Annotated in this window: 414 protein-coding genes, 14 tRNA genes and 2 pseudogenes (2 of these 430 running past the window's edge); 267 read left to right on the top strand and 163 right to left on the bottom strand. The window is 65.6% G+C overall.

The window, feature by feature from the left end; translation table 11 throughout:
- Window positions 1-78, top strand: a tRNA-Ser gene (locus IB275_RS22900) (it extends 12 nt beyond the left edge of the window).
- Window positions 79-164: 86 nt separating this feature from the next.
- Here the strand turns inward: IB275_RS22900 and IB275_RS22895 are convergent.
- The 3 genes from IB275_RS22895 to IB275_RS22885 form a co-directional block, all read right to left on the bottom strand.
- Window positions 165-533, bottom strand: a complete 369-nt coding sequence (locus IB275_RS22895; protein WP_192291349.1) for a hypothetical protein — start codon at window positions 531-533, stop codon at window positions 165-167.
- Between the two features lie 98 nt (window positions 534-631).
- A complete protein-coding gene (locus IB275_RS22890; RefSeq protein ID WP_017522075.1) occupies window positions 632-979 on the bottom strand; it encodes a carboxymuconolactone decarboxylase family protein in 348 nt (115 codons plus the stop codon).
- Between the two features lie 143 nt (window positions 980-1,122).
- Window positions 1,123-1,605: a GreA/GreB family elongation factor gene (locus IB275_RS22885; protein ID WP_192291347.1), complete on the bottom strand. Its 483-nt coding sequence runs from the start codon at window positions 1,603-1,605 to the stop codon at window positions 1,123-1,125.
- Window positions 1,606-1,729: 124 nt separating this feature from the next.
- On the opposite strand from IB275_RS22885, the gene IB275_RS22880 reads away from it, so the two are divergent.
- Window positions 1,730-2,173 carry a hypothetical protein gene (locus tag IB275_RS22880; RefSeq protein ID WP_192224089.1) on the top strand — a complete coding sequence of 148 codons (444 nt, stop codon included), beginning with the start codon at window positions 1,730-1,732 and terminating at the stop codon, window positions 2,171-2,173.
- 6 nt (window positions 2,174-2,179) lie between these two features.
- Here IB275_RS22880 and IB275_RS22875 read toward each other — a convergent pair whose 3' ends face one another.
- Window positions 2,180-2,635: an RcnB family protein gene (locus tag IB275_RS22875; RefSeq protein WP_192224090.1), complete on the bottom strand. Its 456-nt coding sequence runs from the start codon at window positions 2,633-2,635 to the stop codon at window positions 2,180-2,182.
- Between the two features lie 264 nt (window positions 2,636-2,899).
- Here IB275_RS22875 and IB275_RS22870 point away from each other — a divergent pair, with 264 nt between their 5' ends.
- From IB275_RS22870 to IB275_RS22855, 4 genes are all read left to right on the top strand, one after another.
- Window positions 2,900-3,268 (top strand): MbcA/ParS/Xre antitoxin family protein, encoded by a 369-nt coding sequence (locus IB275_RS22870; RefSeq protein WP_045210335.1) that lies wholly within the window; start codon window positions 2,900-2,902, stop codon window positions 3,266-3,268.
- Window positions 3,269-4,033, top strand: a complete 765-nt coding sequence (locus IB275_RS22865; RefSeq protein WP_192291345.1) for an RES family NAD+ phosphorylase — start codon at window positions 3,269-3,271, stop codon at window positions 4,031-4,033.
- 77 nt (window positions 4,034-4,110) lie between these two features.
- The gene (locus tag IB275_RS22860) at window positions 4,111-4,320 is read left to right on the top strand and encodes a hypothetical protein (RefSeq protein WP_139791670.1); all 210 of its coding nucleotides are present in this window, start codon (window positions 4,111-4,113) and stop codon (window positions 4,318-4,320) included.
- Window positions 4,321-4,890: 570 nt separating this feature from the next.
- The gene (locus IB275_RS22855; protein WP_192292511.1) at window positions 4,891-6,255 is read left to right on the top strand and encodes a DNA recombination protein RmuC; all 1,365 of its coding nucleotides are present in this window, start codon (window positions 4,891-4,893) and stop codon (window positions 6,253-6,255) included.
- Window positions 6,256-6,381: 126 nt separating this feature from the next.
- Here the strand turns inward: IB275_RS22855 and IB275_RS22850 are convergent, their stop codons facing one another.
- The 4 genes from IB275_RS22850 to IB275_RS22835 all read right to left on the bottom strand — a co-directional run bounded on the left by IB275_RS22850 (window position 6,382) and on the right by IB275_RS22835 (window position 11,383).
- Window positions 6,382-7,728, bottom strand: a complete 1,347-nt coding sequence (locus IB275_RS22850; protein WP_192291343.1) for an NAD(P)/FAD-dependent oxidoreductase — start codon at window positions 7,726-7,728, stop codon at window positions 6,382-6,384.
- Window positions 7,729-7,815: 87 nt separating this feature from the next.
- Window positions 7,816-8,706, bottom strand: coding sequence for a metal-dependent hydrolase (locus tag IB275_RS22845; RefSeq protein ID WP_192291341.1), 891 nt, complete (start codon window positions 8,704-8,706; stop codon window positions 7,816-7,818).
- Window positions 8,707-8,714: 8 nt separating this feature from the next.
- Window positions 8,715-10,487: an SDR family oxidoreductase gene (locus IB275_RS22840; protein WP_192291339.1), complete on the bottom strand. Its 1,773-nt coding sequence runs from the start codon at window positions 10,485-10,487 to the stop codon at window positions 8,715-8,717.
- A complete protein-coding gene (locus tag IB275_RS22835) occupies window positions 10,484-11,383 on the bottom strand; it encodes a M24 family metallopeptidase (protein WP_192291337.1) in 900 nt (299 codons plus the stop codon). Before IB275_RS22835 ends, IB275_RS22840 begins: the two co-directional genes overlap by 4 nt.
- A gap of 392 nt (window positions 11,384-11,775) precedes the next feature.
- On the opposite strand from IB275_RS22835, the gene IB275_RS22830 reads away from it, so the two are divergent.
- Window positions 11,776-12,474 (top strand): MerR family transcriptional regulator, encoded by a 699-nt coding sequence (locus IB275_RS22830; protein ID WP_285887123.1) that lies wholly within the window; start codon window positions 11,776-11,778, stop codon window positions 12,472-12,474.
- A gap of 4 nt (window positions 12,475-12,478) precedes the next feature.
- On the opposite strand, the gene IB275_RS22825 is transcribed toward IB275_RS22830, so the two are convergent.
- Complete coding sequence (locus tag IB275_RS22825; protein WP_192292504.1) at window positions 12,479-13,393, bottom strand: LysR family transcriptional regulator; 915 nt, start codon at window positions 13,391-13,393, stop codon at window positions 12,479-12,481.
- Window positions 13,394-13,475: 82 nt separating this feature from the next.
- On the opposite strand from IB275_RS22825, the gene IB275_RS22820 reads away from it, so the two are divergent.
- On the top strand, window positions 13,476-13,934 hold the full coding sequence (locus IB275_RS22820) for a DMT family transporter (RefSeq protein WP_192291335.1): 459 nt from the start codon (window positions 13,476-13,478) through the stop codon (window positions 13,932-13,934).
- Between the two features lie 95 nt (window positions 13,935-14,029).
- Here the strand turns inward: IB275_RS22820 and IB275_RS22815 are convergent, their stop codons facing one another.
- A complete protein-coding gene (locus IB275_RS22815; protein WP_192291333.1) occupies window positions 14,030-17,506 on the bottom strand; it encodes a PAS domain-containing hybrid sensor histidine kinase/response regulator in 3,477 nt (1,158 codons plus the stop codon).
- 229 nt (window positions 17,507-17,735) lie between these two features.
- Between IB275_RS22815 and IB275_RS22810 the strand changes: the two are divergent.
- The 4 genes and pseudogenes from IB275_RS22810 to IB275_RS22795 all read left to right on the top strand — a co-directional run bounded on the left by IB275_RS22810 (window position 17,736) and on the right by IB275_RS22795 (window position 23,816).
- Window positions 17,736-18,337: pseudogene (locus IB275_RS22810) on the top strand (GNAT family N-acetyltransferase).
- Window positions 18,338-18,544: 207 nt separating this feature from the next.
- A complete protein-coding gene (locus IB275_RS22805; RefSeq protein WP_138215256.1) occupies window positions 18,545-19,396 on the top strand; it encodes a helix-turn-helix transcriptional regulator in 852 nt (283 codons plus the stop codon).
- A 205-nt stretch (window positions 19,397-19,601) separates the two neighbouring features.
- Window positions 19,602-21,773 (top strand): TonB-dependent receptor family protein, encoded by a 2,172-nt coding sequence (locus tag IB275_RS22800; protein WP_192291331.1) that lies wholly within the window; start codon window positions 19,602-19,604, stop codon window positions 21,771-21,773.
- A 168-nt stretch (window positions 21,774-21,941) separates the two neighbouring features.
- A complete protein-coding gene (locus IB275_RS22795; protein ID WP_192291329.1) occupies window positions 21,942-23,816 on the top strand; it encodes an MFS transporter in 1,875 nt (624 codons plus the stop codon).
- Between the two features lie 63 nt (window positions 23,817-23,879).
- On the opposite strand, the gene IB275_RS22790 is transcribed toward IB275_RS22795, so the two are convergent.
- The 4 genes from IB275_RS22790 to rdgC form a co-directional block, all read right to left on the bottom strand.
- Window positions 23,880-24,089 carry a cold-shock protein gene (locus tag IB275_RS22790; protein ID WP_045210321.1) on the bottom strand — a complete coding sequence of 70 codons (210 nt, stop codon included), beginning with the start codon at window positions 24,087-24,089 and terminating at the stop codon, window positions 23,880-23,882.
- Between the two features lie 205 nt (window positions 24,090-24,294).
- Entirely contained in the window at window positions 24,295-24,609 is a 315-nt protein-coding gene (gene sugE, locus IB275_RS22785; protein ID WP_017522056.1) for a quaternary ammonium compound efflux SMR transporter SugE, read from the bottom strand.
- 134 nt (window positions 24,610-24,743) lie between these two features.
- Window positions 24,744-25,700 (bottom strand): bile acid:sodium symporter family protein, encoded by a 957-nt coding sequence (locus IB275_RS22780; RefSeq protein WP_192291327.1) that lies wholly within the window; start codon window positions 25,698-25,700, stop codon window positions 24,744-24,746.
- A gap of 71 nt (window positions 25,701-25,771) precedes the next feature.
- Window positions 25,772-26,692, bottom strand: coding sequence for a recombination-associated protein RdgC (rdgC, locus tag IB275_RS22775; protein ID WP_017522054.1), 921 nt, complete (start codon window positions 26,690-26,692; stop codon window positions 25,772-25,774).
- Window positions 26,693-26,869: 177 nt separating this feature from the next.
- Here rdgC and IB275_RS22770 point away from each other — a divergent pair.
- From IB275_RS22770 to IB275_RS22755, 4 genes are all read left to right on the top strand, one after another.
- A tRNA-Val gene (locus tag IB275_RS22770) sits at window positions 26,870-26,945 on the top strand.
- Window positions 26,946-26,958: 13 nt separating this feature from the next.
- Window positions 26,959-27,035: transfer RNA gene (locus tag IB275_RS22765), tRNA-Asp, on the top strand.
- Between the two features lie 286 nt (window positions 27,036-27,321).
- Complete coding sequence (gene bamJ, locus IB275_RS22760) at window positions 27,322-28,068, top strand: BamJ family beta-barrel-assembly machinery protein (protein WP_081520206.1); 747 nt, start codon at window positions 27,322-27,324, stop codon at window positions 28,066-28,068.
- A 374-nt stretch (window positions 28,069-28,442) separates the two neighbouring features.
- Window positions 28,443-28,868 carry a YkvA family protein gene (locus IB275_RS22755; RefSeq protein WP_192291325.1) on the top strand — a complete coding sequence of 142 codons (426 nt, stop codon included), beginning with the start codon at window positions 28,443-28,445 and terminating at the stop codon, window positions 28,866-28,868.
- Here the strand turns inward: IB275_RS22755 and IB275_RS22750 are convergent.
- The gene (locus tag IB275_RS22750) at window positions 28,856-29,614 is read right to left on the bottom strand and encodes a substrate-binding periplasmic protein (protein WP_192292501.1); all 759 of its coding nucleotides are present in this window, start codon (window positions 29,612-29,614) and stop codon (window positions 28,856-28,858) included. The genes IB275_RS22755 and IB275_RS22750 overlap by 13 nt on opposite strands.
- 85 nt (window positions 29,615-29,699) lie before the next feature.
- Here IB275_RS22750 and IB275_RS22745 point away from each other — a divergent pair, with 85 nt between their 5' ends.
- From IB275_RS22745 to IB275_RS22735, 3 genes are all read left to right on the top strand, one after another.
- On the top strand, window positions 29,700-30,017 hold the full coding sequence (locus IB275_RS22745) for a helix-turn-helix domain-containing protein (protein ID WP_192291323.1): 318 nt from the start codon (window positions 29,700-29,702) through the stop codon (window positions 30,015-30,017).
- Window positions 30,014-30,379, top strand: coding sequence for a hypothetical protein (locus IB275_RS22740; protein ID WP_081520209.1), 366 nt, complete (start codon window positions 30,014-30,016; stop codon window positions 30,377-30,379). The genes IB275_RS22745 and IB275_RS22740 overlap by 4 nt, the downstream gene beginning before the upstream one ends.
- Window positions 30,380-30,449: 70 nt before the next feature.
- A complete protein-coding gene (locus tag IB275_RS22735; protein ID WP_225594682.1) occupies window positions 30,450-30,866 on the top strand; it encodes a tetratricopeptide repeat protein in 417 nt (138 codons plus the stop codon).
- A 1-nt stretch (window position 30,867) separates the two neighbouring features.
- Here the strand turns inward: IB275_RS22735 and IB275_RS22730 are convergent, their stop codons facing one another.
- Window positions 30,868-32,616 (bottom strand): bifunctional diguanylate cyclase/phosphodiesterase, encoded by a 1,749-nt coding sequence (locus tag IB275_RS22730; RefSeq protein ID WP_192291321.1) that lies wholly within the window; start codon window positions 32,614-32,616, stop codon window positions 30,868-30,870.
- 91 nt (window positions 32,617-32,707) lie between these two features.
- Window positions 32,708-34,786 carry a carboxy terminal-processing peptidase gene (locus IB275_RS22725; RefSeq protein WP_081520212.1) on the bottom strand — a complete coding sequence of 693 codons (2,079 nt, stop codon included), beginning with the start codon at window positions 34,784-34,786 and terminating at the stop codon, window positions 32,708-32,710.
- Between the two features lie 138 nt (window positions 34,787-34,924).
- Between IB275_RS22725 and IB275_RS22720 the strand changes: the two genes are divergently transcribed.
- Both IB275_RS22720 and IB275_RS22715 read left to right on the top strand, forming a co-directional pair.
- Window positions 34,925-35,887 (top strand): NAD(P)H-quinone oxidoreductase, encoded by a 963-nt coding sequence (locus IB275_RS22720; protein ID WP_192209771.1) that lies wholly within the window; start codon window positions 34,925-34,927, stop codon window positions 35,885-35,887.
- 28 nt (window positions 35,888-35,915) lie between these two features.
- Entirely contained in the window at window positions 35,916-37,082 is a 1,167-nt protein-coding gene (locus IB275_RS22715; RefSeq protein WP_192291319.1) for a site-2 protease family protein, read from the top strand.
- A gap of 27 nt (window positions 37,083-37,109) precedes the next feature.
- Here IB275_RS22715 and IB275_RS22710 read toward each other — a convergent pair whose 3' ends face one another.
- The 6 genes from IB275_RS22710 to IB275_RS22685 are packed head-to-tail and all read right to left on the bottom strand — an operon-like array spanning window position 37,110 to window position 42,290.
- Complete coding sequence (locus IB275_RS22710; RefSeq protein ID WP_192291317.1) at window positions 37,110-37,763, bottom strand: HAD family hydrolase; 654 nt, start codon at window positions 37,761-37,763, stop codon at window positions 37,110-37,112.
- Window positions 37,763-38,758: an ABC transporter ATP-binding protein gene (locus tag IB275_RS22705; RefSeq protein ID WP_192291315.1), complete on the bottom strand. Its 996-nt coding sequence runs from the start codon at window positions 38,756-38,758 to the stop codon at window positions 37,763-37,765. Before IB275_RS22705 ends, IB275_RS22710 begins: the two co-directional genes overlap by 1 nt.
- Window positions 38,755-39,543 (bottom strand): ABC transporter permease, encoded by a 789-nt coding sequence (locus IB275_RS22700; protein WP_045210308.1) that lies wholly within the window; start codon window positions 39,541-39,543, stop codon window positions 38,755-38,757. Before IB275_RS22700 ends, IB275_RS22705 begins: the two co-directional genes overlap by 4 nt.
- Window positions 39,527-40,369, bottom strand: coding sequence for an ABC transporter permease (locus IB275_RS22695; RefSeq protein ID WP_192291313.1), 843 nt, complete (start codon window positions 40,367-40,369; stop codon window positions 39,527-39,529). Before IB275_RS22695 ends, IB275_RS22700 begins: the two co-directional genes overlap by 17 nt.
- Window positions 40,366-41,175, bottom strand: a complete 810-nt coding sequence (locus IB275_RS22690) for an alkaline phosphatase family protein (RefSeq protein ID WP_192291311.1) — start codon at window positions 41,173-41,175, stop codon at window positions 40,366-40,368. Before IB275_RS22690 ends, IB275_RS22695 begins: the two co-directional genes overlap by 4 nt.
- Window positions 41,176-41,231: 56 nt before the next feature.
- On the bottom strand, window positions 41,232-42,290 hold the full coding sequence (locus IB275_RS22685) for an ABC transporter substrate-binding protein (protein ID WP_081520218.1): 1,059 nt from the start codon (window positions 42,288-42,290) through the stop codon (window positions 41,232-41,234).
- A 331-nt stretch (window positions 42,291-42,621) separates the two neighbouring features.
- Here IB275_RS22685 and IB275_RS22680 point away from each other — a divergent pair, with 331 nt between their 5' ends.
- A complete protein-coding gene (locus IB275_RS22680) occupies window positions 42,622-43,338 on the top strand; it encodes a UTRA domain-containing protein (RefSeq protein WP_081520219.1) in 717 nt (238 codons plus the stop codon).
- Between the two features lie 54 nt (window positions 43,339-43,392).
- Here IB275_RS22680 and IB275_RS22675 read toward each other — a convergent pair whose 3' ends face one another.
- The 5 genes from IB275_RS22675 to minC all read right to left on the bottom strand — a co-directional run bounded on the left by IB275_RS22675 (window position 43,393) and on the right by minC (window position 47,586).
- On the bottom strand, window positions 43,393-44,682 hold the full coding sequence (locus IB275_RS22675) for a M18 family aminopeptidase (RefSeq protein ID WP_081520220.1): 1,290 nt from the start codon (window positions 44,680-44,682) through the stop codon (window positions 43,393-43,395).
- Between the two features lie 115 nt (window positions 44,683-44,797).
- Window positions 44,798-45,433: an RluA family pseudouridine synthase gene (locus IB275_RS22670; protein WP_017522036.1), complete on the bottom strand. Its 636-nt coding sequence runs from the start codon at window positions 45,431-45,433 to the stop codon at window positions 44,798-44,800.
- Window positions 45,434-45,510: 77 nt separating this feature from the next.
- A complete protein-coding gene (gene minE / locus IB275_RS22665; RefSeq protein ID WP_045210300.1) occupies window positions 45,511-45,765 on the bottom strand; it encodes a cell division topological specificity factor MinE in 255 nt (84 codons plus the stop codon).
- Complete coding sequence (gene minD / locus IB275_RS22660; protein ID WP_017522034.1) at window positions 45,762-46,577, bottom strand: septum site-determining protein MinD; 816 nt, start codon at window positions 46,575-46,577, stop codon at window positions 45,762-45,764. Before minD ends, minE begins: the two co-directional genes overlap by 4 nt.
- Window positions 46,578-46,638: 61 nt before the next feature.
- The gene (gene minC, locus IB275_RS22655) at window positions 46,639-47,586 is read right to left on the bottom strand and encodes a septum site-determining protein MinC (RefSeq protein ID WP_192291309.1); all 948 of its coding nucleotides are present in this window, start codon (window positions 47,584-47,586) and stop codon (window positions 46,639-46,641) included.
- 144 nt (window positions 47,587-47,730) lie between these two features.
- Between minC and IB275_RS22650 the strand changes: the two genes are divergently transcribed.
- Together IB275_RS22650 and IB275_RS22645 are read left to right on the top strand one after the other, a co-directional pair.
- Window positions 47,731-48,663: a lipid A biosynthesis lauroyl acyltransferase gene (locus IB275_RS22650; protein WP_192291307.1), complete on the top strand. Its 933-nt coding sequence runs from the start codon at window positions 47,731-47,733 to the stop codon at window positions 48,661-48,663.
- A gap of 46 nt (window positions 48,664-48,709) precedes the next feature.
- Window positions 48,710-49,906, top strand: a complete 1,197-nt coding sequence (locus tag IB275_RS22645; protein WP_192291306.1) for a patatin-like phospholipase family protein — start codon at window positions 48,710-48,712, stop codon at window positions 49,904-49,906.
- Window positions 49,907-49,982: 76 nt separating this feature from the next.
- Here IB275_RS22645 and IB275_RS22640 read toward each other — a convergent pair whose 3' ends face one another.
- From IB275_RS22640 to IB275_RS22620, 5 genes are all read right to left on the bottom strand, one after another.
- Window positions 49,983-50,843 carry a pirin family protein gene (locus tag IB275_RS22640; protein WP_192291305.1) on the bottom strand — a complete coding sequence of 287 codons (861 nt, stop codon included), beginning with the start codon at window positions 50,841-50,843 and terminating at the stop codon, window positions 49,983-49,985.
- Between the two features lie 140 nt (window positions 50,844-50,983).
- Window positions 50,984-51,796 (bottom strand): MlaA family lipoprotein, encoded by an 813-nt coding sequence (locus IB275_RS22635; RefSeq protein WP_192209764.1) that lies wholly within the window; start codon window positions 51,794-51,796, stop codon window positions 50,984-50,986.
- 4 nt (window positions 51,797-51,800) lie between these two features.
- Window positions 51,801-53,150 carry an alpha/beta fold hydrolase family protein gene (locus IB275_RS22630; RefSeq protein ID WP_081520236.1) on the bottom strand — a complete coding sequence of 450 codons (1,350 nt, stop codon included), beginning with the start codon at window positions 53,148-53,150 and terminating at the stop codon, window positions 51,801-51,803.
- Window positions 53,151-53,235: 85 nt separating this feature from the next.
- Window positions 53,236-53,721, bottom strand: a complete 486-nt coding sequence (locus IB275_RS22625; protein ID WP_138215232.1) for a GNAT family N-acetyltransferase — start codon at window positions 53,719-53,721, stop codon at window positions 53,236-53,238.
- A gap of 69 nt (window positions 53,722-53,790) precedes the next feature.
- Complete coding sequence (locus IB275_RS22620; RefSeq protein ID WP_192291303.1) at window positions 53,791-54,357, bottom strand: hypothetical protein; 567 nt, start codon at window positions 54,355-54,357, stop codon at window positions 53,791-53,793.
- Between the two features lie 110 nt (window positions 54,358-54,467).
- Here IB275_RS22620 and IB275_RS22615 point away from each other — a divergent pair, with 110 nt between their 5' ends.
- Entirely contained in the window at window positions 54,468-54,833 is a 366-nt protein-coding gene (locus IB275_RS22615) for a hypothetical protein (RefSeq protein ID WP_192291301.1), read from the top strand.
- 1 nt (window position 54,834) lies between these two features.
- Here IB275_RS22615 and IB275_RS22610 read toward each other — a convergent pair whose 3' ends face one another.
- Together IB275_RS22610 and IB275_RS22605 are read right to left on the bottom strand one after the other, a co-directional pair.
- Window positions 54,835-56,394 carry a glycoside hydrolase family 17 protein gene (locus tag IB275_RS22610; protein ID WP_192291299.1) on the bottom strand — a complete coding sequence of 520 codons (1,560 nt, stop codon included), beginning with the start codon at window positions 56,392-56,394 and terminating at the stop codon, window positions 54,835-54,837.
- Between the two features lie 74 nt (window positions 56,395-56,468).
- Window positions 56,469-56,690: a DUF2061 domain-containing protein gene (locus IB275_RS22605; RefSeq protein WP_192291297.1), complete on the bottom strand. Its 222-nt coding sequence runs from the start codon at window positions 56,688-56,690 to the stop codon at window positions 56,469-56,471.
- 283 nt (window positions 56,691-56,973) lie between these two features.
- Between IB275_RS22605 and IB275_RS22600 the strand changes: the two genes are divergently transcribed.
- The 10 genes from IB275_RS22600 to IB275_RS22555 all read left to right on the top strand — a co-directional run bounded on the left by IB275_RS22600 (window position 56,974) and on the right by IB275_RS22555 (window position 65,285).
- A complete protein-coding gene (locus tag IB275_RS22600) occupies window positions 56,974-57,828 on the top strand; it encodes a glycine betaine ABC transporter substrate-binding protein (RefSeq protein WP_192291295.1) in 855 nt (284 codons plus the stop codon).
- 212 nt (window positions 57,829-58,040) lie between these two features.
- On the top strand, window positions 58,041-58,352 hold the full coding sequence (locus IB275_RS22595) for a DUF485 domain-containing protein (protein ID WP_081520244.1): 312 nt from the start codon (window positions 58,041-58,043) through the stop codon (window positions 58,350-58,352).
- On the top strand, window positions 58,349-60,004 hold the full coding sequence (locus tag IB275_RS22590) for a cation acetate symporter (protein WP_081520245.1): 1,656 nt from the start codon (window positions 58,349-58,351) through the stop codon (window positions 60,002-60,004). The genes IB275_RS22595 and IB275_RS22590 overlap by 4 nt, the downstream gene beginning before the upstream one ends.
- A 75-nt stretch (window positions 60,005-60,079) precedes the next feature.
- Window positions 60,080-61,870 carry a DUF294 nucleotidyltransferase-like domain-containing protein gene (locus IB275_RS22585; protein WP_192291293.1) on the top strand — a complete coding sequence of 597 codons (1,791 nt, stop codon included), beginning with the start codon at window positions 60,080-60,082 and terminating at the stop codon, window positions 61,868-61,870.
- Window positions 61,867-62,493 carry a 3'-5' exonuclease gene (locus tag IB275_RS22580; RefSeq protein ID WP_192291291.1) on the top strand — a complete coding sequence of 209 codons (627 nt, stop codon included), beginning with the start codon at window positions 61,867-61,869 and terminating at the stop codon, window positions 62,491-62,493. Before IB275_RS22585 ends, IB275_RS22580 begins: the two co-directional genes overlap by 4 nt.
- A gap of 120 nt (window positions 62,494-62,613) precedes the next feature.
- Window positions 62,614-62,772: a DUF3309 family protein gene (locus IB275_RS22575; protein ID WP_081520248.1), complete on the top strand. Its 159-nt coding sequence runs from the start codon at window positions 62,614-62,616 to the stop codon at window positions 62,770-62,772.
- 204 nt (window positions 62,773-62,976) lie between these two features.
- Window positions 62,977-63,276, top strand: a complete 300-nt coding sequence (locus tag IB275_RS22570) for a hypothetical protein (protein WP_081520249.1) — start codon at window positions 62,977-62,979, stop codon at window positions 63,274-63,276.
- 168 nt (window positions 63,277-63,444) lie between these two features.
- Complete coding sequence (locus IB275_RS22565) at window positions 63,445-64,257, top strand: SDR family oxidoreductase (RefSeq protein WP_045210280.1); 813 nt, start codon at window positions 63,445-63,447, stop codon at window positions 64,255-64,257.
- A 241-nt stretch (window positions 64,258-64,498) separates the two neighbouring features.
- Window positions 64,499-64,924, top strand: a complete 426-nt coding sequence (locus IB275_RS22560) for a hypothetical protein (protein WP_024766159.1) — start codon at window positions 64,499-64,501, stop codon at window positions 64,922-64,924.
- 31 nt (window positions 64,925-64,955) lie between these two features.
- A complete protein-coding gene (locus tag IB275_RS22555; RefSeq protein WP_192291289.1) occupies window positions 64,956-65,285 on the top strand; it encodes a YnfA family protein in 330 nt (109 codons plus the stop codon).
- Between the two features lie 216 nt (window positions 65,286-65,501).
- Here the strand turns inward: IB275_RS22555 and IB275_RS22550 are convergent, their stop codons facing one another.
- From IB275_RS22550 to IB275_RS22535, 4 genes are all read right to left on the bottom strand, one after another.
- On the bottom strand, window positions 65,502-65,732 hold the full coding sequence (locus tag IB275_RS22550) for a YheU family protein (protein ID WP_081520251.1): 231 nt from the start codon (window positions 65,730-65,732) through the stop codon (window positions 65,502-65,504).
- A 72-nt stretch (window positions 65,733-65,804) separates the two neighbouring features.
- Window positions 65,805-67,031, bottom strand: coding sequence for an osmoprotectant NAGGN system M42 family peptidase (locus IB275_RS22545; protein WP_192291287.1), 1,227 nt, complete (start codon window positions 67,029-67,031; stop codon window positions 65,805-65,807).
- On the bottom strand, window positions 67,028-68,827 hold the full coding sequence (ngg, locus tag IB275_RS22540; protein WP_192291285.1) for an N-acetylglutaminylglutamine synthetase: 1,800 nt from the start codon (window positions 68,825-68,827) through the stop codon (window positions 67,028-67,030). The genes IB275_RS22545 and ngg overlap by 4 nt, the downstream gene beginning before the upstream one ends.
- Before the next feature lie 338 nt (window positions 68,828-69,165).
- Window positions 69,166-70,935, bottom strand: coding sequence for an N-acetylglutaminylglutamine amidotransferase (locus IB275_RS22535; RefSeq protein ID WP_192291283.1), 1,770 nt, complete (start codon window positions 70,933-70,935; stop codon window positions 69,166-69,168).
- 132 nt (window positions 70,936-71,067) lie between these two features.
- Between IB275_RS22535 and IB275_RS22530 the strand changes: the two genes are divergently transcribed.
- A complete protein-coding gene (locus tag IB275_RS22530; protein WP_192291281.1) occupies window positions 71,068-71,547 on the top strand; it encodes a MarR family winged helix-turn-helix transcriptional regulator in 480 nt (159 codons plus the stop codon).
- 16 nt (window positions 71,548-71,563) lie between these two features.
- Here IB275_RS22530 and IB275_RS22525 read toward each other — a convergent pair whose 3' ends face one another.
- Together IB275_RS22525 and mnmC are read right to left on the bottom strand one after the other, a co-directional pair.
- Complete coding sequence (locus IB275_RS22525) at window positions 71,564-72,313, bottom strand: sulfite exporter TauE/SafE family protein (protein WP_192291279.1); 750 nt, start codon at window positions 72,311-72,313, stop codon at window positions 71,564-71,566.
- A gap of 55 nt (window positions 72,314-72,368) precedes the next feature.
- Window positions 72,369-74,336, bottom strand: coding sequence for a bifunctional tRNA (5-methylaminomethyl-2-thiouridine)(34)-methyltransferase MnmC2/FAD-dependent 5-carboxymethylaminomethyl-2-thiouridine(34) oxidoreductase MnmC1 (mnmC, locus tag IB275_RS22520; protein ID WP_192291277.1), 1,968 nt, complete (start codon window positions 74,334-74,336; stop codon window positions 72,369-72,371).
- Window positions 74,337-74,443: 107 nt separating this feature from the next.
- On the opposite strand from mnmC, the gene pap reads away from it, so the two are divergent.
- Entirely contained in the window at window positions 74,444-75,949 is a 1,506-nt protein-coding gene (gene pap, locus IB275_RS22515; RefSeq protein WP_192291275.1) for a polyphosphate:AMP phosphotransferase, read from the top strand.
- Window positions 75,950-76,057: 108 nt separating this feature from the next.
- Here the strand turns inward: pap and lapD are convergent, their stop codons facing one another.
- Complete coding sequence (gene lapD / locus IB275_RS22510; protein WP_192291273.1) at window positions 76,058-78,013, bottom strand: cyclic di-GMP receptor LapD; 1,956 nt, start codon at window positions 78,011-78,013, stop codon at window positions 76,058-76,060.
- Window positions 78,014-78,025: 12 nt separating this feature from the next.
- Window positions 78,026-78,727 (bottom strand): cysteine protease LapG, encoded by a 702-nt coding sequence (lapG, locus tag IB275_RS22505; protein WP_192291271.1) that lies wholly within the window; start codon window positions 78,725-78,727, stop codon window positions 78,026-78,028.
- Window positions 78,728-78,934: 207 nt separating this feature from the next.
- On the opposite strand from lapG, the gene IB275_RS22500 reads away from it, so the two are divergent.
- The 4 genes from IB275_RS22500 to IB275_RS22485 are packed head-to-tail and all read left to right on the top strand — an operon-like array spanning window position 78,935 to window position 85,356.
- Window positions 78,935-80,080 (top strand): efflux RND transporter periplasmic adaptor subunit, encoded by a 1,146-nt coding sequence (locus IB275_RS22500; RefSeq protein WP_225601589.1) that lies wholly within the window; start codon window positions 78,935-78,937, stop codon window positions 80,078-80,080.
- A complete protein-coding gene (locus tag IB275_RS22495) occupies window positions 80,077-83,187 on the top strand; it encodes a multidrug efflux RND transporter permease subunit (RefSeq protein ID WP_192291269.1) in 3,111 nt (1,036 codons plus the stop codon). Before IB275_RS22500 ends, IB275_RS22495 begins: the two co-directional genes overlap by 4 nt.
- Window positions 83,188-83,239: 52 nt before the next feature.
- Entirely contained in the window at window positions 83,240-83,932 is a 693-nt protein-coding gene (locus IB275_RS22490) for a heavy metal response regulator transcription factor (RefSeq protein ID WP_015478176.1), read from the top strand.
- A 32-nt stretch (window positions 83,933-83,964) separates the two neighbouring features.
- On the top strand, window positions 83,965-85,356 hold the full coding sequence (locus tag IB275_RS22485) for a heavy metal sensor histidine kinase (protein WP_494514449.1): 1,392 nt from the start codon (window positions 83,965-83,967) through the stop codon (window positions 85,354-85,356).
- Between the two features lie 181 nt (window positions 85,357-85,537).
- Here the strand turns inward: IB275_RS22485 and IB275_RS22480 are convergent, their stop codons facing one another.
- Window positions 85,538-85,936 carry a YbaN family protein gene (locus IB275_RS22480; RefSeq protein WP_192291265.1) on the bottom strand — a complete coding sequence of 133 codons (399 nt, stop codon included), beginning with the start codon at window positions 85,934-85,936 and terminating at the stop codon, window positions 85,538-85,540.
- 51 nt (window positions 85,937-85,987) lie between these two features.
- Window positions 85,988-86,575, bottom strand: coding sequence for a UPF0149 family protein (locus IB275_RS22475; protein ID WP_192291263.1), 588 nt, complete (start codon window positions 86,573-86,575; stop codon window positions 85,988-85,990).
- A gap of 196 nt (window positions 86,576-86,771) precedes the next feature.
- Between IB275_RS22475 and recQ the strand changes: the two genes are divergently transcribed.
- The 6 genes from recQ (at window position 86,772) to IB275_RS22445 (ending at window position 94,779) form a co-directional block, all read left to right on the top strand.
- A complete protein-coding gene (gene recQ, locus IB275_RS22470; RefSeq protein WP_192291261.1) occupies window positions 86,772-88,916 on the top strand; it encodes a DNA helicase RecQ in 2,145 nt (714 codons plus the stop codon).
- A 103-nt stretch (window positions 88,917-89,019) separates the two neighbouring features.
- Complete coding sequence (locus IB275_RS22465; protein ID WP_081520266.1) at window positions 89,020-89,292, top strand: hypothetical protein; 273 nt, start codon at window positions 89,020-89,022, stop codon at window positions 89,290-89,292.
- A gap of 66 nt (window positions 89,293-89,358) precedes the next feature.
- Window positions 89,359-90,555: a GGDEF domain-containing protein gene (locus IB275_RS22460; protein ID WP_192291259.1), complete on the top strand. Its 1,197-nt coding sequence runs from the start codon at window positions 89,359-89,361 to the stop codon at window positions 90,553-90,555.
- Between the two features lie 97 nt (window positions 90,556-90,652).
- Complete coding sequence (locus IB275_RS22455; protein ID WP_192291257.1) at window positions 90,653-91,669, top strand: DUF2804 domain-containing protein; 1,017 nt, start codon at window positions 90,653-90,655, stop codon at window positions 91,667-91,669.
- A gap of 107 nt (window positions 91,670-91,776) precedes the next feature.
- The gene (slyA, locus tag IB275_RS22450; protein ID WP_081520269.1) at window positions 91,777-92,211 is read left to right on the top strand and encodes a transcriptional regulator SlyA; all 435 of its coding nucleotides are present in this window, start codon (window positions 91,777-91,779) and stop codon (window positions 92,209-92,211) included.
- Between the two features lie 294 nt (window positions 92,212-92,505).
- Window positions 92,506-94,779 carry a FimV/HubP family polar landmark protein gene (locus IB275_RS22445; protein ID WP_192291255.1) on the top strand — a complete coding sequence of 758 codons (2,274 nt, stop codon included), beginning with the start codon at window positions 92,506-92,508 and terminating at the stop codon, window positions 94,777-94,779.
- A gap of 103 nt (window positions 94,780-94,882) precedes the next feature.
- On the opposite strand, the gene IB275_RS22440 is transcribed toward IB275_RS22445, so the two are convergent.
- The gene (locus tag IB275_RS22440; RefSeq protein WP_192291253.1) at window positions 94,883-97,087 is read right to left on the bottom strand and encodes a patatin-like phospholipase family protein; all 2,205 of its coding nucleotides are present in this window, start codon (window positions 97,085-97,087) and stop codon (window positions 94,883-94,885) included.
- A 70-nt stretch (window positions 97,088-97,157) separates the two neighbouring features.
- Between IB275_RS22440 and IB275_RS22435 the strand changes: the two genes are divergently transcribed.
- From IB275_RS22435 to IB275_RS22425, 3 genes are all read left to right on the top strand, one after another.
- Entirely contained in the window at window positions 97,158-97,442 is a 285-nt protein-coding gene (locus IB275_RS22435) for an Rdx family protein (protein ID WP_045212468.1), read from the top strand.
- 124 nt (window positions 97,443-97,566) lie between these two features.
- A complete protein-coding gene (gene rfaD, locus IB275_RS22430; RefSeq protein WP_192291251.1) occupies window positions 97,567-98,559 on the top strand; it encodes an ADP-glyceromanno-heptose 6-epimerase in 993 nt (330 codons plus the stop codon).
- A gap of 121 nt (window positions 98,560-98,680) precedes the next feature.
- Complete coding sequence (locus IB275_RS22425) at window positions 98,681-99,175, top strand: hypothetical protein (RefSeq protein ID WP_192291249.1); 495 nt, start codon at window positions 98,681-98,683, stop codon at window positions 99,173-99,175.
- 166 nt (window positions 99,176-99,341) lie between these two features.
- Here IB275_RS22425 and IB275_RS22420 read toward each other — a convergent pair whose 3' ends face one another.
- The 3 genes from IB275_RS22420 to IB275_RS22410 form a co-directional block, all read right to left on the bottom strand.
- Window positions 99,342-100,208 carry a DMT family transporter gene (locus IB275_RS22420; protein ID WP_192291247.1) on the bottom strand — a complete coding sequence of 289 codons (867 nt, stop codon included), beginning with the start codon at window positions 100,206-100,208 and terminating at the stop codon, window positions 99,342-99,344.
- An 86-nt stretch (window positions 100,209-100,294) separates the two neighbouring features.
- Entirely contained in the window at window positions 100,295-100,636 is a 342-nt protein-coding gene (locus IB275_RS22415) for a tRNA-binding protein (RefSeq protein ID WP_192291245.1), read from the bottom strand.
- Between the two features lie 83 nt (window positions 100,637-100,719).
- Entirely contained in the window at window positions 100,720-101,484 is a 765-nt protein-coding gene (locus IB275_RS22410) for a helix-turn-helix transcriptional regulator (protein ID WP_192291243.1), read from the bottom strand.
- A gap of 137 nt (window positions 101,485-101,621) precedes the next feature.
- Here IB275_RS22410 and IB275_RS22405 point away from each other — a divergent pair, with 137 nt between their 5' ends.
- Together IB275_RS22405 and IB275_RS22400 are read left to right on the top strand one after the other, a co-directional pair.
- Complete coding sequence (locus IB275_RS22405; RefSeq protein WP_192291241.1) at window positions 101,622-102,431, top strand: UDP-2,3-diacylglucosamine diphosphatase; 810 nt, start codon at window positions 101,622-101,624, stop codon at window positions 102,429-102,431.
- Window positions 102,428-103,459, top strand: a complete 1,032-nt coding sequence (locus IB275_RS22400) for a glycosyltransferase family 4 protein (protein WP_192291239.1) — start codon at window positions 102,428-102,430, stop codon at window positions 103,457-103,459. The genes IB275_RS22405 and IB275_RS22400 overlap by 4 nt, the downstream gene beginning before the upstream one ends.
- On the opposite strand, the gene IB275_RS22395 is transcribed toward IB275_RS22400, so the two are convergent.
- On the bottom strand, window positions 103,460-103,708 hold the full coding sequence (locus IB275_RS22395) for a hypothetical protein (RefSeq protein ID WP_081520280.1): 249 nt from the start codon (window positions 103,706-103,708) through the stop codon (window positions 103,460-103,462).
- Between the two features lie 214 nt (window positions 103,709-103,922).
- On the opposite strand from IB275_RS22395, the gene IB275_RS22390 reads away from it, so the two are divergent.
- Entirely contained in the window at window positions 103,923-105,047 is a 1,125-nt protein-coding gene (locus IB275_RS22390; RefSeq protein WP_192291237.1) for a GNAT family N-acetyltransferase, read from the top strand.
- 90 nt (window positions 105,048-105,137) lie between these two features.
- On the opposite strand, the gene IB275_RS22385 is transcribed toward IB275_RS22390, so the two are convergent.
- From IB275_RS22385 to IB275_RS22360, 6 genes are all read right to left on the bottom strand, one after another.
- Window positions 105,138-105,701, bottom strand: a complete 564-nt coding sequence (locus tag IB275_RS22385) for a cytochrome b (protein WP_192291235.1) — start codon at window positions 105,699-105,701, stop codon at window positions 105,138-105,140.
- A gap of 140 nt (window positions 105,702-105,841) precedes the next feature.
- Window positions 105,842-107,116, bottom strand: coding sequence for a virulence factor family protein (locus tag IB275_RS22380; protein ID WP_192291233.1), 1,275 nt, complete (start codon window positions 107,114-107,116; stop codon window positions 105,842-105,844).
- A gap of 1 nt (window position 107,117) precedes the next feature.
- Window positions 107,118-109,751: a bifunctional lysylphosphatidylglycerol flippase/synthetase MprF gene (gene mprF, locus IB275_RS22375; protein ID WP_192291231.1), complete on the bottom strand. Its 2,634-nt coding sequence runs from the start codon at window positions 109,749-109,751 to the stop codon at window positions 107,118-107,120.
- 163 nt (window positions 109,752-109,914) lie between these two features.
- Window positions 109,915-109,991 (bottom strand) — tRNA-Met (locus tag IB275_RS22370).
- A gap of 116 nt (window positions 109,992-110,107) precedes the next feature.
- A tRNA-Met gene (locus tag IB275_RS22365) sits at window positions 110,108-110,184 on the bottom strand.
- Window positions 110,185-110,301: 117 nt separating this feature from the next.
- Window positions 110,302-110,378, bottom strand: a tRNA-Met gene (locus IB275_RS22360).
- 279 nt (window positions 110,379-110,657) lie between these two features.
- On the opposite strand from IB275_RS22360, the gene dinB reads away from it, so the two are divergent.
- Window positions 110,658-111,656 carry a DNA polymerase IV gene (gene dinB, locus IB275_RS22355; RefSeq protein ID WP_225607687.1) on the top strand — a complete coding sequence of 333 codons (999 nt, stop codon included), beginning with the start codon at window positions 110,658-110,660 and terminating at the stop codon, window positions 111,654-111,656.
- Between the two features lie 16 nt (window positions 111,657-111,672).
- Here the strand turns inward: dinB and IB275_RS22350 are convergent, their stop codons facing one another.
- The 4 genes from IB275_RS22350 to IB275_RS22335 form a co-directional block, all read right to left on the bottom strand.
- Window positions 111,673-112,071: an META domain-containing protein gene (locus IB275_RS22350; RefSeq protein WP_081520285.1), complete on the bottom strand. Its 399-nt coding sequence runs from the start codon at window positions 112,069-112,071 to the stop codon at window positions 111,673-111,675.
- Window positions 112,068-112,508, bottom strand: a complete 441-nt coding sequence (locus tag IB275_RS22345; RefSeq protein WP_045212435.1) for a hypothetical protein — start codon at window positions 112,506-112,508, stop codon at window positions 112,068-112,070. The genes IB275_RS22350 and IB275_RS22345 overlap by 4 nt, the downstream gene beginning before the upstream one ends.
- A 62-nt stretch (window positions 112,509-112,570) precedes the next feature.
- On the bottom strand, window positions 112,571-113,560 hold the full coding sequence (locus tag IB275_RS22340; RefSeq protein WP_192291227.1) for a 2-hydroxyacid dehydrogenase: 990 nt from the start codon (window positions 113,558-113,560) through the stop codon (window positions 112,571-112,573).
- Window positions 113,561-113,576: 16 nt separating this feature from the next.
- Complete coding sequence (locus IB275_RS22335; RefSeq protein ID WP_192291225.1) at window positions 113,577-116,348, bottom strand: ATP-binding protein; 2,772 nt, start codon at window positions 116,346-116,348, stop codon at window positions 113,577-113,579.
- Between the two features lie 127 nt (window positions 116,349-116,475).
- Here IB275_RS22335 and IB275_RS22330 point away from each other — a divergent pair, with 127 nt between their 5' ends.
- The 6 genes from IB275_RS22330 to mazG all read left to right on the top strand — a co-directional run bounded on the left by IB275_RS22330 (window position 116,476) and on the right by mazG (window position 124,091).
- Window positions 116,476-117,192, top strand: coding sequence for a response regulator transcription factor (locus tag IB275_RS22330; protein WP_192291223.1), 717 nt, complete (start codon window positions 116,476-116,478; stop codon window positions 117,190-117,192).
- Window position 117,193: 1 nt separating this feature from the next.
- Entirely contained in the window at window positions 117,194-118,540 is a 1,347-nt protein-coding gene (locus tag IB275_RS22325; protein WP_192291221.1) for a HAMP domain-containing sensor histidine kinase, read from the top strand.
- 102 nt (window positions 118,541-118,642) lie between these two features.
- Window positions 118,643-119,542, top strand: coding sequence for a cysteine synthase CysM (cysM, locus tag IB275_RS22320; RefSeq protein WP_081520291.1), 900 nt, complete (start codon window positions 118,643-118,645; stop codon window positions 119,540-119,542).
- A 1-nt stretch (window position 119,543) separates the two neighbouring features.
- Complete coding sequence (rlmD, locus tag IB275_RS22315; protein ID WP_192291219.1) at window positions 119,544-120,914, top strand: 23S rRNA (uracil(1939)-C(5))-methyltransferase RlmD; 1,371 nt, start codon at window positions 119,544-119,546, stop codon at window positions 120,912-120,914.
- Window positions 120,915-121,003: 89 nt separating this feature from the next.
- Entirely contained in the window at window positions 121,004-123,265 is a 2,262-nt protein-coding gene (gene relA, locus IB275_RS22310) for a GTP diphosphokinase (RefSeq protein ID WP_192291217.1), read from the top strand.
- Window positions 123,258-124,091, top strand: coding sequence for a nucleoside triphosphate pyrophosphohydrolase (mazG, locus tag IB275_RS22305; protein WP_138215181.1), 834 nt, complete (start codon window positions 123,258-123,260; stop codon window positions 124,089-124,091). Before relA ends, mazG begins: the two co-directional genes overlap by 8 nt.
- Before the next feature lie 80 nt (window positions 124,092-124,171).
- On the opposite strand, the gene IB275_RS22300 is transcribed toward mazG, so the two are convergent.
- Complete coding sequence (locus IB275_RS22300; RefSeq protein ID WP_192291215.1) at window positions 124,172-125,104, bottom strand: aspartyl/asparaginyl beta-hydroxylase domain-containing protein; 933 nt, start codon at window positions 125,102-125,104, stop codon at window positions 124,172-124,174.
- Between the two features lie 162 nt (window positions 125,105-125,266).
- On the opposite strand from IB275_RS22300, the gene IB275_RS22295 reads away from it, so the two are divergent.
- Window positions 125,267-125,806, top strand: a complete 540-nt coding sequence (locus IB275_RS22295; RefSeq protein ID WP_151187915.1) for a DUF2058 domain-containing protein — start codon at window positions 125,267-125,269, stop codon at window positions 125,804-125,806.
- A 15-nt stretch (window positions 125,807-125,821) separates the two neighbouring features.
- Here IB275_RS22295 and IB275_RS22290 read toward each other — a convergent pair whose 3' ends face one another.
- Complete coding sequence (locus IB275_RS22290) at window positions 125,822-126,103, bottom strand: Rho-binding antiterminator (protein WP_192291213.1); 282 nt, start codon at window positions 126,101-126,103, stop codon at window positions 125,822-125,824.
- Window positions 126,104-126,114: 11 nt separating this feature from the next.
- A complete protein-coding gene (locus IB275_RS22285) occupies window positions 126,115-126,339 on the bottom strand; it encodes a thioredoxin domain-containing protein (RefSeq protein ID WP_192291211.1) in 225 nt (74 codons plus the stop codon).
- 114 nt (window positions 126,340-126,453) lie between these two features.
- Here IB275_RS22285 and IB275_RS22280 point away from each other — a divergent pair, with 114 nt between their 5' ends.
- A complete protein-coding gene (locus tag IB275_RS22280) occupies window positions 126,454-127,023 on the top strand; it encodes a MarR family winged helix-turn-helix transcriptional regulator (protein WP_192291208.1) in 570 nt (189 codons plus the stop codon).
- A gap of 90 nt (window positions 127,024-127,113) precedes the next feature.
- Here IB275_RS22280 and IB275_RS22275 read toward each other — a convergent pair whose 3' ends face one another.
- The 4 genes from IB275_RS22275 to IB275_RS22260 all read right to left on the bottom strand — a co-directional run bounded on the left by IB275_RS22275 (window position 127,114) and on the right by IB275_RS22260 (window position 130,874).
- Window positions 127,114-128,403, bottom strand: coding sequence for an outer membrane protein transport protein (locus IB275_RS22275; RefSeq protein WP_138215175.1), 1,290 nt, complete (start codon window positions 128,401-128,403; stop codon window positions 127,114-127,116).
- A gap of 185 nt (window positions 128,404-128,588) precedes the next feature.
- Window positions 128,589-129,068: a hypothetical protein gene (locus tag IB275_RS22270; protein ID WP_192291206.1), complete on the bottom strand. Its 480-nt coding sequence runs from the start codon at window positions 129,066-129,068 to the stop codon at window positions 128,589-128,591.
- A gap of 182 nt (window positions 129,069-129,250) precedes the next feature.
- Window positions 129,251-129,904, bottom strand: a complete 654-nt coding sequence (locus tag IB275_RS22265; RefSeq protein ID WP_192291204.1) for a tetratricopeptide repeat protein — start codon at window positions 129,902-129,904, stop codon at window positions 129,251-129,253.
- Window positions 129,905-130,019: 115 nt separating this feature from the next.
- A complete protein-coding gene (locus IB275_RS22260) occupies window positions 130,020-130,874 on the bottom strand; it encodes a sulfurtransferase (RefSeq protein WP_192291202.1) in 855 nt (284 codons plus the stop codon).
- 79 nt (window positions 130,875-130,953) lie between these two features.
- On the opposite strand from IB275_RS22260, the gene IB275_RS22255 reads away from it, so the two are divergent.
- On the top strand, window positions 130,954-131,748 hold the full coding sequence (locus IB275_RS22255) for a lysophospholipid acyltransferase family protein (RefSeq protein ID WP_192291200.1): 795 nt from the start codon (window positions 130,954-130,956) through the stop codon (window positions 131,746-131,748).
- Between the two features lie 23 nt (window positions 131,749-131,771).
- Here IB275_RS22255 and IB275_RS22250 read toward each other — a convergent pair whose 3' ends face one another.
- Window positions 131,772-132,833, bottom strand: coding sequence for an SMP-30/gluconolactonase/LRE family protein (locus IB275_RS22250; RefSeq protein ID WP_192291198.1), 1,062 nt, complete (start codon window positions 132,831-132,833; stop codon window positions 131,772-131,774).
- 134 nt (window positions 132,834-132,967) lie between these two features.
- Between IB275_RS22250 and rnd the strand changes: the two genes are divergently transcribed.
- The 3 genes from rnd to IB275_RS22235 all read left to right on the top strand — a co-directional run bounded on the left by rnd (window position 132,968) and on the right by IB275_RS22235 (window position 135,632).
- A complete protein-coding gene (rnd, locus tag IB275_RS22245) occupies window positions 132,968-134,107 on the top strand; it encodes a ribonuclease D (RefSeq protein ID WP_192291196.1) in 1,140 nt (379 codons plus the stop codon).
- Window positions 134,108-134,156: 49 nt separating this feature from the next.
- On the top strand, window positions 134,157-134,450 hold the full coding sequence (locus IB275_RS22240; protein ID WP_045212389.1) for a YcgL domain-containing protein: 294 nt from the start codon (window positions 134,157-134,159) through the stop codon (window positions 134,448-134,450).
- Between the two features lie 249 nt (window positions 134,451-134,699).
- Window positions 134,700-135,632 (top strand): D-2-hydroxyacid dehydrogenase, encoded by a 933-nt coding sequence (locus IB275_RS22235; protein WP_192291194.1) that lies wholly within the window; start codon window positions 134,700-134,702, stop codon window positions 135,630-135,632.
- 115 nt (window positions 135,633-135,747) lie between these two features.
- Here IB275_RS22235 and IB275_RS22230 read toward each other — a convergent pair whose 3' ends face one another.
- Window positions 135,748-136,341, bottom strand: a complete 594-nt coding sequence (locus IB275_RS22230) for a nitroreductase family protein (protein ID WP_045212383.1) — start codon at window positions 136,339-136,341, stop codon at window positions 135,748-135,750.
- A 247-nt stretch (window positions 136,342-136,588) separates the two neighbouring features.
- Between IB275_RS22230 and IB275_RS22225 the strand changes: the two genes are divergently transcribed.
- Both IB275_RS22225 and IB275_RS22220 read left to right on the top strand, forming a co-directional pair.
- Complete coding sequence (locus IB275_RS22225; RefSeq protein ID WP_192291192.1) at window positions 136,589-137,038, top strand: YcgN family cysteine cluster protein; 450 nt, start codon at window positions 136,589-136,591, stop codon at window positions 137,036-137,038.
- 60 nt (window positions 137,039-137,098) lie between these two features.
- Window positions 137,099-137,728, top strand: coding sequence for a LysE family translocator (locus IB275_RS22220; protein WP_081520309.1), 630 nt, complete (start codon window positions 137,099-137,101; stop codon window positions 137,726-137,728).
- A 6-nt stretch (window positions 137,729-137,734) separates the two neighbouring features.
- Here the strand turns inward: IB275_RS22220 and IB275_RS22215 are convergent, their stop codons facing one another.
- Both IB275_RS22215 and IB275_RS22210 read right to left on the bottom strand, forming a co-directional pair.
- Window positions 137,735-138,076, bottom strand: a complete 342-nt coding sequence (locus IB275_RS22215; RefSeq protein ID WP_192291190.1) for a CPCC family cysteine-rich protein — start codon at window positions 138,074-138,076, stop codon at window positions 137,735-137,737.
- Window positions 138,076-140,136 (bottom strand): S9 family peptidase, encoded by a 2,061-nt coding sequence (locus IB275_RS22210; protein WP_192291188.1) that lies wholly within the window; start codon window positions 140,134-140,136, stop codon window positions 138,076-138,078. The genes IB275_RS22215 and IB275_RS22210 overlap by 1 nt, the downstream gene beginning before the upstream one ends.
- Before the next feature lie 103 nt (window positions 140,137-140,239).
- Here IB275_RS22210 and IB275_RS22205 point away from each other — a divergent pair, with 103 nt between their 5' ends.
- The 4 genes from IB275_RS22205 (at window position 140,240) to IB275_RS22190 (ending at window position 142,613) form a co-directional block, all read left to right on the top strand.
- Window positions 140,240-140,710 (top strand): MFS transporter, encoded by a 471-nt coding sequence (locus IB275_RS22205; protein ID WP_192291186.1) that lies wholly within the window; start codon window positions 140,240-140,242, stop codon window positions 140,708-140,710.
- 64 nt (window positions 140,711-140,774) lie between these two features.
- Complete coding sequence (locus tag IB275_RS22200; protein WP_192291184.1) at window positions 140,775-141,221, top strand: HIT family protein; 447 nt, start codon at window positions 140,775-140,777, stop codon at window positions 141,219-141,221.
- Window positions 141,222-141,224: 3 nt separating this feature from the next.
- A complete protein-coding gene (locus tag IB275_RS22195) occupies window positions 141,225-141,998 on the top strand; it encodes a class II glutamine amidotransferase (RefSeq protein ID WP_192291182.1) in 774 nt (257 codons plus the stop codon).
- Window positions 141,999-142,088: 90 nt separating this feature from the next.
- Window positions 142,089-142,613 (top strand): DUF2937 family protein, encoded by a 525-nt coding sequence (locus tag IB275_RS22190; protein WP_081520314.1) that lies wholly within the window; start codon window positions 142,089-142,091, stop codon window positions 142,611-142,613.
- Between the two features lie 47 nt (window positions 142,614-142,660).
- Here the strand turns inward: IB275_RS22190 and aceK are convergent, their stop codons facing one another.
- Window positions 142,661-144,397: a bifunctional isocitrate dehydrogenase kinase/phosphatase gene (aceK, locus tag IB275_RS22185; protein ID WP_192291180.1), complete on the bottom strand. Its 1,737-nt coding sequence runs from the start codon at window positions 144,395-144,397 to the stop codon at window positions 142,661-142,663.
- Window positions 144,398-144,573: 176 nt separating this feature from the next.
- Here aceK and IB275_RS22180 point away from each other — a divergent pair, with 176 nt between their 5' ends.
- Both IB275_RS22180 and IB275_RS22175 read left to right on the top strand, forming a co-directional pair.
- On the top strand, window positions 144,574-145,071 hold the full coding sequence (locus tag IB275_RS22180) for a GNAT family N-acetyltransferase (protein WP_192291178.1): 498 nt from the start codon (window positions 144,574-144,576) through the stop codon (window positions 145,069-145,071).
- Window positions 145,072-145,156: 85 nt separating this feature from the next.
- Window positions 145,157-146,062: a DMT family transporter gene (locus IB275_RS22175; protein WP_192291176.1), complete on the top strand. Its 906-nt coding sequence runs from the start codon at window positions 145,157-145,159 to the stop codon at window positions 146,060-146,062.
- Between the two features lie 48 nt (window positions 146,063-146,110).
- On the opposite strand, the gene IB275_RS22170 is transcribed toward IB275_RS22175, so the two are convergent.
- The 5 genes from IB275_RS22170 to IB275_RS22150 all read right to left on the bottom strand — a co-directional run bounded on the left by IB275_RS22170 (window position 146,111) and on the right by IB275_RS22150 (window position 150,443).
- The gene (locus IB275_RS22170; protein ID WP_192291174.1) at window positions 146,111-147,016 is read right to left on the bottom strand and encodes a DMT family transporter; all 906 of its coding nucleotides are present in this window, start codon (window positions 147,014-147,016) and stop codon (window positions 146,111-146,113) included.
- 441 nt (window positions 147,017-147,457) lie between these two features.
- Window positions 147,458-148,552, bottom strand: a complete 1,095-nt coding sequence (locus IB275_RS22165) for a polyamine ABC transporter substrate-binding protein (RefSeq protein ID WP_081520319.1) — start codon at window positions 148,550-148,552, stop codon at window positions 147,458-147,460.
- Between the two features lie 222 nt (window positions 148,553-148,774).
- The gene (cysK, locus tag IB275_RS22160) at window positions 148,775-149,749 is read right to left on the bottom strand and encodes a cysteine synthase A (RefSeq protein ID WP_081520320.1); all 975 of its coding nucleotides are present in this window, start codon (window positions 149,747-149,749) and stop codon (window positions 148,775-148,777) included.
- A gap of 81 nt (window positions 149,750-149,830) precedes the next feature.
- Window positions 149,831-150,031, bottom strand: coding sequence for a helix-turn-helix transcriptional regulator (locus tag IB275_RS22155; RefSeq protein ID WP_192291172.1), 201 nt, complete (start codon window positions 150,029-150,031; stop codon window positions 149,831-149,833).
- 22 nt (window positions 150,032-150,053) lie between these two features.
- A complete protein-coding gene (locus tag IB275_RS22150; RefSeq protein WP_192291170.1) occupies window positions 150,054-150,443 on the bottom strand; it encodes a hypothetical protein in 390 nt (129 codons plus the stop codon).
- Between the two features lie 230 nt (window positions 150,444-150,673).
- On the opposite strand from IB275_RS22150, the gene IB275_RS22145 reads away from it, so the two are divergent.
- The 4 genes from IB275_RS22145 to IB275_RS22130 all read left to right on the top strand — a co-directional run bounded on the left by IB275_RS22145 (window position 150,674) and on the right by IB275_RS22130 (window position 154,504).
- A complete protein-coding gene (locus IB275_RS22145) occupies window positions 150,674-151,519 on the top strand; it encodes an AAA family ATPase (protein ID WP_015476360.1) in 846 nt (281 codons plus the stop codon).
- Window positions 151,520-151,756: 237 nt separating this feature from the next.
- On the top strand, window positions 151,757-152,938 hold the full coding sequence (locus IB275_RS22140) for a vWA domain-containing protein (protein ID WP_192291168.1): 1,182 nt from the start codon (window positions 151,757-151,759) through the stop codon (window positions 152,936-152,938).
- A gap of 225 nt (window positions 152,939-153,163) precedes the next feature.
- Window positions 153,164-154,183: an AraC family transcriptional regulator gene (locus tag IB275_RS22135; RefSeq protein WP_138212714.1), complete on the top strand. Its 1,020-nt coding sequence runs from the start codon at window positions 153,164-153,166 to the stop codon at window positions 154,181-154,183.
- Window positions 154,184-154,288: 105 nt separating this feature from the next.
- On the top strand, window positions 154,289-154,504 hold the full coding sequence (locus tag IB275_RS22130) for a DUF3079 domain-containing protein (protein WP_081520326.1): 216 nt from the start codon (window positions 154,289-154,291) through the stop codon (window positions 154,502-154,504).
- Window positions 154,505-154,578: 74 nt separating this feature from the next.
- Here IB275_RS22130 and IB275_RS22125 read toward each other — a convergent pair whose 3' ends face one another.
- The 3 genes from IB275_RS22125 to IB275_RS22115 all read right to left on the bottom strand — a co-directional run bounded on the left by IB275_RS22125 (window position 154,579) and on the right by IB275_RS22115 (window position 158,945).
- A complete protein-coding gene (locus tag IB275_RS22125; RefSeq protein WP_192224152.1) occupies window positions 154,579-155,148 on the bottom strand; it encodes a hypothetical protein in 570 nt (189 codons plus the stop codon).
- A 133-nt stretch (window positions 155,149-155,281) separates the two neighbouring features.
- Window positions 155,282-156,328 carry a class I SAM-dependent methyltransferase gene (locus tag IB275_RS22120; protein WP_192291166.1) on the bottom strand — a complete coding sequence of 349 codons (1,047 nt, stop codon included), beginning with the start codon at window positions 156,326-156,328 and terminating at the stop codon, window positions 155,282-155,284.
- Between the two features lie 199 nt (window positions 156,329-156,527).
- Window positions 156,528-158,945: a DUF3772 domain-containing protein gene (locus IB275_RS22115; RefSeq protein WP_494514448.1), complete on the bottom strand. Its 2,418-nt coding sequence runs from the start codon at window positions 158,943-158,945 to the stop codon at window positions 156,528-156,530.
- Between the two features lie 294 nt (window positions 158,946-159,239).
- Here IB275_RS22115 and IB275_RS22110 point away from each other — a divergent pair, with 294 nt between their 5' ends.
- From IB275_RS22110 to IB275_RS22095, 4 genes are all read left to right on the top strand, one after another.
- Window positions 159,240-160,280, top strand: coding sequence for a histone deacetylase family protein (locus IB275_RS22110; RefSeq protein WP_192291162.1), 1,041 nt, complete (start codon window positions 159,240-159,242; stop codon window positions 160,278-160,280).
- Window positions 160,281-160,367: 87 nt separating this feature from the next.
- The gene (locus tag IB275_RS22105) at window positions 160,368-161,465 is read left to right on the top strand and encodes an extracellular solute-binding protein (protein ID WP_192291160.1); all 1,098 of its coding nucleotides are present in this window, start codon (window positions 160,368-160,370) and stop codon (window positions 161,463-161,465) included.
- Between the two features lie 143 nt (window positions 161,466-161,608).
- Window positions 161,609-162,547 (top strand): DMT family transporter, encoded by a 939-nt coding sequence (locus IB275_RS22100; RefSeq protein ID WP_192291158.1) that lies wholly within the window; start codon window positions 161,609-161,611, stop codon window positions 162,545-162,547.
- Window positions 162,548-162,722: 175 nt separating this feature from the next.
- A complete protein-coding gene (locus IB275_RS22095; protein WP_263864840.1) occupies window positions 162,723-162,857 on the top strand; it encodes a PA1414 family protein in 135 nt (44 codons plus the stop codon).
- Window positions 162,858-162,931: 74 nt separating this feature from the next.
- Here IB275_RS22095 and IB275_RS22090 read toward each other — a convergent pair whose 3' ends face one another.
- The 6 genes from IB275_RS22090 to speB all read right to left on the bottom strand — a co-directional run bounded on the left by IB275_RS22090 (window position 162,932) and on the right by speB (window position 170,117).
- Complete coding sequence (locus IB275_RS22090) at window positions 162,932-163,657, bottom strand: MBL fold metallo-hydrolase (protein WP_192291156.1); 726 nt, start codon at window positions 163,655-163,657, stop codon at window positions 162,932-162,934.
- Window positions 163,658-163,986: 329 nt separating this feature from the next.
- Window positions 163,987-165,588, bottom strand: a complete 1,602-nt coding sequence (locus IB275_RS22085; RefSeq protein ID WP_192291154.1) for a 5-guanidino-2-oxopentanoate decarboxylase — start codon at window positions 165,586-165,588, stop codon at window positions 163,987-163,989.
- Between the two features lie 90 nt (window positions 165,589-165,678).
- A complete protein-coding gene (locus IB275_RS22080) occupies window positions 165,679-167,058 on the bottom strand; it encodes a sodium:solute symporter family protein (protein WP_151187895.1) in 1,380 nt (459 codons plus the stop codon).
- A gap of 132 nt (window positions 167,059-167,190) precedes the next feature.
- Window positions 167,191-168,705: a purine-cytosine permease family protein gene (locus IB275_RS22075; RefSeq protein WP_192291152.1), complete on the bottom strand. Its 1,515-nt coding sequence runs from the start codon at window positions 168,703-168,705 to the stop codon at window positions 167,191-167,193.
- A 25-nt stretch (window positions 168,706-168,730) separates the two neighbouring features.
- Window positions 168,731-169,141 (bottom strand): YybH family protein, encoded by a 411-nt coding sequence (locus tag IB275_RS22070; protein ID WP_192291150.1) that lies wholly within the window; start codon window positions 169,139-169,141, stop codon window positions 168,731-168,733.
- Window positions 169,142-169,157: 16 nt separating this feature from the next.
- A complete protein-coding gene (speB, locus tag IB275_RS22065; RefSeq protein WP_081520337.1) occupies window positions 169,158-170,117 on the bottom strand; it encodes an agmatinase in 960 nt (319 codons plus the stop codon).
- Between the two features lie 288 nt (window positions 170,118-170,405).
- Here speB and IB275_RS22060 point away from each other — a divergent pair, with 288 nt between their 5' ends.
- Window positions 170,406-171,302 (top strand): LysR family transcriptional regulator, encoded by an 897-nt coding sequence (locus IB275_RS22060; RefSeq protein ID WP_024765259.1) that lies wholly within the window; start codon window positions 170,406-170,408, stop codon window positions 171,300-171,302.
- Complete coding sequence (locus IB275_RS22055) at window positions 171,299-171,895, top strand: tRNA-uridine aminocarboxypropyltransferase (RefSeq protein WP_192291148.1); 597 nt, start codon at window positions 171,299-171,301, stop codon at window positions 171,893-171,895. The genes IB275_RS22060 and IB275_RS22055 overlap by 4 nt, the downstream gene beginning before the upstream one ends.
- A 105-nt stretch (window positions 171,896-172,000) precedes the next feature.
- Here IB275_RS22055 and IB275_RS22050 read toward each other — a convergent pair whose 3' ends face one another.
- Entirely contained in the window at window positions 172,001-172,324 is a 324-nt protein-coding gene (locus IB275_RS22050; RefSeq protein ID WP_192291146.1) for a hypothetical protein, read from the bottom strand.
- Between the two features lie 264 nt (window positions 172,325-172,588).
- Between IB275_RS22050 and IB275_RS22045 the strand changes: the two genes are divergently transcribed.
- Window positions 172,589-174,199: an ATP-binding cassette domain-containing protein gene (locus IB275_RS22045; RefSeq protein WP_192291144.1), complete on the top strand. Its 1,611-nt coding sequence runs from the start codon at window positions 172,589-172,591 to the stop codon at window positions 174,197-174,199.
- Window positions 174,200-174,377: 178 nt separating this feature from the next.
- Window positions 174,378-174,821, top strand: a complete 444-nt coding sequence (locus IB275_RS22040; protein WP_192291142.1) for an acetyltransferase — start codon at window positions 174,378-174,380, stop codon at window positions 174,819-174,821.
- Between the two features lie 164 nt (window positions 174,822-174,985).
- Here the strand turns inward: IB275_RS22040 and IB275_RS22035 are convergent, their stop codons facing one another.
- A complete protein-coding gene (locus IB275_RS22035; RefSeq protein WP_192291140.1) occupies window positions 174,986-175,333 on the bottom strand; it encodes an antibiotic biosynthesis monooxygenase in 348 nt (115 codons plus the stop codon).
- A 74-nt stretch (window positions 175,334-175,407) separates the two neighbouring features.
- Here IB275_RS22035 and soxR point away from each other — a divergent pair, with 74 nt between their 5' ends.
- The gene (gene soxR, locus IB275_RS22030; protein WP_192291138.1) at window positions 175,408-175,872 is read left to right on the top strand and encodes a redox-sensitive transcriptional activator SoxR; all 465 of its coding nucleotides are present in this window, start codon (window positions 175,408-175,410) and stop codon (window positions 175,870-175,872) included.
- Between the two features lie 94 nt (window positions 175,873-175,966).
- Here the strand turns inward: soxR and IB275_RS22025 are convergent, their stop codons facing one another.
- The 3 genes from IB275_RS22025 to IB275_RS22015 form a co-directional block, all read right to left on the bottom strand.
- Window positions 175,967-177,319 carry an HlyD family type I secretion periplasmic adaptor subunit gene (locus tag IB275_RS22025; RefSeq protein WP_192291136.1) on the bottom strand — a complete coding sequence of 451 codons (1,353 nt, stop codon included), beginning with the start codon at window positions 177,317-177,319 and terminating at the stop codon, window positions 175,967-175,969.
- 5 nt (window positions 177,320-177,324) lie between these two features.
- Window positions 177,325-179,487: a type I secretion system permease/ATPase gene (locus IB275_RS22020; protein ID WP_081519193.1), complete on the bottom strand. Its 2,163-nt coding sequence runs from the start codon at window positions 179,485-179,487 to the stop codon at window positions 177,325-177,327.
- 178 nt (window positions 179,488-179,665) lie between these two features.
- Window positions 179,666-180,955, bottom strand: coding sequence for a TolC family outer membrane protein (locus IB275_RS22015; RefSeq protein ID WP_405307457.1), 1,290 nt, complete (start codon window positions 180,953-180,955; stop codon window positions 179,666-179,668).
- A 67-nt stretch (window positions 180,956-181,022) separates the two neighbouring features.
- Between IB275_RS22015 and IB275_RS22010 the strand changes: the two genes are divergently transcribed.
- From IB275_RS22010 to IB275_RS21990, 5 genes are all read left to right on the top strand, one after another.
- Window positions 181,023-181,367 carry a hypothetical protein gene (locus IB275_RS22010; protein ID WP_138212732.1) on the top strand — a complete coding sequence of 115 codons (345 nt, stop codon included), beginning with the start codon at window positions 181,023-181,025 and terminating at the stop codon, window positions 181,365-181,367.
- 137 nt (window positions 181,368-181,504) lie between these two features.
- Complete coding sequence (locus tag IB275_RS22005; protein WP_192291134.1) at window positions 181,505-190,636, top strand: retention module-containing protein; 9,132 nt, start codon at window positions 181,505-181,507, stop codon at window positions 190,634-190,636.
- Window positions 190,637-190,826: 190 nt separating this feature from the next.
- Window positions 190,827-192,011, top strand: coding sequence for a thiolase family protein (locus tag IB275_RS22000; protein WP_192291132.1), 1,185 nt, complete (start codon window positions 190,827-190,829; stop codon window positions 192,009-192,011).
- 204 nt (window positions 192,012-192,215) lie between these two features.
- Entirely contained in the window at window positions 192,216-192,494 is a 279-nt protein-coding gene (locus tag IB275_RS21995) for a type II toxin-antitoxin system RelE/ParE family toxin (protein WP_192291130.1), read from the top strand.
- Window positions 192,495-192,523: 29 nt separating this feature from the next.
- Window positions 192,524-192,811 (top strand): HigA family addiction module antitoxin, encoded by a 288-nt coding sequence (locus IB275_RS21990; protein WP_192291129.1) that lies wholly within the window; start codon window positions 192,524-192,526, stop codon window positions 192,809-192,811.
- Between the two features lie 76 nt (window positions 192,812-192,887).
- On the opposite strand, the gene IB275_RS21985 is transcribed toward IB275_RS21990, so the two are convergent.
- Window positions 192,888-193,097, bottom strand: coding sequence for a DUF6316 family protein (locus tag IB275_RS21985; RefSeq protein WP_081519197.1), 210 nt, complete (start codon window positions 193,095-193,097; stop codon window positions 192,888-192,890).
- 292 nt (window positions 193,098-193,389) lie between these two features.
- Here IB275_RS21985 and IB275_RS21980 point away from each other — a divergent pair, with 292 nt between their 5' ends.
- From IB275_RS21980 to IB275_RS21910, 15 genes are all read left to right on the top strand, one after another.
- Entirely contained in the window at window positions 193,390-194,028 is a 639-nt protein-coding gene (locus IB275_RS21980; protein WP_192291127.1) for a peroxiredoxin, read from the top strand.
- A gap of 431 nt (window positions 194,029-194,459) precedes the next feature.
- Window positions 194,460-195,473: an aliphatic sulfonate ABC transporter substrate-binding protein gene (locus tag IB275_RS21975; RefSeq protein ID WP_192291125.1), complete on the top strand. Its 1,014-nt coding sequence runs from the start codon at window positions 194,460-194,462 to the stop codon at window positions 195,471-195,473.
- 3 nt (window positions 195,474-195,476) lie between these two features.
- Window positions 195,477-196,301, top strand: a complete 825-nt coding sequence (locus IB275_RS21970; protein WP_151187888.1) for an ABC transporter permease — start codon at window positions 195,477-195,479, stop codon at window positions 196,299-196,301.
- The gene (locus tag IB275_RS21965; RefSeq protein WP_192291123.1) at window positions 196,298-197,050 is read left to right on the top strand and encodes an ABC transporter ATP-binding protein; all 753 of its coding nucleotides are present in this window, start codon (window positions 196,298-196,300) and stop codon (window positions 197,048-197,050) included. The genes IB275_RS21970 and IB275_RS21965 overlap by 4 nt, the downstream gene beginning before the upstream one ends.
- Window positions 197,051-197,245: 195 nt before the next feature.
- Window positions 197,246-197,839 carry an NADPH-dependent FMN reductase gene (ssuE, locus tag IB275_RS21960; protein WP_081519200.1) on the top strand — a complete coding sequence of 198 codons (594 nt, stop codon included), beginning with the start codon at window positions 197,246-197,248 and terminating at the stop codon, window positions 197,837-197,839.
- A 133-nt stretch (window positions 197,840-197,972) separates the two neighbouring features.
- Window positions 197,973-198,935, top strand: a complete 963-nt coding sequence (locus IB275_RS21955) for a sulfonate ABC transporter substrate-binding protein (protein WP_192291121.1) — start codon at window positions 197,973-197,975, stop codon at window positions 198,933-198,935.
- A 138-nt stretch (window positions 198,936-199,073) separates the two neighbouring features.
- Entirely contained in the window at window positions 199,074-200,222 is a 1,149-nt protein-coding gene (gene ssuD, locus IB275_RS21950; protein ID WP_192291119.1) for an FMNH2-dependent alkanesulfonate monooxygenase, read from the top strand.
- A gap of 107 nt (window positions 200,223-200,329) precedes the next feature.
- Window positions 200,330-201,118 carry an aliphatic sulfonate ABC transporter permease SsuC gene (ssuC, locus tag IB275_RS21945; protein ID WP_192291117.1) on the top strand — a complete coding sequence of 263 codons (789 nt, stop codon included), beginning with the start codon at window positions 200,330-200,332 and terminating at the stop codon, window positions 201,116-201,118.
- Window positions 201,115-201,942 carry an aliphatic sulfonates ABC transporter ATP-binding protein gene (ssuB, locus tag IB275_RS21940; protein ID WP_192291115.1) on the top strand — a complete coding sequence of 276 codons (828 nt, stop codon included), beginning with the start codon at window positions 201,115-201,117 and terminating at the stop codon, window positions 201,940-201,942. The genes ssuC and ssuB overlap by 4 nt, the downstream gene beginning before the upstream one ends.
- Before the next feature lie 39 nt (window positions 201,943-201,981).
- Entirely contained in the window at window positions 201,982-202,197 is a 216-nt protein-coding gene (locus IB275_RS21935) for a TOBE domain-containing protein (protein ID WP_017517652.1), read from the top strand.
- 212 nt (window positions 202,198-202,409) lie between these two features.
- Entirely contained in the window at window positions 202,410-202,829 is a 420-nt protein-coding gene (locus IB275_RS21930) for an MAPEG family protein (RefSeq protein WP_192291113.1), read from the top strand.
- 93 nt (window positions 202,830-202,922) lie between these two features.
- Entirely contained in the window at window positions 202,923-203,882 is a 960-nt protein-coding gene (locus IB275_RS21925) for a DMT family transporter (RefSeq protein ID WP_192291111.1), read from the top strand.
- 203 nt (window positions 203,883-204,085) lie between these two features.
- Window positions 204,086-204,607, top strand: a complete 522-nt coding sequence (locus IB275_RS21920; protein WP_081519207.1) for a sigma-70 family RNA polymerase sigma factor — start codon at window positions 204,086-204,088, stop codon at window positions 204,605-204,607.
- The gene (locus IB275_RS21915) at window positions 204,604-205,554 is read left to right on the top strand and encodes a FecR family protein (RefSeq protein WP_192291109.1); all 951 of its coding nucleotides are present in this window, start codon (window positions 204,604-204,606) and stop codon (window positions 205,552-205,554) included. Before IB275_RS21920 ends, IB275_RS21915 begins: the two co-directional genes overlap by 4 nt.
- Window positions 205,555-205,893: 339 nt before the next feature.
- Window positions 205,894-208,452 carry a TonB-dependent receptor gene (locus tag IB275_RS21910; protein ID WP_192291107.1) on the top strand — a complete coding sequence of 853 codons (2,559 nt, stop codon included), beginning with the start codon at window positions 205,894-205,896 and terminating at the stop codon, window positions 208,450-208,452.
- A gap of 230 nt (window positions 208,453-208,682) precedes the next feature.
- Here IB275_RS21910 and aqpZ read toward each other — a convergent pair whose 3' ends face one another.
- The 4 genes from aqpZ to IB275_RS21890 all read right to left on the bottom strand — a co-directional run bounded on the left by aqpZ (window position 208,683) and on the right by IB275_RS21890 (window position 212,686).
- Window positions 208,683-209,366 (bottom strand): aquaporin Z, encoded by a 684-nt coding sequence (gene aqpZ / locus IB275_RS21905; protein WP_192291105.1) that lies wholly within the window; start codon window positions 209,364-209,366, stop codon window positions 208,683-208,685.
- 160 nt (window positions 209,367-209,526) lie between these two features.
- Entirely contained in the window at window positions 209,527-210,150 is a 624-nt protein-coding gene (locus IB275_RS21900; protein ID WP_192291103.1) for an NAD(P)H-dependent oxidoreductase, read from the bottom strand.
- Window positions 210,143-211,537 (bottom strand): class II fumarate hydratase, encoded by a 1,395-nt coding sequence (locus IB275_RS21895; RefSeq protein ID WP_192291101.1) that lies wholly within the window; start codon window positions 211,535-211,537, stop codon window positions 210,143-210,145. The genes IB275_RS21900 and IB275_RS21895 overlap by 8 nt, the downstream gene beginning before the upstream one ends.
- Before the next feature lie 135 nt (window positions 211,538-211,672).
- Window positions 211,673-212,686 carry a DUF2804 domain-containing protein gene (locus IB275_RS21890; RefSeq protein WP_081519213.1) on the bottom strand — a complete coding sequence of 338 codons (1,014 nt, stop codon included), beginning with the start codon at window positions 212,684-212,686 and terminating at the stop codon, window positions 211,673-211,675.
- 121 nt (window positions 212,687-212,807) lie between these two features.
- Here IB275_RS21890 and IB275_RS21885 point away from each other — a divergent pair.
- The 5 genes and pseudogenes from IB275_RS21885 (at window position 212,808) to IB275_RS21865 (ending at window position 217,277) form a co-directional block, all read left to right on the top strand.
- Window positions 212,808-213,366: pseudogene (locus IB275_RS21885) on the top strand (DUF2059 domain-containing protein).
- A 52-nt stretch (window positions 213,367-213,418) separates the two neighbouring features.
- Complete coding sequence (locus IB275_RS21880; protein WP_138212761.1) at window positions 213,419-213,727, top strand: BolA family protein; 309 nt, start codon at window positions 213,419-213,421, stop codon at window positions 213,725-213,727.
- A gap of 189 nt (window positions 213,728-213,916) precedes the next feature.
- The gene (trhO, locus tag IB275_RS21875) at window positions 213,917-214,852 is read left to right on the top strand and encodes an oxygen-dependent tRNA uridine(34) hydroxylase TrhO (protein WP_192291099.1); all 936 of its coding nucleotides are present in this window, start codon (window positions 213,917-213,919) and stop codon (window positions 214,850-214,852) included.
- A gap of 36 nt (window positions 214,853-214,888) precedes the next feature.
- Window positions 214,889-215,491 carry a DsbA family protein gene (locus IB275_RS21870; protein WP_192292495.1) on the top strand — a complete coding sequence of 201 codons (603 nt, stop codon included), beginning with the start codon at window positions 214,889-214,891 and terminating at the stop codon, window positions 215,489-215,491.
- Window positions 215,484-217,277: an ABC transporter ATP-binding protein gene (locus IB275_RS21865; RefSeq protein ID WP_192291097.1), complete on the top strand. Its 1,794-nt coding sequence runs from the start codon at window positions 215,484-215,486 to the stop codon at window positions 217,275-217,277. Before IB275_RS21870 ends, IB275_RS21865 begins: the two co-directional genes overlap by 8 nt.
- Here IB275_RS21865 and IB275_RS21860 read toward each other — a convergent pair whose 3' ends face one another.
- Together IB275_RS21860 and IB275_RS21855 are read right to left on the bottom strand one after the other, a co-directional pair.
- Window positions 217,278-218,165, bottom strand: coding sequence for a methyltransferase domain-containing protein (locus IB275_RS21860; RefSeq protein WP_192291095.1), 888 nt, complete (start codon window positions 218,163-218,165; stop codon window positions 217,278-217,280).
- 124 nt (window positions 218,166-218,289) lie between these two features.
- Window positions 218,290-219,393, bottom strand: a complete 1,104-nt coding sequence (locus IB275_RS21855; RefSeq protein WP_225607672.1) for a helix-turn-helix transcriptional regulator — start codon at window positions 219,391-219,393, stop codon at window positions 218,290-218,292.
- Window positions 219,394-219,773: 380 nt separating this feature from the next.
- Between IB275_RS21855 and IB275_RS21850 the strand changes: the two genes are divergently transcribed.
- Both IB275_RS21850 and IB275_RS21845 read left to right on the top strand, forming a co-directional pair.
- On the top strand, window positions 219,774-222,224 hold the full coding sequence (locus tag IB275_RS21850) for an EAL domain-containing protein (protein WP_192292488.1): 2,451 nt from the start codon (window positions 219,774-219,776) through the stop codon (window positions 222,222-222,224).
- Between the two features lie 76 nt (window positions 222,225-222,300).
- Window positions 222,301-223,089 (top strand): iron-containing redox enzyme family protein, encoded by a 789-nt coding sequence (locus IB275_RS21845; RefSeq protein WP_192291093.1) that lies wholly within the window; start codon window positions 222,301-222,303, stop codon window positions 223,087-223,089.
- 28 nt (window positions 223,090-223,117) lie between these two features.
- Here the strand turns inward: IB275_RS21845 and IB275_RS21840 are convergent, their stop codons facing one another.
- From IB275_RS21840 to IB275_RS21830, 3 genes are all read right to left on the bottom strand, one after another.
- Entirely contained in the window at window positions 223,118-224,074 is a 957-nt protein-coding gene (locus tag IB275_RS21840; protein ID WP_192291091.1) for a quinone oxidoreductase family protein, read from the bottom strand.
- A 34-nt stretch (window positions 224,075-224,108) separates the two neighbouring features.
- Window positions 224,109-224,270, bottom strand: coding sequence for a DUF1427 family protein (locus tag IB275_RS21835; RefSeq protein ID WP_081519223.1), 162 nt, complete (start codon window positions 224,268-224,270; stop codon window positions 224,109-224,111).
- Window positions 224,271-224,883: 613 nt separating this feature from the next.
- A complete protein-coding gene (locus IB275_RS21830; protein WP_192292485.1) occupies window positions 224,884-225,651 on the bottom strand; it encodes an AraC family transcriptional regulator in 768 nt (255 codons plus the stop codon).
- Between the two features lie 314 nt (window positions 225,652-225,965).
- Here IB275_RS21830 and hppD point away from each other — a divergent pair, with 314 nt between their 5' ends.
- From hppD to IB275_RS21810, 4 genes are all read left to right on the top strand, one after another.
- The gene (hppD, locus tag IB275_RS21825; protein WP_081519226.1) at window positions 225,966-227,048 is read left to right on the top strand and encodes a 4-hydroxyphenylpyruvate dioxygenase; all 1,083 of its coding nucleotides are present in this window, start codon (window positions 225,966-225,968) and stop codon (window positions 227,046-227,048) included.
- 52 nt (window positions 227,049-227,100) lie between these two features.
- Window positions 227,101-227,742 carry a maleylacetoacetate isomerase gene (gene maiA / locus IB275_RS21820; RefSeq protein ID WP_192291089.1) on the top strand — a complete coding sequence of 214 codons (642 nt, stop codon included), beginning with the start codon at window positions 227,101-227,103 and terminating at the stop codon, window positions 227,740-227,742.
- Between the two features lie 114 nt (window positions 227,743-227,856).
- Window positions 227,857-229,272 (top strand): amino acid permease, encoded by a 1,416-nt coding sequence (locus IB275_RS21815; RefSeq protein WP_192291087.1) that lies wholly within the window; start codon window positions 227,857-227,859, stop codon window positions 229,270-229,272.
- 92 nt (window positions 229,273-229,364) lie between these two features.
- On the top strand, window positions 229,365-229,742 hold the full coding sequence (locus IB275_RS21810; protein ID WP_015476418.1) for an MliC family protein: 378 nt from the start codon (window positions 229,365-229,367) through the stop codon (window positions 229,740-229,742).
- 250 nt (window positions 229,743-229,992) lie between these two features.
- Here the strand turns inward: IB275_RS21810 and IB275_RS21805 are convergent, their stop codons facing one another.
- Window positions 229,993-230,787 carry a nucleoside-binding protein gene (locus IB275_RS21805; RefSeq protein WP_225607689.1) on the bottom strand — a complete coding sequence of 265 codons (795 nt, stop codon included), beginning with the start codon at window positions 230,785-230,787 and terminating at the stop codon, window positions 229,993-229,995.
- A 369-nt stretch (window positions 230,788-231,156) separates the two neighbouring features.
- Here IB275_RS21805 and arfB point away from each other — a divergent pair, with 369 nt between their 5' ends.
- Window positions 231,157-231,570: an alternative ribosome rescue aminoacyl-tRNA hydrolase ArfB gene (gene arfB, locus IB275_RS21800; protein ID WP_192291083.1), complete on the top strand. Its 414-nt coding sequence runs from the start codon at window positions 231,157-231,159 to the stop codon at window positions 231,568-231,570.
- A 311-nt stretch (window positions 231,571-231,881) separates the two neighbouring features.
- Here arfB and IB275_RS21795 read toward each other — a convergent pair whose 3' ends face one another.
- The 5 genes from IB275_RS21795 to glcD form a co-directional block, all read right to left on the bottom strand.
- The gene (locus tag IB275_RS21795; RefSeq protein ID WP_192291081.1) at window positions 231,882-233,573 is read right to left on the bottom strand and encodes a lactate permease LctP family transporter; all 1,692 of its coding nucleotides are present in this window, start codon (window positions 233,571-233,573) and stop codon (window positions 231,882-231,884) included.
- A 244-nt stretch (window positions 233,574-233,817) separates the two neighbouring features.
- A complete protein-coding gene (locus IB275_RS21790; RefSeq protein WP_192291079.1) occupies window positions 233,818-234,216 on the bottom strand; it encodes a heme-binding protein in 399 nt (132 codons plus the stop codon).
- On the bottom strand, window positions 234,195-235,469 hold the full coding sequence (glcF, locus tag IB275_RS21785; protein ID WP_192291077.1) for a glycolate oxidase subunit GlcF: 1,275 nt from the start codon (window positions 235,467-235,469) through the stop codon (window positions 234,195-234,197). The genes IB275_RS21790 and glcF overlap by 22 nt, the downstream gene beginning before the upstream one ends.
- Window positions 235,469-236,509: a glycolate oxidase subunit GlcE gene (gene glcE / locus IB275_RS21780; protein WP_192291075.1), complete on the bottom strand. Its 1,041-nt coding sequence runs from the start codon at window positions 236,507-236,509 to the stop codon at window positions 235,469-235,471. Before glcE ends, glcF begins: the two co-directional genes overlap by 1 nt.
- Window positions 236,509-238,008 carry a glycolate oxidase subunit GlcD gene (gene glcD, locus IB275_RS21775; RefSeq protein ID WP_192291073.1) on the bottom strand — a complete coding sequence of 500 codons (1,500 nt, stop codon included), beginning with the start codon at window positions 238,006-238,008 and terminating at the stop codon, window positions 236,509-236,511. The genes glcE and glcD overlap by 1 nt, the downstream gene beginning before the upstream one ends.
- A gap of 231 nt (window positions 238,009-238,239) precedes the next feature.
- Here glcD and glcC point away from each other — a divergent pair, with 231 nt between their 5' ends.
- Window positions 238,240-239,010 (top strand): transcriptional regulator GlcC, encoded by a 771-nt coding sequence (gene glcC, locus IB275_RS21770; RefSeq protein ID WP_192291071.1) that lies wholly within the window; start codon window positions 238,240-238,242, stop codon window positions 239,008-239,010.
- Window positions 239,011-239,180: 170 nt separating this feature from the next.
- Here the strand turns inward: glcC and IB275_RS21765 are convergent, their stop codons facing one another.
- Window positions 239,181-239,675 carry a MerR family transcriptional regulator gene (locus IB275_RS21765; protein WP_192291069.1) on the bottom strand — a complete coding sequence of 165 codons (495 nt, stop codon included), beginning with the start codon at window positions 239,673-239,675 and terminating at the stop codon, window positions 239,181-239,183.
- A 91-nt stretch (window positions 239,676-239,766) separates the two neighbouring features.
- Here IB275_RS21765 and IB275_RS21760 point away from each other — a divergent pair, with 91 nt between their 5' ends.
- Window positions 239,767-240,999, top strand: coding sequence for an NADH:flavin oxidoreductase/NADH oxidase family protein (locus IB275_RS21760; RefSeq protein ID WP_192291067.1), 1,233 nt, complete (start codon window positions 239,767-239,769; stop codon window positions 240,997-240,999).
- Between the two features lie 164 nt (window positions 241,000-241,163).
- On the opposite strand, the gene IB275_RS21755 is transcribed toward IB275_RS21760, so the two are convergent.
- On the bottom strand, window positions 241,164-241,889 hold the full coding sequence (locus IB275_RS21755; protein WP_192291065.1) for an SDR family oxidoreductase: 726 nt from the start codon (window positions 241,887-241,889) through the stop codon (window positions 241,164-241,166).
- 112 nt (window positions 241,890-242,001) lie between these two features.
- Here IB275_RS21755 and IB275_RS21750 point away from each other — a divergent pair, with 112 nt between their 5' ends.
- Window positions 242,002-242,787, top strand: a complete 786-nt coding sequence (locus IB275_RS21750) for a LysR family transcriptional regulator (protein ID WP_192291063.1) — start codon at window positions 242,002-242,004, stop codon at window positions 242,785-242,787.
- Window position 242,788: 1 nt separating this feature from the next.
- Here the strand turns inward: IB275_RS21750 and IB275_RS21745 are convergent, their stop codons facing one another.
- Window positions 242,789-243,994: an MFS transporter gene (locus IB275_RS21745; protein WP_225607673.1), complete on the bottom strand. Its 1,206-nt coding sequence runs from the start codon at window positions 243,992-243,994 to the stop codon at window positions 242,789-242,791.
- Between the two features lie 88 nt (window positions 243,995-244,082).
- Between IB275_RS21745 and IB275_RS21740 the strand changes: the two genes are divergently transcribed.
- Window positions 244,083-244,637, top strand: a complete 555-nt coding sequence (locus IB275_RS21740) for a TetR/AcrR family transcriptional regulator (RefSeq protein ID WP_192291061.1) — start codon at window positions 244,083-244,085, stop codon at window positions 244,635-244,637.
- Between the two features lie 193 nt (window positions 244,638-244,830).
- Here IB275_RS21740 and IB275_RS21735 read toward each other — a convergent pair whose 3' ends face one another.
- Together IB275_RS21735 and IB275_RS21730 are read right to left on the bottom strand one after the other, a co-directional pair.
- Window positions 244,831-246,069: a flavin monoamine oxidase family protein gene (locus IB275_RS21735; protein WP_192291059.1), complete on the bottom strand. Its 1,239-nt coding sequence runs from the start codon at window positions 246,067-246,069 to the stop codon at window positions 244,831-244,833.
- A 262-nt stretch (window positions 246,070-246,331) separates the two neighbouring features.
- Complete coding sequence (locus IB275_RS21730) at window positions 246,332-247,402, bottom strand: AbrB family transcriptional regulator (protein WP_192291057.1); 1,071 nt, start codon at window positions 247,400-247,402, stop codon at window positions 246,332-246,334.
- 106 nt (window positions 247,403-247,508) lie between these two features.
- Between IB275_RS21730 and IB275_RS21725 the strand changes: the two genes are divergently transcribed.
- A complete protein-coding gene (locus IB275_RS21725; protein ID WP_192291055.1) occupies window positions 247,509-248,411 on the top strand; it encodes a LysR family transcriptional regulator in 903 nt (300 codons plus the stop codon).
- Between the two features lie 83 nt (window positions 248,412-248,494).
- Here IB275_RS21725 and IB275_RS21720 read toward each other — a convergent pair whose 3' ends face one another.
- Window positions 248,495-249,388, bottom strand: coding sequence for a TauD/TfdA dioxygenase family protein (locus tag IB275_RS21720; protein WP_192291053.1), 894 nt, complete (start codon window positions 249,386-249,388; stop codon window positions 248,495-248,497).
- Window positions 249,389-249,516: 128 nt separating this feature from the next.
- Between IB275_RS21720 and IB275_RS21715 the strand changes: the two genes are divergently transcribed.
- The 6 genes from IB275_RS21715 (at window position 249,517) to IB275_RS21690 (ending at window position 259,237) form a co-directional block, all read left to right on the top strand.
- Window positions 249,517-250,548 (top strand): AraC family transcriptional regulator, encoded by a 1,032-nt coding sequence (locus tag IB275_RS21715; protein WP_192291051.1) that lies wholly within the window; start codon window positions 249,517-249,519, stop codon window positions 250,546-250,548.
- A gap of 345 nt (window positions 250,549-250,893) precedes the next feature.
- Entirely contained in the window at window positions 250,894-253,173 is a 2,280-nt protein-coding gene (pvdQ, locus tag IB275_RS21710; protein ID WP_192291049.1) for a bifunctional acylase PvdQ, read from the top strand.
- Window positions 253,174-253,348: 175 nt separating this feature from the next.
- Window positions 253,349-254,266 carry a polyphosphate kinase 2 gene (gene ppk2 / locus IB275_RS21705; RefSeq protein ID WP_192291047.1) on the top strand — a complete coding sequence of 306 codons (918 nt, stop codon included), beginning with the start codon at window positions 253,349-253,351 and terminating at the stop codon, window positions 254,264-254,266.
- Window positions 254,267-254,441: 175 nt separating this feature from the next.
- Entirely contained in the window at window positions 254,442-256,046 is a 1,605-nt protein-coding gene (locus IB275_RS21700; protein ID WP_192291045.1) for an inorganic phosphate transporter, read from the top strand.
- A 329-nt stretch (window positions 256,047-256,375) separates the two neighbouring features.
- A complete protein-coding gene (locus tag IB275_RS21695; RefSeq protein ID WP_192292480.1) occupies window positions 256,376-257,614 on the top strand; it encodes a glutamine synthetase family protein in 1,239 nt (412 codons plus the stop codon).
- A 270-nt stretch (window positions 257,615-257,884) separates the two neighbouring features.
- Window positions 257,885-259,237: an MFS transporter gene (locus tag IB275_RS21690; protein WP_192291043.1), complete on the top strand. Its 1,353-nt coding sequence runs from the start codon at window positions 257,885-257,887 to the stop codon at window positions 259,235-259,237.
- Window positions 259,238-259,280: 43 nt separating this feature from the next.
- Here the strand turns inward: IB275_RS21690 and IB275_RS21685 are convergent, their stop codons facing one another.
- The 4 genes from IB275_RS21685 to flgA all read right to left on the bottom strand — a co-directional run bounded on the left by IB275_RS21685 (window position 259,281) and on the right by flgA (window position 261,778).
- Complete coding sequence (locus IB275_RS21685) at window positions 259,281-260,030, bottom strand: flagellar brake protein (protein WP_192291041.1); 750 nt, start codon at window positions 260,028-260,030, stop codon at window positions 259,281-259,283.
- A 97-nt stretch (window positions 260,031-260,127) separates the two neighbouring features.
- Window positions 260,128-260,589, bottom strand: coding sequence for a flagella synthesis protein FlgN (locus IB275_RS21680; protein WP_192291039.1), 462 nt, complete (start codon window positions 260,587-260,589; stop codon window positions 260,128-260,130).
- Window positions 260,590-260,632: 43 nt separating this feature from the next.
- Window positions 260,633-260,947 (bottom strand): flagellar biosynthesis anti-sigma factor FlgM, encoded by a 315-nt coding sequence (flgM, locus tag IB275_RS21675; protein WP_045212162.1) that lies wholly within the window; start codon window positions 260,945-260,947, stop codon window positions 260,633-260,635.
- Window positions 260,948-261,088: 141 nt separating this feature from the next.
- The gene (gene flgA / locus IB275_RS21670) at window positions 261,089-261,778 is read right to left on the bottom strand and encodes a flagellar basal body P-ring formation chaperone FlgA (RefSeq protein ID WP_192292478.1); all 690 of its coding nucleotides are present in this window, start codon (window positions 261,776-261,778) and stop codon (window positions 261,089-261,091) included.
- Window positions 261,779-261,914: 136 nt separating this feature from the next.
- On the opposite strand from flgA, the gene IB275_RS21665 reads away from it, so the two are divergent.
- The 14 genes from IB275_RS21665 to IB275_RS21600 all read left to right on the top strand — a co-directional run bounded on the left by IB275_RS21665 (window position 261,915) and on the right by IB275_RS21600 (window position 276,651).
- Window positions 261,915-262,853, top strand: coding sequence for a chemotaxis protein CheV (locus IB275_RS21665; RefSeq protein WP_151187854.1), 939 nt, complete (start codon window positions 261,915-261,917; stop codon window positions 262,851-262,853).
- 122 nt (window positions 262,854-262,975) lie between these two features.
- The gene (gene cheR / locus IB275_RS21660; RefSeq protein ID WP_138212790.1) at window positions 262,976-263,797 is read left to right on the top strand and encodes a protein-glutamate O-methyltransferase CheR; all 822 of its coding nucleotides are present in this window, start codon (window positions 262,976-262,978) and stop codon (window positions 263,795-263,797) included.
- Between the two features lie 554 nt (window positions 263,798-264,351).
- Window positions 264,352-264,759, top strand: a complete 408-nt coding sequence (gene flgB / locus IB275_RS21655; RefSeq protein WP_081519255.1) for a flagellar basal body rod protein FlgB — start codon at window positions 264,352-264,354, stop codon at window positions 264,757-264,759.
- Between the two features lie 5 nt (window positions 264,760-264,764).
- Window positions 264,765-265,208 carry a flagellar basal body rod protein FlgC gene (flgC, locus tag IB275_RS21650; protein ID WP_045212156.1) on the top strand — a complete coding sequence of 148 codons (444 nt, stop codon included), beginning with the start codon at window positions 264,765-264,767 and terminating at the stop codon, window positions 265,206-265,208.
- Window positions 265,209-265,224: 16 nt separating this feature from the next.
- A complete protein-coding gene (gene flgD, locus IB275_RS21645; RefSeq protein WP_192291037.1) occupies window positions 265,225-265,923 on the top strand; it encodes a flagellar hook assembly protein FlgD in 699 nt (232 codons plus the stop codon).
- Between the two features lie 27 nt (window positions 265,924-265,950).
- A complete protein-coding gene (flgE, locus tag IB275_RS21640) occupies window positions 265,951-267,258 on the top strand; it encodes a flagellar hook protein FlgE (RefSeq protein ID WP_081519257.1) in 1,308 nt (435 codons plus the stop codon).
- 188 nt (window positions 267,259-267,446) lie between these two features.
- Window positions 267,447-268,190, top strand: a complete 744-nt coding sequence (gene flgF, locus IB275_RS21635; protein WP_045212145.1) for a flagellar basal-body rod protein FlgF — start codon at window positions 267,447-267,449, stop codon at window positions 268,188-268,190.
- 56 nt (window positions 268,191-268,246) lie between these two features.
- Complete coding sequence (gene flgG / locus IB275_RS21630; RefSeq protein WP_138215106.1) at window positions 268,247-269,032, top strand: flagellar basal-body rod protein FlgG; 786 nt, start codon at window positions 268,247-268,249, stop codon at window positions 269,030-269,032.
- Between the two features lie 181 nt (window positions 269,033-269,213).
- On the top strand, window positions 269,214-269,906 hold the full coding sequence (gene flgH, locus IB275_RS21625) for a flagellar basal body L-ring protein FlgH (RefSeq protein WP_138215105.1): 693 nt from the start codon (window positions 269,214-269,216) through the stop codon (window positions 269,904-269,906).
- A 5-nt stretch (window positions 269,907-269,911) separates the two neighbouring features.
- Entirely contained in the window at window positions 269,912-271,063 is a 1,152-nt protein-coding gene (locus tag IB275_RS21620; protein WP_405307456.1) for a flagellar basal body P-ring protein FlgI, read from the top strand.
- Window positions 271,064-271,073: 10 nt separating this feature from the next.
- The gene (gene flgJ, locus IB275_RS21615; protein ID WP_192291035.1) at window positions 271,074-272,312 is read left to right on the top strand and encodes a flagellar assembly peptidoglycan hydrolase FlgJ; all 1,239 of its coding nucleotides are present in this window, start codon (window positions 271,074-271,076) and stop codon (window positions 272,310-272,312) included.
- Between the two features lie 34 nt (window positions 272,313-272,346).
- Window positions 272,347-274,344 carry a flagellar hook-associated protein FlgK gene (gene flgK, locus IB275_RS21610; protein WP_192291033.1) on the top strand — a complete coding sequence of 666 codons (1,998 nt, stop codon included), beginning with the start codon at window positions 272,347-272,349 and terminating at the stop codon, window positions 274,342-274,344.
- A gap of 10 nt (window positions 274,345-274,354) precedes the next feature.
- Window positions 274,355-275,950 carry a flagellar hook-associated protein 3 gene (locus IB275_RS21605; protein ID WP_225601595.1) on the top strand — a complete coding sequence of 532 codons (1,596 nt, stop codon included), beginning with the start codon at window positions 274,355-274,357 and terminating at the stop codon, window positions 275,948-275,950.
- Between the two features lie 50 nt (window positions 275,951-276,000).
- Window positions 276,001-276,651 carry a class I SAM-dependent methyltransferase gene (locus IB275_RS21600; RefSeq protein WP_192291031.1) on the top strand — a complete coding sequence of 217 codons (651 nt, stop codon included), beginning with the start codon at window positions 276,001-276,003 and terminating at the stop codon, window positions 276,649-276,651.
- 239 nt (window positions 276,652-276,890) lie between these two features.
- Here IB275_RS21600 and IB275_RS21595 read toward each other — a convergent pair whose 3' ends face one another.
- Window positions 276,891-278,471: a class I SAM-dependent methyltransferase gene (locus IB275_RS21595; protein WP_138215101.1), complete on the bottom strand. Its 1,581-nt coding sequence runs from the start codon at window positions 278,469-278,471 to the stop codon at window positions 276,891-276,893.
- 56 nt (window positions 278,472-278,527) lie between these two features.
- Window positions 278,528-280,159 (bottom strand): tetratricopeptide repeat-containing glycosyltransferase family protein, encoded by a 1,632-nt coding sequence (locus tag IB275_RS21590; protein WP_192291029.1) that lies wholly within the window; start codon window positions 280,157-280,159, stop codon window positions 278,528-278,530.
- Window positions 280,160-280,383: 224 nt separating this feature from the next.
- Here IB275_RS21590 and IB275_RS21585 point away from each other — a divergent pair, with 224 nt between their 5' ends.
- From IB275_RS21585 to IB275_RS21505, 17 genes are all read left to right on the top strand, one after another.
- Window positions 280,384-281,541 (top strand): flagellin N-terminal helical domain-containing protein, encoded by a 1,158-nt coding sequence (locus tag IB275_RS21585; RefSeq protein WP_138215099.1) that lies wholly within the window; start codon window positions 280,384-280,386, stop codon window positions 281,539-281,541.
- A gap of 78 nt (window positions 281,542-281,619) precedes the next feature.
- Entirely contained in the window at window positions 281,620-281,958 is a 339-nt protein-coding gene (locus tag IB275_RS21580; RefSeq protein WP_138215098.1) for a flagellar protein FlaG, read from the top strand.
- Window positions 281,959-282,059: 101 nt separating this feature from the next.
- Complete coding sequence (gene fliD / locus IB275_RS21575; RefSeq protein WP_192291027.1) at window positions 282,060-283,466, top strand: flagellar filament capping protein FliD; 1,407 nt, start codon at window positions 282,060-282,062, stop codon at window positions 283,464-283,466.
- 143 nt (window positions 283,467-283,609) lie between these two features.
- Window positions 283,610-283,990 carry a flagellar export chaperone FliS gene (fliS, locus tag IB275_RS21570; protein WP_192291025.1) on the top strand — a complete coding sequence of 127 codons (381 nt, stop codon included), beginning with the start codon at window positions 283,610-283,612 and terminating at the stop codon, window positions 283,988-283,990.
- Window positions 283,991-284,016: 26 nt separating this feature from the next.
- Window positions 284,017-284,313 (top strand): flagellar protein FliT, encoded by a 297-nt coding sequence (gene fliT / locus IB275_RS21565; RefSeq protein WP_045212118.1) that lies wholly within the window; start codon window positions 284,017-284,019, stop codon window positions 284,311-284,313.
- A gap of 269 nt (window positions 284,314-284,582) precedes the next feature.
- Window positions 284,583-286,058, top strand: a complete 1,476-nt coding sequence (locus IB275_RS21560) for a sigma-54 dependent transcriptional regulator (protein WP_045212115.1) — start codon at window positions 284,583-284,585, stop codon at window positions 286,056-286,058.
- 122 nt (window positions 286,059-286,180) lie between these two features.
- A complete protein-coding gene (locus IB275_RS21555) occupies window positions 286,181-287,410 on the top strand; it encodes a sensor histidine kinase (RefSeq protein ID WP_405307455.1) in 1,230 nt (409 codons plus the stop codon).
- Between the two features lie 5 nt (window positions 287,411-287,415).
- Window positions 287,416-288,831, top strand: a complete 1,416-nt coding sequence (gene fleR, locus IB275_RS21550) for a sigma-54-dependent response regulator transcription factor FleR (RefSeq protein ID WP_192291024.1) — start codon at window positions 287,416-287,418, stop codon at window positions 288,829-288,831.
- 155 nt (window positions 288,832-288,986) lie between these two features.
- Window positions 288,987-289,325, top strand: a complete 339-nt coding sequence (locus tag IB275_RS21545; RefSeq protein WP_192291022.1) for an endonuclease domain-containing protein — start codon at window positions 288,987-288,989, stop codon at window positions 289,323-289,325.
- A 184-nt stretch (window positions 289,326-289,509) separates the two neighbouring features.
- Window positions 289,510-289,839, top strand: a complete 330-nt coding sequence (fliE, locus tag IB275_RS21540; RefSeq protein WP_138215092.1) for a flagellar hook-basal body complex protein FliE — start codon at window positions 289,510-289,512, stop codon at window positions 289,837-289,839.
- 19 nt (window positions 289,840-289,858) lie between these two features.
- Complete coding sequence (gene fliF, locus IB275_RS21535; protein ID WP_192291020.1) at window positions 289,859-291,652, top strand: flagellar basal-body MS-ring/collar protein FliF; 1,794 nt, start codon at window positions 289,859-289,861, stop codon at window positions 291,650-291,652.
- Window positions 291,645-292,661 (top strand): flagellar motor switch protein FliG, encoded by a 1,017-nt coding sequence (fliG, locus tag IB275_RS21530; protein ID WP_045212107.1) that lies wholly within the window; start codon window positions 291,645-291,647, stop codon window positions 292,659-292,661. Before fliF ends, fliG begins: the two co-directional genes overlap by 8 nt.
- A gap of 1 nt (window position 292,662) precedes the next feature.
- Window positions 292,663-293,460 carry a flagellar assembly protein FliH gene (gene fliH / locus IB275_RS21525; protein WP_151187846.1) on the top strand — a complete coding sequence of 266 codons (798 nt, stop codon included), beginning with the start codon at window positions 292,663-292,665 and terminating at the stop codon, window positions 293,458-293,460.
- Window positions 293,450-294,805 (top strand): flagellar protein export ATPase FliI, encoded by a 1,356-nt coding sequence (gene fliI, locus IB275_RS21520; protein ID WP_081519278.1) that lies wholly within the window; start codon window positions 293,450-293,452, stop codon window positions 294,803-294,805. Before fliH ends, fliI begins: the two co-directional genes overlap by 11 nt.
- 127 nt (window positions 294,806-294,932) lie before the next feature.
- Window positions 294,933-295,379 (top strand): flagellar export protein FliJ, encoded by a 447-nt coding sequence (gene fliJ, locus IB275_RS21515; RefSeq protein WP_192291018.1) that lies wholly within the window; start codon window positions 294,933-294,935, stop codon window positions 295,377-295,379.
- A 61-nt stretch (window positions 295,380-295,440) separates the two neighbouring features.
- Window positions 295,441-296,277 (top strand): aminoglycoside phosphotransferase family protein, encoded by an 837-nt coding sequence (locus IB275_RS21510; RefSeq protein ID WP_192291016.1) that lies wholly within the window; start codon window positions 295,441-295,443, stop codon window positions 296,275-296,277.
- Window positions 296,265-296,918: a DUF1345 domain-containing protein gene (locus IB275_RS21505; RefSeq protein WP_192291014.1), complete on the top strand. Its 654-nt coding sequence runs from the start codon at window positions 296,265-296,267 to the stop codon at window positions 296,916-296,918. Before IB275_RS21510 ends, IB275_RS21505 begins: the two co-directional genes overlap by 13 nt.
- 9 nt (window positions 296,919-296,927) lie before the next feature.
- Here the strand turns inward: IB275_RS21505 and IB275_RS21500 are convergent, their stop codons facing one another.
- The 3 genes from IB275_RS21500 to IB275_RS21490 all read right to left on the bottom strand — a co-directional run bounded on the left by IB275_RS21500 (window position 296,928) and on the right by IB275_RS21490 (window position 299,279).
- Window positions 296,928-297,545 (bottom strand): LysE family translocator, encoded by a 618-nt coding sequence (locus IB275_RS21500; RefSeq protein WP_192291012.1) that lies wholly within the window; start codon window positions 297,543-297,545, stop codon window positions 296,928-296,930.
- A gap of 49 nt (window positions 297,546-297,594) precedes the next feature.
- Window positions 297,595-298,395 carry an AraC family transcriptional regulator gene (locus IB275_RS21495; protein ID WP_192291010.1) on the bottom strand — a complete coding sequence of 267 codons (801 nt, stop codon included), beginning with the start codon at window positions 298,393-298,395 and terminating at the stop codon, window positions 297,595-297,597.
- A 167-nt stretch (window positions 298,396-298,562) separates the two neighbouring features.
- A complete protein-coding gene (locus tag IB275_RS21490; protein ID WP_081519283.1) occupies window positions 298,563-299,279 on the bottom strand; it encodes a TorF family putative porin in 717 nt (238 codons plus the stop codon).
- 248 nt (window positions 299,280-299,527) lie between these two features.
- On the opposite strand from IB275_RS21490, the gene IB275_RS21485 reads away from it, so the two are divergent.
- From IB275_RS21485 to flhB, 12 genes are all read left to right on the top strand, one after another.
- On the top strand, window positions 299,528-299,833 hold the full coding sequence (locus IB275_RS21485) for an STAS domain-containing protein (RefSeq protein WP_081519284.1): 306 nt from the start codon (window positions 299,528-299,530) through the stop codon (window positions 299,831-299,833).
- A gap of 28 nt (window positions 299,834-299,861) precedes the next feature.
- The gene (locus tag IB275_RS21480; RefSeq protein WP_192291008.1) at window positions 299,862-301,559 is read left to right on the top strand and encodes an ATP-binding SpoIIE family protein phosphatase; all 1,698 of its coding nucleotides are present in this window, start codon (window positions 299,862-299,864) and stop codon (window positions 301,557-301,559) included.
- A gap of 54 nt (window positions 301,560-301,613) precedes the next feature.
- On the top strand, window positions 301,614-301,955 hold the full coding sequence (locus IB275_RS21475; protein WP_192291006.1) for an Hpt domain-containing protein: 342 nt from the start codon (window positions 301,614-301,616) through the stop codon (window positions 301,953-301,955).
- 66 nt (window positions 301,956-302,021) lie between these two features.
- Window positions 302,022-303,326 (top strand): flagellar hook-length control protein FliK, encoded by a 1,305-nt coding sequence (locus tag IB275_RS21470; protein ID WP_192291004.1) that lies wholly within the window; start codon window positions 302,022-302,024, stop codon window positions 303,324-303,326.
- Between the two features lie 216 nt (window positions 303,327-303,542).
- On the top strand, window positions 303,543-304,064 hold the full coding sequence (gene fliL / locus IB275_RS21465; RefSeq protein WP_192291002.1) for a flagellar basal body-associated protein FliL: 522 nt from the start codon (window positions 303,543-303,545) through the stop codon (window positions 304,062-304,064).
- A gap of 9 nt (window positions 304,065-304,073) precedes the next feature.
- Window positions 304,074-305,045, top strand: coding sequence for a flagellar motor switch protein FliM (fliM, locus tag IB275_RS21460; RefSeq protein WP_045212074.1), 972 nt, complete (start codon window positions 304,074-304,076; stop codon window positions 305,043-305,045).
- Between the two features lie 22 nt (window positions 305,046-305,067).
- Window positions 305,068-305,535: a flagellar motor switch protein FliN gene (gene fliN, locus IB275_RS21455; protein ID WP_138215080.1), complete on the top strand. Its 468-nt coding sequence runs from the start codon at window positions 305,068-305,070 to the stop codon at window positions 305,533-305,535.
- Window position 305,536: 1 nt separating this feature from the next.
- Window positions 305,537-306,031 (top strand): flagellar biosynthetic protein FliO, encoded by a 495-nt coding sequence (fliO, locus tag IB275_RS21450; RefSeq protein ID WP_138215079.1) that lies wholly within the window; start codon window positions 305,537-305,539, stop codon window positions 306,029-306,031.
- Between the two features lie 77 nt (window positions 306,032-306,108).
- Complete coding sequence (fliP, locus tag IB275_RS21445) at window positions 306,109-306,819, top strand: flagellar type III secretion system pore protein FliP (RefSeq protein ID WP_156160422.1); 711 nt, start codon at window positions 306,109-306,111, stop codon at window positions 306,817-306,819.
- Between the two features lie 34 nt (window positions 306,820-306,853).
- Window positions 306,854-307,123: a flagellar biosynthesis protein FliQ gene (gene fliQ / locus IB275_RS21440; RefSeq protein WP_045212070.1), complete on the top strand. Its 270-nt coding sequence runs from the start codon at window positions 306,854-306,856 to the stop codon at window positions 307,121-307,123.
- A complete protein-coding gene (gene fliR, locus IB275_RS21435; protein WP_192290998.1) occupies window positions 307,123-307,899 on the top strand; it encodes a flagellar biosynthetic protein FliR in 777 nt (258 codons plus the stop codon). The genes fliQ and fliR overlap by 1 nt, the downstream gene beginning before the upstream one ends.
- On the top strand, window positions 307,899-309,035 hold the full coding sequence (gene flhB / locus IB275_RS21430; protein ID WP_138215076.1) for a flagellar biosynthesis protein FlhB: 1,137 nt from the start codon (window positions 307,899-307,901) through the stop codon (window positions 309,033-309,035). Before fliR ends, flhB begins: the two co-directional genes overlap by 1 nt.
- A 90-nt stretch (window positions 309,036-309,125) precedes the next feature.
- On the opposite strand, the gene IB275_RS21425 is transcribed toward flhB, so the two are convergent.
- From IB275_RS21425 to IB275_RS21405, 5 genes are all read right to left on the bottom strand, one after another.
- The gene (locus IB275_RS21425; RefSeq protein ID WP_192290996.1) at window positions 309,126-309,704 is read right to left on the bottom strand and encodes a hypothetical protein; all 579 of its coding nucleotides are present in this window, start codon (window positions 309,702-309,704) and stop codon (window positions 309,126-309,128) included.
- Between the two features lie 87 nt (window positions 309,705-309,791).
- Window positions 309,792-310,196 carry a hypothetical protein gene (locus IB275_RS21420; protein ID WP_192290994.1) on the bottom strand — a complete coding sequence of 135 codons (405 nt, stop codon included), beginning with the start codon at window positions 310,194-310,196 and terminating at the stop codon, window positions 309,792-309,794.
- Between the two features lie 280 nt (window positions 310,197-310,476).
- On the bottom strand, window positions 310,477-311,055 hold the full coding sequence (locus IB275_RS21415) for a hypothetical protein (protein WP_192318820.1): 579 nt from the start codon (window positions 311,053-311,055) through the stop codon (window positions 310,477-310,479).
- On the bottom strand, window positions 311,036-312,283 hold the full coding sequence (locus tag IB275_RS21410) for a PAAR domain-containing protein (protein WP_225607675.1): 1,248 nt from the start codon (window positions 312,281-312,283) through the stop codon (window positions 311,036-311,038). Before IB275_RS21410 ends, IB275_RS21415 begins: the two co-directional genes overlap by 20 nt.
- Window positions 312,280-312,777, bottom strand: a complete 498-nt coding sequence (locus IB275_RS21405) for a hypothetical protein (RefSeq protein WP_192290990.1) — start codon at window positions 312,775-312,777, stop codon at window positions 312,280-312,282. The genes IB275_RS21410 and IB275_RS21405 overlap by 4 nt, the downstream gene beginning before the upstream one ends.
- 325 nt (window positions 312,778-313,102) lie before the next feature.
- Between IB275_RS21405 and IB275_RS21400 the strand changes: the two genes are divergently transcribed.
- The 17 genes from IB275_RS21400 (at window position 313,103) to IB275_RS21320 (ending at window position 330,346) form a co-directional block, all read left to right on the top strand.
- Window positions 313,103-314,383: a TPM domain-containing protein gene (locus IB275_RS21400; RefSeq protein ID WP_192290988.1), complete on the top strand. Its 1,281-nt coding sequence runs from the start codon at window positions 313,103-313,105 to the stop codon at window positions 314,381-314,383.
- 102 nt (window positions 314,384-314,485) lie between these two features.
- Window positions 314,486-315,070, top strand: a complete 585-nt coding sequence (locus IB275_RS21395) for a hypothetical protein (RefSeq protein ID WP_192290986.1) — start codon at window positions 314,486-314,488, stop codon at window positions 315,068-315,070.
- A gap of 114 nt (window positions 315,071-315,184) precedes the next feature.
- Window positions 315,185-317,308: a flagellar biosynthesis protein FlhA gene (gene flhA / locus IB275_RS21390; RefSeq protein WP_192290984.1), complete on the top strand. Its 2,124-nt coding sequence runs from the start codon at window positions 315,185-315,187 to the stop codon at window positions 317,306-317,308.
- Between the two features lie 15 nt (window positions 317,309-317,323).
- Window positions 317,324-318,634, top strand: coding sequence for a flagellar biosynthesis GTPase FlhF (gene flhF, locus IB275_RS21385; protein WP_192290982.1), 1,311 nt, complete (start codon window positions 317,324-317,326; stop codon window positions 318,632-318,634).
- 163 nt (window positions 318,635-318,797) lie between these two features.
- Window positions 318,798-319,625 carry a flagellar synthesis regulator FleN gene (gene fleN, locus IB275_RS21380; RefSeq protein ID WP_017520297.1) on the top strand — a complete coding sequence of 276 codons (828 nt, stop codon included), beginning with the start codon at window positions 318,798-318,800 and terminating at the stop codon, window positions 319,623-319,625.
- Window positions 319,622-320,371: an RNA polymerase sigma factor FliA gene (gene fliA, locus IB275_RS21375; RefSeq protein WP_045212057.1), complete on the top strand. Its 750-nt coding sequence runs from the start codon at window positions 319,622-319,624 to the stop codon at window positions 320,369-320,371. Before fleN ends, fliA begins: the two co-directional genes overlap by 4 nt.
- Window positions 320,372-320,568: 197 nt before the next feature.
- Window positions 320,569-320,943: a chemotaxis response regulator CheY gene (locus tag IB275_RS21370; protein WP_009621098.1), complete on the top strand. Its 375-nt coding sequence runs from the start codon at window positions 320,569-320,571 to the stop codon at window positions 320,941-320,943.
- A 19-nt stretch (window positions 320,944-320,962) separates the two neighbouring features.
- Window positions 320,963-321,745, top strand: a complete 783-nt coding sequence (locus tag IB275_RS21365) for a protein phosphatase CheZ (protein WP_045212054.1) — start codon at window positions 320,963-320,965, stop codon at window positions 321,743-321,745.
- Between the two features lie 31 nt (window positions 321,746-321,776).
- Complete coding sequence (locus IB275_RS21360; protein ID WP_192290980.1) at window positions 321,777-324,011, top strand: chemotaxis protein CheA; 2,235 nt, start codon at window positions 321,777-321,779, stop codon at window positions 324,009-324,011.
- A 72-nt stretch (window positions 324,012-324,083) separates the two neighbouring features.
- Complete coding sequence (locus tag IB275_RS21355) at window positions 324,084-325,202, top strand: protein-glutamate methylesterase/protein-glutamine glutaminase (protein ID WP_192290978.1); 1,119 nt, start codon at window positions 324,084-324,086, stop codon at window positions 325,200-325,202.
- Window positions 325,202-325,942, top strand: a complete 741-nt coding sequence (locus IB275_RS21350) for a flagellar motor protein (protein WP_138215067.1) — start codon at window positions 325,202-325,204, stop codon at window positions 325,940-325,942. The genes IB275_RS21355 and IB275_RS21350 overlap by 1 nt, the downstream gene beginning before the upstream one ends.
- A gap of 16 nt (window positions 325,943-325,958) precedes the next feature.
- Window positions 325,959-326,840: a flagellar motor protein MotD gene (motD, locus tag IB275_RS21345; protein WP_192290976.1), complete on the top strand. Its 882-nt coding sequence runs from the start codon at window positions 325,959-325,961 to the stop codon at window positions 326,838-326,840.
- Window positions 326,841-326,889: 49 nt separating this feature from the next.
- On the top strand, window positions 326,890-327,678 hold the full coding sequence (locus IB275_RS21340; protein ID WP_138215065.1) for a ParA family protein: 789 nt from the start codon (window positions 326,890-326,892) through the stop codon (window positions 327,676-327,678).
- A 97-nt stretch (window positions 327,679-327,775) separates the two neighbouring features.
- Window positions 327,776-328,735 (top strand): CheW domain-containing protein, encoded by a 960-nt coding sequence (locus IB275_RS21335; protein WP_192290974.1) that lies wholly within the window; start codon window positions 327,776-327,778, stop codon window positions 328,733-328,735.
- Between the two features lie 73 nt (window positions 328,736-328,808).
- Complete coding sequence (locus IB275_RS21330) at window positions 328,809-329,288, top strand: chemotaxis protein CheW (protein ID WP_015476565.1); 480 nt, start codon at window positions 328,809-328,811, stop codon at window positions 329,286-329,288.
- A 49-nt stretch (window positions 329,289-329,337) separates the two neighbouring features.
- Window positions 329,338-329,697 carry a DUF2802 domain-containing protein gene (locus tag IB275_RS21325; RefSeq protein WP_167523289.1) on the top strand — a complete coding sequence of 120 codons (360 nt, stop codon included), beginning with the start codon at window positions 329,338-329,340 and terminating at the stop codon, window positions 329,695-329,697.
- A 151-nt stretch (window positions 329,698-329,848) separates the two neighbouring features.
- Window positions 329,849-330,346: a hypothetical protein gene (locus IB275_RS21320; RefSeq protein WP_225601596.1), complete on the top strand. Its 498-nt coding sequence runs from the start codon at window positions 329,849-329,851 to the stop codon at window positions 330,344-330,346.
- A 6-nt stretch (window positions 330,347-330,352) separates the two neighbouring features.
- On the opposite strand, the gene IB275_RS21315 is transcribed toward IB275_RS21320, so the two are convergent.
- Both IB275_RS21315 and fliK read right to left on the bottom strand, forming a co-directional pair.
- Complete coding sequence (locus IB275_RS21315; RefSeq protein WP_192290972.1) at window positions 330,353-330,694, bottom strand: EscU/YscU/HrcU family type III secretion system export apparatus switch protein; 342 nt, start codon at window positions 330,692-330,694, stop codon at window positions 330,353-330,355.
- Window positions 330,691-332,301, bottom strand: a complete 1,611-nt coding sequence (gene fliK, locus IB275_RS21310; RefSeq protein WP_192290970.1) for a flagellar hook-length control protein FliK — start codon at window positions 332,299-332,301, stop codon at window positions 330,691-330,693. Before fliK ends, IB275_RS21315 begins: the two co-directional genes overlap by 4 nt.
- Window positions 332,302-332,572: 271 nt before the next feature.
- Between fliK and ccmA the strand changes: the two genes are divergently transcribed.
- The 10 genes from ccmA to IB275_RS21260 all read left to right on the top strand — a co-directional run bounded on the left by ccmA (window position 332,573) and on the right by IB275_RS21260 (window position 339,984).
- A complete protein-coding gene (gene ccmA / locus IB275_RS21305; protein WP_192224209.1) occupies window positions 332,573-333,229 on the top strand; it encodes a cytochrome c biogenesis heme-transporting ATPase CcmA in 657 nt (218 codons plus the stop codon).
- A complete protein-coding gene (gene ccmB, locus IB275_RS21300; RefSeq protein WP_017520311.1) occupies window positions 333,226-333,897 on the top strand; it encodes a heme exporter protein CcmB in 672 nt (223 codons plus the stop codon). The genes ccmA and ccmB overlap by 4 nt, the downstream gene beginning before the upstream one ends.
- 65 nt (window positions 333,898-333,962) lie before the next feature.
- Window positions 333,963-334,709 carry a heme ABC transporter permease gene (locus IB275_RS21295; protein ID WP_088416741.1) on the top strand — a complete coding sequence of 249 codons (747 nt, stop codon included), beginning with the start codon at window positions 333,963-333,965 and terminating at the stop codon, window positions 334,707-334,709.
- Window positions 334,706-334,882, top strand: a complete 177-nt coding sequence (ccmD, locus tag IB275_RS21290) for a heme exporter protein CcmD (RefSeq protein ID WP_081519307.1) — start codon at window positions 334,706-334,708, stop codon at window positions 334,880-334,882. The genes IB275_RS21295 and ccmD overlap by 4 nt, the downstream gene beginning before the upstream one ends.
- Entirely contained in the window at window positions 334,879-335,364 is a 486-nt protein-coding gene (gene ccmE, locus IB275_RS21285; RefSeq protein WP_192290968.1) for a cytochrome c maturation protein CcmE, read from the top strand. Before ccmD ends, ccmE begins: the two co-directional genes overlap by 4 nt.
- A gap of 1 nt (window position 335,365) precedes the next feature.
- Window positions 335,366-337,339: a heme lyase CcmF/NrfE family subunit gene (locus IB275_RS21280; protein ID WP_081519308.1), complete on the top strand. Its 1,974-nt coding sequence runs from the start codon at window positions 335,366-335,368 to the stop codon at window positions 337,337-337,339.
- A 2-nt stretch (window positions 337,340-337,341) separates the two neighbouring features.
- Window positions 337,342-337,884: a thiol:disulfide interchange protein DsbE gene (gene dsbE, locus IB275_RS21275; RefSeq protein ID WP_015476576.1), complete on the top strand. Its 543-nt coding sequence runs from the start codon at window positions 337,342-337,344 to the stop codon at window positions 337,882-337,884.
- On the top strand, window positions 337,881-338,351 hold the full coding sequence (locus IB275_RS21270; RefSeq protein ID WP_192290966.1) for a cytochrome c-type biogenesis protein: 471 nt from the start codon (window positions 337,881-337,883) through the stop codon (window positions 338,349-338,351). Before dsbE ends, IB275_RS21270 begins: the two co-directional genes overlap by 4 nt.
- Window positions 338,348-339,559 carry a c-type cytochrome biogenesis protein CcmI gene (ccmI, locus tag IB275_RS21265; RefSeq protein ID WP_192224211.1) on the top strand — a complete coding sequence of 404 codons (1,212 nt, stop codon included), beginning with the start codon at window positions 338,348-338,350 and terminating at the stop codon, window positions 339,557-339,559. Before IB275_RS21270 ends, ccmI begins: the two co-directional genes overlap by 4 nt.
- 20 nt (window positions 339,560-339,579) lie before the next feature.
- Window positions 339,580-339,984, top strand: coding sequence for a hypothetical protein (locus tag IB275_RS21260; protein WP_192290964.1), 405 nt, complete (start codon window positions 339,580-339,582; stop codon window positions 339,982-339,984).
- 31 nt (window positions 339,985-340,015) lie between these two features.
- On the opposite strand, the gene IB275_RS21255 is transcribed toward IB275_RS21260, so the two are convergent.
- A complete protein-coding gene (locus tag IB275_RS21255) occupies window positions 340,016-341,218 on the bottom strand; it encodes a GGDEF domain-containing protein (RefSeq protein ID WP_192290962.1) in 1,203 nt (400 codons plus the stop codon).
- A 241-nt stretch (window positions 341,219-341,459) separates the two neighbouring features.
- On the opposite strand from IB275_RS21255, the gene IB275_RS21250 reads away from it, so the two are divergent.
- From IB275_RS21250 to IB275_RS21240, 3 genes are all read left to right on the top strand, one after another.
- Complete coding sequence (locus IB275_RS21250; protein WP_192290960.1) at window positions 341,460-342,173, top strand: lipoate--protein ligase family protein; 714 nt, start codon at window positions 341,460-341,462, stop codon at window positions 342,171-342,173.
- Between the two features lie 58 nt (window positions 342,174-342,231).
- A complete protein-coding gene (locus IB275_RS21245; RefSeq protein ID WP_192290958.1) occupies window positions 342,232-344,046 on the top strand; it encodes a monovalent cation:proton antiporter-2 (CPA2) family protein in 1,815 nt (604 codons plus the stop codon).
- 82 nt (window positions 344,047-344,128) lie between these two features.
- Window positions 344,129-344,953 (top strand): enoyl-CoA hydratase/isomerase family protein, encoded by an 825-nt coding sequence (locus IB275_RS21240; RefSeq protein ID WP_192290956.1) that lies wholly within the window; start codon window positions 344,129-344,131, stop codon window positions 344,951-344,953.
- 19 nt (window positions 344,954-344,972) lie between these two features.
- On the opposite strand, the gene IB275_RS21235 is transcribed toward IB275_RS21240, so the two are convergent.
- Together IB275_RS21235 and IB275_RS21230 are read right to left on the bottom strand one after the other, a co-directional pair.
- Complete coding sequence (locus tag IB275_RS21235; protein WP_192290954.1) at window positions 344,973-345,239, bottom strand: hypothetical protein; 267 nt, start codon at window positions 345,237-345,239, stop codon at window positions 344,973-344,975.
- A gap of 249 nt (window positions 345,240-345,488) precedes the next feature.
- A complete protein-coding gene (locus IB275_RS21230; protein ID WP_192290952.1) occupies window positions 345,489-346,211 on the bottom strand; it encodes an RNA pseudouridine synthase in 723 nt (240 codons plus the stop codon).
- Window positions 346,212-346,315: 104 nt separating this feature from the next.
- On the opposite strand from IB275_RS21230, the gene IB275_RS21225 reads away from it, so the two are divergent.
- Complete coding sequence (locus IB275_RS21225) at window positions 346,316-346,939, top strand: hypothetical protein (RefSeq protein WP_081519319.1); 624 nt, start codon at window positions 346,316-346,318, stop codon at window positions 346,937-346,939.
- A 22-nt stretch (window positions 346,940-346,961) separates the two neighbouring features.
- On the opposite strand, the gene IB275_RS21220 is transcribed toward IB275_RS21225, so the two are convergent.
- The 3 genes from IB275_RS21220 to IB275_RS21210 form a co-directional block, all read right to left on the bottom strand.
- Complete coding sequence (locus IB275_RS21220; protein WP_192318824.1) at window positions 346,962-347,573, bottom strand: DUF4893 domain-containing protein; 612 nt, start codon at window positions 347,571-347,573, stop codon at window positions 346,962-346,964.
- A gap of 52 nt (window positions 347,574-347,625) precedes the next feature.
- Complete coding sequence (locus tag IB275_RS21215; RefSeq protein ID WP_192290948.1) at window positions 347,626-348,729, bottom strand: AI-2E family transporter; 1,104 nt, start codon at window positions 348,727-348,729, stop codon at window positions 347,626-347,628.
- Between the two features lie 206 nt (window positions 348,730-348,935).
- Window positions 348,936-349,136 (bottom strand): PFL_1563 family small protein, encoded by a 201-nt coding sequence (locus IB275_RS21210; RefSeq protein WP_024765957.1) that lies wholly within the window; start codon window positions 349,134-349,136, stop codon window positions 348,936-348,938.
- A 157-nt stretch (window positions 349,137-349,293) separates the two neighbouring features.
- Between IB275_RS21210 and IB275_RS21205 the strand changes: the two genes are divergently transcribed.
- The gene (locus IB275_RS21205) at window positions 349,294-351,063 is read left to right on the top strand and encodes an ABC transporter transmembrane domain-containing protein (RefSeq protein WP_192290946.1); all 1,770 of its coding nucleotides are present in this window, start codon (window positions 349,294-349,296) and stop codon (window positions 351,061-351,063) included.
- 114 nt (window positions 351,064-351,177) lie between these two features.
- Window positions 351,178-352,014 (top strand): CvfB family protein, encoded by an 837-nt coding sequence (locus tag IB275_RS21200; protein WP_081519323.1) that lies wholly within the window; start codon window positions 351,178-351,180, stop codon window positions 352,012-352,014.
- Window positions 352,015-352,018: 4 nt separating this feature from the next.
- Here IB275_RS21200 and IB275_RS21195 read toward each other — a convergent pair whose 3' ends face one another.
- The 3 genes from IB275_RS21195 to IB275_RS21185 all read right to left on the bottom strand — a co-directional run bounded on the left by IB275_RS21195 (window position 352,019) and on the right by IB275_RS21185 (window position 354,717).
- Window positions 352,019-352,432, bottom strand: coding sequence for a DUF5064 family protein (locus IB275_RS21195; protein ID WP_192224217.1), 414 nt, complete (start codon window positions 352,430-352,432; stop codon window positions 352,019-352,021).
- A 77-nt stretch (window positions 352,433-352,509) separates the two neighbouring features.
- Window positions 352,510-353,940 (bottom strand): arginine-ornithine antiporter, encoded by a 1,431-nt coding sequence (arcD, locus tag IB275_RS21190; protein ID WP_192290944.1) that lies wholly within the window; start codon window positions 353,938-353,940, stop codon window positions 352,510-352,512.
- Window positions 353,941-354,162: 222 nt separating this feature from the next.
- Window positions 354,163-354,717 carry a magnesium transporter gene (locus IB275_RS21185; RefSeq protein WP_192290942.1) on the bottom strand — a complete coding sequence of 185 codons (555 nt, stop codon included), beginning with the start codon at window positions 354,715-354,717 and terminating at the stop codon, window positions 354,163-354,165.
- 240 nt (window positions 354,718-354,957) lie between these two features.
- On the opposite strand from IB275_RS21185, the gene def reads away from it, so the two are divergent.
- The gene (def, locus tag IB275_RS21180; protein ID WP_192290940.1) at window positions 354,958-355,497 is read left to right on the top strand and encodes a peptide deformylase; all 540 of its coding nucleotides are present in this window, start codon (window positions 354,958-354,960) and stop codon (window positions 355,495-355,497) included.
- A 58-nt stretch (window positions 355,498-355,555) separates the two neighbouring features.
- Here def and IB275_RS21175 read toward each other — a convergent pair whose 3' ends face one another.
- Complete coding sequence (locus tag IB275_RS21175) at window positions 355,556-356,413, bottom strand: MurR/RpiR family transcriptional regulator (RefSeq protein ID WP_081519328.1); 858 nt, start codon at window positions 356,411-356,413, stop codon at window positions 355,556-355,558.
- Window positions 356,414-356,599: 186 nt separating this feature from the next.
- On the opposite strand from IB275_RS21175, the gene zwf reads away from it, so the two are divergent.
- The 3 genes from zwf to IB275_RS21160 are packed head-to-tail and all read left to right on the top strand — an operon-like array spanning window position 356,600 to window position 359,437.
- Complete coding sequence (gene zwf / locus IB275_RS21170; protein WP_192290938.1) at window positions 356,600-358,069, top strand: glucose-6-phosphate dehydrogenase; 1,470 nt, start codon at window positions 356,600-356,602, stop codon at window positions 358,067-358,069.
- Window positions 358,056-358,772, top strand: a complete 717-nt coding sequence (pgl, locus tag IB275_RS21165) for a 6-phosphogluconolactonase (protein ID WP_081519330.1) — start codon at window positions 358,056-358,058, stop codon at window positions 358,770-358,772. Before zwf ends, pgl begins: the two co-directional genes overlap by 14 nt.
- 17 nt (window positions 358,773-358,789) lie before the next feature.
- Window positions 358,790-359,437 (top strand): bifunctional 4-hydroxy-2-oxoglutarate aldolase/2-dehydro-3-deoxy-phosphogluconate aldolase, encoded by a 648-nt coding sequence (locus tag IB275_RS21160; protein ID WP_192290936.1) that lies wholly within the window; start codon window positions 358,790-358,792, stop codon window positions 359,435-359,437.
- A 133-nt stretch (window positions 359,438-359,570) separates the two neighbouring features.
- On the opposite strand, the gene IB275_RS21155 is transcribed toward IB275_RS21160, so the two are convergent.
- The 4 genes from IB275_RS21155 to IB275_RS21140 all read right to left on the bottom strand — a co-directional run bounded on the left by IB275_RS21155 (window position 359,571) and on the right by IB275_RS21140 (window position 363,820).
- Window positions 359,571-361,403 carry an ABC transporter ATP-binding protein gene (locus tag IB275_RS21155; RefSeq protein WP_192290934.1) on the bottom strand — a complete coding sequence of 611 codons (1,833 nt, stop codon included), beginning with the start codon at window positions 361,401-361,403 and terminating at the stop codon, window positions 359,571-359,573.
- 77 nt (window positions 361,404-361,480) lie between these two features.
- Window positions 361,481-362,041, bottom strand: a complete 561-nt coding sequence (locus IB275_RS21150) for a peptidylprolyl isomerase (RefSeq protein WP_225601650.1) — start codon at window positions 362,039-362,041, stop codon at window positions 361,481-361,483.
- 29 nt (window positions 362,042-362,070) lie between these two features.
- Complete coding sequence (locus tag IB275_RS21145) at window positions 362,071-362,862, bottom strand: alpha/beta fold hydrolase (RefSeq protein WP_151187814.1); 792 nt, start codon at window positions 362,860-362,862, stop codon at window positions 362,071-362,073.
- A 31-nt stretch (window positions 362,863-362,893) separates the two neighbouring features.
- A complete protein-coding gene (locus IB275_RS21140) occupies window positions 362,894-363,820 on the bottom strand; it encodes a PA3225 family LysR-type transcriptional regulator (RefSeq protein ID WP_081519335.1) in 927 nt (308 codons plus the stop codon).
- A 55-nt stretch (window positions 363,821-363,875) separates the two neighbouring features.
- On the opposite strand from IB275_RS21140, the gene IB275_RS21135 reads away from it, so the two are divergent.
- The 9 genes from IB275_RS21135 to IB275_RS21095 all read left to right on the top strand — a co-directional run bounded on the left by IB275_RS21135 (window position 363,876) and on the right by IB275_RS21095 (window position 371,541).
- Window positions 363,876-364,190 carry a 3-phosphoglycerate kinase gene (locus tag IB275_RS21135; protein WP_081519336.1) on the top strand — a complete coding sequence of 105 codons (315 nt, stop codon included), beginning with the start codon at window positions 363,876-363,878 and terminating at the stop codon, window positions 364,188-364,190.
- A 142-nt stretch (window positions 364,191-364,332) separates the two neighbouring features.
- Window positions 364,333-364,932, top strand: coding sequence for an FMN-dependent NADH-azoreductase (locus IB275_RS21130; protein WP_138215036.1), 600 nt, complete (start codon window positions 364,333-364,335; stop codon window positions 364,930-364,932).
- Between the two features lie 199 nt (window positions 364,933-365,131).
- Window positions 365,132-365,416, top strand: a complete 285-nt coding sequence (gene ihfB / locus IB275_RS21125; protein ID WP_015478091.1) for an integration host factor subunit beta — start codon at window positions 365,132-365,134, stop codon at window positions 365,414-365,416.
- Between the two features lie 33 nt (window positions 365,417-365,449).
- On the top strand, window positions 365,450-365,755 hold the full coding sequence (locus tag IB275_RS21120) for a LapA family protein (protein ID WP_081519338.1): 306 nt from the start codon (window positions 365,450-365,452) through the stop codon (window positions 365,753-365,755).
- Window positions 365,748-366,899, top strand: coding sequence for a tetratricopeptide repeat protein (locus IB275_RS21115; RefSeq protein ID WP_192290933.1), 1,152 nt, complete (start codon window positions 365,748-365,750; stop codon window positions 366,897-366,899). Before IB275_RS21120 ends, IB275_RS21115 begins: the two co-directional genes overlap by 8 nt.
- A 55-nt stretch (window positions 366,900-366,954) precedes the next feature.
- Window positions 366,955-367,917: a UDP-glucose 4-epimerase family protein gene (locus IB275_RS21110; protein WP_192290931.1), complete on the top strand. Its 963-nt coding sequence runs from the start codon at window positions 366,955-366,957 to the stop codon at window positions 367,915-367,917.
- On the top strand, window positions 367,914-368,939 hold the full coding sequence (locus tag IB275_RS21105; RefSeq protein ID WP_192290929.1) for an MraY family glycosyltransferase: 1,026 nt from the start codon (window positions 367,914-367,916) through the stop codon (window positions 368,937-368,939). Before IB275_RS21110 ends, IB275_RS21105 begins: the two co-directional genes overlap by 4 nt.
- A 72-nt stretch (window positions 368,940-369,011) precedes the next feature.
- Window positions 369,012-371,000, top strand: a complete 1,989-nt coding sequence (locus IB275_RS21100; protein ID WP_192290927.1) for a polysaccharide biosynthesis protein — start codon at window positions 369,012-369,014, stop codon at window positions 370,998-371,000.
- 193 nt (window positions 371,001-371,193) lie between these two features.
- Window positions 371,194-371,541, top strand: a complete 348-nt coding sequence (locus IB275_RS21095) for a ComEA family DNA-binding protein (RefSeq protein WP_192290925.1) — start codon at window positions 371,194-371,196, stop codon at window positions 371,539-371,541.
- Window positions 371,542-371,944: 403 nt separating this feature from the next.
- On the opposite strand, the gene IB275_RS21090 is transcribed toward IB275_RS21095, so the two are convergent.
- Both IB275_RS21090 and IB275_RS21085 read right to left on the bottom strand, forming a co-directional pair.
- A tRNA-Asn gene (locus tag IB275_RS21090) sits at window positions 371,945-372,020 on the bottom strand.
- Between the two features lie 69 nt (window positions 372,021-372,089).
- A complete protein-coding gene (locus IB275_RS21085) occupies window positions 372,090-373,286 on the bottom strand; it encodes an amino acid aminotransferase (RefSeq protein ID WP_192290923.1) in 1,197 nt (398 codons plus the stop codon).
- Window positions 373,287-373,470: 184 nt separating this feature from the next.
- Here IB275_RS21085 and uvrB point away from each other — a divergent pair, with 184 nt between their 5' ends.
- Window positions 373,471-375,486 (top strand): excinuclease ABC subunit UvrB, encoded by a 2,016-nt coding sequence (gene uvrB, locus IB275_RS21080; RefSeq protein ID WP_192290921.1) that lies wholly within the window; start codon window positions 373,471-373,473, stop codon window positions 375,484-375,486.
- Window positions 375,487-375,502: 16 nt separating this feature from the next.
- Here the strand turns inward: uvrB and IB275_RS21075 are convergent, their stop codons facing one another.
- A complete protein-coding gene (locus IB275_RS21075) occupies window positions 375,503-377,062 on the bottom strand; it encodes a DHA2 family efflux MFS transporter permease subunit (RefSeq protein WP_494514417.1) in 1,560 nt (519 codons plus the stop codon).
- Window positions 377,052-378,086 (bottom strand): HlyD family secretion protein, encoded by a 1,035-nt coding sequence (locus IB275_RS21070; protein WP_151187807.1) that lies wholly within the window; start codon window positions 378,084-378,086, stop codon window positions 377,052-377,054. Before IB275_RS21070 ends, IB275_RS21075 begins: the two co-directional genes overlap by 11 nt.
- Before the next feature lie 109 nt (window positions 378,087-378,195).
- Here IB275_RS21070 and IB275_RS21065 point away from each other — a divergent pair, with 109 nt between their 5' ends.
- The 11 genes from IB275_RS21065 (at window position 378,196) to IB275_RS21015 (ending at window position 385,269) form a co-directional block, all read left to right on the top strand.
- Window positions 378,196-379,116 (top strand): LysR family transcriptional regulator, encoded by a 921-nt coding sequence (locus IB275_RS21065; protein ID WP_192290919.1) that lies wholly within the window; start codon window positions 378,196-378,198, stop codon window positions 379,114-379,116.
- 61 nt (window positions 379,117-379,177) lie between these two features.
- Window positions 379,178-380,662, top strand: coding sequence for a glutamate--tRNA ligase (gene gltX, locus IB275_RS21060; protein WP_081519348.1), 1,485 nt, complete (start codon window positions 379,178-379,180; stop codon window positions 380,660-380,662).
- Between the two features lie 281 nt (window positions 380,663-380,943).
- Window positions 380,944-381,019: transfer RNA gene (locus tag IB275_RS21055), tRNA-Ala, on the top strand.
- Between the two features lie 52 nt (window positions 381,020-381,071).
- Window positions 381,072-381,147 (top strand) — tRNA-Glu (locus IB275_RS21050).
- Between the two features lie 44 nt (window positions 381,148-381,191).
- Window positions 381,192-381,267: transfer RNA gene (locus tag IB275_RS21045), tRNA-Ala, on the top strand.
- A 58-nt stretch (window positions 381,268-381,325) separates the two neighbouring features.
- Window positions 381,326-381,401: transfer RNA gene (locus tag IB275_RS21040), tRNA-Glu, on the top strand.
- Between the two features lie 169 nt (window positions 381,402-381,570).
- Window positions 381,571-382,110, top strand: a complete 540-nt coding sequence (locus tag IB275_RS21035; RefSeq protein WP_192290917.1) for a TetR/AcrR family transcriptional regulator — start codon at window positions 381,571-381,573, stop codon at window positions 382,108-382,110.
- 13 nt (window positions 382,111-382,123) lie between these two features.
- Complete coding sequence (locus tag IB275_RS21030) at window positions 382,124-382,963, top strand: alpha/beta fold hydrolase (RefSeq protein ID WP_192290915.1); 840 nt, start codon at window positions 382,124-382,126, stop codon at window positions 382,961-382,963.
- A gap of 167 nt (window positions 382,964-383,130) precedes the next feature.
- On the top strand, window positions 383,131-383,781 hold the full coding sequence (locus IB275_RS21025; protein WP_192290913.1) for a bifunctional 4-hydroxy-2-oxoglutarate aldolase/2-dehydro-3-deoxy-phosphogluconate aldolase: 651 nt from the start codon (window positions 383,131-383,133) through the stop codon (window positions 383,779-383,781).
- On the top strand, window positions 383,778-384,233 hold the full coding sequence (locus IB275_RS21020) for an acyl-CoA thioesterase (RefSeq protein ID WP_192290911.1): 456 nt from the start codon (window positions 383,778-383,780) through the stop codon (window positions 384,231-384,233). The genes IB275_RS21025 and IB275_RS21020 overlap by 4 nt, the downstream gene beginning before the upstream one ends.
- Before the next feature lie 76 nt (window positions 384,234-384,309).
- Window positions 384,310-385,269, top strand: coding sequence for a tRNA dihydrouridine synthase (locus tag IB275_RS21015; RefSeq protein ID WP_192290909.1), 960 nt, complete (start codon window positions 384,310-384,312; stop codon window positions 385,267-385,269).
- A 235-nt stretch (window positions 385,270-385,504) separates the two neighbouring features.
- Here the strand turns inward: IB275_RS21015 and IB275_RS21010 are convergent, their stop codons facing one another.
- Window positions 385,505-386,251, bottom strand: a complete 747-nt coding sequence (locus tag IB275_RS21010; protein WP_192290907.1) for an SDR family oxidoreductase — start codon at window positions 386,249-386,251, stop codon at window positions 385,505-385,507.
- A gap of 146 nt (window positions 386,252-386,397) precedes the next feature.
- Between IB275_RS21010 and IB275_RS21005 the strand changes: the two genes are divergently transcribed.
- Window positions 386,398-386,844: an Hsp20 family protein gene (locus IB275_RS21005; protein ID WP_192290906.1), complete on the top strand. Its 447-nt coding sequence runs from the start codon at window positions 386,398-386,400 to the stop codon at window positions 386,842-386,844.
- Between the two features lie 95 nt (window positions 386,845-386,939).
- On the opposite strand, the gene IB275_RS21000 is transcribed toward IB275_RS21005, so the two are convergent.
- The 3 genes from IB275_RS21000 to IB275_RS20990 are packed head-to-tail and all read right to left on the bottom strand — an operon-like array spanning window position 386,940 to window position 389,573.
- Window positions 386,940-388,007, bottom strand: a complete 1,068-nt coding sequence (locus tag IB275_RS21000; protein ID WP_192290904.1) for a YkvI family membrane protein — start codon at window positions 388,005-388,007, stop codon at window positions 386,940-386,942.
- Window positions 388,008-388,065: 58 nt separating this feature from the next.
- Window positions 388,066-388,440, bottom strand: coding sequence for a RidA family protein (locus tag IB275_RS20995; protein WP_192290902.1), 375 nt, complete (start codon window positions 388,438-388,440; stop codon window positions 388,066-388,068).
- 20 nt (window positions 388,441-388,460) lie between these two features.
- Entirely contained in the window at window positions 388,461-389,573 is a 1,113-nt protein-coding gene (locus IB275_RS20990; protein WP_192290900.1) for an NAD(P)/FAD-dependent oxidoreductase, read from the bottom strand.
- A 111-nt stretch (window positions 389,574-389,684) separates the two neighbouring features.
- Here IB275_RS20990 and IB275_RS20985 point away from each other — a divergent pair, with 111 nt between their 5' ends.
- Window positions 389,685-390,308: a helix-turn-helix domain-containing protein gene (locus IB275_RS20985; RefSeq protein WP_192290898.1), complete on the top strand. Its 624-nt coding sequence runs from the start codon at window positions 389,685-389,687 to the stop codon at window positions 390,306-390,308.
- Between the two features lie 6 nt (window positions 390,309-390,314).
- Here IB275_RS20985 and IB275_RS20980 read toward each other — a convergent pair whose 3' ends face one another.
- Both IB275_RS20980 and IB275_RS20975 read right to left on the bottom strand, forming a co-directional pair.
- The gene (locus IB275_RS20980) at window positions 390,315-393,191 is read right to left on the bottom strand and encodes a sensor domain-containing protein (RefSeq protein WP_192290896.1); all 2,877 of its coding nucleotides are present in this window, start codon (window positions 393,189-393,191) and stop codon (window positions 390,315-390,317) included.
- A 112-nt stretch (window positions 393,192-393,303) separates the two neighbouring features.
- Window positions 393,304-394,197 carry a LysR family transcriptional regulator gene (locus IB275_RS20975; protein ID WP_017520368.1) on the bottom strand — a complete coding sequence of 298 codons (894 nt, stop codon included), beginning with the start codon at window positions 394,195-394,197 and terminating at the stop codon, window positions 393,304-393,306.
- Between the two features lie 166 nt (window positions 394,198-394,363).
- On the opposite strand from IB275_RS20975, the gene leuC reads away from it, so the two are divergent.
- From leuC to IB275_RS20875, 20 genes are all read left to right on the top strand, one after another.
- Complete coding sequence (gene leuC / locus IB275_RS20970; RefSeq protein ID WP_081519361.1) at window positions 394,364-395,791, top strand: 3-isopropylmalate dehydratase large subunit; 1,428 nt, start codon at window positions 394,364-394,366, stop codon at window positions 395,789-395,791.
- A gap of 11 nt (window positions 395,792-395,802) precedes the next feature.
- Window positions 395,803-396,447 carry a 3-isopropylmalate dehydratase small subunit gene (gene leuD, locus IB275_RS20965; protein ID WP_192290894.1) on the top strand — a complete coding sequence of 215 codons (645 nt, stop codon included), beginning with the start codon at window positions 395,803-395,805 and terminating at the stop codon, window positions 396,445-396,447.
- Window positions 396,448-396,480: 33 nt separating this feature from the next.
- Window positions 396,481-397,245 carry a class I SAM-dependent methyltransferase gene (locus tag IB275_RS20960; RefSeq protein ID WP_192290892.1) on the top strand — a complete coding sequence of 255 codons (765 nt, stop codon included), beginning with the start codon at window positions 396,481-396,483 and terminating at the stop codon, window positions 397,243-397,245.
- Between the two features lie 103 nt (window positions 397,246-397,348).
- Window positions 397,349-398,431, top strand: coding sequence for a 3-isopropylmalate dehydrogenase (gene leuB, locus IB275_RS20955; protein ID WP_024766915.1), 1,083 nt, complete (start codon window positions 397,349-397,351; stop codon window positions 398,429-398,431).
- Window positions 398,432-398,511: 80 nt separating this feature from the next.
- Window positions 398,512-399,624, top strand: coding sequence for an aspartate-semialdehyde dehydrogenase (gene asd, locus IB275_RS20950; RefSeq protein ID WP_045211887.1), 1,113 nt, complete (start codon window positions 398,512-398,514; stop codon window positions 399,622-399,624).
- Window positions 399,625-399,909: 285 nt separating this feature from the next.
- Window positions 399,910-401,073, top strand: a complete 1,164-nt coding sequence (locus tag IB275_RS20945) for a type IV pilus assembly protein FimV (protein WP_192292468.1) — start codon at window positions 399,910-399,912, stop codon at window positions 401,071-401,073.
- Between the two features lie 95 nt (window positions 401,074-401,168).
- Entirely contained in the window at window positions 401,169-402,179 is a 1,011-nt protein-coding gene (locus IB275_RS20940; RefSeq protein ID WP_192290890.1) for an aspartate-semialdehyde dehydrogenase, read from the top strand.
- A 168-nt stretch (window positions 402,180-402,347) separates the two neighbouring features.
- Window positions 402,348-405,224: a motility hub landmark protein FimV gene (locus tag IB275_RS20935; protein WP_192290888.1), complete on the top strand. Its 2,877-nt coding sequence runs from the start codon at window positions 402,348-402,350 to the stop codon at window positions 405,222-405,224.
- Between the two features lie 19 nt (window positions 405,225-405,243).
- Entirely contained in the window at window positions 405,244-406,101 is an 858-nt protein-coding gene (gene truA / locus IB275_RS20930) for a tRNA pseudouridine(38-40) synthase TruA (protein ID WP_192290886.1), read from the top strand.
- A gap of 57 nt (window positions 406,102-406,158) precedes the next feature.
- On the top strand, window positions 406,159-406,782 hold the full coding sequence (locus IB275_RS20925) for a phosphoribosylanthranilate isomerase (protein WP_192290884.1): 624 nt from the start codon (window positions 406,159-406,161) through the stop codon (window positions 406,780-406,782).
- 257 nt (window positions 406,783-407,039) lie between these two features.
- Window positions 407,040-407,915 (top strand): acetyl-CoA carboxylase, carboxyltransferase subunit beta, encoded by an 876-nt coding sequence (gene accD, locus IB275_RS20920; RefSeq protein WP_045211873.1) that lies wholly within the window; start codon window positions 407,040-407,042, stop codon window positions 407,913-407,915.
- The gene (folC, locus tag IB275_RS20915; protein WP_192290882.1) at window positions 407,912-409,192 is read left to right on the top strand and encodes a bifunctional tetrahydrofolate synthase/dihydrofolate synthase; all 1,281 of its coding nucleotides are present in this window, start codon (window positions 407,912-407,914) and stop codon (window positions 409,190-409,192) included. Before accD ends, folC begins: the two co-directional genes overlap by 4 nt.
- A 22-nt stretch (window positions 409,193-409,214) precedes the next feature.
- On the top strand, window positions 409,215-409,880 hold the full coding sequence (locus tag IB275_RS20910; RefSeq protein ID WP_192290880.1) for an SPOR domain-containing protein: 666 nt from the start codon (window positions 409,215-409,217) through the stop codon (window positions 409,878-409,880).
- A gap of 104 nt (window positions 409,881-409,984) precedes the next feature.
- On the top strand, window positions 409,985-410,527 hold the full coding sequence (locus IB275_RS20905; RefSeq protein WP_192290878.1) for a CvpA family protein: 543 nt from the start codon (window positions 409,985-409,987) through the stop codon (window positions 410,525-410,527).
- A gap of 106 nt (window positions 410,528-410,633) precedes the next feature.
- Window positions 410,634-412,139, top strand: a complete 1,506-nt coding sequence (gene purF, locus IB275_RS20900; RefSeq protein ID WP_081519374.1) for an amidophosphoribosyltransferase — start codon at window positions 410,634-410,636, stop codon at window positions 412,137-412,139.
- A 27-nt stretch (window positions 412,140-412,166) separates the two neighbouring features.
- A complete protein-coding gene (locus IB275_RS20895) occupies window positions 412,167-413,378 on the top strand; it encodes an O-succinylhomoserine sulfhydrylase (RefSeq protein WP_192290876.1) in 1,212 nt (403 codons plus the stop codon).
- 5 nt (window positions 413,379-413,383) lie between these two features.
- Window positions 413,384-414,142 carry an SDR family oxidoreductase gene (locus tag IB275_RS20890; RefSeq protein ID WP_192292466.1) on the top strand — a complete coding sequence of 253 codons (759 nt, stop codon included), beginning with the start codon at window positions 413,384-413,386 and terminating at the stop codon, window positions 414,140-414,142.
- Window positions 414,143-414,318: 176 nt separating this feature from the next.
- Window positions 414,319-414,394: transfer RNA gene (locus tag IB275_RS20885), tRNA-Val, on the top strand.
- A 16-nt stretch (window positions 414,395-414,410) separates the two neighbouring features.
- Window positions 414,411-414,487, top strand: a tRNA-Asp gene (locus IB275_RS20880).
- 96 nt (window positions 414,488-414,583) lie between these two features.
- A tRNA-Asp gene (locus IB275_RS20875) sits at window positions 414,584-414,660 on the top strand.
- Between the two features lie 252 nt (window positions 414,661-414,912).
- On the opposite strand, the gene IB275_RS20870 is transcribed toward IB275_RS20875, so the two are convergent.
- Window positions 414,913-415,950, bottom strand: coding sequence for an AraC family transcriptional regulator (locus IB275_RS20870; protein ID WP_192290874.1), 1,038 nt, complete (start codon window positions 415,948-415,950; stop codon window positions 414,913-414,915).
- Complete coding sequence (locus tag IB275_RS20865) at window positions 415,947-417,065, bottom strand: carbon-nitrogen hydrolase family protein (protein WP_192290872.1); 1,119 nt, start codon at window positions 417,063-417,065, stop codon at window positions 415,947-415,949. The genes IB275_RS20870 and IB275_RS20865 overlap by 4 nt, the downstream gene beginning before the upstream one ends.
- Before the next feature lie 216 nt (window positions 417,066-417,281).
- Here IB275_RS20865 and IB275_RS20860 point away from each other — a divergent pair, with 216 nt between their 5' ends.
- From IB275_RS20860 to IB275_RS20850, 3 genes are all read left to right on the top strand, one after another.
- Window positions 417,282-419,315, top strand: coding sequence for an oxidoreductase (locus IB275_RS20860; RefSeq protein ID WP_192290870.1), 2,034 nt, complete (start codon window positions 417,282-417,284; stop codon window positions 419,313-419,315).
- A gap of 271 nt (window positions 419,316-419,586) precedes the next feature.
- Window positions 419,587-421,047, top strand: a complete 1,461-nt coding sequence (locus tag IB275_RS20855; RefSeq protein WP_192290868.1) for a coiled-coil domain-containing protein — start codon at window positions 419,587-419,589, stop codon at window positions 421,045-421,047.
- Window positions 421,048-421,057: 10 nt separating this feature from the next.
- Window positions 421,058-422,002 (top strand): 1-aminocyclopropane-1-carboxylate deaminase/D-cysteine desulfhydrase, encoded by a 945-nt coding sequence (locus tag IB275_RS20850; RefSeq protein ID WP_192290866.1) that lies wholly within the window; start codon window positions 421,058-421,060, stop codon window positions 422,000-422,002.
- On the opposite strand, the gene IB275_RS20845 is transcribed toward IB275_RS20850, so the two are convergent.
- A complete protein-coding gene (locus IB275_RS20845) occupies window positions 421,990-422,928 on the bottom strand; it encodes a DUF1853 family protein (RefSeq protein WP_192290864.1) in 939 nt (312 codons plus the stop codon). The two genes, IB275_RS20850 and IB275_RS20845, sit on opposite strands and share 13 nt — an antisense overlap.
- Before the next feature lie 112 nt (window positions 422,929-423,040).
- Between IB275_RS20845 and IB275_RS20840 the strand changes: the two genes are divergently transcribed.
- The 10 genes from IB275_RS20840 to IB275_RS20795 all read left to right on the top strand — a co-directional run bounded on the left by IB275_RS20840 (window position 423,041) and on the right by IB275_RS20795 (window position 437,583).
- A complete protein-coding gene (locus IB275_RS20840) occupies window positions 423,041-423,928 on the top strand; it encodes an NAD(+) kinase (protein WP_017519352.1) in 888 nt (295 codons plus the stop codon).
- Window positions 423,928-424,908: a metallophosphoesterase gene (locus IB275_RS20835; protein ID WP_138214996.1), complete on the top strand. Its 981-nt coding sequence runs from the start codon at window positions 423,928-423,930 to the stop codon at window positions 424,906-424,908. Before IB275_RS20840 ends, IB275_RS20835 begins: the two co-directional genes overlap by 1 nt.
- Window positions 424,909-424,922: 14 nt before the next feature.
- Window positions 424,923-425,771, top strand: coding sequence for a rhomboid family intramembrane serine protease (locus IB275_RS20830; protein ID WP_225607695.1), 849 nt, complete (start codon window positions 424,923-424,925; stop codon window positions 425,769-425,771).
- A gap of 245 nt (window positions 425,772-426,016) precedes the next feature.
- Window positions 426,017-426,277 carry a YeaC family protein gene (locus tag IB275_RS20825; protein ID WP_138214994.1) on the top strand — a complete coding sequence of 87 codons (261 nt, stop codon included), beginning with the start codon at window positions 426,017-426,019 and terminating at the stop codon, window positions 426,275-426,277.
- 13 nt (window positions 426,278-426,290) lie between these two features.
- A complete protein-coding gene (locus IB275_RS20820; RefSeq protein ID WP_192290860.1) occupies window positions 426,291-427,118 on the top strand; it encodes a DUF2797 domain-containing protein in 828 nt (275 codons plus the stop codon).
- Between the two features lie 144 nt (window positions 427,119-427,262).
- A complete protein-coding gene (pepN, locus tag IB275_RS20815; protein ID WP_192290840.1) occupies window positions 427,263-429,920 on the top strand; it encodes an aminopeptidase N in 2,658 nt (885 codons plus the stop codon).
- A gap of 488 nt (window positions 429,921-430,408) precedes the next feature.
- Entirely contained in the window at window positions 430,409-432,376 is a 1,968-nt protein-coding gene (locus tag IB275_RS20810; RefSeq protein WP_192290838.1) for a DUF1302 domain-containing protein, read from the top strand.
- A gap of 74 nt (window positions 432,377-432,450) precedes the next feature.
- Window positions 432,451-433,818: a DUF1329 domain-containing protein gene (locus IB275_RS20805; RefSeq protein ID WP_081519388.1), complete on the top strand. Its 1,368-nt coding sequence runs from the start codon at window positions 432,451-432,453 to the stop codon at window positions 433,816-433,818.
- A gap of 286 nt (window positions 433,819-434,104) precedes the next feature.
- Window positions 434,105-435,187 (top strand): YCF48-related protein, encoded by a 1,083-nt coding sequence (locus IB275_RS20800; RefSeq protein WP_192290836.1) that lies wholly within the window; start codon window positions 434,105-434,107, stop codon window positions 435,185-435,187.
- Between the two features lie 14 nt (window positions 435,188-435,201).
- Complete coding sequence (locus IB275_RS20795) at window positions 435,202-437,583, top strand: efflux RND transporter permease subunit (protein ID WP_081519390.1); 2,382 nt, start codon at window positions 435,202-435,204, stop codon at window positions 437,581-437,583.
- Between the two features lie 69 nt (window positions 437,584-437,652).
- On the opposite strand, the gene IB275_RS20790 is transcribed toward IB275_RS20795, so the two are convergent.
- The gene (locus IB275_RS20790) at window positions 437,653-438,450 is read right to left on the bottom strand and encodes a cyclase family protein (protein ID WP_192290834.1); all 798 of its coding nucleotides are present in this window, start codon (window positions 438,448-438,450) and stop codon (window positions 437,653-437,655) included.
- 112 nt (window positions 438,451-438,562) lie between these two features.
- Here IB275_RS20790 and IB275_RS20785 point away from each other — a divergent pair, with 112 nt between their 5' ends.
- Window positions 438,563-438,979: a carboxymuconolactone decarboxylase family protein gene (locus IB275_RS20785; RefSeq protein ID WP_151187780.1), complete on the top strand. Its 417-nt coding sequence runs from the start codon at window positions 438,563-438,565 to the stop codon at window positions 438,977-438,979.
- Window positions 438,980-439,455: 476 nt separating this feature from the next.
- Here IB275_RS20785 and IB275_RS20780 read toward each other — a convergent pair whose 3' ends face one another.
- The 6 genes in view from IB275_RS20780 to IB275_RS20755 are tightly spaced (at most 37 nt apart) and all read right to left on the bottom strand, a layout consistent with a single transcriptional unit that may run on beyond the window.
- Window positions 439,456-440,556: an alpha/beta hydrolase fold domain-containing protein gene (locus tag IB275_RS20780; RefSeq protein WP_192290832.1), complete on the bottom strand. Its 1,101-nt coding sequence runs from the start codon at window positions 440,554-440,556 to the stop codon at window positions 439,456-439,458.
- Window positions 440,557-440,593: 37 nt separating this feature from the next.
- Complete coding sequence (locus tag IB275_RS20775) at window positions 440,594-442,237, bottom strand: BatD family protein (protein WP_192290830.1); 1,644 nt, start codon at window positions 442,235-442,237, stop codon at window positions 440,594-440,596.
- Complete coding sequence (locus tag IB275_RS20770; RefSeq protein WP_192290828.1) at window positions 442,234-443,994, bottom strand: VWA domain-containing protein; 1,761 nt, start codon at window positions 443,992-443,994, stop codon at window positions 442,234-442,236. The genes IB275_RS20775 and IB275_RS20770 overlap by 4 nt, the downstream gene beginning before the upstream one ends.
- A complete protein-coding gene (locus IB275_RS20765) occupies window positions 443,991-445,025 on the bottom strand; it encodes a vWA domain-containing protein (protein WP_192290826.1) in 1,035 nt (344 codons plus the stop codon). Before IB275_RS20765 ends, IB275_RS20770 begins: the two co-directional genes overlap by 4 nt.
- A complete protein-coding gene (locus tag IB275_RS20760; protein WP_192290825.1) occupies window positions 445,018-445,515 on the bottom strand; it encodes a DUF4381 domain-containing protein in 498 nt (165 codons plus the stop codon). The genes IB275_RS20765 and IB275_RS20760 overlap by 8 nt, the downstream gene beginning before the upstream one ends.
- A protein-coding gene (locus IB275_RS20755; RefSeq protein ID WP_192290823.1) for a DUF58 domain-containing protein crosses the window boundary here: on the bottom strand, window positions 445,512-446,411 show its 3' portion. The gene runs 45 nt beyond the window's last position; only the last 900 of its 945 coding nucleotides appear in the window; its start codon lies beyond the right edge, outside the window; it ends in the stop codon at window positions 445,512-445,514. Before IB275_RS20755 ends, IB275_RS20760 begins: the two co-directional genes overlap by 4 nt.

Below are 446,411 nucleotides of genomic sequence, written 5' to 3'. Positions count from 1 at the left end.
GAGTGGCCGAACGGGACGGATTCGAAATCCGTTGAACTGGCAACAGTTCCTAGGGTTCAAATCCCTATCTCTCCGCCATTACATATGGCCGAAGCCCCTGAAATTCCTAGAATTTCAGGGGCTTTGTCTTTTCTGCGTCCGGAAAATCCCCGCCCTTCGCTCCATTACCCGCAATACCCATCCATCTTCTGCCGATTCCCCTCCGTGGGGTTCGCCTGGTACTGCTGCCGCCAGAACTGGCACGGCGCGCTGTTGAAGCGCTTTTCCTGCTCCGATTTCTCCACTTGTCGATTCTGCTGTTCCTGCGTGGCCTGCTGGCGTTGCAGGTACTGCCGGAACATCTCTTCGTTACTGCGCGCTGGCGGGGGACTGGTCGAAGTTTCCGCAGATGGTTGCGCGAGGCGGGTGACGACGGCGGTCGGAAGGTCGGGCCAGATCAGCCAGGCGGTGGCGGCGACGGCCAGGCAGCCGAGCCAGATGCCGGCGGCTATGGCGAGGGTGAGTTTCCAGAATCCGAGGGTGGGCTGCGACATGGGCTGAGGCATTGGCTGGCTATGCCCCACTGATAACTCATCTGAGCCCTGAAGGGAAAGGGGCAAGCCCGCGGCGCTGGGGCGTCGCGGGCGGGTGCTCACTTCGGAGCGGCGGCAGACTCGTAGGCTTCCAGGGCGCGCAGGGAGTAGATGTAAGCGGCGCCGGCATTAAGGGAAATGGCGGTGGCCAGGGTCTGGGCGATCTCGGCTTCGGTGGCGCCGGCCTTGCGCGCGGCTTCGGCATGCACGCCGATGCAGCCGTCGCAGCGGGTGGTGATGGCCACGGCGATGGCGATCAGTTCGCGGGTCTTGGCATCCAGAGCGTCGCCGTCAGCGGCAGCAGCTTCCAGGGCCTGGTAGGCAGCGATCATCTTCGGGTGTTTCTTGCCCAGGGCGCCGAAGGCTTTCTTCACGGCGGGGACGTACTCGGACCAGTTGAACAGCATGGTGCTTCTCCTTGAGGCCGGGAGGGATGGGGTGTGGCCTTGAAGCTTAGTCTGTGTCAGCCGGCGTGCGGTGTATTGTCTGTTCCGCTCAGATTTTTCATCGATGCGCTCGGTTTCTACAGAGCTTTCGCGCGCATGGCCTGTCAACAGGCGTCGAGGATTTCGTAGCGTTGGCGGGCGCTGCCGGTGCCCACTTCCACCTCGTCTCCGGGATGGCGGTGGAGCAGGGCGTTACCCAGCGGTGCGCGGGTAGTGATGACGAGGATTTCGCAGCCTTCGAAGTGCACCTTGAGGCCGGCGCCATCCGGGCCGATGAAGACCCAGCGCTGCTGGTCGTGCTCGTTGACCAGCTGCACCAGAGCGCTGGTCTGTATGCCCTGTTCTTCGTCGAAGTCGCGCAGTTGCAGGTTCTCGAACAGCGCCAGGGCGTGGCGGATCTCCTCCACGCGGCGCGACTGGCCGGCGGCGAGGTAGGCCGCTTCCAGGCCGAGGGTGTCGTACTTGTTCTCGGCGATGTTCTCCTCATGGGTCGCGGTTTCGTGGGCCGTCTGTGCGGCGCGCACGGCGATCTCCAGGTCTTCGGCGAGGCGGGCGAGGATCAGTTGGTAGGCGCGTTTCTTGTCCATGGCGACAGGCTGGAAATAAAGGCGCCTATCCTAGGGGCTTTGCCAGGCCGTGCGAAGGAGCTTTCAAGATTTTCCTGTGGTGGCCGATACATCGGCTGAATTCCCGGAACAAAGGACATCCGGCATGAGTCTTTCCATCACCCCTGCCATCCAGACTTTTGCCACCCAGCTACGGGTGGCAAGCGATGCTGGTGCATCGGCTGGAACTGCCAATGAAAGCGCCGGCAGCAATACCGAAAGCCCGCGTCTGCAGGCTGGCGGCACGGCACCGAGCGGCAAGAGCAGCAAGAGTTCCGGCAGTTCCGGAAGCTCCAGCACGGCGGTCGAGCAATTACAGAAGCGCCTTAAGGAATTGCAGAAGCAGTTGCAGCAGGAGCAGCGCGAGCTGGCCGAGGCGCAGCAGCGTCATTACTCCTCGGAGGCCGAGCGGACCGCTGCGCTGATGGCGCTGCAAAGCCGCATCGCCAGCACCAGCGCCGCCATGCAGCAGACTGCTGCTGCGCTGGCCGAGGCGATCCGCAAGGCCGGTGGCAGTGGCGCCGGCTCGATGGTCAGTGCCAGCGCCTGAGGTGAATCAGTAACCGCTGAGGATGTTGACGATCACGCCGCTGGCAATGGCGACCAGAATGTAGTCGCCGTTGACGTACAGCCAGCGATGGTCGCGCGGCGGGGCGTACAGGTGGCGAGCGTGCCAGTCGGTGACCCAGTAGCGGTCGCCGCGATAGTTCGGCTCCACGACCACACCGCGGCGCCAGTCGCGATGAGGCACCGGCATGCCGGCCTGCGGACGGAAGTCCGGGTTGCGATAGGCATGGGCGTTGTGCTGGACGGGGCGTGCCTGCTGGTTGTAGCCGCCCTGTGGCGCGCGCTGCGGCTGCGGCTGCTGGTGCTGCTGTTGCGGCCCGCGGTTGTCCTGCCGGTTCGAGCCGTTGTTCGGGCCATTGTCCGGACCAGGGCCGGGCTGGGCGAAACTGGCCAGCGGGCTGCCAAGCATCAGGGCAGCACAGAGCAGGGCGACGGACTTCTTCATGGTGTTCTCCTGGCGCAACCGCAACGGCGGTGCGTATTTCTGCTTTCATCGTCCCGGACGATCCGGGTATTTCATCTGACCGCAGTGCTGCGTCAATGAGTGCCAAGGCTAAGTAAATGTCTGGTAAAGAGTTTTTCCAGTTTGTCAGCTTGTGGATACAAAGCCGGGCATGAGTCGCCGGCAGACGGCTGCGTCCTTTCGTCTTTGTGCATATTCAGCATTTAATGGTATGTTTGCAGCAAATGCACTGGATGGAGTTTCGCCATGAGCGCTCTGCTGAAGGAAAACCCGGTCGCCGATGCCGTCCTGGCGAAGGCAGTACTGACTGCCCGCGAACACCTGGCAATGACCCAGCAGGAACTGGCTGCCATCGTCGGTGTGGACCGCAGTGCAGTGAGTCGCTGGAAGCAGAACGGTCTGCGCGTGGACAGCAAGACCGGCGAACTGGCGCTGCTGCTGGTGCGCATTTACCGCGCGCTGTTCGCGCTGTTCGGCGGCAACCATGAAGACATGCGCCACTTCCTGCGCACCGAGAACCGCCACCTGGGCGGCGTGCCGTTGCAGTTGATGGAGCAGGTGCAGGGCCTGGTCGCGGTGGTCGAATACTTGGACGCCATCCGGGGCAAGGTCTGAATGTCCTTCGCAGCCGGCGCCCGTCTTTGGGCGAAGTATGAGGATTGGGTCGTCGCTCCCATTCGTGGGCGACTGGTACGTCTGGTGGAGAGCCAGGGCCAGGTAGCGACGTTGCAACTGGTGGACACCCTGGAGGAGCAGGCGCTGCTCGAGGAGTTGCTGGAGACCAGCAAACCGCGCATGCCGCCACCCGCCGAGCCGCTGCACTATCTATTGAAGACACCGTTCCGCTATCCACCGCTGCGCTGGGGCTCGCGCTTCGGCCGGCGGCATGAGCCGAGCCTGTTCTATGGCGCGCTCAAGCTGGAAACGGCCATGGCGGAGTCAGCCTTTTACCGCTTCGTCCTCTGGCAAGGGATGGCGACGCCGCCGCCCAGTGGGCGAATCCTTTCCGAGCATGCTTCGTTCGAGGCGCGTTTCCAGGTGCAGAAAGGCGTGCGCCTTCATCTGCCGCCGTTCCGTGAGCACGAGGCGCTGCTCGACCCGCAGGATTACAGCGTCACCCAAGGGTTGGGTAGCGCCATGCGCGATGCGGGTGTGGAAGCGTTCGAGTATCGCTCGGCGCGTTGCCCGCAAGGCGGTATCAATGTGGCGTTGTTCGTTCCCGCGGCGTTTACCGAGAAGCGTCCTCGGAACCTGATGCCGTGGCTGTGCGAGACGACTTCCGAGTACGTCGCCTTCAAGCATGCCCAGGTGCCCGACAGCCCGCGACTGTACCGGCGTGAGCAATACCTGGTGGATGGCAGGCTGCCGCATCCGGCCTGACCGTTCATCGTTTTGCCACTGTCGTGTCATGGTGAGCGGTGTATGTTTCGGGATGGCCAAGCAGGGAGCGCCAGACCATGGATATACGGATAGCCGTCCATCCCAGCGATGATCGTCGCTGGCGCGTGTACCTCAACCAGTTCTTCTACGACTGCAACAGCCGCAGTGCTGCCGAGCGCATTTATGCGCGGGTCAGCGCCGCCGAGCGGCAGTCGATTCAGCTTCCCGAACCACCCCGCATCGTCCGGCCGCAGCGACTGCCGCGCCGGCAGGTTCAGATCGCATGAAATTCTCCGGGTAACGGCGTCGGAAGACGGAGCTTCCGGCGCGCGCGTCGCCTGTGTTGAATGCACTGTCTGCCTGAGAATACTTCCTATCCACTGCCCTGAAACGGGGCGGTCGGCTGCTGCGTGGCGCGCACTTGTGCACAATGCTGACGCACTCTGTCAAGTCCCCGAAACATTGCAGTTGGCCACCCCGTGAATTTCCTTGCGTTTTTTAACTTATTGAAAAATAAAGGAAATTTCTATTGGTGAAAAAATCACCAATCTGTCACACGGCCCCAGTTCACTGGGGGTATGGGCTGTTTTAAGCAAGTTCTCCACTGAGTTATCCACAGCTTCTGTGGATTGTCCCGAGCGCTTGCTCAGGAGCCTTGTTCCAGGGCCTTTACAGCGGACGAGGGCTCATCGCGCGGGTGACTGTTAGACTGGCGCGATCCATTGCCACACCCGGAGCTCTGCATGCCCCTCGATCTTTCCGCTCTGTTGCTCGGTGCGCTCGCCGGATTGCTGCCCATGGCGGCGCTTGCCTGGCGTCTGCAGGCGCGCAGGGTGGAGGTGGAGCAGGAGGCAACCCTGTTGCGCGAGCGCCTGGCCACCGCGCAACTGGCACAGGACGGGCTGTCCGCCCAGGCCGAGGCGGATCGCGAGGCCTTCCAGCGCCTGAGCGGCCGGCATGGTGAGCTCTTCGCCGAGGCAGCGGCATTGCGTCGTGAGGTCGAACTGGGCAAGGACGAGCGCGCGCGCCTGGGTAACGCCGAGCAGGACTGGCAGGCCGAGCGTGCCGACAAGGAGGTCGAACTGCGCCGGCTCTCCGCCGAACATGCGGCGCTCTCGGCCGAGCTGCGCGAGCAGCAGGAAAATCACCAGCAGCGCCTGGGCGACCTGCAAGCGGCGAAGGATGACCTGCGTGCCCAGTTCGCCGAGCTGGCCGGGAAGATCTTCGACGAGCGCGAGCAGCGCTTTGCCGAGTCCAGCCAGCAGCGCCTCGGGCAGTTGCTCGACCCGCTGAAGGAACGCATCCAGTCCTTCGAGAAACGCGTGGAGGAGAGCTACCAGGCCGAGGCCCGCGAGCGCTTCTCGCTGACCAGGGAGCTGGAGCGCCTGCAGCAGCTGAACCTGCGCCTGGGCGAGGAAGCCACCAACCTGACCCGCGCACTGAAGGGCCAGAAGACCCAGGGCAACTGGGGCGAACTGGTGCTCGAGCGGGTGCTGGAGCATGCCGGCCTGGAAAAGGGCCGCGAGTACGAAACCCAGGTCAGCCTGCGTGCGCCGGACGGCGAGCGCTTCCAGCCTGACGTGCTGATCCGCCTGCCTGGCGACAAGCAGGTGGTGGTGGACGCCAAGGTCAGCCTGACGGCCTACCAGCAGTTCATCGCCGCTGATGACGACGTGATTCGCCAGCAGGCGCTCAAGGCGCACGTGCTGTCGCTGCGCAGTCACGTGAAGGGCCTGTCCGACAAGGATTACCGTCGCCTGGAGGGCCTGCACAGCCTCGATTTCGTGCTGCTGTTCATGCCGATCGAAGCGGCCTTCTCGGCGGCGCTGCAGGCCGAGCCGAACCTGTTCCAGGAGGCCTTCGAGCGCAACATCGTGATCGTCAGCCCGACCACCCTGCTCGCGACCCTGCGGGTGATCGACAGCCTGTGGCGCCAGGAGCGGCAGAACCAGAACGCCCGCGAGATCGCCGAGCGTGCCGGCGCGCTGTACGACAAGTTCGTGCTCTTCGTGCAGGACCTCGACGAGATGGGCACCCGCCTGCAGCAGCTGGACAAGACCTACGCGGCGGCGCGCAACAAGCTCTGCGAGGGGCGTGGCAACCTGATCAGCCGCGCCGAGCAGGTGAAACTGCTTGGCGCACGGGCCAGCAAGAGCCTGCCGACAGACTGGCTGGAGCGGGCACTGAGCGATGATGCGCCGCTGGTGGAAGAGGGCGAGTAACGCGGGCCTGCGTTATCGCCTGAACACTTGATCCTCCCTGCTGCAGGAGCGGCCTTGCCTGCGATCGCGCGCATGGAGCGTTCCTGTGGGGATAGCCGGTCACGAATATGCGCCGCAGGCAGCCCCTCAGAACAGCGAGTAGGGCTTGCCCGCCGTTCCATCAGCGAAGCGCCGCAGCCGGAAGGCATGCAGGTCCATTCCGGCTTCGCCCTTGTGAATCCACTGGCTCATCAACTGACCGACGATGGGCCCCATGGCGAAGCCATGGCCGCAGAAGCCGGTGGCGATCAGCAGGCCGGGCACTTCCGGCGGAGCGTCGAGCACCGGGATGCCGTCGGGCAGCACGTCGATCAGGCCGGCCCAGCTTTCCACCACCTTCACATCGCGCAGCGCCGGGAATGCCTTGGCGAGATTGGTCTGTGCCTGGAAGACGCGCGAGGTGTTCGCTTTCACCTGCGGATCACGCTCGCCGAGGACCGGGCCGTTCACGCTTCTTTCCGAGCCGGGCAGGCGCTGGCGCAGGTCGTGGAACAGCGCGCCATTGAGCTTGAAGGAGAAGCCCGCGCGGTGTTCCGGCAGGTGCGGCAGGTAATGTCTGGCATCGCGCAGATAGTCGAGATTCAGGTCGATGTCGGCCTGGGTTTCGTCGGCGAGGTTGATGCTGCCGTCGGCACGCTGGCGGAAGCCGATGCCGTGGCCGATGAAGCTCTGCGCGCCGACATCCGGGCCGGGGCTGGTGCGCGAGACGGTGCAGCGCACGGCCTGTTGCGGCAATGTCAGTCCTAGGCTCTGCACCAGGCGCCAACTGCTGGCACCGGCGCAAACCAGCAGCTGTCGGGTTTTCACATAGCCGCGCTCGGTCTGCACACCGCAGATGGCGCCGGCTGCGCGATCGATTCCAGTGACGCCGCAGCCTTCGACGAACACGGCACCGCGCTCGATGGCCCGCAGTGCGTAACCCGGAGCGACGCGGCGTGGCTCGGCCTGGCCGTCGTTGGCGGTATAGAGCGCGCCGCGGGCGGGATCGCTCAAGGCTGGCATCAGTTGTGCGACTTCCGCGCGGCCCAGCAGCCGGGTGCCGAGTCCGAAGTTGGCGGCGACCTTCAGCCAGTCCTCGTACTTGTGCTGCTGCTCCGGCGTTTCAGCCAGGTACAGACAGCCACCCTGACGCCATTCCAGCGGCAGTTGCAGCTGCTCTTCAAGTCGTTCCCACAGCGGGATCGCCGCCATCATCAGCGGCACTTCCGCCGGATCGCGCGCCTGCTGGCGGACGAAGCCCCAGGCGCGGGTGGACTGCTGGCTGGCGAGGCCGGTCTTGTCCAGCACCAGCACGCTCAGGCCAAGGCCGGCGAGCTGCCAGGCGGTGGCGCAACCCATGATGCCGCTGCCGGCGATGATCACGTCCACCTGCTCCGGCAGACGCTCCACGCGGGAGGACAGGGCGGAGTGAAGCGGGTAGGTTCCCATTGGCATACGCGGCATCCCTGAATCGAGTAACGGATGCCGCAGTATGCGATCGGCGCGCGCCGCGCATCCACTGCGCGGGCGCGCCGGCAGGCCTTACGAAGCGCGCGCGGCCCGGTTGGCTGCCGGCGAGCGGGCGAGGTAGTCCAGCGCTTCCTGGGTATTGGCCTCGTGGTCCGGGTGGTACCAGGGCTTGAAGTAGCGCAGGAAACTGGTGGCTACCGAGCTGATCTTCGGCAGCACGCCGGACTTCGAGCCGTCGCGCCAGATCGCCGCAAAGGAACGCGGCCGGGCGAGGCTCGGGTCCTGGCGCGACAGGGTTCGGGTGCCGAAGGCGAACAGGTAGATGATCAGCGGCCAGACCACGAACATCCACAGCTGGCGGCTGACGAAGGTCCCGCCCAGGTGTACGTGCAGGTCGTGCGCAACGTTGCGGTGCTCCACCTCTTCGGCGCCGTGCCAGCGGAACAGGTCCAGCAGCACCGGGTCGGCCTTGGCGCGGTCCAGCGCGTCGGCCTCCAGGATCCACTTGCCGAGTACGCAGGTGAAGTGCTCCACCGCCGCGACGATGGCGCAGCGCTGGCCGATCCACCAGCGCTTGAGCCAGGCCGTGCGATTGAACAGGGTAAGGCCCAGCGGCGTATCGCTGAGCAACTGCTCGAACAGGTAGTCCATGACCTTCAGGTAGCGCGTCGAGTCGATGCCGTGGTGGCTCAGGTAGCGTTCCAGCGCGCCGTTGTGGGCGCGGGCATGCATCGCCTCCTGGCGGATGAAACCCTGCACGTCGTCGCGCAGACGGCCTTCCTTCACGAAGGGCAGGGCCTTGTTGTACAGCCGGCAGAACCACAGCTCGCCGGCCGGCAACATCATGTGGATGACGTTGACGACGTGCGAAGCCTCGGGCTCGCCGGGAATCCAGTGCAGGGGCGAGTCGCTGTAGTCGAACTGCACCTTGCGTTGCACCAGCTTGTGATGAGGGTTGTTCATGGGGATTCTCAGGCAGTCAGGTTGAGGCGGGCGAACAGGCGCGACAGCCAGGGCATGAAGCGCCATTGCAGGGCGCCCAGATGCACTTCGCTGCCAACCTTCACCACCGGCTGGTTGCGTTCCACTGCGCGGGTGATGCGTTCGCCGACGGTGTCCGGGCTGAGCCGGCGCCGACGGTAGAAGCGCTGTACCTTGGCGCGGTGTTTCGCCTGTTGTTCGTCATCCAGTCCGGCGAAGCGCGTGGCCTGGACGATGCCGGTATCGACGAAGCCCGGGCACGCCGCGCTGACGCCGATGCCATTGCCCGCCAGCTCGGCGCGCAGGCACTCGCTGAGCATCAGCACCGCCGCCTTGCTGGTGGCGTAGGCCGGGTAGTTGCGTGACGGCGCGAAAGCCACACCGGAAGCGACGTTGACCAGGTGCCCCGGCTTGCCGCTCTCCACCATCTGCTTGCCGAACAGCCGGCAGCCGTCGATCACGCTCCACAGGTTGATGCGCAGCAGGCGCTCCCATTCCTCCGGGGTGGTCTTGAGCATCGGCCCGGCCATGCCGATGCCGGCGTTGCTGACCACCACGTCGGGCACGCCGAGGCTGCTCTTCACCCACTGTGCGAAGCGTTCCATGGCGGCGCTGTCGCCCACGTCCACGTAGTAGCTGTAGGCGCTGGCCCCCACCGCGCGGGCCAGTTCGGCGCTGCGCTCGGCGGCGGCCGGGTCGATGTCCGCTGCCAGTACGCTGGCGCCGCGTTCGGCGAAGCTCAGCAGGGTCGACCGCCCGATGCCGCCGCCGGCGCCGGTGACCACCACCAGCTTGCCGGCGAACGGGCCGGCGCCAGGTTTCAGCGCGGCGCGCTGCAGTTCCGGCGTGGCTTCGCCGCCTTCGATGTGGCTGACGAATTCGTCGATCCAGCCGCCCAGGCGGGCTGGTTCGGCGAGCAGTTGCCAGTGCCCGGCAGTGACGTCACGGCGCCACAGGCGCGGCGCCCACAGCGAGAGTTGTTGGAACAGTTGCTGGCCGACATAGCGGTCGCGGGTCGGCACGATGAGTTGCACCGGCACCTCGGTATGGCGCTTGCGCGGCTTGAAGATCGAGGTGATGAAGTTGGCTCGGTAGAGCTTCACGCCGTGCTCGCCGTCGCTGGCCTGGTGCGGGTTGCGTGCCGGGTTGCGGATGCCTTCGACCTTGCGCAGGTACTGCGGCCAGGCCTTGGCCGCGCCGAAGCGCCACGACAGAGACGGCAGCAACGGCAGATGGAAGTAGTAGATGTACCAGGAGTGCAGCAGTTGGCTGGCCATCTGCAGCAGCGCGCGCGGCGTCTTGCGGCGCAGGCGGTCGCGCATCCAGAAGCCGACGTGATCCAGGCAGGGGCCGGAGACGCTGGTATAGGACGCGATACGGGCGCGCAGCTGCGGATCGGTGACGCTCTCCCAGGTCTGGATCGAGCCCCAGTCATGGGCCACCAGGTGCACCGCGCGCTGCGGGCTGACCGCATCGAGCACGGCCTTGAGGTCCTGGCTGAGCAGTTCCAGGCGGTAGTCGCGGGTCTTGCGCGGCTTGTCCGATTCGCCCGCGCCACGCACATCGTAGGCGACCAGCTGGTAGCGTCCGGACAGGCGGCGGATCAGAGGCAGCCAGACTTCATGGTTGTCGGGATAGCCATGGACGAACAACACCATCGGCAGGTGCGGCTCACCCCAGCGCCATACGGCCAGGCGTACGTTGCCCGATTGCACGTCGAGGCGCTCCGGCGTCGGCAGCGTTTTTTCCAGCATCGCGTTCATGCCACCTCCTGCCGCGCCGGGGCGCTTATCAGACCGCGGGCGATCCAGCGGCGCACGTGAGGCAGGTCGTCGTCCAGCCAGTAGACGTCGTCGTCGGTGACCACCAGCAGCTCTTCGAACTTGGCGCCCACGCCGCGCAGGCCCAGGTGCGGCTCGACCGCCCAGAGGCCAGGTGTCGGGGCGTGTTGCGAGCGGTCGTTGCTCGACCACAGCGGCGACCAGCCTTCGCGGCGGCCGGTGATCAGGGCGTTCTTCATCAGCGTGGCGATGTTGCGTACGCCGAAGCGCGCCAGCGACGGGCCGCTGTCCCGCGCGCCGAGTTTTTCTACGCGGTGGGCCAGTACTTCGAAGGGGTAGGCCTTGTGCCGCGGCAGGGTACCCTGGCGCTGGCAGAGACGGTCCACCGACTGGCTGACTTCGGCCAGGGGCAGGCGTTGGCGCACCTGTTCGACGATCAGGTTGCGGTGCGCCAGCAGGTCGTCCATCAGACGCTCCACCAGCAGGTTGTGGCCCAGCGCGCCGGAGTAGCCGACGTCGGCGGTGTAGGCGCCCAGGGTCGGCGCGCAGTCGAGGATGAAGGGCATACCTTCCTCCAGGCGCTGCTTGCCGGGGTAGAAGGCCAGGTTGAAGCCGCCCAGGTGGCGCAGGCCGTCGAAGCCCTTGAACGAGGTGCGCGGGCCGAACCAGGCGAAGGGCTGGTGGAACCAGTCGCGTACGCCGTGATCGAGCAGCCAGGTTTTCATCAGGGCGGCGGTCTCGCGCTCGCTGATGCCCGGGCGCAGTTCGCCGGCAATGGTTTCGCAGCAGCGGTAGGCCAGTTGCTGAGTCTCGCGGAAGTGCCGCAGGTCTTCGGGGGTCAGATCTTCGGGAGTAGACCCCCACGCGCCTTGGGACATGACTTTCTCCAGGCTGGTTATTGTTATCGTGACATTGAACAATGTCACAATCGATGCTGACCCATCGGCGGGCGTTGCGCCATGCCGTGCGCGCCGGACCCTGAGTGTTACCGGAGCGCGGAGCCGCTGGCGGCGCGGGTTGTGGAAGGGCGGGGGATTTGCGGTGGGTGCAGGTCCCGTCTTTGGTTGGGCTGCCGGGCTGTGCGGCGGATCACTTTGGGACTAGTGCTTTCGATTGTTCTGAGGGCGCAACGGTGACTATCATCCGCGCCATGAGCACACCCCTGAATCTGCTGCAGCGCCTGCTGCAACGCCCGGACGACGCGCCCTCCGCGGTGGAGGAAGAGCGCGAGTACACGGTGGATGAGCTGGCCCGCGAGGGCGGCACCACGGTGCGCAACCTGCGCGCGTATCAGGATCGCGGCCTGCTGCCGCCGCCCGAGCGCCGTGGCCGCGCCGGGGTGTATTTCGCCAGCCACCTGCGCCGGCTACGGCTAATCAACCGCCTGCTGGAGCGCGGCTACAACATAGCCAATATCAAGGAGCTGCTGCAGAGCTGGGAGCATGGCCACGACCTGGACCATGTGCTCGGCCTCGACGAAGCCATCGTCGGCCCGTGGAACCTGGAGTCCGCTGGCAGCATCGAGTTCAGCGACTTGCAGGCGCTGTTCGGCGATGAGCTCAATGACGCGGTGATCGATCAGGCGCTGGCGCAGGGCCTGCTGGCCTTCGATGGCGAGCGCATCAGCATTCCCAGCCCGCGCCTGTTCAATGCCGGCGTCGAGCTGTACCGCGCCGGTATTCCGCTGGCGTCGCTGCTGGATCATCTGGCGGTCTTGCGGACCGACACCGAACACCTGGCCGCCGGCATCGTGCAACTGGTGGTGACCCATCTGGTGGACAAGCCCGGTGCCGACCTGCTGCCCGGCGCGGCGGACCTCGAGCGCCTCGCCGAAGTCTTCCAGCGCCTGCGGCCGGTGGCCGAACAGGTGGTGCTGGTGGAGCTCGCGCGCGGCCTGAAGCGCTCGGCCAACGAGATGCTCGGCGAGCGCGTTGGGGAGATCCTCCGGCGGCTGGAAACGCCGGAGTAACGCCTCAGGTCCGGCCGGCCACCTCGGCCAGTTTTCCACGTAGCCAGCGCCGCGCGGGCTCGTCCTCGCTGGTTTCCGACCAGATCTGCACGAAGTCGAAAGGCGCCAGTTTCAGCGGCGGCTCGAAGCTCGCCAGGCCATGGCTTTCGAGATCATCCGGGAGCATCCGCGCGGCGATGGTCAGCACCAGGTCGGTGCCCGCCAGCAGGCTGGGCGCGACGCTGAAGTGCGGCACGGTGGCGGCCACCTGACGGCGCCGGCCGAGTTTTTCCAGGTGACTGTCGATCTCTTCCGCCGGGCTCTGTTGCAGGGCGACCCGCAGGTGCGGGGCAGCCAGGTAGTCGTCCAGATCCAGGCGCTGTCTTTCGCCCAGGGTTTCCCTCGAGCACAGGCAGACGAAGCGTTCCTCGAACAACTGCTGCACACGCAGCCCTTCGGGCAGCATCGGGAAAACCCCGAGAGCGCCATCCAGCTCGCCGCTCGCCACCTGCTCGGCCATGCCCACCCGCGAGGCCTGGCGCACGTCCAGGCGAATGCCCGGCGCTTCTCGGCGCAGGAGCGGCAGCAGGACCGGCAGTACCACCCAGGTGCCGTAGTCGGACATCCCCAGGCGTAGTTCCAGCTCGGCGCTGGTCGGGTCGAAGTCGTCGCCCAGCACCAGCCGGCGCACGCCGCCGAGGATTTCCCGCAGCGGCCCGGCCAGCTCGAACGCGCGGCGGGTCAGTTGCATCTGGTTGCCGGCGCGCACCAGCAACGGGTCGTCGAGGAGGTTGCGCAGGCGGTTGAGCGCATGGCTCACCGCCGGCTGCGTCATCGCCAGCCGCTCGGCCGCGCGGGAGACGTGGCGCTCGTCCAGCAGCGCATCGAGGATCACCAGCAGGTTGAGGTCGATGCGGCGCAAGTCATGAATCGAGCGCATCTGTGCTGTACCGTTCATTCATTTCCATGCGCAGGATGGATAGCAGAAGCTTAAGGCACCGACAAGAAACGGAGGAAAGTCGATGTCGAAACTGCTTCTTCTGCTGCCTGCCATTGGTGTGGGCGCGCTGGTCGCCCTGCAGGCCGGCAGCAATTCCCTGCTAGGTCGCCAACTGGGTCATCCACTGAGTGCCAGCCTGACGTCCCTGGGCGTAAGCCTGGCGGCGGTGATCATCGCGCTGCTGGCCTTCCGCGTGCCGCTGCCGCCGGCGGCAGGCATTGCCGCCACCCCCTGGTGGGGCTGGCTGGGTGGGCTGTTTGGCGCGGCTTACCTGACGGTCGCGGTAATGCTGGCGCCGCAGCTGGGTGCGGCGACTTTCCTGGCCTGCGTGGTGGCGGGGCAGATGCTGATGTCGGCGTTGTGCGACCAGTTCGGCTGGGCCGGTTTCCCGGTGCGGCGGCTGTCACCCGAGGGCCTGCTGGCCGTCGGGCTGATCATCGCCGGGGTGGTGTTGTTGCAGTGGCGGGGGAGGGTGGTTTGAGGCTAACTCGGAGCTGGCCGGCAGGACCCTCTCCCCAGCCCTCTCCCTTCAGGGAGAGGGTTAGGGAGAGGGAACTAAGCCAGCGCCGAGAACCATCACCGCAGGCTCAAATGCCGACTCAGCAACGCCCGCAGCGCCGCCGGCTTCACCGGCTTGGGCAGGAAGTCCAGCCCCGCCGCGTGGATCTGCGCCACCAGTTCGGGGCGGGCGTCCGCGCTGATCACTACGCCTGGAACCGGCTCACCCAGGCGGGTGCGCAACCAGGCCATGAGGTCGGTGCCCAGCTCGCCGTCGTCCAGGTGGTAGTCGATCAGAGCCAGTTGCGGGCGTGCATCGCCTTCAAGCAACGCTTGGCATTCTTCTCGGCTACGCGCGGTGAGCACGCGACAGCCCCAGCGGGTCAGCAGGCTGTTCATGCCGGTGAGGATGCTGTCTTCGTTGTCGACGCAGAGCACCTGCGCGCCATTGAGCTGTTCCGGGGTTTCCACCTTGTGCCCGTTGAGCGGCGCCGGAGCCGGCTGGCGCGCCAGCGGCACGCTGACGCTGAACACGCTGCCCTTGCCCGGCCAGGAGCGTACTTCCAAGCGGTGGCCGAGCACCTTGCACAGTCGATCGGCGATCGCCAGGCCGAGGCCCAGGCCTTTCTCGGCGCGAGTCTGGTGGCTGTCCAGGCGTTTGAATTCCTCGAAGATCACCTGCAGCTTGTCCGGCGGGATGCCCGGACCGTGGTCCCAGACTTCCAGGCGCAGGTACCCGGCCTCGCGGCGAACGCCGAGCAGCACGTGGCCCTTGGCGTAGCGGAAGGCGTTGGTGAGGAAGTTCTGCAACACGCGGCGCAGCAGTTTGATGTCGCTTTCCACGCGCAGCTTGCTGCCGCGCACATGAAAGTCGATGCCGTGCTCCTGGGCCAGGACGCGGAACTCCACGCCCAGGGTGTCGTACAGGTTGCTCAGCGGGAAGGCCGCGACGTCGGCGCTGACACGCCCTCCCTCAAGACGCGAGATATCCAGCAGGTCGGTGATCAGGTCTTCCGCCGAGCGCAGCGACGAGTCCAGGTGGCGCACCAGTTCGGTGGCCTCCTCGGGCAGTTTTTCCTGGTGGGCGAGAGCGGCGGAGAATAGCCGCGCGGCGTTCAGTGGCTGCATCAGGTCGTGGCTGACCGCAGCGAGGAAGCGCGATTTCGACTGGTTCGCCGCCTCGGCCGTGCCCTTGGCCTCGGTGAGCGCCTGGTTGAGCTGCGACAGCTCGAAGGTGCGCTCCTGCACGCGCTGTTCCAGACCTTCGTTGGCGTCCTTCAGGCCCTGTTCGGCGTCGCGGTAGTTGGTGATGTCGGTGAAGCTCATGACGAAGCCGCCGCCGGGCATGGGGTTGCCGATCAGCTCGATCACCCGGCCGTTGGGGAACAGCCGCTCGGAGGTGTGCGGCGTGCCCTGGCGCATCCAGTACAGGCGCTTGGCGACGTGCAGGTCGGGGTCGCCCGGCCCGCAGAGGTTGCGCTCGGCGTTGTAGCGGATGATGTCGGCGATGGGGCGGCCGACGTAGATCAGCCCGTCCGGATACTCGAACAACTCGATGTAGCGGTGGTTCCAGGCCACCAGTCGCAGCGACTGGTCGACCACGCTGATGCCCTGGGTGATGTTCTCGATGGCGCCCTGCAGCAGCGCGCGGTTGAACTGCAGCACCTCGGAGGCTTCGTCGGCGATCTTCACCACGTCCTCCACCTGCATCTCGCGGCCTTCGATGGCGGCCTTCACCACGGCGCGCGCGGAGGAGGCGCCGAGTACGCCGGCGAGCAGGCGCTCGGTATGGGCGATCCACTCGTCGTTGGCGTTCTGGCTGGGGGTGAAGCCCTTGCCCTGGCGGTAGGCGAAGCGGATGAAGCTCTGCCGCGCGCGCTCCTCGCCGACGAAGCGGGCAGCGAGCATCAGCAGGTCTTCCAGCTGTACCGCGAGCATCGAGCGCGAGCTGAGTTTCTGGGAGATTTCCTGGCCGATGAAGCGGCTGGCCTGCCAGTGCTCGGAGACGCGGGTGCGGGAGAACACCGAGACCAGCCCGAACAGCGCGAAGTTGCCGATCAGCGAGAGCAGCACGCCCAGGGTCAGTGGCTCGATGGACAGGCCGAACGGGCGGCCGGCGAGCCACGCCAGGCCGGGGAAGGTCTGCAGCGGCCAGCCCAGGCCCTTGGCGACTACCGGCAGTACCAGGGTGTAGGCCCACAATAGCGAGCCGGCGGCCAGGCCGGCGAACACGCCTCGGCGGTTGGCCTGCTTCCAGTACAGCGCGCCGATCATCGCCGGGCCGAGCTGGGCGATGGCGGCGAAGGCGATCTGGCCGATGGTGGCCAGGCTCGCGGTGGAGCCCAGCAGGCGGTAGCTGACGTAGGCCAGCAGAAGGATCAGCGCGATGCTCACCCGGCGCACGGTCAGCAGCCAGTGGCGGAACACCTCGAAAGGCTGCTCGGCTTCGCCTTTGCGGCGCAACAGCCAGGGCAGCAGCATGTCGTTGGAGACCATGGTGGACAGCGCCACGCTGGCCACGATCACCATGCCGGTGGCCGCCGAAGCGCCGCCGATGAAGGCCAGCAGCGCCAGCGCCGGATGCGCCTCGGCCAGCGGCAGGCTGATCACGAAGGAGTCGGGCATCACGCCGGCGGGCAGGTGCATCTGCCCGGCGAGGGCGATGGGCACCACGAACAGCGCGGCCAGCACCAGGTAGATCGGGAACACCCAGCGCGCCAGGTTGAGGTCGCGCGGCTCGATGTTCTCCACCACCAGCACGTGGAACTGGCGCGGCAGGCACATGATGGCGGTCATCGCCACACCGGTCTGCAGCAGCATCGCCGGCCAGTGCACGGTCTCCTTCCAGTACTCGTTGAGCTGCGGGGCGACGCGCGCCTGGTCGACCAGGTCGCCGAAGCCGTCGTAGAGGCCGTAGGTGACGAAGATGCCGACGGCGATGAAGGCGGTGAGCTTGACCAGCGACTCGAAGGCGATCGCCAGCACCATGCCGCGGTGGTGCTCGGTGACGTCCAGGTTGCGGGTACCGAAGACGATGGTGAACAGCGCGAGGATCAGCGACACGATCAGCGCCGTGTCCTGGGCGCGGATGCCGGTGGAGTCGGGGCCGGCGCCGATCAGCAGGTTGACGCCGAGGACGATGCCCTTGAGCTGCAGGGCGATGTAGGGCAGCACGCAGACCACGCAGATCAGCGCCACCACCACCGCCAGCGCCTGCGACTTCCCATATCGCGCGGCGATGAAGTCGGCGATGGAGGTGATGTTCTCCTGCTTGCTGATCATGATCATCTTCTGCAGCACCCAGGGTGCGAAGAGCATCAGCAGCACGGGGCCGACATAGATCGGCAGGAAGGACCACAACTGGTCGGCGGCCTGGCCGACGGCGCCGAAGAAGGTCCAGCTGGTGCAGTAGACCGCCAGGGACAGGCTGTAGACCCAGGCGCGGACACGCGGCGAAAGAGGGGCGCGACGGCGGTCGCCATAGAACGCGATGGCGAACAGGACCGCCATGTAGAGCAGGGCGACCGTTGCGATCAACCCACTGGACAACGACATGCTGACTCCGGAAGTGAACTGGCTCCCCCGCAGGAGCACTGGCAGCAGTTTCGCACCAAAGTCCGGAACTGTCAGACGCCTGCTACCAATGTCTCAGTGGTGCTGTGTCGCGGCTCACACTTGAGGGCGGAGCGCCGGGCTGGTAGCTTGCCGGCCTTTTCGCGGTCCGTCTGTCGTGCGCCTGCCGGCGCGCGGCACTTCAGAGGGCCGCTACGCTCTGATGTGAGCGATGATTTCGCGTCGAGTTTCGAGGAGGGCGCCATGTTCAGACCGTTACCCATCACCTTGCAGCGCGGGGCCCTGCGCCTGGAGCCGATGGTGGAGGCCGACGTGCCGGACCTGGTGACGCTGGCGGAACAGAACCGCGACGTCCTGCAGTTCATGAGTGCGCCGGGGCGCCCGGACTGGTACCGCCAGGGCCTGGCGGACCAGCGCGAGGGCCGCGCCCTGCCGCTGGTGGTACGCCTGGGCAACCAGATCGTCGGCACCACGCGCTTCATGGATTTTCTCCCGGCGCTGCCGGCCTGCGAGATCGGCGCCACCTGGCTGGATCAGGCCCAGCACGGCAGTGGTCTCAACGCCACCATGAAGTACCTGATGCTGCGCCACGCCTTCGACAGCTGGAAGATGGTCCGCGTGCAGTTCAAGACCGCCGCCAGCAACGAGCGCTCCCAGCGTGCCATCGAGAAGCTCGGCGCGGTGCGCGAGGGCGTACTGCGTAACCACCGGCGCCTGGCCGGCGGGCGGCTGGACGACACCATCCTCTACAGCATCACCGACCAGGAATGGCCGCAGGTGAAGGCCGCGCTGGAAGCTGGTTTCAACGGCTGAGTGATACTCTGTTCGCGGCTTCAAAACCCCTCACCCTAACCCTCTCCCCATGGGAGAGGGGACCGATCGGCGCAGGATGAAACCGCTATGTCAGCCGGCACGGATTGCCCCCTCTCCCCCTGGGAGAGGGTTGGGGTGAGGGCAAGCACAGGCACAGAGGTGCCAGCAATGGCTCGGCGTTTAGATCATTCCAGGGCGGAGTAGTGCATGGCAGAACACGACGCGAGCGGCGAACGCACCCGCTTCTGGCGCGCCCAGGAGCTGGGCGGCGTCGAGCTGCTGCACGCGCGCTACATCGAGCAGGTGTTCTCGCCCCACGTCCATGAAGGCTTCGCTTTCGTCATGATCGAGCAGGGCGCGCAGCGCTTCCACCATCGCGGCGCCGAGCACTTCGCCCCGGCCGGCAGCGTGGTGTTGATCAACCCCGACGAGGTCCACACCGGTTCCAAGGCCGACGAGGCCGGCTGGCGCTACCGCGGCTTCTACCCGGAGCTGGCGCAGGTTTCCGGTGTGCTGGAGGAGCTGGAGCTCGGCGGAGGCGGTACGCCGTCGTTCGATGCCAGCGTGGTGTTCGACCCGGAGCTGGTGCAGGCGCTGTTCGCCGCCCACCGCCTGGTGGATTCCGACGCCACTGTGCTGCAGCGCCAGACCTGCTGGCGCGAGGCGCTGTTGCTACTGTTCCAGCGCCATGCGCGGATTCCCGAGGCACCGCCAGCGGGCAAAGAGCCCGTGGCTGTGGCTCGCGCCCGCGAGCTGCTCGGCTCGCGATTGATGGAGCCGCCGTCGCTGGAAGAACTGGCCGCCGCCGTCGGGCTGTCGCCTTTCCATTTCGCCCGCGTGTTCCGCAAGGCCACCGGCTTGCCGCCCCATGCCTGGCTCAAGCAGCGCCGGCTGGAGCAGGCGAGGGCGTTGCTCAAGCAGGGCTGCATGCCGGTGAACGTGGCGATGCAGCTGGGCTTCGCCGACCAGAGTCACCTCAGCCGGCAGTTCAAGCAGGCCTATGGCGTCGGCCCCGGCGAATACCGCCAGGCCTGTGCGCGGTCTTTCCGTCCCGTCTGATTTTTCCGGCGTCGTTATCGGCCAGAGCCCGCCACCGAAGGGCTGCTGGCCTATTGCCGTGGCTGATGAACAGTCGTTCGAGATGCCGAAAAGAGAATCTGAGTCAACCGGAATATTTTGTCATTTGCGATACATTTGCATTTACAAAATTTACAATCAGTTCTAATTTCCCGCCCCTTCACGAAGTACCCGGGGAGGGGGAAGCATGTCGCACGTTCGTTCGTGGTCGCGCCTGGCGATCGCCGTAGCCCTGGCCACGCCGCTGCTGCCAGCGCAGGCCGAGGAAGAGACCAAGGAGCTGGAGACCGTCACCGTGGTCGGTGACTGGCTTGGCGAGGCCGATCAGCAGGTGGTGCAGAACCACCCCGGCGCACGCACCGTGGTGCGTCGCGAGCAGATGATCGAGGAAGGCGCGCAGAACGTGCGCGACGTGCTGCGCGGCATTCCCGGCGTGCAGGTGCAGGACAACAACGGCACCGGCGGCAGCGATGTTTCCCTCAACGTCGGCGTGCGCGGCCTGACCTCGCGCCTGTCGCCGCGCTCCACCGTGCTCATCGATGGCGTCCCCGCCGCCGTGGCACCCTACGGCCAGCCGCAGCTGTCGATGTTCCCGCTGTCGGTGGGCAACCTCGACAGCGTCGACGTCGTGCGTGGCGCCGGTTCCGTGCGTTATGGACCGCAGAACGTCGGCGGGGTGATCAACTTCGTCACCCGCGCGATTCCCAAGGAATTCTCCGGCGATGTCGGCAGCACCGTGGAAACCGCTTCCCACGGCGGCTGGAAGAAGCTCTACAACGCCTTCCTCGGCGGCACCGCCGACAACGGCATGGGCGCTGCGCTGCTGTACTCGGGCGTGAAAGGCGCGGGCTACCGCGACAGCAACGACGCCACCGATATCGACGACGTGATGTTCAAGACCCACTGGGCACCCACCGACGCCGACGAGTTCTCCGCCAACTTCCACTACTACGACGGCAGCGCCGACATGCCCGGCGGCCTGACCCAGGCGCAGTTCGACAAGGACCCGTACCAGTCGGTGCGCGACTACGACAACTTCACCGGCCGTCGCAAGGACGTCTCGTTCAAGTACAAGCGGCAGATCGACGACCTCACCCAGGTCGAAGTGCTGACCTACTACAGCGACAGCTTCCGCGGCAGCACCATCGCCAACCGTGACCTCAAGACCCTGGCGTCGTACCCGCGCGACTACCACACCTTCGGTATCGAGCCGCGCGTGTCGAAGATCTTCATGGTCGGCCCGACCACCCAGGAAGCGAGCATCGGCTACCGCTATCTGAAGGAAGCGATGCACGAGCGCGCCAGCCAGGTCGCCCTGATCAACAACATCCCGACCACGCTGCCGACTCCCGGCGGCGACGGCCACACCTACCAGGACCGCACCGGCGGCACCGAGGCGAACTCCATCTACCTCGACGACAAGATCGACGTGGGCAACTGGACCGTCACCCCGGGCATCCGCTTCGAGCGCATCTCCACCGACTGGCACGAGCGCCCGGTGATCGACAACAAGGGCAAGCCGGTCCAGGAAAAGAACCGCAGCAAGGACTACAACGAGCCGCTGCCGGCGCTGGCGGTGATGTATCACCTGTCGGACGAGTGGAAGCTGTTCGCCAACTACGAGACCTCCTTCGGCAGCCTGCAGTACTTCCAGCTCGGCCAGGGCGGCAGCGGCAACGACACTGCTAGCGGCCTGCAGCCGGAGAAGGCGAAGACCTACGAAGTGGGCACCCGCTACGACAACGGCACCTGGGGTGGCGAGGTCACGCTGTTTTACATCGACTTCGACGACGAGTTGCAGTACATCAGCAACGACGTGGGCTGGACCAACCTGGGCGCCACCAAGCATCAGGGCATCGAGACCTCGGCGCACTACGACATGGCTGCGCTCGACCCGGTCCTTGCCGGCCTGACCGCCTACGGCACCCTGACCTACACCCGCGCGACCTACGAAGGCGAGATCCCCGGCTTCAAAGGCCGTGACCTGCCGCTCTACTCGCGCCAGGTGGCGACCATCGGCCTGCGCTACGAGCATGACCGCTGGACCTACAACTTCGACGGCTTCGCCCAGTCGAAGCAGCGTGCGCCCGGCCCGACCACCAACTCCAACGGCAGCTTCACCGGCGACTACATCACCGAGCCAACTGCCGACGGCCAGTACGGCAACATCCCCGGCTACGTGCTGTGGAACGCCCGCGTGGGCTACGACTTCGGCCCGCAGGCGTCGAACCTTAAGGTTGCCGCCGGGGTGAAGAACCTCTTCGACCAGATGAACTACACCCGCTCCAGCGACAACAACGCCGGTATCTACCTCGGCGAGCCGCGCACCTTCTACGTGCAGGGCAGCGTCGGCTTCTGAGGTCATCCCGGTTGATTGAAAAGCCCGTCCTTCGAGACGGGCTTTTTCTTGCACGGATTGCACGGTTCGAATGGATTTGTGCGGGAAATGTGGCTTTTCTTCACGCTGTTGCCGTCATATCCGTGCTGTCATTCCGGCTCAAGGCCGCTACGCAGGTATACAAGGACGATGTCTCAACACTCGCAATTCGCCCTGCTGGGCACCAAGCGATTCCTGCCCTTCTTCATCACCCAGCTGCTGGGTGCGTTCAACGACAACATCTTCAAGCAGTCGCTGATCCTGGCGATCCTCTACCACCTCACCGTCGGCGGTGACCGCAACCTGCTGGTCAACCTCTGTGCGTTGTTGTTCATCCTGCCGTTCTTCCTGTTTTCCGCCCTGGGCGGACAGTTCGGCGAGAAGTTCAACAAGGACGCGCTGATGCGCGCGCTGAAGCTGGCCGAGATCGTGATCATGGCGGTGGGCGCCACGGGCTTCGTGTTCGGCAGCCTGCCGCTGCTGTTCCTCGCGCTGTTCGCCATGGGCACCCACTCGGCGCTGTTCGGTCCGGTGAAGTATTCGATCCTGCCGCAGCACCTGCGCGAGGACGAGCTGGTCGGCGGCAACGCCCTGGTGGAAATGGGGACCTTCCTCGCCATCCTCTGCGGCACCATCGGCGCCGGCGTGCTGATGTCGCGGCAGGACTACGCCGCCGGCGTCGGCATTGCCGTGGTGCTGGTCGCCGTCTGCGGTTTCCTTGCCAGCCGCAACATCCCCCGCGCGGCCGCTGCACTGCCGGACCTGAAGGTCGACTGGAACATCTTCCGCCAGTCCTGGAGCATTCTCCTGCTCGGCCTGCGCCAGCGTCCGGCGGTGTCGCGCTCGCTGGTGGGCAACTCCTGGTTCTGGTTCCTCGGCGCGGTCTACCTGACGCAGATCCCGACCTATGCCAAGGAGCTGCTGCACGGCGACGAAAGTGTGGTGACGCTGATCCTCACCGTGTTCTCGGTGGGTATCGCGCTGGGCTCGATGCTGTGCGAAAAGCTCTCCGGCAAGAAGGTGGAAATCGGCCTGGTGCCCTTCGGCTCCATCGGCCTGAGCCTGTTCGGCATCCTGTTGTGGTGGCATTCAGGCGGTTTCCCGCAGGGTGAGCAGCCCTACAACTGGCTGGCGGTGCTGGAGCATTCGCAGTCCTGGGCGGTGCTGGCGGATATCCTTGGCATCGGCATCTTCGGTGGCTTCTATATCGTGCCGCTGTACGCGTTGATCCAGGCACGCACCGAGGAGGACAAGCGTGCACGGGTGATCGCCGCCAACAACATCCTCAACGCGCTGTTCATGGTAGTCGCGGCGATCGTCTCGATCCTGCTGCTGTCGGTGGCGAAGCTGACGATCCCCGAGCTGTTCCTCGTGCTCTCGCTGATGAACGTCGCGGTGAACGTGTACATCTTCAAGATCGTGCCCGAATTCACCATGCGCTTCCTGGTTTGGCTGCTGACCCACTCGATGTACCGGGTCGACCACCGCAACCTCGAAGCCATCCCCGACGAAGGCCCGGCCGTGCTGGTGTGCAACCACGTATCGTTCGTCGACGCGCTGCTGATCGCCGGTTCCGTGCGTCGCCCGGTGCGCTTCGTCATGTACTACAAGATCTTCCGCATCCCGGTGCTCAACTTCATCTTCCGCACCGCGGGCGCGGTGCCTATCGCTGGGCGTAACGAAGACGCCGAGACCTACGAGAAGGCGTTCGCCAAGGTCGCCGAGTACCTGCGGGAAGGGGAATTGGTATGCATCTTCCCCGAGGGCATGCTGACCCTGGACGGCGAGATGAACGAGTTCCGTGGCGGCGTGGAGCGCATCATCGAGGAAACCCCGGTGCCGGTGATTCCGATGGCGCTGCAGGGGCTGTGGGGCAGCTTCTTCAGCCGCGATCCGCAGAAGGGCTTCTTCCGTCGCCTGTGGTCGCGTGTCTGCCTGGTGGCCGGCCAGCCGGTGGCGCCGGAGGAGGCCCAGCGCCTGGCGCTGCAGGAGCAGGTCGCCGTGCTGCGTGGTGCGGCGCGCTGATCCTGCTCGCCGCAAAGAAAAAGCCCCGGCAATGCCGGGGCTTTTTCATGGGCGTGTCGCGGTTCAGATAACCTGAACTTCGTCAGCCTGCAGGCCCTTCTGGCCTTCAACCACAACGAAGGAGACCTTCTGGCCTTCCTGCAGCGATTTGAAGCCGGTGCCCTGGATGGAGCGGAAGTGCACGAAGACATCGTTGCCGCTTTCCGGAGTGATGAAGCCGAAGCCCTTGGCGTCATTGAACCACTTGACGGTGCCGGTCTGACGATTCGACATGGAAATACACCTTGAACAATTGAATATTGTTTTGCGGAAAAGTCCGCGCTCGTCCTGAGTTGCAAGGTGCAGTCGAAGCCGGTTGGCGGGGCGTGGCCCCGCCTGGTCACGAGCCACAGTGACCCAAGCAAACACAGTGGCCCGCAGCATACCGACAAATTTTCGGGAAAGCGACAGCCCGCCGGTATCGAGAACCGATACAGCGTCAGTGGCTCAATTTCAGGCCGACCAGTCCGCACAGGATCAGCGCAACGCTGAGCAGGCGTACCGGCGCCATGGACTCGCCGAACAGCACGATGCCGACGATGACAGTGCCCACCGCGCCGACGCCGGTCCAGATGGCGTAGGCGGTGCCCAGCGGCAGATTTCTCATGGCCAGGCCAAGCAGGCCCATGCTGGTGATGATCGCCAGCACGGTCAGAGCGGTCGGTATCGGACGGGTGAAACCTTCGGTGTATTTCAATCCGACGGCCCAGGCGACTTCGAACAGGCCGGCGACGAACAGAATGATCCAGGACATGGAGCTCTCCAGACGGTGGATGGTATGGAGGGCCGTCCCCGCTGGAGCACCGGAAGGTGGTGAGGTCGTCCTCACAATGTGCAGTATTTTGCACAAAACCGGTGCGCCGGGCAAGCCGGCGCCGGTTTTCTGCCCTATTGCGGGGCTTTTTCCCGGACCGATGGCTCGTCGGTCATGCGGCGGAACCAGGTGGAAAGCGTCGCGCCGGAGATGTTGTGCCAGACGCTGAACAGTGCGCTGGGCACTGCCGCCAGCGGCGAGAAGTGTGCGCTGGCCAGGGCCGCGCCAAGGCCGGAGTTCTGCATGCCGACCTCCAGCGCCAGAGACTTGCGCTGCGCCAGCGGCAGGCCGAAGACCTTGGCGGTGAAATAGCCGAGCAGGAAACCGAAGCCGTTGTGCAGGATCACCACGGCCATGATCAGCAGGCCGGATTCGGCGATCTTCGCCTGGCTGGCGGCAACCACCGCAGCGACGATGATCACGATGGAGATCACCGAAATCAGCGGCAGCACGTCCACCACGTGGCGCACCCGCGCGCCGAGCAGGCGCTGGGCGGCGAGGCCGAGGACGATGGGCACCACGACGACCTGCAGGATCGACCAGAACAACGCGCCGAAGGAGACTGGCAGCCAGGCTGAGGCCAGCAGCCAGATCAGTGCCGGGGTGAGCAGCGGGGCGAGGAGGGTGGTCACGCCAGCGATGGCCACCGACAGCGCCAGGTCACCGCGCGACAGCCAGGTCATCACGTTGGACGCGGTGCCGCTGGGGCAGCAGCCGACCAGGATGACGCCAACGGCGATTTCCGGCGGCAGGTGCATCAACTGGCAGAGCAGCCAGGCCATGCCGGGCATGATGACGAAATGGGCGATCACGCCGAGGGTGACGCGCCAGGGATGTCGGGCGACTTCGGCGAAGTCCTCGACCTTGAGCGTCAGGCCCATGCCGAACATCACCACACCGAGCATGGGCACGATGGCGGCGGTGAGCGGGGTGAACAGGGAGGGAACGAAGAACGCCAGGATGGCGAAGAGCAGCACCCAGAGGGCGAAGGTGTTGCCCATGAAGCGGCTGAGCAGGATGAGAGCACGCATGGGCCGTCCTTCTTTTATGTGGGCCTTGTTGTGTTGGCAGGCGCCGCGCGGACGCGGCGCCTGCCGGGGCATCAGATGCCTTCGGGCATCGCCTCGCCACCGAGTGCTTCGATCAGCGCCGGGATGAACTCGGCGAAGGTCAGCATCATCAGGGTGAAGCTGGCGTCGAGCTGGCCCAGGGCGTCTTCGCCGCCGTCCTGCTCTGCCTTCTCCTGCAGCATGTCTTCGAAACGCAGGCGCTTGATCGCGACCTTGTCGTCGAGGACGAAGGACAGCTTGTCCGACCAGGCCAGGGACAGCTGGGTGACCAGCTTGCCGGAGGTCAGGTGCAGCTGGATTTCCTCGCTGGTCAGGTCCTGGCGCTTGCAGCGCACCACACCGCCGTCTTCGTGGGTATCACGCAGCTCGCACTCGTCGAGGACGAAGAAGTCGCCGGCGGCTTCCTGGGTCTTCACCCAGTCGGTCAGGGTGGCGGTCGGTGCGGTCTTCACGGTCAGCGGGCGAACCGGCAGCGAGCCCAGGGCTTCGCGCAGGGTCGACAGCAGATCTTCGGCCTTCTTCGCGCTGGAGGTATCGACCAGGATCAGGCCGAGGCTCGGGGCGATGGCGGCGAAAGTCACCGAACGACGGATGAAGGCGCGCGGCAGCAGGGTCTGGACGATCTCGTCCTTGAGCTGGTCGCGTTCCTTCTTGTAGACCTTGCGCATCTGCGCAGCTTCGATCTCGTCGACCTTCTCCTTGAGCGCGTCACGCACGACGCTGCCCGGGAGAATGCGCTCTTCCTTGCGCGCGCTTACCAGGAAGAAGCCTTCGCTGGCATGTACCAGCGGGGCGTCCGGGCCCTTGCCGAAAGGCGCGGAGAAACCGTAGGTAGTCAGTTCCTGGCTGGCGCAGGAGCGCGCCGGCTTGCTGGCCAGGGCTTTCTCCAGGGCATCGGCGTCGATCTGCAGATCCTGGGTGAGGCGGTATACGAGCAGGTTGCGGAACCACATGAGGGGCTAACTCCTGGACACAAAGGATGCATTATTCCGTTCGGCGCGGTTCAGGCCAACCCCGTTTCGTCATTCGCACTCTTCATCTAAGCCTTTGGAACATCTGAAAATTTTTTTCATCCGGGGGCTTGTCAGGTGCAAATGTCCTCCGTAGAATGCGCCCCACTTCGAGACGAAGGGTGATTAGCTCAGCCGGGAGAGCATCTGCCTTACAAGCAGAGGGTCGGCGGTTCGATCCCGTCATCACCCACCACTCGAGGTCCGACGCAGCGGTAGTTCAGTCGGTTAGAATACCGGCCTGTCACGCCGGGGGTCGCGGGTTCGAGTCCCGTCCGCTGCGCCACAATTCGAAAAGCCCTCAGGTAGCAATGCCTGAGGGCTTTTTCTTTGCCTGCCTTTTTTATCGGCAACGGGCTTTCCTGCGAAGCTTCCCGTCGAAAGTTGCTCGTTTCGATCACAGCGATTCCGTGCTGGCCGTCTGACTTATCCTGTTAATTTTCTTATAAGTTTGCTGTGGGAACTTCTCCCCCGGTAGTGGTTCCTATTGCCCATAGCCACTGGCCACGAGCGCCTGATAAGCTCGCGGCTTCATTACTTCAGCCATGACGGCGCAAAGACAAGGATTCAGCATGAAACAACATCGGTTGGCGGCAGCGATCGCGCTGGTCGGCTTGGTTCTCGCGGGCTGCGACAAACAGGCCGCCGAAGTGGAACTCAAGACTCCTGCGCAGAAAGCCTCCTACGGCATCGGCCTGAACATGGGCAAGAGCCTCGCCCAGGAAGGCATGAATGACCTGGATTCGAAAGCCGTCGCCCTGGGTATCGAAGACGCCGTTGGCAAGCAGAAGCAGAAGCTGACCGACGAAGAGCTGACCGAAGCCTTCACCGCCCTGCAGAAGCGCGCTGAAGAGCAGGTCGCCAAGAAGAATTCCGAGGCCCTGGAAGCCGGCAAGAAATTCCTCGAGGAAAACGGCAAGCGTGAGGGCGTGGTCACCACCAAGTCCGGCCTGCAGTATGAAGTCGTGAAGAAAGCCGACGGCGCGCAGCCCAAGGCCACCGACGTCGTCACCGTTCACTACGAAGGCAAGCTGGTCGATGGTACGGTCTTCGACAGCTCCATCCAGCGTGGCAGCCCGATCGATCTGCCGGTTGGCGGCGTGATTCCGGGTTGGGTCGAAGCCCTGCAACTGATGCACGTCGGCGAGAAGATCAAGCTCTTCATCCCGAGCGAGCTGGCCTACGGCGCCCAGAGCCCGAGCCCGACCATCCCGGCCAACTCGGTCCTGGTCTTCGACCTGGAACTGCTGGCCATCAAGGACCCGAACCAGCCTGAAGCCGAAGCTCCTGCGCCGGCCGCGGAAGCGCCCAAGCAGTAACTGAGTACCTTCGTACCAGAGAAAACGCCCCGTTACCCACGGGGCGTTTTCATTTGTGCGGGAAGCGCTCTGGAACGCTGCGCTGACCGCCGGGTCTGAAAGGGAGTAACCTTGGGGCCGGTGTTACCCTTATGCACATATTTGACGCAGATGAAACAATGTCCTCCCCTTGACATTGGTAAGCCCATCGCTTAGCTGCAACTGCATGATTTTTAACGCATTTACAGGGCTGAACAAAAAATCGCCGATCTGTCTGCAGCCCTCATGGCTCGGGCGTTTTGGCGATATCGAGGGTGGCTTTCAACAGAGTTATCCACAGGAAAGGTGGATAACCTGAACCTGCTTTGTACGAACTTTCCTATCGAGGTGAATCGATGAAAAAGCCTCCGGGATTTGACCGTTTCCTGAAGCTCGCCAGCCGTTTCATCGCTGGTGGGAGATTGCCGGCGCTGCTGTTCGCGGTGTCGCGCAAGAGTGGCCGTGTCAAGCTGGCCAAGACCGATCTGAAGCTGCTGCAGGAGTTGCTGGTGGCCTGGGTACGCGGCGATTACCGCGGCATCAGCTCCCAGGCGCTGGTCTCGGTAGTGGCGGCGCTGTTGTACTTTCTCTCGCCGGTGGACCTGGTGCCCGATTGGCTACTGGGCGTCGGTTTCCTCGACGACCTGGCGGTGCTGGCCTGGGTGATCCGCCGCTGGCAATCGGAAATCGACGCCTTCAAGGTCTGGCGCGATGCGCAAGGCGTGGAAGCCCGCGAAGCCCTGAAGCAACTACCGCCGCCGGAAGCGATTCAGCGTCTCTGACGCAACCGCGCAGTCTGTTGGCCAAGCAGGCGCTGGATCGAGCCGTCACTGACCATCGCCTGCAGTACGGCATCCAGTCGCTCGGCGGGTAGCGGTAACGCCGGGCCGTACGAGCAGTAGATCGAGTAGCGCTGCACATTGCTGCTATTGATCGCCACGGGCAGTTCATGGTGCTGCGCGAGGAGGAATTCCAGCGGGCGGCGCATCTCGATCAGTGCGTCCAGGCGATGGGCTTCGAGCATGTGCAGGCGGGTATCCAGGTCGCGCACGTCGGCGCGCTTCACACGGCCTTCGGCGAAGGCCTGCATGAGCGGGGCGGGGTAGACGTAGCCCAGGCTGGTGCCGATGCGGATGTCGTGCAGCTGCGCGAGATTCTCCACCGGTGGCGCGTCCGCACGCTGGGCCAGGGCGTCTTCTTCCTCGAACAGGCTCGGCGACCAGTGCAGCCTTTCCGGCGCCTTCATCCACTGCGGATTGTTGATGCACAGCAGGTGGATCGCGCCCTGGGCGAGGGCCGGTTCTGCGCGCTTGTCCGGCGTTTCAACGAAGCGAACCTCGAGCCCCAGGCGCTGTCCGACGCTTTCGCCCAGATCGCGGATGAAGCCAGGAGCCAATTCATGGTCGATACTTTCTGCGTATGGCATGCCGTTGCTTGGCGAATAGCCCCAGCGCAGTTCCTCGGCGCCACACAGGGCGCTGGCCAGGCATAGGCAGAACGGAAGGAAGCGCTGCAAGTCGGTCCCCATGTCTGGTGGCGAGAAGCGGTGCGCAGTATAGCCGGCACAGGCACGCATCAGGCTGTTAAGATGGCCGCCTGCAAGGAGTGTTGTCATGAACGTTCAAGTCATCATGCGTGACGGCGAAGCGGAGTACGCCGTGGTTCCCTGGGCCGAATACCAGGCCCTGCTGGCTGCCGCCGGCCGGGGAGTCGCCCAGGTTGTCAAACCCGTTGCACCCCCGGCATTCGACGAGAAGCCGGACTGGAAAGCACTGCGTGAAGCTCGAGGCTTGTCCATTGAGACGCTGGCGCGTTCGGTGGGTATCAGCCCGTCCTACCTGGGACAGATCGAGAACGGCGAACGCGAAGCCAGCGACGCCATCCAGCATGGCCTGCGTCGTGCCCTGGGCACTGGGGAGTCCGCTTCTTGAGCGTGCAGATCAGTCGCAAGCATTGGGAAGGCCTGCTCGGCGAGCTGGAAGACGCCCGCCGCCAGCGCCATCTGCTCACCTACCGCGCGCTTATCGAGCGCCTGCAATTGCCGACCCCGGCGATGACCGTGCTGACCGCCGCGCTGGAACACCTGGCTGCGCTGGATGCCCGCGGTGGTCGTCCGCTGCGCAGCTCGCTGGTGATCAGTCAGGGCGCCAGCCGCCTGCCTCGCACCGGTTTCTTCGAGTATGTCGAGCGCCTGGGGCGTTTCTCCGGCGCCCCGGACGGCCCCGCTGCCGCCGGCTGGCATGCGGCGGAAGTCGCGCGCGTCTTCGAGTTCGAGTACCCCGAGGAACTCTGACGTGGCGACACCCCGCGAGCTGTTCTGGCGCCTGCGAGCACGATTGAGTTACGCCCTGGCGCGACGCCTGATGGGCTGGCCGTGGATGGTGCGCCAGCCGCGTTCCTGGGCCTGGATGCAGGGCCAGTTTTCGCGCATGGCCGCTCTGGGAGATGTTGGGGCGCAGAGCTTCTACGGACACCTGCTGCTGTTCCGCGGACAGGGTTTTGGCGCTCGCGAGGAAGGGTTGCGTCTGCTGCGTCTCGCTGCGGCAGAGGGTGACCACAAGGCGGCCTACCAGGTAGGTGTGCAAGCGCTCAAGGGTGATACCCGCCATGCCGCTGATGCGCAGGAAGCCGCACGTTACTGGGGTCAGGCAGCCGAGGCGGGCCACCCGCTGGCGGCGCGCAAGCTCGGCGAGTTGTATCGCAGCGGCGGCCCCGGGCTGGAGCCCGATGATGCCCAGGCCGAGCACTACGAAACGCGCGCCCGAGAGCTGGGCCTCTGATTCACTCGGCCGTGAGGATGTGCAGGCTGTAGCCGGGCATGTTCTTCGCGTGGCGCTTGGCCTCCGAGGCCAGCCCGGCCAACTGGCTGGCATCCAGGCGCTGCCCGGCGCCGCTCTTCACGTGCACCACGCCAATCGACAGTGACAGCAAGGGATATTCCTCGCGCCGCCCCTGGCGGTTGTGCGCGACGAAGCAGCCTGCGTCCAGATGCTCGCGGCTATAGAAGCGCCGGCACTGTCCCTGGAAATCCTCCAGCAGGTGATTGAGGCGTTCGCGCCAGTCCTGCGTGCCCAGCACCAGCATGAAGTCGTCGCCGCCGATGTGGCCGACGAAGTCCCGCGTCGGGTCCACCCGCTCGCCCAGGCACTGCGCCAGGCACAGCAGGACTTCGTCGCCGCGCGCGTAGCCGTAGAGATCGTTGAAGGGCTTGAAGCTGTCGATGTCGACGTAGCACACCACGGCCTCGCGGCCCTGTTGCAGCAGGCGCGCCAGGCACTGCTGGATGGGCACGTTACCCGGCAACAGGGTCAGTGGGTTGGCATGCCGGGCCTGGCGGATCTTCTGCTCGGTAATCAGCTTGAGCACGTCGATCACCCGACCCAGGCCGAGGTAGCGGCCGTTCAGGGTGATGATGAAGTCTTCCTCGATGCGCTGCCGCGCACGACTGGTGAGCAGGCGGCTGACCTGCTGCAGCGACTGGCTACGCTCCACGGCGAGGAAGTCGTCGCTCATCAACCGGCTGATCGGCTTGCGTGCATACAGCTCCGGCGCGAAGGGCTTGAGCAGCGCGTCGGCCAGCGCGTGCCGGTGGACGATGCCTACCGGCTGGTCATCGCGGTCCAGCACGGCCAGGGAGTTCAGGTTGGCCTGGGCGCGGAACGCTTCCAGCACATCGCCGATGGGCGTGCTGTCGGGCACGGCCGGTTGCTCCAGCAGCAGCGGCTCGAGGTCGGATTGATCCTCGGCGAGCAGCGTGCCGGCGTTGTCGACTTCCGGAAGCAGGCCGCGGGCGTCACGCGGCGGTGTTTCGTTGGGTCGGCCGAGCAGGTAGCCCTGCACCAGGTCGACACCCATCTCCGAGAGTACGGCCAGCTCTTCCGGAATCTCGATGCCTTCGGCAATCACCTGGGCGCGGGAGGCATGGGCCATCTTCAGGATCGAGCCGACGAACTCGCGCTTCACCGCATCCAGGTGGATGCCTTCGATGAAGTGGCGGTCGATCTTCACGTAATCGGGGCGTAGTTCGGACCACAGGCGCAGGCTGGAATAGCCGGCGCCCAGGTCGTCCAGGGCAATGGAGAAGCCCATGGCGCGGTAGTGGTGCAGCGCGGTATCGAGGAGGCTGAAGTCTTCGATGGGCGTCTGCTCGGTCAGCTCGATCACCACGTCGCTGGGCGAGATGCCGAAGGTCTGCAGCAACTGCAGTGTGCGGCCGGGCTGGTGGGTCGGTTCCAGCAGGGACTCCGGGGACACGTTGAGGAACAGCTTGCCCTCCAGCTTCAGGTCGCGGAAGCGTGCGCACGCCTTGCGCCGGCAGAGCAGCTCCAGCTGGCTGAGGCGGCCGCTGCTGCGGGCGATGCTGAACAGCGGCAGGGGCGAGTGCAGGGGGCCGTTGGACGGGCCGCGGGTGAGGGCTTCATAGCCCACCAGACGCCTTTCCGAAAGCGACAGGATGGGCTGGAACAGGCAGTGCAGGTCGCCGTGAGCGAGGATCTGGTCCAGCGCGCTCAACTGCTCGGTGACGGTCATGACGGTTCTCGGTGGCTGTAAAAAGCAAAAGGGCCGGTTTCCCGGCCCTGTGCATTTCACGACAGCGTCATGACTGTTTGATTACATCCGATCAGTGTTTGGCGACCTGGGAGTCCAGATTAAGGTAGTCGATCAGGATGTGCCCGGACTCGGTGAGGTAGGCGTCGTCCTGCGGCTTGGTCTTGTCCTCTTCCGGCAGGGCGTTCTCGTCTTCCTTTTTCAGCTCCTTGAGCGGCTCCTGGCCCTTGGATTTGCGCAGGGCATTCTCCATGGCCAACTGGCGGTTCTCGATGCTGGTCTGCTGGGCGCGACGTTTGGCTTCGTTGAGGCTGACAGTCTTCTCCTTCATCAGCTCCTGGGCCAGGGCGAGACGCTCGCGGGCGTAGACGAAGTCCGCGTTGTGCTCGGTGCGCGCGTCGTGACGGGTGCGCAACTGATCGAGGAACGGCTTGAACGGGTCGGCCTGGGCCTTCAGCGCGGGCTTGATGGTGTCCCACGGCATGGAGTCGGGCAGGGCGCTTTCGCCGATTTCCTTGTCGTCGACGATGGACGGGTAGGCGATGTCCGGGATCACGCCCTGGTGCTGGGTGCTCTGGCCGGAGACGCGGTAGAACTTGGCCAGGGTCAGCTTCAGCTCGCCATGATTGAGCGGCTGGATGGTCTGCACGGTGCCCTTGCCGAAGGTCTGGCCACCGACGATGAGCGCGCGGTGGTAGTCCTGCATGGCGCCGGCGAAGATCTCCGAAGCCGAGGCGGACAGGCGGTTGACCAGCACGGTCATCGGGCCGGTGTAGAAGGCCTTGCCCTCGTCATCGTTGAGCACGTCGACACGGCCGTCGCTGTTGCGCACCAGCACGGTCGGACCCTGGTCGATGAACAGGCCGGTCAGCTCGGTGGCTTCCTGCAGGGAGCCGCCGCCGTTGTTGCGCAGGTCAATGACGATGCCGTCGACCTTGTCCTTCTGCAGTTCGGCGATGAGCTTCTTCACGTCGCGGGTGGTGGACTTGTAGTCCGGGTCGCCAGCGCGGTAGGCCTTGAAGTCGAGGTAGAACGCGGGCACGTCGATGATGCCCAGCTTGTAGTTCTTGCCTTCGTGGTCGATGGTGATTTCCGACTTCTTCGCCGCCTGGTCTTCCAGCTTCACCGCCTCGCGGGTGATGGTGACGATCTTGCTGGTCTGGTCGTTCGGCGCGTTGGTGGACGGGATCACTTCCAGGCGGACCTGCGAGCCTTTCGGGCCGCGGATCAGCTTGACCACTTCATCCAGACGCCAGCCGACCACGTCGACCATCTCGCCCTTGCCCTGGGCGACGCCGATGATCTTGTCGGAGGTGGCGATCTGCTTGCTCTTCTCGGCGGGGCCGGCCGGTACCAGGCGCACGACCTTGACGTAGTCGTTGTCGCTCTGCAGCACGGCGCCGATGCCTTCCAGCGAGAGGCTCATGTTGATGTCGAAGTTTTCCGCGCTGTCCGGCGACAGATACTGGGTGTGCGGATCGTAGGTCTGGGCGAAGGCGTTGATGTAGGCCTGGAAGATGTCTTCGCTGCGGGTCTGCTCAAGGCGCATCAGCTGGTTCTTGTAGCGCTTGGTCAGCTGTTCCTGGATGGCCTTGTTGTCCTTGCCGGCGATCTTCAGGCGCAGGACTTCGTCCTTCACCTTCTTGCGCCACAGGTCGTCGAGCGCGGCGCTGTCTTTCGCCCAGGGCGATTTCTCGCGGTCGATTTCCAGCGATTCGTCGGTGTTGAAGTCCATCTTGTCGACGCCCTTGTTCAGGGTGGCCAGGGCGAAGTCCAGGCGCTCCTTCAGGCGGTCGAGGTGACGCTTGTAGATGGTGAAGCCGGGCTCCAGTTCGCCGCTTTTCAGGAAGTCGTCGAACTGGGTGCGCCAGGGCGCGAACTGGTCGATGTCGGCGGCGGTGAAGTACATGCGCGCCGGGTCGAGAGTCTTCAGGTAGCTGTCGTAGATTTTCGCCGAGCGCTCGTCGTTCAGCGGCGGCTTGTTGTAGTGATGGCGCTTGAGCAGCTCAACGATGTTGAGGCTGGCGATCACTTGATCCCGGTCGGGCTGCAGGCCGTCCCAGACGTTCGGGCTGGTGGTCGCCGCGAACGAGGAAAAGGCAGTTGCGCCGAGGATGAACAACAGGGCGGTACGGGGCAAAAATCGCTTCATGCTGATTCGACTGATCGCGGAGTTATGACGCATATTAGGCCTTAATTGGCGGCGCCGGGTTCAATCGCAGGTGAATTCGGCGCGAAGAAAGGGCCCGACCTTACGGATCGGGCCCTGCGAAGTCACTATGGAGGCAGCGTGAACGCATTGCAAGGCATCGAAGGGCGAGTGGAGTGGGCCGAGCGCCCGAACCCGACTTGCGCACAGGGACAGATCCGCATCCAGGTCGCCGCCGCGGGACTCAACCGCGCCGACCTGCTGCAGGTGGCCGGTCTCTACCCACCGCCGCCGGGGGCGAGCGACATCATTGGCCTGGAATGTTCGGGTGTGGTGACCGAGGTCGGCGCGGGCAGCACCTGGCAGGTGGGCGACCGCGTCTGTGCCTTGCTGGCTGGTGGTGGCATGGCCGAGGAAGTGGTGGTGGACGAGCGTCATGCGCTGCCGGTGCCTGCGGGCCTGAGCCTGGCCGAGGCCGCCGCGCTGCCGGAGGTGTACGCCACGGCGTGGCTGAACCTGTTCATGCTCGGTGCGCTGCAGCCCGGTGAGAAAGTCCTGCTGCACGCGGGCGCCAGCGGCGTAGGCTCGGCCGGTATCCAGCTGTGCAAGGCCTTTGGCAGCCCGTGCTGGGTGAGCGTCGGTTCGGCCGACCGTCTCGCCTATTGCGAGGGCCTCGGCGCCGAGGGCGGCGCCCTGCGCGGCGAGAGCCTCGAATCGCTTCGGGATTTCGCTCCCTTCGATGTGATCCTCGACCCTGTTGGGGCGAACTACGCCAAGCTGGACCTGGAAATCCTCGGCCGCGACGGTCGATGGGTGGTCATTGGCCTGATGGGCGGTCGCAAGGCTGAACTGGACCTGGCCCTGCTGCTGGGCAAGCGTGTCCAGCTGATCGGCTCGACCCTGCGTTCGCGCGACGCCGACTACAAGGCGCAGCTGATCGCCGAGCTGGGGCAGAAGGTCTGGCCTCTGTTCGAATCCGGCAAGTTGAGCCCGCAACTGGAGCGCACCTTCCCGGTCCGCGACGCGCAGAGCGCGTTCGATGCCCTGGCGAGCAACCAGGTGCAGGGCAAGGTGGTGGTGCTGATCGACGAAAGCCTGAGCTGATCAGGCGCTTGGCGCAGGGAGCGCAGCCATGAGCGAGACAGGGATGTCGCAAAGCAGGATCGGCAATGCTGCCGGTCTCTGGTCATTGCCCAAGTGGCTCAACACGCCCCTGCGGATGCTGACGGTTATCCTCGGTGGCGCGACGGGCGCGCTGGGCATGGCCCTGAGCATGCTCTCGATGCCCGCCGAGCCGGTGTGGATCGTCCCCGGTCTGCTGCTCGGCTTCGTGGCCATCTACCAGTCCATTTTCGTGCATGAATTCGGACATCTCTTGGGCGCCCGCCTGGGGGGAATGACGGTGATGCGCCTGCGCGTCGGCCGCTGGGATTTCCGCATGCGGCGCCGAGGCTGGACATTCAGCCGGCAGCCGAAGCACCCGCAGAAGCTCGCTGGCTATGTGATGGCTTTCGCCGACCCGCGTGGTCCCTGGCGGCGCCAGCATGTCTGGTTCAACGCCGGGGGGCCGTTGGCGAACCTGCTCGTGGCAGGGCTCGCAGGACTGGTTTCGCTGGCGCTGAAGGACGGCCCTGTGCAGGGCCTCCTGCTCGCGGTGGCGGCGACCAATGCCTGCATGGGCGTCGCCAATCTGTTGCCGGTACAGGGCAAGCTCAGGCAGGTCAGCGATGGCTTGTGGATGCTGCGCTGGTGGCGCGGGATGGATGCGGCGCACCCGCAACTGGCCTTCGCGCGCCTGATGGGGCTGTCCTGCTCGGGGCTGTGTGCGGATCAGATGCCCGAGGCGGAGCTGCAGCTGCTGGAATCCCAGGAGTCACCGATGCCGCTGGTGGCACTCTACATCCGTCTGCGTGCGCTGCAGATCCAGGGCCGCTGGCAGGAGGCCGCCGCGCTGGATTCATCCTTCCAGGTGCAGCGCAATGCACTTCCTGATGCGCTGCAGAAGGTGCTGTACGACATGCTCAGGTTGATCAGCGCCGAGCTGGCATTCGCTCAGGCCGTTGCGTCTGGAAGTGTGCTCGGCCTGTTCGACGAGTTGTTGCCACAGCGCCTGCAGCGCGAGTACGCGAGCATCTGGGCGCGCTGTCTGGCAGTACGCGCTGCGGCGGCGGGGGATCAACAGGAGTTTCGCCACCAGCTTGAGCGAGCAGTGGCCTTTGCCCGGCTATCACCGGATCTCTCGCAGGAGACGGAAGAGCTGCGCATGCAGAAGCATCTGCTGGAGTTGTTGCCGGCCTGACGGTTCAGGCAGACCGGCGCGCCGGGTTCACTTCCAGTTCAGAACGTCCCAGCCCATCTTCTGCGCGTGCTCCAGCAGCACCGGGTCGGCGTTCACCACGTGCGGTTTGCCCACCAGCTTGAGCAGCGGCAGGTCGTTGCGCGAGTCGGAGTAGAAGTGCGCTTCGGCCAGCGGGCTGTCGTCGCCCTCCAGCAGGTCGAGCAGGCGCAGCACCTTGCCTTCGCGGTAGGTCAGCACGCCCTCGGTGCGGCCGGTATAGTGGCCGTTGAGCACTTCCAGGTCGATGGCCAGCACTTCGTCGATGCCGATGCGTTCGGCGATGGGCTGCACCAGGTGCACGCCCGAGGCGGAGATCACCAGCGGACGGTCGCCAGCCTCGCGGTGGCGGGCGAGGCTGGCGCAGGCATCGGTGTGGATCAGGGGCTCGATCACGTCCTCGACGAAGGTTGCCACTTCCCGCTCGATCTCATCCACGCTGCGCCCGGCCATCGGTTCCAGGGCGAAGGCCATGTAGTCCTCCATGGGCAGTTTGCCCTGCGCGTACAGCGCCATCAGTTCGGCGTCGCGCTTGAGGAACGACTCCGCGTCCACCCAGCCGAGATCGGCCATGCGCTGGCTCCACAGGCTCGCGCAGTCGCCGTCGATCAGGGTGTCGTCGAGGTCGAATATCACCAGGGCCATCAGGCCACCTCCCGAATGCTTTCAAGGTCGATTTGCAGGCCGAGCTGGGTGCCGGCCGGGTACAGCCGCTCGGCGCTGCGATTGAGGACGTCCACGGTCAGCTCGACGCCACTGGCGTCGACCCGGTAGCGGATCACGTTGCCCAGCAGGCTGTGGGAGAGTACCCGAACCGGGATGCCTTCGCCCGGCTCCACGCTCAGGCGCAGGGACTCGGGGCGGATCGCCACCTGCTGGCGGAACGGCCGGTCGAGCAGCTTGGTTGCCTGGGCGGCGTCGAGCAGGTTGTAGTTGCCGATGAAACCGGCGGCAAAGGCGTTTTCCGGCGCGGTGTAGAGCGTCTCGGCGTCGCCGCTCTGGACGATGCGCCCGGCGTTCATCAGCACGATGCGGTCGGACAGCGTCAGGGCTTCTTCCTGGTCGTGGGTGACGAACACCGTGGTCAGTTTCAGCTCCTGCTGGATGCGGCGGATCTGCTCGCGCAGGTGCTTGCGGATGCGCGCGTCCAGCGCTGACAGCGGCTCGTCGAGCAGCAGCAGGCGCGGGCGGGTGACCAGCGAGCGGGCCAGGGCGACGCGCTGGCACTGACCGCCGGACAGCTGGTGCGGATAGCGCGCCGCCAGCGGGCCGAGCTCGACCATCTCCAGCGCCTCGCGCACGCGCAGGGTTGACTCCGCAGCCGGCACCTTCTGCATGCGCAGGCCAAAGGCGACGTTCTGCTCCACGGTCATGTTGGGGAACAGCGCGTAGCTCTGGAACACCATGGCGATGCCGCGCTTCTGCGGGCTCCTGGGCACGATGTCCTCGCCGTCCAGCAGGATGCGCCCGCTGTCCACCGCAGTGAGGCCGGCGATGCAGCGCAGCAGGGTGGATTTGCCGCAGCCGCTGGGGCCGAGCAGGGTGACGAACTCACCGCGTTCGGCGGCAAAGTCGATGTCCTGGAATACTGTGGTGCTGCCGTAGCTCTTGTTCAGTGTCTCGACGCTGAGGAAGCTCATGTCTTGTCCTTGTTAAGTCTGTTCGCCGCCCAGGTGAGCAGCAGGACGAAGAGGAAGTAGGAGACCACCACCGCGCTGGTGTAGTGGCCGCTGCTGTTGCGCATGTTGTTGAGGAACACCTGCAGCGTCTCGTAGCGGGTGCCCACCAGCAGGTTGGCGAAGACGAACTCGCCGATGAGGAAGCTGAAGGACAGGAACAGCGCCACCATCAGGCCCTTGCGCAGGTTCGGCAGCACCACCAGCAGGGCGGCCTGCCAGGTGCTGGCGCCGAGCAGGTGGGCGGCGTCCATCAGGTCGTGCAGGTTGATCGCCTGCAGGTTGTTGCTGATCGCCCGGTACATGAAGGGCAGGGCGATGGTGAAGTAGCAGCCGATGAGGATCCACGGCGTGCCGACGATGGGCACCGGGCCCGAGGCGTAGAGCTGCAGCAGGCCGACCGACGACACTACCGGCGGCACCGCGAAGGGCAGCAGGATCAGCACGTTCATCAGCGCGTCCAGGCGCGGGAAGTAGTAGTGGATGACGAACATCAGCGGCAGCACCAGCACCACGCTGAGGATCAGCGCGCCGAAGCACACCAGCAGCGACTGGCCGAAGGCGACGAGGAAGCGCGGGTCGCTCCACAGGGTCAGGAACCACTTCAGGGTCAGCCCGTCCGGCAACACGCTGGCGCTCCACGAGGTGGCCAGTGAGTAGAGCAGGGTGGCGGCCAGCGGCACCAGCAGGATCAGGAACAGCGCATAGACCACCACGCGGTGGTACAGCGGACTAGCGTTTCTCGACATGGTAGCTCCGGCGCAGCAGCCACTGGTGGGCCAGGGTAATGATGCTCATCAGGCCGACCAGCACCATTGCCAGCGCGCTGGCCATGTTCGGGTCGAGGAACACGTCGCCCGAGACCAGCCCGGCGATGCGGATCGGCACCACGTTGAAGTTGCCGGTGGTCAGCGAGTAGACCGTGGCGTAGGCGCCCAGCGCGTTGGCCAGCAGGATGACGAAGGTGCCCAGCAGCGCAGGCGTCAGCACCGGGATGCCGATGTGCCGCCAGAACTCCCACTGGCTGGCGCCCAGCAGCGCGGCGGACTCGCGCCAGTCTTCGCGCAGGGCGTCGAAGGCCGGGTAGAGCAGCATCACCCCCAGAGGAATCTGGAAGTAGGTGTAGAGGATGATCAGGCCGGTCTTCGAATAGAGGTTGAAGTCCTCGATGATCCCCGCCTGTTTCAGCAGCAGCGTGATGGCACCGTTGAAGCCCAGGATGATGATGAAGGCGAAGGCCAGCGGCACACCGGCGAAGTTGCTGGTCATGTTGGCGAAGGCCATCACGAAGTCGCGCAGCTTGCTGTCCACCTGGCGCAGCGAGTAGCTGCCGAGGATGGCGATGGCCAGCCCGATCAGGCTCGACCAGACCGAAATCTCCAGGCTGTAGCGGATCGCCTGCAGGTAGAACGGCGAACCGAAGATTTCGCTGAAGTTGCCCAGGCCCCAGCCGTCGCCGGTGCGCACGCTGTTGATCATCACCCACAGCAGTGGCGCGAGCTGGAAGGCGAAGAAGAACAGCGCGAAGGGCAGCAGGCAGAGCAGGGCGAAGAGTTTTCCGGTGTTCGATCTCATGCCTTGAGCAACTCCCGGCAGACCGGTTTGTCGTGGGCGGCGCCGAGGATCTCGCACAGCGTGCCGCAGAGTTCGATCTGGCGCGGGCGCGCCTGGTCATCGAGGCTGAACGCCTCGCCGAAGACGAACAGTGGCACTTCGCGCTCCTCGGGGAGGATGCCGCCGTGGCTGCGGTCGTCGTTCATGCCGTGGTCGGCGGTGACCATCACCTGGTGGCCGGCGGCCAGCCACTGGTGCAGGTACTCGGAGAGGATGATGTCGACGTGCCGCGCGCTGTTGCGGTACTGCGGCGTGCCCAGGCCATGCTTGTGGCCGGCGTCGTCGATGTTCATCGGGTGCACCAGCAGGCAGTTCGGCGCATGTCGGCGGCGCAGCGACTCGGCATCGGTGAGCAGGTGCGAGTCGGGGTAATGGTCCGTCCAGTAGAAGTGGCCGTGCTGGATCGGCAGGGACTCGTCGTCGGTATGACGGTCGCGCGCTGGGTCGAAGGGCGTGCGGTTGTACAACTCGCTGACCCAGTTGTACGCCGCGGCGGCAGTCGTCAGGCCGGCATCGCGGGCGTAGTGGAACAGGCTGCGCTGGTTGGACAGGCGCGACACGTCGTTGTGCAGAATACCGCTGTCGATGGGGCGCACGCCGGTGAGGATGCATTCGTACAACGGGCGGGACAGCGAAGGCAGCTCGCATTCGAGCCGGTAGAGCTGGCCGCGTCCGGCGTTGCACAGGGCCTGCAGGTGGCCCATGCAGTCGTGGGCGACGCTGTAGTTGAGGCCGTCGAGGACGACCAGGATGACGTCGTGGCGCATGGGCGGGGCCTTCGTTGGAACGCGGCCGCCCCGGTGCGAGCCGGGGCGGCTGGGCGTCATTGCATGTTGATGATGACGTTTTCCTGCCACAGGCGCGGCAGACGCTTGGAGGTCTCTTCCCAGGCCTTGGGGTCCTTGATCGGCTGGGCCTTGGCGTACTGCTCGTTGGGCAGCAGCTTGGCCTTCACGTCATCCGGCAGGGTCAGGTGCTCGGCGCGGATCGGGCGGGCGTTGCCTTTGGCGAGGTTGATCTGCCCGGCGTCGCTGAAGATGTACTCGCGGGCCAGCTTGGCGGCGTTCGGGTTCTTCGCGTACTTGTTGATGATGGTGGTGTAGCCGGAGATCACCGAGCCGTCGGAGGGAATCAGTACCTCGAAGCGCGTCGGGTCGATCTGGTCGCGGTAGCTCAGGCCGTTGAAGTCCCAGACGATGCCGACTTCCACTTCACCCTTCTCCAGGGTGTTGATCACCGGGTTGGTCAGCGACAGACGACCCTGCTTGGCCAGCTGGGCGAAGAACTCCAGGCCCGGCTTGATGTTCTTCTCGTCGCCGCCGTTGGCGATGCTCGCGGCCAGTACGCCGTTGACGGCCTGGGCGGCAGCGCTGACGTCACCGATGGTGACCTTGTACTTGCCCTTGAGCAGGTCGGCCCAGCTGTGCGGCACGTCCTTCACCAGTTGCTTGTTGACGATGAAGGCGATGGTGCCGGTGTAGGCGAGCGCCCAGTGGCCGTCCTTGTCCTTGGCCCATTCCGGGATCTGGTCCCAGGTGCTGGGCTTGTAGGGCTGGCTGACGTCCATCTGCAGGGCAATGGGGCCGAAGGCGGCGCCGACGTCGCCGATGTCGGCGCTGGCGTTCTCTTTCTCGGCCTTGAACTTGGCCAGCTCCTGGGCCGAGCTCATGTCGGTGTCCATGTGCTTGAGGCCGTACTTGCTTTCCAGATCCTTCCAGGTGTCCTTCCAGTTCGCCCAGCTGTCGGGCATGCCCACGCTGTTGACCTGGCCTTCCTTGCGGGCGGCGGCTTCCAGCGATTGCAGATCGGCGGTGGCCGCCATGGCGAGGCCGCTGCCCAAGGCAATGGCCGATCCCAGCAGTGAAGCAAGCAAGCGTTTCATTCGGTGCTCCTTCGGATGACGTTCAGTGTTTTCAAGCGTGGTCTAGATCAGCAAGACGCAGGCCAATCTAAGCGGGGCGGATGACAGTTTGATGTAAGCCCCAGGCGCGCCAGCCCGGCCCTGAGCGGCCGGCGGGTCGTAGGGGAAAAGCGTAGACCATCGCCAATGCCCCGATTCGCCTGGGCTACGCTGGTGTCGTTAACTGGCATGGCGGCTGCTTGAAAAGGCATTGTCACGGGATGGTCATGGGGCTTTCCTAGGATGACCGCACCCCGTCGGGGGAAAGAAATGCCCCGTTCTGGGGCTGGACTAGTCCAAAAGAGGGAATCGAATGCGCGATACGGCGCTACCCACGGTCACGGCGATCTGCCGCGCACTCATCGAACAGATCGACAGCGGCCTGCTCAGCGCCGGCGGCAAGCTGCCGGCCGAACGCAAGCTGAGCGAGCTGTTCGACACCACGCGGATCACCCTGCGCGAGGCGCTGGGGCAACTGGAGGCCCAGGGGCTGATCTACCGCGAGGAGCGTCGTGGCTGGTTCGTCTCGCCGCCGCGGCTGCTGTACAACCCGCTGGTGCGCAGCCACTACCACGCCATGGTGGAAGGGCAGGGCCGGGTGCCGGAAACCGAGGTGCTGTCGGCCCGGCAGATTCCCGCCAGCGCGGCGATCTGCGAGCTGCTGGAGCTGCCGGCGCTGTCCAGCGTCTACCAGGTCCGCCGGCTGCGGCGGGTGGATGGACGGTTGGTGCTCTATGTCGAGCACTACCTCAACCCGGCATACTTCCCCGGCATTCTCGACAGCGACCTGACCTGCTCACTCACCGAGTTGTATGCCAGTCGCTATGACATCCGTTACGGCCGCGTGCGCTTCGACATGGTGCCCACGGCCCTGCACGGCGAGGCAGCCAGCGTGCTGCGCGTCGCCGAGGGCAGCCCGGCGCTGCGCATCACCCGCATCAATGGCGACCAGCATGGGCGCATCATCGATTGTGACCTGGAGTTCTGGCGGCACGACGCCATCCACGTGAGCGTGGAGGTGCCGGATTGATTGCAGGGGCGGAGTGCTGGAAGAAAAACGCCCGGCTTTTGCCGGGCGTTCGGGTCAGGGCAGGTCGGCGCTGTCGTAGAAGGCGCTGAGGACCTTGGCCAGGTAGTGCAGGTCCTGGCTGCCGGCCAGCTCGCGGATCGAGTGCATGGCGAAAGTTGGCAGGCCGATGTCGACCGTGCGCACGCCGATCTGGCTGGCGGTGATCGGGCCGATGGTCGAGCCGCAACCCATGTCGCTGCGGGTCACGAAGCTCTGCACCGGCACTTCGTTTTCCAGGCACAGGTGGCGGAAGAAACCGGCGGTCTCGCTGTTGGTGGCGTAGCGCTGGTTGCTGTTGATCTTGATCACCGGGCCGCCGTTGAGCTTCGGGCCGTGGTTGCCGTCGTGCTTGTCGGCGTAGTTCGGGTGCACGCCGTGGGCGTTGTCGGCGGAAACCAGCAGCGAGCGCTGCACGGTGCGGGTGAAGGCATCGCCCTCGGGCAGCAGGCGGCGCAGCACCTGCTCCAGGAACGGGCCGTCGGCGCCGCAGGCGGAGCAGGAACCCACTTCTTCGTGATCGGTGCAGACCAGCACGCCACTCTGCTCGTCGCTGCTGCCCAGCAGGGCCTGCAAGCCGGCGAAGCAGGACAGCAGGTTGTCCAGGCGGGCGCCGGCAATGAAGGCCTGGTCGAGGCCGATCACGGCGGCGCGCTGGGTGTCGTAGAAGCTCAGCTCGTAATCGAGGATGGCGTCGGCGGTGATGCCGTGCTCCAGCTGCAGCTGTTCACCGAGCAGGTCGCGGAAGTCACGGGTCTCGCCGGCGGCGACCTGGGCGAGGATCGGTGGCAGTTCGGTCTGCGCGTTGATCGACCAGCCCATGTTGGCTTCGCGGTTGAGGTGGATCGCCAGGTTCGGGATCACCGCGATGGGAGCCCTGAAATCGATCAGCTTGCTCTCGACCTTGCCGGCCAGGCGGAAGGTGACGCGGCCGGCCAGGGACAGGTCGCGGTCGAACCAGGGGGCGAACAGCGCGCCGCCATAGACTTCGACGCCCAGCTGCCAGTAGCCGTTGCGCACCAGCTCGGGGTTCGGCTTGACGCGCAGGCAGGGGCTGTCGGTGTGCGCGCCGACCAGGCGCAGGCCGTTCTCCAGCAGGGGCGCAGTGCCGAGCTTGAAGGCGATCAGCGAGGAGTCGTTGCGGGTGACGTAATAGCGACCACCGGCTTCGGTGCGCCAGGCGTCGCGCTCGTCCAGGCGCTGGTAGCCGGCCTCTTCGAGACGAAGGGCGAGAGCCTGGGTGGCGTGGAAGGGAGTGGGGGAGGCCGCGAGGAAATCGATCAGGCCCTGGTTGAGTTCTGTACGCATGGGTAACTCCGGACAGCGAATGGCCGGAAGTTTAACGTAAATGCACGAATCTGCGGCCTGGGGGCGGGGTGTCGGGCGTACAACCGTTTACGGTTGCACGCCGATCAGAGAGCGGTCAGAACGGCGCGGGCGACTCGAAGCGCAGGCGCTCGCCGGTCTGCGGATGGGTCAGCGCCAGCATGCTGGCGTGCAGGCACAGGCGGTCGCGCAGTTCCAGGGCTTCGCCTTCGGCATACAGGCGATCACCCAGCAGCGGGTGGCCGATGCTCAGCATGTGCACGCGCAGTTGATGCGAGCGGCCAGTGATCGGCGTGAGCTCGACGCGGCTCCAGTTGCCGTGGCGCTCCATGACGCGCCAGAAGGTCAGCGCATGGCGGCCCTGCTCGAAGTCCACCACGTGGCGCGGCTTGGTCGGCGGGTCGTAGCGCAGCGGCGCTTCGATGCGACCGCTGTCCAGCTCGGGTTCGCCCCAGCACAGTGCGGTATAGGCCTTCTCGGTCTCGCGGTCGTGGAACTGGCGGGACAGCTCGCGGTGGCTGTCGGCATCGCGGGCCAGCACGATCAGGCCGGAGGTTTCCCAGTCCAGGCGGTGGACGATGCGCGCTTCGGGGTAGCCGTTCTCCTGCAGGCGGGTGATCAGGCAGTCCTTGTTGTCGTCCGCGCGGCCGGGCACGGAGAGCAGCAGGGTGGGCTTGTTCACCACCAGGAGGGCGGCGTCCTCATGGACGAATTCGATCTGGGAAAGCGGCATGGAAGCTCGTACGCGAAAGTAAGTGGGACAGAAACGACTGCGGCGGCCGAAGCCGCCGCAGATTCACCCGGGCCGGATCAACGCTCCGGCAGGGTGATGTTGAGTTCCAGGATCGAACAGCTGCCCTGGTTGGCCAGCTCGACCTGGACTTGTTCCTGGTCGATGGGCACGTATTTGCGGATCACTTCCAGCAGGTCTTTCTGCAGCTGCGGGAGGTAGTCCGGTTGCGAACGGTTGCCGCGCTCATGGGCGACGATGATCTGGAGTCTTTCTTTCGCGATCGAGGCGCTGTTTTGCGCTTTCCGGCTGCGGAAGAAATCTAAAAGGCTCATTCACGTCCTCCGAACAGTCGTTGCAGGAATCCTTTCTTCTGCACGTCGAGGAAACGGTGGGGCATTTCTTTGCCCAGCAGTCGCTCGACGGCGTCGCTGTACGCCTGGCCGGCATCGCTTTCTTCGTCGAGGATGACCGGTACGCCCTGGTTGGATGCCTTGAGCACCGCCTGGGATTCCGGGATCACGCCGAGCAGACGGATGGCCAGGATTTCCTCGACGTCCTCGACGCCGAGCATTTCGCCCTTGGTGACACGCTCGGGGTTGTAGCGGGTCAGCAGCAGGTGTTCCTTGATCGCGTCCTCGCCTTTCTCGGCGCGGGCGGATTTGCTGGCCAGCAGGCCGAGCATGCGGTCGGAGTCGCGGACCGAGGACACTTCCGGGTTGGTCACGACAATCGCCTCATCGGCGTAGTACATGGCCAGGTGGGCACCTTTCTCGATGCCGGCCGGGGAGTCGCAGATCACGTAGTCGAAGGACTGCTTGAGTTCTTCGATGACCTTGCCGACGCCTTCCTGGGTGAGCGCGTCCTTGTCGCGGGTCTGGCTGGCGGCCAGCACGAACAGGTTCTCGAGGCGCTTGTCCTTGATCAGGGCCTGGGTGAGGGTCGCTTCGCCGTTGATGACGTTGACGAAGTCGTAAACCACGCGGCGTTCGCAGCCCATGATCAGGTCGAGGTTACGCAGGCCTACGTCGAAGTCGACGATGACGGTCTTGTGGCCGCGCAGGGCCAGGCCGGTGCCGATGGCTGCGCTGGTGGTGGTTTTACCGACGCCACCCTTACCGGAAGTGACTACGAGGATCTTGGCCAAGGTGATTCACCCCAAAGAAAAAACGAAGAATTCTGGTCCCTGAAAGTCGCGGCAGTATCCGTTAAAGGCGGGTGATGTTCAACACGTCACCCGACAGGCTGACGTGCACCGCCTGCCCCCATTGCGGACTGCGTCGAAGGTCTTCGGCGACCTTGTAATTACCAGCGATGGACACGAGTTCCGCGGCCAGTTGCTGGCAGAAAATCCGCGCGCTGGTGTCGCCCTTGACACCGGCCAGGGCACGACCGCGCATCGGACCGTACACATGGATATTTCCGTCGGCGAGAAGTTCCGCACCGGGGCTGACGGGAGCCAGAACGATCAGGTCGCCGCCGGCGGCATAGATCTGCACGCCGCCGCGTACCGGGGTGGTCACCAGCTTGGTCGGGCGGACGACCGGCGCCGGCGGCTCGGCAGGCTTTTCCGGGGCCGCTTGCGCAGCGGCTTCCTGCGCTTCGGCTGTTGCCTCTGCAGCGTCGTCGACCGTCTTCTCGGGTTTGGTCTCGGCGGGTTGCTCAGCCGGCTTCTCCACGCTTTTGTCGGCCTGCACGCCAGCGCCGGCGGCCTGCTCGACCACCTTCTCGGAGAGCTTCTCGCCACGCGGGCGACGGACTGGCGCGGCGCCGGTCACCTGCGGGACGGCGTCCTTGGGTTCGACCGCTCGCTCGCGGGATGAGCCCGACGGCGGCAGCACGGGAATGTCGAACATGGTGGCCAGGCGGATATCTTCCTCGCGGCTGGCGCGCACTGCCAGGGTGCGCAGGCCGTGGCGGCGGCAGATGTCCAGCACGCCTTGCAGGTCGAGCTGGCCTTCGCCGTCGGGCAACTTGTCCAGCGCCAGCACCAGCGGGGTGTCGCGGAAGAAGTTGGGCGCCTGGGCGACCTTGTCGGCGAGCTGGCGGTCCAGACGAGGCAGGTCATTGTGGGCCAGTTCCAGAACGGTGACGGCCAGCATGCTGCCCTTGAGCTGGAATACGGGATCGTGGTCGAGAAGGTCAGCTTGGCTCATGGTCGGACTGCGTCATCAAAATGGTTGGACTTATAGCGGACCGCCCCGGCAGCCGCAAGCGTGGCCGATTGCTAGGCCACGCGGGAGGCGCGGGACGTATCGGCAAGGTAGAATGTCGGGCTTTGATCGTCACCGGAAAGTTCCATGGACCGCCCCACCTTTCGCCGTGAGTTCCTTCATCCCCGCCACTGGCCGCTCTGGCTCGGTCTCGGCGTGCTCTGGCTGGTGGTGCAGCTGCCGTACCCGGCGCTGCTGTCTCTGGGTCGTGCGCTGGGCGCGCTGATGTACCGCGTGGTCGGCAGCCGCCGGGCGATTGCCGCGCGCAACCTGGAGCTGTGCTTCCCGGATCTCTCCGCCGCCGAGCGCAAGCGCCTGCTCAAGGCAAACTTCGCTTCCACCGGCATCGCCTTCTTCGAGATGGCCATGAGCTGGTGGTGGCCGAAGGCGCGGTTGGCCAGGCTCGCCCATATCGAAGGCATCGAGCACCTGAAGAAGGCCGAGGCCGAAGGCAAGGGCGTGATCCTGATGGCCATGCACTTCACCACCCTGGAGATCGGCGCGGCATTGCTCGGCCAGGTGCAGACCATCGACGGCATGTACCGCGAGCACGACAACCCGGTGTTCGACTTCGTCCAGCGCACCGGCCGCGAGCGGCATAACGCCGACGCCACCGCCATCGAGCGCGAAGATGTGCGCGCCATGCTCAAGGTGCTGCGCGCCGGCCGCGCCATCTGGTACGCGCCGGACCAGGACTACGGCGCCAAGCAGAGCCTGTTCGTGCCGCTTTTCGGCATCCAGGCGGCCACCGTTACCGCCACCACCAAGTTCGCCCGCCTGGGCCGCGCGCTGGTGCTGCCGTTTACCCAGTCGCGCCTGGCCGATGGTTCCGGCTACCGCCTGACCATCCACCCGCCGCTGGAAGACTTCCCCGGCGAGAGCGAAGAGGCCGACTGCATCCGCATCAACCAGTGGGTAGAGAGCGAGATTCGTCGCCAGCCCGAGCAGTACCTCTGGGCGCACCGCCGCTTCAAGAGCCGCCCCGAGGGCGAGCCCAAGCTCTACGACAAGAAGAAGTAACGCTCCGGCGGGCTACGCTGGAAACGACGCGACAAGGACTTCTGCCGTGACCGACTCCGCCACTCCTCCCGCCACTCCCGCAAGATCATCGGCCGTCACCGGCCTGATCCTCTCCGGCGGCGGCGCGCGGGCGGCCTACCAGGTCGGCGTGCTGGCTGCCATCGCCGAACTGTTGCCGGAGGGGGCGGAGAATCCCTTTCCGGTGATCGTCGGCACCTCCGCCGGCGCCATCAATGCCGTCGGCTTGGCCTGCGGGGCATTGTCCTTCACCGGTGCGGTGGAGCGGCTGACCAAGGTCTGGAAGGGCTTCCGCACCGGGCAGGTGTACCGCGCCGACTGGCCCGGCGTGTTCAGCCAGGCTTTCAAGTTCCTTGGCCACAGCCTGCTGGGGCTGGGCAAGCGCGAGCCGGTGGCGCTGCTGGACAGCACGCCGCTGCGCTATCTGCTCGAACGTGAGCTGGACCTGTCCGGCATCGCCGCCGCTGTGCGTCGGCGCAATCTGCGTGCGGTGGCGGTGACTGCCTTCGGCTACGAGTCCGGCCAGGCGGTGACTTTCTACCAGGGCCGCGCCACCATCGATCCCTGGCTGCGCCACCGCCGCATCGGCGTGCCGACGCGGTTGCAGATCGAGCACCTGCTGGCCAGTTCGGCGATACCGCTGCTGTTCCGCCCGGTGAAGATTCTCCGCGAGTTCTTCGGCGACGGTGCGGTGCGCCAGCAGGCGCCGATCAGCCCGGCGCTGCACCTGGGTGCCAATCGTGTGCTGGTGATCGGTGTCAGTGGCAACCCCACGGTCGGCAGCGCCAACGAGCTGGTGGCCAACTACCGCACGGGCCAGCCGCCGAGCCTGGCGCAGGTGGGCATCCACCTGTTGAACAGTACCTTCATCGACAGCCTCGAAGGCGATATCGAGCTGCTGCACCGGATCAACTTCCTCAGTTCACTGGTGCCCGAGGAAGCTCGCCGTGCAACGCTGGGGCTGGCACCGGTGGATGTGCTGCTGATTTCACCGAGTCGGCCGCTGGACGAGATCGCCGCGCAGTACCGCCACGAACTGCCCAGGCCGCTGCGCCTGTTTCTGCGTGGGCCGGGCGCGACCAAGGCGAGCGGGGCGGGTGTGCTCAGCTACCTGCTGTTCGAGCCAGGGTACTGCAACGCTCTGATCGAACTGGGGTACCGCGACGCCATGGAAAAGCGCGCGGAAATCGCGCGCTTTCTGGGAATGGAAGACTGGTCGCTGTAAACCGCAGAGGTCTGTAACAGCGGACCTTGTCCGCTGATCGCGGGCATGGCCCGCTCCTGCAGGGGCCGGCGAGGCTTCAGACGGCGAAGACACCATCGCGGTAATCGCGCAGGGCCTGCTCGATCTCCTCGCGGCTGTTCATCACGAACGGGCCGTACTGCACGATCGGTTCATTGAGCGGTTTGCCGGCCAGCAGCAGGACGCGTGCGCCCTCGTCGCTGGACAGCTGGATCTCGTCGCCCTGACCGAGGCGCACCAGGCGGTTGGTGGCGACGGCCTCGTCACCGCGCTCGCCCGGTACCTTGAGCGATCCTTCGTAGACGTAGAGCATCACCCGATGACCCGCCGGAACGCGCGGTGCCACGGAGGTGCCTGCCGGCAGCACCAGGTCGTAGTAGTGCGGCTCGGTGCCCGGTCGTTGCACGGCACCCTCGGTGACGGTCTGGCCGTCGTCGAAGCGCCCGGCGATCACGGTCACACCAACGCCTTGCGCGGTGGTCACGCGGGGCACGTCCTCGGGTTCGATGTCGCGGTAGCCGGCCGGGGAAAGCTTGTCCTTCGCCGGCAGGTTCAGCCACAGCTGGAAGCCGCGCATGGCGCCTTCCACCTGCTCGGGCATCTCGCTGTGGATGATGCCGTGGGCCGCCGTCATCCACTGCACGCCGCCGGGCTTGAGCAGGCCGGTGTTGCCCAGGTGGTCTTCGTGACGCATGCGCCCTTCGAGCATGTAGGTGACGGTCTCGAAGCCACGGTGCGGGTGGGCCGGGAAGCCGGCGATGTAGTCGTCGGGATTCTGCGTGTCGAACTGGTCGAGCATCAGGAACGGATCGAAGCGTTCGATGCCGGGGCCGCCGACCACCCGGGTCAGGCGCACGCCGGCGCCGTCGGAGGCCGGGTGGCCGATGTGCTGGTCGATCACGGTACGTAAGCGGGTCATGGGGACCTCCTTGATCTGTGAATGGAGATCATCCTAGTCCCAGTTGATGGATAAATGGTTGCGAGTTTTTCAGTCTAACTATCGATGAATTCGATGCTTATTCGGAAAGAAAACCGCCGCCCGAAGGCGGCGGTTCCGGCTTACTCCTGGATCTGCAGGCGCCGGGCTTCGGTGTAGAAGTAGCGCAGCTTTTCGTACTCGAACGGCGTATTCATCTGCCCGTAGCGGAAGCTGTTGCTGTAGCGTTTGTTGACGATCTCCAGCACCGGCAGCTCCCAGTACTCGCGACTGAGGTCGGAGTAGTCCAGGTAATTCACTTCGCGGGCGGCGATGAAGTCGGTGACCAGGCCGCCGGTGTCGCGCAGGTTGGACGGGCCGAGGATCGGCAGCATCAGGTACGGGCCGTCCGGTACGCCCCAGTAGCCCAGGGTCTGGCCGAAGTCTTCGCTGACCTTGGGCAGGCCCATGGCCGTGGCCGGGTCCCACAGGCCGCCGATGCCCAGGATGGTGTTGAACAGCAGTCGCGCGGTGCTGTTCGCCGCGCGCTCGGGCTTGAGTTGGGCGACGCTGTTGAGCAGGGTCGGCACCTCGCCCAGGTTGCTGAAGAAGTTGCTCACGCCGGTGCGTACGAAGCGCGGGGTGACGTACTCGTAGCCGTTCACCACGGGCAGGAACACCCACTCGTCGAAGCGGTAGTTGAAGTGGTAGACCCGGCGGTTCCACGACTCCCAGGGGTCGTAGACGTTGAGGGCGTCGAAGGTGGCGCGCTCGAACTCGCGCTGGTCGAGGCCGGGGTTGAACTTCAGCGCGTCCAGCGGGTGCTTGAAGCCGTCCTCGTCCGGCACCATGTCGAAGGCGGTGGACGTCGGGGTCTTTATGGGTTGCGGCGTCTCGGCCTGGGCGAGGCCGCAGGCCAGCAGCAGGGCGAGAGTCCAGGAATGGCGAAGTGGCATGGAGTCAGTTCCCTGTCTGCGCGGTGGCGATGCCGGTGGCCGTGGCATCCTGTCCCTTGAAGAAGTCGAGCATGTCCTGGGCGTTCACGCGGTAGTTGAGGTTGCCGCAATGGCCGCCGCGCGGATAGAGCGTCAGGCGGTCGCCGAAGGTGCGACGCAGGAAGCCGATGTCGCCCGGACCGAGGATGACGTCGTCGGCGTTGTGCATGACGGCGATCTTCGGGCTCTCCTTCAGGTAATCCTGGACGCCGTACAGGCTGACCTGGTCAACCAGCTGCGGCAGGCTGCCGCCGTCGTACTTGGCGCGCCACAGCGGCATCAGCTGGTCGGTCATGTAGCACTCGAAGTCGCACTGCATGGCGCGCTTGAAGAAGGGCGTCAGGCTGGTGCCTTCGGTGATCGGGTACTTGGGCGGGGTGATCAGGCCGCGGCGGTTGATCAAGTCCGAGGTGAAGGCGATGTCGGCGGAGGAGAAGCGGAACACCGCGCCGATCAGCATGGCCATCTCTTCGTTGGAGAGGTGCTGCTTGGACTGTTGCAGGTCGAAGAGGAAGGCGTCGTTGAGGTCGACATAGCCTTTCTGCTCGAAGTAGCGCGTCAGCTTGGCCAGCACCACCTGGTAGAAGGTGTTGGTGTCGTTGATGCCCTTGACGTGGGTCTGCACCAGCTTGTCGAGGTTGCTCACCGAGGTATAGAGGTTCACCGGCGGGTTGAGCAGCAGCACGCGCTTGAAGTTGAAGCTGCGGCGGGTTTCGTCGAGCTTGCTGACGAAGGCCGCGTGCAGCGCGCCGAGGCTGTAGCCGGTCAGGTAGTAGTCGCTGACGGGCAGGTCCGGATGCTGCGCGCGCACGGCCTGCATGACCCGGTACAGGTCATCGGCGTCGTCGGGCGTGTAGCCGGGCGTGGCGACGCGGGAGGCGCCGACCATGAAGTCCCAGCTGGTCGGCGAGGACAGTTGCACCACGTGGTAGCCGGCGTTGTAGAACAGGCGCTTGAGGTACTCCGGCGTAGTGCTGGAGTAGTGGGCGCCGGTGCCGGCGATGATGAACACCAGTGGTGCTTCGTGGTTCTGCCAGGCCAGGCGGTAGTGCAGTTTCTTCACCGGCCAGAAGTTGCTCGGCAGCTCATGCTCGCGCTCCGGGCGCAGCTTGAGCGCGTAGTCCGACTGGCGGATGTCGTCATCCGTCGGCAACTGCGGGCGCAGTTCCGGCGGGGTGGTGGCGATGGTCGCCTCGAACGGGTTGAGCAACGGATAGCCGTAGCTGGCCTGATCCACATCGCGGGCGAAAGCGGGCCCGGCGAGCCCCAGTGCGAGGCCGCCGATCAGGGCGGCCACGCGGCGAAGAAATGTCATGGTTCGGAGTCCTTTCAAGAGGAGGCCAACTCTAGGGTGACCGGGCATTAAGACCAGCACATTTCCTACAAGTGCGATATGCGTTTCAGCCCTTGCGCGCCAGGTCACGCAAGGCGTCGCCGGTTAGACGATAGACGGTCCATTCGTCCTGTGGGCGCGCGCCCAGGCTGCGGTAGAAACCGATGGCGGGTTCGTTCCAGTCCAGTACCGACCATTCCAGGCGTCCGCAATCGCGCTCCACCGCCAGCCGCGCCAACTCGGTCAGCAGTGCCTTGCCCAGGCCGGCGCCACGGGCAGCGGGGCGCACGTAGAGGTCTTCGAGGTAGATGCCCGGCTGGCTCAGCCAGGTGGAGTAGTTGTGGAAGAACAGCGCGAAGCCCTGGGGCTCGCCGTCCACTTCACCGATCAGCACCTCGGCATAGGGGCGCGGGCCGAACAGGTGATCGTGCATGCGCTGGGCGTCGGCCTTCACTTCGTGGACCAGCTTTTCGTAGTCGGCCAGTTCGCGGATCAGCTCGAGGATCAGCGGAATGTCGTCGGGGGCGGCAGGACGCAGGGTGACGCGAGGCATGAAAGTATCCTTGTGCTGCGAATGCTCCGGAGCATGCCCAAAGCCCCGCACCGCTGGCAACAGGACGCTTCAGAAACGCTCCAGGCTTTCCAGCCAGATCAGCTCGCAGGCGCCAGCGCCGGTGTCCTCGCGGGTCAGCGAGCTGACCCAGCGCCAGCCGTCGTCGCCTTCCACGCGCACCAGCTTGCCGGACAGGCGCACATGCTCCCCGGCGCTGACCTGGGCCAGGGCGCGCGCCACGTCGTCATTGGCCGGGATCATGTGCATGTTGGCGGCGTGAGTTTCCAGCTCGCGGCGGGGAATCGGCAGCTTGTCGGCGTGCCAGTAGAACCAGCGGTTGCCCTGGCTGATGCGGATATCGGCGAGTACCTGCGGATCATCCATCGGTCCCCAGCCCAGCGCGAGGTCGGTGGGCGAGAGTTCGGCCTCGCGGCCCAGTCGGTAATCCTCGCGGCCTAGCACGCGGGCCTCGATGCTGAAGTCCTGTAGCGGATAGATGGAATAGCGCTCGACGCGGAAGCCGCCAGCAGACAGGACCTGGCTGTGCTGCTGCGGTGCGTGGGGGCGTTCGGTCGGCCACAGCCACCAGAAGCTGGAGGCCGCGCAGACCAGTAGGAACAGGGTCGATCGCTTCATCGAAGGCTCCGTGGGTGAAGGAAGTTTAAGCAGGCTTTGGACCCTCTTGCATCGGCCCCGGCGCTGGTTATGCTGGGCGCCGATTTCCTGCCTCCCGGAGTAGTGGCGCCATGTCCCGACGTTTGCCCCTGATCCTCCTGCTGCTTGCCCTGGCGCTCTGGCTGGCCGCCAGCTATGGCTTGCGTTTCGGGCTGATGGAGGACAGTCGCTGGGTGGGCATCTGCGCCGAGGAAGCCATGCGCTGGGAGTGCAGCGCGCGCTCGCAACTGGGCTGGGCGATTCATTTCGGCGTGTTCGGCAAGTTGGCGCTGGGGCTTTCGCTGCTGGCCTTCTTCGTGCCACGCCAGGCGGGCTGGTGGCTGGCGGTACTGGCCATGCTGGTCACGCTGCCGGCGCTGGTGCTCTACAACGCCGGGCTCGCCGTCTTCGCCGTGGTGCTGGCCGGGCTGCGCCTGGTGCGCGCACCGGCCCGCTGACTCAGGCCTTTCGTTCGGCCGGGCGTATCCCGCGCCACAGCGCGCCCAGCAGGAGCAGGCTTACCGCCGCCCAGCCCATTGCCTGAAGATTGCTCAGGCCTTCCAGTGCCAGCTGTGCGGGAATCCCGACGGCGATGATCAGTGCCAGCAGCAGCGCTTCGCGGCGCGGGGCGGAAACCGGGCGGCACAGGTAGACCAGCGCCGGGAACAGCAGGGCCGCGCTGGGAAAGCTGCGATAGCGCGCATCGAAGACCATCCCGAGCATCAGCACCGCGCCGGCGAAACCGGCGGTCGCCAGCCACAGTCCGGCGCGGCGCTGCAGGGCGTCGAACGCCTGCGAGCGCCAACCCGCGCGGGCCGACAGCGCCAGGCTGACGTGCAGCAGTACCAGCAGGTTGAGGCCGGCCAGCGCCGCCGCCCAGAGCCATTCGCCCCAGAAGCGGCTGGTGATCAACGACAGCTCCAGCCAGAGGCCGATGCAGCCGGCACCCAGCGCGCCGGCCAGCGGCAGCAGGAAAGCACTGCCGGCAGAGGCTGGGCGGCCGCCCACCAGCAGGGCGCCGAGCAGGATCACTCCGGAAAGCCCCAGCCACTGCGGCCAGCCCGGCAGATTGCTGACCGGCCCGGCGAGCACGCCTTTTTCCTCTCGGTCGGCGCTGAACAGACCCCAGTAGCCGCCCACCGCGCCTTCGCTCTGGCGCTTCCAGGGTTGGTCGAAGGCTTCGATCAGGTTGTAGTGCCAGCCTTTCTCCTCGGCCATATGCACGAAGCCACGGATGAACCGCGCCTCGTTGACCCGGCTGGGCAGGGCGGTCTCGCGCTGGCGGCCTTCGCTGGGCCAGCCGGTCTCGCCGATGAGGATGTCTTTGGGGGCGAACTCGCGGCCGAAGTCCTCGCGGATCTTCGCCACATGGGCGAGGGCATCGTCGATGCCGCTGGGGTTGTCTTCCCAGTAGGGCAGCAGGTGGATGGTGACGAAGTCCACCGCCGGGGCGATTTCCGGGTGCTGGTGCCAGAACTCCCAGACATCGGCGTAGGTCACCGGCTGGCGCACCTGGGCCTTCACCTTGTGGATAAGTCCGGCCAGGTAGCGCCCGGTGACCTCCTTGCGCAGCAGGGTCTCGTTGCCGACGATCACCGCCTGCACCACGTCCGGGTACAGGTTGGCGGCCTTGATCAGCGTCTCGACTTCACGTTCGGTATCCACCGGGTTGGCGTTGACCCAGGCGCCGAGCATCAGCTTCAGGCCGTGCTTGCGGGCCAGCGCCGGGATGCCTTCCAGGCCGGTCATGGAATAGGTGCGCACGCAGTCGAAGCGCGTCGCCAGCAGGGCCAGGTCGGCATCCATCTGCTCGGGGCGCAGCACGAAAGGCTGGTCGAAGGGCGACTGGTCCTTGGCGAACGGGCTGTAGGACGCGCACTGCAGCTTGTGCGTGGGCGTGGCCGCATCGGGCAGGACCACCGGTTTGCCCAGGCCGTACCAGAGCCCGCAGAGGGCGATCAGGGCAAGCAGCAGGGCGAGGCAATAGGGGAGGAGCGGAAAGCGCGAGGACTGTGGCATGGGAGCACGCGAACCGTGGCGAGGCGCGCATCTTAGCAATGCCGTCGGCCGCCGTCAGTGCCCGCGCGGGGCACTCAGGCGTGGCGGTGAATCCAGTGGGGCGTCGGCGCCGAATCGCCTGCGGCGCTGCCCTCGATGCGCTTCCAGAACTTCTCGTGGAAGTGGAAGCCCACCGCGTTGCACAGCGGCTCGACCACCGCGACCAGCCCGCCCACGGCGATGCTGCCGGTCAGCGCGTAGGCGACGCTGAAGGCGATCATGAAGTGCATCAGAGTGAAGGTGACGGTCTTGAGCATGGTGGCGCTCCTCCAGTCGAGAATGATTCTCCGTTGCTGAAAGACTACTGCGGGGGAACCCCGCCGGGTAATCGAGCCTCTGTATGGAGGCGATAGGCCGGCAGCGGGGTCGTGGTTGGAATGGCGCGGTCGTGGATGGACGGGTTCTGTCGCGGATCGGACCGTTTGGCGTCGCTCTCAGAGCAGTTCGCCATCAGGGTGCGCCGATCATGAAGGGGCGGCCAAGACCGCGAAATGCGCCGGGTTCGCCCAGGCGCGCCGATAAAATCACGGGGAGAAAACCATGCGAATGATGCGACGCCTGTTGGGCCTGGGCGCTGGGCTGGTGCTGTCGGCGGCTGCCGGGCTGGCCGGTGCGGCGGCCAAGCCGGAAATCACCATCGGTTACGTGGACGGCTGGTCGGACAGCGTGGCGACCACGCACGTCGCCGCCGAGATCATGCGCGAGAAGCTCGGCTACCAGGTCAAGCTGATGCCGGTCGCCGCCGGGATCATGTGGCAGGGCGTGGCGCGCGGCAAGCTCGACGCCATGCTCTCGGCCTGGCTGCCGGTCACCCACGGCGCCTACTACGAGAAGATGAAGGACAAGGTGGTCAACCTGGGCGTGAACTACCCGGGTGCGAAGATCGGCCTGATCGTGCCGGAGTACGTGAAAGCCAACAGTATCGAAGACCTCAATGCGCAGAAGGATGACTTCGGCGGCCGCATCGTCGGCATCGACGCCGGCGCCGGGGTGATGCTCAAGACCGACCAGGCGATCAAGGACTACGGCCTGGACTACAAGCTGGTGGCCAGTTCCGGCAGCGGCATGATCTCCGAGCTGACCCGCGCGGAGAACGACAAGAAGGCCGTTGCGGTGACCGGCTGGATTCCGCACTGGATGTTCGCGAAGTGGAAACTGAAGTTCCTCGAAGACCCGAAAAAGGTCTATGGCGACGAGGAGCACGTGGATAGCGTGGCGAACCCGGCGCTGGAGAAGAAGGCACCGGAAGTCTGGGCCTTCCTGAAGAAATTCCAGTGGAAGGACGGCCAGGAAATCGGCGAAGTCATGCTCGCCGTGCAGAACGGCGAGAAGCCGGAAGTCGCCGCCAAGAAATGGGTGGAGGCGCACCCCGATCGCGTGAAGGAATGGCTGTAAGCAGCTAGATCGAACTGACACGCGCCACAGAATAATCCCCCGCGAACCTCCGGGTTCGCGGGGGATTTTTTTATTTCACAGCGTCTATTCCGGGCTTGTCCGCGAAGTCTGGCTAAACGCTACGACTAAAGTCGTCTGGAGCCCTTGCAGCGCTCAAATAAATTAGGGATCGACGACATCCGCGTCATCCCCGCTGTGAGGACAAGAACAAAATGAACGACAGCATCTACCAGCGGATTGATACCAATCCGCGCTTCAAAGAGCTGGTGGCCAAGCGCGAGCGCTTCGCCTGGCTGCTCTCCCTGATCATGTTGAGCCTGTACGTGCTCTTCATCCTGCTCATCGCCTTCCAGCCGCAGCTGCTCGGCGCGAAGATCAGTGCCGATTCGTCCGTCACCTGGGGCATCCCCATGGGCGTCGGGCTGATCCTCTCGGCCTTCGTGCTCACCGGCATCTACGTGCGCCGCGCGAACGGCGAATTCGACCGCATGAATCAGGAAATCCTCAAGGAGGCCCAGCAATGAAAGGCCGAATTTCTGCGGCCCTCGCTCTGGCCGCGTTCGCACCTGCACTCTGGGCTGACGCCCTCACCGGCGAGGTACAGCGCCAGCCGCTGAACGTCTCCGCCATCGTCATGTTCGTCGCCTTCGTTGGCCTGACCCTGTGCATCACCTACTGGGCCTCCAAGCGCAGCAAATCCGCCGCCGACTTCTACACCGCCGGCGGCAGCATCACCGGCTTCCAGAACGGTTTGGCAATCGCCGGCGACTACATGTCCGCCGCGTCCTTCCTCGGCATTTCCGCGCTGGTGTTCACCTCCGGCTACGACGGCCTGATCTACTCCATCGGCTTCCTCGTCGGCTGGCCGATCATCCTCTTCCTGATCGCCGAGCGCCTGCGCAACCTGGGCAAATACACCTTCGCCGACGTGGCGTCCTACCGCCTCAAGCAGAAGGACATCCGCACCCTGTCCGCCTGCGGTTCGCTGGTGGTCGTGGCCTTCTACCTGATCGCGCAGATGGTCGGCGCCGGCAAACTGATCGAACTGCTGTTCGGCCTGAACTACCACGTCGCGGTGGTGCTGGTCGGCATCCTGATGGTGCTCTATGTGCTGTTCGGCGGCATGCTCGCCACCACCTGGGTACAGATCATCAAGGCCGTGCTGCTGCTCTCGGGCGCCACCTTCATGGCGATCATGGTGCTCAAGCACGTCAACTTCGACATCAGCACCCTGTTCTCCGAAGCCATCAAGGTCCATCCCAAAGGCGAGTCCATCATGAGCCCCGGCGGCCTGGTGAAGGACCCGATCTCCGCGTTCTCCCTGGGCTTCGCGCTGATGTTCGGCACCGCTGGCCTGCCGCACATCCTGATGCGCTTCTTCACCGTCAGTGATGCCAAGGAAGCCCGCAAGTCGGTGTTCTTCGCCACTGGCTTCATCGGCTACTTCTACATCCTGACCTTCATCATCGGCTTCGGCGCGATCCTGCTGGTCAGCACCAACCCGGACTTCAAGGACGCCACCGGCGCCCTGCTGGGTGGCAACAACATGGCGGCCGTGCACCTGGCCGATGCCGTCGGCGGCAGCCTGTTCCTGGGCTTCATCTCCGCCGTGGCCTTCGCCACCATCCTCGCGGTGGTTGCCGGCCTGACCCTGGCCGGCGCCTCGGCCGTGTCCCATGACCTGTACGCCAGCGTGCTGAAGGGCGGCAAGGCCAACGAGAAGGATGAACTGCGCGTCTCGAAGATCACTACCGTGTGCCTGGGTGTCGTCGCGATCGTGCTCGGCATCCTGTTCGAGAAGCAGAACATTGCCTTCATGGTCGGCCTGGCCTTCTCCATCGCCGCCAGCTGCAACTTCCCGGTACTGCTGCTCTCCATGTACTGGAAGAAGCTGACCACCCGCGGCGCGAAGATCGGCGGCTGGATGGGCCTGATCACCGCGGTGGTACTGATGATCCTCGGCCCGACCATCTGGGTGCAGATCCTCGGCCACGAGAAACCCATCTACCCGTTCGAGTACCCGGCGCTGTTCTCCATGGCCGTGGCCTTCATCGGTATCTGGTTCTTCTCCATCACCGACAAGTCGACCGCTGCCGACGAAGAGCGCGCGCGCTTCTTCCCGCAGTTCATCCGTTCGCAGACCGGCCTGGGTGCCAGTGGCGCAGCCGCCCACTGATAGCCTGAGCTAACCTGCCGGGGCCGGGGGTGGAAACACCTCCGGCCCCGCTTTTTTGACAGGGATGGATGACGGATGTCCGACGATTTCAACTTCGCCTCGCCACCCTTCGACCAGCTTCGCCCGCTGGAGCGCGAGCAACTGCGCGACGCGCTGAGCGTGGGCTACTACACGGTCGACGAAGTGCTGCTCGAAGCCGGTGCGCCGGTGCCTTGCCTGTTCGTGCTGATGAAGGGCGTGATCGAGGAACGCGGCGAAGACGGCAAGCTGTTCGCCCAGTATGGCGCCGAGGACCTGTTCGACGTGCGCGGGCTGTTCTCCGGCAGCAGCAAGCACCGCTACCAGGCGGTGGAAGAGAGCATCGTCTACGAACTGCCGGCGGCGGTGTTCCACCAGTTGTGCACGGACAACCCGCAGTTCGCCCGCTTCTTCCGTGCGGACCTGGCCAGCAAGCGCCAGCTGGAGCGCCGTGATGGGCAGAACCTGGCCGAATTCATCCTCACCCGCATCGCCCCAGAACACCTGTTGCCCGCCATCGAAGTCGAGCCCGGCCTGCCGCTGGGCGATGCAGCGCGCCTGCAACTCAGCCGTGGCGCGGACGCGCTGCTGGTGCGCGAGGATGGCGCGCTGGGCATCGTCACCCGCACCGACCTGATGACCGCGCACTTTCGCGACGGCTTCAGCGAGGCACAACCCATCGGCCCGCTGGCGCACCGTCCGCTGAGCCATGTCGAGCTGGGCGATTTCCTCTTCGACGCGATGATCCTCATGACTCGCCAGCGCATCGAACGCGTGGCGGTGTGCGAGGAGGGCAGGGTGGTCGGTTTGCTGCACCTGACCCAGGTGCTCAGCCTGTTCTCCACCCATTCCCACGTGCTGGCGCTGCGCATCGCCCGCGCTGAAAGCGAGGCCGAGCTGCGCGCCGCCGCCGAGACCCTGCACACCCTGATTGCGACCCTGGCAGGCAATGGCATCCGCCTGCGCTTCATCATCCAACTGGTCAGCGCGCTCAACGAACAGCTGCTTGAGCGCCTGTTCGAACTGCAGGTGCCGCCGGTGCTGCGCGGCCGTTGCTGCCTGCTGGTGATGGGCAGCGAAGGACGCGCGGAACAGCTGCTCAAAACCGACCAGGACAACGCGCTGATTCTCGATGACGGCCTGCCGGTGGAGCAGGGCCTGCTGCTGATGCAGCGCTTCTCCGCCGCGTTGCTGGCGTTCGGTTATCCACCGTGCCCCGGTGGTGTGATGGCCAGTCGGCCGGAGTGGTGCAAGCCGCTGTCGGAGTGGCAGCGCGAGTTGCGCGAGCTGCCGTTGCAAGGTCGCCCCGAACAACTGATGCGCCTGTCGATTCTCGCCGATGCCTGGCCGGTGGCAGGCAACCGGAGGCTGTTCGACAGCCTGCGCGACTGCCTGTACGAGCTGGCCGGCGACAGCAGCCGCTGGATAAGCGACCTGGCCCTCCCCGCGCTGCAATTCGATACGCCGCTGACTTTCCTCGGCCAGCTCAAGACCCAGGATGCTCACCTGGACGTCAAGCGTGGCGGCATCTTCCCCATCGTCCACGGCGCACGCGTGCTGGCCGTGCGCGAAGGGCTGGACGAGCGAGGCACCCTCGGCCGCCTCGCCGCGCTGAAGGCGCTCGGCGTGCTGGATGAGTCGCTGGTCGACAACCTGAGCGAAGCCTTCGAGCTGTTCCTCCAGTTGCGCCTGCGCCAGCAACTGGACGGTCAGTGCGACGGCCGCGAACAGGGGCTCGATGTTTCCCGTCTCAGCCGCCACGAGCGCGACCTGCTGCGCTTCGGGCTGCACACGGTGAAGAAGTTCAAGCAGAGCCTGACCCGCCAATTCCACCTGGAGACCCGATGAACGCCTGCGTCGTTGCCCCCGATCCGCACTGGTCCGCCTGGCGCCGCCGTCTCTACTGGTGGCGGCACGACCCGGCGGAAGCGGAAGAGCTGGTGTCGCTGGACCTGGAGACCACCAGCCTCGACCCGCGCAAGGCCGACATTCTCAGCATCGGCGCGGTGGTGATCCGGCGCGGCAAGCTGATTCTCGGCGAGCGCCTGGAGTTGCTGGTGGAGCCGCCGCCGTCGCTGGACGGCGAATCGATCCGCATCCACAAGCTGCGCCGCACCGACCTTGAAGGGCAGTTGCCGCTGGTGGAGGCGCTGCGCCAGGTGCAGGCGTTCATCGGCGAGCGGCCGCTGCTGGGCTACTACCTGTCGTTCGACGTCGCGGTGCTGCGCCGGCACTTGCAGGAACAGTTCGGCGCGCGGCTGGACAACCCCCGCGTGGAGGTCTCGGAGATCTACCACCGCAAGATGAGCCGGCGCTTTCCCGACCTGCACCTGGACCTGCGCTTCGATACCCTGGCGCGCAATCTGGATATCCCCATCGAAGGCCGCCACACCGCCATCGGCGATGCGCGCACCGCCGCGCTGATGTTCCTGCGCCTGCGCAAGGGCTCGCTGCCCCGCGACCTGAACTGACTCTGGCGCGGGCAGATTCTTTGAATCTTCCGCGCACCCTCCCGGTCGGACATTACAAGCGCTGGCCAATCGCAACACCGCGAGCCATCGCCCCTCGTCGACTGAAAGAGGAGAGACGATATGGGACTCGGGACCATCCTGTTGATCATCCTGATCTTGATGCTGATCGGCGGTCTGCCGGTCTTCCCCCACTCGCGCAACTGGGGCTACGGCCCGTCCGGTGTGATCGGCGTGGTGCTGATCGTGCTGCTGGTGTTGTTGTTGCTCGGGCGGATCTGAGCCAGTTGCAACCCCTCACCCTGACCCTCTCCGCAAGGGAGAGGGCTGGGGCGAGGGGGGAAACCCTGGCGCCGAGGCAAGGAGAAAACCTGATTCCCTCGGCTTTCGTCACAGCGCCGATACGCCACAGGGTGATTCGTCGCACAGCCCTCGTGGGGCACCTGTACTAACATACTGGGCCTTTGCCATCAGGGAGACGTAGGGATGCTGGGCGTTGTACTGGTTGTGCTCGGCGTGGTGTGGTTGCTCGTTCAGTGCGGGCTGGGCCTGCCGCCGCTGGCCGAAGCCATGACCCTGGACCCGGTGGTCAATCCGGATCGCTATTGGCAGTTCGCCTTCCTCGGCCCGGCCCTTCCCGTGGCGCTGGGTGTCTTCATGCTGCGCTACCGCATCAGCGGCTTCGCCCAGTTCAAGCGCGAGCGCATCAACTGCGCCGCCCATCTTCTGGTCTCCGCTGGCATCGCCCTGGTGCTGGGCAAGCTCTGCGTGCTTCTCCAGGCCTGATCGCGCAACCCGCGAAGCGCTAGTGCGCCGGCGGTTTGCCAGGGGCATTCAGCGCCCTGATTTCGCCGCTGATAGCGGAAAGCCTTGGTTACACTTCGGTCCACAGTCGTCGACAAAGCGTTGTCGATGACCCGTCCCGAACAAGACAAGAAAAGGCAGACCTCCCCTATGCAAAATCGCATCATGATTACCGGCGCCGGTTCCGGCCTCGGACGCGAAATCGCCCTGCGCTGGGCCCGCGAGGGCTGGAAGCTGGCGCTGGCCGATGTCAACGAAGCAGGCCTGCAGGAAACCCTCAAGCTGGTGCGCGAGGCCGGCGGTGACGGCTTCACCCAGCGCTGCGACGTGCGCGACTACAGCCAGCTGACCCAGCTGGCGCAGTCCTGCGAAGAGAAATTCGGCGGCATCGACATCATCGTCAACAACGCCGGCGTCGCTTCCGGCGGATTCTTCAGCGAACTGTCGCTGGAAGACTGGGACTGGCAGATCTCGATCAACTTGATGGGCGTGGTCAAGGGCTGCAAGGCCTTCCTGCCGTTGCTGGAGAAGAGCAAGGGGCGCATCGTCAACATCGCCTCCATGGCCGCCCTGATGCAGGGCCCGGCGATGAGCAACTACAACGTGGCCAAGGCCGGCGTGGTGGCACTCTCGGAAAGCCTGCTGGCCGATCTCAGCCTGGTGGACGTGAAGGTCCACGTGGTCTGCCCGTCGTTCTTCCAGACCAACCTGCTGGATTCCTTCCGCGGTCCGAGCCCGGAGATGAAGACGCAGGTCGGCAAGCTGCTGGAAAGCTCGCCTATCAGCGCCGCCGACATCGCCGACTACATCCACCAGGAAGTGGCCCGCGACGTCTTCATGATCCTGCCCCACGAGCAGGGCCGGATGGCCTGGCAGATCAAGCAGCAGAACCCCCAGGCGATCTACGACGAGATGGCGAAAATGGCGGAGAAGATGCAGGCCAAGCGTCGCAGCCTGTCCTGATTTTCATTCCCGAATTGCCCCCTTTCGGTGCAACGAAAGAGAGGGCTTGCCCAGGCCGGTGCAAAGGGTTAGTTTTAGTCACCGGCCTGCCTGGCTGATGTACGTTGGACCCCGGTGAAAGCCCCGCTCATTTCGCGGGGCTTTTGCTTTTTCGGGCTACTGCGCAGCTGCGGGGATTCGCGCTTTGCGCGATGCCAGGCCTGTGTTAGAAGGCTTGCGTGTCATTGAAGGAAGAACCCGCTTGCACTGTGAATCCATCGTCTATGGCTGCATCCGCGACTGGCCCGGCGACTCGATGGAGCGCCGCCTGCGCCGTGCCGCCAACCGCAAGGTGCTCGACAGCCTGCCCATGGGCGAGGCCTGGCCGTTCCTGGGCCGCGAGATGTTCAGCCGCTGCGAGACCGAAGGCGCGGGCCTGTACCAGTCCCAGGTGATCCATTTCGGCGCCAGCTACCAGACCATCGAGTACGAGTGGAAACTCTGGGTCGAACAGTTCGAAGCCCTGCTGCGTCGCCTCTACTGGGCCAGCGCGGTGGTGCACCTGGAAACCGAAGTCAACGGCAGCCACACCTTCCGCTGGGAGTCCGAGAACGGCTTCCACAGCCCCCGCGAAGGCGAGCTGAAAGTGCGCTGCGCCTGGGAACGCGAGGGCGGCCTGCGCGGCTGACCGACGCACTTCCCGTCACGGAAAGAACCCCATGATCAACTACCTCTGGTTCGTCCTCGCCGCGTTCTGCGAGATTGCCGGCTGCTACGCCTTCTACCTGTGGCTGCGTCTGGACAAGAGCGCCCTGTGGATAATTCCCGGCCTGCTCAGCCTGACGGTCTTCGCCCTGCTGCTCACCCGCGTCGAGGCGAACTACGCCGGACGGGCCTATGCCGCGTACGGCGGCATCTACGTCGCTGCGTCGCTGTTCTGGCTGGCCTTCGTCGAGAAGAGCCGTCCGCTGTGGAGCGATTGGATAGGTGTGGCGCTGTGCGTGATCGGCGCCAGCGTGGTGCTTCTAGGGCCGCGTCTGGCCCCTTGAGCTAAACGATTCGCCCTCCAGCATTCGGCGGATAACGCCGTTGGCGTTATGCGCCCTACGCAGACCCAACCGGGCGCTCCGGTCCCACCGCTGAGCTTCATCGTAGGATGGGTGGAGCTTGCGATACCCATGCTGTGGGTGCGCGCAATCGATGGGTATCGCTGCGCTCCACGCCATCCTACGTGGTGTTCATTGAGGTGCTCCTGGGCCGGTGCTTCAGTCCTCCAGCCACTCCTTCGGCACTTCGCTTTTCAGCATCAGCTGGCACTGCTGGCTTTCCGGATCGAAGACGATCACCGCCTCGCCGCGTTTGAGCGCATGCCGCGCACGCTCGACGCGTACGTCCAGCGGCGTGTCATCGCCGTTATCGGTGCCTTCGCGGGTGACGAAGTCTTCCAGCAGGTTGTTCAGGGTGTCGGCTTCGATCAGCTCGAAGGGAATCAGCATGGCGGGCTACTCGGGATCGCACTGGTGAATCGCAGCGCGGGATTGTAGTCCCGTGCTGCGCCGAGTGCAGCTTCAGTTCTTTTTCCCGTCCTTGCCCTTGTCGCTGCTCCGGTCAGAGCCATCGCCGCTGTCGATCAGGTCGTCCACCGGCGGCACGTGGGTGGTGCTTTCCATGTGCACCGGATGTTCCAGCTGCTTGCTGAAGCGCTCCAGCGTGCCTTCGCTGGGTTCTGCATCGCTGTCGAACACCGGCGGGCTGAGCATGTAGGCCGTCAGCAGTTTCGCCAGGGCGGCAAGGCTGTCGATGTGGGTGCGCTCGTAGCCGTGGGTGGCGTCGCAACCGAAGGCCAGCAGGGCGGTGCGGATGTCATGGCCGGCGGTGATCGCCGATTGCGCATCGCTGTGGTAGTAGCGGAACAGATCCCGCCGTACGGCGACCTCATGGCGTTCGCCGAGGCGCAGCAGGTGACGGGAAAGATGGAAGTCGTAGGGCCCGCCGGAATCCTGCAGGGCCACGCTCACCGCGTGCTCGCTGGAGTTCTGCCCCTCGGCCACCGGGGCGATGTCGATGCCGACGAACTCACTCACGTCCCAGGGCAACGCGCCGGCCGCGCCGGAGCCGATTTCCTCGGTGATGGTGAACAGCGGGTGGCAGTCGATGGGCGGCACCTGGCCGCTTTCCACGATGGCCTTCAGCGAGGCCAGCAGCGCGGCCACGCCGGCCTTGTCGTCGAGGTGGCGGGCGCTGATATGGCCACTTTCGGTGAATTCCGGCAACGGGTCGAAGGCGACGAAATCACCGATGGCCACGCCCAGCGATTCGCTGTCGGCGCGGCTGGCGGTGTAGGTGTCCAGGCGCAGTTCGACGTGGTCCCAGCTGATCGGCAGGGTGTCCACGGCGGTATTGAAGGCGTGCCCGGAGGCCATCAGTGGCAGCACGCTGCCACGGAATACGCCGTTTTCGCAGAACACCGTGACGCGGCTGCCCTCGGCGAATCGGCTCGACCAGCAGCCCACCGGCGCCAGTGCCAGGCGGCCGTTGGGCTTGATCTCGCGGACGATGGCGCCAATGGTGTCCAGATGCGCCGAGACCGCACGGTCCGGGCTCTTGCGCCGGCCCAGCAGGGTCGCGCGGATGGTCCCGCGGCGGGTCATCTCGAAGGGTACGCCGATCTCCTCCAGCCGCTCGGCGACGTAGCGCACGATGGTGTCGGTGAAGCCGGTGGGGCTGGGGATGGCGAGCATTTCCAGCAGCACACGCTGCAGGTAGTTCAAGTCCGGTTGGGGCAGTTGGGTCATGCCGGGGCCTCCACGTTGGGGTGTGGCTGGTCACGGTTGTCGCGATGCAGCAGTTCGCGGCTCAGCGGGAACAGCAGGTCGACGAAGCGCTCGGCGACGGGTTGTGGCTCATGGTTGGCCAGGCCGGGGCGTTCGTTGGCTTCGATGATCACGTACTCCGCCTGGTCGGCCTCGGTGACCAGCAGATCGAGGCCGGTGACCGGAATCTCCAGCGCCCGCGCCGCGCGGATGGCGGCGTCGGCGAGCGCCGGGTGCAGGCGCTCGGTGACGTCTTCCAGGGTGCCGCCGGTGTGCAGGTTGGCGGTGCGCCGCACAGCCAGGCGCTGGCCGCTGGGCAGCACGTCGTCGTAGCTGAAGCCGGCGGCGCTCAGGGTGCGTTCGGTTTCGCCGTCCAGCGGGATGCGGCTCTCGCCGCCGGTGGCGGCCTGGCGACGGCGGCTCTGCGCCTCGATCAGCTTGCGGATGCTGTGCCGGCCATCACCGATCACCTCGGCGGGGCGGCGGATGGCGGCGGCCACCACTTCATAGCCGATCACCACGATGCGCAGGTCCTGGCCGGGGTGGTAGCTCTCGAGGATCACCCGGGTGTCGAACTGCTTCGCGTGGGCGATGGCGTCCTCCACTTCTTCCGGCGTGCGCAGGTCCACGGCGACGCCCTGGCCCTGTTCGCCGTCCACCGGCTTGACCACCAGCGCGCCGTGGTCCTCGAGGAAGGCGGCATTCTCCTGCACGCTGCCCGCCAGCCGCTGCTGCGGCTGGCGCAGGCCGGCGCGGTCGAGGGCGCGGTGGGTGAGGGTCTTGTCCTGGCACAGGCTCATGCTCACGGCGCTGGTGAGGTCGCACAGCGACTCGCGGCAGCGGATGCGCCGGCCGCCCTGGGTGAGAGTGAAGAGGCCGGCGTCGGCATCCTGCACCTGCACCTCGATGCCGCGCCGATGGGATTCGTCGACGATGATCCTGGCGTAGGGGTTGAGCCCTTCCTCAGGGCCGGGGCCAAGGAAAAGCGACTGGTTGATACCGTTCTTGCACTTCACCGCGAAGGTCGGCAGCTCGCGGAAACGCAGCTTGCGGTACAGCGACTTGGCCTGCTGGTTGCCGTGCAGCACCGACAGGTCCAGGTACGCCAGCCCCCGGCTCATGAAGTGCTCGATCAGGTGGCGCACCAGCGCTTCGCCGACGCCGGGCCGGCTGGACTGCGGGTCCACCGCCAGGCACCAGAGGCTGGAGCCGCCTTCCGGGTCGCGGAAGGCCTTGGCGTGGTTGATGCCCATGACCGTGCCGATCACCGTGCCGGTCTCGGCGTCCTCTGCCAGCCAGTAGGCCGGGCCGCCCTGGTGGCGCGGGGTGACGTTGGACGGATCGACCGGCAGCATGCCGCGCGACAGGTACAGGCGGTTGATTGCCGCCCAGTCGTCATCGCTGTGCACGCGGCGGATGCGGAAGCCGCGGAAGGGGCGGCGCGCCGGGCGGTAGTCGGTGAACCACAGGCGCAGGGCATCGGAGGGGTCGAGGAAGAGTTGTTGCGGGGCGTGGGCCAGCACCTGCTGCGGCGCGGCCACGTAAAGGGCGATGTCGCGTTCGCCGGGTTGTTCGTTGAGCAGCTCGGCGGCAAGCTTGTCGGGGCTGGAGAAGGTGTGGCCGATCAGCAGGCGACCCCAGCCGCACTGCAGGATCAGCGGGCCGTGGCTTTCCGCGTGGTCACCGGCGAAGCGCGCCTGCAGGCGCTCGTAGGTCGGCGTCTGGCCGCGCAGCAACCTCTGGTTGTGAGGATGGGGCAGGTTGGAATGGGGTTTCATCTTGCGCTCCCTGATAAGGCTTCTGTCCTGGGCTGAAGGAAAAGGCAACGCCGCACGAGGCGGCGTTGCCGAGCCGAGGGACTGTTGTTGCTTTGCGCGAGCCGCGTTGCTGCGCCAAACCGCGCCAGGCTAGACGCGGGACGCCGGCAATGGTCATTCCCTTGCCTAGTCCCGCAACGACGCATGGCGCGATTTGCCGCGCAACCCGATGGGCCAGCCCGTCTATTGCGCAGCAAGACGTGATGCGTTGGCTGCTGGAACCACCGCACTTCCGCTTCGTGCCGGGCGCTGCGTAATGGGCGGCGCTGGCGTGGCCGCAGCGAAGCATCAACAGTCCCTCATAGGCCTTGTTCCGTCAGCCAGAGGTTGAGGGCCGCCAACTGCCACAACTTGGAACCACGCAGCGGGGTGAGGTCGCTCGCCGGGTCGCTGAGCAGGCGGTCGAACATCGCCGTCTCGAACAGCCCCCGGTCCTGGCTCGGGTCCAGCAGCAACTCGCTGACCCAGGCGCGGGTATTGCCTTGCAGGTGCTTGAGACCTGGCACCGGGAAGTAACCCTTGGGCCGGTCGATCACTTCGCTGGGGATGACCTTGCGCGCGGCGGCCTTGAGCACCTGCTTGCCACCGTCGCCGAGCTTGAAGCGGGACGGAATGCGCGCCGACAGCTCCGCCACGCGGTAGTCGAGGAACGGCACGCGCGCCTCCAGGCCCCAGGCCATGGTCATGTTGTCCACGCGCTTGACCGGGTCGTCGACCAGCATGATGGTGCTGTCCAGGCGCAGTGCCTTGTCCACCGGGTCATCCGCGCCGGCCCGGGCGAAGTGCTCGCGGACGAACTCGCTGGCCACGTCCTCCACCCGCAGGGCTTCGCGCACGGTGTCCAGGTACTCGCCGTGAGTGCGGTCGAAGAAGGCTGCGCGGTAGGCCTGCAGCGGGTCCTTGGCGCCGGCCACCTTCGGGTACCAGTGGTAGCCGGCGAACAGCTCGTCGGCGCCCTGGCCGCTCTGCACCACCTTGCAATGCCTGGAGACTTCCCGCGAGAGCAGGTAGAACGCGATGCAGTCGTGGCTGACCATCGGCTCGCTCATGGCGCGGAAGGCTGCCGGCAGCTGCGAGATCACTTCCTTCTCGTCGATGCGCAACTGATGGTGGCGCGTGCCGTAGCGCTGGGCGATCAGGTCGGAATACTGGAACTCGTCGCCACGTTCGCCGCCGGCATCCTCGAAGCCAATGGAGAAGGTCAGCAGGTCCTCGACGCCGGCCTCGTGCAGTAGGCCGACCAGCAGGCTGGAGTCCACCCCGCCGGAGAGCAGCACGCCGACTTCGCGGGCGGCACGCTGACGCACGCTCACGGCATCGCGCAGGCTGCTCAGCAGGCGGTCTTCCCAGTCGTCCAGGGTCAGCTCGCGCTCGTCCGGCAGTGGCCCGTAGTCCAGGGTCCACCAGCGCTGGCGCTCGGTGTGACCGTCGGCGTCGATGGTCATCCAGGTGGCCGGCGGCAGTTTCTGCACCTCGGCCAGCAAGGTACGCGGCGCGGGGACCACGGCGTGGAAGTTGAGGTAGTGGTTGAGCGCCACCGGGTCCAGCGCCGGGTCGATGTCGCCGCCCTTGAGCAGCGCCGGAAGGCTGGAGGCGAAGCGCAGGCGCTTGCCGGTCTGCGACAGGTACAGTGGCTTGATGCCGAGGCGGTCGCGGGCGATGAACAGGCGCCGTTTGTCGCGTTCCCAGATGGCGAAGGCGAACATGCCATTGAGGCGTGGCAATAGTTGTTCACCCCAGGCGTGGTATCCCTTGAGGAGTACTTCGGTGTCGCCTCCGGAAAAGAAGCGGTACCCAAGGGCTTCCAGCTCGCCGCGCAGTTCGGGGTAGTTGTAGATTGCCCCGTTGAACACCAGCGACAGGCCCAGCGAGGTGTCGATCATCGGCTGACCGGAAGCTTCGGCCAGGTCCATGATCTTCAGCCGCCGATGCCCCAGGGCCACCGGCCCTTCGCTGTGGAAGCCCCAGGCATCGGGACCTCGCGGGGCGAGGTGATGGGTGATGCGTTCGACCGCGGCAAGATCCGCAGCCTGTTTGTCGAAACGTAACTCTCCAGCTATTCCGCACATTTCCTTACCGGTACTCCGTTGGGGATGAAGTGGGTGGCGCCTCACGGACGCCTTAGGGGATGACCCGTCGATCTGGCGAGAGTTCTATCTGATTTCATTGAGAAAAAATGACGGAGCAGCAGGTGGACTGAGATGGCCGAGAGCAAGACTGCGATGCGCAACGCCCACGCACTCTCCATGTTGCAGGCCCTGAGACGGCTGCAGCAGGCGGCGGAAGTGCACTCCAAGAGCCTGGGCCGTGACGGCGAACTGACGCCGCTGCAGTTGCTGATCCTGCAGGTGGTGGAACTGGAGGGGGAGATAACCGCTGGTCAGTTGGCGCGGCAGGTGGCGCTGTCGCAGTCGTCCATTTCCAGCGCGCTGACTCGCCTGGAAAGCAAGGGCCTGCTGACCCGTCGGCGCGACGACGATGACCGCCGCAAACAGTGGCTGAGCCTGGAAGCGGTCGGCCGGCGTGCGCTCAGGAATGGGCCGACGCTGTTGCCCGAGCACGCACTGGAGCGTTTCGCCGGGCTGCCCGAGTGGGAGCAGCATGCCATTCTCGCCGGACTGCTGCGGGCGGCCGAGCTGTTCGAGACGCCGGGAGCCGCGGCCGAGGAAGAAGAGTTCTAGGGCCCTGTAAGGGCTGTCAGCTCATCAGCTTCTGCGCGGCCAGCGACAGGCTGACCGCCACCAGCATCAGCGCGAACAGTCGCTGTAGCGTCGCGCCACCCAGCCGTACCGCCAGGCGATTGCCGAACAGCACGCCGAGCGCACCGCCTGCCGCCAGGCACGCCAGCAAGGGCAGCGGCGGCTGTGCGTGGGTGAGGTAAAGCAGGAAACCACCACCGGACACCAGTGCGATCACCGCCATGGAGGTCGCCGTCGCCGCCATCATCGACAGCGGTGTGAACCACAGCAGCCCCGGCACGATCAGGAAGCCGCCGCCCACGCCCATCAGACCGGACAGCAAACCCACCGCCAGGCCAACACCCAGTAGCGGCCCGTTACGCATCGGCGTGTCGCAGGTGCGTGGCTGGCTGGAGCCTTGCCACATGCGCCAGGCCGACCACAGCACCAGCAGGCAGAAGCCGACGATCAGCCACGCGTCCGGCACGTACTTGCCCAGCCACTGGCCGACGGCGTTGCCCGGCCAGCCGGTGATCACCAGCCAGAACAGTGGCTTCCACGCCACCTGGCCCTGCCGTGCGCGCGGCACCGCACCAATGGCGGCGGACAGTGCGACAGCGCCGAGGCTGACGCCGATGGCATCGTGCAGTGGCAGATGCAGGCTGAGCAGCAGGGGTAGCGCCACCAGGGAACCGCCAGCGCCAGTCAGGCCCAGCAGCAGCCCGAGGATCAGGCCGATGGCGGAAGATTCAAGCAGCAGTGCATCCATGTCGGTGGTCCGCTCTGGAAGCTGGTCGCGGCCCTGTCGATGGATCGCGAGGTGTTCAGGAGTTCTTCTGGCCGCGCACGACATCGCGCAGCAAGAAGCGATTGGGGTGGCAGGCCTCGGCCACGGCGCGCGGCAGTGGCAGCGGTTCGCCGTCGATCCAGGCCGCCAGCAGTTCGCCGGCCAGCGGCGCGGTGACCAGCCCGCGTGAGCCATGGGCACTGTTCAGGTACAGGCCGTCCAGCCAGGGGCAGGGCGTCTCCGGTACCTGGCGCGCATCCTTGCCGAGCACCGCGTAAGACTGGGCGAAGGCTTCGCGATCCGCCAGCGGGCCCACCAGCGGCAGGTAGTCCGGGGTGGTGCAGCGGAAGGCGGCGCGGCCCTGCAGCGTGGCCGGGTCGAGCTGGGCTATGTGCATCCGCTCGCTCAAGTCTGTGGATATCTCCGCCAGCAGGTCGAGGTTGCCCAAGTGTTCTTCCAATGATGGCTCGGTATCGTCTCGTTTGAATTCGAAACTGGCGCCCAGGGTGTGCTCGCCGTGACGCGGCGGGGCGACGTAGCCTTCGGCGCAGACCACGGTACTCAGCGAGGCGCTCTCGGCGGTGGCTGGCACGCGGGTGATCTGCCCGCGAATGCGCTTCATCGGCAGTGATTCGGCGCCTGCGAAGCGGCGCACTTCGGCGGCGGTGGCGAGGATGGCGACGGGCGCGCCGGCGAGCTTCTGCTCTCCGCTCCAGGCGCTCCAGCCATCGGCTTCGCGTTGCAGGCGGACTTCCTCGCCGGTCAGCACGCGGATATTCGGATGCGCTGCGAGATGCCGACACAGTGCGGGCGGATGCACCCAGCCGCCTTCGGGATAGAACAGCCCGCCGGCCGGCAGGCCGATGCCGGCGATGGACTCCGCCTCAGCCTTGTCCAGCTGACGCAGCAGGGTCGCCGGAAAGGCATCGGCCAGCTTGGCCTGGCGCTGTGTCTCGGCGTCATCGAAGCCCAGTTGCAGCACGCCGCAATCGGACCATTCCTCGCCTTTCTGCAGACGCCGGATCAGCCGCCGCGTGTGCCCGAAGCCGCTGACGATCAACCGCGACAGTGCGGTGCCGTGGGCGGACAGCTTGAGGTAGAGCACGCCTTGCGGATTGCCCGACGCTTCTTCGGCGAGGCCTGCGTGACGCTCGATCAGCGTCACTTTCCAGCCCCGCGCGGCCAGGCTGGCGGCGCTGGCGCAACCGGCCATGCCGCCGCCGACCACCAGCGCTTCCCGAGGGCCTTTGGGGTGAGCGGGACGGCTGTACCAGGGCTTGCCGGCCGGCTGTTCGACACCGAGGAATTCGCCCTGGGACATCTCCCATTTCTTGCCGAAGCCCAGGGTGCGACGGATCTTGAAGCCGGCCGCGCCCAGCCCGCGCCGGACGAAGCCGGCGCTGGTGAAGGTGGCAATGCTCGTGCCCGGCCCCGAGAGGCGCGCGAGCTCGGCGTAGAGCGCGTCGTTCCACATCTCCGGGTTCTTCGCCGGGGAGAAACCGTCGAGGAACCAGGCGTCGATGCGCGCGTCCAGCTCGGGCAAGGTTTCCAGCACGTCGCCCACCAGCAGGGTCAGCACCACGCGGCCCCCGGCGAAGACCAGGCGCTGGAAGCCCGGGTGGATCGCCACGTACTGCTCCAGCAACTGCCCCGACAGATCCGCCAGCTCGGGCCAGAGGGCGAAGGCGCGGCGCAGGTCGTCCAGCGCCACCGGGTACTTCTCGGTACTGACGAAGTGCAGCCGCGCATCGCTCGGCGCCTGCTCTTCGAACAGCTGCCAGGCGCAGAGGAAGTTCAGCCCGGTGCCGAAGCCGGTTTCGCCGATGCACAGGCGTCCGCCAGCGGGGAGCGCAGCAAAGCGCTCGGGCAGGTGGTTGCCGTTGATAAACACGTGATGCGTCTCGGCGATCCCCGAGACGGGGGAGAAATACACGTCGCCATAGACGCGGGAGGTCGGCTGGCCGTTCTCGTCCCAGTCGATCTGGGCGCTGCTGATGTCTGGCATGTGGGGGCAGGGTTGTGAAACGAAGCCGGCAGTTTAGCCGATCCGCCGCGCAGACAGCCTGCGTCACATCCGCTACCTTTTACTCACTTCGAGACAAGGAGAGGTGCATGTTCGAATCCGCCGAGATCGGTCATTCCATCGACAAGGAAACCTACGAGAAGGAAGTCGCGGTGCTGCGCGAAGCCCTGCTCGAGGCGCAGTACGAGCTCAAGCAGCAGGCGCGCTTCCCGGTGATCATCCTGATCAACGGTATTGAGGGCGCTGGCAAGGGCGAGACGGTGAAGCTGCTCAACGAGTGGATGGACCCGCGCCTGATCCGGGTGGAAAGCTTCCTCCTGCCCACCGACGAGGAACTCTCGCGGCCGCCGCAGTGGCGCTTCTGGCGCCGCCTGCCGCCCAAGGGTACGACCGGTATCTTCTTCGGCAACTGGTACAGCCAGATGCTGTATGCACGGGTCACTGGCGAGATCAAGGACAGCCAGCTCGATGGCCTGATCAGCGATGCCGAACGCTTCGAGCGGATGTATTCCGACGAAGGCGCGCTGATCTTCAAGTTCTGGTTCCACCTTTCCAAGAAGCAGCTCAAGGAACGCCTCAAGGCGCTGGAGAACGACCCGACCCGCAGTTGGCAATTGAGCGAGATCGACTGGAAGCAGAACGAGGTCTACGACAAGTTCGTGCGCTACGGCGAGCGCGTGCTGCGCCGCACCAGCCGTGACTATGCGCCCTGGTACGTGGTGGAGGGCTCCGATGAGCGCTACCGCAGCCTGACGGTCGGCCGCACCATCCTCGAAAGCCTGCAGGCCGCGCTCAAGCGCAAGGACCGCCCGACCCCGCAGCCCCATGCCGCGCCGCTGGTTTCCAGCCTGGACAACAAGGGGCTGCTGGATGCACTTGATCTGGGCCTTTCGCTGGACAAGGACCAGTACAAGGAACAACTGGCCAAGGAACAGGCGCGCCTGGCCACGTTGATGCGCGACAAGCGCTTCCGCAGCCACTCGCTGATCGCCGTGTTCGAAGGCAACGACGCCGCCGGCAAGGGCGGCGCGATCCGTCGCGTGACCGATGCGCTGGACCCGCGCCAGTACCGCATCGTGCCGATCGCCGCGCCCACCGAGGAGGAGCGTGCGCAGCCCTACCTGTGGCGCTTCTGGCGGCATATTCCGGCACGCCGGCAGTTCACCATCTTCGATCGTTCCTGGTATGGCCGCGTGCTGGTGGAGCGGGTCGAAGGCTTCGCCAGTGACGCCGACTGGCTGCGTGCCTATGCGGAGATCAACGATTTCGAGGAGCAGCTGGCGAACTACAACATCGTGCTGGTGAAGTTCTGGCTGTCCATCGACCAGGAGACCCAGCTGGAGCGCTTCAAGGAGCGGGAGTCGATCCCCTTCAAGCGCTTCAAGATCACCGAGGAAGACTGGCGCAACCGCGACAAGTGGGACCTCTACGTGGACGCGGTGGGCGACATGGTCGACCGCACCAGCACCGAGATCGCGCCCTGGACGCTGGTGGAGGCCAATGACAAGCGCTATGCGCGGGTGAAGGTGCTCAAGACCATCAACGACGCGCTGGAGGCGGCTTACGCCAGTTCGAAGAAGGGCAAGAAGGACTGACGTTTCAGAAGTTTTTTTGTAGAAGCGAGCTTGCTCGCGAACCAGCCCCGCTCAGTGCTTCCCTGCAGGAGCGGGCCCTGCCCGTGAGCCGCCGGCCGGGCCGGCGGTCTACCCGCCGTTCTTCTGCGAAGGCTTCGGCGCCCCGACCAGCCGCCCCATCGCGCCGGCAATGCCCATCTCCCGTAGCACCTGCAGCTCGCCCTCGGTCTCGACCATCTCCGCGATCAGCGGCAGGTCGATGCTGTTGGAGGCGCGGTACATGGCTTCGATGAACAGGCGCTTGTCGTTGTCCTGGTCGATGGCGCGGATGTAGCTGCCGTCGATCTTCAGGTACGCAAGGCCCAGGCGGGTCAGGTTACCGATCAGGCTGAAGCGTCCGCCGAAGTGCTGCAGGCCCAGCTTGGCCCCGACGTCCTGTACCGACTGGGCGAGCTTCTCCAGCTCGGCCGGCGGCGGCAGGTAGCGTTCGTCCACTTCCAGGGTCATCAGTTGTGCTTCCTGCGGGTGGGCGCGGAGGATTTCGAACAGCTGGCGCAGGGGCTCGGCGCTGCGCACGGTTTCTGCCGACAGCGACAAGGCCAGCGGCGCCGGTTGCTGGGCGAGGTGGGCGAGGGCATGTTCGAGCATGGCCAGGTCGAAGCGCGCGGACCAGCCGAAGCGTTCGATCCACGGCAGGAACTGCCCGGCGGCGACGGCCTCGCCCTTGGGATCGAGCAGCCGCGCGAGGACTTTCTGGTGCAGCAGTTCGCCCTTCTCGGCGCAGGCGCGCACGGGCTGGAACCATAGCTGTAGCTTGCCTTTCTGCAGGGCGTCGTCGAGCCACTCGCGCCAGGCTCGGGAGTCCTGCGCGGGCTGGCCGCCGGAGCTGTCCAGGCGCTGCCAGGGACGGTCCGGCGAGGACTGCGATTGCGCCAGGGCCTGATCCGCGCGGGACAGCACGCTGGCCGCGGATTCGCCGGGGCGGAAGGCCGCGAGCCCAAGGTGCGCCACCGGCTTGCAGTCGCTGGCGCCGGTGCCGCGCAGGTTCTCCAGGGCGGCGCTGAGCTGGTCGGCCAACAGTTCGGCGCTGGCGCTGTCGACGCCAGGGGCGAGCAGGGTGAACTCGCCGCCACGGCTGCGGGCGGCAAGCCAGTCCGGGGTGCCGTGGGTCTCCCGCTCACGCTCCAGCAACTCGGCAACATCGCGGATCAGCGCGTCGGTGCGCTGCCCGCCCAGGCGCTGGTTGAGCCCGGCCAGGTCGTTCAGGCGCAGCAGCAGCAGATAGCCGGCGGCGTTCTGTTCGCTGGGGGACAATTGCGCATCCAGCCGCGCGTCGAACAGGCGGCGGTTGGCCAGGCCAGAGAGGCTGTCCTGGTAGGCCTCTTCGCGCAGTTTCTCGCTGCGGGTGGCTTCCTCGGCGAACAGCGCCTTGAGCTTGTCGACCATCTGGTTCATCGCCTGCACCACACGCTTGAGTTCGGGAGTGCGTGGCTCCTTGGGCAGGGTGAGGAATTCGCGGCGGGTGATGGCGTGGGCCTGCTGCACCATCTGGTCCAGCGGCTTGAGCTGGGTGCGCAGCAGCCAGCCGCCGAGGATGGCGCTGACCAGCCCGCAGGCCAGCAGCCAGGCGAGGCTGCCCAGCGCGCCGTCCCACAGCTTGGCCAGGGCGAACTGCGGATGGCTGACCACCTCGACCCGCGCGGCCTGTTCCCAGCCGCGCATGATCAGCGCATCGCCGCCCTGGGCCTTGAGGTTGACCAGCTTGGCGAACCAGCCCGGCACCTGCTGGTTCTGCGTGTCGCTGTCGCGTTCGACTATCACCTTGCCCTCGGGAATGCTCACCACGCGGATGGTGGCGAAGTAGCCGGAATCGAAGATCGAGCTGACCATCAGCTCGATCATCGCCGGGTCGTCCACGTGCGGGGTGAGCGACAGCCCCAGTGCGGTGGCTGCATCCTGGGCGTGGGAGCGCAACTGGCTGATCATCTGCTCGCGAGAGCTTTCCAGGCTGGCGGCGAAGCTGCCGGCGAAGGCCACCACGAGGAACAGGCAGATCGCCAGGAACAGTTGCTTGAGCAATGACATGCCGGGTTTCTCCTATCGCGTCTCGTCGAGGTCAAGGCCCTCGGCGCGCATCTTGGTCAACAGGTCCTGCCAGCGCGACAGCTTCTTGCTGTCGCCGGTGCGCTTGCCGCCGCCAGGGCCGGGCAGCCACAGCCCCTCGGCGTTGAAGGCGTAGACGGGCAGGAGGTCCTTGCGCTGGGAGGCGGGCTTGATCTGCGGGATCAGGTTGTCCAGCACCAGCGGTTCGGCAGTGGGGGAGGCGTAGTAGGTAAGCACCATGTGCGCCTGGTTCTGCTGCAGCGCCTTGACGTAGGTGATGCGCAGCTTGTCGCTGGCGACCCCGAGGCGGCGCAGCGTGACGAACTTGGCGATGGAGTAGTCCTCGCAATCGCCGGCGCCCTTGTAGAGGGATTCCACCGGTGTCGCCCAGTAGTCCTCCTGGTGCCAGACGGTGCGGTCGTCGGTGAATACCAGGGCGCCGTTGAAGAAGGTATTGACCGCCTTGAGCTTGGCGCTCTCGTCGAGGTTCTCACTGTCCTGGATCAGGCGTCCCCAGGATTCGATGCGGGTCTTGGCGGTGCCGAGGTTGCCGTAGCGCTGCTCGGCGTTCTTCAGGATGGTGTCGAAGTTCCAGGCGGCGCCGGCGGTCAGCGCGAGGAGCGCGAGCAGCAGCACGCCGGCCCGCAGACGCAGCGGGCTGGCGAACAGCCAGAGGGCTCCTCGGGGTGGCTGCATCGCCAGCGCTCCATGTGGGATGTGTGGAGTCTAGGCGCTCTTCGAAAACTTGCGCTGGCGTATCGCCATGGGGCGAGAAGGCCCGTCGTATGGGCCTTTCGGCGAATCTGACAGGATTGTCATTTAAGGGTCAGCGTGCGGTCCTGCGCTCTGGCTTATAACCCCAGGATGAGGCCGCTGTGGCCGAACCAGACGCAGGAGAGCGGGATGCAGGGGCAACGGCGGGTTTGGCTGGCAGCAGGGTTGCTGGGGGTGACGGCGCTGGGGGCTGGCATCTGGGGCTTTGCCGGCCGGCACGAGGCCCCGCAGGCGGCGGCCCAGCCAGCCGGCGTGCCGGTGACCCTGGCGCGCGTGGCCCGCGAGGACCTGACGCAGAACCTCGACGGCGTCGGCACCGTCACCTCGCTGCACAGCGTGCTGGTGCGTCCGCAGGTCGAAGGCCAGCTCACCGCGTTGCTGGTGGAAGAGGGGCAGATGGTCAAGGAAGGTGAACTGCTGGCGACCATCGACGACCGCGCCATCAACGCCGCGCTGGAGCAGGCAGAGGCGACCCGGCAGAGCAACCAGGCGCAGCTGCGCATCGTCGAGCAGGACCTGGCGCGCTACCAGACGCTGAGCCAGCGCGGCTCGATATCCCGCCAGACCCTGGAACAGACCGAAGCCGAGGCGGCCCGCCTGCGCGCCACCCTGCGTGGCAACCAGGCCACCATCGACGCCGAGCGCGTGCGCCTGTCCTACACACGCATCACCTCGCCGGTTGCCGGCCGCGTCGGCATCCGCAACGTCGACGTCGGCAACCTGCTGCGCACCAATGACAGCAGCGGCCTGTTCACTGTTACCCAGATGTCGCCGATCTCGGTGGTCTTCGCCCTGCCGCAGGAAAGCCTGCCGCAGCTGCAACCGCTGATGAAGGGCGATTCCCCGGTGGTCGCGCGCAGCCGCGACGGCGGTCAACTGCTGGGCGAGGGCCATTTGCGCAGCATCGACAACCAGGTCGCCAGCAGCACCGGGACCATCCGCGTGCGTGCGGTCTTCGACAACAAGGACGGCCAGCTCTGGCCGGGGCAGTTCGTCGCCATCGACCTGCAGTCCGGCGTGCTGCGCAACGGCCTGGTGTTGGACAGCCGTGCCGTGCGCCGTGGTCTGGACGGTGCCTTCGTGTTCCGCATCGAGGATGGCAAGGCGCAGAAGGTGCCGGTGCGCATCGTCCAGGAAGTGGATGGCCGAACGCTGGTCGAAGGCCTCGCGGCGGACGATGAAGTGGTGCTCGACGGCCACTCGCGCCTGACTCCCGGCGCCCGCGTGGAGGTGCAGGGCGACGTGCAGACCCTGGCCCGCCGGAGCGAGCCGTGAGCGTGCGCGCCGGCATGTCCGGCTGGTGCGTGCGCCACCCCATCGCCACCTGCCTGCTGACCATCGCCTCGCTGCTGCTCGGCCTGCTGGCGTTCTTCCGCCTCGGCGTGGCGCCTCTGCCGCAGGTGGACTTCCCCACTATCCAGGTGCAGGCGCTGCTGCCCGGCGGCAGCCCGGAGACCATGGCGTCTTCGGTGGCGACTCCGCTGGAAGTGCAGTTCAGCGCCATCCCCGGCATCACCCAGATGCTTTCCACCAGCGCCCTGGGCTCGACCACCCTGACGCTGCAGTTCGACCTGGAAAAGAATATCGACGTCGCCGCCCAGGAGGTCACCGCCGCGATCAACGCCGCCGCCGGGCGCCTGCCGGCGGACATGCCGAACCTGCCGACCTGGCGCAAGATCAACCCGGCGGACAGCCCGATCATGATCGTCCGGGTGAATTCCGAGCTGATGCCGCTGATCGAGCTCAGTGACCTTGCCGAAGTGCTGCTGTCACGCCAGCTCAGCCAGATCAGCGGGGTCGGGCAGATCTTCGTGGTCGGCCAGCAGCGCCCGGCGATCCGCATCCAGGCGCAGCCGGAAAAGCTGGCTGCGTTCCGCCTGACCCTGGCCGACCTGCGCCAGTCGCTGCAGTCGGCGAGTATCAATCAGGCCAAGGGCGCGCTGTTCGGCGACGGCCGCGTGTCCACCCTGGCGGCCAATGACCAGCTGTTCAGCCCCGGCGAGTACGGCGACCTCGTGGTTGCCTACCGCGCCGGCGCGCCGGTGTTCCTGCGCGACCTGGCGAAGGTGGTGAAGGCGCCGGAAGACGATTACGTGCAGGCCTGGCCGGATGGCCGCCCCGGCGTGGCACTGGTGATCCTGCGCCAGCCCGGCGCGAACATCGTCGAGACCTCCGATGCCATCCAGGCCGAGCTGCCGCGCCTGCGCGAAATGCTGCCGGCGGGCGTCGAAGTGGAAGTGCTCAACGACCGCACCCGCACCATCCGCGCCTCGCTGCATGAAGTGGAGTTGACCCTGCTGTTGACCATGGCCCTGGTGGTGCTGGTGATGGGGCTGTTCCTGCGCCAGCTGTCGGCGACCCTGATCGTCGCCACCGTGCTGGCGGTGTCGCTCAGCGCCAGCTTCGCGGCCATGTACCTGCTGGGCTTCACCCTGAACAACCTGACATTGGTGGCGCTGATCATCGCCGTGGGCTTCATCGTCGACGACGCCATCGTGGTGGTGGAGAACATCCACCGCCACCTGGAGCAGGGCAAGGACCGGGTACAGGCGGCGCTGGCCGGCGCCTCGGAGATCAGTTTCACGGTGGTGTCGATCAGTTTCTCGCTGATCGCCGCGTTCATCCCGCTGCTGTTCATGGGCGGCATCGTCGGGCGGCTGTTCCGTGAGTTCGCCGTCAGCGTCACGGCGGCCATTCTGATTTCGGTGGTTGCTTCGCTGACCATCGCGCCGATGCTCGCCTCGCGTTTCATGGGGGCGCCCCATCACCATAAAAGCGGGCACGGGCACGACGACGGAGGCATCGCCGGTTGGTTGCTGGCGCGCTACGCCAAGGGGCTGGACTGGTCGCTGCATCACCAGCGCACGGTGCTGGCCGGTTTCGTGGTCTGCGTGGCCATCGCGGTGGGCGGCTACGTCGGCATTCCCAAGGGCTTCTTCCCGTCCCAGGACACCGCCTTCGTCTTCGGCACCACCCAGGCCGCCGAAGACATCTCCTATGCCGACATGGCCGAGAAGCACAAGCAGCTCGCCGAGATCGTTGCCGCCGACCCGGCGGTGCAGAGCTACAACCACGCCATCGGCATCACCGGCGGCAGCCAGAGCCTGGCCAACGGGCGCTTCTGGATCGTGCTCAAGGACCGTGGCGACCGCGACGTCTCGGTGGACGAGTTCATCAACCGCATCCGGCCCAAGCTGGCCAAGGTGCCGGGTATCGTCCTCTACCTGCGTTCGGCGCAGGACATCAACCTCGCCACCGGGCCGGTGCGCACCCAGTACCAGTACGCCCTGCGCAGCAATGACAGCGCGGCGCTGGCGCAGTGGGCGGATCGCCTGACCCAGCGGTTGAAGGAGGAGGGCGGCCTGCAGGATGTGTCCAACGACCTGCAGATGGGCGCCAGCGTCACCTCGCTCGAGATCGACCGGGTAGCGGCGGCACGCTTCGGGCTGTCCGCTGAGGACGTCAGCCAGACCCTCTACGACGCTTTCGGCCAGCGCCAGGTCGGCGAATTCCAGACCGAGGTCAACCAGTACAAGGTCATCCTCGAACTGGATTCGCGCCAGCGTGGCCGCGCGGAAAGCCTGGCGTGGTTCCACCTTCGCTCGCCGCTGACCGGCGAGATGGTGCCGCTGGCGGCGGTGGCGCGGGTCACGCCGGCCAAGTCGGGGCCGCTGCAGATCAACCACAACGGCATGTTCCCGGCCGTCACGCTGTCCTTCAACCTGTCACCGGGCGTGGCCCTGGGCGACGCCGTGAATCTGGTGCAGCGGGCGCAGGCGGAGATCGGCATGCCGTCGAGCATCAGCGGCGAATTCCAGGGCGCCGCGGCAGCCTTCCAGAGTTCGCTGGCGAGCCAGCCGCTGTTGATCCTCGCGGCGCTGTTTGCGGTCTACGTGATCCTGGGCGTGCTCTACGAGAGCTTCGTGCACCCGCTGACCATTCTTTCCACCTTGCCCTCGGCCGGCATCGGCGCGGTGTTCCTGCTCTGGGGCTGGGGCCTGGAGTTCTCGGTGATGGCGCTGATCGGCCTGGTGCTGCTGATCGGCATCGTCAAGAAGAACGGCATCCTGATGGTCGACTTCGCCCTCGCCGCGCAACGCCAGCGCGGGCTGTCGCCCTACGACGCGATCCGCGAGGCGTGCCTGGCGCGCTTCCGGCCGATCATGATGACCACGCTGGCCGCGCTGCTGGGGGCGATCCCGCTGATGATCGGCTTCGGCACCGGCTCGGAACTGCGCCAGCCGCTGGGCGTGGCGGTGGTCGGCGGGCTGGTCTTCAGTCAGGCGCTGACTCTGTTCAGCACACCGGTGGTTTACCTGGCGCTGGACCGGCTGTTCCATCGCCAGCAACCTGCAGCGGCCGCGCTGGGAGGTGCGGTATGAGGAGCGGCTGGGTAGCATGCCGGACTGCGGGCGTCACGAACGGAGGGCTGGCATGCGCGTACTGATTGTCGAAGACGAGAGCAAGACCGCCGACTACCTGCAGCGCGGGTTGAGCGAGCAGGGCTTCACCGTGGACGTCGCCAGCAACGGCATCGACGGCCGGCACCTGGCGCTCAATGGCGAATACGACGTCATCGTCCTTGACGTGATGCTCCCCGGCATCGACGGCTACGGCGTGCTGCGCGCCCTGCGTGAACAGCGCCAGACGCCGGTGATCATGCTCACCGCCCGCGAGCGTGTGGAAGACCGCGTGCGCGGCCTGCGCGAGGGCGCCGACGATTACCTGATCAAGCCGTTCTCCTTCCTTGAACTGGTGGCGCGCCTGCAGGCCCTGACCCGCCGTGGCGCACACCTGGAAAGCGCGACGCAGATGCGCATTGCCGACCTCGCCATCGACCTGGTCAGCCGCCGTGTGCAGCGCGGCGGCACGCGCCTGGAGCTGACCGCCAAGGAGTATTCGCTGCTTTGCGTGCTGGCCCAGCGCAGTGGCGAAATCCTTTCCAAGACGGCCATCGCCGAGCTGGTCTGGGACATCAATTTCGACACCGACACCAACGTCGTCGAGGTCGCCATCAAGCGTCTGCGCGCCAAGCTCGACGGGCCCTTCGACACCAAGCTGCTGCATACCATCCGGGGCATGGGCTACGTGCTGGAAAGCCGCACCGCCCAGGAGCGTGAGGCGTGAGGGGGCTATCGCTATCCACGCGGCTGGCCGGCATGTTCGCCGGCGCCGCGCTGGGCATCTTCCTGCTGATCGGCTCGGCCCTCTACTGCGTGCTGGACGGGCAGATCGAGCGCCTGCAGCGCTCGGAGCTGGATACCCGCTTCAACATGGTCGCGCGCATGCTCGACAAGCCCGACCTGGCCGAGCGCTGGCCGCACATGCAGCTCAAGCTCAACACCCTGAGCCAGGAGTACCAGCTGATCCGCTTCTGGATCGACAGCGACGACTCGCGCTTCCGCTACGGCCAGCCCAACGACGCGGTGCGGCGGATGCTCGGCAGCGGCAACGGCTACGCCGAACTGGAACTGCCCGGCCACGATTCGCCGCTCAGCGCCCGCGTCGGCGTGCTGCCCGCCAGTGGCTCACGCCCGGCGCTGGTGCTGCTCGCGGCGATCGACAGCGTGGCCTTCCAGCATGCCCGCCACGCCACGCTGATTACCCTGTTCGTGCTGTCCGCGCTGGGCATCGCCCTGGCGACGCTGTGCGGGCACTGGATAGCGCGGGTCGGCCTGCGGCCAGTGCGCGAACTCTCCGCCGAGGCGCGGCAGATCAGCCCGAAGCAATTGTCCCAGCGCCTGCGCCTGGACGGCTTGCCGACGGAATTGTCGGCGCTGGCCGGTGCCTTCAACGAGGCGCTGGATCGGCTGGAGCAGGCCTACCTGCGCCTGGAGTCGTTCAACGCCGACGTCGCCCACGAACTGCGCACGCCGCTGGCCAACCTGATCGGCCAGAGCCAGGTGGCGTTGTCCCGCGAGCGCAGCGCGCAGGATTACGAAGAGGTGCTGCAGTCCAATCTGGAAGAGCTGGAACGCCTGCGCGCCATCGTCAACGACATGCTGTTCCTCGCCCGCGTCGATCAGGGTGGGCTGGCGGCCGAGCGGGTGGAAACCTCGCTGGCGGCTGAGGTGGCGACGACCGTGGATTTCCTCGAGGTGATCTTCGACGAGCAGGGCGTGCAGGTGAGCCTGCGCGGCGACGCACGGGCCTGCGTCGAGCGGGCGCTGGTCCAGAGGGCGGTGACCAACCTGCTGTACAACGCCGCGCAGCACACCGCGTCGGGTGGTCGTATCGAGGTGCGCCTGAGCGGCGAGCGCGGCGCCGCGCTGGTGGAAGTCAGCAACCCCGGCGAGCCGATCAACGCCGAGCAGCGCGCACGGCTGTTCGAGCGCTTCTACCGCGCCGACCTGGCCCGCGCCAACAGCCAGAGCAGCCACGGGCTGGGACTGTCCATCGTCAAGGCGGTGGCGAGCATGCATGGTGGCTCGGTGTTCGTGCGCAGCGAGGGTGGCATCAACACCTTTGGCTTTACGGTTGATGCGGTGGGGGCGGTGGTGGTGAGTCGCCTGGATGAAGGTGGGAGCGTGGGGGAGGTGGTGTCGGTCTGATGGTTCGGCGCGTGTGGCGTTGCCCTCTCCCTAACCCTCTCCCTGAAGGGAGAGGGGACTGTCCGGTGCGCTTTGAAAGCTCGGCGTTGTACGGCTGACTCCGCGTAGCCATCTGCTCCAAACGGCTCCCTCTCCCTTCAGGGAGAGGGCTGGGGAGAGGGCGCTCGCCCGGGCAGAGGACTCAATCCAAGCGCCGGGTCTTGGTCCGAATCAGATAGATAGTCACCAGCGTCGCACTGGTCAGCATGAAGGCCCAGGCCCACGGGCGCTGTACCAGGAAACCGGAGATCAGGATGCTGCACCACATCAGGCCGATGGCGTAGACCTTGCCCTTGAGCGGGATGCCTTCGCCGTCGAGGTAGTCGCGGATCCACGGGCCGAGCTTGGGGTGGTTCACCAGCCAGTCATAGAAGCGCTGGGAGCTGCGCATGAAGCAGGCGGCGGCGAGCAGGAGGAAGGGCGTGGTGGGCAGCACCGGCAGGAAGATGCCGATCACGCCCAGGGCCACGCTGAGCCAGCCGACGCCGAGCAGGCAGTAGCGAACCCAGGCGTGGCGGCTCTGGCGGATTTCTCGTGGCATCGACTGGCGCGAAGCGAGTCCGGAGCCGCGTGGCGCAGCTCCGGTGGCGGATCAGTGAGTGCGCGGCTTCAGCAGCGCCGGCTTCTCTTCCGGCGCCTGGCACAGCAGGAACAGGTTGGTCAGCAGCTCCGGGATCTGCGCGACCATGTCGTCCACCAGCCCGCGGTCGCTGGCGATCTCATCGAACTCGGGCTGTTCGTCGAACAGGCCGGAACCGACCATGATCGGCAGCAGCAGCTCGCTGACTTCTTCCTCAGCCTGTTCGAACCAGATGGCCTCGCGCAGGAACACGCCTTCCATGAAGCCGATGCACCAGCCGCGGATGTCGGAGTCGTCAGGCTGGTCGCCCAGGTAGGGTTCGCAGGGCAGCTCCAGCTCCTCGTCACCGGCCATCTGGCGGATGATGTGCGCCTTGAGCTGGACCAGGGTGGATTCGATCTCGCTGCGCTCTTCCTCGCTGCGGTAATGCGGCGGTTCGGCGAACAGGGCGTCGATCCACTCGCGCTCCGGCACTTCCTCCGGGCAGATCGCCAGCGCGGTCAGGTAGCCGTGTGCCGCCACGTAGTCCAAGGCTTCCTCGTGCAGATCATCGGCATCGAGAAAGGCTTGCAGGCGGGACAATTGGTCGGCGAAGGACATCGGGTACTACCTCGGAGGTGATCGGTCCCGAATTGTAGTCTTTCCGCTGGCCGGCGGCAAAAGCCAAATGCCCGTGCAGCCCGCGCCGACGCAGGGCTCGGACGCATGTGGCGGATTTTTCCGCAGTTTCCCGGACAAGGTGCCGGCCGCAGCGGGATCGCTTGCGTATAATGCGCGGCTTCATTCGGAGTCCCCCATGCTCGAACAGGCCCTGCGCATCCTCAAAGACGTTTTCGGTTACGACGCTTTCCGCGGCAATCAGGCGCGGATCATCGAGCGCGTGGCCGGCGGCGGCGATGCGCTGGTGCTGATGCCCACCGGTGGCGGCAAGTCGCTGTGCTTCCAGGTGCCGGCGCTGCTGCGCGAGGGCCTGACGGTGGTGGTTTCGCCGCTGATCGCGCTGATGGAGGACCAGGTCGCCACGCTGGACGAACTGGGCGTGCCGGTGGCGGCGCTGAACTCCTCGCTGAGCCCCGAGGCCCAGCGCGAAATCGCCGACCGCCTGCAGCGCGGCGAGATCAAGCTGCTCTACCTCGCCCCGGAACGCCTGGTGCAGCCGCGCATGCTGGCCTTCCTGCAGCGCCTGGAAATCGGCCTGTTCGCCATCGACGAGGCGCACTGCGTATCGCAGTGGGGCCACGACTTCCGTCCTGAATACCTGCAGCTGGGCCAGCTCGCCGAGCTGTTCCCGCATGTGCCGCGCATCGCCCTGACCGCCACGGCGGACATGCGTACCCGCGAGGAGATGATCCAGCGCCTGCACCTGCAGGACGCTGAGCAGTTCCTCTCCAGCTTTGACCGGCCGAACATCTTCTACCGCATCGTGCCCAAGGAGCAGCCGCGCAAGCAGCTGCTGGGCTTCCTGAGCGAGCGGCGCGGCGACGCGGGCATCGTCTACTGCATGTCGCGCAAGAAGGTCGAGGAGGTCGCCGAGTTCCTCTCTAACCAAGGCTTCCCAGCGCTGCCTTACCACGCCGGCCTGTCCAACGACCTGCGCGCCTATCACCAGAAGCGCTTCCTCAACGAGGAAGGGCTGATCATGGTCGCCACCGTCGCCTTCGGCATGGGCATCGACAAACCCAACGTGCGCTTCGTCGCGCACCTGGACCTGCCCAAGAGCCTGGAGGCGTACTACCAGGAAACCGGCCGCGCCGGCCGCGACAGCCTGCCCGCCGACGCCTGGATGGCCTACGGCCTGCAGGACGTGTTGCTGCTGCGGCAGATGATGCAGAACTCCGAGGGCGACGAGCGCCACAAGCGCGTCGAGCGGCACAAGCTCGAAGCCATGTTGGCACTGTGCGAGGAAACCCGCTGCCGCCGCCAGGCACTGCTGGCCTACTTCGACGAGGTGATGCCCAACCCCTGCGGCCACTGCGACATCTGCGTCGATGGCGTGGAAACCTGGGACGCCACCGAGCCCGCGCGCCAAGCCCTGTCGGCCATCTACCGCAGCGGCCAGCGCTACGGCGTCGGCCATCTGGTGGACGTGCTGCTGGGCAAGGACACCGAGAAGGTGCGCAGTGTCGGGCACCAGCACCTGGCGGTGTTCGGTATCGGTAAATCCCGTGGCGAGGACGAGTGGCGCACGCTGTTCCGCCAACTGGTCGCCCGTGGCTTCGCCGACGTGGATGTCGACGGCTTCAACGGCCTGCGCCTGACCGAGGCCTGCCGTCCGCTGCTGCGCGGCGAGGAGACGTTGGCCCTGCGCCGCGATCCGAAGCCGCAACGCAGCAAGTCCTCCTCTTCCGGCGGCGCCAGCCCGGCCAGCCAGCTGGTACGCCAGGAGGAACGCGAGATGTGGGAAGCCCTGCGCACCCTGCGGCGCAAGCTGGCGGAGGAGCACTCGGTGCCGCCCTACGTCATCTTCCCCGACGCCACCCTGCTGGAAATGCTCCGCAGCCAGCCCACCACGCTGTCCGCCATGGCCCAGGTCAGCGGCGTCGGCGCGCGCAAGCTGGAGCGCTACGGCCAGGCCTTCCTCGATGTCCTCACCGAGTCGGACAAGGCGCCGGACACCCCCGCACTGGTCACCGACCTGCGCCACGAACTGGTGACCCTGGCCCGCGCCGGCATGACCCCCGCGCAGATCGCCCGGCAGCTCGATTGCAGCGAGAAGAACGTCTACAGCCTGCTGGCCGAGGCCATCGGCCGCCAGCAGTTGACCCTGGAGCAGGCGCTGGACCTGCCCGAGGAACTGCTCGGTGAAGTCCAGGATGCCTTCCTCGACGAGGACGGCGAACTGCCGCCGGTGAGCGCCATCGCCGAGCTGTTCGAAGGCCGCGTGCCGCTGGGCGTCCTGCATTGCGTGCGCGCCGCCCTGCAGGCCGAGCTGGAAGTCTGATCGCGTCGAAATACGGCGTTACAGATGAAATATCAATGTGCCAGCAACGGCGCCTTTTCCTACCAGTCCTATCTGTCAGTACGGATCACTTTCGGAGTGACAGATGGCGAGCTGGGTGCGGGTAGTGGCGGGGCTGCTGGTCGTCGGGCAACTCAGTGGATGCGCCAGTGGCGGCGGACTGACCGAGGGCGGGAAGAACGCCTTGATCGGCGTTGCGGCGGTCGCGCTGGTGGCGGGGCTGGTCATCATGTCCAAGGACGATGACGACGACGATCGTGATTGCCGCAAGCGCCATGGGCATTCGGATCGCCGTTACTGCAACGACTCCTACTACGGCCATGACCGTTACCGGAACTCCCGGGACGATCGCTGGTGAGTGGGCTGTCCGTCAGTTTCGTGACGGGGCAAAACGACAAACTTGTGACGCACGTCCCGAACGGCTATGGTGGCACTTAGACCTCCACCAGAAGAGGTGAGCGTGCCACAACAACAAAGCTGGCTGGACGACGTTCGTTCCAATGCCTATGCCGAACAGCTCTCCCGGGGCTTTCGCCGCCTGCGTTTCGAACCCGACCTCGAGACCCAGTACCGCCATTACCTGCTCGAAGACAGCTTCGATCTCAAGCGCACCGCGCTGACCATCGGCGTGCTGATCTGGCTGGCGCTGGCGGCCATCGACTTTCTCCTGATCCGGACTGCAGAACACTGGGACATGCTCGCCGTGCGCATCGGCGTGCTGGTGCTGCTGAGCGTCTGCGGCGGGCTGATCCTGCAGCGCCGGCACACCCAGCTGCTGGTGCCGCTGAGCCTGGCCTGCATCCTCAGTGTCGGCATCGGCGCGGCGGCCGTGGCCGGCATCGCCCACACCGTGGACCAGAGCTATCCCTACGAGGGCCTGTTGCTGGTCAGCATGGCGGCCTACTTCCTGATCGGCCTGCGCTTCGCCGAGGCGGTGGGTAGCGCTTCGGTGATCCTGCTGGCCTACGTGGGCTTCGAGCTTTACGCGGAGTTGCCGCTGCCCAAGCTGATCAGCAACGTGGTATTCCTGCTGCTGGCCAACCTGGTCGGCGCAGTGGGCTGCTACCTGCTGGACTACAAGTCCCGCCAGCACTTCCTCATCAGCCGCCTGCTGAAGGTCATGGCCGAGCACGATGCCCTGACCGGCCTGCACAACCGCCGCAGTTTCAATCGCCAGCTGGAGCGCCTGTGGCGCCAGGCTCAGCGCGAGAGCGTGGGGCTGGCGCTGCTGCTCTGCGATGTCGATCACTTCAAGGCCTACAACGACCGCTATGGCCACCAGGCGGGCGACGGCGTGCTGCAGCGCATCGGCGAGGTGCTGACGGCCAGCGCACGGCGCCCGCTGGACATGGCTGTGCGGCTGGGGGGCGAGGAATTTGCCGTGCTGCTCTATGGCGCCAGCGAGCGCGAAGCCAGGGAGCGCGCCGAAGTCGTGCGCGAGTCGGTGCAGGCGCTGGGCATCGCTCACGAAGGGTCGCTGACGGCGGACGAGGTGACGCTGTCCATTGGCGTGTCCTGCCTGTGGCCGGAGACCGGCCACCCGCTGCGCAGCATCTACGAGCATGCCGACCGTGCCCTTTACGAAGCCAAGGCGTTCGGACGCAACCAGGTCGTCGCCTGATGGCCCATTCTGTCCCCCGAGCTGGCGCCGTGCGTGACTGCGGCGCGCGCAGGCGCGGTGCTAGCATGCGCCGCACCCCGTCACCGAGCCCGCGCCCATGCAGCAGCTGATCCAGCCCAACGGCCAACCGCACTACGGCATCTTTCCCGGCACCCCGGCGACCATCAACTACCGTGATTTCGACTTCCGCTCGCCGATGGGCCGCCGCCTCGGCGCATTGAGCAAGTGGCGCAGCTTCCACCAGTTCCAGTACTTCGGCCTGATCAGCCCGACGCTGATCGGCGGTTGCGCACTGGCGGATGTCAGCCTGCTCACTATCGGTTTCGTCTACCTCTACCACCCCGAGAGCGGGCGGATGATCGAGCGCCAGTTCAAGTGCCCGTTGGGCATGGGGACGAACTTCTCGCAGGCACCCAACGACGGCGTCTGTGAACTGCGCCAGGGGCGCAACCTGCTGCGCCTGGAGAACAGCTCCGCACCTTTCGAGAAGCGTCTGCTGGTCGAGCTGGACGACGGCACTCGCATCGACGCGCGCTTCAGCGAGGAGCAGCCGGCGTTCCAGCCCATGAGCCTCTGCACGCCAACGGCGGTGAACGGCTGGGTCTACGCGCGCAAGGTGGCCGGCGTGCAGTGCCACGGCGAGGTGCGCAGCGCGCTGGGCAACTACGACCTGCGCGAGCTGGATGCCTACGCGCACCACGACTGGTCCGCCGGCTACATGCGCCGCGAGACGTTCTGGAACTGGGCCTGCCTGTCCGGCGAGACGCAAGGGCGGCGCCTCGGGCTGAACCTGTCGTGCGGCGTCAACGAGACCAGCTTCACCGAGAACTGCTACTGGCTCGACGGCCAGTTGGTGAAGGTCGACACCGTGCGCTTCGAGTTCGACCGCGACCATCCGCTGCAACCCTGGACCATCCGTTCCTACGATGGCCAGGTCGAACTGCGCTTCGAGGCCCACGGGCTGCACCAGGAGCGCCTCAACCTCGGCGTGCTGGCCAGCAACTTCAAGCAGATCTTCGGACGCTTCAGCGGCGTGCTGCGACCGGCGGGACAGGCCGAGTTGCGCATCGACAACCTGTGGGGGTTCGTCGAAGACCAGTACGCGAAATGGTGAGATAGTGATTTACACCCTGCGACAATCTGTCATTGTACGGGCTTGATTAGCTGGCTAATAATTAGTCAAATCAATTAGCCGTCCAACCTCCTACCGTACGCAGCACAATGTCAGACAACGATAAGCACTATTTCGGTACCCAACTGGCCCAGGCTTCGCGTGCATGGCGGGCCGAACTCGACCGCCGTCTCAGCCACCTCGGCCTGTCCCAGGCTCGCTGGCTGGTGCTGCTGCACCTGGCCCGTCACGCCGCCGCCCCCACCCAGCGTGAGCTGGCCCAGTCGGTCGGTGTCGAGGGTCCGACCCTGGCGCGCCTGCTCGATGGTCTCGAAGCCCAGGGGCTGGTCCGTCGCCAGGCCGTCGCCGAAGACCGCCGCGCCAAGCGCATCGCTCTCACCCCCAAGGCAGACGTCCTGATCACCGATATCGAGAACATCGCCGCCGCCGTTCGCAACGAAGTGCTGGCAGGGATATCGGAAGAGGAAATCGCGCTGTGTCAGAAAACGCTCAGTCGGATTCTCGGCAACCTCGAGCGAAACTGAGCAATTCATCACGTTATTCGGGTAAAGTAGCCATTTTTCTGGCGGTCCTTTGCGGGGCCGCTGGCCATTCGCTATCCACCCCTTAACCATTCGCCGGTTTTTCGACGATTTATCTTGACCAAACCCTGAGCACCACCTAATCCGTGATATCAGACGGCCTGTACCCTGCAAGGTACAGAGGAGTGGTGCGTTGCGGTCTGCAGTCCGGCATGGTTCCAGTGTGTGGACAGGTTCAACCTGCCGCTTTAGAGCGGTCAGGGAATGGCGTGCAGACCCGGACAATGGGATGGGGTTATGGCTCGAATAAATAGAATTCCGCTGACGCTTGCCGCACTTTCGGTTTTTGTCTCCGCTCACGCGAATGCCCTTGGGCTCGGCGATATCACGCTGCACTCCGGGCTGAACCAGCCGCTGGATGCCGAGATCGCCCTGCTCGAAACCGGCGACATGACCTCCGACGAACTCATAGCGAAGCTCGCGAGTCCCGCCGACTACGAGAACGCTGGTGTCGACCGCTTCGTGTTCCTGCAGAACCTGCGCTTCACCCCGGTGATCCGCAATGGTCGTGGCTACATCAAGGTGGTGTCCACGCAGCCGGTGCACGAGCCTTACCTGAATTTCCTGATTGCCGTGGAGCGCCCCAACGGTCGCATGCTGCGCGAGTACACCGTGCTGATCGATCCGCCGGAGTACAGCGCCAACCGCAGCGTGGCCGCCAATGTCGCGGCGCGCGACGTCGCGCCTTCGCGCTCTTCCGGTTACCGCCCGGACGCCTACCGCCCGGAGCCCGTGCGCCGCGCGCCGGCACAGCCGCCGCTGCCGGCGGGTGATGGCCGCTACACTACGGTGCGCAATGACACCCTGTGGAAGATCAGTTCGCGCCTGACGGGCAGCGGCGCTTCCCGCGCGCAACTGATGGACAGCATCGTCGCGCTGAACCCGCAGGCCTTCGTCAATGGTGACCCGCACCGCCTGAAGGTGGGCCAGACGCTGATCCTGCCGCAGGGCCAGGAGCACGCCGGCAGCGCCAGCACGGCCTTGGCGCCGCAGCCCGCTTCCACCGCTCCAGCGTCGGCCGCCGAGCAGTCTGCAGTCGCACCGCAGACACCCGCCACTGCTACGGCCAGTACTCCGGCTCAGGCCCAGGGCAATGCTGCCGCACCGGCAGCGCCGGCCGCAGATGCCAGCGTCGCCAAGGTGGAGGCCGACCTGCTCCTGGCCAATGCCCAGCGCGACCAGATGAACCAGCGCATGGACGATCTGCAGAAGCAGCTGGTATCCCTCCAGCAGGCCCTGCAGAGCCGCGACCAGCAGGTGCAGTCGCTGCAGGCCGAGCTGGATCGCCGCCAGGGCGCGGAAGCCTCGGGCAATGCTCCGGCAGCCAATGCTCCGGTGGCTGATGCACCGACCAGCAACGCCCCGACCAATGCCGTGCCAGCCGCTCCCAGCTCCGTGGCGCCGGAGCCGCAGAACAACCCGGCCCCGAGCGTCGCACAGCCGGCAACCCCGGCGCAGGATGCCCAGGGCTCCGGTTTCAACTACTGGCCCTGGCTGGGCGCCGGCGCCCTTGGTGCGCTATTGGTCGGCCTGCTGTTCGCCCGTCGCAAGCGCGAGGAAAAGCCGGTCGAGATGCCGCCCCTGCGCGCGGCCGTGCCCGAGCCGGTGAAGCCGCTTCCGGAGGTCAAGCCGCTGGCTGCTGCTGTCGTGGCTCCGGTACCCACGCCGCATCCGGTGGTGGTCGCCACCCCGGAGCCGGGCGTTGCCCGCCTGCCCGCTGCCAGCGCGGACAGCCTGGAAGGCGCGGATATCTACATCGCCTACGGCCGCTTCACTCAGGCCCGCGACATGCTGCGCAAGGCCGTCAACGCCGAGCCGAATCGCCGCGAGCTTCGCATGAAGCTGCTGCTGGTACTGGCCGAGCTGGGCGACGTGGCTGGCTTCCATGAGGAAGAGCACGGGCTGGTGGCCGCCGGCGGTGACCAGAAGCAGATCGACCAGCTCAAGTCGCGCTACCCGGCGATGCTCATTCGCCCGGAAGACACCCTGCAGCCGCCCACCGGCGAGACGCTCACCGACTGGGACGACCTCGAACTGGGCGAGCCCGTGGCCACTCCCGTGGAGCAACCCAAGGCTGCGCAGGACCAACCGGACTTCGCGATGAACCTCAGCGACCTGTCGCTGGACCTGGACTGGGACAAGCTCGACAACCCCTTCGACTCCACCAAACAAGGCAAGGCTGCTGCACCCAAGGTCGCACAGGAAGTGCCGTCGGACTTCCGCAGCAATCTGCACGAGCTGCCGGAAATCACCGAGCTGGATCTGGGCGAGCACGGCGAGATGTTCGGCCATGGCAGCAAGACCATGGGCGTGGAGGAGGAGCTGACCTTCGACCTGCCGGATGATATTGGCCACGAGCACGACGAGCTGCTGGCCAGCCTCGACCGCGCCCGCCAGTGTATCGACCAGGGCAACCTGGAGGAGGCTTACGGCATCCTCAAGCAGGTGATCGCCAGCGGTGACTCCAAGGCCAAGGCCGAAGCGCGCGAGCTGCTGGCACTGATTGCCTGAGTCTCACCACGTATGAAAGAGCCCGGCAGTTGCCGGGCTTTTTCATACCTGCAGGATATCGCTCCCGCCATACCCTGTAGGAGCGGGCTACTGAGCGCATGCCTCAGAAATTACGCCCCAGGTTGATGTACACCGCGTGCTCGCTCGCATCGTTCAGGCCGTAGCTGAAGGACAGCGGCCCCAGCGGCGTCTCGAAGCCCATCAGGATACTGCCGGCGTTGACGTAGCCGGTGTCGTAGCTGTTGTCGTTGTTCCATACCCGCCCGCGCTCCAGGCTGCCGCCCAGGTAGAAGGGGAAGTCCAGCGGCAGGAAGGAGCGCTCGGTCATGCGCCGGTAGTAGATGACCCGCCCGAGGCTGTAGTTCTGCCCGGCCAGCGCGTCCTGGCGATAGCCGGAGAGCTGCCGCGCGCCGCCGAGCAGGAAGCTCGACACCACCACGTCAGCGTCGTCGAGGGTACGCCCGTAGCCGCCGCCCAGTACCCAGGTGTTCGGGCCGCTGCTCAATGCCTTGTCGAGCTGGAATTCCCACTGCCGATAGCGGTCGTCGTCGCCCAGGGAGGGTGTGTGCTCGCGGAAGGACGTCTGGATGTTCTCGCCCTCGCGGGGGAAGTCGACGTTGTCCATGGTGTCGAAGGAGTACTGCAGCTGGGCGTAGCCCTCGGTGAAGTGGAAGTCCGGCAGGTCCTGCTCGCCCACGCGCACGTCGGCCTTGCCGAAGGCCTGGGCCACGCCGAGGCGGAATTCACCGTTGTTGGCGATCTGCCGGCCCAGGTTGAGGCCGTAGCCGTAGCGCTCGAGCCGGTACTCGGCAATCGGGTCGTCGTTGTCCGTGGCCTCGACGTTCTGTGCCTCATTGAACACGTACGGAGCCACGAAGTAGCGCGAGCCCACGTCCAGCGGCTGGTAGAACTCGCTGTAGAGCTCCTGGCGGTCGCCGATCTGCAGGCGCGTCAACCATTCCGCGCCGAGGCGATTGATGCCGTTCATGCGGTAGCTGCCGCCGACGTTGAAGGTGCTGTCGCCGCGCAGGTCGTCGGAGAGGTTCAGGCCCAGGCGCAGGTAGTCGGTGCCGCCGCGCTTTCCGTACGCGTGGATCACCAGCACGTTGTCGGACTTGCCGTCCGCGCCTGGCTTGTTGTGCACCACGCGGTACTGCACCTGGTCGAAGTAATCCAGGCCGTAGAGGGTGCTCATGTCACGCTGCAGTCGCTCCAGGTCCAAGTGCTCGCCCAGCGGTTGGCGGATGTAATGGAGGATGACGTCGTCGCTGACCTTGGAGTTGTTCTCCACTTCGATCCGGTCAATCACCGGTTGCCGCTCGCCCGGCGCGCGCGCTTCGGTGAGCGCTACCGCCTCGGCGTCGGCGGGCTTGCGTAGCGTCGCCAGGCGCGGGGCGAGGATGCTGGTGGCGCGGTAGCCTGCGTCGATCAGTTGCGGCACGCGGCCGAAGTCGGTGGAGCTGTAGCCGCTCAGGGGCGGCTGCACCAGGATGTCGCTGGACTTCAGGGTGGCCAGCTGCGCCTCGGAGTTCTTGCGGGTCATCAGGGTGACGGACTGGTTGAGCATGTCCACCACCGTGGTCAGCTGCTTGCGGTCCAGCAGCGGGTTGCCGATGTCGACCACGATGACCACGTCGACGCCCATCTGCCGCGCCACGTCCACCGGGATGTTGTCGACCATGCCGCCGTCCACCAGCAGCTTGCCGTTGACGTCCACCGGGGCGAACACCGCGGGGATCGACATGCTGGCGCGGATCGCCTGGGGCAGGTGACCCTTGCTGAACACCACCTTCTCGCCGGTGGAGATGTCGGTGGCCACCGCGCGGAAGGGGATCGCCAGTTGGTCGAAGTTGCGCGTATCGCTGGTGTGTACCAGCAGGCTCTCCAGCAGCATCGACAGGTTCTGCCCCTGGATCGCGCCCAGCGGCAGGCCGAGGGTGCCGTCGTCGCGGAAGCTGAGCTTCTGCTTCACCAGGAAGTCGCGGTCGTCCTGCTTGCGGCGGAAGGGTACGTCAACCCGGGGCGGCGAGTCGGACAGCGCCTGCTTCCAGTCCAGCCCCAGAGCCAGCTGTTCCAGTTCCCTGGGCGTATAGCCCGCCGCGTACAGGCCGCCGATCACCGCGCCCATGCTGGTGCCGGCGATGGCGTCGACATGGATGCCCTGTTCGTCCAGCGCCTTGAGCACGCCGATGTGCGCCAGGCCGCGCGCCGCGCCGCCAGAGAGGACCAGGCCAATCTTCGGTGGGGTATTCGCCGCCAGGGCGCCGAGGGGAAGGAGCAGGAGGAGGGCGAACAGCAGTCGGCGCATGAAGAGAAGAGTCCGGTAGGGCGTTTCAGACCGGTATTATAGGTTCGCGTCCTACAGCAGAGTCTGATTCATGTCCGAAGCCAAAGCCGAAATCGTCATCACCTATTGCACCCAGTGCCAGTGGCTGCTGCGCGCCGCCTGGCTGGCCCAGGAGCTGCTGAGCACCTTCGGCGACGACCTGGGCAAGGTCAGCCTGGTACCGGGCACCGGCGGGGTTTTCCAGATCACCTGCGACGGCGAGCCGATCTGGGAGCGCAAGGCCGACGGCGGTTTCCCCGAGGCCAAGGTGCTCAAGCAGCGGGTGCGCGACCGCATCGATCCACAGCGCGATCTGGGCCACAACGACCGCTCCTGAATCCGAGCGGTACCGCCCGGCAGATTAATTCGATAGCTGGCTAACTTCTTTGCTTCATATCAAAAGGAGACTTGTGTCTCGCTTTTAGGCTGGTGGCATCCATTCTCCGCAAAGGATGCCCGCCATGAGCATCATCGTCACAGGCGCAGCCGGTTTCATCGGCAGCAACCTCGTCAAGGCGCTGAACCAGCGCGGCGAGACCGACATCATCGCGGTCGACGACCTGACCGAAGGCGACAAGTTCGCCAACCTCGCCGACTGCGACATCAGCGATTACCTCGACAAGCGCGATTTCATCGAGCGCTACGCCCGCGGTGACTTCGGCGTGGTGCGCGCGCTGCTGCACCAGGGTGCCTGCTCCAGCACTATGGAGCGCGACGGGCGCTACATGATGGACAACAACTACCGCTACAGCAGCGAGTTGCTGGACGCCAGCCTGTCGCTGGGCGTGCCGTTCCTCTACGCCTCGTCGGCAGCGGTATACGGCGGCGGCCATGAGTTCCGCGAGATGCGCTCCTGCGAGAAGCCGCTGAACGTCTACGGCTATTCGAAGTTCCTCTTCGACCAGCGCGTGCGCAAGGTGCTGCCCACCGCTCGCACCCAGGTTGCCGGTTTCCGCTACTTCAACGTCTATGGCCCGCGCGAGCAGCACAAGGGCCGCATGGCCTCGGTGGCCTTCCACTGCTTCAACCAGTTCCGCGAGACCGGCAAGGTCAGGCTGTTCGGTGACTACGGTGACTATCCGGCCGGCGGCCACCTGCGCGATTTCGTTTCGGTGGAGGACGTGGCGAAGGTCAACCTGCACTTCCTCGACAACCCCGAGCGCAGCGGCATTTTCAACCTCGGCAGCGGCCGCGCCCAGCCGTTCAACGACGTGGCCCTGGCGGTGATCAACACCCTGCGCGAACAGCAGGACCTGCAGCCACTGACCCTGGACGCGGCGATCCGCGCTGGATTGCTGGAGTACACCGAGTTCCCGGACGAGCTGCGCGGCAAGTACCAGTGCTACACCTGCGCCGATATCGCCTTCCTTCGCGAGGCGGGCTACCGCGCACCGATGATGGGCGTGGAGGAGGGTGTGCAGCGCTATTGCCACTGGTTGCTGAAACAGGACTGATACCGCTTGTATCGGGCTTTTTACCCAGTCTTTACCGACTGCTGACACTGCGCGGGGGGCGGGCGCGAGACAATTCTCACCACGAACGGCGGGCGGTGGATCGCCCGTGACTGGAGGTGAAATGAAGCTGTCCTCGCGCATCGCGCTCAGATCCGTCGCCACGCTGCTGGCCCTGAGCCTGTCGGCCACCGCCATGGCAGGGCCCCATGGTGGGCCGGGCGGCCCGGGACCGGGTCCGTACCATGGCTGGGGCCCAGGGCATGGCTATGGCCTGCCGGATTACGCGCGGGAAGTCTGGATCGGCAGCATGCTCTACTTCGTCGCCGCCGGAACCTACTACCTGTGGAACGCCGACCGCCGCCAGTACGTCGCGGTGGAAACGCCGCCGGCCGTGCAGGCTGCCCCGACCACCAGCTACGAAGTGATCGCCTATCCCGCCAGCGGCCAGTCACCAGAGCAGCAGAGCCGCGACCGCTACGAGTGCCACAGCTGGGCCGTCGGCCAGAGCGGTTTCGATCCCGCCGCCGCCACCCAGGCGCCGCCGGCGGGTCAATCCGACACCTACCGTCGCGCGCTGGGCGCCTGCCTGAGCGGGCGCGGTTACAGCATCAACTGATTCCCCGGCGCCTTATCCACAGGCGCCACACCGAACAGGCCGCCACGCAGGCTGTCGTGCGATGAATCCTTGGCATTCCCTCCCCGGGGCAAGGTTCGAGTTTCGCGCGCTGCGCGGCGGCCTTCTTTTTTGTCTCTCGCTCCTACAGAAAAGCCAGTCTGTGGGATTAGTGCGATCCGCGTGCGCTGAGGAAGGTTGCGAAGATGATCAGCACGCCGCCCGCCAGCATGCGCAGGCTTGGTTCTTCGCCAAACAGTACGCTGGCGAAGGCGATGCCGTAGACCGGCTCCAGGGCGAAGATCACCGCCGCCGTGCGCGCCTTGATCAGCCGCAGGCTGGCCACGAACAGGCTGTGGGCGACGCCGGTGCAGAGTACGCCCAGGGCGACCAGCCAGAGCCAGTCCATGCCGCGCACCGAGGGCAGGTCGAGAAGCACCAGCGGCAGCAGGCAGACGATGATCGTCAGGTTCTGGCACAGCGCCGCCTGGATCGGGTCGATGCCGCGCACGCTGACCCGGTTGGCCAGCGACAGCAGGGCGAACAGCAGGCCGGAGAGGGTGCCCCAGAGCAGGCCAGCGGTGGCGCCGTCGCGCAGGTCCAGGGTCGGCGTGACCATCACCAGACCGATGCACACCAATGCCACTACCAGGTACTCGCCCCTGCGGATGCGCTCGCGGAACAGCAGGCCCTCCAGCAGCACGGTGAAGGCCGGGAAGCTGGCGAAGCCGAGGGTGGCCACCGCCACGTTGCCCACCTTCACCGCGAGGAAGAAGGTCAGCCAGTGCGTACACAGCAGCACGCCGCCGCCCAGCAGCATGGCGGCCTGTTTCAGCGTGGGGCGCTTCTGCTGCCGCAGGTGCCCGGCGAACACCGCCGCCAGAGACAGCGAGCCGAACAGTGCGCGGCCGAAGACGATGACCAGGGGGCCGGCGAGGATGAGTTTGCCGAAGATGCCGGACAGCCCGAACATCAGGGCGCCGATGTGCAGGCCGATCAGGGCGCCGCGGGGAGTGAGTTCAGTAACGCGCTTCATGCCTGAGCTCCCGCCGACTGTCGTGGCGGGGCCTTGTCTGGAAAGAGGAGGGCGCGCCAGACCAGCCGGCGCGCGGTGGAACGGGGTCAGGCCAGCCGCGCGCCATTGGGCAGCGACTTGTCGAAACCGGCCAGCACCACTTTCTCGTCGCTGTCGTAAGCGCCGGTGACCAGCACTTCCGAGCGCACGCCGGCGATGGATTTTGGTTCGAAGTTGCACACGCACAGCACCTGGCGGCCGATCAGCTCGTTGGCGTCATAGTGTGCGGTGATCTGCGCGCTGGACGTCTTGATCCCCAGCGGGCCGAGGTCAACCTGGAGGATGTAGGCGGGTTTGCGCGCCTTGACGTTGGGTTCGGCCTGGACGATGGTGCCCACGCGCAGTTCGACGCGCTCGAAATCCTGCCACTCGATGGTGTCTGCCGACATCGCTGCTCCCGCTGGTTTGCCCGGTTTGTCTGGTTCGATGGCCGGCAGTCTAGGCCGTGGGCGCGCAGCTGTCTGTCGCGCGGCTAGCGGGAATTGTCGCGCGACTGCTGACGCAGTTGGCGCGGGGTGGTGCCGAACTGGCGCACCAGGGCGGCGGTGAAGGCGCTCTGCGAGGCGTAGCCGACCTTCGCGGCAATCTCGCCGACCGACTGGTGCGAGCCGCGCAGCAGGTCGCGACCCAGTTGCAGGCGGCGCTGGCGCACGTAGTCCATCGGCGTCTGCCCGGTTTCGGCGAGGAAGCGCGCGTGGAAGCGCGCGGCGGATAATCCGGCGAGCCGCGCCAGGTCGGCCACCTGCAGCGGGTGTGCGGCATGCCGGTCGATGTAGCTGTCGAGGCTGGTCAGCGGCAGTTGCGCCGGTTCGTCGATGCGCTGCTGCCCGGCGGCGAGACTGGCGAGCAGCAGGATGGCGCCTTGGCGCGCCAGCACCGGGTCATGCAGCGAGCTGCCGGCGAGCCAGTGCACCAGCTGCGCCTGGTCGTTGCTGAGCAGGCGCTGGCCGGGGGTTTCCAGCAGGCGGCGACCGGCATCGCTGTGCAGGCCGAGGCCGCCGAGCAGATCTTCCTCGTCTTCCAGGTCCACCACCAGGCAGCGGCTGCCATCGGGGCTGGCGCAGGCGTGGTGCTCGTCACGCGGGACCACCGCGAAGGTCTGCCGGGTTACCAGGCTGCCGCGACCGCCCACTTCGAAATCCAGGCTGCCGGACAGGCCCAGCACCAGCTGCGCATGGCTGTGGCTGTGGGCGAGGTGGTCATGGCTGTAGTGGCGCAGGGAGAGAATCTGGCTCATGCAAGGCTGCTTTCGTGCTGGCGGGCAGGCTGACAGTCTAGCGCGCCGCGGGCTGTAACGGGACTGTCGCGAGTCGGTCACTTTCGCTTCACCGCGCCGGTCGACACTCGGAGAAACCCCACTGGAGGTCGCCGACGATGAGCAGCGCGCAACGCATGACGCCGACGAAGAAGCAACGGGTGCGGACCCTGTGGATATCCGATGTCCACCTGGGCACCCGCGATTGCCAGGCCGAGCACCTGGCCGGCTTCCTCAAGCGCTACCACGCCGACCGCATCTACCTGGTGGGCGACATCATCGATGGCTGGAAGCTACGCGGCGGCATCTACTGGCCGCAGGCGCACACCAACGTGATCCGCCGCCTGCTGACCATGAGCAAGCGCGGCACCGAGGTGATCTACGTCACCGGCAACCACGACGAGTTCCTGCGCCGCTATTCTTCACTGCTGCTGGGCAACATCCGCCTGGTCGACGAGATCGTTCACACCACCGCCGACGGCCGCCAGCTGCTGGTGATCCACGGCGACCAGTTCGACGTGATCACCCGCTACCACAAGTGGCTGGCCTTCCTCGGCGACTCCGCCTACGAGTTCACCCTGACCCTCAACCGTTGGCTCAACCACTGGCGCAGCCGCTATGGCTACGGCTACTGGTCGCTGTCGGCGTACCTCAAGCACAAGGTGAAGACGGCGGTGAACTTCATCAGTGACTTCGAGGAGGCCATTGCCCATGAGGTGCAAAAGCGCGGCCTCAATGGCGTGGTCTGCGGGCACATCCACCACGCGGAGATCCGCCAGATCGGCGAGGTGGAGTACCTCAACTGCGGGGACTGGGTGGAGTCCTGCTCGGCGCTGATCGAGCACTGGGACGGCAGCATCCAGCTCTATCGACTGGCTGAGGAGCAGGCGCGCGCCGAGGAGCCGGTGGTGGTCGAGTCGGCGGTATGAGGCTGCTGATCGTCACCGATGCCTGGCTGCCGCAGGTCAACGGCGTGGTTACCAGCCTGAAAGCGCTGGTGGCCGAGCTGGAAGGGCTGGGCCACGTGGTCGGCCTGCTCTCCCCGCAGGACTTTCGTCACCGTCCGTGCCCGAGCTACCCGGAGATCCCGCTGGCGTGGGACCTGTGGAAGGTAGGCGAGAAGATCAGCGGCTTCGCTCCCGATTGCGTCCACCTCGCCACCGAGGGCCCACTGGGTTGGGCCGCGCGACGCTGGCTGGTGCGCCGGGGGCTGAGGTTCAGCAGTGCTATCCATACGCGCTTTCCCGAATACGTGAACACCCGTTGGCCGTGGCTGCCGCTGGGCTGGGGCTATGCCTTCCTGCGCCGCTTCCATGCACCCAGCGCAGCCGTGCTGGTCAGCAGCGAGCGCATGCGTAGCACTTTCGCCGATCACGCCTTCGACAACCTCGCGCTCTGGCGCAAGGGTGTGGATGTCCAGCGTTTCCAGCCGGGGGCGGGCGCACCGCCGGACGAGCCGGTATTCCTCTATGTCGGCCGGCTGGCGCAGGAAAAGAACCTCGAAGCCTTCCTCGCTCTCGATTTGCCGGGACGCAAGCGCGTGGTAGGCGATGGCCCGCAGCGGGCCGCGCTGGAAGCGACTTATCCACAGGTGGAATTCCTTGGCTATCGCCACGGCGACGAACTCGCCGAGGCCTACCGCAGTGCCAGCGTGCTGGCCTTCCCGTCGCTGACCGACACCCTCGGCCTGGTGATGTACGAGGCGCTGGCGTGCGGCACGCCAGTGGCGGCGTTCCCGGTGGCGGGGCCGCTGGATGTGCTGGAACAGGGTGTCACCGGAGTGATGGACGCCGACATGCGCAGCGCCTGCCTGCGGGCACTGGGACTGGATCGCCAGGCCTGCGTGCAGTGGGCACGGGGGCAGACCTGGCGGGCATCGGCGCAGGAATTCCTGGCGCTTCAGGTGCGCTTGTCGGAGATGCCGGTCAGTGACGATCCGGGCTACGTAAGCGGCTGATCAGAACAGCTGGCGGTCGTGGTCCAGGCTCTGATCTACCAGCCATTTACCGTGGGCAATGGACGCGTGCTGAGCCTTTTCCAGGTCCGACATGAAGGCGTACTCAACCGGCAGCGTCTTGCGCCTGGTGGTCTGCCCGTCCGGGGCGGTGATGTGGCAGCCGGCGGCCCAGGGGGTTGGCAGGCCGGGGTGTTCGACGACATCGGCAGTGATGGTGTACTTGCGGTACTCGCATTGCATCAGGCTCATGGGGCGTCCTCCTGGCTGTTCACCAACGGCCCATGCAGGGCGGATGGCGAGCGGATCGGTGCCGGCGTCATGCGCGGGCAAGCCTCGTTAACCCCCAACATAGACCACTGGGGCAGGCCATTGGCCGGATACCGACGAACGCGAATGTCACCTTTGCCGGAGATTTCCCGGCCGAATCTTCCCAATGCCGGCGCACCGCGCCAGACTGTCGGCCATGCCAATCCAGACCCTTTCCCGCCTCACCGAAGTCGACGCCCGCCAGTGGGACGCCCTGTTGCCGGAAGCCCAGCCGTTCCTGCGTCACGCCTTTCTCTCCGCGCTGGAGGAAAGCGGCAGCGTCGGCGGCCGTACCGGCTGGAAACCGTCCCATCGCGTGCTGCTGGCCGACGATGGCCGCTTGCTGGCCGCTGCGCCGGCCTATCTGAAAAGCCATTCCTACGGCGAGTACGTGTTCGACTGGAGCTGGGCGGATGCCTGCCTGCGCGCCGGCATCCCCTACTACCCCAAGCTGCTGGTGGGCATTCCCTTCACGCCGGTCGGCGGCGCTCGCCTGCTGGGTGCGCCCGAGGCGGCGCTAAGCCTGGTGGGCGCGCTGGTGGGTGAAGTGGACGAAGGGCATTGCTCCGGCGTGCACGTGAACTTCACCGATACCGCCGCCGATGCATTGCTGCGCGATGCCGATGGCTGGCTGGAGCGCCTGGGCTGCCAGTACCAATGGAGCAACCGCGGCTACCGCGACTTCCAGGATTTCCTCGACGCGCTCAGCTCGCGCAAGCGCAAGCAATTGCGCAAGGAGCGCGAGCAGGTCGCCGGGCTCGGGCTGGACTTCGTCTGGATGGAGGGGCGCGAGCTGTCCGAGGCGCACTGGGACTTCGTCTACGCCTGCTACAGCAGTACCTATGAGGTACGCGGGCAGGCGCCTTACCTGAGCCGCGCGTTCTTCAGCCTGATCGGTGAGCGCATGCCCGAGGCGATCCGCGTGGTCTTCGCCCACCAGAATGGCCGGCCCGTGGCCATGGCTTTCAGCCTGCTGGACGGCGACACGCTGTACGGCCGCTACTGGGGCTGCCTGGCGGAGTTCGACCGGCTGCACTTCGAAACCTGCTTCTACCAGGGGCTGGACTTCGCCATCGGCCATGGCCTCAAGCGCTTCGACGCCGGAGCGCAGGGCGAGCACAAGCTCATCCGTGGCTTCGAGCCGGTGATCACGCGCTCCTGGCATCGACTCGGGCACCCGGGGCTGCGTGACGCGGTGGAGGAGTTCCTGGTGGGAGAGAGGGCGGGCATCCTGGCTTACGCCGAAGAGGCCCGCGCGGCGCTGCCGTATCGGCAGGATTGACGCCTGTTGGCCGGCTCTGGGAATTCCCTGTAGGAGCCGGCCCTGTCCGCGAAGCGCCGGCAGGGCCGGCGTCCCGCGAGCGCTAACGGTCTACTCCGGCTTCGCCTCGCCTTTGCCCGGCAGCATGCGCACCAGCGTGTTGTCGCGGCTGATGTAGTGATGGAACAGCGCGGCCAGCGCGTGAATACCGATCAGCCAGTAGCCGAGCACGGCGATGGTCTCGTGCCAGTACTTCACCTGCTTGGCCAGGTCCGGGTTCTTGTCCACCAGGTGTGGCAGCTCCAGGCCCCAGAACGGCACCGGCTTGTCGGCGGCGCTGAGGATGATCCAGCCGGCCAGCGGCAGGCCGATCATCAGGCCGTAGAGCGCCAGGTGCGCGAGCTTCGCCAGCACCATCTGCCAGGCCGGCGGCGCCGGGACGATCGGCGGGGCGGGGTAGATGAAGCGGCCGATGATGCGCAGCCAGACCAGCACGAAGACGCTCAGGCCGAACATGAAGTGAAACTGGGAAAACAGCGCGCGGGTGTCGCTGCCTTTGGGAAAGTTGGTGCGGTACTCCATGCAGAAGTACGTGGCGGCGATCAGCACCAGCATGATCCAGTGCAGGGCAATGGACAGGCTGCCGTAGCGCGACGGGGACTTGGACAGGCTCATGACGGTTCCTTGTGTGGCTCTTTTTCGTACGCCGCGTTCTGACGACGGGGCTGTCAATCTGAGCATAGAGCCTTAAGCGTGCCTGAAAAACCGTTAAGCCAAAGTGAAAGGGCCGCAATGTGCGGCCCTTTTGATGTCGGTCAGCCTTCGTCGTCGGCTGACTGGCGGGAGCGGATGGCGTTCACCAGCCGCTTGGCCAGGGCCGGGTAGTCCTCGTCGAAGTGGTGGCCGCCGGGCAGTTGCAGGTTCTCGCCCACCGACTGCGGTTGGGTGCAGCCGCTTTCGTCCTTCTCTTCGATGCCGTACACACAGAGCACTTTCGGCCCCGGCAGACGAGCCATTTCCGGGCCGGTGGAGGCTTCCTGACCGGCCTTGCCGAGCCAGCCCTGCACTTCGATCTCGAAGCTGCCGCTGCGGGCGAAGGCCAGCAGGATCACCGAGCTGACGTCTTTCTTGGCGTCCGCCGGCAGGCGGTTGTAGATCGCCGGCAGCACGTCGGCGCCGAAGGAATAGCCAGCCAGCACGAAGTGCTTGGCGCCCCATTTCTCGCGGTAGTGCTGCATCAGCAGGGCGAGGTCGGCTGCGCTCTGTTCCGGGGTCTTGTGCTCCCAGAAGTAGCGCAGGGCATCGACGCCCACCACCGGATAGCCCAGCTCGGCCATTTGCGCCGCGACGTCGCGGTCCAGGTCGCGCCAGCCGCCGTCGCCCGAGTAGAACAGGGTGACGGTTTCCGACGGCTTGGCCGCCGGGACTTCCACCACCGGCACGTTGTCGCCACCGCCTTGTAGCTGCTGTCGCAGTTGGTCGGCTAGGACCTTGGGCAGCGGCGTGTCGTAGTCGGTGATTACCGTCTCTGCGTTCTGCAGGTTGCGGGCGAAGCGCGCACTGGCGTCGTCCGGGTTGTCGTTCCAGGCAGCCACCCAGTGGCCGTGGGCGGCAGTCGTCGGCAGCGGGGTGGCGGCGCAGTCGGGCTTTTCCAGGGAGAAACCGACCGACAGGGCCTTGGCCTTGTCGTCGGTCTGCCCTGCGAGCCAGCGGAAGGCCCAGGCGCTGCCCGGCCCGATGCCGGCGACCAGAGTCGGCTGGCCGTCGAGCAGCTCGCCGGCAGCCTTGATGCGGGCCTGCTGGGTGGCGCAGTCCTTTTCCGGGAGGACGAACTGCACCATGCGGGCGCCGCTGTCGTGGGCCAGGGCCAGCAACTGGCCGTCGTCGAGTTTCTGGTCGGCCTGCACGGCCAGCAGTACACGGGCGTTCGGTTGCTTGCTGGGGATGGCCAGCGCAACGGCGCTGCCGTCGGCGAGTTGGCGGTGTTCGAGGGAAGCCTGGGAAGCCGGGCGGCTCCACAGCAGCAGACCCACGGCGATGATGACCAGCAGGAGGAGGGCGAGCAGGTGTCGCCAGCGTCGTTTCAACATATCAGCGTTTTACCAATCCACTCAGGCCGCCGGCGATGAGGGCGGCCGTATCGGCCAGGGCCACCAGCGGATCCAGTCCGGCGGGCACGGCCAGGTAACGGGGTTCCCAGTCGGGCTGGAACTTGTCCTTGAAGCGCCGCAGCCCCTGGAAATTGTAGAACTGCTCACCCCGGCGGAAAACCAGCGCGCCGAGACGTTGGGTCAGCGGGGCGCCACGGCGCGGCTGCAAGCCGGCCAGGGGCACCATGCCGAGGCTGAAGCGGGTGTGCCCGCTCTCCTTGTAATGCAGGATCAGGCCGAGCATGAGGAATTCCATGGTCAGCTTGGGGGCGTCGGGGGCCACGCGCATCAGGTCGATGCTCGCCAGCTCCTTGCCGGAGGTTTCCAGCAGGTTGGCGAAGGCCACGGCGCGGCCCTGGAAGCGGACCACGACGACGCGGAAATAACGCAGGTATTCCGGGGTAAAGCGGCCCAGGGAGAAGCCCTTCTCGCGGACGTTCTTGCCGCCCAGCCAGGCATCGGAGATGGCGCGCAGTTCGTCCATCGGCGCGTTGCCGGCGTCATGGAATTCCAGGCTCAGGCCGTCGCGCTGGCCACGGTTCCAGGTGTAGCGCAGGTCCTTCATCTCCTTGCCCTTGCTCTCCAGGTCGAAGCGGCGCAGATCGACCCGCGCCTCCTCGCCGAGCTTGAGCGCGGTCAGGCCGATGTCCATGTACAGCGGCAGGTTTTCCGCGCGAACCTGGTAGAACACCGGGCGCGCATGGTGCAGGTCGCAGAGGTCGCGGAACTGCCAGATCAGTTCGGCGCGGGCCTGGGCCGGGCCGACCGGGTCGAACAGCGCCACCAGGCTGCGGCCACGGCGGGCGTACATCAGGAAGGCGTCGTTGCCCTCGTGGAACAGCAGCGCCTTGTCGCCGGACAGGGCCAGGCCGCCGTCGGGCTGCGCGGAATTGGCCAGGATGCCGGCGGCGGTGTCCAGGTCCTCGCGGGTCGGTGCATGGATGGCCGGCGGCGCGGTGCGCAGCAGCCAGTACAGCGCCAGCGCGGCCAGCAGCAGGCAGCTGCCCAGCGCGGCACGCAGGCCACGCGGGGCGTCGGCGTCCAGGGCGAACTGCCACCAGAGTTCGTGGCTGTAGGGCACATCCTGGTAGGCGAACAGCAGCAGCCAAATAGACGCGGCGATAACGCAGGCAGCGGCGCCCAGGTACAGCGGCGAGAAGGGCAGGTCCATCAGGCGGCTGCGGCGGTAGAAGGCGCTGCGGAAGATGACCAGCAGGGCGGCGGTGAAGCTGAGGATCAGCGCTTCTTCCCAGTCGAAGCCCTTGAGCAGCGACAGCACGGCGCCGGCGATCAGCAGGCCGATGGTCAGCGCCCAGGCGGCGGAAAGGCGGCGCCGCAGGCCGTGGGCGAGCAGCAGGCAGAGCACGCCGATCAGGCTGGCGGCCAGGTGCGAGGCATCGATCAGGCGGTGCGGCACGAGGAAGCCGACTTCGTCCAGGCGGGTGTCGATGGACGGCGTGGCGCCGGAGAACAGCAGCACGACGCCGGAGATGAACACCAGCAGGGAAAGGATCTGCGCGGCGAAGCCGGAGGTGATGCGCACTGCCTGTTTGGCCACCAGTACGCGCCGGGCTTCGAGGAACAGCAGCCACAGACAGGCGACGATCAGCGGCAAGACCACGTAGATCAGGCGATACAGCAGCAGTGCGGCGGCCAGCGGCGCCGCGCCCAGCTGGTTGGCGAAGGCCGCCAGCAGCACGGCTTCGAACACGCCGACGCCGCCCGGCACATGGCTGAGCACGCCAGCGGCCAGGGCAATCAGGTAGACCAGCAGGAAAGCGCCGAAGGGCGGAGCTTCCGGCAGCAGCAGATAGAGCACGGTGGCGGCAGCGGCCACGTCCAGCGCGGTGATCAGCAGTTGCAGCAGGGAAAGGCGCAGGCCCGGCAGGCGCAGGGTGCGGCGGCCGAAGCGAACCAGATGGCTGTCGGGCGAAGGCTGTTCCGGCAGGCGACGGCGTTCGACGGCAACCACCAGCAACAGGCAGAGGGCGATGATGCCCAGCGCCAGCACTGCCACCAGCCATTCCGGCAGGTGCAGGGCCAGGGATGCGTCGGAGAGGTCGCTCAGCGCGGCGAGCGCGGCCAGCACCGGCAGCGCGCAGCCCAGCGACAGGCTGGCGAACAGCGTCATCAACGCTACGTCGCCGGCGCCCAGCCCCTGGCGGGCATAGAGGCGATAGCGCACCGAGCCGCCGGAGAGCATCGACAGGCCCACGGCGTTGCCGATGGCGAACGCGGAAAAACCGCCGGTCAGCAGCGCCGGGACGGGCAGCTTTACGCCTGCGAAGCGGCTGGCCGACCATTCATAGCCGAGCAGAAAGATGAAACCGACCACGGTGGCGGCGAAGGCGCCGAGCAGCGAGGTGGTGGGCACGTCGAGCAGGGCGTCGTGCAGGGAGTAGGCGTCGATGTCGCGCAGCAGGTGATAACAGGCGATCAGTGCGAGGCTGAACAGCACCAGGGTCACGCCCAGGCCGAGTGCCTGGCGGTTGGCGTTCACCCAGTTGAGCCAGGTCGCTCGGCGGGGAGCGTCTTCGGCGGCAGGGGTATCGGGTGTGGCGGGGTTGGCGCTCATCGGGCACCTCAATCGATTTAGCGCGACAGAGTAGGGGCACTGACGCGAATTCCCAAGTCCCCGGAAGAGTATTTTCCTGATCCGTGAGACGCCACCCGTGGGCGATCATTTTTTGCGCACAACGAAAAAAGCCACTCCTAAGAGTGGCTTTCTTCTTGATGTCTGGTTGCGGGAGCAGGATTTGAACCTACGACCTTCGGGTTATGAGCCCGACGAGCTACCAGACTGCTCCATCCCGCGGCGGCAATTCTACGGATATGAAGCCTTGTGTCAAACGATATTTCGTTTTCGATCAATAATTTAAACGCGCGTAAACGAAAAAGGGCCACTCCGGAGAGTGACCCTTTTTCTGTGTCTGGTTGCGGGAGCAGGATTTGAACCTACGACCTTCGGGTTATGAGCCCGACGAGCTACCAGACTGCTCCATCCCGCGGCGGCCATTCTACGGATGTGAAAGGTCTTGTCAATCGATATTTCGCTTTCGATCAATAATTTAAATCGCGCGCAAACGAAAAAGGGCCACTCCGAAGAGTGACCCTTTATCTGTGTCTGGTTGCGGGAGCAGGATTTGAACCTACGACCTTCGGGTTATGAGCCCGACGAGCTACCAGACTGCTCCATCCCGCGTCGGCCATTCTACGCCGTTGGCCCGGTGTGTCAATGAAAAATGGGGAAAAGTGATTTTCTATCAGATATTTAGCTTCGGTGAACGGCAGCAGGGCAGTTGTCCGCAGGCGGGGGTTTCCTGGACGTGGATAACCGAAGCGGCGGCGTTTTGCATTACCATGACCGGGTTTTCCGCCGCCTTTTCGGGCGGCTTCCGATGGTGATGCAGGCGCCTTCTTCGTGACTCGGCAGAGAAAGATCATCCACATCGATTGCGACTGCTTCTACGCCGCCATCGAGATGCGCGACGACCCCAGTCTGGCAGGCAAGCCGCTGGCGGTGGGCGGGTCGCCGGACAAGCGCGGCGTGGTCGCGACCTGCAACTACGAGGCTCGCGCCTATGGGCTGCATTCGGCCATGGCTATGCGTACGGCGGTGAAGCTGTGCCCGGACCTCACCATCGTGCGCCCGCGCATGGATGTCTATCGCGAGACTTCGCGGGAAATCCACGCGATCTTTCGCGACTACACCGACCAGATCGAGCCGCTCTCCCTGGACGAGGCCTATCTCGACGTCAGCGACAGCGAGCGCTGCGGCGGCAGCGCCACGCGCATTGCCCGGGAGATTCGCCAGCGAGTCTGGGAAACCCTGCACATCACGGTGTCCGCCGGGGTAGCGCCGAACAAGTTCATCGCCAAGATCGCCAGCGACTGGCGCAAGCCCAACGGGCTGTTCGTGGTCACGCCCGACGAGGTGGACGGCTTCGTCGCCGAACTACCAGTAAAGAAGCTGCATGGTGTGGGCAAGGTCACCGCCGAGAAGCTGGCGCGTCTGGGTATCCGTACCTGCGCGGACCTGCGCGACTGGTCGCGTATCCAGCTGGCCAAGGAATTCGGCAGTTTCGGTGAACGGCTCTGGGGCTTGTCGCGGGGCGTCGATGAACGTCCGGTGCAGGTGGACAGCCGCCGCCAGTCGATCAGCGTGGAGAACACCTTCGACCAGGACCTGCCGGACCTGGCGGCCTGCCAGGAGGAATTGCCGTCGTTGCTGGGTGAGCTGGAGCGGCGCATGACGCGCCTGGACACCAGCTACCGGCCGGGCAAGCCGTTCATCAAGCTGAAGTTCCATGACTTCACCCAGACCACCCTGGAGCAGGCAGGCGCCGCGCGGGACCTGGAAAGCTATCGGTTACTGCTGGGGCAGGCGTTTCAGCGCGGTAACAAAGCGGTGCGGCTGATCGGCGTGGGCGTGCGCCTGGTCGATCTGCGCGGCGCCCACGAGCAGCTCACGCTCTTCTAGCGCGGGCGAAAACGCCTCAGCCTTCGGGCCACATGCGCATGGCGCGGCCGGAGACCGGCCACAGGCGCAGCTCGCCTTCTTCGGTGATATCCCAGCGCTGCACTTCGCCAAGCATCTTGAGGAATTGCTGTTCCTGCTCCATCACCAGGTCGGCGCACAGCTTGCGAGTGGCGCCGGGCTGGCCGAAGGTCAGCTGGTCGCCTTCGAGCTTGTAGCTGGCGAACCAGTGGTTGCAGCCGGCGCTGCCGTAGGCGCGGCCGTTGCCGTCCAGGGTCAGGCTGATGTGCGTGTAGTCGATCAGCGGGTGCTCACCGACCCATTCCACGCGGTAAGTCTGCTCCGCTTCGGGAACCGGCTTGCTGGCGCAACCGGCCAGGGCCAGCGCGGTGCAGGCGCTGGCGATCAGGGCTTTCATGCAGTCTCCTTGCTCTGGCAATCCGGGCAGAGGTGGCGGTTGCCGACCTTGGCCCATCCGAGTTCGGCGATGCGCTGCTCGGCGGCGGGCTGCTGGGCAGCCTTGCCGAGGGTGGCATCGACGGCGAATTCGAAATCCAGTGTAGCCTCGCAGCCGTCACAGTTGACCTTCCACTCGTGGATACCCAGTTCACGGAACACCGGGCCCTTGGCCACGGCCATCCACTGCCCAGGCGGGTTGATCAGGTGGCGGACCTTTTCCACTTCCAGCGTCATGCTCAGGCTTTTGCTGCCCTTGAGGCTGACCAGCATGGTGTCGCCGGCCTTGATCGAGCCACCGATGCCGGTGACCTGGTAGCGGCCCGGAGTCAGCGCGCGGCACTCGTTGAGGGTGAATTGCGGGTTGAGCAGGGTGTAGCGGAAATCGTGCTGGGCCATGGGTCCTCCGGGAAAGCGCGGCATTCTAGGGCGCGTGGCGTGCGGATGCGAGCGCCTTCTGCTCAGTTTTTCACCAGGTTGACCGGATCGCCGGCCTGCCAGGCGGCGATGTTGGCCAGCGTGGTCTGGGCGATTCCGGCCAGCGCCTCGCGGGTCAGGAAGGCCTGGTGCGCGGTGATGATCACGTTGGGGAAGGTGAGCAGGCGCGCCAGTACGTCGTCCTGCAGCGGCTGGTCGGAGCGGTCGGCGAAGAAGATGTCGGCTTCCTCTTCATAGACGTCCAGGCCGAGGTAGCCGAGCTGGCCGCTTTTCAGCGCCTCGATCAGCGCCGGGGTGTCGACCAGCGCGCCGCGGCCGGTATTGATCAGCATCGCGCCGCGCTTCATGCGCTCCAGGCTTTCGGCGTTGATCAGGTGCCTGGTGGCCTCGTTGAGCGGGCAGTGCAGGCTGATGATGTCGGACTGCGCAAGCAGGTCGTCCAGCTCGACGAAGCGCCCGCCCAGGGCCTCGACGGCGCGGTTGGGGTAGGGGTCGTAGGCCAGGATATGGCAGCCGAAGCCGCTCATGATGCGGGCGAAGACTTCGCCGATCTGCCCGCTGCCGATGATCCCGACAGTGCGCCCGTGCAGGTCGAAGCCAGTCAGGCCGTGCAGGGAAAAATCACCTTCGCGGGTGCGGTTGTAGGCGCGGTGCAGGTGCCGGCACAGCGCCAGGACCAGTCCTGCGCCATGTTCGGCCACGGCGTGGGGCGAATAGGCCGGTACGCGCACGACGGCAAGACCCAGCGCATGGGCGGCGGCCAGGTCGACATGGTTGTAGCCGGCCGAGCGCAGGGCGATCAGTTTCGTGCCGCCGGCCGCCAGGTGCTCCAGCACCGGGCGCGACAGGTCGTCGTTGACGAAGGGGCAGACCACCTCGAAGCCCATGGCCAGGGCGACGGTGTCCTCGCGCAGCTGCGCCTGCTGGAAATGCAGCTCGAAGCCGAGGCCATGGTTGGCGGCGAGGAAGCTCTCGCGGTCGTAGGTCTGGTTGCTGAACAGGATGATGCGCATCGATTGAATTCCGTCTTCAGTGCGTCTGGCCGGCTTCGGTTTCCAGGTGGCCCTCGGTCGCCTGTGCCAGCTCGGCCATGGCCTTGTCCAGCTCATCCAGCGCAGCGGGGCCGTCCGGATCGTTCTGCTTGAGCAGCGTCTCGGCGCGCTGGCAGGCCGCGCGCAGCATCGGCACGCCGCAGTAGCGGGTAGCGCCGTGCAGGCGGTGGATGCGTTCGAGCAGGGTGTTGCGGTCGTTGCGCTCGCGGGCCTGGCGGATCACCTGGCGGTCGGCGGACAGCGAGGCGAGCAGCATGCCGAGCATGTCGGCGGCCAGCTCCGGTTTGCCGGCGGCCAGCCGCAGGCCTTCCTCCGGGTCCAGCACGCTGAGGCCTTCCAGGGAGGACTGGGCCTGGCGCGGACGCTCGTCGCGCGGCTCGCCCAGCGCCAGGCCGGTCCACTTGAGGATCACCTGGACCAGTTGGCGCTCGTCGATCGGCTTGGTCAGGTAGTCGTCCATGCCACCCTGCAGCAGGGCGCGCTTCTCGTTGGCCAGGGCATGGGCGGTGAGGGCAATGATCGGTACCGGGCTGACTTCGCGGTCGGCTTCCCAGAGGCGGATCGCCTCGGTGGCCTGGCGGCCGTCCATGATAGGCATCTGTACGTCCATGAACACCAGGTCGAAACGCTCGCGCTGCACCGCCTCGACGGCGGCAAGTCCGCTGTCCACGGCGACCACCTCGGCGCCCATGTCGGTCAGCAGGGTCTTTACCAGCAGCAGGTTGGCCGGGTTGTCGTCGACGCAGAGCAGGTGCGGCGTGCGCTCGAGCCTGCCGTTGACGTTCTTGTCCTTGCGCGCCGGCCGCAGGTGCAGCAATTCATTCAGTGCCTGCTGCAGCTTGCGTGTGCAGGCAGGCTTGCTCTGCACCTGGGCGTCGGGCAGCACATCGTTGTAGTACGCCTGTTCGATGGTCGGGCAGAGCACCAGGCTCTTGCAGCCGTGCTGTTCCAGTTCGCGGATGGACTGGCGCAGCGCCTCTGGCGGGTGATCGGCGGCGGTCACGCCGAGCAGCGCCAGGGTGATCGGCGCCTTGTCCGACGGCCCGGCCAGCAGGGTCTTCTCCAGCGTGACGAGGTCAGGGAACTCGGTGACCTCCAGACCGCAGTCTTCCAGTTGGTGGTGCAGCGCGGTGCGCGTCAGTTCGTGGGGCTCGTACAGCGCCACACGCAGGCCGCCGGCTAGGGCGTGCGGCAGGTCGTCGCCGTCGTCGCGGGCCTTGGGCAGGTTTAGGCTGATCCAGAACTCGGAGCCATCGCCGGCGCTGCTTTCCACGCCGATCTCACCGCCCATCTGCTCGATCAGGCGCTTGGAAATGACCAGCCCCAGGCCGGTGCCGCCGGCCTGGCGCGATAGGGAGTTGTCCGCCTGGCTGAAGGCCTGGAACAGCGCGCGCAGGTCGGCGTCGGTCAGGCCCACACCGGTGTCCTGCACGCTGATGCGCAGTTGAGCGCGGTCGTCGCTCTCGTCCTCGAGCATGGCGCGTACGGCGATGCTGCCGTCATGGGTGAACTTGATGGCGTTGCTCACCAGGTTGGTCAGCACCTGCTTCAGCCGCTGCGGGTCGCCCACCAGCTGCAGCGGGGTGTCGCGGTAGATCAGGCTGACCAGCTCCAGCTGCTTCTCGTGGGCGGCGGGGGCGAGGATGGTCAGGGTGTCCTGGATCAGCTCGCGCAGGTTGAACGGGATGTTCTCCAGCACCAGCTTGCCGGCCTCGATCTTCGAGAAGTCGAGGATCTCGTTGATGATCCCCAGCAGGCTTTCGGCGGACTTGTGGATGGTGCCCAGGTAATCCTGCTGGCGGCTGGTCATCTCGCTCTTCTGCAGCAGGTTGGTGAAGCCGAGGATGCCGTTGAGCGGGGTGCGGATCTCATGGCTCATGTTGGCGAGGAACTCGGATTTGATCCGGCTCGCCTCCAGGGCCTCCTTGCGCGCGAGGTCCAGTTCGATGTTCTGGATCTCGATGGTCTCCAGGTTCTGCCGCACGTCCTCGGTGGCCTGGTCGATGTTGTGCTGCATCTCTTCCTGGGCGCTCTGTAACGCCTCCGCCATGCGGTTGATGCCGCCGGCCAGTTCGTCCAGCTCGTGACTGCCCAGCGCCGGCAGGCGGGTTTCCAGGCGGCCTTCCTTGAGCTGGGCGACGCCCTGGGCGATCTGCCCCAGCGGCGCGTTGATCGCGCGGCTCATGCGCAGGGCGAGGAGGGCGGTGACGGCCAGGCCCGCGCCGATCAGCAGCAGGCTGGTGAACAGGCTGCGGTAGCCGCGCAGCAGGGTGCCGTGGTGCGACAGTTCCAGTTCGACCCAGCCCAGCAGCTTCTCGGCGTCGTCGTCGGGGTCGCCGGACAGGCTGCGGTGCTTGCCCAGCACCGGCAAGAGGAAGTGGGTGGTGTCCAGGTTGCTCGCCATGCTCAGGTGCGAGCCGTCCCCACTGGGCATTGGCGTCAGTATGCTGGGGCCGGCGTGGACAAGCTTTTCCCGGTCCGGGTCAAGGAAGGTCACGGCGCGCACGTCGGGCTGGTCCAGCGCTTCATTGGCGATTCGCGCGAGCAGCTCGTTGTTGTGGTTGGCCATGGCCGGGGCGGACAGCGGCGCCAGTTGCTCGGCGATCAGTTGCCCGCGCTCGATCAACTGGGCGTGCATGTCCGACAGCTGCACCCAGGTGAAATAGCCGCCCAGCACCAGCGCCAGCAGGCTGGTGGGCAGCAGGGTGAGCAGCAGTACCCGTCCCTTGATGCCGAGATCCTTGAACACGCGCTTCCTCCGATGCGTTTATCCCCGGCAGTGTAGCGGTTCAGACCTTGGTCGGAAGCCCTTTGCCTTGCCGGGAACGTGCGGAATCGTGAATACTTCACGCAATTGCTAATCACTCTTATTTGATATGAATGCCATCGCTTCGTCGGGCCTGCGCCTGCTGACCATCGAGGACGACCCGACCCTGGGCGCCCACCTGTCTTCCCATCTGAGCGAACGCGGCTTCGCGGTTACCTGGTGCCAGGACGGCGACGAGGGCCTGGCCCAGGCGCGCGGAGGCGACTACGACCTGGTGCTGATGGACATCATGCTGCCCGGCACCGGTGGCCTGGACATCCTCCGCACCCTGCGCCGCGAGCGCGCGGTGCCGGTGATCCTGATGTCCGCCCTGGGCGCCGAGCAGGACCGCATTGCCGGCTTCTCCCAGGGCGCCGACGACTACCTGCCCAAGCCCTTCAGTCTCGCCGAGCTGAGCGTGCGCGTTGACGCGGTGCTGCGCCGGGTGGCGCTGGAGCGCGGCAGCCAGTCCCTGGCCAGCACTCCCATGCCCACCGGGCTGCAGATGGACCCGCAGAAGGACGACGTCGGCCTCGACGGCCATTGGGCAGGCCTGACGGGGACCGAGTACCGTCTGCTGGAAACCTTCCTCGGCAGCCAGGGCGAGACCCTGAGCAAACCCTTCCTTTATCAGCACGTGCTGCACCGCGCCTTCACCGCACATGACCGCAGCCTGGACATGCACGTCAGCCACCTGCGCCGCAAGCTGCAGGCCATCGGCTACGTCCGCCACCAGTTGCACACCGTCTGGGGCAAGGGCTACGTGTTCGCCGAGACCGAGGACTGACATGCCCGGCCGCCACTCGCTGTTCTGGAAGCTCGCCGTCGCCCTCGTGGTGCTGTGCCTGTCAGTGATCTGGCTGTCCTGGAACTGGGGCAAGCAGATGGAGCGCGACAGCTACTTCCTGTCCGAGGCGGCGCGGCAGGTGCTCGCCGGCTATGCCGACGAAGCCCAGCAGGCCTGGCGTACCCGCGGGGCGGCAGGCGTCGATGCCTGGCTGGCGCAGATGAAGCTGCGCGAACCGGTCTGGATGGTCGTGGTCGATGCCCGTCTGCAGTCGCTGGGCACGCAGCCGCTGCCCATGGAGGACGTGGCGCACCTGACATTCCAGCGCGGGCTGGACTGGCCGGTAAGCTCGCGCTCGGTGAACCTGCCGTACATCGGTATTCCTTTCCCGGACGAACCGGGCGCTGGCCGGCTGGTGGTGCAACTGCCGCAGCGCTACCTGCCGGGCGGCCTGAGCTTCCTGCGCCAATCCATCAGTCATGCGCTGGTGCCGACGATCCTTGCCCTGATGCTCTGTGGGCTGATCTATCGCCGGCTGGTACGCCCGCTCGGCCGTCTGCGCGAACACGCCAACGCCTTGCAGGCGGATGACCTCGGTTCGGTCGCCGGCCCGGAACTGATCGCCCGCCGCGACGAACTCGGCGAGCTGGGCCGCGCGCTGGACCACATGGCCGAGCGCCTGCGCGGCCACGTCGGCCTGCAGCGCCAGTTGCTGCGCGACCTGTCCCACGAACTGCGCACGCCCCTCAGCCGCTTGCGGGTCGCCGGCGACAGCCCGATCAGCGAAGCCGCGTTGCGCCAGCGTGTCGAGCGGGAAGTGGAGGTAATGCAGCGCCTGGTCGCCGATACCCTGGAACTGGCCTGGCTGGATACCGAGCGCCCGCGAGTGGAGCTGGAAGAGATCGACCTGCGCTCGCTGTGGGACCTGCTGGTGGACGACGCCTGCTTCGAGGCGGGCTGGAGTACCGAGCGCTTCCTTTATCAGGTGCCGGCGGATTGCCGCGTGCGCGGCCATCTCAACGGTCTGGCCCAGGCGCTGGAAAACCTGCTGCGCAACGCTATCCGCCATTCACCGGAACACGGTCGCATCCGCCTGAGCGGCCGGCGCGAGTCCGGCGGCTGGCACCTGTGGCTGGAAGACGATGGCCCGGGCGTGGCGGAAAGTGACCTGGAGCGCATCTTCCTGCCCTTCACCCGGCTCTCCGATGCACGTACCGGGGAAGGCTTCGGCCTGGGCCTGAGCATCGCCCGCAGTTCGCTGCGCATGCAGGGCGGCGAACTCTGGGCGGACTGCGCCGAAGCGGGGCTGCGCGTGCACCTGCGCCTGCCCGACGCGGCGGCGGCCTGAGGCGGACACGGGCCCCTGTACACGGCTTGTTAGGAAGTTTCGTATGGCCGGGCGGCTTTTGCCGGTATCATAGGGCGCCCTGTTCCAGATCCGAGTGCTTCCATGACTGTGCAGTACCCGACTATCGCCGATTGCGTCGGCCATACCCCGCTGGTGCGCCTGCAGCGCCTGGCCGGGGAAACTTCCAACACCTTGCTGGTAAAACTCGAGGGTAACAACCCCGCGGGTTCGGTGAAGGATCGTCCGGCGCTTTCGATGATCACCCGTGCCGAACTGCGCGGCGACATCAAGCCCGGCGACACGCTGATCGAAGCCACTTCCGGCAACACCGGCATCGCCCTGGCGATGGCGGCGGCGATCAAGGGCTACCGCATGATCCTGATCATGCCCGACAACTCCACCGCCGAGCGCAAGGCCGCCATGACCGCCTACGGCGCCGAGCTGATCCTGGTGACCAAGGAGCAGGGTATGGAAGGCGCCCGCGACCTCGCCGACCAGATGGCGCGCGAAGGCCAGGGCAAGGTGCTCGACCAGTTCGCCAACGGCGACAACCCGATCGCCCACTACCATTCCACCGGCCCGGAAATCTGGCAGCAGACCGGCGGTGAGATCACCCACTTCGTCAGTTCCATGGGCACCACCGGCACCATCATGGGTGTGTCGCGCTACCTCAAGGAGCAGAACCCCAACGTGCAGATCGTCGGCCTGCAGCCGATGGAAGGCTCGGCCATCCCCGGCATCCGCCGCTGGCCGCAGGAATACCTGCCGAAGATCTTCGACGCCACCCGCGTCGACCGCGTCGTCGACATGCAGCAGAACGAAGCCGAGGACGTGATGCGCCGCCTGGCCCGCGAAGAGGGCATCTTCTGCGGCGTGTCCTCCGGTGGTGCGGTGGCGGCCATGCTGCGCCTGTCGCGCGAACTGGAAAACGCGACCCTGGTGGCGATCATCTGCGACCGTGGCGACCGTTACCTGTCCTCGGGCGTGTTCGACTCCAACTGACATGGCCAAGCAGAGATCCGGCCTGCGCTTCCAGCCCAGCGGCGGAGCGCGCAGCCCTGCGGTACCGGTGGGCAAGAAGCAGCGCCTGAACATCGAGCGCCTGGCCCACGACGGCCGCGGCATCGCCCACATCGACGGGCGCACCTGGTTCGTCGACAACGCCCTGCCGGGCGAGTCGGTGGAAGCCCGCGTGCTGTCCGCCCGCGCGCAGATCGTCGACGCCCGTAGCGAACGTATCTTCACTGCCGCCGCCAACCGCCGCACCGAGCCTTGCCCGGTGGCCGGCACCTGTGGCGGCTGCAGCCTGCAGCACCTGTCCCACGCCGATCAGCTGGCGCTCAAGCAGCGCACCCTGGCGGAGCAACTGGAGCGCTTCTCCGGCCTGGTCCCGCAAGAGTGGGCCGCACCGCTGGTCGGGCCGGAGTTCGGCTACCGCCGTCGCGCCCGCCTCGCCGTGCGCTGGGACGTGAAGGCCAAGCGCCTGGACGTGGGCTTCCGCGCCGCTGCCAGCCAGGCCATCGTCGCCTTCGAAGACTGCCTGGTGCTGGTGCCCGAACTGCAGGTCCTCGCCCGCGAGCTGCCGGAGCTGCTGCGTGGCTTCGCCAAACCGCAGAGCCTTGGCCATGTCGAGCTGTTCCACGGCACTTCCAGCGCGCTGCTGCTGCGGCATATCGAACCTTTGTCCGATAGTGACCGCGCGCGACTGCTGGAATTCTGTTCGGCACGGGATGTGCAGCTGTGGTTGCAGGCTGACGGCGAACCGACGCTTTGCTCCGATGCTGCAGAAAACAGTGGGAACCGCGAGCTTGGCTTCCGGCTCGAAGCCTGGAATCTGACCCTGGCCTACCGTCCCGGCGACTTCGTTCAGGTGAACGAGCCGGTGAACGAGGCGATGGTCGCCCAGGCGCTGGACTGGCTGAAGCCGGGCAGCGACGAGCGCGTGCTGGACCTGTTCTGTGGCCTGGGCAACTTCGCCCTGCCGCTGGCGCGCCAGGTGCGCGAGGTGGTGGGCGTGGAAGGTGTGCAGACCATGGTCGAGCGTGCCGCCGCCAACGCCCGGGCCAACGGCCTGGTCAATACCCGGTTCCATCAGGCGGACCTGACGAAACCGCTTGCCGACGCCCCCTGGGCGGCGGAGGATTTCACCGCCGTGCTGCTCGACCCTCCGCGGGACGGAGCCTTCGAACCGGCACGGCAGATGCGTTCACTGGGCGCGGAGCGGGTACTCTATGTGTCCTGCAACCCGGCGACCCTGGCGCGTGACGCTGGCGAGCTGGCCCGACAGGGCTATCGTCTGAAGCGCGCCGGCATTCTCGACATGTTCCCGCAGACGGCCCATGTCGAGGCCATGGCTTTGTTCGAGGCAGGCTAGGACGGCCTGCGCAATCCGACCGGCTCAAGCAAGAAAGGCCGGCGCAGTGAGCGGTGTGTTGTGGCGCACCGTGGGGAAGGGTAGACACGATGGTACAGGTGAGAGCGCACCAGCCGGTCAACACCGACGGCAGCATCAATCTCGAGGCCTGGCTGGACCATGTCCAGACCCTGGTCCCGGTACTGGATCGCAAGGTCCTGCTGGAAGCCTGCGAGTTCGCTCGCGAGGTGGAAGACAGGGCTGTCAGCACGGCTGACAACTCCTGGGCGGATGGCACCTCCAGCTTCCAGACAGGCCTGGAGATCGCCGAGATCCTGGCGGACCTCAAGCTCGACCAGGAATCGCTGGTCGCCGCGGTGATCTACCGTGGCGTGCGCGAGGGCAAGGTCAAGCTCGAGGACGTGGCGCAGCGCTTCGGCCCTGTCGTCGCCAAGCTGATCGAAGGCGTGCTGCGGATGGCGGCGATCAGCACCAGCCTCAGCCCGCGGCAGTCCCTGGTGCTCGGCACCCAGGCGCAGATCGAGAACCTGCGCAAGATGCTGGTGGCCATGGTCGACGACGTGCGCGTCGCGCTTATCAAGCTGGCCGAGCGGACCTGTGCCATTCGCGCGGTGAAGAACGCCGACGAAGAAAAGCGCATGCGCGTTGCCCGCGAAGTCTTCGACATCTACGCCCCGCTGGCCCACCGTCTGGGCATCGGCCACATCAAGTGGGAGCTGGAGGACCTGTCCTTCCGCTACCTCGAGCCCGACCAGTACAAGCAGATCGCCAAGCTGCTACACGAGCGCCGGCTGGACCGCGAGCAGTACATCGCCACCGTGATGCAGCAGCTCAAGGACGCCCTGGCCGCCACCGGCATCAAGGCCGACCTCTCCGGCCGCGCCAAGCACATCTATTCCATCTGGCGGAAGATGCAGCGCAAGGGCCTGGACTTCAGCCAGATCTACGACGTGCGCGCCGTGCGCGTGCTGGTGCCGGAAATGCGCGACTGCTACACCGCGCTGGGCATCGTGCACACCCTGTGGCGGCACATCCCCAAGGAATTCGACGACTACATCGCCAACCCCAAGGAAAACGGCTACCGCTCGCTGCACACCGCGGTGATCGGCCCCGAGGGCAAGGTGCTGGAAGTGCAGATCCGCACCCACGCCATGCACGAGGAAGCCGAGCTCGGCGTCTGCGCGCACTGGCGCTACAAGGGCACCGACGTCAAGGCCAGCTCCAACCACTACGAAGAGAAGATTTCCTGGCTGCGTCAGGTGCTGGAGTGGCACGAGGAACTGGGCGATATCGGTGGCCTGGCCGAGCAGTTGCGGGTGGATATCGAGCCCGACCGGGTCTACGTCTTCACCCCCGACGGCCATGCCATCGACCTGCCCAAGGGCTCCACTCCGCTGGACTTCGCCTATCGCGTGCATACCGAGGTCGGGCACAACTGCCGGGGCGCCAAGATCAACGGCCGCATCGTGCCGCTCAACTACAGCCTGCAGACCGGCGAGCAGGTGGAAATCATCACCGGCAAGCAAAGCGGGCCGAGCCGTGACTGGCTGAACCAGAACCTGGGCTACGTCTCCACCTCGCGAGCGCGGGCGAAGATCGTCCACTGGTTCAAGCTGCAGGCGCGCGACCAGAACGTCGCCGCCGGCAAGGCCATGCTCGAACGCGAGCTGGGCCGTCTGGCGCTGCCGCCGGTGGACTTCGAGAAGCTCGCCGAGAAGGCCAACTACAAGACCGGCGAAGACCTCTTCGCGGCCCTGGGCGCCGGCGACCTGCGCCTCGCCCATGTGGTCAACTACGCGCAGCAGCTGGTCGAGCCCGAGCGCGGCACCGAGCAGCTGGAACTCATCCCGCGCAAGCCGAGCAAGATCGGCCACGGCAAGCGCGGCGACATCCAGATCCAGGGCGTCGGCAACCTGCTCACGCAGATGGCCGGCTGCTGCCAGCCGCTGCCGGGCGACCCGATCGTCGGCTACATCACCCTCGGCCGCGGCGTCACCATCCACCGCCAGGACTGCGCCACCGCGCTGCAACTGGCCGGTCGCGAGCCGGAGCGGATCATCCAGGTCAGCTGGGGCCCGGTGCCGGTCAGCACCTATCCGGTGGATATCGTCATCCGTGCCTACGACCGTTCCGGCCTGTTGCGCGACGTCTCGCAGATGCTGCTCAACGAGCGTATCAACGTGCTGGCGGTGAACACCCGTTCGGACAAGGAAGACAATACCGCGATCATGCGCCTGACCATCGAGATCCCCGGTCTCGATTCGCTGGGCCGCCTGCTGGCGCGCATCTCGCAGCTGCCCAACATCATCGAGGCGCGGCGCGACCGCGGTGCGGGTGCCAAGGATGCATAAGCTCGACGACCTGCTGTACCTGATGGCCCGGCTGCGTGACCCGCAGCACGGCTGTCCCTGGGACCTGAAGCAGAGCTACGCGACGATCGTTCCGTACACCCTCGAGGAAGCCTACGAGGTGGCCGATGCCATCGAGCGCGGTGACTTCGACCACCTGCGTGAGGAACTGGGCGACCTGCTCTTCCAGGTCGTCTACTACGCGCAGCTGGCGCGGGAAGAGGGGCGCTTCGAGTTCGACGCGGTGGTGGATGGCATCACCACCAAGCTGATCCGCCGCCACCCTCATGTGTTCCCCGACGGCGACCTGTACGGAGAGTCCGACCCGGCGAAACTGGCGGAAGCGGCGGTCAAGCAGCGCTGGGAGGAACTCAAGGCCGAAGAGCGTGCCGCCAAGGCCGCCGAGCCGGTGCAACTGTCCCTGCTGGACGACGTACCCACCGCCCTGCCGGCGCTGAGCCGCGCCGCCAAGCTGCAGAAGCGCGCCTCCCAGGTCGGCTTTGACTGGGCCGACGCCCTGCCGGTGGTCGACAAGGTCCGCGAGGAGCTGGATGAGGTGCTCGAGGCGATGGCCGGCGGCGATACCGAGGGCCAGGCGGAGGAAGTGGGCGATCTGCTGTTCGTGGTGGTCAACCTGGCGCGCAAGCTCAAGGTCGACCCGGAAACTGCCCTGCGCGCCGCCAACGCCAAGTTCGAGCGCCGCTTCCGCTACATCGAGACAGCCCTGCGCGACCAGGGACGCACCCTGGAAGACAGCAACCTGGAAGAGATGGACGAGTTGTGGGGCGCTGCCAAGCGTGACGAGAAGAACCCGCTCAGTTGTGGATAAGTTCTTTCTCCCATAAAAAAGCCCCGCAATCGCGGGGCTTTTTTGTTCTTCGTAGGAGCGTCAACGCGAGGCGCGCTCCTTCAGCCAAACAGCCAGCGCAGGATCAGCACCAGCAGCAGCACCGCCAGCACCGGGCGGCCGATGCGGTAGGCCTTGGGATAGGCACGTTTGAACACCTTCACCTTGCTGCCCACGGCGTTGCCGATGCGGATCAGCACCGAGTAGGCCTGGTTGATTCCGCCGACGCGCTCGCCCTCGACGTTCTGCGGCGCTGTTGCGCGCCCGAGGAAGGCGCTGACGCGGCGGTTGATGCGGGTCAGCAGCGGCGACTTGAGTGGACGCTCGATATCGCAGAAGAGGATCAGACGCGATTCGTCCGTCTCGTTCTTGACCCAGTGGACGAAGGTCTCGTCGAACATCACGTCCTGGCCGTCGCGCCAGGCGTAGGGCTGGCCATCCACGAAGATGCGGCACTCATCGGAGTTCGGCGTGGCCAGGCCCAGGTGGTAGCGCAGCGAACCGCCGTAAGGGTCGCGGTGCTTGTTCAGGTGGCTGCGCGGCGGCAGGCGGGTGAACATCGCGCCCTTGACGTTGGGGATGCTGCTCACCAGTTCCACGGTCTTGGGGCACAACTGCTGCGCCGAGGGCAGGGGGCCGTCGTACCAGGTCAGGTAGAAGCGGGTCCAGCCCTTCTTGAAGAAGGAACCGAAGCCGGCCTCGTTGTTGTTCAGGGCGTCGCGGATGTAGCCCTCGTCGAACAGCTGCTCGGCTTCCTCGCGGATCATCTGCCAGTTGTCGCGCAGCTTGTCGAGTTCGGGGAAGCGCTCGCGGTCCAGGTAGGGCTTGGAGGGCACGCTGGAGTTCAGGTACATCAGCGAGTTGTAGGGAGCGAACCAGGCGGAGTGGTTCACGACCTGGCGCAGGAAGGGCAGCCGCACCTTGCCGCGCAGATGCACGTAGAGAATGGCGACGAGGAAGATGGCCAGTACCGCGAGAACGATGAGCTTCAGCATGGAGGTTACGAGTCCGCTCCAGATGAGTGATTTCGAGCCAGGCACTTGCGCTGCGCTGGCACAGGCCCGAGGATTATACCCCCTGAGGACGATCCCGCCGCACCTATGCGTTGGTCTGGGATTTGTCCTGCATCACTATGGGCTGTTGGAGAGCCTTGATTCATGAGCATGTCATTGCGTGACCAGTTGCTGAAAGCCGGCCTGGTCAACGAGAAGCAGGCCAAGCAGGCCGGCAAGCAGAAACAGAAGCAGCAGCGCCTGGAGCACAAGAACCAGGTGGCGAAGGACGACAGCCAGCGTCAGGCGGCCCTGCAGGCCCAGGCCGAGAAGCAGGCCCGCGACGCCGAGCTGAACCGCCAGCAGCAGGAGAAGGCTGACAAGAAGGCCAAGACGGCACAGATCAAGCAACTGATCGAAGGCACGCGCCTGCCCAAACTGGAGTCGGACGACTACTACAACTTCGTCGACAACAAGAAGGTCAAGCGCATCGCGGTCAACGACATGGTCCGCGACAAGCTCAGCCGCGGCAGCCTGGCCATCGTCAGCTACGACGGCCGCTACGAGATCGTGCCTCGCGATGCCGCACTGCGTATCCAGGAGCGCGACGAGCGCCGCATCATCGTCCTCAGCGAGCCCAGCGGCGAGCCGGACGAGGACGATCCGTACAAGGATTACGTGGTGCCCGACGACCTCATGTGGTGAGGACGTTGCGGCCGCTCAGCCGGCCGCCTGCAGCTCCACCCTTCCGAACAGCGCCTGCGCCGACAAGGGCGTGATGGCGTGCAGACGGTCCAGCCGGAACTCCCGGCTGGCATCGTCCACCTGCACCTCGAGGAACTCCTCCAGCACTCCGCCCGCGGTCCTTCGCGTGTGCGTGGTGAAGGCCTGGGCGTCGAACGCCAGGCCGTCACGCAGCTCGATACGCAGCCAGTAGCGGTAGAGGCAGGCGATCTCCAGATAGTCATGGAGATCGCAGTGCAACGGCTGGTAGTCGCTCATACCGCCCGGCCTTATTTCAGGTCGGCCAGGGCGGCGCCGAAGTTCAGGTGCAGCACCTGCCCATCGACCACCAGCGCCGGTACGGATTTCACCCCGGCAGCCTCGGCTTCGGCCACGCGCGGCGACTGCTCGCCCAGGTGCACTACTTCGACTTCGCGGTTCAACAACGGCAGCAGTGCGCGCTCGGCCTCGACGCAGACGGAGCAACCGGCATGGTAGTAAACAGCTTTGCTCATGATCCTTCTCCTGATTGATTATGTATCGATTCGATACCAATTCAGTCTGCGTGTGAAAAGAGCCTTCTGTCAAACTGGTTTTTGATCGATACTATCTATCGGAGGGATCAGCCCATGACCGATACGACCCTGTACGACTACCTCGAACGCATCGCCAGCCTGATGCGCGCCTGGGCCCGCGAGCAGCCGCTGATGGCCGATCTGCAGCCGATCCAGCTGAGCGCGCTGAACTACCTGGCGCGTTGCAATCGCTATTCGAACACGCCGCTGGGCGTGACGGACTTTCTCGGGCTGACCAAGGGCACGGTGTCCCAGTCGCTGAAGGCGCTGGAGGCCAAGGGGCTGATCGCGAAGCGTCCGGATGCGCAGGACCGCCGCAGCGTGCACCTGGAGCTGACGCCGGAGGGCAGGGGGCTGATCGATGCGCTGGCGCCGCCTGCTTTCCTGCGCCACGCCGAAGAGTCGCTGGGGGAGCGCAGTGGGTTGCTGGTCGAGTTGCTGCGCGAACTGCTGGCGACGGTACAGCGCCAGGAGAACGTGCCGGGGTACGGCCTGTGCCGCACCTGTCGCTTCCACCAGAAGCTGGATGACGGCGCGCTTTGCGGGCTGACGGGGGAAAGACTGGAAGCGCGTGAGGGTGAGCTGATCTGCCGCGAGCACGCAGCGCCTGACGAGGCGGCCTGAGCCGGCTCGCTCTTACAGAAAGGCCACAGCACAAATCACGGCCATGAAAAAGCCGGGCATCTGCCCGGCTTTTTCATGCCGCAGAAGTTATCAGAAGCGATAGGTCATCTGCGCGGTCAGGCCGTGGGCGCTGTTGTCGTACTTGGCGCTGTAGGCCGGCTGCAGTTGCAGACCCGCCAGTTCCTGACCGTCCGGCTGGTTTACGCCGGCGGTGGATTCCCACAGGTAGGCGTAGGCGACGTCGAAGGTCATATCGGCGTTAGGCGAGTAGCCGGCGCCCAGGGTGAAGATCTTGCGATCGCCCACCGGGATACGCACGGTGCGGTGCTCGTTGGTGGTCGGCGAAGGATCGTAGGCGAAGCCGGTACGCAGGACCCACTGGTCGTTGAACTGGTAGGAGGTACCGATCGCGGCGGACCAGGTGTCGTGCCAGCTCAGGTCTTCGCCGATGGTGTCGAAAGCGGCCAGCGGGGCGCCGGTGTTCTGCACCTCGATGGACTTCAGACGGCTCCAGCGCGTCCAGGTGGTGCCACCGTAGACGGTCCAGCGGTCATCCAGCTTCTGGGTGATGGACAGGTCCAGGGACTCGGGCAGGGTGATGTCCAGGCTGGCATCCATGCGCGAGTCGAACAGGCCGGCTGGCGAGTTGGACACGGTGGTGTGACCTTCGAGCTCGTACTTCACCTTGGAGTGGTAGGTGGCGCCGATGGAGGTGCTGTCGGTCGGGGTGATCAGCAGGCCGACGTTGAAGCCGGTGGCAGTGTCGTCGCCCTTGATGCTGATCTTGGTGTCGCCGCCGTTACCACCCAGGGCGCTGTTCAGGCCACCGGTGTTCAGGTAGTTCTCCAGCTTGCCGTCGATACGGTTGATGGTCGGACCGAAGCCGACGGACACCACGTCGTTGAACTTGTAGCTGATGGTCGGCTGGACGGTGATCACCTGGACCTTGCTGTAGGAGCCGTGGGAACGGCCCTGGAAGCCACTTTCGTAGTCGTTGATGATGCCGTACGGCACGTAGATGCCCAGGCCGACGCTGACCTTGTCATCCAGCGGGGTGACGAAGTAGCCGAACGGAACGGCGGCCAGCGGAACGGAGTCGCCTTTGTTGGAGCCGGAGGCAGTGCTGTTCGCGTCGCTGATATCGTCCTTGGCAGAGACAACGGCCAGACCGCCGCTGACTTCAGTACGCTTGAGCTTGGACATGCCGGCAGGGTTGCCGTAGATGGTGCTGGCGTCCAATGCCGAGGAAGCGCGGCCCGCGTAGGCGGTACCGGCGCCGCTGGCGCTCTGCTCGTTGATGGCGATGCCGTTGGCAAGCACCTGAGCGGAGGCAGCGCTGATGGTCAGTGCGAGGGTGGTCTTAAGCCATGTTGTTTTCATTGTAAGAGCAACTCCTGTGTTTATCGGCGCGCAAGCTACCAAGATTCCCGGGTCTTGGGTAGTGGTCGGCAGGCGCTCTACCTTGGGCTTCGGGGCTCAAACGAGCGTTCCATCTGAATGATGTCCGTTCGTCGCTGTATGTAAATAATTTCTGACCGATTGGTCACCATCGGAATGAGAGATACTCAGGCGACTCGACTGAAATTTCCGACGTAGCTGTGCCACGCGTCGACGAAGTCGTGGAGGCGTCCGTGAGGGTGGAAAACCTGGCGCCAGATACGGGCCAGTTCCATAGGGTCGTCCGCCAGCGGCAGGGGCAGCTGTTCCGCCTCCACCAGCATCCAGGCAATGGCTGTGCTGTAGCGCAGGTTGACCGTGAGTTCGAGGTGCGGCGCGTCGAGGAAGGCATGCTGGCTGGCCAGCCCTCGCACGCGGCTGGCCAGCTCGGGGTCCAGCGCCAGGAATCCATCCCAGAGCGTCTGGTGCCGCTGTTCACCAATGCGATACAGCCCGTGACCATGGCTGTCATCGAGGGCGCTCCCCAGCGCCGACTGACAGGCCGCTGCCCCCAGCAGCAGCGATTCGGCCGCGACACTGTGACGCCCCAGATAGTGAAGGGTGGGGCGAATCACATACTGGCAAAGATCATTCGCGGCGATTCCCATGACATCCTCGTCATCAATGACCGGCGGGGCTGGGCGTCTTGGCAGCTTCTGATGATTATCCTCGGCCCCGCCGGAAGCGGACTTAGCCGCTCGAATTGAAGTGTAGTGCGATGAAGATGATGTAAAGGCCTGTTTTTAAACTGTTTCGTCGGCGCAGCTTTCGTTCATATTCCTTCTGGCGATTAGATGCTTGGCGGTAACTCCGGCATCGCAGAGAGCTTTTCCTCGGCCTCTTCGTGGCCCTGGTCCGCCGCTTTCTGGTACCAGGCACGCGCCTGTGCGGGGTTCTTCGCCACGCCGCGCCCTTTGGCGTAGCTTTCGCCCACCTCGTACTCGGCGTCCACATCACCCTGTTCGGCGGACAGCAGATAGAGGGCGAACGCCTTCTTGTAGCTGCGGGTTACGCCCGTGCCGTTCTCGTACATGATTGCGAGGTTGTACTGGGCATCCTTGTCGCCCTGGTCGACGGCCTTCTGGTACCAGTACACCGCCTTGGTCGAGTCCTGCTCCACGCCGTCGCCATTGTCGTAAGCGTTGCCGAGGTTGTACTGGGCACAGGCGTGGCCCTGTTTGGCGGCTTTCTCATACCAGTAGGCGGCTTTCTCGTAGTCCTGGTCGTACTCGTCGCTGCCGGCGTCGTACTCCAGGCCGAGGCTGTACTGGGCACTGGCATGGCCGGCCTTGGCGGCATTCACCAGGTCTTCGCCGTAGAGGTCGGACCACTGGTCCTGGATGGCACAGGGCGTTGCTTCAAGCGCGTCGGCGTACAGCGGGGTGGCGCTGCACAGGCCGAACAGCAGGCTGGCGAGCAGGGTCTGGCGGATGCGCGAAGGCATGGGATCACTCCTTTGAAGAATGGGCACGAGTCTGACCGATGCCCTGACACCTATCCATAGGAACGGATGGCGCCGGTGTGAAGCGCCTTCCGTTTTTTCCGCCAGAGCGGGGAGATCAGTCGCCCTTTGCCACCGGGCGGCGGGCATCGGTGATCCATTCGCTCCAGGAGCCGGCATACAGGCGACCCAGCGGGTAGCCCGCCAGGCTCAGGGCGAACAGGTTGTGGCAGGCGGTGACGCCGGAGCCGCAATAGGCCACCAGGTCTTCGGCCGGGCGTCCGCGCAGCAGGCCGGCGAAGCGCTGGTGCAGGTGTTCCGGGCGCAGGAAGCGGCCGTCATTGCCGAGGTTGTCGGTGAAGGCTGCGCACTGGGCGCCGGGAATGTGCCCGGCGACCGGATCAATGGGTTCGACCTCGCCACGGAAGCGCGGCAGGCCGCGGGCGTCGATCAGCGGCAGTTCGGCTTTGCCGAGTTTCGCGGCCAGTTCACTGGCGCTGATCAGCAGGCTGTTGTCCGGCTCGCCCTTGAAGTCGCCGGGGCGCAGCGGCGTTTCGGCGGTCGTCAGGCGCAGGCCGGCATTGCGCCAGGCGGTCAGGCCGCCGTCGAGCAGGTACACGCCCTCGCTCTTGCCCAGCCACAGCAGCAGCCACCAGGCGCGGGCGGCGAATGCGCCGGGGCCGTCGTCATACAGCACCACTTCGCTGTCGGCGTTCAGGCCCCAGGCACGCAGGTGTTCCTGCAGATGCTGCGGATCAGGCAGCGGATGACGGCCGGTGACACCCGGAATCACCGGGGAGGAAAGGTCCCGGTTGAGGTCGGCGAAATGCGCGCCGGGGATGTGGTTCTCCTGGTAGCTGCGTGCGCCGTAGGCCGGGTCTTCGAGGGCGAAACGGCAGTCGAGCAGGACGAGATTCGGGTCATCGAGGCGGGCGGCCAGTTGCTCGGGCGTGAGCAGGCGGGCTTGGGTCATGGGCGCGTTCCTGTGTCGTGACGGGGCTTGGGCGCATCATAAGGCTTGTACGATGAAAAGTTGGTGGGAGTTGGCGAACATGCACGACCAGCAATCGGCACCGCGCAAGGCGGGCCCGCTGCGCGTCGCCCTGGTGGGACTGGCGACCGTTCTGATCACCCTAGGCTACAGCGTCCGGGTCCTGGCGCTGGGCGCCATCGGCCGGTTGCGCCGCGCCAAGGTCGACGGCTTCACCCGCGACTGGTCCGGTAGTCTGCTGCGCCTGACCGGCGCGCGCATGAGTCGCCATGGAGCGGTGCCTGACTTCGGCGACGGCCGTCGCTACATGATCCTTTGCACCCATTCCAGCTTCTACGACATCCCGGCGATCTTCGTGACCATGCCCGGTTCGATCCGCATGCTGGCCAAGCGCGAGCTGTTCGCCGTGCCGGTGTGGGGCGCCGCCATGCGCGCGGCGGAGTTTCCGTCCATCGACCGGCACAACCGTCACCAGGCGATGGCTGACCTGGCGAAGGCGCGGGAAATGATGGAGAGCGGCATCGTGCTCTGGGCCGCGCCCGAGGGCACGCGCTCCAGGGATGGCAAGCTGCAGCCGTTCAAGAAGGGCTGCTTCCGCCTGGCTCAGCAGACCGACGCGATCATCGTTCCGGTGGCGATCCGTGGTATCCAGCAACTGCTACCGGCGGGCGGCCTCAAACTGAACCTCGGCATGCCGGTGGAGGTGCATGTCGGCGCACCGATCGATTCCACCCGGTTTACTGAACACGGCGTCGATGCGCTGATGGGCGAGGTGCGCGAGCGCATGCTGGAGCTGCTGGAGCCCGCCGCTGCGCCCGCACCGGCGCCTGCCCTGAAGGAGCAGGCGCCGGCCTGAGGCGCCCTGGGAGCCGGCGCCTTTCAGTGGATCGGCAGCCGGCCGATGCGGTCGTTCTCCAGGCTGCCCAGGTAGAGCACGCCGTTCACCGGCTTGGCCGAAGTCACCATGCGCAGGTGCTGGCCGCTGGTGTCATGCAGGCTGCGCACGATCTCGCCTTTCTCGTTCACCTGGATCACCAGGCCGTAGGGCACCGGCTTGGGTAGCACGGCGCGCGGTAGCTTGGTGAGCTGGCGTTTCAGCCAGGGCATCTGCTGGATCATGTCGGCGTCGGCCTTGCGCGGCGAGGGCAGGGCCACCCAGAAGGTGCCGCTGCGGTCGCTGGCAAGGTTGTCCGGCAGGCCCGGCAGGTTGTCGATGAAGACCTCGTGTTGTCCGGCCTTCTCGCCCTTGAGCCAGTAACGGGTGATGCGGTAGCGGTAAGTTTCGTTGACCAGCACGAAGTCCTCGTTCTGCGACAGCGCCACGCCATTGGCGAAGTACAGGTCCTTGAGCAGCGTTTCGGTCTTGCCGGTGGCGGGGTCGTAACGCAGCAGGCGGCCGTGGGGGCGGGCTTCGAGCAGGTCGAGGATGTAGTCGGGCTGGTGGAAGCGGCTGGACGCGTCGCTGAAATAGATGCGGCCATCGCTGGCAATGTCCAGGTCGTCGGTGAAGGCGAAGGGAACGCCGTCAGCCGAATCGGTCAGCACGCGGATCTTGCCCTGCGGGTCGATCTCCAGCAGGCCCTTCCAGGCGTCGGCGACGATCAGCTTGCCGTTCTTGTCGAAGGCCAGGCCCAGCGGGCGGCCGCCGGTCTCGACGAAGGACTCGGCCTTGCCGTCGGCGCCGATGCGCACGATGCGCCCGTCATCCAGCCCGGCGAAAACCCGGCCCTGGCTGTCCACGGCGGTGTCCTCCGGGCCGACGATCTGGCCCTGGGCGAGCAGTTCGGCTTTCATCAGGGTGTCGTTGGGTTCCATCACGCCGGTCATCGGTGGCGCCTTGGGCGGCGTCCAGGCCAGCGGGTCGATGGGGCTGGGCGTGAGCGCCAGGTAGACCGCGACGGCTACGGCCAGCAGGACGAGCAGTCCGAGAAGCTTTTTCATGCGCAAGCTGCCTTCTTGTTGTTGTGGGCGGGGCAAAGCGTAGAGATTGCCATGCAGTTGTCACAGACCGATGGCCGAGTGGAATGCTCGCACATCATGCATCTCTATATACTGCGCGCACCGAAACGAAGGAGATGTTCGTGACTGTCCTCGACATTCAGTGGATTCGCGACGATGCCACCCTGGAGCGCAAGTGCCAGGACTGGAAAGAACTGCCTTACCTCGCGCTCGATACCGAGTTCATGCGTGTCGATACCTTCTACCCGGCTGCCGGGCTGGTGCAGGTGGGCGACGGCAGCGGCGTGTGGCTGATCGACCCGCTGCTGATCCGCGACTGGTCGCCGTTCGCTGCCGTGCTGGAGTCGCCGGTGGTGGTCAAGGTGTTCCATGCCTGCGGTGAGGACCTGGAAGTCTTCCAGCGCCTGACCGGCAGCCTGCCGCAGCCGCTGTTCGACACCCAGCTGGCCGCCGCCTACCTGGGCATGCCGCATTCCATGGGGTACTCCAAGCTGGTGCTGGAAATCCTCGGCCTCGACCTGCCCAAGGACGAAACCCGCTCCGACTGGCTGCAGCGCCCGCTGACCGACATGCAGGTACGCTATGCGGCCGAGGACGTGCAGCACCTGGCCGAGGTCTACGTGAAGCTCGCGCCGCGCCTGAGCGACGAGAAGCTGCAGTGGCTGCTGGCTGACGGCACCGACCTGACCAGCAACCAGAGCCGCGTCAGTGACCCGCAGGAGGCCTACCTCGACGTCAAGCTGGCGTGGAAGCTGGGTCGCCAGCAACTGGCCGTGCTACGCGAACTGTGCGTCTGGCGCGAGGAGCAGGCGCGGTTGCGCAACAAGCCGCGCAACCACATTCTGCGCGAGCACACCCTGTGGCCACTGGCGCGCTTCCAGCCGGCCGACAAGGTCGCCCTGGCGCGCATCGACGACATGCACCCGCGCACCGTGCGCCAGGACGGCGACACCCTGATCGCACTGATGGCCCACGCGGCAAAGCTGCCCGAAGCCGCCTGGCCGCAGACCCTGCCCGAGCCGCTGCCGCGAGAGATCACACCGGTGCTGAAGAAGCTGCGTGAAGTCGGCCAGAAGGAAGCCGAGCGTCTGGAGATGGCGCCCGAGCTGATGCTGCGCAAGAAAATCCTCGAAGCCCTGCTCAAGACCGGCTGGCCCAATGGCCCTTACCAACTGCCTGATTCGCTGCAAGGCTGGCGCCGCGAGCTGATGGGGCAGGCCCTGCTGGACAGCCTGGCTGTCCAGACCCCCGAATAACGCGGCCCATTACCCAACGCGGCCCACTCCCAACGCGGAAAGTCCCGACATGAAACGCATCTGCTCCATCTACAAGAGTCCGCGCAAGAACGAGATGTACCTGTACGTCGACAAGCGCGAAGCCCTCAGCCGCGTGCCCGAGGCACTGCTGGTCGCCTTCGGCGCGCCACAGCACGCCTTCGATCTGGTGCTGAGCCCCGAGCGCCAGCTGGCCCGCGAAGACATCAACGTGGTGCTGGAAAACATCGAGAAACAAGGTTTCCACCTGCAGATGCCGCCGGCGGAGGAGGAGTACATCCAGCACCTCCCAGAGGAACTGCTGCGCCGAAACGACCCGGTCTGATCCGGACCGCATCGTCACTCCCTTCAGGCCGCGTATTCGCCCAGTGCTGGCACTGTGCAAATATGCGGCCTGAGCGCATTATGCAGGGGTAAAAAGGGTTCAACGGAGCGGAACGCTTGGTCTCTGGCTGTGTCTATAGCCGCCTGACTTCCCTAGAACTGACGACGATTTCCCCAGGGAAGCTCCCTTGAAGCGAGTCCAGATGCGCCAGCCGGAAAAACTCCACCGTTCGAAGCGAAAGGCCTGACCATGCGCCTGCTCGTACTCGATCGCGAACACGCCCTCTACGCCGCCCTGCTGATGGCGGCCGAGCCCCGGTTGACGGTGATCTCCGGCAACAACCCCGACACCCTGGCGGAAGCGGCGGCCGAATGCCCCGTGTGGCTCGGCGAGCCGACCCTGGCGGCGCAACTCTTGCGCCAGGGTGTGCACCCGGTCTGGATCCAGTCCAGCTGGGCGGGCATCACCCCGTTGCTGGCCGACGACCTCCCCAAGGATTACGCCCTGACCCGCGCCGTCGGCATCTTCGGCCAGGTCATGACCGAATACCTCCTCACCTACATGCTCGCCCACGAACGCCAGTTCCTTGGCCGCCTGGCCAGCCAGGTCGGCGTGCAGTGGGACGACCGCGCGCCCGGCAGCCTGAGTGGCCGGCAGATACTCATCGTTGGCACCGGCGAGATCGGCCAGGCCGTGGCACACATGCTGGCGCCCTTCGGTGTGGAACTGGTTGGCGTGGCGAAGAACCCGCGTTCGCTGGTGCCCTTCGGGCGCATGGGCGGGCTGGATGACCTGCCGCGCCTGGCCGAGACCGCCGACTACGTGATCAACCTGCTGCCCGACACGCCGGAAACCGCGGATATCTTCAACCTCGCGCTGTTCCAGCGGATGAAGCCTACCGCGCTGTTCCTCAACGCCGGGCGTGGCACTTCGGTGGTGGACGCGGACCTGGTCGCGGCGCTGGAAGCCAACCAGCTGGCCGGTGCGGTGATCGATGTCTGCCGCCAGGAGCCGCTGCCGACTTCGCACCCGTTCTGGCACACGCCGCGTCTGCTGCTGACCGGTCATACCGCCGCGCCGACGCTGCCAAGCCTGCTGATCGACCTGTTCCGCGACAACCTCACGCGCTTCTGGGCGGGGCAGGCCATGCGCGGCGAAGTGGATTTCTCCCGCGGTTACTGACCGCTGCGGACATGAAAAAGGCCCCATCCGGGGCCTTTTTCTTTTGGCTTTTCTGCAGGAGCGGGCCATGCCCGCGACCACGCGCATGGAGCGCTCCTGCAAGGGGTATTGCCCGTCAGAGCGAGAAATCACCCTCGGCCACGATTTCCGCCAGCGGACGGCGTGCATTGGGCACTTCGCGGGCCTGCAGGCTCTCGGAGAGGATCGACTTGTCGCCCAGCTTGCCGATGGCGATCACCGCGTGGATTTCATGGTCCGCCGGGACCTTCAGCTCCGTGCGCGCCAGTTCGCGGTCGAAGCCGGCCATGCCGTGGGTGTGCCAGCCCGCCAGGCTCGCCTGCAGGGCGAGGAAGCCCCAGGCCGAGCCGGTGTCGAAGCTGTGCCACAGGGCGGGCTTCTCCTCGCTGGAGCCGGGCGGGGCGAAGGTGGTCTTGGACAGCACCACCACCAGCGCCGAGGCGTGCTGCGCCCAGCCGCGGTTGAACTCGCCCAGCAGGTTCAGGTAACGCTGCCAGTTCGGCGTGTCGCGCAGGGCGAAGAGAAAGCGCCAGGGCTGCGAGTTGAAGGAGGACGGCGCCCAGCGCGCGGCTTCGATGAAGCTCAGCAGGGTGGCTTGGGGAATGGCTTCGCCGCTGAAGGCGCGGGGCGACCAGCGATTGATGAACTGCGGGTCGATCGGGTGCTCGGAAACGCGAGGGTTGGCGCTCATGGTGGCTCCTTGAAGGGCGTGGAATCTGCCGATGGTGCCGTGGTCGGCCGGGCATCGCGGTGGGATCGGGCGGTTGGCGGGTCTCGCGGCGCTGGCAGAAGGCAGTCGGAGCGGGCCCGTGGGGCGATCAAACTAACCAGCGCGGCCCGCTCTGGCAAGCGCTGCGCGGTCAATGGTCGCCTGCGCTTGGCCTGCGCGCACGACGGGCTTAGACTTTGCGCCCCGTGAAATTGCCCCTGACTAAAAAATGGCCGCCAAAGTCGAACCCTTCTGGAAACGCAAGACCCTCGACCAGCTCGATCAGGAAGAGTGGGAGTCGCTGTGCGACGGCTGTGGCCTGTGCTGTCTGCAGAAGCTGGAAGACGAGGACGACGGCACCGTCTACTACACGCGCATCGCCTGCAAGCTGCTGGACCTGAAGACCTGCCGCTGCACCGACTACGTCAACCGCCGCGCCAGCGTCCCGGACTGCATCCAGCTCACCCCGGCCCAGGCCGACGAGTTCCAGTGGCTGCCGCCGACCTGCGGCTACCGCCTGGTGTCCGAGGGCAAGGACCTGCCGCTGTGGCACCACCTCGTCTGCGGCGATCCGGACGCGGTGCACCACGAGCGCATCTCCCAATCCGGGCGCATGCTCGCTGAGGGCTCGGTGCCCGAAGACGACTGGGAAGAGCACCTGATCTTCCGCGCTGGCTGATCCTTCCGTCAGCAGCGGCCCCCGTGGCATGCTGCGCGTCTGCCGTCCCGGAGCCGCGCCATGCCCAGCCTCGAAAGCCTCAGCCTGTTCTTCATCGCCACCCTCGCGCTCAACCTCACGCCCGGGCCGGACATGCTCTATGTCGCCTCGCGTTCGGCTGCACAAGGCACGGCGGCGGGCCTGATGTCGACCCTCGGGATCGGTGCCGGCTGTGTGGTGCACATGCTGGCCGCGGCGTTCGGTCTTTCGGCGCTGCTGATGATGTCCAGCGTGGCTTTCGGTGTGCTCAAGTGGCTGGGCGCGCTCTACCTCGTCTGGCTCGGCGTGCAGCTGGTCCGTGGCGCCTGGCGCGAGCAGAAACGCACCGAGCTCGAGCCCGCGCGCTTGAGCCGGGTGTTCCTGCAGGGCATGCTGGTCAACGTGTTCAATCCCAAGGTGGCGCTGTTCTTCCTCGCCTTCCTGCCGCAGTTCGTGCCCGCTGGCAGCCCGAACTTCGTGCTGCAGATTCTCTGCCTCGGCCTGCTGTTCAACCTCGGTGGTTGCCTGGTGAACGCCGTGGTCTCGGTGGTCGCCGGACGGGTCGGTCATCGCGTGGGCAGCAACCCGACCTGGCGGCGCTGGCAGCAGACGGCCTCGGGCGGGCTGATCGTCGCCATGGGCGTCGGCCTGGCTGTCAGCAGCCGACGCTGAGGGCATTCAGGCCGGCGCGCGCAGCCAGTAGCAGGCTTCCTCGCCGGTCAGCGGCTCCTCGACATCCGGTAGCTCCACGCGTTTTTCCCACAGCGGGAACCAGCGGTCGTCCTTCACGTCGTCAATAGTGGCCGGGCGCACCTTGGCGCGGAAGCGCCTTTCGCAGGCGCCCCACTGCACGTAGTTGACCTGCGCCTCGATCAGGCTCACGGAGTTGGCGCCGCCGCGCGCGTCGGGGAAGCAGAGCTGCAGGTGGTCGTCTTCCCAGAAGCAGATTTCACAAATTTCGTACGACCCCGGAGGGTCGCCGAAACTGAAGTAGCCGCAGCAGGGGCAGGTGTAGAGCATCAGGCGTTGCCTTCGATGCCCAGCACCTTGAGCAGGAAGGCGTATTCCAGCGCCACGTCCTTCAGGCCCTGGTAGCGGCCACTCATGCCGCCGTGGCCGGCGCCCAGGTCGGTCTTGAGCAGCAGCAGGTGCTCGTCGGTCTTGCTGACGCGCAGCTTGGCCACCCACTTGGCGGCTTCCCAGTACTGCACGCGGCTGTCGTTGTAGCCGGCGACCACCAGCAGGGCGGGGTAGTCCTGCGCGCTGACGTTCTCGTAGGGCGCGTAGGCGCGGATGCGGGCATAGACCTCCGGCTCCTGCGGGTTGCCCCACTCGTCGTACTCGGTGACGGTCAGCGGCAGGTCGGGGTTGAGCATGCTGTTGAGCACGTCGACGAAGGGCACTTCGGCGATGGCCGCGGCAAACAGCTGCGGGCGCTGGTTGAGCACCGCGCCGATCAGCAGGCCGCCGGCACTGCCGCCGCTGATCGCCAGCTGCGCCGGGGTGCTATAGCCGTGGCGGAGCAGGTGTTCGGCACAGGCGATGAAGTCGCTGAAGGTGTTCTGCTTGTGCTCCAGCTTGCCGGCGCGGTACCAGGCTTCGCCCAGTTCGCCGCCGCCACGCACGTGGGCGATGGCGAAGACGAAGCCGCGCTCCAGCAGGCTCAGGCGGGCATGGGAAAACCAGGGGTCGAGGCTCTCGCCATAGGCGCCGTAGCCATAGAGGTACAGCGGCGCCGGCTTTCCGCGGGCGATGTCTTCCAGCACCTCGCGGCGGCCGACCAGGCTGATCGGCACCTGCACGCCGTCGGCGGTGTCGGCCCAGAGGCGGCGGCTTTCGTAGGCGTCGGCGTCGAACGGACCTTCCACCGGGGTCTGCTTGAGGACTTTCTGTTCGCCGCTGGCGAGGTCCAGCTGGCGGATCTGCGCCGGGCGGTTGAGCGCCTCGTAGCGCAGGCGGATCACCGCGCTGTCGAACTCCAGGCTGTCTTGCACGTAGAGGTTGTAGGCGGCGTCCGGTAGGTCGACGCGGTGCGCCGGCTGGTTGTGCGGGTGGACTTCGACGATCGGCAGGCCACCTTCGCGCAGGCTCAGGGTGAGGGCGCTGGCGCTCAGGGTCAGGCCCTCAAGCATCACGTCGTCGCGGTGCGCCACCAGCTCGATCCAGTGCGCGCGGGTCGGCTGCGTCTCGCTGGCATGGTAAAGGGCGAAGTTGATGCCGGTCTGGTTGCTGCGGATCAGCCAGGCCCAGCCGCCCTCAAGGTGACCGTGGTCCGGGTAGTACTCGTGGCCTTCCTCGCGCGGCGCCAGGCAGACGAACTCGCCCTTGGGCTCGTTGGCGTCCAGCACCCAGGCTTCGCTGGTGGTCTTGCTGTTCAGCAGCAGAATCAGCTGGCGCTCGGAACTGGCGCGGTAGCAGTTGAGGAAGAAGCGCCCGTCGGGCTCCTCGAAGATCAGCTGTGCGCCGCTTTCGCCCAGGCAGTGGCGATAGAGCTTGTGCGGGCGGTGGGTGTCGTCCAGCTCGCCGAAGAACAGGGTGCGGTTGTCGTTGGCCCAGGTGAGGCTGCCATCGCAGTCGTCGAAGGGCAGGGCGGTAACGCTGCCGTCAGCCAGATCCTTCACGTAGAGGGTGTATATCTCGTCGCCGCTGGTATCCAGGCTGTAGGCCAGCTTCGAATGATCGGGGCTGATGCTGAAAGCGCCGACCGACAGGAAGCCGTCGCCGGCCAGCTCGTTCGGGTCGAGCAGCAACTGCTCGGCGCTCTCCTCGACGGTCAGCGAACCATCGGCCGGGCGCGGGCTGCGGTAGTGGCGCGGGTACTCGTCGCCGGCGGTGGTGCGCTGGTAGTAGAGCCAGGGGCCCCAGGGCGTGGGCAGCGACAGGTCGGTCTCGCGGATGCGACCCTTGATCTCCTGGAACAGGGTTTCGCGCAGTTTCGTCTGAGGAAGAAGTCGATCTTCCAGGTAGGCATTTTCTGCTTTCAGGTAATCGAGGACGTCCTCGGCGTCGCGGTTTTCCAGCCAGGCATAGGGATCGGCGGCGGCTTCGCGGCGGGCGATGGGGGGCTGACGGTCGGTCATGGCGGTTCCTCGGGGACGGCATGGATGACGCCCGGCTGCGCACCCATGGGGAAAAGCAGCTATCATACGCACCCCTCTGTCGACACCGCACGTACGCACGCGCATGAACGAACACGATTACACGCTTGCCTGGGGCGCTTATATCGCCGCCGGCCTTGGCCTGACCCTGGTCTGGTTCCTGATGACCGGCTGGATGTGGCGCTGGCTGCGCGAACCCCTGCGGGTGATCGTCATCGTCCTGCTGTTCACCCCGACTCCGGTGGACCCGGCGAACAATCTGTATGCCCCGGCAATCGCCATCACCGCGCTGGACGTGGTATTCAAGGTCGGCAACAACGCCTGGCGCGCCGTCTCCGACCTCGCCTTGGTGCTGCTCGCCGCGTTCGGCCTGTACCTGCTGTTCGTGCTGATCCGCTGGCCGCTGGAGCGTTCGCTGAAGAAGCGCCGCCAGGACAAGGAAGCGGAAGACGAGCCGACCCTGCGCCAGCTGATGCAGCCTGAGCTGATCGAGGGCGTGGACGCCCACCCGAGCGAGCGGCGCGACAACCGTGCGCGGATCGAACCGCGCCTGTAGACCAACCTTGCGTCCTGCCCCGCACGCGTCCAGCATGAACTGAACGGCCTTTCGAGGAGTTCCCATGGACTGCGTGTTCTGCGCCATCGCGGCCGGTCGCGTGCCGGCCCGTACCCTCTACGAAGACGACCATTTCATCGTGCTGCTGGACATCTACCCGCTGCGCCCCGCGCACCTGCTGCTGGTGGCCCGCGAGCACGCGACCTTCCTGCACCAGCTCTCCGAAGCGGCGCAGCAGGACCTGATCCCGCTGGCCGAGCGCATGGAGCGCGTGCTGCGTCGTGCCGGCTACGGGCGGGTCGGCATCAACCTGCTGGTCAACGACGGCCCCGCGGCTAACCAGCACGTCGAACATTTTCATCTGCACCTTATCCCGCGTGAGCTGAACGACCTGCCGGCCCTGCTGCTGCGCGCGCTCACGCGGTTCCTGCCGCTGGGGCGGAAAAGGATGCAGAATCGCCTGGAACGCGAGCTGCATCAGCTGCGCGAGGCACTGATGGAGGAGAACTGATTCATGTGCGAGTTGCTCGGCATGAGCGCCAACGTCCCGACGGACATCGTCTTCAGCTTCACCGGGCTGATGCAGCGCGGCGGCGGCACCGGCCCGCACCGCGACGGCTGGGGCATCGCCTTCTATGAAGGGCGCGGTGTGCGGCTGTTCCAGGACCCGTCCGCCAGCGTCGATTCGGAAGTCGCGCGGCTGGTGCAGCGCTACCCGATCAAGAGCGAGGCGGTGATCGGTCACATCCGCCAGGCCAATGTCGGCAAGGTCTGCCTGTCCAACACCCACCCATTCGTACGCGAAATGGGCGGGCGCTACTGGACTTTTGCCCACAACGGCCAGCTCGCCGACTTCCATCCCGAGCCCGGTCTCTACCGCGCGGTGGGCGACACCGACAGCGAAGCAGCCTTCTGCGACCTGCTCAACCGCGTGCGCCGTGCCTTCCCCGAGCCAGTGCCGGTGGAGGTGTTGCTGCCCACCCTGGTCACCGCCTGCGCCACCTACCGCGAGAAGGGCGTGTTCAACTGCCTGCTCAGTGACGGCGACTGGCTGTTCACTTTCTGCAGCACCAAGCTGGCCTGGATCACCCGCCGCGCGCCATTCGGGCCGGCACGCCTGCGCGATGCCGACGTCACGGTGGACTTCCAGTCGGAAACCACACCCAACGACGTGGTGACGGTGATCGCCACCGAGCCGCTGACCGACAACGAAAACTGGACCCTGATGCAAGGTGGCGAATGGATGCTCTGGTGGCGTGGCGAGATCGTTACCCAGGGCCGCATCTGATCGGGACGTGAAGCATTCCCGGAATGCCGGTGCGGCAAACGGGAGAATCCGGCGTTGCCTTGCACATCCATAAGAACGAAGGGGAAAAGAATGCTGCGCAGCTACGTACGCATGGTGCTGTTTGCGCTGGGGCTGATGGTCGCGGTCCAGGTGCCGGGCTTCATCAAGGATTACGCGCAACGCGTCGACGCCCATCGCATCGAGGCGACTCAGGCGCTGCAGGGCTTCAAGGACACATCGGGGCAGTTCTTCAAGGGTGACCTGAGTGCCCTGGTGGCGCATTACCGCGGGAGTGCCGACCCGGTCTTCCAGCGTGACGCCGACAACATCGAGCGCCTGATGCGCCGTGCCCAGCTGTTCGAGAACGAATGGCAGGCCCTGCAGGGTCCCTGGTACCAGCGCGCCCTGCACATGGTGACGGCGCCAAACCATGAGTTGCTGCAGGAAACCTACGAGAACTACCGCTACCAGGTGGTGCTGGAGCCCGAGGCCATTGGCTGGGCCCTGGCCGGCGGCCTGCTGCTGGCGTGGATCGCCGAGGTGCTGATGGCTTCTCTGGCAGCCCTGGTTGGTCTGGGGGATAACCGTCGCGCCTCGCGGCGGCACTGGAACTGACGGTTTTTCATAAGGGCGCGCTCCAGCAGGAGCGTGCCTGACCCGGTCTAGCGCGCCAGCGCTTCCTCGGGCGATTCGTGGCGGCGGTAGGGGAACACGTCGATCACTTTCCCCGCGCGAATCTGCTCCTGCAGCCCCTTCCAGTAATCGGCGTCGAACAGGTTGCCGTGCAGCTTGGCGAACTGCCGTCGCAGCTTCAGGTCGACGAACAGGAAGCGCGGGAACTCCTCGGGGAATACATCCATCGGCCCCACCGAGTACCAGGGCTCGGAGGACATCTCGTCTTCCTCGTAGCGCGCTGGCGGGATGTGGCGGAAATGCACCTCGGTGAGGTAGCAGATCTCGTCGTAGTCGTAGAACACCACCCGGCCGTGGCGGGTGACGCCGAAGTTCTTCAGCAGCATGTCGCCGGGGAAGATGTTCGCCGCCGCCAGTTGCTTGATCGCCAGCCCGTAGTCCTTCAGCGCTTCTTCCACCTGCGCCGGCGTGGCGTGTTCCAGGTAGATGTTCAGCGGGGTCATGCGGCGCTCGGTCCAGCAGTGACGGATCAGCACCACGTCGCCTTCGAGCATCACGGTGGAGGGCGCGACGTCCAGCAGCTCGGCGAGGCAATCAGGGTCGAACTTGCGTACCGGGAAGCGGAAGTCGGCGAACTGCTGGGTGTCGGCCAGGCGCCCGACTCGGTCATGGTTCTTCACCAGCTGGTACTTCTGGATCACTGTGGCGTGGTCCACGGTCTTGGCCGGGTTGAAGTTGTCCTTGATGATCTTGAACACGGTGTTGAAGCCCGGCAGGGTGAACACGCTCATCACCATGCCGCGCACGCCGGGGGCCATGACGAAGCGGTCGTCGGTGGTCGCCAGGTGGTTGATCAGTGCGCGGTAGAACTCGCTCTTTCCCTGCTTGTAGAAACCGATGGAGGTGTATAGCTCGGCGATGTGCTTGCCCGGCAGCAGACGCTTGAGGAAGGCGACCATCTCCGCCGGCACCGGCGCGTCGACCATGAAGTAGGAGCGGGTGAAGGAGAAGATGATCGAGACTTCCGCCTCGTCGGTGATCACCGTGTCGAACTGGATGCCGCGCCCTTCGTGATGCACCAGCGGGAACACCAGCGGCCACTGCTCCTCCGGGGTGAACAGACGGCCCACCAGGTAGGCGCCCTTGTTGCGGTAGAACACCGAGCCGATCAGTTCGATGGTCAGGGTCGGGTCCTTGCACACCCAGTCCGGCAGGTTGGTGTGCAGCAGGCTGTCCATGCGTTGCAGGTCGCGTTCGCGGTCGTCGTAGTCCACGGCGAAGCGGTAGTCGTCGAAGATGCTTTCCAGCGCCTGGCGCAGCTGGCCGCCGGGGCGGTAGATGCGCGTGTGCGGGTCGCGCGAATGGGCGCGCAGCGATGGCCGTGTGGTGTGCACGAACATCGTGCCATCGCTGATGTTGTCGTGGCTGAACAGGCCGCAGAAGATCGAATTGAACCAGGTTTCCGCCAACTCATCGTCCAGCCGCGGGTCGATCAGGGTGATGTAGGCACTCTTGGCGATCGGCCAGCGCTCCACGTCCACCAGGTCGATGCCGGCCATGGCGCGGGTCAGTCTGCCCACGGTCTCGGCGACCATTTCCTCGTACAGCTCGATGCGTTCGGCGGAGGCGAGCTGGGCTTCCTGCCACTGTGCCTGTTCGAAACGCGCGGGCGCACCGGCGGTAATCTGGTGGAACTTCGCGCGGTAGTCGTCGAAGCCTTCGAGGATCAGGGTCGCGATCTCGGTCGCCGGCCAGTGCTGAGCCATGGGAGCGCCTCTGCTGGGTTCTGGTGCAGCGAGCTTAGCCATGGGAAACGGTGAGGGAAAGGGCGATTTCGCCGGAGGATCGTGGCGCTTTTCGGTGAAATTAGCGCGTATGCTGGCCGGCCACGCTCTTGGATAAAGAGCCCTGGAAAGCCCCTTCGGCAAGGAGCCGGCACGCAATGGAAGACTTTCGCATCGAGCGCTGCACCGAGCAGCACATCAATGGCCTCGCGGCCCTCTACAACGATCCAGCAGTGGCCCGTCAGGTGCTGCAGATGCCGCACCAGGCGCCGGATCTGTGGCGCAAGCGACTGGTGCTGGACGACGAGCGCCGCATCACGCTGATGGCCATGCACCAGGACCAGGTGATCGGCAGTGCCAGTCTTGAACAGTTTCCCCGCGTGCGTCGTAGCCAATGCGGCAGCATCGGCATGGGGGTCGCCGTAGCCTGGCAGGGGCGCGGAGTCGGCACGCGGCTGCTGGCTGAACTGATGGAAGTGGCCGACAACTGGATGGGCCTGCGTCGCGTCGAGCTGACTGTCTACACCGACAATGCGCCGGCCATCGCGCTGTATCGCAAGTTCGGCTTCGAGGTGGAAGGAACGCTGCGCGAATTCGCCCTGCGCGACGGCGTTTACGCCGACGTGCTGAGCATGGCCCGCCTGCGTCGCATCTGACAGTGGACTTTGAAAGTCAGCTATGGATGGATGGTGTTTGCCACCGGCGTAGGCTGGTGGCTTACCTGCCCTGGAGCTTTTCGCGATGAATCCCGCTGCTCTGCTGAATATGTTCGGGCTGGCCGCCATCTGGGGTGCCAGCTTCCTGTTCATGCGCCAACTGGTGCCTGCCATCGGCGTGATGCCGACGGCGTTCTTCCGTGTCGTGCTGTCGGCCATCGGGCTGGTCGTGATCATGCTGGCCCTGCGCACGCGCTGGGATTTCCGCGGCAAGCTGGTGCGTCTTCTGCTGATCGGCGTGATCGCCTCCGGCATCCCGGTGCTGATGTACAGCCTGGCGGCGCAGTTTCTGCCGGCGGGGTATTCGGCGATCTTCAACGCGACCACGCCGCTGATGGGTGTGCTGATCGGTTCGCTGTTCTTTGGTGAGGTGCTCACCGGCGGCAAGGCTCTCGGCGTGCTGCTGGGGTTGGCGGGCGTGGCGGTGCTGACTCGCGCCGGGCCTGTGCCCTTCGACTCCCAGGTGCTCTGGGGCGCCGCCGCTTGCCTGGTGGCGACGACCTGCTACGGCTTCGCCGGGTATTTCACCAAGCGCTGGATCAACGACCAGGGCGGCCTGGACTTCGCCGTCTCTGCCCTGGGCAGCCAGGCGGGCGCAACTCTGTGCCTGTTGCCTTTCTTCCTCGGCACGAGCCTGGACATGCCGCTGGCGCCGCTGGCCGACCCGAAGATCCTGCTGGCGCTGGCCGGGCTGGGCTTCCTCTGCACATCCTTCGCCTACGTCCTGTACTTCCGCCTGCTGGCCAGCATCGGCCCGCTGAAGACCATGACGGTGACCTTCCTGATTCCGCCGTTCGGCGTGTTCTGGGGCGTGCTGCTGCTGGATGAGTCGCTTTCCTGGGCGCACCTGCAGGGTGGTGTGCTGATTGCCCTGGCGCTGTGGCTGGTACTGCGCCCGGCGCCGCAGCCGAAGGCCGAGGCAGCCAACTGAGCGAAGCGCAGGCGAGGAACGATCCTCGCCTGCGTCCATCGGGGTTGGCTAGCGGTTATCCACAGCCTGTGTCGACTTGGATTCACGTGCCGGGGCTGCCGGGCGGAAGACCAGCATCAGGCCCAGCACGATCAGTCCCATACCTAGCAGGCCAAGCGCAGACAGGCGATTGCCGAACACCGCATAGTCCATCAGTGCCGTGACCGCCGGCACCAGGTAGAACAGGCTGGTGACGTTGACCAGGTTGCCCGCTGCGATCATCCGGTAGAGCAGCACGGTGGCCAGTACCGAGACCATCAGGCCCATCCACAGCGCACTGAGGATGAACGCGGCGTTCCACTCCACGTGCAGCGGCTGGAAGGGCGCGACGCCAATGCACAGCGCGAGCCCGGCCATGTACTGCAGGGGCAGGGTCCCCAGCGGGTTCTCGCGGATGTTCTTCTGCAGGATCGAGCCGCCGGTGATCGATAGCAGCGCCAGCAGGCAGCAGGCCAGGCCCGCGAAGGTCAGGCCTGACAGTCCGATGCTCTGGTAGACCACCATCACCAGACCTATCAGCCCGAGCGCGAGGCCGCCCAGTCGCGGCGCTGAATGCCGGCGTTCGAGCAGGAAACTGGTCAGCATCGGCTGCACGCCCAGCACCGTGGCGATGACGCCGGGGGTGACGTGCAGGTCCAGCGCCATCAGGTAGAAGATCGGGTAGATGCCCAGCATCACCAGGCCGGTGAGCACGGCGTGGCGTATCTGTTTGCGCTCGCGCGGCCAGCGCAGGCCGATCAGCGGCGAGAGGATCAGCAGCGCCACCAGCGCGGTGCCGAAGCGGGCGATGAGGAAGACCATCGGCGAAGCATGGGCCAGGCCCCACTTGCTGATGATGGCGGCGCTGCTCCACAGCAGCACGAACAGGGAGGTGCTGGCCAGGGCGACCAGGGAGGAACGGTTGAGCGAAATCATGCAATGCACCTGTCGTCAGGCAGATCACGACCGGCCATCAATGGGCCGGACACAGACCGGGCGCCGCGTCAGTTGAGCGCGGAAAACCAGGCGATGGAAAACGCGTGTGGCGTCAGAAGCTCACGCCGGGTGGCGGGTAGGCCGCACCGGGAGGCGGAGGCGACGCGACAGCGACGACAGGGGGCGGAGGAGGGCAGGCCGCGCCCGCACCCGCGCCGCAGGCCGGGGAGGCTGCAACGGTGATTGCCGGATCGGGCAATGGGTATCGGGACATGGAAGGCGAACCTGTTCAGTGGGGCATCATCTGTGCTGCGTGGGCTGACTATAGCGGCCCGGATCGCCGCTGGCGAGCCCTGTGCGAGTTGCGCGGCAAAGCGCGACTTGCGCGACGAAAACGACAACGCGCGGCCGGGGCCGCGCGTTGTCAGGCAAGGGTGACGCTTACTTGCCGGTCTTGATGGTGTTCCAGGTGCGGGTACGAACGCGGTCGATCTTCATCGGCATGGATTCGAGGGCGAACAGCTTGGCCATCTTGTCCTGCGGCGGGTAGATCGCAGGGTCCGCCTTGATTGCCTTGTCCACCAGCGGGTCGGCGGCCAGGTTGCCGTTGGCGTAGTGCACGTAGTTGCTCACGCCGGCCATGACTTCCGGGCGCAGCAGGTAGTTCATGAAGGCATAGGCAGCCTTCTCATCCGGTGCGTCGTTGGGCATGGCGACCATGTCGAACCACAGCGGCGAGCCTTCCTTCGGCGTGGAGTACTGGATTTCCACGCCGTTCTTGGCTTCCTTGGCGCGGGTGGCGGCCTGCAGGATGTCGCCGGAGAAGCCGACGGCTACGCAGATCTCGCCGTTGGCCAGGTCGCTGACGTACTTGGAGGAGTGGAAGTAGCGGATGTACGGACGCACCTTGAGCAGCGCTTCCTCGGCCTTCTTGTAGTCATCCAGCTTCTGGCTGTGATGCGGCAGGCCCAGGTAGTTCAGGGTGATCGGCAGCAGCTCCGGGCCGTTGTCCAGCACCGCTACGCCGCACTTGGCCAGCTTCTCCATGTACTCGGGCTTGAAGAAGATGTCCCAGGAGTCGATCGGCGCGTTGTCGCCCAGCACTTCCTTGATCTTGGCCGGGTTGTAGCCGATGCCGGTGGTGCCCCACAGGTAGGGGAAGCCGTGCTCGTTGCCCGGGTCGTTCACTTCCAGTGCCTTCATCAGCACCGGGTTGAGGTTCTTCCAGTTCGGCAGCTGGCTCTTGTCCAGCTTCTTCAGCGCGCCGGCCTGGATCTGCTTGGCCATGAAGTGGTTCGACGGCACCACGATGTCGTAACCGGATTTGCCGGTCATCAGCTTGCCATCGAGGGTCTCGTTGCTGTCGTAGACGTCGTAGGTCGCCTGGATGCCGGTTTCCTTGGTGAAGGTCGGCACGGTGTCCGGGGCGATGTAGTCGGACCAGTTGTAGATCTTCACGTTATCGGCCTGGGCGGCGCCGGCGGCAACGGAGAGGGAGAGTGCGAGGGTGGAGAGCAACGGGGCGGAAATTTTCATTCTTGTGTTCCTGACAACGGTGCGGAAAGCCCGGGCCATCCGCGAAAGATGGGCGACGCTTCGTCGCGGGCTGCGCAAGAATTAACCATTTTGCCGGAACATGGCGAGGGGCCATGGCTGCCTGCGGGTCCGCAGACAGCGCACGTGTCACGTACGAGACTTGGGCCGCACCGATTCGGAACGGCAGGTAGGAATCCGCCCCGCAGAGGGGCGGAATAGAGCTTACTGGACCAGTTCCTGGTCCTCGAACAGGCCGTCGAAGAGCATGGTGGAGAGGTAGCGCTCGCCCGAGTCCGGCAGCACCACGACGATGGTCTTGCCCTGCATGTTCGGCTCTTCGGCGAGCTTCACCGCGGCGGCCATGGCGGCGCCGCTGGAGATGCCGCAGAGGATGCCTTCTTCCTGCATCAGGCGCAGGGCCATGTTCTTGGCGTCTTCGTCGGCGATGGTGGCGACGCGGTCGACCAGGGACAGGTCGAGGTTCTTCGGCACGAAGCCGGCGCCGATGCCCTGGATCTTGTGCGGGCTGGGCTTGATCTCTTCGCCGGCCAGGGCCTGGCTGATCACCGGCGAGGTGACCGGCTCGACAGCCACCGAGAGGATCGGCTTGCCCTTGGTGTTCTTGATGAAGCGCGACACACCGGTGAGGGTGCCGCCGGTGCCGACGCCGGCCACCAGCACGTCGACCGCGCCATCGGTGTCGTTCCAGATTTCCGGGCCGGTGGTCTTTTCGTGGATCGCCGGGTTGGCCGGGTTGTCGAACTGCGCCGGCATGAAGTACTTCGCCGGGTCGCTGGCGAGGATTTCCTCGGCCTTGGCGATCGCGCCCTTCATGCCCTTGGCCGGCTCGGTCAGGACGATCTCGGCGCCCAGGGCCTTGAGCACCTTGCGGCGTTCCAGGCTCATGGAGGAGGGCATGGTGAGGATCAGCTTGTAGCCACGGGCGGCGGCGACGAAGGCGAGGCCGATGCCGGTGTTGCCGGAAGTCGGCTCGACGATGGTCATGCCCGACTTCAGGCGGCCGCCGGACTCGGCATCCCAGATCATGTTGGCGCCGATCCGGCACTTCACCGAGTAGCCCGGGTTGCGCCCTTCGATCTTGGCCAGGATGGTGACGCCGCGCGGGGCGATGCGGTTGATCTGGACCAGCGGCGTGTTGCCGATGGACTGCGCGTTGTCGGCGAAAATGCGGCTCATGATGCGTTCCTTAGGTTCGGAGCTGTGCAGACCCAGCAGCCTATGCCCGGCGGGCTTCGTAGTCCAGTCGGCGCACCCGCCTCACTCGGGCTGCGCGTCGCTGAAGATGGCCTCGATGGGCAGGCCGAAGACCCGGGCTATACGAAAGGCCAGCGGCAGGCTGGGGTCGAACTTGCCACTCTCGATGGCGATCACGCTCTGCCGCGAAACCTGCAGTTGCAGGGCCAGGTCCTGCTGGCTCCAGCCGCGTTCGGCGCGCAGTGCCTTGAGGCGATTCTGCATGGTTGCTCCTTTCTCGGATCGGTCAGGCGAAGCGCCGGCGCAGCAGCACCACGGCAACGCCGTAGGCGGCCCAGAACAGCGGGAAGGCGAGGATCACCGGGAAACGCGGCCAGGCGGCGTACTGCTCCAGAAAGCCCCAGGCGCTGAACAGCCCGACCACCGTGCCGCCGGCCAGCATCGCGGCGCGGGACAGCAGGAAACGCAGGAATTCGTCCGGCTCGCTGCGCAGGTAGCGGTCGAATACATAGAGCATCGCCAGCAGTGGCAGCGCCGGAGAAGCGGCGGCCAGGACGCGCAGGGCATAAGGCAGCTTCTGCAGGTCCAGCCCCCAGCTGATCAGTGCGACCAGGGCGGAGTAAATGAACATGAGGGCGGCGCAGGACAGGGTGTAGCGGCGCAGGGCGGGATTCATCGCGGTCTCCTTGTGATGTAAAGCGAACTTAACATCGGGATTTCTTCGATGTAAAGTAAACTTGTCATCGACAGGCCATTTGCGATCAGTCATCCCCTGACCCGCCATTCAATGACTGAATGCCGCGTCTGCGTTCACACTCGCCTCGGCTGCGCGGTATAGTCGCAGCTTGTCCGACCATTCGCCCGGCCCGGCAGAGCGCCCGGCCCGCATCGTTCGAGGATTCACCGATGAAGTTCGAAGGCACCCAGTCCTACGTCGCCACCGACGACCTCAAGCTGGCGGTCAACGCCGCCATCACCCTGCAGCGTCCGCTGCTGGTGAAAGGCGAGCCGGGCACCGGCAAGACCATGCTCGCCGAGCAGTTGGCGGAGTCCTTCGGCGCCAAGCTGATCACCTGGCACATCAAGTCCACCACCAAGGCCCACCAGGGCCTCTACGAGTACGACGCGGTCAGCCGCCTGCGCGACTCGCAGCTGGGCGTGGACAAGGTCCACGACGTGCGCAACTACATCAAGAAGGGCAAGCTCTGGGAGGCCTTCGAGGCCGAAGAGCGCGTGATCCTGCTGATCGACGAGATCGACAAGGCCGACATCGAGTTCCCCAACGACCTGTTGCAGGAACTCGACAAGATGGAGTTCTTCGTTTACGAGACCAACGAGACCATCAAGGCCAAACAGCGCCCGATCATCATCATCACCTCGAACAACGAGAAGGAACTGCCGGACGCCTTCCTGCGCCGCTGCTTCTTCCACTACATCGCCTTCCCCGACCGCGAGACCTTGCAGAAGATCGTCGACGTGCACTACCCGAAAATCAGCGGCACGCTGGTCAGCGAGGCGCTGGACATCTTCTTCGACGTGCGTAAGGTGCCGGGCCTGAAGAAGAAACCTTCCACCTCCGAGCTGGTGGACTGGCTGAAGCTGCTGATGGCCGACAACATCGGCGAAGCCGTGCTGCGCGAGCGCGATCCCACCAAGGCCATCCCGCCGCTGGCCGGAGCGCTGGTGAAGAACGAGCAGGATGTGCAGCTGCTGGAGCGCCTTGCCTTCATGAGCCGCCGCGCCAGTCGTTAATTATCGGGCTGCTGAGCGTCGGCCATGCTGCGTTGGAATCAGACTCGGAAAGCCACTTGTGGCTAACGCACTTTAGTGCGGCCCCGTAGGGGCGAGCGGAGCGAGTAATGCTCATTTACAGTCGTAAACTCCGCTTCCTCGTCTGATTCCGCCTTGCCTGGCTCTAGCTCGCAAGCCCTTGCACCGAGTGCAAAAGGAGCATCGCTCCTGCATCAATGAATCAACGAGGGTGCAGCCATGCTGCTCAACCTGTTCAACGAAATGCGCGCGGCCAAGGTGCCGGTGTCGGTGCGCGAGCTGCTCGACCTGATCGATGCGCTCAAGCACCGCATCGTGTTCGCCGACATGGACGAGTTCTACTACCTCGCCCGCACCATCATGGTGAAGGACGAGCGCCATTTCGATAAGTTCGACCGGGCCTTCGGCGCCTACTTCAAGGGCCTGGAAAAGCTCGACGACCACCTCAAGGCACTAATCCCCGAAGAGTGGCTGCGCAAGGAGTTCGAGCGCCTGCTGACCGACGAGGAGCGTGCGCAGATCCAGTCCCTGGGTGGCCTGGACAAGCTCATCGAGGAGTTCAAGAAGCGCCTGGAAGAGCAAAAGGAGCGCCACGCCGGCGGCAACAAGTGGATCGGCACCGGCGGCACCAGCCCGTTCGGTTCCGGCGGCTTCAACCCCGAGGGCATCCGCGTTGGCGACGCCGGCAAGCGCCAGGGCAAGGCCGCCAAGGTCTGGGACCAGCGCGAGTACAAGAACCTCGATGACCAGGTCGAGCTGGGCACGCGCAACATCAAGATCGCCCTGCGCCGCCTGCGCAAGTTCGCCCGCGAGGGCGCAGCGGAAGAGCTGGACATCGACGGCACCATCGACCACACCGCCAAGGATGCCGGGCTGCTCAATATCCAGATGCGCCCCGAGCGCCGCAACACCGTGAAGCTCCTGCTGCTGCTGGATATCGGCGGCTCCATGGATGCCCACGTGAAGGTCTGCGAGGAGCTGTTCTCGGCCTGCAAGACCGAGTTCAAGCACCTGGAGTACTTCTACTTCCACAACTTCATCTACGAGTCGGTGTGGAAGAACAACCTGCGCCGCTCCAGCGAGCGCACCGCCACCTTCGACCTGCTGCATAAATACGGGCCGGACTACAAGGTGGTGTTCGTTGGCGACGCCGCCATGGCTCCGTACGAGATCACCCAGGCCGGCGGCAGCGTCGAGCACTGGAACGAGGAGGCCGGCTACGTCTGGATGCAGCGCTTCATGGAGAAGTACAAGAAGCTCATCTGGATCAACCCGTACCCGAAGGACACCTGGAACTACACCGCCTCCACGGGGCTGGTGCGCGAGCTGGTGAAGGAACAGATGTTCCCGCTGACCCTGAGCGGCCTGGAAGAGGGCATGCGCTTCCTCTCGCGCGGTTGAGTTCCTCCACGTTTGAGTGCCAGGACGGTGCACCCGCACCGTCCCGGTGTCCGCGAAGGTAACCCTGCAGCCGGGCGGGAATTGCCCCTCCCGGCGTCGAAAGCCCCGCCCCGTGGGGATCGATACGGCCACGCTGGGTGGCCGGCACGCAACTTGCCTCACCCTGACCTGCGCCGGCCGCGGTAACATCCGCTGGCGCGCCGTAGCGTCTACGATGGGCATCGAATGAATCCTCTGACCTTCTCCCGCTCCACCTGGCTCAACTCCCTGCACATGACCTCGCTGACCGTCGCGCTGATGGAGTCCGAGGGGCACAGCCGCGAGTCCATCCTCGAGGGCAGCGGCATCACCGGCGACGACCTGCTCGACCTGCGCCGGCTGGTCAGCCCCTGGCAGGAGCAGCAGGTCTTCGGCAATGTGCAGAACCTCGCTGGCGAGCCGGCCCTTGGCCTGCGCCTGGGCGTGCGCACGCGGATCACCGCCTACGGTCTGCTGGGTTATGCGCTGATCTCCGCGCCGACCCTGGGCGAGGCGCTGCGCATCGGCCTGAGCTACCCGGTGCTGCTGGGCACCTACTTCCACCTCGCGCTGGAAGTGGACGGCGACATGGCCTGGTTGGTCGCCACCGGCTACGGCGAAGAAGAAGAGCTGCGCCCGTTCAATACCGAGCTGTGCCTGGGCTCGCTGAAGGTGGCCTGCGCCGACCTGCTCGGCCAGCCGTTGCCGCTGGTGCGCGCTGAATTCGATTACGCCGGCCCGGCCGATCGCCGCGCGGCCTACGCCACGCTGTTCGGCTGCCAGCTGGAATTCGATTGCGCTCGCAGCGCCATCGGCTTCCCGGCGAGCTGGCTGAACATGCGCCTGCCGCTGGCCGACGCAGTGACCCACCGCGAGATGCTCGAACAGTGCCGCCGGCAGAACATCGACCTGGCCGCGCGCCGCGCCTGGCTCGACAAGGTCCGCGCGATCCTCGGCGAGCGCCTGCAGGAACCGCCGGGCCTGGAAGAGCTGGCGCGCCGCCTGAACTGCTCCTCGCGCAGCCTGCGTCGCCACCTGCAACAGCAGCAGACCAGCTACCAGCAACTGCTCGATGAGCTGCGCTTCGCCCGCGCCAAGGAACTGCTGCAGGACGGCGACATGCCGATCTACCGCATCGCCGAGGAGCTGGGCTTCAGCGAAACCGCCAGCCTGCGCCACGCCTTCCAGCGCTGGAGCGGCCAGCCGCCTAGCCACTTCCGTGCGTAAAGATGCGCATGAATTTCGCGCGAAATTGTCGCAGATCAAGGATCAGGTCGGTCTGACAGGCATAGCCTTCAGGGATCCCACAAGGAAACCCTCGAGGGCCTGATCATGGCCAAGAAATTCCCGCTCAATCCTCCGCACCCCGAGCGCATCTGCTGGGGCTGCGACCGCTATTGCCCGGCGACCAACCTGGCCTGCGGCAACGGCGCGGACCGCACCATGCACCCGGCCGAGATGCTCGGCGATGACTGGTACCAGTTCGGTGACTGGGGTATAGAGGCGCCCAACACGATTCCCACTGTGCAGCTGGAGCCCGCCAGCTAGCACGCTCCGCGCCGTGGCGGCGCCGGAATGAAGAAAGCGCGCACTCCCTCCCCGGAGTGCGCGCTTTCGCGTCATCAGCCCTTGGCGGGAGTGATGCCGTAGATCTTCTGGAAGCGGGCGATCAGGCTGACCGGCTTCTTCTCTTCCTTCTGCATCAGGTAGACCACACGCTCGCCGTTGGGGCCGCTGGCGATTTCGGTGTGGCGGAAGATCGGTTCGCCCAGGCCGTTCATGTCGACCATGTCGCCGTAGCGCTGGGCCACGTAGATCACACCTTCCTGACGGATCTCGCCGTAGAAGCCGGCGGCCGGCGGCAGGCTCTGCTTGTAGAACTGGTAGGAGGCGATCTTCTTCGCGTCCTTGTCCTTGTCCTCGGCGCGCACGACCAGCACAACGTTCTGGCCGAACTTGTCCTTCTCGCCGACTTCCTTGGTGTAGGTGGTCTTGCCGGTCACGATGTAGTCCCGGTAGACGGTGGCGTCATCGAACAGGTAGAGGGTCTCGTCGGTGCGGACCAGGTACCAGTCGTCGTTGTTGGGGGTGGCTTCCTTGCTGGCGACCGGAGCCTGAGCGGCGCAGCCGGCGAGGGCGGCGACGAGCAGGGCGAGAGATGCAGCTTTGTTGGCAGTCTTTTTATTGAACATCTTTGGGGGCTTCCCTGGGTTGAAAGCCTGCGAGTTTCAACGGGTCGCATAACGGATTGATGACGGCAAAATGACGAATTGTTTCCGTGCTACAGCGCCCGTATTCCGGGCGCTGTAGCCGATCAGGGAGGCATTACGGGCGGGCTTCGAGGATCAGGTTGAACGGCGTTTGCGCCGCGCGGCGGAAGCGGCTGAAACCGGCTTGCTCGAACACCTTGCGCAGGCGTGCTTCGCCAGCCTGAGCCCCCAGCCCCAGCCCGACTTCCTGGGACAGCGAATTGGGCGTGCAGATGAAGGTCGAGGCGGCATAGAACAGCCGGCCGACCGGGTTCTGGTTGTCATCCAGGTGGTCATTGGCGAAGGGCTCCACCAGCAGTACCGTGCCGTCCGCCTTGAGCGCCTGGCGCGCGTGCTGCGCGGCGCCCACCGGGTCGCCCATGTCGTGTAGACAGTCGAAGAAGCAGATCAGATCGTAGTCGTTGCCGGGGTAGTCCTTGGCGCTGGCGCGCTGGAAGCTGGCACGCCCGCCGACTTCTGCCTGACCGGCGCGCTGGTTGGCCACGTCGATGGAGGGCTGGTGGTAGTCGAAGCCGACGAAGTTCGACGCCGGGAAGGACTGCGCCATGACGATGGTGGAGGCGCCGTGGCCGCAACCGACGTCTGCGACCTGAGCACCGCGTTCGAGCTTGCCGACCACTTCGTCCAGAGCCGGCAGCCACTCTGCAACCAGGTGCGCGCGGTAGCCGGGGCGGAAGAATTTCTCGGTGCCGGAGAACATGCAGGGGTGGTGATCGCCCCAGGCCAGGCCGCCGTCGCCGCGCATGGCGGCGACCAGCTTGTCCTTGTCGTGGTAGAGCGCCGCGACCACGGAGGCGCCACCGGCGACGTACACCGGCGAGTCCTCGATGGCCAGCGCCATGGCCTGTTCTTCGGGCAGGCGGAAGTTGCCGCCCTGGTGCTCCATGTAGCCGGAGGCGGCATGGGCGCTGAGCCATTCGCGCAGCAGGCGGGCATTGCAGCCGCTGCGTTCGGCCAGTTGCGCCGGGCTCAGCCACTGACCGTCGGCCATGGCTTTGTAGAGGCCCAGTTCTTCGCCCAGGATGATGTTGGCGAGCATCGCCGCGCCACCCATGTCGGTGACCAGCTTGCCCATGAATTCGTTGAGTCTGGCTTCGTCCATTGCGCGATCTCCCGTGCGCCGCAGCGGGGAGGCCCGGCGGCAACCGAGGAAGGAAGGCGGCAGGCGGCGATGCCGGATGCCGCGACGGGCGCCGGCCAACGGCGGGCACGGGACGCTGCAGGCGCAACGACGGCTCCCGCGCGGGACTGTTGCGCAAAGGCCGGCGAGGCGGCTGCCCCGCTGGCGTAACCCCTTCATTCTACGGCGGCGGATTCGGCCCGGTATCGTCGCCGACTTGTGGTGTTGCCGCTTCGTCGGCGGGCTCCGCGCGCGCCAGTTGCGGCCGCTGCAGGATCAGGTTCTGCGGTGTGCTCAGGCTGATGCCGGCCTCGCGCAGGCCGCTGAAAATGGTGAACAGCAGGTCGCTCTTGGTCGAGTACACCGCTCGCGGGCTGCTGACGTTACCCGAGGCGGCCAGGGTCAGGCCGGTGGCGCTCAGGTCCTTGAAAGTCACCGAAGGGGCCGGCGTCTCGACGATGTTCTCGTGTTCGCTGTAGGCCTTGAGCATCAGTTCGCGGACCTTCTGCACGTCGGTATCCAGCGGCAGGGTGAGGTTGATGCCGACCACACCCAGCGCGCTGCCCATGGTCACGTTGCGCACGTTCTGCGAGATGAACTGGGAATTTGGGACGATCACCGTGGACTGGTCGGACATCTGGATTTCCGTGGCGCGCACGTTGATCCGCCGGATGTCGCCCTCCACGCCACCGGTCAGGCTGACCCAGTCGCCCACCTTCACCGGGCGCTCGGTGAGCAGGATCAGGCCGGAGATGAAGTTCTGCACGATGGCCTGCAGGCCGAAACCGATACCCACCGAGAGGGCGCTGACCACCCAGGTCAGGCTGGTGAGGTTGATGCGCAGCGCGGAGAGCACCAGCAGCACCAGGATGACCATGCCGATGTAGCCCACCAGTGTCACCAGCGAGGCGCGCATGCCTGCGTCCATGCGCGTTTCCGGCAGCAGCTCGTCGGCCAGCCAGCGCTTGAGCAGGCGCAGGCCGAACAGGCCGGCGGCCAGGGTGCCGAGGGCCAGCAGGATGTCCTGCGGGACGATGTTCAGGCGCCCCAGTGACTGGCCGCTTTCCACCAGCTGTACCAGGCCCTGGAGCAGCTCGCCGGGGCTGGTGCCGGAGGTGGAGAAGGCGATCAGCAGGGTGGACAGTACCAGCAGCGTGCGCCCCGCGCCGGTCAGCAGGGTGGCGAATTGCGCCTGGTGGCGCGGATCGACGCCGAGGTTTTCCGCCAGCCGCTCGCCGATCGGCTGGCGGGGCGACAGCAGTACCTCGCAAAGGTCGACGAACAGGCTCGTCAGCAGGTAGCCGGTGGCGCACACCACGCTGGCCCAGAGCAGCTTGCCGGCAAAAAAGTACGCCAATGACAGATAGCCGGTGGCCAGTGCCAGCACGATCAGCAGCACCGTGACCAGCATTGCGAACACCAGGATGCCGGCCAGCGGCGAGGTTTCGTGGCCTTCGGCTTCGCGGCGCGCAACGCGATAGCGATACAGCGCGATGCCGTAGAGCAGGGCCGTCGCCAGGGCGGTGAGGCCGTTGACCGCCACGGTCAACGCGAGGCTGGCGCCGCTGGAGCTGTTGATGCGATCCAGCGTGCCCAGCACCAGCAGCATCCAGGCCATCAGCCAGGGGAAGGGCGAAAGGGCGGTGGCCACTGGGTCGGGCAGGTCGGGCAGTCGCCAGGACGGCCTCTGCACGGCCAGCAGCGCGCGGCCCAGGCCCGCGGTGAAGGTGCAGAAGATCACCAGCGAGAGCATCTGGTTGCCGAGGTTGTCCATGTTGCCGCTGAGCTGGCCGTGCCAGTTCATGCCTTCGTGGATCACCGTGGCGCCGCCACCGAGGGTGAGGATGGTGGCCAGGCCGACCGCCACCGCCAGGGCGCTGCGGCGCAGGCGACCGACCGGAATCCAGCGGATCATCGCCTTGGTCAGCAGCTGCTCCAGCAGGCGCCGGCCGGGAATCCACAGCAGCAGGGCGACGAGCAGGCTGGCGATGAAGGGGGAACGGTGCTCGGGCTGCCAGACCGTGGAGAGGGCGTCGCCGATCTGCGCGCGCATGGATTGCAGGCGCGTCAGGTCGTCGTCGGTGGGACGGATCAGGGTCGACCAGAAGCTGGGGCTCAGCGGCGGCGGGTAGCGCGTGGCGATCTGCGAGTTGAACTGGCTGCGGCGCAGGTTGACGATCTGCGCGGCGAGGTCCTGGGCGTTCTTGTCCAGCTGGTTGGCGCGCTCCAGCTGTTTCTGCAGGTCTTTCTGGGCATCCGTCAGGTCGTTGCGCTGCCGGGTCAGGCTCTCGGCCTCGTTGGGCGTGACCGGGCCGAGCACCTTGAGCTGGTCCTCGGTGCGCGACAGCGCGGTGCCGATGTCGGTGGCGTTCTGCTCCGCGCGGGCCTGAACGGCCAGCGCGGACTGCCGCAGGTTCGACAGCAGGCCATCGTCGCTGTCGGCGGAGACGCGCTGGCGGATCAGTTCGAGGCGCGCGCTCAGTTGGTCGACGCCAGCATCCTCGGGCAGGTCCGGCAGCTGGATGGAATCGCCGGCCTGGACGTCGGTCGGCTCGTCGGCCAGCACGGCGCCAACACCGGCCAGCGACAAGGTCAGCATCAGCAGCGCACGGCTGCAGGCGCGTACGAAGGTTTCCCGCATCTTCCCCCATCCTGTGGTCAAAACGCTTGATGATGTTCGACCGGCTCTGGGCCAGGACAATTCCCTGAGCATAGCGCCGCTGCGGTGGGGCTTTGCCGGGCGAAAGTGGATAATCAGCGCATGCAGATGGTTAAGGGTCAGAAATTCTGGCCACATCGATCCCCTTTTGGCCGCTTCCGCTGTTCTGCGCGAGGCGGTCGCTGGGCAGAATTCCCGTCACCGGACAACAAGAATCCTTCAGAGGGTACTCCCATGCTTACCGTGTACAGCGATGATCACCGCCTGCATTTCGGCCAGTCCGAACTGGTCGACGGCAAACTCCAGCCCTGCTTCGAGATGCCCAGCCGCGCGGACACCGTGCTGGCCCGCGTGAAGTCGCAGAACCTGGGCGAAATCATCGAGCCCAAGGACTTCGGTATGGAGCCGATCCTGCGCGCGCACAACACCCGCTACGTCGAATTCCTCAAGGGCGCCTGGGCCCGCTGGGCGGCCGAAGGTCACACCGGCGACCTGGTCTCCACCACCTTCCCGGGCCGGCGCCTGCTGCGTGACGGTCCGATTCCGACGGCGCTGATGGGCGAAGTGGGCCACTACAGCTTCGACACCGAGGCGCCGATCACCGCCGGCACCTGGCAGGCCGTGTACAGCTCGGCCCAGGTCGCGCTGACCGCCCAGGACCACATGCGCCAAGGCGCCAGCACCGCCTTCGCCCTGTGCCGTCCGCCGGGCCACCACGCCGGCAGCGACTTCATGGGCGGCTACTGCTTCCTGAACAACGCCGCCATCGTCAGCCAGGCCTTCCTCGACCAGGGTGCCAAGCGCGTGGCCATCCTCGACGTCGACTACCACCACGGCAACGGCACCCAGGACATCTTCTACCGCCGTAACGACGTGCTGTTCGCCTCGATCCACGGCGACCCGCTGGTGGAGTACCCGTACTTCCTCGGCCACGCCAACGAGCACGGCGAAGGCGCCGGCGAGGGCTACAACCACAACTACCCGCTGCCCCATGGCACCGGCTGGGATGGCTGGTTCGCCGCGCTGGAAGACGCTTGCCGGAAGATCGCGGACTACGCGCCTGACGTGGTGGTTGTATCGCTGGGCGTGGATACGTATAAGGACGACCCGATTTCCGAGTTCAAGCTGGACAGCCCGGATTACCTGAAGATGGGCGAGCGCATCGCCGCACTGGGTATTCCGACCCTGTTCATCATGGAAGGCGGTTACGCGGTGGAGGCCATCGGCGTCAACGCGGTGAACGTGCTGCAGGGCTACGAAGGCGCTGCACGCTGATAAGACGAAGCGGGCGGATGAGAATCCGCCCGTTTGCTTTTCATTGCTCGCAACCTTTTGCGCGAGCGCATCCAGTTGGGGAAGGACATGAACAAGAATACCGCGCTGCGCGGCCTGCTCGCCGCCGCCACCCTCGTCACGGCCAGCGCCGCCAGCGCTGCGCCGGAAGTGCGCATCTACAACTGGTTCGACTACATCGGCCCGGACACCCTCAAGGGCTTTCAGGGCGAGACCGGCATCAAGCCGCAATACGACGTCTACGACAGCAACGAAGTGCTGGAAGCCAAGCTGCTTTCCGGGCACTCGGGCTATGACGTGGTCGTGCCCAGCGACAGCTTCCTGCCCAACTACCTCAAGGCCGGCGTGTTCCAGCCGCTGGACAAGAGCAAGCTGCCGAACTGGAAGAATCTCAATCCCGCACTGCTCAAGGTGCTGGAGAGCAAGGACCCGGGCAACCAGTACGTGATGCCCTACATGTGGGGCACCAACGGCATCGCCTACAACGTCGACAAGGTCAAGTCCGTGCTTGGCGACAACGCGCCGCTGGACTCCTGGGACCTGGTGTTCAAACCGGAAAACCTCGCCAAGCTGAAATCCTGTGGCGTGGCCTTCCTCGACTCGCCCACCGAGGTGATCCCGCAGGTCCTGCATTACCTGGGCCTGTCGCCCAACAGCCACAACCCGGACGACTACAAGAAGGCCGAGGCACTGCTGGCGAAGCTGCGCCCGAACATCACCTACTTCAGTTCCTCGAAGTTCGTCACTGACCTCGCCAACGGCGACGTCTGCGTGGCCCTGGCCTGGTCCGGCGGCGCGATGCAGGCGGCCAATCGCGCCAAGGAAGCCGGCAACGGCATCCACATCGAGTACCGCATTCCCAAGGAAGGCGCCGCCGCCTGGTTCGACGTGCTGGCGATTCCGAAGGATTCGAAGAACGTCGAGCAGGCCCATGCCTTCCTCAACTACCTGCTGCGCCCGGAAGTGGTCGCGCCGATCTCCGATTACGTGGCCTACGCCAACCCCAATCAGGCGGCGGACGGGCTGATCTCCAGGGAGCTGCACGACAACCCCAACGTCTACCCGCCGGCGGACGTGCAGGCCAAGCTGTTCTCGGTGGAAATGCTGCCGCCGAAACTGGAGCGCATCCGTACCCGCACCTGGACCCAGGTGAAATCCGGGAAATAATGTCGCAGATGGCTGGCCGAACAGCGGATTAACGTTGGCGGCCGGCTGGCGCGAGCTGGCATGATCGGCGGACTTTCCTCGAGGAAGCCCGCCGATTGTCCTTTCGGCTTCCCGATTCCTGACTTTTGCTGCCGAGCCTTGCCATGAACTCCCAAGCCAATATCGTCGAGCGCAAGGGCGCCGACGCCTTCGCCATCCAGGTCATGACCGGCCTGTGCGTGATCTGGGGCATCCAGGCGGTGATGGTGAAACTGGCCGCGCCGGACATCGCGCCGATCATGCAGGCCTTCGGGCGCAACCTGGTGGCTGCCGTGGCGGTGGGTCTGATCATGTGCTGGCGCGGCGGCTGGGACGGCTTCCTGCGCCAGGGCACGCTCAAGGGCGGGCTGCTGGCCGGTGTGCTGTTCGCCGCCGAGTTCTTCTTCATCGCCCAGGGGCTGGTCTATACGTCGGCCTCGCACATGGCGGTGTTCATCTACACGGCGCCGATCTTCTCGGCGCTGGCGCTGCATTTCCTGCTGCCCAGCGAGCGTCTGCGGCCGTTGCAGTGGCTGGGGATCGGCGTGTGCTTCGGCGGCATCGCGATGTGCTTCGGCGGCGGCTTCGACTTCGCCAACATGGACAGCCGCATGCTGCTGGGCGATGCCTTCGGCGTACTTGCCGGGTTCGCCTGGGGCATGACCACGGTGGCGGTGCGCACCACTCGGCTCTCCGAGGCCAAGCCGATCCTGACGCTGTTCTACCAGTTGCTGATCGCCGCACTGCTGCTGCCCTTTGCCGCACTGGCGCTGGGCAAGACCCATGACGTGAGCTTTACCGCCATCGGCGTGGGTAGCGTGCTGTTCCAGGGCCTGGTGGTGTCGTTCTTCAGCTACTTCACCTGGTTCTGGCTGCTGCGCCGCTACCTGGCGTCGAACCTGGCGGTGTTTTCCTTCATGACACCGATGTTCGGCATCGCTTTTGGCGTGCTGATTCTTGGCGAGCCGCTGACCCTGAATTTCGTCGCGGGCGCCGTGTTGGTACTGGCGGGTATCACGCTGGTAAGCAGCGAGCAGTGGATTCGCCGGATGCTTCGCCGCTGAATTGGGAAATGTCGTGCTCTTGATTCAGGTCAGGCGCTGCGGCGGGGGAAGACGATAGTCTTTGTTGCAAGGAGTGAGTGGCACGGGCGGAGAGTGGGACGCCGGGCTATTCTTCCTAGGGCGGCCCATGGTGGTAACGGGCCGCCCGACCTGAATTCGTACAAGGAGGCATTCCATGAAAGTCTGGCTGCAAAGCATTGCGTGGAAACTCGGTGTCACGCTCGGCCTGATCGAGCCTCCACGTCTGCAACCCATCCCCATCCGCCGCGACGAGCAACGTCGCCTGATGGAGCAGCGCAGGCGCTATTGATTGCGCCCCGCCCATCGCAAAAGGAAAACCCGCCAGCTGGCGGGTTTTTGTTTTGGCTCTTCTCGGATGGCCCGTTATTCGTGGGCCTTGAACCAGCCGTCGATCATCGACTTCAGCCGTTCCCCGGAGAAGCTCTCGAAGTGCCCGCCGTGTACGGTGCGCACCGGCAGCTCGCGCAGGCGCGCCAGGCTCGCGGCGTAGTCGTCGAGGTTGGAGTGGTAGGCGTCCTCGATGAGCGGGCCGTCGTAGATGATGTCGCCGGAGAACAGCGTCTGCGTCTTCTCTTCCCACAGGCTGATACCGCCCGGCGAATGACCGGGGGTGTGCAGTACCTGCAGGGTACGGTCGCCGAGGTCGAGCACGTCGCCTTCGTCGATGGTACGGGTCGCCGGCGCGGCCTTGACGTGGTACTCGGCGTAGCACAGCGGGCAGTCCGGGTGCGCATCGAACATCTCGTCGTCGACGAAGGCAGTAGCCAGGGTGCGTTCGCCGTCGGGGCTGGCGAGGATGTCGGCTTCGGCCGGGTGAACCAGGCGCTCGTCGAACTCGTGGTGGCCGGCGATGTGGTCGAAGTGGGTGTGGCTGGCCACGGCCAGCAGCGGGCGGTCGGTGAGCCAGGGCAGTTGTTCGCGCAGGCTGACCAGGCCGGAGCCACTGTCCACCAGCACGTCGCGCTCGCGTCCCTGGATGTGCCACATGTTGCAGCGGTAGAAGGGGCGGACGTAGGGCTCGTGGATCAGGCTGACGCCGTCGTAGCAGTGACGGACCTCGAACCAGCGGTCACGGGTGACGATCTTCATGAGTCGGATTCCGGGTGGGATGCGCGACGCGTCCAGCGCGCGGATCGCGGGTGACTGTGCATTCACCCTAACCTCTCCCAGAGGGAGAGGGAACCGTTCGGAACCTGGGGGGGGAGTGGCCGGCGCCGGTAGCTGCGCCAGACACCCGGCTCCGCGCGTTTCCCGCTCCCTCTGGGAGAGGGCAGGGCGGCGGGGCGGGTTGGGGATAACCCGCCCCACGTCGCAAGCAACGTAGGGCGAATAACCGCTTGCGGTTATCCGCCGATGGCCGTGGTGCGAGGGCCGATGGCGGATAACGCTGGCGCGTTATGCGCCCTACGGGACCTGGGTTACGGCGCGAAGGGCGCCGCTTCCATCACTTCCACGATCAGCGGGCGATCGCTCGGTGCGGTACGCAGCAGCTCCTGCAGGTGGTCGTGGTCGCGGGCGCGCTCGGCGGCGCAGCCGAAGCCGCGGGCGATGGCGAGGAAGTCCGGGGTGTAGATGTCCACGCCCAGCGGGGTGATGTCGCGGCGTTCCATGTAGCGCTTGATCTCGCCGTAACCGTGGTTGTTCCACAGCAGCACGACGATGCCCACCTTGGCTTCCACGGCGCTGGCCAGTTCGGTCATGGTGAACTGCAGGCCACCGTCGCCCATCAGGCTGATCACCGGGCGACCCGGCTCACCGAGCTTGGCGCCAATGGCGGCCGGCAGGCCGTAGCCCAGGGTGCCGTAGCCGGTGGAGGCGTTGAACCAGCGACGACCGCCGTCCAGTTCCACCAGGTGGTTGCCGCTGTAGACGGTCTGGGTCGAGTCGCCGACGAAGCGCGCGTCGGGTAGCACTTCGAGGATCTTGTCGAACAGGGTGCGGTAGTGTGCCCAACCGCTGAAGTCCTCGGCCAGTTGCGCGCGCACCTTGGCCGCGCGCTGGGCGCCGGGGCTGGTGACGTCGGCCTCGCGGACTGGCAGCAGTTCCAGCAGGGCGCGCATGGCGGTGCGGGCGTCGGCCTGGATGGCGATGGTCGGCGCGAAGTTGCGCATCAGCTGCTGCGGGTCGATGTCGATGCGGATCAGCTCGCCGCCGATCTTGAAGTTGCCGTCGAACACCACGTCGTAGTCGGTCTCGCCCAGCTCGGTGCCGATGGCCAGCACCACGTCAGCCTCCAGCGCCAGTTCACGGACCGGGATCAGCGACTGGTTGCTGCCGATCAGCAGCGGGTGGCTCGGCTGCAGCAGGCCCTTGGCGTTGATGGTCTGCGCGGTCGGCGCATCGAGGGCAATGGCCAGCGCGCGGGCTTCGGCCTGGGCGGCTACGCAGCCACCACCGAGCAGCAGCAGCGGCTTCTGTGCCTTGGCCAGCTTGGCGGCGGCCTCGTGCAGCGGCGAGCGGGCCGGGGCCGGGCGGGCCAGCTGCACGCGCGGCAGCACCTGCATGTGGTCGGCCGGGGCGGTGATGATGTCCAGCGGCAGTTCGATGTGTACCGGGCGCGGGCGCTCACTGTCGAACACGGCGAAGGCGCGGGCCAGTACGGCGGGCAGCTCGTCGACGCTCATCAGGGTGTGGCTGAAGGCGCTGACGCCGGCGACCATGGCGCGCTGGTTCGGCAGTTCGTGCAGGTAGCCATTGCCGTGGGCGAGGCGCGAGCGCTCGTTGACGCTGGAGATCACCAGCATGGGGATGGAGTCGGCGTAGGCCTGGCCCATGGCGGTGAGGATGTTGGTCATGCCCGGGCCGGTGATGATGAAGCAGGTGCCCGGCTTGCCGGTGACGCGCGCGTAGCCGTCGGCCATGAAGCCGGCGCCCTGTTCGTGGCGCGGGGTGATGTGGCGGATGTCGCTGTGGGGCAGGCCGCGGTACAGCTCGACGGTGTGTACGCCGGGGATGCCGAAGACGGTATCGACGCCCCAGGCTTCGAGTTGCTTGACGAGGAATTCGCCGCAGGTGGTCATGGCAGTTCCTTACTATTCGTGGGTGAGGTCATCATGCAAAAGGGCGCGGAGATCAGCTCGCCGCGCCCTCTTGCCTAGCGCAAGTGCTTATCAGGCCGCGTCGGCTACCGGCGCCGGGCGGGGCGACAGCAGGCTGACGACGATGAAGCTGACCAGGCCGATGGCCAGGCTGTAGTAGATCGGGGTATTGGCGTCGAGGCCATCCTTGAACATGAACACCAGGGCGGTGATGAAGCCCAGGGCCATGCTGGTGATGGCGCCGGCGGTGGTGGCGCGCTTCCAGTAGATGGCGCCGATCAGCGGGATCAGCATGCCGCCCACCAGCAGGTTGTACGCCAGGGTCAGAGCGTTGAGCACGTCGTTCACCACCAGGGCGATGCCCAGTACCACGATACCGGTGAGCAGGGTGCAGATGCGGTTCAGGCTCAGGCGGGTGGAACGCTGGCCGGTGAAGATCGGCAGCAGGTCTTCGGTGATGGTGGTGGAGGCGGCGAGCAGGCCGGCGCTGGCGGTGGACATCATCGCGGCCAGGGCTGCGGCGATCACCAGGCCGCGGATACCGTCCGGCAGGGCGGCGCTGACGATGGCGGCGAAGGCGTTGTTGACGTTGTCCAGGTCAGGCAGCAGGACCTTGGCGCACATGCCGATCAGCGCGCCGACCAGGCCGTAGATCACGCAGTACACGCCAGCGGCGGTGCCGGCGTACTTGGTGACCTTGTCGTCGCGGGCGGTGAACACGCGCTGCCAGATGTCCTGGCCGATCAGGATGCCGAAGAAGTAGATCAGGAAGTAGGTGATGATCGTGTCGTAGCCGATGGTGTGGAAGCTGAAGGCGGTCGCCGGCAGCTTGGCGACCAGCTCGTCCCAACCGCCCACGCGGTACAGGCAGATCGGCAGCAGGATGAACATCAGGCCGACGGTCTTGATGATGAACTGCACGATGTCGGTCAGGGTCAGCGACCACATGCCGCCGATGGTGGAGTAGATCACCACGACGCCACCGCCGAGCAGCACGGACACCCAGAACGGCAGGCCGAACAGGACCTGCATCACGGTGCCGATGGCCAGGGTGGAGACCACGCCGATCATCAGTGCGTAGGCGAACATGATCACCGCTGACGCCTGGCGAGCCATCGGGTTGTAGCGACGCTCCAGGACCTGGGTGACGGTGAAGATGCGCAGCTTGAGCAGCGGCTTGGCGAGGAACAGGTTCAGCGCGATGATGCCGGCGCCCAGGGCGGCGCACAGCCAGAAGCCGGAGATGCCATGGACGTAGCCCAGGCGCACGGTGCCCACGGTGGAGGCGCCGCCCAGCACGGTGGCGGCCATGGTGCCCATGTAGAACGACGGGCCGAGGTTGCGGCCGGCCACGAGGTAGTCTTCGTGGGTCTTGGCGCGGCGCATGCCGTACCAGCCCAGCCACAACATGCCAGCGGCATATATCAGTACGACGATCAGATCTAACGCCATGGTCGGCTCCTCACACTTGCATTGTCATTGTTGCCGCGCGCTTGTGGCGTGCGGTAGGGCATCGGACCGGCGGCAACCGGTCCGATGGGGGCTTTCAGGTAGAGCGTTTCGCGTCAGGCCACGAAGCCTGGATCAGGCAGACGTCTCGCTGATGCTGCGGACCGGGCGGTCATGGCTGCCGACCCAGCGCGGGCCCTTGGGGCCATAGACGCCAGCGGGTTCGGGGAAGGTGCGCAGCAGGGCGAGGTAGAGCAGGGCGGCCATGCCGAGGGTCACCGGCAGGCTGATGTCGATACCGCCGGCCAGGTTGCCCAGTGGGCCGACGAACTGGCCCGGCAGGTTGACGAAGCACAGGCCCATGGCCGCGCTCGGGATCCACGCACCCATGCCGCGCCAGTTCCAGCCGTTGTGGAACCAGTAGGCGCCGCCTTCCTGGCCACGGGTGAACACCTGCAGGTCATCGGCGTGGTAGAAGCCACGGCGGATCACCAGGCCGAGGATCATGATCACCATCCAGGGGCTGGTGCAGGTGATGATCAGCACGGCGAAGGTGGACACGCTCTGCACCAGGTTCGCGGCGAAGCGACCGATGAAGATGAAGGCGATGGACAGCAGGCCGATCAGCAGGGTGGCCTGCACACGGTTGAGCAGGCGCGGGAACACGCTGGACATGTCCAGGCCGGTGCCATACAGCGAGGTGGTGCCGGTGGACATGCCGCCGATCACCGCGATCAGGCACACCGGCAGGAAGAACCAGCTCGGCGATACGGCCAGCAGGCCGCCGACGTAGTTGTTCTGGGCGATGTAGTCCGGGGCGTTGACCGCAACGATGGTGGCGGTGGCCAGGCCGAACAGGAACGGGATCAGGGTCGCCAGCTGGGCGCAGATCACCGCCAGCATGATGCGCTTCTGCGAGGTCTGGCGCGGGATGTAGCGCGCCCAGTCACCGAGGAAGGCGCCGAAGGACACCGGGTTGCTCATGGCCAGCAGGGCGGCGCCGATGAAGGCAGCCCAGAAACCTTCGCTGCCCATCTGCACGGTGCCGGCGTAGCCAGCGTCGAAGGGGCCTGCGAAGGCGAACAGGCCGAGCAGGAACAGCAGGCTCGCGGCCCACACGGCGATCTTGTTGACCATCAGCATGAAGCGGAAGCCGTAGATGCAGACGATCAGCACCAGCACGGCGAACAGGCCGTAGGCCAGGCCCAGGGTCAGGTCGGTTTCCGGCAGGTCGAACAGGCGCTTGGCGCCGCCGATCAGCGCATCGCCCGAGCTCCACACGGAGAGCGAGAAGAAGGCGACGGCGGTGAGCAGCGACAGGAACGAGCCGACGATCCGCCCGTGCACGCCGAAGTGGGCACCCGAGGAGACCGCGTTGTTGGTGCCGTTGAGCGGGCCGAACAGGCCCATGGGCGCGAGGATGAGCGAACCGACCAGCACGCCGAGGACGATGGCCCAGACGCCGGCCTGGAAGGACAGCCCGAAGAGCACCGGGAAGCTGCCGAGCACGGCGGTGGCGAAGGTGTTGGCGCCACCGAAGATCATGCGGAACAGGTCGGTGGGCGCGGCGTTGCGTTCGCTATCGGGGATCTGTTCGACCCCGAATGTCTCGATCGTTGTGATTGCGTGTGCGTTGTTCTTGTTATCCATGACTTCCTCCCGGGGAGCCCTGTCTTTATGGCGTCGGCGACGGTGACAGGTGCTCGTGTGTGGCCAGCCAGCGGCCCTGTTTCGGATCACGGCGGAAGACGATGGTCTCCCGTTCGTGGTTCAGGCTTTCCTCTCCCTGGATGCGCAGCCGCGTGGTGACGTCGTGGCAGAACACGGCCACGTCTTCGCCCTGCAGGCTCACAAAGGTGTTGCTCGAAAGGCAGTCAAGGACCTCGAAACCATCGTCACGCAGCCAGCTTTCCCACACCTCGCGGTAAGCCGCGCGCGAAAGCAGCGGCTGCGGCCAGGTGTGGAAGATGAAACTGGCGTCTTCGCTGAAGGCGGCGAAGTAGGCTTCGGTGTCGGTGCGCGCGAAGGCTGCCACGAGAACGCGGGCAGCCTCCAGCACCTGTGCTACGCAGGCGTCATTATTCATTGGTGTGCTCGTGCGCTCAGCGGCGCTCTACGCCCGGGAGGATGCAGAGCATTTCGTACAGCAGGTTGGCGCCGAGCAACGAGGTGTTGCCGGTGGTGTCGTAGGGCGGGGAGACCTCGACCAGGTCGCAGCCGATGATGTCCAGGCCCTGGCAGCCACGGACGATCTCGATCGCCTGAATGGTGGTCAGGCCGCCGATTTCCGGGGTGCCGGTACCGGGCGCCCAGGCCGGGTCGATGCCGTCGATGTCGAAGGACAGGTAAACCGGGCCGCCGCCGACTTTCTCGCGGACTTCGGCCATCAGCGGTTCCAGCGACTTGTGCCAGCACTCTTCGGCCTGCACCACGCGGAAGCCCTGCTTGCGGCTCCAGTTGAAGTCTTCGGCGGTGTAGCCCTGCGCACGCAGGCCGATCTGCACCACGCGGTCGCAGTCCAGCAGGCCTTCTTCCACGGCGCGGCGGAAGGTGGTGCCGTGGGCGATCTTCTCGCCGAACATGTGGTCGTTCACATCGGCGTGGGCGTCGATGTGGACCAGGCCGACCTTGCCGTGCTTCTTGTGGATGGCACGCAGGATCGGCAGGGTGATGGTGTGGTCGCCGCCCAGGGTCAGCGGGAGGATGCCGTGGTCGAGGATCTTGTCGTAGGACTCCTCGATGATGCGCACCGCTTCCATCAGGTTGAAGGTGTTGATCGCCACGTCGCCGATGTCGGCGATGTTCAGCGAGTCGAACGGCGCGGCGCCAGTGGCCATGTTGTACGGCCGGATCATCACCGACTCGGCGCGGATTTCGCGCGGCCCGAAACGAGTGCCGGAGCGCAGGGAGGTGCCGATGTCCAGGGGCACGCCGACGAAGGCGGCGTCCAGCTCGTTGAGCTCTTCGGGGGACTGGATATGCGGCAGGCGCATCATGGTGGCGATGCCGCCGAAACGCGGCATTTCGTTACCGCCCAGGGGCTGGTGAAGTTTCTTGTCCATGGGGAGGGCCTCAGGCTGATCGCTGTCTTCGTGGAAACAGGCTTGTTGAATACTGAGATCGGATTCTCATCAGACTGGGTAGTGGAAAAAATCGCTGGCTACAAATAATCACTTCAGAGTTTTCTAAACTAATGGCGGTCGCTAGACTGCGCCACCTGGCCGCAGCAGACGGCTCGCCGGGCTTGTGGTCTGCGGTTCCTGAATAGATAGCTGGCTTGCTATCATCCGTTTTTCAGGTACAGAAAGTACTGAACTAGAGCGGCCTGGCCGCGGTTTTGCGGAGTCTTCATGAGCGCGAGCGCACTGCCCGACGTCAAACTGCTGCGGATTTTCGCCTGCGTGGTGCGCAGCCAGGGCTTCGCCGCCGCCCAGCAGGAGCTGAACCTGTCGACCTCGGCAATCAGTACCTACATGAGCCAGTTGGAGAACCAACTGGGCATCGTGCTCTGCCACCGCGGCCGGGGCGGCTTCGGGCTGACCAGCAAGGGCGAGCTGTTCCACCAGGAAACCCTGCGCATCCTCGGCGAACTGGAAGGCTTCGAACGCTACGCGGCGACCCTCAAGGGCGAGCTGCGCGGCACCCTGAACCTCGGCGTGCTGGACTCCACCGTGAGCGATCCGGCGCTGCCGCTGGCCGACGTGATCGGCTCCTTCAGCAGCCTGCACCCGGCGGTGCACCTGCATCTGCAGGTACAGAGCCCGTACGAGCTGCAACTGGCGGTGCTGGATAACCGTCTTGACCTGGCCATCGGCTCTTTCTTCAGCCGGATGAACGGCCTGGTCTACCAGCCTCTTTATAGAGAGCAGCACTGGCTGTACTGCAGCGACCGCCACCCGCTGTTCGACGGCCGGCGCATCCCCGCCGAGCTGATCACCCAGCAGCGCATGGTCGGCCGTGGCTACTGGAGCCAGGCGGAACTGGCGCGGCACGGCTTCAAGCACAGCGCCGGCACCGTGGAGAGTATGGAAGCGCAGCTGATCCTGATCCTCTCCGGCGGCTACATCGGCTACCTGCCCGAGCACTACGCGCACCCCTGGGTAGAGCAGGGCCGCCTGCGTGCGCTGCTGCCGGCGACCTTCGGCTACCAGGCGCCGTTCTCGCTGATCCTTCGCCGTGGCCGGTCCCGCGAGCCGCTGATCCAGAACTTCCGCGACCTGCTGCGCACCCAGCCGAGTCAGTCATGAGCCGCGCCCGCTGCCCGCGCTGCGAGCGTCCGCTGAACCATTGCCTGTGCGCGCTGATCCCGCATCTGAACAACCGCACCCGCGTGCTCCTGCTGCAGCACCCGAGCGAGGTCGGGCATGCGCTGAATACCGCACGCCTGGCGGCGCTTGGCCTGGTCAATGCAGAACTGCTGGTCGGCGAGGATTTCAGTGGCCTCGACCTGTCCGCCTGGGATGCCTGCCTGCTGTTCCCCGGTGAATCCGCCGTGGCGCTGGCCGAGCTGGCCGCGCAGCCTGTGGATAAACCACGCCTGCTGGTGGTGCCCGACGGCACCTGGCGCAAGGCGCGCAAGCTGCTGCACCTCAACCCGAACCTCGCGGCGCTGCCGCGAGTCGTGCTGCCGGAAGGGCTGACCTCGCGCTACCGCCTGCGCAAGGCGCCGGCCGAGGGTGCGCTGTCGACCATCGAGGCGGTAGTCCATGCGCTCGATGCGCTGGATGCGCCGCAGTCCCACGCCGACCTGCTGCGTCCGTTCGATGCACTGATCGAAGGGCAGATTGCGGCGATGGGGGAGGAAACCTTCTTGCGCAACCACGGGCCGCGTAGCTCATAGCGCGATCCGCTGGCCGGGCCGGTGGATGCCCTGCGGTCCGCGCGCGGAATCGATGGGTATCGCTGCGCTCCACACCATCCTACGTCGTGATTGTCCTGTGAATATCTATGCTTGCGGGGACAAGGTGCGGTAGCGCTCCACCAGCAGGGGAATGGCGCGCTCGCGCCAGAAAGTGCAGCTGACCATCCCGCTGGACATGCCACCGTGGGCATGGCGCGGCAGGTGCACGTGGCTGGGATGATGCAGGCCGGTGCCGGCCAGTTGCTCGAAAAGCCGCGTGAGCAGCTGCGTCAGCTCCGTCTCGCTGGCGGGCCAGGGTGTGGCGGCGAGGTGCTCGGCCATTTCCCGCCACAGGTACGGGTCGCCGCGCAGGCCCCACTGGATGGGTTCTTCGTGGAAGAGGTCGGCCACTGAGGTGAGACGGGACATGGGGGACTTCCTTGTGGAGTGTTCCTGAGGCCGCGTGGGCGGGGAGTGCAGTGTCACCGCTCTCGAGGGAGTCTGGAAAGGTCGTCCGCGCATCGATTTCTGCCCGACGGGCATCCCCGTGCCAGCACCGCCGTTATACTGCGCCCCTCATTCCCCTTCGCGAGGTGTTCGTCCGATGCGCAATTGATGCCGCCGTGGTTTCACGGCCCGCTTCCTTCCCTGGCCCGTTCCCGGGGGATTTCCGGCATCAATCTGGTAGTGCGCATGACGAGCCCGTTCACCCTGGCGCTGCAAGGCGTCTCATTCCAATTGCCCAGCGGCGAGCCGCTGCTGAGCGACCTCAATGAAACTTTCGACGAGCGCCGCACCGCGCTGGTCGGGCGCAATGGCGTGGGCAAGTCCGTGCTGGCGCGGATCATGGCCGGCGAGCTGCCTGCCAGCGCTGGCCGCTGCCAGGCGTTCGGGCCGGTGCATTACCTGCCGCAGCGTATCGAGCCGCAGGCGTTCCGCAGCGTTGCCGAGCTGGCCGGTGTGCAACCCCTGCTGGATGCGCTGACGCGAGTCGAGGCCGGTGGACTCGATCCCGCGGACTTCGAACGCCTCGACGGCCACTGGGATGTCCGCGCGCGCCTGGAGGCCGAGCTGGCTGCTGCCGGGCTCGCCCATCTGCTGCCGGACACGCCCGCCTCGCGTCTCAGCGGCGGCGAATGCACGCGGGTGGCGCTGCTTGGCGCGTGGCTCAGCGGGGCGGACTGGTTGATCCTCGATGAGCCGAGCAATCACCTTGACCGCGCCGGCCGCGAGGCCCTGCGTGAGCAGCTGCAACGCTGGCGCGGCGGCCTGATCCTGATCAGCCATGACCCTCTGCTGCTGGACGACATGCAGCGCATCGTCGAGTTGTCGCCCTCGGGCCTGCGCAGTTATTCCGGCGGCCATGCCTTCTACCGCGAGGTATGCCAGCAGGAGCAGGACAGCGCCCAGCGCGAGTTGCAGCGGCGCAAGCTGGAGCGCGATCGCCAGCACCACGCCATGCAGGAACAGCGCGAGCGCCAGGAACACCGGCAGGCGACGGGGCGCAAGGAGGCGAAGCAAGCCAACCAGGCGAAGATCCTCGTCGACCGGCAGAAGGAGCGCAGCCAGACCAGCATTGCGCGTCTGGCCACACAGCAGGAAGAGCGTCGGGAGCGGCTGGCGCGGGACGTTCACGAGGCTTTCGGGCAGTTGCGCGAAGACGCCATGGTGGTCCTGAACGCACCGGACTGCGAGCTGCCCGAGTCCCGCGGCGTGTTGCTGCTGGAGGCGCTGCGCCTGCCGTTCGGCAATGCCGCGCCGCTGGACTTGCAGTTGAGCGGCCCACGCCGCCTGGCAGTCAGCGGGCGCAACGGCAGCGGCAAGTCGACCCTGCTCAAGGTCATCGCGGGCGTGCTCGACCCTGTGGCGGGCTCGTGCGAAGTGCGGGTGCGCAGTGCCTATCTGGATCAGCACCTGGCCGCGCTCTCGCCCGAGCGCTCGGTACTGGAACTGCTGCAGGAGCGCAGTCGCGTGGCGGACCCTTCGGTGTTGCGCGCCCGGCTGGCGCAACTGGGATTGCCGGCGGCACGGGTCGAGCTGCCCAGTGACCTGCTCAGCGGCGGTGAGCGGCTGAAGGCGGCGCTGGCCTGCGAGCTCTATGCCGAGCATCCAGCGCAGCTGCTGCTCCTGGATGAGCCGGACAACCACCTCGACCTGCCATCGCGCGAAGCGCTGGAAAACCTGCTGCGGCAATACCGCGGCGCGCTGCTGGTGGTGTCCCACGACGAGGCATTGCTTGCCCGGCTGGAGCTGGAGGCGCGGCTGGAATGTGCGGAGGACGGTTGGCGCTGGTTGGTCGGCTGAAGCTTTACCGGCCGGGAAGAGCTGGGTAGGATCGACCTCCCTCTCTTTCCGGCTGCCTCTGCCGTGTTCCGCCCAGGCGTTGATTCGCGAAGCGGGCATTCATGCTGCCGACGCTCCAACGGCCGTCACCTTGCGTGGCGCGCTATCCCTTTGTGATCTGCTGAATCAGGATGCATTCATGCTCATTCGCCAACGCATCGCTGCGGATAATCCGCGGCTGCTCGATATCTGGCTGGGCGCCGTGCGCGCGACCCACCACTTCCTCCAGGCGTCGGACATCGACGCACTGCTGCCCCAGGTCCGTGACCTCTACCTGCCCGCCGTCGAGGTCTGGGTGGCGGTGGACGACGATGACCGTCCGCTGGGTTTCATCGGGCTCAACGACAGCCATGTGGAAATGCTCTTCATCGACCCGGAACGGCGTGGCCAGGGCATCGGCCGCGCACTGCTCGATTTCACGCGCGAAAAGCGCGGCACGCTGAGTGTCGACGTCAACGAGCAGAACCCGCAGGCGGTGGGGTTCTATCTGCATTACGGCTTTGTCCAGACCGGGCGTTCGCCGCTTGATGGCGAAGGCCGGCCCTTCCCGTTGCTGCATATGAGTCTGCCTGCCGGGGCGTAAACGACCCGCTTTTGTAGGATGGCGTGGAGCGAAGCGATACCCATCACAAGGCTGTCAAGCAAAGCTGATGGGTATCGCAAGCTCCACCCGTCCTACTGCCTGCTTCCTGGCTGCCTGGAAAGAGACTCGCTATGTCGCCGTACAGCCTCAGACGGTTGCGCGGCTTACGCCGTCTCGCCGCTGCCGAAGCGAATGCTCCGCGCGCCGAGCTTGAGCAGGCTGTCGGCGAACAGGTCGCTGGCGGTCTGGCGGCAATCCCAGGCGGCTTCCCAGTCTTCCTGGCGGCGCCAGTGCAGGCGGCCGACCAGGCGCTGCGGTTCGCCTTCGGCGTGCAGCTCGCTGGCGAGGTAGCCCGTGCGTAGATAGAACAGTTCCTGCAGGTGCGACAGGTAATCGCCCAGGCGCGCGGCGATGTGCGGGCGTTGCTGCGGCGTTACGTCGATCTCGATCTGCAGGATGAAGTGCGGATTGTCCACGCAGGCATGGGCGGTGATCGGGGCGGGTTGCGTCATGTTCCTGGGCTCCCTGGCTTGAACCGAATGCCTGGCGAGGGTAAAACCTCAACTTAAGTTGAGGTCAATAGCCCATGAAAAATACTTCTTCCTGCTCCAAGCACCGCGAGCTGAGTGTCGGCGAGCTGGCCAAACGCGCCGGCGTGGCGGTTTCCGCGCTGCACTTCTACGAGGCCAGGGGCCTGATCAGCAGTTCGCGCAATGCCGGCAACCAGCGCCGCTATTCACGTGACACGCTGCGCCGGGTGGCGGTGATCAAGGTCGCGCAACGGGTGGGCATTCCCCTGGGCGAGATCGCCGAGGCGCTGGGCTCGCTGCCGACCGGGCACAACCCGACGGCAGCGGACTGGGCGCGATTGTCGGCACGCTGGCGGGAGGACCTGAACGAGCGGATCGAGAAGTTGCTGCTGCTGCGCGATCAGCTCGACGGCTGCATCGGCTGCGGCTGCCTGTCGATGGAGGCCTGCCCGCTGCGCAATCCGGGGGACCGCTTGGCGGAGGAGGGGCCGGGGGCGCATTGGCGGGGGGAGGTAGAGTGAGTGTGCAGGGGGCTCAAGAGCTGAGGAGCCCCTCTCCCTTCAGGGAGAGGGTTAGGGGGAAGGGAAAACCGCGTGCCGAAGCTGAACGAAGTACTTACCGCTCCCGCAAAGCCTCCCACCGCGCCTTGAGCACTGGCTTCAAGATGTAGTCCAGCACGCTCTTCTCGCCGGTGATGATATCCACGGTCGCCACCATGCCGGGGATGATCAGCAGGGGCTTGGCATCGGTGCCCAGGTGGTTCTTGTCGGTGCGCACCTGGATCATGTAGAAGCTGTTGCCCTTGTCGTCGGTGATAGTGTCGGCGCTGATCACTTCCAGCTTGGCCTTGAGCCCGCCGTAGATGGTGTAGTCGTAGGCGGTGAACTTCACCGTGGCCGGCTGGCCGGGGTGGAGGAAGGCGATGTCCTGCGGGCGCACCCGTGCTTCCACCAGCAGGTTGTCCTCCAGCGGGACGATTTCCACCATGTCGTTGCCCGGCTGCACCACGCCGCCGATGGTGTTGACCTTGAGCTGCTTGACGATGCCGCGCAGGGGCGCGACCACCAGGGTGCGGTTGACCTTGTCATCGATGGCACGGCTGGTGGCGGTGAGCTTGTTGAGGTCGGTGCGGACGTCGTTGAGTTCCTTCAGCGCGTCGCTGCGAAAGCCCAGTTTCGACTCTTCCACCTTGCGCTGGATCTCGTTCACCGCCGCCTCGGCTCGGGGGATGGCGAGGTTGGTGGCGTTGAGGTCACCATTGATTTCCACCGCGCTGCGGCGCAGGCGCAGCAGTTCCACCGGGGAGACCGCGCCGGCCTTCACCAGCGGCTCGGACATGTTGATCTCCTGCTGTACCAGCCCGAGGCTCGAGCGGTACTGCTGGACCTTGGCGCGGAACTCCTGCAGCTCCTGGCCCTTCTGCCGCAGCTGTTCCTGGAGGATGTTCAGCTCGCTGTTCTGCCGTTGCATGCGGGTCTGGTAGAGCGCCAGCTGGTCCTCCACCACCTGCGGCGCGGCCTTCTTCAGGTCGTCGGTGAACACCGGCTCACGCCCTTCGGCTTCCGCGCTCAGGCGTTCGACACGGGCTTCGAGGGAGTTGCGGTCGGCCTCGGTCTCGCCCTTGTTGGAGGAGAATCGGGTGTCGTCCAGGCGCAGCAGCGGCTGTCCCTTGTTCACCACCTGGCCCTCGCGGACGAAGATTTCCGAGACGATGCCGCCCTCCAGGTTCTGGATGGTCTGCACCTTGGAGGAGGGAATGGCCTTGCCTTCGCCCTTGGTCACTTCCTCGATATCGGCGAAGTAGGCCCAGGTGATGGCCGCTACCAGCAGCCCGAGCGCCGCCCAGAGGGTGATGCGGGTGGCATTGGGCGAGTCTTCCAGCAAGGTGCCCTGGACTTCGGGCATGAATTCGGTGTCGCGGGCGCCGTTGCCGCCCAGGTAGCCGCGGATCGATTGCGAAAAGTGCATGGCCATTACCCCGCTGCCGGGCCGACATGGCCCTTGCGCAATGCTTCGATGACCGCGTCTTTCGGGCCGTCGGCGACGATGCGGCCGCTGTCGAGCACCAGCAGGCGGTCGACCAGGCTGAGCATCGAGGTGCGGTGGGTGACCAGCAGCAGGGTCTTGTCGCGGCAGGCCTCGTGCAGGCGCTTGCGCAGGATTTCCTCGCTGCTGTTGTCCATGGCGCTGGTGGGTTCGTCGAGCAGCAGGATCGGCGGGTCGAGCAGCATCGCGCGGGCCATCAGCACGGCCTGGCGCTGGCCGCCGGAGAGCAGCTGACCGCGTTCGCCCACCGGTCGGTCGAAGCCGGCCGGGTGTTGCCGGGCCAGTTCGCTGACACCGGTCAGTTCGGCCACTTCGAGCATCCGCGCATCGCTGACGTAGCGCGCGCCGAGGGTCAGGTTGTCGCGCAGGCTGCCGGCCAGCAGCGGCAGGTCATGGGCCACGTAGCCGATCTGCTGGCGCAGGTCGGAGACATCCAGCTGGCGCAGGTCCAGGCCGTCGAGCAGGATCTGCCCTTCGTCCGGGTGGTAGAAGCCCATCAGCAGACGGCCGAAGGTGCTCTTGCCCGAACCGCTCTTGCCGATGATGCCGATCTTCTCGCCGGGGGCCATGCGCAGGCTGACGTGGTTCAGCGCCGGGGTAGTCTGCTCCGGATAGCTGAAGCTCAGCTGGCGGACTTCCAGCGCGCCGTGCAGCTGGGTGCGCTCCAGCGGGCGCTGGCGGGCCTGGCGCTCCTGCGGCAGTTCCATCAGCGCGTCGGTGCTCTTCATTGTCAGGCGTGCCTGCTGGTAGCGGGTGATCAGCCCGGCGATCTGCCCCAGCGGGGCGAGCACGCGGCTGTTGAGCATGTAGCTGGCGACCAGTGCGCCGACGCTGAGGTTGCCGTCGAGGATGCTGTAGACCCCGGCGCAGATCATCGCCAGGCCGGCGAACTGCTGGAGGAACAGGGTGCCGTTGGTGGCCAGCGCGCTGAGGAAGCGCGCGTGGTTGTCCAGCCGCGCCAGGGCGCCGTGGGTGGATTCCCAGCGGTACTGGCGCTCGCTTTCTGCGCCGCAGGCCTTGAGGGTTTCCAGGCCGCCGAGGGTCTCGATCAGCAGGGCCTGGCGTTCGGCACCCAGGGTCAGGCTCTTCTGCACGGTGTCGCGCAGGCGGCTCTGGATGATCAGGGCGAACACGATGGTGATGGGGAAGGCCAGCAGCGGCACGGCCACCAGCCAGCCGCCCAGCAGGCCGATGACCAGGATCATCAGGAGCGAGAAGGGCAGGTCGATCAGGCTGGTCAGGGTCAGCGCGGTGAGGAATTCGCGCAGGCCCTGGAAGTCATGGATGCTCTGCGCGAAGCCGCCGACGGTCTCGGGCTTGGCCTTGAGCGACATGCCGGTGATGCGTTCGAACAGGGTGGCGGAGAGAACCACGTCGGTCTTCTTGCCGGCCATGTCCAGCAGGTTGGAGCGCAGCACCCGCAGCAGCAGTTCGAACAGCGTGCCGATCAGCAGGCCGGCGGCGAGCACCCAGAGGGTCGACAGCGCCTGGTTGGGCACCACGCGGTCGTAGGTCTGCATGACGAACAACGGCACCAGCATGCCCAGCAGGTTGATCAGCAGGCTGGCGACCAGGGCGTCCGTATAGAGCCAGCGCGACAGCCGCAGGGTGTCGCGGAACCAGGCTTCGACGCGCGGTACCAGCGGTTTGCGCGCCGCTTCCAGTTCGTGACGCGGGCGCGCGAAGAGGGCCTGGCCGCTGTACTGGGCGGCCAGCTCGTCGGCGCCGACGGCCTGTTCGCCGCCTTCGGTCTCGCAGGGCAGGATCAGCGCCTGGCCGTCTTCGCGCCACTGGCGCAGCACGGCGCTGCGGCCGTCGTTGAGCAGCAGCAGGACCGGCAGGTTCAGGTTGGAGATGCTGCGCAACTCGCGTCGCAGCAAGCGGCCCTGCAGGCCGGCACGGGCGGCGGCCCGCGGCAGCAGGGCGGCGGAGAGTCGCTGGTCGCGCAGCGGCAGGCCGGCGGACAGGCTGTTGCGGCTCACCGCGCAGCCATGCAGGCGGCAGAGGATCAGCAGTCCGTCGAGCAGGGGATCGTCATGGCTCAGGCGCGGATCGCCCGGTGCGGGTGTGCCGCGCTCCTGGATGATCATGGTCACGCTACTTCCTCCCGGGCCGGGACGACCCGCGCCAGCGGCACCCGGCGAACACTTGCAGGTGTTCGCCGGCTGTGGCCGGTCGTCGGGTTTTCCGTGCCCCTTCGTATCGCTTCACGGCCGTCGCCCCGACGCCGGGCAGCGCGGGGCAGAGTGACGAGCGCGTGCGATTTTCTTATTTCAGATCAGGCAGGCGTGCCTCGTTCTTCACATCCGACAGGGCCACGGCCTCGTGCGGCGCGACGACATGCTGCGAGCGCAGCAGGGCGCCCATGCTGCCGAGCACGCGGTACATCGAGTATTCCTCGGTGTAGCGGACCTCGGTGTAGCGGCGGTTGGCGGTGAACAGTTCGTTCTCGCTGTCCAGCAGGTCGAGCAGGGTGCGCTGGCCAAGGGTGAACTGCTGCTGGTATGCCTCGCGCACCTTGCGGGTGTAGTCGGCATATTCGCGGGCGGGCTGGGTCTGCTTCTTGGAGTTCTCCATCGCGTCCCAGGCCAGCGAGAGGTTTTCGTTGAGCAGCCGCAGCGCGTTGTTGCGGATGTCCTGGGCCTCGTTGATCTGGTGCGAGGTGGCGTTCAGGTGGGCCTTGTCGCGCATCCCGTTGAACAGGTTGTAGCGCATCACCACCTGGGCTTCCCAGCTGTTGTAGTGGCCTTCGTCGCCGTCGACATTGTTGTTGGCGGCCTTGGCCAGCTCGGCGTCGAAGCGCGGGTAGAAGGGCGCCTTGGCGGCCTCGTACTGGGCCTCGGCGGCGTTGACGTCGGCCTGGGCCGATTTCAGCAGCGGGTTTTCATTGAGCATGCCCTGGCGCGCGGCGAGCAAGTCCGCCGGGACTTCCGCCTTCACGGTGGAGGGCGCTTCGAGCTGGTCCGGCATGCGGCCGGTGGCGCTATAGAAGCTGGCCTCGGCATCGGCCAGGTTCACCTCTTCGGTGTAGAGGTTGTTCTGCGCCAGGGCCAGACGGGCGATGGCCTGGTCGTTGTCGGCGGTACTGCCGACACCACGCTCGCTGCGCAGGCGGATCTGGTCGCCGATGCGTTCGTGGGCCTGCAGGTTGTTCTTGGCCAGCGTCACCATCTCGCGGCGCTTGAGCACATCGAGGTAGACCTCGACGGTGCGCAGGGCGGCGGTTTCCGAGGTGCCGAGGATACGGAAGGCCTTGGCGTTGACGTTGGACTCGTTGCGCTTGACCTCGTTGGGGGTGCCGAAGCCGTCGAACAACATCTGCCGCAGACGGATTTCCGCATCGCCGCGGGTCAGGGTCTCGTCGTTGTGGTTACCCGCTGCGCGGGTGCTGGGGCTGTCGGTGTTCTCGCGGCCATAGCCCGCGACAAGATCGACGGTTGGCAGGTAGCCGCCCCTGGCGAATTTGAGCTCTTCATCCGCGGTGAGACGGCTGTTTACGCTCTGGCTGATTTCCGGGTGGTATTGCAGCGTGCTTTGTATAGCTTCGGTCAGCGTCATGGCTTGCCCATGAGTCCCCGACACCGCCAAAAATACACCGCTCCATAGTGCCGCGTTACGACTGCGCATGGCTTTGCTCCTGGTGTTCTTGTACTTCGATGCTCTTTGGTCGCCAATTTATTGGCTTTTTTCTCTTATCAAGCGTTTCACGCCTGTAACATCAGAGCTAAGAACAACTTTTCGAAAACCTCAGAAGAATTTTTCACAAGGGTTATTCGGAAAAAATCTTATGAGCCGTGTGAAAAGCAGCACATTGTTTCTGCGTGCAAGCCCTCGTGTTTCCTGGGTATGGGCCGGAGCAGGCGCTTGCAGAAGAAGCCAGGTACGGTTTGTAGCAGTTAGGGCGGGGACCACCGCAGAAGGACAAGAATCGCGTGGCCAGCATGACAAAAAATTGTCGCTGGCTTTTTGATGCAAAAGCGCTAGCAGTCCTTTTCGCACCCTTCGCAACTTTCTTCGCAGCATCCGGATACAAGCGTGCCATGGCCTGTTTCGGTCAATCGTGCGTCGGTGGAACCGGCCACGGGATGTGCAGCGGAGGAAGGACTCATGGCTACTTTGATGGGTGTCGTCAGCAAGGTAATCGGCGAAGTGTTTGCGGTAGCCGCCGATGGATCGCGTCGTCCTTTGGAACAGGGAGACAAGGTTTTTGTCGGTGAGCAGCTGGTCACCGGCGCCAACGGCGCAGTCGCGCTGAAGATCGCGGGAGGCGGCGAAATCACGCTGGGGCGTGACAGCGCCCTGCCGCTGACCTCACAGATGCTGTCGGCCGCGCACCAGGCAGACCAGGGTGACCAGTCGGTTGCCCAGCAGCAGCCGGCGACGCCGACCCAGCAGGACGTCACCGACGTCAAGGCCTTGCAGGCCGCCATCGCCGCGGGCATGGACCCGACCCAGGCTGCCGAAGCCACCGCCGCCGGCCCGAGCGCCGCGGGCGCCGCCAACGGCAAACCCGGTGGCGGGCACTCCTTTGTGCTGCTGACCGAAGTGGGCGGGCATATCGACCCGACCATCGGCTTCCCCACCGGGCCCATCGGGTCCGGGCCCCTGCCCCTGCGTGAGTTCGACGGCACCCCGGACGTGCGTCCCGAGGCCGAACCGCCCGTCGTGCCGCCGGATGGCGTGCCGAGCGCCGGCCCCAGCGGCCCTGGTGGCTCCAACGTGTTCGAGGCCGGCCTGCCCGGCGGTATTCCCGATGGTGTGGGGGAGGGGGCGACCCACTCCGGCACTCTGGGCTACAGCTTTGGGCCAGATGGCGTTGGCAGCTTCTCCTGGGGCACCGCAGGGCTGCCCAGCCTGACCTCCGGTGGCGTCGCCATTACCTATAGCGTCAGCCCCGATGGTCATGTGCTCACCGGCAGCGCCAATGGCACGCCGGTCTTCACCGTGACCCTCACCGATATCAACACCGGTGCCTTCGAGGTCACCCTGCTGCAGCCGGTGGATCACCCGGTCAAGGGTTCCGAAGACACCCTGAACTTCGATATCCCCTACACCATCACCGACGGCAACGGCACCCCGGCCAACGGCACGCTGACCGTGGGTATCGTCGACGATGCGCCGCAGGCCAGCCTGTCCGCCGACATTGGCGTGGACGTGCTGCTGCAGACCCATGACGCCAACACCGCTGGCGCTGCCTTCGACACCTCCACCGCCGACTACAGCTCGGCCTTCCAGGTGACCGCCAACTACGGCGGCGATGGCGCCGGCACCACCCAGCTCAGCTACAACCTGAACCTGGTAGGCGGCAACGGCACCGACTCGGGCCTGACCAGCGGCGGCGCGACCATCTACCTGTACAGCGTGGGCGGCGCCATCGTCGCTTCCACCTCCGCCAGCGCCGCTGGCATCTCCGGCGAGAACACCATCTTCAGCCTGTCGGTGAACGGCAATAGCGGTGTGGTCACCCTGACCCAGTTCAGCGCCGTGGACCATGCCCTGCCGGGCAGCGATGGCAACTACGCCAGCCAGAACGCCGTGCTCGATTCCGGACTGGTGCAACTGCAGGGCAACCTGACGGTGACCGACCGTGATGGCGATAGCGTTTCCTCCAGCAGCTCGCTGGACCTCGGCGGTCGCGTCAGCTTCACCGACGACGGGCCGACCATCGCCGTGGGCGATACCGAAGGCCTGCACCTGACGGTGGACGAGTCCGCCCTGGGGACCGACGCCACCAGCAGCGTGGCGGCGGGCGATCTGTTCAACGCCCAGTTCGGCGCTGACGGCGCCGGCTCGATCACCTACAAGGTCGAGACCCAGGACAACACCGACAGCGGCCTGAAAGACACCGCCACCGGCAGCCAGATCTTCCTGTTCAACACCGCCACCGGCGTCGAAGGCCGCGTGGGCGGCGTGAACGGTGAAGTTGCGTTCCGCGTGACCCTCGGGCAGGACGGCAAGATCACCCTGGATCAGGTCCGCGCGCTGGTGCACCCGGACAACACCGACTCCAATGATCCGCTCAGCATCGGTGCAGGCAAGATCAGCCTGACCGCCACCGTGACCGACGCCGATGGCGACCATCAGAGTGCCGGGCTCGATCTGGGCAGCAAGCTGACCTTCCTCGACGACGGCCCGAGTATTTCCGTGGGCAGCACCGAAGGTCTGCACCTGACGGTGGACGAATCCGCCCTGGGGACCGACGCCACCAGCAGCGTGGCGGTCGCCGATCTGTTCAACGCCCAGTTCGGCGCTGACGGTGCCGGCTCGATCACCTACAAGGTCGAGACCCAGGACAACACCGACAGCGGCCTGAAAGACACCGCCACCGGCAGCCAGATCTTCCTGTTCAACACCGCCACCGGCGTCGAAGGCCGCGTGGGCGGCGTGAACGGTGAAGTTGCGTTCCGCGTGACCCTCGGGCAGGACGGCAAGATCACCCTGGATCAGGTCCGCGCGCTGGTGCACCCGGACAACACCGACTCCAATGATCCGCTCAGCATCGGTGCAGGCAAGATCAGCCTGACCGCCACCGTGACCGACGCCGATGGCGACCATCAGAGTGCCGGGCTCGATCTGGGCAGCAAGCTGACCTTCCTCGACGACGGCCCGCGCATCGCGCCCATCGAAGGCGGCGACCTGCACCTGAGCGTGGACGAAACCACCCTGGGCCAACCGGCGACCAGCACTGGCTCGGTGGCCGAGCTGTTCAACGGCCAGTTCGGCGCCGATGGCGAAGGGTCGATCACCTACAAGATCGAAGCCGCCAACAACACTGACAGCGGCCTGACCGATACCGCCAGTGGCCAGCGGGTAATCCTCTTCAACACCGCCAATGGAGTGGAAGGGCGCCTGGAAACCAGCGGCGAAACTGCCTTCCGCGTGACCCTCGGACCGGACGGCAAGGTCACCTTGGAGCAACTGCGCGCGCTGGTGCATTCCGACACCAGTGATCCCAATGATTCGCTGAACCTGGCCGGCAAGATCGCCCTCAGCGCGATCATCACCGACAAGGACGGCGACAGCGCGACCACCTCGATCGACCTGGGCGGTAAGCTGACCTTCCTCGACGATGGTCCGAGCATCACGCCGAACACCGCTCATGACCTCCAGCTGACCGTGGATGAATCCACCCTGAACCTGGATGCCACCAGCACAGCCAGTGTTTCCGACCTGTTCACCGCGCACTTCGGTGCCGATGGTCCGGGGCAGATCACCTATAAAATCGAGACCGAGGACAACACCGACAGCGGCCTGAAGGACACGGCCAGCGGTGACCAGATCTTCCTGTTCAACACCGCCAGCGGTGTGGAAGGCCGGGTCGGTGGCGAGAACGGCGCGGTCGCCTTCCGCGTGACCCTGGGCCAGGACGGCAAGATCACCCTCGACCAGGTGCGCGCCGTCGTGCATCCGACTCCGGGTGACAACAACGAAGGGGTAAGCCTCGATGCGAACACCCTGACCCTGACCGCCACCATCACCGACAAGGACGGCGACAGCACCTCGGCGAAAATCGACCTGGGTAGCAAGCTGACCTTCCTCGACGATGGCCCGAGCATCGCGCCATGCGAGGACGTGGACATCAAGCTGACGGTGGATGAGACCCACCTGAACGTCGATGCCACCAGCTCGGCCACGGTGTCCGACCTGTTCACCGCGCACTTCGGCAACGACGGCGCGGGCACGATCACCTACAAGGTCGAGACCAATGACAACACCGACAGCGGCCTGAAGGACACGGCCACTGGCAGCAAGATCTTCCTGTTCAACACCGCCAGCGGTGTGGAAGGCCGCGTCGGGGGGGAAGACGGCACCGTCGCCTTCCGCGTGACCCTGGGCCAGGACGGCAAGATCACCCTCGACCAGGTGCGCGCCGTCGTGCATCCGGACACCACGAAGTCCAATGAAGGCGTCAGCCTCGCGCCCGACAGCGTGACCCTCACGGCCACCATCACCGACAAGGACGGTGACAGCGCCCAGGCCCACATCGACCTGAGCGGCAAGCTGACCTTCCTCGACGATGGCCCGAGCATCGCGCCGAGCACCACCGCCGACATCAAGCTGACCGTGGACGAAACCCACCTCGGCGTGCCGGACACCAGCAGCGCTTCGGTGGCCGACCTCTTCACCACCCACTTCGGTGCGGACGGCGCCGGTACCATCACCTACAAGCTGGCCGGAGCCGACAACACCGACAGCGGGCTGAAAGATACCCAGAGCGGTGAGAAGGTCTACCTCTACAACACCGACAACGGCATCGAAGGTCGCCTGCAGGGCACCGACACCGTCGCTTTCCGCATCTACGTCGATGGCGACGGCAAGGTCACCCTGGAGCAACTGCGTGCCCTGGCGCACCCGGACACCGGCAACCCCGATGATTCGCTGAGCCTGACCGGCCAGGTCACCCTGACTGCGACCATCACCGACAAGGATGGCGACAGCGCCAGCGCCCACATCGACCTGGGCAGCAAGCTGACCTTCCTCGACGACGGCCCGAGCATCGTGCCGTGCCTGGACGCCGACATCAGCCTGGAGGTGGACGAGTCCGACCTGTCGAACAACGCCCGCGTCGAAGTCAGCCTGGTGTCCCAGTTGTTCACGCCGAGCTTCGGCGCTGACGGCGCGGGCACCATCACCTACAAGGTGACCACAGTCGATGGCACCGACAGTGGCGTGCAGACCACCCAGGGCCAGGCCATCCTGCTCTACAACGTGAATGGCACCGTGGTTGGCAAGGTCGCCGCTACCGGCGACATCGCCTTCGTGGTCAGCGAGGACCAGGGCGCGCTCATGCTCGACCAGCGCCTGGCACTCAAGCACCCGGATACCACCAACCCGGATGAGGCACTGCGCCTGCCCGACGGCAAGATCACCCTCACCGCCACCATCACCGATGGCGACGGCGACAAGGCTTCAGCCCAAGTCGACCTCGGCACCAAGATGGTGTTTTACGACGATGCCCCGACCATCACCGCGAATACCCAGGGCGCCCCGAACCTGGTGGTGGACGAGACCAACCTGGCCAGCAATGCCAGTGCGGACTTCTCCGGCCAGTTCAACGGAAATTACGGTGCGGACGGTCAGGGCTCGCTGAGCTACAAGGTCGAAGCCGTTGCCAATGGCGGCGACAGCGGCCTGCAGACCAGCCAGGGCCAGACCATCCTGCTGTTCAACGAAGGCAGCAGCGTGGTCGGCCGCGTGGGCGGCCCGGCCGGTGCCATTGCCTTCAAGGTCACGGTCGCCGATGGCGTCGTCACCCTCGACCAGCAAATGGCGCTCAAGCATTCGGATGCCAGCAACCCCAATGACTCGGTGAGCATCGCCGGCGGCAAGATCAACCTGGTCGCCACCATCACCGATGGCGACGGCGATTCCAGCCGCGCGCAACTCGACCTGGGCGACCGCCTCACCTTCAAGGACGACGGTCCGAGCATCAGCGCCAACAGCCAGGGTGCGCCGGTCCTGACGGTGGACGAAACCAACCTGGCCGCCAACGCCAGCGCGGACTTCTCCGGGCAGTTCACCAGCAGCTTCGGCGCCGACGGCGCCGGTACCCTGACCTACCAGCTCAGCGCCGTTACCAACGGCATGGACAGCGGCCTGAAGACCACCGACGGCCAGACCATCCAGCTGTTCAACGAAGGCGGCAATGTCGTCGGCCGCATCGGCGGAGACCAGGGGGCCGTCGCCTTCAAGGTCACCCTTGCCGGTGGCGTGGTCACCCTCGACCAGCAGATGGCGCTGCAGCACTCGAACGCCAGCAACCCCGATGACTCGGTCAGCCTGCTGAACAACAAGATCAACCTGGTTGCCACCATCACCGATGCCGACGGCGACTCGCTCTCCGCCAGCCTCGACTTGGGCGGCCGGCTGACCTTCAAGGACGACGGCCCGAGCATCACCGCCAACGCCGGCCAGGCGCCGGTCCTCACGGTGGATGAAACCGTCCTGACCACCGATGCCACCGCCAACTTCAGCGGCGCCTTCACCTCCAACGGTGGTGCTGACGGCGGCACCGTCAGCTACAGCCTGTCGGCGACCGACGGCACCGCGAGTGGTCTGCAGACCACCAGCGGGCAGAGCATCGTACTGGTCAAGGTCAGCGATACAGTGGTCGAGGGCCGCGTGGGCAACACCGGCGGCGCGGTCGCCTTCAGCCTGACCCTGAACAGCACCACCGGTGACCTGACGCTCGATCAGAAACTGGCGTTCAAGCACGCTGACACCACCACCCCCAACGACCCGGTGAGCCTGCTGGGCAGCAAGATCGCCCTGGTGGCGACCATCACCGACGGCGATGGCGACCAGCAATCCGCCAGCGTCGACCTGGGCGGCAAGCTGGTGTTCAAGGACGACGGCCCCGCGCTCATCGCCGGTGGCAACGTGACCGGCCAGGTCATGGAGGATGCGCTGCCCGGCGGCAACCCCGATGGCGCCAGCGACACCACGACCGCCAAGGGCTCGCTCACCAGCCTGGTGAACTTCGGTGCGGACGGTCCCGGTGCCTTCTCGCTGACCGGCGACTACTCCTCGCTGACCTCGCAGCACCTGACCTCCGGCGGCGTGGCTCTGGTCTACAGCGTGGTCGGCAACCTGCTGACCGCCATGGCCGGCGCCAAGACCATCTTCACCCTGTCGGTGGATACGGCGGGCAACTACGAGTTCAAGCTCGTCGGGCCGCTGGATCATCCGCTGCACAATGGCAGTGATACGGAGCAACTGGCGCTCAACCTCGGCGGCCTGATCAAGGCTACCGATGGCGACGGCGATCCGGTCAGCCTGGGCAGTGGCTCACTGGTGATCAACGTGCAGGACGACCTGCCGGTGGTACACAGCGAGCCGCCGTGCCAGGACGTATCCGAAACCCCCGGCTTCGTACTCAACGGCACGCTTGACGTGAGCTTCGGCGGCGACGGCCGGGGTGCCTTCGACCTCAGCGGCAATACCGCGCCGGATGGGCTGACCTACGTGGTCACCCAACTGCCGGGTGGCGGCTCGCAACTGACGGCCTATGACGGCTCCAACGAGGCGTTCTTCGTTCTCAAGGTCAATGCCGACGGCACCTACAGCTTCGAAGTGCTCAATTCGCGGCCGATCTCGACGGTGGAATACGATCTTGCCCAGCTCGCCGCCGGCGGTCCGCGTCCGTCGGCCTCCTTGACGTCTGACGGCCTGACGGTGGTCTTCACCAGCCCCAACGGCGATGTGAACCCCTCCAGCAATGGCATGGGTGTGGGCGGCAACAACCTCATCACCCCCGGCGAGAACCTCAACATCGCCTTCAGCGAGAAGATCTACGACGTCAGCTTCGACGTGCAGAAACTCTCCACCAGCGATGTGCTCAGCTGGAAGGTGCTCGGTGAAGGTGGCGTGGTGCTGGCGACCGGCACCTATTCGCCGCCGGCCGGCAATGGTGAGAACAGTTCGGTCTCCTTCAACCTGCTGACCGATGGCCACTTCACCAGTGGTTCGGCCTTCCAGCTGTCCGAAGGCGGCTTCAACTCGGTGGTGCTGAGCAGCAGCAGCGGCGACTATCGTCTGGTCACCGTGTCTGCCGGGCAGTCGGTCCTGCCGGAGAACCTGGACCTCAACTTCCACGTCGGCCTTACCGATGGCGACGGCGACAGCGCCGGGCTGAACCTGTGCCTGGACCTGAGCTCCCCGCAGTCGATCCTGGTGGTGGGCAGCAACAGCAGCGACCTCGACGGGTCCAGCACCCAGCACACCCTGCCCAACCCGCAGGATGTGGACAAGTCCGGGACCATCAGTGGCGGTGCCGGCAACGACGTGCTGGTGGGCGATCCGGGTGGCGTGTCGGTCTATACCCAGCCGGGCAAGAACTACAACATCTCGCTGATCGTCGATACCTCCGGCAGCATGAAGGACCCCTCCGGTACCGGCAGCCTGTCGCGCATGGACCTGGCGAAGAACGCGCTGGTGAACCTGGTCAACGCCATCAAGGGCCACGACGGGGTCATCAACGTCAGCCTGGTGTCGTTCGGCGACAGCGCCACCCGCGTCAGCTACAACGGCCTGACGGCAGCCAACGTGGCCTTGCTGATCTCCGCGATCAACGCGCTCAGCGCCAACGGTGCGACCAACTATGACGATGCCATGCAGAAGGCTTCGGCATGGTTCAACACCCAGGTCGGCACCAACCACGCCGATGCGGCCCACGGCTACGTCAACCTGGCGTTCTTCCTCACCGACGGCAACCCGACCGTCTACAACGGCAACTCCGGCAGTGGCAACAGCACCAGCTACAACGACATGAACGTCGCGATCACCTCGGGCAACGACATGCTGCATCATGCCGGCACCCTCGTCGGTGACAACTCGGTAGCGGTCAATGCCATCGGTATCGGCAACGGCATCAACAGCGACTACCTGCGCTACTTCGACAACACCAACACTACCGGCACCGTGGTGACCAATGTCGACGGTACCAACCTCTCCAATACGGTCGGCCAGCCGCAGATCATCAACACCGCCGAGCAGTTGCAGGCGGCGCTGCAGGAAGGCTTCAGCACCAGCACACCGGTGAGCGTGGGCAACGACCACCTGGTCGGCGGCGCGGGCAATGACATCATGTTCGGCGATGTCATCAACACCGACCAGCTGGCCTGGGCCGGGCATGCCGCCGGCACGCACAACGGCCAGGGCTTCCAGGGACTGGTGGACTACCTGACCGCCACCAACGGCACCGCGCCGACGGCGGCCACGATCAGCAACTACATCATCCAGCACGCGGATCAGCTCAACGTCGCCGGTGACATGCGCGGTGGCGACGACACCCTCGAAGGCGGCGCCGGCAATGACCTGATGTTCGGCCAGGGCGGCAACGACAAGCTGATCGGCGGGCCCGGCGACGACATCATGTACGGCGGCACCGGCGCGGATGAGTTCATCTGGAAGTCCGGCGATACCGGCCACGATGTGATCAAGGACTTCAACATCGCCGAGCACGACGTGCTGAACTTCGCCGACCTGCTGCAAGGGGAGGCCGCCACGGCTTCGTCGCTGGCGCATTACCTGACCTTCTCGGTCAACGCCGGCACCACCACCATTGGCGTCAGCCCGATCAGCAATGGCACCGTCACCCAGACCGTCGACCTGGCCAACGTCGACCTCGCCGCCAAGTACGCGGGCCATGCCGGCAACGGCGTGCTCTCGGCGGGGGATACCCAGACCGTGCTCAACGGCCTGCTGGGCGATCACGCGATCAAGACCGACACCGTCTGACCCCGTGTGAAACCCCTGGAAACCGCCGCCTTCGGGCGGCGGTTTCGTTCCTGCCCGGCGCAATGGGAAATGGGGAGGGTGGGGGCACGGCTATACGGCTGGTGAATGATCGTCGCCCTGTGTCCTCACTGGCGCCTATGCTCGGGCCCACACCATCCTCCCCAACGAACAACAAGCAACGAGGTTTCCCATGCGCGAAGTGGTGATCGTCGACAGCGTCCGTACCGGCCTGGCCAAGTCCTTCCGTGGCAAATTCAACATGACCCGTCCGGACGACATGGTCGCCCATTGCATCGACGCGCTGCTGGCGCGCAACAACCTCGATCCGCTGCTGGTGGACGACTGCGTGGTCGGCGCCGGCTCCAACGAAGGCGCCCAGGGCCACAACATCGGCCGCAACGCCGCCGTACTGTCGCGCCTGGGTACCCATGTCGCCGGCATGACCCTGAACCGCTACTGCTCCTCGGGCCTGCAGGCCATCGCCATTGCCGCCAACCAGGTGGCTTCGGGCTGCAGCGACATCCTCGTGGCCGGCGGCGTCGAGTCCATCACCCTGACCATGGGCAAGCAGAACCTCGACAACTTCGTGAACCCGCGCCTGAAGGACGAATTCCCCGGCATCTACTACCCCATGGGCCAGACCGCCGAGATCGTCGCCCGCCGCTACAACGTCACTCGCGAGCAGCAGGACCTTTACTCCCTGCAGAGCCAGCAGCGCACCGCCCGCGCCCAGGCCGAAGGCCTGTTCGACGATGAAATCGTGCCGATGAGCGTGAAGTACCTGGTGGAAGACAAGGCCACCGGCGAGAAGAAAGTGCTCGACGGCGTGGTCGACCGCGACGACTGCAACCGCCCGGAAACCACCCTCGAAGGCCTGAACTCCCTCAAGCCGGTGTTCGCCGAGGACGGCTCGGTCACCGCCGGCAACGCCTCGCAGCTCTCCGATGGCGCCTCGATGACCCTGATCATGAGCCTGGAGAGAGCCCTGGAACTGGGCCTCAAGCCCAAGGCCTTCTTCCGCGGCTTCACCGTCGCCGGCTGCGAGCCGGACGAAATGGGCATCGGCCCGGTGTTCTCGGTGCCCAAGCTGCTCAAGGCCAAGGGCCTGCAGATCGCCGACATCGACCTCTGGGAACTCAACGAAGCCTTCGCCTCGCAGTGCCTGTACGCGCGCGATCACCTGGGCATCGACAACGAGAAGTACAACGTCAACGGCGGCTCCATCTCCATCGGCCACCCGTTCGGCATGACCGGCTCGCGCCAGGTCGGCCACCTGGTGCGCGAACTGCAGCGCCGCAACCTGCGCTACGGCATCGTCACCATGTGCGTGGGCGGCGGCATGGGCGCCACCGGCCTGTTCGAGGCGGTGCGCTGAGCACGGCGGGCGAGGGCGCAAGCCCTTGCCCGGATGGCACCGATCGCTCCACGCAAGCGGTTCGGTGTCGCTGAGAGACCCCCGGCGGTGACGCCGGGGGTTTTTCATTCACGGACATTTCCTGCACGACTCGAAGCAGGGTCGACGCCACACACCGGAATGGTATGATGGCCAGAGTGTGATGTATGACATCACACTCTCGCGATGATCATCAGCTTCCGCCACAAGGGTCTGCAGGCCTTCTACGAAACGGGAACGACGCGTGGGATTCGTGCCGATCATGCTCGGCGGCTGGCGCGCATGCTGCCGTTTCTGAACAACGCAGCAGTGGCGGCGGACCTCGCCATACCTGGCTGGCGCCTGCACCCGCTGAAGGGAAATCTGGAGGGATTCTGGTCCCTGTCGGTCAGCGGCAACTGGCGGTTGATCTTCCGCTTTATCGGTAGCGACGTCGAACTGCTCGACTACCTCGATTACCACTGAACTTGCAGACTCCAGGAGGAGGCGCATTCATGGCAATGGCCAACCCCCCACATCCAGGTGAAACGCTGCTGGAAGATGTTCTCCCCGAACTGGGATTGAGCGTGGCGGCGCTGGCGCGGCACTTGGGATATGCGCGCGAAACCCTGTCACGTGTCCTGCATGGGCACGCTCCTGTCGGTCCTGACCTTGCGTGGCGCCTTGAGCTGGCCGGAATTGGCAGCGCACGCGTCTGGCTCGGAGTGCAGGCTGATTACGATCTGTGGCAGGCGCAGCACCGCGAGCACCCGCGGATCGAGCGACTCGCCAGCAGCGCCTAGGGTAGGAGGTTTTCTCCCGCCAATGAAAAACCCCGGCGAGCAGGCCGGGGTTCGTGTGGCCAGGACCTGAGGGAGATCAGCGTCCGACGCGGGCGAACAGGTCGGAGGCCTGCTGCATGCGGGTGATGTACAGCATCACCTCGCGTTCAGCATCGAAGCGCGTGAAGTAAGGGCCTTCCAGCGTTCCTTCGCGAGTGGAGAAGAAGTACTGACCATTGACCGCACTGATGCGGTCACTGCGGTAATGGGTGGCCGCCTGGCCGTCGCCGACGCGTTGTCCCAACATGAGCTGACCTCCCGAACGAAAGGATTAATTGAATCGAGTGTATGTCGCAAAGCCCCGCCGTGCCTGGGCTACGGAGGAATGGCGACGAACGGCAGTCAATCGTTTCAGCGATGAAACACTCACCCGCATGGGCTTCACATTCCCTTGACTATGCTCAGTGTCCGGCGGCGGTCGCCGCCGTGCAGGGTCGAGAAAAGTTAATTATTTTGGTTATAAGAAAATCAAAATATATTCTTTTTAATGCGTAAAGACCTTGTGCATAGTGGTTACCAACACGAACAAGGAGAGACCCATGAGCTTGCGACTCGGCGACATCGCCCCCGACTTCGAACAGGAATCCAGCGAAGGCCGCATCCGTTTCCATGAATGGCTCGGCAACAGCTGGGGCGTTCTGTTCTCCCACCCGGCCGACTTCACCCCAGTGTGCACCACCGAGCTGGGCCTGACCGCCAAGCTCAAGGACCAGTTTGCCGCCAAGGGCGTGAAGGTGATCGCCCTGTCCGTCGACCCGGTGGACTCCCACGTGAAGTGGATCGAAGACATCAACGAGACCCAGAACACCGTGGTCAACTTCCCGATCATCGCTGACGCCGACCGCAAGGTCTCCGAGCTGTACGACCTGATTCACCCGAACGCCAACGACACCCTCACCGTGCGTTCGCTGTTCGTCATCGACCCGAACAAGAAGGTGCGCCTGATCATCACCTACCCGGCGAGCACCGGGCGCAATTTCAACGAGATCCTGCGCGTCATCGACTCGCTGCAGCTCACCGACAACCACAAGGTCGCAACGCCCGGCAACTGGCAGGACGGCGACGACGTGGTGATCGTGCCCTCGCTCAAGGACGAGGAAGAGATCAAGCAGCGCTTCCCCAAGGGCTACCGCGCCATCAAGCCCTACCTGCGCCTGACGCCGCAACCGAACAAGTGATCCGAAGCGGCTGCGCGTCGGCCAGCCTGCGTTGCCAGCGACAGCGAGATGCTCATGTGCTTCAGCACACTCCGCTCTCACTGCCGCTGGCGCCCTGCCTGACTCTAGCTCGCGCGCTCCGGAGGCTGACGTCTCAACCTCGAGCGGAAATCGGGCCGGTTCGCCGGCCCATTTTTTATCCTTCATGCGCGGACCACGCCGCGCTTTTTTATTCAAGCTCTGCTTTCTGTTCGATCTATTCGATCTGACTTGCCCGCCAAACGGGAAGAAGACGCAAGCCCACGCCAAGGAGAAGACCATGGGTCATTCCACCTGGCGCCGCAGCCTGGCCGTCGCTCTTCTCGCGAGCCTGCCGATTTCTGTTCGATCTATTCGATCTGACTTGCCCGCCAAACGGGAAGAAGACGCAAGCCCACGCCAAGGAGAAGACCATGGGTCATTCCACCTGGCGCCGCAGCCTGGCCGTCGCTCTTCTCGCGAGCCTGCCGATCGGCGCCTACAACAGCCCCGCCCAAGCCGCCGATGCACCGAAAGAGGTGCGCCTGGATTACGCCTACTACGCGCCCACCAGCCTGGTGCTCAAACACTTCGGCTGGCTGGAGAAATCCCTCAAGCCGCAAGGCACCGAGGTGCGCTGGGTGTTCAGCCAGGGCAGCAACCGCTCGCTGGAATACCTCAACGCCGGCAGCACTGACTTCGCCTCGACCGCAGGCCTCGCCGCCGTGCTCAGTCGCGCCAACGGCAGCCCGCTGAAGACCGTCTACATCGCCAGCCGTCCGGAGTGGACCGCGCTGGTGGTGCCCAGGGATTCGCCGCTCAAGTCGGTGGCCGACCTCAAGGGCAAGAAGATCGCCGCCACCAAGGGCACCGACCCCTACCTGTTCCTGTTGCGCAGCCTGCAGCAGGCGGGGCTGGACAAGAGCGAAGTGGATATCGTCCACCTGCAGCACCCGGACGGCCGCGCCGCGCTGGAACAGGGCAGGGTGGACGCCTGGGCCGGCCTCGATCCGCACATGGCCGCCAGCGAGCTGCAGGCCGGTTCACGACTGCTGTACCGCAACGTCGACTTCAACAGCTACGGCGTGCTCAGCGTCACCGAGAAATTCGAGAAGGAACAGCCGGAGCTGATCAAGCAGGTCATCGCCGCCTATGAAGAGGCGCGTCAGTGGGCCGTGGCGCACCCGGAGGAGACCGCGAAGCTGCTCGCCGAGGAAGCCAAGCTGCCGCTGGAAGTGGCCAAGCTGCAACTCTCGCGCACCGATTTCAGCAAGCCGCTGCCGGGCGCCGAACAGGTGGCCGCACTGAAGGCCGCCGCGCCGATCCTGCTGGACGAGCAACTGGTGCGTCCGGGCACCGACGTCACTGCCGTGGTCGATCAGCTGATCGCGCCGACACTGGCCGGTGAGGTGATCGGCAAGCCCGCCGTCGCCAGGGCGGAGCAGTAAGCCATGCCGTCCCAGAGCCTGCCCCTGGCCCGCCAGCGTCGCGCACTGAAACTGCGTTGGCCACGGCTGAGCTGGCGCGCCTGGCTGGTGCCACTGCTGCTGTGTGCGGCGCTGGAGCTGTCGGTGCGCATCGGCTGGCTGGCCGAGCACCAGATGCCGGCGCCCAGCAGCGTTGCGCTGACGCTCTGGCAACTGGCCCAGGGCGAACTCTGGAAGCATGTCGCGGCCAGCCTGGCGCGGGTCGCTGCCGGTTTCTTCATCGGCGCGGCGGCGGCCGTGCTGATCGGCACCTGGGTGGGGCTCAGCCAGCGCGCCGAGGCCTATCTGGAGCCGACCTTCCAGGCGCTTCGAGCAATCCCCAGCCTCGCCTGGGTGCCCTTGCTGCTGCTCTGGCTGGGCATCGACGAAACCCCGAAGATAGTGCTGATCGCTCTCGGCGCCTTCTTCCCCGTCTATCTCTCGCTGGTGGCTGGCGTGCGCAATGTCGACCGCAAGTGGGTGGAACTGGGCCGGCTTTATCACCTGTCGCCCTTCGCTCTGGTGCGGCGCATCCTCCTGCCGGCGGCGCTGCCGAGCCTGTTCACCGGACTGCGCGGCGCGCTGAGCCTGAGCTGGATGTTCCTCGTCGCCGCCGAACTGATTGCCGCCACGCGCGGCCTGGGCTACCTGCTCAGCGACGGCCGGGAAACCTCGCGGCCGGACATCGTCATCGCCGCCATTCTGGTGCTGGCGGTGCTCGGCAAGCTCAGTGACAGCCTGCTCAAGGCGCTGGAACAGCGTGCGCTGGCCTGGCGCGATACTTTCCTTGGCAATGGAGTGAGCGGATGAGCGCGCTGCTGGAACTGCGGGATATCCGTAAAAGCTTCTCCGGCGTGCGGGTGCTGGACGATGTCAGCCTGAGCCTGGCGCCGGGCGAGGTGGTCAGCCTGCTTGGCCCCAGCGGTTGTGGAAAAAGTACGCTGTTGCGCATCGCCGCCGGGCTGGACGACGAGTTCGCCGGCTCGCTGGAGCGCAACCCGCTGTTGGGCTTTGGCCCGGACGGCGGTAGCGGCCGTGGCGGTGGTGGCGTCGGTGTGGTGTTTCAGGAACCGCGCCTGTTGCCCTGGCTCACGGTGGCGCAGAACATCGGCTTTGCCGACGGCTGGCTGGCTGACGATCAGCGCATCGAGCATCTGCTGCGCGACGTGGGGCTGGAAGGCAAGGGCGAGTTGTTGCCCAAGCAGCTCTCCGGCGGAATGGCGCAGCGCGCGGCCATCGCCCGTGGTCTCTATGGGCGGCCGCAAGTGCTGTTGCTGGACGAGCCTTTCAGCGCGGTGGACGCCTTCACTCGCATCCGTCTGCAGGACCTGATCCAGCAACTGGCGCTGGAGTACGACATCAGCATCCTGCTGGTCACCCACGACCTCGATGAGGCCTTCTACCTCAGCGACCGCGTCCTGCTGCTGGGCGGTACGCCCAGTCGCCTGCGCCGCGAATTCCCCGTGCCGCTGCCGCGTCCGCGCGATCGTCGCGCCGTGGAGCTGGCCTTCCTGCGCGGCGAAGCGCTGACCGAGCTGCACCTGTCCCACGTCATCTGACGCCTGCCGATTCTCCGACCTGCACACCTTGCCCTCGATCCGCGCGCAAGGTGCATTCCTGTTTATCTAACTAAAATGCATAACTAAATGAATAAATACCATTTATTGGAATATGAGAAGGGCTGTTAAGGTCTATGCACATTGGTTAGCAGGGCGGCATTTGTACCGTCTTGATCGTTATAAGGAAGCGTGCAGATGTATGTAGTCACCCTTGCCGGCAGCCCCAGCCAGCGTTCCCGTTCCGGTGTCCTCCTGGACATCGCGCGGAACTGGCTGCATGCCCACGGCGCCGAGGTGCGCTCCTACAGCGTGCGTGACTTCCCGGCCGAGGACCTGCTGCATGCGCGCTTCGACAGCCCGCGGGTGGTCGAGCTGATCGAACAGGTCCTGCGCGCCGACGGCCTGGTCATTTCCACCCCGGTGTACAAGGCGTCCATCGCCGGTGCGCTGAAGGTGATTCTCGACCTGCTGCCGGAGCGGGCGCTGGCACACAAGGTGGTGCTGCCCCTGGCGACTGGCGGCAGCAATGCCCACATGCTGGCGGTGGACTACGCGCTCAAGCCGGTCCTCGCCGCGTTGAAGGCCCAGGAAACCCTGCACGGCGTGTTCGCCGAGGAGAGCCAGGTGCAATACCCCGAGGGCAATACCCCGGCGCGCCTGGAATCGACCCTCGAACACCGACTGCTGGAATCCCTGGAACAGTTCCACGGCGCCCTGGCGCGCCGGCCGAAACCCATCGACCCGAACCTGCTCAACGAACGGCTGATCAACGCCCGCTGGAGCATCTGACCGACCCATTCAACGCAGGCGAACGCCCAGCCCCAACCCGGCAAGCGTCCCCGCGTCAAATAAGAAAAGGCCCTCACCGTCCCGACAACGGGACCGCAGGTCCGGCAAGCACACTCGATAAAGGAGCACTCCCATGCGGACCCTCACTTTGCGTAGTGGACTGGCGGCCCTGCTGATCGCGGCCCTGTCCTACAACGCCCAGGCAGACGAACAACCCGGTACCGTGCGTATCGGTTACCAGAAGTACGGCACCCTGGTGCTGCTCAAGGCCCGTGGCACGCTGGAGAAGCGCCTGGCCGAACAGGGCGTCAAGGTGCAATGGACCGAATTTCCCGGCGGCCCGCAGCTGCTGGAAGGGCTGAACGTCGGCAGCATCGACTTCGGCGTCACCGGCGAAACCCCGCCGGTGTTCGCCCAGGCCGCTGGTGCCGATCTCGTCTACGTCGCCCATGAGCCGCCGGCGCCGACCAGCGAAGCGATCCTGCTGCCCAAGGACTCGCCGATCAAATCCGTCGCCGAGCTCAAGGGCAAGAAGGTCGCCCTGAACAAGGGCTCCAACGTGCACTACCTGCTGGTGCGCGCGCTGGAGAAGGCCGGTCTGAAGTACAGCGACATCCAGCCCGTGTACTTGCCGCCGGCCGACGCCCGCGCCGCCTTCGAGCGCGGCAGCGTGGATGCCTGGGTGATCTGGGACCCGTACCAGGCCGCCGCCGAGAAGCAGCTCTCCGCCCGCACCCTGGTGGACGGCACCGGCCTTGTGGATAACCACCAGTTCTACCTGGCGACTCGCCCCTACGCGAACAACCATCCGCAGGTGATCACCACCCTGATCGACGAAGTGCGCTCGGTCGGCGAGTGGTCGCAGCAGAACCCGCAGCAGGTCACCGACCAGGTTGCGCCGCTGCTAGGCCTGCCGGCGGACATCACCTTCACTGCGGTGAAACGCCAGGGCTACGGCGCCCAGCCGATCACCCCGGAAGTCACCGCCGCGCAACAGAAGATCGCCGACACCTTCACCCAGCTGAAGCTGATCCCGAAGGCGCTGAGCATCAAGGACGTGGTCTGGACGGCGCCGGCCAAGGTGGCCGCCCAGTAACCCTGTAGGAGCGGGCCTGACGCCAGGTGCAATGCGGTTCGCGGGCATGGCCCGCTCCTGCACAAAGCAACACGAAATACCCCAATCCCATCATCGCGCGGCTACGCCACGCCGGCGCGCTTATCTGGAGTTACTGCGATGAGTCTCAACATCTTCTGGTTCCTGCCGACCCACGGCGACGGCCATTACCTGGGCACCGCCGAAGGGGCCCGCGCCGTGGACCACGGTTATCTGCAACAGGTCGCCCAGGCCGCCGACCGCCTCGGCTTCGGCGGCGTGCTGATCCCCACCGGTCGCTCCTGCGAGGACTCCTGGCTGGTCGCCGCCTCGCTGATCCCGGTGACCCAGCGCCTGAAATTCCTGGTCGCCCTGCGCCCGGGCATCATTTCCCCGACCGTGGCCGCCCGCCAGGCCGCAACCCTCGACCGGCTCTCCGGCGGGCGCGCGCTGTTCAACCTGGTGACCGGCGGCGACCCGGACGAACTGGCCGGTGACGGCCTGCACCTGAGCCACGCCGAACGCTACGAAGCCTCGGTCGAGTTCACCCGCATCTGGCGCCGCGTGCTGGAAGGCGAGACGGTCGACTACGACGGCAAGCACCTGCAGGTAAAGGGCGCCAAGCTGCTCTATCCGCCGATCCAGCAGCCGCGTCCGCCGCTGTACTTCGGTGGCTCTTCCGATGCCGCCCAGGATCTGGCTGCCGAGCAGGTCGAACTGTACCTGACCTGGGGCGAGCCGCCGGCCGCCGTCGCCGAGAAGATCGCCCAGGTACGCGAGAAGGCCGCGAAACAGGGGCGCAGCGTGCGCTTCGGCATCCGCCTGCACGTGATCGTCCGCGAGACCAACGAGGAAGCCTGGCAGGCCGCCGATCGCCTGATCTCCCACCTGGACGACGAGACCATCGCCCGTGCCCAGGCTTCGCTGGCGCGCTTCGATTCCGTCGGCCAGCAACGCATGGCTGCCCTGCACGGCGGCAACAGGGACAACCTGGAAGTCAGCCCCAACCTCTGGGCCGGTGTCGGTCTGGTGCGTGGCGGCGCCGGCACCGCTCTGGTCGGCGACGGCCCGACGGTGGCGGCGCGTGTGAAGGAGTACGCGGAGCTGGGCATCGACACCTTCATCTTCTCCGGCTACCCGCACCTGGAAGAGTCCTACCGGGTCGCCGAACTGCTCTTCCCGCATCTGGAACTGGCTCAGGCACAGGCACCGCAGGCGCGTGGCTACGTCAGCCCGTTCGGCGAGATGGTCGCCAACGACATCCTGCCCAAGGCAGCTGCAGCGAGCTGAGCAAACGTAGGGCGAATAACGCGCAGCGTTATCCGCCGTCGATCCCGAACGGCGGATGAAGCGTTCCGCTTCATGCGCCCTACGATCGAAGAATCCGGAGAGATGAGATGAGCGTTACCAACAACCTTGCCCAGCGCCTCGCGCCCTGGGCCCTGCCGGTGGGCCTGGTGGTCATCTGGCAGCTGGCGGTGGAGTTCGGCTGGCTGTCCAGCCGCATCCTGCCCGCGCCCAGCGCCGTGGCCGAGGCCGGCTACCACCTGGTGGTCAGCGGCGAGCTCTGGCAGCACCTGGCGATCAGCACCTGGCGCGCCGCCGTCGGCTTCGTCATCGGCGGCAGCATCGGTCTGGTGCTGGGCCTGATCACCGGCCTGTCGCAATGGGGCGAGCGCTTCCTCGACAGCTCGGTGCAGATGATCCGCAACGTGCCGCACCTGGCGCTGATCCCGCTGGTGATCCTGTGGTTCGGCATCGACGAGTCGGCGAAGATCTTCCTGGTCGCCCTCGGCACGCTGTTCCCGATCTACCTCAACACCTACCACGGCATCCGCAACATCGATCCGGGGCTGCTGGAAATGTCCCGCAGCTACGGGCTGTCCGGCTTCGCGCTGTTCCGCCAGGTGATCCTGCCGGGCGCGCTGCCCTCGATCCTGGTGGGCGTGCGCTTCGCCCTGGGCTTCATGTGGCTGACCCTGATCGTCGCCGAAACCATCTCCGCCAACTCCGGTATCGGCTACCTGGCGATGAACGCCCGGGAGTTCCTGCAGACCGACGTGGTGGTGCTGGCGATCCTGCTCTATGCCGTGCTCGGCAAGCTCGCCGACCTCGCCGCCCGCGGCCTGGAACGCGTCTGGCTGCGCTGGCACCCGGCCTATCAGGTCAAGGGAGATGCGGCATGAACGCAGTCAACCCTTTGTCTCAAAAGCAGCTGCCGCAGCAACTCAAGAAAGGCATCCCGCTGGCGCTGGAGAACGTGCGCAAGCGCTTCGGCGACCGCGAGGTGCTCAAGGGCATCGACCTGCGGATTCCGGCTGGCCAGTTCGTCGCCATCGTCGGCCGCAGCGGCTGCGGCAAGAGCACCCTGCTGCGCCTGCTGGCCGGGCTCGATGAGGCCAGTGACGGCCAGTTGCTGGCCGGCTCCGCGCCGCTGGAAAGCGCCCGCGAAGAGACCCGCCTGATGTTCCAGGACTCGCGCCTGCTGCCCTGGAAGCGGGTGATCGACAACGTCGGCCTGGGCCTGAAGGGCGACTGGCGTCCGATGGCGCTGGACGCGCTGGCGGCGGTGGGGCTGTCCGACCGTGCCAACGAGTGGCCGGCGGGCTTGTCTGGCGGCCAGAAGCAGCGCGTGGCCCTGGCCCGCGCGCTGATCCACCAGCCGCGCCTGCTGCTGCTCGATGAGCCGCTGGGTGCGCTGGATGCCCTGACCCGTATCGAGATGCAGCAACTGATCGAGAACCTCTGGCAGCAGCATGGCTTCACCGTGCTGCTGGTCACCCACGACGTCAGCGAGGCCGTGGCCATCGCCGACCGGGTGATCCTCATCGAGGACGGTGAGATCGGCCTGGACCTCAACGTCGAGCTGCACCGGCCGCGTGCCCGTGGCTCGGCCAGGCTGGCCGCATTGGAGGCTGAAGTGCTTGAACGCGTGCTGTCGCTGCCGGCCCAGCCGCCCGAACCGGAACCCGTTTCCCCACTGCCCACGCAACTGCGCTGGGCGCTTTGAACCCACAGTGAAATCCCTATTCTCCCAAGGAGCTACGCCATGACCATCAAAGCCATCAACGTCCGCAACCAGTTCAAGGGCACCATCAAGGAAATCGTCGAAGGCGATGTGCTGTCGGAAATCGACGTGCAGACCGCTGCCGGCATCGTCACTTCGGTGATCACCACCCGTTCCGTGAAGGAGCTGGAACTGGCCATCGGCAGCGAAGTGATCGCCTTCGTGAAATCCACCGAGGTCTCCATCGCCAAGCTGTGAGTGCGGCGCTGGAAGAGGCGGGCAGTCCGGAAACGGGCTGCCCGTTTTCTTTTACGCTGCCTGCCGAGGCGCTCCCGGCGCTTTGTCGGATGGGTATCGCAAGCTCCACCCATCCGACGAAGCGCTCAACTTTACGCCCGCAACTGATGACTAGAGCAATTGCTCTATTTCCCCTAGACTCCGCTCAAACCAACAAGAGAAAGGAGTCCCGCATGTCCCTGAGTCCCTCTGCCTTCGCGTTGCTGGGCCTGGTCGCCTGGACCGTGCTGCTGGTCCTGCTGCTGGTCAACCAGCGCGGCCTGCTGGTGATGTCCGGCCGCATGAAGGTCAACGTCTTCGCCGCCGACGGCAGCAACACCCCCGGCACCTTCGGCCAGCGCCTGGTGCGCGCCCACGCCAACTGCGTGGAGAACGTCCCACTGTTCTGCGCCGTGCTGCTCTACGCCATGGGCACCCAGCAGACTGTGATCACCGACCCGCTGGCGCCGGCCCTGCTGGTGGCGCGCATCGTCCAGTCGGTGGTGCACCTGCTCAGCACCTCGGCGCTGGCGGTGTGGGTGCGTTTCGCCGCTTTCCTCGTCCAGCTGATCATCCTCATCTGGTGGCTGCTGCGCCTCTCGACCCTGATCTGACCGGCGACCGGAACAGTTGCACCACGCAACTGTTCCTATGGGGCGATACCGCCATGACTTAGCATGGCGGACCGCATACGCGTCGAGGCACTCATGCACGTTTCATCCGGCCGCTGGCAGTTCGGCCTGTTCCTGGCCCTGGTCACCGCCGTCCTCTGGGGCATCCTGCCGATCAAGCTCAAGGAAGTCCTGAAGGTCATGGACCCGATCACCGTCACCTGGTTTCGCCTGGTGGTGTCCGGTGGCCTGCTGCTCATCTACCTGGGCCTCACCCGCCAGTTGCCGCGCTTCTCGCCGCTGGGCAAGCGCGGCAAGGGGCTGGTGCTGATCGCCATCCTCGGCCTGACCGGCAACTACGTCTGCTACCTGATCGGCCTGCGCCTGCTCACGCCGGGGACCACGCAACTGGTGATCCAGATCGCGCCGATCCTGCTGCTGCTGGGCAGCCTGTTCGTTTTCAAGGAGAGCTTCAGCATCGGCCAGGCGTTCGGCCTTGCGGTGCTGATCTTCGGCTTCGGGCTGTTCTTCAACCAACGCCTGGCCGAGCTGTTCGGTTCGCTCGGCGAGTACACCACCGGTGTGCTGATCGTGGTCTTCGCCGCCTTCATCTGGACCTTCTACGGCCTGGCGCAGAAGCAGCTGCTGACCCAGTGGACCTCGGTGCAGGTGATGATGGTGATCTACCTGGGCTGCGGCGCACTGCTCACGCCCTGGGCGAATCCGCTGGAGGCCCTGGACCTGTCCCCGCTGCAGGGCTGGCTGCTGTTGGCCTGCTGCCTGAACACCCTGGTGGCCTACGGCGCCTTCGCCGAGGCGCTGGCGCACTGGGAAGCCTCGCGGGTCAGCGCGACCCTGGCGATCACGCCGCTGGTGACCTTCGCCTCGGTGGCGCTGGCTGCCTCGCTGTGGCCGGAATTCGTGCGGCCCGAGGACCTCAACGGCCTGGCCTATGTCGGTGCGCTGCTGGTGGTCAGTGGCTCGGCGCTCACTGCGCTGGCGCCTTCGCTGCTGCGCAGCTACCGGGCGCGAAAGGCGCGCATCGCCAACATCTGAGTTCCCGAAGGGCCGCCGTGAGGCGGCCTTTTGCTTTCCATCGTTTTCGCCCGATCGTTCTCGTCCGGCTTCAATTCTGCAAATGATATGTATTATCATTTGTGTAATTCGATAGTTGCCGGTGGCCCAGCGCCCCGGTTCTGGGGGCGACGTGGTAGCGGGCAAGTGTGGGGCAGGGCGGCGACGCCAAGAGGCGTGCGTCGATGGATGAGCGTTTCTCCCGTTCGGTGTCCCAGGCCTATCGCTCCTTCCACGGCGAATTGCTGCGCTTCCTTCGCAAGCAGCTGGGCAGCTCGGCGGACGCCGCCGACCTTGCCCAGGACGCCTTCGCCCAATGGCTCAAGTCTTCCTCGCGGCATCAGGTAGAGCAGCCGCGCGCCTTCCTGTTCCAGGTGGCGCGCAACCTGCTGCGTGATCACTGGCAGCGCTCCCGGCGCTTTGCCTGCGAGCCGGAAGAGGCCACGGATACTGACCAGCAACCGGCCGCCGAAGGGGGCGAACCCGTGGTGCAGTTCGAGCGACAACGTTATCTGCGGCAGCTTTCCCAGGCACTGGACAGCCTGCCGCCCCGCCGACGTGAGGCCTTCATCCTGCACAAGTTCGACGGCCTGTCGCAGCCCGAGGTGGCGCGGCGCATGGGGATTTCACTGAGCATGGTGGAAAAGCACGTCGCCAGTGCGCTGTTGCACTGCAAGCGGCACGTTCAGGGAGAGGGCGAAGCATGACGCCGCAAGAGGAGCGCCAGCAGGTGATCGACGAACTGGCCGCCAAGTGGTTCAGTCGCCAGCGCTCGGGCGCCTGTGATGCCCGCGAGCGCCAGGCCTTCGCCGACTGGCTGGCGGAAGATCCGGCCCATGCATCGGCCTACCGTGAGATCGAGCAGCTGTGGATCGATCTCGACCAGCTGCGCCGGCCCGCCATCGCGCCGCGTCGCCGCTCCATTCTGCCCTGGCGCGGGCTTGCCGCCGCCAGCGTATTCTGCGCGGCATTGTTGCTGGCCAACGACTTCAGTGGCGGCCGCCTGGCCGATCCGCAGCAGGTGCAATCCACCGCGCCGGGTGAGCAGCGCGAGGTCACGCTGGTCGATGGCTCGCGGGTTTTCCTGGCGGCGGATTCAACACTGCGGGTGGACTACTCCGAGAGTTTCCGCGATGTGCAATTGCTGCGCGGCGAAGCCTATTTCGAAGTGACCCACGACGCCGACCGGCCCTTCCGCGTGACCGCCGGCGACAGCCGGGTGCGGGTGCTCGGCACCGGCTTCGATGTGCATCGCGAGGGCGATGGGCTGACCGTCGCCGTGCGTCACGGCAAGGTGGCGTTGCAGGCGCAGCTCGGTGCGCCGGCTGAGCAGACGCTGACGGCGGGGGACCGCGCCCGGTTGCTCGGCGGGGCAGGGGAGGCGGAGGTCGATCACGTACCGGTCGCCTCCATCGCCGCCTGGCGCGACGGCATGCTCGCCTTCCGCAACCAGCCGCTGGGTGCGCTGGTGGACGAGCTGTCGCAATACCGCGCGGCGCCGATTCGCCTGGGTGATGAGCGACTGGCGCAGAAGCCCATTTCCGGCAACGTGCGCCTGGCCCGCCCGGACGACTTCCTTGCGGCCCTGCCGGTGCTGCTGGACGTGCGCGTGCAACGCAAGGCGGACGGCAGCGCGATCATCCTGCCGCGCTGACTTCCCCGTTCCTGCGCTTGGCCTGAGGGTAGGGCGGATAACGCGCCAGCGTTATCCGCCGCAAAGGAACCGGCGGATAACCTGTTCCAGGTTATTCGCCCTACAGCGCTGGCTCATTACGTAGGAGCGGACTGCGTCCGCGATCGATTTCCGGCGGCTCCGAGCTGGCAGGTTGCACATCGCGGACGGAGTCCGCTCCTACAAAAACAGCAACGACCCAGATTCGATTCTTTTTGAGAAATATTTTTATTTGCAGGTGTGGGTTTTTCTCGAATGAGGGTCTTCCCCGTCATTCGCTGCGAAATGCGCAGCGCTTTTCGACCCTGGGGAGGGCCTTGCATGCAGTCTCGTTTCAACTTCCCGTTCGCGCGCCCGCTGGGCTGCGCCGTGCTGCTCGGCAGCCTGATGATGGCCGAGTACAGCCGCGCTGCCGACTGGCAGGTCGACCTGCCGGCGCAGGCGCTGAGCGAATCCATCGGCAGCCTGTCGCAGCAGGCCGGCGTACAGGTGCTCTACGACGCCTCCCAGCTGGACGGCCTCAAGGCGCCGGCGGTGAGCGGTCGCTACAGCCTGCGTGAAGCGCTGGAGCAGTTGCTCAAGGGCTCGTCCCTGGAGCTGGTCGAGGCGGGTGACGGTTTCGTCGTGCGCCGCTCGGGCAAGGTCGACAAGTTCAGCGACAACGCCATCGAGCTGGACTCGCAGACCATCGTCGGCAGCGGCCTGTCGGTGGATTCCAGCAACGTCGGCCGCTCGACCCTGACCCGCAAGGACATCGAGCGCATCCAGGCCGACAACATTCCCACCCTGCTGCAGACGCTGCCCGGCGTGACCATGGGCGGCTCGCCCAAACCGGGTGGACAGACCGTCAACATCTGGGGCCTGGGCGATGCCGAGGACGTGCCCTTCACCCTCGATGGCGCGACCAAGAGCGGCTTCGAGCGCTACCAGCAAGGTACCGTGTTCATCGAGCCGGAGCTGATCAAGCGCATCGAGGTGGAGAAGGGCCCGCACTCGGTCTACAACGGCAACGGCGGCTTCGGCGGCACCGTGCACATGGAGACCAAGGACGCGCCGGACATGCTGCGTGACGACCAGAACGTCGGCGCCATGCTCAAGTACGGCTACCACTCCAACGACCAGCAGAAAATCTACAGCGGCGCCGTCTATGGCCGCACCGAGGACCGCAAGGTCGACGCGCTGGCCTACCTCACTGCCCGTGACGGCCGCGACATCAAGCTCGCCGGGCACATCCCCGACCCGAACAACAACTACCCGATCAACCCCAGCCGCCTGCCCAACAGCGCCCAGGACCTGGACGCCGGGCTGTTCAAGCTGAACCTGCACCCCAACCTCGACAACGACATCAGCTTCGCCTACAGCCGCTCCCACAGCACGCGCTGGACGCCGTTCTCCTCGGCGTCCTATCCGACACCTCCGACCCAGTCGAGCATCGACCGATACGGCTACGAGGATGCGCTCAAGCGTCTGCTGGCGCACCGCGACACCACCGACACCACTTGGTCGGGCAAGTACGAATACCACCCGATCGACAACCCGCTGATCGACCTGATGGTGCAGTACTCCGAGTCGCACATCGACCAGACCGACGAGCGCAACCCGGACGCCTTCTTCCAGGTCTCCACCGGTGGCCGCAAGATGGACACCGACTACAAGGACAAGGTGCTGGAGCTGCGCAACACCAGTCTGTTCGCCACCGGCCCGGTGCAGCACGCGCTCACCGTGGGCACGCAGTTCCACCGCCACACCCGCACCACCGACATGTACATCCCCGGTTCCACCTACGACACCGCGCGCTACAACTACGGTCACTTCCAGCCGACCTTCATGCCCAGCGGCAAGCAGAACACCAACAGCGCCTACATCCAGGACGCGCTGACCCTGGGCAGCGTGACCATCACCCCGTCGCTGCGCTTCGACCACGTGCGCAACCAGGGCAAGGACAATGACGCGCCGCTCTACAACAACGCAGCCCAAGGCCATGACTACAGCTCGCAGACCTACAGCGGCTGGTCTCCGCGCCTGTCGCTGTTCTGGACTGCCACCGAGCGCCTGGGCTTCTTCGCCGACTACAGCCGCACCTGGCGCGCGCCGGTGATCGACGAGATGTACGAGGTGCAGAACAGCAGCACGGTCAGCGCCACCAGCCGTGACCTGGACCCCGAACGCATCCACGCACTGCGCTTCGGATCGCTGGTCAACCTGCCGGACCTGTTCATCAACGGCGACAACCTGCAGGTGCGCACCACGCTGTTCCAGAACAAGATCAAGGACGAGATCTTCCGCACCCGCAGCGTCGGCTGCGAGCAGCAGTCCATCGACAATGGCACCATTTCCGGCAGCTGTGGCGACTATCTGCCGCTGTCCAACTACCGCAACCTGCCGGGCGTGACCTACAAGGGCTTCGAGGTCGAAAGCTTCTACGACAGCCCCTGGCTGTTCGGCGGGCTGTCGTACTCGTGGGTGACCGGCAAGCACGACGGTGCCTACAGCAACCCCTGGGGGCCGAACGTATGGGCACGTGACGTACCGCCGGCCAAGTGGGTCGCCACCCTGGGCACCAAGATCCCGTCGTGGGATGCGCAGGTCGGCTGGCAGGGAGAGTTCGTCCGCAAGACCGACCGCCTGCCCAGCGACAAGTATTCCGGCGGCATGGGCACCAGCGTCGGCGACATCTTCTGGGACCAGACAGTGAATGACAGTTACGACACCCACCGCGTGTTCGCCAGTTGGAAGCCGCGCCGCCTGGGCCTGGAGAACACCGAGCTGAACTTCACCGTGGACAACCTGTTCAACCGCGATTACCACCCCGCGCTGGCCGGCGACAGCGTGTACAGCCAGGGCCGCAACGCCAAGTTCAGTCTCACCCAGTACTTCTGAAGTCTCCCTCGTGGGACACCTGTAGGAGCGAGCCATACTCGCGATCGCGGGCATGGCTCGCTCCTACAGAGATACTCGATGCCCGATACCTGTAGGGCGCATAAACGGAACGCTTTCTACGCCGGCTGCGACGATGGCGGATAACGCTTGGGGCGTTATGCTCCCTACCTGCATACCAACGAAAACGGGCGCCCGAAGGCGCCCGTTTCGTAACGGCAATGCAGGGTGAGTCAGGCGGAGGTCGGACGCACGACGCGATAGACCAGTGCACCGATCACACCGCCCACCAGCGGGCCGACCCAGAACAGCCACAGCTGCTTCATGAACAGCGGGTCGGCAAAGATCGCCACGCCCAGGCTGCGCGCCGGGTTCACCGAGGTGTTGTCGATCGGGATGCTGATCAGGTGGATCAGGGTCAGCGTCAGGCCAATGGCGATCGGCGCGAAACCGGCCGGCGCCAGTTTGCTGTCGGTAGCGCCCATGATCACGAACAGGAAGAACGCGGTCAGCAGCACCTCGATGGCCAGCGCCGACTGCATGCTGTAGCCGGTCGGAGAGCCTTCACCGAAACCGTTGGCGGCGAAGCCCGCCAGCACGTCGAAGCCCGGCTTACCGGAAGCGATGTAGAACAGCACGGCACCGGCGAGCACGCCGCCGATGATCTGGGCGACGATGTACGGCACGACGTCCAGGGTGCGAACGCGGCCGCCGGCCCACAGGCCGAGGGTGACGGCAGGGTTGAGGTGACAGCCGGAGATCGGACCGATGGCATAGGCCATGGTCACGACCGTCAGGCCGAAGGCCAGGGCGACACCCAGTACGCCAATGGCGTGGGCCGCGAAGATGGCGCTGCCGCAACCACCGAACACCAGCCAGAACGTGCCGATCATTTCGGCGGAAAGTTTGCGAAGCATGCTGCCTCCAGAGGCAAAGAGAAGCCCGGAATTCGGGCTTGCGCATGCTAGGGAAACGGGAGGTTGGCGCGGTGTAGGGGATTTCCCAAGGTGTAGGGAATACCTTCTGAAGGGGGAAGCGGTGGGGCGGACAGCGCGCCATGCGCTATCCGCCGTCCCTTCAGACCTGCGTGCCCAGTAGTTCCGCCCGGCGCAGCCAGCCTTGCCGCTGCTCCTCGCCGGAACCGCGCACCGGGCTGAACTCCTCCAGGTGGTGCAGTGCAATGCCACAGGGCGCGAGGATGCAGCGGGTCATCTGCCGGTGGGCCGGGGCTCCCTGGCGCAGGCGGTAGTGCCAGTGAGTCTGGTCGTGGCTGACCAGCAGATCGGCGCTGCGTCCTCCCAGCAGCGGCTCGAACTCGCGGGACTCCAGCGAGCGGTAGCGGAAGGCGAAGCCCGGCTGCAGCACGCGGTCGAAGAAGCCCTGCAAGAGCGCCGGCAGGCCGCCCCACCAGATCGGATAGACGAAGGCGATGTGCTGCGCCCAGTGGATCTGCCGCTGGGCTTCGAGCACATCCGGCTCCAGGTTCTGGCTCTGTTCGTAGCCGCCGCGCAGCACCGGGTCGAAGTTCAGCTCGCCGAGCCTGAGCGTGTGCACCACATGGCCCTTGGCGCGGGCGCCGTGGGCGTAGGCCTCGGCCACCGCGTGGCAGAAGCCGCCGGGCTTGGGCGAGCCCAGCACCAGCAGCACGCGCTTGCCGTCGCCCTCGATCGGGGTGGCGCCGGAGCGGGGCGGCTCAACCATTCTGCCCGGCCTCCAGCATGGTCTCCGGGCGCACCCACTGGTCGAACTCGGCGTCGGTCAGGTAGCCCAGTTCCAGTGCGGCTTCGCGCAGGGTCTTGCCTTCGGCGTAGGCCTTCTTGGCGATCTCGGCGGCCTTGTCATAGCCGATGTGCGGGTTCAGCGCGGTCACCAGCATCAGGCCGCGATCGAGGTGCTCGCGCATCTTCGCCGCATCCGGCTCCATGCCGGCGACGCAGTGGGTGTTGAAGTTGCGGCAGCCGTCGGCCAGCAGGCGTGCGGATTCCAGCAGGTTGTGGACGATCACCGGCTTGTAGACGTTGAGCTGCAGGTGGCCCTGGCTGGCGGCGAAGGTGATCGCGGCGTCGTTGCCGAAGACCTGGCAGGCGAGCATCGACAGCGCCTCGCACTGGGTCGGGTTGACCTTGCCGGGCATGATCGAGGAGCCCGGTTCGTTGGCCGGCAGCTTCACCTCGGCGAAGCCCGCGCGGGGACCTGAACCGAGCAGGCGCAGGTCGTTGGCGATCTTCATCAGTGCCACGGCGAGGGTCTTCATGGCGCCGGCCAGGGTCACCAGCGGTTCGTGGCCGGCGAGGGCGGCGAACTTGTTCGGCGCGGAGACGAAGGGCAGGCCGGAGAGGTCGGCCAGCTCGGCGGCAATGGCATCGGCGAATTCCTTGGGAGCGTTCAGCCCGGTACCGACGGCGGTGCCGCCCTGGGCCAGCTCGTAGACCGCCGGCAGCGCTGCGCGCAGGGCGCGCTCGGCGTAGTCCAGCTGGGCGACGAAGGCGGAAAGCTCCTGGCCGAAGGTGACTGGTGTGGCATCCATCAGGTGGGTACGCCCGGTCTTTACCAGGTTGGCGTGGCGCGCTGCCTGCTGGGCGAGGCCGCCGCTGAGTTCGGCGATGGCTGGCAGGAGGTCGTTCTGCACCGCCTGCGCGGCGGCGATGTGCATGGCGGTGGGGAAGCTGTCGTTGGAGCTCTGCGCGCGGTTCACATGGTCGTTGGGATGCACCGGCTTCTTGCCACCGCGGCCGTTGCCGGCGATCTCGTTGGCACGGCCGGCGATGACTTCGTTGACGTTCATGTTGCTCTGGGTGCCGCTGCCGGTCTGCCAGACGACGAGGGGGAACTGGTCATCGTGCTCGCCCGCCAGCACTTCGTCGGCGGCTTCCTCGATCAGGCTGGTGATGTTCTCCGGCAATTCGCCCAGCTGCGCGTTGACCCGCGCGGCGGCCTTCTTGATCAGCGCCAGGGCATGCACCACGGCCAGCGGCATGCGCTGTCCGCCGATGGCGAAGTTCTGCAGCGAGCGCTGGGTCTGCGCACCCCAGTAGGCGTCGTCGGGGACCTCGATGGGACCGAGGCTGTCGGTTTCGGTGCGGCTCATGGTGCTTCTCCGGAAAAGGGTCTCGGCCAGTTTAGGCCGCTGTGGGGCTTCCGGGTTCCACTCCGGCTCAATGGCCGTGATAGAGCGGTCTGGCTGGCGTGCGAGACTCAGCGACAGGCAGGTGCCAGAGGGCAGTCACCAACGGGCGTGCGTGGAACCAACCCAGCCGAGCGCGCCATTCACCGGCACCAGGTCGCCCTCGTCGCTGCGCAGCGAGCCGTCGAAGCGGCCGAACCACTGGCAGGTCTCGGCGAACAGCGGGCCCAGGCGCGGGCAGGCGCGGTGCAGCTTGCGCGGGGTAAAGGTGAGATCGACGCGCTCATCGCTGCCGCGTAGCTGCCAGGGCGACAGCGGGTCGTGCGGCACCTGACGGATATCCACAGGGCCGTCCAGCGCCTGCAGCTCGCCGCCGAACCACAGGGCGTTCTCGCTCAGGTGGCTGTTTTCCGTCCAGCCGGCGCCGAAGTTGCCGGCGATGCCGCCGGGCGCGGCGAAGGCGGCGCGGGTCCATTGGGTGTTGAACGGCCAGACGCCCCGGCCGAAATCCAGCGCGGCGAAGCTCTGGCCGTCGGTGCAGCGGTAGGTCTTGTGGCCGAGGGTAAGGCTGCCGCTGATCGGCAGGCCCATCTGCCGGCTGCAGGCATGGAAGCACTTGCCACCCATGGGCACCACCAGGTTGACCGACTCCAGGTGCGCCGGGCGCTGCACTTCCAGCGAGAGATTCAGCGGCTGGCCGCCCAGGTTCGGCGCGCAGGCGGTGATGCGCAGCTGGCCGGGCTGTTCATCGAAGCCCAGGCACAGCTGGCCGTGCTCGAAGCGATGGCTCTGGTTGGGCGTGTCCGGCAGGTGGCAGCCCAGGCCGAAGGGGCTGAACTGGGTGCGGTGCACCGACTGTCCGGTTTCCAGGTCGAGGAAGTACACGGCGCCGTAGCCCAGGTAGTCGAGGTCGGCGATGGTGATCGAGAGCATCCAGCCCGGCGCATTGATGCACCAGTGGTTCCAGCGCTTGCGCCGGCCGGCATTGCCGGACAGCTGGCAGAGCGTCTGTGGCCGCGACGACCAGCCCACGGCCGCGCTGTTCAGGCGGCCGCGCGCATCGCACAGGGGCGGCGCGGCGACGAGTGTCGGCGGGTGGGTGAGGGTGTTCATCGGTCACATCCATGTGGCAACGCGCCGCAGCATGACGTTTCGGGAACTGTACGACAAGAGAAGCCGGTCACTTCCGGGCCATTTGGCACTCTCTTGAGCACATTCCGAACTTAGGCGCAGAATGGCGGGTCCCACCCGGACACCCTTCAGACTCACAGGACTGCCCCATGACCGTTCTTCGTTCCCTCTGCACCGCAGCACTTCTGGTTGGCTTCAGTTCCGTGGCACTGGCTGACGCCAACGCCGAGGCGGAGAAGTTCCTCAAGCAGGTCCATGCCGACAAGCTGACCGTGCCGGTCTACGCGCAAGTCCAGCAGATGCTCGCCCAGCGCTTCGCCCAGGCCAAGGCGCCGGACAGCAAGAAGGCCGTGCTCGACCGCTACCAGGCCAAGGCCAACGCCGAACTGGACCGCGCGGTGGGTTGGGACAAGCTCAAACCCGAACTGGTCAAGCTCTACACCAGCAACTTCAGTGAATCCGAGCTCAAGCAGCTGAACGACTTCTACGCATCGCCCCTGGGCCGCAAGGTGCTGGAGAAGATGCCGCGCCTGACCGCCGAATCCGCCCAGCTGACCCAGGCCAAACTGCAGACCGCGGTAGAGCCGGTGAACAAGCTGATGGCCGACATGGACAAGGAGCTGGGCGTGAAGGCCCCGGCCGCTCCGGCCAAGAAGCCCTGATCGTCCTGACTTCCACCCGCCTTGACCGTACTGACTGCCAGCGAGACCCGACATGAGCATGCGTGACCGTATCCAGACTGCCCTGAGTGCCCTCGAACCCCAACACCTTGAGGTGCTGGATGAGAGCCACATGCACAGCCGCGGACAGGAAACGCACTACAAGGCCGTGATCGTCAGCCCGGCGTTCGCCGGACTGAACGCGGTGAAGCGGCATCAGAAGGTCTACGCCACGCTCGGCGAGCTGATGAGTCAGTTCCATGCCCTGGCCATGCACACCTACACCCCCGAGGAGTGGGCGCAGCAGGGCGCGGCACCGGATTCGCCGACCTGCCGTGGCGGCAGCAAGCATGATCTGCATTGAGAGCCTGATGCACTGATCGGCGGCTGACCAACCGCGTGCGGGGTTCGCCCCGCTCCGGTAGAATGCGACTCACAGCGCCGGCTTCAGCCGGCGCTGTCATTTTCAGCTGTCGATCAGCCTGTGTTTCCAAACGTTCGCTTCCAAAGAAGCCCGGTCCGCCCTTTACGCGGGCGACCACTGGAGTGATGCATGACCACCGAAAGAATCGTCGTCGCGGCGTTGTACAAGTTCGTCTCCCTGCCCGACTACGTCGCCCTGCGCGAACCGCTGCTGCAGACCCTGCTGGACAATGGCGTGAAGGGCACCCTGCTGCTCGCCGAGGAAGGCATCAACGGCACCGTCTCCGGCACCCGCGCCGGCATCGACGGCCTGCTCGCCTGGCTGCGCACCGATGCGCGCCTGGCCGATGTCGACCACAAGGAGTCCTACTGCGACGAGCAGCCGTTCTACCGCACCAAGGTCAAGCTGAAGAAGGAAATCGTCACCCTCGGCGTGCCCGGCGTGGACCCGAACGCCAAGGTCGGCACCTACGTCGAACCCCAGGACTGGAACGCACTGATCTCCGACCCGGAAGTCCTGCTGATCGACACCCGCAACGACTACGAAGTGGCCATCGGCACCTTCGAGGGCGCCATCGACCCGAAGACCAAGTCGTTCCGCGAATTCCCTGACTACATCCGCGAGCATTACGACCCGGCGAAGCACAAGAAGGTCGCGATGTTCTGCACCGGCGGCATCCGTTGCGAGAAGGCCTCGAGCTACATGCTCAACGAAGGCTTCGAAGAGGTGTTCCACCTCAAGGGCGGCATCCTCAAGTACCTGGAGGAAGTGCCCGAGGCGCAGACCCTCTGGCGCGGCGACTGCTTCGTGTTCGACAACCGCGTGACCGTGCGCCATGACCTGACCGAGGGCGACTACGATCAGTGCCATGCCTGCCGCAACCCGATCTCGGTCGAGGACCGCGCTTCGCAACACTACGCGCCGGGCATCAGTTGCCCGCACTGCTGGGACACGCTGTCGGAGAAGACCCGCGCCAGCGCCCGCGAGCGGCAGAAGCAGATTGAACTGGCGCGCCAGCGCAACCAGCCGCACCCCATTGGCCGTGATCCCCGCGCGGAGAACTGATCCATGACCAGCCGCCTGCTCTACGTGATGGACCCGATGTGCTCCTGGTGCTGGGGTTTCGCCCCGGTCGCCAGGCAGCTGGTGGAGCAGGCGCGCGCCGCAGGTGTGCCGCTGGCGCTGGTGATGGGCGGGCTGCGCACGGGGCAGGGCGCCGCGCTGGAGCCGACCACCAAGCGCTACATCCTCGAACACTGGCACGCGGTGCATGAAGCCACCGGCCAGCCGTTCCGCTTCGAAGATGCGTTGCCCGACGGTTTCGTCTACGACACCGAACCGGCCTGCCGGGCGGTGGTCACCGCACGCCGCCTGGACGAGGACTGCGCCTGGGCGCTGGTCGGCGAAATCCAGCGGGCGTTCTACGCCGAAGGCCGCGACGTCACCCAGGCCAGTGTGCTCAGCGAACTGGCCGAACAGGTCGGCCTGCCGCGCATCGAGTTTGCCGAAGCCTTCGACAGCCAGGACAATCACCTGGCGACCCTGGCCGACTTTTCCTGGGCCCGCGACCTGGGCATCGCCGGCTTCCCTACGCTGCTGGCCGAGCGCGACGGCCAACTGGCCCTGCTGACCAACGGCTACCAGCCACTGGGCGAACTCGCCCCGCTGCTGGAGCGCTGGCTGGAGCGCGGGCGGCATGCCTGAGCTGTCCGATGACCGCCTGAGCTGGGCGGAGATTCGCCGGCTCGCTTTCCGTCATCGCAAGGCCCTGCTCCTCGCCAATCTGGTCGCCGTACTGGCCACCGCCTGCAGCGTACCGATCCCGCTGCTGCTGCCGCTGCTGGTGGACGAAGTGCTGCTGGGCAAGGGCGACGCCGCCCTGCAGGTGATGAATCACTGGCTGCCCGCCGGCTGGCACAAGCCGGTCGGCTACATCGGCCTGATGCTGCTGGTAACCCTGGTGCTGCGCAGCTGCGCGCTGGTGTTCAACGTACTGCAGGCCAAGTTGTTCGCGCGGTTGTCCAAGGACGTGGTGTACCGCATCCGCCTGCGCCTGATCGAACGCCTGAAGCGCATCGCCCTGGGCGAATACGAGACCCTCGGCGGCGGCTCGGTCAGCGCGCACCTGGTGACCGATCTCGACACCCTCGACAAGTTCGTCGGCGACACCCTGAGCCGCTTCCTGGTGGCGTTGCTGACTCTCTGCGGCACCGCCGGCATCCTGATCTGGATGCACTGGAAGCTGGCGCTGCTGATTCTGCTGTTCAACCCGCTGGTGATCTTCGCCACGGTGCAGCTGGGCAAGCGCGTGAAGCACCTGAAGAAGCTGGAGAACGACAGCACTTCGCGCTTCACCCAGGCGCTGACCGAAACCCTCGAAGCCATTCAGGAAGTGCGCGCCGGCAACCGCCAGGGCTTCTTCCTCGGTCGCCTTGGTGTGCGTGCCCGCGAAGTGCGCGACTACGCCGTCGCCTCGCAGTGGAAGAGCGACGCTGCCGGGCGCGCCAGCGGTCTGCTGTTCCAGTTCGGCATCGACCTGTTCCGCGCCGCGGCCATGCTCACCGTGCTGTTCTCCGACCTGTCCATCGGCCAGATGCTCGCGGTCTTCAGTTACCTGTGGTTCATGATCGGACCGGTGGAACAACTGCTCAGCCTGCAGTACGCCTACTACGCCGCTGGGGGGGCGCTGACTCGCATCAACGAGCTGCTGGCGCGCGCCGACGAGCCGCATTACCAGCACCGCCGCGATCCGTTCGCCGGGCACACCAGCGTCGGCATCCAGGTGCGCGACCTGAGCTTCGCCTACCGCGACGAACTCGTGCTGGACGGCCTCGACCTGGACATCGCTCCCGGCGAGAAAGTCGCCATCGTCGGCGCCAGTGGCGGCGGCAAGAGCACCCTGGTGCAACTGCTGCTGGGCCTCTACCAGCCACAGTCCGGCAGCATCCGCTACGGCGGCGCGGCGCTGGAGGAGATTGGCCTGGATTGCGTGCGCGAGCATGTGGCCGTGGTGCTGCAGCACCCGGCGCTGTTCAACGACACGGTGCGCGCCAACCTGACCATGGGCCGCGAGCGCGGTGACGAAGCCTGCTGGCGCGCGCTGGAAGTAGCGCAGTTGGCGGACACCATCCGCGCCCTGCCGCAGGGGCTGGACAGCGTGGTCGGGCGTTCCGGCGTGCGCCTCTCTGGCGGCCAGCGGCAGCGCCTGGCGATTGCCCGCATGGTGCTCGCCGAACCGAAGGTGGTGATCCTCGATGAGGCCACTTCCGCCCTCGATGCCGCCACCGAATACGCCCTGCACCAGGCACTGGAGCGCTTCCTCGAAGGGCGCACCACGCTGATCATCGCCCACCGCCTGTCCGCGGTGAAACAGGCCGACCGCGTGCTGGTGTTCGACGGCGGACGCATCGCCGAAGACGGCGACCACCAGCAACTCATCGCTGAAGGCGGGCTCTATGCGCGCCTGTACGGACACCTGCAGCAGGGCTGATCAGCCGTAGCGGGTGACTTCGAGGAAGGCCACGCAGTTGCCCATGTCGTGGAAGACCCGCGCACTGCCGATGTCGTTGTAGGGAATGCCCAGCAGCAGATCGAGCAGGTGGGCATCGCTGCGGTAGTGCGGGCGCCAGTCCAGCAGGCCTTCGAGGTAGGCGATGTCCGGCACGCCGGGGAGGAAGTTGCCCATCAGCAGGCGCCCGCCGGGCAGCAGGCGGGCGAACAGGTTGCGGGTCAGGTCGCGGGCGTCGTGGTCGTCCAGCACCTCGTAGAGGCCCGGCGAGTAGATCAGGTCGAAATGGCAGAGGTCCTGGCGTCCGTAGAACAGGTCGTCCAGGTTGCATTGCTGCGTCTGGACGCCGAGCGCGGCATAGCTGGCCTCCACCGTCTGCAGGGACAGCGCCTGCGCGTCCAGCGCGGTGAACTGGCGGAACTGGCCATGGCGCAGCGAGCGCGCCAACTCGGCCTCGCGCAGGTGTCCGCAGCCCACACAGAGAATGCGTGCCTGGCCGCTGAGCTGTTGGCAGCAGCGGTCGATCTCGCGTGCCAGCAACTGGCGGCGCGAGCGCAATGCGCGGGAGGCGGGAGCGGAGCTGGCGTAGCGGAACAACTCTTCGGTCGGCCCATCGGGCAGCAGCGAACGCAGGGTGCTGTCGATGCCGTAGAGGTAGTCCATCAGCACCGCGTTGCCGGCACCTTCGCCCATCGGCCGCTCGCGGCGCCGGGGGAAGGGCACCACGCGCGGGGCTTCGGCTGGCGGCGCGCTGCCGGTGGCGAGCGCCAGCAGGTCGGTCTCGTCGTCCCGGAGGTGACGCAGCTGCTGTTCGAGTTGCTCGATGGCTTCGGTTAGCGAGTTCGGATTCTGCTGGGTGCCGTTGTCCATGCCGTCCACCTGGGATACCGCTCAGTGATGAGAAAGCGCCACCGGCCTTGCCGGTGATCCGTCCAACACCTTAGGGGGCACTTGGCCCCGGGCCATCATCTGAATGAATGACGGCCGCGAAAATTCAGCGCTGCCCGAGCCGCACCAGCAGGCTGACCAGTTCGGCCTGGCGGCTGGTGTGGGTCTTGCGGAACAACGCACGCAGTTGGCTGCGTACCGTATTGATCGAAGTGCCGAGCTGGTCGGCGCACTGTTCGGGCGTCAGCCCGCGGACCAGCAGGTCGCCCAGGCGCTGCTCGGCCGGGGTGAGGCCGAACAGTTCGCCCAGCAGGCGGCTCTGGCGGTGTGCGTCGAGCAGCGCCAACAGCACCAGTGGGCGCTGGAAGGGCTGGTTGAAGCTGGCCTCGGCGGGCACCGGGGTGACCAGCAGTTCCTGCCCGCTGCCATCGCCCAGCGGCAGCCAGCCGGCCTTGCCCTTGCCGGCGCGGGGCGCGGCCTGGCGTACCAGGGCCTGGAGCTTCGCGTCGTGCTGGCGGCAGTGCAGGCGGCCGAAAACCTCATGGAACAGCCCGCCGCGCAGACCGAGTCGCTGCTGAGCGGCCTGGTTGGCGTAGAGCACGCGGGCGTTGCCCTCGAGCAGCCACAGCGGCGTGGGGTGCTGGTCCAGCAGCAGGTCGCGGTGGGCCAGTTGCTGGCGCATCTCGTCGATACGCCCGAACATCCGCGCGGCGCGGGTCAGGTGCTCGCTCAGGCGGGTCAGCAGGGTCTGTTCCTGCGGGGTGGGGTAGCGCGCGCCGAGGCTGGTCAGCACCGACAGGTAGACGCCGGAGTTGGCCTGCTCGTTGAGTTTCAGGCACGACACGTTGTGCATGCCGTTGGGGCGCTGGAATTCCTGGTAGTACGGGTCGCGGGCCATGCGCTGCGGGCCGTATTCCTCGCGGTCGTGGTACCAGTGGCCGACCGGGCGGTGGAGCATGAAGCCCTTGGACGGATCGATGGTGCAGAATTCGCGGTTGTAGGTCTCGATGGCGCCGGGGTCGCAGAGGTTGATCTCGCTGGCCAGTGCGCCGCTCTCGGTCTGGTCCCAGAACAACAGGGCACCTTGCTGGCGGCCGCTGGCCGAGATCAGCTCAGTGAGCAGCGGCAGCCAGTTGGCTTCGTCGAGTACGCACTCGTAGGTCAGCCCCACCAGCCGGTCGTACCGCCTGTCCATATCCCGCCGTGGCATGGCCGCTCCATCCGTTGATTGCGGATCGCACTGTTCGCCGTGCGCTTTCAACGTGCTCGCTCACCGTGCAGATTGCACTTTGCAGATTGCACGATCGAGGTATGGCACATGGCCTTGAGTGTCGCAAGGCCACTAATCGGCCTGTTTCGGATGAATCGTGGGATGGCGACGGAAGGCATTTCACACAACGAATTGGCACTTTTCCGCCGGACGGCTGGAATCCGGACCACCAAGCTCATGCAGACAGTTTGAGGATTTCCCGCGATCGGCTAGAAGTTAAGGAAGGGGCGGCCTGACAGAAAAGTCCCGGGGTGAGCCGTCACTACCCCTGCGGCCTGCCAGGAATTGAAAGAAGGAAGTCGAAACTGGTTATGGATGCAATGGGACTGTTGCCGACCCGGCGTACGACGCGTCTGCTCAAGCTGGTCTGGCCGTTCATGGTCGTGGTCCTGCTACAGACGCTGATCGGCAGCGGCAGCTTCTTTATTCTCTCCGGGGTGCGCGCCTATGTGGGCGGCGAGAGCCTCTGGTCCAAAGGCCAGAAGGACGCCATCCACTACCTGCAACTCTATGGTCAGAGCCGTGATTCGGCGGATTACGAGCGCTACCGCACCGCCATTGCGATTCCCCAGGGCGACCGGACCTTCCGCGCCGCCCTCGATCTCAGCCAACCCGACCTGGAACTGGCCCGCGCTGGCGCCCTGCAGGGTGGCATCCATCCCGACGACGTCGGTGCGCTGATCTGGCTGTACCGCTATTTCCACGAGTACAGCTACTTCGACCAGGCCGTGAAGATGTGGATCATCGGCGACGCCTACCTCGACCAGCTGGAGCAGCTGTCCGACGAGATGAGCGCGAAGATCCGTGCCAATGACGTCCGTCCCGGCGACCTGAGCTACTGGAACAGCCGCATCCAGGCCATCAACGACGGCGTCACGCCGGCCGCCATGGCTTTCTCCGCCGCACTGGGGCAGGGCTCGCGGATGATCATGTGGGTGCTGCTGGTGGTCAACGGTCTGACCGGACTGGCGCTGATCCTCCTGGCGGTCTGGCGCACGCGCAAGCTGCTGCACCAGCAGCGCGCCTTCGAAAGTGCCCTGGACACCGAGAGGGAACGTGCGCAGACCACCCTGGCGGCCATCGGCGACGGCGTGGTGACGCTCGACCAACATGAGTGCATTGCCTACTTCAACCCGGCGGCGGAACGTCTGATCGGCTGGGACAACTCCATGGCTGTCGGCCTGCCGCTGCGTTCACTGCTGCGGGTGCTCGACGAGAACTCGCAGGTGGAGGGCCTGCCGCTGGTGGGGCAGATCCTGCGCGCAGAGGTGGATGGCGGCAGCGAGACCAGCAAGCTGATCCAGCGCCTGGATGGCACCAGCGTGGCCGTAACCCTGGTGGCGACCCCGATTCACGCCGATGGCCGTGTGATCGGCGTGGTGCTGGTGCTGCACGACATGACCCGCGAGCGCCAGTACATGGCCAGCCTGTCGTGGCAGGCAACTCACGACGCACTGACCGGCCTGACCAACCGCCGCGAGTTCGAGTTCCGCCTGAAGCAGGCCCTGGAAAGCTCGGCGGACTCCCACGACCAGCACTCGCTGATGTACCTGGACCTGGACCAGTTCAAGCTGGTCAACGACACCTGCGGCCACGCCGCCGGCGACGAACTGCTGCGCCAGGTCTGCTCCGTGCTGCAGCAGTGCCTGCGCGACGGCGACACCCTGGCGCGCCTGGGCGGTGACGAGTTCGGCATCCTCCTGGAACACTGTCCGCCGGACATGGCGGTGCAGATCGCCGAACGCATCCGCCTGACCGTGCAGGCGCTGCACTTCATGTGGGAGGGCCGCGGCTTCAACATCACCGTGAGCATCGGCGTGGTGCACATCTCCGCCATGCTGGTGTCGGTGGAGGAAGCGCTGCGCTGTGCCGACATGGCCTGCTACATGGCCAAGGAAAAAGGCCGTAACCGCGCCCAGGTGTTCCGTCCGGACGATACCGAGCTGTCCAACCGCGTTGGCGAGATGGCCTGGGTACAGCGCATACGCCTTGGGCTGGAGGAGGAGCGCTTCTGTCTCTATGCCCAGCCGATCTTCCCCGTCGACGAGCGCGTGATGGAGGGCGCCCACGTCGAATTGCTGCTGCGCCTGAACGACGAGTGCGGCCGGTTGGTGGCGCCGATCAACTTCATCCCCGCCGCCGAGCGCTACGGGCTGATGCCGGACATCGACCGCTGGGTGGTCGAGAACGCCTTCCGGACCCTGGCCGAGCGCAACGCCGAGGGCGGTTACGAACCGATTCATACCTGCGCCATCAACCTCTCCGGCGCTACCATCGGTGACGATACCTTCCTCGACTTTCTCCGCGACGTGCAGCCGCGCTACGGCATCGAGCCCGCCAGCGTGTGCTTCGAGATCACCGAGACCAGCGCCATCGCCAACCTGGTCAACGCCACGCGCTTCATCCAGGAGCTCAAGGCCCTGGGCTACCGCTTCTCGCTGGACGATTTCTGCGCCGGGATGTCTTCCTTCGTCTACCTCAAGCACCTGCCGGTGGACTATCTGAAGATCGACGGCAGCTTCATCAAGGACATGCTCGAAGACCCCATCGACCGCGCCATGGTCCAGGTGATCAACCAGATCGGCCACGTGATGGGCAAACGCACGGTGGCGGAATTCGTCGAAACCCAGGAAATCCTCGAAGTCCTGCGGGAAATCGGTATTGACTACGCCCAGGGATACGGGCTGGCTCGGCCGCAACCCTTCAACCGGAGCTTCCTGCGTGAGACGCATATCGCAGCTGTAGCATCCGACACAACCTCCGGACGGTGACGTGCAGCCAGGAGAGGACTAACCTGAGGCCTGAATTACCGGTGCTTGCATGGATCGACCAGCAACGGAGCCTTGGATGAACGACACCTTTGTTCGCAGTGGGCCGCTCAAGGAGCTTTCCAGCTATCCGCACTGGGCCCAGCGCCTGGTGCAGGAATGCGAAGCCAGCCGTTTATCGGTGGTCGAGCATCCCCTCTACGCCCGCATGCGCGACGGCCAGCTGAGCCGGCAGACCATGCGCGCCTTCCTGGTCGGTGGCTGGCAGGTGGTGGAGCAATTCCCCCTGTACATGTCCCACAACCTGCTCAAGACCCGATTCGGTCGCAGCCCCGGCGAAGACATGGCGCGGCGCTGGCTGATGCGCAACATCCGCGTCGAGCTCAACCACGCCGATTATTGGGTGCGCTGGGCCGAGGCCTACGGCGTGACCCTGGCCGAACTCAAGGCCCAGCTGGTACCCGCCGAACTCCATGCCCTCGGCCACTGGTGCTGGCACAGCTGCGCCACCGAGGAGCTGGCGCTGGCCATGGCCGCCACCAACTACGCCATCGAAGGCGCGACCGGTGACTGGTCGGCGCTGGTCTGTTCCACCGATGCCTACGAACGCACCCTGCCGGCCGGCAGCCGCAAGGACGCCATGCGCTGGCTGAAGATGCACGCCCGCTACGACGACGATCACCCCTGGGAAGCCCTGGAGATCATCTGCACCCTCTGCGGCCCGCAGCTCGCCATGCCGCGCTGTCTGGCGCTGCGCGAGGCGATCTGCAAGAGCTATGGCTACATGCGCCTGTTCCTCGACCAGTGCCTGGCGCTGGAGCAGGTGCAGGGCAATGTGCGGCGGGGGCCGATGCAGATAGCCGGCTGAGAGGCAAACCTCCCAGCCGTGTCCGGACTCAGGGCACGAGAATGATCTTCTCGCTGCTGCCCTCGTTGACCTCGTGATAACGCTGCACACCCTCGCTCAGTGGCACTTCGCGCAGGCCGGTGGGCAGCGGCAGCCTGCCGTCGTCGAACCACTGGCCGAACTGGCGCAGCATCGCGGCGCAGGCCACCGTGTCGTACAGCAGCGAATTCACCCCGACCACCGAACCGCCACGGCGATACAGCGCCAGGGCTGGAAGCTGCACGTGGCCGTCCACCGGCGCGGCGATGATGGCGATGCGGCCGAAGGTAGCCAGGGCGGAGACCGCTGCCGGCAGCCAGAAGCCGGTGGTGTCGAAGATCACCTCGGCGCCGCCGGGGAAGTGTTCTTCCACCTGCGCCGCCAGGGTGTCCGCCGAGCCCAGCAGGATGCTCGGCACGCTCTGGGCTTGCAGTTCCACCTGCGATTCGGCGCGACGCACCGCGCCCAGCACCTGGGCGCCGCGGGCCTTGGCCAGGGAAATGGCCGCCGCGCCGACAGCGCCGGAACCGATCACCAGCAGGCGGGTACCGGCGCCGACCTGGCTGCGCTCCAGCGCGTCCCAGGCGGTGGTGAAGGGCACGCCGCAGCTGGCGGCCTGGGCGAAGCTCATGTGCTCGGGCATCAGCGCCACCCCGCCGACCGGCACGCTCATCAGCTGGGCGTGGCTGCCGTTGCGGCTGAAGCCCAGCCCCCGGCCGGTGCCCCAGACGGATTTGCCCAGCAGCTCGGCCGGCCCTTTCACCACGGTGCCGGCGAAGTCACGGCCGGGCACGCGGGGCAGGGTGGTGTAGGGGAAGCGGCCGAGGACGTTCTTCACATCGCTGGGGTTCAGGCCGGCGGCGTGGATTTCCACCAGCACTTCATTGGTGGCGGGCACCGGGTCGGCGATCTCGGTGAAGCTCAGGGCGGCGAGGTCGCCGGTGCGGTCGAATTGCAGGGCTTTCATGGCACGGGTCCTTGGCAATCAGGGGGAGATGGGATCAGGGGAACCAGCGGGTCAACAGCGGCAGGGCGTTCTCGCCGATCTGCATGCCCAGCAGGCCGACCAGCGCCACCAGCGGCGGCGCCGGTGAACGGAAGTCGAGGAAGTGGTAGGCGAGGCCGACGCAGATGCCGATGGCCAGGGATATCAGGTAGTTCATCTTGTACTCCGCGGGTGTTTCCGGCGGCTGGCGGGAATGGGGCCAGTCTAGGAGCCGCGCCGAAGCGCCGCCGGTCATTGGCTTCGGAATATCGGACAGATGTGGGTGGGGAGTATTGGATGGGCGTGTCGGCAGCGCCCATTGCAGGAGCGGGCCATGCCCGCGATCCGCCGGCCGGGCCGGCGCTTTCTCTTGCTCTGGTGTTGCAGGTCTGCTGCGTTGGCTTGGGTGTTTCTGCGCCGCTTCGGCGTACGCCCGGGCATCTTGTTTCGCCCCCTCGGGCGACCTTCTTTGGCAAACGCCCCAAAGAAGGCAAAGGTCTTGCCCCGGACATCCGGTTTTTCGCTTAGGCGAAAAATTCCCTCGTTGAAACGAAGTTTCAGGGGCCCGCGTTGACGGGCCATCCCTGGCCCGACAACGCTCTCGCGACATCCATGTCGCTCAACCCCTGAAACTCCGCTTCAACGAGGCCTCCTGAACGGGGCCGTTCGGAGTGCGCGGGTATCTCTCTGGAAGACTTTCGAGCCAGAGCCAGAGCCAGAGCCAGAGCCAGATCAGGGCATTTTGCTTTTCGTGGGAGCGAGCTTGCTCGCGAACCGCCCAACGCCGAACCTCACCTGGCGCAATACTCCGACGGCACCACGCCCAACTCACGCCGGAACATCTCGCTGAAGCTCCCTGGCTGATACCCCAGCCCATGGGCGATCTGGCTCACCGCGAGGCCTTCGTTGAGCTGCGCCACCGCGGTGGCCAGTTGCACCTGCCGGCGCCACTGGGCGAAGCCCATGCCCAGGCTGCGTGTGAACAGGCGGGCAAGGGTACGCACGCTGGCGCCGGCGTCGGCGGCGTGCTGCTCGAAGGATATCTCCTGGGTCGGTTCGGCCATCACCGCCAGGCACAGGTTCAGCAGGCGACGGTCGGAGTCGTCCGGCAATGGCACGCGCAACAGCAGGCTGCGGGCGCGTTGCAGCTCCAGCACCGCCAGTTGCGACAACGCCTGGTAGTAGTCGGTATCCGGCTCGCGCTCGTGCTCCACCAGCCGGACGATCAGCTCGCGCAGCAACCCGCCCACTTCGAACGCCTGCACCTGTTCGCCGAGGGAGTCCGCCGTGCCCGGCCGCAGGTAGATGTTGCGCATCTGCAGTTCGCTGACCACGCGGATGCCGTGGGGCACCTGCGGCGGCAGCCAGACGGCACGGTTGGGCGGCACCAGCAGCGCTTCGGAAGGCGTCTCCAGCCACATCACCCCGGACATGGCGTAGAGCACCTGCCCCCAGTCGTGGGAGTGCGGCTCGATGTGCAGGCCGCGCGGGTAGCTGCGGGCCAGGGCCCGCAGGGTCGCCGGCGTGGCTTCGAAATCAGGGGGAGCGGCGCGGGCCATAGTGCGGGCCAAAGTCCGATTCGGGCAGGGGAGATGGGCCGCATGGTAGCCGCCGCACGGCGCCCTGACGAGGGCGCGGCACTCGCACTGGCAAGTTGGTGCACCACTTTGTCACGAAATCTTTACGGTGCGGCGGCATGCCGCACGGGGCCTTGGGCGGTGTAAGGATTTCTTGCCGGGACAAGCGCACCGCCAGAGCGCAAACCGGCGGCACCCGGCTTGTTCCAGAGCCCCGCGACGGTTGAGATGGAGGCATTCCAGACGCCTGGACGGCCCCGCGCCGAGCCAGCCGATAACGACAACGAGGAGGCCGGATGAACGCCGTGACCAAGATCGAACAACACAATCCCATCGGCACCGACGGCTTCGAGTTCGTCGAATTCACCGCCCCCGACGCCCAGGGCATCCAGCAACTGCGCCAGCTGTTCACCGGCATGGGCTTCACCGAGACTGCCAAGCACCGTTCCAAGGAAGTCTTCCTGTTCCAGCAGAACGACATCAACATCGTGCTCAACGGCAGCCCCACCGGCCACGTCCACGAGTTCGCCAAGAAGCACGGTCCGAGCGCCTGCGCCATGGCCTTTCGGGTGAAGAACGCAGCGCAGGCCGCCGCGTATGTCGAATCCCAGGGCGCGAAACTGGTGGGCAGCCACGCCAACTTCGGCGAGCTGAACATCCCCTGCGTCGAAGGCATCGGCGGCTCGCTGCTGTATCTGGTCGACCGTTATGGCGACAAGAGCATCTATGACGTCGACTTCGAGTTCATCGAAGGACGCACCGCCAACGACAACGCCGTCGGCCTGCTGTGCATCGACCACCTGACCCACAACGTCAAGCGCGGCCAGATGGACGTCTGGTCCGGCTTCTACGAGCGCATCGCCAACTTCCGCGAGATCCGCTACTTCGATATCGAAGGCAAGCTCACCGGCCTGCTTTCCCGCGCCATGACCGCGCCCTGCGGCAAGATCCGCATCCCGATCAACGAGTCGGCGGACGACAAGTCGCAGATCGAGGAATTCATCCGCGAATACCACGGCGAAGGCATCCAGCACATCGCCCTGACCACCGAGGACATCTACGCCACCGTGCGCCAGCTGCGCGCCAACGGCGTGGATTTCATGAGCACTCCGGACACCTACTATGCCAAGGTCGACACCCGCGTTGCCGGCCACGGTGAGCCGCTGGAGCAACTGCGCGAGCTGAACATCCTCATCGACGGCGCGCCGGGCGATGACGGCATCCTGCTGCAGATATTCACCAACACAGTGATCGGCCCGATCTTCTTCGAGATCATCCAGCGCAAGGGCAATCAGGGCTTCGGCGAGGGCAACTTCAAGGCCTTGTTCGAATCCATCGAGGAAGACCAGATTCGTCGTGGCGTGATCTCCGACCAGTAACTCGCTTGCCCGGCGGCCGCGCGGATAGCGTGGCCGCCCGCGGAGAACCGCCATGCTCACCCTGTATTCCTACTGGCGCTCCAGCGCTGCCTATCGCGTGCGCATCGCCCTCGGGCTCAAGGGCCTGGCCTACCGCCAGGTCCCGGTGCACCTGGTGAAGGACGGCGGGCAGCAGCACGCCGCCGACTACCAGTCGCTCAACCCGCAGGAGCTGGTGCCGTTGCTGGTGGACGGCGACGCGCGCATCGCCCAGTCCCTGGCCATCCTCGAATACCTCGACGAGACCCATCCGCAACCGGGCCTGCTGCCGCGCGATGCGCTGCAACGTGCGCAGGTCCGTGCGTTGTCTCTGCACATCGCCTGCGACATCCATCCGCTGAACAACCTGCGGGTGCTGCAGTACCTCAGCGGACCGCTGGGTGTGGCGGACGAGGCGAAAAGCGCCTGGATTCGCCACTGGGTCGAGACCGGCCTGCACGCGGTAGAAAAGGGCGTCGCCCACTGGACCGGCCCGCTGTCCCTGGGTGAGCGCCCCGGCTACTTCGAGGCCTGCCTGATTCCCCAGCTGTACAACGCCCGCCGCTTCGACTGCGACCTTTCCGGTTGCCCGCGCCTGCTCGCCATCGCCGCGCGCTGCGAATCCCTCGAAGCCTTCCAGCAGGCCGCCCCGGAGGTGCAGCCCGACGCCCAGTAAGACCCGCCATTCCACCGCTCTTTAGCCTTGCCTTGCCCGTACTGCTCTACACGAACCGTCTGGCCACAAGCCGGGCGGCCGATTCCCGTCACAGATAAAAACAACAGGTGACGCATGACGCGTGAAACTCAACACGCAGGCCAGCTCCAGCGCGGCCTGAAGAATCGCCATATCCAGCTGATCGCCCTCGGCGGCGCCATCGGAACCGGGCTGTTCCTCGGCTCGGCCGGGGTGCTCAAGTCTGCCGGCCCGTCGATGATCCTCGGCTACGCCATTGCCGGTTTCATCGCCTTCCTGATCATGCGCCAGCTCGGCGAGATGATCGTCGAGGAGCCCGTCGCCGGCTCCTTCAGCCACTTCGCGCACAAGTACTGGGGCGGCTTCGCCGGCTTCCTCTCGGGCTGGAACTGCTGGGTGCTGTACATCCTGGTGGGCATGTCGGAACTCACCGCGGTGGGCAAGTACATCCACTACTGGTGGCCGGACGTGCCGACCTGGGCCACCGCCGCGCTGTTCTTCATCGTGGTCAACGCCATCAACCTGTTCAACGTGAAGGCCTTCGGCGAGGCGGAGTTCTGGTTCGCCATCATCAAGGTCGCCGCCATCGTCGGCATGATCGCCCTGGGCTGCTACCTGCTGGCCAGCGGCACCGGCGGCGAGCAGGCGGCGGTGAGCAACCTGTGGGCCCATGGCGGCTTCTTCCCCCACGGCATCAGCGGGCTGGTGATGGCCATGGCGATCATCATGTTTTCCTTCGGCGGGCTGGAGATGCTCGGCTTCACCGCCGCCGAGGCCGACCAGCCGAGGAAGGTGATCCCCAAGGCGATCAACCAGGTGATCTACCGCATCCTGATCTTCTACATCGGCGCGCTGGCCGTGCTGCTTTCGCTGACGCCGTGGGACAGCCTGCTGCAGACCCTGAACGCCTCCGGCGACTCCTACAGCGGCAGCCCCTTCGTGCAGATCTTCTCGATGATCGGCAGCAGTACCGCCGCCCACGTACTCAATTTCGTGGTGCTCACCGCCGCACTGTCGGTCTACAACAGTGGCACCTACTGCAACGGCCGCATGCTGGTGGGCCTGGCGGAGCAGGGCGACGCGCCGCGTGCGCTGGCCAAGGTGGACAGCCGTGGCGTACCGGTGCGCTCGCTGATGGTCTCGGCGGCGGTGACTTTCCTCGCCGTGCTGGTGAACTACCTGGTCCCGGCCCGCGCGCTGGAGCTGCTGATGTCTCTGGTGGTCGCCGCGCTGGTGATCAACTGGGCGATGATCAGCCTGGCGCACCTGAAGTTTCGCGCGCGCATGGATGCCGACGGCAAGCGCACCGCCTTCCGTGCCGTGGCTTACCCGGCGGCCAACTGGCTGTGCCTGGGCTTCGTGGTGTTCATCCTCGGCGTCATGTTGCTCACCCCGGGCATCCAGGTGTCGGTCTATGCGATTCCTGTGTGGCTGCTGGTGATGTACGGCTGCTATCGCCTGAAACGCCAGGGCGCGGTGCGTAGCGAGGTGCGGGCGGCGTTGGCGGACTGAGTCGCCCGACTTTGAGACGGGCCGCCCGAGATTGACCGTGCGGCCCGACCTTTCCTAGAGTGACCGGGCCATTTTTCGTCAGAGGGATACTCATGAAAAAAGCACTTTGGCTGCTCGCGGCCGCCGTGCCGGTCCTCCTCGTCGCCTGCGGCGGTGAGGAAAAGAAAGCACCCCAGGTCGACGCGCTGGTCCTGCCCGGCGACGCCAAACTGGATTCGCGCAGCGTCTCGTACAAGTGCGAGGACGGCCGCAAGATCAGCGTTCAGTACCTGAACAAGGGCGACAACAGCCTGGCCGTGGTGCCGGTGACCGACGCCTCCAGCCTGGTCTTCGCCAACGTCATCTCCGCCTCCGGCGCCAAGTACGCCGCCGGCCAGTACATCTGGTGGACCAAGGGTGAGGACGCCACCCTGTACAAGGACTGGAAAGGCGGCGAGCCCGCCGACGGCGTAGCCTGCAAGGAGAGCTGATTCCTCTTGTGGCGCCCGGACGGAAAAGCCCGGCAGATGCCGGGCTTTTTCATGTCAGCGCGCCATGGGCGGATGAGCTTTTGCAGGGCGAATAACGCGCCAGCGTTATCCGCCGCATGGACAACGGCGCATAACCTGTTCCAGGTTATGCGCCCTACGACCGAACATAGGCCGAGACGCGGATTAAACCTGTAGGAGCGGGCCATGCCCGCGATCGCGCGCATGGCGCGCTCCTACAATTCGCACCCTGTCAGAAGGTGAATTCGAGGTTCACCGTCGGCGTCGAGGTGCGGGTGCCGCGTCCGCCGTCCACGCCGAACTTGTTGTGCCAGTACTCGTAGCCCACGCCCAGCCACAGGTTCGGCTGGCGCTTGGTGCCGGGCAGGGTGGCGAACATCAGTGAGGTGCGCATCAGCGTTTCCGGCGCGGTGTCGTTGTCGTTGTAGTCCTCGCCCTTTTCCCCGGTGTAGTTCAGGAAGCCCTGGAACTTCGCCCCGTGGTCACCCAGCTGGAACGGCCGCAGCCAGGTCAGGTTGACCATGTAGGTGGTGTCGAAGGTGTGGTCCGGGTGCTTCACGTTGGGGATGCCGGAGTGGTTCTTCTCGCGGTAGTAGAACAGCGAGAGGTCCAGCACGCCGGGCCCGTTGAACTTGATGGTGGGGCCGAACACCAGTGCGCGCTTTTTCGCCGAGCCGAGGTTGTTGTTGCGGCTGGCGTCGAAGCCGAAGGTGAAGGCGTGGTCCTTCACCAGACCCTTGCCCTGCGGCAGGTCGAACACCCGCGAGGCGTACAGCTGGCTGCGGAATACCCCGTAGACCTCGCTGCTGCCGCTGTCGGTGCCCTTGCGCGGGTCATCGCTGTCGGACTGCAGCACGTCGAGGTGGAAGAAGTTGCTGCCGTAGCGGTAACCGTCGGCGTGGCTGAAGCTGAAGATGCGTTTGCTGATGTCGTGCGGGTTGTTCGGGTTGGTGAAGCCCTTGCCGTAGCGGAAGCCCAGCGTGTTGCTGGTCCACTCGAAGAAGCGATCGTCATCGGCCTGCGCCATGCCCAGCGGGGCGAGCACCAGCGCGGTACCGAGGGCGAACCGGCGGCCGGTGCTCAGGCGGCGGCTGGAACGCAGTTGGGGGCGGGCGGCGCCAAGGGCCGTCATCGCGGAAGAAACCATGCTGCACCTCTGTGTTGTTCTTATTTTTTGTGGCTTCGGGGCCGGCGTCCCGCAGGGTGAACTGCGGTCGGTGACAGGCTGGGTTCTAATGGTGAATTGATGACATTGCAAGAAAAACTTGTACACAAATTCGTATACAAAAATTGACACGGAAGTCAGGAATGAGCCTTGCGCGGCGCTGTACTGCGGTTTGGCGACAGACTGGTCGCCAGCCGTTATGCTGCTGACTTTCCGACTCTTCCGACAGCCATGCTGCAGATTTCCAACACCGTGCAGATCCCCGACGCCGAGATCGAGCTGAACGCCATCCGTGCCCAGGGCGCTGGCGGACAGAACGTCAACAAGGTGTCCAGCGCCGTGCACCTGCGCTTCGATGTGCGCGCCTCATCCCTGCCTGAGTTCTACAAGGAACGCCTGCTCGCGCTGAGCGACCAGCGCATCACCAGCGACGGCGTGGTGGTGATCAAGGCGCAGCAGTACCGCACCCAGGAGCAGAACCGCGAAGATGCGCTGAAGCGCCTGGCAGAGCTGATCCGCAGCGTCGCGAAGGTGGAGAAGAAGCGCCGCCCGACCAAGCCGACGCTGGGCTCGAAGACGCGCCGGCTGGAAGGCAAGAGCAAGCGCGGGGCGATCAAGGCGGGGCGGGGGAAGGTGGATTTCTGAGTGGTTGGTTTGGCTGAACATCGGCGTTGGGGCGCCCCCCTCTCCCTAACCCTCTCCCTTCAGGGAGAGGGTTAGGGAGAGGGGCTCTTGCTCTTCGTAGGAGCGAGGGGGACGCCATTGTTATTGCTCGCGAACGGACCCCGCAGCGGATTCGGTTCGCGAGCAAGCTCGCTCCTACAGTGAATCCTGACGCCAGGTACGAATGGCGTCAGTCCCGTAGAGTGCACAACCTGGCACAGGATATCCGTCGCCTCCCAAACGGCGGATAACGCTGACGCGTCATGCGCCCTGCGCAAAGCTCCGGCGGCGAATCAGTGCACCAGCATCCCGGTGAACACATAGGCCTGCGCCAGCGTGATCAGGCCGATGAACGCGGCGAAGATCAGGCTGTGCTTGACCGTGAAGCGGAACAGGTCCGACTCGCGCCCGACCATCCCGGTGGCCGCGCAGGCTACGGCGATGGACTGCGGCGAGATCATCTTGCCGGTCACCCCGCCGGTGGTGTTGGCCGCCACCAGCAGTGTGTCGCTGACCCCGAGCTGGTGCGCGGTGGTCGCCTGCAGTGAGCCGAACAGGGCGTTGGACGAGGTGTCCGAGCCGGTCAGGAAAACCCCCAGCCAGCCGAGGAACGGCGAGAAGAACGGGAAGGCCGCGCCGGTGCCCGCCAGCACCAGCGCCAGGGTCGTGGACATTCCCGAGTAGTTGGTGACGAAGGCGAAGGCCAGCACCATGCCGATGGTCAGCACCGGCCACTTCAGCTCCTTCAGCGTCTCGCCGAAGGTCGCCGCGCCGCTCTTCACGCCGATGCGCAGGATGGCCATGGAGATCAGCGCCGCGAAGAAGATCGCCGTGCCGCTGGCCGACACCAGGTCGAACTTGTAGATCGCCCGCATCGGCGTCGGGTTGGCGACGATGGGTGCGGCCTTCAGGACAAGCTGGTCGAGGTACGGCACGGCGATTACCGCCACCCAGTTCTCCAGCGCGCCGCCGGGCAGGAACATCGCCTTGAAGGGCTTCATGGTCCAGATGGTCACCAGCACGGTGAGAATCAGGAAGGGCGACCAGGCCTTGAAGATCTGCCCGAAGCTGTACTGCGATTCCCGGCGCTGCCCGCCACCACCACCGACTGCACCGAGCGTCGCGGTGCCGTCGGCGTTGATGCTGGAGAACTCCGTCTCACGCACGTTCGCCGGCTGCCACACGCGCAGGAACAGGGTCAGGCAGACCATGCTCAGCAGCGCCGAGGTGATGTCCGGCAGCTCCGGGCCGATGAAGTTGGAGGTGAGGAACTGGCTGATGGCGAAGGTGCCGCCAGCCACCAGGAGCGCCGGCCAGGTCTCGCGGATACCGCGCCAGCCGTCCATCATCGCCACCAGCCAGAAGGGCACGATCACCGACAGGATCGGCAGTTGCCGACCGGCCATGGCGCCGATCTTGAAGGCATCCACGCCCGACACCTGCCCGGCGACGATGATCGGGATGCCCAGCGCGCCGAAGGCCACCGGCGCCGTGTTGGCGATCAGGCACAGGCCGGCCGCATACAGCGGGTTGAAGCCCAGGCCGACCAGCAGCGCCGCGGTGATCGCCACCGGCGCACCGAAGCCCGCCGCGCCCTCGAGGAAGGCGCCGAAGGAGAAGCCGATCAGCACCACCTGCAGGCGCTGGTCGACCGTGATCGACAGCACCGAGCTGCGGATGATCTCGAACTGCCCGCTCTTCACCGTCAGCTTGTAGAGGAACACCGCCGCCACGATGATCCAGGCGATCGGCCAAAGTCCGTAGAAGAAACCGTAGACCGCCGAGGCCAGCGCCTTGTCCACCGGCATGTGGTAGACGCTGATGGCGATCAGCAGCGAGAGCACCAGGGTGATGGCGCCGGCGACGTGGCCCTTGAGGCGGAACACCGCCAGGGCGAGGAAGAAGAAGATGATCGGCACGAGGGCCGCCAGGGCCGAGAGGCCGAGGCTGCCGAGCGGAGTATAGAGCTGCTGCCAGGTTTGCATGGGGAGTGTCCCTTGTTGTTGTCGGAGGCAAAGCGTCAGCGGTGGATAACTCTTTCAGGTGGCGCGTGTCCGGGCGGCGCGCGGGCCGGCAGGCATTGAAAAAGCCCCGCAACGCGGCGCGTAGCGGGGCTTCTGAAAGCGAGTTCGGGCAAGCTTTTGGGGGTGTCGCCGCCGGCTCGCTTGAGGCCGGCGACGACCACAACTCGGCCGGTGGCTGTCTGTCGCCAGGGCCGTGTGAGCGCTTTCAAAGCGCGGCCACTCCGGCGCTGGCGACCTGTGCATCCTCGCCGGCCTTCACCCCGGAAACGCCCACCGCGCCGATCACCTGGCCGTCCAGCACGACCGGTACGCCGCCTTCGAGCGAAGTGAGCAGCGGCGCGGTGACGAAGGCGGTGCGGCCGCCATTGACCATGTCCTCGTAGCCCTTGGTTTCGCGCCGGCCCAGTGCCGCGCTGCGGGCCTTCTCGGTGGCGATGTAGGCGCTGGCCGGGGCACAGCCGTCGAGTCGCTCCAGGGCCAGCGGGTGGCCGCCGTCATCGACCACCACGATGGCCACCGCCCAGTGGTTGCGCTGCGCTTCGGCGCGCGCGGCGGCGAGGATGCGGCCGACTTCCTGCTGGGTCAGAACGGCTTTGCTGAGCATGCTTGCACCTCGCCTTGAAGGGATTCCAATGGCGCATCGGCGAGCGCCTCTTCCACCAGTTCGATCCAGTGCCTTACCGGCGTGCGGCCTGCGCCGGCCAGGTGCGTCTGGCAGCCGATATTGGCGGTGACTATGACTTCCGGGGCGCCGCTCTCCAGCGCCTTCAGACGGTTGTCGCGCAGGCGCCGGGACAGCTCCGGCTGGGTTAGCGAGTAGGTCCCGGCCGAGCCGCAGCACAGGTGGCTGTCCGGCACGGCGGTGAGGCTGAAGCCCAGGCGCGTGAGCACGCCTTCCACCGCGCCGCCGAGCTTCAGCGCGTGCTGCAGCGTGCAGGGGCAGTGGAAGGCCAGGCGACGGTCGCCGTGCAGGTGCAACGCTTCCAGTGGTTCTTCGCGCAAAACCTCGGACAGGTCGCGAGTCAGTTCGCTGACCCGCCGGGCCTTGGCCGCATACTGCGCATCGCGCTCCAGCAGATGGCCGTAGTCGCGGACGAAGGCGCCGCAGCCGCTGGCCGTCTGCACGATGGCTTCGACGCCGGCCTGGATCGACGGCCACCAGGCGTCGATGTTCCTCCGCGCCCGATCCAGTCCCTGTTCCTGGGCATTCAGGTGATAGTCCACGGCACCGCAGCAACCGGCATCCGCCGCCGGGATCACGCTGATGCCGAGGCGATCCAGCACCCGCGCGGCAGCGGCATTGGTGTTGGGTGACAGCGCCGGTTGGACGCAGCCTTCGAGCATCAGCATGCGCCGCGTGTGGCGCGGTTTCGGGCGCTCCACGGGGGGATGCGGATGGCGCGGCAGCTTGCTTTGCAGGCCCTCCGGCAGCAGCGGGTAGAAGGTGCGCCCGGCCCTGGCCAGCGCGCCGAACAGCGCGGCATTCGGCACCACGGCGCGCAGGCCCTGGCGCATCAGGCGCTCGCCGAAGGTGCGCGGCACCTGCTGCTCGACCACCGCCCGGCCGATGTCCAGCAGGTTGTGGTAGTCCACGCCGGAAGGGCAGGTGGTTTCGCAGTTGCGGCAGCTCAGACAGCGGTCCAGGTGCTCGCGGGTGCTGGCGCTGGGCGCGGCACCTTCGAGCACCTGCTTGATCAGGTAGATGCGACCGCGCGGGCCGTCCAGTTCGTCGCCCAGCAACTGGTAGGTCGGGCAGGTGGCCGTGCAGAAGCCGCAGTGCACGCAGGAGCGCAGGATGCGTTCGGCCTCCTCGGCGCGCGGCAGGTGCCTGGCCTGTTCGCTCAGGTTGGTTTGCATCAGAGCTCCCTGTACATCCGGCCGGGGTTGAAGAGGCCTTGCGGGTCGAGCTGCTGCTTGAGGCTGCGGTGGTAGCGCAGCAGCGCGGCGGGCAGCGGGTGGAAGCCATCGTCACCCGGTGTGTAGCGCAGGGCATGGCCGCCGACTTCGGCGGCGCTGTGGCGGATCAGTTCTGCATCTGCCTCGGACTTCAGCCAGCGCTGCGCGCCGCCCCAGTCGATCAGTTGCTCGCCCGGCAGGGACAGCGCCGGTGTCGCGTTGGGCAGCGACAGCCGCCAGAGCGTGCCGGGGCCGGCGAAGAACCCCAGGCGTTGTTCGCGCAGGTCCTGCCAGTAGCCGCTGTCGATCTCCTCGCCGCCCAGGCGCAGTCGCGCGGAGCACACCGAACCTTCGCCGCCTTCAAGGCGCAGGTACAGCGCGGTGCCGTCATAGCAGGCGGCAGTGATCGGGATCGGCTGCGCGCCCCATTCGGCGAGCTCACCCAGCGCCTGGTGGACGCCCATTTCCAGGCGCAGGCTGGCGCACATCCGCGGCTTGGGCAGCACCTTCATCGAGACTTCGGTGATCACCCCCAGACAGCCGAAGCTGCCCGCCAGCAGGCGCGACAGGTCGTAGCCGGCGACGTTCTTCATCACCTCGCCGCCGAAGCGCAGCAGCTTGCCGTGGCCGGTGATCAGCCGCGTGCCCAGCACGTAATCGCGCACCGAACCCGACCAGGGGCGGCGCGGGCCGGAGAGCCCGGCAGCCACCACGCCGCCGAAGGTCGCGCCCGAATGATCGGGTGGCTCGCACGGCAGCATCTGCCCGGCCGCCTCCAGCGCCGCTTCGATCTCCGCCAGCGGCGTGCCGGCGCGGGCGGTCAGCACCAGTTCGGTCGGGTCGTAGCTGACGATGCCGCTGTGCGGACGAGTGTCCAGTTCCACGCCGTTCACCGGGCGGCCGAGGAAGGCCTTGCTGTCGCCCCCGCGAATGCGCAACGGCGTGCGCGCGGCGAGCGCCTGGTTCACCTGCTCGAGCAGTTCGCTGCTGGCGTCGGGCATCAGAAGCGCTCCAGGTCGGGGAAGGGCAGTTGGCCGTGGTGCACGTGCATTGCACCGAACTCGGCGCAGCGGTGCAGGGTGGGGATGTTCTTGCCGGGGTTGAGCAGGCGGTCCGGGTCGAACGCCGCCTTCACCGCGTGGAACAGGGTCAGCTCGTCGCTGTTGAACTGCGCGCACATCTGGTTGATCTTCTCGCGCCCCACGCCGTGCTCGCCGGTGATGCTGCCGCCCACCGCCACGCAGAGTTCGAGGATTTTCCCGCCGATGGCCTCGGCACGTTCCAGCTCGCCGGCCACGTTGGCGTCGAAGAGGATCAGCGGGTGCATGTTGCCGTCGCCGGCATGGAATACGTTGGCCACGCGCAGGCCGAACTCCTCCGACAGCTCGGCAATGCCGTGCAGCACGCGCGGCAGCTCGCGACGCGGGATGGTGCCGTCCATGCAGTAGTAGTCCGGGGAGATGCGCCCCACCGCCGGGAAGGCATTCTTGCGCCCGGCCCAGAAGCGCACGCGCTCGGCTTCGTCGCAGGCCAGGCGCACGTCGGTGGCGCCGGCTGCCCGCAGCACTCGGTCGACGCGCTCGCAGTCGTCCTGCACGTCGGCTTCCACGCCGTCCAGCTCGCACAGCAGGATGGCCGCCGCATCCACCGGGTAGCCGGCGTGGATGAAGTCCTCGGCGGCGCGGATCGACAGGTTGTCCATCATCTCCAGCCCGCCGGGAATGATGCCGGCGGCGATGATGTCGGCCACCGCGCGGCCGGCCTTTTCCACCGAATCGAAACTGGCCAGCAGCACCCGCGCCACCTGCGGGCGAGGCAGCAGCTTGACGGTGACTTCGGTGACGATGCCGAGCATGCCCTCGGAACCGGTGAACAGTGCCAGCAGGTCGAGGCCGGGGCTGTCCAGAGCGTCGCTGCCCAGCGTCAGCTGCTCGCCCTCGACGGTGAGGATGTCCACCTTGAGCAGGTTGTGCACGGTGAGGCCGTACTTGAGGCAATGCACGCCGCCGGCGTTCTCGGCGACATTGCCGCCGATGGAGCAGGCGATCTGCGAGGACGGGTCCGGCGCGTAATACAGCCCGTGGGGCGCGGCAGCCTGGGAGATCGCCAGGTTGCGCACGCCGGGCTGTACGCGGGCGAAGCGCCCCTGTGGATTCACCTCGAGAATGCGATTGAAGCGCGCCATCACCAGCAGGATGCCTTTCTCCAGCGGCAACGCGCCGCCGGACAGCCCGGTGCCCGCGCCGCGCGCGACCACCGGCACCTTGCGCGCATGGCAGAGTTTCAGCAGCGCCTGCACCTGCTCGATGCGCTCGGGCAGCGCCACCAGCATGGGCACAGTGCGGTAGGCGGAAAGGCCGTCGCATTCGTAAGGCTTGAGGTCTTCGGCGCGGTGCAGCAGTTCGAGATCGGGCAGGGCCGCGCGCAGCTCGGCCAGCAGGGCGGACTTGTCGACGGCAGGCAGCGCGCCATCGACGCGCTCGTCGTAGAGGATGTTCATAGGCTGACGGTGCTCTGATTTTGTTTTTTTGTTCGCGCCCGCCAAGCGGTCGCGTGGAGCCACGGCACGCTGAAAATGCGACCGCCGGTCAGGCGGCGTCCACCTGCATTGATACTGGTCCTACCAGTTCTTGCACGGGCGTCCACTGGAAAGGCCCAGTCCTGACAGCTAGGGTTCTTCGCAACCATACAGGCCAGTTTCAGCTGGTCCTACCAGTTCGGGAGAAGCGCAATGACGACTTATGCACAGGGCAAGCAGCGCGTCGCCGACCAGGTGGCCGAGAAGATCGAGCGGCTGATCGTCGATGGTGTGCTCAAGGTCGGCCAGGCGCTGCCCTCGGAGCGGCGCCTGGTGGAGAAGCTCGGCTGCTCGCGCTCGGCGTTGCGTGAGGGACTGCGCGCACTGCGCGGACGCGGCATCGTCGATACCGAACAGGGGCGCGGTTCGTTCGTTGCCGATCTGACCGGTGCCGAGGACGTGTCGCCGCTGCTGCACCTGTTCCGCTCGCAACCGCGCACGCTCTACGACCTGCTGGAGGTTCGCGCGCTGCTGGAAGGGGAGTCGGCGCGACTGGCCGCGTTGCGCGCCACCGAGGCCGACCTGGTGCTGATCGACCGGCGCTTCGACGAGATGCACGCCGCCTACGACGAACCGCAGCCGCTGGACCCACGCGAGCATGCGCGGCGCGACCATGCCTTCCACCAGGCTATCAGCGAGGCCTCGCACAACCCGGTGCTGGTGCACACGCTGCAGTCGCTCAACGAGCTGATGCTCAGCACCGTGTTCGCTTCGGTGAACAACCTCTACAACCGGCCGCCGCAGAAGCGCCAGATCGACCGCCAGCATGCGCGTCTGCACCGCGCCATCAACGAGCGTCAGCCGGAACAGGCCCAGCGCGCCGCCCGAGAACATATCCACAGCGTGCGCGACAACCTGCGGGAGATCGAGCAGGAAGAGCAGCGGCTGGTGCGGGCGACCTTGCGCCTGGAAGGCTGGAAATAACGGTTCGCTTTTGCGCGTGGAGCAGCGTAGGGCGCATAACGCGCCGGCGTTATCCGCCGTTTCGGGGCTGGCGGCGGGTAACCTGTTCCAGGTTATCCGCCCTACGCTTCTGTAGGAGCGGGCCATGCCCGCGACCGCGTAACGGTCCAGCCAGCGTCCAGAGCGCGAAATCAGGATTCGGTGGGAGCAGGGCGCTTCGCTGAAGCAGCGGACTTTGTCCGCTCAACGCGGGCATGACCCGCTCCTGCAGACTTGGCCTTGCGCTCGCGCATCTCGGCCAGCATGCGCTCGGCATTGGCCTGACAGCCCATGCCTTCGGGCTTGTTCTCGATGCCGTCGATCACCGCCAGCAGCCGCTCGCGGTTCTGCCGCAACTGCTGCTCCATCACCTCGATCTCCGCGACCTTGCGGCGCAGGCCGGCGACCAGTTCGCCGTGGCCGTTCTCGATGGGGTTGGAATGCGGCAGCAGGCTGCGGATTTCTTCCAGGCTGAAGCCGGTCTGCTGGGCGCTGCGGATGATTTCCAGCAGGTCGAGGGTTTCCGGCGGGTACGCGCGGTAGCCGTTGGCCAGGCGGCGCGCCGGGGCGATCAGCCCGCTGGCTTCGTAGAAGCGGATGCGCGAGGGGGCGAGGCCGCTGAGGCTGGCCAGTTCACCGATTTTCATGCTGGGCTCCGAAAGGGGCTTGACCTTGAAGTGAACTTTAAACTTAACCTCGCCGCAGCCACAACCACCCGGACAACCACGGAGTCTTGCCATGTCGCCCTTCCAGCCCCTGCGCCTGCCCAACGGCGGCGAAGTCCCCAACCGCATAGCCAAGGCCGCCATGGAAGAAAACATGGCCGACGCCGATCAGGCGCCTTCGGCCGCGCTGCTGCGCCTCTACCAGGCCTGGGCGGACGGCGGCGTCGGCCTGATCCTCAGTGGCAACGTGATGATCGACGGCCGCGCCATGACCGGCCCCGGCGGCGTGGTGCTGGAGAATGATCGGCATCTTGAGCGCTTCCGCGAATGGTCGCGCATCGGCCGCTCCCGTGGCGCGCAGTTCTGGCTGCAGCTCAACCATCCCGGTCGCCAGGTGCAGACCAACCTCGGCCAGGGCGCCATCGCGCCTTCGGTGGTGCCGCTGGAAATGGGCAAGTTCTCCAAACTGTTTGCCGTCGCCCGCGAGATGACCGAAGGCGATATCGCCGAGGTGATCCAGCGTTTCGTCCGCGCCGCCCAGCTTGCCGAGCAGGCCGGTTTCACCGGCGTGCAGATCCACGCGGCGCACGGCTACCTGCTCAGCCAGTTCCTCTCGCCGCTGGCCAACAAGCGCCAGGACCGCTGGGGCGGCTCGCTGGAAAACCGCGCGCGGCTGTTGCTGGAAGTCGTCCGCGCGGTGCGCGCCGAGGTATCGCCTGAATTCTGCGTGGGGGTGAAGATCAACTCCGCCGACTTCCAGCGCGGCGGCTTCGACGCCAGCGACGCGCGCCAGGTGATCGAGTGGCTGAACGACGAGAAGGTCGACCTGGTCGAGCTCTCCGGCGGCAGCTACGAGGCGCCGGCCATGCAGGGCGATGCCCGCGACGGCCGTACCCTGGCGCGGGAAGCCTACTTCCTCGAATTCGCCCGCGAGATGCGTGAAGCGGCGCGCATGCCGCTGATGGTTACCGGCGGCATCCGTCGCCTGCCGGTGGCGGAACAGGTGCTGGACAGCGGGCTGGAGATGGTCGGCATCGGCACTGCCCTGGCGCTGGAGCCGCAATTGGTGCTGCACTGGCAGCGCGGCAGCCAGACCCAGCCGGAGCTGCCGGCGATCCGCTGGCGTTCCAAGCCGCTGGCGGCGCTGGCCTACATGGCGCTGGTCAAGCTGCAGCTGCACCGCATCGGCGCCCGCCGCGCGCCTAACCCCCTGGCTTCGCCGTGGCGCACGCTGGTGATGGAACAGTGGCGCACGCTGCGCCGGGCCAAGCAGTACCGCCGCTGGGCGGCGCGGCAGGCGGGGTGAGCCGCTTCAATGCTCTGCGTAGGATGGCGTGGAGCGAAGCGATACCCATCGATTCCTGTCGCATTGGCAGCATGGGTATCGCCTAGGCTCCACCCATCCTACGGTGGTGTTTTTCCTGGGAGCTCGTGCGAGAGCTCCCACAAACACCCCGAACTTCCAGTCCGTTATGCCTGCTGCCGCGTCGCCGCCAGCACGATCTCGCGGATGCACACGCCTTGCGGCTGGTCGTAGGCATAGCGAATCGCATTGGCCACGTCCTCGGCGCTGAGCACCTTGCCGCCCATCTCACGCTTCCAGTCCTGGTAGCCGCTCTTGATCGCCTCGTCGGTGGTGTGGCTGAGCAGTTCGGTCTCCACCGCGCCGGGGGCGATGGTGACGACGCGGACATTGTGCGCCGCGACTTCCTCGCGCAGGTTCTCGGAGATCGCATGCACCGCGAACTTGGTGCCGACGTAGGCGACGTGGTTGGGGAAAGTCTTGCGACCGGCCACCGAGCTGACGTTGATCAGCGTGCCGCGGTTGCGCTCCAACATGCCCTTGAGCACGGCGTGCACGCCGTTGAGCAGGCCCTTCACGTTGACGTCGAGCATGCGTTCCCACTCGGCCGGGTCCTGCTCGACCATGTTGCCCAGCAGCATCACTCCGGCGTTGTTCACCAGCGCGTCGGCCGGGCCGAAGCGCTTCTCGGCTTCCGCCACGGCAGCCAGCAGCGCCTCGCGGTCGGTCACGTCCACGGCGCGGCACAGCGCGTTGGGCAGCTGCAGCGCCTCCAGACGTTCGATGCGGCGGGCGAGTAGCAGCAGCGGGTGGCCCAGCTGGGAGAAGAGGCGGGCGGTGGCTTCGCCGATACCGGAACTGGCGCCGGTGACGATGATCAGGGGCTTGCTCATGGGGATTCTCCTGCTATCGGAAATCTGGATGGCTGAACGATGCAGTGAAGTATATTGAGCGGTATCCCGCCTGAAAAATGGCTTATTCCTGTGCCTGGTATCGGGTTTGCCTATGGATATCCGACAGTTGGCCGCCTTTGTCGCGGTCTTCGAAGAACGCAACATCACCGTTGCCGCCCAGCGCCTGTTCGTCAGCCAGCCGACGCTGTCGGTGACCATCCGCCAGCTGGAAGAGGCGCTGGGCACCGAGCTGTTCCTGCGCCAGGCGCGCGGGGTGGAGGTCAGCGAGGCGGCTCGTGCGCTGTATCCCCGCGCCCGCGCCTTGCTGGCCGAAGCCGACGGCCTGCGCAACATGTTCCGCCGGGCCTCGGCGCGTCAGCCGTTGCACCTGGGCGTGGAAGGGGATGTCAGCGCCGAGCAGGTCGAGGGCTTCGTCAGCCTGGCGCAGCAGGCCGTGCCCAATCTGCTGCTGCATCTGGAGGAGGGCTGCGTGGGCGATGCGCGACTGGCGGTGGAGGAATTCTGCTGCGAGGACGAACTCTTCGTGCCGGTCTGGGAAGACCCGTACGTGCTGGCGTTGCCGCCGGGCGTGGAGGATGCGCAGAGCAGTGGCTGGATCACCTGCCCGACGCATCCGTCCCATCAGCGCCTGATGACTGCTTATGGCGCCGCGCCGGTGGTCGCGCAGGCCAGCACCCTGAACCTGGCGCTGCGTCTGGTCAGCGCGGGGGTGGGCGCGGCGATCCTGCCGGCATCGCTGCTGAGCGGCGCGCCGGCGGTGCGCAGTGGCTCACTGAGCCTGCCATTGCCGATCCGCCGCATCGGCCTCTGCCATTCCGCCCAGGCGCTGGAGCACCCGGCGGTACGCGGGCTCTACGACTTCCTGCGAGCGGCCTGAGTCAGGCCTGCGCCTTCTGTGCGGCAGGCGCGCGCAAGGACAGCAGCAAGACCAGCGAGGCAGCGACGATCTGCAGGCTGGCATAGCCGTTGGTGGTGGCGATCAGGCCGTAATGCTGGATCGCCAGCCCGGCAAGGATCGCCGGCACGCTGAAGGCCAGGTAGCTGAGCACATAGAAACTCGCCATCAGCGCCCCGCGTTCATGAGCGTGGGCCAGCGGCACCACCGAGCGCAGCGCGCCGAGGAAGGCGCCGCCGAAGCCGAGCCCGGCCACTGCGGTGCCGAGGAAGAACAGCCAGAGGTTGGCGCTGTCCACGCCGAGCAGGGTGATCAGCAGGCCGATGATCAGCGCCAGGCCGCCACGGCGCAGGATCACCGCTGCCGCCTGATTGCGCAGGGCGAAGATCGCCAGCGCACCGCACAGGCACAGCAGCGACACCAGCCCGCCACCGATCATCGGCACCTGCAGGCCGGTGACCTGCCGCGCCAGCGTCGGCCCCAGCGACAGGTAGAAACCGCCCAGCGCCCAGAGGCTGGCGTTCAGCGGCGCCACGCTCCAGAACGCGCGACGTGCCTGCGGCGGAATACGGATGCGCGGCTTCAGCGAGGCCAGCGCTCCCGGTTGGCGGCCGATGCTTTCCGGCAACCAGCGCAGCAGCACGATGCCCAGGGCGAACACCGCCAGCAGCCAGACGTAGACCTCATGCAGCGGATCGGAGCCGAACTGCACCAGCGTACTGCTGCCCAGTGCGCCCATGGCCATGCCAAGCATGGGCGCGACGCTGTTGATCAGTGGGCCGCGCTCGCGGTCGATATCCAGCATCGCCGCGCCCAGCACACTGGTGGCGATGCCGGTGGCGAAGCCCTGCAGCAGGCGCGCGAGGATCAGCAGCTCCACCGAGTTGGCGTAGAGGAATACCGCCATCGCCAGCAATTCGAAGATCAGTGCGGCGCGGATCACCGGGCGCCGGCCGAGGTGGTCGGACAGCGAGCCGAACACCAGCAGCGCCAGCATCAGGCCGCCGGCGTAGATGCTGAACACCAGGGTCAGCAGGGCCGGGGAGAAATGCCAGGACTCGCGGTACAGCGCATACAGCGGCGTGGGTGCGGCAGCGGCGGCGAGGAAGGCCATGAGGATGGCGGTCAGCAGCCAGGCCGAAGCTCGGGGTGAGAAGCCGGACGCGCTTTTCGATTGGGTGTGTGCCATGATTCAGCTCGCAAAGGCTAAGATTTTGCTTTTGCGAGATGCTGGACCCGTTTTTGGATAAAAGCAAATTCTTTGCTTTAAGGTGCTTATGGCAATCAATCAGGGTGTTCGACCGGGCGGCCGCAGCGCGCGGGTGCAGGCCTCGGTGCACAAGGCCGTGGCAGAGCTGCTGGAGGAGCGCGACCGCTCGGAACTGACGGTGCCGCTGATCGCTGCGCGCTCCGGCGTCACGCCGTCGACCATCTACCGGCGCTGGGGTGACCTGAGCGAACTGCTCGGCGACGTCGCCCTGCAGCGCATCCGCCCCGACGCTGAGCCGGCAGACACTGGCAGCCTGCGCGGCGACCTGCTGGCCTGGGGCGAGCAGTACATGGAGGAAACCGCCTCGGTGCCCGGCCGCGCCGTGGTGCTCGACCTGCTCGCGGCCGGCGGCGGTTCTTCGGGACGCTGCATGGCGATCGCCTGCGGCCAGTTCGACATCATCCTGCTGCGCGCCAGGGTGCGCGGTGAAAAACTGCCGGAGCTGGACCGCATCGTCGACCGGCTGATGGCGCCGCTGGTCTATCGCATCCTGTTCTCCGGCGAGGAACTGGAAGTGGCCTATGTCGAGCGCCTGGTCGATCTGACGCTGGAGGGGTTGTAGCGGATTCGCGGGCAGGCTCCGTACCTGCCATGGACGTATGCGTAGGATGGCGTGGAGCGAAGCGATACCCATCACTCCCGGCACCGTCAGCATGGGTATCGCCTAGGCTCCACCCATCCTACGTTTTTGCGGCACAGTTCAGCGCCAATCTTTAGGAGCAGGCCATGCCCGCGATCGCGCGCATGGCGCGCTCTTACAACTGCGCGCTCCGCACTGCATCTGCCCATGCCTGCAGGGCTTCACAGGCTGCGACGGCAATCTCCTCGTCACTGCGCCCGGCAAATACCCGCTCCAGCGCGTCCGCCGCGATCAGCCCGGCAACGGTTGGCGTGCCCACTGCTTCGGTGAGATCCAGCCACTCGCCGAAGCTGGCTGGCGTGTCGTACCAGCGCAGGTAACCCGAGAGCGACACCGGCCACCAGCGCTCGTCGAACTGCAGCACGACCTTTTCCAGTTGCCCCATGCCCAGGTGCGCCAGCGCGTCCTGCTGGGCCGCCGGCAGGGGCGGGGTGAAGCGGATATCGCGCAATGCACCGACAGGGACGGAGCAGACGCAGAAATCGACGATTTCGCCACCCGCCCGCACCTGCTCGCCGGACCAGTCGATGGCCGTCACCGGCTGGTTCAGGCGGATATCCAGCCCATCGGCGAGATGCGCGGCCAGCTGTGAATAACCCTGCGGCAGGAAGCGGTCGCCGGCGCCGACGCCTTCTTCGTCGAGCGCGTCGACCGACAGCGAATCCAGCGGCAGGCAGGCCTCCAGGATCAGGTTGGCGTCCAGGGCGAAACGAGTGGCGCGGCGGGTCGGCTCGTCGCGATCTTCGAGGTAGCGCGCGACGCCTTCGGCCAGTGGCAGGCTGCGGTCGATCCCGGCGCGCAGGGCTTCCCAGGCCGCATCGATGTCGGGCACCGGGCCATCTGCCGCCGCAGCCAGGGGCCGCCCGAAATCGGTTTCCCGCAACGGCAGGCCGAGGTGCTGGGCGTAGGCGGCCAGCAGGTTGTCGTCGAAGTGCTGCAGCCAGGCGGCGCCTTCGTCCACTCGTACCGGCCCGAGGGAAATGCTGTGGACGCGGCCGCCGATGCGCTCGCGGGCCTCCAGCACCACGCAGTCGATCCCGGCTTCGCGCAGTCGTCGTGCGGCGGCAATCCCGGCGAAGCCCGCGCCGATCACCAGTACCCGGCGGGCGCCGCTTTCGATGGCCGCTTCGGCCGCGCGCAGGCCGTCGTTCCAGGCGCCATGGGTCATGGCCGGCGCGACGGGATTGCAGGCCTCGCCGGCCAGCACCAGCTTGCCGCCCAGCACTTCGCCCAACCGGCGCCGATGCTCCGGCGTCGCACCGGGCAGCAGGGTGCTGTAGGCGCCACGGCTGAACGGATCGTCGCTCCAGTGGGTGACGTGGAAGGCGGTGGGGCGGTGGTGAAGGCTGTCCATGTCGTGCTCGCTCGGTGAAAGAGCGACGACCTTAGAAGTCTGGCGGTAATCACTGCAAGAGGCAGACATGGGCAATCCGCCCGGTGATCTGTACTGGTTTTAGCCTTGCCACGAGCAGGGTCTCAGTCTCTGCCGAAGCTGCAGCGAAACACCAACGTAGGATGGCGTAGAGCGAAGCGATACCCATCACTCCCGGCACCGGCAGCATGGGTATCGCCTAGGCTCCACCCATCCTGCGGGTTAGCGTCAAGCCGAGGGGCTGTCAGGCGCGGCTCAGGCGGATCACTGTCCGTGCGACCGACACCCCGGTGAACAGCACCACGAACAGCCGCAGCGTCTGCATCGCCAGCACCAGGCCGACGTCGGAGTGGGTGTCCACCGCGATGATCGCCATGGCGTCCAGGCCACCGGGGCTGGTGGCGAGGTAGAGGGAGAGGAAGTCCATCCCGGTGATGGCCGCCAGCACCCAGGCGAACAGCGCGCAGCTGGCGATCAGGGCCATTGCGCTGACCAGCATGGCCGGCAGGTGGCGGCCGACGTAGGCGAGGCTTTCGCGGTCGAAGCGCAGGCCGATGTAGCAGCCGATCACCCCGTAGGCGCTGGCCAGCAACCAGTGCGGCAGGGTGATGTGCAGCACGCCGGTGAGTTGCAGCACGGCGCCGGCCACCAGCGGCACCAGCAGCGGGCCGGCCGGCAGCCTGGCGCCGGCGGTGGTGCAGACGAAGATCAGCAGCAGGCAGTTGATCAGGTCGGGCAGGGTGGCGGTGTCGACGATCGGCGTGCTGTGCGCCGCCGAGCCGCCGCCTTCGATGCCCAGCAGGCGGCCGACCAGAGCGCCGGCCATGACCACGCAGACCACCCGCACGTATTGCATGGTGGCGACCACGCGCGGGTCGGCGCCGTTGGCTTCGGCCATCGACACCATGGCTGCCGCGCCGCCCGGTGCGGTGCCCCAGGCCGCGGTGCTGCCGGGGATGCCGCCGAAGCGCACCATGGCGTAGCTGACCACAGCCGAGAGCAGCAGAGTGAGCAGGGTGGCGCTGAGCATCAGCGGCCAGGAAGCGACCATTGCCTGCAGCACCGACCAGCTCATGGCGTGGGCGACCAGCAGGCCGATACAGCCCTGGCTCAGGCGGAAGGCCTGGCGCGGCAGGCGGATTTCCGCACCGCTGACGCCAAAGGCGATGGCCACCAGCATGGGGCCGAGAAACAAGGCGGCGGGGATGCCGAGCCAGGTCAGCAGTTGCCCGGCGCCTCCGGCTCCGAGCGCCAGGGCCAGCCATTGCAGACTGACGGGGATACGGGCGACGGGCAGGGCAGGGCGGCTGGACACGGACGGCTCCGGGCGGGGAAGACGTCGGAATTATCGGTAGCCGGATCAATCAAGTCTATTTTCTAATAGTCATGAATCCATTCCTGAAATTTATCGGTTGGCCGCCATGGACCTGCGCGATCTCGCCTACTTCGAAACCATTGCCGAACTCGGCCACCTGGGTCGCGCCGCCGAGCGCCTGGGGCGCAGCCAGCCGGCGCTGACCAAGAGCATCCAGCGCCTGGAAGAGTCTCTCGGCGCGCGGTTGTTCCAGCGCGATGGCCGACGCATCCGCCTGACGCCAGCCGGCGAACTCATGCTGCAACGCGCCCGGCAGTTGCGTCAGGACATCGAGGAAACCCGTCGCGAGGTGCGCGACTTTGCCAGCGGCGTGGTGGGCAATATCCGCCTCGGCTGCGCCGCGACCATGGCCGAGTACCTTTTGCCACGCCTGACCGAGGACCTGTTGGCGCGCGCGCCGGACGTCACCATGAGCCTGGTGCTGGGGCAGGACGACGTGCTGCGCGAGGCGCTGCGCAGCGGGCGGCTGGACATGGCGATCTGCTCGAGGATCGTCGACGACCCGCAGCTGAGCAGCGAGCCGCTGTTGCAGGATCAGGTGGTGGTGGTCGCCAGCCGTGACCATCCGATCTTCGACGGCCCCGTCGCCATGGCCGACCTGTGTCGGTATCGGTGGGTGTTGCCGGCTACCGGCGTGTCGTCGCGGCGCTGGATGGATTCCACCTTCCAGGCCCACCAGCTGCCCATGCCGCAGGTGCAGATCGAGACCAACGCGATTCCCATGCTGCCCAACCTGATCGCCCGCACCCGCTTGCTCAGCTTCATCGCCCGCGAGGCGCTGGCCGGCGGGCACGGAATGGACCAGTTGCGTGAGGTGGAGCTGGCCGAGACCACGCTGACGCGGACCATCGGTCTGGCGGTGCGCGAGGGCGCCTACCTGTCGCCCGCTGCGCAGTTGCTGCGCGGCATGTTGCGCGAGCATGCGCAGCGGTTTGGCGCGGGGCTGTAGCTGCCGGCTGAGCACCCTGTAGGAGCGGCTTCGTAGGGCGAATAACGCGCCAGCGTTATCCGCCCTACGATCACACTGAGTGTTCAACGGCTGGGCACTTCGCCCACCACAGTCGTGCGGTACATCTCCCGGCGCATGCCGTGGTAGTCCGACACCGGGTAGTGCCAGGTACTGCGGTTGTCCCAGATCGCCAGGGTGCCCGCGCTCCAGCGCATGCGGCAGGTGAAGGCCGGCTGCGTAGCGATGCTGAACAGGTAATCCAGCAGCGGCTGCGACTCCGCCGGGCGCATGCCCTTGATGCCGCTGGTGTAGGCCGGGTTGATGTAGAGGATCTTCTTGCCGGTCTCCGGGTGCCGGGTCACCAGCGGATGTGAGCGCACCTCGCCCTCGTGGCTGCCATAGCGCACCGCCATGTTTTCCATCAGGTCGTTGTGCTTGGCCTCGGCGCCGTAGGCACGCTCGGGGCTGTGGATGGCGTCGAGGGTTTCCAGCTGCGCGCGCAGTTTCGGCGACAGCCATTCGTAGGCCAGCGCCAGGTTGGCGTAGAGGGTGTCGCCGCCAAACGGTGGAATGTCGTGGCCGTAGAGCAGGGTGAACGCCGGGGGGCGCTCCTGGAAGGACCAGTCGCTGTGCCAGGCGCCGCCGAACACCACCGGGGTCTTCTCGTTGGCCTCCTTCACCACCCGCACCACGTGCGGGTGATCGTCCATGCCGACCACATAGGGCTCGCGGCCGAACTCGCCAAAGCGCAGGGTTACGGCTTCGAGGTTCTCCACGCTGAGGTTCTGCCCGCGGATGAACAGCACCTTGTGCGCCAGCAGCGCCTGGCGCAGCTCGGCGTAGCCTTCCTCGCCCAGGGTGGTGAGGTCGAGGTCGCTGACATCCGCGCCGATCGCGCCGGTGGCGGGGACGATGCGGAAGTGGCGGTAGTCGGCCGCGCGGTTCTGGCTCGGCAGCGCGTAGAAGAACTCGAACATGGGGAAGCCTCTTGTGAGTGTTATTGGCATCTCCAGCATGGCCAGCGCTGGCGCTTTCTTCCATGATGAAGTCCGCCAAAAAATGATGATTCCCGCCACGGCGTACTTTGCCGCCACAGGAGCCCGCGATGGACTGGCGCCAGACCCGCGAGATCACCGGAGTGCGTTACCTGCTCGACAGCGCCCGCGACGAGGGTCTGGGCGCGGACGATTGCCTGGTGGGCAGCGCGATCTCATCGGCTGACCTGCAGGCGCGGGCCGGACGTATCCAGGCCTGGCAGGAGCTGGCGGTGATCCGCAACCTGTTGCAGCGCGTCGGGCGGCCCGGTCTGGGGCTGGCGACCGGGCGGCACTACCACCTCACCTCGCTGGGCCTGCTGGGCTTCACCATGCTTGCCAGCCGCACGTTGCAGGAAGCCTTCGAAACTTTCGGGCGCTTCCAGAGCCTGGCGCTGACGCTCTGCCCGGTGAGCAGCGAAGTGGAGACGCGGGGATTGTGGCTGGTGTTCGATGACCGCGTGCTGCCCGAGGATGCCCGTGCTTTCGTGGTGGAGCGCGGCATCGCCGGTTGCTGGCAACTCTCCGGCGAACTGCTGCAGCGGCCGCTGCAACCCCTGGCGATTGAACTGCGCTGCCCGGCACCGGGCGATGCCAGCGCGTTCCGCGAGACCTTCGGCATCGAGCCGGTGTTCTCGGCTCCGCGCAACGCCATGCTCTTCGCCCTGGAGGACCTGCAGGCGCCGTTACCGCAGGCGCAGATCAGCGCGCGCGACAGCGGTGAGCAACTCTGCGAGCGCCTGTGTGGCGAACTGGCGCTGACCCTGGCCGCGACACCTACCGCGCGGCAGGTGCAGCAACTGCTGCTGCGCGACTCCGCCAGCCTGCTCGGCGCGGCGGCGGTGGCCGAACGCATGGGCCTTTCCGAACGCACGCTGCAACGGCGTCTGGCCGAGGAAGGGCAAAACCTGCAGGGGCTGAACGACGGCATCAAGCAGCGCCTCGCCGAACGCCTGCTGCGCGAATCGCGGATGGACCTGCAGGGCATAGCCCAGTGCCTGGGCTATGCCGAGGCGGCGAGTTTTTCCCGCGCCTTCCAGCGTTGGACGGGACAGTCGCCCGGTCGTTGGAAACGTCAGTCCGGAACCCTCCCGGCGCACTGAAGTCGAACCGCCCGCGATGCCTCTGCAACGGGCGAAAGCCGCGAGATAGAGCCTTCTGGTGTGGCCGATTGCCATCGGTCGCGGGCTAATTTCGCGTGCTTCCCATCCGTTGCCCTCAAGAGGCGCATCGTCATTTTTCGTGAGGCGCCCAACAAGAAAAGGAGAATCCATGTCCTGTGCAACCTGCCTGCGCGCGTGCCTCGGAAGGCGCGGCGCGACGACCTTCAGCGCACTGCTTTGGCGGACTTGAGCCGCCATCCACTCCTTGCACCGGCACCGCGCGAGCGGCGCGGCCGCGTGCCCCTGGCCGGGCATCCGGCCGTCATCCGAGCATTGAGGGAATCAATGAGCAAGACCTTCCGACTGGCCGCCGTGGCCGGCAGCCTGCTGGCTACCGGACTGCCCGCGCTGGCCTATGGCGCCGAACTCGAGGCGCAGATCCGCTGGACCCGCTATGGCATCCCGCACATCCAGGCCAGGGACGAACTGGGCCTGGGCTACGGCATCGGCTACGCCTACGCCCGCGACAACGCCTGCCTGCTCGCAGAAGAAGTCCTCACCGCGCGGGGCGAGCGTTCGCGCTACTTCGGCGAGGACGGCAAGACTTCTGCCGGCGTCGGCAACCTGCCCTCGGACTTCTTCTACACCTGGCTCAACGACAACGAATCCCTGCGCCGCCTGCGCAGCGCCCAGCCGCAGCCGATCCGCGACCTCCTCGATGGCTACGCCGCCGGCTACAACCGCTGGCTGTGGGACACCCAGGCTGCCGGCACGCAGTGCGCGGGCAAGGCCTGGCTGCGCCCGCTGGAGGCCGACGACCTGCTGCGCCTGACCCGCCGCCTGCTGGTGCAGGCCGGCGCCGGGCAGTTCGCCGAGGCCATGATGGCGGCCACGCCGCCGGGGCAGGCAACTTCCGCTGTCGTCAGTGACGGCGAGGTACTCGCGGCGATGGACCGGCGCGAGAATTTCCACCGTGACCACGGCAGCAACGCCGTCGCCGTGGGCAGCGAGCGCTCGGCGGACGGTAACGGCCTGCTGCTGGCCAACCCGCACTTCCCCTGGTTCGGCGCGCTGCGTTTCTACCAGATGCACCTGACCATTCCCGGCCAGCTCGACGTGATGGGCGCCTCCCTGCCGGGCATGCCGCTGGTGAACATCGGCTTCAGCAAGGACGTGGCCTGGAGCCACACGGTGGACACCTCCAGCCACTTCACCCTGTACCGCCTCGACCTCGATCCGCAGGACCCGCGCAGCTACCGCGTCGATGGCCAGTCGCGGCCGCTAAAGGAGATCACCCTGCGCGTTCGCGTATTGGAGGCCAATGGCCGCGTGGGTACGCGCAGCCACACGCTGTACGAGTCCGAGTACGGCCCGCTGCTCAGCGTGCCAGGCAAGTTCCCCTGGAACGCCAGCGAAGCCTTCGCGGTGCGCGACGCCAATCTGGGCAACGACCGCGTGCTGCAGCAGTGGTACGCCATCGATCACGCGCGCAGCCTGGATGAGCTGCGCGATAGCATCGAGCATGTGCAGGGTATTCCCTGGGTCAACACCCTGGCCACCAACGCCGAGGGCAAGGTGCTCTACCTCAACCAGTCGGTGGTGCCGCACCTGAGCCAGCAGCAACTGGCCGACTGCGCCATCGCCGAGTACCAGAAGCAGGGCCTGCCGGTGCTACAGGGTGGGCGCCGCGCCTGCAACTGGTCGAGCGCGCCGGGCGCCCGTCACGCCGGGCTGACGCCGCCGGAGCAGATGCCGGCGCTGGAGCGCGATGACTTCGTGCAGAACTCCAATGACAGCGCCTGGATGAGCAACCCGGCACAGCCGCTGACTGGGTTCTCGCCGCTGGTGAGCCGCGATTCGGTGCCGGTCAGCGCCCGCGCGCGCTTCGCCCTGGAACGCTTGACGGGCGACGCCAGGATCGGCCCGGACGACCTGCAGAAAATGGTCACCGACAACCGCGTCTATGTGGCCGACATGCTCCTCGACGACCTGCTGCAACTGTGCAAGCCGGCCCCGGCGGGCACCGAGGCGGCGTGCGCGGCGCTGGGTTCGTGGGACCGCCACGTCAACCTCGACAGCAATCCAGGCTTCGCGTACTTCCAGGCCTTCGTCGCGCGCTTCCTGAAGATCGACGGCGGCTGGCGCCTGCCTTTCGATCCCAAGCTGCCGCTGGCCACCCCTTCGGGCATCGCCCTGGACAAGCCGGAAGTCCGCCAGCAGGCGCAGCAGGCGCTGGTTGCCGCCGCGCAGGAGATCGATGGCCGCCGCATCCGCGCCGACGAGAAGTGGGGCGAGCTACAGCTGACCGGCGATGTCGCCAATCCGCTGGGCATCCCCGGCGGCACCGGCAACGAGGGTGTGTACAACGCCATCACCTCGGAGTGGCAGGGCGACCATTACCGCGTGCTCAGCGGCAGTAGCTACATCCAGCTGGTGGACTTCACCGCCGATGGCCCGAAGGCGCGCGGGCTGCTGGCGTTCTCACAGTCCAGCGAGCCCAACTCGCCGCATCACCGTGACCAGACCGAATTGTTCGCTCGGCAGCAGTGGCCGGAGTTGCCATTCACCGAGGAGCAGATCAAGGCCGATCCGGAGTTGAAGGTGATGGAGCTGCGCGAGCAGTAAGGGGAGGGCGCCCCTTGCGGGCGCTGGTCGCGGGCATGGCCTGCTCCTACAGGTAGTCGTGCTTTTGTAGGAGTGGGTCACGTCCGCGAATCCTGTGCGGCCGGGGTCGCTGTCACCAGCCTGACACCGAGCGCCCCTAGTCTGTCGGCAAAGCCCCGACGCGTAGGCCGCCGCCATGCCCCTGACCAATGAATCCGTGATCCGCCGCATCCACCGCGAACTGCTCGACCACAGCGACGAAGAGCTGGAGCTGGAGCTGCTGGAGGATGTGCGCAACCTCGACGAGCTGTTCGACGAGCACGCCGACGTCGACGAGGAAAAGCTCGCCCGCCGTCGCTACTTCAGCGAGCTGTTCCGCCTGCAGGGCGAACTGGTGAAGCTGCAGAGCTGGGTGGTGAAGACCGGCCACAAGGTGGTGATCCTCTTCGAAGGCCGTGATGCGGCGGGCAAGGGCGGCGTGATCAAGCGCATCACCCAGCGCCTCAATCCGCGCGTCTGCCGGGTCGCCGCGCTGCCCGCGCCGAACGACCGCGAGCAGACCCAGTGGTACTTCCAGCGCTACGTCTCGCACCTGCCGGCGGCGGGGGAAATCGTCCTGTTCGACCGCAGTTGGTACAACCGCGCCGGCGTCGAGCGGGTGATGGGCTTCTGCTCGGACGACCAGTACGAGGAGTTCTTCCGCAGCGTGCCGGAGTTCGAGCGCATGCTGGCGCGCTCGGGCATCCAGCTGATCAAGTACTGGTTCTCGATCTCCGACGACGAACAGCACCTGCGCTTCCTCAGTCGCATCCACGACCCGCTCAAGCAGTGGAAGCTCAGCCCCATGGACCTGGAGTCGCGGCGTCGCTGGGAGGCCTACACCAAGGCCAAGGAAATCATGCTTGAGCGCACCCACATCCCCGAGGCGCCCTGGTGGGTGGTGCAGGCCGACGACAAGAAGCGCGCGCGGCTCAACTGCATCAGCCACCTGCTGAAGCTGATTCCCTACGAGGACGTCGAGCACCCGGCGGTGATCCTGCCGCAGCGCCAGCGCCACGAAGACTACTCGCGCACGCCGACGCCGCAGCAGATCGTGGTGCCCGAAGTCTACTGATGCGAGCTCCTGTAGGGCGAACGGGGGCGCCGAGCCCGTGCGCGCGATCGCGGGCATGGCCCGCGCCTACAGGTGAGCACCGGTGTTCCGTCGTGCGCCGGTCAATTGCGCTGAGACACAACCTGTAACATTCCCTGCCGATCATGACCGGGACACCCCCAAGCGGACTCCCAGCATGACCACCGATACCCTGGCCGTTCCCGTCGTCGAAGACCGGCCCCATCTGGAACACAGGCCCGGCCGCATCACCGCCTTCATCTTCTTCGCCGTGCTCGCTGTCGGCCTGCTGTTCTCGGCCTGGAGCCTGGTGCGCGATGTCGACGACGTCACCACCGCGGTCACCACCTGGACGCCGTTCCTGCTGCTCGGGGTCGCCCTGTTCATCGCCCTGGGCTTCGAGTTCGTCAACGGCTTCCACGACACCGCCAACGCGGTGGCCACCGTCATCTATACCCACTCGCTGCCGCCGCACTTCGCGGTGGTCTGGTCGGGCTGCTTCAACTTCCTCGGCGTGCTGCTCTCCAGCGGCGCAGTGGCCTTCGGCATCATCGCCCTGCTGCCGGTGGAACTGATCCTGCAGGTCGGCTCCTCGGCTGGTTTCGCCATGGTCTTCGCCCTGCTGATCGCGGCCATCCTTTGGAACCTCGGCACCTGGTGGCTGGGCCTGCCGGCGTCGTCGTCGCACACGCTGATCGGCTCGATCATCGGCGTCGGCGTGGCCAACGCGCTGATGCACGGCCGCGACGGCACCAGCGGTGTGGACTGGGCGCAGGCGACCAAGGTCGGCTACTCGCTGCTGCTCTCGCCGCTGATCGGCTTCTTCTGCGCCGCGCTGCTGCTGTTGGCGCTGCGCCTGCTGGTGAAGAACCGCGCGCTGTACAAGGCGCCCAAGGGCAAGACGCCGCCGCCGTGGTGGATTCGCGGCCTGCTGATCCTCACCTGCACCGGCGTGTCGTTCGCCCACGGCTCCAACGACGGGCAGAAAGGCATGGGCCTGATCATGCTGATCCTGGTCGGCACCTTGCCGATGGCCTATGCGCTGAACCGCACCATGCCGGCGGACCAGACCGTGCAGTTCGTCGCCATCGCCGAAGTTACCCAGCAGGCGCTGGTCCGTGCCGCGCCGCAGCCGGCCCCGGCCGACCCGCGCGCGGTGCTGTCGGAGTACGTGCGCACCAAGGAAGCCAAGCCCGAACTCATCCCGTCCCTGGCGGCGCTGACCGGTGCCATCGGCGCGGAAGTGAAGGGCTACGGCAGCCTGGCCCGTGTGCCGGCCGAGGCCATGGGCAACGTGCGTAACGACATGTACCTGACCAGCGAGGCGATCCGCCTGATGGACAAGGACAAGGTCGGCAATTTCGACGCGGACACCACCAGCAAGCTGGCCGCATTCAAGGGCAAGATCGACGAGTCGACGCGCTTCATCCCGCTGTGGGTGAAGGTCGCCGTGGCCATCGCTCTCGGCCTGGGCACCATGGTCGGCTGGAAGCGCATCGTGGTGACCGTCGGCGAGAAGATCGGCAAGACCCACCTGACCTACGCCCAGGGCGCCTCGGCGGAGATGGTGGCGATGCTGACCATCGGCGCGGCGGACATGTACGGGTTGCCGGTATCGACGACCCACGTGCTGTCGTCCGGCGTCGCCGGGACCATGGCGGCCAACGGCTCGGGCCTGCAGATGCGCACCATCCGCAACCTGCTGATGGCCTGGGTGTTGACCCTGCCGGCGGCCATCGTGCTCTCGGCGTCGCTGTACTGGCTGTTCACCCATCTGTTCTGACCTTGGGTGATGCAACGAAAACGCCGCTCTCTTGAGCGGCGTTTTCTTTTGGCACGGATTCTCCTTGTAAGAGCGGGCCATTCCCGCGATCGCGCGCATGGCGCGCTCCTACAGTTTTCACTCCTGTGCCCGCTTGAAATATCGAACGCGTGATGCGTATTTTGTACGGGCTCGCGCGCCTCGCGCGGCGTCCTGTGACAGGGACAAAAGAACAAGGATAAGAAGTCATGAGTAACGATCCAGGAATCCCACTCGCCGAGCGTCTGGCCGGAGTGGAAGAGATCGAGTGCGTCACCCCCGACCTCAACGGGGTGCCGCGTGGCAAGGTGATGACCGGCGAGGGCTTTCTCACCGGGCGCCGGCTGCAACTGGCGCGCGGCGTCCTGCTGCAATGCATCATGGGCGGCTACCCGGCCGCGAAGTTCTACGGCAGCGACGACGGCGACCTCGCCCTGATCGCCGAGCCGACCCAGATTCACCGCCTGCCCTGGAGCGACGAACCCCGCGCCTTTGCCATCTGCGATGCGCTGGAGCTCGATGGCAAGCCCTCCGGCCTGTCCACCCGCGGCCTGCTCAAGCAGGTCGTCGCGCGCTACGCCGAACGCGGCTGGAGCCCGGTGGTGGCGACCGAGCTGGAGTTCTTCGTGTTCGCCCCCAACCCCGATCCGCTGGAAGCCTTCCAGGCGCCGGTCGGACTGGACGGTCGCCGCGAGATCGGTCACTCGGCCTTCAGCGTGTCGTCCAACAACGGCCTGCGCCCGTTCTTCCAGGACGTCTACCGCTGCATGGCAGCGGTGGGGCTCGAACGCGACACCTTCATGCACGAGATGGGCACCACCCAGTTCGAGATCAACTTCCTGCATGGCGACCCGGTACTGCTGGCCGACCAGACCTTCCTGTTCAAGCACCTGCTCAAGGAAGTCGCGCTCAAGCACGGGCTGATCGTGGTATGCATGGCCAAGCCGCTGGCGCACACGCCGGGCAGTTCGATGCACATTCACCAGAGCATCGTCGACGGCGAGGGCCGCAATATCTTCAGCGACGCCCAGGGCGAGGCCACGCCGGAGTTCCGCCACTTCATCGGTGGCCTGCAGGCGTGCCTGTCGGACTTCACCCTGCTGTTCGCGCCGAACGTGAACTCCTTCCAGCGCCTGTGCCACCCGTACGCTTCGCCGAACAACGCGTGCTGGTCCCATGACAACCGCGCTGCCGGCCTGCGCATTCCGGCCAGCGCGCCGGTGGCCCGTCGCGTGGAGAACCGCCTGCCCGGTGCCGACGCCAACCCCTACCTGGCCATCGCCGCGAGCCTGGCTGCCGGTCTGCACGGCATCGAGCGCGCACTGGAGCCCACCGCGCCGATCCAGGGTGAGTTCGAGGTGCCGCCGGAGTTGCTGCTGCCCTGCACGATGTACGACGCACTGCAGCGCCTGCAGCGTAGCGAGCTGGCCCGCGAGGTGTTCGGCAACGAGTTCATCGACGGCTACAGCGCGACCAAGTCCATGGAGCTGACCAGCTTCTTCGACGAAATCACCCCGTGGGAGCGCCGCGTTCTCGCAGCGCAAGCCTGAGGCGCATGATCTGATTTGAAGTCGCTGACACAGCTGCGCCGAAACCCGGTGCAGCTGTGATCGGCAGCCATCTTCTGGCGATCTTCAGGCCATCCTCGTTCATCCCGCCGACATCCTTCGAAACGCCCCGCATGACCGTGCGCGACACGCGCTATTCCGGGCCCGGCAGCCCTCTCGACGCGCCGATTGGCAAGCTCTAAGGTGTGTGCGCAAGTCCCGCTTTCCGCTGCCCGGACGTTGTGCCGGGGTTGTCCTGGACCAGGAGGTCCAATGCTTCGGATCGTCACTGCCTTCCGCGCTCTGTACTTCGCCGCCGTCATGCTCCTGACCGGTTCCGGTCTGCTCAGTACCTACCTCGCCCTGCGCCTGGGTGCGGAGAAGGTCGACGGGCTGTGGATCGGCGCCATGATGGCCGCCTACTACCTTGGCCTGGTGCTGGGCGGCAAGATCGGCCACCGGCTGATCGCCCGCGTCGGTCATATCCGCGCCTATGTCGCCTGTGGCGGGTTGGTGACCGCCGCGGTGCTGGGTATCGGCCTGTTGCCCTGGCTGGGCTTCTGGCTGTTGCTGCGGGTCGCCATCGGCCTGGGGATGATGTGCCAGTACATGGTCATCGAAAGCTGGCTCAACGAGCAGGCCGAGGCGCGCCAGCGCGGTGCCGTGTTCGCCGGCTACATGGTCGCGTCCTACCTGGGCCTGGTACTCGGCCAGCTGGTGCTGGTGGTGCATCCGGGGCTGGGCCCGGAGCTGCCGATGATGATCGCGCTGTGCTTTGCGCTGTCGCTGATCCCGGTGGCGATCACCCACAAGGTCCACCCCGCACCGCTACGCCCGGCGCCGCTGGAGCCGCGCTTCTTCATCCAGCGTGTGCCGCAGTCGTTGACCACGGTACTGGTGTCCGGGCTGGTGGTCGGATCGTTCTACGGCCTGGCGCCGCTCTATGCGGTGCGCCAGGGTCTGAGTAACGAGGAGATCGGTCTGTTCATGGGCGGCTGCATCTTCGCCGGCCTGCTGGTGCAGTGGCCGCTGGGCTGGCTGTCGGACCGCATCGACCGCGCCGTGCTGATCCGTAATGCCGCGATCCTGCTGTTGATAGTGGCCTTGCCGCTGGCGGCGCTGCCGTTGCTGCCGGTGCCGCCGATTTCGTTGGCGTGGCTGCTGCCGATGGGCTTCATCGTCTGCCTGGTGCAGTTCACTCTGTATCCGCTGGCCGTGGCCTTCTCCAACGATCACGTCGAAGGTGAGCGCCGCGTTTCCCTGACTGCGATGCTGTTGGTGACCTTCGGTGTCGGCGCCTGTATCGGCCCGCTGGCGGCCGGTGCGCTGATGAAGCTGTTCGGCGCCAACATGCTCTACGCCTTCGTCTGCGCCTGCTCGCTGATCCTCATCTGGCGCGTGCAGCCGGAGAAGGTCAGTGGTGTACACCGGGTCGACGAGGCCCCGGTCAAGCACGTTGCCACGCCGGACAGCCTGGCGTCCTCGCCACTGTCCGCCGCCCTCGACCCGCGGGTCGACGAAGCGGCCGTGGAGGAGCAGATGAAGGGCAACGACGGCAGCGCGCCGGCAGCCGAGCCGGAAGTGGAAGCAGAAGCGGAAGCCGAGGAAGAAAGCCGGCCCGCGTGAGGCGGCAGGGGAAGGGCGGCAAGTGCTTGCCGCCCGGGACGAACTAGAACAGCTCGTCCTTCTCGAAGCGCCGGGCTTCGCGTTGCAACTGGTAGACGAAGCGTTCGATGTTGCGCTGCGCCAGGCCGCTCATCTGGTGGAAGCGCATGCCGGCGAAGCTGTAGCCGACCTTCTCCTCGAAATGCACATGGCGCAGTTCGACTTCCATGGTCAGGGCGCCGAAGGGCAGACGCGCGGTGAACTCTTCATAGACCTGGCCGGGCTGCAGGCGCTCGGCGGCGTTGCCTTCCAGGCGAATCTTGCAGCCAGTGGCGGAAATGTCGATCAGGCTGCCCTTGAGCGGCGACTTCAGCTTGCTGCCGCCGATCTCCACGGCCACCGGCTGGCCCTGGCCCACGGGGGCGCGGAAGGCGTTGCGGCGCTGGTGGTAGAGCATCTCGGCCGGCACCGGCAGCCAGTAGCAGCGGGCACCGTCGATCTCGGAGAAGAAAGCGTTCTGGGTGTTTTCCCAGGCGATGCGCACGCCTTCGTGGAAGGCTTCGATGCGGAATTGCTCGCCATTCTGCAGGAAGCGCTCGCCGTCGTTGGGGATGAGCTCATCGAGGGCAACGATGTTGCGCTCGCGGTTGATCTCGACGACGAAGCTCTGGAAGCGCTGGCTGCGCCCTTCGAAGGTGATTACCAGGGGATCGTGACTGTCCATCAGCATTTTCAGGCTGGCGTGGATCTCCACCGGAGCTTTCAACACCTTCGGTGGTTGAGGGCCATTTTCCTCGGCGAACAGATTGGACACGGTCCGCGGGTCTCCATTGTGTTTGTTATGAGTCGTGCACGGGGCAGGGCCGGATAGTGGCATTCTGCCCTAGGGCGGGCCTTCAGGCCAGAGGAGTTCAGGCCTGGCTGAGCGGGCGCTGGCGGTTGCCCTGGGTGGAGCCGCCGTAGCGATCATAGAGTCGCGGAGTTTCCTGGCCGCGCAGGATGTCGAGCGTGCGCTCGGTGCTGGTCTGGCCGGAACGGATGAGGCGGCCGTTGCGCTGGTTGGCTTCCTGGCAACGTTCGAGCAGGGCGCCAAGCTCTTGCGCACGCGCGGTGAGAGCGGCGTTGCCGGTAGCCTGGGCAATCTGCGCAAGCCCCTCGTTGTCAGCGCTGACCCCGGCCTGTTGCAGTGCCTGGGTGCGGATGCGACCGTTCTGCTCGAGCTGATGCAGCAGCGGCAGTTTGCTGTCGAGCAGCTTCTGCAACTGGTCCAGGTCGCGTGCTTGCAGCGCCTGGAACTCATCGTCGATCAGCTGCAGCAGGCTGCTGGCTGCTTCGATGTCGCCGTTGATCAGAGAAAGCAGGGCATCGGACATCTTGGGCTCGGCGTACTAGCGGTTGACCAGGCGCTGAGTGAACTCAGCGCTGGGATTCGAAATCGAGCAGCTTGCTGGCGACTTTCTGGCTGTCGACCTGGTAGCTGCCGTCAGCGATGGCCGCCTTGATGCGGGCCACTTTCTCGTTGTCGACCACGGGCTGGTCCTTCAGTTGATCGCTTACTTTCTGCAGTTGCTGCGCGGTGTCGCTCAGCTGTACCGACTCGCCGCTCTTGGCCGGGGCGTTGACGGAGGCATTCTCTGCGGCGGCTTCGCTGCGACCGCTCTGGGCAGCACTGCTACGGCCAGTGCTGGCTGTCGTAGAGGCCGGGTTCAGCCGGTTGAAGTCGATGACCATGGTGGAAACCTCTGGAGGTATTGGACGCTTGCCAAGCTTTTCGGCCGTCTTGAGAGAAACTTTAGGCCGAATTTTCGTGCGCCTGAGCACATTTTGCAGAGGGCTGCGTCCATCATGCCAGAAAAAGCCCGGCGCCGAGCGCTACAGGGTGACTTCCACCGCCCCCGGCTCGACCACGCGAGCCTTGACGATACGCTGGGAGCGCAGGTTGCGCACGCGGATCTGCTCGCCGGTTACCCCATCGGACAGCGCCTCACCGGGCATGAACACGTTGATCGCACTGGTCCTGGCGCGGATCACCACCTGGTCACCCTTGCGCACGGCCGCCGCCTGTTCGAGGAACACCGGTGCCAGCACCTGATCATTGACCGTCGGACGCTTGAGCTTCATGCCGACCACCTGGCTGGGGTCGGTCAGGTAGCCCTGGCTCAGTTGGCCGACGTCCCTTTCGACGACGCTGATATCACTGGCCTCGACGACATGGTTACGCTGCAGGGGCAGGGTGGTGACGACAACTTGACGGAACAGCCTGACCGTCGCCGGCACGAACACCGTCCAGGGGGAACTGCCCTCGCAGAGCACCCGCACAGTGACCCGACCAACGGGCTGCGCCGGGCTTTCCAGCTTCTGTGTCAGGTCCTTGTCGCACTCTGCCAGGCGCAGGCGGGGGTCGATGCGTGCGACTTCGATCTCGTAGCGTGCGTCTATGCCCGAGGTCTGCAGATAATCTTCCACCTTGAACTCAAGAAAGCCCTGGGTGGAGCCGATAAGGATCTCAGGCGCAGTGAAGCCTTCCGCCCCAGCCGGGGAGAGGGTCAGCGCACCCGTCATGCCGAGCAGCGCAGCCATCAGGGCGCGCGCGGGTCTCAGCTGTCGGAAAAATGTCGTTGCTCGTTTCATGCAACGATCCAAGCAATGGTCATGCCGCCTTCGCGAGTCGGGCGGCGTTGCGTGCACAGGAGGCTCAATGGCCGGAGTCATGGATTCGGTCAACCAGCGTACGCAGCTGGTTGGCCAGAATCGTCTCGAACTGCTGCTGTTCCGCTTGAACGGCAGCCAGCTGTACGGGATCAACGTGTTCAAGGTGAAGGAGGTGCTGCAGTGCCCCCGCCTGACCGTGATGCCCAAATCCAGCCAGGTGGTGCGCGGGGTGGCGAACATCCGTGGCGGCACCATTCCGATCCTCGACCTGGCGCTGGCCACGGGGCGTCACGCCCTGCGGGACATCGCCAACAGCTTCGTGATCATCACCGAGTACAACACCAAGGTGCAGGGCTTCCTGGTGCATTCGGTGGAGCGCATCGTCAACATGAACTGGGAGTCGATCCATCCGCCACCCAAGGGAACCGGCCGCGACCACTACCTGACGGCGGTGACGCGGGTCGACAACCAACTGGTGGAAATCATCGACGTGGAGAAGATCCTCGCCGAAGTGGCGCCGACCTCGGAGGACATCTCCGAAGGCGTGCTGGATGCCGAGACCCAGGCCCGAGCGGTGAGCAAGCGCGTGCTGGTGGTGGACGACTCGTCCGTGGCGCGCAAGCAGCTGGTGCGTTGCCTGGAGACTGTCGGCGTGGAAGTGCTGGCGCTCAACGACGGCCGCCAGGCGCTGGATTACCTGCACCAGATGGTGGAGGCCGGCGGGCATCCGGGCAGCGATCTGCTGATGGTGATCTCGGATATCGAGATGCCGGAAATGGATGGCTACACGCTCACGGCGGAAATCCGTCACGACCCGCGCATGCAGGATCTGCACATTCTCCTGCATACTTCGTTGTCCGGGGTGTTCAACCAGGCGATGGTGAAGAAGGTCGGCGCTGACGACTTCCTCGCCAAGTTCCGTCCCGATGACCTGGCGGCCCGTGTGTCGGACCGCATCAAGGCAGTGGATGGCGCATCGGCCTGATGCCGGCGTGACGCGATGCGGGTGGCGCCGGTGCCGCCCGCATCGTCTATGGTTTTTTGAGCACCGGTCAGGCAGTTGCCGTCGTTTTGCCGGCAGCCGTCCACGAGCAAAGAGGCTTATCTGTGACATCCACCAATTCTGAATTCGAGCTGTTCCGGGATTTCCTGGAGAAGACCTGCGGCATCCTCCTGGGCGCCAACAAGCAGTACCTGGTCTCCAGCCGCTTGAACAAGTTGATGGAGCAGCAGGGCATCAAGTCCCTGGGCGAGCTGGTTCAGAAGATCCAGATGCGCAGCCAGCTGCGCGAGCAGGTGGTCGACGCCATGACCACCAACGAGACCCTGTGGTTTCGCGATACCTACCCCTTCGAGGTGCTGAAGAACCGCGTGCTGCCGGAGATGATCAAGGCCTCGCCCGGCCAGCGCCTGCGCATCTGGTCGGCGGCCTGTTCCTCGGGGCAGGAGCCATACTCGCTGTCGATGTCCATCGACGAGTTCGAGCGCACCAACCTCGGCCAGCTGAAGGCGGGCGTGCAGATCGTCGCCACCGACCTGTCCGGCTCCATGCTCACAGCCTGCAAGGCCGGCGAGTACGACAGCCTGGCCATCGGCCGTGGCCTGTCGCAGGAGCGCCTGGCGCGCTACTTCGACCAGAAGACGCCGGGACGCTGGACGGTCAAGCCACCGATCAAGAGCCGCGTGGAGTTCCGCGCGCTGAACCTGCTGGACAGCTACGCCACGCTGGGCAAGTTCGACATGGTGTTCTGCCGCAACGTGCTGATCTATTTCTCGGCCGAAGTGAAGCGCGACATCCTCCTGCGCATCCATGCCACGCTCAAGCCTGGTGGCTACCTGTTCCTCGGCGCCTCCGAAGCGCTCAACGCGCTGCCGGACCACTACCAGATGGTCCAGTGCAGCCCGGGGATCATCTACAAGGCCAAGTGATCGGCCGACGCCCCGCCTGTTCGGGCGGGGTTCTTGCTACGGCATTCACCTGATCGCGGACTTTGTCCGCGATCTGCATTTCTGCGTGCGTCGAATTCGCGGCGGAGCACGGCCGTGGGATGGGTGGAGCTTGCGATACCCATGCTGTCGGTGCCGCGGAATCGATGGGTATCGCTGCGCTCCGCGCCATCCTGAGTATGCGTTCGCCGGGGCGGCAGAGTGCCGTTCGCGATCGGGTGGCAATGACCTTCCCTGTAGGAGCGGGCAGTGCCCGCGATCCGTCGGCAGGGCCGACGTTGCCAGTCCGTTCGCGAGCAGGCTGAGCGTGGCAACCTAAACGGCAATGGCAACGGCGCAAGAGGGCGGCAAAGCGCAGCGGCAAGCTTGCCGCCTTGCCCCCGGCGGCAAGGAAAGCGGTTGCCGCTTTGCCGCTGTTTGCCGCCCCTTGCCGCTGCTCGTATTCTCTCAAGCCCTTGATTATCAAGGGAATGAAAATATGGCACGCACCTTGCTGAAGTGTTGGCAAGCCCACACCGGCAAACAGGTTCGTGACCATGAGCATCAGCTTCGACAAAGCCCTCGGCATCCACCAGCAAGCGCTGAACTTCCGCTCCCAGCGCGCTGAAGTCCTGGCCAATAACCTGGCCAACGCCGACACGCCCAACTACAAGGCGCGCGACCTGGATTTCGCCTCGGTGCTGGCAGCCCAGTCGGACAAGCTGAAGAACGGCACCTTCAGCGCGACCCTGACCAATTCGCATCACATTGCCGCCGATGGTTTCGGCATGGGTGACGAGTCGGTGAAGTACCGCATCCCGAATCAGCCTTCGGTCGACCAGAACACCGTCGACGAACAGATCGAGCAAGCCAACTACGCGGAAAACTCCGTGCAGTTCCAGGCCTCGTTCACCTTCCTCAACAGCAAATTCAAAGGGCTGATGAACGCCCTGCGCGGGGAGTAATCGCCATGTCGCTCGCCAGTGTCTTCAACATCGCCGGTACCGGCATGAGTGCCCAGACCACCCGTCTGAACACCACCGCGTCGAACATCGCCAACGCCGAGAGCGTCTCCTCGAGCATCGACCAGACCTACCGCGCCCGTCACCCGGTGTTCTCCACCATGCTGCAGAACGCCCAGGGCGGCGACCAGGGTTCGCTGTTCGGCGAGACCGACCAGGCCGGTTCCGGCGTGCAGGTGCTGGGTGTGGTCGAGGACCAGAGCCCGCTGGTGCCGCGCTACGAGCCGAACCATCCGGCCGCCGACAAGGACGGCTACGTCTACTACCCCAACGTCAACGTGGTGGAGGAGATGGCCGACATGATCTCCGCCAGTCGTTCTTTCCAGAGCAACGCGGAAATGATGAACACCGCCAAGCAGATGATGCAGAAGGTCCTGACCCTGGGTCAGTAAGCGCAGAGGACGCCGCATGAGCATCAATACCGATAACAGCGCTTCGAGTTCGATCCTGTCGTCACTGAACGCCGGGTCCAAGAGCTCGTCGACGGCCGAGACTGGCACCAGCGCGCTGGGCAAGGATTCCTTCCTGCAGCTGCTGGTCACCCAGCTGAACAACCAGAACCCGCTGGACCCGCAGGACAACACCGAGTTCGTCTCCCAGCTGGCGCAGTTCAGCAGCCTGGAGAGCATGCAGAACCTGGATACCACCCTGGGCACCTTCTATTCGTCGTTCCAGTCGTCGCAGGCCCTGCAGGCCTCCTCGCTGGTCGGCCGCTCGGTGATCGTCAACTCCAGCAAGGTGCAGGTCGATGACCCGAGCGCCGGCGTCAACGGCACCCTGGTGATGCCGTCCGGCGGTGATGGCGTGACCCTGAAGATCTACGACGACTCGGGCGACCTGATCCGCACCGTCGACATGGGCAGCCAGAAGGCAGGCAACATCGACTTCAAGTGGGACGGCAAGGACGACAGCGGCGAACTGGTGGCCGCCGGCACCTACACCGTCAAGGCCAGCGCCAGCCTGGACGGTACCAGTACCGCCCTGACCACCTACCTGCCGGCCACGGTCAACAGCGTCACGCTGGGCCAGAACGGCGGGGAAATGTCCCTGAACCTGGCTGGCATCGGCGCCGTTTCCGCCTCCAGCATTCAGACCATCGGAAAATAACGCCGCGTTTCGGCACAGGAGCAACACATGTCTTTCAATACCGCCCTGAGTGGACTCAACGCCGCGTCGATGGACCTGAACGTCACCGGCAACAACATTGCCAACGTCGGCACCACCGGCTTCAAATCCTCGCGTACCGAGTTCGCCGACCTCTACGCCTCCTCGATGCTCGGCACCGGCCGCATCGCCGTGGGTAACGGCGTGGTCACCCAGGCCGTCTCGCAGCAGTTCACCCAGGGCAACCTGAGCACCACCGGTCGCAGCCTGGACCTGGCGGTGAGCGGCAACGGTTTCTTCATGACCAGCGACAACGGCAGCCGCGTCTACACCCGCAACGGCACCTTCAACACCGACGCCAGCGGCTACATCGTCGATGGCTCGGGCAATCGCCTGCAGGGTTATGGCGTCAATGGCAACGGCAACATCGTCAATGGTGTGATCACCGACCTGAAGGTCGACACCGCCAACCAGCCGCCGAGCCCGACCTCGAAGATCACTTCGACCCTGAGCCTGAACTCCAACGCCACCACGCCGACTACCACGCCGTTCGATGCCACCGATTCGGACAGCTACAACTGGTCGACCTCCGTGGACATCTACGACTCCCAGGGCAACTCGCACACCATGACGAACTACTTCGTCAAGGACAGTGCCAACAACTGGAGCATGTACACCCTGGTGGATGGGCGTAACCCGCAGACCCCGACCAGCACCACGCCGCTGAGCAGCGACATCACCTTCAACAGCGCCGGCCAGCTGACGGGCATCACTTCCACCGGCATGACCGTCAACGCCGACAACACCATGACCCTGACCGGCTGGACGCCGGCGGCCGTCACCGACTCCACCACCAACCCGGTGACCTGGGGAGCCAACGGCGCGGCAGGTACCACTGGCGGCATCAGCATCGACCTGACCAAGACCACCCAGACCAACGGCTCCTTCGCCGTGACGGCGGTGACCCAGGATGGCTACGCGACCGGTCAGATGTCCGGCCTGTCGTTTGCCGAGGACGGCCAGATGTACGCCACCTACACCAACGGCCAGTCCAAGGTGATCGGCCAGGTGATCCTGGCCAACTTTGCCAACACCCAGGGCCTGACCCCGGTGGGCAACACTGGCTGGAAGCAGTCGCTGGCCTCGGGTGAGGCGGTGATCGGCACGCCCACCTCCGGCACCCTCGGTTCGGTCGGCTCGGGAACCCTGGAAGACTCCAACGTCGACCTCACCGCGCAACTGGTGAACCTGATCGTGGCGCAGCGCAACTACCAGGCGAACGCCAAAACCGTCCAGACCGAAAGCACTATCTCCGACACCATCATCAACCTGCGTTGATGACGTCCCCTTGCCGCAGGCGGCAGTCCTTCGCCGCCTGACGGCCATCGAGGCTCCTTCGGGAGCCTTTATTTTTTGATATTCCCTTGAATATCAATATCTTGAGATTTGATCTGCAGTTCTGGCACAGCCTTTGCTGAAGTCACTCCAACACCGCCGGGAATCCGACTCGGCACTGGAGGAATGCCTTGGACAGAATGCTGTATGTCGCCATGAGCGGCGCGAGCCAGAACACCAAAGCCATGCAGGCTCACGCCAACAACCTGGCGAACATCTCCACGACCGGCTTCCGCCGCGACTTCGAGCAAGCTCGCGCCATGCCCGTGTTCGGCGACAGCTTTCCGGCGCGCGTCTTCGCCATGAGCGAGCGCCCGGCGACCGACTTCACCACCGGCTCCCTGCAGGAAACCGGCCGTGACCTGGACGTGGCTGCCAAGGGCGATGCCTGGATTGCTGTGCAGGCGCCGGATGGCGGCGAAGCCTACGTGCGCACTGGCAGCCTGGAGATCGACGCCCTCGGCCAGCTGCGCACCAGCGACGGTATGCCGGTGATGGGTAACGGCGGGCCGATCGCGATACCTCCGGAAGAAAAGATCGACATCGGCGAGGACGGCACCATCACCATCCGTGGTCAGGGCAACAACCCCAATGCGCTGGCTACCGTCGACCGCATCAAGCTCGTGACTCCCGATGCCAAGCAACTGGAGAAGGGCAGCGACGGCCTCATCCGCATGAAGTCGGGCCAGCCCGCACCCCAGGTCGATGCCAATGCCAGCGTGCAGTCCGGCGTACTGGAAGCCAGCAACGTCAATGCTGTTGACGAGATGACCTCGATCCTGGCGCTGTCTCGCCAGTTCGAGTTGCACGTGAAGATGATGAAAACCGCCGAAGAAGATTCCCAGTCCATGGCGCGTGTTTTGCAATTCAGCTGAATAGAACCTGATTAACCGTTCGAGGCGCCACGAATCCGGCGCCCGAGGAGAACGACATGCTTCCGGCACTTTGGGTCAGCAAGACCGGTCTGTCCGCCCAGGACATGAACCTGACCACCATCTCGAACAACCTGGCGAACGTGTCCACCACGGGCTTCAAGCGCGACCGCGCGGAGTTCCAGGACCTGCTCTACCAGATCAAGCGTCAGCCCGGCGCCAACTCGACCCAGGACACGCAGCTGCCTTCGGGCCTGCAACTGGGTACCGGTGTGCGCATCGTCGGCACCCAGAAGAACTTCACCGCCGGCAGCCTGCAGACCACCGACAACCCGCTGGATATGGCGGTCAACGGTCGTGGCTTCTTCCAGGTACTGACCCCGGACGGCACTGTTGCCTACACCCGTGACGGCAGCTTCCACCTGAACTCCGACGGCCAGATCGTCACCTCCAACGGTAATGCCCTGGAGCCGGCCATCATCGTGCCGCCGGAAACCCAGACCTTCACCGTTGGCAACGACGGTACCGTCTCGGTCACCGTTGCCGGCAATGCCACGCCGCAGATCATCGGCAATATCCAGACCGCCGACTTCATCAACCCGGCCGGCCTGCAGGCCACCGGCAACAACCTGTTCCTGGAAACCGCCGCCAGCGGCGCGCCCCAGGTCGGCACCCCTGGCCTGAACGGTCTGGGCACCACCCTGCAGAACACCCTGGAGAACTCCAACGTCAGCGTGGTGGAGGAGATGGTGAACATGATCACCACCCAGCGCGCTTACGAGATGAACTCCAAGGTGATCTCCACCGCCGACCAAATGCTCTCCTTCGTCACCCAGAACCTATAACGACCGGCTGCGCGTCGGCCATGCAGCGTTGAAATCGAATTAGGAATGCTCATTGGCTGGAGCCAACTCCGCTTCCAAATTCGATTTCGCCTTGCCTGACCTAGCTCGCGCGGTCGTTGGATAAACCGGCCCTTGGGCCACCTGTGATCCCGTAGTCGCTCTCCCCGAGAGGTAGCTGTAGATGAACCGTTCCCACCTCCTTCCGCTGCTGGCCATCGCCGCGTTGGCAGGGTGCGTGAGCCCTCCGCCCAAGCCGGACGATCCCTATTACGCTCCGGTGCTGCCGCGCACTCCCGCGCCGGCCGCCCAGAACAACGGGTCGATCTACCAGGCCGGGTTCGAGAACAACCTCTACGGCGACCGCAAGGCCTTCCGCGTGGGTGACATCATCACCATCACCCTCAACGAGAAGACCCAGGCCAGCAAGAAGGCCAGTTCGGACATCTCCAAGGACAGCAATACCAAGATGGGGCTGACCTCGATGTTCGGCAGCGGCCTGACCACCAACAACCCGGTGGGTGGCGGTGACCTCAGCCTTTCTGCCGAGTACGGCGGCTCGCGCGATGCCAAGGGCGACAGCCAGGCCGGGCAGAGCAACAGCCTGACCGGCTCGATCACTGTCACCGTGGCCGACGTCATGCCCAACGGCATTCTCGCCGTGCGTGGCGAAAAGTGGATGACCCTGAACACCGGCAACGAGCTGGTGCGCATCGCCGGCCTGATCCGCGCCGACGACATCGCCACCGACAATACCGTCGCTTCCACCCGCGTGGCCGATGCGCGCATCACCTACTCGGGCACCGGTGCGTTCGCCGATGCGAGCCAGCCGGGCTGGTTCGATCGCTTCTTCCTCAGCCCGCTGTTCCCGTTCTGAGGTTGATGACGATGACTGCCGTTCGCAAGGTATCCCATGGCCTGCTCAGCCCGCTCCGCCTCGGCGGCGCGCTGCTGCTCTGCGCGCTGTTCGCCGTGCCGGCCGCCCATGCCGAGCGGCTCAAGGACATCGCCAGCATCCAGGGTGTGCGCAACAACCAGCTGATCGGCTACGGCCTGGTCGTCGGCCTCAACGGTACGGGCGACCAGACCACCCAGACGCCGTTCACCGTGCAGACCTTCAACAACATGCTGGCGCAGTTCGGCATCAAGGTACCGGCCGGCACGGGCAACGTGCAGCTGAAAAACGTCGCGGCGGTATCCATCCATGCCGACCTGCCGCCGTTCTCCAAACCAGGTCAGGTCATCGACATCACCGTGTCCTCCATCGGCAACTCCAAGAGCCTGCGCGGCGGCAGCCTGCTGATGACCCAGCTCAAGGGTATCGATGGCCAGACCTACGCCATCGCCCAGGGCAACCTGGTGGTCGGCGGCTTCGACGCCGAAGGCCGCGACGGCTCCAAGATCACCGTCAACGTACCTTCGGCCGGTCGCATCCCCGGTGGCGCCACCGTCGAGCGCGCGGTGCCGAGTGGCTTCGACCAGGGCAACACCCTGACCCTGAACCTCAACCGCCCGGACTTCACCACCGCCAAGCACATCGTCGACCGCATCAATGAACTGCTTGGCCCGGGCGTCGCCCAGGCCGTGGACGGCGGCTCGGTGCGCGTCAGCGCGCCGCTGGATCCGAGCCAGCGCGTGGACTACATGTCCGTGCTGGAAAACCTCGAAGTGCAGTCCGGCGAAGCCGTCGCCAAGGTCATCATCAACTCGCGCACCGGCACCATCGTGATCGGCCAGAACGTGCGCGTGTCGCCGGCCGCCGTGACCCACGGCAGCCTGACCGTGACCATCACCGAAGACCCCATCGTCAGCCAGCCCGGTCCGTTCTCCAACGGCCAGACCGCCGTGGTGCCGCGCTCGAACGTGAGCGCCAACCAGGAAGCCAAGCCGATGTTCAAGTTCGGCCCCGGCACCACGCTGGATGAAATCGTACGCGCCGTTAACCAGGTGGGCGCCGCGCCCAGCGACCTGATGGCGATCCTCGAAGCCCTGAAACAGGCCGGCGCGCTGCAAGCCGACCTGATCGTGATCTGAGGACGCCGCCGTGGACGCCCGACTGCTTTCTGCTGGTACCTCCACTACCGACTCCGGTTCCTACTCCGACCTCAATCGCCTGTCGGCGATGAAGACCGGCGCGAACCGCGACAGCGCGGGGAACATCCGCAAGGTCGCCCAGGAGTTCGAATCGCTGTTCATGAACGAGATGCTGAAATCCATGCGCTCGGCCAACGAGGTGTTCGCCAAGGACAACCCGATGAACAGCGAAGCGGCCAAGCAGTACCAGGACATGTACGACCATCAGCTGTCCGTGTCCCTGGCCACCCAGGGGCATGGCATCGGCCTGGCCGACGTGCTGGTCAAGCAGATGGAGAAGATGCAGGGCGTCCGCCACACCGGCAACAACCCCTTCGCCCAGACCGGCCAGGCGGCCACCGACAGCACCCAGAGCGCTGCGGCCACCGCCGCGGCTTCCGACCGGCAGAAGACCCCGAGCGTGTTTGCCGCCAACGGCAAGGCCTTGCCGCAACCCGAAGCCGGCCGTGATGATCGCCAGGCGCTGAACGCCCGCCGCCTCGCGCTGCCGGGCAAGCTCGCCCAGCGTATCGCGGCAGGCCTGGTGCCCGGCGCCGACAGCTCCGTGGCATCCACCGCCAACCAGCCGGCGCAGCTGGCCAGCAACGACTGGCGCGGTAGCCGGGCCTATACGAAGCAGATCGACACCGCCGTGCCGGTGGCCGATATCGATACTTCGGCGATCTCCACCAAGCCGGGCAAGTCGATGTTCGCCTCGGCCGATGACTTCATCAGCACCATGCTGCCGATGGCCGAACGCGCGGCCAAGCGCATCGGTGTCGACCCGCGTTACCTGGTGGCCCAGGCCGCGCTGGAAACCGGCTGGGGCAAGAAGATGATCGCCCAGCGCGACGGCAGCAGCAGCCACAACCTGTTCGGCATCAAGAGCGGTTCGAGCTGGAAGGGCGACTCCGCCCGCGCCACCACCACCGAATTCGAGCAAGGCAAGCAAGTGAAGGAAGTGGCTTCGTTCCGTGCCTACAACTCCTTCGAGCAAAGCTTCCAGGACTACGTCAGCTTCCTGCAGAACAACGATCGCTACCAGGGCGCGCTGGATTCCGCCGCGCGTCCGGATCAGTTCATGAAGGAACTGCAGCGCGCCGGCTACGCCACCGACCCGCAGTACGCGCGCAAGGTGAACCAGATCGCCAAGCAGATGCAGGTGTACCAGACCGTCGCGATGGCCGACACCCCGACTCGCACACTGTGAAGCCCTGTACAAAGGACTGCGCTAAGGAAAGACCATGAGCCTCTTATCCATCGGACTGTCCGGCCTCAACGCCTCGCAAGCGGCGCTGAGCACCACCGGCAACAACATCACCAACGTCAACACGGCCGGCTATACCCGCCAGACGACGTCGCAGGTGACCTCCGCGGAGCAGTTCGCGGGGCAGTACTACGTCGGCACCGGTACCACGGTGCAGGACGTCCGCCGGATGTACAGCGAGTTCCTGGCCAACCAGCTGCGCGGTTCCACATCGGTGAACAGCGATGCGCAGACCTACCTGTCCCAGGTCAACCAGATCGATTCGCTGCTGTCCGACAGCACCACCGGCCTGTCCAAGGTCATGCAGAACTTCTTCGCCTCGCTGCAGACCGCTGCGGCGACGCCGACCGACGCCGCCTCGCGTCAGCTGGTGCTGACCCAGGCCGCGAATCTGGCGCAGCGCTTCAACTCGATTTCCACCCAGCTGGGCACCCAGAACAGCTACGTCAACACCCAGATGGACAGCCTGGCCGGGCAGGTCACCGACCTGGCCAAGACCATCGCCCAGTACAACCAGGCGATCATCGCAGCCGAGGCCGGCGGCGCCAGCGCCAATGACCTGCAGGACAAGCGCGACCAGGCGGTGCTGCAACTCTCCGACATGATTGGCGTGAGCGTGGTCAAGCAGGGCAGTAGCCTCAACCTCTACCTGGGCTCCGGCCAGCCGCTGGTGGTGGGCGCCAATTCCTCCACCCTGACCGCCGGCCCGAGCGCCAACAACCCGTCGCAATTCAGCCTGAGCCTGAGCTCCGGCAGCTCGACCATGGACGTCACCTCGGTGGTCACCGGTGGCCAGATGGGCGGCCTGCTGCGCTACCGCAGCGATGTGCTGGATACCACCCAGAACGAACTGGGGCGCATGGCAATCGTCCTCGCCGACACCTTCAACAGCCAGCTCGGCCAGGGCCTGGACCTTAACGGCAACTTCGGCGCGGAACTGTTCAAGGACATCAACGACGCCAGCGTCATCGGCAACCGCAGCCTGGCCAACACCCACAACACCGGCACCGGCAACCTCAACGTCAACATCACCGACAGCAGCGCGCTGACCACCAGTGACTACGAGGTGACCTTCACTTCAGCCACCGGCTACACCATCAAGCGCTCCTCCGATGGCACGGTGCTGGGCAGTGGTGACCTGACCGACAACCCGCCCAAGGAATTCGACGGCTTCAGCATCAGCCAGCAGAGCGTCGGTACCGTGCAGGCGGGCGACCGCTTCACGGTGATCCCGACCCGCACCGCAGCCTCGGACATCTCGGTCACCATGACCGATTCCAACCGCCTGGCGTTCGCCTCGCCGGTGGTCGCCAGCACCACTACTGGCAACAAAGGCAGCGGCACCATCAGCGGCACCACCCTGACCAGCAAGCTGGATGCCAGCAACGGCACCGCGCTGGGTGCCTCGATCAAGGCCGGCCTGCCGGTGAAGCTGGTGTTCGACGCGGCCAGTGGCGGCACCCAGGGCTACACGATCTACGATTCGGCAGGTAACTCGCTGGGCACCGGCAACATCGTGCCGGGCCAGAGCAACGACATCAGCATCACCGTGCCGGGCTCGCCGTCGTTCAGCTTCCAGACCACCATCGCCGGTTATCCAGAGGACGGCGACAGCTTCGGCGTGGCCTTCAACAGCAACGGCGATGCCGACAACACCAATGCGCAGAAGCTCATCGACCTGCAGACCACCAAGACCGTCGGCAGCGGCACGGGCAGTGGCAGCGGCATGAGCCTGACTGGCGCGTACAGCAGCCTGACCGAGACCGTTGGCGCCACGGCCAACCAGGCCAAGCTCGACGCCACCGCCACCGAGGCGGTGCTGACCCAGGCGCAAGGCAGTCGCGACTCGCTGTCAGCGGTGAACCTCGATGAAGAGGCGGCCAACCTGGTGAAGTTCCAGCAGTACTACACGGCCTCCGCGCAGATCATCAAGACCGCGCAGACGCTCTTCGACACCCTGATCAACAACATCTGAGGAGGCTGAAATGGTTGTGCGAATTTCCACCCCGCAGATCTTCAATTCGAATATCGACAACTACAACCGCGGCTATGCCAGCCTGGCCAAGCTGCAGGAGCAGATCTCCAGCGGCACGCGCATCCAGACCCCGGCGGACGACCCTGTCGGCGCTGCGCGTCTGCTGCAGCTGGAACAGCAGCAGGCGCTGCTGACGCAGTACAGCGGCAACATGACGTCCGCGACCAACAGCCTGAACCAGGAGCAGAGCGTTCTCGACTCCATCACCACTGCCCTGCAGCGCGCCCGCGAACTGACGCTGCGCGCCGGCGACGGCTCACTGAGCGACGAGGACCGTGGCGCGGTCAGCGATGAACTGGGCGAGATCCAGAATCAGCTGCTGACCCTGATGAACAGCAAGGACGCCAGCGGCAACTACCTGTTCTCCGGCAGCAAGAGCACCGTGCAGCCCTTCGTGCAGAACGCCGATGGCAGCTTCAGCTACCAGGGTGACCAGAGCACCCTCAAGCTGCAAATCTCCGACAACCTGACGATGTCGACCAACGACAACGGCTGGAGCATCTTCGAGATGGCGGCCAATGCCAGCCGGACCACCAGTTCCCTGGCCAGCAACCCCAATGCCGATGGTGTGCAGCGTGCGTTCCTGTCCCAGGGCACGGTGACCAGTGACAGCAGCTACAGCGCGAGCTTCCGCGACGGTGCGCCTTACACCCTGAACGTGCTCAGCGGCACGCAGTACCAGATCCTCGACAAGGACGGCAACGACGTCACCAGCGACGCCACCACCAATGGCACCTATGACGCGACCTCCACCGACAGCAATGCCATCAACTTCCGCGGCGCGCAGTTCCAGCTCGATGTCTCGCTGCAGAAGACCGATGACGCCAGCACCATGGACAGCCTGGTGGGCGGCTACAGCTTCAGCTTCGGAGCGGCGACCGACACCCTGTCGGTCAAGCGCAGCGCCACCAACACGTCGACGGCACAGATCACCTCCGCGACAGTGAGCAACAGCACCAACTACACCACGCAGTTCCCCAGCAGTGGCGTGCAGCTCAAGTTCACCAGCGCCACCGCCTACGAGGTCTACGCGCTGCCCACCAGCCAGGGCGCGACGCCGCTGTCCACCGGGACGGTGGGCGCGACCTTCCCGCAGACGGTGACCGTGGCCGGCGTGGACATGACCATCAGCGCCGCCCCGGCGACCGGTGACCAGTTCTCCGTCACCGCCAGCTCTCCGGAGCGGCAGAACATCCTCAATACCATCGGCGACCTGCGCAAGGCGCTGGACACCTCCACCGCCAACAACCCGCAGGCGCAGCTGACCATCCGCAACATGGTGGCCAGCGCGATCACCAACCTCGACAAGGCCAGCGACCAGGTGCTGGCGACCCAGTCGTCGATTGGTGCGCGGCTCAATACCATCGATGTGCTCGACCAGGAAAACCAGAGCCTGGCGCTGACCAACACCACCACGCAGTCGTCGATCCGCGACACCGACATGGCCGCGGCGACCTCGCAGCTGGTCCTGCAGCAGACCATGCTCGAGGCGGCCCAGGCGGCGTTCGCGCGGATCAGCCAGCTGAGCCTGTTCAACAAACTGTGATTCATCCGGCTCGCCGCTCGACGGCGGGCCCCACCTCGGAAGAAACGTACATGGGCGATATCAATTTCAGTTCCAAGGGCCGCCAACTGATTGAGCTGTACGGGCAGATGGCCCGCGAAGGCTATGAGCGCAGCGACGAGCAGCACGTGGAAGTCGCCTTCAGCGATTTCGAATTGCGCCCGTTCCGTCCGCAGATTCGCGAGATCATGCAGAGCCATGGCGTGCGCAGCGTCCTCGACTACGGTTGCGGCGGGTCTGACTGGAATCTTGCCGGATTCGATGACAACGGCCAGTCCGCGGTGCAGTACTTCAACCTCGACGCGGCCTATCGTTATGAGCCGGCGCGCGGCATCGACGAGCGCCAGAAGGTCGACTGCGTGGTGTCCTTCGACGTGATGGAGCACATCTTCGTTGCCGATGTGCCGAGTGTGCTGCGTGACCTGTATTCCTGCGCGACCAAGCTGGTGATCCTCAACGTCGCCTGCTACTCGGCGGCGGCGCTGCTTCCCAATGGCGAGAACGCCCACATCACCGTGCGTCAGCCGATGTGGTGGAAAGGCATGGTCGACTGCATCACCCCGGAGTTCCCCGGTATCACGACCTGCCTGATCTGCTCCACGGGCTGGCGCCAGGCTACCGCCTTCCCGCAGTGGAGCGGTGACCAGTGGCAGGCCAGCGAGACTTTTGTCATCGCTAACTGAGCCGCCACCGACGCCCACGATAAAGCCTCCCGCGCGGAGGCTTTCTTGTTCGTGCGCAATGGGCAGGGGCAGACCTGTCCAGCCAGCCGAAGCGCTTCCCCTGTAGGAGCCAGGCCATGCCCGCGATCGCGCGCATGGCGCGCTCTTGCAGGTTGGCGTAGCTGCGAATGAGCTCGCTCCTGCGAGGAGCCCAAGAAAAAGCCCGGCAAAAGCCGGGCTTTTTTCGTTGCCGAGATATGTCAGTCCAGGCGCTTGAACACGCAGAAGCCGCGCTGGTGGATACCGTCGTCGATCAGCTGGCCCTGGTACAGCAGGAAGAACCCCTGCTCGTAGAAGTGGCGCATGTTGGCGAAGAAACGAGTGTCGTTCATCCGCATGTCGTTGCTTTCGATGACCACGATGCCGCCCGGGGTGAGAAGGTTCTTGAGGTCGGCAACGTAGTCGGGCATCGGCTTGCCGATCCAGACGTGTACGGCGAAGGAGAAGATCACGTCGAACAGACCTGGCTCGCTGGCGCGCAGGTCTTCATAGGTGCAGGTGCGGAACTCGCAGTTCTCCACCTTGTGATGCTGCGCCAGGCGGTCGGCGATGCGGATCAGCGAGTCGTTGTTGTCGAAGCCCAGATAGCTGTCGACCTGCTGCGCCACTTCGATGCCGAAGCAGCCGATGTTGCAGCCGATATCCAGCACGCGGTCGGTGGGCGAGAGCCATTTTTCCAGCGCGTAGCGCTCCATGCGCAGGAGGGTAGGGCGTACGCCCGGCAGATCCCAGCCTTCGTGGCCCTGGTACAGTTCCTTGTTGGCGCCAAAGACCTGCGACTGCGAGAAGAAGTCTTCATAGACCCCCAGCTTGCAGTCGCGCCAGGTGTCATCTTCCGCTTCGCTGCCGGGGCTGCGCAGGTAGCACAGTACTTCGGCGCCATCTTCCAGTTGCAGTTGCTGGCGCAGGTTCTGCTCGGCGAAGACTTCGAGTACGTCCGCCTGCGACGGCACGGCCGCACGTCGAATCAGCACTGGTGCGTGGCGGCCCTGATACTGCAGGTAGCCCTGGTAGTACCAGTAGCCCATGCGGATGTAGGGCACCTGCTGATAGGGCGGGGCGTAGACGATGCCGCTGCCCGACTCGAAGAACAGCGGAGCGATCTTGCGCACCATCTCCAGCGGGTTGAACAGCGCCTGCAGGTTCAGGGTGCCGGCCTCGATGGTCTGCCAGCCGGTGACATTGAGCAGGCTTTCGCGCTGGCTCGGGTTCTGCTCCATGATCGCCTTGGCGCCGGGCGGGCCGTCTGCCGAGCGGCTGGAACGGGCGAAAACGCGAGCCCGGCCGAACAGGCTGGTGGACTGCGGCGCGCGCTTGCCCTGCAGCAGCTCGAGCTGCGTGAGCAGGTCGGCGGTATCGGCGTTGGCCTGGTAGGTGGAAAGGCTGGCCAGCCAGTGGTAGGCCTCTTCGAGGTGGCCCTGGTAGAGCGCCAGCGTCGCCAGGGTATTGCGTACGTCATGATCCTCCGGCTGCAGCTGGATGGCCTGGAGCAGGAACTCATGGGCCTCGTCGTGCTTGCCGTCGCGTACCAGCAGGCGGCCCAGCAGGCTGTTCACCGCAGCATTGTCCGGAACCGCCTGCAGCACCAGGCGCAAGTGCTCGGCGGCTTCGTCACCGCTGCCGCGCTGCTCAGTCAGGGCCACAGCCAGGGTCAGGCGCAGTGGCAGCTCGTCGGGGTACTCCTGGAGCAGGTCGCGGTAGGCATCGATGCTGGCCGCGGCTTGCCCGCTGCTCTGCAGTTGCTGGGCATGGGCAAAGCGTTGTTCGTAGCTAGTGGACATGAGTTCCTCCGCAGGCGCGGTATCGGGCAGTTCGGGAAAGAGTGAGGGGCGGTCGCTCAGACCATGCCGTTGGTCTGCAGGTGTTGTATGGCGCGCTCGAGGGCGCCGCTCCACTGGCCGACTTCACGGTTGCGAATCAGGTGGACACTGGGATACCAGTAGCTGGGGCCTTCATTCAGACCCCAGCGCCAGTTCGGGTTGATCTGCAGCAGGACGACGGTGGGCGTGCCCAGTGCGCCGGCCAGGTGGACAGTGGTGTTGTCGACGCTGATCACCAGGTCCAGCGCGGCGATCTGCGCCGCCTGGGCGTCGAGATCGATCAGCGGGTCGATGCTGGCATCGTCATGGATGTGCAGGTCGAGCGAAGCGGCTTCCTCGCGGTCCCTGGCGGTGTCGCCATATTGCAGGTTGATCAGCTGGATGCCGGGCAGGTCCTTCAGCGCCGCCAGTTCAGTCATGCGGATACGCCGGTTCTGTTTCTGGTTGCCGATGCTGTTGCCGCCGCGCCAGGAAACGCCAACCAGGCGCTTGCCGGGGAACAGTCGTTGATACTCCGCGCGCAGCTGCTCGCTGCGTTGCGGGTCGGCCCGCAGGAAACTGACCTGGTCGGGGAAGTGCGCGAGGGACGGGCGCAGCTGCAGGCCCAGGCTGCCCATGGGGATCTGGAAATCGGTCGCTGGCCAGCCGAGCTTGATGACCTCGCGGCCGTTCTCCTGCACTGGAACGCGGCTGCGCTGGATCAGTTCGACGTCGGGGAAGCTGCGCTGGAGCAGGGGGACCAGGCGGGTTTCCACTTCGTACTTGAGCTTGCCGCCGCGCTGGATGAGCGAAGGCAGCATGCTGGAGAACATGATCTGGTCGCCGATACCCTGTTCACGCCACACCAGCAGCGAGCGGCCCGCCAGCGCTTCGCCCTGCCAGCGGGGCAGGGGGAAGTCCACATGCTGGTCCTTCAGCGCCGTGCCCCAGCGCCACTCGTAATGGCGCCAGCCGCTTTCGAATTCGCCCAGGCGCAGCATCAGGTGCGACAGGTTGTTATGGGTTTCGTCGTTGGTCGGGTCCAGCTTCAGCACGCGGCTGTAGTCATGGAAGGCTTCGCGGTAGCGGCCGAGCATTTCCTGGGCGACCGCGAGGTTGAACATCAGCGGTTCGCAGGTGGGGTCGAGTTCCAGGCCCGCCTGGCAGGCGGCGACGCTGTCGTGAGTGCGGCCGGTATAGAGGTAGACCTGCGCCATCATGTGCAGTGCCAGCAACTGGCCGTCCTTGGGCAGCGCCCCGGCGAGCAGGCCGAGCAGGAGGTGCTCGGCGTCCTCGAAGCGCTCGGCCCGATTGAGGTTCTCGAAATACAGGCGCAGGCGCCAGAAATTCGGCTTGGCGTCATACCAGGCCTTCGCACGATCCACATCACCGGTGTACAGGGGGGACTTGGCCATGCGCCCGAACAGCAGGCTGTCTATGTGGTCGTTCTGCGGATACGTCAGCGCTTTTTCGAAATGGCCGGATGCGCGCTGTTGATCACCACAGTCCCAGTAGAGGACGCCGAGCTGAGCCTGGCCCAGGGGGAGATCGGGCTTCTCCTGAACCAGCTCTTCATAGAGTGCGATCTGCTGGGGAATGTCGTGCCGGTCCTCGGCAATCCTCAGGGCATCGACGATACGCTGGAGTTTCTGGCGAGTTGCGTTGTGCATAGTGAGACGGGGCCTGTAGCGTGTGGTGGCGCAAATTTGACGTCGTGGGAGCTACCAGCAAGAACGGGGCCAGCCGCGGAATTTCGAGGGAATGAAAAGAAATTTGAAAAAAGGGCTAAAGCGATTGACGAAGACGACGATAACCCTAACGAAGGTTCTCCACGCCATTTCGGATCTGATAGCGGCAAGGAGAGGCCACCTAGCCCTAATACGAGGAATTCGTCATGGCTCTTACCGTTAATACCAACATCGCCTCGCTGTCGGTTCAAAAGAACCTGACCAAGGCCTCCAACTCCCTGACCACTTCGATGACCCGTCTGTCCACCGGCCTGCGTATCAACAGCGCCAAGGACGACGCCGCCGGCTCGCAGATCTCCAACCGTCTGACCAGCCAGGTCAAAGGCCTCGACGTGGCTGTGAAGAACGCCCAGGATGCCAACTCCATCGCCCAGGCCGCCGAAGGCGCCCTGCAGGAGTCCACCAACATCCTGCAGCGTATGCGTGAACTGTCCCTGCAGTCCGCCAACGGCTCCAACAGCACCGAAGACCAGGCGTCGCTGAACCAGGAGTTCAAGTCGCTGACCGCTGAACTGACCCGTATCTCCCAGACCACCACCTTCGGTGGCGGCACCTCCGGCATCAAGCTGCTCGACGGCACCGCCGGCGGCACCGGTACCCTGACCTTCCAGGTCGGCGCCAACGCCAACGAAACCGTGAGCTTCACCCTGGGCGACATGAGCGCCTCGGCTCTGAAAGGCACCTCGGTCCTGGCCACCGAAACCGGTACTGCTGCGATCACTGCTGACACCAACGGCAGTGGCGGCACCGTGGCGACTGCGAGCTCGCTGACCATCAACGGCACCACCGTGAACATCGCCAAGGGCGCCAGCGCCAACGACATCGCCGCCGCGATCAACACCAACATCACCGGCGTGTCGGCCAACGTCAACGCTTCCGGCAAGCTGATCCTGACCTCCGGCAAGGACATCGACGTCACCACTGGCGCAGCCAGCAACGACATCGCCACCACCCTGGGCCTGGCTGCCGCGACTGCCGTCACCTCCTACAGCAGCGTCGACAAGCTGGACATCTCCGATGCCACCAATTCGCAGAAGGCCACTCAGGTGATCGATGCGGCGCTGAAGCAGATCGACACCCAGCGTTCCGCACTGGGCGCCATCCAGAACCGTCTGGACAGCACCATCTCCAACCTGCAGAACGTCTCCGAGAATGCCACCGCTGCACGCAGCACCATCCAGGACGTAGACTTCGCCGCAGAAACGGCGCAGATGACCAAGCAGCAGACCCTGCAACAGGCCGCCACCGCGGTACTGGCCCAGGCCAACCAGCTGCCGTCCGCTGTCCTGAAGCTGCTCCAGTAAGGGATTGCCGAAAGGCTATAAACGGAAGGAAGGGCGCCCAGCGCCCTTTCTTGCTTTGCGTGTGGAGGGTGAAACCTGATGGATACCAGCCTCGGAATCAACACCCTGCGACCGGCCGACAACGCCGCCGCGGGCAGCAAGCCGGCCAGCGGCAACAGCTTGCCGCAGAGCGCCAAGGAGTCGCCGGCCAATAACCGCCGCAGCCTGAACGAAGCCGTCAGCCGGCTGCGTGAACAGGCTCAGTCGGTGCAGCGCAACCTGGAATTCTCGGTCGATGACGCCAGTGGCGAAACTGTCGTGAAGGTTGTGGCCTCGGATACTGGCGAGGTTATTCGGCAGATTCCTTCGGAAGTTGCACTCAAGTTGGCAGAAAGCCTGAAGGAAGCGGGTAATCTGCTGTTCAGCGAACGTGCCTGATCTCAGATTGCGAAAGATCTGGCGCGATTCTTGAATGAAGCGTTGATAGACGCAGGCGGTAGAGTCAATTCCGCCAGAAATTTGGACAGGAGGGTAGGCAAATGGCCGGGACTTCGATCAATGGTGTGGGGTCGGGATACGACATCGACTCCATCGTGACTTCGCTGGTGAACGCGCAGAAGGCGCCGAAACAGAGTCAGATCACCAATCAGAAGACCGCGACCAATACCACGCTCTCCGGTATCGGTTCGCTCAAGAGCGCCCTGTCGACCTTCCAGACAGCGCTGAGCAAACTCAACGACTCCAGCTCCAATTCCTTTGCCGGTCTGGCGGTGAAAAGCTCCAACACCGATGCTCTGACTGCCACCCTGGGTACCGGGGCTGCAGCGGGTACGTACAAGATCGAGGTGAAGAACCTGGCCACCAGCTCCAAGGTGGCAACGCAGTACATCGACAAGGCGGCCACCTTCGGCGCGGGCACCCTGAGCATCTCTCAGGGCAGCAGCACCTATAAGGTCAGCGTCGCCGCCGGCGCGAGCCTGTCGGACATCCGTGACAGCATCAACAGCCAGCTCAAGTCCAGCGGTCTCACCGCGAACATCATCACCGACTCCAACGGGCCCCGCCTGGTGCTGGGTTCCAGCGTCACCGGTTCTGGCAGCGACATCAGCATCGCCACCACCGGGGATTCGAGTCTGGGTGTGCTCAAGATCGACGGCGCCGGCACCAAGGCCTCCGCCACGACCGGCGGTTATGTCGACGAGCCGGCGAAGAACGCCAGCTACACCATCGACGGCCTGGAAATGAGCAGCTCGGTGAACAAGATCACCAGCGCCATCAGTGGCGTCGAATTCGATCTGGTCGACGAGGGCAAGTCCACCGTCACGGTGGATACCAACACCGATGGCCTGAAGACCTCGGTCCAGTCTTTCGTCGATGCCTACAACGCGTTGATGACCTCGATCAATTCGCTGACCAAGATCACCAACACCACTGACGCCGACGGCAATCCGACCACCTCGGCGGCCTCGCTGGCCAGTGACGCCATGACGCGTACGCTGCTAAATACCATGCGCAGCGAGCTGGTCGGCTCCTCTACCGAAGGCGGCAGCATCAAACTGCTGTCGCAGCTGGGTATTTCGACCAAGACCGACGGTACCCTGGCAGTAGACAGCGACAAGCTGGACAAGGCGCTGGAACAGAATTTCGCCTCGGTGCAGGGCTTCTTCACCGGTTCCGGTGGACTGCTCTCGCGCATGAGCGGCAACCTCGACGCGTATACCAAGACCAATGGCCTGCTCGATCAGCGCACTTCGGCGCTGAACGGCACCCTCAGCGACCTGGCGGATCAGCAGACCAAGCTGACCGATCGCATGGACAAGCTGACTACCACGCTCATGGCCAAGTACAACGCCATGGACTCCCTGGTCGCTCAGCTCAATGCCACCAAGTCCAGTGTGCTGACCACGCTCAACGCGCTGAACAAGTCCAGCAGCTCCGACAGCTGATGCCGCTGCCGCAGGCCGCGCCGCTCTGCGGCGGGGTCGTGCGGCAGTACGCCAGTGCTGAATTTCGCCTAAAGGTTTTTTCGCCAGCGCCGATATCCTGAATATCAACGATTTGATCGTTCGGCGAATCAAGGGGATATCAGATGAACGCTTCGGCAGCCATGCGTCAGTACCAGAACGTGAACAACCAGTCTCAGGTGCACGACGCCTCTCCCCATCGTCTGATCCAGATGCTGATGGAGGGTGGCCTGAGCCGCATCGCCCAGGCTCGCGGCTCGATGGAGCGTGCGCAGTACGCGCAGAAAGGTATCCTGATCGGCAAGGCCACCGGGATTCTCGCCGGTCTGCGCGAAGCGCTGAATTTCGAAGCCGGTGGTGAGCTGGCCGAAAACTATGCCAACCTGTACGACTACATGAGCCGTCGCCTGGGCGAGGCCAACCGCAGCAATGACCTGGAAGTCCTCGACGAGGTGTCGGGCCTGCTGCGTACCATCAAGGAAGGCTGGGACGCGATTGCGCAGTGATCGCAGCTCGCCAGGAGATACCGAACATGACTCTCGCCGTCCAGCAGATCGAACAGACCCGCCTCGCTTTGGGAGCCGCGCTTGCCCAGGAAGACTGGGAAGCCGTCGCCCAGCTCGACCTCCAGTGTCGCGAGCATGTCGACGCCGCCATGGTCGAGCCGATGGACGATGACAGTGATCTCAAGCGCAGCCTCGAAGGGTTGCTGGCGCTGTACCGCGAGCTGGTCCAGGCCGTCACCCGGCAGCGTGAAGAAGTGGCCACCGAGATCGTCCGCGTCAACCGTTCGCACCAGGGCGCCAAGGTTTACCAGATGTTCGGCTGATCCATTCGGATCGGCTCTCTTTCGGCGGTGATCGGCCAAGTGCCGGTGGCCGCCGCCTCCGCTTCGAACTACGCTCCATTTCAATTGCCATGACGGGGATCAACACCCTTCGTCGGGCCGCACCAAAAAAAACACGCCATAAATTTGACTCGAGCCACAATTTTGACTTAACTAGTGGCCAAATGCTGGCTAGCACGAGGAAATTGTGCTGTGGCCAGGTCGTGTCAGCCGCCGTAGTACGGCCTTCAAGCCCGGGATGACAAGCTAAGATGTGGCGCGAAACGAAAATCCTCGTGATCGATGACAACCAGGACCGTTGCCGGGACCTCTCGGTGATCATCAGCTTCCTGGGTGAAGACCAACTGTCCTGCAGCAGCCGCGACTGGCGCCAGGTCGTCGACCCGCTTCCCAATGGCAGCCGTGACGTGCTCTGCGTACTGGTCGGCGCCGTGGAGAGCAAGGGCGGGGCGCTGGAGCTGCTCAAGCAGCTCGCGTCCTGGGACGAGTACCTGCCGGTCCTGCTGATGGGCGAACCGGTACCCAACGAATGGCCCGAGGAGCTGCGCCGCCGCGTGCTGGCCAGCCTCGAGATGCCGCCCAGCTACAACAAGCTGCTCGATTCCCTGCACCGCGCCCAGGTCTACCGCGAGATGTATGACCAGGCCCGCGAGCGCGGTCGCCAGCGCGAGCCCAACCTGTTCCGCAGCCTGGTGGGCACCAGCCGTGCCATCCAGCAGGTGCGGCAGATGATGCAGCAGGTCGCCGATACCGACGCCAGCGTGCTGATACTCGGCGAGTCCGGCACCGGCAAGGAAGTGGTGGCGCGCAACCTGCATTACCACTCCAAGCGCCGCGACGCGCCCTTCGTGCCGGTCAACTGCGGTGCGATCCCGGCGGAGCTGCTGGAAAGCGAACTGTTCGGTCACGAGAAGGGCGCCTTCACCGGCGCCATCACCACCCGTGCCGGGCGCTTCGAGCTGGCCAACGGCGGCACCCTGTTCCTCGACGAGATCGGCGACATGCCGCTGCCGATGCAGGTCAAGCTGCTGCGCGTGCTGCAGGAGCGCACCTTCGAGCGCGTGGGCAGCAACAAGACGCAGAACGTGGACGTGCGCATCATCGCCGCGACCCACAAGAACCTCGAGAAGATGATCGAGGACGGCAGCTTCCGCGAAGACCTCTACTACCGCCTCAACGTCTTCCCCATTGAGATGGCCCCGCTGCGCGAGCGCGTCGAGGACATCCCGCTGCTGATGAATGAGCTGATCTCGCGCATGGAGCACGAGAAGCGCGGTTCGATCCGCTTCAACTCCGCCGCCATCATGTCGCTCTGCCGCCACGACTGGCCGGGCAACGTGCGTGAGCTGGCGAACCTCGTCGAGCGCCTGGCGATCATGCACCCCTATGGCGTGATCGGCGTGGGCGAGCTGCCGAAGAAATTCCGTCACGTCGACGACGAAGACGAGCAGCTGGCGACCAGCCTGCGCGAAGAGCTTGAAGAACGCGCGGCGATCACCGCCGGGCTGCCGGGCCTCGACTCGCCGGCCATGCTGCCGGCCGAGGGCATCGACCTGAAGGACTACCTCGCCAACCTCGAGCAGGGGCTGATCCAGCAGGCGCTGGATGACGCCAGTGGCGTCGTCGCCCGCGCCGCCGAACGCCTGCGCATCCGCCGCACCACCCTGGTGGAGAAAATGCGCAAGTACGGCATGAGCCGCCGTGAAGAGGAAATGGCGGAGGATTGACGCCTTCGCCTGACTCCTTTTTTCAAGTCATTGAAATATAACGAGTAAATTTTAGGCACGGGGTTTGCTAAGACTCATCCGACCGACAGATTCACGCCGTCGGACGGATGAGGAAAACCCGCATGATGCCCGCCACCAATCGCCAGACTGAACTTGCTCCCCAACTGCCGGCAGAAGCGCTGCAGGTGCCGGTGGAGCAGCAGAGCCGCGCCCATCTGGAGCAGACCTTCGAGCTGTTCAGCCAGATGTCCAGCCAGCTCAACCAGTCCTACAGCCTGCTGGAAGCCCGCGTCACCGAGCTGAAGGGCGAACTCGCCCTGGTCAGCGCGCAGCGCATGCAGGAGCTGGCGGAGAAGGAGCGTCAGGCCAACCGCCTGCAGAGCCTGCTCGATGTGTTGCCTGGTGGCGTGATCATGATCGACGGTCAGGGCGTGGTGCGCGACGCCAATCCGGTGGCGGTCGCGCTGCTCGGCAAACCGCTGGTGGGCATGCTCTGGCGTGAAGTCATCGCCCGCAGCTTCGCCCCGCGTGCCGACGATGGCCACGAAGTTTCCCTGCGCGATGGCCGCCGCGTGTCCATCGCCATCCGCCCGCTGAACGGCGAGCCCGGCCAGCTCATCCTGCTCAATGACCTGACGGAAACTCGTCGCCTGCAGGACCAGCTCGCCCGCCACGAGCGCCTATCCGCCCTGGGCCGCATGGTCGCCTCCCTGGCCCACCAGATTCGCACTCCGCTGTCCGCCGCCATGCTCTATGCCGGTCATCTGAGCGAGGGCGAGCTGCCGGTCGAGCATCAGCAGCGCTTCGCCGGGCGCATTAAGGAGCGCCTGCACGAGTTGGAAAGCCAGGTGCGCGACATGCTGGTGTTCGCCCGCGGCGAGCTGCCCCTGCCGGATCGCCTCGCGCCCAACCAGTTGTTTGCCAGCCTGCGCGCCGCCGCCGAATCCCACGTCGCCGGCCTCAACCTGCGCTGGCAGTGCGACGCTCGCGTCGGCGAGCTGCTGTGCAATCGCGACACCCTGGTCGGCACTGTGCTCAACCTGGTGGAGAACGCCATCCAGGCCGCCGGCCGCGATGTGCGCCTGAAGGTGCACCTGTACCAGCGCGACAACAGCCTGCGCCTGTCGATCAGCGACAACGGCCCGGGCATGAGCGCGGAAACCCTGGCGCGCCTGGGCGAGCCTTTCTTCACCACCAAGACCACCGGCACCGGCCTCGGCCTGGCCGTGGTGAAAGCCGTCGCCAAGGCCCACCAGGGTGAGCTGCGCCTGCGCTCGCGTCCCGGTGTCGGTACCTGCGCCACCCTGATCCTTCCGCTGATCCTGGCTCAACCCGTCGTCCACGAGGAGTGATTTCCATGGCCGCCAAAGTCCTGCTGGTCGAAGACGACCGCGCCCTTCGTGAAGCCCTCTCCGATACCCTCTCGCTCGGCGGGCACGACTTCGTCGCCGTCGACTGTGCCGAGGCCGCTCTGCCGGCGCTGGAGAAGGACAACTTCAGTCTGGTGATCAGCGACGTGAACATGCCCGGCATGGACGGGCATCAGTTGCTCGGCCTGATCCGCAAGCGCCATCCGCAACTGCCGGTGCTGCTGATGACTGCCTACGGCGCCGTTGACCGCGCGGTGGACGCCATGCGCCAGGGCGCGGCCGATTATCTGGTCAAGCCGTTCGAGCCGCGTGCATTGCTGGAGCTGGTGGCTCGTCATGCGCTGGGTGCCGTACCCAGCAGCGTCGGCGAAGGTCCGGTGGCCCTGGAACCGGCCAGCCTGCAATTGCTCGAGCTGGCTGCGCGTGTTGCGCGCAGCGATTCCACCGTGCTGATTTCCGGCGAGTCCGGTACCGGCAAGGAAGTCCTGGCGCAGTACATCCATCAGCAGTCGCCGCGTGTCGGCAAACCCTTCGTCGCGATCAACTGCGCGGCGATCCCGGACAACATGCTCGAGGCCACCCTGTTCGGCCACGAGAAGGGCGCCTTCACCGGCGCCATTGCCGCCCAGCCGGGCAAGTTCGAACTGGCCGACGGCGGCACCATCCTGCTCGACGAAATCTCCGAAATGCCGCTGGCCCTGCAGGCCAAGCTGCTGCGTGTGCTGCAGGAGCGGGAAGTGGAGCGCGTCGGTGCGCGCAAGCCGATCAGCCTCGACATCCGCGTGCTCGCCACCACCAACCGCGACCTGCTGGGTGAAGTGGCTGCCGGGCGTTTCCGCGAAGACCTCTACTATCGCCTGTCGGTCTTTCCGCTGGCCTGGCGCCCACTGCGCGAGCGTCCCGCCGATATCCTGCCGCTGGCCGAACGCCTGCTGGCCAAGTACGCCCGCAAGATGAATCACGCACCGGTCACTCTGGCCGACGACGCCCGCGCCGCTTTGCTGGCACATCCCTGGCCGGGCAACGTGCGCGAGTTGGACAACGCCATCCAGCGCTCTTTGATCCTGCAGCAGGGCGGGCAGGTGCAGGCCGCAGACCTCTGTCTGACCGCGCCTATCGGACTGGCTCCGCGCCCGGTGCTGACAGCGGTGCCGGCGACACCTGCGCCGCAGGCTCCGGCTGGTGTCGAAATTCCGTCACCGACTTCCACCGAAGCCGGGCAACTGGGTGAGGACCTCAAGCGCCGCGAGTTCCAGATGATCATCGACACCTTGCGCAGTGAGCGCGGCCGCCGCAAGGAGGCCGCCGAGCGTCTGGGTATCAGCCCGCGCACTCTGCGTTACAAGCTCGCGCAGATGCGCGACGCCGGCATGGACGTGGAGGCTTATCTCTACGCCAGTTGAGCCCCTGACAGGCAACCCCTCCTGGCCCGCATTCGTGCGGGCCTTTTCTTGGTTGGACTCGGCTTTTTCGCTGGCATGTTGACGCCGCGCCCGACTGCACTTCTCAAGAGATTCGCTGAGCTTTCTTCCTGGTCTATCGATAGGAGGAGAGCGCCGTGGAAGAGGTGGAATTCGCGCGTCAGTTGCGGCGGCGGCAAACCGACGCTGAGTCCAGGTTGTGGGGATATCTGCGGGATCGCAGATTCCTCGGTTTGAAGTTCAGGCGTCAGGTGCCGAGTGGCCGGTATGTGCTGGACTTCTATTGCCATGAGCTGCGGATGGCGGTGGAGCTCGATGGTGGCCAGCATCTGGAGTCTGCGTACGACATTGAGCGCGATGCCTGGCTGGTGGAGCAGGGGATTCGCGTCGTTCGGTTCTGGAACCATGATGTGCTGGCGCGCACGGACGTCGTGCTGGAGGCGCTTCGATTGACGGTCGAGTCCGGCGCGGGGTGATTGCCCTTTGCCACCGCCCCAAAGGACTCAGCCAGGAGCGCCTGAACAGAAGTCCCTGAATCCCCATCCCAGAGCCATCCTGCGCATTTTTCCTACGCCCTAAGAAACTGGCACCCAAGTTGCAATCACCTCTGCAAAGCGCCGCGCAGTGTCAAAAAACCGCGGCCAGTCGGAGGGGTAAGTGATGAGTCAGGGTATCGAGTTCAATCGTCTGCTGCTGGAAATGCGCTCCATGCAAATGGAGGCCATGGCCAAGGCGAAGACGCAGGCCGCACCGGCCGAGCCGGGGGCGCCAAGCTTCTCGCAGATGCTCGGGCAGGCCGTGGACAAGGTGAACGGTACCCAGCAGGTCGCCTCCGACATGGCGAACGCGTTCGAGATGGGGCAGAGCGGTGTCGATCTCACCCAAGTGATGATTGCCTCCCAGAAGGCCAGTGTTTCTTTCCAGGCGATGACCCAGGTACGCAACAAGCTCGTCCAGGCGTACCAGGACATCATGCAGATGCCGGTTTGAGCGGCGAGGATCGTAGGTAATGTCCCAAGCCTCCGTTGTTGACAGTCAGGTTCCGGCCAAGGTCGGCGCTGACGCGCCGAAAAAGCCGCTGCTCGGCCTGACTTTCCTCGAGAACCTCGCGGACATGCCGGTGCTGCGTCAGGTCGGCCTGCTGGTCGGTCTCGCCGCGAGCATCGCCATCGGTTTCGGCATGGTCCTGTGGTCGCAGCAGCCGGACTACAAGCCGCTGTACGGCAGCCTCAACGGCGTCGACGCCAACAAGGTGGTCGAGGCGCTGTCCGCCGCCGACATCGGATACAAGATCGAGCCCAACTCCGGCGCGCTGCTGGTGAAGGCCGACGACCTGGGCCGTGCACGCATGAAAGTCGCCGGTGCCGGCCTGGCTCCGACCGACAGCAACGTCGGCTTCGAGATCCTCGACAAGGAACAGGCGCTGGGCACCAGCCAGTTCATGGAAGCGACCAACTACCGTCGCGGCCTGGAAGGCGAGCTGGCGCGTACCGTCTCCAGCCTGAACAACGTCAAGGGCGCCCGTGTGCACCTGGCGATCCCCAAGAGCTCGGTGTTCGTCCGTGACGACCGCAAGCCCAGTGCCTCGGTGCTGGTCGAGTTGTACCCGGGCCGCACCCTGGAGCCGAGCCAGGTGCTGGCCATCGTCAACCTGGTCGCCACCAGCGTGCCGGAACTGGACAAATCCCAGGTCACCGTGGTCGACCAGAAGGGCAACCTGCTCTCCGACCAGCAGGAGCTCTCCGAGCTGACCATGGCCGGCAAGCAGTTCGACTTCACCCGACGCATGGAAACCAACTTCACCCAGCGCGTGCACAGCATCCTCGCGCCGGTGCTGGGCAGCGGCCGCTACAAGGCCGAGGTGTCGGCGGACGTCGACTTCAGCGCGGTGGAATCCACCTCGGAGTCGTTCAATCCGGACCAGCCGGCCCTGCGCAGCGAGCAGAGCAACAACGAGGAACGGCAGAACAGCAACGGCCCGCAGGGCGTGCCGGGTGCGCTGTCGAACCAGCCTCCGGGCCCGTCCAGCGCGCCGCAGACCACTGCACAGAACAAGCCGGCGGACTTCGTCGCGCCGGGCCAGCCGCTGAAGGACGCCAACGGCCAGCCGATCATCGACCCGAAGACCGGCAAGCCGGAACTGGCGCCGTACCCGACCGACAAGCGCCAGCAGAACACCCGCAACTACGAGCTGGATCGCTCGGTGAGCTACACCAAGCAGCAGCAGGGTCGCCTGCGCCGGCTTTCCGTCGCGGTGGTGCTGGATGACCGCATGATCGCCGATCCGAAGACCGGCGAAGTCAGCCACCAGCCCTGGACCGCCGATGAGCTGGGTCGCTTCACCCGCCTGGTGCAGGACGCGGTAGGCTATGACGCCAGCCGTGGCGACAGCGTCAGCGTGATCAACGCGCCGTTCGCCCCGGAACTTGGCGATGAAATTGCATCGCCGCCGTTCTACTCGCAGCCGTGGTTCTGGGACGTGGTCAAGCAGGTGCTGGGCATCGTCTTCATCCTGGTGCTGGTGCTGGGCGTGCTGCGCCCGGTGCTGAACAACCTGTCGGGCAACAAGAGCAAGGCCCTGGTGGCCGGTGGCGCAGCAGGCGAAGGTGGCCTGGGCGAGTTGGGCGGTCTGGAGGGCGAGTTGTCCGAAGACCGCGTGAGCCTCGGTGGCCCGGCCAGCATCCTGCTGCCCAGCCCGTCCGAGGGGTACGATGCACAATTGAATGCGATCAAGACACTGGTCGCCCAGGACCCGGGGCGCGTTGCCCAGGTAGTGAAGGACTGGATCAATTCCGATGAGTGAAGCGCGCATGAACGCCAAACTGAACAAGGTCGACAAGGCTGCCATCCTCCTGCTCTCCCTGGGTGAGACCGATGCCGCGCAGGTGCTGCGCCACATGGGGCCGAAGGAAGTGCAGAAGGTCGGCGTGGCCATGGCGCAGATGCGCAACGTGCACCGTGAGCAGGTCGAGCAGGTGATGGGCGAGTTCGTCGAGATCGTCGGCGACCAGACCAGCCTGGGCGTTGGCGCCGACAGCTACATCCGCAAGATGCTCACCCAGGCCCTGGGCGAGGATAAGGCGAACAACCTCATCGACCGCATCCTGCTGGGCGGCAACACCAGCGGCCTGGACAGCCTGAAGTGGATGGAGCCGCGCGCCGTGGCCGACGTGATCCGCTACGAGCACCCGCAGATCCAGGCCATCGTGGTCGCCTACCTCGACCCGGACCAGGCCGGCGAAGTGCTCAGTCACTTCGACCACAAGGTGCGCCTGGACATCATCCTGCGCGTGTCCTCGCTCAACACCGTGCAGCCGTCCGCGCTCAAGGAACTGAACCTGATCCTGGAGAAACAGTTCGCCGGCAACGCCAACTCCACCCGCACCACGATGGGCGGCGTGAAGCGCGCGGCGGACATCATGAACTACCTCGACAGCTCGGTCGAAGGCGCGCTGATGGACGCCATCCGCGAAGTCGACGAGGACCTGTCGGGCCAGATCGAAGACCTGATGTTTGTCTTCGACAACCTCGCCGACGTCGACGACCGTGGCATCCAGGCACTGCTGCGCGAGGTGTCCTCGGACGTGCTGGTGCTGGCCCTCAAGGGCTCGGACGAGGCGATCCGCGAGAAGATCTTCCGCAACATGTCCAAGCGTGCCGCCGAACTGCTGCGCGACGACCTGGAGGCCAAGGGCCCGGTGCGCGTCAGCGAAGTGGAAGGTGCGCAGAAGGAAATCCTCACCATCGCCCGCCGTATGGCCGAGTCCGGCGAAATCGTGCTGGGTGGCAAAGGCGGCGAGGAGATGATCTGACGTGGTACCGCCGGCGAAGGATGAAGACAAACTCAGCGAATTGATCCGCGCGCGCGACGTGGCGGGCTTCGACCGCTGGTCGCTGCCCAGCTTCGACCCGGCGCGGCCGGCCCCGGAACCTGAGCCCGAACCCGAACCGGTAGTCGAGGAGCCGCCGCAGATCGAAGAGGTGCCCGAGGAAGAGGTCAAGCCGCTGACCCTCGACGAGCTCGAGGCGATTCGCCAGGAGGCCTACAACGAGGGCTTCTCCACCGGCGAAAAGGACGGCTTCCACGCCGGCCAGATCAAGGCGCGTCAGGAAGCCGACGCGGCGCTGCAACCGCGCCTGCAGAATCTCGAAACCCTGATGTCGCACCTGCTCGAGCCCATTGCCGAACAGGACCAGATGCTCGAACAGGGCATGCTCAACCTGGTGACCCACGTGGTGCGCCAGGTGGTTCAGCGCGAGCTGGCCACCGATTCCAGTCAGATCCGCCTGGTGCTGCGCGAGGCGCTCAAGCTGCTGCCGATGGGCGCCAGCAACATCCGCATCCAGGTCAACCCGCAGGACTTCGAACTGGTGAAGGCCCTGCGCGATCGCCACGAGGAAAGCTGGAAAATCATCGAGGACGACGGCCTGCTGCCCGGCGGCTGCCGCATCGAGACCGAACATTCGCGCATCGACGCCACTGTCGAAACGCGCCTGGCCCAGGCCGTGAAGCAGCTCTTCGAGCAGCAGCGCGACCAGGCGACCCATGCCCTGGAGCCAGACCTGCACGTGAACCTCGAAGCCGATCAGGGCGGCGCCGATGCGTCTTGATCGCGTCAGCTTCGCCCGCCGCCTGCAGGGCTACAGCGACGCCGTGAGCCTGCCGACCCAGCCGGTGGTGGAAGGCCGCCTGCTGCGCATGGTCGGCCTGACGCTGGAGGCCGAGGGCCTGCAGGCCGCCGTCGGTAGCCGCTGCCAGGTGATCAACGACGGCGGTTATCACCCGGTGCAAGTGGAAGCCGAAGTAATGGGTTTCGCCGGCAGCAAGATCTACCTCATGCCGGTGGGCAGCCTCGTTGGCATCGCCCCCGGCGCCCGCGTGGTGCCGCTGCCGGACTCCGGCCGGCTGCCCATGGGCATGTCCATGCTCGGTCGTGTGCTCGACGGCGTCGGCCGCGCGCTGGACGGCAAGGGCGGCATGCGCGCCGAGGACTGGGTGCCGATGGACGGCCCGATCATCAACCCGCTGGCGCGCGACCCGATCCACGAGCCGATGGACGTCGGCATCCGCTCGATCAACTCCCTGCTCACTGTGGGCCGTGGCCAGCGCCTGGGCCTGTTCGCCGGTACCGGCGTCGGTAAATCCGTGCTGCTGGGCATGATGACCCGCTTCACCAAGGCCGACATCATCGTGGTCGGGCTGATCGGCGAACGGGGCCGCGAAGTGAAGGAATTCATCGAGCACATCCTCGGCGAGGAAGGCCTGAAGCGCTCCGTGGTCGTTGCTTCGCCGGCGGACGATGCGCCGCTGATGCGGCTGCGCGCCGCGCAGTACTGCACCCGGATCGCCGAGTACTTCCGCGACAAGGGCAAGAACGTCCTGTTGCTGATGGATTCCCTGACCCGTTACGCCCAGGCCCAGCGTGAGATCGCCCTGGCCATCGGCGAGCCGCCGGCGACCAAGGGCTATCCGCCCTCGGTGTTCGCCAAGCTGCCGCGCCTGGTCGAGCGTGCCGGCAACGGCGAGAAGGGCGGCGGTTCGATCACCGCGTTCTACACCGTGCTCAGCGAAGGCGACGACCAGCAGGACCCGATCGCCGACGCCGCGCGGGGTGTGCTCGACGGCCACTTCGTGCTGTCGCGCCGGCTGGCCGAGGAAGGCCATTACCCGGCCATCGACATCGAAGCTTCGATCAGCCGGGTGATGCCCCAGGTCACTACGCCCGAGCACATGCGTGACGCCCAGCGCTTCAAGCAGCTGTGGTCGCGCTACCAGCAGAGCCGCGACCTGATCAGCGTCGGCGCCTACGTGGCCGGCGGCGATCCGGAAACCGACCTGGCCATCCAGCGCTTCCCGATCATGCGCCAGTTCCTGCGCCAGGCCCTCGATGAGAGCCAGAACCTCGACGACAGCCGCCTGCTGCTGGATGCGGTCGTCAGCGGTAAGGCTGGCTGATGAAGCGGCCAGGAAGGGCTTTTCGTAGGGTGGGTGGAGCTTGCGATACCCATCGTCTTTCAGCTCGTGGCGAGTTGCAGCATGGATATCGCTCCGCTCCACCCATCCTACGGCTTGTGGTGAGCCTGTGAACCGCCGCGCCGAACGCCTCGCCCCGGTGGTGGACATGGCGCTCAAGGCCGAGCGCGAGGCCGCGCGCCAGCTCGGCCAGATGCAGGGCCAGTTGCAGCAGGCGCAGCGCAAGCTCGCCGAGCTGGAGCGCTACCGCTACGACTACCAGCAGCAATGGATCACCAACGGCCAGCAGGGCGTCAGCGGCCAGTGGCTGATCAACTACCAGCGCTTCCTGTCCCAGCTCGAAGGCGCCGTCGAGCAGCAGAATCGCTCGGTGGCTTTCCACGAGACCAACGTGGGCAAGGCGCGGGTCATCTGGCAGGAGAAGTACGCACGCCTCGAAGGCCTGCGCAAGCTGGTGGAGCGCTATCGCGAGGAAGCGCGCCTGGCCGCCGACAAGTACGAGCAGAAACAGCTCGACGAATTCGCCCAGCGCCTGAGGCCTTCCGCCGAGCAATAGCGATCGGGTTCCGCGGAACGCCGTGCTAGGCTCCAGTCAGTCTCCCTGGTTGGACCCCTTCATGCCTCTTCCCACGCCTGTGCCTGTGGATTTCCAGCGCGTCCTGCAACTCTGGCAGCTCGTCCCCGAGGGTGAGCCGATCATCACTCCCAGCAGCCATCTGCTGCCGGTCCGCTGGATGGGACGGGCTGCGATGATCAAGCGCGCACTGGATGTCGATGAGCAGGGCGGTGGGCTGGTGATGAACTGGTGGTGCGGCGAGGGCGCAGCGCAGGTCTTTGCCTACGATGGCGACACGATCCTGATGGAGCGTGCCGAGGGCAGCCGTTCCTTGATGCACATGGCGCTCCACGGTGAGGACGACCAGGCCAGCCGCATCGTCTGCGACACGGTGCGCCGCTTGCACTGGCCGCGCGATACGCCGGCGCCGGAGCTGCTCGACCTGCGCCAGTGGTTCCGCGATCTGGCACCGGCAGCCACGCGCTACGGCGGCCTGTTCCCGCGCTGCCTGGAAACCGCCGAGGCGCTGCTGGCCAGCGAGCATGACCGGCGCGTGCTGCACGGCGATGTCCACCACGACAACGTCCTCGACTTCGGCGAGCGCGGCTGGCTGGCCATCGACCCCAAGCGGCTCTTCGGCGAGCGCCTGTTCGACTACGCCAACCTGCTGTGCAATCCGGACCTGCCGACCTCCCGCGAGCGTACGCGCTTCCTGCGTCAGCTCGACGTGATCGTCGAACACGCACGCGTCGACCGGCGCCGCCTGCTGGAATGGGTGCTGGCTTTCGCCGGTCTCTCCGCCGCCTGGTTCCTCGACGATGGCATGGCCGCCGACAGCGACCTGAGCGTGGCGCATCTGGCCGCCGCCGAGCTGGACCGCATGGCATGCTGCGCCTGAACCGAGCCCTGTTGCAGGCGCATCCGCGACTGATCAGCTCCGTCGTCATGGGGGCGCTGGTGGGGCTGGCGTGCTACCCGTTTGCGCCCATGACCCGTGTGCTATTGGGCTGGAACTGCATGGCCTGGCTCTACGTGCTACTGATCGGTTGGCTGGCCCTGCGCGCTGCACCCGCAGAGGTGCGCCGGCTGGCCGAGATCGAGGACGAGAATGCCGAAGCGGTACTGGTGCTGGTCACCGTTGCCGCCGTGGCCAGCCTGGTCGCCATCGTCGTCGAGCTGGCAACTGCCGGGCACGCCAACGGCAGTGAGAAGATCGTCCGCTACGCCTTTACCGCCAGCACGGTGCTGGGCTCGTGGTTCCTCATCGGTACCATCTTCACCATGCACTACGCCCGGCAGTTCTACTCGGCCGATGCGGCGGAGCCAGCGCTGCGCTTCCCCGAGGGCGAGATGAATCCGGACTACTGGGACTTCCTCTACTTTTCCTTCACCCTCAGCGTGGCGGTGCAGACCTCCGACGTGGAAATCGCCTCGCGTGCGATGCGCAAGGTGGTGCTGGCGCACTCGGTGATCGGCTTCCTGTTCAACACCGCGATCCTGGGGCTGGCGATCAACATGGGCGCGGGGCTGATCGGCTAGCGTGGGTATTCAGGGATGAAGCGCCTCGACAGCCAGCCGTAGCGCCAGCACGACGAAGGCGAGGGTGAAGCTCCAGCGGATCAGCGTCATCACCGCCGGACGCCCGATCACATAATCGCGCACCCAGGATGCCAGCAGTCCGTAGCCGATGAACACGACGAAGGTCATCAGTGCGAACACCAGGCCCAGCATCAGGAACAGCCCCTGCGTGTCCTCGCTGCCGGCCGGCACGAACTGCGGCAGGAAGGCCAGGAAGAACAGCCCGAGCTTGGGGTTGAGCAGGTTCAGCCAGAGCCCGGTGCCTACCAGCTGCGGGGTGCTGCGCGGGCTGCTGGTCGAATCCAGCGCCACGGCGCCGCTGCCGCGAAACACCTGCCAGGCGATGAAGAGCAGGTACGCGGTGCCAAGCAGCCGGATGAGCTGGAAGCTGGCCGCGCTGGCCTGCAGGATCAGCGACAGGCCGAAGGTGGCGGCCAGCAATTGCGGGAGCATGCCCAGCGTGCAGCCCAGCGCCGCGAGGGTGGCGGCGCGGGCGCCCAGGCCGAGGCCGACGGCCAGGGTATAGAGCACGCCGGTGCCGGGCAGCAAAACGACGACGAACGCCGTCAGCAGGAATTCTGCGTTCATTCCCGTGGGTTTCCTGTGTGGAAGAAGTGAGGCCGTGAGACCGGGGCGATCAGGGCGTTGGCGGCTGCCTGAACGATGAGCGCCATTGCCCCGGTGTCAGCCCGAGCTGGCGGGCGAAGGCGCGGGTCATGTGCGACTGGTCGGCGAAGCCGGCGAGCAGAGCGGCGTCGGCTAGCGTGCGGCCTTCGCCGATGGCCTTGTGGGCCTGTCTTACGCGGTACTGCAGGAGGTAGGCGTGGGGCGTAGTGCCCAGTTCGCGGCGGAAGCGACGCAGCGCCGCGAAGGGGGTCAGCCCGGCAATGCCGGCCAGCTCCACCAGCGCGGGGGCATTGCGCGGGTCGTCGTGAATCCGTTCGAGCATGCGTGCCACGCTGCGGGACGGCAGGGTCGCCACGCTTGTGTCGAGGCGCTGGTCGAGTAGTTCGCCGAACAGGTCGAGCACGCCTTCGCTGGCTTCCTCCGCACAGGCGCCCGGCAGATGTTGCAGCAGGCTGGCAATGCGCTGGGCGAGTTGTCGGTCGGCGAGGGCGGGTATGGTGAACTCGCGTCGGGCCATTTCCCCGCCGGCCAGTTCTGCCAGCAGTGCCGGCTCCACGTAGAGCATCCACCAGCGCCGCGGCGCACCGCGCAGGGGAATGCCGTCGTGCAGTTCATTGGGGTTCACGGTGATGATGTCGCAGGGCCCGGCCTCGATCTGTCCGCGGCCACTCCAGGAGCTGTGCCCGCCTTCGAGCATCACGCCGATGCCGTACTCGTCATGGGCGTGGCGCGGGAAGCTGCGCTGCGTGAGTATCTCGACGATGCGCAGGCCGGGCAGTGCGGCGGCGGTGCAGTTCACTCGGTGCAGCATTGGGTCAGGCCTGCGGGCGCGGAGAGGTGATAGGCAGAGTAGTCCCTGGTACAGCGTCGATCTTGAATGAAATTGACTTTCTCGGCGCCGGGAGCTTTCCGCGCGAGGTCTCGCCCTCACCCCAGCCCTTTCCCCCTGGGAGAGGGCTGGGGTGAGGGGCTGGCGTCTCAGAAGAACGGTCGTGAGGCCTTGAACATGAACGCCGAGTCGCAATAGGCATTGTGCCCGGAGTAGGCGCTGCAGTCGCCGCCGGTCAGGCTGCTGCCGCTGTAGGAGAAGTTCAGATCAATGCCGTTCCAGGGGCGGCTGAAGTTCACTGACCAGTCGCCGAATTCGCTGACGCTGCCACCGCTGTTCAGACTCACGGGGGAGGCGAGGTTGTAGGTGGAATACTTGAAGGTCACGTCAAAGCCGAGGTCAGGCTGCACGCCCAGGTCGGTGAACAGCGTGGTGGTGCTGCGCCCGGCCTGGGCGCTGTAGGCCGCGCCGAGACGGCTGCCGAATACCGAGAGGCCGCCGTACAGGGCCTGGCTGTCGTAGTCGGGCTGTTCCGGCCGGGTGTAGCGCAGGGTGCCCACTTCGTAGCCCAGCTTGCCGTCGCCCAGCGGGTGCTTGAAGCCGGCGTAGCTGTCGATCTCCAGCGGCTTTTCCTGCTCGATGTTCGAGGTCCAGCTGCCCACGTACCAGCCACTGTCGTGGGTTATGTCGAGGCCGCCCTGGGCGCTGTTGGCCTGGCCCGGCTGGACCAGCCCCTGGGCCATGCTGCGCGTTGGCGAGTTGGCGAACTTGAGTTCGAAATCGCCCAGCTCGCGCTGCATCACCTGGGCACCTGCGTACGGCGCCGCGCACAACACGCAGGCCGCGATGAGAATGGACTTGTACATGCTCCCCCCTTCTTGCGGGTGCGACCCTTCCAAGGCCTCTTGCGAGCCTTCGCTCTGCGTCGCACGCGTAAAAGGGTAAAGGCATTCGCCGCGCCTGTGGCGACCGGCGGTCCATTAATCGACCTGCCGGGTACCGTTCGACCGGTCTGGCGAGGCGGTTTCCCATCGTTCGCCGAAGTTGCCGCTGTCACCGCTAGCTGCTACATCTTCAAGCTCGTGCGCGACCATCGATCGATAAGGAGAATCCCATGGCCATCACTTCCGTTCCCTCCGCTGACGGGCAGGAGCTCACCATCGTGGTCCAGGGACGTTTCGATTTCGGCGCGCACCAGGAATTCCGCAACGCCTACGAACGCGTAGAGACCACGCCCAAGCGCTATGTGGTGGACCTGAAGGGTGCCACCTACCTCGACAGCTCGGCGCTGGGCATGCTCCTGCTGCTGCGCGACCACGCCGGCGGCGAGAGCGCGCAGATCAGCCTGGCGCACTGCAATCCGGACGTGCGCAAGGTGCTGTCCATCTCGAACTTCGAGCAACTGTTCAAGATCAGCTGACGCGGCTCGCTCTGCAGTGGCAACGGCCATGTCCGAACTCCTCACCGTCCTGATCGCCGACGACAACGCCGCCGATCGCCTGTTGCTGTCGACCATCGTCAGCCGCCAGGGCCATCGTGTGATCACCGCCGGCAACGGGCTGGAAGCGCTCGCGCTGTTCGCCCAGGAGCGCCCGCAGTTGGTGCTGATGGATGCGCTGATGCCGGTGATGGACGGCTTCGAGGCGGCGCGGCGGATTCGCCGGCAGGCTGGCGAGGAGCTGGTGCCGATCATCTTCCTCACGTCGCTGAGCGAGCCCGAGGCGCTGGTGCAGAGCCTGGAGGCGGGCGGCGATGACTTCCTTTCCAAGCCCTACAACCGCGTCATCCTCGAGGCCAAGATCCGCGCCATGGGCCGCCTGCATCACCTGCAGCGGATGGTGCTGGAGCAACGCGACCTGATCGCCCGGCACAACGAGCACCTGCTCAACGAGCAGCGGGTGGCCAAGGCGGTGTTCGACAAGGTGGCGCATTCGGGTTGCCTGAACGCGGCGAACATTCGCTACCTGCAATCACCCTTCGCGCTGTTCAACGGCGACCTGCTGCTGGCGGCGTTCAAGCCCTCCGGCGGCATGCACGTGCTGCTCGGCGATTTCACCGGCCATGGCTTGCCGGCGGCCATCGGCGCCATGCCGCTGGCCGAGGTGTTCTACGGCATGACCGCCAAGGGCTACCCGATGGCGGACATCCTTCGTGAGATGAACGCCAAGCTCAAACGCATTCTCCCGGTGGGCGTGTTCTGCTGCGCGGCGGTGCTCAACCTGAGTTTCCAGCGCGGCCTGGTGGAGGTGTGGAACGGCGGCCTGCCCAACGGCTACCTGCACCGCCACGACAGCGGCGAACTGCAGCCGCTGGTGTCGCGGCATCTGCCGCTGGGCATTCTCGACCCTTCGGCCTTCAGCGACCATGTCGAGGTCTACGCGATGGAGGAGGGCGACCGTGTGTTCCTCTTCTCCGATGGCGTGCTGGAAGCGCGCAATGCCACGGGCGAGGCCTTCGGCGAGGAGCGCCTGCACCAGGTGTTCGGTGAGGGCCTCGTGCCGTCGCGCCTGTTCGACGGCATCCAGGCGGCGGTGGCGCGTTTTCGCGGCGAGGCCCAGGACGACGTCAGCATGCTGGAGATCGCACTGGTCCCCGAGGACTCGCTGCAGCGCCCGCCGCTGGCGTTCTCCGACAACGGACTGAGCAGCCCTCTGGACTGGTCCGCCAGCTTCGAATTCCGCGCGCCGACGCTGCGCAACTTCAATCCGCTGCCCTTCCTGTTGCAACTGCTGATGGAAGTGCAAGACCTGCGCCCGCGCGGCGGTGCGCTCTACACCGTGCTCGCCGAGCTGTACTCCAACGCCCTGGAGCACGGTGTGATGGGCCTGGACTCCTCGCTCAAGTGCGATGCCGCCGGCTTCGCCCGCTATTACCAGGAGCGCAGCAAGCGCCTGATCAGCCTGCGCGACGGCTTCGTGCGCTTCCATCTTGATCTCGCCCCCCACGGCGATGGCGGGCGCCTGCTGGTGCGGGTGGAGGACAGCGGCGACGGTTTCGACGTGGGCGCGGTGCTGGCTTCGCAGCGGGCCGCCGGCAGCCTCTGCGGGCGCGGCCTGACGCTGGTTCGGCAGCTATCGGACCGCTGTCAGTGGTCGGCCGACGGCAAGGCGGTCTCCGTGGAGTTCTTCTGGTCGGCTCAGGCATAATCGGGGCCTTCTTGTCCCCCGCAGGGTGGCGAGCCGTCTTTCAGGGAGTGCCCAATGTCCGAGCCGCATCTCGATGGCGCCGTGCTGAGCAATTTGCTGTCGATCATGGAAGACGAGTATCCGCTCCTGGTGGAAACCTTCCTCAGCGACTCCGAGGAGCGCCTGCGTAGCATCCGCGAGGCATTCGCCGCCAGCGATGCGCCGGCCCTGCGCCACGCCGCGCACAGCTTCAAGGGCAGTTGCGGCAACATGGGCGCCTCAGTACTGAGCAGCCTGTGCAAGCGGCTCGAGGAGGCCGCGCGGCAGAACGACCTGGCCGGCGCGCAAGGCCTGATCGGCAAGGTCGAGCACGAATTCTCCATCGTCCGCACCCTGCTGTTGCCCGGTCGCCCCTGACCTTTTCCGAGTTGGCCCGCGCCTTGCTATCTCCGTGTTGGATATTCACATCAACGGAGAACTCCGATGGCTGTCGCCCCGGATATTTTATTGACGTCGACGCCTGACACCCGGCCCAAGGCGGCGCTCTCCAAGTCTGCGCAAAGTTCGTCGAACAGCAGCAGCGACAAGGGTTCCAGCTTTGCGGACGTCTACGCCAAGGAGCAGCGGCCAGCCGCCAGCGAGCGCGCCGACAAACCGGTAAAGGCGAAGAACGACAAGCCGCGGGACAGTGCCGACAAGGACACCGCGAGCAAGGACTCCACCGCGCCGGCTGCCGCTGACCAGCCAAAGGTTGCCGAGGACGGCAAGGCCTTGCCGGCCGATGGCGCCAGCAAGGCGGACGAGAAGGTAACGGATACCCAGACCAGTCCCGACGCGACCCTCGACCCGCTGCTGATGCTCGGCATGACCGGCCAACTGCCGGAGCCCGAAGCGCCGCCGCTGGTGGTCAGCACCGGCACCAGTCCGCTCACCGATGCCAGCAGCGATGGCGATCTGCAGAAGCTCAACGAGATTCCGGGGGTGAACCTGACGCTCGCCGTGGGCGCCGACGACCAGGCCCAGCAGGCGCAGCAGACCCAGCTCACCGGTCATCTCGGCGCCAAGGCGGGGGACAAGTCACTGGATGCCAGCGGCAAGAACGATCTGTCCGCCGCCCTCGCTGCACTGACCTCGGACTCGACGGCCAAGGGCTCCGAAACCAAGCTCGCTGAAGGCGCATTGAAAGATGGCGCCGACCTCACCCAGCAACTGGCGGACGTGCAGACCGACGCCAAGCCGGAGATGCCGCGCAACGAGGCCTTTGCCGCACGCCTGGAGTCGCTGACGCAGGCGCTGAACACGCCGCAGGCCATGACCAGTCGCCCGGTGAACCCGCTGGTGCCGGGGCAGGCGGTGTCCGTGCAGCAGAACGGCTGGACTGATCAGGTGGTGGACCGGGTGATGTGGATGTCCTCGCAGAATCTCAAGTCGGCCGAGATCCAGATGGACCCGGCCAACCTCGGCCGCCTGGAAGTGCGCATCCACATGACCGGCGACCAGACCCAGGTGAACTTCGTCAGCGCCAACGCCAACGTCCGCGAAGCGCTGGACAGCCAGCAGCACCGTCTGCGCGAGATGTTCAACCAGCAGGGCATGCAACTGGACGTGAACGTTTCCGACCAGTCCGCCCGTGGCTGGCAGCAACAGCAGCAGGGCGACGGCCGTGGCAGCTCGCGGAGCGTGGCGGGTAGTGGCAGCGGTGACGATGAGCCGATGCTCAGTGGCATGTCCGAGATCCGCCCGCAGACGGCGGCGCAGGGCAGGGGATTGGTGGATTACTACGCGTGATCCCCGCGGGCTTCATGGGGCGTAGAACGGACAGCGTTTTACGCCCCATACCCCGATTAGCTGGCATCGACTGAAATTTCTCTTCGCTCCCCGTGACATCCTCCGTCTAGCCTGTAATATCCGCGGCGTCGCCAGTAGGACTCTTCCAAACTGGCACAGCCCTTGCTGCTACCCCGGTATCAGCGCTTCGCGCCGCAAAAGTGACGGATTATTGGCATGGCCAAGAAAGAACAGACGCCTTCTCTCCCCGATGGCCAGGCGCCCGGCAAGGGCAAGCTGAAGCTCATCATCATCATCGTGCTGGCTTTCCTGCTGGCGGTGGGTGCGTCGGTGGGCGGTACCTGGTTCTTCCTGCACAAGAGCGCCAAGCCCGACGAAGCCCAAGCCAAGGCCGCGGAACACGCCGAGCCGACGAAGAAGCAGGCGGTCTACGAGATTCTCGCGCCGTCCTTCGTGGTCAACTTCAACCAGAACGGCCGCCAGCGCTATCTTCAGGTAGCCGTTGCCCTGATGGGCCGCGACCAGGCGCAGATGGATGCCCTGCGCGAGCAGATGCCGCTGGTGCGCAACCAGCTGGTGATGCTGTTCTCCAGCCAGAATTTCGACAATCTGGTGACTCCGGTCGGCAAGGAGATGCTTCGTCAGCAGGCCACGTCCAGTCTTCAGGAACTGGCGAAGAAGGCGACCGGTCAGTTGACCGTGGAGCAAGTGCTTTTCACCAACTTCGTATTGCAGTAGGTACCCGCCATGGCCATGCAGGATCTACTTTCCCAGGACGAGATCGACGCGCTGTTGCACGGCGTCGACGACGGCCTGGTGGAAACCGAGTCCGACGTCGAGCCGGGGGCGATCAAGTCCTACGACCTGACCAGTCAGGACCGTATCGTCCGGGGTCGCATGCCGACCCTGGAGATGATCAACGAGCGATTCGCCCGTTATACCCGCATCAGCATGTTCAACCTGCTGCGCCGCTCGGCGGATGTCGCCGTGGGCGGCGTGCAGGTGATGAAGTTCGGCGAGTACGTGCACTCGCTGTACGTACCCACCAGCCTCAACCTGGTGAAGATGAAGCCGCTGCGCGGTACCGCGCTGTTCATCCTCGACGCCAAGCTGGTGTTCAAGCTGGTGGACAATTTCTTCGGCGGTGACGGTCGTCACGCCAAGATCGAGGGCCGCGAGTTCACCCCCACCGAGCTGCGGGTGGTGCGCATGGTCATCGAGCAGGCCTTCGTCGATCTCGCCGAGGCCTGGCATGCGGTGATGCCGATCAACTTCGAGTACGTGAACTCCGAGGTGAACCCGGCGATGGCCAACATCGTCAGCCCCAGCGAAGTGGTGGTGGTCTCCACCTTCCACATCGAGCTGGACGGCGGCGGCGGCGACCTGCACATCACCCTGCCGTACGCGATGATCGAGCCGATCCGCGAGATGCTCGATGCCGGCTTCCAGTCCGACGTGGACGATCAGGACGAGCGCTGGATCAACGCCCTGCGCGAAGACATCCTCGACGTCAGCGTGCCGGTGGGGGCCACTGTCGTGCGCCGCCAGCTCAAGCTGCGCGACATCCTGCACATGCAGCCGGGCGACGTGATCCCGGTGGAGCTGCCCGAATACATGATCATGCGCGCCAACGGCGTGCCTTCCTTCAAGGTCAAGCTGGGTTCGCACAAGGGCAACCTGGCCTTGCAGATTCTCGATCCCCTCGAGCGCTTGCGCTGAGCGGATCCCACGAGGACCCACCATGTCTGACGAAGAAAACGTGACTCCCGAAGAACAGGCGCTGGCTGATGAGTGGGCTGCGGCCCTCTCCGAATCCGGTGATGCCAACCAGGACGACATCGACGCGATGATGGCCGGCGCTGCGGCTCCGGCCGTGCCCGCCGCACCGCGCGCACCGATGGAAGAGTTCGGCATGGCGCCCAAGACGCCGATGATCGCCGGGCTGGAAGGCCCCAACCTGGATGTAATCCTGGATATTCCGGTGACCATTTCCATGGAGGTCGGCCATACCGACATCAACATCCGCAACCTGCTGCAGCTCAACCAGGGCTCGGTAATCGAACTCGATCGCCTGGCCGGCGAGCCACTGGACGTGCTGGTCAATGGCACCCTGATCGCTCATGGCGAAGTGGTGGTGGTGAACGAGAAGTTCGGCATCCGCCTCACCGACGTGATCAGCCCCAGCGAACGCATCAAGAAGCTGCGCTGACATGGGCCGCCTGCTTGCGAATCCCCGTCTGCTCTCCAGCGTAGGCGCCCTCCCGCTGCTGGGGCTGTCGCTCTTCGCCCTGGGAGAGGAGGCCAAGGCACCGGCATCCAATCCGGCCATCGTCCACGCCAGTTCCACGCCGAGCATCATCACCGGCAGCGCCGGCGCGCAACTGATGCAGTTGCTGCTGGGCCTGGTGCTGGTGGTCGGGCTGATCTTCCTGCTGGCCTGGCTGGTGCGTCGCGTGCAGCAGGTCGTGCCGCGCGGCAACCAGGCGATCCGCCTGATTTCCAGCCAGTCCCTCGGCCCGCGTGATCGGCTGGTGCTGGTGCAGGTGGGCGAGGAGCAGGTGCTGCTGGGCCTGACGCCCGGACGCATCACCCCGCTGCACGTCATGCGCCAGCCAGTGCATGCTGCCGAATCGGAACCGGCGCAGCCGGAATTCGCCCAGCGCCTGCTGGAATTGCTGAACAAGGACAAGGGCCGCCCGCAGTGACCCGTTCGCCGAACCTCTCCGCTCTGATCGGTGCGCTCAAGGCAGTCGCGCCGCTGCTCCTGGGCCTGCTGGCGCTGATGGCGCCGCAGGCCTTCGCCGCCGATCCGACGCAGCTGACGGCGATCACCGTGACCACCAACCCGCAGGGGCAGCAGGAATACTCGGTCAGCCTGCAGATCCTGCTGATCATGACCGCGCTGAGTTTCATCCCGGCGTTCGTCATGCTGATGACCAGCTTCACCCGGATCATCATCGTCTTCTCCATCCTGCGCCAGGCGCTGGGCCTGCAGAGCACGCCGTCGAACCAGGTGCTGATCGGCCTCGCCATGTTCCTCACCCTGTTCGTCATGGCGCCGGTGTTCGACAAGATCAACACGACTGCGCTGCAGCCTTACCTGAGCGAGCAGATCCCCGCGCAGGAAGCGATTACCCGCGCGGAAGTGCCGCTCAAGGCCTTCATGCTGGCGCAGACCCGGCAGTCGGACCTGGAACTGTTCGTGCGGCTGTCCAAGCGAACCGACATCGCCAGCGCCGACGCCACGCCCCTGACCATCCTGGTGCCGGCGTTCGTCACTTCGGAGTTGAAGACGGCGTTCCAGATCGGTTTCATGATCTTCATTCCGTTCCTGATCATCGACCTGGTGGTGTCCAGCGTCCTGATGGCGATGGGCATGATGATGCTCTCGCCGCTGATCATCTCGTTGCCGTTCAAGATCATGCTGTTCGTCCTGGTGGACGGCTGGGCATTGATCATCGGCACGCTCGCCGGCAGTTTCGGGACGGTCTAGCGATGAACCCCTCTGCTGAACGACAGGAGCAGCCATGACCCCCGAAGTCGCCGTCGACCTGTTCCGTGAAGCGCTCTGGCTGACCGCCGTGATGGTCGGCATCCTGGTGCTGCCCAGCCTGCTGGTGGGCCTGATCGTGGCGATGTTCCAGGCCGCCACGCAGATCAACGAGCAGACCCTGAGCTTCCTGCCGCGCCTGCTGGTGGTGCTGCTCACCCTCATCGTGCTGGGACCCTGGCTGCTGCGGCAACTGATGGAATACACCCAGTCGCTGATCACCAGCATCCCGACGCTGATCGGCTGATGCTCGAGCTCAGCAACGCGCAGATCGGCGGCTGGATCGGGGCCTTCCTGTTCCCGCTGTTCCGCATCGCCGCGATGTTGATGGTGATGCCGATCATCGGCACCCAACTGGTGCCGACCCGCGTGCGCCTGTACCTGGCCGTGGCCATCGCGGTAGCGCTGACGCCCAACCTGCCACCGATGCCGCAGGTGGATGCGCTGAGCCTCAAGGCGATGGTCTACATCGCCCAGGAAATCCTCGTCGGCGCCATGCTCGGCTTTGTCCTGCAGCTGATGTTCCACGCCTTCGTCATTTCCGGGCAGATCATCTCGATGCAGATGGGCCTGGGCTTCGCGTCCATGGTCGATCCCACCAACGGCATCTCGGTACCGGTGCTGGGGCAGTTCTTCACCATGCTGGTGACCCTGCTGTTCCTCTCCATGAACGGCCACCTGGTGGTCTTCGAGGTGCTGGCGGAAAGCTTTACCACACTGCCGGTGGGCGAGGGGCTGTCGAGCAACCACTTCATCACGGTGGCCGGCAAGCTCGGCTGGGTCCTGGGCGCAGGCCTGATGATCGCCTTGCCGGCGATTACCGCGCTGCTGGTGGTCAACCTGGCGTTCGGCGCGATGACCCGCGCGGCGCCGCAGCTGAACATCTTCTCGATCGGTTTCCCGCTCACCCTGATCATGGGCTTCGTCATTGTCTGGATTGGCAGTGCCGAGATTCTCACCCAGTACCAGGCGCTGGCCAGTGAGGGCCTGCGCCTGCTTCGCGAACTCGTGGGGGCCCGCTGATGGCCGAGAACGACAGTAGCGAAGACAAGACAGAGGAACCTACCGAGAAACGGCGCCGCGACGCGCGCGAGAAGGGCCAGCTCCCTCGGTCCAAGGAGCTTAATACCCTGGCCGTGCTCCTGGCCGGCGCCGGGGCCTTGCTGATGTTCGGCGCCAGCCTGGCCGATGCGCTGATGCGCCTGATGCGCGGCAGTTTCGAGCTGGACCGCGCCACGGTGATGAACAGCGAGAGCATGCTCAACCTGCTGATCGCCGGCGGCAAGATCGGCGCCGATGCGATCTGGCCGATCCTCGCGGTGCTGCTGATCGCGGCGCTGGTCGGTCCGGTTGCGCTGGGCGGCTGGCTGTTCTCCGCCGAGGCGCTGGCGCCCAAGTTCAGCCGGATGAACCCGCTGGCCGGGCTCAAGCGCATGTTCTCGCTGCGCTCGCTGACCGAGTTGCTGAAGGCCCTGGCCAAGTTCGTGCTGGTGCTGATCGTGGCGGTCCTGGTGCTCAAGTCCGACCAGGACGACCTGCTGGCCATCTCCCACGAGCCGCTGGAACAGGCGATGGTGCACAGCGCCCGGATTGTCGGCTGGAGCGCCTTCTGGCTGGCCTGCAGCATCATATTCATCGCCGCCGCGGACGTGCCCTTCCAGCTCTGGGACAACCGCAAGAAACTGATGATGACCAAGCAGGAGGTCAAGGACGAGTACAAGGACTCCGAGGGCAAGCCGGAGGTCAAGGCCAAGGTTCGCCAGATGCAGCGCGAGATGGCCAACCGGCGGATGATGCAGGCGGTGCCCGAAGCCGACGTCATCATCACCAACCCGACGCACTTCGCCGTGGCCCTGAAATACGACGCGGAGAAGGGCGGGGCGCCCAGACTGCTGGCCAAGGGCAACGACTTCATGGCGCTGAAGATTCGCGAGATCGCCCAGGAGCACAAGGTCACGGTGCTCGAATCGCCGGCGCTGGCGCGGGCGGTTTACTACTCTACCGAACTCGACCACGAGATTCCCGCCGGCCTCTACCTCGCCGTGGCCCAGGTGCTGGCCTACGTCTACCAGCTCAAGCAGTACCGCTCCGGCAAGGGCAAGCGCCCGGGACCGATGCCGGACCTGCCGATTCCGCCGGATTTGCGGCGCGACGAGTGATTTCGCCAGTGCATTTGCGCGGTGTGATTCAATCCGGAGAGCAACAGCTTAAGTCGTGCTGGCATTACTTCGGACTTCGCTATCGACGCCTTACTGCAATATTGGACAACTATTGGCAGCATCCAGCAATGCCGTGCGGTAATTCACGTAGGTTTCTTGATTGTAGGGTATGGCAGTGATGGCGAAGCTGGATTTCCCAGGATGGTCAATTAACTGGTCAAGAATAATTGCCCAAGCACGACCGGAATGGTCGATTAATAGATCAAATGTATGGTATCTAATGTCGCTGTTATCATCTAAAGCAGAGTATAGATAGCGTAGATTTTTATACCAATCGTGAGTTTTGGTGATGGCCTTCAGAGCCTCTCTGGCAGATTGCTCATCCGATTTGTTTAGATTAAACATGTTGGTGAAAGGTAGCTCTCCTGCATTTTTCAACTCAAGCAGTGGCGCAGATAGTGGCTTGCGGCTTATTAATCGGCGATATTTGCAATAGAATACCCATTGGCCAGTTTTTACATGGTCATCTGCGTAGATTACTACGCCGTTCCCTAGGTCATGTTTGTAAACGCTCGTCACTGCCTTAAGCTCGTGGTAGGCGATGATCAACAGCAGAGGGAGCAAAACTATAAAGGCAATCCAGAAACCTTTGCTTCGGTAAGAACTCAAGGTTTTCTCCAAGTGCTTCAATTGTTATGGGACTTGAGCGGATCGGAGAAGAGCGCCGGTTGAGTCGATCAGTCGGCGCCCTGGTAATTATTGAGATTTGGAACAGCTCTTGATAGCCATTTCTAATGCTTTTTCGTAATCTACATAGGTCTCAGCGGTATAGGGCTCAGCAGTTATCTCAATGCTTGGCATATTCTTGTTGTTGAGCCAATGGCGAACCTTCAAAATCCATGTTCTCCCATTGTGTTTTATTAATAGGTTAAATACATGAACGTTTAGGGTGCTGTATGTGTTCATTCCTGAGTAGGCGTATCTCAGATTTCTGTACCAATTTTCTTCTTTTAATTCTTCGTTGATGGCTGCCTTGGCCTGCTCTTTTTCGGGTTTTGTAAGGAGGTGCATATCGCCGATGGAATAGTATTTAGGATCTACCATGGGGGCGGCAGTGGGGTGCGGTTTATTAAACGTGAGTAGGTGCAGTCGAAAACCCATTGGCCGGTTTTTACATAGTCATTGGCATAGATTGCTACGCCGTTCCCCATGTCCGTTTTATAAGCGCTCGTCATTACCTTAATTCCGTAGCGAGCAGTCATCAGTAGAGTGGAAGAAAATATGACTAAGGCTATCCAGAAGCCTTTACTTCGGTAAGGTATCAAGGAGTTCTCATTTATAATGGTTTTGTCAAGTTGACGAGTGGGATTAGGCCGACTCCAGACTCTGGGGGCAGCGCCTCGGTAGAAGGTGGTGCACCCAGGCTTTTACGTTGTGCCTCTTACTGTGGAATGGGACAGCTCTTCGCGGCCATTTGCAGGGCCTTGGAATGGTCGACATAAGTTTTAGGGTCGTACGGCTTGGCTGTTATATCGAAGCTCGACGTGCCGTCGTAGTCAATTTCTTGCCAGACTCTAAATCCCCATCGCTTTCCGTAATTATCACCAAGTAGCCCAAAGACATGACTGCTCAAGTCACTGCTTTCGCCTAGAACAGAGTATCTATAGTTTAGTTTCTTATACCATTCGGGAGTTGTTATGAGATCGTTGATTGCTTTTTTTGCAAGTTTCTTGTCAGTTTCATTAAGGTCATGCATTTCGCCGGTAGTTATTTTTGGGGATTTCTCGAAGTCCATAATTGGTACGGGTAGTGGTTCTCGACTTATAAGTCTAGAGTGGCCGCAGTGGAAAACCCATTTGCCAGTTTTTACATATTCATCAGCGTATATTGCTACCCCGTTCCCTAAGTCTGTTTTGTATGTGCTGGTCATGACGTTGTATCCGTAGCGGAGTGCCGCTGCTAGTGGCAAGAGTAAAATTATGATTAAAATCCAGAGTGTCTTACTTTGCGATGAACTCAAGGTGACCTCCTGGTACCCCAAGCGGGGTGTCGCCCGATATCACAGGATTGAGAGCTCCAGTTTTTTGGTACGTAAAGTCGAACTCATCATTATTGTCCTTGCGTTCCCTTCTTAAGAGATTCCATTTCTTGCACCACTCCTGCCCGGGAACTGAGCTGTCAGTGATCCCACAAAGATCACCCATGCGACGTTCCTCGAACGTCCCCCAGGTGTTCCTGTAATCCGAGCGACGAACATAGGCGCGTACCTTGACCCGTAAATGGTTGGCCAGCAGTTGCGCGAGGCTCTCATTGGTCTGCGGGAAGAACTGGATGGCTTCTTCGATAGGGTAATCAGGGCGATTGCCCATGCCGGTGCGGCAGGCGTAGCTGTCAATTCGGGCGGTGGGGGAGAATGCTTGCGGTGAGAGCTTGCTGTAGTTCAGAACGTCGAGGGACATCTGATAGTCGTCGGTGGTGTGATAACCGAACGCAACCCGGTGCGGCACACCATGGCTAAAGAGGGATAGCTGCTTGATGGGCGATTGCTTTCGGTCCTTGCCACTGTTCAGGTAGTCAATCAGTTCAACGGCATTCGTGACGGTGACCACGCTTGCTCCATAGGCTTCGGCAGAGCTGCGCGCCGCACTGAGCATGGTGCCGTTATAGGCCGGGGTGAACAGCACTAGCGTCCGCATCATCGCCGGCTGGCTGCGCTTGAACTCCCCCAGTTCACGAACGGCCTGGCCGATGAACATCATCTTGTTGCCCGAAGCGTTATCGTGCTGGCTGCCGGCAACGGCGATCAGCTCGGGAGTCTGGGGGCCTTTTTCAGTGGCTTCCGGCTTTTCAGTTGCGGTGAGCGTCTGGTTGGATTTTGCCGGAGCGTTGGGCGATGAGGTCAGGGAGTGGCTCGACTGGTTGGCTGCCTTAATGGGCTCAGCGACCTTGCTCAAGGACATTGGCCCCAGCGGAGCGATGATTCGATTGCTCCCATGTGGACAGCCGCAACTGACGATATTGCCGTCCACAGCACAGAGTGCACCGTCCCATTTGTTCCTGGGGTCGCCTTCGGCGACGACTCCCTCCCGGCCACATCTGGGGCAGGTGGTGGTTGGGTCTCCCATTCGGACGATGCCTCGGGAGAGGCTCGTCGCGGAGTACGTCAAGGTGCTGATCAGGGTCGCGCCCGAGGTTGTCTTGTCACCGTCCAGGGCCTGACCGCGCCCATAGATTTCCGGGCGGCTCATCGCTGAGCTTCCGAGCCTGGAAGGAAGTCGCCGGGCCAGGTGTGCCCCTTGCGGAGGACAAGGACGGCGCAGCCTTGCGGGGTGTTGACGATTTCGTCGCCGTTGTCCAGCAGGCTGCCAACCAGGGCAAGGTTGGAATAGCTCTGGCCTGCGCCTGTCACGATATGGGCAATGCTTCCATCCGGATATTCGACCAGGTCCCCGATGATGGTGGCAGAGACTTTTTCGCCATCGGCAAGCGTGAAGTTCACTGGCGAACTCCCTCTGACGATTCTTCCACCCAGTCGGCTCTGGCTACCTTCGGTGGCAAGCCGGCGAATACCTGCCGCCGGATGCGTGAGCAGCCGCGATTGGCTCTGGCGTATCGTTTCGAGTTCCGCTGGATGGAAAGAAGCGAGTTGCTCCTCTGAAAAAGGCAACTCATCCAGCTTGCGCAACAATGCTTCGGTTGTCTCGTTGGTGTAATAAATGCGGGGGCTTGGTGTGTGAGTCATACCGTTCTCCTGATTGAGCAGTGCGCTGATTTCCCTACTCCGGGGAATGCAGGCGGAGCCCAGAACGCTATCAATGGTGATATGGGCGCGGCTGTCGGAAGTGGCCGAGGTTGCTGTGCTAATCGGGATTTCAGTTGGAGATACTGGGAGGGTTGAGACGCGAAAGCTGCGTAGGACTGTGGGGCGATATTCCGGCTGGACCTGCCGATCCCGCCGGACCTGCGCCGGGACGAGTGACCCGCAGGCTCCGCCCGTGCAGTAGGATGGTCGGCCTGCGTCCGGCGTCGAAGGCTCCGGGCGGCCTGTTCAGCCAAGGAAACGTTTCATGCTTCGGGATTCCTTCGCCGGCCTGCGCTTCGCGTTCTGGCTCTTGCTCTGCCTCTTCACCTGCGTCCAGCCCGTCTGGGCCGACGCGCCCGCCGATGGTGGCGTGCTGCTGCCGCTGAGCGAGCGTGTGGTGGACGTCACTGGCACCCTCGACCCCGCCGCCAAGGCGCGCCTGATCGACAAGCTCAAGGCTCTGGAGGACCGGCGTGGTGCGCAGATCGCCGTGGTGATGCTGCCGACGGTGGGCAAGATGGGCATTGAGGCCTTCTCCAACAAGCTGTTCGACCTCTGGAAGCTCGGCCGCAAGGGCGTGGACGACGGTGTGCTGGTGGTGGTGGCGAAGGACGATCACCTGATGCGCATCGAGGTCGGCTATGGCCTGGAAGGCGCGATTCCCGACGTGCTGGCCGGGCGCATCATCCGCGAGCGCATGGCGCCGGCCTTCCGCGAGGGCGATTTCGCTGGCGGTATCGATTCGGCGGTGGATGCGCTGATCCTGCTGGTCGATGGCGAGGTGCTGCCGGAGCCCGCCTCCGAACCCTTGCGCTTGCCGCTGGAAGCCTGGCTGTTGCTGGCGTCCTTTGTGGCCGGTGGCGTGGGTGGCGTGCTGCTGGCCGCACGGCGGATGGGCTGGCGCGGCGCACTGGCGTTTTGCGCGGTGGTGGTCGTGCTGGTGGCCATATTGTCCGGCGGCAAGGATGCCCTGGGAGTGGTTGCCGTCACGCCAATCTGCCTGCTGGTCGGCGGCGCTACCTTCGGTGCGCTGTGGACGGCTCGGGTGGTGTTCTACGGCGTGCTGGGGCTGATTGCCTACTGCATCCTGCTCGGTTTCCTGACGCCGCGCTTCGGCGGCCTGCTCTGGGTCTATGCGCTGGCTGCTCCGCTGGCGGTGCTGATGGTCATCGGCCTCTGGTGGCTGCTGATCTCGATGATGCGCGACGTCTGGCGCGGACCTCGCAAGGGGCGCAAAGGGCGCAAGACCGCCAAGGCGCCGGCCGGGCACAAGGCCTTCTACTGGCGCCTGGCGATATTCCTCGGCCTGTACCTGCTGATCGGTTTCTTCGCCGGTGCTCCGGCGGCTCCGCTGAACTGGCTGCTGGTGCTGCCGTTCATGTGCCTGCCGGGGCTGGTAGTGTTCGCGGCGGGGCAGGGCGGCGCGGGCGGCAGCTCGGGCTCCGGCGGCAGTTCGTCCAGCGGGTCGTCCGGCGGCAGTTCGGGCGGTGGGTTCTCCGGTGGCGGTGGTTCCAGTGGCGGAGGCGGTGCCTCCGGGAGCTGGTGACCGGCCTAAAGACAGGGGAACCTTTCGCCGGGAGTTGCCGGTCGAACCTTCGACGCGAGGGCGCCAGCCTTCGTGCGCCGGGGCACTGAGCGGAGAAGGGCGATGAGCGAAGCGAGACACTTCAGGATGCTGGCGATGGCGGTGGGCGTCGGACTGTGCGGCGCCTGCGCACCCGATACACCGGTGACGCAGTACCGCCTGCAGGTCTGTGGCACCCAGCACGAAGCGCAGGTGACCGATCGCTGGTGGGGCTCGCTGTATGTCGCCCAGCTCAGCGGTGACAACCAGCTGGTGGTTGGCGTGCCTCTGGCGGTGCAGGGAGAGGGCGGCCACCCGGCGACGCTCACCGCGCAGTTCCACCTGACCACTGCGCAGGACCAGTTGCGCCTGGATCCTTCGAAGCTCTCCGGTCGCTACGCCATAGGCCCCCAGCGCGAGGGTCGGGCAAGGCTGGGTGAGGGCGCGGCGGTACTGTTCCAGGAGGTGCCCGAGGATGCCTTGCGCGCCGGTCATGGCGAGCTGGTGATCGACCGCGTGGAGATCGTCCGCAGCGAAGACGACACCGAGTACGGCGTGATGTCCGGCCACTACCGATTCGAGGCGCGCAGCGACGCCAACCAGTCCACCTGCGCGGTGGCGGGCAGCTTCAAGGACGGTACTTTCAAACTGGTGAAAGACAGTTCCTGAAGCGTTTCGAAGAAGTTGGAACGCTTCCTGCAAAACCCTGTGCGGATGCCCGGTTGGGCGTCAAAAGTTTGATCCGGTGGCCGGCTCGGTCACCAACGCGCAGGGGAAATTCGGGTGGATCGTACGCAACTGATCGGCACTGTTCGCAGCAATCTGGTAGGGCTCAGCCGGGGCAACCTCGGCGTGCCGCTGCTGTTGCTCGCCATGCTGGCGATGATGACCCTGCCCATCCCGCCGTTCCTGCTGGATGTGCTGTTCACCTTCAACATCGCCCTGTCCATCGTGGTCCTGCTGGTCAGCGTTTACGCCCTGCGCCCGCTGGACTTCGCCGTGTTCCCGACCATCCTGCTGGTCGCCACGCTTTTGCGCCTGGCGCTGAACGTCGCATCCACCCGCGTCGTGCTGCTGCACGGCCACGACGGCCACGCGGCTGCGGGCAAGGTGATCCAGGCATTCGGCGAGGTGGTGATCGGCGGCAACTACGTCGTCGGTATCGTGGTTTTCGCGATCCTCATGATCATCAACTTCGTGGTGGTCACCAAGGGTGCCGGGCGTATCTCCGAGGTGAGCGCGCGTTTCACCCTCGACGCCATGCCCGGCAAGCAGATGGCCATCGACGCCGACCTCAACGCCGGCCTGATCGAGCAGGCGGAAGCCAAGAAGCGCCGCGCTGAAGTGGCCCAGGAAGCCGACTTCTACGGTTCGATGGATGGTGCCAGCAAGTTCGTCCGCGGTGACGCCGTCGCCGGCCTGCTGATCCTCTTCATCAACCTCATCGGTGGCGTGGCCATCGGCATGATCCAGCACTCGATGAGCTTCGGCGACGCCGGCAAGGTCTACGCCCTGCTGACCATCGGTGACGGCCTGGTGGCGCAACTGCCCTCGCTGCTGCTGTCCACCGCTGCCGCGATCATGGTGACCCGTGTCTCCAGCTCCGAGGACATGGGCCAGCAGGTCAATCGCCAGATGTTCGCCTCGCCCAAGGCGCTGGCGATCTCTGCCGCCATCCTGATCGCCATGGGCCTGGTCCCCGGCATGCCGCACGTCTCCTTCGTGGGCCTGGGTGGCCTGGCCGCTGCTGGCGCGTACCTGATCTGGCACCGCCAGCGCCAGGCCAGCCAGAAGGCCGAGCAGGAAGCCCAGACCCAGCAGGAACTGCTGCCGGCACAGCGCGCCGAGCAGACCAAGGAGCTGGGCTGGGACGACGTGACCCCGGTGGACATGGTCGGCCTGGAGGTAGGCTACCGCCTGATTCCGCTGGTGGACCGCAACCAGGGTGGACAGCTGCTGGCGCGGATCAAGGGCGTGCGCAAGAAGCTGTCCCAGGACCTCGGCTTCCTGATGCCTTCGGTACATATCCGCGACAACCTTGACCTGTTGCCCAACGCCTATCGTTTGACGCTCATGGGCGTCAGCGTGGCGGAAGCCGAGATCTACCCGGACCGCGATCTGGCGATCAACCCCGGCCAGGTGTTCGGCACCCTCAACGGCATCGCCGGCAAGGACCCGGCCTTCGGCCTGGAGGCCGTGTGGGTCGAGGCCTCGCAGCGTGATCAGGCGCAATCGCTGGGCTACACCGTGGTCGATGCCAGCACCGTGGTCGCCACCCACCTCAACCAGGTGCTGCACAAGCATGCCCACGAGTTGCTGGGTCACGAGGAAGTCCAGCAACTGATGCAACTGCTGGCCAAGACTTCGCCCAAGCTTGCCGAAGAGCTGGTGCCGGGGATGATTTCCCTGTCGACGCTGCTCAAGGTCCTTCAGGCGTTGCTGCAGGAACAGGTGCCGGTACGTGACATCCGTACCATCGCGGAAGCCATCGCCAACGTGGCGGTGAAGAGTCAAGATCCCGCCGCGATGGTGGCAGCGGTTCGTGTCGCGCTGTCCCGCGCAATCGTGCAAACCATTGTGGGACTAGAGCCGGAGCTGCCTGTGATCACTCTGGAACCCAGGTTGGAACAGATATTGCTCAATAGTCTTCAGAAGGCCGGACAGGGCTCCGAAGAAGGCATGTTGCTGGAACCCGGAATGGCCGAAAAGCTGCAACGCTCGATGGTTGAAGCGGCGCAGCGTCAGGAGATGCTCGGCAAGCCGGCGATTCTGCTGGTGGCAGGTCCCATCCGCGCGATGATGTCGCGATTCGCCCGGATGGCGGTTCCCACCATGAACGTGCTGGCTTACCAGGAAATCCCCGACAACAAACAAGTCACGATCGTTGCCACTGTTGGGCAGAATTGATTGAGGTCGCAGGCCATGCAGGTAAAACGCTTCTTCGCCGCTGATATGCGTCAGGCCATGAAACTGGTCCGTGACGAGCTGGGCCCGGACGCCTCGATCATCGGCAATCGCCGTGTCGCAGGTGGCGTAGAGCTGACCGCGGCGCTGGATTACCAGGCCCCGGTGGCAGCCAGCAAGCCGAACCCGGCGCTGGAAGCCGAGCTGCGCAAGACCCAGGCGAAGATCGCCCAGGCCAAGGCTGACCTGTCGGCTCCGACCCGCGCCAGCGATAGCGTGCGCGGCGACCGTCAAATGTACGGCACCGAGAAGCCGCGTCGCAGCGCCGCCGAAACCCTGGCCGCCGCCATCGATGCACCGGTTGCCCCGGCACCGGCCGCTGCCGGCCAGCAGGCGCTGGAAGCCATGCGCTTCGAGCTCAACGGCCTGCGCGAACTGATCGAAGTGCAGCTGGGCTCGATTGCCTGGAACCAGCTGCAGAACCAGCGCCCGAAACAGGCCGGCCTGTGGCGTCGCCTGCAGCGCATGGGACTGCCGGCTGACCTGTCACGCAACCTGCTGGAGCGCGTGGCGTCCATTGCCGACCCGAAGCAGGCCTGGCGCATGCTGCTGGCGCATCTGGCGCGCTCGATCAACACCCCGGAAATCGACCTGCTGGAACAGGGCGGCGTGATCGCCCTGGTCGGCCCGGCCGGCATGGGCAAGACCACTACCCTGGCCAAGCTGGCCGCCCGCTACGTACTGAAGTACGGCGCGCAGAGCATCGCCCTGGTGTCCATGGACAGCTTCCGCATCGGTGCGCAGGAGCAGATCAAGACCCTCGGCCGCATTCTCAATGTGCCGGTGACCCTGGTCGATCCGGGCCAGTCGCTGATCCAGGCCATGGCACCGCTGGCGCGCAAGCGCCTGGTGCTGATCGATACCGCCGGCCTGCCCGCCAACGATCCGGCGCTGCGCATGCAGCTCGAAGCGCTGTCGTCGCTGAGCCTGAATGTGAAGAATTACCTCGTGCTGGCCGCGACCAGCCAGAGCCAGGTACTCAAGTCCGCCTGGCAGAACTATCGTTCCTGTGGGCTGGCCGGGTGCATCCTGACCAAGCTGGACGAAGCGGGAAGCCTCGGCGAAGCTCTGGCTCTGGCTATCAGCCAGCATCTACCGGTAGCCTATCTGGCTGACGGGCCGAAGATCCCGGACGACCTGCATGTGGCACGCGCGCACCAACTGGTCAGCCGCGCGGTGAGCCTGCAGTCGCCCGAAGAGCCTTGCGAGGATGCCATGGCGGACATGTTCGCCGGCCTTTACCAACAGCCGGTGCGTCGCGCCAGCTGAAGATTGTGAGCCCCGGGTGGGGCGTGGGGTGGCCGGTTGAGCCGCCCAAGCGATGCGGATGCTCTGCAAGACGATCCGCGAGCGCCGGAGGCAGTAGAGCACTGCAGCCGGATTAGCCGAAACGCCGATGCGTGACGGTCGAACGACGAGACAAGGTATTGATATGGGTATGCATCCCGTTCAGGTAATCGCAGTCACCGGCGGCAAGGGTGGCGTGGGCAAGACCAACGTGTCGGTGAATCTGTCGCTGGCGCTGGCCGATCTCGGCCGCCGCGTCATGCTGCTGGATGCCGACCTGGGCCTGGCCAACGTCGACGTGCTGCTGGGGCTGTCGCCCAAGCGCACGCTGGCCGACGTCATCGAAGGCGAATGCGACCTGCGTGACGTGATCCTCCAGGGCCCCGGCGGCATCCGCATCGTCCCGGCGGCCTCGGGCACCCAGAGCATGGTGCACCTCACGCCGATGCAACACGCCGGCCTGATCCAGGCGTTCAGCGACATCAGCGACAACATCGACGTGCTGGTGGTGGACACCGCCGCCGGCATCGGCGACTCGGTGGTGAGCTTCGTGCGTGCCGCCCAGGAAGTGCTGCTGGTCGTTTGTGATGAACCCACGTCCATCACCGATGCCTACGCTTTGATCAAGCTGCTCAACCGCGACTACGGCATGACCCGTTTCCGCGTGCTGGCGAACATGGCCCACAGCCCCCAGGAGGGCCGCAACCTGTTCGCCAAGCTGACCAAGGTCACCGACCGCTTCCTGGACGTGGCGCTGCAATACGTCGGCGCCATTCCCTACGACGAGTCGGTGCGCAAGGCCGTGCAGAAGCAGCGTTCGGTGTATGAGGCGTTCCCGCGCAGCAAGGCTTCCCTGGCCTTCCGTGCGGTGGCGCAGAAGGTCGACAGCTGGCCGCTGCCGGCCAACCCTCGAGGGCACCTGGAGTTCTTCGTCGAGCGCCTGGTGCAACATCCCACGGGTTCGGCCGTATGACCGCGGCCTCCGGAGCGCGTATGTACAGCAAGGCACAGGCGCACAACTCCCAGGAACTGCTGATCCAGAAACACGCCCCGCTGGTGAAGCGCATCGCCTACCACCTGCTCGGCCGTCTGCCGGCCAGCGTGCAGGTGGAGGACCTGATGCAGGCCGGCATGATCGGCCTGCTGGAGGCTGCGAAGAAATACGATCAGGGCAAGGGTGCGAGCTTCGAAACCTACGCCGGCATCCGCATCCGCGGCGCCATGCTCGACGAGGTGCGCAAGGGCGATTGGGCCCCGCGGTCGGTCCACCGCAACACCCGCATGGTCAGCGACGCCATCCGCGCCGTCGAAGCGCGCACCGGACGTGACGCTAAAGATCAGGAGGTCGCTGCCGAACTCAATATGAGCCTTGAAGATTATTACGGCATCCTCAGCGACACCCAGGGCAGCCGTCTGTACAGCTTCGATGACATGTTGCAGGACGGTGACCAGGGCGGCGGCTTTGCCGAAGACGCCTCGCACCACGACAACGAGCCGTCCCACGGTCTGGAAGACGAGCGCTTCCAGGCGGCCCTGGCCGACGCAATCACCAAGTTGCCCGAGCGCGAGCGATTGGTGCTGGCGCTGTACTACGACGAGGAACTCAACCTCAAGGAGATCGGCGAAGTGCTGGGTGTCAGCGAGTCCCGCGTCAGCCAGCTGCACAGCCAGTGCGCCGCGCGCCTGCGTTCGCGACTGGCGGAGTGGCGCGCTCGCTGAGCATCGGGTAGTTTCGCGTCGGCTGCTTCTGACAGGCGGTGCTGAAGGGATTTTCCTTAGGCAAGTTATAGGCTTACGAATTTTTGGGTGACGTTCCTTTGACGCGCCCACAGCAAAGAGCGCACGGCGCTCGATGAATTGACGGCACGCCCGCCAAGGCGCGTTTGGTATCGATGGAGGCAGGTTTGGACAAGAACATGAAAATTCTCATCGTGGACGACTTTTCCACGATGAGGCGCATCATCAAGAACCTCCTGCGGGACCTGGGGTTCACCAACACCGCAGAAGCCGACGACGGCACCACTGCGCTGCCGATGCTGCACAGCGGCAACTTCGACTTCCTCGTTACCGACTGGAACATGCCCGGCATGACCGGCATCGACCTGCTGCGTGCGGTCCGCGCCGACGAGCGTCTGAAGCACCTGCCGGTACTGATGGTCACCGCCGAAGCCAAGCGCGACCAGATCATCGAAGCGGCCCAGGCCGGGGTCAACGGCTATGTGGTCAAGCCTTTCACCGCTCAGGTGCTGAAAGAAAAGATCGAGAAGATTTTCGAGCGGGTCGGCGGCTGAGGCTGACCAAGAGGGCGTCATGGATTTCAACGAATCCGCGGGTGACTTCGAGTCGACCCTGAAAAAACACGCGCGCGAATTGGTCGACTGCCTCGAGCAGGGCGACGTACAGACCGCCGTGCAGCTGATCTCCGAGCTCAACCAGGCGCGTGATCGCGGGCTCTACCAAGAGGTAGGCAAGCTTACCCGCGAGCTGCACAACGCCATCGTCAACTTCCAGATCGATCCCAGCTCCCCGCGCGCCCAGGAAGTCTCGCAGATTGCCGACGCCACTGATCGCCTGTCCTACGTGGTAACGATGACCGAGAAAGCGGCCAATCGGACCATGGACCTGGTGGAAGAGTGCACCCCGGTGGTCATGCACATCGAGACCCAGGCCAAGGAGCTGCAGGAAGACTGGTCGCGTTTCATGCGTCGCGAGCTGGGCCCCGAGGCCTTCCGTGACCTGGCCAAGCGTGTCGAGCAGTTCCTCTACATCAGTGCCCAGGACAGCCGCAAACTTTCCGCGCACCTGAACGACATCCTGCTCGCGCAGGACTTCCAGGACCTCACCGGGCAAGTGATCAAGCGCGTCACCAAGCTGGTGACCGAGGTCGAGTCGAACCTGGTGAAGCTGGTCTGGATGGCGGGGCAGGTCGATCGCTACGCCGGCATCGAGCATGACCACGAGAGCATGCGCGACGCGGTGGAAAAAGAAAGATCGTCCAAGGGTGAAGGTCCGCAGATTGCTGCCGATACAAGAAAGGACGTCGTATCCGGTCAGGACGATGTCGATGACCTGTTGTCCAGCCTTGGTTTTTAAGCGTCCGCTGACGCTGTAGAGGGAGCACCGAATGAGCTTCGACGCCGATGACGAAATCCTCCAGGACTTCCTGGTGGAGGCCGGCGAGATTCTCGAGCTACTGTCCGAACAACTGGTCGAGCTGGAAAGCCGCCCGGATGACATGGACCTGCTCAACGCAATCTTCCGTGGGTTCCATACCGTCAAAGGTGGTGCCGGCTTCCTCCAGCTGAATGCGCTGGTGGAGTGCTGCCACATCGCCGAGAACGTGTTCGACATGCTGCGCAAGGGCGAACGCCGCGTGGATGCCGAGCTGATGGACGTGATGCTGCAGGCGCTGGATACCGTCAACGTCATGTTCCAGCAGGTGCGTGATGCGGAGGAGCCGACGCCGGCGACTCCCGAGCTGCTGGCCGCGCTGTCGCGCCTGGCGGATCCGAACGCTGCTCCTGCCGAAACTCCCGCTGCGGCTGTTGCCGAGCCTGTCGTGGAAGAGGCCCCGGCCGCTGCGGCCGCCTATGGCGACATCACCGACGCCGAGTTCGAACAACTGATGGATGCCCTCGAGCCCGCCGCCGAAGCGCCTGCCGCACCGGTTGGCAGCGGTGGCGACGACATCACCGACGACGAGTTCGAAGCACTGCTCGACCAGCTGCACGGCAAGGGCCAGTTCAGCGCTGCTGCCAAGGAGCCCGTCAGCGCGGCTCCGGCACCGGTTGCCGAGGCGCCCGCCGTCGGTGCTGGCGACGAGATCAGCGACGACGAGTTCGAAGCGCTGCTCGACCAGTTGCACGGCAAGGGCCAGTTCACCGGTGCGAAGGAAGAGGCCCCGGCTGCCGTCGAGGCTGTTGCCCAGACCAAGCCTGAGGAAGCTCCGGCGGTCGGCGGCGACGACAACATCACCGACGACGAATTCGAGAAGCTGCTCGACGAGCTGCACGGCAAAGGCCAGTTTACCGGCGCGAAGGAAGAGCCGGTCGCGGCTGCGCCATCCCATGCACAGCCCAAAGCGGCTGCTGCGCCCGCACCCAAGCCTGCTGCCGCTCCGGCGCCGGCCGCTGCCGCCAAGCCAGCGCCGGCCAAGCCCACCGCTGCCGCCGCCGAGAAGCCGGCCAACGAAGCGGAAACCACCGTGCGCGTGGACACCGCCCGCCTGGACGAGATCATGAACATGGTCGGCGAACTGGTGCTGGTGCGTAACCGCCTGGTGCGCCTGGGCCTGAACAGCGGCGACGAGGCGATGGCCAAGGCCGTCTCCAACCTCGACGTGGTCACCGCCGACCTGCAGTCGTCGGTCATGAAGACCCGCATGCAGCCGATCAAGAAGGTCTTCGGCCGCTTCCCGCGCCAGGTCCGCGATCTGGCGCGCAACCTGAAGAAAGAGATCAACCTCGAGCTGATCGGCGAAGAGACCGACCTGGACAAGAACCTGGTCGAGGCCCTGGCCGACCCGCTGGTGCACCTGGTGCGCAACGCGGTGGACCACGGCATCGAAGGCCCCGACGAGCGAGAGGCCGCCGGCAAGTCGCGTTCGGGCAAGGTGGTGCTGTCCGCCGAGCAGGAAGGCGACCACATCCTGCTGTCGATCTCCGACGACGGCAAAGGCATGGACCCGGATGTGCTGCGCGCCAAGGCCGTGGAAAAAGGGCTGCTGGACAAGGACGCGGCCGATCGCCTGTCCGAGTCCGACTGCTACAACCTGATCTTCGCGCCGGGCTTCTCGACCAAGACCGAGATTTCCGACGTCTCCGGCCGCGGTGTCGGCATGGACGTGGTGAAGACCAAGATTTCCCAGCTCAACGGCATCATCAACATTTACTCGACCAAGGGCCAGGGCTCGAAGATCGTCATCAAGGTCCCGCTGACCCTGGCGATCATGCCGACCCTGATGGTGATGCTGGGCAACCAGGCCTTCGCCTTCCCGCTGGTCAACGTCAATGAGATCTTCCACCTCGACCTGTCGAACACCAATGTGGTCGACGGCCAGGAAGTGGTGATCGTCCGCGACAAGGCCCTGCCGTTGTTCTACCTCAAGCGCTGGCTGGTGCCGGGCGCGCAGTATGACGAGCCGGGCGAGGGCCACGTGGTGATCCTCTCCGTGGGCACCCAGCGCATCGGCTTCGTGGTCGACCAGTTGGTGGGCCAGGAAGAAGTAGTGATCAAGCCGCTGGGCAAGATGCTGCAGGGCACGCCGGGCATGGCGGGGGCGACTATTACCGGGGACGGCCGCATTGCGCTGATCCTCGACGTGCCGAGCATGCTCAAGCGCTACGCCCGTCGTATCTGACCGCCATGGGCGGGACGTGGGACGACCCCGCGCCCGCCCGTGTGATGGAAGAAGTTTTTTTCAGGAGTGTCTATGGCTGTCAAAGTCCTGGTGGTGGACGATTCGGGGTTCTTCCGCCGCCGCGTCTCGGAGATTCTTTCGGCTGACCCGCAGATCCAGGTGGTCGGCACGGCAACCAATGGCCGCGAGGCAATCGATCAGGCACTGGCGCTCAAGCCCGACGTGATCACCATGGACTACGAGATGCCGCTGATGGACGGCATCACCGCCGTGCGGACCATCATGCAGCGCTGCCCGACGCCGGTCCTGATGTTCTCCTCGCTGACCCACGAGGGCGCGCGGGTGACCCTGGACGCGCTGGACGCCGGCGCCGTCGATTACCTGCCGAAGAATTTCGAGGACATCTCGCGCAACCCGGACAAGGTCCGCCAGTTGCTGTGCGAGAAGGTCCACACCATCGCCAAGAGCAACCGCCGCTTCGCCGCGTACTCTTCGTACTCGTCGAGCCCGGCCGCGCCGGCTTCGGCTCCCGCTGCCGGCACTGCGCGTCCGGCCGCTCCCGTTTCGTCGGGCGCCAGCCACGCGCTGGCCGCTCCGGCTCCGGCGACTTCCGCCGCCCCAAAGCGTAAGCCCTACCGGCTGGTAGCCATCGGCACTTCGACCGGTGGGCCGGTGGCGCTGCAGCGGGTCCTGACCCAGCTGCCTGCCAATTTCCCCGCGCCGCTGGTGCTGATCCAGCACATGCCGGCGGCCTTCACCAAGGCCTTCGCCGAGCGCCTGGACAAGCTGTGCAAGATCACCGTCAAGGAAGCCGAGGATGGCGACATCCTGCGTCCCGGCGTGGCCCTGTTGGCTCCCGGCGGCAAGCAGATGATGGTCGACGCCCGTGGCGCGATCCGCATCCTGCCCGGTGACGAACGCCTGAACTACAAGCCCTGCGTCGACGTGACCTTCGGTTCCGCGTCCAAGGCCTATGGCGACAAGGTCCTGGCGGTGGTCCTCACCGGCATGGGCGCTGACGGCCGCGAAGGCGCGCGCATGCTCAAGCAGGGCGGCGCCCAGGTTTGGGCACAGGATGAAGCCAGCTGCGTGATCTACGGCATGCCCATGGCGATCGCCAAGGCCGGCCTGGCCGACGCGGTGTACAGCCTGGACGACATCGGCCGGCACCTGACCGAGGCCTGCGGCTGATGGATGTCCTCAGCCTGGTCGGCCTGATCCTCGCGCTGGTTGCCATCATCGGCGGCAACTTCCTCGAGGGCGGGCACGTCGGTGCCCTGGCCAACGGCCCGGCGGCACTGATCGTGGTGGGCGGCACCCTGGCCGCCGCACTGCTGCAGACCCCGGTCGCGGTGCTCAAGCGCGCTGTGACCATGCTGCGCTGGATGGTCCTGCCACCCAAGGTGGATCTGGTCGGCGGCATCAACCACGTGGTCGGCTGGAGCATGACGGCGCGCAAGGAAGGCCTGCTGGGCCTGGAAACCGTTGCCGACGCCGAGCGCGATCCTTACGCGCGCAAGGGCCTGCAACTGCTGGTGGACGGCACCGAGCCCGAGGCCATCCGCAGCATCCTCGAAGTCGACCTGTACAACCAGGAAAGCCGCGACCTGGCGGCCGCCAAGGTATTCGAAGCCATGGGCGGCTACTCGCCGACCATTGGCATCATCGGTGCGGTGATGGGCCTGATCCACGTGATGGGCAATCTCGCCGACCCCAGCCAGCTGGGCAACGGTATTGCCGTGGCCTTCGTCGCCACCATCTACGGCGTCGGCCTGGCCAACCTGCTGCTGTTGCCCATCGGCAACAAGCTGAAAAGCATCGTGCTGCGCCAGTCCTGCTACCGCGAAATGCTCATGGAGGGCCTGCTGTCCATCGCCGAGGGTGAGAACCCGCGCTCCATCGAGCTGAAGCTGCAAGGCTTCGTCGGCTGAGGGGGAGGGGATGCGCATGCCTCGCCGCAGACGTCATGAGGAACACGAGAATCACGAACGCTGGCTGGTGTCCTACGCGGACTTCATCACCCTGCTGTTCGCCTTCTTCGTGGTGATGTACTCGATCTCCTCGATCAACGAGGGCAAGTACAAGATCCTCTCGGAAACCCTGACCGGGGTGTTCAACCAGCCGGACCGCTCGATCCGCCCGATCCCGGTCGGCGAGGAGCGCCCGCGCACCCAGCAGCCGGACCAGTCGCTCAATGAGCCGCAGGACGACGGCCAGGCCCAGAGCAACCCCGATACCCTGCAGCAGATCAGCGACAGCGTGCGCCAGGCCTTCGGCGACCTGATCTCCACCGACCAGCTGTCGGTGCGCGGCAACGAGTTCTGGATCGAGATCACCCTCAATTCCAGCCTGCTGTTCCCCAGCGGCGATGCCATTCCCAATGACGCCGCCTTCGAGATCATCGAGAAGGTCGCCAGGATTCTGGCGCCTTACCGCAACCCGGTGCACGTCGAAGGTTTCACCGACAACGTTCCGATCCATAATTCGCAGTACCCGACCAACTGGGAACTGTCCGCTGCACGGGCCGCCAGCATCGTCCGCATGCTCGCCCAGGACGGCCTCGACGCCGGTCGGCTGGCGGCGGTGGGCTATGGCGAATTCCAGCCAGTGGCGGACAATGCCACGGCGGATGGCCGCGCACGCAACCGCCGGGTGGTGCTGGTGATCTCCCGCAACCTGGAGGTGCGCCGCAGCATCAGCGGGGTGGGCAGTGGCAAGGCGCAGCCGGACCCGGCGTTGCGGCATGCTGGCACGCAATCTGCACCAGTGATTGCCAGTGAGGCGCCCGGCAGTGGCGCCGTCAATTCTTCGTCATCGGCAGGGGACTGAACGATATGAAAACCCTGAACCGAATCACGGCCTGCGGGGAGCCAGCACTATGAAAGTCTGGGCGGTAGCCAACCAGAAAGGTGGCGTCGGCAAGACCACATCCTCGATCGCATTGGCAGGCCTGCTGGCGGATGCCGGCAAGCGCGTGCTGATCGTCGACCTGGACCCCCACGGCTCGATGACCAGCTACTTCGGGCATGACCCGGACACCCTGGAGCACAGCGTGTTCGACCTGTTCCTGCACCAGGGCAACGTGCCCGAGGGGCTGCCGGAATCGCTGCTGCTACCCACCAGCCACGAGAACATCCGCCTGCTGCCGTCGAGCACCGCGCTGGCCACCCTGGAGCGCCAGTCGCCCGGGCAGAACGGCCTGGGCCTGGTGATCGCCAAGAGCCTGGCGCAGCTGTGGAACGAATTCGACTACGCGATCATCGACAGCCCGCCGCTGCTGGGCGTGCTGATGGTCAACGCCATGGCGGCCAGCCAGCACCTGGTGATCCCGGTGCAGACCGAGTTCCTCGCCCTCAAGGGCCTGGAGCGCATGGTCAACACGCTGAAGATGGTCAACCGCTCGCGCAAGCAGGCGCTGCCTTTCACTATCGTGCCGACCCTGTTCGACCGCCGTACCCAGGCATCGCTGGGCACCCTGCGGGTGCTGCGCGATACCTACCCGGAAACCCTCTGGCAGGCGTTCATCCCGGTGGATACCAAGCTGCGCGACGCCAGCCGGCTGGGCACGGTGCCGTCGCGCAACGACAGCAACAGCCGGGGTGTGATCGCCTACCGTGCTTTGCTCAAGCATCTGCTGGCCCATGTGCCGGCGAGCCAGGTAGCCTGACGATGGCAGGCCTGAACAAAAGAATCCGACGGATGCGCTCAAGAGCGGCGCGTCCGCTGCCGATAGGCTGGACAGTCACCTTGCGCGGTTATCCATCATGAGTCGTTCCGCTACCGCCACTCGCCCCCAGCTCGCGCTGCAGTCCTACCTGGACGCGCTGCTGCAGGAGGCCACTTTCGAAGACTTCGCACCGGAGCCGGTGGCGCAGCCTGCCGCCGCGCCGGTTGCTCCGGCTCCGATCGCCCCGGTGGCGCTGGTGGTCAGCGAGCCGGTCGCGCCGCTGATCGCCGAGCCTCAGGTTGCGGTACAGCAGGCGCCGCAAGCCAGCGTCAGCCTCGATGAATTCGAAGCGGCCGTGCTCGAAGAGCAGGTCCGCGATGCACGCCTGAACGTCGCCGCTCGCGCACCGGTTACCCCGGCTCCGGTGGCCGAACTGCGCCTGCCAGAGCCCGTAGCCCCGGTCATCGAAGCGCCCGTTGCCGATGCTGCCGAGGCCGACGAGCCGCCAGCGCAACTGGGTCAGGTCATCGACCTGCACCAGCCCGGCAGCGCCGAGATGCCCGCCGCGCCGCTCAAGCTGCTCGACGACGGTCGCCCGGTCTGGGCCGCCGAGCCCTTCGAGTGCCTGCTGTTCGACGTCGCCGGATTGACCCTGGCGGTGCCGCTGGTTTGCCTGGGCTCCATCTATCCACTGGCGGGGCACGACCTGACCCCGCTGTTCGGCCAGCCCGACTGGTTCCTCGGCATCCTGCCGGGCCAGAACGGCAACCTGAAGGTACTCGACACCGCGCGCTGGGTGATGCCCGAGCGTTACCGCGACGACTACCGCGAGGGGCTGCAGTACGTGATTTCCGTGCAGGGCTACGAGTGGGGGCTGGCCGTGCATCAGGTCAGCCGCTCGGTGCGCCTGGACCCGTCCGAGGTGAAGTGGCGCAGCCAGCGCCAGCAACGCCCGTGGCTGGCCGGCACGGTGATCGACCAGATGTGCGCACTGCTCGATGTCTCGGCCCTGGCCGAACTGATCGCCAGCGGCGCCGCCAAGCGCCTGCAGCCCTGAGGCTGCGCGCAAGCAGATTTGAAAGACAACCTCCACGCCGCAGGCGGCGTGGAACCAGAAGAGGCGAGGGGATATGAAGAAAACGTCAGCGCAAGGTGCCGAAGATCCGATTCTGCAGTGGGTCACCTTCCGCCTGGACAACGAGACCTACGGCATCAACGTGATGCAGGTCCAGGAAGTGCTGCGCTACACCGAGATCGCGCCGGTCCCGGGTGCTCCGAGCTACGTGCTGGGCATCATCAACCTGCGCGGTAACGTGGTCACCGTGATCGACACCCGCCAGCGCTTCGGCCTGGACCCGGCGCCGGTCTCGGACAACACCCGCATCGTCATCATCGAAGCCGACAAGCAGGTAGTGGGCATCCTCGTCGACAGCGTCGCCGAGGTCGTCTACCTCCGCCAGTCCGAGATCGAGACCGCGCCGAACGTCGGTAACGAGGAATCGGCCAAGTTCATCCAGGGCGTCTGCAACAAGAACGGCGAGCTGCTGATCCTGGTCGAGCTGGACAAGATGATGACCGAGGAAGAGTGGTCGGAGCTGGAGAGCATCTGAGGTGCTGATCGCTCTGGTGGTGCTCGGTATCGCCTGCGCGGGCCTGGCGATGGCCTGCGTCTGGCTGTCCGGCCGGCAGCGCGCCCAGGAAGCCCAGGCGGTGCAGCTGGCCAAGCAGCTGGCGGTGTTCGAGCAGCGCCTGAAGGAACAGGGCAAGCGCATCGAGTCGTACCAGCAGATCAACATCCGCATGGGCGAGGAGCTGCGCGAGCTGAACAAGCAGGTCGCGCCGCTGCCCGAGCGCCTGGTGCGCATCGAGCAGCGCGACCCCACCAGCCTCTCCTTCAGCCAGGCGGCACGTCTGGTTGGCATGGGCGCCAGTCCCGAAGACCTGACCCAGAGCTGCGGCCTGTCCCAGGCAGAAGCCGAACTGGTCGCCCGCCTGCATCAGGGCAAGGCGCGGGACTGAGCCCGCGCCGCCGCCTTTTTCGAGCCCCAGCCGCCTGTCGGGATTCCTGGCTTGTAGGAGTTTCACTACAGGCAATTAGGACTCGTCTGATAAGAATCGCGGCAATACGTCGCTAAATTGGCCTCGTCAAAATTTTTCCGAGGCCATCGATATGGCGACCATTTCCCGCCGGGCCATGGTGCTGTGCTCGCACCCCGGCCGGCTGCTGAACTACAGCGTGCTGCTCAATCGTCTGGAGTTCTACCACCTGAGCCTGTGTCTGAACCTGGACGAAGTCCGCAAGGCGCTTTCGGGCCGCCAGCGCTACAGCCTGTTCATCCACGACGATTTCCGCCCCGGCCCCAACGAGCTGATGAGCCTGAAGGCGCTGAGCCAGAGCAACACCTTCCGCCAGTTCCTGCTGGTGGGGAACTACAGCGCGGAGGAGCGGCGCGGCCTGATGCAGTGGGCCTGGGCCAACCGTGTGCCGCTGCTGGATGTGTTGGACAAGCCGATTTCCCTGGCGCAGTTGCGCGAGGTGACCAGCAGCATGGTGCTCTACCACAGCGAAGACGAGCAGCCGATCCGCAAGTCGGTGCGCGAGTTCAGTGACTTTGCCCCGGCCGGCGACCTTCCTCCTGCCCGCAGCGGCTGCGAGTGCCGCGGCTGAGAAGGCTCACCGGCGACGGGAGTCCGGCCCTTCCAGCAACAGCGGCATCGCGTCCGGCGGCGCCTCCTGCTTGCTGTTCAGTGGGCTCTTGCCCTTGAGGTACCAGGCGAAGGCGATGATCTCGGCGATGGTGCGGTAGAGCGCCTCGGGAATCGCATCGCCCAGCTCCAGGCGCGCCAGCAAACGCACCAGCTCGCCGTTCTCGTAGATCGGCACCTCGTGGTGGCGGGCGATGGCGAGGATGGTTTCCGCCAGTTCATCGTCGCCCTTGGCGGTGAGCGTCGGTGCGCTCTGCCCGTCATAGTTGAGGGCAATGGCCTGGCGCGGCGCTTTCCTGGATTTCTTCATGCAGTCTCGTCCACCCAGCGTTGTTCCACCGCCGTGCGCGCGCCCTGGGGCGGCTTGCCCTGGCGGCAACTCAGCTCGCCCACGCTGAGACCCGCGTCGTTCAGGCGCTGGCGCAGGGTGCCCAGTTCGCCATCGATCAGGCTGGCGGTGGCGGCGCGCTCGGCCCACAGCTGAGTGCCGATGCTGCCGTGGGCCAGGGTGGCCTGGACCTGCAGCGGGCCGAGGCTGTCCAGGTCGAAGGCCAGATCGACGCGCCAGAGCATTTCCCGCGGCTGCTGCTCGCGATCGTTCGCCGGGCTGTCCTTTTCTTCCTGCTGGATACGCACCTGGATCGGCACCATCTGCTGTTGGTGGCGCAGGGGAATCTCCAGCTGCCAGGTGTTCAGTACCGTGCCGTCGGGCAGCACATCGCTCTGCGCCAGGCTGCCCAGCTGGTGGGTCTGCAGGCGGGAGACCGCAGCGGCGGCCAGTTTGAGCAGCGACTCGAGGTCGCCTTCTTCCTCCAGTTCATTGGCCAGCCGGCTGGGGAGCGGGAAGCTGACCGGTGGCGGCGTGCGCCCGCTGGTCTGGCCGATCACACCCAGTGCATTGCGTACGAAGGCCGGCATGGCCTGTGCCAGATTGTTGGCACCGGCCAGGGCGCTGCCCGGCAGGTTGCCCAGCACCGCGGCCGCCGTACCGCCCTGGACGGTTGGCAGTATCTGGGCAATCAGCCGCAGCAGATTGGCCTTGAGGTCCTGGGGCAAACTCTCTACGCCGCGCAGCAACTGCCCTTCGAGGAACGCGCCGCTTTGCTGGAAGGCCTGGGCGACGCCCTTGGCATCACTGAGCTGGCGGATGTCTGGCAGTGCGCCGAGCAGCTTGTCCACCGACTGGCGCAGCTCCGGGCTCAGGTTCGGGTTGCTGCCGCTACCCTGCAGCGCTTTGAACAGATTATCCAGCGGGCCCTGGCGGTTCTGCTGGGCGCCGAGCTGCAGGCTCAGGTCGAGCTGGTCCAGGCGGGCGTTCATCGGCAGGAACTGCAGGGCCTGCTGGTCCTGCACCCGGGCGCTGAGCAGGCTGTTGAGGGGGAGCGGGTTGGGCGATTCGATGCTCAGCTGGCGCCCGGCCAGCGGCGTGTTGAGCAACGTCACCAACACCTTGTAGACCACCTGCTCGGCCTTGCCCATGGCGATCAGCTGGCTGGCGTCCACCTTGCCCTGGATCAGCGTGCCCACCGGCAGCACGTCGAGATCGAGACTGCCCAGTGGCGCCTGGCTGGCGCCACTCATGCCGAGGGTGCTAAGGCTCGGTTGCGTCAGCAGGGTGGCGGCGAGGCTGGTCTGGTTCAGCGTCGACAGCTGCAGGGTGCTGCCCTTGGGCAGCGCCTGAGGGCTTTCCGCCACCACCAGCGCCTGCTGTCCGCTGGCCATGGTCAGGCGCAGCAACAGCTGAAAATTCACCTGCCCGTCGCGCACTGCCAGCACTTCTGCGTGGGCTTTGTCTCCCGGCGGCAGAAGGTCGCCGAGGCTCTGCGCGAGCTTGAGCGTCAGCTCGGCCGCGCTCGGCGTGCTGCGCAGCGACGGGGTAGGCGGTAGCGGACGGGAAGCGCCAATTTCACTCGGCATCGGGGACCTGCAGGCGGCGTGACGGGGTTGCGCCCAGTGTATCGGCGGCGATTGCCCGCACTTTAGACCGTCCGGCGGCAGGAGGGCAGGGCGGTGGTTGCGCATGGACGCAGCTCAAGGTGCGCTGATTTGACGTTACACCCTGTCGAAAAACCTGACGTCGGGTGTAGGAACCGCTGTGTATAATGCGCCGCCCGAGGCCGTGCTTGGCGGCCCGCGCGGTATGGCCGCGTTTTTGCACCACTGACTGTTTTCTGCCCGACGGTTGCCGATGCCCTTGACCCATCCCCTCCTCGAAACCGTGGCGCTCGCCTGCGAGCGGGACTGGCGCATGCTGTTCGAGCGTCTCGATCTGCGACTGGGCGCGGGCGAAATGCTACAGATCGTCGGTCCCAACGGCAGCGGCAAGACCAGCCTGCTGCGCCTGCTCAGCGGGTTGATGCAGCCTACCGCCGGTGATGTGCTGCTCAATGGCAAGCCGCTGACCGAGCAGCGCCACGAACTGGCCCGTCAGCTGCTGTGGATCGGCCACGCGGCTGGCATCAAGGGCCTGCTCACCGCCGAAGAGAACCTCGCCTGGCTCTGCGCGCTGCACCAGCCGGCCAACCGCGATGCCATCTGGCAGGCGCTGGAAGCCGTCGGCCTGCGCGGCTTCGAGGACGTTCCCTGCCATACCCTGTCCGCCGGCCAGCAGCGCCGCGTGGCCCTGGCGCGCCTGTATCTGGACGCGCCGCCGCTGTGGATCCTCGACGAACCCTTTACCGCCCTGGACAAGCAGGGCGTGGCGCAGCTCGAAGAACACCTGGCCGGCCATTGCGAGCGCGGTGGACTGGTTGTGCTGACCACCCACCACAGCCTGGAGCGCATGCCGCAGGGTTACCGCGCCCTCGACCTGGGCCAGCATGCGCGGGAGGTGGCGGCGCGATGAGCAACGTCTTCACCCTGCTGCTCGCCCGCGAAGCGCGCCTGCTGTTCCGTCGTCCGGCGGAGCTGGCTAATCCTTTGGTGTTCTTCGCCATCGTCATCGCACTGTTCCCGCTGGCGGTCGGTCCCGAATCGGAAATGCTCAAGAATCTCTCGCCGGGGCTGGTCTGGGTCGCGGCACTGCTCGCAGTACTGCTGTCGCTGGACGGCCTGTTCCGCAGTGATTTCGAAGATGGTTCTTTGGAACAGTGGGTCCTTTCGCCGCACCCCCTGCCACTACTGGTACTGGCCAAAGTGCTGGCACACTGGCTGGTTTCAGGGCTGGCCCTGGTGCTGCTGTCGCCGCTGTTCGCCCTGATGCTGGGCCTGCCGGCGCGCTGCCTGCCGGACCTGCTGCTGTCGCTGCTGCTGGGGACACCGATCCTGAGCCTGCTGGGCGCCGTGGGTGCGGCGCTCACCGTCGGTCTCAAGCGCGGTGGCCTGCTGCTGGCCCTGCTGATCCTGCCGCTTTACATTCCGGTGCTGATCCTGGGCAGCGGAGCGCTGCAGGCGTCGTTGCAGGGGCTGCCCACCGCCGGGCACCTGCTGTGGCTGGCCAGCCTGACGGCGTTAGCATTGACGCTGACGCCCTTTGCCATCGCCGCCGGGCTGAAGATCAGCGTCGGCGAGTGAACGAACGATCGCCGGGCTGGGAAGCGGCACCGGCGGCAGACTAGAGCTTTGAATTACAGAGCCTGATGATGAACTGGACTTGGTTTCACAAGCTTGGCTCGCCCAAGTGGTTCTACGAGATCAGCGGACGCTGGATGCCCTGGTTCGCGGTCGCCGCGATCCTGCTGATGGTTGCCGGCACTGTCTGGGGCCTGGCCTTCGCGCCGCCGGATTACCAGCAGGGCAACAGCTTCCGCATCATCTATATCCACGTGCCGGCGGCGTTCCTCGCCCAGTCCTGCTACGTGATGCTGGCCGTGGCCGGCGCGGTCGGGCTGATCTGGAAGATGAAGATCGCCGACGTCGCCGTGCAGTGCGCCGCGCCGATTGGCGCCTGGATGACCTTCGTCGCGCTGGTCACCGGTGCGATCTGGGGCAAGCCGACCTGGGGTGCCTGGTGGGTCTGGGACGCACGACTGACCTCGATGCTGATCCTGCTGTTCCTCTATTTCGGCATCATCGCCCTGGGCCAGGCCATCACCAACCGCGACAGCGCGGCCAAGGCCTGCGCAGTGCTGGCCATCGTCGGCGTGGTGAACATCCCGATCATCAAGTACTCGGTGGACTGGTGGAACACCCTGCACCAGCCGGCCACCTTCACTCTGACTGAAAAGCCGCCGATGCCGCCGGAGATGTGGATCCCGCTGCTGATGATGGTCGCCGGCTTCTACTGCTTCTTCGCCGTGGTGCTGATGATGCGCATGCGCCTGGAAGTGCTCAAGCGCGAAGCCCGCGCGAGCTGGGTCAAGGCCGAGGTGGAGCGCGCGCTATGAGTTTCGAATCATTCTCCGATTTCCTCGCCATGGGTCACCATGGCCCTTACGTGTGGTCCGCCTACGCCATCTGCCTGGTGGTCCTGGCGATCAACGTCGTCTCGCCGATCGTGGCGCGCCGGCGTTACCTGCAAGAAGAGGCGCGTCGTCTGCGCCGGGAGGCCAGCAAGTGAATCCGGTCCGCAAGAAGCGTCTGTACATCGTCCTCGCCATCGTCGCCGGCGTTGGCGTCGCCGTCAGCCTGGCGCTGTCGGCCCTGCAGGAAAACATCAACCTGTTCTACACCCCGACCCAGATTGCCAACGGCGAAGCACCGCACGACACGCGCATCCGTGCCGGCGGCATGGTCGAGAGGGGTTCGCTCAAGCGTTCGGCGGATTCGCTGGATGTGGAGTTCGTGGTCACCGACTTCGCCAAGGAAGTCACGGTGAAATACCGCGGCATCCTTCCGGACCTGTTCCGCGAAGGGCAGGGCATCGTCGCCCTGGGCAAGATCAACGAAGCCGGCGTGCTGACCGCCGATGAAGTGCTGGCCAAGCACGACGAGAAATACATGCCGCCGGAAGTCACCAAGGCGCTCAAGGACAGCGGCAAGCTGGAGCACTACGAAGCCAGCCAGAGCGGCAACGCCGCGTCGCAACAGGGGAGCAACTGACATGGTTCCCGAACTCGGTCACCTCTCGCTGATCCTCGCGCTGTGCATGGCGCTGGTGATGTCGTTCTTCCCGCTTGTGGGTGCCTGGCGCGGTGATCGCCAGTGGATGAGCCTGGCGCGCCCGGCAGCCTGGGGGCAGTTCGCCTTCCTGCTGTTCTCCTTCGGCTGCCTGACCTGGGCCTTCCTCCACGATGATTTCTCGGTGGCCTACGTCGCCAGCAACTCCAACAGCGCGCTGCCCTGGTTCTACAAATTCAGCGCCGTGTGGGGCGCCCACGAAGGCTCGCTGCTGCTCTGGGCGCTGATCCTCGGCGGCTGGACCTTCGCCGTGTCGGTGTTCTCACGCCAGTTGCCGGAAGTGATGCTGGCTCGCGTGCTGGCCGTGATGGGCATGATCAGCACCGGCTTCCTGCTGTTCCTGATCATCACCTCCAACCCCTTCAGCCGCCTGCTGCCGCAGGTGCCGGCCGACGGCAACGACCTCAACCCGCTGCTGCAGGACCCGGGTCTGATCTTCCACCCGCCGATGCTCTACATGGGCTACGTGGGCTTCTCGGTGGCCTTCGCCTTCGCCATCGCCGCACTGCTCGGCGGCCGCCTCGACGCCGCCTGGGCGCGCTGGTCGCGTCCGTGGACCTTGGTGGCCTGGACCTTCCTCGGCGTCGGCATCGTGCTCGGCTCCTGGTGGGCCTACTACGAACTGGGCTGGGGCGGTTGGTGGTTCTGGGACCCGGTGGAAAACGCCTCCTTCATGCCCTGGCTGGTGGGCACCGCGCTGATCCACTCGCTGGCGGTGACCGAGAAGCGCGGCGTGTTCAAGAGCTGGACCGTGCTGCTGGCCATCGCGGCCTTCTCGTTGAGCCTGCTGGGCACCTTCCTGGTCCGCTCCGGCGTACTGACTTCGGTGCACGCCTTCGCCTCGGACCCCGAGCGGGGGGTGTTCATCCTCGCCTTCCTGCTGGTGGTGGTCGGTGGTTCACTGACGCTGTTCGCCCTGCGCGCGCCGGTGGTCAAGAGCCAGGTCGGCTTCGCCCTGTGGTCCCGCGAAACCCTGCTGCTGCTGAACAACCTGATCCTGGTGGTCACCGCCTCGATGATCCTGCTGGGCACCCTCTACCCGCTGGTGCTCGACGCCATCAGTGGCGCCAAGCTGTCGGTCGGCCCGCCGTACTTTAATGCGCTGTTCGTGCCGCTGATTGCCATCCTCATGCTGGCCCTGGCGGTCGGCGTGCTGGTGCGCTGGAAGGACACCCCGACCCGCTGGCTGCGCAACATGCTCACCCCGGTGCTGATCGGCACCGTGGTGCTGGGCGGTGTCGGCAGCTTCCTGTATGGCGAGCTGCACTGGGAAGTACTGACCGTGTTCATGCTGGCCGCCTGGGTCGTGCTGGCCGGTCTGCGCGACTTCTTCGACAAGGTCCGTCACAAGGGCGTGATCGCCGGTGCTGCGGGCCTGAACCGCAGCTACTGGGGCATGCAGCTGGCGCACTTCGGTATCGCCATCTGCGCCATCGGCGTGGTGCTCACCAGCCAGTTCAGTGCCCAGCGCGACCTGCGCATGGCACCGGGCGAGTCGGTGGAACTGGCCGGTTACCAGTTCCGCTTTGAGGGGACCCATCACTTCGAAGGCCCGAACTTCACCTCCGACAAGGGCACCATCCGCGTCACCCGCAAGGGTTCGGAAGTGGCTGTGCTGCACCCCGAGAAGCGCCTGTACAGCGTGCAGAACTCGATGATGACCGAGGCCGGCATCCACGGCAGCCTGACCCGCGACCTCTACGTCGCCCTGGGTGAGCCGCTGGACAACGGCGCCTGGGCCGTGCGCGTGCACATCAAGCCCTTCGTGCGCTTCATCTGGCTCGGTGGCCTGCTGATGGCCCTGGGCGGCGTGCTGGCGGCGCTGGATCGTCGCTACCGCCTGAAAGTGAAAACGCGTGTACGCGAGGCCCTGGGCCTCGCCGGACAGGGAGCCTGAGTGTGAAGCGTGCGATCCTGCTGTTGCCCCTGGCGATCTTCCTGGTCGTCGCGGTATTCCTCTTCCGTGGCCTGTGGCTCGACCCCAGCGAGCTGCCCTCGGCGCTGATCGGCAAGCCGTTCCCGGCGTTCTCCCTGCCCAGCGTCACCGAGCCGGGCAAGACCTACACCGAGGCCGACCTCAAGGGCAAGCCGGCGCTGGTCAACGTCTGGGGCACCTGGTGCCCGACCTGCCGCTTCGAGCACCCGGTGCTGACCGATCTGGCCGCCAAGGGCGTGGTGATCTACGGCATCAACTACAAGGACGACGGCGCCGCGGCGCAGAAGTGGCTCAAGGAGCTGCACAACCCCTACCTGATGAATATCGCCGATGCGCAGGGCACTCTGGGCCTCGACCTGGGCGTCTACGGCGCGCCGGAGACCTACATCATCGACAAGGACGGCATCATCCGCCACAAGCTGGTCGGCGCCGTCGACGAGAAGGTCTGGCGTGAACAGCTGGCGCCGATCTACCAGGGTCTGGTCGACGAAGCGGAGGGCAAATGAAGCGTCTGCTTGCCGCCACCGCGCTTGGGCTTTGCCTGACCGGCATTGCCCATGCCGCCATCGACACTTACGAATTCGCCAATGACGCCGAGCGCGCGCGCTTCCGCGAGCTGACCACCGAACTGCGTTGCCCCAAGTGCCAGAACCAGGACATCGCCGACTCCAACGCGCCGATCGCCGCGGATCTGCGCAAGCAGATCTACACCCAGATGGCGGCCGGCAAGAGCAACCAGCAGATCGTCGACTACATGGTCGACCGCTACGGCGAGTTCGTGCGCTACAAGCCCGAAGTCAGCGAGCGCACCTGGCTGCTCTGGTTCGGCCCCGCCGCGTTGCTGGGGCTGGGCGTGATCGTCATCGGCGCCATCGTCGCGCGCCGCCGTCGCCCGGTCGCTGCCACTTCCACCACGCTGTCCGCCGAGGAGCAGGCGCGTCTCGACCAATTGCTGGATAACCAAGACAAATGATCGATTTCTGGCTCGCCGCCGGCCTGCTGTTGCTGGTGGCCCTGGCATTTCTCCTCGTCCCTCTGCTGCGCGGCCGCAAGGCCCAGGCTGAGGAAGACCGTACCGCCCTCAACGTCGCCCTGTACCAGGAGCGTCTGGCCGAGCTGGGTTCCCAGCGTGACGCCGGCACCCTCGACGCCGCGCAGTTCGAAGCCGGCCGCGCCGAAGCGGCCCGCGAGCTGCTCTCCGACACCGAAGGCGCCGGCGATGATCGCCGCTCCCGTCTCGGCCGCGCCGCGCCGCTGGTGGTAGCGCTGGTCCTGCCGTTCCTCGCGCTGGGCCTCTACTTGCACTGGGGGGCCAGTGACAAGGTAGAGCTGGCCCGCGAGTTCGCCACCGCGCCCAAGTCCATGGAAGAGATGACCTCGCGCCTGGAACGTTCGCTCAAGGCTCAGCCGGACTCCGCTGAAGGCTGGTACTTCCTCGGCCGCGCCTACATGACCCAGAACCGCGCCGCCGACGCCGCCAAGGCCTTCGAGCAGGCCGCGCGCCTCTCCGGCCGCCAGCCGGAAGTGCTCGGCCAGTGGGCGCAGGCGCTGTACTTCGCCGGGGACAAGGCGCTCAGCCAGCAGGTCCGCGACCTCGCCGACGAAGCGTTGAAGAAGGACCCGCAGGAAGTCACCACGCTCGGCCTGCTCGGCATCGCCGCGTTCGAGGACGAGAAGTACGCGGACGCCATCGACTACTGGGGCCGCCTGGTCACCGTGCTGCCGCAGGACGATCCGTCCCGCGACGCCATTGCCGGCGGCATTGAGCGCGCTCGCCAGCGGATGGTCGAGAAGGGCCAGACTCCGCCCGAAGCCCCGGTGGCTGCCGCCACCGCTGGCGTGACCCTGAAGGTGAAGGTCGACCTGACCGACGCCGTGAAGGGTCAGGTCAAGCCGGACGACAGCGTGTTCGTCTTCGCCCGTGCCGTGAGCGGCCCGCCGATGCCGCTGGCGGTGAAGCGCCTGAAGGTCTCCGATCTGCCCAGCGAGGTGTCGCTGAGCGACGCCGACGCGATGATGCCGCAGCTCAAGCTCTCCCAGCATCCGCAGGTGCAGCTGGTCGCGCGCATCTCCCGCGCCGGCAATGCCACTGCCGGGGAATGGATCGGACGAAGTGCTTCGTTGTCTACTTCCCAGGCGGGCGAGCAGAGCGTGACAATCGACAGCCCGGATCAGAAGTAATCACAAGAGAGGGTTGAGCGATGAAGGGCAGATTGCTGGCGCTGGGCGCCATGCTGGTACTGAGTGGTTGCGTGGTGCAACCGCAGCAGCCGGAGCAGCCGCCTTCGCAGATTCCGCCGCCCTCGCAACCGAGCAAGCCTATCCCGCCGGCCAAGACCTCCAGCTCGCCGATCACCCCGCAGCCCAGTGCTGCGCCGACCGCCAAGCGTCCGACCCAGTTCGCCCCGCCGCCCGGCGGCAAGGGCCGCTGGGACGCCAGCCTCGGCGTCTATGTGATCCAGGGCCAGAAGGACCTCTACTACCGCCAGCGCACCTACTACCACTGGGACAGCGGCTGGTACTGGGGCGTCGGCCCGCAAGGCCCCTGGACCGAGACCGACAGCAGCGGCGTACCGCCGGGGCTGACGCGTAAATACGCCCAATAGGGCGCACCCGGATAGCACGGAGCCTGGGCGCTCAATCGAACGTCCCCATTTCCGTCCCCAGCGCTATCACCTCCACCCGATTGCGTCCGCTTGCCTTGGCCTTGTACAGCGCCTTGTCCGCCGCGGCGTAGAGCCCTTCGTAGGTGCCCGGAACGCCGGCCTCCAGGCAGGCGATGCCGAAGCTCGCGGTGAGGTAGAGCAACCCGTCTTTTATCGGCAGCGGGGTTTCCTCCAGCAGTCGGCGAACCTTCTCGGCGATGACCCGTGCCTGGGGCTGGGAGGTATCGGGCAACAGCAGCAGGAACTCCTCGCCGCCCAGGCGCGCCACGCTGTCGCCGGTGCGCGTGTAGTTCCTCAGCAGGCTGGCGGTATGGCGGATGACTTCGTCGCCCAGCGGGTGGCCGTAGCGGTCGTTGATGAACTTGAAATGATCCAGGTCCACCATGAGCAGGCTGATCGGCGCCGGCTGGCGGGCGGCGCGCGACAGCTCCATGCCTACCAACTGGTCGAACTGGCGGCGGTTGAACAGCCCGGTCAGCGGATCGTGACCGGCGAGGTATTCCAGCTGGCGGTTCTTTTCTTCCAGCTCCAGCCTTTGCTGGCGGAGGAATTCGCGCTGACGCAGGTTGCGCACATGGCCGTGCCAGAGGATGAACGACAGCACCAGGCCGATACCGCAGATGGTCAGCCCGCCCATCTGGTTCGACAGGCGCAGCTGCGGGCTGGCCTGGGTCAGCGTCATGGTCAGCTCGAAGACGGCCAGCGCGAGGATATAGAGCGCGATGGCCAGGCTCGGGCGCAACAGGATGATCAGCGAGGTGGCCACCGAGGCCATCAGGAAAGGGGTGATGCTGCTGGTGACCTGCTGGTCGGCGCCGGTGATGGCGATGCCGAACCCCAGCAGCAGGATGCTACCCAGTACGCTCAAAGTCTGCATGTACCACAGAGGCGCGTGGCGCCGGGGTGGGGTGGCCAGCCAGGCGAGCAGGCCGATCAGGCTGAAGAGCACGGCGACCACGGCGTGGACGCGGATGATGTCCAGGCGCCAGCCGTCGTATTCGGGGCTGGAGCCCTGCAGGTTGAGGCGGAATACCAGGATGTGGACCAGATCGAAAGGCACCGCCAGCAGGGCGGAGAAGTACAGGCGCCGCAGGTTTTCCCGGGCGATCGGCAGCGCCAGCGCGTCGTTGACGGCAATGGCGTGGTGCAGACGCTGAAGCAACGTCCTGGACACGGGCTCTGGCCTCCTGCGCAAGTGCCGGCCAGTAGCAGGATAGACGCAGCGCCGGTTCGCTGCGGCGTGGATTGAAATCGACGTGACCTGGCGCGTCACCGCGGCAGTCACAGCCCGCTACGCTGAAATTTCCGAGCTCGGCAACAAATTGGCCTGGAACATTGTCGGATAGGCCCTCGGCGGGCATAGTCCGCAACCCTGTTTATCCAGGAATGCTGTCATGAATCCCCAGGACGCTGTCATGAATAGAGTGCAACGACTGTCGGCGCAACAGGGCCTGGACGCCGAGCGCGCGCTGCTCGACGCCACCTTCGCCGGCGAGCGCGATAGCGGCCTGCTGTTCTGGAGCCCGCTGGAGCAGTCCCTGGTGATGCCGCGCCGGTTGAGCCGCCTGGAAGGCTTTGCCGCCGCGGAGGCCGCCTGCGCCGGGCTGGGCTGGCCGATCGCCCTGCGTGACACCGGCGGCGAGCCGGTGCCACAGTCCGCCGGGGTGCTCAATGTCGCGCTGGTCTATGCGATCCCGCCGGGTGACAACGAGCAGACGCGTATCGAGACAGCCTACCTGCGCCTGTGCCAGCCACTTTGCGACTGGCTCGCGGCGCTCGGCCTGGATCCGGGCCTGGGCGAAGTGGAAGGCGCTTTCTGCGACGGCCGCTACAACGTCAACCTGGGCGGCCGCAAGCTGGTGGGCACCGCCCAGCGCTGGCGCCGCCGGCCCAGCGACGGGCGCTATGTGGTGCTGGCCCACGGCGCCATCCTGATGGAGAACCAGCGCGAGCCGATGGTGGCCGCGGTGAACGCCTTCTACGAGCACTGCGGGCTCGATGCCCGTGTGCGCGCCAGCAGCCATGTCGCGCTGGACGAGCGCTACGAGCAGCCCTGGGACCAGGTGGACGCCCTGGCCGGGCAGTTTCAGCGGCACCTGCTGGCCGAAGGCGTGGTGCTGAATGTGTGAAATGAACGACGTGGGTGGATGTTCGCTTCGCCCCAACCCTTCCAAGGAGTCTTGATCGATGGAACATGGGACGAATTACCTGCAGTCGGCAGTCGTTTTCCTGCTCGCGGCGGTGTTCATGGTGCCGCTGGCCAAGCGCCTGCAACTGGGCGCTGTGCTCGGCTACCTGCTCGCCGGGGTGTTCATTGGCCCGTCGCTGCTGGGGCTGATCGACAACCCCGAAAGCGTCGCCAGCCTGTCCGAACTGGGCGTGGTGCTTTTGCTCTTCATCATCGGTCTGGAGCTTTCGCCCAAACGCCTGTGGGTGATGCGCAAGCAGGTGTTCGGCGTCGGCCTGGCGCAGGTGCTGCTCACCGCGCTGGCCATTGGCAGCGTCGCGGTGCTGGTCTTCGACATGCCGGTGAATACCTCCGTGGTGCTGGGCGGCGGTCTGGCGCTGTCGTCTACCGCCTTTGGCCTGCAGATTCTCGCCGAGCGCAAGGAGCTGAACAGCCCCTACGGCCGCCTCGGTTTTGCCATCCTGCTGTTCCAGGACATTGCCGCGATTCCGCTGATCGCCATGATCCCGCTGCTGGGCGCGCGCGCCGATTCGGCGGCGCCGGGCGGTGACCTGGCTCACGTCATGGAAGTGGTCGGCAGCATCGCCGTGGTGGTGATCGGCGGTCGCTTCCTGCTGCGCCCGGTGTTCCGCTCGGTGGCCCGCACCGGTCAGGCTGACCTGTCCACCGCTACCGCGCTGCTGGTGGTGGTCGGCACTGCCTGGCTGATGGAATGGGCCGGCGTATCCATGGGCCTGGGCGCCTTCCTCGCCGGCCTGCTGCTGGCGGACTCGGAGTACCGCCACGAACTGGAAGCACAGATCGAACCCTTCAAGGGCCTGCTGCTCGGCCTGTTCTTCATCAGCGTGGGCATGAGCGCGGACCTCGGCCTGCTCAAGAGCGAGCCGCTGGTGGTCCTTGGCCTGACCCTGCTGCTGGTGGGCATCAAGCTGCCACTGCTGTTCCTCATTGGCCGTCTGGCCGGTGGGTTGGACAAGGTCTCGGCGATCCGCCTCGGCGTGCTGCTGGGCGCTGGCGGCGAGTTCGCCTTCGTGGTGTTCAAGCTGGCCCTGGCCCAGGGGCTGATGGACGGCAAGCTGCACTCGCTGCTGGTGCTGTGCATCACCCTGTCCATGGCGATGACCCCGCTGCTGGTGCTGGCCCTGGCGCGCAATATCAAGCCCAAGCCCGCCGTGCTGCGCGAGCCGCCGCCCGAATACCGCCAGCTGCCGGACGACGCGCCGCGCGTGGTGATTGCCGGCATGGGCCGGATGGGCCAGGTGGTCGCCCGTATCATGCGCGCCCAGGGCGTGCCCTTTGTCGCGCTGGATACCTCGGTGGACACCATCGAGCTGACCCGCAGCTACGGCAATATCCCGATCTTCTATGGCGACCCGCTGCGCCCGGAAATCCTCCGCGCCGCCCAGGTGGAGAAGGCCGAGTTCTTCGTGGTCGCCACCGACGACCCGCAGACCAACATCGAGACCGCGCGCCTGGTGCGCAAGCTCTACCCGCACCTGAAAGTTATCGGCCGGGCCCGCAACCGCCAGCACGTCTACCACCTGCTGGACGCCGATGCGACGCCGGTGCGCGAGACCTTCCACTCGAGCCTGGAGATGAGCCGCCTGCTGCTTACCGGCCTGGGCCTGACCGAGGAACAGGTCGCCGCGCGCATCCGCCGCTTCAAGCGCCACGACGAAGCGGTGCTGATGGCCCAGTACCGCGTCTACGACGACGAGACCGCGGTGATCCAGACCGCTCGCGAGGCGCGCAAGGAGCTGGAAACCCTGTTCGAGGCCGACCACCTGGAAGACCAGGGTATCGGCCACCACTGACCGGCCATTCCGCGCATCGATAGTGCTGGGGCGCCACGCGCGCCCCGGCGCATCCTCGGGCCTTCGCAACGGAGGCCCATCGATGAGCGACTACCGCACTTTCACCCGGGAAGACCGCGACGGCGTTGCCGTGGTGAGCTTCTGCCACCCGCCGATCAACCTGGTCGACCGCGCCATGGTCATCGACCTGCTGCACCTGGCCGATGAGCTGGAGCGCGACAGCGATACCCGCGTGGTGCTGCTGCGCAGTGCCAACCCGGATTTCTTCCTCGCCCACTACGACCTCGGCAGCCAGCTGGATGCGCCGCCGATGAAGCTGCCCGCCGGCATGGCCAACCCGCTCAGCGCGCTGTTCAGCCGTTTCAGCCGGCTGCCGCAGGTGACCATCGGCGAACTGCGCGGGCGCGCGCGGGGCGCCGGCAGCGAATTCCTCCTGGCACTGGACATGCGTTTTGCCTCCCGCGAGCGCGCGCTGCTCGGCCAGCCGGAAGTGGCGGTCGGCCTGCTGCCCGGTGCGGGCGGCACGGTGCGCCTGGCGCAAATGCTGGGGCGGGGCAGGGCGCTGGAGGTCTGCCTGGGCGGCGAGGATTTCGATGCGGACACGGCAGAGCGCTACGGCTGGATCAACCGGGCGCTGGCAGACGCGGAGCTGGAAGGGTTCTGTGAGGCCCTGGCGCGTCGCATTGCGGCCTTCCCGGTGGCGGGCATCGCCCATGTGAAGGCGCTGGTGGAGCAGGTGACGGCGGCGGATCAGGCGGCGTTGGTGGAGGAGTCGCAGCGCTTCGTCGGTGATATGTCGGCGCCGGAAACGCTGGAGCGGGTGCGCTGGATGATGGACAACGGCGGCCAGCAGGACGGGGATCTCGAGCGCGACCTGGGGGCCGCACTCGGGCGCTACCCGGGCTGAATCGCTGGCAAGGACGGCTTCACGCGGTTTTCGCCAGGATCGGTTCGTTCGCTACGGCGACCAGTACGGGGCGGGCCAACTGATGCTTCACCGCCGGACGCGGCTGGCGGCTGACCGAGGGACGGCGGTCGGGGATCACCACGGCCGAGCCCGGCGAACGCAGGGTCAGCACGGCGATGCCACCGGCCAGCACCGTGGTAGCAAGTACGACGCTGGCCAGGGCGACGTACAGCAGCAGCTCCACCAGGGAGCCAATGAGCAGCAGGAAATCGAGAATGACTTGCATGGTGGTGTCCTCTTGACGATCCGTTTGGGGGCGTCTCGCGAGTAGCTTGTTCGCCCCTGCGGCCCGACTGCGGGGCCGGCGAATCTCCTGCCAGCGAGTTGATGGGGCAAAGATGCCGCGCGCGGACTATCAAGAGAACTGAATGCGTCGACTGGTGACTATCGACGTTATCGATAGCGGCTGTAAGCCGCGGACTAGACGGGCGTCCTGGTTTTCCGCGGGCGCCCGCGACCTTGGTCGGGTAGACGGTCAGAACTTCTCGCCCGGCTGCAGGAAACGCCACTGGCCGACGGGCAGCTTGCCCATGGCCACGCCGCCCAGGCGCAGGCGGCGGATCGACAGGGCGTGCAGGCCGACCGCGCGGCACATGGCCGCGATCTGGCCGGGGCGGAACTGCTTGCCAGCAAAGCGCAGGCGGGTCTCGCTCTGCCAGCTGACCTTCAGCGGCGGCAGTTCGCGGCCGTCGATCAGCAGGCCGCGGCAGAGGCGCTTCAGGCCGTTGTCGGCGATCTGCCCGCTGACCTCGACCACGTACTCGTGCTCGATGTTGTCCGCCTCGTCCACCAGCCGGCGCTGCACGCCGCGGCTCTGGGTGTAGACCAGCAGGCCGCTGGCGTCGGTCTCCAGCACGGTGGTGTTGAACTGGTGGCCGAAGTGCTTGCGCAGCAGGCGCTGTTGCAGGTTGTCTTCGGTCCAGCGCTTGTCCGGCGTCAGCAGTTGCTGGGCGGAGTTGGCGCCGTTGCCGCTGCCCAGGCCGACCGGCTTGTGCACGAGGATGGTCACCGGCGGAATCGGGTCGGGGGAGGCGCCCGGCAGCAGTTCGATGCGCTGGGTATCGACCTTGAACTGCGGTTCCTCCACGCGCTGGCCGTCGACCGTGACCCAGCCACCCTCGATGTACAGCTCGGCGTCGCGGCGCGAACAGGGCAGCAGCTCGGCGAGACGCTTGGACAGGCGGATGGCTTCGGACATTTCGGGTAACCAGGCAGGGGAAAGCGTTCATTGTAACCGCAAGCCGGTGGAATGATCCGCGCCGTGTCCGGTCACAACCTCAGACCAAGCAGCGAGGAAGCGCGATGCAGATCACCCTGATCGACGGCCTGGGCTGGGACCTGGACGAGCACGGCACCGGCGGCCTGACCAACCGGCGTGGCGAGAAGGTGCACCTGCGTCAGGGCGACATGGACGGCGCCTGCGGGCCCTACTGCCTGGTGATGGCCATGCTCGCCCGCAACCAGCTGGCGCGGCGCCAGGCCAAGGGGTTGGCGCCGGTGGATTCGCGGACCCGCTACGGGCGGCTGATGGAGGCGCTGAACCAGCACGAGACGCTGGTGCGCGTCGGCACCACGGGCGCCGACCTGCTGGAACTGCTCAAGGTCATCAGCGACAAGGAGTACCGCGTCGAGCGTGGCAACGGCACGCGGATGGTCGAGCTGACCCGGCGGCACCTGGAGGAGAACATCCCGGTGGTGCTGGGCTTCCATGGCCGCAAGGACAGTGACATCCGCCACTGGTGCCTGGCGGTGGGGATGAGCGACGACGCCTTCTTCCTCCTCGACCCGGCCCACGACCTGCAGCGCGGGCTGGCCTGGAACGCGGTGCTGACCACCCAGGCCAACGGTTCGCGCTTCGGTTATCGCTACCTGAATGCGAAGGGGACCTGGGCGGTGACGCTCAAGGAGATGGTGGCGCTGCTCTGAGCCTTTCCTGGCGAGAGTGGGCTCAGCGGGTGAAGCGGAACAGGTTGTAGCCACCGAGCTGTTCGGGCACCAGCAACACGAATCCATCGTACGAATTGCGCACCACGCCGACCACGTCGGACTCGCGCGCGGCGGCTTGCTCCAACCCGCTGTAGCCGACCTGCGGGTCGTCGTTCACCGAAGCGCCGCCGACGAACACCAGCTGCCTGTCGTCCAGACGCTGCAGGTAGCCGCTGATGCGCTGCGAGCCGCTGGTCTTCTCCAGGAACAGGCCCTTGGGCGTCTGCCGCACCGAGCACTTGAAGTTCGGGTAGCCGTACAGCGCTTGTGCTTCGAGCTGCACCGAGCGGCACTTCCAGTTGCCGGTGAGGGCGGCGTCGGCAAGCGGTTCCGGGTCTTCCAGCACGATGCGGTAGAGGTTCAGCGCTTCGTTGCGGGTGGTTTCGTCCTCGCTCTGCTGGAGCTGGTCGAGCAGTTGCTTGACCTGCGCGTCGAGGGTGGTCAGGCGCTGCTGGTCGGCGGCGTTGACCGCGGCCGGCCAGACGACGGCGGTCTCTTCGGCAAAGGCCAGCGGGGAGAGCAGCAGGCCGGTGGCTAGAAGGGCGGCACTGAGGGAGCAGCGTTTGGACATCATGTGCATTCCATTGCGAGGTGGGGGCCCGCGTTTTTCGCCGCGGGCGAGGGGCTCAGGGGGCTGGCGGCGTCTCGACGGGTGGCGCGACGGGCGCCTCGCGTTCGTGGACCCAGGACATGAACAGCTCGTAGCCCAGCGCCAGCACCACCGGGCCGACGAACAGGCCGATGATGCCGTTGCTGAGCATGCCGCCCAGGGCGCCGATGAGGATCACCGCCATCGGCACCTTGCTGCCGCGGCCGAACATCAGCGGCTTGAGCACGTTGTCGGAGAGCCCGCCGGCCACCGTCCAGACGGTGAACAGGATGGACACCAGCAGCGAATCGTTGGTCATGAACACATAGGCCACTGCAGGCAGGGTGATCAGCACCACCGGCAGCTGGGTGATGCCCAGCAGCAGCACACCCAGAGCCAGCAGGCCGGCGCCGGGGATGCCCATGACGATGAAGCCCAGGCCGAGGATCAGCGTCTGGATGAAGGCCACGCCCACCACGCCCTGGGCCACCGCACGGATAGTGCCGGTGCACAGCTCGGCCAGGCCTGGGCCACGGTCAGGGCCGGAAATGCGTACGGCAATGTCACAAGCGGTACGGCTGCCCAGCTTGCCGTAGGCCATGATCACCCCGGCGATGACGAAGGCGGCGAGGAACTGCATCAGCCCCATGCCGACGCCCGCCGCTTGCCCGGCGACCTTCTTCGCCACGCCCTGCAGGTGCGGCGCCAGTTGCTGCGCGACGCCCATGAAGTCGGTGGCGACGCGGTGCCAGAAGGGATAGACGTACTGCCCGATCACCGGCCAGTTCTGCACCGAGTCCGGCGGCAGCGGAACCTGCAGGGTGCGGTTCTGGATGGCGTGTACCAGGTCGCGCACCGAATCGGCCATGGACAAGCCGATCACCACCACCGGCACCAGCAGGATCACCAGGCCCAGCACCACGATCAGGCTCGCGGCGCTGTTCGGGCGCTCGCCCAGCCAGCCGCTGAGCAACTGGTGCATGGGGTAGAGGGTAATGGCGAGGATCACCGACCAGAGCATCAGGTCGAGGAAGGGATGGAAGATGCGGAAGCAGAAAACGGCCAGCAACAGGATCAGGCCGGCGCGGATCAGCACATCGAGCAGGTTGCGCGACAGCAGCTTTTCCGGAGAGGGCAGCATGGGGTGCTCCTTGCGAGTGGCCTGGGATAGGCCAAGTCCTGACTATGGGCGGACTCTGCCCGAGTGCAAGGCGCGCAGGCAATACGGGATCGGCGGAATTGCGGAGGCTTTGGTGTAAAGCGGGGTAGCAGGGAGGGGGAACGCAGGACGGGTGAAGCGGAGGAGGCGGGCAGCCTGCCGGGAGCCGGCAGGCTTGCCTGCAGGTATTACTTCTTGCCGAGGCTGATGTGGCGGCTCGGTGCGCCGTAGTTCTGACCGGTCACGCCCTTGGCGATCTGCTGGATCTCACCGCCGGAGTTCAGGAAGGCCGCGATCTGGGCTTCCAGAGCTTCGCTGGTCGCGGTAGCGGCGGGGGCCTTGGGGGCTGCTTTCTGGCGGGTGGAGGGCTTGGTAGTCATATCTGCCATACCTGTCTGCGCAAATTGGCCGCCCATTGTACATCAAACGAGCACCTTTCGGGGCGGTTATGGAACGAACGGTCCCATTGCTTTGCCTGAATCGTCCTTCGCGCGGCGCGCTGCGGCGGTGCTACCCTCTGCCCATTCCGGCCGTTCAGAGCCCACCATGTCCCTGTTGTCGTCCCGCCAGCGCAATGCCCTGCGCCTGGCTCGTTCGTTCCTCGCCCCTTACCGCTGGCGCGCCCTTGGCGCCTTGCTGGCGCTGCTGTTCACCGCCGCCATCACCCTGTCCCTGGGGCAGGGCATCCGCCTGCTGGTGGACCAGGGCTTCATCACCCAGTCCGAGCCGTTGCTGACCCGCGCCATCGGCATCTTTTTCCTGCTGGTGCTGTGTCTGGCGGTAGGCACCTTCGTGCGCTTCTACCTGGTGTCGTGGATCGGCGAGCGCTTCGTCGCCGACATCCGCCAGCGGGTGTTCGACCATCTGATCGAGCTGCACCCCGGCTTTTACGAGAACAACCGTTCTTCAGAGATCCAGTCGCGCCTGACCGCCGACACCACGCTGCTGCAGTCGGTGATCGGTTCTTCGCTGTCCATGGCGCTGCGCAACGTGCTGATGCTGCTGGGCGGGGTGATCCTGATGTTCTTCACCAACGCCAAGCTGACCAGCATCGTGGTCGCCTCGCTGCCGCTGGTGATCGCGCCGATCCTGCTGTTCGGCCGCCGCGTGCGTAGCCTGTCGCGGCTCAGCCAGGACCGCGTGGCAGACGTCGGCAGCTATGTCGGCGAGTCCCTCGGCCAGATCAAGACGGTGCAGGCCTACAACCACCAGGCGCAGGACCGGGCACGCTTCGGCCGCACGGTGGAGGACGCCTTCGACACCGCGCGCAAGCGCATCATGCAGCGCTCCTGGCTGGTCAGCGTGGTGATCCTGCTGGTGCTCGGCGCTGTCGGCGTGATGCTCTGGGTCGGCGGCATGGACGTGATCGCCGGGCGCATCAGCCCCGGCGACCTGGCGGCGTTCGTGTTCTACAGCCTGATCGTCGGCATGGCGTTCGGTACGCTGAGCGAAGTGATCGGGGAACTGCAGCGCGCGGCCGGTGCCGCCGAGCGCATCGCCGAACTGCTGCGCGCGCGCAGTGAAATCCATGCCCCGGCCAGCGACCTGCTGCACCTGCCGGAGCGCATCGTCGGCAGCATCGACCTGCAGGGCGTGCGTTTCGCCTATCCGTCGCGCCCGGAGCAGTGGGCCATCGATGGCATCGACCTGCGCGTGGAACCCGGCGAGACCCTGGCGCTGGTCGGCCCGTCGGGCGCCGGCAAGTCCACTCTGTTCGACCTGTTGCTGCGCTTCTACGATCCGCAGCAGGGGCGCGTCCTGATCGACGGCCAGCCCATCGCCCAGCTCGACCCGACGGACTTGCGTCGCAGCTTCGCGCTGGTGTCGCAGAACCCGGCGCTGTTCTTCGGCACGGTGGAGGAGAACATCCGCTACGGCCGCCCCGGTGCCAGTGATGCGGAAGTCGAGGCCGCCGCCCGCGCGGCCCATGCCCACGAGTTCATCCTGCGCCTGCCGCAGGGCTACCGGACGCACCTGGGCGAGAGCGGCCTGGGCTTGTCCGGCGGCCAGCGCCAGCGCCTGGCGATTGCCCGTGCGTTGCTGGTGGACGCGCCTATCCTGTTGCTCGACGAAGCCACCAGCGCGCTGGATGCCGAGAGCGAACACCTGATCCAGCAGGCACTGCCGGGACTGATGCGCGACCGGACCACGCTGGTGATCGCTCACCGCCTGGCCACCGTGCTCAATGCCGACCGCATTGCGGTGATCGAGCACGGTCGCCTGGTGGCGCTGGGGCGGCACGCTGAGTTGGTGGCCAGCAATCCGCTGTATGCGCGTCTGGCGGAGCTTCAGTTCGGCCAGGCGGAACACCTGTAGGGGCGGGCCATGCCCGCGATGCGCGTCGATGGCGCGCGACCGATCCGGCAACCGGCGGCAGCCATAACGCGCCAATGCGCGTAGAATGCCCGCCCCGTTCACGAGGTAAGCGTCATGGCAGTCATAGGTCGGTTCAATTCGTTGCAGGTGGCCAAGCACACCGATTTCGGTCTCTACCTGGATGGAGAGAGCCACGGCGAAATCCTCCTGCCCAAGCGCTACGTGCCGAAGAACGAACCTACCGAAGTGGGTGACTGGCTCAACGTGTTCATTTACCTGGACAGCGAAGATCGCCTGATTGCCACCACCCAGAAGCCCAAGGTGCAGGTCGGCGGCTTCGCCAGCCTCAAGGTGGTGGAGGTCAACCGTGTCGGCCTGTTCCTCGACTGGGGCCTGCCCAAGGACCTGCTCCTGCCGCACTCGGAAGAGAAGCGCCCGCTGCAGGTCGGCGACTACTGCGTGGTCTACGTCTACCTCGACGAGCGCAGCCGCCGTATCACCGCCACCGCGCGCCTGGACCGCTACCTGGACAATGTCCCGGCCAACTACAAGGCCGGCCAGCAGGTGGACCTGCTCGTCGTCGAACGCACGGACCTTGGCTATAAGGCCATCATCGACGGCAAGCACTGGGGCCTGATCCACAAGAACGAAGTCTTCAAGTTCATGCGCAACGGCCTGCGCGAGACCGGTTACATCAAGGAAATGCGCGCCGACGGCAAGATCAGCCTGAGCCTGCAGCCCGCCGGCGCCGGCCTTTCCGATGCGCTGAGCGAGCAGATCCTCAAGGCCCTGCGCGAGGCCGGCGGCCAGCTGGCGCTCAGCGACAAGAGCCCGCCGGACCTGATCGCGCAGCAGTTCGGCGTCAGCAAGGGCAACTTCAAGAAGGCCATCGGTGGGCTGTTCAAGCAGGGCCTGATCGTCATCCACGACGACGGTATCGAATTGGTCTGACGGCTCAGCCGCGCCCGCGGACGATGGATTCGGCCACCGCGCAACGCGGTTCGGCCGGGGCCAGCGAGCCCATGCGCTGCAGGTCGACCGGCGTGCCCGGTTCGGCCTTCAGCCGACGACGCAGGTCGTCGAACACCCGGTCATGTTCCCTGCGAAAGCGCAGCACCGGCCCGCGGCAGACCCGCAGGCCGTGGCGGCGCAGGATGCGCGTGGCGCTGCCGGCGAAATTGAAGGCGAGGTCGCCGGGCAGGTCGAAGCCGTCCTTGAACGGCTGGCCGTCGATCTCGCCGTCCAGCTCGAACTTCACCAGCGCATCCCGGCTGGCGGCGTTCTCCACCGTATAGCTCAGGCGGATGCGGTACTGCTGGCGGTCGAGGCCGGTGCTGGAATGGATAGTGACCTCGGTAGGCGTGCTCATTCTCTTCTCCTGAAGTCAGCCATTGCTCCTGGAAAGCAAAAGCCCGCGGCCTGGGCCGCGGGCATCGGCGCCGAACCTCAGAGGCTCAGCTGACCCGCATACAGACCGTAGCCGGCGGCCAGGGTCGCGGCCAGCAGGAGGGCGAAGATCAGCCATTCCGCCTTGCTGAACACGCGCTCGCCACGCTCGCGCTTGGCCATGATGAACAGCACCACGCCCGGTGTGTAGAGCAGCGCCGAGAGGAGCAGGTGGTCCATGCCGCCGGCGTACACCAGCCACAGGCTGTAGATGAGGGCGATGGCACCGATTACCAGGTCCTTGCGGCGCTCGCGCAGCAGGCCTTGGTAGCCTTCCCCGCGCAGGCTCAGCAGTACGGCATAGCCGGCGGAGAACAGGTAGGGCAGCAGTGCCATGGACGCGGCCAGGTACACCAGGCTGGTGTAGGTGCTCGCGGCAAACAGGGTGACCACCAGGAACACCTGCACCGTGGCGTTGCTCATCCACAGCGCGTTCACCGGCACGTCCTTGTCGTTCTCGCGGGCGAGGAACTTCGGCAGGGTGTGGTCGTGGGCGGCGGCGTACATGATCTCCGCGCTGAGCAGGATCCACGCCAGAAGCGCGCCGAACAGCGAGACGACGAGCCCGGAGATGATCAGCACCGCGCCCCAGTGGCCCACCACGTGTTCCAGCACGTAGGCCATGGACGGGTTGGGCAGGCCAGCCAGTTGCGCCTGGCTCATCATGCCCATGGACAGCACGTTCACCAGAACCAGCAGCGCCATCACCGAGACGAAGCCGATTACCGTGGCGGTACCGACGTCCGAGCGCTTCTTCGCGTGGCCGGAATACAGGTTGGCGCCCTCGATGCCGATGAACACCCAGACGGTGATCAGCATCATGTTGCGCACCTGGCTCATCACGCTGTCGAAATCGACGTGGCCATGCCCCCAGAAGTCGGCGGTGAACAGGTCCATGTCGAACGCCACCAGGCCGATCAGGATGAACAGCACGATGGGCACGACCTTGGCGACCGTGGTGACCTGGTTGATGAAGGCCGCTTGCTTGATTCCGCGCAGAATCAGGAAGTGCAGGCCCCACAGCAGCAGGGACGAGCAGGCGAAGGCGATGACCGTGTTGCCCTCGCCGAACACCGGGAAGAAGTAGCCCAGTGCGCTGAAAATCAGCACGAAGTAGCTGACGTTGCCGAGCATGGAGCTGATCCAGTAGCCCCAGGCCGAGTTGAAGCCGATGTAGTCGCCGAAGCCGGCCTTGGCGTAGGCGTAGACGCCTGCGTCCAGTTCCGGCTTGCGGGTGGACAGGCTCTGGAAGACGAAGGCGAGCATCAGCATGCCGATACCGCTGATGGCCCAGCCGATCAGTACGGCGCCGGGGCTGGCACTTTTCGCGACGTTCTGCGGCAGCGAAAAGATGCCGCCGCCGATCATGGAGCCGACCACCAGGGCGGTGAGCGCGGCCAGGCCGAGTTTCTGGTTGGGCGATGAAGACATGTCCCAGCCTCCTGAGTAATGGGGAACTCGAATAGTTTCGAGTTCGACCGGAGGCGCGCGGCTGACATGTATCAATAGCAAGCTAACGGTTTCTGAATGATTCCTGAACGGCAGCCATTATCGTCCTGCCGACAGTGCTCTGCGCGGCGCACAACTGCCAGGCCGCTGGCCGCACGGGCGCGGAGAGGGTCCGCATAACCACCGGCGCGCGGCCGGTGCGCATCACATCATGTGGCGGAAGCGGTTCCAGGCCTGCTCGACGGAGAGCCACCAGGCCGGCATGGCGCTGCCGAAGCCGGCGATCTCCAGGCGCGGGTGGTGGCGCACCACCATGTCCAGCACCGGTTCCTGCTCGGGCTTCACGTCGACGAAGAACACGTGGCGGCCTTCATGCAGGTTGTCCTGGAAGCGGCGTACGTCGCCGCTGGGGCGCTGCAGGCCGAAGAAGCTGCTTTCCCACAGGCTGAAGCCCAGCAGCACCGCGGCGAGGAAGAGCACCGGAATCCAGCCGGCCGCCGTCTGCGTCCAGCCGCTCAGGTAGCCGACCACCAGTACCAGCACGGCCAGCGCGGCACCGATCATCAGGCCGATCTTGCCCCAGTGCACCACGTCCTTCTTCATCATCGAGGGCACTTCGTGAAGGCGGTGCTCCTGCAGTTCCGCGTCGCTGTCGCTGAGCACATGCATCTGTTCGATGCCGATGCCGCTTTCGGAGAGTTCCTGCTCGACCTGCTCCAGGTCGTCCAGGTTGTCGCTGATGTAGTAATGCCTGTTCATGACGAACCTCACGCCCCTCGGAATGAAAGTTCCCCCCAGGGTTCGACCGCCATCTGCCGTGAAATTCGGCAAATATCCGTCGTTCGATGGTTGTCGTCGCAGATCAGTCTACCACCGCGGCGCTGCGGGCTCCGGGGCGCTGCCCGGCGGTCGCGGGGTTGCCAGACCGGTTGCGGGGGCCGAGGATGCAGCTCTCATTGGAAGCATGCCGCTTTCACGCAACGGCGAACGAGGCCGAGAATGATCCGCGAGATTCTCAAGATGGGCGACGAGCGCCTGCTGCGCATCGCCCCACCGGTGCCCGAGTCGATGATCGGCAGCGCCGAGCTGCAGCAACTGATCGATGACATGTTCGAGACCATGCACCACGTCGGCGGCGTCGGTCTGGCCGCGCCGCAGATCGGTGTCGACCTGCAACTGGTGATCTTCGGCTTCGAGCGCAGCGAGCGCTATCCGGACGCGCCAGCGGTGCCGCCGACCATCCTGCTCAACCCGGTGATCACGCCCATCGGCGATGAGCTGGAGGAGGGCTGGGAAGGCTGCCTGTCGGTGCCGGGCCTGCGCGGTGCGGTGAACCGCCATCAGCGCATCCGCTACCAGGGCGTCGACCCGCAGGGGCAGCCTATCGACCGCACTGTGGACGGATTCCACGCCCGCGTGGTGCAGCACGAGTGCGACCACCTGATCGGCCGCCTGTACCCGTCGCGCATTACCGATTTCACCAAGTTCGGCTTTACCGAGGTGCTGTTCCCGGGGCTCGATCCGGGCGCGGATGACTGATCAGGCACGAATCGAGTCAGGGGCAGGCGCAGGATTCTAACTGCGGGAGCGGCGGCGTTCAGTCTTCCTCGTCGAGCTGGTAGCGCGTCGGCACCAGGCTCTCCTTGATCTTGCGCAGGTGCGGCTGGAAGTCCACGCCACGGCGCAGGGTCACGCCGGTGGCGAGCACGTCGAGTACGGTCAGCTGGATGATCCGCGAAGTCATCGGCATATAGATGTCGGTGTCCTCCGGCAGCGGGATGTCCAGGCTCAGGGTGCTGGCGCGAGCCAGCGGCGAGTCGGCGGCGGTCAGGCCGAGCACCGAGGCGCCGTTCTGCCGCGCCAGGTGCGCCACGTCCACCAGCTCGCGTGTGCGACCGGTGTAGGAAATCACCACGAACAGGTCGCCGGTGTGCGCCACCGAGGCGATCATTCGCTGCATCAGCACATCGCTCTGCGCCGACACCGCCAGGTTGAAGCGGAAGAACTTGTGCTGCGCGTCCAGCGCCACGGAGCTGGACGCGCCGAGGCCGAAGAAGTGAATCTGCCGGGCCTGGATCAACAGGTCCACGGCGCGGTCGATCAGCTTCGGGTCGAGTACCTTGTGGGCGCTGTCCAGCGAGGCGATGGTGCTGCTGAAGATCTTGCGCGTGTAGGCCTCGGGGCCGTCGTCGGCGGCCACCGCCTGGGTCACGAAGGCCGCGCCGCTGGCCAGGCTCTGGGCCAGCTGGATCTTCAGCTCCGGGTAGCCGCTCATGCCGAAGGAACGGCAGAAGCGGTTCACCGTCGGCTCGCTGACGCTGGAGGCCTGGGCCAGCGCGGCGATGCTGAAGCGCGTGGCCTGCTGCGGATCGCGCAGGATCACTTCGGCGACCTTGCGCTCGGCCTTGTTCAGCTCTTCCAGACGGCTCTGGATCTGCTCCAGCAGGTTTTTCATCCGTGCTCCTTGGGCAATCGACGGTTGGCCGGGTAGGTGCGGCTAGCGGCGCTATCCTAACGTCAGGCCGGCAGGCGACCAACAACGGCGCGAAGCGGCAAAAATATGTTGTTTAATTACTACATATTTGTCTTAATGCCGGCGTAGAAGGCTAACTATCGTCCAAAATTTGGTTGGTAACAACAAATGCCTGAAGTCCGTGTTCTGCCCTGCACCCTCGCGTTGTTCGGCGCCCTGGGTGATCTCGCCCTGCGCAAGCTGCTGCCGGCGCTCTACCAGCTCGACCGTGAAGACCTGCTGCACCGCGACACCCGCATTCTCGCGCTGGCCCGCGACGACGGCGCCAGCGAAGCCCCCCTGGCGACCATTGAGAGCCGCCTGCGCCAGGCCGTGCCGGCGAAGGAGTGGGACGAAGCCGTCTGGGCCCGCTTCCAGGCGCGCCTGCATCACCTGAGCATGGATTTCCTCGATGCCGGTTCCTACCAGGCGCTGGCTGAGCTGGTGGGTGACGAGAAGACCCTGGTCGCCTACTTCGCTACCGCCGCCTCGGTATTCGGCGGTATCTGCGAGAACCTTGCCGCCGCCGGCCTCGCCGAGCGCACCCGGGTAGTTCTGGAAAAGCCCATCGGCCACGACCTGGAATCGTCCCGCGCGGTCAACGACGCGGTGGCACGCTTCTTCCCGGAAAACCGCATTTACCGGATCGACCACTACCTGGGCAAGGAAACGGTGCAGAACCTCATCGCGCTGCGCTTTGCCAATAGCCTGTTCGAGACCCAGTGGAACCAGAACCACATCTCCCACGTGGAGATCACCGTGGCCGAGAAGGTCGGTATCGAAGGCCGCTGGGGTTACTTCGACAAGGCCGGCCAGCTGCGCGACATGGTGCAGAACCACCTGCTGCAACTGCTCTGCCTGATCGCCATGGACCCGCCGGCGGACCTTACCGCCGACAGCATCCGTGACGAGAAGGTGAAGGTGCTGCGCGCGCTGGAACCCATCGCCCCCGAACAGCTGGCAACCCGCGTAGTGCGTGGCCAGTACACCGCCGGCTACATCGACGGCAAGGCGGTGCCCGGCTACGTCGCCGAGGAGAACGCCAACCCCAACAGCGATGCCGAGACCTTCGTCGCCCTGCGCGTGGATATCCGCAACTGGCGCTGGTCCGGCGTGCCGTTCTACCTGCGTACCGGCAAGCGCATGCCGCAGAAGCACTCGCAGATCGTCATCCACTTCAAGGAACCGCCGCACTACATCTTCGCTCCGGAGCAGCGTTCGCTGATCAGCAACCGGCTGATCATCCGCCTTCAGCCGGACGAGGGCATTTCCCTGCAGGTGATGACCAAGGACCAGGGCCTGGGCAAGGGCATGCAACTGCGCACCGGCCCGCTGCAACTGAATTTCTCCGAAACCTTCCAGACCGCCCGGACGCCGGATGCCTACGAGCGACTGTTGCTGGAAGTCACGCAAGGCAACCAGAACCTGTTCGTCCGCAAGGATGAGATCGAGGCCGCCTGGACATGGTGCGACGGCCTTATCGACGGCTGGGGGCGCCTGGGCGAGGAGCCCAAGCCCTATCCGGCCGGAAGCTGGGGGCCGCAGGCCTCGGTTGCCCTGATCGCACGCGACGGGAGGGACTGGTATGGCGATCTTTGAACCCCAACTGGCTGAAGGCATGGCCTGGAAGACCTGGAACAACGCCGCCGAGCAGGCTCGCGGCCTGGCCGAAGCGGTAGCCGACGCGCTGCGCGAGGCATTGATCGAACGCGGCCGCGCGCTGCTGGTGGTATCCGGCGGGCGCAGCCCGGTGGCTTTCCTCGAAGCCCTGAGTGGCGCCGTGCTGGACTGGTCGAAAGTGGCCGTCAGCCTTGCCGACGAGCGCTGGGTGCCCGAGTCGCATCCGGACAGCAACGCCGGCCTGCTGCGTCGTCACCTGTTCAAGGGCGCGGCAGCCAAGGCGCAGTTCATCGGCATCTACCAGCCGGCAGCCAGCCTGGAAGAAGCGGCCGACAAGGCCGATCGTTACCTGCATGAATTGATGCTGCCCATCGATGTGCTGGTGCTGGGCATGGGCGACGATGGCCACACGGCTTCGCTGTTCCCCGGCAGCACCAATCTGGTGGAGGCGCTCGACCCGGCCGGCACCCGCCGTTGCCTGCCGATGTGGGCGCCGACCGTACCGCACCAGCGCCTGACCCTGACCCGTGCCGTGCTGCAGGGTGCGCGGGTGCAGATCCTGGCCATCCAGGGCGAGTCCAAGCTCGCTACCCTGAGCCAGGCGCTCAGCGACAACGACGACCAGCGCATGCCCATCAATGCGTTCCTGCGTTCGCCTCTTTCGATCCACTGGTGCCCCTGAGGCACGGAGTTACCGCAATGTCTGAACAACACATCCAGCAGATCGATGCCCTCGCGCAGCGTGCTCGCATCCTGCCGGTGATCACCATCGACCGCGAGGCGGACATCCTGCCCATGGCGGATGCTCTGGCAGCCGGCGGCATCACCGTTCTGGAAGTGACCTTGCGGACGTCGCTGGGCCTCACCGCGATTCGTCAGCTGAGCGAGCAGCGCCCGGAGCTGGTTGTCGGCGCCGGCACCGTGCTCGACCCGGAAACCTTCGCCCAGGCGGAAGAGGCGGGGGCGAAGTTCATCGTCACCCCCGGCTGCACCGACGAGTTGCTGCAGTACGCGCTGACCCGCCCGGTGCCGCTGCTGCCCGGCGTGGCCACCGCATCGGAAATCATGGCGGCGTACCGTCATGGCCTGCGCCGCTTCAAGCTGTTCCCGGCGAAGGTCGCCGGCGGCGTGGAAGCGCTCAAGGCGTTTGGCGGGCCGTTCCCGGAGGTCCGTTTCTGCCCCACCGGCGGCGTCGGCCCGGACAACCTCAACGACTACTACCGGCTGGCCAACGTGATGTGCGTGGGCGGCAGCTGGATGCTGCCCAAGGCCGCCATCGACAGCGGCGACTGGGCCACGGTCGAGCGCCTGAGCCGCGAGGCGCTGGCGCTGCTGGACACACACTGAGCTGTCCTGATCTGGAGGTGCCCGGCTTTATGCCGGGCTTTTTTATGGGCGCCGTATACCGCGGCGCACCCTGTAAGAGCGCCCCCTGGGCGCGATCGCGGGCATGGCCCGCTCCTGCAGGGTGGCTCCGGATTCAATCCACCCCGACGAACCCGCCGGTCTGGTGCCGCCATAGCCGCGCATACAGCCCTCCGTGGGCGAGCAGCTCGGCATGGCTGCCGCTCTCGACCACGCGACCGTGCTCCAGTACCACCAGGCGATCCATGCGTGCGATGGTCGAGAGGCGGTGGGCGATGGCGATCACGGTCTTGCCCTGCATCAGGGTTTCCAGGCTTTCCTGGATCGCCGCTTCCACTTCCGAATCCAGCGCCGAGGTGGCTTCGTCGAGGATCAGGATCGGCGCGTCCTTGAGCAGCACGCGGGTGATTGCGATGCGCTGGCGCTGGCCGCCGGAGAGCTTCACGCCGCGCTCGCCGACATGGGCATCGAGGCCGAAGCGGCCTTCGGCATCGCTCAGTTGCGGGATGAACTCCGAGGCGCGGGCCTTCTGGATTGCGTCCTGCAATTCGGCCTCGCCGGCGTCCGGGCGGCCGTAGAGCAGGTTGGAGCGGATCGAACGGTGCAGCAACGAGGTGTCCTGGGTGACCATGCCGATCTGCGCGCGCAGGCTCTCCTGGGTCACGTGGGCGATGTCCTGGCCGTCGATCAGGATGCGTCCGCCCTCCAGGTCGTAGAGGCGCAGCAGCAGGTTTACCAGGGTCGACTTGCCGGCGCCGGAAGGACCGACCAGGCCGATCTTCTCGCCGGGGCGCACGGTCAGCTCGAGGCCGCTGATCAGGCCGCCACCCTTGCCATAGCTGAAGTTCACCTGGTCGAAGCGCACTTCGCCGTGCTTCACCACCAGCGGCTTGGCGTCGGGCGCATCGGTCACCTGACGGGGCAGGGCGATGGTCTGCATGCCGTCCTGTACCTGGCCGACGTTCTCGAAGATGCCGCCGACCACCCACATGATCCAGCCGGACATGTTGTTGATGCGGATGACCAGGCCGGTGGCCAGGGCGATGGCGCCCACCGAGATCAGCGACTGGGTCCACAGCCACAGGGCGAGGCCTGTGGTACCGGCGATCAGCAGTCCGTTGAAGATGGTGATGGTGACGTCCATCGAGGTCACCACGCGCCCAGCGCGCTGAGCCTTGCGGGTCTGGTCGTCGATGGCTTCGCGGGCGTAGTCCTCTTCCTGGCGCGTGTGGGCGAACAGTTTGAGGGTGGTGATGTTGGTGTAGCCGTCGACGATCCGGCCCATGAGTTTCGAGCGCGAATCCGAAGCGATCACCGAGCGCTGCTTCACCTGCGGGATGAAGTAGCCCAGCGCGCCGACGTAGCCGATTACCCACAGTACCAGCGGAATCATCAGGCGCCAGTCCGCCTCGGCGAACAGCACCAGCGCGCTGATGGTGTAGATGAGCACGTGCCAGATGGCGTCGACCACCTGCACGGCGGAGTCGCGCAGGGAGTTGCCGGTCTGCATGATGCGCTGGGCGATGCGCCCGGCGAAGTCGTTCTGGAAGAAGCCCAGGCTCTGCTTGAGTACATAGCGGTGGTTCTGCCAGCGAATCAGGTTGGTCATGCTGGGGTTGATGCTCTGGTGCACCAGCATGTCGTGCAGGCCGTTGAACACGGGGCGCAGCACCAGTGCCACCACGGCCATCCAGATCAGCTCGCGGCCGTGCACGGTGAAAAAGTCGGCGGGGGCGGTGCCCTGGGCGAGGTCGACGATGCGCCCGAGGTAGCTGAACAGTGCGACCTCGATCAGCGCGACGATCAACCCGACGAAGAGCAGAGCGAGGAAAACCGGCCAGACCTGGCGCAGGTAGTAGACGTAGAAGCGGACGACGTCGGAGGGCGGCATGCGCTCGGGGACGTCGCGGAAGGGATCGATCAGACGCTCGAAACGACGGTAAAGCATGATGGCTCTCGGGTTGTGTCGGCGAGCCCGTCCCGGGCTCGCCTTGAATGGCCTCCGTCAGCCGTGGTTGCGCAGAATCACAGACGCTTGGCGGAGAGGATGACCACCGGGGTGGTCGGTACGTCCTGGAACATGCCTTTGTTGCCGGTCTTCACGCCGGCGATCTGGTCGACCACGCCCATGCCGCGCACGACCTTGCCGAAGACTGCGTAGCCGAAGTCGCGGGCGCCGTGGTTGAGGAAATCGTTGCCAGTCAGGTTGATGAAGAACTGGCTGGTGGCGGAGTTCACGTCGCTGGTGCGGGCCATGGCCAGGGTGCCGCGCTCATTGAGCAGGCCGTTGTCGGCCTCGTTCTTGATCGGCGCCTGGGTGTCCTTCTCCTTCATGGCTTCGGTGAAGCCGCCACCCTGGATCATGAAGTTGGGGATCACGCGGTGGAAGATGGTTCCGTTGTAGAAGCCGCTGTCGACGTAGGACAGGTAGTTCTTCACGGAAATCGGCGCCTTGTCGGCGTACAGCTCGATTTCGATTTCACCCGAGGTGGTGGACAGCAGCACGTGGGGCTTGTTGGCGTCGGCGGCGATTGCCGAGCCGGCCAGGACCAGGGAGCAGGCAGCGAGCAGGAAGCGTTTGAACAGGGTCATTTGGCGGATGTTTCCTGAAGGTTCTAGGGATGGTCGACCTGCTCGAGGAAGTCGAGCAGGGTGGTATTGAATCTTTCCGGCTGGTCCAGCGGGGTCGCGTGGCGCGAGTCCTCGATCACCACCAGGCGTGCGTTGGGCATGCGCCCGACATAGGCCTGCTTGAGCGAGACCGGGGTGTAGTCGCGGTCGGCGCTGATCACCAAGGTTGGACAGGTTATGCGCGCCAGGCGTTCCTGCACACCCCAGCCGATGATGGCGTGCAGGCTGGAGAGGTAGGCGCGCTTGTCGTTTTGCGGCCAGCGTTGCTGGATCTTGCGGCGCAGGTCGCTCTGTTCGGGCTTGGGGAAGAGCATCCTGCCCAGCGCCTTGCCCACCGTATCCAGGCCCAGCACGTGGGCGAGGAACAGCCGGCGCGCCACTTCCAGGTACTCGCGCAGGCTGCGGGGTTTCACTTCCGGGGCGCTGTTGACGATGGTCAGGCTGTTCAGCCGCTCCGGCCAGCGGGTAGCCAGTTCGAAGCCGATCATGCCGCCCATGCTGATGCCCACCAGATGCACGCGGCCAAGGCCCAGGTGATCGAGCAGGGCGATCACGTCCTCGGCGAAGGCGGCGATGCTGTAACGCTGGCGCGGTTTGTCCGACTGGCCGTGGCCGCGTACGTCGAGGGCGATCACCCGATGACGTTTCTCCAGCTCCGGCACCTGGTATTCCCAGTCGCGGGTGCTGGAACCGAGCCCATGCACCAGCAGCACCGGCGTGCCGAGTCCGCTTTCCTCGTAGTGCAGGCGATGACCGGCGTGGTCGAAGAACGGCATGACGAGCTCCTTGTTCGTGCGGGCTGTGGCTTCAGGCCGGGCTTTCCGGGGCGGCGAAATGGGCGTCGAGGGGCACGTTGGCGAAGGTGGTCAGCAGTTCCACGAGGATCTGCGTGGCCGGGCCCAGGGGCTTTTCCTTGTTCGGGTAAAGATAGAAGCGGCTCTCGCGCACGCCGCCCTGTTTCATCAGCAGCGGCTTGAGCTGCCCGTCGCGCAGTTCACGCTCGATCATGTGCCGCGGCAGCCAGGCGAAGCCCAGGCCGTTGCTGACGAAGGTGGCGGCGGTGGCGAGGCTGCCGACGGTCCAGCGCTGCTCGGCGCCGAGCCAGCCGACGTCGCGCGGTTGCAGACGGCCGGAGTCGCGGATCACCACCTGCATCTGGGTTTCCAGGTCCTGGTGGGTGACCTCGCGTTGCAGGCGATGCAGCGGATGATCGGGATGGGCGACAGCGACGAAGTCGACGATGGAGAGATCGGCGCCCAGGTGGCCGGGAATGTTCAGGCCACTGATGGCGAGGTCTGCATGGCCCTGCACCAGCGCTTCCTCCACACCCGACAGCACCTCTTCGCGCAGCAGCACGCGGCAGCCGCGGCTCTGTGGCATGAAGGCCGACAGCGAACGCACCAGACGCACGGTGGGGTAGGCGGCGTCGACGACCAGGCGCACTTCCGGCTCCCAGCCCTGTTCCATGTGGTGGGCCAGTTCTTCCAGCTGGCCGGCGGATTTCACCAGTTGCCGCGAGCGGCGTAGCAGTACTTCACCGGCCTCGGTGAGCACGGCCTTGCGTCCGTCGATGCGCAGCAGCGGCACGCCGAGCTGCTCCTGCATGCGCGCCACGGTGTAGCTGATCGACGACTGCGAACGGTGCAGGGCTTCGGCCGCCTGGGCGAAGCCGCCGTGATCGACCACGGCCTGCAGGGTTCTCCACTGATCCAGGGTAACGCGGGGCGCTTTCATCCTCGCTTCCTCTTGTCTACTCTGGCGGTCCGCAGAAGACCAACAAGAGACCGCCATGAAAAAATTCTGTTGTGCCGTTCTGGCCATGTTGCCGCTGACCGCCCTGGCCTATCCCATCGAAGTGCAGAAGAGCCTCAATGGCACCGAGATGGACATCGAGACCCAGGATATCGGCGACCAGATGGGGGCGATCCTCTTGCGCAACGGCGGCCAGCAGCCGGTGACCTGCACCGCGGTCTTCGTCAACGGTCCCGAGACGCCGCATGTGCGCAAGGCCACCATTGCGCCAGGCAAGGAGGCCAACCTGACTTCCAGCTTCAGCCGCGCAGTGATCAAGCTGCGGATCAAGCTGACCTGCAATCCTTCCTGAGCTCCCGACAAGACTAGAAGCTGTCAGGCAAGAAATCAATTTATTCGATAATTAGAAGCGACTATTTACGCTTTTTTATCGATTTGTTCATATTTAGGATGACCTCCATCGACACATTCAACGACCGATGGAGGTCCAGTCCATGTCCCGCGTTCTGGTTATCGAAAGCAGTGCCCGTCAGGAAGGTTCCGTTTCCCGCCAGCTGACCCGCGATTTCATCGCCCAGTGGCAGGCCGCCCACCCGGCCGACGACGTCCAGGTCCGCGACCTGGCCGTCGAGCAGGTGCCGCACCTGGACGCCAACCTGCTGGGCGGCTGGATGAAGCCGGCTCAGGAGCACAGCGAGATCGAACGCGCCGCTCTGGAACGCTCCAACCAGCTGACTGCCGAACTGCAGGCCGCCGACGTGCTGGTCCTGGCTGCGCCGATGTACAACTTCGCCATCCCCAGCACCCTGAAGTCCTGGCTGGACCACGTGCTGCGCGCCGGCGTCACCTTCAAGTACACCGAGACCGGCCCGCAGGGTCTGCTCACCGGCAAGCGCGCCTTCGTCCTGACCAGCCGTGGCGGCGTCTACGCCGGCGGTGCGCTGGACCACCAGGAACCCTACCTGCGCCAGGCGCTGGGCTTTGTCGGCATCCACGACGTGACCTTCATCCATGCCGAAGGCCTGAACATGGGCGGCGAATTCGCCGAGAAGGGCCTGGCCAAGGCCAAGGCGCAGCTCGCCGCCATCGCCTGATCTGCTTTTCTCCCTTGCGCGTCCTTCCGCTCCTGGACGCGACCGTGGCCGATCGCCTCCCCGGGGATCGGCCATTTTTTATTTGCCAACTACTTGACCGGATGAAAACACATCCTTTCTGTTCGGGCTGTTCAAAGCATGACCAGCATGCTAAAAGAACCTAGAGCTGATCTAGCCGCTTGAAAAAGAAGGGAAAACCATGACCAAGTCGGAGTTGATCGAGAGAATCGTCACCCATCAGGGGCAGCTTTCCGCAAAGGATGTGGAGCTGGCGATCAAGACCATGCTTGAGCAAATGTCCCAGGCTCTGGCCACTGGGGATCGCATCGAAATCCGGGGTTTCGGTAGCTTCTCGCTGCATTACCGTGCGCCGCGCACCGGCCGTAATCCGAAGACTGGCGAGTCCGTGCGCCTGGACGGCAAGTTCGTCCCGCACTTCAAGCCCGGCAAGGAGCTGCGCGACCGCGTCAACGAGCCCGAGTGACCCCGGGGTATCCGTCTTCAAGAAGGAGTGTCCATGCTTCGGGCAAAACGTTTCCTGCTGATTCTGGCGCTGGTCGTCCTGGCCGCCGTCGTCGTGGTTTTCGTCCTTGAAAACCTGCAGCCCGCGCAACTGACCTTCCTCGGCTGGCAGTCTCCGCAGTGGCCGCTGGTGGTCTTCATCTCCCTTGCCTTCATTGTTGGCGGCGTGATCGGCCTTTTGCTGAGCATTCCCTTCCGCGCGAAGACGCACGTCCGCATGACCGGGCTGCGCTCCGAAGTCACCCGCTTCCGCAAGGAGAATGACGCGCTGCGTGAAAAGTCGCTGACGGACCATGCCTAGCGTCATCGCCACGCTGTTCTTCTTCTGCGCCCTGGCCATCGGCTGGTGGATGGGGCGTCGCTCTCTTTCCCGAACCCGGTCAGCGCCCGAAACGAACCTCCGGGCGCGCGTCCACAGCATGCATAACCTGCTGGAGCGGCACTCCGACGACGCGCTGGAAAGCCTTTCCCAGGGCCTGGTCGTCAGCCCGGAAACGCTCGAAAGCCACCTGCACGTTGGCAACCTGTTCCGCCGTCGCGGCGATATCGAAAAGGCCATCCACATCCACCAGGATTTGCTGGGTCGAGCTGGCGAGGATGGCTCGCTTGTGGCGCAAGTACGCCTGGAACTGGCCCGTGACTACATTGCTGGCGGCTTGCTCGGCAGTGCCGAAGAGTTGCTGGACGAGCTGATCCAGCAGCGTGATGAGCCCATCTCTCTCGAGGCGCTCGACGAGCAGCGGCTGATCTGTGAACGCGAGAAGAACTGGTCGCGCGCCATCGAACTGGCCGCCCGGCTGGTACCGAGCCGTCCCGAGCTGAGCGCCGCGCTGGCCAACTATTACTGCGAGCTCGCTCAGGAAAAAGGCAAGACCGGGGATCGCAGTGCCATGCAGGAATTGCTGCGCGAGGCTCGTCGCGTCGACAAGCGCTGCGTACGCGCTCTGCTGATGCGGCTGGATTGCGAGTTGTGGCGCAAGGATCCGGCCGCTGCTGTCGCCACCATCGGCGAGCTGGCGAGCGATGCCAAGGCCTTCCTGGGCGAGATCGTTCCGCTGTTGCGTCGTCACGACGGTCTTGCCCGGCCCGAGGTGCTGGCCTGTTTGCGCGAGCTTGCAGAGGGCGAGGAAGTGCCTCCGGCGATCCTCGCGTTGTTGGCCGAAAGCGAGCCGCCGGGACGCTCTTCCAGCTGGCGCGAGAGTTTGTTGCAGCGGGTGGAACGCCATCCTTCCTGGCAAGGTGTGGGCGAATACCTGGAAGTGGTCGGGAGCGACACTGAAAAAGATTCGGCGACGGGAAAAATCGCTCCAATAATCACCGGGTTGTATAAGACAATGCCGCGCTATCGATGCGGCAAGTGTGGTTTTGCCGGTCGCGAACTGCACTGGCAATGTCCCAGTTGCCACGCTTGGAATGCCCTGCGGCCGGTCATTTCGCCGCTCTGACGCGTTCGCTCAAACATGGAAGACGCCGCAGGCGTCAGCTTCTGCAGGTACTGGATTGAAGGTTCTACTCACGGGCGCAAGCGGTTTTGTCGGCCGAGGCGTACTGGCGCGTTTGTGCCAGGAAGATCACGTGCAGGTTCGCGTTGCCCAGCGTGGCGCCATTGCGCAATACCCTGAAGGTGTTGAAGTGGCGCTCATCGACGGGTTGAGCGTGGCGCAATCCTGGATGCAGGCATTGCAAGGGGTTGATGTGGTGATCCACTGCGCTGCCCGCGTTCATGTCATGGACGAGCAGGCGGCGGACCCGCTTGCCGAGTTTCGCGCGGTAAACGTCGAGGCGACCCGGCATCTGGCGCAGCAGGCCGCGGCAGCCGGTGCGAAGCGGTTCGTCTTTGTCAGTTCGATCAAGGTCAATGGCGAGGAGACTGCTCCGGGCCATCCCTTTACTGCTGACGCCGAGCCGAAACCGCAGGACCCTTACGGCCAGTCCAAGCTCGAAGCCGAGCAGGCCCTGTTCGATGTCGCCCGGCAGACCGGGCTCGAAGTCGCCGTGGTGCGCCCGCCGCTGGTCTATGGTCCGGGTGTGAAGGCCAATTTCGCCAGCCTGATGCGCGCCTTGCAGCGTCGCCTGCCGTTGCCATTCGGCTCCATCGACAATCGCCGCAGTCTGGTCGCGCGGGACAATCTGGTCGATCTGCTGCTGCTTTGCGCACGCCATCCCGCGGCCGCCGGGCAGGTGTTCCTGGTGAGCGACGGTGAAGATTTGTCGACGGCACAGCTTTGCCGTGGTCTCAGCAAGGCCCTGGGGGTTCGCCCGCGGCTACTGCCGGTTCCGGCTGCGCTGTTGCGCCTGCTGGGGCTGCTGGCCGGGCGGAGCCAGCAGGTCCAGCGCTTGCTGGGGTCGCTGCAGGTGGATATCTCCACGACGCGCAGCCGATTGGGCTGGACTCCGCCGGTCAGTGTCGAGCAGGCCCTGAGGGCAGCAGCGCAGGGATGTGGTCAGGAGCAGGGACGATGAGCATGGCTATTCTGCTGGCGGCTGTGTTCATCGCATCCTGTGCGATGACGGCCGGCGTGCGCCGTTATGCGCTGGCGCGCAGCATCATGGATATTCCCAATGCCCGGAGCTCACACCAGATTCCGACGCCGCGTGGTGGTGGCGTTGCCATCGTGCTGGGTTTTCTGGGCTGTCTGCCCTTGGCTGGTGCTCTCGGTGCGGTGGAAGCGAGCAGCCTGTTGGCCCTGCTGCCGGCCGGCGCGCTGGTTGCGGTCATTGGTTTCCTCGATGATCACCGTCATATTCCGGCGCGTTGGCGGTTGCTGGGGCATTTTGTCGCCGCGTTCTGGCTGCTTGGCTGGCTGGGCGGGCTGCCTGCGCTGGCTGTGCCGTGGGGGACGCTGAACCTGGGAATGGCCGGCGACCTGCTGGGCGCGGTATTCCTGGTCTGGGTGCTCAACCTTTACAACTTCATGGACGGCATCGATGGGATCGCCGGTCTGGAAGCCATCAGTGTCTGTCTGGGCGGGGCACTCTGCGGGTGGTTCGTCGGAGACTGGCAGCTGGTTTGGTTGCCCTTGATCCTGGGCATGGCGGCGACGGGCTTCCTGATCTGGAATTTCCCTCCGGCGCGGATCTTCATGGGAGATGCGGGCAGTGGTTTCCTCGGGTTGATGATCGGAGGGCTGGCGCTGCAGGCGGGGGCGGTGTCCGCACCCCTGATCTGGAGTTGGCTGATCCTGCTCGGCGTGTTCGTGGTAGATGCCACCTTCACGCTGATCCACCGTCTGGTGCGTGGCGAACGGGTCTACGAGGCCCATCGCAGCCATGCCTACCAGCGCGCTTCGCGCCGTTACGGTAGCCACTTGCGGGTGTCGTTGATGGTGACTGCCGTCAATTTGATTTGGCTCATGCCATTGGCATTGCTGGTGGCACTCGGGCATGTTTCGGGTTTGCTGGGGCTGTTTGTGGCCTATGCTCCCTTGGTGCTTGTCGTAGCTCATCTGGGTGCAGGTCGTCCGGATGAACAGGATGTGAGCTGAACTCCACCGGATCTGGTGGTCAATGTAGCGGGTGAGAAACTTTTCTCCGCTCGGGATTAAGGACAAGCGCTGATGCTTCGAGAACGCCTGCTGAGGCTTCCGAGACGACATAAACGATTGCTGCAGGTCGTCACTGACATCTGTCTGGTGTGGTTCGCGCTTTGGCTGGCGTTCATCGTACGGCTGGGTACAGAAGATCTGGAGTACCCGTTCCGGGTGCACGGATGGTTGTTCGTCGCGGCGCCGGCGGTGGCGATTCCGCTGTTTATTCGCTTCGGCATGTACCGCGCGGTGATGCGCTATCTCGGCAATGACGCGCTGATCGCCATCTGGAAAGCGGTGACGATCTCGGCGCTGTTGCTGTCGCTGGTGGTTTACTGGAACCGCTCGGTGACCGAGGCGGTGCCGCGCTCGCTGGTGCTGAACTACTGGTGGCTGAGCCTGCTGATGATCGGCGGCCTGCGCCTGGCCATGCGCCAATATTTCATGGGGGACTGGTACAGCGCGGTCCAGGCTGTTCCGTTCCTCAAGCAGCAGGATGGCCTACCCAAGGTGGCCGTCTATGGTGCCGGCTCCGCCGGTAACCAATTGGTGGCGGCGTTGCGCCTGGGGCGTGCGATGCGCCCAGTGGCTTTCATCGATGACGATGACGAGATCGCCAACCGCATTATTGCTGGTCTGCGCGTCTACAAGCCCAAGCATATCCAGCAGATGATCGACGAAACCGGTGTGCAGGAAGTACTGCTGGCGATCCCTTCTGCGACCCGCGCCCGGCGCCGTGAAATCCTCGGTCTGCTCGAACCCTACCCGGTTCACGTGCGGAGCGTGCCGGGATTCATCGAGCTGGCTAACGGCCGCGTGCGGGTGGATGACATCCAGGAAGTGGATATCGCGGACTTGCTGGGGCGCGACCCGGTCGAGCCGCGCAAGGAGCTGTTCGAGCACTGCATTCGTGGCGAGGTCGTGATGGTCACCGGTGCCGGTGGCTCCATCGGTTCGGAGCTCTGCCGCCAGATCCTCGGCTCATCACCCACCGTGCTGGTACTGTTCGAGCACAGCGAATACAACCTCTACCGCGTGCACCAGGAACTGGAAAACCGCATCAAGCGCGAGTCCCTCGCGGTGCAGCTGGTGCCGATCCTCGGCTCCGTCCGCAGTGCCGAGCGCCTGCTGGATGTGATGCGTACCTGGAAGGTCGCCACGGTCTATCACGCTGCGGCCTACAAGCACGTGCCCATCGTTGAGCACAACATTTCCGAGGGGGTGCTGAACAATGTGATGGGCACCCTGCATACCGCCCAGGTGGCAGTGCAGGCCGGTGTCGAGCACTTCGTGCTGATCTCCACCGACAAGGCGGTGCGCCCGACCAATGTCATGGGCAGTACCAAGCGCCTGGCGGAGATGATCCTGCAGGCACTGAGCCAGGAGTCCGCTCCGGTGCTGTTCGGCGACAAGTCAGGGGTGCACCAGGTCAACAAGACCCGTTTCACCATGGTCCGCTTCGGCAATGTGCTGGGCTCGTCCGGCTCCGTCATTCCTCTGTTCCGCGAGCAGATCAAGCGCGGTGGGCCAGTCACCGTGACCCATCCGGGTATCACCCGGTACTTCATGACTATCCCCGAGGCAGCCCAACTGGTGATCCAGGCCGGCTCCATGGGGCGCGGCGGCGATGTCTTCGTGCTGGACATGGGGCAGCCGGTGAAGATCCTCGAGTTGGCCGAGCGGATGATCCACCTGTCGGGTCTTAGCGTTCGTTCCGAGCGCACGCCCCACGGTGATATCTCCATCGAGTTCAGCGGTCTGCGGCCCGGCGAGAAGCTCTACGAGGAACTGCTGATCGGTGACAACGTCAGCGCCACCGAGCATCCGATGATCATGAAGGCCAACGAGGAACTGATGCCGTGGGAGGGCTTCAAGCTCGTCCTGGCGGATCTGCTCAAGGCCGTGGACCAGGGCAACTACGCGCGGGTTCGGCAACTGTTGCGGGAAACCGTCAGCGGCTATTGCCCCGAGGGCGAGATCGTCGATCTGATCCACCAGCAGCGGCGGATGGAGCCCTGATCCAGGGCTCCTAGCAGGTGCGGCGGTCGCCGCGTCTGCGAGTATCGTCAGTCCTTTCCTGGCGATCTGTCGGCGTCGCCGGAAACTGCCGCCGACTCTCTAAACCAAGGTTTTCACGAGTGTTCCTGGCGATATGGTCACTGGGCGGCGCCGTCGCGCCCGCCTAGAAGCCTCTCATTCCAGGGAATGACTCATGAAGAAGAACCTGCGTTCCATTGCCAGCCTGATTCTGCTCACCAGCCTCTCATTTGGCGGTTTCGCCCAGGCAGCCACCAGCGTCCAGCCTGCCGCCAAGCCGGCGGCCGAAGCGCCGGCGCCGACTACCAAGGCACCTGTCTCCCAGGTCGAGGCAGTGAATATCAATACGGCGTCCGTCGAAGAGCTGCAGAAGTCCCTGAAGGGCATCGGCAAGGTGAAGGCCCAGGCCATCGTTGACTACCGGACCAGCAATGGGCCGTTCACCACAGTTGATCAGTTGCTCGAGGTGAAGGGCATTGGCAAGGGCACCCTGGACAAGAACCGCGACAGGATTTCGCTCTGAGTCTTTGCCTGCTGAAATGAAAAAGCCGGTCGATGACCGGTTTTTTCATGGAGGTATCGGGAGAGGGCGCTTTCGAAGCCCAATAAAAAAGCCCCCAGCGTGTGCCGAGGGCTTTGAATTTTGGCTCCGCGACCTGGCGAAGGCGTCAGCCGAACACGCTTCAGCGCGGCCCCGAAGGGGGAATCACCTGGGACGCAGTCCCTGGAGAGAGTCCAGCGCCCAATAAAAAAGCCCCCGGCGTGTGCCGAGGGCTTTGAATTTTGGCTCCGCGACCTGGACTCGACGGCGTCAGCCGAACGCGCTTCAGCGCGGCCCCGAAGGGGGGATCACCTGGGACGCAGTCCCTGGAGAGAGTCCAGCACCCAATAAAAAAGCCCCCGGCATGTGCCGAGGGCTTCGAATTTGGCTCCGCGACCTGGACTCGAACCAGGGACCCAATGATTAACAGTCATTTGCTCTACCGACTGAGCTATCGCGGAACAACGGAGCGTATCTTACTGATTAAAAAGGGGAAGTCAACATCGTGCCGACGACTTCCCCTGATTTTTTTACAGCACCTGGACGATGGCGCGGGTAACGGTGTCCAGGTTGCCGTTGTTCAGCGCGGCGACGCAGATGCGGCCGGTGCCGACGGCGTAGATGCCGAACTCGTTCTTCAGACGCTCGACCTGCTCGGCGGTCAGGCCGGAGTAGGAGAACATGCCGCGCTGCTCGGCGACGAAGCTGAAGTCGCGCTTGGCGCCCAGGGCGGCCAGCTGCTCGACCATGGCGACGCGCATGGCGCGGATGCGGGTGCGCATTTCGCCCAGCTCTTCTTCCCAGACCGCACGCAGTTCCGGGCTGTTCAGCACGGCGGCGACAACACTGGCGCCGTGGGTCGGCGGGTTGGAGTAGTTGGTGCGGATCACGCGCTTGACCTGGGACAGGACGCGGGTGGACTCCTCGCGGCTGTCGGTCACGACCGACAGGGCGCCAACACGCTCGCCGTACAGCGAGAACGACTTGGAGAAGGAGCTGGACACGAAGAAGTTCAGGCCCGACTTGGCGAACAGGCGCACAGCGGAAGCATCTTCGTCGATGCCGTCACCGAAGCCCTGGTAGGCGATGTCGAGGAACGGCACGTGGCCCTTGGCCTTGAGTACGTCCAGGACCTGCTTCCAGTCATCCATGGTCAGGTCGACGCCAGTCGGGTTGTGGCAGCAGGCATGCAGCACAACGATGGACTGCGAGGGCAGGGCGTTGAGGTCTTCCAGCAGGCCGGCACGGTTCACGCCGTTGGTGGCGGCGTCGTAATAGCGGTAGTTCTGCACCGGGAAGCCGGCGGCTTCGAACAGCGCGCGGTGGTTTTCCCAGCTCGGGTCGCTGATGGCGACGGTGGCGTTGGGCAGCAGGCGCTTGAGGAAGTCGGCACCGGTCTTCAGCGCGCCGGTACCGCCGACGGCCTGGGTGGTGACCACACGGCCTTCGGCCAGCAGCTCGGAATCAGCGCCGAACAGCAGCTTCTGCACGCCCGAATCGTAGGCGGCGATGCCTTCGATCGGCAGGTAGCCGCGCGGAGCGTGGGCCTCGATGCGGGCTTTCTCCGCAGCCTGCACGGCGCGCAGCAACGGGAGACGGCCTTCCTCGTTGTAGTAAACGCCTACGCCCAGGTTGATCTTGCCCGGACGGGAATCGGCGTTGAAAGCTTCGTTCAGGCCCAGGATCGGGTCACGGGGGGCCATTTCGACAGCGGAGAACAGACTCATTTTGGCAGCAGCTCTAAGGCGGGAGTGAAGTGCAATTGCAACCCACCCGCACACGGCGCTGGGGGTTGCGTCGACGGGCCGGTATTATATAGGCCTCTACAGCAGGCGGCGAGTTGTCGCGCGTGCTTTTCGACTGGTATGACGCTTTGGCGACCGAAGCGTCACACGCCAAAGCGAGGTTCCCATGTCGATTTTTCAGCTGGATTCGCGATTCGAGCCCGCCGGTGACCAGCCCGAAGCCATCCGACAGATGGTGGAAGGGCTGGAAGCGGGGCTGTCGCACCAGACGCTGTTGGGGGTGACCGGCTCGGGCAAGACCTTCAGCATCGCCAACGTCATTTCCCAGGTGCAGCGCCCGACCATGGTGCTGGCGCCGAACAAGACGCTGGCCGCGCAGCTCTACGGCGAGTTCAAGACCTTCTTCCCGAACAACGCCGTCGAGTACTTCGTCTCCTACTACGACTACTACCAGCCCGAGGCCTACGTACCGTCCTCGGACACCTATATCGAGAAGGATTCCTCGATCAACGACCACATCGAGCAGATGCGGCTGTCGGCGACCAAGGCGCTGCTGGAGCGCAAGGACGCCATCATCGTCTGCACCGTGTCGTCGATCTACGGCCTCGGTGACCCGGCGTCCTACCTGAAGATGGTTCTGCACCTGGACCGTGGCGACAAGATGGATCAGCGCGAGCTGCTGCGCCGCCTGACCAGCCTGCAGTACACCCGCAATGACATGGATTTCGCCCGAGCGACCTTCCGTGTGCGCGGCGATGTCATCGATGTCTTCCCGGCGGAATCGGACCTGGAGGCTATCCGCATCGAGTTGTTCGACGACGAAGTGGAGAACATCGCTGCTTTCGATCCCCTGACCGGCGAGGTGCTGACCAAACTGCCGCGCTTCACCTTCTATCCCAAGAGCCACTACGTCACCCCGCGGGAGACGCTGCTCGAGGCGGTGGAGCACATCAAGGCCGAGCTCAAGCAGCGCCTGGATTACCTGCGCACCAACAACAAGCTGGTCGAAGCCCAGCGCCTGGAACAGCGCACTCGCTTCGACCTGGAGATGATCCTCGAACTGGGCTACTGCAACGGCATCGAGAACTACTCGCGCTACCTCTCCGGGCGCGGTCCCGGCGAGCCGCCACCGACGCTCTACGACTACCTGCCGGACAACGCCCTGCTGGTGATCGACGAATCCCATGTCAGCGTTCCCCAGGTCGGCGCCATGTACAAGGGCGACCGTTCACGCAAGGAAACCCTGGTGGAGTACGGCTTCCGCCTGCCCTCGGCGCTGGACAACCGCCCGCTGCGCTTCGAGGAGTGGGAGTCGATCAGCCCGCAGACCATCTTCGTCTCTGCGACGCCCGGCCCCTATGAAGACCAGCACGCCGGCCGCGTGGTCGAGCAGGTAGTGCGTCCCACTGGCCTGGTCGACCCGGAAGTGGAAATCCGACCGGCGACTACTCAGGTCGACGACCTGCTTTCGGAAATCGGCAAGCGCGTGGCGATGGACCAGCGCGTACTGGTCACCACTCTGACCAAGCGCATGGCCGAGGACCTTACCGACTACCTGGGCGACCACGATGTGCGGGTGCGCTATCTGCACTCGGATATCGACACCGTGGAGCGGGTGGAAATCATCCGTGACCTGCGCCTGGGCAAGTTCGACGTGCTGGTGGGCATCAACCTGCTGCGTGAGGGGCTGGATATGCCCGAGGTGGCATTGGTGGCGATCCTCGATGCGGACAAGGAAGGCTTCCTGCGTTCCGAGCGCTCGCTGATCCAGACCATCGGCCGCGCCGCGCGGAACCTGCACGGCAAGGCGATCCTCTATGCCGACAACATGACCGGCTCGATGCAGCGGGCGATCAACGAGACCGAGCGCCGCCGCACCAAGCAACTGGAGTTCAACGCCAAGCACGGCATCGTGCCCAAGGGCGTGAAGAAGGACATCAAGGACATCCTCGAGGGCGCTGTGGTGCCGGGCGCCAAGGGTAAGCGACGCAGCCTGGCGAAAGTGGCGGAGGAGAGCGGGAAGTACGAAAACGAGCTGCGTACGCCCGACGAGATCGGCAAGCGCATCAAGCAGCTGGAAGAGCGCATGTACCAGCTGGCCCGCGATCTGGAGTTCGAGGCCGCGGCCGGGGTGCGCGACGAGATCGGCAAGTTGCGCGACCGCATGGTGTCGATGGGGTAAGAGGAGGGCGGGGCGCTCAGTGCGCCCCGGCTCCTGCGCCAGCCCCCATGCCCGCCGGTAGCGGGCGAGTCAGCAACACTGCCACCATGCTGATTGCCAGCACGATGCCAATGGCGTGGAAGGCATCGTTGTAGGCCATGATCGCCGCCTGCTGGTGGACGATCTCGCTGATCTTGCCCAGCGCCGCCTGCTGGGTGCCCAGCTGAGAGGTCAGTTGCGCCAGTCGCTCGTCCACCGCGCCATTCACCGGCACTACCGCTTCGCGCAGGTAGTCGTAATAAACCTTGGCACGGCTATCCAGCAGGGTCGCCAGCAGGGCGATGCCAATGGCGCCGCCGAGGTTGCGCAGGATGTTGAACAGGCTGGAAGCCGAGCCCGCGTCCTGCGGCTGCAGGTAGACGGTGGCGATCAGCGAGATGGTGACCATCACCATCGGCTGGCCGAGGGCACGCAACAGCTGGATCTGGTTGAACTGCGGGCCGGCGAAATCCGGGTTGAGCACGCCGGAAAAGAAGCTCGCCATGCCGAACAGCCCGAAGCCTATAGCGCAGAGCAGGCGCGGCTCGATGATCTTCATCAGCTTGGGAATCAGCGGGATGAGGAATAGCTGCGGCACGCCCATCCACATGATCACCTCGCCGATCTGCATGGCGTTGTAGCCCTGGATCTGCGCGAGATACAGCGGTAGCACGTAGATCGAACCGTACAGCCCCATTCCCAGGCCGATGCTGGAAATGCTCGACAGCCCGAAGTTGCGGTTGCGCAGGATCCCCAGGTTGATCAGCGGGTTCGGTCGTGAGGTCTGCAGGATCACGAAGAGGATCAGGCTGACCAGGGCGATGCTGCCCAGGCTGACGATCAGGTTCGACTCTAGCCAGTCCTTGCGGTGGCCTTCCTCGAGGAACACCTGCAGGCAGCCCAGGCCGATGGCCATGGTGACGATGCCGGCGTAGTCGGTGCTTTTCAGCAGCTCCCAGTGAGCTTCCTTCTTCTCCAGGCCGTAGAGCAGGCCGGCGATCATCAGCAGGCCCGGCGGAATGTTGATATAGAAGATGTATTCCCAGCCGAAGTTTTCCGTCAGCCAGCCGCCAAGGGTCGGGCCGATGGAGGGCGCGAAGGTGGCGGTGATGGCGAACAGCGCCATGCCCTTGGGGCGGTGGTGCTCCGGCAGCTTGATCAGCGCCAGGGTGAAGGCCAGGGGGATCAGCGCGCCGCCGGTGAAGCCCTGCATGGCGCGGAACACGATCATGCTCTCCAGGTTCCAGGCGAACGAGCAGAGCAGCGAAGAGAACAGGAAGCCGACGGAGATCATCCACGCCAGCCGGCGCGCCGAGAGCAGCTGCACCAGCCAGGCGGTGAGCGGGATCATGATGATCTCGGCCACGAGATAAGAGGTGGAAATCCACGAACCTTCTTCCAGGGTGGCGGCCAGCGCGCCCTGGATGTCTTTCAGCGAAGAGTTGGTGATCTGGATGTCGAGCACCGCCATGAACGCGCCGAGCATGGCGCTGAACACGGCGATCCAGTCGCGGCGGGTCGGTTCGCCGACCGGCCGGATCAGTTGATCACCGGCCACGCAGCTCGACCTCGGCCTCGACCGACATGCCCGGGCGGATCAGCCCTTGCAGCGGAGTGTCGGTGGCGAAGGTGATCTTGACCGGAATGCGCTGCACCACCTTGGTGAAGTTGCCGGTGGCGTTGTCCGGCGGCAGCAGGCTGAACTGCGCACCGGAGGCGGCGAAAAGACTCTGTACCTGGCCTTCGATGGGCTGGTCGGGGAAGGAGTCGAATACCAGTCGGACGGTCTGGCCGGGGCGCATCTTGCCGATCTGGGTTTCCTTGAAGTTGGCCTGGACCCAGATGCCGTCGTCCGGCACCAGCGATAGCAACTGGCTGCCGACCTGCACGTACTGGCCAACGCGGGCACCGCGCTGACCGACCAGGCCGCTGACGGGAGCATGGATTTCGGTACGAGCGAGGTTGATCTCGGCCTGGGTGATGTCGGCGCGGGCGCTTTCGATCTGCGCCTGCAGGCGCTGCACGTCGGTGCCCAGGGTTTCGCGCTGCACGCGCTGGGCCTGCAGGTCGGCCTGGGCCTTGGCCACTTGCGAGCGGGCGACGTTGGAGTCGGCGGCCAGGGTGGTCACGCGCTCTTCTGACACGTAACCGGGCTTGCGCAGCGCCTGAGCGCGACCGAGATCGACTTCGGTGCGGCCAAGGGTGGCCTGGCTGGCGTTCACGTCGGCCGCGCTGGCGGCGATCATGCTGGTCTGGCCCTTGAGCTTGCTGCGCGCCTGTTCCAGTTCCGCCTCGCGGGTAGCCAGGGTGGCCTTGGCGCGGTCCAGGGCGAGCTGGAAGTCGGCAGCCTCCAGTTTCACCAGCAACTGGCCTTTCTCGACGTGCTGGTTGTCCTGCACCAGTACCTCGTCGACGCGGGCGCCGAGCTGGCTGGCGATGCGGGTGATTTCACCCTGCACGTAGGCGTTGTCGGTGCTCTCGACGAAGCGGCCGATGAAGTACCAGCGCGCCAGGAAGGCGAGGGCGACCACCACGAGGATGACGAAGAACACGGACAGGCGGCGTTTCAATTGTGCGGGCATAGGTAAACGAGCGTTTGGTTGGCCAAAAAATGTTTGCCAATGTAACAGTGTTCCGTGGCGGCACGTAGCCGCTACACTTCGGAAACTTTGTTGCTTATAGGGAACAATCATGGGGCTGGATGATGCGCTGATCTTCACTCGCGTCGTGGAACTGCACAGCTTCACCCAGGCGGCGCAGAGCCTGGGGATGCAGAAATCCACGGTGAGCCGGCGTATCGCGCTGCTCGAAGAGCGCCTGGGCGTGCGTCTGATCAACCGCACCACGCGCAAGCTGAGGCTCACCGAAGTGGGCCAGGCCTACTACGACCGCTGCCGGCAGATCATGCATGACTTCGCCGAGGCGGAGCAGGCGGTGATGCAGTTGCAGCAGGCGCCTTCGGGATTGTTGCGGATCAGCGCGCCCATCGAGTTCGGCCAGATGTACCTGGCCAAGGTGGTGGGCGACTTCATGAACCTTTATCCACAGATCACCGCCGAGGTCGAGCTCACTTCGCGTACCGTCGATCCGCTGGAGGAGGGTGTGGACATCGTCATCATGGTCGGCCAGCCGGAGGATTCGACCCTGATCGCCCGGCGCATGCTGACCACCAGCCGCTGCCTGTGCGCCAGTCCCGATTACCTGAAGTTGCATGGCCGCCCGGAAACCGTGGAAGAGCTGGCCGGCCACCGCGCCGTGCTGCTGCAGGCCGACTCCCAGCGCTACTGGCCGTTGCGGGGGGAAACCGTGCCGTGCCACCGGGTGCTGTCGTGCAACAACATCACTTTCGCCCGCGAGGCCGTGCTGGCCGGAGTGGGAATTGCTTCGCTACCGGAGCTGATCGTCGACGAACAGTTGGCCAGCGGAAGCCTGGTGCGCGTGTTGCCGCAGGTTCAGCTGCCGGTGGGCGAGCTGTACGCTGTTTACCCGTCGCGGCGCTTCCAGGCAATGAAGGTAAAGGCTTTCCTCGACTTCATGATCAATAACCTGCCCCTTGATCCCGGTCGTTGGCTGGAGCCGAAGGTGGCCCGCCTGATACCATCGCACCCATGAGCGCGCGCGCCGTCGCGCGCTGTCCGCCTCACACGAAGAATTGCTGCACACGAGAGCCTTCATGACCACAGTCCGCACCCGTATCGCGCCGTCTCCCACCGGCGACCCGCACGTCGGCACCGCGTATATCGCGCTGTTCAACCTCTGCTTCGCCCGCCAGCACGGCGGTCAGTTCATTCTGCGCATCGAGGACACCGATCAGGTGCGCTCGACCCGCGAATCGGAACAGCAGATCTTCGACGCGCTGCGCTGGCTGGGTATCGAGTGGGACGAAGGCCCGGACGTCGGGGGACCGCACGGCCCGTACCGGCAGAGCGAGCGTGGCGCCATCTATAAGCAGTACAGCGACGAACTGGTCGAGAAAGGCCACGCCTTCCCCTGTTTCTGCTCCTCCGAGCGCCTCGACGCGCTGCGCGCCGAACAGCAGGCGCGCAAGGAAACCCCGCGCTACGACGGCCACTGCATGCACCTTGCGAAAGAGGAGTCGGCCAAGCGCATCGCCGCCGGCGAATCCCACGTGGTGCGCATGAAGGTGCCGACCGAGGGCGTCTGCGTGGTGCCGGACATGCTCCGTGGCGACGTGGAAATCCCGTGGGACCGCATGGACATGCAGGTGCTGATGAAGGCCGACGGCCTGCCCACCTACTTCCTCGCCAACGTGGTCGATGACCACCTGATGGGCATCACCCACGTCCTGCGCGGCGAAGAGTGGCTGCCCTCGGCGCCCAAGCTGATCAAGCTGTACGAGTACTTCGGCTGGGAACAGCCGGTGCTCTGCTACATGCCGCTGCTGCGCAACCCGGACAAGAGCAAGCTGTCCAAGCGCAAGAACCCCACCTCCATCACCTTCTACGAGCGCATGGGCCTGCTGCCCCAGGCGCTGCTGAACTACCTGGGCCGCATGGGCTGGTCCATGCCCGACGAGCGCGAGAAGTTCAGCCTGGCGGAGATGATCGAACACTTCGACCTGTCCCGCGTGTCGCTGGGCGGCCCGATCTTCGACATCGAGAAGCTCTCCTGGCTGAACGGCCAGTGGATTCGCGAGCTGTCGGTGGAGGACTTTGCGAAAGAAGTGCAGAAGTGGGCGCTCAACCCCGAGTACCTGATGAAGATCGCCCCGCACGTACAAGGCCGCGTGGAGAACTTCAGCCAGATCGCCCCGCTGGCCGGCTTCTTCTTCAGCGGTGGCGTGCAACTGGACGCCAAGCTGTTCGAGCACAAGAAGCTCGACGCCACCCAGGTGCGCCAGGTCCTGCAGCTGGTGCTGTGGAAGCTCGAAGCGCTGCGCCAATGGGAAAAGGACCGCATTACCGCGACCATCCAGGCCGTGGCCGAGCACCTCGGCCTCAAGCTGCGTGACGTGATGCCGCTGATGTTCCCGGCTATCACCGGCCAGGCCAGTTCGGTGTCGGTGCTCGACGCCATGGAGATCCTCGGCGCCGATCTCTCGCGCTATCGCCTGCGCCAGGCCCTGGAGTTGCTGGGCGGTGCGTCGAAGAAAGAAGCCAAGGAGTGGGAAAAGATTCGCGACGCCATCGGCTCCTGAGTCCTTTCCTGTACTGAAAAAGGCCGGGCGCTGCGAAGCGTCTGGCCTTTTTCATGCTGGCGCCGGTGATTGCGGATGAGCCGGAGGAGGGCAGGCGAGCCGCGGATTTCGCCGGGCGGAAACCGGGGCGGTCACATAAGTGATTGTTCTTTGGGAGAAAAAAATAAGAAATCTGAAAAAATGTTGTTGACAGGGGTTCGCCTCACCCCTAAGATGCGCCCCGTTCCAGCGACGAACTGAACTGACAGAACGAAGCGGAACGGTAGATCCAGCGGTACTTTGGGGCTATAGCTCAGCTGGGAGAGCGCTTGCATGGCATGCAAGAGGTCGACGGTTCGATCCCGTCTAGCTCCACCAAATTACCAGTAAGCTTCGCTTGTCCGAGTGGAGCTGAAATCGAAGGTTTTGCGTCCCCTTCGTCTAGTGGCCTAGGACACCGCCCTTTCACGGCGGTAACAGGGGTTCGAGTCCCCTAGGGGACGCCACTTATCCAGCGACGATGCGTTCGCATCGTCAGCCAGAGTCATCTGGGGCTATAGCTCAGCTGGGAGAGCGCTTGCATGGCATGCAAGAGGTCGACGGTTCGATCCCGTCTAGCTCCACCAAATTCCCTTACGGGATGAAGCCAGAATCCACCATCGGGTGGGTTTCTTCGAAGGATATGTCCCCTTCGTCTAGTGGCCTAGGACACCGCCCTTTCACGGCGGTAACAGGGGTTCGAGTCCCCTAGGGGACGCCATTTTTATCGCTCTGCGATGCCTATAGGGCCACTGAGACTTTCAGTGGCCCTTTTGTTTTTTCTCCCTTCAGAAAATTTTCCTCCGACCAGCGGTCGCGCTTTCTGCTTGCCGATTTTTATTATGATAATAATATTCTATCCATAATATTTGTCCGAGCGAGAGCCAGCCATGAGCGACAAGAAAGCCCAGACCCGCGAACGCATCCTTTCCGCCGCCACCAGCGCATTGCTCCAGCACGGGCCGGTCGGCCCCAGTGTGGGCGAGGTGATGTCGGCTGCGGGGCTGACGGTGGGCGGCTTCTATTCGCACTTCGAGAGCAAGGACGCGTTGATGCTGGAGGCCTTCCGCGACTTGCTCGCCAAGCGCCGCGAGGGTCTCAAGCGTTTCGATGCGCAATTGAGCTTCGCCGAGCGTCGTGCACTGACGGCGCAGTACTACCTGTCGCGCAAGCACCGCGATACCGAGGAGGAGGGCTGCCCGATCCCCAGTTCACTGAACGAGATCGCCGATCTGCCGGAAGCTTTCCGCCAGACCCTGGAGGAGCACGTGGAGTTGATGGTCGCGGCGCTGGCCGGCCGCCCCGAGGAAATCGACACCGTGCTAAGCGACATGGCCCTGATGATTGGCGGATTGGCGCTGGCTCGTGCCCTGGGCACCGGCGACCTGTCCGATCGTGTCCTGCGTGCCGCGAAGAAAGCGGTGATCTGAGGAGGTACGGCAAATGAACAGTCTGAGCTGGGTTCGAGGAATCAATGCCACCCTGGGCCGCGTCGCGCCGGCATGGGCGGCGCAGCGCATGCGTCAGCTGTTCGTGACGCCCAACGAATATGCCCCGCGTGACTGGGAACTGCCGCTGCTGGCCAGTTCCGAGCGGGTGACCTTGCGCTTCGGACTGTCTGCTTTGCGCTGGGGTGAAGGGCCGGTCGTGCTGCTGATGCATGGCTGGGAAGGGCGGCCTACGCAGTTCGCCACGCTGATCGAGAAGCTGGTTGGCGCTGGCTACGGAGTGATTGCCCTCGACGGGCCGGGGCACGGTCGCTCGCCCGGCCAGGAAGCGGACATAGTCCTGTTCGCCCGCGCCCTGCTGGAGGCTGCCGCGGAACTTCCACCGCTGCGTGCCGTGATCGGTCATTCCATGGGCGGCGCCAGCGCACTGCTGGCGACTCAGATGGGCCTGCGCACCGAAACGCTGGTCACCATCGGTGCGCCGAGCAATGTCCTGGGAGTCCTGCGCGGCTTCTCCAGGATGGTCGGCCTGGCACCGCTGGCACGCTCGCGCTTCATCCGCATGATCGAGGCGCGCGCGGGTATTGCGGCCAAGCAACTGGACGTCGCGCGTTATGAACTGGACTTCCCCGGCCTGGTGGTACACGCCGAGGACGACCGGTACGTGCGGGTCGGCGAGGCCACGGCCATCCACGAGGCCTGGCCGCGCAGTCGGCTGCTGCGCCTGAAGGATGGCGGGCACCACCGCGTACTGGCGGATGCAGTGGTCATCGAAGCCATTCTGGAGTTGCTGGAAGAGGTCGAGATGCCTTTACCCCTGGCGCTGGCTTCCTGAGCCATTCACCAGCCTGATAACGGCGGCTAAAGGCCGTCGTTATCGTTGCATGATGGCCGGTTGCGGGTCGTCAGGCCCGGCGCGCTGGCGTAGACTTTCGGGCATTTCCGGCCGCCCCGGCCTGGGCGCGAGGTCTTGCGCACGCGGGTGGCCGATTGGGGGAATGCATGAATCTGTCGCTGGACTGGGTGCTGCAGAAGGCGCGCCCGGTCATGCCGGTATTGGTGATCGATGACGTGGCGCTGGCTGGTGAGCTGGCCCGCGCCCTGTACGACGGTGGTGTGCGGGTGCTGGAAGTGACCCTGCGCACGCCGCAGGCGCTGGAAGCAGTGGCTGAGATCCGCCGTGAGCTGCCGGACATGATCGTCGGCGCCGGTACGCTGATTCACACCGAGCAGTTCCAGGAAGCCCGCGATGCCGGCGCGCAGTTCGCCGTCAGCCCCGGCTGCACGCCGCGCCTGGTGGCCGCCGCCGACGATGCGAAACTGCCGTTCCTGCCGGGGGTGATGACGCCTTCCGAGGTGCTGGTGGCGCTGGAGTACGGTTACCGCTCGCTGAAACTCTTCCCGGCCGACGGCAATGCGGCGATCAAGATGCTCAAGAGCCTGAAGGCTCCTTTCGCCGGCATTCGCTTCTGCCCGACCGGCGGCATCACCCAGGAAAACCTGCTCAACGTGCTGCGCCTGCCCAATGTCGCCTGCGTCGGCGGCACCTGGATCGCGCCGCCCAGCCTGGTCCGCGCCCGCGCCTGGGACCAGATCACCCAACTGGCCGCCGAAGCGATCGCGCTGGCCGCAAGCCTGGAGCACGCTTCATGAGTTGGCAGTTGCCCGATCCGTTCGTCATCGACATCGAGGTCAAGTCCGAGGACATCGACGGCCTCGGCCATGCCAACAACGCCGTCTACGTCAGCTGGCTGGAACGCTGCGCCTGGCGCCACTCCCAGAGCCTGGGGCTGGACCTGGCCGAGTACCGCCGGCTGGATCGCGCCATGGCCGTGGTGCGCCATGAAGTGGATTACCTGGCGGCCGCCTATGAAGGCGAGCAGCTGCAACTGGCGACATGGATCGTCCAGTCCGACCAGCGCCTGAAAATGACCCGTCACTTCCAGCTGGTGCGCCCGGCGGACGCCTTGACTCTGCTGCGCGCACAGACCACCTTCGTCTGCATCGAGCTGTCCAGTGGCAAGCCCAAGCGCATGCCGGTGGAGTTCACCGAAGGCTATGGCCGCGCGCTGCTCGCCCCGGAAACCGTGGCCGCCGACGCGTGATCCATCGTGCCGCGCTTTTCCCTGCGCGGCGCATTCCCTACAATCCGCGGCCTTCGCCATAGCCCGAGATTCCCCCGTGCAGATCGCCCTGGCCCCGATGGAGGGGCTGGTAGATGACATCCTGCGCGATGTGCTGACCCGCGTCGGCGGCATCGACTGGTGCGTCACCGAATTCATCCGCATCAACGACCGGCTGTTGCCGCCGTCGTCGTTCCTGGCGCTCGCTCCGGAACTGGCGCATGGCAGCCGTACCCGCGCCGGCGTGCCGATGCGCGTACAGCTGCTCGGCTCCGACCCGCAACTGCTGGCGGAAAATGCCGTGCAGGCCTGCGAGCTGGGTGCTCCGGTCATCGACCTGAACTTCGGCTGCCCGGCCAAGACGGTGAACCGCTCCCGTGGCGGCGCGGTTTTGTTGAAAGAACCCGAGCTGATGTTCAGCATCATCGAGGCGGTGCGCCGCGCAGTGCCGGCCCACATTCCGGTGACCTCGAAGATGCGCCTGGGCTACGACAGCCCGGACGGCGCCATCGACTGCGCACGCGCCCTGGCCGACGCCGGCTCCGCCCATGTGGTGGTGCACGCGCGGACCAAGGCTGACGGCTACAAGCCGCCGGCACATTGGGAGTGGGTGGCGAAAGTGGCCGATGCGGTGAAAGTGCCGGTGTTCGCCAACGGCGAAGTCTGGACGCTGGAGGATTACCACCGCTGCCGCTCCATCAGCGGCGTGGCGGACATCATGCTCGGCCGTGGACTGGTTTCCCGCCCGGACCTCGCCCGGCAGATCGCCGCGTGGCGCGATGGCCGCGAAGTGGTGCCGATGCCCTGGTCGGAAGTGCGCGTGCTGCTCGACGACTTCTGGCGCCAGGCCCGGCGCAAGCTGGCGCCGCGGTATGCACCGGGGCGCCTGAAGCAGTGGCTGGGGATGCTTACCCGCAGTTATCCCGAAGCCGTGGAGCTGTTCGCCCAGGTGCGTCGCGAGCACGACTGCGAAGTGCTGGATCGGATGCTGCAGGTCGAGATAGAAGCCGCTGCCTGACTCGAATTCGCTGGAAAAACGCTGAACCGCCCTCTCCCTAACCCTCTCCCTGAAGGGAGAGGGGACTGTCCAGCGCGCTTGGAGAGTCCGGTGCTTGCCGGCTAACTCCATTAAAGAGCCCTTGCGCCGAAGGGCTCCCTCTCCCTTCAGGGAGAGGGTGGGGGAGAGGGGCTCTTGGTTAGCGCGCGATCACGTTCGCGAGCAAGCTCGCTCCTACAAAAGCGTGCGCCACGATTCAGCGCCCGCCGCTGACGTCGACGAAACCGCCGGTGCTGTAGCTGGACTCGTCCGAGGCGAGGAACAGGATCGCCCGCGCCACTTCTTCCGCGTCGCCACCACGCCCCAGGGGGATCGCCGATTGCAGGCGCTCCACGCGCCCCGGTTCTCCGCCGCTGGCGTGAATATCCGTCCGGATCAGCCCCGGCCGCACGGCGTTCACGCGGATGCCCTCTGCCGCCACTTCCTTGGCCAGGCCGATGGTCAGGCTGTCCACCGCGCCCTTGGCGGCGGCGTAGTCGATGTACTCGTTGGGCGAGCCCAGGCGCGAGGCCATGGACGAGACGTTGACGATGCTTCCGCCTTTGCCGCCATGCTTTTGCGCCATGCGCTTCACCGCCTCGCGGCAGCAGAGGAAGGTGCCGGTGACGTTTACCGCGAACACCCGCTGCAGGCGCGCCACGTCCATGTCTTCCAGGCGCATCTGGCGCTCCAGGATGCCGGCGTTGTTCACCAGCACGTCGAGGCGGCCGAAGGCTTCGTCCACTTCACGGAACAGCCGCAGCACGTCTTCCTCGTTTGCCACGTCGGCGGCGAAGGCGCGTGCCGCGCCGCCCGCTGCCGTGATCTGCGCGACCAGCGCCTGCGCCGCTTGCTGCTCGCGGCGATAGTTGATCGCCACGGCGAAGCCGCGCTCGGCGGCCAGTAGTGCGGTGGCAGCGCCGATGCCGCGACTGGCACCGGTGATCAGCATGACCTTGTCCATGGACATTCTTCCTGTTGTGAAGAGGGCTTGAAATGCATTCGCGCAGCCCAATCTATGTTCGTGCGGGAGGCCGAAGACGGGTCCCGCACCGGAGTTCTGACCTCAGGCTCCAGATCATACCTTGCTGAAAATTTCAGGAGATTCGCATGAGCAACGTCCTTTCCCTCGCCCCGCTGTTCCGCCAGTCCGTCGGCTTCGATCGCTTCAACGATCTGTTCGAATCCGCCCTGCGCAGTGAAGGCGGCAGTTCCTACCCGCCCTACAACGTCGAGAAGCATGGTGACGACCAGTACCGCATCGTCATCGCCGCCGCCGGCCTGCAGGAGGAAGACCTGGAGCTGCAAGTGGAGCGCGGTGTGCTGACCGTCAACGGCGGCAAGCGCGAAAAGGCTTCCGAGAGCGTCACCTACCTGCACCAGGGCATCGCCCAGCGCGCCTTCAAGCTGTCGTTCCGCCTCGCCGACCATATCGAGGTCCAGGGCGCATCGCTGAAGAACGGCCTGCTCAGCGTCGAGCTGGTACGCATCATTCCGGAAGAAGCCAAGCCCAAGCGGATCGCCATCAACGGCCAGAACCCGGCCATCGAAGGCTAAGTGGCAGCCCGGCATCAGCCGGGCCTTAACCGCAAAGCAAAACGCCCGTCTCGCAGGAGACGGGCGTTTTCGTTGGTGCCTCGATCAGCTGCCGATCAGGCCTTCTGCTGGTCCGGCAGCGGCGCCGAGCGGTTGCGCCACCAGGCGACGACGATGGCTGCCATCAGCACGAAGCCCAGGTAACCCATGGCCGGATAGACCAGGCCCACCAGCTTGACGAAGCCGACCTGGCTGGCGATGAAGGCCAGCACCACCGCGACCACGGTCGCCACGCGGAAGGGCACGCCATAGGCGGCGCAGCGCGCGGCCAGGGTGTAGGCAAATCCGCTGGTGGTGCAGTACAGCTTCACCAGCAGCAGGGCCAGCATCACATCGCCGAACCAGGGCGCGATGTTGTTGCTCAGCAGCAGGGTGGGAATGGCGCTGCCGCCGATCACGTCGATCTGCACCAGCATCACCAGGGCCATGGCGAGGATCAGCACGCCCACGCCGATGCCGCCGAACACGCCGCCCATTGCCGCGGTGCGCAGATTGGCCACGCTGCCGCCCATCACCACCACGGCCGCTGCGGTGGCCGCGACGTTGTAGGAGACGTAGAGCAGCGCGCCGAGCAGCCAGTTGGGCGCCGGGTGCGGCACCGCCAGGGCGATCTGCTCCAGCTCCGCCAGCGGCTTCTGGATATGCGTCAGCGCGTAGATGGCGATGATGGCCACGATGACCATCAGCACCGGGGTGATCAGGCTCATCAGGGTGATCACCCGCTTCAGGCCCAGGCACACGGTGATGACGGTCAGCACGCCGAGGACCATGCCGCCAATGGAGTGGCCGATGCCCAGTTGCTGCTCGAAGGAGGAGTTGGCGCCGGCGAACATCACCACCATGGTGCCGAACAGGAAGAAAGTCAGCATCAGGTCGACGACGCGGCCCAGCGGCTTGCCACAGATGTACTCCATGGCTTCCTTGTGCGACTGGGTCTGCAGACGGCTGCCGATCTGGTAGAGGTTCATCAGCAGGAAGGCGAACAGCGCCAGCGCCACCAGCGCGCCGGCCAGGCCCATGATGCCGAAGCCGCCGAAGAACTGGAGGATCTCCTGGCCCGAGGCGAAGCCGACGCCCACCACCAGGCCGATGTAGGCCCCGCCGAGCTTGAGACTGGTTTTCATGATCGAGACTCTGTTGTTGTTATGGGGGCGGCCCCGCCCGCGGCGGGGCCGGAAAGGGTCACGCCTGGCCGACGTAGGCCTGGACTTCCACCTCGACGTCCACGCCCAGTGCCAGTGCCGAAGCCACGCAGGAACGCACCGGCAGGCCCTGTTCGAAGTAGCGCTTGTACACCTCGTTGAACCCGGCGAAGTGCGCCATATCGGACAGCCATACGGTGGTCTTCACCACTTGCGAGTAGTTCGCGCCGCAGGCTTCCAGGCTCTCGGCGATGCGGGTCATCACCGCTTCGGTCTGGGTCTGGATGTCGCCTTTCACTACCTGGCCGTCCGCGGTCATCGGGATCTGCCCGGACAGGAACAGGAAGCCGCCGGCCTTGACGGCGCGGGAGAAGGGGAAGGGCAGGGTGCTGGGGTAACGCTGGATATCGCTCATTCTAAGGTCTCCGGGGGAAATCAACGCAGGCGCGCCGGGCTCAGGCGCAGGGGATCGACGCCTTCCTGGCGCAGGGATTCGGGCAGCGGCTGGCCGAGCAGCAGCGATTGGGCCAGGCGCGACACGCCGTCGGCGGACTGGATGCCGTAGCCGCCCTGGGCGGCCAGCCAGAAGAACACCGGGTTCTGCGCGTCCTGGCCGATTACCAGGTCGCCGTCGGCGACGAAGGAGCGCAGGCCGGCCCAGCTGTGGTTCGGCCGGCGGATCGTCAGGGTGGTGTGTTCTTCGATGTGGTAAACGCCCAGGGCGATGTCGAGTTCTTCGGGCTGCACGTCCTGCGCTTCCACTGGGTCGGCATTGGCGGGGGAACCGAGCAACTGGCCGGCGTCCGGCTTGAAGTAAAAGCTTTCGTCGATGCCGATCACCGTCGGCCAGCGGCTGATGTCCAGGCCGTCGGGCACCGGGAAGGTGAAGGCGGTGCGGCGGCAGGGTTGCAGGCCCACCGGACGGATGCCGCAGCGCTGGGCCACATGATCGGCCCAGGCGCCGGCGGCGTTGACCAGTTGCGCGGCATGGACGGTTTCGCCCTGGCTGAGCTCGAGTGTCCACGCGCCATCGGCATAGTCAGCCGACAGCAACTCGAGGTTGCAGCGCAGTTCGCCGCCACGCTGGCGCAGCGCGCGCAGGTAGCCCTGGTGCAGGGCATGCACGTCGAGGTCGCGGGCGTCCGGCTCGTAGAGCGCGCCGATGATGGCGTCGGCACGCAGGACGGGGAGGAATTCCAGCGCCTGTTCGGTGCTGATGCGCTCGACGCCGGGCGTGCCTTCGGCCTGCTTGAGCAGCTCGAAGTGTTCCGGGCCGCCGACGTACAGGCAGCCGCGCGGAGTGAGGATCGGGTGCTCGCTGAAGCCGGCCGGCGGGTTCTCGTAGAAGGCCCGGCTGGCACGGGTCAGCGCCTGGATCTGTGGCGTGCCGTAGGCCTCCATGAACATGGCGGCGGAGCGCCCGGTGGAGTGGTAGCCGGGCTGCTCTTCGCGTTCCAGCACCAGCACCTTGTGGGTCTCGCTCAGGCGGTACGCAAGGGAGGCGCCGGCAATGCCGGCACCGATGATGACGAAATCGAAATGGCTCACTGCCAGGGCCTTCTGCAGATTTTCTCGTATGTGAGAAATCTAAGATATGAGAATTTTTGCGCGAAAGGCAAGGCCCGGTAAACTTTCGTCGGCCCCCTCACGAGATGTCCCATGAGCGAAACCGCCCAGGCACTACCCAAGCCCCAGCAACTGGATCGAGACGAAGTCGGTGCGCGCCTGCGGGCGGTTCGCAAGCAGCAGAAGCTGACCCTGAAACAGCTCTCCGACCTGTCTGGCGTGGCGGTTTCCACCCTGTCGAAGATGGAGCTGGCACAGGTCGCGGTGAGCTACGACAAGCTGGCCGCCGCCGCCCGCGCCCTGCAGGTGGATATCGCCCAATTGTTCCGCCCTTTGCCGCCCGTCGGCGGGCTGATGGGGCTGAAGACTTTCGTCAGGACCGGCATCGACGACGCTGCCGGCTACGACACCGGCGGCTACGAGTACTACCCCATCGCCGGCGATTTCCCGCAGCGCAGCATGACACCGCTGTACGCGCGCATCTTTGCCCGCGAGGTGGGTGAGTTCGATGATTACGTCCGCCACCCCGGCCAGGAGTTCGCCATGGTGGTGGCCGGTCGTGTGCGCATCCAGTTCGAGACGGGCGAGTCGGTGATCATCGGGACGCGCGAGACGGCTTATTTCGACAGCAGTGTCGGCCACCTCTACCTCAACGACGGCGAAGCCGACGAGGCGCAGGTTATGGTGGTGATGTCGGAGTTGCGGCCCGCGCAATAGGAGGCCTCAGGTCGCCTGCTGGGTATCGTTGCGGGGCAGCAGGGCGATGAAGTCCTCCAGCGGCACCGGTCGGCCGAACAGGTAGCCCTGGTACAGGTGGCAACCCTGTTCCGCCAGCAGTGCCAGCTGTTCCGGGGTTTCCACCCCTTCGGCCACCAGCTCCAGCCCGAGGCTGTGCCCCATGGCGATGATGGCGCGGACGATCTCTGCGTCGTTGCTGTCGTTGGGGGCGTCACGCACGAAGCTCTGGTCTATCTTCAGGCTGTCCACCGGCAGGCGCTTGAGGTAGGTCAGCGAGGAGTAGCCGGTGCCGAAGTCATCCATGGCGAACTGCACGCCGGCTTCGCGCAGGCGCTCCATGCGCGCGATGGTGTCGTCCAGTTGCTGGATCACGATGCCTTCGGTGATCTCCAGTTTCAGCAGGCTGGGCGGCAGCCGGGTCTTGTGCAGCAGGGCCAGCAGGCGTTCGACGAAATCGCTCTGGCGGAACTGCCGTGGGCTGATGTTCACGCTCAGGCTGAAACTGTCGATGTCGATGCGCCCCTCGGTGAGCAGGCGCGCTCCGGTTCGGCACGCTTCCTCGAGCACCCACTGGCCCACTTCGACGATCAGCCCGCTGTCCTCCAGCACACGGATGAAGCTGGCCGGCGATTGCGGGCCGCGAGTCGGGTGGCGCCAGCGCAGCAGCGCCTCGGCGCCGACGATGCGTGAATCGCGGGCGTCCACCTGCGGCTGGTAGTGCAGGTTGAACTCGCGGCGGGCGAGGGCCATGCGCAAGCCGTTCTCCAGGCGCAGGCGCTCGCTGGCGGCCTGCTGCATGGATTCGTGGAACAGCTGCACGGTGTTGCGTCCGGCGTCCTTGGCGCGGTACATGGCGATGTCCGCGCGCTTGAGCAGGTCGTCCGGGGTCGCGCCGTCGTCGGGGATCAGCGCGATGCCGATGCTCGGGGTGATTTGCAGCCGGTGGCCGTCCAGCAGCATCGGCTCGGCCAGCAGGTCGCGGAGTTTCTCCGCCAATTGGCGCACCTGCTGGGCAGTCTCCAGGCGGCTGCCTTCGATGCCGGTGATCAGTACAACGAACTCGTCGCCGCCCAGCCGCGCCACGGTGTCTTCCTGGCGCACGCTGGCTTCCAGGCGCGCGGTGACCATCTGCAGGATGGAGTCACCGACCGAGTGGCCGAGCGAGTCGTTGATGTGCTTGAAGTGATCGAGGTCGAGGAACAGCAGCGCGCCGCGCAGGCTGTGGCGTTGCAGCAGGGCGATCTGCTGCTTGAGGCGGTCCATCAGCAGGGCGCGGTTGGGCAGGTCGGTCAGGGCGTCGTGGTAGGCCAGGTGCTGGATGCGCGCCTCGGCCTCGCGTAGCTCGCTGGTATCGCGGGCGGTGAGCAGCAGGCAGTCCACGCCGCCCAGCTCGATCGGCTCCACCGACACGTCCACTGTCTTGATCGTGCCGTCGCGGTGGCGACCGCGCATTTCCAGGTGGTGGACGAAACCGTCGCGGTTCAGCGCGGCGATCATGTTCAGGCGCTCGTCCGGATCGGCCCAGATATTCATGCCCAGCGAGGTCTGCCCCAGGACCGCGTCCGGCGGGTAGCCGGTGAGGCGGTTGAAGCCTTCGTTGACCTCGATGTAGCGGCCGGTCTCACGCTCGGTGATGGTGATGGCGTCGGGGCTGGAGTGGAACGCCTTGGCGAACTTTTCCTGGCTGGCCTTGAGCGCGGCCTCGGCCTGCAGCCGCCGGGTGACGTCGCGGAAGCTGGAGAGGATGCACAGCTGGCGGTCGACCCAGATCAGCCGGCTGGCGACCATGCAGGTAAGGCTCTGGCCCTCGCGGGTGAGGAACTGCACCTCGATGTTCTGCAGCGAATGGTCGCGCATCAGTTGCTCGAACAATCGCGAACGCTGGTGGTGGTCGGCCCAGAAGGTGATCTGGTGGGACGAGCGGCCAATGATGTCCTCGGCGAGCCAGCCGAAGGTGCTGCAGAAGCTCGGGTTCACCTCGACGAACTCGCCGTCGCGCACGCGCGATACGCAGATCGGGTCCGGGCTGCCCTGGAACAGGCTGGCGAACTTTTCTTCCGAGGCCTCCAGGCTGCGTTCGCGCAGCACGCGCTCGGTGATGTCGAGCAGGGTGCCGGCCATGCGCAGTGGTTTGCCGTGGGTGTCGCGGTACAGGCGCGCGCGGCTTTCCAGATAGCGCACCTCGCCCGAGTCGAGCTGGGCGCGGTAGGTAAACTGGTAGTCGTTCTCCGGCCCGCGGGCGAGCCGGGCGTAGGCCTGGCGCATGCGCTGGCGGTCGGTCTTGTCGACGCAGGCGAAGAATTCGCCGAAGGGCCCGTGGAAATCCCGGTCAGGTAATTCGTGCAGCACGGCGGCGCGGGCCGAGCCGTAGAGCAGGCCGCTGGGGATGTGCCAGTCCCAGATACCCAGTTGCGCAGAGTCCAGCGCCAGGTCCAGACGCTCCTGGCTGTCGCGCAGGGCGCGTTCCTGGGCGCGCATGCGGGTGATGTCGCGGACGGTCAGCACCAGGCAGGGGCGGCCGTCCTGTTCGATCTGGCAGCCATAGACGCGGGCACTGCGGACTTCGCCGGTACGGGTGATGAGGGTGACGTCGAAGCCGTCGATCTGCCGCTCGGCGGTGATCTTGTCGAGCATCCGCTGGCGTTCGTCGAGGCTGTGCCAGAGGCCGAGTTCCACGGAGGTGTGGCCGAGGGCTTCTTCGCGGCTCCAGCCGAAGCGGTCGACGAAACTGGCATTGAGCTCGAGGAATTTTCCGCTGTCCCGGTCGGTGATGACCATGGCGTCGGGCGCGGTATGAAAGGCTTTGGCGAACTTGTCCTGTCCGTCGGAGGCGTGCGGGGGCGTGTGCGGATCGCGGCTCATGCGGCGCTCCCCCTGTGTCTGGCGGCGCCGGCCAAGTGGGGCCGGCTAACGCGAACTGATGTGCGGACGGGCATTCGGGCCCCTTCTTCTAGTTCTGTCAGAACAATAGAGGTTAGGCCGCGACAGGCGCAAGCCCGGCCGCCTGGGCGTCGAGCAGGCGCATGAAGGCCCGCGCGGCGTTGGACAGCGTGCGCTCGGTATGCAGGATGTAGCCCAACTGGCGGCTGAGCTGGATGTCCTGCAGCGGCAGGCGGACGACGCTGTCATCGAGCATGGTGCGCGGCAGGACGCTCCAGGCCAGGCCGATGGAGACCATCATCTTGATGGTCTCCATGTAGTTGGTGCTCATGCCGATGTTCGGCGTCAGGCCCTCGGCCTCGAACATGCGTCGCACGATGTGGTGGGTGAAGGTGTTGCCGCCGGGGAACACCGCCGGGTGCCGCGCCACGTCGGCGAGGAACACCGGGCCCTGCACCGACAGCGGGTGCTCGGGGGCGGCAACGAAGTCCAGCGGGTCGTCCCACACCGGCACGGCGCGTACCGGTTCGGCGGTCTCCGGAGCGAGGGTGATCACGGCCAGCTCGGCGCGGCCATGGAGAATTTCTTCGTAGGCCACTTCCGAGTCGCAGAACTGGATATCCAGCGCCACCTGCGGGTGGGCCTTGGTGAAGGCGCGCAGCAACGGCGGCAGTCGGTGCAGGCCGATGTGATGACTGGTAGCCAGGACCAGCCGACCGCTCACTTCGCCGTTCAGGTTGGTCAGGGCGCGACGGGTGTCGTCCAGCACACTGAGTATCTGGTAAGCGCGCGGCAGCAGGGCGCGGCCGGACTCGGTGAGGGTCACCTCGCGGCCGACGCGGTCGAACAGCCTTACTCCCAGCTGGTTCTCCAGGGCGGCGATGCGCTTGCTGACCGCTGGTTGGGTCAGGTGCAGGCGCTCGCCGGCTTCGGAGAAGCTGCCGGATTCGGCGATGGCGAGGAAGGTGTTGAGGCTGGTCAGGTCCATGTCGACTCCCTGCGCTCTGGAAGCGGCGCCCGACTTTTATAACGCACCGTATTCCTCGTGGGAATCCTTTGGATAAAAAATATGAATTTGAGTTATTCGGCGCCTTTCCATAGGATCATCCCCACAGGCCCAAGGGGCATAGAAAGACGCTGATGAGGACTCTCTGATGGCCGGCAAGACGCTCTACGACAAACTCTGGGAAATGCACGAGGTGAAGCGCCGTGACGATGGTTCGTCGCTCATCTACATCGACCGCCACATCCTCCACGAAGTGACCTCGCCGCAGGCCTTCGAAGGTCTGCGCCTGGCCGGCCGCAAGCCGTGGCGCATCGACGCGAACATCGCGACCCCTGACCACAACGTGCCGACCACCCAGGTCGAGCGCAAGGGTGGCCTCGCGGCCATCGCCGATGAAGTGTCGCGCATCCAGGTCCAGACCCTGGACGAGAACTGCGATGACTTCGGCATCCTCGAATTCAAGATGAACGACGTCCGCCAGGGCATCGTCCACGTCGTCGGCCCGGAGCAGGGCGCGACCCTGCCGGGCATGACCGTGGTCTGCGGCGACTCGCACACCTCGACCCACGGCGCCTTCGGCGCGCTGGCCCACGGCATCGGCACCTCCGAAGTGGAGCACGTGCTTGCCACCCAGTGCCTGGTCGCCAAGAAGATGAAGAACATGCAGGTCCGCGTGGAAGGCAAGCTGCCCTTCGGCGTGACTGCCAAGGACATCGTCCTCGCGGTGATCGGCAAGATCGGTACCGCGGGCGGCAACGGCCATGCCCTGGAGTTCGCCGGCAGCGCCATCCGCGACCTGTCCATGGAAGGCCGCATGACCATCTGCAACATGTCCATCGAAGCGGGCGCTCGCGTCGGCATGGTGGCGTGCGACGAGAAGACCGTCGAGTACGTGAAGGGCCGTCCGTTCTCGCCGCAAGGCAGCGACTGGGCCAAGGCTGTTGAAGCCTGGAGCGACCTGGTTTCCGACGCCGACGCGCACTTCGACACCATCGTCGAGCTGCGTGCCGAGGACATCAAGCCGCAGGTCAGCTGGGGGACTTCCCCGGAGATGGTCCTCGCGGTCGACCAGAACGTGCCGGACCCGGCGGCTGAAGCCGATGCGGTCAAGCGCGATTCCATCGTCCGTGCCCTCAAGTACATGGGCCTGAACGCCAACCAGGCGATCACCGACATCCAGCTGGACCGCGTCTTCATCGGCTCCTGCACCAACTCACGCATCGAAGACCTGCGTGCCGCTGCCGCCGTGGCCAAGGGCCGCAAGGTCGCTGCCACCGTCAAGCAGGCGCTGGTCGTACCGGGCTCGGGCCTGGTGAAGGCCCAGGCGGAACAGGAAGGCCTGGACAAGATCTTCATCGAAGCCGGCTTCGAGTGGCGCGAACCGGGCTGCTCCATGTGCCTGGCGATGAACCCGGACCGCCTGGAGAGCGGCGAGCATTGCGCTTCCACCTCCAACCGCAACTTCGAAGGCCGTCAGGGCGCCGGTGGTCGTACCCACCTGGTGAGCCCGGCGATGGCCGCTGCGGCTGCCGTGACCGGTCGTTTCATCGACGTACGTGAATTGATGCAGGCCTGAGGAGACCGAACATGAAAGCCTTTACCCAGCATACCGGTCTCGTCGCGCCGCTCGACCGCGCCAACGTCGACACCGACCAGATCATCCCCAAGCAATTCCTCAAGTCGATCAAGCGCACCGGCTTCGGCCCGAACCTGTTCGACGAGTGGCGCTACCTCGACGTAGGCCAGCCGAATCAGGACAACTCCAAGCGCCCGGTGAACAAGGACTTCGTCCTCAACTTCCCGCGCTTCCAGGGCGCCAGCGTGCTGCTGGCCCGTGAGAACTTCGGCTGCGGCTCCTCCCGCGAGCACGCGCCTTGGGCGCTGGACGAATACGGCTTCCGTGCCGTGATCGCGCCGAGCTTCGCCGACATCTTCTTCAACAACAGCTTCAAGAACGGCCTGCTGCCGATCATCCTGAAGGACGAGGAAGTCGACGAGCTGTTCGCCCAGTGCGAAGCCACCGAGGGTTACCAACTGACCGTCGACCTCGCCGCGCAGACCGTGACCCGCCCGGACGGCAAGCAGTACAGCTTCGATGTGGACGCGTTCCGCAAGCACTGCCTGCTCAATGGCCTGGACGACATCGGCCTGACCCTGCAGGACGCTGAGGCCATCCGCAGTTTTGAAACCGGCTACAAGCAGAACCAGCCCTGGTTGTTCCGCGACGCCTGACCGGCGTCGCACCACCGCGTCAAGGAGAGCAGCATGACCGAGAGTCGTCACGAGCAAGTGGTCCAGCGCCAGTTCGGCGCCCAGGCCAACGCTTACCTGACCAGCGCCGTACACGCCCAGGGTGAGGAATTCGCCCAACTGCGCGAGCGACTGTCTGCGACTACCGGTGCGCGCGTGCTGGACCTGGGTTGCGGGGCAGGGCACGTGAGCTTCAACGTCGCGCCGCTCGCCGGCGAGGTGGTGGCTTACGACCTGTCCCAGCAGATGCTCGACGTGGTGGCCTCGGCCGCCGCCGAGCGTGGCCTGGGCAACATCGCCACGCGCTGTGGCGCCGCCGAGCAGCTGCCGTTCGAGGATGGTGAGTTCGACTTCGTCTTCAGCCGCTATTCCGCGCACCATTGGCGGGATGTCGGCCAGGCGCTGCGCGAAGTGCGCCGGGTGCTCAAGCCCGGTGGCGTGGCCTGCTTCATCGATGTCGCCGCGCCGGGCTTGCCTCTGCTGGACACCTATCTGCAGACTGTCGAGGTCCTGCGCGACACCAGCCATGTGCGTGACTACTCCCCGTCGGAGTGGGCGCGTTTAGTGGGTGAGGCGGGTCTTGCGGTGACTGCGCAGAAGCGCCAGCGCCTGCGCCTGGAATTCACTTCCTGGGTCGAGCGCATGCGCACCCCCGAGGTGATGCGCCAGGCCATTCGTGCCCTGCAGCTTTCGATGGGCGACGAGGTGCGCGAGTATTTCGAGATCGACGCCGAGGGTTCCTTCAGCACCGACGTGCTGGTGCTCTGGGCGGAGCGCTGATTTCAAGGTTCTGACGCCCCGGATGGCGTGAGCCATCCGGGGCGTTACGTTATTTGCCAAGCGGCTTTATTTGCCAAGCGACTTTCAAAGAGTGAGCAGAAAGATGAGCAAACAGATTCTGGTTCTCCCCGGCGACGGTATCGGTCCGGAAATCATGGCCGAAGCGGTCAAGGTGCTGGAGCTGGCCAACGACAAGTTCGCCCTGGGCTTCGAACTGACCGAAGATGTGATCGGCGGCGCCGCCATCGACAAGCACGGCGTACCGCTGGCCGATGAGACCCTGGAGCGCGCGCGCAACTCCGACGCCGTGCTGCTGGGCGCCGTGGGCGGTCCGAAATGGGACAAGATCGAGCGTGACATCCGCCCCGAGCGCGGCCTGCTGAAGATCCGCTCGCAACTGGGCCTGTTCGGCAACCTGCGTCCGGCCATCCTCTATCCGCAACTGGCCGATGCCTCCAGCCTGAAGCCCGAAGTGGTCGCCGGCCTGGACATCCTCATCGTGCGCGAGCTGACCGGCGGCATCTACTTCGGCCAACCGCGCGAGCAGCGCGTGCTGGAGAACGGCGAGCGCCAGGCTTACGACACCCTGCCGTACAGCGAAAGCGAAATCCGCCGCATCGCCCGTGTCGGCTTCGACATGGCTCGCGTGCGCAACAAGAAGCTCTGCTCGGTGGACAAGGCCAACGTCCTGGCTTCCAGCCAGCTGTGGCGCGAAGTAGTCGAGGAGGTCGCCAAGGACTACCCGGACATCGAGCTGTCGCACATGTACGTCGACAACGCCGCCATGCAGCTGGTCCGCGCACCCAAGCAGTTCGACGTGATGGTCACCGACAACATGTTCGGCGACATCCTGTCGGATGAGGCTTCCATGCTCACCGGCTCCATCGGCATGCTGCCTTCTGCCTCGCTGGATTCGAACAACAAGGGCATGTACGAGCCTTGCCACGGTTCCGCGCCGGACATCGCCGGCAAGGGCATCGCCAACCCGCTGGCGACCATCCTCTCGGTCTCGATGATGCTGCGTTACACCTTCAACGAAGGCGCCGCCGCCGACGCCATCGAGAAGGCCGTGAGCCTGGTGCTCGACCAGGGCCTGCGTACCGGTGACATCTGGTCCGAAGGCTGCACCAAGGTCGGTACCCGCGAAATGGGCGACGCGGTAGTCGCAGCACTGCGGAATCTGTAATCTGTCCGGCTCGCTCGTTCCCGCGCCCCTGTAGGAAGGCGGGAACGACGGCCCTCTAAATATTTGAAGGTGTAGTAGCGATGAAGCGTGTAGGTCTGATCGGTTGGCGTGGCATGGTGGGTTCGGTGCTCATGCAGCGGATGCTGGAAGAGCGGGACTTCGACCTGATCGAGCCGGTGTTCTTCACCACCTCCAACGTGGGTGGCGAAGGTCCGTCCATTGGCAAGGACATTGCCCCCCTGAAGGACGCCTACAGCATCGAGGAACTGAAAACCCTCGACGTCATCCTGACCTGCCAGGGCGGCGACTACACCAGCGAGGTCTTCCCCAAGCTGCGCGAAGCCGGCTGGCAGGGCTACTGGATCGACGCCGCTTCCAGCCTGCGCATGCAGGATGACGCGGTCATCGTCCTCGACCCGGTGAACCGCAAGGTCATCGACAACTCGCTGGACGCCGGCACCAAGAACTACATCGGCGGCAACTGCACTGTCAGCCTGATGCTGATGGCCCTGGGCGGCCTGTTCGAAGCCGGCCTGGTCGAGTGGATGAGCGCCATGACCTACCAGGCGGCCTCGGGTGCCGGCGCGCAGAACATGCGCGAGCTGATCAAGCAGATGGGCGCCATCAACGCCTCCGTCGCCGATGACCTGGCCAACCCGTCCAGCGCCATCCTCGACATCGACCGCAAGGTCGCCGAAGCCATTCGCAGCGACGCCATGCCCACCGAGAACTTCGGTGCGCCGCTGGCCGGCAGCCTGATCCCGTGGATCGATAAGGAACTGCCCAACGGCCAGAGCCGCGAAGAGTGGAAGGGCCAGGCCGAGACCAACAAGATCCTCGGCCGCTTCAAGAACCCGATCCCGGTGGATGGCATCTGCGTGCGCATCGGCGCCATGCGTTGCCACAGCCAGGCGCTGACCATCAAGCTGAACAAGGATGTGCCCATCGCGGACATCGAAGGCCTGATCAGCCAGCACAATCCCTGGGTCAAGCTGATCCCCAACCAGCGCGAGATCAGCATGCGCGAACTGACTCCGGCGGCCGTCACCGGCACCCTGAGCGTTCCGGTCGGTCGTCTGCGCAAGCTCAACATGGGCACTCAGTACCTGGGCGCCTTCACCGTGGGTGACCAGCTGCTGTGGGGCGCCGCCGAGCCGCTGCGCCGCATGCTGCGCATCTTGCTCGAGCGTTGATTCGCACCTGAGTGTGAACCCCGCGACGCCGGCCTTGAGCCGGCGTCGTGCTTTGTGGAGCACGAGAAGTTCCCAGCATGTAGGTGAACCGCCGCACAAAAACGTCAGTCCGTCTGGCTGTCGGCTCTTTGGCGCCAGTTTCTGTGACGCACCCGGAAAAGCCACCGGGAACCAGTCGCTATCCTCGCAGCCCGTCCATGGGGACAGGTTTCGGCGCGCCTTTTCGCGCCGGCCGACGGCAAGCAAGCAGCGGGGAAGACAATGGCTCGGTTACACAGATTGTGGTTGGCGACGGCAGTCGCCGCGGCGTTCATGCCGGGCATGGCAGGCGCCCTGGAGCTGGGCGACATTTCCTCGCGGGCAGCACTGGGGCAGGCCCTCTCGGCCAATATCGACCTGCGCGGCGTGGCTGACCTGAGCTCCGAGGAGGTCGTGGTGAGTCTTGCCTCGGCAGATGACTTCGAGCGCCTGGGTGTGGACCGCAATGTGGTCACCAGCGGACTGAAGTTCACGCCCGACGTCGGCAAGAACGGCCGTGGCGTCATTCACGTCAGCTCGTCCAAGCCGATTCGCGAGCCCTACGTGAACTTCGTCCTCCAGGTGGTTTGGCCGCAGGGCCGCCTGGTGCGCGAATTCACCCTGCTGCTGGACCCGCCGACCTATGTGGCCAGCCCGGTGACGCCGCCGGCCATCGCGCCGGCGGCAGCAGTTCGCGCGCCGCAGGCGCAACCACTGGCGCCGTCGGTCGGCAATGCGCCGGCTGACAGCTATCGCATCCAGCGCAACGACGCACTGTGGGACATCGCCTCGCGCAATCGGCCGTCCAGCAGTGTTTCGGTCATGCAGACCATGGCTGCGATCCAGCGCATGAACCCGGATGCCTTCGTCGACGGCAACGTCAACCGCATCAAGGTCGGCCAGGTGCTGCGCCTGCCCAGCGAACAGCAGGTTCGCGAGCAGAGTCACGCCCAGGCAGTGGCCCATGTCGAAACCCAGAATTCCGAGTGGAAAGCCAAGCGCAATCCGCAACTGGCCCAGCAGGGGCGCCAGCTGGACGCCACCCACAAGGCGGAGGCGGGCAGCGCGCCGGCAAAGGCCGAAGAGCGCGACAACCTGCGTCTGATCTCCGGCCAGCCGGGCAAGGACAAGAGCAAGGTCGACGCCGAGCAACTGGCGGTGGCCCAGGAGGGGCTGGACAGTGCTCGCCGTGAGGGCGATGAGCTGCGTAGTCGGATTTCCGACCTGGAAAGCCAGACCCAGAAACTGAACAAGCTGATCGAGCTGAAGGACTCACAGATCGCCGGTCTGATTGCGCGTCTGGCCGAACAGGATCGCGTCAAGACCCAGGCCGCTCCGCAGGCAGGCAATCCGCAGGCTGCGGCCGGCGAGGTCGCCCAGGTGGCTGCGCCGCTGACCGCCCAGGCTACGGAGGGTGGGTCGCGCCCCTGAGCTGCGGCGATAGGCGGCGGAGCCCTCGATTGCTTCGCCGCCGGTGGGGGCAGTAAAGTGCTGCGCTACTTTACCCACCGATTGTGAGACACCGGATGCCTGAAACACTCGACATCGCCGTAGTAGGCGCCACAGGACTCGTTGGCGAGGCTTTGGTCGAACTGCTGGAAGAGCGCGACTTCCCCGTCGCCAACCTGTATCTGCTGGCCAGCGGCGAATCCGCCGGCAAGTCGGTTGCCTTCCGTGGGCGCAACATCCGGGTCGGCAAGCTCGATGATTTCGACTTCGCCAAGGTGCGCCTGGCCTTCCTTTCCGTAGACGCCGAGGTCGCTGCCGACTGCGCTGCCCGTGCCAGAGCGGCCGGTTGCAGCGTGATCGATCTCAGTGGTGCATCGCTGGGCAATGCCGCCGCGCTGCTGGCCCAGGCCTGCGTGAATGCCGAGGCTGTCGAAGCCCTGCAGCTGCCCGCTGTGATTGCCGCCCCGGCAGCGCCGGCCGCCGAGGTGGCCGAAGTGCTTGCCGCTCTGCGTGGCGTGCTGGAACTTCGCCAGGTCACTGTGAGCGCCTGCCTGTCCGCTTCCGCGCTGGGTCGCGAGGGGGTGCAGGAGCTGGCGCGGCAGACCGCCGAGCTGCTCAATGCCCGTCCGCTGGAGCCGCGACTGGTGGATCGCCAGTTCGCCTTCAACATGCTGGCGCAATTGGGCGACGTCGATGAGCAGGGTTATTCCTTGGTCGAGCGCCGCATCGCGGCAGAGCTCGCCGTGCTGTTCCCCGAGCTGAAGGATGGCCTGAGCGTTACCTGCAGTCTGGCGCCGGTATTCTTCGGCGATACCCTGATGCTTTCCATCAGGACGGCAGCCCCGGTTTCCCTGGCGGCAGTCAGCGTCGCCCTGGATGCGGCCGACGGCATCGAGCTGGTGGAAGACGATTACCCGACTGTCATCGGTGATGCACAGGGGCAGGATAGTGTTTACGTCGGTCGCCTACGGACCGGTCTGACAGATTCGTGCGAACTGAATTTGTGGATTGCGTCAGATAATGTGAGAAAAGGCGCAGGCCTAAATGCTGTGAACTTGGGCGAATTGTTGATAAAACACTATCTGTAAAAGATACTTACCGAATATTTGAAGAAGTATTCTAGCTTGGCAATACTGGCCGGGAACGTCGCTGACAGGGGAGAGCACCGCCGTGAAAACGGAAGGTGTAGTGGGCAGCGGCGCCCGTTAGACGTTGTTCTAATCCAGAAAAAAGCTATTAAAACAAGGGATTACTATATGGTCCGGCTTCGCAAACTGGTGCAGGCAATCGCAGCTGCTTCGGCACTGACCTCGGGCATGGCACATGCGCTGGGGTTGGGGGATATCCACCTGCGTTCGGCGCTGAACCAGCCGCTGGATGCCGAAATCGAGCTGGTCGAAGTTCGTGACCTGTCCGCGGCCGAGGTAATCCCGAAGCTGGCTTCACCGGAAGACTTCAACAAGGCCGGCGTCGATCGTCAGTATTTCCTGACCGGGCTGAAGTTCACTCCCATCGTCAAACCGAACGGCAAGAGCGTCATTCGCGTGACCTCCGACCGGCCGGTGCAGGAACCCTACCTGAACTTCCTCGTGGAAGTACTCTGGCCCAATGGCCGTCTGCTGCGCGAGTACACCGTGCTGCTGGACCCGCCGCTGTATTCGCCGCAGACCGCCGCCGCCGTGCCGCGCGCGCCGATGGCCGTTCCCGCTCCGGTAGTGCGCCCGTCCGCCACTGCCGCGCCGCGTGCGACCCCTGCGCCCAGCTCCGCGCCGGCCGCCCCGGCTCGCCGCCTGGAAGGCAACGAGTACCGCACCGGCAAGAATGACACCCTCTGGGAAATCGCCGCTCGCGCCCGCCCGGATGGCAGCGTTTCCGTCCAGCAGACCATGCTGGCGATCCAGGACCTCAACCCTGATGCCTTCCTCGGCGGCAACATCAACCGCCTGAAGAGCGGCCAGGTGCTGCGCCTGCCCGATGCCGAGCAGATCAAGGCGCGCACCCAGCCGGCTGCCGCGACCGAAGTCAACCAGCAGTACACCGCCTGGCGCGAAGGCCGCAGCCTGCCCACCGGCGGCGCTCGTCAGCTGGATGCCACGCCGCGCGCCAATGCCGGTAACGCTCCGGCCCAGGCCGAAACCAAGGACAGCCTGCGCCTGCTCTCCGGTGAGAATGGCAAGGCCAAGGGGGGGGACAAAGGCAGCAAGGACGGTCAGGCCGTCGCCGACAAGCTGGCTGTCACCAAGGAAAGCCTGGACAGCACTCGCCGCGAGAATGACGAGCTGAACAGCCGCATGACCGACCTGCAGAGTCAGATGGACAAGCTGCAAAAGCTCATCGCGCTCAAGGATGCCCAGCTGGCCAAGCTGCAGAATGAGCTGGGCAGCGACAAGGCAGCCGCCAATAGCGCCGCTGCCGTTCCGGCTCCTGTGCCGGGCGCCGATTCGGCTGCCCAGCCGGCCACTCCGCCGGCTCCTGCGGTCGCAGAGCAACCGGCCGCACCGGCTCCGGGGAGCGATGCAGGCACTCCGCCGGCTCCGGCCGCCGAGGCACAACCGCAACCTGCTCCGGCACCCGCACCGGCTCCCGCCGCAGCGGCCCCCGCGCCTGAAGCGCAGAAGCCGAAACCGGCTCCCGTTTCCGCGCCGGCCCCGCAGACCGAGACCAGCATCGTCGACGAGATTCTCGCCAATCCGATCTGGCTGGGCGCCATCGCTGGCAGCGCGCTGCTGGCCCTGCTGGTCCTGCTGATGATCATTTCCCGCCGCCGCGCCGCCAAGGAGCAGGAGAGTCTCGCTGCCTATGCCGGCGATGACGAGCCGCATCTGGACGACGACCTGACCCTTGCCGGCAGTGAACTGGACACCCTGGACGTGGCGCAGGCCGCCGAGGTTGCCGCCCCGGCTCAGGCTGCGCCAGAGCGTGTGGCTGCGCAGACCAGCGATGCACTGGGCGAGGCAGACATCTACATCGCCTACGGCCGCTTCAACCAGGCAGCCGAACTGCTGCAGGGTGCCATCTACGACGAGCCGCAGCGCACCGACCTGCGCCTGAAACTGATGGAGGTCTATGCCGAGATCGGTGACCGCGAAGGTTTCGCTCGTCAGGAAAACGAACTGCGTGAGATCGGCGGCGCCGAGCCGCAGGTCGAGCAGCTGAAATCCCGTTACCCGGGCATGGTCACGCTGGCCGCTGTGGGCGGTGGTCTGGCTGCTGCCGCAGCAGCTTCCGACGACGACCTCGACGGTTTCAGCCTGGACGACTTCGAAGTGGAGCCGACCCCGCCGGCCGTCGACCCTGCCACTCAGCCGCACAATGGGCTGGATGACGCCTTCGACCTGGCGCTGGACGACCTCGAACTGGGTGACGACAAGCCCGCTGCTCCGGTCGCGCAGCAGGACGACGAACTGTCCTTCGGCAGCTTTGACCTGGACGATGACCTGAGCCTGGGCGGTTCGCCAGCCGCAGCGCCGAGCGCCAAGGCCGAGGCCGAGGATGATTTCGCCTTTGATCTGGACCTGCCGGAAGAACCGGTTGCCAAGGTCGAGGCCCCGTCGCTGGTCGACGACCTTAGCGACTTCTCCCTGGATCTGGACAAGGATCTGGAGAAAGATACCCACTCCACCCTGGCTTCGGCGGAAGATGACTTCCTGCTGGGCCTGGATGACGACACCGCATCGCTGTCCGGCGTGAGCCCCGAGGAGTTCACCCTGGATATCGAGAGTAAGGCGCCGCAAGCCGATGACCTGCCGGACGATTTCGACCTGTCCCTGGCGGATGACGAGCCGGCGCCGGCCAAGGCCGACGACAGCTTCGCCGCCCAACTGGACGAGGTCAGCGCCGAACTGGACCGTCTCTCTGTGCAGAACGACGAGCCGCAGGCTCCGGTCGAGTCGTTGACTGAGGAAAGCTTCGCCGCCAGTGATCTGGATCTGCCGGGCGAAGGTGCCGACGACGAAGACGATTTCGACTTCCTCTCCGGCGCTGACGAAGCGGCCACCAAGCTCGACCTGGCGCGTGCCTACATCGACATGGGCGACACCGAAGGCGCCCGCGACATCCTCGATGAAGTCATCACCGAGGGTAACGACAACCAGCAGCAGGAAGCTCGCGAACTGCTCGGGCGTATCGCCTGAGCCGGAAGGCTCCAGATAGATGATTGAAGCAGTACCCTCAGCGGCGGCCGAATCGGCCGCCGTTGGCGTTTCCAGGATTGCCCTGGGCGTCGAATTCAAAGGCTCGCGCTATCGCGGCTGGCAGCGCCAGGAAAATGGTGTGCCGACCGTGCAGGGCGCGCTGGAAAAAGCGCTGTCCCGGGTGGCAGACCATCCGGTTTCCCTGATGTGCGCGGGTCGTACAGATGCGCTGGTGCACGCGAGCGGACAGGTCGTGCATTTCGACACCACCGCCGAGCGCTCGCTCATCGCCTGGGTCATGGGCACCAATGCCAACCTGCCCAGCGACATCAGCGTGACCTGGGCCAAGGTGATGCCGGCGCATTTCCATGCGCGCTTCACCGCCATGGCGCGGCGCTATCGCTACGTGATCTACAACGACCAGATCCGCCCGGCGCACATGGCCGAAGAGGTCACCTGGAACCACCGCCCGCTGGATGTCTCGCGCATGCGCGAGGCGGCCCGCGCGCTGGTCGGCACCCACGACTTCACCTCGTTCCGCGCGGTGCAGTGCCAGGCCAAGTCGGCCATCAAGACGGTGCACCACCTCGAGGTGATCGAGCACGGGCGCTTCATTGTGCTGGATGTTCGCGCCAACGCCTTCCTGCATCACATGGTGCGCAACTTTGCCGGGATGCTGATGACCATCGGCGCCGGCGAGCGCCCGGTGGAATGGGCGGCCGAAGCGCTGGCCGCGCGCGATCGGCGCGCCAGCGGTATCACCGCGCACCCTTACGGGCTGTACCTGGTGGGCGTGGAATACCCGGAGGAGTTCGTGTTGCCCGAGCGGTATGTGGGGCCACATTTCCTTTCAAGTTTGCCGGATATCGTCGGCTGACGATGGCGGGGGCATTTGCTACCATCGATCGATCACTTGCCTGAAGGTTGCTGCATCTTGTCCGCCGTTCGCATCAAAATCTGCGGTATTACCCGCGTCGAGGACGCCCTGGCCGCCGCCGAGGCGGGTGCCGACGCCATCGGCCTGGTGTTCTATGCCAAGAGCCCGCGCGCGGTGAGCATTCAGCAGGCGCGGGCGATAGTCGCTGCGCTGCCGCCCTTCGTCAGTACGGTCGGCCTGTTCGTCGATGCCAGTCGCTGCGAGCTGGGGGAAATCCTCGATGCGGTGCCGCTGGACGTCCTGCAGTTCCACGGTGACGAGACGCCCGAGGCCTGCTCCGGCTGGCACAAACGCTACCTCAAGGCCCTGCGCGTGAAGCCGGGCGACGACGTGGCGGCGCAGATCGCGAAGTATCCACAGGCCAGCGGCTTCCTCCTCGATACCTACGTGGAGGGCATTCCTGGCGGAACCGGGCTGGCCTTCGACTGGTCCCTGGTGCCGAAGGATGTGCAGCGTCCGCTGATCCTGGCCGGCGGTCTGACGGTCGCCAACGTGGCCGACGCCATTGCCCAGGTGCGCCCTTACGCCGTGGATGTGAGTGGCGGGGTGGAGGCGAGCAAGGGCATCAAGGATGCCCGGAAGATCCGCGATTTCATTGCGCAGTGTCGTTCGGTGGCGTGACGCGGAATCTTCATGTGACGACGAGCGGCCTGCCGCCGTCCACTACCCAATCGCTGCCCGTGGGTGGCGCCGGGAGTTGTCGGTGTTGGCAGTCTTGCCCATCGGCGACCCGCATCGAGTGCTGTATCCGTGGCGACGCCCCAGGCGGCGCCTTTGTTTGCGAGGGGTTCCGGCCTTGAGGTCGGAACCGCGACGATGAATTTGCTCAGGGGCACGCGCAACCCACCGCGCCGTGCCACTGCACTGGAGACGAGAGCATGAGCAACTGGCTGGTAGACAAGCTGATCCCTTCCATCATGCGTTCCGAGGCGAAGAAGAGCTCGGTTCCGGAAGGCCTGTGGCACAAGTGCCCGTCCTGCGAGGCGGTGCTGTACCGTCCGGAGCTGGAAAAGACCCTCGACGTCTGCCCCAAGTGCGATCACCACATGCGTATCGGCGCCCGCGCGCGCATCGATATCTTCCTCGATGAGGAAGGCCGCGAGGAGCTGGGTGCCGAGCTGGAGCCGGTGGATCGCCTGAAGTTCCGCGACAGCAAGAAGTACAAGGACCGCCTGACCGCCGCGCAGAAAGACACCGGCGAGAAGGACGCGCTGATCTCCATGAGCGGCAAGCTGATGGGCCTGCCGGTCGTGGTCAGCGCCTTCGAGTTCTCCTTCATGGGCGGCTCCATGGGTTCTATCGTCGGCGAGCGCTTCGTGCGCGCCGCCAACTACGCCCTGGAAAACCGTTGCCCGATGATCTGCTTCTCCGCCTCGGGTGGCGCGCGCATGCAGGAAGCGCTGATCTCCCTGATGCAAATGGCCAAGACCTCCGCCGCGCTGGCCCGCCTGCGTGAGGAGGGCATCCCGTTCATTTCCGTGCTGACCGACCCGGTCTACGGCGGCGTATCCGCCAGCCTGGCGATGCTCGGCGACGTGATCGTCGGCGAGCCGCGCGCTCTGATCGGCTTCGCCGGCCCGCGGGTGATCGAGCAGACCGTGCGCGAGAAGCTGCCCGAAGGCTTCCAGCGCAGCGAGTTCCTGCTGGAGCACGGCGCCATCGACATGATCGTCCACCGTGCAGAAATGCGTCAGCGGCTCGCCAGCCTGCTGGCCAAATTCACCCACACTCCAAGTACCGCGCTCGCAGGATGACACCACGTACCCTGGCCGACTGGCTCAGCTACCTCGAACAACTCCACCCCACGGCAATCGACATGGGGCTGGATCGCTCCCGTGAAGTAGCTGGCCGGCTTGGCCTGGGGCGCCTCGCGCCCCGCGTGGTGACCGTCACCGGCACCAATGGCAAGGGTTCCACCTGCGCCTTCCTCGCCGCCCTGCTCGGCGAGCAGGGCCAGCGCGTCGGCGTCTACAGCTCGCCGCACCTGCTGCGCTACAACGAGCGCGTGCTCATCGATGGCGTCGAAGCCAGCGATGAGGCGCTCTGCGAAGCCTTCGCCGCTGTCGAGTCGGCTCGCGGCGAAATCTCCCTGACCTACTTCGAGATGGGCACCCTCGCGGCCTTCTGGCTGTTCGAGCGTGCCAACCTGGATGCCGTGGTGCTGGAAGTCGGCCTGGGCGGTCGCCTGGATGCGGTCAACCTGATCGACTCCGACGTCGCCGCGGTCACCAGCATCGGTATCGACCACGCTGACTGGCTGGGCGACACCCGCGAAAGCGTGGCTTTCGAGAAGGCCGGTATCTTCCGCGCCGGCAAGCCTGCCGTCTGTGGTGACCTGGAGCCGCCGGCGCCGGTCATGGAGCAGGCTCGCAAGCTCGGCTCGCCGCTGGTCCTGCGCGGGCGTGATTTCGACCTGGCGATGGGCGAGGGCGACTGGCACTGGCGCGGCCGTTCCGCCACCGGCGAGGCGTTGAGCCTGCACAACCTGCCGCTGCTCGACCTGCCGATGGAGAATGCGGCGCTGGCCTTGCAGGTGTATGCCTTGCTGGATCTGCCGTGGCAGTCCGAGCAACTGGTCGCCGCACTGCAGCGCACCCGCGTGACTGGGCGCCTGGATCGCCGCACCGTGCAATGGCATGGCGAAGAGCGCCACTTGCTGCTCGACGTCGGGCATAATCCGCACGCAGCGCAATACCTCGCCAGCCGCCTGCGTGCGGCGCCGCCCAAGGGTGTGCGCCACGCGGTGTTCGGCCTGCTGGCGGACAAGGACCTCGACGGCGTACTGGAACCCTTGCTCGGCTTGGTGCAGGATTGGGCCGTCGCGCCGCTGCCCACCGGGCGCAGCCGTCCGGCCGCAGAGCTGGAAGCCGCGCTGCAGGCACGCGGGGCGCAGGTCAGTGGCCATGGCGATATCGCCGCGGCGCTGGTGGCGCAGTGCGATGCAGCGGGCACCGATGACGAGATCCTGGTGTTCGGTTCGTTCTACAGCGTGGCGGATGCCCTGGAGTGGCTCGCCAAGGCTGCTCAATAAGTGGACCTAAGGGGAGTTGTGCATGGCGTTGCTCGATAAGGGGCTCAAGCAGCGGGTAGTCGGAGCGCTGGTGCTGCTGGCACTGGCCGTGATCTTCCTGCCGATGCTGTTCTCCCGCGAGGATGATGTACGCCAGGTGGTGGTCGAGGCGCCGGTGATGCCCAAGCCGCCGGCGATGCCTACCGTCGAAGTGCAACCCACCGAAGTTCCCGAGCCGCAGGCAGAAGACGCGGATGACGCTGTGCCGCCGGCCGAAGCGGCTCCGGCGCAGGCGCCTTCCGCGCCCATTGCCAGTCTGCCGACCCAGCAGGCCCAGCCGACGCAGCCCAAGGCTCCGGTCGCGCAGCCGGCTGCTCCCAAGCCGGCCGCGCCGGCGCAGCAGCCTGCCCAGGCCGCCGCTGCTGCCGCTCCCGTGCAGCAGCCGGCCCAGCGCCTGGACAGCAACAACCTGCCGGTGAGCTGGTCGGTGCAGCTGGCCAGCCTGTCCAACCGCGCCCGCGCCGACGAGCTGCAGAAGTCGCTGCGCAGCCAGGGCTACAACGCCTACGTGCGCAGCTTCGACGGTATGAACCGCGTCTTTGTCGGCCCGGTAGTCGAGCGCGCAGAGGCCGATCGCCTCCGCGACCAGCTTGGTAAGCAGCAGAAGCTCAATGGTTTCGTGGTGCGTTTCCAGCCTGAACGTGGCTGAGTCCGTTCGTTAGCTTCTCTCAATCAGCCCCATGTCAAACTGGGGCTCTTCTAAATCGAAGGCCTCTGCTAAAATGCGGGGCCTTTCCGTTTCTGGGCCGCAACGTGGCATTTACCTGGGTCGATTGGACGATGATCGGCATCATCGTCATTTCCAGCCTGATCAGCTTGAGTCGTGGTTTCGTCAAGGAAGCCCTGTCGCTGGTCACCTGGATCGTAGCCGGTGCGGTCGCCTGGATGTTCGGCGGCGCCCTGGCCGAGCATCTCGCACCCTACATCCAGCTGCCCTCGGGGCGTGTCATCGCCGCCTGCGCTCTTCTTTTCGTCGTCACGCTGCTGCTGGGCGCGCTCGTCAATTTTCTCATCAGCGAGCTGGTGCGGGTGACCGGCATGTCCGGCACCGATCGCGTGCTCGGCATGGTGTTCGGTGGCGCCCGTGGCGTGCTGCTGGTGGTTTTGCTGGTCGGTCTGCTGAGCCTTGCGCCGGTGCAACAGGACCCGTGGTGGCAGCAATCGGTGCTGATGCCGCATTTCCTGATGGTCGCCGACTGGTCGAAGAACTTCATCCTGACTTTTGCCGGGCAGTGGATGTCCGGCGTTACCATCGCTCCGCCTTCCGGAGTGGGTGGCTTGCTGCCGGCCCAGTGACGGGCGGGCGGAGGCGACGGGTAGCCGTCGCCGCTACGGCAGGTCCGGTGGATACTGCCGAATATGGAATTGTTTTAGCCTGAACACCAACTAGGGGTTGCGTCGCATGTGTGGCATCGTCGGTATCGTGGGCAAGTCGAACGTGAATCAGGCGCTCTATGACGCGCTCACCGTTCTCCAGCATCGTGGCCAGGACGCTGCGGGGATTGTCACCTGTCAGGACGACCGTCTGTACCTGCGCAAGGACAACGGCCTGGTCCGTGACGTCTTCCAGCAGCGCCACATGCAGCGCCTGGTCGGCAAGATCGGCATCGGTCACGTGCGCTACCCGACCGCGGGCAGCTCCAGCTCCGCCGAGGCGCAGCCGTTCTACGTCAACTCGCCCTACGGCATCACCCTGGCGCACAACGGCAACCTGACCAACGTCGAGCAGCTGGCCAAGGAAATCTACGAATCCGACCTGCGCCACGTGAACACCAACTCCGACTCGGAAGTGCTGCTCAACGTGTTCGCCCATGAGCTGGCGGTGCGCAACAAGCTGCAGCCCACCGAAGAAGACGTGTTCGCCGCCGTTGCCGGCGTGCATGCTCGCTGCGTAGGCGGCTACGCCGTGGTGGCGATGATCACTGGCTATGGCATCGTCGGCTTCCGCGACCCCCATGCGATCCGCCCGATCGTCTTCGGCCAGCGTCACACCGAGAACGGCGTGGAGTACATGATCGCCTCGGAAAGCGTGGCCCTGGACGTCCTCGGCTTCACCCTGATCCGCGACCTGGCTCCGGGCGAGGCGGTGTACATCACCGAAGACGGCAAGCTCTACACCCGCCAGTGCGCGGCCAACCCGCAGTACGCGCCGTGCATCTTCGAACACGTCTACCTGGCGCGTCCGGACTCCATCATCGACGGCATCTCCGTCTACAAGGCGCGCCTGCGCATGGGCGAGAAGCTGGCCGACAAGATCCTCCGCGAGCGTCCGGACCACGACATCGATGTCGTCATCCCGATCCCGGACACCAGCCGCACCGCCGCGCTGGAACTGGCCAACCGTCTGGGCGTGAAGTTCCGCGAAGGCTTCGTGAAGAACCGCTACATCGGCCGTACCTTCATCATGCCCGGCCAGGCCGCGCGCAAGAAATCGGTGCGCCAGAAGCTCAACGCCATCGAGCTGGAATTCCGCGGCAAGAACGTGATGCTGGTGGACGACTCCATCGTTCGCGGCACCACCTGCAAGCAGATCATCCAGATGGCCCGCGAGGCCGGCGCGAAGAACGTCTACTTCTGCTCCGCCGCTCCGGCGGTGCGCTACCCCAACGTCTACGGCATCGACATGCCGAGCGCCCACGAGCTGATCGCGCACAACCGCAGCACCGAGGAAGTCGGCGAGCTGATCGGTGCCGACTGGCTGGTGTATCAGGACCTGCAGGACCTGATCGAATCCACCGAGGGCGGCAAGATCAAGATCGACCACTTCGACTGCGCCGTGTTCAACGGTGAGTACGTCACCGGTGACGTCGACGAAGCCTATCTGAACAAGATCGACCAGGCGCGCAACGACTCCACCAAGACCAAGGGTGCCGCGGTCAGCGCCATCATCGATCTGTACAACGACTGATTCAGACACGAATAGGGAGAGCAGGGCATGGCTCAGGATTGGGAAGCCGGCCGGCTGGACAGCGACCTGGAGGGCGTCGGTTTCGACACCCTCGCAGTGCGCGCCGGGCAGCGCCGCACCCCGGAGGCTGAACACGGCGAAGGCCTGTTCACCACCTCCAGCTACGTGTTCCGCAGCGCCGCCGATGCGGCCGCGCGTTTCGCCGGTGAAGTGCCGGGCAACGTCTACTCGCGCTACACCAACCCCACGGTGCGCACCTTCGAGGAGCGCATCGCCGCGCTGGAAGGTGCCGAGCAGGCGGTGGCCACGTCCACCGGCATGTCGGCCATCCTCTCGCTGGTGATGAGCCTGTGCAGCGCTGGTGACCACGTGCTGGTGTCGCGCAGCGTATTCGGCTCGACCATCAGCCTGTTCGAGAAGTACTTCAAGCGTTTCGGCATCGAGGTGGACTACCCGCCGCTGAGCGACCTGAAGGCCTGGGAAGCGGCCTGCAAGCCCAACACCAAGCTGTTCTTCGTCGAATCGCCGTCCAACCCGCTGGCCGAACTGGTGGATATCGCCGCGCTGGCCGAGATCGCCCATGCCAAGGGCGCGCTGCTGGCGGTGGACAACTGCTTCTGCACCCCGGCGCTGCAGCAGCCGCTGAAGCTGGGTGCGGATGTGGTGATCCACTCCGCGACCAAGTACATCGACGGCCAGGGCCGCACCATGGGTGGCGTAGTCGCCGGTCGCCGCGCGCAGATGGAGCCCGTCGTCGGCTTCCTGCGTACCGCAGGCCCGACGCTGAGCCCGTTCAATGCCTGGATCTTCATCAAGGGCCTGGAAACCCTGCGCGTGCGCATGCAGGCCCACAGCGCCTCGGCGCAACTGGTCGCCGAGTGGCTCGAGCAGCAGCCAGGCGTGGATCGCGTGTACTACGCGGGCCTGCCCAGCCACTCGCAGCACGAGCTGGCCAAGCGTCAGCAGAAGGGCTTCGGCGCGGTGGTGAGCTTCGAGGTGAAGGGTGACAAGGCCGCAGCCTGGCGCTGCATCGACGCCACCCGGATGATCTCCATCACCACCAACCTGGGCGACACCAAGACCACCATCGCCCACCCGGCCACTACCTCCCATGGTCGCCTGTCGCCGCTGGAGCGCGAGAATGCCGGTATCCGTGACAACCTGATCCGCGTTGCCGTGGGCCTGGAAGATGTCGATGACATCAAGGCCGACCTGGCGCGAGGCCTGGCGGCGCTGTGAGCGTGATGGACGCCCTGGGCAACGGCCAGGTGGTGCTGGTCACCGGTGCAGCACACGGCATCGGCCTGGGCGTCGCTGCCTGGCTGGTTGCCGAGGGCTGGCAGGTGGTGCTGGCGGACATCGACCGCGAGCGCGGTCCGAGAGTGGCAGCGGCGCTCGGGGAGCGCGCCAGCTTCATCGCGCTGGACGTGGCCAGTGAAGGGCAGGTCGCTGCCGCCGTGGCCGAGCTGATCGGCCAGTTCGGCCGCCTCGATGCGCTGGTGAGCAATGCCGCCATCGCCCGGCCGCACAACACGGCACTGGAAAGCCTGGGTCTGAACGAGTGGAACCGCACCCTGGCGGTGAACCTCACCGGCCCGATGCTGTTGGCCAAGCACTGTGCGCCCTACCTGCGCGCGCACAGCGGCGCCATCGTCAACATCGCTTCCACTCGCGCACACCAGTCCGAGCCGAACTCCGAGGCCTACGCGGCGAGCAAGGGCGGGTTGCTGTCGCTGACCCACGCCCTGGCCAGCAGCCTGGGCCCGGATATCCGCGTCAACGCGATTTCCCCGGGCTGGATCGACGCCCGCGACCTGCGCGAGCGCGAGGCCGAGCCGCTGACCGAGCTGGATCATGACCAGCACCTGGTCGGCCGCGTCGGCACGGTGGAGGACATCGCCGCGGCGGTAGCCTGGCTGATCGGCGACAGTGCCGGCTTCGTCACCGGCCAGGAACTGGTGGTCGACGGCGGCATGACGCGCAAGATGATCTACCTCGACTGAGTGTCGGGGCGTGGAAGAGGAGGGCGACCCGAGGGTCGCCCTTTTTCTTTTCTGGCCGCAGGAAGCGGAGGGGCTGCAGCGTTCTCGAACTTTTTTTGCGGGAAATGAAAAAAAGTTCAATCAGGGCATTGACTTAGGTTCTGCCGGCTGTAGAATGCGCCCCACTTCGAGACGAAGGGTGATTAGCTCAGCTGGGAGAGCATCTGCCTTACAAGCAGAGGGTCGGCGGTTCGATCCCGTCATCACCCACCACTCTCGCAAGTTACGCGCAGCGGTAGTTCAGTCGGTTAGAATACCGGCCTGTCACGCCGGGGGTCGCGGGTTCGAGTCCCGTCCGCTGCGCCATTTTCCCCTCCTTGGTTCCTACCCCGAACCGGCTTGTCGAGTGATTCACTCCAGGCGCCAGGAGGTTGCTGTACCGGACGAAAGTCCAACCGACACGCAGCGGTAGTTCAGTCGGTTAGAATACCGGCCTGTCACGCCGGGGGTCGCGGGTTCGAGTCCCGTCCGCTGCGCCATATTCGAAAGCCCTCAGGTAGCAATACCTGAGGGTTTTTTCGTTTCCGCGCGGAAATTCCCGTCGTCCTTCTGTAAGACGCTGTCACAGCTCGTTCACCTTTGCCGTCTAGCTTTTTTCCTGCGGTCTTTGCTAAAACCGGATCGAACGGTCAGGAGAAGAGCCAATGGACGACTATCAGGAAGAGCTGCTGGAGCTGCACGCCGTGGAACAGGATCTGCCGGAGCCGGCCGACGACGCCACGGAGATGTGATCAGGCGCTGTGACGCTGGGCGCGGCGGAATTCTCCTGGGGTCTGTCCGCTCCAGCGCTTGAAGGCACGCTGGAAGGCCTCGGCGGAGGCAAAACCGAGCAGGTAGGCAATCTCGCCGAAAGCCAGGTCGGTGTCGCGAATGTAGATCATCGCCAGGTCACGGCGGGTGTCGTTGAGGATGCTGCGGAACTGCGTGCCTTCCTCGGCCAGCTTGCGGCGTAGCGTCCAGGTCGGCAGCTTGAGCCGCGCGGCCACTTCCTCCAGGTCCGGTTCGCGACCGTTGAGCATCGGCCCCAGCAACTGGGCTACGCGCTCGCGCAAGCTGCGTGTACGGGTCAGTTGCTCCAGTTCCTTCTCGCAGATGTCCAGCAATTGCCGCCAGGTGCTCGGGCAGTGGTCCGGATTGGCGCGCGCCAGTGTTGCCTGGTCCAGGCGTAGCTGGTTGTGTTCGGCGCCGAACTCCACCGGGCAGCCAAGCATTTCCTCGAAGCGCGACGCCCAGGCAGGTGCCGGGTACTCGATCGCGACCTTCTCCGGGCGCAGCGGCTGCGCGCCGATACTGCCGAGCATGCTCACCCAGCCGGCCAGTACCGAATCCACCACGAAGCGGTTGTAGGCGTTGTACGGGCTGATGGAGTAGAAGCGCAGCCAGGCCCCGCTGGTGTCTTCGATGAAGCTGCTCTGGCCGCGATAGTTCTGCGCGTAGAGCGGCTCGAAGCGGATCAGCGCGCGGGCGGCGGCCCGCAGGTTGGGTGCCTGGGCGGCGGTGACGCCGGCCAGGCCGCTCTGGCTCGGTCGGCTCAACTGGCCCATGCGCAGGCCGAGGGCGGGGTCGCCGCTCTGCTGGATGGCTGCGTGGCCCAGGCGCATGTAGCGGGGGATCGACAGGCGCGCACCAGGCTCGCCCAGACGTGCCGCGTCCAGTCCGTATTGCTGGAGCAGGGGTTGCGGGGCGACGCCGCTTTCCGCCAGCGCGTCGGCGAGGCTGTGGACAAAGCCCACCGAGAGATCGCCGAGACGCATGGTCGGGCGATTCATAGCCAGAGGTTGATCAGGCGCGCGCCGGTGCCGTCGGGCGCCAGGGTATGGCTGTCGCCATTCACGACCAGGCTGCGACCGTCGCTGCCCAGGTCCCAGAGATGGCCACGGAAGAACACGGTGATGCCGGCGTGCGCGCCGCTCTCACCGAGACGGCCGGCCAGTGCCAGGCGTTCCCAGGCTTCGCCTTCGGAGAGTTCGCCGGGCTTGAGGGTCACATCGTTCGGCGTCGCGCCGCCGTTGTAGCCCTTCCACGGTCTGCTCCAGCTGCCGTTGCCGGTAAGAAAGGCCGGTACAGCAATGATGTCGGGCTTGTTCGCGGCCAGCGCGCTATAGCTGGCCGGGTACCAGCTGTCGGCGCAGACCAGCACGCCCAGGCGCCCGGCCGGGGTCTGCAGGACCTGCAGGTCGTCGGCGTCGCCGCCACGGGTGAAGCCTTTCTCGTCGTCGATGGGAAACAGCTTGCGCTGCGGCTTGCCCAGCGGCAGGCCGTCGCTGCCGAAGACCAGGCTGACGTTGTAGAGGCGGCCATTGCCCGTGCGAATCTGCCCTTTGACGATGCGCGGGTTGGGCAGCACGATGGAGCCGGCGACTATGGTGACGCCGAACTCCTTCGCCAGCGAGCCGAACAGCGTCTGGTAGTCATGGGCCATGTCCACGGCCTTCATGCGGAACAGGGCGTCGGCCATGCGATCCTCACCCTTGGCGCCGAGCCAGCCGCGCGCCAGTTTCAGCGGGTTGCTGGCAGCCATCCACTCCATGGCTTCGGCGATGTGCTCGGTCTGGTAGACCTCGGGCTTCTCGCCGGCAGCCACCAGCCAGGTGCCGATGTGCTCGGGGAAGACGACCACGGTGCGCGGGTTGATCAGCCCCTCGTCGCGGGCCTTGGCCAGGTAGGCGTGGAACTTCAGGCGCAAGCGCTCGACGCTCTGGTAGTCCTGGGTGAACAGTTCCGGCTGCACGCCCAGCAGGTTGCCGCGTTCGGACGGCTGGCCCTGGTTGAGCGAGACTTCGCTGCGCAGGTCGGACAGGTAATGGCCCACCGGGCGGCGCTCCGCCCAGCCGGCATAACCGGCGAAGAGAATGACCAGGACGAGGAAGATCAGCTTGCGCATAAAGGACGGGTACTCATGGGATGCACCACAGGGTAGGGGTTGGGCCGGGCCTTGCCAAGCTGGGGTGTCATCTTTGGTCAGTAACTTGTCATTTTCGATCATTGAGCGGCGAGGGTGCTCTCCTTAGAGTCTGCCCCATACCGACCGCGCCCCATGCCTCGCCGTTCCGCGACCGCAGGCTGAGGGCGCGGCATCATCGTGAATGCCGGAGGAACCATGACCGCCACTTACCCGCACCTGCTCGCACCGCTGGACCTGGGCTTTACCACCCTGCGCAACCGCACCCTGATGGGCTCCATGCACACCGGCCTGGAAGAGAAGCCCCAGGGCTTTGAGCGCATGGCGGCCTACTTCGCCGAGCGTGCCCGTGGCGGCGTCGGCCTGATGGTCACCGGCGGCATTGGTCCGAACGAGGAGGGTGGCGTGTACTCCGGCGCGGCCAAGCTGAGCACCGCCGAAGAAGCCGAGAAGCACAAGATCGTTACCCAGGCAGTGCACGAGGCGGGCGGCAAGATCTGCATGCAGATCCTCCACGCCGGCCGTTACGCCTACAGCCCCAAGTCCGTTGCGCCCAGCGCCATCCAGGCGCCGATCAACCCGTTCAAGCCGCGCGAGCTGGATGAAGAAGGCATCGAGAAGCAGATCGCCGATTTCGTCAATTGTTCGAGCCTGGCCCAGGTGGCCGGCTATGACGGCGTCGAGATCATGGGTTCGGAAGGCTACTTCATCAACCAGTTCCTGGTCGCCCACACCAACCACCGAACCGACCGCTGGGGCGGCAGCTACGAGAACCGCATGCGCCTGCCGGTGGAAATCGTCCGCCGCGTGCGCGAGGCCGTCGGCCCGAACTTCATCATCATCTATCGCCTGTCGATGCTTGACCTGGTGGAAGGCGGCAGCACCTGGGAAGAGATCGTCCTGCTGGCCAAGGCTATCGAGAAGGCCGGCGCGACCATCATCAACACCGGCATCGGCTGGCACGAAGCGCGTATCCCGACCATCGCCACCAAGGTGCCGCGCGCGGCTTTCACCAAGGTCACCGCCAAGCTCAAGGGCGAAGTCAGCATCCCGCTGTGCACCACCAACCGTATCAATACCCCGGAAATCGCCGAGCAGGTACTGGCCGAAGGCGACGCCGACATGGTCTCCATGGCCCGTCCGTTCCTGGCTGACCCGGACTTCGTCAACAAGGCTGCTGAAGGCCGCGCTGACGAGATCAACACCTGCATCGGCTGCAACCAGGCCTGCCTGGACCACACCTTCGGCGGCAAGCTGACCAGTTGCCTGGTGAACCCGCGTGCCTGCCATGAAACCGAGCTGAACTATATCCCGACCACCCACGTGAAGAAGATCGCCGTGGTCGGCGCCGGCCCCGCCGGCCTGTCCGCTGCCACCGTGGCGGCCGAGCGTGGCCATGAGGTGACCCTGTTCGACGCCGCCGGCGAGATCGGCGGCCAGTTCAACGTCGCCAAGCGCGTGCCGGGCAAGGAAGAGTTCTACGAGACCCTGCGCTACTTCAAGCGCAAGGTGGAAACCACCGGCGTGAACCTGCAGTTGAATACCCGCGTCAGCGTCGACGACCTGGTCAAGGGCGGCTTCGACGAGGTCATCCTCGCCACCGGCATCGTGCCGCGCACCCCGGCCATTCCCGGCATCGAGAACGCCAAGGTGATCAGCTACCTGGACGCCATCCTCGAGCGCAAGCCGGTCGGCAACAGCGCGGCGGTGATCGGCGCCGGCGGCATCGGTTTCGACGTGTCCGAGTACATCACCCATGCCGGCGAATCCACCAGCCTGGACCGCCATGCCTTCTGGCAGGAGTGGGGTATCGACGAGAACCTGGATGCCCGTGGCGGCATCGCCGGTATCCAGGCGCATCCGCACGCCGCGGCGCGCCAGGTGTTCCTGCTGCAGCGCAAGAAGTCCAAGGTCGGCGACGGCCTGGGCAAGACCACCGGCTGGATCCACCGTACCGGCCTGAAGAACAAGCAGGTACAGATGCTCAACAGCGTCGAGTACCTCAAGGTCGACAACGATGGCCTGCACATCAGCATCGCCGGCGGCGAACCGCAGGTGCTGCCGGTGGACACCGTGGTCGTCTGCGCCGGCCAGGACCCGTTGCGCGAACTGCACGACGGCCTGGTCGCTGCCGGCCAGAGCGTGCACCTGATCGGCGGCGCCGATGTGGCTGCCGAACTGGACGCCAAGCGCGCCATCAACCAGGGTTCGCGCCTGGCCGCTGAAATCTGATCCGACTGAGACATGGATCACAAAGCCGGGCCCGGAAAAGTTCCCTTCCGGGTCCGGATATCCCTCCAGAAATCCAACCGCGTCACAGAATTCTCCAGCCGGTTAACCGCCCGGCCCAACCGCCGGAGCGGGTGCCAACCGAGTCACATTGCCTGCGACATTAATTCCCCTAGACTTGCTCGGATGTCGGGATTTTCCCGCTGTCTGGGTGCTGCATTTCTGACAGACCCTTTTTTCAGACTTCCTCCCGCACCAGCCCAGAGGTCAATCGATGAGCATGCAGAAGAAGCCTCAAATGGTGGAAGCCGTGGTCTTCTTCAACGACCGTGGCGTCTGCAGGGAAATGCTCTACCCCGAATTCGAGGCGCTGCTCGACAACGTCGTGCAGATGCCGGAATACGCCGATCAGCAGATGCAGCTCGCCTATGTGCTGATCAACCCGCGCCTGCTGGTCAAGGCGGTGGTGTTCTTCTACCTGGATTTCGACGAGAAGGGCGAAGCCGACAGAGGCTGGAACCTGCCGCTGCGCAACCTGGCCGACCGTGCCGGTCGTGGCCCCGACATGGGGGCCGGGCCTATCCGCCTGGCCTGCCGCAGCCAGTGCCCGGTGTCCTGGCACCAAATGCACCTGTGGGATCCGACCCTCGACGCTGCCCAGAACCATCTGGTTCAACTGCGTGAAGCGGTGAAGCGCAACAACCTTGGCATGCTGGTGGAAGAAGAGCCTGCCGCCGTGGAGCTCGCGCGCCTGCAGATGGCCGACGAGCACCAGTGGTATGCGCCCGCCGAGGAGTCCCGCGAGGAGGCCGAAAAGCTCGCCCGCGCGCTGCTCGAAGAGCACCAGCAGAAGACCGCTGCACTGCTCGGTCAGCATGAAACCCGCCTGTCGCAGATCAGCCAGCAGCACGAACAGGAACTCAGTCGCCTGAAGCTCGGTGCGCAGGAGCAGGTCAAGGTGCTGCAGGCCGAACTCGCCGCACTGCGCGAAGGCCTGAAGCGCGAGGAAGAGATCAACGCCGGCCTGCGCCGTGAACTGGATGGCCAGGCCAATGGCTTCCAGCGCGGACGCGAGGAGCTGACCGCCCAGTTGCGCCATATCGAAGAAAGCGGCCGTGACGAGCTGGAGCAACTGCGCCAGCAGATCGAGGAGGAATCGCGTACTCGCCTGGCCAGCCTGGAAGCTCGCTACAAGGAACAGATATCCGTCCGCGACGTCGAGCTGGGCTACCGCAACGAACTGGACCAGCAGTTGAAGCAGGAGAACCAGCAACTGCGCAAGGAGGCCGAGCAACTGCGCGAGGAAACCGCTCAGTTGCGCGAGCTCGCCGGGCAACTGCAGCAGGGCGCCGAGGGCTTGCGCCTGGAACTGGACGCGCTGGCAGCCAAGGCGGCCGATAGCTCGATGCTGGAGCGCCTGGCCGGCATGGGGGTGATCTTCGTGGTGTACCATCCCGGCGCCGGTCATCTGACCCTGTCGCTGCAGGATGTCGCCCGTTACCAGGAAAACCCCATGGCTTACGCCGCGGCCAAGTGCTTCGTCGCCGAAGACCAGTACCGCAGCTGGCTCGCCCATTACCAGCAACCCGCCTGCGAAGGACGGCTGTCCAACGGCGAGCGCTGCGCCATGCCCATCGACCGCGTGGAAACTCCCGGCCGCTTCGTCGAAGGCGACAGCAACTGCTGCTCCCGGCACAAGACTGCCGGCCGACTGCGCAGCGTCACCACCGGCTGACCGGGGCGCCGTGCGGTTTCCCGACTGGCGCCCCGAAGCCCCCCTGCAACGCGTCCACCTGGATTGGCTTGACCGCGCCGGCTTCGAGCTGGCGTTGTTGCGCCTGGACCTCGTGGATGCGCGGGTCTCCGGCAACAAGTGGTTCAAGCTCGCCCCTTATCTCCAGCAAGCCGCCGACCTGGGCCTGAACGGTGTGATGACCCTGGGCGGCGCTCATTCCAATCACCTGCATGCGGTAGCCGCGGCCGGTGCGCGCTTCGGCTTCGATACCGTCGGATTACTGCGTGGAGACGAGCAGGACAATCCCACAGTGGCCGACCTGCGCCAGCTCGGCATGCAGCTCCACTGGCTCGGCTACGGGGGTTATCGCCGACGGCACGACCACGATTTCTGGACGCCCTGGCGCGGGCGCTATCCGCAGTTGCTGGCGGTGGGCGAAGGCGGCGGTGGGCTTCGAGGTGCGCAGGGTTGCGCACCGTTGATTGCGCAGATACGCGGGCAACTTGGTGCTCTCGGTTGGGAGGGGTATCACCAGATCTGGGTGGCCTGTGGCACCGGCACGACCCTGGCCGGCCTGGTGCTCGGCGAGGGTGGTGCGCATCCGGTGGTCGGCGCCATGGCGGTGCCGCCGGGGCACGGTATCGAAACACAGGTGCCCGAGCTGTTAAGGGAGGGTGGCTCCAGCGATGCCGGATACCGTTTGCTGGATGCCAGCCGTGGGGGCTTCGCGCAGATCGACGCGACGCTGGCTCGCTTCATCCTGGCGACCGAAGCCGAGTGCGGCGTGCCGCTGGAGCCGCTGTACACCGGGAAGTTGCTGTTGGCGTTGCACGATGAAATCGCCGCGGGGCGCATCGCGCGCGGCACCCGCATCGTCGCCATCCACAGTGGCGGCTTGCAGGGGCGTCGGGCGCTGGATGAGAAATTGAAGGCCCTGGCGGCTCAGCGCGAATAGCCGCTGTGCACCCGTGGCCAGCGGTCACCCACGAGGAACAGGCGCTCCTGCTCCCGCCAGCGCCCTTCGTGGAACTCCATGCGCACGAGCATCTGCGGGAAGCCGTCTTCCGGCAGTTCCGCCAGCCAGGTGGCGAAGCGCTCTGTGCTCCAGCTTTCATCTTCGGCGGCCGGGGATAGCCAGCCCTTGCGCGACAGCGCCCGCCAGCCGTCCGGCTGCTGCGCCTGGTAGGCAGGCCAGGCGCGCCGATGTAGCCAGCGGCCGCGCTGGTGGTTGTCGCTGGCCCCCGCGGGCGGCGGGCAGGGTGTGGGCCAGGAATAGAACAGGTAGCCGCCGAGCCAGAGGCCCGGCCGCGGCTCGGCATGGCTGTGCTCGCGCACCACGGCCAGCCCTTCGGCGGTGGAGGAGAGCGGCAGCTGGTGCTGGTAGAAGTGCCCGATCTTGCGCAGCAGGTGGTCTTCGGCGCCCGGCCCGAGCCAGGAGTCGGGACCGTCGTCGCTGGGGCCGAGGTAGAGCTTGATGGCCAGTTCCAGGTGATGCAGGCCGTCGTCGTCCTCCAGCAACAGGTCCAGTTCGCCGAGGGTCTGGCCGTTGTCGCGCACCGGCAGGTTGGCGGCGAGCAGGCGCAGGTCCGGCGCGCGCTCCAGGGCATATTGCCAGAGGCGTTCGTAGTAGCGTCCCAGGCGTTGGTGTGGCGCAGACTCGAGTTGCACCAGCAGTTCGCCCGGCGAGCGTTCCAGTGCGCGCAACCAGTCGGCTAGCCGCGCGGGCTGCGCGTACCAGCGGCTGGCGCTCAGCGGGTGGCGCAGCGCCGGGCTGCCGGGGTGCAGCAAGGGCGGGGAGAGCAGCGTCCAGGCGAGGTCGCGGACCTGCGGCTGGCGCAGGTCGATCAACAGCTCGTCGAGCAGGGCGGTGAAGTCGGTCATGCCCCAAGCCTAGCCGCTGCACACCCGCTCCGGCCACGCTGCGGTTTGCCGCTGCTTCTGCCTTTCGCCCATAATTCCGCCATTCGAGTAGCGCAACGCCGTCCGGAGTCCCATGGAACCCTTTCGCAATATCGGCATCATCGGCCGCCTGGGCAGCACCCAGGTTCTGGAAACCATCCGTCGGCTGAAGAAATTCCTCACCGAGCGCCACCTGCATGTGATCCTCGAGGACACCATTGCCGAGGTCCTGCCGGGCCACGGTCTTCAGACCTGCTCGCGAAAGATCATGGGCGAGATCTGCGACCTGGTGATCGTGGTCGGTGGCGACGGCAGCATGCTCGGCGCCGCACGCGCCCTGGCACGGCACAAGGTGCCGGTGCTGGGGATCAACCGTGGCAGCCTGGGCTTCCTCACCGATATCCGCCCCGACGAGCTGGAAACCAAGGTCGCCGAAGTCCTCGGCGGCCAGTACATAGTCGAGAGCCGCTTCCTGCTCGACGCGCTGGTACGCCGCCACGGCGAATCCATCGGTCAGGGCGACGCGTTGAACGACGTGGTGCTGCACCCCGGCAAGTCCACGCGGATGATCGAGTTCGAGCTGTACATCGACGGTCAGTTCGTCTGCAGCCAGAAGGCCGACGGCCTGATCGTCGCCACCCCGACCGGCTCCACCGCCTATGCGCTGTCCGCCGGCGGGCCGATCATGCATCCCAAGCTGGATGCCATCGTGGTCGTGCCGATGTACCCGCACATGCTGTCCAGCCGCCCCATCGTGGTGGACGGCAACAGCGAGCTGAAGATCGTCGTCTCACCGAACATGCAGATCTACCCGCAGGTGTCCTGCGACGGCCAGAACCACTTCACCTGCGCTCCAGGCGACACCGTCACGGTGAGCAAGAAGCCGCAGAAGCTGCGCCTGATCCACCCCATCGACCACAACTACTACGAGGTCTGCCGGACCAAGCTGGGTTGGGGCAGCCGCCTCGGGAGCAGCGAGTGATGGAACTCGACCCCGCACGTGGCTATGACCTGATCGGCGATATCCACGGCTGCGCGCACACCCTCGACCATCTGCTGGAGCGCCTCGGCTATCGCTCGCAGGGTGGCGTGTGGCGACATGCGCGACGACAGGCGCTGTTCCTGGGCGACCTCATCGACCGTGGCCCGCGCATCCGCGAGGCGCTGCACCGGGTGCATGACATGGTCGCCGCCGGCGAGGCACTGTGCATCATGGGCAACCATGAATTCAACGCGCTCGGCTGGTCCACGCCCGCCGCGCCGGGTAGTGGTCGCCAGTACGTGCGCGAGCACACGCCGCGCCACGCCCGGCTGATCCGCGAGACGCTGGAGCAGTTCGAAGGCCACCCGGCGGACTGGCGCGACTTCCTCGGCTGGTTCCAGGAGATGCCGCTGTTCCTCGATTCCGGGCGTTTCCGCATGGTCCACGCCTGCTGGGACCACGACGTGATCGACACGCTGCGCCAGCAGTTCCCTGATGGGCGCATCGACGAAGCCTTCCTCATGGCCACCGCCGAGCCGGGCAGTTTTGCCCAGCAGGCCTGCGACCGCCTGCTGCGCGGCACCGACATGCGCCTGCCCAACGGCCTGACGCTGACCGGCAGCGACGGTTTCACCCGTGCCTTCTTCCGCACCAAGTTCTGGGAAGAAGACCGCGCGCCGGAAACCTACGGCGATATCGTGTTCCAGCCCGACGCACTGCCTGACGAAGTGGCCAGCGAGCGCCTCAGCGAGGAGCAGAAGTCGCGCTTGCTGACCTACGGCGCCGACGAGCCGCTGCTGTTCGTCGGCCACTACTGGCGGCGCGGCACCCCGGCACCGATCCGCCCGAACCTCGCCTGCCTGGACTACAGCGCGGTGATGTACGGCAAGCTCGCGGCCTACCGGCTGGACGAGGAAACGCGGCTGGACCGCAACAAGTTCGTTTGGGTGGATGTGAAGCGTCCGGAGGGCGATGAGTGAGCGCAATTGAAGCGATGCGGTTGCCGGCGGCGGTCGATCTCGGGCAGTTCGTCACCCTGCTGCAGCGGCTGAACGTGCCATTCCGGGTCAGCGAGGAGTCCGGCGAGCAAGTGCTCTGGGTACCTAACTCTCAGCTGGCTGAGCAGGTACGCAGTCTGTACCAGCGTTATCCACAGGGCGATCCCGAATTTACCGTGCACGCCGAGCCCCAGCGCGGCGGGCCGGGTTTCGTCCAGCAACTGAAGATGAGCCGTATGACGGCGGCGGTGCTACTGGTGACCTTCGTGGTGGCCGCCATCACCCTGCTCGGCACTTCTCCGGAGACACTGCGCTGGTTCACCTTCCAGAATTTCCAGATGGTCGGCGAGGACCGCGCGCTGTTCTATCCGCTGTCCGACTCGCTGGCGCAGGGGCAGTGGTGGCGTCTGTTCACGCCCATGCTGATCCACTTCGGCTGGCTGCACCTGGCGATGAACGCCATGTGGTACTGGGAACTGGGGCGGCGCATCGAGTATCGCCAGGGCGCCTGGATGCTGCTGGGGCTGAGCCTGGGCTTCGGCCTGGTGTCGAATCTGGTGCAGTACGGCGTCAGTGGGCCGAGCCTGTTCGGTGGCCTGTCCGGTGTGCTTTACGGCCTGCTCGGCCACTGCTGGATCTTCCAACGCATGGCGCCGACGCCTGCCTATCACCTGCCCAAGGGCGTGGTGGCGATGATGCTGATCTGGCTGCTGGTGTGCCTGTCGGGCGTGATCGACCTGCTCGGCTTCGGCTCCATCGCCAACGGCGCCCACGTCGGCGGGCTGGTGGCGGGTTGCCTGAGTGGTCTGCTCGGCGGGCTGTTGGCGCGGCGCGCGGCGCGCTGAGCCGCATTGCGGCGTTTCATCATCGGCCGATCCTTGCCGGCTGGCGACTTCGTAGGATGGGTGGAGCCTAGGCGATACCCATGCTGTCGGTGCTGGGATCGATGGGTATCGCTTCGCTCCACGCCATCCTACGAAAGCGCCCCTGGATGAACGGGAGCTGCGCAACCGATTGACCGGCGTTCGTGCGCACAGCGCGTTCGCCCGGTAGAATGCCGGCTTCGTTTTTCCCCTGCAGGAGCCGGCCCATGTCGTCCTTCGCCGAAATGATCGAGAACATCACCCCCGAAATCTACGAGAGCCTCAAGCTGGCCGTGGAAATCGGCAAATGGCCCGACGGCCGCAAGCTGTCCGTGGAACAGAAGGAGCTGTCGCTGCAGGCCATGATCGCCTGGGAGATGGACAACCTTCCCGAGGACCAGCGTACCGGCTACATGGGCCCGCAGGCCTGCGAGTCACACGCCGAGCCGATCCCGAACATCCTCTTCTCCTCCAATTCGCTGCACTGATGGCAGGGTTTTGATGGAAGAGATTGGACGCGGCGCCCTGAGCAAGATGTCGGCGCGCCTGGAAAGCCCCGTGCAGTACGCCTTTCGCCTCGGCGAGAAGGAAGTCGCGGTAAACCCGCTGATCGGCAAGACCGTGCGCCTGGAGTACCTGGGCGAGATCAACTGCTGCCACTGCGGGCGCAAGACCAAGAAGAGCTTCGCCCAGGGGTACTGCTACCCGTGCTTCACCAAGCTGGCGCAATGCGACAGCTGCATCATGAGCCCGGAGAAGTGCCACTACGAGGACGGCTCCTGCCGCGAACCGGAGTGGGGCGAGCGCTTCTGCATGACCGACCATGTGGTCTACCTGGCCAACTCCTCGGGGGCCAAGGTCGGTATCACCCGCGCGACCCAGGTGCCGACCCGCTGGATCGACCAGGGCGCGCGCCAGGCGCTGCCGATCATGCGCGTGGCGACCCGCCAGCAGTCCGGCTTCGTCGAGGACCTGCTGCGCAGCCAGGTCACCGACCGCACCAACTGGCGCGCACTGCTCAAGGGCGAAGCCGAGCCGCTGGACCTGGTAGCCATCCGCGAGCAGATATTCGACGCCTGCGCCGAGGGCATCGTCGCCCTGCAGCAGCGCTTCGGCCTGCAGGCGATCCAGCCGGTGATCGACATGCAACCCATCGAGATCAGCTACCCGGTGGAGGCCTACCTGGCCAAGATCACCAGCTTCGATCTGGACAAGACGCCGGTGGTCGAGGGTACCCTGCAGGGTATCAAGGGCCAGTACCTGATCTTCGATACCGGCGTGATCAACGTGCGCAAGTTCACCGCGTACCAACTGGCCATCAGCGCCTGATCGAACCTGCATTGAATTTTCGGCACGAGGAACGCATCTAGGGATAGATGCGTTCCCGACTCGCCCGCGCCGTTTCCAATCGCTAGAGTCAGTATTCCTCCGGCCGGCCCATCCTGCCTGCCGCCTTCCAAGGGGCCAAAAGCCATGCGTACCGAGCAACCGAAAGTCATCTACCTCAAGGATTATCAGGCGCCCGAGTACCTGATCGACGAGACCAACCTGACCTTCGAGCTGTACGAGGACCACACCCTGGTCCACGCCCAGCTGGTGATGCGCCGCAACCCGGAGCGCGGCGACGGCTTGCCGCCGCTGGTGCTCGACGGCCAGCAGCTGGAGCTGCTGTCGGTGGCGCTGGACGACCAGACCCTCGAAGCCGGCCAGTACCAGCAGGACGAGAACCACCTGACCCTGCAGCCGACTGCGAAGACCTTCACCGTCGACAGCACCGTGCGCATCCATCCGGAAAGCAACACCGCGCTGGAAGGCCTGTACAAGTCCGGCAAGATGTTCTGCACCCAGTGCGAGGCCGAAGGTTTCCGCAAGATCACCTACTACCTCGACCGCCCGGACGTGATGAGCAGCTTCACCACCACGCTGTCGGCCGAGCAGCACCAGTATCCGGTGCTCCTGTCCAACGGCAACCCGGTGGCCAGCGGCTCGGAAGAGGGCGGCCGCCACTGGGCGACCTGGCAGGACCCGTTCAAGAAGCCGGCCTACCTGTTCGCCCTGGTCGCCGGTGACCTCTGGTGCGTGGAAGACCAGTTCACCACCATGAGCGAGCGCGAAGTCACCCTGCGCATCTATGTCGAGCCGGAGAACATCGACAAGGTCCAGCACGCCATGGACAGCCTGAAGAACTCGATGCGCTGGGACGAGAAGGTCTACGGCCGCGAGTACGACCTGGACATCTTCATGATCGTCGCGGTCAACGACTTCAACATGGGCGCCATGGAGAACAAGGGCCTCAACATCTTCAACTCCAGCTGCGTACTGGCCAAGGCCGAGACCGCCACCGATGCCGCGCACCAGCGCGTCGAAGGTGTCGTCGCCCACGAGTACTTCCACAACTGGTCGGGCAACCGCGTGACCTGCCGCGACTGGTTCCAGCTGTCGCTCAAGGAAGGCTTCACCGTGTTCCGCGACAGCGAGTTTTCCGCCGACATGAACTCGCGCACCGTCAAGCGCGTCGAGGACGTGGCCTTCCTGCGCACCAACCAGTTCGCCGAGGACGCCGGCCCCATGGCGCACCCGGTGCGCCCGGATTCCTTCATCGAGATTTCCAACTTCTACACCCTGACCGTCTACGAGAAGGGTTCGGAAGTGGTGCGCATGATCCACACCCTGCTGGGCGCCGAAGGCTTCCGCAAGGGCACCGACCTGTACTTCGAGCGCCATGACGGCCAGGCCGTGACCTGCGACGACTTCGTCAAGGCCATGGAAGATGCCAACGGCGTCGACCTGACCCAGTTCAAGCGCTGGTACAGCCAGTCCGGCACCCCGCGCCTGGCGGTGGAGGAAAGCTTCGACGCTGCGGCGCAGAGCTACACCCTGAACTTCCGCCAGAGCTGCCCGGCCACGCCGGGGCAGAGCGAGAAGCAGCCCTTCGTCATTCCGGTGCAGATGGGCCTGATCGATAAGCTGGGCAACGCCCTGTCGCTGCGCCTGCAGGGCGAAGAGCACGCCCACGGCAGCGATCGCGTGCTGCAGGTCACCGAGGCCGAACAGTCCTTCACCTTCGTCGGCCTGGCTGAGAAGCCGTTGCCGTCGCTGCTGCGTGGCTTCTCCGCGCCGGTGAAGCTGAGCTTCCCGTACAACCGCGACCAGCTGATGTTCCTCATGCAGCACGACGAGGACGGCTTCAACCGCTGGGAGGCCGGCCAGCAGCTGTCCGTGCAGGTCCTGCAGGAACTGATCGGCCAGCACCAGCGTGGCGAGAAGCTTGTCCTGGATGATCGCCTGATCACCGCTTTCCGCACCTTGCTGCTGGATACCGGCCTGGATCAGGCCATGGTTGCCGAGATGCTTTCGCTGCCCAGCGAAGCCTACCTCACCGAGATCAGCGAAGTGGCTGACGTCGAAGCCATCCACGCCGCCCGCGAATTCGCCCGCCAGCAGATCGGCGCGGCGCTGCACGAGCCGCTGTGGGAGCGCTACCAGGCCAACCGAAAGCAGTCCCGCGAGACCGCCTACGTCGCCGAAGCTTCGCATATCGCCCGCCGCAGCCTGCAGAACATTGCGCTGTCCTACCTCATGCAGAGCGGCAAGGCCGAAGTGCTCGCCGCCTGCCAGGAGCAGTACAAGGAGTGCGACAACATGACCGAGCGCCTGACCGCGCTGGCCGTGCTGGTCAACTCGTCCTTCGAGAGTGAAAAGGCCGAGGGGCTGGCGATGTTCGCCGACTACTTCAAGGACGACCCGCTGGTGATGGACCAGTGGTTCAGCGTCCAGGCCGGCTGCACCCTGCCGGGCGGGCTGGAGCGTGTACAGGAACTGATGAAGCATTCGGCCTTCACCCTGAAGAACCCGAACAAGATCCGCGCGCTGATCGGCGCCTTCGCCAACCAGAACGCGGTGAACTTCCACCGCGCAGACGGCGCCGGCTACCGCTTCCTGGCCGACCAGATCATCACCCTCAACGCGCTCAACCCGCAGATCGCCTCGCGCCTGCTGACCCCGCTGACCCGCTGGCGCAAGTACGCGCCGGCGCGTCAGGCGCTGATGAAGGCCGAGCTGGAGCGCATCCTCGCGTCCGGCGAGCTGTCCAGCGATGTATACGAAGTAGTCAGCAAGAGCCTCGCGTAACACACCCGCCGCGCTCCGTTCCAGGGGCGCAATGCACTTTCGAAAAGGTGTTACCAACTTTTGTTGGTAACACCTTTTTGTTACCTATCGAAATTAACCGATATCATTCTTATCGCTTTGTGATATTGGGCGAAAAACGCCGATGTGTCTGCGTCGCGCCTTCAGGGGCCGATTGCGCCATCAGGGATGGCAAATGGCGCAATCGGCCACTTGATTTGATCAGTGAACGACCAGTCACAAAAAGTAGCGCGCAGATTCTTTATTTTTTGTAAGCAGAATCGGATACATCGGTGCTGTTGGCACTGGGGTTGCACCGACGGACCCCGCTTAGCCTTTGCCCGTCCGATGGGGCGGGAGGCATGTCGAGCACCTTGGGGGAGTTTCCTTCAGATCGACGACAACAAGGCCGTGGAATAACGGCTGAAAACGGTGAACCGCCCGCAGTGGCGGCACCGCCAAAGAATGATCAGTCCATGGAGTGAGTCCTAATGGAAATCCCAGTTCGCAAGCCCGTCTTGCGTTTTGCGCCTGCTCGTGCGGGCTTCGCCCTGGCAGGCATTCTGCCTCTGCTGATGTCCGCCCCGGCGACCGCCGTGGAGTTCAGCTTCCTCGACAACGAGGTGACCGGCTCGCTGGACAGCACCGTTTCCTATGGCGCTCTGTGGCGCGTGCAGGGCCAGGACAAGACCAACAACGACATCAACGGCAACGACGGCAACCGCAACTTCGACACCGGCCTGGTTTCCGAGGTGTACAAGATCACTTCCGACCTGGAAGCGACCTACAAGAACTACGGCCTGTTCGTACGTGGCTCGGCTTTCTATGACACTCAGATCATGGACAAGCGCAACGACTACTACGATAACAACCATCCGGCGCAGCCGAGCCAGACCTACCCCAACAGCGACCGCTTCACCAGCGAGACCCGCGACGCCGCCGGCAACCGCGCCGAGATCCTCGATGCCTACGTCTATGGCAACTGGGACGTGGCCGACCACCCGCTGACCGCGCGCCTGGGTCGCCAGGTGTTCAACTGGGGCGAGGGCATCTTCTATCGCGGTGGCGTCAACACCACCAACCCGGTGGACGCCGCCAAGTTCCGCCTGCCTGGCTCCGAACTGAAGGAAGTGCTGATGCCGGTTGAAGCCGCGAGCTTCAACATCGGCCTGACCGACAACCTGTCGATGGACGCCTTCTACCAGTGGAACTGGAAAGAGACCCGCATCGACCCGGTCGGTACCTTCTTCTCCGAGACCGATCTGTTCGCCGACGGCGGCAACACGGCCTACACCACCGTGGGTGCGCTCTCCAACCCGCTGTTCCAGACCCTCTACCCGCAGCTGTCGGCAGCCCATGTGGGCGGCCTGCAGGGCACCGGCTACCTGGACTCCAATGGCGTGTTCAAGGTCGCCAACGTCGGCAAGGACATCAACGCCAAGAACGATGGCCAGTTCGGCGTGGCCTTCCACTACGTGGCCGAAGAACTGAACTCCACTGAGTTCGGCTTCTACTTCGTGAACTACCACTCGAAAGAGCCGACCATCTACGCTGACCTGAACAGCGATTACGCCGGCGTGAACCTCGACCAGCTGGCCGGCATTGGCGGCTTCAGCTCCTACGACCAGCTGGTCTCGGCAGCAGGCGGCGGCAACGCCCTGGCCGGGCAGGTGCTGAGCCTGGTCAACGGCGCGACCTCCGTGGACGTAGCCAACCAGGTCAACGCCCGCCGCGAGTACGTCGAGAACATCCGCATGTACGGCCTCAGCTTCAACACCACCGTGGGCGACGCCTCGGTATTCGGTGAGCTGGCCTACCGCCCGAACCTGCCGATCGGCATCGCCACCACCAACGACCTTCTTGGCGACCTGCTGGTCCAGGCTCCGGGTCTGGCCAGCGGGAAGAGCGTGAACATCGGTGGTGGTCAGGTCTCGATGAGCGACCAGATCCACAACTACGAGCGTGTCGAGGCCTTCAACACCTCGCTGGGCACCATCTACAACTTCGGTCCGTCGCTGTCCTTCGACTCGCTGATGGGCGTGGCGGAGCTGGCTTCCGAGCACCTGCGCGGCAGCAACCTGCAGTACACCGCTTACGACGGTTCGACCCGCTACTACTCCGGTCGCAGCAACGGCGCCTACATCTCCGGCTACGACCGCGACGATCAGGTGAACAAGAACGCCTACGGCTACACCCTGCTGCTGTCGGGTACCTGGAACGACGTCTTCGCCGGTGTGAACATCTCGCCCTACGCCGTCTACAAGGACGACTTCGAAGGCAACTCCTACCAGACCGGCAACTTCATCGAAGGCCGCAAGGCCTACACCCTGGGCGTCAAGGCGACCTACCTGAACGCCCTGGAAGCCGAGTTGCAATACACCGAGTTCTACGGCGCCGGGCAGAACAACGCCGCACGCGACCGCGACAACGTGGGCTTCAACGTCAAGTACTCGTTCTAACGAAAACAGATCCTATGAAAGCCGCGCGGCGGGGTTCAGAAGTACCCGCCGCGCACACCTCACGGAGAAGCAACATGCGCAACATGCGTACCCTGGTTGGCGCCGCAGTGGCCCTGGCCCTGTCGGCCGGCAGCGCCCTGGCAGCGGTTTCCCCGCAGGACGCGGCCAAGCTGCAGTCGACCCTGACCCCGATGGGCGCGGAAAAGGCCGGCAACGCCGCCGGCACCATTCCGGCCTGGACCGGTGGCATCACCCAGGCGCCGGCCGGCTACAAGCCGGGCCAGCACCACATCGACCCGTTTGCCGCCGACAAGCCGCTGTACACCATCACCAAGGCGAACCTGGACCAGTACAAGGCCAACCTGACCCCGGGCACCCTGGCGTTGTTCGCCACCTACCCGGACACCTTCCAGATGCCGGTGTACCCGAGCCGCCGCAGTGGTTCGGCTCCGCAGTGGGTGTATGACAACACCCTGAAGAACGCCACCAGCGCCAAGCTGGCCGAGGGCGGCAACGGCTTCGTCGATGCCTTCGGCGGTATTCCGTTCCCGATCCCGCAGAGCGGCGTGGAGGCGGTGTGGAACCACATCGCTCGCTACCGCGGCACCTTCATCGTGCGTCGTGCGTCCGAAGTGGCTGTGCAGCGCAACGGTGACTACTCGCTGGTGACCTCGCAGCAGGAAGCACTGTTCAAGTACTACGTCCAGGGCAAGAGCTTCGCTGACCTGAACAACCTGCTGTTCTACTACCTGTCGTTCACCAAGAGCCCGGCTCGCCTGGCCGGTGGTGCCGCGCTGGTCCACGAGACCCTGGATCAGGTGAAGGAACCGCGTCAGGCCTGGGGCTACAACGCTGGCCAGCGCCGCGTGCGCCGTGCGCCGAACCTGGCCTACGACACCCCGATCGCCGCCGCTGACGGCCTGCGTACCGCCGACGACACCGACATGTTCAACGGCTCGCCGGATCGCTACGAGTGGAAACTGATCGGCAAGAAGGAAATGTACATCCCGTACAACAACTACAAGGTTTCCAGCCCTGAGGTTAAGTACAAGGATCTGCTGACCCCCAGTCACCTGAACCCGAAGTACACCCGCTACGAACTGCACCGCGTGTGGGTCGTCGAAGGCACCCTGAAGCCGGGCTCGCGCCACATCTACTCCAAGCGCGTGCTGTTCCTGGACGAAGACAGCTGGGGCGCCGCCGAAGTCGACCAGTACGACGGTCGCGGCGAGCTGTGGCGTGTCTCGCTGGCCTACCTGAAGAACTACTACGAGCTGCCCACCACCTGGACCGCTCTGGATACCTTCCACGACCTGCAGGCCCGTCGCTACCACGTACAGAACCTGGACAACGAAGAGCCGAGCACCATCGACTTCGGCCAGGCCGTGCCGGACGACTCCTACTTCAGCCCGTCCGCACTGCGTCGCCGCGGCACTCGCTGAGTTCGTGTCATGTCTGAAAGAGCCCGCCCTTCGGCGGGCTTTTTCATTTGTGGCAGAAAAGTCGCCAGAACCTGTAGGGCGAAGGCGAAAAGTGTTACCGCTCACCCCGCTGAAAGCCGCCAGCCGCGCGCCTTTCGGCTGGGATGGCAAAACGCAGTCATCCTTTCGAGTGAGGCGGCCAGGGCTTAACAAAAGATAACGTGCCGTTAATTGTCAGCCTCGGAAAAGGCTGGCTATATAGCTCCAAACTACATACCGCCTGCATAAGAAAAAGAGGTAAAGGCATATGCGTGAGCCCCTGTGGCGCACTTCGAGCGAGCAGCCCGTATCGGGAGTGCGAAGCTCTTTCCCGATGTCGCGCAAGACGGTTTCCCTGCTCGGCGCGCTTTCCTTCCTGATGATGTCCCTGGCTCCGCTGCATGCCGTTGCCGCGACGGACGCCGCCAGTGATTCCAACTCGATCGTTTCCGCCAAGGCCTCCAGCAGCCTGCTGCTGAGCATTGCCCATGCCGGCAAGCGTCTGGTCGCGGTGGGTGATCACGGGCACATCCTCTATTCCGACGACGCAGGCAAGAGCTGGACCCAGGCCACCGTGCCGACCCGCCAGTTGCTGACCTCGGTGTTCTTCATCAGCGACAAGAAGGGCTGGGCCGTCGGCCATGATGCCCAGGTCCTGGCCACCACCGATGGCGGCACCACCTGGGTGCGCCAGTTCGAGGACCTCAAGCGCGAAGCGCCGCTGCTGGACATCTGGTTCCAGGACGAAAACCACGGCATGGCCGTGGGCGCCTATGGCGCGCTGCTGGAAACCACCGACGGCGGCCAGCACTGGGAAGACGTCAGCGATCGCCTGGACAACGAAGACCAGTTCCACCTCAACGCCATCACGGCGGTGAAGGATTCCGGCCTGTTCGTGGTCGGCGAGGCGGGCAGCATGTTCCGCTCCAAGGACTGGGGCGAGACCTGGGAAAAACTCCAGGGCCCGTACGAAGGCTCGCTGTTCGGCGCCACCGGCACCACCCAGGCCGGCACCGTCCTGGCCTACGGTCTGCGTGGCCACCTGTTCCGCTCCACCGATTTCGGCGGCACCTGGCAGCAGGTCAGCCTGCCCACCGCCAACGGCGGCGAGCTGGAGTTCGGCCTCTCCGAAGGCAGCCTGCTGGATGACGGCACCATCGTCGTCGTCGGCCATGGCGGCAGCGTGCTGGAGAGCAAGGACGACGGCGTGAGCTTCAGTGTCGTCAACCGTCCGGATCGCCTGTCCCTCGCGGGCGTGAGCGCGGCCGGCAATGGCAACCTGGTCCTGGTCGGCCAGGGCGGTATCCACCTGGCTTCGGCGACCGGCGCCGAGCTGACAGAACAACAATAAGCCGGGGAGCCGCAATGAACGCTCTGAACAAGCATCAACAGGACAAGGCGACTTTCCTGGAACGCATCATCTTCACCCACCGGCCGTTCGTGATCATCGCGTGCCTGCTGGTGACCGTCTTCCTCGCCTGGTCGGCCACGCAAGTGCGTCCGTCCACCAGCTTCGAGAAGATGATCCCGCTGCAGCACCCGTTCATCCAGAACATGCTGGAGCACCGCAACGACCTGGCCAACCTCGGCAACACCGTGCGCATCTCGGTGGAAGCGGTGAATGGCGACATCTTCACCAAGGAGTACATGGAGACGCTGCGGCAGATCCATGACGAGGTCTTCTACATCCCCGGCGTCGACCGCTCCGGCATGAAGTCGCTGTGGAGCCCGAGCGTGCGCTGGACCGAAGTGACCGAGGAAGGCTTCGCCGGTGGCGAGGTGATCCCGCAGACCTACGACGGTTCCGCCAAGGCCCTGGACCTGCTGCGCAACAACGTGCTCAAGTCGGGCCAGATCGGCCGCCTGGTGGCCAACAACTTCAAGTCGAGCATCGTCGACGTGCCGCTGCTGGAGGTCTACCCGGACCCGAAGGACCAGGGCAAGCTGATGAAGCTGGACTACCGCCAGTTCTCCCATGAGCTGGAAGAGAAGATCCGCGACAAGTACCAGCTGCAGAACCCCAACGTGAAGATCCACATCACCGGCTTCGCCAAGAAGGTCGGTGACCTGATCGATGGCCTGCTGATGGTGGTCGGCTTCTTCGGCATCTGCTTCGTCATCACCCTGGTGCTGCTGCTGTGGTTCACCAAGTGCGTGCGCTCCACCATCGCCGTGCTGTCCACCACCCTGGTGGCGGTGATCTGGCAGCTGGGCCTGCTGCACATCATCGGCTTCGGGCTGGACCCGTACTCGATGCTGGTGCCGTTCCTGATCTTCGCCATCGGTATTTCCCATGGCGTGCAGAAGATCAACGGTATCGCCCTGCAGTCCAGTGACGCGGAAACCCCGCTGCTGGCCGCCCGCCGCACCTTCCGCCAGCTGTTCCTGCCGGGCATGATCGCGATCCTCGCGGACGCCGTGGGCTTCATCACCCTGCTGGTGATCGACATCGGCGTGATCCGCGAACTGGCCATCGGCGCGTCCATCGGCGTGGCGGTGATCGTGTTCACCAACCTGATCCTGCTGCCAGTTGCCATTTCCTACATCGGCATCAGCAAGAAGGCGGTACAGCGCAGCAAGGAAGACGCCGTGCGCGACCATCCCTTCTGGCGTGCGCTGTCCAACTTCGCCAGCCCGTCCGTGGCCCCGATCTCCGTGGTCATCGCCCTGGCGATGTTCGCCGGCGGCATGTGGCAGGGTCATCACCTGAAGATCGGCGACCTCGACCAGGGCGCGCCGGAGCTGCGTCCGGACTCGCGCTACAACCTGGACAACGACTTCATCATCCGCAACTACTCGACCAGCTCCGACGTGCTGGTGGTGATGGTGGCGTCCGAGGCCGAAGGCTGCTCCACCCACAAGACCCTGTCCGCCATCGACGAGCTGGCCTGGCGCCTGGAGAACACCCAGGGCGTGCAGTCGGCCATCTCCCTGGTCACCGTCTCCAAGCAGATGATCAAGGGCATGAACGAAGGCAACCTGAAGTGGGAGTCGCTGTCGCGCAACCAGGACGTGCTGAACAACTCCATCAGCCGCGCCGAAGGCCTGTTCAACAGCAACTGCTCGCTGGCACCCCTGCTGGTGTTCCTCAACGACCACAAGGCCGAGACCCTCGACCGCGCCGTGGCCGTCGTTCAGGACTTCGCCAAGGCCAACGAGAAGGACGACCTGAAGTTCAAGCTCGCCGCCGGTAACGCCGGTATCGAGGCCGCCACCAACGACGTGATCAAGCACTCGGAACTGACCATCCTGATCCTGGTGTACATCTGCGTTGCGCTGATGTGCCTGATCACCTTCCGCTCCTTCGCCGCGACCCTGTGCATCGTGCTGCCGCTGATCCTCACCTCGGTGCTGGGCAACGCGCTGATGGCGACCCTGGGCATCGGCGTGAAGGTGGCGACCCTGCCGGTGATCGCGCTGGGCGTGGGTATCGGCGTGGACTACGGCATCTACATCTACACCCGCCTGGAGTCCTTCCTGCGCCAGGGCCTGTCCCTGCAGGAAGCCTACTACGAGACCCTGAAGTCCACTGGCAAAGCAGTACTGTTCACCGGCCTGTGCCTGGCCATCGGCGTAGCCACCTGGATCTTCTCGGCGATCAAGTTCCAGGCCGACATGGGCCTGATGCTGACCTTCATGCTCCTCTGGAACATGTTCGGCGCCCTGTGGCTGCTGCCGGCGCTGGCGCGCTTCCTGATCAACCCGGAGAAGGTGCGTCAGAAGAAGGCTTCGATCCTGGTTCACTGATCGACGCTCGAGCAATAAAGAACGCGGCCCTCGGGCCGCGTTTTTTTATGTTCTTCGTAGGGGCCGCCTTCACGGCAGAATCGCAAACACCCGCGCCGGGAAGCCCGTACCCTGGGCAATCTTCGGGAAACTCACCACCGCCAGCGCGCCGGCTTCGGGCACCTTGTCGAGGTTGGCGAGCAGTTCGATCTGGTAGTGGTTGGTGCCCAGGATGTAGGACTCCAGCGAATAGTCGTCCTTGCTGGTGGCGATGCCCGGATCGGTGTCGGTGGTCTCGTGGCCCGATGCAGTGATCTTGCGCGTCTCGTAGAGGTACACCAGCGCCTCCTTGCTCCAGCCCGGATAGTGCGCCACGCCCTTGGCGTCCTGGTTCTGCATCTTCGCCTGGTCTGGCCAGCGCTGGGACCAGTCGGTGCGCAGCGCCGCGAAGGAGCCTTCCGGTACCGCACCATGCCTGGCCTCCCAGGCCTTCACATCGGCGAGGGTGAGTACGTAGTCGGGGTTCTTCGCCACCTGTTCATGGATGTCGAACACCACCAGCGGCAGGAACTGCTCCTTCACATCGAGCTGGTCGACGCTGCGCAGGCCCTTGTGGAAGTGCACCGGCGGGTCGACGTGGGTGCCCCACTGGCCGACGTGGCTGTACAGCTCCACCTGGAAGCCATCCTTGTCCACGGTGTAGAGCGTCTTGCGGCCCATGGGGTCGAAGCCTTTCCAGTGCGGCGTGTTGCTGTCGAAAGAGTGGGTCAGGTCGACGAAAGTGTGCTGCTTGAGACTGGCGTAAGTGTCCCACAGGCCGGGCTGGGCAGCCTGGCTTGCGGCGGGCAACAGGGCGGCGGCGAAGAGCAGGGCGGGGAGGCGTTGCATGGGTCTGATTCCTTGACGGGGAGGGGAGAAAGCGCCTTATCTTTCTCCATCGTTCATTCCGCCATCCAATTCTGAATTCTGCTTTTCTTATTCCTTTCCGTTAGGAGCCACCATGTCCTTCCAGCTCATCGAGTACGCCGAAGCCAGTCCTGAAGTCCGTGCCGTCTATGACGACATCATGGCGACCCGCAAGATCGACTGGGTGAACAACTTCTGGAAGGCCCTCGCCAACCATCCGCAGACCCTCAAGCGCACCTGGGAAAGCCTCAAGGAAGTGATGGGGCCGGGGCAACTGGACCCGCTGGTGAAGGAACTGATCTACGTTGCCGTCAGTGTCACCAACAACTGCAATTACTGCATCGGCTCCCACGGTGCCGCAGCGCGCAAGGCTGGGATGGACGACGCCATGCTCGGCGAGCTGATGGCGGTGGTGGCCATGGCCAACGAAACGAACCGCCTTGCCATCGGCTACCAGGTGCCGCTGGACGATGTGTTCAAGGGCGCGGTGATGGAGAGCAGCGGCAGCTGAGTCGACTGGACCAGGGGCTGACCTTGTAGGAGCGGGCCATGCCCGCGATCCGTCGGCAGGGCCGACGTTTTTTTGCTCTGGTGTTGCAGGTCTGCTGCGTTGGCCTGGGTGTTTCAGCGTCGCTTCGGCGTACGCCCAAGCATCTTGTTTCGCCCCCTCGGGCGACCTACTTTGGAAAGACCCAAAGTAGGCAAAGGTCTCGCCCCTGGCATCCGGCTTTTCGCTGCGCGAAAAGTACCCTCGGTTCTTCGGAGTTCCAGGGGCCCGCGTTGACGGGCCATCCCTGGCCCGACAACGCTCTCGCGACATCCATGTCGCTCAACCCCTGAAACTCCGATCACCTTCGGCCTTCTGAAAGGGGCACTCTGGAGTGTGCGGACATTTCTCTGGAAGTATTTAAGAGCCAGAGCCAGAGCCAGAGCGGTGGCTTTTCGTAGGAGCGAGCCTGCTCGCGAACCCGCCATGCGCCCGAACCATCAGGGGGCGGATTGGGACAACCGCTGGATCGCCTTCACCGGAGTCCCATCGCTCCAGCGCCCCATGGAGAGCTGCGCCGGCCCGCCGCCCAGGGCGTAATCGCGATCCTGGCCGTAGAAGGCCGCATCGCACAGCGCATCGAACAGCTTCCACGGTCCGAACCAGTCCATCGCATCGGTGGCCAAAGCGTTGTGCGCCGGACGCTGGCCCTGCTTGAGCCGCTGCTTCACACGTTCCTGCACGCGGTTGAGCAGCCAGCTGGAAGAGTCGCTGGGCGGGTAGCGCGGATCGAAACGCGGCGCGGTTGGTGCTGCGTGATTGGCCAGCAGCGGCGGGCTGCCGTGGCGGTCGCTGCGAAGCAGGAGCAAGTCCTTATCGCGCGGTGCGACCTGCTTGCTTTCCGCGTAGACACGTCGCGCGTCATCGCAGGCGACGCGATCGTCCTCATCACCACAAACAGCCAGCAGCAAGGTGCCGGCGGGAATGTTTGCCAGTGGCTCCAGCGGCACCTGCCGCCAGCGCGGGCCGCTGCTCTTGCCCGGCTCAACCGCCATCAGCGCGCGCGGTTGTGGCACGCCGAGGCGTTGCCAGGAGGCTGCCAGCCCGCTGGCGATCAGGCCGCCCGCCGAATGGCCGACATAGGCGACGTGCTCCAGCTCCGGCTTCACCCCCAGTTTGCCCGCCTGCAGATCGGCGAGGGCGCGGCGCACGGAATCGGCGGCGTTGGGCAGGAATTCCGCCGCCGGCGTCTTCAGCGTGGCCTGGTAGCGCGGGTAGATGAGGATGGCACCGCGCCGGACGATGTGCTCGATCCAGGCGCGGTAGAGGTCGGGCTGCATGACGCTCCAGCCGTGGGTGAAGACCACGACGGGGGCCGTGGACGGGGCAGGACGGTCCGGGGTGAACACCCAGTACTCGTTGCCGTCGGTGGTGAAGTGCGACTGGCGCACATCGGCGTGGGCATAGTTCGAGCCGCCGGGGCCCTGCAGTGGCTGGGTCGGTGGCAGGACCTCGGCAGCGCTCAGCGGGGCTGCCTGGAGCAAGTTGCAGATCAGCAGCAGGCCGGCGGCCAGCGCTGGAATCAGCCGGTGGGCGGGCATGGAGGCACCTCTGGCGGGGATGCCTCCAGCATAGCTGTCAGCGTGGATAGAGCGGCGGCAGGCTGCTGGCTTCCGGCGCTGGCGGCGCGTCCGGATCGGCGCCGGGGAGGGTGCGGATGGCGCGCCAGAGGTCTTCGCCCTGCCAGTTGCGACCGCCTTCGCTGTCGCTGTAAAGCGCGCCGTTGAGGCCGTCCAGCGCATCGGACAGCGGCACGAAGCGCGCTGCCATGTCGGCCAGGGTTTCCGGCTGCTGGCGGGCCCAGGCGTCCAGCGCCTGGCGGGTGGCGTGGGAGTCGTTGGCCTGGCAGGCGCGGCGCAGTTCGTCGAGCAGCGTGCGGGTGCTGGGACCGGCCTGCGCCACACGGATCACCGCCGGCTGGCTACGGGCGCGCCACCACAGGCCGAAGCCGAGCAGGGTGGTCAGGCTAAGCAGCGCGCAGGCGAGCTGCCAGGGCCACAGCAGCGTGTCGCTGACCGGCGTTTCGCTGGGCGCGGCGGGGGGCTCGGCGTGTTCTTCGAGCTGTGCGTTGGCGGCGACCTGCAGTGTGCGCGCCGGCAGGCTGGTGCGCTCGACGCGGCGCTCCTGGGTGTTCCACCAGACGATTTCCACCGGCGGCAGCTCCACCGGGCCGGCCTTGTCGGCGATCAGTGCTTCACGCTCTTCGCGACTGCCGATCATGCCCTGGTCGCTGGCCTCGTTGGCCAGCTGCGGCTGGTCCGGATAATGGCGCAGGCCCTCGGGCAGGCTGATGGGCAACGGCGGCAGCTGGGCGCTGGAGAGGCCTTCCACGCGCAGCATGATGTTGCGGGTCAGCGACTCACCGGCCTTGGCTTCCTCGGGTTGCGGGCTCCAGGTCTCGGTCAGGCTGAGTGAGCGGGCAGGCAGCCATGGCGCGTCCTTGGGATAGTCCGCCGGTTTGGGGTCGACCTGCAGCGGGATGCTCGGCGAGACCACCCGAATCTGTTTGCCCGTTGGCGGGGCGAACGGGTTGTTGTCCTCGTTGCGGCGTTGCGCGACCTGGGTGGCGTTGAAGGTCTGGCCGGGGATTTCCAGGGTGCCGCTGTTCTGCGGGAAGATCGCGTAGCGCACTTCGATCACGCCGTGGCGAACGCCGTTGATGTCCTTCTCGTAGGTGCGCGGCTCGCCCAGTTGTTCGACGCGGGCGTCGTTCATGCGCAGCGGGCTGAGGCTGCTGTCGTCGTATAGCGACACGGAGTGGTAGATGCGCAGGGTGAGGATCACCTGGGCCTGCACCCAGCTTTCCTCGCGGTCGACGCTGGCGTCGATGAACACCGGGGCGAGTTTCTGGCCCTCGGCGTTGTCCTCGGCCTTGAGCACCTCGAGACTGATCGGTTCGCTGGCATTGCCGCCCAGGTGGACCGGTGGGATTTCCACCTTGCCTTCGTCGCGCGGCTGCAGGGTGATGATCCAGCGCGTGGTGGCCTGGGACTTGCCGTTGAGGGTTGTCAGGCGGTTGACCTGGCGGGTGCCGAGCACCACGAACTGCTCGTCCAGCGGCTTCAGGTCCGGCTTGCCGAACAGCGTGGGGTCGTCGGATTCCAGTGTCAGTTCGACGCTCTCGCCCTGGTTCAGGCGCGCGCGGTCGACGCTGGCGGTGAGGCTGGCCTCGGCGCGGAAGGCGGCGAGGCAGAGCAGGGTCAGGCAGATCAGCCTTATCATGGGTTGGGTTCCTGGCGCTGCTGCTGTTGCTGGTACCAGAACTTGCGGCGCAACAGCTCGGACGGATCGTCGGGAATCTGCCGCAGCCACTGTTCCAGGGCCTGACGGCGCTCGTCACCTAGTGGACCGGCATCTTCCGGGTTGGTTTCCTGTTCTTCGCGGGCATTCTCGCCGGGTTTGTCGCTCTGGCTGGCGGAGGGGCGGTCGGCTTCCTGCGAAGGGTTCTTCGCCGCCGGTGCCGGCTGGGAGTCGCGTTCGCTGGAGTGTTCTTCCTCTTGCTGTTGGTCCTGCGGCTTGGCGGCCTGGGGATCGCTGCTCTGGGCGGGATCCTGGTTCTGCTGCGGCGGCTGGTCGGTGCCATCGCCCGCGGGGTTGTCCTTGCGCTGGCGCAGCAGGTCCTCGAGCAGCGCCTTGTTGCGCTTGGCGGCTTCCAGTTCGGGGTCGCGTTCCAGCGCCTGGTCATAGGCGTCGATGGCCGCTTCCAGCTCGTTCTGTTTCGCCAGGGCATTGCCGCGGTTGTAGTGATCTGCGGCCTCATCGCCCTGGGCGAAGGCCTGGGCGGCGTCGACGTAGTCGCCGGCGCGGTACAGCGCCATACCTTTCCAGCGGAAGTCGTCGAAGCGCTCGGCGGCTTCGGCGGGGTGCCCGGCGTCGAGCAGGCGCTGGCCCTGCTGGTCCGGACGCAGCCAGAGATCGTTGAACTCGAAGGCGTTGGCATCCTGCGGCGGCGCCCACAGCAGTGGCAGCAACAGCGGCAGGCTGAACAGCCAGCCGCGACGGCCGGCGCAGGCGGCGAGCAGCAGTAACGGCAACAGCAGCCAGTAGCCCTGATCGGCCCAACGTTGCAGGCGCAGCAGGGCATCCTCTTCGCTCACTTGCAGCCCCTGTGTGCTGTCCAGCAGGCCGAGGGAGCGCAGGTCGCTGCTGCTGGCGCGCAGGCGCTGGAAGCGTCCGCCCATGTCGGTGGCGAAGGCGCGTAACGAGCTTTCGTCCAGGCGCGGCACGAGAATGTTGCCCTGGTCGTCCTTGAGGAAAGTGCCGTCTTCCTGGGCGATGGGCGCGCCGCCGGGAGTACCCACGGCGAGCAGCAGCAGGTCCTTGCCCTTGCCTTTGAGGGCCTGGCGGATGCCCTGGCGTTCGCGGGCATCCAGCGCACTGGTGATCAGCAGGATGCGACCGTTGCCCTCGGCGCCGTTGTCCAGCAGGCGGCGCGCCTGGGCCACGGCAAGGTCTGCGCGCTCGCCCGGCTCGGGCATGATCGAGGGCTTCAGGGCGTCCAGCAGGTTGCGAGCGGTGCCCAGGTCATTGGACAGCGGCACCAGCGTGTGGGCGCTGCCGGCATAGACGACGATGGCGGTCTGCGCGTCGCTGCGGCTGTGCAGCAGGTCGAGCAGCTTGTGCCGGGCCTGCTCCAGGCGCGTCGGCTTGAGGTCGGTGGCGAGCATCTGCGGAGTGAGTTCCAGCACAACAACCAGCGGGTCGCTGCGTTCCATGGTCGGTTGTTCCACCTGCTCCCAGCTCGGCCCGAGCAGGGCGAGCACGGCCAGCAGCCAGGCGATGCCGAGGTAGATCCACGGGCGGCGCTCATGGCGGCCGCTGCCGCCGGACAGCAGCCACGGATGGAAGGCTGGGGGCAGCAGTAATTGCCAGCGGCCGGCGCGGCGTTCGCGGTGCCAGAGTTTCCACAGCAGCCAGCCGAGCGGCAGCAGCAGGATCAGCCAGAGCGGATGCAGCAGGTGCGGCCAGACGTGGCTCATGACCGGCGCTCCTTCTGCAGGCGCGTCACCCAGGCGGGCCAGCGCCAGTCCTCGGGCGGCCACAACGTTCCGGCGACCAGCGCCGCGCTGATCAGCAGGGCCAGCAGCAGCGGCCAACGGTACAGCGCGATGGCCGGGCGTGCCTGGGTCGGCTTCTGCTCCACCGGTTCGAGTTGGTCGAGGCTGTCGGAGATGCGTTGCAGCTCTTCACCGTTGCGCGCACGGAAGTATTCGCCGCCAGTGCTTTCGGCGATGGCCTTGAGTGTTGGTTCGTCCAGGTCCAGCCCCGGATTGAGGCCGAACAGCCCGGCGACGCCGCCCTGCTTGGGGTCGGCGCCGATGCCGATGGTGTAGACCTTCACCTGTTCTTCGGCGGCGAGCTTGGCGGCGGTCTGCGGGGATATCTCGCCGGCGGTGTTGGCCCCGTCGGTAATCAGCACCAGTACTCGGCTCTCGGCCGGGCGCTGGCGCAGGCGCTTGACCGCCAGGCCGATGGCGTCGCCCAGGGCGGTGTCCTTGCCGGCGATGCCAATCAGCGCCTCGTCCAGCCAGATGCGCACGGTGTGACGGTCGAAGGTCAGCGGCGCCTGCAGGTAGGCGCGGGTGCCGAACAGGATCAGCCCGACGCGGTCGCCCCGGCGGCCTTCGATGAAGTCGCCGAAGAGCTTCTTCACCAGGTCCAGGCGGCTGACTTGCGCGCCGTCCCAGGTCATGTCGGCGTAGTCCATGGAGCCGGAGACGTCGACCGCCACCAGCAGGTCGCGGCCGGTGGCCGGGATCGGCAGCGGCTCGCCGACCCACTGCGGACGTGCGGCGGCCAGCAGCAGGCAGAGCCAGAGCAGGGCGAAGGGCGCCTGCTGGCGCCACGCCGGCAGGCGTGCGCGGGCACGGCGGCCGGCGAGGCCCTCGAGTTCCTTGAGGAAGCTGACCTTGATCGCCGCCTCGCCGTTGTCGGCCGGCGGCAGGATGAAGCGCAGCACCCAGGGCAGCGGTGCGAGCAGGAATATCCAGGGCCAGGCGAACTCAAACATGCTTGCGCACCCAGGTTTCCACCGAAGCAGCGAGGCCGTCGATGGCCTTGTCGTCCAGTTTGCACTCGGCGCGGTAACCGCCTTCCACCAGGATCATCCAGCGGGTCAGGCCGGCGGCCGGGCAGCGGGTATCGAGGAAGGCCAGCCAGGCGCGGCCGCTCAGGGTATGGCTGTGGCTGTCGGGCCAGCGGGCGCGCGACAGGCGCTTGAGCAGGCCGTTCAGCGATTGCAGCCACGGGCCGGCCGGCGCTCGGTCGTAAGGTCGTGGCAGGCGCTTGAGTTCCTCCAGCGCGGCTTCGCGCAGCGGGTCCAGCGGCACCTCGGTGACGACCTTGGCCTTGCGCCTGGGCAGCCAGCGCTGGCGGTTGCGCCAGAGCCCCCAGAGCAGCAGCGGCACCAGCGCGGCGAGCAGCCACCAGCCCGGCGCCGGCGGCCACCAGGGCACCGCGGCGGGTTCGATCAGCGGTTGCAGTTGGTCGAGGGGATTCATTTCGCGTAGCCCGGCTGGTGCTGTTCCAGCAGGTTGCGCAGCTGTTCCACCAGTTCTTCCTGGGTGGTCAGCGGCAGCAGCGGCACGCCAAGGCGCAGGGCGAGGCGCTGCCAGCGTTCGCGGCGCGCTTCGCCGAGGGCGCGGTAGGCCAGGCGTTGCTCGTCGATGTGGGTGTCCAGCTCCAGTTGCGCCTGACCCTCGGCGAACCTCAACAGGCCGGCGGCGGGCAGGGCGTGGTCGAGCGGGTCGGAGACCGGCAGCATCACCAGGTCGGTGTGGCGCGCCAGCAGGGACAGCTGTTGCTCTGCGACGTCACTGAGCGCGCGCTCGTCGCACATCACCATGATCAGGCTGCCGGGGCGCAGCACCTCGCGGGCGCGGCGCAGGGCCATACCGAAGCCGTCGCCGCTGTGGCTGAGGTTGGAACCGGCGAGTAGGGCGTTGTTGGCGCGTGCAATCAGGTTGAACAGCTGCAGCAGGCTCTGCTTGCTGCGCCGGGGTTTGATCTCATGGCATTCGCTGTCGGTGAAGACCAGCCCGCCGATGCGGTCGTTGTGCGCCAGCGCGGCCCAGCCGACGAAGGCGGCGGCGCGTGCGGCGAGCACGGACTTGAAGCACAGGCCGGAGCCGAAGAACAGCCGGGCGCTCTGCTCGACCAGCACGAACACCGGACGCTCGCGCTCCTCATGGAACAGCTTGGTGTGCGGCTCTTGGGTGCGTGCCGTGACGCGCCAGTCGATGGTGCGCACGTCGTCGCCGGCCTGGTAGACGCGCACCTGGTCGAAATCCACGCCGCGGCCGCGCAGGCGCGAGTGGTGCAGGCCGATCAACGGGCTGCGCCGCGAGGGCGTCGAGAACAGCTGGACTTCGCGCAGGCGGTGACGGATCTCGATCAG

The organism is Pseudomonas sp. PDM21 (assembly GCF_014852505.2).
Taxonomy (GTDB): Bacteria; Pseudomonadota; Gammaproteobacteria; order Pseudomonadales; family Pseudomonadaceae; genus Pseudomonas.
The sequence above is the reverse complement of the archived record's forward strand: the minus strand, read 5'-3'. Positions and strand labels throughout refer to the sequence as shown.

What these genes read in the sequence shown, in the direction of transcription:
- IB275_RS22895 (WP_192291349.1), bottom strand. Translation starts at nt 533, where the DNA reads ATGTCGCAGCCCACCCTCGGATTCTGGAAACTCACCCTCGCCATAGCC.
- IB275_RS22890 (WP_017522075.1), bottom strand. Translation starts at nt 979, where the DNA reads ATGCTGTTCAACTGGTCCGAGTACGTCCCCGCCGTGAAGAAAGCCTTC.
- IB275_RS22885 (WP_192291347.1), bottom strand. Translation starts at nt 1,605, where the DNA reads ATGGACAAGAAACGCGCCTACCAACTGATCCTCGCCCGCCTCGCCGAA.
- IB275_RS22880 (WP_192224089.1), top strand. Translation starts at nt 1,730, where the DNA reads ATGAGTCTTTCCATCACCCCTGCCATCCAGACTTTTGCCACCCAGCTA.
- IB275_RS22875 (WP_192224090.1), bottom strand. Translation starts at nt 2,635, where the DNA reads ATGAAGAAGTCCGTCGCCCTGCTCTGTGCTGCCCTGATGCTTGGCAGC.
- IB275_RS22870 (WP_045210335.1), top strand. Translation starts at nt 2,900, where the DNA reads ATGAGCGCTCTGCTGAAGGAAAACCCGGTCGCCGATGCCGTCCTGGCG.
- IB275_RS22865 (WP_192291345.1), top strand. Translation starts at nt 3,269, where the DNA reads ATGTCCTTCGCAGCCGGCGCCCGTCTTTGGGCGAAGTATGAGGATTGG.
- IB275_RS22860 (WP_139791670.1), top strand. Translation starts at nt 4,111, where the DNA reads ATGGATATACGGATAGCCGTCCATCCCAGCGATGATCGTCGCTGGCGC.
- IB275_RS22850 (WP_192291343.1), bottom strand. Translation starts at nt 7,728, where the DNA reads ATGCCAATGGGAACCTACCCGCTTCACTCCGCCCTGTCCTCCCGCGTG.
- IB275_RS22845 (WP_192291341.1), bottom strand. Translation starts at nt 8,706, where the DNA reads ATGAACAACCCTCATCACAAGCTGGTGCAACGCAAGGTGCAGTTCGAC.
- IB275_RS22840 (WP_192291339.1), bottom strand. Translation starts at nt 10,487, where the DNA reads ATGAACGCGATGCTGGAAAAAACGCTGCCGACGCCGGAGCGCCTCGAC.
- IB275_RS22835 (WP_192291337.1), bottom strand. Translation starts at nt 11,383, where the DNA reads ATGTCCCAAGGCGCGTGGGGGTCTACTCCCGAAGATCTGACCCCCGAA.
- IB275_RS22825 (WP_192292504.1), bottom strand. Translation starts at nt 13,393, where the DNA reads ATGCGCTCGATTCATGACTTGCGCCGCATCGACCTCAACCTGCTGGTG.
- IB275_RS22820 (WP_192291335.1), top strand. Translation starts at nt 13,476, where the DNA reads ATGTCGAAACTGCTTCTTCTGCTGCCTGCCATTGGTGTGGGCGCGCTG.
- IB275_RS22815 (WP_192291333.1), bottom strand. Translation starts at nt 17,506, where the DNA reads ATGTCGTTGTCCAGTGGGTTGATCGCAACGGTCGCCCTGCTCTACATG.
- IB275_RS22805 (WP_138215256.1), top strand. Translation starts at nt 18,545, where the DNA reads ATGGCAGAACACGACGCGAGCGGCGAACGCACCCGCTTCTGGCGCGCC.
- IB275_RS22800 (WP_192291331.1), top strand. Translation starts at nt 19,602, where the DNA reads ATGTCGCACGTTCGTTCGTGGTCGCGCCTGGCGATCGCCGTAGCCCTG.
- IB275_RS22795 (WP_192291329.1), top strand. Translation starts at nt 21,942, where the DNA reads ATGTCTCAACACTCGCAATTCGCCCTGCTGGGCACCAAGCGATTCCTG.
- IB275_RS22790 (WP_045210321.1), bottom strand. Translation starts at nt 24,089, where the DNA reads ATGTCGAATCGTCAGACCGGCACCGTCAAGTGGTTCAATGACGCCAAG.
- sugE (WP_017522056.1), bottom strand. Translation starts at nt 24,609, where the DNA reads ATGTCCTGGATCATTCTGTTCGTCGCCGGCCTGTTCGAAGTCGCCTGG.
- IB275_RS22780 (WP_192291327.1), bottom strand. Translation starts at nt 25,700, where the DNA reads ATGCGTGCTCTCATCCTGCTCAGCCGCTTCATGGGCAACACCTTCGCC.
- rdgC (WP_017522054.1), bottom strand. Translation starts at nt 26,692, where the DNA reads ATGTGGTTCCGCAACCTGCTCGTATACCGCCTCACCCAGGATCTGCAG.
- bamJ (WP_081520206.1), top strand. Translation starts at nt 27,322, where the DNA reads ATGAAACAACATCGGTTGGCGGCAGCGATCGCGCTGGTCGGCTTGGTT.
- IB275_RS22755 (WP_192291325.1), top strand. Translation starts at nt 28,443, where the DNA reads ATGAAAAAGCCTCCGGGATTTGACCGTTTCCTGAAGCTCGCCAGCCGT.
- IB275_RS22750 (WP_192292501.1), bottom strand. Translation starts at nt 29,614, where the DNA reads ATGGGGACCGACTTGCAGCGCTTCCTTCCGTTCTGCCTATGCCTGGCC.
- IB275_RS22745 (WP_192291323.1), top strand. Translation starts at nt 29,700, where the DNA reads ATGAACGTTCAAGTCATCATGCGTGACGGCGAAGCGGAGTACGCCGTG.
- IB275_RS22735 (WP_225594682.1), top strand. Translation starts at nt 30,450, where the DNA reads ATGGGCTGGCCGTGGATGGTGCGCCAGCCGCGTTCCTGGGCCTGGATG.
- IB275_RS22730 (WP_192291321.1), bottom strand. Translation starts at nt 32,616, where the DNA reads ATGACCGTCACCGAGCAGTTGAGCGCGCTGGACCAGATCCTCGCTCAC.
- IB275_RS22725 (WP_081520212.1), bottom strand. Translation starts at nt 34,786, where the DNA reads ATGAAGCGATTTTTGCCCCGTACCGCCCTGTTGTTCATCCTCGGCGCA.
- IB275_RS22715 (WP_192291319.1), top strand. Translation starts at nt 35,916, where the DNA reads ATGAGCGAGACAGGGATGTCGCAAAGCAGGATCGGCAATGCTGCCGGT.
- IB275_RS22710 (WP_192291317.1), bottom strand. Translation starts at nt 37,763, where the DNA reads ATGGCCCTGGTGATATTCGACCTCGACGACACCCTGATCGACGGCGAC.
- IB275_RS22705 (WP_192291315.1), bottom strand. Translation starts at nt 38,758, where the DNA reads ATGAGCTTCCTCAGCGTCGAGACACTGAACAAGAGCTACGGCAGCACC.
- IB275_RS22700 (WP_045210308.1), bottom strand. Translation starts at nt 39,543, where the DNA reads ATGTCGAGAAACGCTAGTCCGCTGTACCACCGCGTGGTGGTCTATGCG.
- IB275_RS22695 (WP_192291313.1), bottom strand. Translation starts at nt 40,369, where the DNA reads ATGAGATCGAACACCGGAAAACTCTTCGCCCTGCTCTGCCTGCTGCCC.
- IB275_RS22690 (WP_192291311.1), bottom strand. Translation starts at nt 41,175, where the DNA reads ATGCGCCACGACGTCATCCTGGTCGTCCTCGACGGCCTCAACTACAGC.
- IB275_RS22685 (WP_081520218.1), bottom strand. Translation starts at nt 42,290, where the DNA reads ATGAAACGCTTGCTTGCTTCACTGCTGGGATCGGCCATTGCCTTGGGC.
- IB275_RS22680 (WP_081520219.1), top strand. Translation starts at nt 42,622, where the DNA reads ATGCGCGATACGGCGCTACCCACGGTCACGGCGATCTGCCGCGCACTC.
- IB275_RS22675 (WP_081520220.1), bottom strand. Translation starts at nt 44,682, where the DNA reads ATGCGTACAGAACTCAACCAGGGCCTGATCGATTTCCTCGCGGCCTCC.
- IB275_RS22670 (WP_017522036.1), bottom strand. Translation starts at nt 45,433, where the DNA reads ATGCCGCTTTCCCAGATCGAATTCGTCCATGAGGACGCCGCCCTCCTG.
- minE (WP_045210300.1), bottom strand. Translation starts at nt 45,765, where the DNA reads ATGAGCCTTTTAGATTTCTTCCGCAGCCGGAAAGCGCAAAACAGCGCC.
- minC (WP_192291309.1), bottom strand. Translation starts at nt 47,586, where the DNA reads ATGAGCCAAGCTGACCTTCTCGACCACGATCCCGTATTCCAGCTCAAG.
- IB275_RS22650 (WP_192291307.1), top strand. Translation starts at nt 47,731, where the DNA reads ATGGACCGCCCCACCTTTCGCCGTGAGTTCCTTCATCCCCGCCACTGG.
- IB275_RS22640 (WP_192291305.1), bottom strand. Translation starts at nt 50,843, where the DNA reads ATGACCCGCTTACGTACCGTGATCGACCAGCACATCGGCCACCCGGCC.
- IB275_RS22635 (WP_192209764.1), bottom strand. Translation starts at nt 51,796, where the DNA reads ATGCCACTTCGCCATTCCTGGACTCTCGCCCTGCTGCTGGCCTGCGGC.
- IB275_RS22630 (WP_081520236.1), bottom strand. Translation starts at nt 53,150, where the DNA reads ATGACATTTCTTCGCCGCGTGGCCGCCCTGATCGGCGGCCTCGCACTG.
- IB275_RS22625 (WP_138215232.1), bottom strand. Translation starts at nt 53,721, where the DNA reads ATGCCTCGCGTCACCCTGCGTCCTGCCGCCCCCGACGACATTCCGCTG.
- IB275_RS22620 (WP_192291303.1), bottom strand. Translation starts at nt 54,357, where the DNA reads ATGAAGCGATCGACCCTGTTCCTACTGGTCTGCGCGGCCTCCAGCTTC.
- IB275_RS22615 (WP_192291301.1), top strand. Translation starts at nt 54,468, where the DNA reads ATGTCCCGACGTTTGCCCCTGATCCTCCTGCTGCTTGCCCTGGCGCTC.
- IB275_RS22610 (WP_192291299.1), bottom strand. Translation starts at nt 56,394, where the DNA reads ATGCCACAGTCCTCGCGCTTTCCGCTCCTCCCCTATTGCCTCGCCCTG.
- IB275_RS22605 (WP_192291297.1), bottom strand. Translation starts at nt 56,690, where the DNA reads ATGCTCAAGACCGTCACCTTCACTCTGATGCACTTCATGATCGCCTTC.
- IB275_RS22600 (WP_192291295.1), top strand. Translation starts at nt 56,974, where the DNA reads ATGCGAATGATGCGACGCCTGTTGGGCCTGGGCGCTGGGCTGGTGCTG.
- IB275_RS22595 (WP_081520244.1), top strand. Translation starts at nt 58,041, where the DNA reads ATGAACGACAGCATCTACCAGCGGATTGATACCAATCCGCGCTTCAAA.
- IB275_RS22590 (WP_081520245.1), top strand. Translation starts at nt 58,349, where the DNA reads ATGAAAGGCCGAATTTCTGCGGCCCTCGCTCTGGCCGCGTTCGCACCT.
- IB275_RS22585 (WP_192291293.1), top strand. Translation starts at nt 60,080, where the DNA reads ATGTCCGACGATTTCAACTTCGCCTCGCCACCCTTCGACCAGCTTCGC.
- IB275_RS22580 (WP_192291291.1), top strand. Translation starts at nt 61,867, where the DNA reads ATGAACGCCTGCGTCGTTGCCCCCGATCCGCACTGGTCCGCCTGGCGC.
- IB275_RS22575 (WP_081520248.1), top strand. Translation starts at nt 62,614, where the DNA reads ATGGGACTCGGGACCATCCTGTTGATCATCCTGATCTTGATGCTGATC.
- IB275_RS22570 (WP_081520249.1), top strand. Translation starts at nt 62,977, where the DNA reads ATGCTGGGCGTTGTACTGGTTGTGCTCGGCGTGGTGTGGTTGCTCGTT.
- IB275_RS22565 (WP_045210280.1), top strand. Translation starts at nt 63,445, where the DNA reads ATGCAAAATCGCATCATGATTACCGGCGCCGGTTCCGGCCTCGGACGC.
- IB275_RS22555 (WP_192291289.1), top strand. Translation starts at nt 64,956, where the DNA reads ATGATCAACTACCTCTGGTTCGTCCTCGCCGCGTTCTGCGAGATTGCC.
- IB275_RS22550 (WP_081520251.1), bottom strand. Translation starts at nt 65,732, where the DNA reads ATGCTGATTCCCTTCGAGCTGATCGAAGCCGACACCCTGAACAACCTG.
- IB275_RS22545 (WP_192291287.1), bottom strand. Translation starts at nt 67,031, where the DNA reads ATGACCCAACTGCCCCAACCGGACTTGAACTACCTGCAGCGTGTGCTG.
- ngg (WP_192291285.1), bottom strand. Translation starts at nt 68,827, where the DNA reads ATGAAACCCCATTCCAACCTGCCCCATCCTCACAACCAGAGGTTGCTG.
- IB275_RS22535 (WP_192291283.1), bottom strand. Translation starts at nt 70,935, where the DNA reads ATGTGCGGAATAGCTGGAGAGTTACGTTTCGACAAACAGGCTGCGGAT.
- IB275_RS22530 (WP_192291281.1), top strand. Translation starts at nt 71,068, where the DNA reads ATGGCCGAGAGCAAGACTGCGATGCGCAACGCCCACGCACTCTCCATG.
- IB275_RS22525 (WP_192291279.1), bottom strand. Translation starts at nt 72,313, where the DNA reads ATGGATGCACTGCTGCTTGAATCTTCCGCCATCGGCCTGATCCTCGGG.
- mnmC (WP_192291277.1), bottom strand. Translation starts at nt 74,336, where the DNA reads ATGCCAGACATCAGCAGCGCCCAGATCGACTGGGACGAGAACGGCCAG.
- pap (WP_192291275.1), top strand. Translation starts at nt 74,444, where the DNA reads ATGTTCGAATCCGCCGAGATCGGTCATTCCATCGACAAGGAAACCTAC.
- lapD (WP_192291273.1), bottom strand. Translation starts at nt 78,013, where the DNA reads ATGTCATTGCTCAAGCAACTGTTCCTGGCGATCTGCCTGTTCCTCGTG.
- lapG (WP_192291271.1), bottom strand. Translation starts at nt 78,727, where the DNA reads ATGCAGCCACCCCGAGGAGCCCTCTGGCTGTTCGCCAGCCCGCTGCGT.
- IB275_RS22500 (WP_225601589.1), top strand. Translation starts at nt 78,935, where the DNA reads ATGCAGGGGCAACGGCGGGTTTGGCTGGCAGCAGGGTTGCTGGGGGTG.
- IB275_RS22490 (WP_015478176.1), top strand. Translation starts at nt 83,240, where the DNA reads ATGCGCGTACTGATTGTCGAAGACGAGAGCAAGACCGCCGACTACCTG.
- IB275_RS22485 (WP_494514449.1), top strand. Translation starts at nt 83,965, where the DNA reads ATGTTCGCCGGCGCCGCGCTGGGCATCTTCCTGCTGATCGGCTCGGCC.
- IB275_RS22480 (WP_192291265.1), bottom strand. Translation starts at nt 85,936, where the DNA reads ATGCCACGAGAAATCCGCCAGAGCCGCCACGCCTGGGTTCGCTACTGC.
- IB275_RS22475 (WP_192291263.1), bottom strand. Translation starts at nt 86,575, where the DNA reads ATGTCCTTCGCCGACCAATTGTCCCGCCTGCAAGCCTTTCTCGATGCC.
- recQ (WP_192291261.1), top strand. Translation starts at nt 86,772, where the DNA reads ATGCTCGAACAGGCCCTGCGCATCCTCAAAGACGTTTTCGGTTACGAC.
- IB275_RS22465 (WP_081520266.1), top strand. Translation starts at nt 89,020, where the DNA reads ATGGCGAGCTGGGTGCGGGTAGTGGCGGGGCTGCTGGTCGTCGGGCAA.
- IB275_RS22460 (WP_192291259.1), top strand. Translation starts at nt 89,359, where the DNA reads ATGGTGGCACTTAGACCTCCACCAGAAGAGGTGAGCGTGCCACAACAA.
- IB275_RS22455 (WP_192291257.1), top strand. Translation starts at nt 90,653, where the DNA reads ATGCAGCAGCTGATCCAGCCCAACGGCCAACCGCACTACGGCATCTTT.
- slyA (WP_081520269.1), top strand. Translation starts at nt 91,777, where the DNA reads ATGTCAGACAACGATAAGCACTATTTCGGTACCCAACTGGCCCAGGCT.
- IB275_RS22445 (WP_192291255.1), top strand. Translation starts at nt 92,506, where the DNA reads ATGGCTCGAATAAATAGAATTCCGCTGACGCTTGCCGCACTTTCGGTT.
- IB275_RS22440 (WP_192291253.1), bottom strand. Translation starts at nt 97,087, where the DNA reads ATGCGCCGACTGCTGTTCGCCCTCCTCCTGCTCCTTCCCCTCGGCGCC.
- IB275_RS22435 (WP_045212468.1), top strand. Translation starts at nt 97,158, where the DNA reads ATGTCCGAAGCCAAAGCCGAAATCGTCATCACCTATTGCACCCAGTGC.
- rfaD (WP_192291251.1), top strand. Translation starts at nt 97,567, where the DNA reads ATGAGCATCATCGTCACAGGCGCAGCCGGTTTCATCGGCAGCAACCTC.
- IB275_RS22425 (WP_192291249.1), top strand. Translation starts at nt 98,681, where the DNA reads ATGAAGCTGTCCTCGCGCATCGCGCTCAGATCCGTCGCCACGCTGCTG.
- IB275_RS22420 (WP_192291247.1), bottom strand. Translation starts at nt 100,208, where the DNA reads ATGAAGCGCGTTACTGAACTCACTCCCCGCGGCGCCCTGATCGGCCTG.
- IB275_RS22415 (WP_192291245.1), bottom strand. Translation starts at nt 100,636, where the DNA reads ATGTCGGCAGACACCATCGAGTGGCAGGATTTCGAGCGCGTCGAACTG.
- IB275_RS22410 (WP_192291243.1), bottom strand. Translation starts at nt 101,484, where the DNA reads ATGAGCCAGATTCTCTCCCTGCGCCACTACAGCCATGACCACCTCGCC.
- IB275_RS22405 (WP_192291241.1), top strand. Translation starts at nt 101,622, where the DNA reads ATGAGCAGCGCGCAACGCATGACGCCGACGAAGAAGCAACGGGTGCGG.
- IB275_RS22400 (WP_192291239.1), top strand. Translation starts at nt 102,428, where the DNA reads ATGAGGCTGCTGATCGTCACCGATGCCTGGCTGCCGCAGGTCAACGGC.
- IB275_RS22395 (WP_081520280.1), bottom strand. Translation starts at nt 103,708, where the DNA reads ATGAGCCTGATGCAATGCGAGTACCGCAAGTACACCATCACTGCCGAT.
- IB275_RS22390 (WP_192291237.1), top strand. Translation starts at nt 103,923, where the DNA reads ATGCCAATCCAGACCCTTTCCCGCCTCACCGAAGTCGACGCCCGCCAG.
- IB275_RS22385 (WP_192291235.1), bottom strand. Translation starts at nt 105,701, where the DNA reads ATGAGCCTGTCCAAGTCCCCGTCGCGCTACGGCAGCCTGTCCATTGCC.
- IB275_RS22380 (WP_192291233.1), bottom strand. Translation starts at nt 107,116, where the DNA reads ATGTTGAAACGACGCTGGCGACACCTGCTCGCCCTCCTCCTGCTGGTC.
- mprF (WP_192291231.1), bottom strand. Translation starts at nt 109,751, where the DNA reads ATGAGCGCCAACCCCGCCACACCCGATACCCCTGCCGCCGAAGACGCT.
- dinB (WP_225607687.1), top strand. Translation starts at nt 110,658, where the DNA reads ATGCGCGACGACCCCAGTCTGGCAGGCAAGCCGCTGGCGGTGGGCGGG.
- IB275_RS22350 (WP_081520285.1), bottom strand. Translation starts at nt 112,071, where the DNA reads ATGAAAGCCCTGATCGCCAGCGCCTGCACCGCGCTGGCCCTGGCCGGT.
- IB275_RS22345 (WP_045212435.1), bottom strand. Translation starts at nt 112,508, where the DNA reads ATGGCCCAGCACGATTTCCGCTACACCCTGCTCAACCCGCAATTCACC.
- IB275_RS22340 (WP_192291227.1), bottom strand. Translation starts at nt 113,560, where the DNA reads ATGCGCATCATCCTGTTCAGCAACCAGACCTACGACCGCGAGAGCTTC.
- IB275_RS22330 (WP_192291223.1), top strand. Translation starts at nt 116,476, where the DNA reads ATGAATGCCATCGCTTCGTCGGGCCTGCGCCTGCTGACCATCGAGGAC.
- IB275_RS22325 (WP_192291221.1), top strand. Translation starts at nt 117,194, where the DNA reads ATGCCCGGCCGCCACTCGCTGTTCTGGAAGCTCGCCGTCGCCCTCGTG.
- cysM (WP_081520291.1), top strand. Translation starts at nt 118,643, where the DNA reads ATGACTGTGCAGTACCCGACTATCGCCGATTGCGTCGGCCATACCCCG.
- rlmD (WP_192291219.1), top strand. Translation starts at nt 119,544, where the DNA reads ATGGCCAAGCAGAGATCCGGCCTGCGCTTCCAGCCCAGCGGCGGAGCG.
- relA (WP_192291217.1), top strand. Translation starts at nt 121,004, where the DNA reads ATGGTACAGGTGAGAGCGCACCAGCCGGTCAACACCGACGGCAGCATC.
- mazG (WP_138215181.1), top strand. Translation starts at nt 123,258, where the DNA reads ATGCATAAGCTCGACGACCTGCTGTACCTGATGGCCCGGCTGCGTGAC.
- IB275_RS22300 (WP_192291215.1), bottom strand. Translation starts at nt 125,104, where the DNA reads ATGCTGAAGCTCATCGTTCTCGCGGTACTGGCCATCTTCCTCGTCGCC.
- IB275_RS22295 (WP_151187915.1), top strand. Translation starts at nt 125,267, where the DNA reads ATGAGCATGTCATTGCGTGACCAGTTGCTGAAAGCCGGCCTGGTCAAC.
- IB275_RS22290 (WP_192291213.1), bottom strand. Translation starts at nt 126,103, where the DNA reads ATGAGCGACTACCAGCCGTTGCACTGCGATCTCCATGACTATCTGGAG.
- IB275_RS22285 (WP_192291211.1), bottom strand. Translation starts at nt 126,339, where the DNA reads ATGAGCAAAGCTGTTTACTACCATGCCGGTTGCTCCGTCTGCGTCGAG.
- IB275_RS22280 (WP_192291208.1), top strand. Translation starts at nt 126,454, where the DNA reads ATGACCGATACGACCCTGTACGACTACCTCGAACGCATCGCCAGCCTG.
- IB275_RS22275 (WP_138215175.1), bottom strand. Translation starts at nt 128,403, where the DNA reads ATGAAAACAACATGGCTTAAGACCACCCTCGCACTGACCATCAGCGCT.
- IB275_RS22270 (WP_192291206.1), bottom strand. Translation starts at nt 129,068, where the DNA reads ATGGGAATCGCCGCGAATGATCTTTGCCAGTATGTGATTCGCCCCACC.
- IB275_RS22265 (WP_192291204.1), bottom strand. Translation starts at nt 129,904, where the DNA reads ATGCCTTCGCGCATCCGCCAGACCCTGCTCGCCAGCCTGCTGTTCGGC.
- IB275_RS22260 (WP_192291202.1), bottom strand. Translation starts at nt 130,874, where the DNA reads ATGACCCAAGCCCGCCTGCTCACGCCCGAGCAACTGGCCGCCCGCCTC.
- IB275_RS22255 (WP_192291200.1), top strand. Translation starts at nt 130,954, where the DNA reads ATGCACGACCAGCAATCGGCACCGCGCAAGGCGGGCCCGCTGCGCGTC.
- IB275_RS22250 (WP_192291198.1), bottom strand. Translation starts at nt 132,833, where the DNA reads ATGAAAAAGCTTCTCGGACTGCTCGTCCTGCTGGCCGTAGCCGTCGCG.
- rnd (WP_192291196.1), top strand. Translation starts at nt 132,968, where the DNA reads ATGTTCGTGACTGTCCTCGACATTCAGTGGATTCGCGACGATGCCACC.
- IB275_RS22240 (WP_045212389.1), top strand. Translation starts at nt 134,157, where the DNA reads ATGAAACGCATCTGCTCCATCTACAAGAGTCCGCGCAAGAACGAGATG.
- IB275_RS22235 (WP_192291194.1), top strand. Translation starts at nt 134,700, where the DNA reads ATGCGCCTGCTCGTACTCGATCGCGAACACGCCCTCTACGCCGCCCTG.
- IB275_RS22230 (WP_045212383.1), bottom strand. Translation starts at nt 136,341, where the DNA reads ATGAGCGCCAACCCTCGCGTTTCCGAGCACCCGATCGACCCGCAGTTC.
- IB275_RS22225 (WP_192291192.1), top strand. Translation starts at nt 136,589, where the DNA reads ATGGCCGCCAAAGTCGAACCCTTCTGGAAACGCAAGACCCTCGACCAG.
- IB275_RS22220 (WP_081520309.1), top strand. Translation starts at nt 137,099, where the DNA reads ATGCCCAGCCTCGAAAGCCTCAGCCTGTTCTTCATCGCCACCCTCGCG.
- IB275_RS22215 (WP_192291190.1), bottom strand. Translation starts at nt 138,076, where the DNA reads ATGCTCTACACCTGCCCCTGCTGCGGCTACTTCAGTTTCGGCGACCCT.
- IB275_RS22210 (WP_192291188.1), bottom strand. Translation starts at nt 140,136, where the DNA reads ATGACCGACCGTCAGCCCCCCATCGCCCGCCGCGAAGCCGCCGCCGAT.
- IB275_RS22205 (WP_192291186.1), top strand. Translation starts at nt 140,240, where the DNA reads ATGAACGAACACGATTACACGCTTGCCTGGGGCGCTTATATCGCCGCC.
- IB275_RS22200 (WP_192291184.1), top strand. Translation starts at nt 140,775, where the DNA reads ATGGACTGCGTGTTCTGCGCCATCGCGGCCGGTCGCGTGCCGGCCCGT.
- IB275_RS22195 (WP_192291182.1), top strand. Translation starts at nt 141,225, where the DNA reads ATGTGCGAGTTGCTCGGCATGAGCGCCAACGTCCCGACGGACATCGTC.
- IB275_RS22190 (WP_081520314.1), top strand. Translation starts at nt 142,089, where the DNA reads ATGCTGCGCAGCTACGTACGCATGGTGCTGTTTGCGCTGGGGCTGATG.
- aceK (WP_192291180.1), bottom strand. Translation starts at nt 144,397, where the DNA reads ATGGCTCAGCACTGGCCGGCGACCGAGATCGCGACCCTGATCCTCGAA.
- IB275_RS22180 (WP_192291178.1), top strand. Translation starts at nt 144,574, where the DNA reads ATGGAAGACTTTCGCATCGAGCGCTGCACCGAGCAGCACATCAATGGC.
- IB275_RS22175 (WP_192291176.1), top strand. Translation starts at nt 145,157, where the DNA reads ATGAATCCCGCTGCTCTGCTGAATATGTTCGGGCTGGCCGCCATCTGG.
- IB275_RS22170 (WP_192291174.1), bottom strand. Translation starts at nt 147,016, where the DNA reads ATGATTTCGCTCAACCGTTCCTCCCTGGTCGCCCTGGCCAGCACCTCC.
- IB275_RS22165 (WP_081520319.1), bottom strand. Translation starts at nt 148,552, where the DNA reads ATGAAAATTTCCGCCCCGTTGCTCTCCACCCTCGCACTCTCCCTCTCC.
- cysK (WP_081520320.1), bottom strand. Translation starts at nt 149,749, where the DNA reads ATGAGCCGCATTTTCGCCGACAACGCGCAGTCCATCGGCAACACGCCG.
- IB275_RS22155 (WP_192291172.1), bottom strand. Translation starts at nt 150,031, where the DNA reads ATGCAGAATCGCCTCAAGGCACTGCGCGCCGAACGCGGCTGGAGCCAG.
- IB275_RS22150 (WP_192291170.1), bottom strand. Translation starts at nt 150,443, where the DNA reads ATGAATCCCGCCCTGCGCCGCTACACCCTGTCCTGCGCCGCCCTCATG.
- IB275_RS22145 (WP_015476360.1), top strand. Translation starts at nt 150,674, where the DNA reads ATGAAGTTCGAAGGCACCCAGTCCTACGTCGCCACCGACGACCTCAAG.
- IB275_RS22140 (WP_192291168.1), top strand. Translation starts at nt 151,757, where the DNA reads ATGCTGCTCAACCTGTTCAACGAAATGCGCGCGGCCAAGGTGCCGGTG.
- IB275_RS22135 (WP_138212714.1), top strand. Translation starts at nt 153,164, where the DNA reads ATGAATCCTCTGACCTTCTCCCGCTCCACCTGGCTCAACTCCCTGCAC.
- IB275_RS22130 (WP_081520326.1), top strand. Translation starts at nt 154,289, where the DNA reads ATGGCCAAGAAATTCCCGCTCAATCCTCCGCACCCCGAGCGCATCTGC.
- IB275_RS22125 (WP_192224152.1), bottom strand. Translation starts at nt 155,148, where the DNA reads ATGTTCAATAAAAAGACTGCCAACAAAGCTGCATCTCTCGCCCTGCTC.
- IB275_RS22120 (WP_192291166.1), bottom strand. Translation starts at nt 156,328, where the DNA reads ATGGACGAAGCCAGACTCAACGAATTCATGGGCAAGCTGGTCACCGAC.
- IB275_RS22115 (WP_494514448.1), bottom strand. Translation starts at nt 158,945, where the DNA reads ATGCTGACCTTGTCGCTGGCCGGTGTTGGCGCCGTGCTGGCCGACGAG.
- IB275_RS22110 (WP_192291162.1), top strand. Translation starts at nt 159,240, where the DNA reads ATGCTTACCGTGTACAGCGATGATCACCGCCTGCATTTCGGCCAGTCC.
- IB275_RS22105 (WP_192291160.1), top strand. Translation starts at nt 160,368, where the DNA reads ATGAACAAGAATACCGCGCTGCGCGGCCTGCTCGCCGCCGCCACCCTC.
- IB275_RS22100 (WP_192291158.1), top strand. Translation starts at nt 161,609, where the DNA reads ATGAACTCCCAAGCCAATATCGTCGAGCGCAAGGGCGCCGACGCCTTC.
- IB275_RS22095 (WP_263864840.1), top strand. Translation starts at nt 162,723, where the DNA reads ATGAAAGTCTGGCTGCAAAGCATTGCGTGGAAACTCGGTGTCACGCTC.
- IB275_RS22090 (WP_192291156.1), bottom strand. Translation starts at nt 163,657, where the DNA reads ATGAAGATCGTCACCCGTGACCGCTGGTTCGAGGTCCGTCACTGCTAC.
- IB275_RS22085 (WP_192291154.1), bottom strand. Translation starts at nt 165,588, where the DNA reads ATGACCACCTGCGGCGAATTCCTCGTCAAGCAACTCGAAGCCTGGGGC.
- IB275_RS22080 (WP_151187895.1), bottom strand. Translation starts at nt 167,058, where the DNA reads ATGGCGTTAGATCTGATCGTCGTACTGATATATGCCGCTGGCATGTTG.
- IB275_RS22075 (WP_192291152.1), bottom strand. Translation starts at nt 168,705, where the DNA reads ATGGATAACAAGAACAACGCACACGCAATCACAACGATCGAGACATTC.
- IB275_RS22070 (WP_192291150.1), bottom strand. Translation starts at nt 169,141, where the DNA reads ATGAATAATGACGCCTGCGTAGCACAGGTGCTGGAGGCTGCCCGCGTT.
- speB (WP_081520337.1), bottom strand. Translation starts at nt 170,117, where the DNA reads ATGGACAAGAAACTTCACCAGCCCCTGGGCGGTAACGAAATGCCGCGT.
- IB275_RS22060 (WP_024765259.1), top strand. Translation starts at nt 170,406, where the DNA reads ATGAGCGCGAGCGCACTGCCCGACGTCAAACTGCTGCGGATTTTCGCC.
- IB275_RS22055 (WP_192291148.1), top strand. Translation starts at nt 171,299, where the DNA reads ATGAGCCGCGCCCGCTGCCCGCGCTGCGAGCGTCCGCTGAACCATTGC.
- IB275_RS22050 (WP_192291146.1), bottom strand. Translation starts at nt 172,324, where the DNA reads ATGTCCCGTCTCACCTCAGTGGCCGACCTCTTCCACGAAGAACCCATC.
- IB275_RS22045 (WP_192291144.1), top strand. Translation starts at nt 172,589, where the DNA reads ATGACGAGCCCGTTCACCCTGGCGCTGCAAGGCGTCTCATTCCAATTG.
- IB275_RS22040 (WP_192291142.1), top strand. Translation starts at nt 174,378, where the DNA reads ATGCTCATTCGCCAACGCATCGCTGCGGATAATCCGCGGCTGCTCGAT.
- IB275_RS22035 (WP_192291140.1), bottom strand. Translation starts at nt 175,333, where the DNA reads ATGACGCAACCCGCCCCGATCACCGCCCATGCCTGCGTGGACAATCCG.
- soxR (WP_192291138.1), top strand. Translation starts at nt 175,408, where the DNA reads ATGAAAAATACTTCTTCCTGCTCCAAGCACCGCGAGCTGAGTGTCGGC.
- IB275_RS22025 (WP_192291136.1), bottom strand. Translation starts at nt 177,319, where the DNA reads ATGCACTTTTCGCAATCGATCCGCGGCTACCTGGGCGGCAACGGCGCC.
- IB275_RS22020 (WP_081519193.1), bottom strand. Translation starts at nt 179,487, where the DNA reads ATGATCATCCAGGAGCGCGGCACACCCGCACCGGGCGATCCGCGCCTG.
- IB275_RS22015 (WP_405307457.1), bottom strand. Translation starts at nt 180,955, where the DNA reads ATGACGCTGACCGAAGCTATACAAAGCACGCTGCAATACCACCCGGAA.
- IB275_RS22010 (WP_138212732.1), top strand. Translation starts at nt 181,023, where the DNA reads ATGGCTTTGCTCCTGGTGTTCTTGTACTTCGATGCTCTTTGGTCGCCA.
- IB275_RS22005 (WP_192291134.1), top strand. Translation starts at nt 181,505, where the DNA reads ATGGCTACTTTGATGGGTGTCGTCAGCAAGGTAATCGGCGAAGTGTTT.
- IB275_RS22000 (WP_192291132.1), top strand. Translation starts at nt 190,827, where the DNA reads ATGCGCGAAGTGGTGATCGTCGACAGCGTCCGTACCGGCCTGGCCAAG.
- IB275_RS21995 (WP_192291130.1), top strand. Translation starts at nt 192,216, where the DNA reads ATGATCATCAGCTTCCGCCACAAGGGTCTGCAGGCCTTCTACGAAACG.
- IB275_RS21990 (WP_192291129.1), top strand. Translation starts at nt 192,524, where the DNA reads ATGGCAATGGCCAACCCCCCACATCCAGGTGAAACGCTGCTGGAAGAT.
- IB275_RS21985 (WP_081519197.1), bottom strand. Translation starts at nt 193,097, where the DNA reads ATGTTGGGACAACGCGTCGGCGACGGCCAGGCGGCCACCCATTACCGC.
- IB275_RS21980 (WP_192291127.1), top strand. Translation starts at nt 193,390, where the DNA reads ATGAGCTTGCGACTCGGCGACATCGCCCCCGACTTCGAACAGGAATCC.
- IB275_RS21975 (WP_192291125.1), top strand. Translation starts at nt 194,460, where the DNA reads ATGGGTCATTCCACCTGGCGCCGCAGCCTGGCCGTCGCTCTTCTCGCG.
- IB275_RS21970 (WP_151187888.1), top strand. Translation starts at nt 195,477, where the DNA reads ATGCCGTCCCAGAGCCTGCCCCTGGCCCGCCAGCGTCGCGCACTGAAA.
- IB275_RS21965 (WP_192291123.1), top strand. Translation starts at nt 196,298, where the DNA reads ATGAGCGCGCTGCTGGAACTGCGGGATATCCGTAAAAGCTTCTCCGGC.
- ssuE (WP_081519200.1), top strand. Translation starts at nt 197,246, where the DNA reads ATGTATGTAGTCACCCTTGCCGGCAGCCCCAGCCAGCGTTCCCGTTCC.
- IB275_RS21955 (WP_192291121.1), top strand. Translation starts at nt 197,973, where the DNA reads ATGCGGACCCTCACTTTGCGTAGTGGACTGGCGGCCCTGCTGATCGCG.
- ssuD (WP_192291119.1), top strand. Translation starts at nt 199,074, where the DNA reads ATGAGTCTCAACATCTTCTGGTTCCTGCCGACCCACGGCGACGGCCAT.
- ssuC (WP_192291117.1), top strand. Translation starts at nt 200,330, where the DNA reads ATGAGCGTTACCAACAACCTTGCCCAGCGCCTCGCGCCCTGGGCCCTG.
- ssuB (WP_192291115.1), top strand. Translation starts at nt 201,115, where the DNA reads ATGAACGCAGTCAACCCTTTGTCTCAAAAGCAGCTGCCGCAGCAACTC.
- IB275_RS21935 (WP_017517652.1), top strand. Translation starts at nt 201,982, where the DNA reads ATGACCATCAAAGCCATCAACGTCCGCAACCAGTTCAAGGGCACCATC.
- IB275_RS21930 (WP_192291113.1), top strand. Translation starts at nt 202,410, where the DNA reads ATGTCCCTGAGTCCCTCTGCCTTCGCGTTGCTGGGCCTGGTCGCCTGG.
- IB275_RS21925 (WP_192291111.1), top strand. Translation starts at nt 202,923, where the DNA reads ATGCACGTTTCATCCGGCCGCTGGCAGTTCGGCCTGTTCCTGGCCCTG.
- IB275_RS21920 (WP_081519207.1), top strand. Translation starts at nt 204,086, where the DNA reads ATGGATGAGCGTTTCTCCCGTTCGGTGTCCCAGGCCTATCGCTCCTTC.
- IB275_RS21915 (WP_192291109.1), top strand. Translation starts at nt 204,604, where the DNA reads ATGACGCCGCAAGAGGAGCGCCAGCAGGTGATCGACGAACTGGCCGCC.
- IB275_RS21910 (WP_192291107.1), top strand. Translation starts at nt 205,894, where the DNA reads ATGCAGTCTCGTTTCAACTTCCCGTTCGCGCGCCCGCTGGGCTGCGCC.
- aqpZ (WP_192291105.1), bottom strand. Translation starts at nt 209,366, where the DNA reads ATGCTTCGCAAACTTTCCGCCGAAATGATCGGCACGTTCTGGCTGGTG.
- IB275_RS21900 (WP_192291103.1), bottom strand. Translation starts at nt 210,150, where the DNA reads ATGGTTGAGCCGCCCCGCTCCGGCGCCACCCCGATCGAGGGCGACGGC.
- IB275_RS21895 (WP_192291101.1), bottom strand. Translation starts at nt 211,537, where the DNA reads ATGAGCCGCACCGAAACCGACAGCCTCGGTCCCATCGAGGTCCCCGAC.
- IB275_RS21890 (WP_081519213.1), bottom strand. Translation starts at nt 212,686, where the DNA reads ATGAACACCCTCACCCACCCGCCGACACTCGTCGCCGCGCCGCCCCTG.
- IB275_RS21880 (WP_138212761.1), top strand. Translation starts at nt 213,419, where the DNA reads ATGAGCATGCGTGACCGTATCCAGACTGCCCTGAGTGCCCTCGAACCC.
- trhO (WP_192291099.1), top strand. Translation starts at nt 213,917, where the DNA reads ATGACCACCGAAAGAATCGTCGTCGCGGCGTTGTACAAGTTCGTCTCC.
- IB275_RS21870 (WP_192292495.1), top strand. Translation starts at nt 214,889, where the DNA reads ATGTGCTCCTGGTGCTGGGGTTTCGCCCCGGTCGCCAGGCAGCTGGTG.
- IB275_RS21865 (WP_192291097.1), top strand. Translation starts at nt 215,484, where the DNA reads ATGCCTGAGCTGTCCGATGACCGCCTGAGCTGGGCGGAGATTCGCCGG.
- IB275_RS21860 (WP_192291095.1), bottom strand. Translation starts at nt 218,165, where the DNA reads ATGGACAACGGCACCCAGCAGAATCCGAACTCGCTAACCGAAGCCATC.
- IB275_RS21855 (WP_225607672.1), bottom strand. Translation starts at nt 219,393, where the DNA reads ATGCCACGGCGGGATATGGACAGGCGGTACGACCGGCTGGTGGGGCTG.
- IB275_RS21850 (WP_192292488.1), top strand. Translation starts at nt 219,774, where the DNA reads ATGGGACTGTTGCCGACCCGGCGTACGACGCGTCTGCTCAAGCTGGTC.
- IB275_RS21845 (WP_192291093.1), top strand. Translation starts at nt 222,301, where the DNA reads ATGAACGACACCTTTGTTCGCAGTGGGCCGCTCAAGGAGCTTTCCAGC.
- IB275_RS21840 (WP_192291091.1), bottom strand. Translation starts at nt 224,074, where the DNA reads ATGAAAGCCCTGCAATTCGACCGCACCGGCGACCTCGCCGCCCTGAGC.
- IB275_RS21835 (WP_081519223.1), bottom strand. Translation starts at nt 224,270, where the DNA reads ATGAACTACCTGATATCCCTGGCCATCGGCATCTGCGTCGGCCTCGCC.
- IB275_RS21830 (WP_192292485.1), bottom strand. Translation starts at nt 225,651, where the DNA reads ATGGCCCGCGCCGCTCCCCCTGATTTCGAAGCCACGCCGGCGACCCTG.
- hppD (WP_081519226.1), top strand. Translation starts at nt 225,966, where the DNA reads ATGAACGCCGTGACCAAGATCGAACAACACAATCCCATCGGCACCGAC.
- maiA (WP_192291089.1), top strand. Translation starts at nt 227,101, where the DNA reads ATGCTCACCCTGTATTCCTACTGGCGCTCCAGCGCTGCCTATCGCGTG.
- IB275_RS21815 (WP_192291087.1), top strand. Translation starts at nt 227,857, where the DNA reads ATGACGCGTGAAACTCAACACGCAGGCCAGCTCCAGCGCGGCCTGAAG.
- IB275_RS21810 (WP_015476418.1), top strand. Translation starts at nt 229,365, where the DNA reads ATGAAAAAAGCACTTTGGCTGCTCGCGGCCGCCGTGCCGGTCCTCCTC.
- IB275_RS21805 (WP_225607689.1), bottom strand. Translation starts at nt 230,787, where the DNA reads ATGGCGCAGGCCGATGACGATCGCTTCTTCGAGTGGACCAGCAACACG.
- arfB (WP_192291083.1), top strand. Translation starts at nt 231,157, where the DNA reads ATGCTGCAGATTTCCAACACCGTGCAGATCCCCGACGCCGAGATCGAG.
- IB275_RS21795 (WP_192291081.1), bottom strand. Translation starts at nt 233,573, where the DNA reads ATGCAAACCTGGCAGCAGCTCTATACTCCGCTCGGCAGCCTCGGCCTC.
- IB275_RS21790 (WP_192291079.1), bottom strand. Translation starts at nt 234,216, where the DNA reads ATGCTCAGCAAAGCCGTTCTGACCCAGCAGGAAGTCGGCCGCATCCTC.
- glcF (WP_192291077.1), bottom strand. Translation starts at nt 235,469, where the DNA reads ATGCAAACCAACCTGAGCGAACAGGCCAGGCACCTGCCGCGCGCCGAG.
- glcE (WP_192291075.1), bottom strand. Translation starts at nt 236,509, where the DNA reads ATGCCCGACGCCAGCAGCGAACTGCTCGAGCAGGTGAACCAGGCGCTC.
- glcD (WP_192291073.1), bottom strand. Translation starts at nt 238,008, where the DNA reads ATGAACATCCTCTACGACGAGCGCGTCGATGGCGCGCTGCCTGCCGTC.
- glcC (WP_192291071.1), top strand. Translation starts at nt 238,240, where the DNA reads ATGACGACTTATGCACAGGGCAAGCAGCGCGTCGCCGACCAGGTGGCC.
- IB275_RS21765 (WP_192291069.1), bottom strand. Translation starts at nt 239,675, where the DNA reads ATGAAAATCGGTGAACTGGCCAGCCTCAGCGGCCTCGCCCCCTCGCGC.
- IB275_RS21760 (WP_192291067.1), top strand. Translation starts at nt 239,767, where the DNA reads ATGTCGCCCTTCCAGCCCCTGCGCCTGCCCAACGGCGGCGAAGTCCCC.
- IB275_RS21755 (WP_192291065.1), bottom strand. Translation starts at nt 241,889, where the DNA reads ATGAGCAAGCCCCTGATCATCGTCACCGGCGCCAGTTCCGGTATCGGC.
- IB275_RS21750 (WP_192291063.1), top strand. Translation starts at nt 242,002, where the DNA reads ATGGATATCCGACAGTTGGCCGCCTTTGTCGCGGTCTTCGAAGAACGC.
- IB275_RS21745 (WP_225607673.1), bottom strand. Translation starts at nt 243,994, where the DNA reads ATGGCACACACCCAATCGAAAAGCGCGTCCGGCTTCTCACCCCGAGCT.
- IB275_RS21740 (WP_192291061.1), top strand. Translation starts at nt 244,083, where the DNA reads ATGGCAATCAATCAGGGTGTTCGACCGGGCGGCCGCAGCGCGCGGGTG.
- IB275_RS21735 (WP_192291059.1), bottom strand. Translation starts at nt 246,069, where the DNA reads ATGGACAGCCTTCACCACCGCCCCACCGCCTTCCACGTCACCCACTGG.
- IB275_RS21725 (WP_192291055.1), top strand. Translation starts at nt 247,509, where the DNA reads ATGGACCTGCGCGATCTCGCCTACTTCGAAACCATTGCCGAACTCGGC.
- IB275_RS21720 (WP_192291053.1), bottom strand. Translation starts at nt 249,388, where the DNA reads ATGTTCGAGTTCTTCTACGCGCTGCCGAGCCAGAACCGCGCGGCCGAC.
- IB275_RS21715 (WP_192291051.1), top strand. Translation starts at nt 249,517, where the DNA reads ATGGACTGGCGCCAGACCCGCGAGATCACCGGAGTGCGTTACCTGCTC.
- pvdQ (WP_192291049.1), top strand. Translation starts at nt 250,894, where the DNA reads ATGAGCAAGACCTTCCGACTGGCCGCCGTGGCCGGCAGCCTGCTGGCT.
- ppk2 (WP_192291047.1), top strand. Translation starts at nt 253,349, where the DNA reads ATGCCCCTGACCAATGAATCCGTGATCCGCCGCATCCACCGCGAACTG.
- IB275_RS21700 (WP_192291045.1), top strand. Translation starts at nt 254,442, where the DNA reads ATGACCACCGATACCCTGGCCGTTCCCGTCGTCGAAGACCGGCCCCAT.
- IB275_RS21695 (WP_192292480.1), top strand. Translation starts at nt 256,376, where the DNA reads ATGACCGGCGAGGGCTTTCTCACCGGGCGCCGGCTGCAACTGGCGCGC.
- IB275_RS21690 (WP_192291043.1), top strand. Translation starts at nt 257,885, where the DNA reads ATGCTTCGGATCGTCACTGCCTTCCGCGCTCTGTACTTCGCCGCCGTC.
- IB275_RS21680 (WP_192291039.1), bottom strand. Translation starts at nt 260,589, where the DNA reads ATGTCCGATGCCCTGCTTTCTCTGATCAACGGCGACATCGAAGCAGCC.
- flgM (WP_045212162.1), bottom strand. Translation starts at nt 260,947, where the DNA reads ATGGTCATCGACTTCAACCGGCTGAACCCGGCCTCTACGACAGCCAGC.
- flgA (WP_192292478.1), bottom strand. Translation starts at nt 261,778, where the DNA reads ATGACGGGTGCGCTGACCCTCTCCCCGGCTGGGGCGGAAGGCTTCACT.
- IB275_RS21665 (WP_151187854.1), top strand. Translation starts at nt 261,915, where the DNA reads ATGGCCGGAGTCATGGATTCGGTCAACCAGCGTACGCAGCTGGTTGGC.
- flgB (WP_081519255.1), top strand. Translation starts at nt 264,352, where the DNA reads ATGAGCATCAGCTTCGACAAAGCCCTCGGCATCCACCAGCAAGCGCTG.
- flgC (WP_045212156.1), top strand. Translation starts at nt 264,765, where the DNA reads ATGTCGCTCGCCAGTGTCTTCAACATCGCCGGTACCGGCATGAGTGCC.
- flgD (WP_192291037.1), top strand. Translation starts at nt 265,225, where the DNA reads ATGAGCATCAATACCGATAACAGCGCTTCGAGTTCGATCCTGTCGTCA.
- flgE (WP_081519257.1), top strand. Translation starts at nt 265,951, where the DNA reads ATGTCTTTCAATACCGCCCTGAGTGGACTCAACGCCGCGTCGATGGAC.
- flgG (WP_138215106.1), top strand. Translation starts at nt 268,247, where the DNA reads ATGCTTCCGGCACTTTGGGTCAGCAAGACCGGTCTGTCCGCCCAGGAC.
- flgH (WP_138215105.1), top strand. Translation starts at nt 269,214, where the DNA reads ATGAACCGTTCCCACCTCCTTCCGCTGCTGGCCATCGCCGCGTTGGCA.
- IB275_RS21620 (WP_405307456.1), top strand. Translation starts at nt 269,912, where the DNA reads ATGACGATGACTGCCGTTCGCAAGGTATCCCATGGCCTGCTCAGCCCG.
- flgK (WP_192291033.1), top strand. Translation starts at nt 272,347, where the DNA reads ATGAGCCTCTTATCCATCGGACTGTCCGGCCTCAACGCCTCGCAAGCG.
- IB275_RS21605 (WP_225601595.1), top strand. Translation starts at nt 274,355, where the DNA reads ATGGTTGTGCGAATTTCCACCCCGCAGATCTTCAATTCGAATATCGAC.
- IB275_RS21600 (WP_192291031.1), top strand. Translation starts at nt 276,001, where the DNA reads ATGGGCGATATCAATTTCAGTTCCAAGGGCCGCCAACTGATTGAGCTG.
- IB275_RS21595 (WP_138215101.1), bottom strand. Translation starts at nt 278,471, where the DNA reads ATGTCCACTAGCTACGAACAACGCTTTGCCCATGCCCAGCAACTGCAG.
- IB275_RS21590 (WP_192291029.1), bottom strand. Translation starts at nt 280,159, where the DNA reads ATGCACAACGCAACTCGCCAGAAACTCCAGCGTATCGTCGATGCCCTG.
- IB275_RS21585 (WP_138215099.1), top strand. Translation starts at nt 280,384, where the DNA reads ATGGCTCTTACCGTTAATACCAACATCGCCTCGCTGTCGGTTCAAAAG.
- IB275_RS21580 (WP_138215098.1), top strand. Translation starts at nt 281,620, where the DNA reads ATGGATACCAGCCTCGGAATCAACACCCTGCGACCGGCCGACAACGCC.
- fliD (WP_192291027.1), top strand. Translation starts at nt 282,060, where the DNA reads ATGGCCGGGACTTCGATCAATGGTGTGGGGTCGGGATACGACATCGAC.
- fliS (WP_192291025.1), top strand. Translation starts at nt 283,610, where the DNA reads ATGAACGCTTCGGCAGCCATGCGTCAGTACCAGAACGTGAACAACCAG.
- fliT (WP_045212118.1), top strand. Translation starts at nt 284,017, where the DNA reads ATGACTCTCGCCGTCCAGCAGATCGAACAGACCCGCCTCGCTTTGGGA.
- IB275_RS21560 (WP_045212115.1), top strand. Translation starts at nt 284,583, where the DNA reads ATGTGGCGCGAAACGAAAATCCTCGTGATCGATGACAACCAGGACCGT.
- IB275_RS21555 (WP_405307455.1), top strand. Translation starts at nt 286,181, where the DNA reads ATGATGCCCGCCACCAATCGCCAGACTGAACTTGCTCCCCAACTGCCG.
- fleR (WP_192291024.1), top strand. Translation starts at nt 287,416, where the DNA reads ATGGCCGCCAAAGTCCTGCTGGTCGAAGACGACCGCGCCCTTCGTGAA.
- fliE (WP_138215092.1), top strand. Translation starts at nt 289,510, where the DNA reads ATGAGTCAGGGTATCGAGTTCAATCGTCTGCTGCTGGAAATGCGCTCC.
- fliF (WP_192291020.1), top strand. Translation starts at nt 289,859, where the DNA reads ATGTCCCAAGCCTCCGTTGTTGACAGTCAGGTTCCGGCCAAGGTCGGC.
- fliG (WP_045212107.1), top strand. Translation starts at nt 291,645, where the DNA reads ATGAGTGAAGCGCGCATGAACGCCAAACTGAACAAGGTCGACAAGGCT.
- fliI (WP_081519278.1), top strand. Translation starts at nt 293,450, where the DNA reads ATGCGTCTTGATCGCGTCAGCTTCGCCCGCCGCCTGCAGGGCTACAGC.
- IB275_RS21510 (WP_192291016.1), top strand. Translation starts at nt 295,441, where the DNA reads ATGCCTCTTCCCACGCCTGTGCCTGTGGATTTCCAGCGCGTCCTGCAA.
- IB275_RS21505 (WP_192291014.1), top strand. Translation starts at nt 296,265, where the DNA reads ATGCTGCGCCTGAACCGAGCCCTGTTGCAGGCGCATCCGCGACTGATC.
- IB275_RS21500 (WP_192291012.1), bottom strand. Translation starts at nt 297,545, where the DNA reads ATGAACGCAGAATTCCTGCTGACGGCGTTCGTCGTCGTTTTGCTGCCC.
- IB275_RS21495 (WP_192291010.1), bottom strand. Translation starts at nt 298,395, where the DNA reads ATGCTGCACCGAGTGAACTGCACCGCCGCCGCACTGCCCGGCCTGCGC.
- IB275_RS21490 (WP_081519283.1), bottom strand. Translation starts at nt 299,279, where the DNA reads ATGTACAAGTCCATTCTCATCGCGGCCTGCGTGTTGTGCGCGGCGCCG.
- IB275_RS21485 (WP_081519284.1), top strand. Translation starts at nt 299,528, where the DNA reads ATGGCCATCACTTCCGTTCCCTCCGCTGACGGGCAGGAGCTCACCATC.
- IB275_RS21480 (WP_192291008.1), top strand. Translation starts at nt 299,862, where the DNA reads ATGTCCGAACTCCTCACCGTCCTGATCGCCGACGACAACGCCGCCGAT.
- IB275_RS21475 (WP_192291006.1), top strand. Translation starts at nt 301,614, where the DNA reads ATGTCCGAGCCGCATCTCGATGGCGCCGTGCTGAGCAATTTGCTGTCG.
- IB275_RS21470 (WP_192291004.1), top strand. Translation starts at nt 302,022, where the DNA reads ATGGCTGTCGCCCCGGATATTTTATTGACGTCGACGCCTGACACCCGG.
- fliL (WP_192291002.1), top strand. Translation starts at nt 303,543, where the DNA reads ATGGCCAAGAAAGAACAGACGCCTTCTCTCCCCGATGGCCAGGCGCCC.
- fliM (WP_045212074.1), top strand. Translation starts at nt 304,074, where the DNA reads ATGGCCATGCAGGATCTACTTTCCCAGGACGAGATCGACGCGCTGTTG.
- fliN (WP_138215080.1), top strand. Translation starts at nt 305,068, where the DNA reads ATGTCTGACGAAGAAAACGTGACTCCCGAAGAACAGGCGCTGGCTGAT.
- fliO (WP_138215079.1), top strand. Translation starts at nt 305,537, where the DNA reads ATGGGCCGCCTGCTTGCGAATCCCCGTCTGCTCTCCAGCGTAGGCGCC.
- fliP (WP_156160422.1), top strand. Translation starts at nt 306,109, where the DNA reads ATGGCGCCGCAGGCCTTCGCCGCCGATCCGACGCAGCTGACGGCGATC.
- fliQ (WP_045212070.1), top strand. Translation starts at nt 306,854, where the DNA reads ATGACCCCCGAAGTCGCCGTCGACCTGTTCCGTGAAGCGCTCTGGCTG.
- fliR (WP_192290998.1), top strand. Translation starts at nt 307,123, where the DNA reads ATGCTCGAGCTCAGCAACGCGCAGATCGGCGGCTGGATCGGGGCCTTC.
- flhB (WP_138215076.1), top strand. Translation starts at nt 307,899, where the DNA reads ATGGCCGAGAACGACAGTAGCGAAGACAAGACAGAGGAACCTACCGAG.
- IB275_RS21420 (WP_192290994.1), bottom strand. Translation starts at nt 310,196, where the DNA reads ATGGGTTTTCGACTGCACCTACTCACGTTTAATAAACCGCACCCCACT.
- IB275_RS21410 (WP_225607675.1), bottom strand. Translation starts at nt 312,283, where the DNA reads ATGAGCCGCCCGGAAATCTATGGGCGCGGTCAGGCCCTGGACGGTGAC.
- IB275_RS21405 (WP_192290990.1), bottom strand. Translation starts at nt 312,777, where the DNA reads ATGACTCACACACCAAGCCCCCGCATTTATTACACCAACGAGACAACC.
- IB275_RS21400 (WP_192290988.1), top strand. Translation starts at nt 313,103, where the DNA reads ATGCTTCGGGATTCCTTCGCCGGCCTGCGCTTCGCGTTCTGGCTCTTG.
- IB275_RS21395 (WP_192290986.1), top strand. Translation starts at nt 314,486, where the DNA reads ATGAGCGAAGCGAGACACTTCAGGATGCTGGCGATGGCGGTGGGCGTC.
- flhF (WP_192290982.1), top strand. Translation starts at nt 317,324, where the DNA reads ATGCAGGTAAAACGCTTCTTCGCCGCTGATATGCGTCAGGCCATGAAA.
- fleN (WP_017520297.1), top strand. Translation starts at nt 318,798, where the DNA reads ATGGGTATGCATCCCGTTCAGGTAATCGCAGTCACCGGCGGCAAGGGT.
- fliA (WP_045212057.1), top strand. Translation starts at nt 319,622, where the DNA reads ATGACCGCGGCCTCCGGAGCGCGTATGTACAGCAAGGCACAGGCGCAC.
- IB275_RS21370 (WP_009621098.1), top strand. Translation starts at nt 320,569, where the DNA reads ATGAAAATTCTCATCGTGGACGACTTTTCCACGATGAGGCGCATCATC.
- IB275_RS21365 (WP_045212054.1), top strand. Translation starts at nt 320,963, where the DNA reads ATGGATTTCAACGAATCCGCGGGTGACTTCGAGTCGACCCTGAAAAAA.
- IB275_RS21360 (WP_192290980.1), top strand. Translation starts at nt 321,777, where the DNA reads ATGAGCTTCGACGCCGATGACGAAATCCTCCAGGACTTCCTGGTGGAG.
- IB275_RS21355 (WP_192290978.1), top strand. Translation starts at nt 324,084, where the DNA reads ATGGCTGTCAAAGTCCTGGTGGTGGACGATTCGGGGTTCTTCCGCCGC.
- IB275_RS21350 (WP_138215067.1), top strand. Translation starts at nt 325,202, where the DNA reads ATGGATGTCCTCAGCCTGGTCGGCCTGATCCTCGCGCTGGTTGCCATC.
- motD (WP_192290976.1), top strand. Translation starts at nt 325,959, where the DNA reads ATGCCTCGCCGCAGACGTCATGAGGAACACGAGAATCACGAACGCTGG.
- IB275_RS21340 (WP_138215065.1), top strand. Translation starts at nt 326,890, where the DNA reads ATGAAAGTCTGGGCGGTAGCCAACCAGAAAGGTGGCGTCGGCAAGACC.
- IB275_RS21335 (WP_192290974.1), top strand. Translation starts at nt 327,776, where the DNA reads ATGAGTCGTTCCGCTACCGCCACTCGCCCCCAGCTCGCGCTGCAGTCC.
- IB275_RS21330 (WP_015476565.1), top strand. Translation starts at nt 328,809, where the DNA reads ATGAAGAAAACGTCAGCGCAAGGTGCCGAAGATCCGATTCTGCAGTGG.
- IB275_RS21325 (WP_167523289.1), top strand. Translation starts at nt 329,338, where the DNA reads ATGGCCTGCGTCTGGCTGTCCGGCCGGCAGCGCGCCCAGGAAGCCCAG.
- IB275_RS21320 (WP_225601596.1), top strand. Translation starts at nt 329,849, where the DNA reads ATGGCGACCATTTCCCGCCGGGCCATGGTGCTGTGCTCGCACCCCGGC.
- IB275_RS21315 (WP_192290972.1), bottom strand. Translation starts at nt 330,694, where the DNA reads ATGAAGAAATCCAGGAAAGCGCCGCGCCAGGCCATTGCCCTCAACTAT.
- fliK (WP_192290970.1), bottom strand. Translation starts at nt 332,301, where the DNA reads ATGCCGAGTGAAATTGGCGCTTCCCGTCCGCTACCGCCTACCCCGTCG.
- ccmA (WP_192224209.1), top strand. Translation starts at nt 332,573, where the DNA reads ATGCCCTTGACCCATCCCCTCCTCGAAACCGTGGCGCTCGCCTGCGAG.
- ccmB (WP_017520311.1), top strand. Translation starts at nt 333,226, where the DNA reads ATGAGCAACGTCTTCACCCTGCTGCTCGCCCGCGAAGCGCGCCTGCTG.
- IB275_RS21295 (WP_088416741.1), top strand. Translation starts at nt 333,963, where the DNA reads ATGATGAACTGGACTTGGTTTCACAAGCTTGGCTCGCCCAAGTGGTTC.
- ccmD (WP_081519307.1), top strand. Translation starts at nt 334,706, where the DNA reads ATGAGTTTCGAATCATTCTCCGATTTCCTCGCCATGGGTCACCATGGC.
- IB275_RS21280 (WP_081519308.1), top strand. Translation starts at nt 335,366, where the DNA reads ATGGTTCCCGAACTCGGTCACCTCTCGCTGATCCTCGCGCTGTGCATG.
- IB275_RS21270 (WP_192290966.1), top strand. Translation starts at nt 337,881, where the DNA reads ATGAAGCGTCTGCTTGCCGCCACCGCGCTTGGGCTTTGCCTGACCGGC.
- ccmI (WP_192224211.1), top strand. Translation starts at nt 338,348, where the DNA reads ATGATCGATTTCTGGCTCGCCGCCGGCCTGCTGTTGCTGGTGGCCCTG.
- IB275_RS21260 (WP_192290964.1), top strand. Translation starts at nt 339,580, where the DNA reads ATGAAGGGCAGATTGCTGGCGCTGGGCGCCATGCTGGTACTGAGTGGT.
- IB275_RS21250 (WP_192290960.1), top strand. Translation starts at nt 341,460, where the DNA reads ATGAATAGAGTGCAACGACTGTCGGCGCAACAGGGCCTGGACGCCGAG.
- IB275_RS21245 (WP_192290958.1), top strand. Translation starts at nt 342,232, where the DNA reads ATGGAACATGGGACGAATTACCTGCAGTCGGCAGTCGTTTTCCTGCTC.
- IB275_RS21240 (WP_192290956.1), top strand. Translation starts at nt 344,129, where the DNA reads ATGAGCGACTACCGCACTTTCACCCGGGAAGACCGCGACGGCGTTGCC.
- IB275_RS21235 (WP_192290954.1), bottom strand. Translation starts at nt 345,239, where the DNA reads ATGCAAGTCATTCTCGATTTCCTGCTGCTCATTGGCTCCCTGGTGGAG.
- IB275_RS21230 (WP_192290952.1), bottom strand. Translation starts at nt 346,211, where the DNA reads ATGTCCGAAGCCATCCGCCTGTCCAAGCGTCTCGCCGAGCTGCTGCCC.
- IB275_RS21225 (WP_081519319.1), top strand. Translation starts at nt 346,316, where the DNA reads ATGCAGATCACCCTGATCGACGGCCTGGGCTGGGACCTGGACGAGCAC.
- IB275_RS21220 (WP_192318824.1), bottom strand. Translation starts at nt 347,573, where the DNA reads ATGATGTCCAAACGCTGCTCCCTCAGTGCCGCCCTTCTAGCCACCGGC.
- IB275_RS21215 (WP_192290948.1), bottom strand. Translation starts at nt 348,729, where the DNA reads ATGCTGCCCTCTCCGGAAAAGCTGCTGTCGCGCAACCTGCTCGATGTG.
- IB275_RS21210 (WP_024765957.1), bottom strand. Translation starts at nt 349,136, where the DNA reads ATGGCAGATATGACTACCAAGCCCTCCACCCGCCAGAAAGCAGCCCCC.
- IB275_RS21205 (WP_192290946.1), top strand. Translation starts at nt 349,294, where the DNA reads ATGTCCCTGTTGTCGTCCCGCCAGCGCAATGCCCTGCGCCTGGCTCGT.
- IB275_RS21200 (WP_081519323.1), top strand. Translation starts at nt 351,178, where the DNA reads ATGGCAGTCATAGGTCGGTTCAATTCGTTGCAGGTGGCCAAGCACACC.
- IB275_RS21195 (WP_192224217.1), bottom strand. Translation starts at nt 352,432, where the DNA reads ATGAGCACGCCTACCGAGGTCACTATCCATTCCAGCACCGGCCTCGAC.
- arcD (WP_192290944.1), bottom strand. Translation starts at nt 353,940, where the DNA reads ATGTCTTCATCGCCCAACCAGAAACTCGGCCTGGCCGCGCTCACCGCC.
- IB275_RS21185 (WP_192290942.1), bottom strand. Translation starts at nt 354,717, where the DNA reads ATGAACAGGCATTACTACATCAGCGACAACCTGGACGACCTGGAGCAG.
- def (WP_192290940.1), top strand. Translation starts at nt 354,958, where the DNA reads ATGATCCGCGAGATTCTCAAGATGGGCGACGAGCGCCTGCTGCGCATC.
- IB275_RS21175 (WP_081519328.1), bottom strand. Translation starts at nt 356,413, where the DNA reads ATGAAAAACCTGCTGGAGCAGATCCAGAGCCGTCTGGAAGAGCTGAAC.
- zwf (WP_192290938.1), top strand. Translation starts at nt 356,600, where the DNA reads ATGCCTGAAGTCCGTGTTCTGCCCTGCACCCTCGCGTTGTTCGGCGCC.
- pgl (WP_081519330.1), top strand. Translation starts at nt 358,056, where the DNA reads ATGGCGATCTTTGAACCCCAACTGGCTGAAGGCATGGCCTGGAAGACC.
- IB275_RS21160 (WP_192290936.1), top strand. Translation starts at nt 358,790, where the DNA reads ATGTCTGAACAACACATCCAGCAGATCGATGCCCTCGCGCAGCGTGCT.
- IB275_RS21155 (WP_192290934.1), bottom strand. Translation starts at nt 361,403, where the DNA reads ATGCTTTACCGTCGTTTCGAGCGTCTGATCGATCCCTTCCGCGACGTC.
- IB275_RS21145 (WP_151187814.1), bottom strand. Translation starts at nt 362,862, where the DNA reads ATGCCGTTCTTCGACCACGCCGGTCATCGCCTGCACTACGAGGAAAGC.
- IB275_RS21140 (WP_081519335.1), bottom strand. Translation starts at nt 363,820, where the DNA reads ATGAAAGCGCCCCGCGTTACCCTGGATCAGTGGAGAACCCTGCAGGCC.
- IB275_RS21135 (WP_081519336.1), top strand. Translation starts at nt 363,876, where the DNA reads ATGAAAAAATTCTGTTGTGCCGTTCTGGCCATGTTGCCGCTGACCGCC.
- IB275_RS21130 (WP_138215036.1), top strand. Translation starts at nt 364,333, where the DNA reads ATGTCCCGCGTTCTGGTTATCGAAAGCAGTGCCCGTCAGGAAGGTTCC.
- ihfB (WP_015478091.1), top strand. Translation starts at nt 365,132, where the DNA reads ATGACCAAGTCGGAGTTGATCGAGAGAATCGTCACCCATCAGGGGCAG.
- IB275_RS21120 (WP_081519338.1), top strand. Translation starts at nt 365,450, where the DNA reads ATGCTTCGGGCAAAACGTTTCCTGCTGATTCTGGCGCTGGTCGTCCTG.
- IB275_RS21115 (WP_192290933.1), top strand. Translation starts at nt 365,748, where the DNA reads ATGCCTAGCGTCATCGCCACGCTGTTCTTCTTCTGCGCCCTGGCCATC.
- IB275_RS21105 (WP_192290929.1), top strand. Translation starts at nt 367,914, where the DNA reads ATGAGCATGGCTATTCTGCTGGCGGCTGTGTTCATCGCATCCTGTGCG.
- IB275_RS21100 (WP_192290927.1), top strand. Translation starts at nt 369,012, where the DNA reads ATGCTTCGAGAACGCCTGCTGAGGCTTCCGAGACGACATAAACGATTG.
- IB275_RS21095 (WP_192290925.1), top strand. Translation starts at nt 371,194, where the DNA reads ATGAAGAAGAACCTGCGTTCCATTGCCAGCCTGATTCTGCTCACCAGC.
- IB275_RS21085 (WP_192290923.1), bottom strand. Translation starts at nt 373,286, where the DNA reads ATGAGTCTGTTCTCCGCTGTCGAAATGGCCCCCCGTGACCCGATCCTG.
- uvrB (WP_192290921.1), top strand. Translation starts at nt 373,471, where the DNA reads ATGTCGATTTTTCAGCTGGATTCGCGATTCGAGCCCGCCGGTGACCAG.
- IB275_RS21070 (WP_151187807.1), bottom strand. Translation starts at nt 378,086, where the DNA reads ATGCCCGCACAATTGAAACGCCGCCTGTCCGTGTTCTTCGTCATCCTC.
- IB275_RS21065 (WP_192290919.1), top strand. Translation starts at nt 378,196, where the DNA reads ATGGGGCTGGATGATGCGCTGATCTTCACTCGCGTCGTGGAACTGCAC.
- gltX (WP_081519348.1), top strand. Translation starts at nt 379,178, where the DNA reads ATGACCACAGTCCGCACCCGTATCGCGCCGTCTCCCACCGGCGACCCG.
- IB275_RS21035 (WP_192290917.1), top strand. Translation starts at nt 381,571, where the DNA reads ATGAGCGACAAGAAAGCCCAGACCCGCGAACGCATCCTTTCCGCCGCC.
- IB275_RS21030 (WP_192290915.1), top strand. Translation starts at nt 382,124, where the DNA reads ATGAACAGTCTGAGCTGGGTTCGAGGAATCAATGCCACCCTGGGCCGC.
- IB275_RS21025 (WP_192290913.1), top strand. Translation starts at nt 383,131, where the DNA reads ATGAATCTGTCGCTGGACTGGGTGCTGCAGAAGGCGCGCCCGGTCATG.
- IB275_RS21020 (WP_192290911.1), top strand. Translation starts at nt 383,778, where the DNA reads ATGAGTTGGCAGTTGCCCGATCCGTTCGTCATCGACATCGAGGTCAAG.
- IB275_RS21010 (WP_192290907.1), bottom strand. Translation starts at nt 386,251, where the DNA reads ATGGACAAGGTCATGCTGATCACCGGTGCCAGTCGCGGCATCGGCGCT.
- IB275_RS21005 (WP_192290906.1), top strand. Translation starts at nt 386,398, where the DNA reads ATGAGCAACGTCCTTTCCCTCGCCCCGCTGTTCCGCCAGTCCGTCGGC.
- IB275_RS21000 (WP_192290904.1), bottom strand. Translation starts at nt 388,007, where the DNA reads ATGAAAACCAGTCTCAAGCTCGGCGGGGCCTACATCGGCCTGGTGGTG.
- IB275_RS20995 (WP_192290902.1), bottom strand. Translation starts at nt 388,440, where the DNA reads ATGAGCGATATCCAGCGTTACCCCAGCACCCTGCCCTTCCCCTTCTCC.
- IB275_RS20985 (WP_192290898.1), top strand. Translation starts at nt 389,685, where the DNA reads ATGAGCGAAACCGCCCAGGCACTACCCAAGCCCCAGCAACTGGATCGA.
- IB275_RS20980 (WP_192290896.1), bottom strand. Translation starts at nt 393,191, where the DNA reads ATGAGCCGCGATCCGCACACGCCCCCGCACGCCTCCGACGGACAGGAC.
- IB275_RS20975 (WP_017520368.1), bottom strand. Translation starts at nt 394,197, where the DNA reads ATGGACCTGACCAGCCTCAACACCTTCCTCGCCATCGCCGAATCCGGC.
- leuC (WP_081519361.1), top strand. Translation starts at nt 394,364, where the DNA reads ATGGCCGGCAAGACGCTCTACGACAAACTCTGGGAAATGCACGAGGTG.
- leuD (WP_192290894.1), top strand. Translation starts at nt 395,803, where the DNA reads ATGAAAGCCTTTACCCAGCATACCGGTCTCGTCGCGCCGCTCGACCGC.
- IB275_RS20960 (WP_192290892.1), top strand. Translation starts at nt 396,481, where the DNA reads ATGACCGAGAGTCGTCACGAGCAAGTGGTCCAGCGCCAGTTCGGCGCC.
- leuB (WP_024766915.1), top strand. Translation starts at nt 397,349, where the DNA reads ATGAGCAAACAGATTCTGGTTCTCCCCGGCGACGGTATCGGTCCGGAA.
- asd (WP_045211887.1), top strand. Translation starts at nt 398,512, where the DNA reads ATGAAGCGTGTAGGTCTGATCGGTTGGCGTGGCATGGTGGGTTCGGTG.
- IB275_RS20940 (WP_192290890.1), top strand. Translation starts at nt 401,169, where the DNA reads ATGCCTGAAACACTCGACATCGCCGTAGTAGGCGCCACAGGACTCGTT.
- IB275_RS20935 (WP_192290888.1), top strand. Translation starts at nt 402,348, where the DNA reads ATGGTCCGGCTTCGCAAACTGGTGCAGGCAATCGCAGCTGCTTCGGCA.
- truA (WP_192290886.1), top strand. Translation starts at nt 405,244, where the DNA reads ATGATTGAAGCAGTACCCTCAGCGGCGGCCGAATCGGCCGCCGTTGGC.
- accD (WP_045211873.1), top strand. Translation starts at nt 407,040, where the DNA reads ATGAGCAACTGGCTGGTAGACAAGCTGATCCCTTCCATCATGCGTTCC.
- folC (WP_192290882.1), top strand. Translation starts at nt 407,912, where the DNA reads ATGACACCACGTACCCTGGCCGACTGGCTCAGCTACCTCGAACAACTC.
- IB275_RS20910 (WP_192290880.1), top strand. Translation starts at nt 409,215, where the DNA reads ATGGCGTTGCTCGATAAGGGGCTCAAGCAGCGGGTAGTCGGAGCGCTG.
- purF (WP_081519374.1), top strand. Translation starts at nt 410,634, where the DNA reads ATGTGTGGCATCGTCGGTATCGTGGGCAAGTCGAACGTGAATCAGGCG.
- IB275_RS20895 (WP_192290876.1), top strand. Translation starts at nt 412,167, where the DNA reads ATGGCTCAGGATTGGGAAGCCGGCCGGCTGGACAGCGACCTGGAGGGC.
- IB275_RS20890 (WP_192292466.1), top strand. Translation starts at nt 413,384, where the DNA reads ATGGACGCCCTGGGCAACGGCCAGGTGGTGCTGGTCACCGGTGCAGCA.
- IB275_RS20870 (WP_192290874.1), bottom strand. Translation starts at nt 415,950, where the DNA reads ATGAATCGCCCGACCATGCGTCTCGGCGATCTCTCGGTGGGCTTTGTC.
- IB275_RS20865 (WP_192290872.1), bottom strand. Translation starts at nt 417,065, where the DNA reads ATGCGCAAGCTGATCTTCCTCGTCCTGGTCATTCTCTTCGCCGGTTAT.
- IB275_RS20860 (WP_192290870.1), top strand. Translation starts at nt 417,282, where the DNA reads ATGACCGCCACTTACCCGCACCTGCTCGCACCGCTGGACCTGGGCTTT.
- IB275_RS20855 (WP_192290868.1), top strand. Translation starts at nt 419,587, where the DNA reads ATGAGCATGCAGAAGAAGCCTCAAATGGTGGAAGCCGTGGTCTTCTTC.
- IB275_RS20845 (WP_192290864.1), bottom strand. Translation starts at nt 422,928, where the DNA reads ATGACCGACTTCACCGCCCTGCTCGACGAGCTGTTGATCGACCTGCGC.
- IB275_RS20840 (WP_017519352.1), top strand. Translation starts at nt 423,041, where the DNA reads ATGGAACCCTTTCGCAATATCGGCATCATCGGCCGCCTGGGCAGCACC.
- IB275_RS20835 (WP_138214996.1), top strand. Translation starts at nt 423,928, where the DNA reads ATGGAACTCGACCCCGCACGTGGCTATGACCTGATCGGCGATATCCAC.
- IB275_RS20830 (WP_225607695.1), top strand. Translation starts at nt 424,923, where the DNA reads ATGCGGTTGCCGGCGGCGGTCGATCTCGGGCAGTTCGTCACCCTGCTG.
- IB275_RS20825 (WP_138214994.1), top strand. Translation starts at nt 426,017, where the DNA reads ATGTCGTCCTTCGCCGAAATGATCGAGAACATCACCCCCGAAATCTAC.
- IB275_RS20820 (WP_192290860.1), top strand. Translation starts at nt 426,291, where the DNA reads ATGGAAGAGATTGGACGCGGCGCCCTGAGCAAGATGTCGGCGCGCCTG.
- pepN (WP_192290840.1), top strand. Translation starts at nt 427,263, where the DNA reads ATGCGTACCGAGCAACCGAAAGTCATCTACCTCAAGGATTATCAGGCG.
- IB275_RS20810 (WP_192290838.1), top strand. Translation starts at nt 430,409, where the DNA reads ATGGAAATCCCAGTTCGCAAGCCCGTCTTGCGTTTTGCGCCTGCTCGT.
- IB275_RS20805 (WP_081519388.1), top strand. Translation starts at nt 432,451, where the DNA reads ATGCGCAACATGCGTACCCTGGTTGGCGCCGCAGTGGCCCTGGCCCTG.
- IB275_RS20800 (WP_192290836.1), top strand. Translation starts at nt 434,105, where the DNA reads ATGCGTGAGCCCCTGTGGCGCACTTCGAGCGAGCAGCCCGTATCGGGA.
- IB275_RS20795 (WP_081519390.1), top strand. Translation starts at nt 435,202, where the DNA reads ATGAACGCTCTGAACAAGCATCAACAGGACAAGGCGACTTTCCTGGAA.
- IB275_RS20790 (WP_192290834.1), bottom strand. Translation starts at nt 438,450, where the DNA reads ATGCAACGCCTCCCCGCCCTGCTCTTCGCCGCCGCCCTGTTGCCCGCC.
- IB275_RS20785 (WP_151187780.1), top strand. Translation starts at nt 438,563, where the DNA reads ATGTCCTTCCAGCTCATCGAGTACGCCGAAGCCAGTCCTGAAGTCCGT.
- IB275_RS20780 (WP_192290832.1), bottom strand. Translation starts at nt 440,556, where the DNA reads ATGCCCGCCCACCGGCTGATTCCAGCGCTGGCCGCCGGCCTGCTGCTG.
- IB275_RS20775 (WP_192290830.1), bottom strand. Translation starts at nt 442,237, where the DNA reads ATGATAAGGCTGATCTGCCTGACCCTGCTCTGCCTCGCCGCCTTCCGC.
- IB275_RS20770 (WP_192290828.1), bottom strand. Translation starts at nt 443,994, where the DNA reads ATGAGCCACGTCTGGCCGCACCTGCTGCATCCGCTCTGGCTGATCCTG.
- IB275_RS20765 (WP_192290826.1), bottom strand. Translation starts at nt 445,025, where the DNA reads ATGTTTGAGTTCGCCTGGCCCTGGATATTCCTGCTCGCACCGCTGCCC.
- IB275_RS20760 (WP_192290825.1), bottom strand. Translation starts at nt 445,515, where the DNA reads ATGAATCCCCTCGACCAACTGCAACCGCTGATCGAACCCGCCGCGGTG.